Annotated in this window: 400 protein-coding genes, 3 tRNA genes and 2 pseudogenes (1 of these 405 cut by a window edge); 167 read left to right on the top strand and 238 right to left on the bottom strand. The window is 73.2% G+C overall.

All coding sequences use genetic code 11. From position 1 onward, the window contains the following. From AA0005_RS06945 to AA0005_RS06920, 6 genes are all read right to left on the bottom strand, one after another. A protein-coding gene (locus tag AA0005_RS06945) for an ABC transporter substrate-binding protein (RefSeq protein WP_413452682.1) crosses the window boundary here: on the bottom strand, positions 1–468 show its start. Its footprint begins 531 nt before the window's first position; 468 of the gene's 999 nt are visible here — the first part of the coding sequence; it begins with the start codon at positions 466–468; its stop codon lies beyond the left edge, outside the window. A 45-nt stretch (positions 469–513) separates the two neighbouring features. Further along, complete coding sequence (locus AA0005_RS06940; protein WP_413452681.1) at positions 514–1,332, bottom strand: ABC transporter ATP-binding protein; 819 nt, start codon at positions 1,330–1,332, stop codon at positions 514–516. Next, complete coding sequence (locus AA0005_RS06935; RefSeq protein ID WP_413452680.1) at positions 1,329–2,384, bottom strand: FecCD family ABC transporter permease; 1,056 nt, start codon at positions 2,382–2,384, stop codon at positions 1,329–1,331. The genes AA0005_RS06940 and AA0005_RS06935 overlap by 4 nt, the downstream gene beginning before the upstream one ends. Beyond that, a complete protein-coding gene (locus tag AA0005_RS06930; protein ID WP_413452679.1) occupies positions 2,381–3,436 on the bottom strand; it encodes a FecCD family ABC transporter permease in 1,056 nt (351 codons plus the stop codon). Before AA0005_RS06930 ends, AA0005_RS06935 begins: the two co-directional genes overlap by 4 nt. Positions 3,437–3,455: 19 nt before the next feature. Further along, positions 3,456–4,466, bottom strand: coding sequence for a siderophore-interacting protein (locus tag AA0005_RS06925; protein WP_413452678.1), 1,011 nt, complete (start codon positions 4,464–4,466; stop codon positions 3,456–3,458). A gap of 94 nt (positions 4,467–4,560) precedes the next feature. Further along, positions 4,561–5,220: a 4a-hydroxytetrahydrobiopterin dehydratase gene (locus AA0005_RS06920; RefSeq protein ID WP_413452677.1), complete on the bottom strand. Its 660-nt coding sequence runs from the start codon at positions 5,218–5,220 to the stop codon at positions 4,561–4,563. A 69-nt stretch (positions 5,221–5,289) separates the two neighbouring features. Here AA0005_RS06920 and AA0005_RS06915 point away from each other — a divergent pair, with 69 nt between their 5' ends. Next, entirely contained in the window at positions 5,290–5,745 is a 456-nt protein-coding gene (locus AA0005_RS06915; RefSeq protein ID WP_413452676.1) for a hypothetical protein, read from the top strand. A 19-nt stretch (positions 5,746–5,764) separates the two neighbouring features. On the opposite strand, the gene AA0005_RS06910 is transcribed toward AA0005_RS06915, so the two are convergent. Further along, positions 5,765–9,577, bottom strand: a complete 3,813-nt coding sequence (locus tag AA0005_RS06910; protein WP_413452675.1) for an Rne/Rng family ribonuclease — start codon at positions 9,575–9,577, stop codon at positions 5,765–5,767. A 447-nt stretch (positions 9,578–10,024) separates the two neighbouring features. Between AA0005_RS06910 and AA0005_RS06905 the strand changes: the two genes are divergently transcribed. The 5 genes from AA0005_RS06905 to AA0005_RS06885 are packed head-to-tail and all read left to right on the top strand — an operon-like array spanning position 10,025 to position 17,755. Beyond that, on the top strand, positions 10,025–11,521 hold the full coding sequence (locus AA0005_RS06905; protein WP_413452674.1) for a cytochrome ubiquinol oxidase subunit I: 1,497 nt from the start codon (positions 10,025–10,027) through the stop codon (positions 11,519–11,521). A gap of 11 nt (positions 11,522–11,532) precedes the next feature. Beyond that, positions 11,533–12,603, top strand: coding sequence for a cytochrome d ubiquinol oxidase subunit II (gene cydB / locus AA0005_RS06900; protein WP_413452673.1), 1,071 nt, complete (start codon positions 11,533–11,535; stop codon positions 12,601–12,603). Continuing rightward, complete coding sequence (gene cydD, locus AA0005_RS06895; RefSeq protein WP_413452672.1) at positions 12,604–14,292, top strand: thiol reductant ABC exporter subunit CydD; 1,689 nt, start codon at positions 12,604–12,606, stop codon at positions 14,290–14,292. Beyond that, the gene (cydC, locus tag AA0005_RS06890; RefSeq protein ID WP_413452671.1) at positions 14,289–16,049 is read left to right on the top strand and encodes a thiol reductant ABC exporter subunit CydC; all 1,761 of its coding nucleotides are present in this window, start codon (positions 14,289–14,291) and stop codon (positions 16,047–16,049) included. Before cydD ends, cydC begins: the two co-directional genes overlap by 4 nt. Further along, positions 16,046–17,755, top strand: a complete 1,710-nt coding sequence (locus tag AA0005_RS06885) for a GAF domain-containing sensor histidine kinase (RefSeq protein ID WP_413452670.1) — start codon at positions 16,046–16,048, stop codon at positions 17,753–17,755. The genes cydC and AA0005_RS06885 overlap by 4 nt, the downstream gene beginning before the upstream one ends. A gap of 112 nt (positions 17,756–17,867) precedes the next feature. Here AA0005_RS06885 and AA0005_RS06880 read toward each other — a convergent pair whose 3' ends face one another. Beyond that, positions 17,868–18,950 (bottom strand): sensor histidine kinase, encoded by a 1,083-nt coding sequence (locus AA0005_RS06880; protein WP_413452669.1) that lies wholly within the window; start codon positions 18,948–18,950, stop codon positions 17,868–17,870. Continuing rightward, positions 18,940–19,635 carry a response regulator transcription factor gene (locus AA0005_RS06875; RefSeq protein WP_413452668.1) on the bottom strand — a complete coding sequence of 232 codons (696 nt, stop codon included), beginning with the start codon at positions 19,633–19,635 and terminating at the stop codon, positions 18,940–18,942. The genes AA0005_RS06880 and AA0005_RS06875 overlap by 11 nt, the downstream gene beginning before the upstream one ends. Positions 19,636–19,722: 87 nt before the next feature. Between AA0005_RS06875 and AA0005_RS06870 the strand changes: the two genes are divergently transcribed. Further along, positions 19,723–20,322, top strand: a complete 600-nt coding sequence (locus AA0005_RS06870) for a M15 family metallopeptidase (protein ID WP_413452667.1) — start codon at positions 19,723–19,725, stop codon at positions 20,320–20,322. Positions 20,323–20,326: 4 nt separating this feature from the next. Here AA0005_RS06870 and AA0005_RS06865 read toward each other — a convergent pair whose 3' ends face one another. Further along, positions 20,327–20,941 (bottom strand): response regulator, encoded by a 615-nt coding sequence (locus AA0005_RS06865; protein WP_413453069.1) that lies wholly within the window; start codon positions 20,939–20,941, stop codon positions 20,327–20,329. A gap of 121 nt (positions 20,942–21,062) precedes the next feature. On the opposite strand from AA0005_RS06865, the gene AA0005_RS06860 reads away from it, so the two are divergent. Beyond that, positions 21,063–22,457, top strand: coding sequence for an aldehyde dehydrogenase family protein (locus tag AA0005_RS06860; RefSeq protein WP_413452666.1), 1,395 nt, complete (start codon positions 21,063–21,065; stop codon positions 22,455–22,457). Positions 22,458–22,546: 89 nt separating this feature from the next. Next, complete coding sequence (locus AA0005_RS06855) at positions 22,547–24,172, top strand: methyl-accepting chemotaxis protein (protein ID WP_413452665.1); 1,626 nt, start codon at positions 22,547–22,549, stop codon at positions 24,170–24,172. 112 nt (positions 24,173–24,284) lie between these two features. Here AA0005_RS06855 and mutM read toward each other — a convergent pair whose 3' ends face one another. The 8 genes from mutM to AA0005_RS06815 all read right to left on the bottom strand — a co-directional run bounded on the left by mutM (position 24,285) and on the right by AA0005_RS06815 (position 30,010). After that, complete coding sequence (gene mutM / locus AA0005_RS06850; protein WP_413452664.1) at positions 24,285–25,349, bottom strand: bifunctional DNA-formamidopyrimidine glycosylase/DNA-(apurinic or apyrimidinic site) lyase; 1,065 nt, start codon at positions 25,347–25,349, stop codon at positions 24,285–24,287. Between the two features lie 4 nt (positions 25,350–25,353). Next, entirely contained in the window at positions 25,354–26,076 is a 723-nt protein-coding gene (rnc, locus tag AA0005_RS06845; protein WP_413452663.1) for a ribonuclease III, read from the bottom strand. Position 26,077: 1 nt separating this feature from the next. Next, positions 26,078–26,665, bottom strand: a complete 588-nt coding sequence (locus AA0005_RS06840) for a YceD family protein (RefSeq protein ID WP_413452662.1) — start codon at positions 26,663–26,665, stop codon at positions 26,078–26,080. 97 nt (positions 26,666–26,762) lie between these two features. Further along, entirely contained in the window at positions 26,763–27,233 is a 471-nt protein-coding gene (locus AA0005_RS06835) for a hypothetical protein (RefSeq protein WP_413452661.1), read from the bottom strand. Then, positions 27,230–27,715 (bottom strand): pantetheine-phosphate adenylyltransferase, encoded by a 486-nt coding sequence (gene coaD / locus AA0005_RS06830; RefSeq protein WP_413452660.1) that lies wholly within the window; start codon positions 27,713–27,715, stop codon positions 27,230–27,232. The genes AA0005_RS06835 and coaD overlap by 4 nt, the downstream gene beginning before the upstream one ends. After that, positions 27,712–28,311 carry a 16S rRNA (guanine(966)-N(2))-methyltransferase RsmD gene (gene rsmD, locus AA0005_RS06825; protein ID WP_413452659.1) on the bottom strand — a complete coding sequence of 200 codons (600 nt, stop codon included), beginning with the start codon at positions 28,309–28,311 and terminating at the stop codon, positions 27,712–27,714. The genes coaD and rsmD overlap by 4 nt, the downstream gene beginning before the upstream one ends. Next, positions 28,308–28,442, bottom strand: coding sequence for a hypothetical protein (locus AA0005_RS06820; protein ID WP_413452658.1), 135 nt, complete (start codon positions 28,440–28,442; stop codon positions 28,308–28,310). The genes rsmD and AA0005_RS06820 overlap by 4 nt, the downstream gene beginning before the upstream one ends. 32 nt (positions 28,443–28,474) lie before the next feature. Further along, positions 28,475–30,010, bottom strand: a complete 1,536-nt coding sequence (locus AA0005_RS06815) for a DUF6297 family protein (RefSeq protein WP_413452657.1) — start codon at positions 30,008–30,010, stop codon at positions 28,475–28,477. A gap of 87 nt (positions 30,011–30,097) precedes the next feature. On the opposite strand from AA0005_RS06815, the gene AA0005_RS06810 reads away from it, so the two are divergent. Continuing rightward, entirely contained in the window at positions 30,098–32,005 is a 1,908-nt protein-coding gene (locus AA0005_RS06810; RefSeq protein WP_413452656.1) for a PQQ-binding-like beta-propeller repeat protein, read from the top strand. Between the two features lie 130 nt (positions 32,006–32,135). Continuing rightward, positions 32,136–34,028: a PQQ-binding-like beta-propeller repeat protein gene (locus AA0005_RS06805; RefSeq protein WP_413452655.1), complete on the top strand. Its 1,893-nt coding sequence runs from the start codon at positions 32,136–32,138 to the stop codon at positions 34,026–34,028. Here the strand turns inward: AA0005_RS06805 and AA0005_RS06800 are convergent. The 3 genes from AA0005_RS06800 to AA0005_RS06790 are packed head-to-tail and all read right to left on the bottom strand — an operon-like array spanning position 34,025 to position 38,451. Then, positions 34,025–34,711 carry an ATP-binding cassette domain-containing protein gene (locus AA0005_RS06800; RefSeq protein ID WP_413452654.1) on the bottom strand — a complete coding sequence of 229 codons (687 nt, stop codon included), beginning with the start codon at positions 34,709–34,711 and terminating at the stop codon, positions 34,025–34,027. The two genes, AA0005_RS06805 and AA0005_RS06800, sit on opposite strands and share 4 nt — an antisense overlap. A gap of 24 nt (positions 34,712–34,735) precedes the next feature. Continuing rightward, positions 34,736–36,955 carry an ATP-dependent DNA helicase RecG gene (locus AA0005_RS06795; RefSeq protein ID WP_413452653.1) on the bottom strand — a complete coding sequence of 740 codons (2,220 nt, stop codon included), beginning with the start codon at positions 36,953–36,955 and terminating at the stop codon, positions 34,736–34,738. Beyond that, a complete protein-coding gene (locus AA0005_RS06790) occupies positions 36,952–38,451 on the bottom strand; it encodes a DAK2 domain-containing protein (RefSeq protein ID WP_413452652.1) in 1,500 nt (499 codons plus the stop codon). Before AA0005_RS06790 ends, AA0005_RS06795 begins: the two co-directional genes overlap by 4 nt. Before the next feature lie 215 nt (positions 38,452–38,666). Here AA0005_RS06790 and rpmB point away from each other — a divergent pair, with 215 nt between their 5' ends. Both rpmB and AA0005_RS06780 read left to right on the top strand, forming a co-directional pair. Continuing rightward, the gene (gene rpmB, locus AA0005_RS06785; protein WP_413452651.1) at positions 38,667–38,864 is read left to right on the top strand and encodes a 50S ribosomal protein L28; all 198 of its coding nucleotides are present in this window, start codon (positions 38,667–38,669) and stop codon (positions 38,862–38,864) included. Between the two features lie 101 nt (positions 38,865–38,965). Next, entirely contained in the window at positions 38,966–39,493 is a 528-nt protein-coding gene (locus AA0005_RS06780) for a GNAT family N-acetyltransferase (protein WP_413452650.1), read from the top strand. Positions 39,494–39,519: 26 nt separating this feature from the next. Here the strand turns inward: AA0005_RS06780 and AA0005_RS06775 are convergent, their stop codons facing one another. Then, positions 39,520–40,977, bottom strand: a complete 1,458-nt coding sequence (locus tag AA0005_RS06775; RefSeq protein WP_413452649.1) for an NAD-dependent succinate-semialdehyde dehydrogenase — start codon at positions 40,975–40,977, stop codon at positions 39,520–39,522. 60 nt (positions 40,978–41,037) lie between these two features. Then, a complete protein-coding gene (locus AA0005_RS06770; protein WP_413452648.1) occupies positions 41,038–42,663 on the bottom strand; it encodes a thiamine pyrophosphate-binding protein in 1,626 nt (541 codons plus the stop codon). 55 nt (positions 42,664–42,718) lie between these two features. Here AA0005_RS06770 and AA0005_RS06765 point away from each other — a divergent pair, with 55 nt between their 5' ends. Then, positions 42,719–43,423 (top strand): IclR family transcriptional regulator, encoded by a 705-nt coding sequence (locus tag AA0005_RS06765; protein WP_413452647.1) that lies wholly within the window; start codon positions 42,719–42,721, stop codon positions 43,421–43,423. 80 nt (positions 43,424–43,503) lie between these two features. Here AA0005_RS06765 and AA0005_RS06760 read toward each other — a convergent pair whose 3' ends face one another. The 5 genes from AA0005_RS06760 to AA0005_RS06740 form a co-directional block, all read right to left on the bottom strand. Further along, the gene (locus AA0005_RS06760; protein WP_413452646.1) at positions 43,504–44,916 is read right to left on the bottom strand and encodes an MFS transporter; all 1,413 of its coding nucleotides are present in this window, start codon (positions 44,914–44,916) and stop codon (positions 43,504–43,506) included. A gap of 37 nt (positions 44,917–44,953) precedes the next feature. Continuing rightward, positions 44,954–46,030 carry a 3,4-dihydroxyphenylacetate 2,3-dioxygenase gene (hpaD, locus tag AA0005_RS06755; RefSeq protein ID WP_413452645.1) on the bottom strand — a complete coding sequence of 359 codons (1,077 nt, stop codon included), beginning with the start codon at positions 46,028–46,030 and terminating at the stop codon, positions 44,954–44,956. A 25-nt stretch (positions 46,031–46,055) separates the two neighbouring features. Next, positions 46,056–47,612, bottom strand: a complete 1,557-nt coding sequence (gene hpaE / locus AA0005_RS06750) for a 5-carboxymethyl-2-hydroxymuconate semialdehyde dehydrogenase (RefSeq protein WP_413452644.1) — start codon at positions 47,610–47,612, stop codon at positions 46,056–46,058. Between the two features lies 1 nt (position 47,613). After that, the gene (locus AA0005_RS06745) at positions 47,614–49,539 is read right to left on the bottom strand and encodes an FAD-binding monooxygenase (RefSeq protein ID WP_413452643.1); all 1,926 of its coding nucleotides are present in this window, start codon (positions 49,537–49,539) and stop codon (positions 47,614–47,616) included. Between the two features lie 178 nt (positions 49,540–49,717). After that, on the bottom strand, positions 49,718–50,692 hold the full coding sequence (locus AA0005_RS06740) for a thiamine-phosphate kinase (protein WP_413452642.1): 975 nt from the start codon (positions 50,690–50,692) through the stop codon (positions 49,718–49,720). A gap of 48 nt (positions 50,693–50,740) precedes the next feature. Here AA0005_RS06740 and AA0005_RS06735 point away from each other — a divergent pair, with 48 nt between their 5' ends. Beyond that, positions 50,741–51,244, top strand: a complete 504-nt coding sequence (locus tag AA0005_RS06735) for a DUF3515 family protein (protein ID WP_413452641.1) — start codon at positions 50,741–50,743, stop codon at positions 51,242–51,244. 16 nt (positions 51,245–51,260) lie between these two features. Here the strand turns inward: AA0005_RS06735 and AA0005_RS06730 are convergent, their stop codons facing one another. Continuing rightward, positions 51,261–52,427, bottom strand: a complete 1,167-nt coding sequence (locus AA0005_RS06730) for a D-alanine--D-alanine ligase family protein (RefSeq protein ID WP_413452640.1) — start codon at positions 52,425–52,427, stop codon at positions 51,261–51,263. A gap of 122 nt (positions 52,428–52,549) precedes the next feature. On the opposite strand from AA0005_RS06730, the gene AA0005_RS06725 reads away from it, so the two are divergent. Continuing rightward, the gene (locus AA0005_RS06725) at positions 52,550–53,698 is read left to right on the top strand and encodes a trans-sulfuration enzyme family protein (protein WP_413452639.1); all 1,149 of its coding nucleotides are present in this window, start codon (positions 52,550–52,552) and stop codon (positions 53,696–53,698) included. Between the two features lie 9 nt (positions 53,699–53,707). Beyond that, complete coding sequence (locus tag AA0005_RS06720) at positions 53,708–54,367, top strand: hypothetical protein (protein ID WP_413452638.1); 660 nt, start codon at positions 53,708–53,710, stop codon at positions 54,365–54,367. 3 nt (positions 54,368–54,370) lie between these two features. Here the strand turns inward: AA0005_RS06720 and AA0005_RS06715 are convergent, their stop codons facing one another. The 4 genes from AA0005_RS06715 to AA0005_RS06700 all read right to left on the bottom strand — a co-directional run bounded on the left by AA0005_RS06715 (position 54,371) and on the right by AA0005_RS06700 (position 59,145). Then, the gene (locus tag AA0005_RS06715; RefSeq protein WP_413452637.1) at positions 54,371–55,390 is read right to left on the bottom strand and encodes an NAD(P)H-dependent glycerol-3-phosphate dehydrogenase; all 1,020 of its coding nucleotides are present in this window, start codon (positions 55,388–55,390) and stop codon (positions 54,371–54,373) included. Then, positions 55,387–56,169, bottom strand: a complete 783-nt coding sequence (locus tag AA0005_RS06710) for a lysophospholipid acyltransferase family protein (RefSeq protein WP_413452636.1) — start codon at positions 56,167–56,169, stop codon at positions 55,387–55,389. Before AA0005_RS06710 ends, AA0005_RS06715 begins: the two co-directional genes overlap by 4 nt. Before the next feature lie 22 nt (positions 56,170–56,191). After that, positions 56,192–57,235 (bottom strand): WxL protein peptidoglycan domain-containing protein, encoded by a 1,044-nt coding sequence (locus AA0005_RS06705; protein WP_413452635.1) that lies wholly within the window; start codon positions 57,233–57,235, stop codon positions 56,192–56,194. 68 nt (positions 57,236–57,303) lie between these two features. Continuing rightward, on the bottom strand, positions 57,304–59,145 hold the full coding sequence (locus tag AA0005_RS06700; RefSeq protein WP_413452634.1) for a hypothetical protein: 1,842 nt from the start codon (positions 59,143–59,145) through the stop codon (positions 57,304–57,306). Between the two features lie 912 nt (positions 59,146–60,057). Between AA0005_RS06700 and AA0005_RS06695 the strand changes: the two genes are divergently transcribed. After that, on the top strand, positions 60,058–60,342 hold the full coding sequence (locus AA0005_RS06695; RefSeq protein WP_413452633.1) for a helix-turn-helix domain-containing protein: 285 nt from the start codon (positions 60,058–60,060) through the stop codon (positions 60,340–60,342). A 12-nt stretch (positions 60,343–60,354) separates the two neighbouring features. Here AA0005_RS06695 and AA0005_RS06690 read toward each other — a convergent pair whose 3' ends face one another. The 6 genes from AA0005_RS06690 to murA form a co-directional block, all read right to left on the bottom strand. After that, complete coding sequence (locus tag AA0005_RS06690; protein ID WP_413452632.1) at positions 60,355–60,960, bottom strand: response regulator transcription factor; 606 nt, start codon at positions 60,958–60,960, stop codon at positions 60,355–60,357. Continuing rightward, positions 60,957–61,514: a sensor histidine kinase gene (locus tag AA0005_RS06685; protein ID WP_413453068.1), complete on the bottom strand. Its 558-nt coding sequence runs from the start codon at positions 61,512–61,514 to the stop codon at positions 60,957–60,959. Before AA0005_RS06685 ends, AA0005_RS06690 begins: the two co-directional genes overlap by 4 nt. Next, positions 61,429–62,202, bottom strand: a complete 774-nt coding sequence (locus tag AA0005_RS06680) for a hypothetical protein (RefSeq protein WP_413453131.1) — start codon at positions 62,200–62,202, stop codon at positions 61,429–61,431. The genes AA0005_RS06685 and AA0005_RS06680 overlap by 86 nt, the downstream gene beginning before the upstream one ends. A gap of 36 nt (positions 62,203–62,238) precedes the next feature. Next, entirely contained in the window at positions 62,239–63,063 is an 825-nt protein-coding gene (locus AA0005_RS06675) for an ABC transporter permease (protein ID WP_413452631.1), read from the bottom strand. Positions 63,064–63,099: 36 nt separating this feature from the next. Beyond that, positions 63,100–64,074 carry an ABC transporter ATP-binding protein gene (locus AA0005_RS06670; RefSeq protein WP_413452630.1) on the bottom strand — a complete coding sequence of 325 codons (975 nt, stop codon included), beginning with the start codon at positions 64,072–64,074 and terminating at the stop codon, positions 63,100–63,102. A gap of 112 nt (positions 64,075–64,186) precedes the next feature. Then, positions 64,187–65,506: a UDP-N-acetylglucosamine 1-carboxyvinyltransferase gene (gene murA, locus AA0005_RS06665; protein WP_413452629.1), complete on the bottom strand. Its 1,320-nt coding sequence runs from the start codon at positions 65,504–65,506 to the stop codon at positions 64,187–64,189. 254 nt (positions 65,507–65,760) lie between these two features. Here murA and AA0005_RS06660 point away from each other — a divergent pair, with 254 nt between their 5' ends. The 6 genes from AA0005_RS06660 (at position 65,761) to AA0005_RS06635 (ending at position 72,021) form a co-directional block, all read left to right on the top strand. Continuing rightward, entirely contained in the window at positions 65,761–67,077 is a 1,317-nt protein-coding gene (locus AA0005_RS06660) for an extracellular solute-binding protein (RefSeq protein ID WP_413452628.1), read from the top strand. A gap of 60 nt (positions 67,078–67,137) precedes the next feature. Then, positions 67,138–68,067: a carbohydrate ABC transporter permease gene (locus AA0005_RS06655; RefSeq protein ID WP_413452627.1), complete on the top strand. Its 930-nt coding sequence runs from the start codon at positions 67,138–67,140 to the stop codon at positions 68,065–68,067. Next, complete coding sequence (locus AA0005_RS06650) at positions 68,064–68,909, top strand: carbohydrate ABC transporter permease (protein ID WP_413452626.1); 846 nt, start codon at positions 68,064–68,066, stop codon at positions 68,907–68,909. The genes AA0005_RS06655 and AA0005_RS06650 overlap by 4 nt, the downstream gene beginning before the upstream one ends. Before the next feature lie 40 nt (positions 68,910–68,949). Next, a complete protein-coding gene (locus tag AA0005_RS06645) occupies positions 68,950–69,909 on the top strand; it encodes a glycosyl hydrolase family 32 (RefSeq protein ID WP_413452625.1) in 960 nt (319 codons plus the stop codon). Positions 69,910–69,937: 28 nt separating this feature from the next. Beyond that, positions 69,938–70,960 (top strand): LacI family DNA-binding transcriptional regulator, encoded by a 1,023-nt coding sequence (locus AA0005_RS06640; RefSeq protein WP_413452624.1) that lies wholly within the window; start codon positions 69,938–69,940, stop codon positions 70,958–70,960. 125 nt (positions 70,961–71,085) lie between these two features. After that, positions 71,086–72,021 (top strand): hypothetical protein, encoded by a 936-nt coding sequence (locus AA0005_RS06635; RefSeq protein WP_413452623.1) that lies wholly within the window; start codon positions 71,086–71,088, stop codon positions 72,019–72,021. Positions 72,022–72,077: 56 nt separating this feature from the next. Here AA0005_RS06635 and leuD read toward each other — a convergent pair whose 3' ends face one another. Together leuD and leuC are read right to left on the bottom strand one after the other, a co-directional pair. After that, on the bottom strand, positions 72,078–72,752 hold the full coding sequence (leuD, locus tag AA0005_RS06630; protein WP_413452622.1) for a 3-isopropylmalate dehydratase small subunit: 675 nt from the start codon (positions 72,750–72,752) through the stop codon (positions 72,078–72,080). Positions 72,753–72,772: 20 nt separating this feature from the next. Beyond that, positions 72,773–74,200 (bottom strand): 3-isopropylmalate dehydratase large subunit, encoded by a 1,428-nt coding sequence (leuC, locus tag AA0005_RS06625; RefSeq protein ID WP_413452621.1) that lies wholly within the window; start codon positions 74,198–74,200, stop codon positions 72,773–72,775. 110 nt (positions 74,201–74,310) lie between these two features. On the opposite strand from leuC, the gene AA0005_RS06620 reads away from it, so the two are divergent. The 3 genes from AA0005_RS06620 (at position 74,311) to AA0005_RS06610 (ending at position 77,861) form a co-directional block, all read left to right on the top strand. Then, positions 74,311–75,042: an IclR family transcriptional regulator gene (locus AA0005_RS06620; RefSeq protein ID WP_110853829.1), complete on the top strand. Its 732-nt coding sequence runs from the start codon at positions 74,311–74,313 to the stop codon at positions 75,040–75,042. 115 nt (positions 75,043–75,157) lie between these two features. Beyond that, positions 75,158–76,087 (top strand): DMT family transporter, encoded by a 930-nt coding sequence (locus AA0005_RS06615; protein ID WP_413452620.1) that lies wholly within the window; start codon positions 75,158–75,160, stop codon positions 76,085–76,087. Positions 76,088–76,205: 118 nt separating this feature from the next. Next, positions 76,206–77,861 carry a protein kinase domain-containing protein gene (locus AA0005_RS06610; RefSeq protein ID WP_413452619.1) on the top strand — a complete coding sequence of 552 codons (1,656 nt, stop codon included), beginning with the start codon at positions 76,206–76,208 and terminating at the stop codon, positions 77,859–77,861. 6 nt (positions 77,862–77,867) lie between these two features. Here the strand turns inward: AA0005_RS06610 and AA0005_RS06605 are convergent, their stop codons facing one another. From AA0005_RS06605 to AA0005_RS06580, 6 genes are all read right to left on the bottom strand, one after another. Then, a complete protein-coding gene (locus tag AA0005_RS06605; RefSeq protein WP_413452618.1) occupies positions 77,868–80,003 on the bottom strand; it encodes a transglutaminase domain-containing protein in 2,136 nt (711 codons plus the stop codon). Then, entirely contained in the window at positions 80,000–81,172 is a 1,173-nt protein-coding gene (locus AA0005_RS06600) for a DUF58 domain-containing protein (RefSeq protein ID WP_413452617.1), read from the bottom strand. Before AA0005_RS06600 ends, AA0005_RS06605 begins: the two co-directional genes overlap by 4 nt. Beyond that, a complete protein-coding gene (locus tag AA0005_RS06595; RefSeq protein WP_413452616.1) occupies positions 81,169–82,149 on the bottom strand; it encodes an AAA family ATPase in 981 nt (326 codons plus the stop codon). The genes AA0005_RS06600 and AA0005_RS06595 overlap by 4 nt, the downstream gene beginning before the upstream one ends. Further along, the gene (locus AA0005_RS06590; protein WP_413452615.1) at positions 82,146–85,601 is read right to left on the bottom strand and encodes a fibronectin type III domain-containing protein; all 3,456 of its coding nucleotides are present in this window, start codon (positions 85,599–85,601) and stop codon (positions 82,146–82,148) included. The genes AA0005_RS06595 and AA0005_RS06590 overlap by 4 nt, the downstream gene beginning before the upstream one ends. Then, positions 85,601–89,962 (bottom strand): FtsK/SpoIIIE domain-containing protein, encoded by a 4,362-nt coding sequence (locus tag AA0005_RS06585; RefSeq protein WP_413452614.1) that lies wholly within the window; start codon positions 89,960–89,962, stop codon positions 85,601–85,603. Before AA0005_RS06585 ends, AA0005_RS06590 begins: the two co-directional genes overlap by 1 nt. 123 nt (positions 89,963–90,085) lie before the next feature. Next, complete coding sequence (locus tag AA0005_RS06580) at positions 90,086–90,445, bottom strand: DUF4180 domain-containing protein (protein ID WP_413452613.1); 360 nt, start codon at positions 90,443–90,445, stop codon at positions 90,086–90,088. Positions 90,446–90,534: 89 nt separating this feature from the next. Here AA0005_RS06580 and AA0005_RS06575 point away from each other — a divergent pair, with 89 nt between their 5' ends. After that, positions 90,535–90,927, top strand: a complete 393-nt coding sequence (locus AA0005_RS06575) for a DUF3151 domain-containing protein (protein WP_413452612.1) — start codon at positions 90,535–90,537, stop codon at positions 90,925–90,927. 65 nt (positions 90,928–90,992) lie between these two features. Here the strand turns inward: AA0005_RS06575 and AA0005_RS06570 are convergent, their stop codons facing one another. The 3 genes from AA0005_RS06570 to AA0005_RS06560 form a co-directional block, all read right to left on the bottom strand. Beyond that, positions 90,993–91,265, bottom strand: a complete 273-nt coding sequence (locus AA0005_RS06570) for a hypothetical protein (RefSeq protein ID WP_413452611.1) — start codon at positions 91,263–91,265, stop codon at positions 90,993–90,995. Between the two features lie 68 nt (positions 91,266–91,333). Next, positions 91,334–92,593 carry a hypothetical protein gene (locus tag AA0005_RS06565; protein ID WP_413452610.1) on the bottom strand — a complete coding sequence of 420 codons (1,260 nt, stop codon included), beginning with the start codon at positions 92,591–92,593 and terminating at the stop codon, positions 91,334–91,336. Between the two features lie 102 nt (positions 92,594–92,695). Then, complete coding sequence (locus tag AA0005_RS06560; RefSeq protein WP_413452609.1) at positions 92,696–92,908, bottom strand: hypothetical protein; 213 nt, start codon at positions 92,906–92,908, stop codon at positions 92,696–92,698. A gap of 226 nt (positions 92,909–93,134) precedes the next feature. Between AA0005_RS06560 and AA0005_RS06555 the strand changes: the two genes are divergently transcribed. Then, positions 93,135–93,947, top strand: coding sequence for an alpha/beta fold hydrolase (locus AA0005_RS06555; protein WP_413452608.1), 813 nt, complete (start codon positions 93,135–93,137; stop codon positions 93,945–93,947). Here the strand turns inward: AA0005_RS06555 and AA0005_RS06550 are convergent. The 6 genes from AA0005_RS06550 to AA0005_RS06525 all read right to left on the bottom strand — a co-directional run bounded on the left by AA0005_RS06550 (position 93,919) and on the right by AA0005_RS06525 (position 97,384). Further along, positions 93,919–94,770, bottom strand: a complete 852-nt coding sequence (locus AA0005_RS06550) for a hypothetical protein (RefSeq protein ID WP_413452607.1) — start codon at positions 94,768–94,770, stop codon at positions 93,919–93,921. The genes AA0005_RS06555 and AA0005_RS06550 overlap by 29 nt on opposite strands. A 41-nt stretch (positions 94,771–94,811) precedes the next feature. Next, entirely contained in the window at positions 94,812–95,657 is an 846-nt protein-coding gene (locus tag AA0005_RS06545) for a hypothetical protein (RefSeq protein ID WP_413452606.1), read from the bottom strand. A gap of 179 nt (positions 95,658–95,836) precedes the next feature. After that, positions 95,837–95,909 (bottom strand) — tRNA-Glu (locus AA0005_RS06540). A gap of 55 nt (positions 95,910–95,964) precedes the next feature. Next, positions 95,965–96,036 (bottom strand) — tRNA-Gln (locus AA0005_RS06535). A 95-nt stretch (positions 96,037–96,131) separates the two neighbouring features. Next, positions 96,132–96,551, bottom strand: a complete 420-nt coding sequence (locus tag AA0005_RS06530; RefSeq protein ID WP_413452605.1) for a VOC family protein — start codon at positions 96,549–96,551, stop codon at positions 96,132–96,134. Further along, positions 96,548–97,384: a helix-turn-helix domain-containing protein gene (locus AA0005_RS06525; RefSeq protein WP_413452604.1), complete on the bottom strand. Its 837-nt coding sequence runs from the start codon at positions 97,382–97,384 to the stop codon at positions 96,548–96,550. Before AA0005_RS06525 ends, AA0005_RS06530 begins: the two co-directional genes overlap by 4 nt. Positions 97,385–97,672: 288 nt before the next feature. Between AA0005_RS06525 and AA0005_RS06520 the strand changes: the two genes are divergently transcribed. Then, positions 97,673–97,879 carry a helix-hairpin-helix domain-containing protein gene (locus tag AA0005_RS06520; RefSeq protein ID WP_413452603.1) on the top strand — a complete coding sequence of 69 codons (207 nt, stop codon included), beginning with the start codon at positions 97,673–97,675 and terminating at the stop codon, positions 97,877–97,879. Between the two features lie 85 nt (positions 97,880–97,964). Beyond that, positions 97,965–99,455: an AAA family ATPase gene (locus AA0005_RS06515; RefSeq protein ID WP_413452602.1), complete on the top strand. Its 1,491-nt coding sequence runs from the start codon at positions 97,965–97,967 to the stop codon at positions 99,453–99,455. Between the two features lie 35 nt (positions 99,456–99,490). Here AA0005_RS06515 and AA0005_RS06510 read toward each other — a convergent pair whose 3' ends face one another. Further along, entirely contained in the window at positions 99,491–100,969 is a 1,479-nt protein-coding gene (locus tag AA0005_RS06510) for a DUF222 domain-containing protein (RefSeq protein ID WP_413452601.1), read from the bottom strand. Between the two features lie 526 nt (positions 100,970–101,495). On the opposite strand from AA0005_RS06510, the gene AA0005_RS06505 reads away from it, so the two are divergent. Further along, a complete protein-coding gene (locus AA0005_RS06505) occupies positions 101,496–102,413 on the top strand; it encodes a ribokinase (protein ID WP_413452600.1) in 918 nt (305 codons plus the stop codon). A 112-nt stretch (positions 102,414–102,525) separates the two neighbouring features. Further along, entirely contained in the window at positions 102,526–103,752 is a 1,227-nt protein-coding gene (locus AA0005_RS06500; RefSeq protein ID WP_413452599.1) for a cation:proton antiporter, read from the top strand. On the opposite strand, the gene AA0005_RS06495 is transcribed toward AA0005_RS06500, so the two are convergent. Next, entirely contained in the window at positions 103,749–104,420 is a 672-nt protein-coding gene (locus tag AA0005_RS06495) for a hypothetical protein (protein WP_413452598.1), read from the bottom strand. The genes AA0005_RS06500 and AA0005_RS06495 overlap by 4 nt on opposite strands. A 91-nt stretch (positions 104,421–104,511) precedes the next feature. Continuing rightward, complete coding sequence (locus AA0005_RS06490; RefSeq protein ID WP_413453067.1) at positions 104,512–105,957, bottom strand: MFS transporter; 1,446 nt, start codon at positions 105,955–105,957, stop codon at positions 104,512–104,514. A 176-nt stretch (positions 105,958–106,133) separates the two neighbouring features. Between AA0005_RS06490 and AA0005_RS06485 the strand changes: the two genes are divergently transcribed. Continuing rightward, positions 106,134–106,691 (top strand): TetR/AcrR family transcriptional regulator, encoded by a 558-nt coding sequence (locus AA0005_RS06485; RefSeq protein ID WP_413452597.1) that lies wholly within the window; start codon positions 106,134–106,136, stop codon positions 106,689–106,691. A gap of 50 nt (positions 106,692–106,741) precedes the next feature. On the opposite strand, the gene AA0005_RS06480 is transcribed toward AA0005_RS06485, so the two are convergent. The 5 genes from AA0005_RS06480 to AA0005_RS06460 all read right to left on the bottom strand — a co-directional run bounded on the left by AA0005_RS06480 (position 106,742) and on the right by AA0005_RS06460 (position 109,567). Next, a complete protein-coding gene (locus AA0005_RS06480; protein WP_413452596.1) occupies positions 106,742–107,401 on the bottom strand; it encodes a hypothetical protein in 660 nt (219 codons plus the stop codon). 34 nt (positions 107,402–107,435) lie between these two features. Beyond that, entirely contained in the window at positions 107,436–107,813 is a 378-nt protein-coding gene (locus AA0005_RS06475) for a nuclear transport factor 2 family protein (protein ID WP_413452595.1), read from the bottom strand. 61 nt (positions 107,814–107,874) lie between these two features. Continuing rightward, positions 107,875–108,162: a DUF4287 domain-containing protein gene (locus tag AA0005_RS06470; RefSeq protein WP_413452594.1), complete on the bottom strand. Its 288-nt coding sequence runs from the start codon at positions 108,160–108,162 to the stop codon at positions 107,875–107,877. A 20-nt stretch (positions 108,163–108,182) separates the two neighbouring features. Next, on the bottom strand, positions 108,183–108,752 hold the full coding sequence (locus AA0005_RS06465; RefSeq protein ID WP_413452593.1) for a dihydrofolate reductase family protein: 570 nt from the start codon (positions 108,750–108,752) through the stop codon (positions 108,183–108,185). After that, positions 108,749–109,567 (bottom strand): alpha/beta fold hydrolase, encoded by an 819-nt coding sequence (locus tag AA0005_RS06460; protein WP_413452592.1) that lies wholly within the window; start codon positions 109,565–109,567, stop codon positions 108,749–108,751. Before AA0005_RS06460 ends, AA0005_RS06465 begins: the two co-directional genes overlap by 4 nt. 103 nt (positions 109,568–109,670) lie before the next feature. Here AA0005_RS06460 and AA0005_RS06455 point away from each other — a divergent pair, with 103 nt between their 5' ends. Then, complete coding sequence (locus AA0005_RS06455; protein ID WP_413452591.1) at positions 109,671–110,276, top strand: TetR/AcrR family transcriptional regulator; 606 nt, start codon at positions 109,671–109,673, stop codon at positions 110,274–110,276. Positions 110,277–110,295: 19 nt separating this feature from the next. Here the strand turns inward: AA0005_RS06455 and AA0005_RS06450 are convergent, their stop codons facing one another. Continuing rightward, entirely contained in the window at positions 110,296–111,576 is a 1,281-nt protein-coding gene (locus tag AA0005_RS06450; protein WP_413452590.1) for a glutamyl-tRNA reductase, read from the bottom strand. Between the two features lie 42 nt (positions 111,577–111,618). Here AA0005_RS06450 and hemE point away from each other — a divergent pair, with 42 nt between their 5' ends. The 6 genes from hemE to hemL all read left to right on the top strand — a co-directional run bounded on the left by hemE (position 111,619) and on the right by hemL (position 118,249). After that, positions 111,619–112,680, top strand: coding sequence for a uroporphyrinogen decarboxylase (hemE, locus tag AA0005_RS06445; protein ID WP_413452589.1), 1,062 nt, complete (start codon positions 111,619–111,621; stop codon positions 112,678–112,680). Next, positions 112,677–114,026, top strand: coding sequence for a protoporphyrinogen/coproporphyrinogen oxidase (locus AA0005_RS06440; protein ID WP_413452588.1), 1,350 nt, complete (start codon positions 112,677–112,679; stop codon positions 114,024–114,026). Before hemE ends, AA0005_RS06440 begins: the two co-directional genes overlap by 4 nt. A gap of 166 nt (positions 114,027–114,192) precedes the next feature. Continuing rightward, the gene (gene hemC, locus AA0005_RS06435; protein WP_413452587.1) at positions 114,193–115,152 is read left to right on the top strand and encodes a hydroxymethylbilane synthase; all 960 of its coding nucleotides are present in this window, start codon (positions 114,193–114,195) and stop codon (positions 115,150–115,152) included. Beyond that, positions 115,149–115,910 carry a uroporphyrinogen-III synthase gene (locus tag AA0005_RS06430; RefSeq protein ID WP_413452586.1) on the top strand — a complete coding sequence of 254 codons (762 nt, stop codon included), beginning with the start codon at positions 115,149–115,151 and terminating at the stop codon, positions 115,908–115,910. The genes hemC and AA0005_RS06430 overlap by 4 nt, the downstream gene beginning before the upstream one ends. After that, positions 115,907–116,887, top strand: a complete 981-nt coding sequence (gene hemB / locus AA0005_RS06425) for a porphobilinogen synthase (protein ID WP_413452585.1) — start codon at positions 115,907–115,909, stop codon at positions 116,885–116,887. The genes AA0005_RS06430 and hemB overlap by 4 nt, the downstream gene beginning before the upstream one ends. Before the next feature lie 24 nt (positions 116,888–116,911). Beyond that, entirely contained in the window at positions 116,912–118,249 is a 1,338-nt protein-coding gene (hemL, locus tag AA0005_RS06420; RefSeq protein ID WP_413452584.1) for a glutamate-1-semialdehyde 2,1-aminomutase, read from the top strand. 124 nt (positions 118,250–118,373) lie between these two features. Here the strand turns inward: hemL and AA0005_RS06415 are convergent, their stop codons facing one another. The 7 genes from AA0005_RS06415 to AA0005_RS06385 all read right to left on the bottom strand — a co-directional run bounded on the left by AA0005_RS06415 (position 118,374) and on the right by AA0005_RS06385 (position 125,141). Then, complete coding sequence (locus AA0005_RS06415; RefSeq protein ID WP_413452583.1) at positions 118,374–118,598, bottom strand: molybdate ABC transporter substrate-binding protein; 225 nt, start codon at positions 118,596–118,598, stop codon at positions 118,374–118,376. Beyond that, on the bottom strand, positions 118,595–119,122 hold the full coding sequence (locus AA0005_RS06410; RefSeq protein ID WP_413452582.1) for a hypothetical protein: 528 nt from the start codon (positions 119,120–119,122) through the stop codon (positions 118,595–118,597). Before AA0005_RS06410 ends, AA0005_RS06415 begins: the two co-directional genes overlap by 4 nt. Before the next feature lie 149 nt (positions 119,123–119,271). After that, on the bottom strand, positions 119,272–120,186 hold the full coding sequence (locus tag AA0005_RS06405) for a carbohydrate ABC transporter permease (RefSeq protein ID WP_413452581.1): 915 nt from the start codon (positions 120,184–120,186) through the stop codon (positions 119,272–119,274). Further along, positions 120,176–121,096: a carbohydrate ABC transporter permease gene (locus AA0005_RS06400; RefSeq protein ID WP_413452580.1), complete on the bottom strand. Its 921-nt coding sequence runs from the start codon at positions 121,094–121,096 to the stop codon at positions 120,176–120,178. Before AA0005_RS06400 ends, AA0005_RS06405 begins: the two co-directional genes overlap by 11 nt. Next, positions 121,096–122,394, bottom strand: a complete 1,299-nt coding sequence (locus tag AA0005_RS06395) for an extracellular solute-binding protein (RefSeq protein ID WP_413452579.1) — start codon at positions 122,392–122,394, stop codon at positions 121,096–121,098. The genes AA0005_RS06400 and AA0005_RS06395 overlap by 1 nt, the downstream gene beginning before the upstream one ends. 61 nt (positions 122,395–122,455) lie before the next feature. Further along, the gene (locus AA0005_RS06390; protein WP_413452578.1) at positions 122,456–124,069 is read right to left on the bottom strand and encodes an FAD-dependent oxidoreductase; all 1,614 of its coding nucleotides are present in this window, start codon (positions 124,067–124,069) and stop codon (positions 122,456–122,458) included. A 34-nt stretch (positions 124,070–124,103) separates the two neighbouring features. Then, positions 124,104–125,141, bottom strand: a complete 1,038-nt coding sequence (locus AA0005_RS06385; RefSeq protein WP_413452577.1) for a LacI family DNA-binding transcriptional regulator — start codon at positions 125,139–125,141, stop codon at positions 124,104–124,106. Positions 125,142–125,349: 208 nt separating this feature from the next. Here AA0005_RS06385 and AA0005_RS06380 point away from each other — a divergent pair, with 208 nt between their 5' ends. After that, entirely contained in the window at positions 125,350–127,656 is a 2,307-nt protein-coding gene (locus tag AA0005_RS06380) for a DUF1349 domain-containing protein (protein WP_413452576.1), read from the top strand. Between the two features lie 125 nt (positions 127,657–127,781). On the opposite strand, the gene AA0005_RS06375 is transcribed toward AA0005_RS06380, so the two are convergent. Further along, entirely contained in the window at positions 127,782–129,038 is a 1,257-nt protein-coding gene (locus AA0005_RS06375) for an AGE family epimerase/isomerase (protein WP_413452575.1), read from the bottom strand. 234 nt (positions 129,039–129,272) lie between these two features. Here AA0005_RS06375 and AA0005_RS06370 point away from each other — a divergent pair, with 234 nt between their 5' ends. Genes AA0005_RS06370 through AA0005_RS06355 form a run of 4 tightly spaced genes read left to right on the top strand, consistent with a single transcriptional unit; the run spans position 129,273 to position 131,470 of the window. Next, positions 129,273–129,968, top strand: coding sequence for an Atu4866 domain-containing protein (locus AA0005_RS06370; protein WP_413452574.1), 696 nt, complete (start codon positions 129,273–129,275; stop codon positions 129,966–129,968). Continuing rightward, positions 129,965–130,804 (top strand): helix-turn-helix domain-containing protein, encoded by an 840-nt coding sequence (locus tag AA0005_RS06365; RefSeq protein WP_413452573.1) that lies wholly within the window; start codon positions 129,965–129,967, stop codon positions 130,802–130,804. The genes AA0005_RS06370 and AA0005_RS06365 overlap by 4 nt, the downstream gene beginning before the upstream one ends. 52 nt (positions 130,805–130,856) lie before the next feature. After that, complete coding sequence (locus AA0005_RS06360; protein WP_413452572.1) at positions 130,857–131,105, top strand: AbrB/MazE/SpoVT family DNA-binding domain-containing protein; 249 nt, start codon at positions 130,857–130,859, stop codon at positions 131,103–131,105. Further along, the gene (locus tag AA0005_RS06355; RefSeq protein WP_413452571.1) at positions 131,102–131,470 is read left to right on the top strand and encodes a type II toxin-antitoxin system VapC family toxin; all 369 of its coding nucleotides are present in this window, start codon (positions 131,102–131,104) and stop codon (positions 131,468–131,470) included. Before AA0005_RS06360 ends, AA0005_RS06355 begins: the two co-directional genes overlap by 4 nt. A 19-nt stretch (positions 131,471–131,489) precedes the next feature. On the opposite strand, the gene AA0005_RS06350 is transcribed toward AA0005_RS06355, so the two are convergent. Together AA0005_RS06350 and AA0005_RS06345 are read right to left on the bottom strand one after the other, a co-directional pair. Continuing rightward, positions 131,490–132,617, bottom strand: a complete 1,128-nt coding sequence (locus AA0005_RS06350; RefSeq protein ID WP_413452570.1) for a WxL protein peptidoglycan domain-containing protein — start codon at positions 132,615–132,617, stop codon at positions 131,490–131,492. A 76-nt stretch (positions 132,618–132,693) separates the two neighbouring features. Continuing rightward, positions 132,694–134,589: an alkaline phosphatase gene (locus AA0005_RS06345; RefSeq protein ID WP_413452569.1), complete on the bottom strand. Its 1,896-nt coding sequence runs from the start codon at positions 134,587–134,589 to the stop codon at positions 132,694–132,696. Between the two features lie 314 nt (positions 134,590–134,903). On the opposite strand from AA0005_RS06345, the gene AA0005_RS06340 reads away from it, so the two are divergent. Then, positions 134,904–137,003: a phosphatase PAP2 family protein gene (locus AA0005_RS06340; protein WP_413452568.1), complete on the top strand. Its 2,100-nt coding sequence runs from the start codon at positions 134,904–134,906 to the stop codon at positions 137,001–137,003. Between the two features lie 71 nt (positions 137,004–137,074). Here the strand turns inward: AA0005_RS06340 and gltX are convergent, their stop codons facing one another. From gltX to AA0005_RS06320, 4 genes are read right to left on the bottom strand one after another with little or no spacing between them, the layout of a single operon-like run. After that, a complete protein-coding gene (gene gltX / locus AA0005_RS06335) occupies positions 137,075–138,604 on the bottom strand; it encodes a glutamate--tRNA ligase (RefSeq protein ID WP_413452567.1) in 1,530 nt (509 codons plus the stop codon). 12 nt (positions 138,605–138,616) lie between these two features. Then, positions 138,617–139,600: an aldo/keto reductase gene (locus tag AA0005_RS06330; protein ID WP_413452566.1), complete on the bottom strand. Its 984-nt coding sequence runs from the start codon at positions 139,598–139,600 to the stop codon at positions 138,617–138,619. 22 nt (positions 139,601–139,622) lie between these two features. Further along, positions 139,623–140,198: a DinB family protein gene (locus AA0005_RS06325; protein WP_413452565.1), complete on the bottom strand. Its 576-nt coding sequence runs from the start codon at positions 140,196–140,198 to the stop codon at positions 139,623–139,625. Continuing rightward, the gene (locus tag AA0005_RS06320) at positions 140,195–140,569 is read right to left on the bottom strand and encodes a VOC family protein (RefSeq protein ID WP_413452564.1); all 375 of its coding nucleotides are present in this window, start codon (positions 140,567–140,569) and stop codon (positions 140,195–140,197) included. The genes AA0005_RS06325 and AA0005_RS06320 overlap by 4 nt, the downstream gene beginning before the upstream one ends. 281 nt (positions 140,570–140,850) lie before the next feature. Between AA0005_RS06320 and AA0005_RS06315 the strand changes: the two genes are divergently transcribed. After that, positions 140,851–141,651, top strand: coding sequence for a carbon-nitrogen hydrolase family protein (locus tag AA0005_RS06315; protein WP_413452563.1), 801 nt, complete (start codon positions 140,851–140,853; stop codon positions 141,649–141,651). Between the two features lie 51 nt (positions 141,652–141,702). Next, on the top strand, positions 141,703–143,049 hold the full coding sequence (locus AA0005_RS06310; RefSeq protein WP_413452562.1) for a DUF4832 domain-containing protein: 1,347 nt from the start codon (positions 141,703–141,705) through the stop codon (positions 143,047–143,049). Positions 143,050–143,119: 70 nt separating this feature from the next. Here the strand turns inward: AA0005_RS06310 and AA0005_RS06305 are convergent, their stop codons facing one another. From AA0005_RS06305 to AA0005_RS06285, 5 genes are all read right to left on the bottom strand, one after another. Further along, positions 143,120–143,929: a MetQ/NlpA family ABC transporter substrate-binding protein gene (locus AA0005_RS06305; protein ID WP_413452561.1), complete on the bottom strand. Its 810-nt coding sequence runs from the start codon at positions 143,927–143,929 to the stop codon at positions 143,120–143,122. 10 nt (positions 143,930–143,939) lie between these two features. Beyond that, positions 143,940–144,641, bottom strand: a complete 702-nt coding sequence (locus tag AA0005_RS06300; RefSeq protein ID WP_413452560.1) for a methionine ABC transporter permease — start codon at positions 144,639–144,641, stop codon at positions 143,940–143,942. Then, positions 144,638–145,624 (bottom strand): methionine ABC transporter ATP-binding protein, encoded by a 987-nt coding sequence (locus AA0005_RS06295; protein WP_413452559.1) that lies wholly within the window; start codon positions 145,622–145,624, stop codon positions 144,638–144,640. The genes AA0005_RS06300 and AA0005_RS06295 overlap by 4 nt, the downstream gene beginning before the upstream one ends. 267 nt (positions 145,625–145,891) lie before the next feature. After that, positions 145,892–147,538, bottom strand: a complete 1,647-nt coding sequence (locus tag AA0005_RS06290; RefSeq protein WP_413452558.1) for a methyl-accepting chemotaxis protein — start codon at positions 147,536–147,538, stop codon at positions 145,892–145,894. 115 nt (positions 147,539–147,653) lie between these two features. Beyond that, entirely contained in the window at positions 147,654–148,874 is a 1,221-nt protein-coding gene (locus tag AA0005_RS06285; RefSeq protein ID WP_413452557.1) for an aminotransferase class I/II-fold pyridoxal phosphate-dependent enzyme, read from the bottom strand. Positions 148,875–149,024: 150 nt separating this feature from the next. Here AA0005_RS06285 and AA0005_RS06280 point away from each other — a divergent pair, with 150 nt between their 5' ends. The 4 genes from AA0005_RS06280 to AA0005_RS06265 all read left to right on the top strand — a co-directional run bounded on the left by AA0005_RS06280 (position 149,025) and on the right by AA0005_RS06265 (position 152,475). Then, complete coding sequence (locus tag AA0005_RS06280) at positions 149,025–149,501, top strand: DUF1877 family protein (RefSeq protein WP_413452556.1); 477 nt, start codon at positions 149,025–149,027, stop codon at positions 149,499–149,501. A 45-nt stretch (positions 149,502–149,546) separates the two neighbouring features. Beyond that, on the top strand, positions 149,547–149,789 hold the full coding sequence (locus AA0005_RS06275) for a type II toxin-antitoxin system Phd/YefM family antitoxin (RefSeq protein WP_413452555.1): 243 nt from the start codon (positions 149,547–149,549) through the stop codon (positions 149,787–149,789). Beyond that, a complete protein-coding gene (locus AA0005_RS06270) occupies positions 149,786–150,160 on the top strand; it encodes a type II toxin-antitoxin system VapC family toxin (RefSeq protein ID WP_413452554.1) in 375 nt (124 codons plus the stop codon). The genes AA0005_RS06275 and AA0005_RS06270 overlap by 4 nt, the downstream gene beginning before the upstream one ends. Positions 150,161–150,285: 125 nt before the next feature. After that, positions 150,286–152,475 (top strand): hypothetical protein, encoded by a 2,190-nt coding sequence (locus AA0005_RS06265; RefSeq protein ID WP_413452553.1) that lies wholly within the window; start codon positions 150,286–150,288, stop codon positions 152,473–152,475. 16 nt (positions 152,476–152,491) lie between these two features. Here AA0005_RS06265 and AA0005_RS06260 read toward each other — a convergent pair whose 3' ends face one another. From AA0005_RS06260 to AA0005_RS06250, 3 genes are all read right to left on the bottom strand, one after another. Further along, positions 152,492–152,902 carry a hypothetical protein gene (locus AA0005_RS06260; protein ID WP_413452552.1) on the bottom strand — a complete coding sequence of 137 codons (411 nt, stop codon included), beginning with the start codon at positions 152,900–152,902 and terminating at the stop codon, positions 152,492–152,494. An 86-nt stretch (positions 152,903–152,988) separates the two neighbouring features. Continuing rightward, positions 152,989–154,005, bottom strand: a complete 1,017-nt coding sequence (locus AA0005_RS06255; RefSeq protein ID WP_413452551.1) for a zinc-dependent alcohol dehydrogenase family protein — start codon at positions 154,003–154,005, stop codon at positions 152,989–152,991. A 157-nt stretch (positions 154,006–154,162) separates the two neighbouring features. Then, positions 154,163–154,303, bottom strand: coding sequence for a hypothetical protein (locus tag AA0005_RS06250; RefSeq protein ID WP_413452550.1), 141 nt, complete (start codon positions 154,301–154,303; stop codon positions 154,163–154,165). A gap of 141 nt (positions 154,304–154,444) precedes the next feature. Here AA0005_RS06250 and AA0005_RS06245 point away from each other — a divergent pair, with 141 nt between their 5' ends. After that, positions 154,445–154,714 carry a hypothetical protein gene (locus AA0005_RS06245; protein ID WP_413452549.1) on the top strand — a complete coding sequence of 90 codons (270 nt, stop codon included), beginning with the start codon at positions 154,445–154,447 and terminating at the stop codon, positions 154,712–154,714. 11 nt (positions 154,715–154,725) lie between these two features. Here the strand turns inward: AA0005_RS06245 and AA0005_RS06240 are convergent, their stop codons facing one another. Further along, positions 154,726–155,505: a response regulator transcription factor gene (locus tag AA0005_RS06240; RefSeq protein ID WP_413452548.1), complete on the bottom strand. Its 780-nt coding sequence runs from the start codon at positions 155,503–155,505 to the stop codon at positions 154,726–154,728. Positions 155,506–155,663: 158 nt separating this feature from the next. On the opposite strand from AA0005_RS06240, the gene AA0005_RS06235 reads away from it, so the two are divergent. From AA0005_RS06235 to AA0005_RS06215, 5 genes are all read left to right on the top strand, one after another. Then, entirely contained in the window at positions 155,664–157,919 is a 2,256-nt protein-coding gene (locus AA0005_RS06235) for a hypothetical protein (protein ID WP_413452547.1), read from the top strand. A 2-nt stretch (positions 157,920–157,921) separates the two neighbouring features. Further along, entirely contained in the window at positions 157,922–158,947 is a 1,026-nt protein-coding gene (locus AA0005_RS06230; RefSeq protein WP_413452546.1) for a hypothetical protein, read from the top strand. Beyond that, positions 158,944–164,673, top strand: coding sequence for an RHS repeat-associated core domain-containing protein (locus AA0005_RS06225; protein WP_413452545.1), 5,730 nt, complete (start codon positions 158,944–158,946; stop codon positions 164,671–164,673). Before AA0005_RS06230 ends, AA0005_RS06225 begins: the two co-directional genes overlap by 4 nt. A gap of 114 nt (positions 164,674–164,787) precedes the next feature. Next, a complete protein-coding gene (locus tag AA0005_RS06220; protein ID WP_413452544.1) occupies positions 164,788–165,306 on the top strand; it encodes a hypothetical protein in 519 nt (172 codons plus the stop codon). A gap of 74 nt (positions 165,307–165,380) precedes the next feature. Continuing rightward, a complete protein-coding gene (locus tag AA0005_RS06215; protein WP_413452543.1) occupies positions 165,381–166,538 on the top strand; it encodes a MalY/PatB family protein in 1,158 nt (385 codons plus the stop codon). A 24-nt stretch (positions 166,539–166,562) separates the two neighbouring features. Here AA0005_RS06215 and AA0005_RS06210 read toward each other — a convergent pair whose 3' ends face one another. Beyond that, positions 166,563–166,991 (bottom strand): type II toxin-antitoxin system VapC family toxin, encoded by a 429-nt coding sequence (locus AA0005_RS06210; RefSeq protein WP_413452542.1) that lies wholly within the window; start codon positions 166,989–166,991, stop codon positions 166,563–166,565. Further along, positions 166,988–167,215, bottom strand: a complete 228-nt coding sequence (locus tag AA0005_RS06205; RefSeq protein WP_413452541.1) for a FitA-like ribbon-helix-helix domain-containing protein — start codon at positions 167,213–167,215, stop codon at positions 166,988–166,990. The genes AA0005_RS06210 and AA0005_RS06205 overlap by 4 nt, the downstream gene beginning before the upstream one ends. Positions 167,216–167,334: 119 nt before the next feature. Here AA0005_RS06205 and AA0005_RS06200 point away from each other — a divergent pair, with 119 nt between their 5' ends. Further along, positions 167,335–168,195, top strand: coding sequence for an HAD family hydrolase (locus AA0005_RS06200; protein WP_413452540.1), 861 nt, complete (start codon positions 167,335–167,337; stop codon positions 168,193–168,195). Between the two features lie 33 nt (positions 168,196–168,228). On the opposite strand, the gene AA0005_RS06195 is transcribed toward AA0005_RS06200, so the two are convergent. The 11 genes from AA0005_RS06195 to AA0005_RS06145 all read right to left on the bottom strand — a co-directional run bounded on the left by AA0005_RS06195 (position 168,229) and on the right by AA0005_RS06145 (position 182,215). Continuing rightward, complete coding sequence (locus AA0005_RS06195; protein ID WP_413452539.1) at positions 168,229–169,869, bottom strand: GMC family oxidoreductase; 1,641 nt, start codon at positions 169,867–169,869, stop codon at positions 168,229–168,231. Between the two features lie 7 nt (positions 169,870–169,876). Beyond that, positions 169,877–171,547, bottom strand: coding sequence for an acyl CoA:acetate/3-ketoacid CoA transferase (locus AA0005_RS06190; RefSeq protein ID WP_413452538.1), 1,671 nt, complete (start codon positions 171,545–171,547; stop codon positions 169,877–169,879). Positions 171,548–171,587: 40 nt separating this feature from the next. Next, the gene (locus tag AA0005_RS06185; protein ID WP_413452537.1) at positions 171,588–172,343 is read right to left on the bottom strand and encodes an SDR family oxidoreductase; all 756 of its coding nucleotides are present in this window, start codon (positions 172,341–172,343) and stop codon (positions 171,588–171,590) included. Continuing rightward, the gene (locus tag AA0005_RS06180; RefSeq protein ID WP_413452536.1) at positions 172,340–173,878 is read right to left on the bottom strand and encodes an aldehyde dehydrogenase family protein; all 1,539 of its coding nucleotides are present in this window, start codon (positions 173,876–173,878) and stop codon (positions 172,340–172,342) included. The genes AA0005_RS06185 and AA0005_RS06180 overlap by 4 nt, the downstream gene beginning before the upstream one ends. Beyond that, entirely contained in the window at positions 173,875–174,660 is a 786-nt protein-coding gene (locus AA0005_RS06175; protein ID WP_413452535.1) for an enoyl-CoA hydratase/isomerase family protein, read from the bottom strand. Before AA0005_RS06175 ends, AA0005_RS06180 begins: the two co-directional genes overlap by 4 nt. Positions 174,661–174,697: 37 nt before the next feature. Beyond that, positions 174,698–175,711 (bottom strand): ABC transporter permease, encoded by a 1,014-nt coding sequence (locus tag AA0005_RS06170; RefSeq protein WP_413452534.1) that lies wholly within the window; start codon positions 175,709–175,711, stop codon positions 174,698–174,700. Between the two features lie 57 nt (positions 175,712–175,768). Beyond that, complete coding sequence (locus AA0005_RS06165; RefSeq protein ID WP_413452533.1) at positions 175,769–177,256, bottom strand: sugar ABC transporter ATP-binding protein; 1,488 nt, start codon at positions 177,254–177,256, stop codon at positions 175,769–175,771. An 8-nt stretch (positions 177,257–177,264) separates the two neighbouring features. Further along, on the bottom strand, positions 177,265–178,353 hold the full coding sequence (locus tag AA0005_RS06160; protein WP_413452532.1) for a substrate-binding domain-containing protein: 1,089 nt from the start codon (positions 178,351–178,353) through the stop codon (positions 177,265–177,267). Between the two features lie 134 nt (positions 178,354–178,487). Continuing rightward, positions 178,488–179,546 carry a LacI family DNA-binding transcriptional regulator gene (locus AA0005_RS06155; RefSeq protein ID WP_413452531.1) on the bottom strand — a complete coding sequence of 353 codons (1,059 nt, stop codon included), beginning with the start codon at positions 179,544–179,546 and terminating at the stop codon, positions 178,488–178,490. 135 nt (positions 179,547–179,681) lie between these two features. Continuing rightward, on the bottom strand, positions 179,682–181,043 hold the full coding sequence (locus AA0005_RS06150; RefSeq protein ID WP_413452530.1) for a GntP family permease: 1,362 nt from the start codon (positions 181,041–181,043) through the stop codon (positions 179,682–179,684). 20 nt (positions 181,044–181,063) lie between these two features. After that, entirely contained in the window at positions 181,064–182,215 is a 1,152-nt protein-coding gene (locus AA0005_RS06145) for a glycerate kinase (RefSeq protein WP_413452529.1), read from the bottom strand. 388 nt (positions 182,216–182,603) lie between these two features. On the opposite strand from AA0005_RS06145, the gene AA0005_RS06140 reads away from it, so the two are divergent. The 11 genes and pseudogenes from AA0005_RS06140 to AA0005_RS06090 all read left to right on the top strand — a co-directional run bounded on the left by AA0005_RS06140 (position 182,604) and on the right by AA0005_RS06090 (position 196,456). Then, positions 182,604–183,998, top strand: a complete 1,395-nt coding sequence (locus AA0005_RS06140; RefSeq protein ID WP_413452528.1) for a hypothetical protein — start codon at positions 182,604–182,606, stop codon at positions 183,996–183,998. Between the two features lie 175 nt (positions 183,999–184,173). Further along, positions 184,174–185,901 (top strand): polysaccharide biosynthesis protein, encoded by a 1,728-nt coding sequence (locus tag AA0005_RS06135; RefSeq protein ID WP_413452527.1) that lies wholly within the window; start codon positions 184,174–184,176, stop codon positions 185,899–185,901. After that, positions 185,898–187,046, top strand: a complete 1,149-nt coding sequence (locus AA0005_RS06130) for a DegT/DnrJ/EryC1/StrS family aminotransferase (RefSeq protein ID WP_413452526.1) — start codon at positions 185,898–185,900, stop codon at positions 187,044–187,046. Before AA0005_RS06135 ends, AA0005_RS06130 begins: the two co-directional genes overlap by 4 nt. Then, a complete protein-coding gene (locus AA0005_RS06125; protein WP_413452525.1) occupies positions 187,043–188,080 on the top strand; it encodes an ATP-grasp domain-containing protein in 1,038 nt (345 codons plus the stop codon). Before AA0005_RS06130 ends, AA0005_RS06125 begins: the two co-directional genes overlap by 4 nt. Further along, positions 188,073–189,200, top strand: a complete 1,128-nt coding sequence (locus tag AA0005_RS06120; RefSeq protein WP_413452524.1) for a GNAT family N-acetyltransferase — start codon at positions 188,073–188,075, stop codon at positions 189,198–189,200. The genes AA0005_RS06125 and AA0005_RS06120 overlap by 8 nt, the downstream gene beginning before the upstream one ends. After that, positions 189,190–190,098, top strand: coding sequence for a 1-aminocyclopropane-1-carboxylate deaminase/D-cysteine desulfhydrase (locus tag AA0005_RS06115; protein ID WP_413452523.1), 909 nt, complete (start codon positions 189,190–189,192; stop codon positions 190,096–190,098). Before AA0005_RS06120 ends, AA0005_RS06115 begins: the two co-directional genes overlap by 11 nt. Then, positions 190,095–191,297 (top strand): glycosyltransferase family 4 protein, encoded by a 1,203-nt coding sequence (locus tag AA0005_RS06110; RefSeq protein WP_413452522.1) that lies wholly within the window; start codon positions 190,095–190,097, stop codon positions 191,295–191,297. Before AA0005_RS06115 ends, AA0005_RS06110 begins: the two co-directional genes overlap by 4 nt. 65 nt (positions 191,298–191,362) lie before the next feature. Beyond that, on the top strand, positions 191,363–192,484 hold the full coding sequence (locus AA0005_RS06105; RefSeq protein WP_413452521.1) for a glycosyltransferase: 1,122 nt from the start codon (positions 191,363–191,365) through the stop codon (positions 192,482–192,484). A gap of 5 nt (positions 192,485–192,489) precedes the next feature. After that, positions 192,490–193,770, top strand: coding sequence for a lipopolysaccharide biosynthesis protein (locus AA0005_RS06100; protein WP_413452520.1), 1,281 nt, complete (start codon positions 192,490–192,492; stop codon positions 193,768–193,770). 183 nt (positions 193,771–193,953) lie between these two features. Continuing rightward, positions 193,954–194,926, top strand: a pseudogene (locus AA0005_RS06095) (IS481 family transposase). 57 nt (positions 194,927–194,983) lie between these two features. Then, positions 194,984–196,456 carry a polysaccharide biosynthesis tyrosine autokinase gene (locus AA0005_RS06090; protein ID WP_413452519.1) on the top strand — a complete coding sequence of 491 codons (1,473 nt, stop codon included), beginning with the start codon at positions 194,984–194,986 and terminating at the stop codon, positions 196,454–196,456. A 1-nt stretch (position 196,457) separates the two neighbouring features. On the opposite strand, the gene AA0005_RS06085 is transcribed toward AA0005_RS06090, so the two are convergent. The 5 genes from AA0005_RS06085 to AA0005_RS06065 form a co-directional block, all read right to left on the bottom strand. After that, positions 196,458–197,366: a hypothetical protein gene (locus AA0005_RS06085; protein ID WP_413452518.1), complete on the bottom strand. Its 909-nt coding sequence runs from the start codon at positions 197,364–197,366 to the stop codon at positions 196,458–196,460. 58 nt (positions 197,367–197,424) lie between these two features. Then, positions 197,425–197,883: a CAP domain-containing protein gene (locus AA0005_RS06080; protein ID WP_413452517.1), complete on the bottom strand. Its 459-nt coding sequence runs from the start codon at positions 197,881–197,883 to the stop codon at positions 197,425–197,427. Positions 197,884–198,007: 124 nt separating this feature from the next. Next, the gene (locus AA0005_RS06075; protein ID WP_413452516.1) at positions 198,008–198,544 is read right to left on the bottom strand and encodes an LPXTG cell wall anchor domain-containing protein; all 537 of its coding nucleotides are present in this window, start codon (positions 198,542–198,544) and stop codon (positions 198,008–198,010) included. A gap of 61 nt (positions 198,545–198,605) precedes the next feature. Continuing rightward, positions 198,606–200,510 carry a DUF4012 domain-containing protein gene (locus AA0005_RS06070; protein WP_413452515.1) on the bottom strand — a complete coding sequence of 635 codons (1,905 nt, stop codon included), beginning with the start codon at positions 200,508–200,510 and terminating at the stop codon, positions 198,606–198,608. Positions 200,511–200,558: 48 nt separating this feature from the next. Next, on the bottom strand, positions 200,559–201,032 hold the full coding sequence (locus tag AA0005_RS06065; RefSeq protein ID WP_413452514.1) for a DUF6098 family protein: 474 nt from the start codon (positions 201,030–201,032) through the stop codon (positions 200,559–200,561). A 150-nt stretch (positions 201,033–201,182) separates the two neighbouring features. Between AA0005_RS06065 and AA0005_RS06060 the strand changes: the two genes are divergently transcribed. Together AA0005_RS06060 and AA0005_RS06055 are read left to right on the top strand one after the other, a co-directional pair. Continuing rightward, complete coding sequence (locus tag AA0005_RS06060) at positions 201,183–201,779, top strand: low molecular weight phosphatase family protein (RefSeq protein WP_413452513.1); 597 nt, start codon at positions 201,183–201,185, stop codon at positions 201,777–201,779. A gap of 81 nt (positions 201,780–201,860) precedes the next feature. Next, on the top strand, positions 201,861–203,309 hold the full coding sequence (locus tag AA0005_RS06055; RefSeq protein WP_413452512.1) for a fumarylacetoacetate hydrolase family protein: 1,449 nt from the start codon (positions 201,861–201,863) through the stop codon (positions 203,307–203,309). A 3-nt stretch (positions 203,310–203,312) separates the two neighbouring features. On the opposite strand, the gene AA0005_RS06050 is transcribed toward AA0005_RS06055, so the two are convergent. Continuing rightward, positions 203,313–203,651, bottom strand: coding sequence for a metalloregulator ArsR/SmtB family transcription factor (locus tag AA0005_RS06050; RefSeq protein WP_413452511.1), 339 nt, complete (start codon positions 203,649–203,651; stop codon positions 203,313–203,315). Positions 203,652–203,734: 83 nt separating this feature from the next. Between AA0005_RS06050 and arsM the strand changes: the two genes are divergently transcribed. After that, positions 203,735–204,508, top strand: a complete 774-nt coding sequence (gene arsM, locus AA0005_RS06045) for an arsenite methyltransferase (RefSeq protein ID WP_413452510.1) — start codon at positions 203,735–203,737, stop codon at positions 204,506–204,508. Between the two features lie 10 nt (positions 204,509–204,518). Continuing rightward, positions 204,519–204,917: an arsenate reductase ArsC gene (locus tag AA0005_RS06040; RefSeq protein ID WP_413452509.1), complete on the top strand. Its 399-nt coding sequence runs from the start codon at positions 204,519–204,521 to the stop codon at positions 204,915–204,917. Between the two features lie 18 nt (positions 204,918–204,935). On the opposite strand, the gene AA0005_RS06035 is transcribed toward AA0005_RS06040, so the two are convergent. Then, positions 204,936–205,577, bottom strand: coding sequence for a dihydrofolate reductase family protein (locus AA0005_RS06035; protein WP_413452508.1), 642 nt, complete (start codon positions 205,575–205,577; stop codon positions 204,936–204,938). 129 nt (positions 205,578–205,706) lie between these two features. Here AA0005_RS06035 and AA0005_RS06030 point away from each other — a divergent pair, with 129 nt between their 5' ends. Next, positions 205,707–206,381: a GntR family transcriptional regulator gene (locus AA0005_RS06030; RefSeq protein WP_413452507.1), complete on the top strand. Its 675-nt coding sequence runs from the start codon at positions 205,707–205,709 to the stop codon at positions 206,379–206,381. A gap of 548 nt (positions 206,382–206,929) precedes the next feature. Here the strand turns inward: AA0005_RS06030 and AA0005_RS06025 are convergent. Continuing rightward, positions 206,930–207,505: a hemerythrin domain-containing protein gene (locus tag AA0005_RS06025; protein WP_413452506.1), complete on the bottom strand. Its 576-nt coding sequence runs from the start codon at positions 207,503–207,505 to the stop codon at positions 206,930–206,932. A gap of 106 nt (positions 207,506–207,611) precedes the next feature. On the opposite strand from AA0005_RS06025, the gene AA0005_RS06020 reads away from it, so the two are divergent. After that, positions 207,612–208,631 carry an LLM class flavin-dependent oxidoreductase gene (locus AA0005_RS06020; protein ID WP_413452505.1) on the top strand — a complete coding sequence of 340 codons (1,020 nt, stop codon included), beginning with the start codon at positions 207,612–207,614 and terminating at the stop codon, positions 208,629–208,631. On the opposite strand, the gene AA0005_RS06015 is transcribed toward AA0005_RS06020, so the two are convergent. After that, complete coding sequence (locus tag AA0005_RS06015; protein WP_413452504.1) at positions 208,597–209,229, bottom strand: class I SAM-dependent methyltransferase; 633 nt, start codon at positions 209,227–209,229, stop codon at positions 208,597–208,599. The two genes, AA0005_RS06020 and AA0005_RS06015, sit on opposite strands and share 35 nt — an antisense overlap. A gap of 108 nt (positions 209,230–209,337) precedes the next feature. Between AA0005_RS06015 and AA0005_RS06010 the strand changes: the two genes are divergently transcribed. After that, positions 209,338–210,861 (top strand): DUF222 domain-containing protein, encoded by a 1,524-nt coding sequence (locus AA0005_RS06010; RefSeq protein ID WP_413452503.1) that lies wholly within the window; start codon positions 209,338–209,340, stop codon positions 210,859–210,861. An 88-nt stretch (positions 210,862–210,949) separates the two neighbouring features. Here AA0005_RS06010 and AA0005_RS06005 read toward each other — a convergent pair whose 3' ends face one another. The 4 genes from AA0005_RS06005 to AA0005_RS05990 are packed head-to-tail and all read right to left on the bottom strand — an operon-like array spanning position 210,950 to position 213,229. Beyond that, positions 210,950–211,714 (bottom strand): ABC transporter permease, encoded by a 765-nt coding sequence (locus AA0005_RS06005; RefSeq protein ID WP_413452502.1) that lies wholly within the window; start codon positions 211,712–211,714, stop codon positions 210,950–210,952. Continuing rightward, on the bottom strand, positions 211,711–212,511 hold the full coding sequence (locus tag AA0005_RS06000; RefSeq protein WP_413452501.1) for an ABC transporter ATP-binding protein: 801 nt from the start codon (positions 212,509–212,511) through the stop codon (positions 211,711–211,713). Before AA0005_RS06000 ends, AA0005_RS06005 begins: the two co-directional genes overlap by 4 nt. Next, positions 212,508–212,888: a DUF1048 domain-containing protein gene (locus tag AA0005_RS05995; protein ID WP_413453066.1), complete on the bottom strand. Its 381-nt coding sequence runs from the start codon at positions 212,886–212,888 to the stop codon at positions 212,508–212,510. Before AA0005_RS05995 ends, AA0005_RS06000 begins: the two co-directional genes overlap by 4 nt. A gap of 2 nt (positions 212,889–212,890) precedes the next feature. After that, positions 212,891–213,229 (bottom strand): PadR family transcriptional regulator, encoded by a 339-nt coding sequence (locus AA0005_RS05990; RefSeq protein WP_413452500.1) that lies wholly within the window; start codon positions 213,227–213,229, stop codon positions 212,891–212,893. A 104-nt stretch (positions 213,230–213,333) separates the two neighbouring features. Here AA0005_RS05990 and AA0005_RS05985 point away from each other — a divergent pair, with 104 nt between their 5' ends. After that, on the top strand, positions 213,334–215,130 hold the full coding sequence (locus AA0005_RS05985) for a gamma-glutamyltransferase family protein (RefSeq protein ID WP_413452499.1): 1,797 nt from the start codon (positions 213,334–213,336) through the stop codon (positions 215,128–215,130). Between the two features lie 10 nt (positions 215,131–215,140). On the opposite strand, the gene AA0005_RS05980 is transcribed toward AA0005_RS05985, so the two are convergent. The 3 genes from AA0005_RS05980 to AA0005_RS05970 all read right to left on the bottom strand — a co-directional run bounded on the left by AA0005_RS05980 (position 215,141) and on the right by AA0005_RS05970 (position 217,278). Continuing rightward, the gene (locus AA0005_RS05980; protein WP_413452498.1) at positions 215,141–215,560 is read right to left on the bottom strand and encodes a DUF4232 domain-containing protein; all 420 of its coding nucleotides are present in this window, start codon (positions 215,558–215,560) and stop codon (positions 215,141–215,143) included. A gap of 3 nt (positions 215,561–215,563) precedes the next feature. Then, the gene (locus AA0005_RS05975; RefSeq protein WP_413452497.1) at positions 215,564–216,226 is read right to left on the bottom strand and encodes a hypothetical protein; all 663 of its coding nucleotides are present in this window, start codon (positions 216,224–216,226) and stop codon (positions 215,564–215,566) included. 83 nt (positions 216,227–216,309) lie between these two features. After that, a complete protein-coding gene (locus AA0005_RS05970; protein ID WP_413452496.1) occupies positions 216,310–217,278 on the bottom strand; it encodes a hypothetical protein in 969 nt (322 codons plus the stop codon). Positions 217,279–217,813: 535 nt separating this feature from the next. On the opposite strand from AA0005_RS05970, the gene AA0005_RS05965 reads away from it, so the two are divergent. From AA0005_RS05965 to AA0005_RS05955, 3 genes are all read left to right on the top strand, one after another. Further along, positions 217,814–218,860, top strand: coding sequence for a multicopper oxidase domain-containing protein (locus AA0005_RS05965; RefSeq protein WP_413452495.1), 1,047 nt, complete (start codon positions 217,814–217,816; stop codon positions 218,858–218,860). Between the two features lie 93 nt (positions 218,861–218,953). Beyond that, entirely contained in the window at positions 218,954–222,895 is a 3,942-nt protein-coding gene (locus tag AA0005_RS05960; RefSeq protein ID WP_413452494.1) for a ThuA domain-containing protein, read from the top strand. Between the two features lie 69 nt (positions 222,896–222,964). After that, entirely contained in the window at positions 222,965–225,148 is a 2,184-nt protein-coding gene (locus AA0005_RS05955; protein ID WP_413452493.1) for an OmpL47-type beta-barrel domain-containing protein, read from the top strand. A gap of 238 nt (positions 225,149–225,386) precedes the next feature. Here AA0005_RS05955 and AA0005_RS05950 read toward each other — a convergent pair whose 3' ends face one another. From AA0005_RS05950 to AA0005_RS05930, 5 genes are all read right to left on the bottom strand, one after another. Next, entirely contained in the window at positions 225,387–226,388 is a 1,002-nt protein-coding gene (locus tag AA0005_RS05950; RefSeq protein WP_413452492.1) for a LacI family DNA-binding transcriptional regulator, read from the bottom strand. A gap of 40 nt (positions 226,389–226,428) precedes the next feature. After that, positions 226,429–227,916: an alpha-N-arabinofuranosidase gene (locus tag AA0005_RS05945; protein WP_413452491.1), complete on the bottom strand. Its 1,488-nt coding sequence runs from the start codon at positions 227,914–227,916 to the stop codon at positions 226,429–226,431. 64 nt (positions 227,917–227,980) lie between these two features. Then, positions 227,981–228,877: a carbohydrate ABC transporter permease gene (locus AA0005_RS05940; protein WP_413452490.1), complete on the bottom strand. Its 897-nt coding sequence runs from the start codon at positions 228,875–228,877 to the stop codon at positions 227,981–227,983. Beyond that, on the bottom strand, positions 228,877–229,830 hold the full coding sequence (locus AA0005_RS05935; RefSeq protein WP_413452489.1) for a carbohydrate ABC transporter permease: 954 nt from the start codon (positions 229,828–229,830) through the stop codon (positions 228,877–228,879). The genes AA0005_RS05940 and AA0005_RS05935 overlap by 1 nt, the downstream gene beginning before the upstream one ends. Before the next feature lie 31 nt (positions 229,831–229,861). Beyond that, on the bottom strand, positions 229,862–231,232 hold the full coding sequence (locus AA0005_RS05930) for an ABC transporter substrate-binding protein (RefSeq protein ID WP_413452488.1): 1,371 nt from the start codon (positions 231,230–231,232) through the stop codon (positions 229,862–229,864). A 271-nt stretch (positions 231,233–231,503) separates the two neighbouring features. On the opposite strand from AA0005_RS05930, the gene AA0005_RS05925 reads away from it, so the two are divergent. From AA0005_RS05925 to AA0005_RS05910, 4 genes are all read left to right on the top strand, one after another. Further along, positions 231,504–233,756: a hypothetical protein gene (locus AA0005_RS05925; RefSeq protein WP_413452487.1), complete on the top strand. Its 2,253-nt coding sequence runs from the start codon at positions 231,504–231,506 to the stop codon at positions 233,754–233,756. A gap of 172 nt (positions 233,757–233,928) precedes the next feature. Next, positions 233,929–235,041: a LolA family protein gene (locus tag AA0005_RS05920; RefSeq protein ID WP_413452486.1), complete on the top strand. Its 1,113-nt coding sequence runs from the start codon at positions 233,929–233,931 to the stop codon at positions 235,039–235,041. Beyond that, a complete protein-coding gene (locus AA0005_RS05915; RefSeq protein WP_413452485.1) occupies positions 235,038–236,000 on the top strand; it encodes an ABC transporter ATP-binding protein in 963 nt (320 codons plus the stop codon). Before AA0005_RS05920 ends, AA0005_RS05915 begins: the two co-directional genes overlap by 4 nt. Next, positions 235,990–236,847 (top strand): ABC transporter permease, encoded by an 858-nt coding sequence (locus AA0005_RS05910; RefSeq protein ID WP_413452484.1) that lies wholly within the window; start codon positions 235,990–235,992, stop codon positions 236,845–236,847. Before AA0005_RS05915 ends, AA0005_RS05910 begins: the two co-directional genes overlap by 11 nt. A 37-nt stretch (positions 236,848–236,884) precedes the next feature. Here the strand turns inward: AA0005_RS05910 and AA0005_RS05905 are convergent, their stop codons facing one another. The 3 genes from AA0005_RS05905 to AA0005_RS05895 all read right to left on the bottom strand — a co-directional run bounded on the left by AA0005_RS05905 (position 236,885) and on the right by AA0005_RS05895 (position 239,531). After that, the gene (locus AA0005_RS05905; protein WP_413452483.1) at positions 236,885–237,985 is read right to left on the bottom strand and encodes a sugar kinase; all 1,101 of its coding nucleotides are present in this window, start codon (positions 237,983–237,985) and stop codon (positions 236,885–236,887) included. 16 nt (positions 237,986–238,001) lie between these two features. After that, positions 238,002–238,625, bottom strand: a complete 624-nt coding sequence (eda, locus tag AA0005_RS05900; RefSeq protein ID WP_413452482.1) for a bifunctional 4-hydroxy-2-oxoglutarate aldolase/2-dehydro-3-deoxy-phosphogluconate aldolase — start codon at positions 238,623–238,625, stop codon at positions 238,002–238,004. A 120-nt stretch (positions 238,626–238,745) separates the two neighbouring features. After that, positions 238,746–239,531, bottom strand: coding sequence for an IclR family transcriptional regulator (locus AA0005_RS05895; protein ID WP_413452481.1), 786 nt, complete (start codon positions 239,529–239,531; stop codon positions 238,746–238,748). Positions 239,532–239,683: 152 nt separating this feature from the next. Between AA0005_RS05895 and AA0005_RS05890 the strand changes: the two genes are divergently transcribed. The 11 genes from AA0005_RS05890 (at position 239,684) to AA0005_RS05840 (ending at position 250,820) form a co-directional block, all read left to right on the top strand. Next, complete coding sequence (locus tag AA0005_RS05890; RefSeq protein ID WP_413452480.1) at positions 239,684–240,394, top strand: GntR family transcriptional regulator; 711 nt, start codon at positions 239,684–239,686, stop codon at positions 240,392–240,394. Positions 240,395–240,428: 34 nt separating this feature from the next. After that, a complete protein-coding gene (gene manD, locus AA0005_RS05885) occupies positions 240,429–241,637 on the top strand; it encodes a D-mannonate dehydratase ManD (RefSeq protein ID WP_413452479.1) in 1,209 nt (402 codons plus the stop codon). 171 nt (positions 241,638–241,808) lie between these two features. Continuing rightward, positions 241,809–243,182 carry a hemolysin family protein gene (locus AA0005_RS05880; protein WP_413452478.1) on the top strand — a complete coding sequence of 458 codons (1,374 nt, stop codon included), beginning with the start codon at positions 241,809–241,811 and terminating at the stop codon, positions 243,180–243,182. Next, on the top strand, positions 243,179–244,234 hold the full coding sequence (locus tag AA0005_RS05875) for a CNNM domain-containing protein (protein WP_413452477.1): 1,056 nt from the start codon (positions 243,179–243,181) through the stop codon (positions 244,232–244,234). Before AA0005_RS05880 ends, AA0005_RS05875 begins: the two co-directional genes overlap by 4 nt. A gap of 69 nt (positions 244,235–244,303) precedes the next feature. After that, positions 244,304–244,774: a GNAT family N-acetyltransferase gene (locus AA0005_RS05870; RefSeq protein ID WP_413452476.1), complete on the top strand. Its 471-nt coding sequence runs from the start codon at positions 244,304–244,306 to the stop codon at positions 244,772–244,774. Positions 244,775–244,855: 81 nt separating this feature from the next. Beyond that, positions 244,856–245,524, top strand: a complete 669-nt coding sequence (locus AA0005_RS05865) for a ThuA domain-containing protein (RefSeq protein WP_413452475.1) — start codon at positions 244,856–244,858, stop codon at positions 245,522–245,524. A gap of 140 nt (positions 245,525–245,664) precedes the next feature. Continuing rightward, on the top strand, positions 245,665–246,642 hold the full coding sequence (locus tag AA0005_RS05860; protein ID WP_413452474.1) for a LacI family DNA-binding transcriptional regulator: 978 nt from the start codon (positions 245,665–245,667) through the stop codon (positions 246,640–246,642). Between the two features lie 45 nt (positions 246,643–246,687). Further along, the gene (locus AA0005_RS05855) at positions 246,688–247,908 is read left to right on the top strand and encodes an extracellular solute-binding protein (protein WP_413452473.1); all 1,221 of its coding nucleotides are present in this window, start codon (positions 246,688–246,690) and stop codon (positions 247,906–247,908) included. 1 nt (position 247,909) lies between these two features. After that, positions 247,910–249,034, top strand: a complete 1,125-nt coding sequence (locus AA0005_RS05850) for an ABC transporter ATP-binding protein (protein WP_413452472.1) — start codon at positions 247,910–247,912, stop codon at positions 249,032–249,034. Beyond that, a complete protein-coding gene (locus AA0005_RS05845) occupies positions 249,031–249,942 on the top strand; it encodes an ABC transporter permease (RefSeq protein WP_413452471.1) in 912 nt (303 codons plus the stop codon). The genes AA0005_RS05850 and AA0005_RS05845 overlap by 4 nt, the downstream gene beginning before the upstream one ends. Next, positions 249,942–250,820 carry an ABC transporter permease gene (locus tag AA0005_RS05840; protein ID WP_413452470.1) on the top strand — a complete coding sequence of 293 codons (879 nt, stop codon included), beginning with the start codon at positions 249,942–249,944 and terminating at the stop codon, positions 250,818–250,820. The genes AA0005_RS05845 and AA0005_RS05840 overlap by 1 nt, the downstream gene beginning before the upstream one ends. A 72-nt stretch (positions 250,821–250,892) precedes the next feature. Here AA0005_RS05840 and AA0005_RS05835 read toward each other — a convergent pair whose 3' ends face one another. Next, positions 250,893–251,318, bottom strand: coding sequence for an HIT family protein (locus AA0005_RS05835; protein ID WP_413452469.1), 426 nt, complete (start codon positions 251,316–251,318; stop codon positions 250,893–250,895). Between the two features lie 48 nt (positions 251,319–251,366). On the opposite strand from AA0005_RS05835, the gene glsA reads away from it, so the two are divergent. Further along, entirely contained in the window at positions 251,367–252,413 is a 1,047-nt protein-coding gene (gene glsA / locus AA0005_RS05830; RefSeq protein WP_413452468.1) for a glutaminase A, read from the top strand. Here glsA and AA0005_RS05825 read toward each other — a convergent pair. After that, positions 252,403–253,173 carry a fumarylacetoacetate hydrolase family protein gene (locus AA0005_RS05825; RefSeq protein WP_413452467.1) on the bottom strand — a complete coding sequence of 257 codons (771 nt, stop codon included), beginning with the start codon at positions 253,171–253,173 and terminating at the stop codon, positions 252,403–252,405. The genes glsA and AA0005_RS05825 overlap by 11 nt on opposite strands. 57 nt (positions 253,174–253,230) lie before the next feature. Beyond that, the gene (locus AA0005_RS05820; protein ID WP_413452466.1) at positions 253,231–254,505 is read right to left on the bottom strand and encodes a hypothetical protein; all 1,275 of its coding nucleotides are present in this window, start codon (positions 254,503–254,505) and stop codon (positions 253,231–253,233) included. A gap of 40 nt (positions 254,506–254,545) precedes the next feature. Here AA0005_RS05820 and AA0005_RS05815 point away from each other — a divergent pair, with 40 nt between their 5' ends. Beyond that, positions 254,546–254,767, top strand: coding sequence for a hypothetical protein (locus AA0005_RS05815; RefSeq protein ID WP_413452465.1), 222 nt, complete (start codon positions 254,546–254,548; stop codon positions 254,765–254,767). Positions 254,768–254,829: 62 nt separating this feature from the next. On the opposite strand, the gene aztD is transcribed toward AA0005_RS05815, so the two are convergent. Further along, positions 254,830–256,116: a zinc metallochaperone AztD gene (gene aztD / locus AA0005_RS05810; RefSeq protein WP_413452464.1), complete on the bottom strand. Its 1,287-nt coding sequence runs from the start codon at positions 256,114–256,116 to the stop codon at positions 254,830–254,832. Positions 256,117–256,330: 214 nt separating this feature from the next. Here aztD and AA0005_RS05805 point away from each other — a divergent pair, with 214 nt between their 5' ends. Then, complete coding sequence (locus tag AA0005_RS05805; protein ID WP_413452463.1) at positions 256,331–257,410, top strand: DUF418 domain-containing protein; 1,080 nt, start codon at positions 256,331–256,333, stop codon at positions 257,408–257,410. 48 nt (positions 257,411–257,458) lie between these two features. On the opposite strand, the gene AA0005_RS05800 is transcribed toward AA0005_RS05805, so the two are convergent. The 5 genes from AA0005_RS05800 to AA0005_RS05780 form a co-directional block, all read right to left on the bottom strand. Further along, a complete protein-coding gene (locus AA0005_RS05800; RefSeq protein WP_413452462.1) occupies positions 257,459–259,411 on the bottom strand; it encodes an alpha/beta hydrolase-fold protein in 1,953 nt (650 codons plus the stop codon). Between the two features lie 131 nt (positions 259,412–259,542). Next, on the bottom strand, positions 259,543–260,868 hold the full coding sequence (locus AA0005_RS05795) for an ABC transporter substrate-binding protein (RefSeq protein ID WP_413452461.1): 1,326 nt from the start codon (positions 260,866–260,868) through the stop codon (positions 259,543–259,545). A gap of 54 nt (positions 260,869–260,922) precedes the next feature. Next, positions 260,923–261,801 carry a carbohydrate ABC transporter permease gene (locus AA0005_RS05790; RefSeq protein ID WP_413452460.1) on the bottom strand — a complete coding sequence of 293 codons (879 nt, stop codon included), beginning with the start codon at positions 261,799–261,801 and terminating at the stop codon, positions 260,923–260,925. Next, a complete protein-coding gene (locus tag AA0005_RS05785; RefSeq protein WP_413452459.1) occupies positions 261,798–262,691 on the bottom strand; it encodes a carbohydrate ABC transporter permease in 894 nt (297 codons plus the stop codon). Before AA0005_RS05785 ends, AA0005_RS05790 begins: the two co-directional genes overlap by 4 nt. After that, positions 262,688–264,673: a beta-galactosidase gene (locus AA0005_RS05780; RefSeq protein WP_413452458.1), complete on the bottom strand. Its 1,986-nt coding sequence runs from the start codon at positions 264,671–264,673 to the stop codon at positions 262,688–262,690. Before AA0005_RS05780 ends, AA0005_RS05785 begins: the two co-directional genes overlap by 4 nt. A gap of 151 nt (positions 264,674–264,824) precedes the next feature. Here AA0005_RS05780 and AA0005_RS05775 point away from each other — a divergent pair, with 151 nt between their 5' ends. The 10 genes from AA0005_RS05775 (at position 264,825) to AA0005_RS05730 (ending at position 278,887) form a co-directional block, all read left to right on the top strand. Continuing rightward, positions 264,825–265,829, top strand: coding sequence for a LacI family DNA-binding transcriptional regulator (locus AA0005_RS05775; RefSeq protein ID WP_413452457.1), 1,005 nt, complete (start codon positions 264,825–264,827; stop codon positions 265,827–265,829). Continuing rightward, entirely contained in the window at positions 265,826–267,970 is a 2,145-nt protein-coding gene (locus AA0005_RS05770) for an alpha-galactosidase (RefSeq protein ID WP_413452456.1), read from the top strand. The genes AA0005_RS05775 and AA0005_RS05770 overlap by 4 nt, the downstream gene beginning before the upstream one ends. Positions 267,971–268,120: 150 nt before the next feature. Beyond that, complete coding sequence (locus AA0005_RS05765) at positions 268,121–269,800, top strand: FAD-dependent oxidoreductase (RefSeq protein ID WP_413452455.1); 1,680 nt, start codon at positions 268,121–268,123, stop codon at positions 269,798–269,800. Positions 269,801–269,862: 62 nt separating this feature from the next. Continuing rightward, positions 269,863–270,612 carry an MIP/aquaporin family protein gene (locus AA0005_RS05760; RefSeq protein WP_413452454.1) on the top strand — a complete coding sequence of 250 codons (750 nt, stop codon included), beginning with the start codon at positions 269,863–269,865 and terminating at the stop codon, positions 270,610–270,612. A gap of 27 nt (positions 270,613–270,639) precedes the next feature. Continuing rightward, positions 270,640–272,154, top strand: coding sequence for a glycerol kinase GlpK (gene glpK / locus AA0005_RS05755; protein ID WP_413452453.1), 1,515 nt, complete (start codon positions 270,640–270,642; stop codon positions 272,152–272,154). Between the two features lie 500 nt (positions 272,155–272,654). After that, a complete protein-coding gene (locus AA0005_RS05750) occupies positions 272,655–273,827 on the top strand; it encodes a peroxidase-related enzyme (protein ID WP_413452452.1) in 1,173 nt (390 codons plus the stop codon). Further along, a complete protein-coding gene (locus AA0005_RS05745) occupies positions 273,824–274,909 on the top strand; it encodes an ABC transporter substrate-binding protein (protein ID WP_413452451.1) in 1,086 nt (361 codons plus the stop codon). The genes AA0005_RS05750 and AA0005_RS05745 overlap by 4 nt, the downstream gene beginning before the upstream one ends. After that, positions 274,906–276,027 carry a FecCD family ABC transporter permease gene (locus tag AA0005_RS05740; protein WP_413452450.1) on the top strand — a complete coding sequence of 374 codons (1,122 nt, stop codon included), beginning with the start codon at positions 274,906–274,908 and terminating at the stop codon, positions 276,025–276,027. The genes AA0005_RS05745 and AA0005_RS05740 overlap by 4 nt, the downstream gene beginning before the upstream one ends. Next, positions 276,024–276,866, top strand: coding sequence for an ABC transporter ATP-binding protein (locus AA0005_RS05735; protein WP_413452449.1), 843 nt, complete (start codon positions 276,024–276,026; stop codon positions 276,864–276,866). Before AA0005_RS05740 ends, AA0005_RS05735 begins: the two co-directional genes overlap by 4 nt. Continuing rightward, on the top strand, positions 276,863–278,887 hold the full coding sequence (locus AA0005_RS05730; RefSeq protein WP_413452448.1) for an FAD/NAD(P)-binding protein: 2,025 nt from the start codon (positions 276,863–276,865) through the stop codon (positions 278,885–278,887). The genes AA0005_RS05735 and AA0005_RS05730 overlap by 4 nt, the downstream gene beginning before the upstream one ends. Positions 278,888–279,060: 173 nt before the next feature. Here AA0005_RS05730 and AA0005_RS05725 read toward each other — a convergent pair whose 3' ends face one another. Both AA0005_RS05725 and AA0005_RS05720 read right to left on the bottom strand, forming a co-directional pair. After that, complete coding sequence (locus AA0005_RS05725; RefSeq protein ID WP_413452447.1) at positions 279,061–280,599, bottom strand: PH domain-containing protein; 1,539 nt, start codon at positions 280,597–280,599, stop codon at positions 279,061–279,063. Further along, entirely contained in the window at positions 280,596–281,111 is a 516-nt protein-coding gene (locus tag AA0005_RS05720; protein ID WP_413452446.1) for a PH domain-containing protein, read from the bottom strand. The genes AA0005_RS05725 and AA0005_RS05720 overlap by 4 nt, the downstream gene beginning before the upstream one ends. A 142-nt stretch (positions 281,112–281,253) precedes the next feature. Between AA0005_RS05720 and AA0005_RS05715 the strand changes: the two genes are divergently transcribed. Then, on the top strand, positions 281,254–282,021 hold the full coding sequence (locus AA0005_RS05715) for a histidine phosphatase family protein (protein WP_413452445.1): 768 nt from the start codon (positions 281,254–281,256) through the stop codon (positions 282,019–282,021). Further along, positions 282,018–282,896, top strand: a complete 879-nt coding sequence (locus tag AA0005_RS05710; RefSeq protein WP_413452444.1) for an NAD(P)H-hydrate dehydratase — start codon at positions 282,018–282,020, stop codon at positions 282,894–282,896. Before AA0005_RS05715 ends, AA0005_RS05710 begins: the two co-directional genes overlap by 4 nt. 27 nt (positions 282,897–282,923) lie before the next feature. Here the strand turns inward: AA0005_RS05710 and AA0005_RS05705 are convergent, their stop codons facing one another. The 14 genes from AA0005_RS05705 to AA0005_RS05640 all read right to left on the bottom strand — a co-directional run bounded on the left by AA0005_RS05705 (position 282,924) and on the right by AA0005_RS05640 (position 302,740). Further along, on the bottom strand, positions 282,924–283,379 hold the full coding sequence (locus tag AA0005_RS05705; RefSeq protein WP_413452443.1) for a ribose-5-phosphate isomerase: 456 nt from the start codon (positions 283,377–283,379) through the stop codon (positions 282,924–282,926). A gap of 2 nt (positions 283,380–283,381) precedes the next feature. Continuing rightward, a complete protein-coding gene (locus AA0005_RS05700; protein ID WP_413452442.1) occupies positions 283,382–285,190 on the bottom strand; it encodes a dihydroxyacetone kinase family protein in 1,809 nt (602 codons plus the stop codon). Next, positions 285,187–286,083 carry an NAD(P)-dependent oxidoreductase gene (locus AA0005_RS05695; RefSeq protein ID WP_413452441.1) on the bottom strand — a complete coding sequence of 299 codons (897 nt, stop codon included), beginning with the start codon at positions 286,081–286,083 and terminating at the stop codon, positions 285,187–285,189. Before AA0005_RS05695 ends, AA0005_RS05700 begins: the two co-directional genes overlap by 4 nt. After that, positions 286,080–287,027, bottom strand: a complete 948-nt coding sequence (locus AA0005_RS05690; protein ID WP_413452440.1) for a sugar phosphate isomerase/epimerase family protein — start codon at positions 287,025–287,027, stop codon at positions 286,080–286,082. The genes AA0005_RS05695 and AA0005_RS05690 overlap by 4 nt, the downstream gene beginning before the upstream one ends. Further along, a complete protein-coding gene (locus AA0005_RS05685; protein WP_413452439.1) occupies positions 287,024–289,312 on the bottom strand; it encodes a glycoside hydrolase family 3 N-terminal domain-containing protein in 2,289 nt (762 codons plus the stop codon). Before AA0005_RS05685 ends, AA0005_RS05690 begins: the two co-directional genes overlap by 4 nt. Beyond that, entirely contained in the window at positions 289,309–290,817 is a 1,509-nt protein-coding gene (locus tag AA0005_RS05680; RefSeq protein ID WP_413452438.1) for an alpha-N-arabinofuranosidase, read from the bottom strand. Before AA0005_RS05680 ends, AA0005_RS05685 begins: the two co-directional genes overlap by 4 nt. 100 nt (positions 290,818–290,917) lie before the next feature. Next, entirely contained in the window at positions 290,918–292,258 is a 1,341-nt protein-coding gene (locus tag AA0005_RS05675; protein WP_413452437.1) for an ABC transporter substrate-binding protein, read from the bottom strand. Positions 292,259–292,283: 25 nt separating this feature from the next. Then, a complete protein-coding gene (locus AA0005_RS05670) occupies positions 292,284–293,204 on the bottom strand; it encodes a carbohydrate ABC transporter permease (protein ID WP_413452436.1) in 921 nt (306 codons plus the stop codon). Further along, positions 293,201–294,178, bottom strand: a complete 978-nt coding sequence (locus tag AA0005_RS05665; protein ID WP_413452435.1) for a carbohydrate ABC transporter permease — start codon at positions 294,176–294,178, stop codon at positions 293,201–293,203. Before AA0005_RS05665 ends, AA0005_RS05670 begins: the two co-directional genes overlap by 4 nt. Then, the gene (locus AA0005_RS05660; RefSeq protein WP_413452434.1) at positions 294,175–295,269 is read right to left on the bottom strand and encodes a hypothetical protein; all 1,095 of its coding nucleotides are present in this window, start codon (positions 295,267–295,269) and stop codon (positions 294,175–294,177) included. Before AA0005_RS05660 ends, AA0005_RS05665 begins: the two co-directional genes overlap by 4 nt. A 78-nt stretch (positions 295,270–295,347) precedes the next feature. Then, complete coding sequence (locus AA0005_RS05655; protein WP_413452433.1) at positions 295,348–298,002, bottom strand: alpha/beta hydrolase-fold protein; 2,655 nt, start codon at positions 298,000–298,002, stop codon at positions 295,348–295,350. A 301-nt stretch (positions 298,003–298,303) separates the two neighbouring features. Next, positions 298,304–299,329, bottom strand: a complete 1,026-nt coding sequence (locus tag AA0005_RS05650) for a LacI family DNA-binding transcriptional regulator (protein WP_413452432.1) — start codon at positions 299,327–299,329, stop codon at positions 298,304–298,306. Between the two features lie 184 nt (positions 299,330–299,513). After that, positions 299,514–302,084, bottom strand: a complete 2,571-nt coding sequence (locus AA0005_RS05645; protein WP_413452431.1) for an MMPL family transporter — start codon at positions 302,082–302,084, stop codon at positions 299,514–299,516. Between the two features lie 44 nt (positions 302,085–302,128). Next, on the bottom strand, positions 302,129–302,740 hold the full coding sequence (locus AA0005_RS05640) for a TetR/AcrR family transcriptional regulator (protein ID WP_413452430.1): 612 nt from the start codon (positions 302,738–302,740) through the stop codon (positions 302,129–302,131). A 144-nt stretch (positions 302,741–302,884) separates the two neighbouring features. Here AA0005_RS05640 and AA0005_RS05635 point away from each other — a divergent pair, with 144 nt between their 5' ends. Then, positions 302,885–305,554, top strand: a complete 2,670-nt coding sequence (locus AA0005_RS05635; RefSeq protein WP_413452429.1) for an HAD-IC family P-type ATPase — start codon at positions 302,885–302,887, stop codon at positions 305,552–305,554. Between the two features lie 2 nt (positions 305,555–305,556). On the opposite strand, the gene AA0005_RS05630 is transcribed toward AA0005_RS05635, so the two are convergent. From AA0005_RS05630 to cmtR, 4 genes are read right to left on the bottom strand one after another with little or no spacing between them, the layout of a single operon-like run. Then, entirely contained in the window at positions 305,557–305,793 is a 237-nt protein-coding gene (locus AA0005_RS05630) for a hypothetical protein (RefSeq protein WP_413452428.1), read from the bottom strand. A 15-nt stretch (positions 305,794–305,808) separates the two neighbouring features. Beyond that, positions 305,809–306,636 carry a PhzF family phenazine biosynthesis protein gene (locus AA0005_RS05625; RefSeq protein WP_413452427.1) on the bottom strand — a complete coding sequence of 276 codons (828 nt, stop codon included), beginning with the start codon at positions 306,634–306,636 and terminating at the stop codon, positions 305,809–305,811. A 10-nt stretch (positions 306,637–306,646) separates the two neighbouring features. Beyond that, positions 306,647–308,563, bottom strand: a complete 1,917-nt coding sequence (locus AA0005_RS05620) for a heavy metal translocating P-type ATPase (protein WP_413452426.1) — start codon at positions 308,561–308,563, stop codon at positions 306,647–306,649. After that, on the bottom strand, positions 308,560–308,919 hold the full coding sequence (cmtR, locus tag AA0005_RS05615) for a Cd(II)/Pb(II)-sensing metalloregulatory transcriptional regulator CmtR (protein ID WP_413452425.1): 360 nt from the start codon (positions 308,917–308,919) through the stop codon (positions 308,560–308,562). The genes AA0005_RS05620 and cmtR overlap by 4 nt, the downstream gene beginning before the upstream one ends. A 77-nt stretch (positions 308,920–308,996) precedes the next feature. On the opposite strand from cmtR, the gene AA0005_RS05610 reads away from it, so the two are divergent. Both AA0005_RS05610 and AA0005_RS05605 read left to right on the top strand, forming a co-directional pair. Further along, entirely contained in the window at positions 308,997–310,661 is a 1,665-nt protein-coding gene (locus AA0005_RS05610) for a bifunctional 3'-5' exonuclease/DNA polymerase (protein WP_413452424.1), read from the top strand. A gap of 197 nt (positions 310,662–310,858) precedes the next feature. Beyond that, positions 310,859–312,382 carry an ATP-dependent DNA ligase gene (locus AA0005_RS05605; protein WP_413452423.1) on the top strand — a complete coding sequence of 508 codons (1,524 nt, stop codon included), beginning with the start codon at positions 310,859–310,861 and terminating at the stop codon, positions 312,380–312,382. Here AA0005_RS05605 and AA0005_RS05600 read toward each other — a convergent pair whose 3' ends face one another. Continuing rightward, a complete protein-coding gene (locus AA0005_RS05600; RefSeq protein ID WP_413452422.1) occupies positions 312,383–312,514 on the bottom strand; it encodes a hypothetical protein in 132 nt (43 codons plus the stop codon). A gap of 29 nt (positions 312,515–312,543) precedes the next feature. Between AA0005_RS05600 and AA0005_RS05595 the strand changes: the two genes are divergently transcribed. From AA0005_RS05595 to AA0005_RS05585, 3 genes are read left to right on the top strand one after another with little or no spacing between them, the layout of a single operon-like run. Continuing rightward, positions 312,544–312,918 (top strand): hypothetical protein, encoded by a 375-nt coding sequence (locus AA0005_RS05595; RefSeq protein WP_413452421.1) that lies wholly within the window; start codon positions 312,544–312,546, stop codon positions 312,916–312,918. 33 nt (positions 312,919–312,951) lie between these two features. After that, entirely contained in the window at positions 312,952–313,245 is a 294-nt protein-coding gene (locus AA0005_RS05590) for an ArsR/SmtB family transcription factor (RefSeq protein ID WP_413452420.1), read from the top strand. Then, a complete protein-coding gene (locus tag AA0005_RS05585) occupies positions 313,242–313,637 on the top strand; it encodes a VOC family protein (RefSeq protein WP_413452419.1) in 396 nt (131 codons plus the stop codon). The genes AA0005_RS05590 and AA0005_RS05585 overlap by 4 nt, the downstream gene beginning before the upstream one ends. On the opposite strand, the gene AA0005_RS05580 is transcribed toward AA0005_RS05585, so the two are convergent. The 3 genes from AA0005_RS05580 to AA0005_RS05570 all read right to left on the bottom strand — a co-directional run bounded on the left by AA0005_RS05580 (position 313,634) and on the right by AA0005_RS05570 (position 318,326). Further along, positions 313,634–315,091: an alanine/glycine:cation symporter family protein gene (locus AA0005_RS05580; RefSeq protein ID WP_413452418.1), complete on the bottom strand. Its 1,458-nt coding sequence runs from the start codon at positions 315,089–315,091 to the stop codon at positions 313,634–313,636. The genes AA0005_RS05585 and AA0005_RS05580 overlap by 4 nt on opposite strands. Positions 315,092–315,186: 95 nt before the next feature. After that, positions 315,187–317,004: a S8 family serine peptidase gene (locus tag AA0005_RS05575; RefSeq protein WP_413452417.1), complete on the bottom strand. Its 1,818-nt coding sequence runs from the start codon at positions 317,002–317,004 to the stop codon at positions 315,187–315,189. Between the two features lie 68 nt (positions 317,005–317,072). Next, complete coding sequence (locus AA0005_RS05570) at positions 317,073–318,326, bottom strand: MFS transporter (RefSeq protein ID WP_413452416.1); 1,254 nt, start codon at positions 318,324–318,326, stop codon at positions 317,073–317,075. A gap of 115 nt (positions 318,327–318,441) precedes the next feature. On the opposite strand from AA0005_RS05570, the gene AA0005_RS05565 reads away from it, so the two are divergent. Genes AA0005_RS05565 through AA0005_RS05555 form a run of 3 tightly spaced genes read left to right on the top strand, consistent with a single transcriptional unit; the run spans position 318,442 to position 322,222 of the window. Further along, positions 318,442–321,090 carry a DEAD/DEAH box helicase gene (locus AA0005_RS05565; protein WP_413452415.1) on the top strand — a complete coding sequence of 883 codons (2,649 nt, stop codon included), beginning with the start codon at positions 318,442–318,444 and terminating at the stop codon, positions 321,088–321,090. Further along, positions 321,087–321,581: a Cys-tRNA(Pro) deacylase gene (ybaK, locus tag AA0005_RS05560; protein ID WP_413452414.1), complete on the top strand. Its 495-nt coding sequence runs from the start codon at positions 321,087–321,089 to the stop codon at positions 321,579–321,581. The genes AA0005_RS05565 and ybaK overlap by 4 nt, the downstream gene beginning before the upstream one ends. Next, on the top strand, positions 321,578–322,222 hold the full coding sequence (locus AA0005_RS05555; RefSeq protein WP_413452413.1) for a pentapeptide repeat-containing protein: 645 nt from the start codon (positions 321,578–321,580) through the stop codon (positions 322,220–322,222). The genes ybaK and AA0005_RS05555 overlap by 4 nt, the downstream gene beginning before the upstream one ends. A gap of 3 nt (positions 322,223–322,225) precedes the next feature. Here AA0005_RS05555 and AA0005_RS05550 read toward each other — a convergent pair whose 3' ends face one another. Both AA0005_RS05550 and AA0005_RS05545 read right to left on the bottom strand, forming a co-directional pair. After that, positions 322,226–323,506, bottom strand: coding sequence for a glycosyltransferase (locus AA0005_RS05550; RefSeq protein ID WP_413452412.1), 1,281 nt, complete (start codon positions 323,504–323,506; stop codon positions 322,226–322,228). Positions 323,507–323,539: 33 nt separating this feature from the next. Next, positions 323,540–324,199 (bottom strand): SRPBCC family protein, encoded by a 660-nt coding sequence (locus AA0005_RS05545; RefSeq protein ID WP_413452411.1) that lies wholly within the window; start codon positions 324,197–324,199, stop codon positions 323,540–323,542. 67 nt (positions 324,200–324,266) lie between these two features. Between AA0005_RS05545 and AA0005_RS05540 the strand changes: the two genes are divergently transcribed. Then, positions 324,267–324,557: a PLD nuclease N-terminal domain-containing protein gene (locus tag AA0005_RS05540; RefSeq protein ID WP_413452410.1), complete on the top strand. Its 291-nt coding sequence runs from the start codon at positions 324,267–324,269 to the stop codon at positions 324,555–324,557. A gap of 108 nt (positions 324,558–324,665) precedes the next feature. On the opposite strand, the gene AA0005_RS05535 is transcribed toward AA0005_RS05540, so the two are convergent. After that, positions 324,666–328,415: a glycoside hydrolase family 97 catalytic domain-containing protein gene (locus tag AA0005_RS05535; protein ID WP_413452409.1), complete on the bottom strand. Its 3,750-nt coding sequence runs from the start codon at positions 328,413–328,415 to the stop codon at positions 324,666–324,668. Positions 328,416–329,002: 587 nt separating this feature from the next. On the opposite strand from AA0005_RS05535, the gene chvE reads away from it, so the two are divergent. From chvE to AA0005_RS05515, 4 genes are all read left to right on the top strand, one after another. Further along, positions 329,003–330,124 carry a multiple monosaccharide ABC transporter substrate-binding protein gene (gene chvE, locus AA0005_RS05530; RefSeq protein ID WP_413453065.1) on the top strand — a complete coding sequence of 374 codons (1,122 nt, stop codon included), beginning with the start codon at positions 329,003–329,005 and terminating at the stop codon, positions 330,122–330,124. 76 nt (positions 330,125–330,200) lie between these two features. Next, complete coding sequence (gene mmsA / locus AA0005_RS05525; protein WP_413452408.1) at positions 330,201–331,742, top strand: multiple monosaccharide ABC transporter ATP-binding protein; 1,542 nt, start codon at positions 330,201–330,203, stop codon at positions 331,740–331,742. Further along, a complete protein-coding gene (gene mmsB, locus AA0005_RS05520; RefSeq protein ID WP_413452407.1) occupies positions 331,739–332,914 on the top strand; it encodes a multiple monosaccharide ABC transporter permease in 1,176 nt (391 codons plus the stop codon). Before mmsA ends, mmsB begins: the two co-directional genes overlap by 4 nt. 84 nt (positions 332,915–332,998) lie before the next feature. After that, the gene (locus AA0005_RS05515) at positions 332,999–334,597 is read left to right on the top strand and encodes a xylulokinase (protein ID WP_413452406.1); all 1,599 of its coding nucleotides are present in this window, start codon (positions 332,999–333,001) and stop codon (positions 334,595–334,597) included. A 60-nt stretch (positions 334,598–334,657) separates the two neighbouring features. Here the strand turns inward: AA0005_RS05515 and AA0005_RS05510 are convergent, their stop codons facing one another. The 4 genes from AA0005_RS05510 to AA0005_RS05495 form a co-directional block, all read right to left on the bottom strand. Next, a complete protein-coding gene (locus AA0005_RS05510; protein ID WP_413452405.1) occupies positions 334,658–335,692 on the bottom strand; it encodes an ABC transporter permease subunit in 1,035 nt (344 codons plus the stop codon). Between the two features lie 41 nt (positions 335,693–335,733). Next, complete coding sequence (locus tag AA0005_RS05505) at positions 335,734–336,795, bottom strand: ABC transporter permease (protein WP_413452404.1); 1,062 nt, start codon at positions 336,793–336,795, stop codon at positions 335,734–335,736. Next, a complete protein-coding gene (locus AA0005_RS05500) occupies positions 336,792–338,330 on the bottom strand; it encodes a sugar ABC transporter ATP-binding protein (RefSeq protein WP_413452403.1) in 1,539 nt (512 codons plus the stop codon). The genes AA0005_RS05505 and AA0005_RS05500 overlap by 4 nt, the downstream gene beginning before the upstream one ends. A gap of 85 nt (positions 338,331–338,415) precedes the next feature. Further along, on the bottom strand, positions 338,416–339,393 hold the full coding sequence (locus AA0005_RS05495; RefSeq protein ID WP_413452402.1) for an ABC transporter substrate-binding protein: 978 nt from the start codon (positions 339,391–339,393) through the stop codon (positions 338,416–338,418). 190 nt (positions 339,394–339,583) lie between these two features. On the opposite strand from AA0005_RS05495, the gene AA0005_RS05490 reads away from it, so the two are divergent. Next, the gene (locus AA0005_RS05490) at positions 339,584–340,609 is read left to right on the top strand and encodes a LacI family DNA-binding transcriptional regulator (RefSeq protein WP_413452401.1); all 1,026 of its coding nucleotides are present in this window, start codon (positions 339,584–339,586) and stop codon (positions 340,607–340,609) included. Between the two features lie 50 nt (positions 340,610–340,659). On the opposite strand, the gene araA is transcribed toward AA0005_RS05490, so the two are convergent. The 6 genes from araA to AA0005_RS05460 all read right to left on the bottom strand — a co-directional run bounded on the left by araA (position 340,660) and on the right by AA0005_RS05460 (position 348,032). Further along, positions 340,660–342,168, bottom strand: coding sequence for an L-arabinose isomerase (gene araA / locus AA0005_RS05485; protein ID WP_413452400.1), 1,509 nt, complete (start codon positions 342,166–342,168; stop codon positions 340,660–340,662). A gap of 2 nt (positions 342,169–342,170) precedes the next feature. Next, positions 342,171–342,896 (bottom strand): L-ribulose-5-phosphate 4-epimerase, encoded by a 726-nt coding sequence (locus AA0005_RS05480; RefSeq protein ID WP_413452399.1) that lies wholly within the window; start codon positions 342,894–342,896, stop codon positions 342,171–342,173. Between the two features lie 142 nt (positions 342,897–343,038). Next, positions 343,039–344,937: a glycoside hydrolase family 127 protein gene (locus AA0005_RS05475; RefSeq protein WP_413452398.1), complete on the bottom strand. Its 1,899-nt coding sequence runs from the start codon at positions 344,935–344,937 to the stop codon at positions 343,039–343,041. Positions 344,938–344,970: 33 nt separating this feature from the next. After that, complete coding sequence (locus AA0005_RS05470; RefSeq protein ID WP_413452397.1) at positions 344,971–345,786, bottom strand: carbohydrate ABC transporter permease; 816 nt, start codon at positions 345,784–345,786, stop codon at positions 344,971–344,973. Then, the gene (locus tag AA0005_RS05465) at positions 345,786–346,718 is read right to left on the bottom strand and encodes a carbohydrate ABC transporter permease (protein ID WP_413452396.1); all 933 of its coding nucleotides are present in this window, start codon (positions 346,716–346,718) and stop codon (positions 345,786–345,788) included. The genes AA0005_RS05470 and AA0005_RS05465 overlap by 1 nt, the downstream gene beginning before the upstream one ends. A gap of 51 nt (positions 346,719–346,769) precedes the next feature. Further along, positions 346,770–348,032, bottom strand: a complete 1,263-nt coding sequence (locus AA0005_RS05460) for an extracellular solute-binding protein (protein ID WP_413452395.1) — start codon at positions 348,030–348,032, stop codon at positions 346,770–346,772. 152 nt (positions 348,033–348,184) lie between these two features. Here AA0005_RS05460 and AA0005_RS05455 point away from each other — a divergent pair, with 152 nt between their 5' ends. The 4 genes from AA0005_RS05455 (at position 348,185) to AA0005_RS05440 (ending at position 351,277) form a co-directional block, all read left to right on the top strand. Next, positions 348,185–349,207, top strand: a complete 1,023-nt coding sequence (locus tag AA0005_RS05455) for a LacI family DNA-binding transcriptional regulator (protein ID WP_413452394.1) — start codon at positions 348,185–348,187, stop codon at positions 349,205–349,207. Positions 349,208–349,272: 65 nt separating this feature from the next. After that, a complete protein-coding gene (locus tag AA0005_RS05450) occupies positions 349,273–350,310 on the top strand; it encodes a LacI family DNA-binding transcriptional regulator (protein WP_413452393.1) in 1,038 nt (345 codons plus the stop codon). A 56-nt stretch (positions 350,311–350,366) separates the two neighbouring features. Then, entirely contained in the window at positions 350,367–350,942 is a 576-nt protein-coding gene (locus tag AA0005_RS05445) for a hypothetical protein (protein WP_413452392.1), read from the top strand. A 41-nt stretch (positions 350,943–350,983) separates the two neighbouring features. Then, positions 350,984–351,277: an antibiotic biosynthesis monooxygenase family protein gene (locus AA0005_RS05440; protein ID WP_413452391.1), complete on the top strand. Its 294-nt coding sequence runs from the start codon at positions 350,984–350,986 to the stop codon at positions 351,275–351,277. Positions 351,278–351,307: 30 nt separating this feature from the next. Here the strand turns inward: AA0005_RS05440 and AA0005_RS05435 are convergent, their stop codons facing one another. Next, on the bottom strand, positions 351,308–353,287 hold the full coding sequence (locus AA0005_RS05435) for an amino acid transporter (protein ID WP_413452390.1): 1,980 nt from the start codon (positions 353,285–353,287) through the stop codon (positions 351,308–351,310). A 181-nt stretch (positions 353,288–353,468) separates the two neighbouring features. Between AA0005_RS05435 and AA0005_RS05430 the strand changes: the two genes are divergently transcribed. The 4 genes from AA0005_RS05430 (at position 353,469) to AA0005_RS05415 (ending at position 355,944) form a co-directional block, all read left to right on the top strand. Next, positions 353,469–354,143, top strand: a complete 675-nt coding sequence (locus tag AA0005_RS05430; protein ID WP_413452389.1) for a hypothetical protein — start codon at positions 353,469–353,471, stop codon at positions 354,141–354,143. Continuing rightward, on the top strand, positions 354,143–354,382 hold the full coding sequence (locus tag AA0005_RS05425; protein WP_413452388.1) for a helix-turn-helix domain-containing protein: 240 nt from the start codon (positions 354,143–354,145) through the stop codon (positions 354,380–354,382). Before AA0005_RS05430 ends, AA0005_RS05425 begins: the two co-directional genes overlap by 1 nt. Before the next feature lie 262 nt (positions 354,383–354,644). Further along, the gene (locus tag AA0005_RS05420; protein ID WP_413452387.1) at positions 354,645–355,373 is read left to right on the top strand and encodes a LysR substrate-binding domain-containing protein; all 729 of its coding nucleotides are present in this window, start codon (positions 354,645–354,647) and stop codon (positions 355,371–355,373) included. Positions 355,374–355,377: 4 nt separating this feature from the next. Then, positions 355,378–355,944 (top strand): dihydrofolate reductase family protein, encoded by a 567-nt coding sequence (locus tag AA0005_RS05415; protein ID WP_413452386.1) that lies wholly within the window; start codon positions 355,378–355,380, stop codon positions 355,942–355,944. 6 nt (positions 355,945–355,950) lie between these two features. On the opposite strand, the gene AA0005_RS05410 is transcribed toward AA0005_RS05415, so the two are convergent. Both AA0005_RS05410 and AA0005_RS05405 read right to left on the bottom strand, forming a co-directional pair. Further along, positions 355,951–356,745 (bottom strand): sulfite exporter TauE/SafE family protein, encoded by a 795-nt coding sequence (locus tag AA0005_RS05410; RefSeq protein WP_413452385.1) that lies wholly within the window; start codon positions 356,743–356,745, stop codon positions 355,951–355,953. Positions 356,746–356,782: 37 nt separating this feature from the next. Beyond that, positions 356,783–357,361 carry an HhH-GPD-type base excision DNA repair protein gene (locus AA0005_RS05405; RefSeq protein ID WP_413452384.1) on the bottom strand — a complete coding sequence of 193 codons (579 nt, stop codon included), beginning with the start codon at positions 357,359–357,361 and terminating at the stop codon, positions 356,783–356,785. Between the two features lie 109 nt (positions 357,362–357,470). On the opposite strand from AA0005_RS05405, the pseudogene AA0005_RS05400 reads away from it, so the two are divergent. Then, a pseudogene (locus tag AA0005_RS05400) lies at positions 357,471–358,460 on the top strand (DUF222 domain-containing protein); the annotation flags it as partial. Positions 358,461–359,058: 598 nt separating this feature from the next. Further along, entirely contained in the window at positions 359,059–359,790 is a 732-nt protein-coding gene (locus AA0005_RS05395; protein WP_413452383.1) for an HNH endonuclease signature motif containing protein, read from the top strand. A 69-nt stretch (positions 359,791–359,859) separates the two neighbouring features. Here AA0005_RS05395 and AA0005_RS05390 read toward each other — a convergent pair whose 3' ends face one another. From AA0005_RS05390 to AA0005_RS05340, 11 genes are all read right to left on the bottom strand, one after another. Beyond that, positions 359,860–361,506 carry a methyl-accepting chemotaxis protein gene (locus AA0005_RS05390; RefSeq protein WP_413452382.1) on the bottom strand — a complete coding sequence of 549 codons (1,647 nt, stop codon included), beginning with the start codon at positions 361,504–361,506 and terminating at the stop codon, positions 359,860–359,862. Next, positions 361,503–362,627, bottom strand: a complete 1,125-nt coding sequence (locus AA0005_RS05385; protein ID WP_413452381.1) for a substrate-binding domain-containing protein — start codon at positions 362,625–362,627, stop codon at positions 361,503–361,505. The genes AA0005_RS05390 and AA0005_RS05385 overlap by 4 nt, the downstream gene beginning before the upstream one ends. 233 nt (positions 362,628–362,860) lie before the next feature. Further along, on the bottom strand, positions 362,861–363,433 hold the full coding sequence (locus AA0005_RS05380) for a hypothetical protein (protein ID WP_413452380.1): 573 nt from the start codon (positions 363,431–363,433) through the stop codon (positions 362,861–362,863). A gap of 206 nt (positions 363,434–363,639) precedes the next feature. Continuing rightward, positions 363,640–364,239: a DUF6318 family protein gene (locus tag AA0005_RS05375; protein WP_413452379.1), complete on the bottom strand. Its 600-nt coding sequence runs from the start codon at positions 364,237–364,239 to the stop codon at positions 363,640–363,642. A gap of 12 nt (positions 364,240–364,251) precedes the next feature. Continuing rightward, positions 364,252–364,701 (bottom strand): pilus assembly protein TadG-related protein, encoded by a 450-nt coding sequence (locus tag AA0005_RS05370; RefSeq protein ID WP_413452378.1) that lies wholly within the window; start codon positions 364,699–364,701, stop codon positions 364,252–364,254. Then, positions 364,698–365,162 (bottom strand): pilus assembly protein, encoded by a 465-nt coding sequence (locus tag AA0005_RS05365; RefSeq protein ID WP_413452377.1) that lies wholly within the window; start codon positions 365,160–365,162, stop codon positions 364,698–364,700. Before AA0005_RS05365 ends, AA0005_RS05370 begins: the two co-directional genes overlap by 4 nt. Then, positions 365,159–365,500, bottom strand: a complete 342-nt coding sequence (locus AA0005_RS05360; protein WP_413452376.1) for a TadE/TadG family type IV pilus assembly protein — start codon at positions 365,498–365,500, stop codon at positions 365,159–365,161. The genes AA0005_RS05365 and AA0005_RS05360 overlap by 4 nt, the downstream gene beginning before the upstream one ends. A 32-nt stretch (positions 365,501–365,532) precedes the next feature. Then, the gene (locus tag AA0005_RS05355; RefSeq protein WP_110851693.1) at positions 365,533–365,724 is read right to left on the bottom strand and encodes a hypothetical protein; all 192 of its coding nucleotides are present in this window, start codon (positions 365,722–365,724) and stop codon (positions 365,533–365,535) included. 54 nt (positions 365,725–365,778) lie between these two features. Continuing rightward, complete coding sequence (locus AA0005_RS05350; RefSeq protein WP_413452375.1) at positions 365,779–366,711, bottom strand: type II secretion system F family protein; 933 nt, start codon at positions 366,709–366,711, stop codon at positions 365,779–365,781. After that, positions 366,708–367,565: a type II secretion system F family protein gene (locus AA0005_RS05345; RefSeq protein ID WP_413452374.1), complete on the bottom strand. Its 858-nt coding sequence runs from the start codon at positions 367,563–367,565 to the stop codon at positions 366,708–366,710. The genes AA0005_RS05350 and AA0005_RS05345 overlap by 4 nt, the downstream gene beginning before the upstream one ends. 2 nt (positions 367,566–367,567) lie before the next feature. Then, a complete protein-coding gene (locus AA0005_RS05340) occupies positions 367,568–368,803 on the bottom strand; it encodes a CpaF family protein (RefSeq protein WP_413452373.1) in 1,236 nt (411 codons plus the stop codon). A 144-nt stretch (positions 368,804–368,947) separates the two neighbouring features. Here AA0005_RS05340 and AA0005_RS05335 point away from each other — a divergent pair, with 144 nt between their 5' ends. Beyond that, entirely contained in the window at positions 368,948–369,169 is a 222-nt protein-coding gene (locus AA0005_RS05335; protein ID WP_413452372.1) for a hypothetical protein, read from the top strand. A 499-nt stretch (positions 369,170–369,668) separates the two neighbouring features. Here AA0005_RS05335 and recQ read toward each other — a convergent pair whose 3' ends face one another. The 4 genes from recQ to AA0005_RS05315 form a co-directional block, all read right to left on the bottom strand. Further along, on the bottom strand, positions 369,669–371,648 hold the full coding sequence (recQ, locus tag AA0005_RS05330) for a DNA helicase RecQ (protein ID WP_413452371.1): 1,980 nt from the start codon (positions 371,646–371,648) through the stop codon (positions 369,669–369,671). 44 nt (positions 371,649–371,692) lie between these two features. Beyond that, a complete protein-coding gene (locus AA0005_RS05325) occupies positions 371,693–372,886 on the bottom strand; it encodes a TIGR04053 family radical SAM/SPASM domain-containing protein (RefSeq protein WP_413452370.1) in 1,194 nt (397 codons plus the stop codon). Between the two features lie 55 nt (positions 372,887–372,941). Beyond that, complete coding sequence (locus AA0005_RS05320) at positions 372,942–373,334, bottom strand: hypothetical protein (RefSeq protein WP_413452369.1); 393 nt, start codon at positions 373,332–373,334, stop codon at positions 372,942–372,944. Between the two features lie 229 nt (positions 373,335–373,563). Next, positions 373,564–375,627: a PTS mannitol transporter subunit IICBA gene (locus AA0005_RS05315; protein ID WP_413452368.1), complete on the bottom strand. Its 2,064-nt coding sequence runs from the start codon at positions 375,625–375,627 to the stop codon at positions 373,564–373,566. A gap of 164 nt (positions 375,628–375,791) precedes the next feature. On the opposite strand from AA0005_RS05315, the gene AA0005_RS05310 reads away from it, so the two are divergent. From AA0005_RS05310 to AA0005_RS05300, 3 genes are read left to right on the top strand one after another with little or no spacing between them, the layout of a single operon-like run. Further along, positions 375,792–376,850, top strand: a complete 1,059-nt coding sequence (locus AA0005_RS05310) for a zinc-dependent dehydrogenase (RefSeq protein ID WP_413452367.1) — start codon at positions 375,792–375,794, stop codon at positions 376,848–376,850. A gap of 44 nt (positions 376,851–376,894) precedes the next feature. Then, positions 376,895–377,662 carry a DeoR/GlpR family DNA-binding transcription regulator gene (locus AA0005_RS05305; protein WP_413452366.1) on the top strand — a complete coding sequence of 256 codons (768 nt, stop codon included), beginning with the start codon at positions 376,895–376,897 and terminating at the stop codon, positions 377,660–377,662. Next, positions 377,659–378,627: a 1-phosphofructokinase family hexose kinase gene (locus AA0005_RS05300; RefSeq protein WP_413452365.1), complete on the top strand. Its 969-nt coding sequence runs from the start codon at positions 377,659–377,661 to the stop codon at positions 378,625–378,627. The genes AA0005_RS05305 and AA0005_RS05300 overlap by 4 nt, the downstream gene beginning before the upstream one ends. A gap of 107 nt (positions 378,628–378,734) precedes the next feature. Here the strand turns inward: AA0005_RS05300 and AA0005_RS05295 are convergent, their stop codons facing one another. Continuing rightward, a complete protein-coding gene (locus AA0005_RS05295; RefSeq protein ID WP_413452364.1) occupies positions 378,735–379,430 on the bottom strand; it encodes a TetR family transcriptional regulator in 696 nt (231 codons plus the stop codon). A gap of 94 nt (positions 379,431–379,524) precedes the next feature. Between AA0005_RS05295 and AA0005_RS05290 the strand changes: the two genes are divergently transcribed. Together AA0005_RS05290 and AA0005_RS05285 are read left to right on the top strand one after the other, a co-directional pair. Beyond that, complete coding sequence (locus AA0005_RS05290) at positions 379,525–380,487, top strand: ABC transporter ATP-binding protein (protein ID WP_413452363.1); 963 nt, start codon at positions 379,525–379,527, stop codon at positions 380,485–380,487. After that, positions 380,480–381,259, top strand: coding sequence for an ABC transporter permease (locus AA0005_RS05285; RefSeq protein WP_413452362.1), 780 nt, complete (start codon positions 380,480–380,482; stop codon positions 381,257–381,259). Before AA0005_RS05290 ends, AA0005_RS05285 begins: the two co-directional genes overlap by 8 nt. A 2-nt stretch (positions 381,260–381,261) precedes the next feature. Here AA0005_RS05285 and AA0005_RS05280 read toward each other — a convergent pair whose 3' ends face one another. Continuing rightward, positions 381,262–382,152 carry a TIGR01777 family oxidoreductase gene (locus tag AA0005_RS05280; RefSeq protein ID WP_413452361.1) on the bottom strand — a complete coding sequence of 297 codons (891 nt, stop codon included), beginning with the start codon at positions 382,150–382,152 and terminating at the stop codon, positions 381,262–381,264. Between the two features lie 210 nt (positions 382,153–382,362). Continuing rightward, on the bottom strand, positions 382,363–383,463 hold the full coding sequence (gene mnmA / locus AA0005_RS05275; RefSeq protein WP_413452360.1) for a tRNA 2-thiouridine(34) synthase MnmA: 1,101 nt from the start codon (positions 383,461–383,463) through the stop codon (positions 382,363–382,365). A 102-nt stretch (positions 383,464–383,565) separates the two neighbouring features. Between mnmA and AA0005_RS05270 the strand changes: the two genes are divergently transcribed. From AA0005_RS05270 to AA0005_RS05240, 7 genes are all read left to right on the top strand, one after another. Further along, positions 383,566–384,216: a hypothetical protein gene (locus AA0005_RS05270; protein ID WP_413452359.1), complete on the top strand. Its 651-nt coding sequence runs from the start codon at positions 383,566–383,568 to the stop codon at positions 384,214–384,216. A gap of 126 nt (positions 384,217–384,342) precedes the next feature. Beyond that, positions 384,343–385,545 (top strand): glycosyltransferase family protein, encoded by a 1,203-nt coding sequence (locus AA0005_RS05265; RefSeq protein ID WP_413452358.1) that lies wholly within the window; start codon positions 384,343–384,345, stop codon positions 385,543–385,545. After that, positions 385,535–386,860, top strand: a complete 1,326-nt coding sequence (locus AA0005_RS05260; protein ID WP_413452357.1) for a glycosyltransferase family 4 protein — start codon at positions 385,535–385,537, stop codon at positions 386,858–386,860. The genes AA0005_RS05265 and AA0005_RS05260 overlap by 11 nt, the downstream gene beginning before the upstream one ends. Continuing rightward, a complete protein-coding gene (locus tag AA0005_RS05255) occupies positions 386,860–388,041 on the top strand; it encodes a glycosyltransferase family 4 protein (RefSeq protein WP_413452356.1) in 1,182 nt (393 codons plus the stop codon). The genes AA0005_RS05260 and AA0005_RS05255 overlap by 1 nt, the downstream gene beginning before the upstream one ends. Then, entirely contained in the window at positions 388,041–389,879 is a 1,839-nt protein-coding gene (locus tag AA0005_RS05250) for an ABC transporter ATP-binding protein (RefSeq protein WP_413452355.1), read from the top strand. Before AA0005_RS05255 ends, AA0005_RS05250 begins: the two co-directional genes overlap by 1 nt. Beyond that, positions 389,863–391,056, top strand: a complete 1,194-nt coding sequence (locus tag AA0005_RS05245) for a hypothetical protein (protein ID WP_413452354.1) — start codon at positions 389,863–389,865, stop codon at positions 391,054–391,056. The genes AA0005_RS05250 and AA0005_RS05245 overlap by 17 nt, the downstream gene beginning before the upstream one ends. Beyond that, the gene (locus AA0005_RS05240; protein ID WP_413452353.1) at positions 391,053–392,162 is read left to right on the top strand and encodes a hypothetical protein; all 1,110 of its coding nucleotides are present in this window, start codon (positions 391,053–391,055) and stop codon (positions 392,160–392,162) included. The genes AA0005_RS05245 and AA0005_RS05240 overlap by 4 nt, the downstream gene beginning before the upstream one ends. Positions 392,163–392,198: 36 nt before the next feature. Here the strand turns inward: AA0005_RS05240 and AA0005_RS05235 are convergent, their stop codons facing one another. Then, entirely contained in the window at positions 392,199–393,008 is an 810-nt protein-coding gene (locus AA0005_RS05235) for an SDR family NAD(P)-dependent oxidoreductase (RefSeq protein WP_413452352.1), read from the bottom strand. 73 nt (positions 393,009–393,081) lie between these two features. Between AA0005_RS05235 and AA0005_RS05230 the strand changes: the two genes are divergently transcribed. Then, complete coding sequence (locus tag AA0005_RS05230; RefSeq protein WP_413452351.1) at positions 393,082–393,669, top strand: TetR/AcrR family transcriptional regulator; 588 nt, start codon at positions 393,082–393,084, stop codon at positions 393,667–393,669. A gap of 3 nt (positions 393,670–393,672) precedes the next feature. On the opposite strand, the gene AA0005_RS05225 is transcribed toward AA0005_RS05230, so the two are convergent. Next, on the bottom strand, positions 393,673–394,812 hold the full coding sequence (locus AA0005_RS05225) for a cysteine desulfurase family protein (RefSeq protein ID WP_413452350.1): 1,140 nt from the start codon (positions 394,810–394,812) through the stop codon (positions 393,673–393,675). Positions 394,813–394,915: 103 nt separating this feature from the next. Between AA0005_RS05225 and AA0005_RS05220 the strand changes: the two genes are divergently transcribed. Further along, the gene (locus AA0005_RS05220) at positions 394,916–395,848 is read left to right on the top strand and encodes an FKBP-type peptidyl-prolyl cis-trans isomerase (RefSeq protein WP_413452349.1); all 933 of its coding nucleotides are present in this window, start codon (positions 394,916–394,918) and stop codon (positions 395,846–395,848) included. Positions 395,849–395,897: 49 nt separating this feature from the next. Here AA0005_RS05220 and AA0005_RS05215 read toward each other — a convergent pair whose 3' ends face one another. Together AA0005_RS05215 and AA0005_RS05210 are read right to left on the bottom strand one after the other, a co-directional pair. Beyond that, positions 395,898–396,887, bottom strand: a complete 990-nt coding sequence (locus AA0005_RS05215; RefSeq protein ID WP_413452348.1) for an electron transfer flavoprotein subunit alpha/FixB family protein — start codon at positions 396,885–396,887, stop codon at positions 395,898–395,900. Between the two features lie 26 nt (positions 396,888–396,913). Next, a complete protein-coding gene (locus AA0005_RS05210) occupies positions 396,914–397,684 on the bottom strand; it encodes an electron transfer flavoprotein subunit beta/FixA family protein (protein ID WP_413452347.1) in 771 nt (256 codons plus the stop codon). A gap of 167 nt (positions 397,685–397,851) precedes the next feature. Here AA0005_RS05210 and glgX point away from each other — a divergent pair, with 167 nt between their 5' ends. Then, entirely contained in the window at positions 397,852–400,143 is a 2,292-nt protein-coding gene (gene glgX, locus AA0005_RS05205) for a glycogen debranching protein GlgX (protein WP_413452346.1), read from the top strand. Between the two features lie 63 nt (positions 400,144–400,206). After that, entirely contained in the window at positions 400,207–400,572 is a 366-nt protein-coding gene (locus AA0005_RS05200; RefSeq protein ID WP_413452345.1) for a hypothetical protein, read from the top strand. Between the two features lie 58 nt (positions 400,573–400,630). Here AA0005_RS05200 and glgP read toward each other — a convergent pair whose 3' ends face one another. After that, entirely contained in the window at positions 400,631–403,219 is a 2,589-nt protein-coding gene (gene glgP, locus AA0005_RS05195) for an alpha-glucan family phosphorylase (protein ID WP_413452344.1), read from the bottom strand. A 166-nt stretch (positions 403,220–403,385) separates the two neighbouring features. Between glgP and AA0005_RS05190 the strand changes: the two genes are divergently transcribed. Genes AA0005_RS05190 through glgB form a run of 4 tightly spaced genes read left to right on the top strand, consistent with a single transcriptional unit; the run spans position 403,386 to position 410,939 of the window. Next, positions 403,386–405,473, top strand: coding sequence for an alpha-1,4-glucan--maltose-1-phosphate maltosyltransferase (locus tag AA0005_RS05190; protein ID WP_413452343.1), 2,088 nt, complete (start codon positions 403,386–403,388; stop codon positions 405,471–405,473). Positions 405,474–405,496: 23 nt separating this feature from the next. After that, positions 405,497–407,290, top strand: coding sequence for a maltose alpha-D-glucosyltransferase (gene treS / locus AA0005_RS05185; RefSeq protein WP_413453064.1), 1,794 nt, complete (start codon positions 405,497–405,499; stop codon positions 407,288–407,290). Continuing rightward, positions 407,290–408,687 (top strand): maltokinase N-terminal cap-like domain-containing protein, encoded by a 1,398-nt coding sequence (locus tag AA0005_RS05180; protein ID WP_413452342.1) that lies wholly within the window; start codon positions 407,290–407,292, stop codon positions 408,685–408,687. The genes treS and AA0005_RS05180 overlap by 1 nt, the downstream gene beginning before the upstream one ends. Positions 408,688–408,731: 44 nt before the next feature. Next, positions 408,732–410,939 (top strand): 1,4-alpha-glucan branching protein GlgB, encoded by a 2,208-nt coding sequence (gene glgB, locus AA0005_RS05175; protein ID WP_413452341.1) that lies wholly within the window; start codon positions 408,732–408,734, stop codon positions 410,937–410,939. A gap of 80 nt (positions 410,940–411,019) precedes the next feature. On the opposite strand, the gene AA0005_RS05170 is transcribed toward glgB, so the two are convergent. Genes AA0005_RS05170 through AA0005_RS05160 form a run of 3 tightly spaced genes read right to left on the bottom strand, consistent with a single transcriptional unit; the run spans position 411,020 to position 414,264 of the window. Next, positions 411,020–411,937, bottom strand: a complete 918-nt coding sequence (locus AA0005_RS05170; protein WP_413452340.1) for a tetratricopeptide repeat protein — start codon at positions 411,935–411,937, stop codon at positions 411,020–411,022. 39 nt (positions 411,938–411,976) lie between these two features. Then, positions 411,977–413,029 (bottom strand): hypothetical protein, encoded by a 1,053-nt coding sequence (locus tag AA0005_RS05165; RefSeq protein ID WP_413452339.1) that lies wholly within the window; start codon positions 413,027–413,029, stop codon positions 411,977–411,979. Next, positions 413,026–414,264 carry a hypothetical protein gene (locus AA0005_RS05160; protein ID WP_413452338.1) on the bottom strand — a complete coding sequence of 413 codons (1,239 nt, stop codon included), beginning with the start codon at positions 414,262–414,264 and terminating at the stop codon, positions 413,026–413,028. Before AA0005_RS05160 ends, AA0005_RS05165 begins: the two co-directional genes overlap by 4 nt. 200 nt (positions 414,265–414,464) lie before the next feature. Between AA0005_RS05160 and AA0005_RS05155 the strand changes: the two genes are divergently transcribed. After that, positions 414,465–415,916 carry a hypothetical protein gene (locus AA0005_RS05155; protein WP_413452337.1) on the top strand — a complete coding sequence of 484 codons (1,452 nt, stop codon included), beginning with the start codon at positions 414,465–414,467 and terminating at the stop codon, positions 415,914–415,916. A gap of 293 nt (positions 415,917–416,209) precedes the next feature. Next, on the top strand, positions 416,210–417,334 hold the full coding sequence (locus AA0005_RS05150; protein WP_413452336.1) for a calcium:proton antiporter: 1,125 nt from the start codon (positions 416,210–416,212) through the stop codon (positions 417,332–417,334). Positions 417,335–417,341: 7 nt separating this feature from the next. Here the strand turns inward: AA0005_RS05150 and AA0005_RS05145 are convergent, their stop codons facing one another. Continuing rightward, a complete protein-coding gene (locus AA0005_RS05145) occupies positions 417,342–417,830 on the bottom strand; it encodes an N-acetyltransferase family protein (protein WP_413452335.1) in 489 nt (162 codons plus the stop codon). 86 nt (positions 417,831–417,916) lie between these two features. On the opposite strand from AA0005_RS05145, the gene AA0005_RS05140 reads away from it, so the two are divergent. Both AA0005_RS05140 and AA0005_RS05135 read left to right on the top strand, forming a co-directional pair. Next, on the top strand, positions 417,917–419,023 hold the full coding sequence (locus AA0005_RS05140) for a YihY/virulence factor BrkB family protein (RefSeq protein ID WP_413452334.1): 1,107 nt from the start codon (positions 417,917–417,919) through the stop codon (positions 419,021–419,023). 121 nt (positions 419,024–419,144) lie between these two features. Next, complete coding sequence (locus tag AA0005_RS05135) at positions 419,145–419,570, top strand: hypothetical protein (protein ID WP_413452333.1); 426 nt, start codon at positions 419,145–419,147, stop codon at positions 419,568–419,570. 1 nt (position 419,571) lies between these two features. On the opposite strand, the gene AA0005_RS05130 is transcribed toward AA0005_RS05135, so the two are convergent. From AA0005_RS05130 to AA0005_RS05115, 4 genes are read right to left on the bottom strand one after another with little or no spacing between them, the layout of a single operon-like run. Next, a complete protein-coding gene (locus AA0005_RS05130) occupies positions 419,572–420,381 on the bottom strand; it encodes an alpha/beta fold hydrolase (RefSeq protein WP_413452332.1) in 810 nt (269 codons plus the stop codon). A 58-nt stretch (positions 420,382–420,439) separates the two neighbouring features. Then, positions 420,440–421,825 carry an ABC transporter substrate-binding protein gene (locus AA0005_RS05125; protein ID WP_413452331.1) on the bottom strand — a complete coding sequence of 462 codons (1,386 nt, stop codon included), beginning with the start codon at positions 421,823–421,825 and terminating at the stop codon, positions 420,440–420,442. 40 nt (positions 421,826–421,865) lie between these two features. Beyond that, positions 421,866–422,813, bottom strand: a complete 948-nt coding sequence (locus AA0005_RS05120; protein WP_413452330.1) for a carbohydrate ABC transporter permease — start codon at positions 422,811–422,813, stop codon at positions 421,866–421,868. Then, positions 422,813–423,760 carry a carbohydrate ABC transporter permease gene (locus tag AA0005_RS05115; RefSeq protein WP_413452329.1) on the bottom strand — a complete coding sequence of 316 codons (948 nt, stop codon included), beginning with the start codon at positions 423,758–423,760 and terminating at the stop codon, positions 422,813–422,815. Before AA0005_RS05115 ends, AA0005_RS05120 begins: the two co-directional genes overlap by 1 nt. Before the next feature lie 259 nt (positions 423,761–424,019). On the opposite strand from AA0005_RS05115, the gene AA0005_RS05110 reads away from it, so the two are divergent. After that, complete coding sequence (locus tag AA0005_RS05110) at positions 424,020–425,276, top strand: exonuclease domain-containing protein (protein ID WP_413452328.1); 1,257 nt, start codon at positions 424,020–424,022, stop codon at positions 425,274–425,276. A 15-nt stretch (positions 425,277–425,291) separates the two neighbouring features. On the opposite strand, the gene AA0005_RS05105 is transcribed toward AA0005_RS05110, so the two are convergent. The 17 genes from AA0005_RS05105 to AA0005_RS05025 all read right to left on the bottom strand — a co-directional run bounded on the left by AA0005_RS05105 (position 425,292) and on the right by AA0005_RS05025 (position 440,206). Continuing rightward, positions 425,292–425,576 (bottom strand): hypothetical protein, encoded by a 285-nt coding sequence (locus AA0005_RS05105; protein ID WP_413452327.1) that lies wholly within the window; start codon positions 425,574–425,576, stop codon positions 425,292–425,294. Continuing rightward, positions 425,576–427,003 (bottom strand): GH1 family beta-glucosidase, encoded by a 1,428-nt coding sequence (locus AA0005_RS05100; protein ID WP_413452326.1) that lies wholly within the window; start codon positions 427,001–427,003, stop codon positions 425,576–425,578. Before AA0005_RS05100 ends, AA0005_RS05105 begins: the two co-directional genes overlap by 1 nt. After that, a complete protein-coding gene (locus AA0005_RS05095; RefSeq protein ID WP_413452325.1) occupies positions 427,003–428,214 on the bottom strand; it encodes an N-acetylglucosamine-6-phosphate deacetylase in 1,212 nt (403 codons plus the stop codon). Before AA0005_RS05095 ends, AA0005_RS05100 begins: the two co-directional genes overlap by 1 nt. Before the next feature lie 143 nt (positions 428,215–428,357). Continuing rightward, positions 428,358–429,290, bottom strand: a complete 933-nt coding sequence (locus AA0005_RS05090; RefSeq protein ID WP_413452324.1) for a type IV toxin-antitoxin system AbiEi family antitoxin domain-containing protein — start codon at positions 429,288–429,290, stop codon at positions 428,358–428,360. Positions 429,291–429,471: 181 nt separating this feature from the next. Further along, on the bottom strand, positions 429,472–430,167 hold the full coding sequence (gene nucS, locus AA0005_RS05085) for an endonuclease NucS (RefSeq protein WP_413452323.1): 696 nt from the start codon (positions 430,165–430,167) through the stop codon (positions 429,472–429,474). 135 nt (positions 430,168–430,302) lie between these two features. After that, on the bottom strand, positions 430,303–430,719 hold the full coding sequence (locus tag AA0005_RS05080) for a DUF2550 family protein (protein ID WP_413452322.1): 417 nt from the start codon (positions 430,717–430,719) through the stop codon (positions 430,303–430,305). A gap of 11 nt (positions 430,720–430,730) precedes the next feature. Further along, positions 430,731–431,018, bottom strand: coding sequence for a F0F1 ATP synthase subunit epsilon (locus AA0005_RS05075; protein WP_413452321.1), 288 nt, complete (start codon positions 431,016–431,018; stop codon positions 430,731–430,733). 3 nt (positions 431,019–431,021) lie between these two features. After that, positions 431,022–432,494 (bottom strand): F0F1 ATP synthase subunit beta, encoded by a 1,473-nt coding sequence (gene atpD, locus AA0005_RS05070; protein ID WP_413452320.1) that lies wholly within the window; start codon positions 432,492–432,494, stop codon positions 431,022–431,024. 44 nt (positions 432,495–432,538) lie between these two features. Beyond that, positions 432,539–433,432 carry a F0F1 ATP synthase subunit gamma gene (locus tag AA0005_RS05065; RefSeq protein WP_413452319.1) on the bottom strand — a complete coding sequence of 298 codons (894 nt, stop codon included), beginning with the start codon at positions 433,430–433,432 and terminating at the stop codon, positions 432,539–432,541. A gap of 2 nt (positions 433,433–433,434) precedes the next feature. Next, positions 433,435–435,069: a F0F1 ATP synthase subunit alpha gene (gene atpA, locus AA0005_RS05060; protein WP_413452318.1), complete on the bottom strand. Its 1,635-nt coding sequence runs from the start codon at positions 435,067–435,069 to the stop codon at positions 433,435–433,437. Positions 435,070–435,127: 58 nt separating this feature from the next. Continuing rightward, a complete protein-coding gene (locus AA0005_RS05055) occupies positions 435,128–435,943 on the bottom strand; it encodes a F0F1 ATP synthase subunit delta (protein WP_413452317.1) in 816 nt (271 codons plus the stop codon). Then, the gene (locus AA0005_RS05050) at positions 435,943–436,527 is read right to left on the bottom strand and encodes a F0F1 ATP synthase subunit B (protein ID WP_413452316.1); all 585 of its coding nucleotides are present in this window, start codon (positions 436,525–436,527) and stop codon (positions 435,943–435,945) included. The genes AA0005_RS05055 and AA0005_RS05050 overlap by 1 nt, the downstream gene beginning before the upstream one ends. Further along, on the bottom strand, positions 436,527–436,736 hold the full coding sequence (atpE, locus tag AA0005_RS05045) for an ATP synthase F0 subunit C (protein WP_413452315.1): 210 nt from the start codon (positions 436,734–436,736) through the stop codon (positions 436,527–436,529). Before atpE ends, AA0005_RS05050 begins: the two co-directional genes overlap by 1 nt. Before the next feature lie 86 nt (positions 436,737–436,822). Next, positions 436,823–437,620 (bottom strand): F0F1 ATP synthase subunit A, encoded by a 798-nt coding sequence (gene atpB / locus AA0005_RS05040; protein ID WP_413452314.1) that lies wholly within the window; start codon positions 437,618–437,620, stop codon positions 436,823–436,825. A 356-nt stretch (positions 437,621–437,976) separates the two neighbouring features. Further along, the gene (locus tag AA0005_RS05035; protein WP_413452313.1) at positions 437,977–438,414 is read right to left on the bottom strand and encodes a hypothetical protein; all 438 of its coding nucleotides are present in this window, start codon (positions 438,412–438,414) and stop codon (positions 437,977–437,979) included. After that, a complete protein-coding gene (locus tag AA0005_RS05030) occupies positions 438,411–439,523 on the bottom strand; it encodes an MraY family glycosyltransferase (RefSeq protein WP_413452312.1) in 1,113 nt (370 codons plus the stop codon). The genes AA0005_RS05035 and AA0005_RS05030 overlap by 4 nt, the downstream gene beginning before the upstream one ends. Next, entirely contained in the window at positions 439,520–440,206 is a 687-nt protein-coding gene (locus AA0005_RS05025; RefSeq protein ID WP_413452311.1) for an L-threonylcarbamoyladenylate synthase, read from the bottom strand. The genes AA0005_RS05030 and AA0005_RS05025 overlap by 4 nt, the downstream gene beginning before the upstream one ends. A gap of 51 nt (positions 440,207–440,257) precedes the next feature. On the opposite strand from AA0005_RS05025, the gene AA0005_RS05020 reads away from it, so the two are divergent. Next, positions 440,258–440,620 carry a VanZ family protein gene (locus tag AA0005_RS05020; protein WP_413452310.1) on the top strand — a complete coding sequence of 121 codons (363 nt, stop codon included), beginning with the start codon at positions 440,258–440,260 and terminating at the stop codon, positions 440,618–440,620. Here AA0005_RS05020 and prmC read toward each other — a convergent pair. The 10 genes from prmC to AA0005_RS04970 form a co-directional block, all read right to left on the bottom strand. Next, the gene (gene prmC / locus AA0005_RS05015) at positions 440,574–441,440 is read right to left on the bottom strand and encodes a peptide chain release factor N(5)-glutamine methyltransferase (RefSeq protein ID WP_413452309.1); all 867 of its coding nucleotides are present in this window, start codon (positions 441,438–441,440) and stop codon (positions 440,574–440,576) included. The two genes, AA0005_RS05020 and prmC, sit on opposite strands and share 47 nt — an antisense overlap. Beyond that, the gene (gene prfA, locus AA0005_RS05010; RefSeq protein ID WP_413452308.1) at positions 441,433–442,524 is read right to left on the bottom strand and encodes a peptide chain release factor 1; all 1,092 of its coding nucleotides are present in this window, start codon (positions 442,522–442,524) and stop codon (positions 441,433–441,435) included. Before prfA ends, prmC begins: the two co-directional genes overlap by 8 nt. Before the next feature lie 94 nt (positions 442,525–442,618). Then, positions 442,619–442,828 (bottom strand): 50S ribosomal protein L31, encoded by a 210-nt coding sequence (rpmE, locus tag AA0005_RS05005; RefSeq protein WP_110851764.1) that lies wholly within the window; start codon positions 442,826–442,828, stop codon positions 442,619–442,621. Between the two features lie 132 nt (positions 442,829–442,960). Then, on the bottom strand, positions 442,961–444,832 hold the full coding sequence (rho, locus tag AA0005_RS05000) for a transcription termination factor Rho (RefSeq protein ID WP_413453063.1): 1,872 nt from the start codon (positions 444,830–444,832) through the stop codon (positions 442,961–442,963). A 291-nt stretch (positions 444,833–445,123) separates the two neighbouring features. Beyond that, the gene (gene thrB, locus AA0005_RS04995) at positions 445,124–446,020 is read right to left on the bottom strand and encodes a homoserine kinase (RefSeq protein ID WP_413452307.1); all 897 of its coding nucleotides are present in this window, start codon (positions 446,018–446,020) and stop codon (positions 445,124–445,126) included. Between the two features lie 2 nt (positions 446,021–446,022). Beyond that, complete coding sequence (thrC, locus tag AA0005_RS04990; RefSeq protein WP_413452306.1) at positions 446,023–447,099, bottom strand: threonine synthase; 1,077 nt, start codon at positions 447,097–447,099, stop codon at positions 446,023–446,025. Continuing rightward, positions 447,099–448,400 carry a homoserine dehydrogenase gene (locus tag AA0005_RS04985; RefSeq protein ID WP_413452305.1) on the bottom strand — a complete coding sequence of 434 codons (1,302 nt, stop codon included), beginning with the start codon at positions 448,398–448,400 and terminating at the stop codon, positions 447,099–447,101. Before AA0005_RS04985 ends, thrC begins: the two co-directional genes overlap by 1 nt. 74 nt (positions 448,401–448,474) lie before the next feature. After that, positions 448,475–449,845 (bottom strand): diaminopimelate decarboxylase, encoded by a 1,371-nt coding sequence (gene lysA / locus AA0005_RS04980; protein ID WP_413452304.1) that lies wholly within the window; start codon positions 449,843–449,845, stop codon positions 448,475–448,477. Further along, on the bottom strand, positions 449,842–451,491 hold the full coding sequence (gene argS, locus AA0005_RS04975) for an arginine--tRNA ligase (RefSeq protein ID WP_413452303.1): 1,650 nt from the start codon (positions 451,489–451,491) through the stop codon (positions 449,842–449,844). The genes lysA and argS overlap by 4 nt, the downstream gene beginning before the upstream one ends. Positions 451,492–451,532: 41 nt before the next feature. Beyond that, positions 451,533–452,378, bottom strand: coding sequence for a hypothetical protein (locus tag AA0005_RS04970; RefSeq protein ID WP_413452302.1), 846 nt, complete (start codon positions 452,376–452,378; stop codon positions 451,533–451,535). 166 nt (positions 452,379–452,544) lie between these two features. On the opposite strand from AA0005_RS04970, the gene AA0005_RS04965 reads away from it, so the two are divergent. Continuing rightward, positions 452,545–452,617, top strand: a tRNA-Arg gene (locus tag AA0005_RS04965). A 24-nt stretch (positions 452,618–452,641) separates the two neighbouring features. Here AA0005_RS04965 and AA0005_RS04960 read toward each other — a convergent pair. The 6 genes from AA0005_RS04960 to AA0005_RS04935 all read right to left on the bottom strand — a co-directional run bounded on the left by AA0005_RS04960 (position 452,642) and on the right by AA0005_RS04935 (position 459,146). Next, a complete protein-coding gene (locus AA0005_RS04960; protein ID WP_413452301.1) occupies positions 452,642–453,232 on the bottom strand; it encodes a TetR/AcrR family transcriptional regulator in 591 nt (196 codons plus the stop codon). 67 nt (positions 453,233–453,299) lie between these two features. Then, positions 453,300–454,124 carry a glycerophosphodiester phosphodiesterase gene (locus AA0005_RS04955; protein WP_413452300.1) on the bottom strand — a complete coding sequence of 275 codons (825 nt, stop codon included), beginning with the start codon at positions 454,122–454,124 and terminating at the stop codon, positions 453,300–453,302. Then, positions 454,109–455,425 carry a peptidoglycan DD-metalloendopeptidase family protein gene (locus AA0005_RS04950; RefSeq protein ID WP_413452299.1) on the bottom strand — a complete coding sequence of 439 codons (1,317 nt, stop codon included), beginning with the start codon at positions 455,423–455,425 and terminating at the stop codon, positions 454,109–454,111. The genes AA0005_RS04955 and AA0005_RS04950 overlap by 16 nt, the downstream gene beginning before the upstream one ends. 103 nt (positions 455,426–455,528) lie before the next feature. Continuing rightward, positions 455,529–456,677 (bottom strand): M23 family metallopeptidase, encoded by a 1,149-nt coding sequence (locus AA0005_RS04945; RefSeq protein ID WP_413452298.1) that lies wholly within the window; start codon positions 456,675–456,677, stop codon positions 455,529–455,531. Between the two features lie 115 nt (positions 456,678–456,792). Further along, positions 456,793–457,839: a hemolysin family protein gene (locus tag AA0005_RS04940; RefSeq protein ID WP_413452297.1), complete on the bottom strand. Its 1,047-nt coding sequence runs from the start codon at positions 457,837–457,839 to the stop codon at positions 456,793–456,795. Next, positions 457,836–459,146 carry a hemolysin family protein gene (locus tag AA0005_RS04935; RefSeq protein ID WP_413452296.1) on the bottom strand — a complete coding sequence of 437 codons (1,311 nt, stop codon included), beginning with the start codon at positions 459,144–459,146 and terminating at the stop codon, positions 457,836–457,838. The genes AA0005_RS04940 and AA0005_RS04935 overlap by 4 nt, the downstream gene beginning before the upstream one ends. A gap of 216 nt (positions 459,147–459,362) precedes the next feature. Here AA0005_RS04935 and AA0005_RS04930 point away from each other — a divergent pair, with 216 nt between their 5' ends. Both AA0005_RS04930 and AA0005_RS04925 read left to right on the top strand, forming a co-directional pair. Next, positions 459,363–460,106, top strand: a complete 744-nt coding sequence (locus tag AA0005_RS04930) for a response regulator transcription factor (protein ID WP_413452295.1) — start codon at positions 459,363–459,365, stop codon at positions 460,104–460,106. A gap of 41 nt (positions 460,107–460,147) precedes the next feature. Then, positions 460,148–461,221 carry an ATP-binding protein gene (locus AA0005_RS04925; protein ID WP_413452294.1) on the top strand — a complete coding sequence of 358 codons (1,074 nt, stop codon included), beginning with the start codon at positions 460,148–460,150 and terminating at the stop codon, positions 461,219–461,221. Positions 461,222–461,373: the final 152 nt, after the last annotated feature.

The raw sequence follows: 461,373 nt of genomic DNA, 5'->3' as shown, positions 1-461,373 counted from the left end.
CGTCCACGGCTCCTCGGGGTAGACGACGGTCGGGGCGATCTCCCCGAGGATCTCGTACTGCTCCTCGGTGATCCCGGAGTAGGGGGCGAGGATGACGTCGGGGTCGAGCGCGTCGATGTCCTCGTACGCCGGCTCCTCGACGGTGGCCGGGAGGATCGTCGGCTCGGCGTCGACCTCGACCAGGGCCTCGTTGACCCAGGGCAGCAGCCCGTTCTCGTCGACGGCGTAGGTCTGGGCCTCGATCCCGACGGGGACGACCCCGAGGGCGAGGGCGGCCTCCGTGGAGCCCCAGCCGAGGGTGACGACGTCCGTCGCGTCGGCCGGGACCTCCGTGGTGCCGAAGGCGTGCTCGATCGTGACGGCCTGCTCGTCGGTGGCGTCGTCGGCGGGCTCCTCCGAGCTACCGCACGCGGACAGGGCGAGGGCCACGGCGGCGGTGAGCGCCACCGGGATGGAACGTCGGGACACTGAGGTCTCCTTGTCGGGGGGTGTGGGCAGGGGTGGGGTGGGTCGTCAGGGCAGACCGGCGGCCGGCCGTCTGACCGACCGGCTGATGGGCACGACCATCGGCGAGCCGGTCACGGGGTCGGGGACGACGCGTGCCCGGAGGGCGAAGGCGTCGGCGACGAGCTCGGCGGTGAGGACCTCGTCCGGCCGTCCGAGGGCGGTGATCTCGCCGTCGCGCATGACGACGAGGTGGTCGGCGTACCGCGCCGCGAGGTTGAGGTCGTGCAGGACCATCACCACGGTCGTGCCGCGCCGGTGGTTGAGGTCGACGAGCAGGTCGAGGACCTCGAGCTGGTGGGTGACGTCGAGGAAGGTCGTGGGCTCGTCGAGCAGGAGGATGTCGGGGTCCTGGGCCAGCACCATGGCGATCCACACGCGCTGGCGCTGCCCGCCGGACAGCTCGTCGACCCGTCGGGAGGCGAGCTCGAGCGTTCCCGTGGCCTCGAGCGCCGCGGCGACCACGCCGTCGTCGGCCGCGTCCCACTGACGGAACCAGCCCTGGTGGGGGTGGCGACCGCGGCCGACGAGGTCGGCGACGGTGATGCCCTCGGGTGCGCTGGGACTCTGCGGCAGGATCCCGACCGTGCGCGCCACCTCCCGGGAGGGCAGCGCGTGGAGGGGGCGGCCGTCGAGGAGGACGCTGCCGCCGACCGGCCGCAGCAGCCGTGCCAGGCCCCGCAGGAGGGTCGACTTCCCGCAGCCGTTGGGGCCGACGACGGCGGTGACGGCGCCGGGCGGCAGCGCGAGATCGAGCCCGGTGACGACCTCGCGCCCGTCGTAGGCGAGAGACAGACCGACGGCGCGCAGCTCGTGCGCGGTGGTCACGGGGTCACCGCCCGGCGGTCGGAGGTGGCGAGCAGCCACAGCAGGTACGCGGCCCCGACGGCGCCGGTGACGATTCCCACGGGGACCTCCAGGGAGGGGATGAGGTGCTGGGCGACGAGCTCGGCGGCGAGGACGACGACGGCGCCGACCAGGGCGGCCGGGCCGAGCGCCGTCCCGCCGTCGGGCAGCAGCCGCCGCGCGATCGGCGCGGAGACGAAGGCGACGAAGGCGACCGGGCCGGCGAAGGCGGTCGCCGAGGCGGTGAGGGCGACGGCGAGACCCAGGGCGAGCAGGCGGGTGCGCTCGACGCGCACGCCCAGGCCGGCGGCCGCCTCGTCGCCGAGCCCCAGGACTCGCAGCTGGCGGGCGACGCCGACGACGAGCGGGAGGAGGAGGACGAGGGCGACGGCGAGGACCGCGACGTCCGCCCACGGCGGTGTCCCGAGGCTGCCCACCAGCCACACGAGCGTCGTGCGGACGTCGTTGACCTCGCTCCGGGTGAGGAGGTAGTTGATCGCGCCGGTGACGAGGAAGGCGAACGCGACGCCGATGAGGACGAAGCGGAAGCCGGTGACGCCGTCACGCCACGCGAGCAGGTAGATCGCCGCGGCGACGGCGGTGGCCCCGAGGAAGGCGGCGAGGCCGACGGCGGCACCGGTGAGCCCGAGGGCGAGGATCGCGAAGGCGGCGGCGAAGCTGGCGCCGCCGCTGACGCCGAGGATGTCGGGGCTGGCCAGCGGGTTGCCGAGCACCGACTGGAAGATCGCGCCGGCGATGCCGAAGGCCGCCCCGACGAGCATCGCGAGCACAGTCCGCGGCAGCCGCAGGCGTCCGATGGTGAACTCCCCGCCCCCCTCACCCAGACCGAGCAGGCCGCCGAAGTAGTCGACGGTGTCCGCCGTGTGCCCGTCCCACACGAGGCTGAGCCAGGCCAGCGCGAGCACCGCGGCGGCGAGGAGGGCACAGACGACGACGGTGCGGCGCCGCCGGGTCCGCCGGACCGCGTGGAGGACGTCGCGGGCGGGCGCGACGGGCGGCGACGTCGTCGTCATAGTCCGGCCAACCGGCCGCGGCGGACGATGGCGATCATGACGGGCGCGCCGACGAGGGCGACGACGAGCCCGACCTCGAGCTCGCCCGGCCGGGCGACGAGTCGGCCGAGGACGTCGGCGGCGAGCAGGACGACGGGCCCGACGAGGGCGGCGAAGGCGAGCACCCAGCGGTAGTCGGGGCCGGTGAGCGGACGGACGATGTGCGGGATGACGAGCCCGACGAAGACGACCGGGCCGGCGAGCGCCGTCGCGGCGCCGGCGAGGAGCACGGCGGCGAGGATCGCGAGCAGCCGCGCGCGGCGGATGTTGAGCCCCAGCCCGCGGGCGAGATCCTCCCCCATCGACAGGAGGTTCAGCGCCCGGCCGGAGAGGAGGGCGAGCACGGCGCCCGCCGCGAGGAAGGGGAGGAGGGCGAGCACGACGTCGGCGCCGGTGCCGCTCCCCCGCCCGGCGAGCGAGCCGACGGCCCAGAAGCGGTAGGTGTTCGTCGCCGGCGTACTACCGAGGAGCAGCAGCGTGAGGACGGAGGTGATGCCGGCGGTGAGGGCGGTGCCGACGAGGGCGAGCTTGACCGGCGTGGCACCGGCGCGCCCCATCGAGCCGATCCCGTAGACCACGACCATCGCGGCCGCCGCCCCGGCGAAGGCGAACCACACGTAGCCCGCGGGGCTCGTGACACCGAGGACGGTGATGGACAGGACGACGGCGAGGGAGGCGCCCGCGTTGATGCCGAGCAGGCCCGGGTCGGCGAGCGGGTTGCGTGTGACGCCCTGCATGAGGGTCCCCGCCAGGCCGAGGGCGGCGCCGACGAGAAGCCCGACGACGGTCCGCGGCAGGCGCTGGTCGAGGACGACGTTGTGGTCGTTGTCGCCCGGCACCCGGTCGGTCAGCGCGTCGAGGACGGTCCCGAGGGGGACGTCGCGGGCCCCGAGGGCGAGGCTGGCCGCGAGGACGACGAGGAGGAGGAGCGTCGCGGCGGTGAGCGCGAGCAGCCGACGCCGGGCGAGCTCCGGGCGTCGCCCGGCCGGCCTCACGGTGAGGGTCTGGGTCATCGACGGGTGGTGCGGCCGGTCACTGCGCCTCGGCGCGACCCTGGCGCCAGTAGCCCATGAAGGCGACACGGCGCCGGCAGACCCCCGCCTCGCTCACCAGGAGGCGGCGCAGCGTGCGGATGACGGCGGCCTCGCCGGCGAACCAGGCGTAGAAGTCCGAGCCGCAGCGCTCGCCGCGGCCGCAGCTGTCGATCGGCTGGACCTGGAGCACCGGGGAGTCCCACAGCAGCTGCGTGTCGACGTCGACGTCCTCCAGTGCCTGGCGGACGACGGCGCGGGCGTCGTCGACGACCGCGGCGTGGGCAGCGACCCAGGTGCGGACCGCGGGGACGAGCTCCTCCCCGTGGGCGCGGCCGTCACGGACGAGCCAGGTGAGCTCGACACCGGGCGGCAGGTCGACGTCGAGGACGTCCCCGTGCTCCGGGACCTCGACGAAGGCCGTGGCGCGCCGACCGGGCGGCAGGCTCTCGAGGATCGAGCAGATCGCGGGCGCGGCGGTCTCGTCACCGGCGAGCAGGAGCTCGGTGGCCGTCCCGGGCGCCCAGTCGGCGCCGATCGCGTGGTCGCGGGAACGGGCGTCGGGACCGACGAGGACGAGACGGTCCCCGACGCGGGCCCGGGTGAGCCAGCGGGAGGCCGGACCGGCGTCCCCGTGGACGACCATGTCGATGTCGACCTCGCGGCGGAGGGGCCGCACCCCACGCACCGTGTAGGTGCGGAACGGGCTGCGCCGGTCCTCGGGCGTCTGGCGCCAGCGCTCGTACCAGGTGCCGGCGAGGATCGTCTCCTCGTCCTCCTGGCCGACGTCGGTGAGGTGGCCGTCCTCGAGCGGGAGCAGGAGCTTGACCCGCTGGTCGTGGCCGTGGGTCCCGAACCAGCGCAGGTCCGGGCCGGTGAGGGTGACGCGGCGGAAGCTCGGGCCCAGGACCCGGACCCCGGCGACCTCGACGGCGAAGGGACGGTACGCGGGGCGTCCGTCCTGCGGGACGTCGTGCGCGACGGCCGTGCTGCCCTGAGGTGAGGTAAGCATTACCTAAGTAGACCACCTCACACCCGGTCGACGCCAGGACCGAGGTCCCGAAGTCCGCGGAGCGGGACGGGCCGCTGTCGTCCAGCGGCCCGGGTCAGTGCCTCTCGAGCCAGGTGCACACGCGGACCTCGGCCCCCTCGGGGTCCGCGAGCACCCACCGGCTGGGCGCCTGCGCGTCGGACACGAGTCGCCCGCCGGCCGCGACGGCGGCGCGGACCCGCGCCTCGGCGACGTCGTGCGGGACGTGCACCTCGAGGTCGACGACACCCTGCGGCGGACGCTCCGCGACGCGACGGAACCACACGTGCGGGAGCCGTCCGGACGGGTCGGACAGCTCGCCGTCGTCGTCCTCGTACCCGAGCACGGCCTCCCAGAAGGCGCGGACCTCCTCGGGTCTGACGACGGCGATCCCGATCTCGAGGTCGTTGCTGCGCGTCGGGTCGAGCGGCACCCCGAGCTCGTCGGCGATCGCGGTGATGCGCTCGGCGAGCACCACGTCGGCCTCGGTGAGCGTGCCCATCGAGTGCGTCGTCACCGAGACCTCGACCGTTGCGTACCTCAGGTCGAGGTCGGGATGGTGGTCCAGCTCCTCGGCGGCGGCGACGATGCGGCTGACGACCCGCGCACCGACAGGCATGGCCCCGGTCCGCAGCGTCGTGCGCAGGTGGTGCCTCACCACCCGCCACCCCGTGAGTGTGCTCCGCGCGGAAGCGTCCTCCGCGCTGACAGGCCGTTCTCCAAGCGCGCTCCCCATCTGCGTACCTTCGCACCGGCGGCGCGATGCGACAACCGGAGTGTCAGTGCTCGCTGGAACACTGCGCCCATGGTCGATGAGGTGTCTGTGCCACGGTCGGGAGCGCGGGTCCTCGAGTCCTTCTTCGCGTCCGCGCCCCTGACCACCCACCCCGCGGTGCGAGCGCGGCTGCCGCGGGTGCGGTCCCACCTGCTCACCTACCTCGACACGGAGGGCGAGGTCTGGTTGACACCGGACGAGCTCGTCCTCGTCTGCGCCGAGCGCGAGATCGAGCCGCAGGACGCCGTCGTGCGGGTGACCGGACCGGAGGTCCTCGTCGCCGCGCTGCCGGGCTTCTGCCACCCGGCGTGGCTGCTGCCGGACCACGGGGACGCCCGCGCACAGGTGCGCGTGGTCGCAGGGCTGCGGGCCTGGCTCGCCGAGCACGGTGGTCTCTCGCGGCAGGCCTCGCTGCACCTGCTTCCCAGGGTGGACGAGGCCGTGCGCCGCGCGCACACCGCCCTCGACGGCTCACCCGCCCCGTGACGGGGCGGGTGAGCAGGCGTCAGGCGGTGACGGGGCCGCCGGAGGTCACCCTGCGGGGGCGGCGCTTGCGAGTGCCGGACTGCTCCGCCGTGGCGGAGGTGGTGTCCTGGCCGGCCTCCGTGGTGGGAGCGGCGTCCTTAGCGGGCGCGGCCTCCGCGACGGGAGCAGCGTCCTTCGCGGGCGCGGCCTCCGCGACGGGAGCAGCGTCCTTCGCGGGCGCGGCCTCCGCGACGGGAGCAGCGTCCTTCGCGGGCGCGGCCTCCGCGACGGGAGCAGCGTCCTTCGCGGGCGCGGCCTCCGCGACGGGAGCAGCGTCCTTCGCGGGCGCGGCCTCCGCGACGGGAGCAGCGTCCTTCGCGGGCGCGGCCTCCGCGACGGGAGCGGTCCGGCGCCGTCCACCCCGGGCGCGCGGAGCCTTGACCGCCGACTCATCGGCGGGCGCTGCGGGCTCCGACGCCGCGGCGCCGTCCTCCTCGGCCGGGGTGTCGTGGCCGGCGGGCAGCGCGGCGGCGAGCGCCTCGAGCGAGGCGCGCACCTCCTCGGTGGACCGGGGCGCCTCGGGCTCGGCGGAGCGCGCCGTGGGCAGCACGAGCGAGGCCTCGGCGTCCTGGTCACTGCGCTGCTTCGGCTCCGCAGCCGGGGGCGCAGCCGGAGCGGCCTCCTCGTGCCCGGGCTCGTCCTCGGAGTGCGCCTGGGCGGCAGCGGCCGCGATCGTCGCGAGCGTGGCCTTGACGGCCTCCCGGGCGGCGACGGCCTGCGGGTCCTCGGCCACGGGGGCCGGGGCCGGGGCCGGGGCCGCCTCGGCGGGGCGGGCCCCGCCGTTGGCACCGCCGCGCTGCTTGCGCCGGCGGCTGCCGTTCTCCCCGTTGCCGGAGGAGCTCTTCTCCACCGGGTGGTCGTGGACGATGAACCCGCGACCGCCGCAGTGCTCGCAGGGCTCACTGAAGGCCTCGACGAGCCCCTGCCCCACGCGCTTGCGGGTCATCTGGACGAGCCCGAGCGACGTCACCTCCGCCACCTGGTGGCGGGTGCGGTCGCGGCCCAGGCACTCGACGAGCCGGCGCAGGACGAGGTCCCGGTTCGACTCGAGCACCATGTCGATGAAGTCGATAACGATGATGCCGCCGATGTCACGCAGCCGGAGCTGGCGGACGATCTCCTCGGCGGCCTCGAGGTTGTTCTTCGTCACCGTCTCCTCGAGCGTGCCGCCCGAGCCGGTGAACTTGCCGGTGTTGACGTCGACGACCGTCATCGCCTCGGTGCGGTCGATGACGAGCGAGCCGCCCGAGGGGAGGTAGACCTTGCGGTCCATGCCCTTGGCGAGCTGCTCGTCGATGCGGTGCTCGGCGAAGACGTCGCGGGAGTCGGTCCAGTGGTGCATGCGGTCGGCGAGGTCCGGGGAGAGCTCGCGCACGTAGCTCGAGATGGTCTCCCAGGCGCCGTCACCGGAGACGGTGAGCGAGCGGAAGTCCTCGTTGAAGACGTCGCGGACCACGCGCACGGCCAGCTCCGGCTCCCCCTTGAGGAGCACCGGCGCGGACTTCGTCGACGCCGCCGCGGCCTGGATCTCGTCCCACTTCGCGGTGAGGCGCTCGACGTCGGCGCGCAGCTGCTCCTCGCTGGCCCCCTCGGCGGCGGTGCGCACGATGACGCCCGAGCCCTCGGGGACGACCTGCTTGAGGATCTTCTTGAGGCGGGCGCGCTCGTTCTCCGGGAGCTTGCGGGAGATGCCCGTCATCGCGCCGGAGGGCACGAGCACGAGGTAGCGGCCGGCCAGGGTGATCTGCGAGGTGAGGCGCGCACCCTTGTGCCCGATCGGGTCCTTGGTCACCTGGACGAGCACGGTGTCACCGGAGGACAGCGCCTGCTCGATGCGGCGGGGCTGACCCTCCCTGCCCACGGCGTCCCAGTTGACCTCACCGGCGTAGAGGACGGCGTTGCGCCCCTTGCCGAGGTCGACGAAGGCGGCCTCCATGCTCGGCAGGACGTTCTGTACCCGGCCGAGGTAGACGTTGCCCACCATCGAGGTCTGCTGCTGCTGGGCGACGTAGTGCTCGACGAGCACGCCGTCCTCGAGCACGGCGATCTGGGTGCGGCCGTCACGCTCGCGCACGACCATGTCGCGGTCGACCGCCTCGCGGCGGGCGAGGAACTCGGCCTCGGTGATCGTCGTGCGGCGGCGGCCGGCGTCGCGGCCGTCCCGGCGGCGCTGGCGCTTGGCCTCCAGTCGGGTGGAGCCCTTGAGCGCGGTGATCTCGTCACGGGCGGCACGCCCCTCGCGGGAGGTGGCCGAGCCGTCGTCACCGCGGCTGCGGCGACGGCGACGGCGACGACGGCTGGCGCCCTCGGTGTCGTCCTCGGAGTCCGCGTCCGAGTCGTCAGCGTCGTCGTCCTGCGAGTCGTCGGTGTCCGGGACCTCGGCCGCCGCGGGCGCCTCGCCCTCGGTGTCCTCGGTGCTCTCGGAGTCCTCCGCGTCCTCGGTGGACTCCTCGCGGCCGTTGCCACGGTTGCGCCGGCCGCGGCCACCGCGGCGACGACGACGGCGCGTGCCGCCGCCCTCGGTGCCCTCACCGGTCGACTCGGTCGACTCGGTCGCCCCGGTCGACTCCGCCGTCTCGGCGGTCTCGTCCTCGACGGCCGGCTCGGCCTGCTTGGCGGCAGCCGGTTCCGCGGTCTCCGCCGGCTCGCCCTGGTCGGCGGTGCGGCGGCGCGGGGTGCCACCCTCGGAGCGCGCGCGGCGCCGGGCCCGGCTCGGGTCCGGGGCCTGGAAGAGCAGCGCGGTCGCGGGCAGGCGGACGTCCTCCGCCTCCTCCTCGTCGGCCTCGTCCTCGTCGGCGTCCGGCTCGGCGGCGCTGAAGGAGGCGAGGACGTCGAGCTTCTGCTCGGGGCTGCGGGCCGGACGGCGGGAGCGCGAGCGCGGCTCCTCGTCGGCGGCGGCCTGCTCGGCCGCCTCGTCGGTCCGCTCGGCCGCTGCCGGGCGGGACGCACCACGCGAGCCACGGGACGTCGCCGGGGCCGCCTCGGCCTCAGGAGCGTCGGTGGCTGCCGGCTCCTCGGGCGTCTCGACGGTGCCGGAGGTCGCACGGCGGTTACGGCTCTTCGCGGGCTTCTGCGGGGCGGCCTCGTCGGCGGCGGGCTCGCCGACCGGTGCGGCGTCAGTGGTGTCCTTGGCGGCGGTGTCCTTGGCGGCAGCGGCCTTGGAGCTGCGGGGCTTGCGCGCGGCCTTGGCCGGCGCCGCGGTGGACTCCTCGCTCGCCGGGGCGTCCTCGCTCGCCGGGGCCGCGGGCTCGGCGGTCTTGGCCGTCTTGCGGCGCGGGGCCCGCTTGGCGGGGGCGGCCGGGGCGTCGGCGGTGGTCGCCTCGGCGGGTGCCTCGGTGGTGTCGGCAGTGGCCTCGGTCGTGTCGGCAGCGGCGGCGGCCTTCTTGGGGGCGGCCGTCTTGCGGGTACGGGGGGCGCGCTTGACGGGCTCGGCGGCGGTCTCGCCCGCGGCGGTGGCGGCCGCGTCGGGGGCGGCGGTCGTCTCGGCCGTCTCGGCGGCGGGGGCCTTCCGGGCGCGGGGGGCGCGCTTGCGGGGGGCGGCGGCCTCGGACGAGGCGGGCTCGGCGGTGGTCTCGGCCGCGTCCGTACCGGCGGCCTCCATGGTCTTCGCGGCGGTCTTGCGGGGGGCGCGCTTGCGCGGCGCGGGGGCGGCCGGCGTCTCGGCGGGTGTTTGCTCCGCGGGCTGCTGCTCGGCGGAGGCCTGCTCGGCGGGGGCCGGGGCGGTCGTCGCCCGGGTCGCCCGACGGCGCTTGGGCTGCTCGGCGGGCTGTGCCGACTCTGGTGTCGTCGTCATGGAACTGTTCCCTCGCCGCGCTCGCCGTCCACACCACCAGCGTCGCGGCCTATTCGTCGTCGTCGGCGGGAGCCGGCGACGGAAGTCATCTGTTCACGTCCTCCCTCCGCCGGGTGGCGCAGCTCGGACGGCGACGGCGTCGCAGGCGCCGCTCGTCCGTCCCGGAGGACGTCCGGCGAGGCCTCCCGCCGCTTCAGCAAGCAGCGCACTCACCCGGGTGGTGAGGCGGCGCGAAGTCGAGGCGAGTACCTACGTCGTCGTCGGGCCGCTGAACGGGGTGTGGACCTGTCCCTCGACCACGAGAAGTATCGCACAGCACCCCCGGCCCAGCGCGGAGGACACCCGCGAGGCGCCGCGGGACCTTGGTCCCACGCCGTAATTCTCCGGATTCCTACGGTTGGGGCAGTGCCCGGCTCCCGGGCGTCCTGACCACCGAGGAGACCCGCAGTGGAAGCGCTGGACCTGGCCCGCTGGCAGTTCGGAATCACCACCGTCTACCACTTCGTGCTCGTGCCGCTGACGATCGGGCTCTCCCCGCTCGTCGCGATCATGCACACCGCGTGGGTGCGCACCGGCAAGGCCCACTGGCACCGGCTGACGAAGTTCTTCGGCAAGGTCCTGCTCATCAACTTCGCCCTCGGCGTCGCCACCGGCATCGTCCAGGAGTTCCAGTTCGGGATGAACTGGTCGGAGTACTCCCGCTTCGTCGGGGACATCTTCGGCGCACCGCTCGCCATCGAGGCGCTGGCCGCCTTCTTCCTCGAGTCGACCTTCCTCGGCCTGTGGATCTTCGGCGAGGGCAAGCTCCCCAAGTGGCTGCACAACGCGTGCATCTGGGCCGTCGCCGTCGGCACCTCCCTGTCGGCGTACTGGATCCTCGCGGCCAACTCGTGGATGCAGCACCCCGTCGGCGCGGTGTACAACCCCGAGACGGGCCGCGCCGAGCTCGACGGCGTCGGCGGCTTCCTCGAGGTGATGACCAACAACACCCTCATCGCCGCCTACGCCCACACGATCACCGCCTCCTTCCTCGTCGCCGGCACCTTCGTCGCCGGGATCTGCGGCTGGTGGATGGTGCGCGCCGCCCGCCGCGGCGACACCGAGCAGGCCCGCCAGGTGTGGCGCCCCGGCGCCTACGTCGGCCTCGTCGCCACGCTCGTCGCCGGGCTCGGCGTCATCGCCAGCGGCGACCTCCAGGGCAAGCTCATGTACGAGCAGCAGCCGGGGAAGATGGCCGCCGCCGAGGGCGTCTGCTACGGCGACGAGGGCGTGGGCTTCTCCCTCCTGTCGATCGGCATCCCGGGCAGCAACGACTGCGAGGACGTCGACCACGTCCTCGAGATCCCCTTCCTCACCTCCTTCCTCGGCACCGGCTCCTTCACCGGCCCGGACAGCTACCTGCCCGGCGTCGCCGACGTCCAGGCCCAGCAGATGGAGCTCTACGGGCACCTCGAGGGGGTCGACGAGGACACCGAGTTCTACCCCAACCTCTTCATCTCCTTCTGGAGCTTCCGGCTCATGATCGGCCTGGCAGCGGGCTCCGCGGCCCTCGCCGTGGCGGGTTTCTGGCTGCTGCGCAAGGGCCGGATCACCGACTCGGTGTGGTTCTCGCGCCTGTGCCTCGTCGCCCTGCCCATGCCCTTCCTCGCCTCGAGCTTCGGGTGGATCTTCACCGAGATGGGCCGCCAGCCCTGGGTGGTCCACCCCAACCCGGCCAACCCGGTGGACCAGGTCATGCTCCTCACCACCGACGGCGTCTCCACCGTCGTCTCCCCCGGCACCGTCCTCACCTCGCTCGTCGTGTTCACGCTGCTCTACGCGGCCCTCGGCGTCGTGTGGTTCCGGCTCATCCGGCGCTACGTCCGCGAGGGCGTCGACCCGGTCGAGCCGCCGTCGCCCGACGGGGACGAGCAGCCCGCGCCCACCCTGTCCTTCGCGTACTGAGGAGCTAGCCCGTGGACCTGCCCCTGCTGTGGTTCGTGCTCATCGCCGTCCTGTGGACGGGTTACCTCGCCCTCGAGGGCTTCGACTTCGGCGTCGGGATGCTCCTGCGCACCTTCGCCCGTGACGAGAAGGAGCGCCGCGTCCTGCTGCGCACCATCGGTCCGGTGTGGGACGGCAACGAGGTGTGGCTGCTCACCGCGGGCGGCGCGACCTTCGCCGCCTTCCCCGAGTGGTACGCGACGATGTTCTCGGGCTTCTACCTGCCGCTGCTCCTCATCCTCGTCGCGCTCATCGTCCGGGTCTGCGCCCTGGAGTGGCGCGCGAAGATCAACGACCCGGTGTGGCGCGACCGCTGGGACCGGGCGCTGACCTTCGGCTCGTGGCTGCCGTCGATCCTGTGGGGCGTGGCCTTCGCCAACCTCGTCCAGGGCATGGAGATCGAGCTCGTCGGCGGCACCCACCAGCTCACCGGCGGCTTCCTCTCCCTCATCACGCCGTTCACACTCCTCGGCGGGCTCGTCACCCTGGGTCTGTTCCTCACCCACGGGACGATCTTCGTCGCGCTCAAGACCGCCGGCCCCATCCACGTCCGGGCGGCCCGCCTGGCCCACCGCCTGTCGATCGGCTCGGGCGTCGTCGCGCTCGTGTGGGTGCTGTGGGCCCAGGCGCTCCACTCGACGACCGTCCTCACGCTCGTCCCGGCCGCCGTCGCCGGTGCCAGCCTCGTCGGCGTCATCGTCGCCACCCGCCGGGGCCGCGAGGGCTGGGCCTTCGCCCTCCACACCCTCGGCATCGTCGGTGCGGTCGCCTTCATCTTCACGACGATGTTCCCCGACGTCATGCCCTCCTCGATCGACCCGGCCTTCTCGCTCACCATCGCGCAGGCCGCGGCCACCGAGTCGACGCTCACCGTCATGAGCATCGTCGCGCTCGTCTTCGTGCCGGTCGTCCTGGGCTACCAGGGCTGGACGTACTGGGTCTTCCGCAAGCGGGTGTGGGTGAGCGACATCGTCGGTGACGAGGGCCTGTCCCCCGCCGAGGGGCCCGGGCTCGAGCCGGCCGCCGGCGCAGGTCGCGGCTAGGTGAAGCCCCTCGACCCCCGGCTGCTGCGCCACGCGCGGGCGGCGCGGCGGTACATCGCGCTCACCACGGTCCTCGGGCTCGCCTCGGCCGGGCTCGTCGTCGCGCAGGCGCTGCTCGTCGCCGGCGCCGTCGCGCCGGTTGTCGACGGCGAGGCGGGCTGGGCGGACGTCGCCCCGCTCGTCGGGTGGTTCGCCGCCGTCGCCCTCGCGCGCGTGCTCGTCACCGTGGTCCAGGAGTCGCTCGCGCACCGCGCGGCCACCGACGTCGTCGCCGAGCTGCGCGCGGGGGTGCTCGCCCACGCCGTCGCGCTCGGCCCGCGGGGGCTGCGCGAGCCGAGCGAGGTCGTCACGCTCGTCACCCGCGGCCTGGACGACCTCGAGCCCTACTTCGTGCGCTACCTGCCCCAGCTGCTCCTCGCCGCGACGCTCACCCCGGCGACCCTCGCCGTCGTCGCGGGCCTCGACCTCGGGTCGGCGGCCATCGTCGCCGGCACGATCCCGCTCATCCCGGTGTTCATGTGGCTCATCGGTGTCCTCACCCAGCGCTTCGCGGCCGACAAGCTCGTGGCGATGCAGCGCCTGGGCGCCCAGCTGCTCGACCTCCTCGCCGGTCTCAGCACCCTCAAGGCGCTGGGCCGCGAGCACGGGCCGGGCGCCCGCGTCCGGGCGCTGGGCCGGGCCTACACGCGCACGACGATGAGCACGCTCAAGGTCGCCTTCCTCTCCGGCGCGGTCCTCGAGTTCCTCGCCTCGATCGCCGTCGCGCTCGTCGCCGTCACGGTCGGGATGCGGCTCGTCTACGGCGACCTCGACCTCGTCACCGGCCTCGCCGTCCTCATGCTCGCCCCCGAGGCCTACCGCCCGATCCGTGAGGTCGGCGCCCAGTTCCACGCCTCCGCGGACGGCCTCGCCGCCGCCGAGCAGGCCTTCGCCGTCCTCGAGCGCCCCCTCCCGCCGGCCGGCACCGCCCCCGCCCCCGCCTTCGGCGGGCTCGTGCTCGACGGCGTGGGCGTGCTCGCCCCCGGACGCGACGTCGTCGCCCCTGCGGGTCTGTCCGCGCAGGTGCTGCCGGGGCGGGTCACCGCACTCGTCGGCCCGTCGGGCGGCGGGAAAACGACGACGGCGATGCTCGCCCTGGGCCTGCTCCGTCCCGACGCCGGGCGCGTCCTCGTCGTCCCCGCCGACGGCGGGGAGCCCGCCGACCTCGACGGGCTCGACCCGGCGTCCTGGCACGCGCAGGTCACCTGGGTGCCCCAGCGGCCGGTGCTCGTGCCGGGGACCGTGGCGGACGCCGTCGTCGGCGCGGGCGGCACCGTCGACGACCGCGCGCTCGACGCGGCGAGGGCGAGCGGCCTCGACGAGGTCCTCGCCACCCTCCCCGACGGCTGGGACACCCCGGTCGGGCAGGGCGGCACCGGCCTGTCCCTGGGCCAGCGGCAGCGCGTGGCCCTCACGCGCGCACTCCTCGACCCGGCACCGCTCGTCGTCCTCGACGAGCCCTCCGCCCACCTCGACGCCGCCGCCGAGCAGCGCGTCCTCGACGTCGTCACCGCGCTGCGGGAGCAGGGCCGCGCCGTCCTCGTCATCGCCCACCGGCCGCGGCTCGTCGCGCTCGCCGACGACGTCGTCGAGGTGCGCAGCGCGCCGCGGGACGCGGTGCCGGCCGCGGCCGCCGGGGGTGCGGCATGAGCCTGCTGCCTCTCTCCCCCGCCGAGCGCCGCGCGCTGCGCCGCGCCGTCGACCTCCTCGACCTCGATCGGTGGCGCTTCGTCCTCGCCGTGCTCGCCGGCACGGCCGGTCTGGGCAGTGCCGTCGGGCTCTCGGCGACCGCCGCCTGGCTCATCGCGCGCGCCTCGCAGATGCCGCCGGTCCTCGAGCTCGGCGTCGCCTCGGTGGCCGTGCGGACCTTCGGCATCGCCCGCGGGGTCATGCGCTACGTCGAGCGGCTCGTGTCCCACGAGGTCGCGCTGCGCGGCATGGCCACGCTCCGCGAGCGGGTCTACACGACGCTGGCCGACGCCCCCACCGACGTCGTCTCCGGCCTGCGCCGCGGTGACGTGCTCGCCCGCACGGGCGCCGACGTCGACGCCGTCGGGGACGTCGTCGTGCGCTCCCTGCTGCCCGCCGCCGTGGCCGCCGTCGTCGGCGTCGGGACCGTCACGCTCGTCGCGTGGCTGCACGCCGGCATCGGCGCCGTCCTCGCCGCGTGCCTCCTCCTCGCGGGCGTCGCCGGGCCGCTGCTCACCGTGCGTGCCGCGCGGCTCGACGAGCTCGCCCAGGCGCGGGAGCGCAGCGAGCTCACCGCCGGGGCGATGGCCATGGTCGAGGGCGCGGCCGAGCTCACCGTCTCCGGTGGCCTGCCCCGCGCCCGCACCGCGCTCGCCGGCACCGAGCGGCGCCTGGCCCGGGCGAAGGACGCCGCCGCCCGCCCCGCCGCGCTGGCCGCCGGGACCGACCACCTCGCCATGGGCGTCGCGGTCCTCGCCGCCCTCGTCCTCGGCGTCCACGCGACGGTCGCCGGGACGATGGAGGCCGTGGAGCTGGCGGTCGTCGTGCTGACACCGCTCGCCGCCTTCGAGGGCACCGCCCTCCTCGGGCCGGCCGCCGTCCAGCTCGTCCGCTCCGCCGAGGCTGCCGTGCGGGTCACCGAGCTGCTCGACGGCGCGAGCGCCCCCGCCCCGCGCCCGCGGACGGCCACCGTGACCGAGCCCGTCCTGCGGGCCCGGGGCCTGGCGGTCGGCTGGCCCCGGACGGGGACGGTGGCGAGCGGGCTGGACCTCGAGCTGCGGCCGGGACGCAGCGTCGCCGTCGTCGGGCCCAGCGGGATCGGCAAGACCACCCTCCTGCTCACCCTCGCGGGCCTGCTCCCGCCCCGGGACGGCGAGGTCCTCCTCGGCGCCACCCCGGCCGGTGAGCTGGACCGGCGCGCCGTGAGCGACGCCGTCGTCCTCACGGCCGAGGACGCGCACGTCTTCGGGACCACGGTGCTGGAGAACCTGCGGGTCGCGCGCGGGGACGTGAGCGCGGCGGAGGCGGTCGAGCTCCTCGGTCGCGCGGGCCTGGGCGAGTGGCTCGCCGCCCTGCCCGACGGCGTCGACACCCTCCTCGACAGCGACGCGACGTCCGTGTCCGGCGGCGAGCGCCGCCGGCTCCTCCTCGCCCGGGCGCTGGCCAGCCGGGCGCCCCTGCTCCTGCTCGACGAGCCCGGCGAGCACCTCGACCCCGCCACTGCGGACCGACTCGTCGGGGACCTGCTCGCCGCCCGGGACTCGGGCCGAGGCGTCCTCCTCGTCACCCACCGCCTGGCGCCGCTGGCGGCCGCTGACGAGGTCGTCGTGCTCGGCGCGTCACAGGGACCGGCTACCGTGCTCGCGAGAGGAACTCACGAGCACCTCCTCCACACGCTGCCCAGCTACCGGTGGGCCGTGGAGCAGGAGCTGCGGTGAGCACGGACACGCAGGGAGCGAGGATCGTCATGCCGGACCGGGAGGCACGTGCCAGGCTGCTGGGCGCCGCCATCGGGCTCACCTCGAGCCTCGACCTCGACACCGTCCTCAAGGGCTTCGTCGACGGCGCCAGCTCCCTGACCGGCGCGCGCTACGCGGCCCTCGCGGTCCTCGACAACCGCGGCGACACCGCCACCTTCGTCCAGCACGGCGTCGACGAGGAGACCGAGCGCCGCCTCGGCCACGCCCCCCACGGCCACGGGATCTTCGCCGAGATCCCCACCCACGGCCACCTCCTGCTCGAGTCGATCACCGACCACCCCGCCTTCGGTGGCTGGCCGTCCGCCCACCCGCGCATGGAGGGCTTCCTCGGCGTGCCGGTGCGCATCCGCGAGCAGGTCTTCGGGCGGCTCTACCTCGCCGACAAGCCCGGCGGCTTCACCGAGGACGACGCCCGCGCGATGGAGCAGCTGGCCTCCGCGGCCGCCGTCGCCGTCGTCAACGCCCAGCGCTACGCCGAGTCCCGCGACCGCGAGCGGTGGGTGGCGGTGAGCCAGGAGATCACCACCCAGCTCCTGTCGGGCACCGAGGAGGAGGAGGCGCTCGAGCTCATCGCCGCCAAGGTGCGCGAGGTCGCCCGCGCCGACGCCGCGCTCATCGTCCTGCCCTCGGTCGGGGACACGTGGATGTGCGAGATCGCCGACGGCGAGGGCGCCCAGGACGTCATCGGCGCCGTCTTCCCGCCCGGGGGGCGCGCGCGCACGGTGCTCGCCAACGGCGTCGGGATGATCGTCGACTCGATGTCCCGCGCCCGCGCGCTGCGCGTCCCCCAGCTGGGGCGCTACGGCCCGGCGCTGTACGCCCCGATGATGTCCCAGGGCGTGGGCCGCGGCGTCCTCATCCTCCTGCGCCTCCAGGGCGGGGCGGAGTTCACCAGCTCGGAGCTCGAGGTCGCCGAGGTCGTCGCCGCGCAGGCCGCGGTGGCTCTCGAGCTGGCGGCCGCCCGGCACGCCGAGGACGTCTCCTCCCTCTTCGAGGAGCGCCAGCGCATCTCCCGCGACCTCCACGACCTCGCCGTCCAGCAGCTCTTCGCCACCGGCATGCAGCTCGAGACGGTGCGGGTCGCCGTCGCGGCGGACCCCGCCACCGCGTGGGTCGCCGAGCACCTGGAGAAGGCGCTGACGAGCGTGGACGACAGCGTGCGCCAGATCCGCTCCATCGTCCACTCCCTGCGGGAGCCGGACGAGGCGGTCGGGCTGGTTGAGCGGCTGCGCCGGGAGACCTCCCTCGCCCGCACCGGGCTCGGCTTCGCGCCCTCCCTCCTCATCGCCGTCGACGGCCGGCTCGTGCGCGACGACGAGGAGCTCGACCTCGCCGCCTCCCCCGCCGAGCTGCTCGACGCCCGCGTGGACGACGACATCGCCGACGACGTCGTCGCCGTCGTGCGCGAGGGGCTGGCCAACGCCGCCCGCCACGCGCGCGGCTCCTCGGTCCAGGTGCGGGTCACCGTCCGCGGGGTTGGCGTCCACGGGCGGGTGTCGGTCGAGGTCGAGGACGACGGCGTGGGCGTGGACCGCTCCTCGACGCGCCGGTCCGGGCTCGACAACCTCGCCGTGCGCGCCCGCCGGCACGGCGGCACCTTCTCCCTGGCCCGCACCGAGTCCGGCGAGGGCACCCTCCTGTCCTGGCAGGTCCCCCTGACCTGAGCGGGCGGCGCCCCCACCCACCATCCCCGCGAGTACGCACAAACGGTCGCCCCGAGCGCCTCGTGGGCGCCCGCCGGTGACCGCAGGTGCGTACTCGGCGATGAAGGGTGGGTCATGCCGTCGGGAGGCGGACCTCCACGCGTAGGCCGCCGGCCTCCCGGGCGGTCAGCTCCACCGTGCCGCCGTGGGCGCGGGCGACGGCCGCGACGATGGCGAGCCCGAGTCCGACACCGGCGTGGTCGCCGTCCCGTGTGCGCTCCGTGCCGCGCTGGAAGGGCTCGGTGAGCGTGGCGACGACCTCCGGCGCGAGCCGCTCCCCCGTGCTCTCGACCGTGAGGACCGCGGCGTCCCCCTCCGTCGTCGCGGCGACCCGCACGCGCCCGTGCTCGGGGAGGTTGTGGACGATCGCGTTGTGGACGAGGTTCGTCGTGAGCTGGAGGAGGAGCACGGGCGAGCCATTCGCGATCGCGGGTTCGCCGGACGTCTGGAGGCTCACCCCGCGGCGCTCGGCGAGCGGGAGAAGCGTCTCGGTGGCCTCCTCGGCGAGGAGCGAGAGGTCGACGGGCTCACGGGCGAAGGACTGCTCCTCCGCGCGGCTGAGCACGAGCAGGGCCTCGGTCATCGCGATCGCCCGCGAGTTGACCGCACGCAGCCGCTCGACGAGCGCGGCGCCGTCGTAGTCCGGGTCCGTGCGGGCGACGTCGAGGAGTGCCTGGGAGGTCGCGAGCGGGGTGCGCAGCTCGTGGGAGGCGTTGGCGGCGAAGCGCCGCTGCGCGGCGACGTGGGCCTCGAGCCGGGCGAGCATCGCGTCGAAGGCGTCGGCGAGCTCGCGGAACTCGTCCTGCCGGCCCTCGAGGTGGACGCGCGGCGAGAGGTCGCCCGTGGCGGCCACCCGGGTCACCTCGGTGATGCGCCCGAGCGGGGCGAGCACCCGCCCGGCGACCCACCAGCCACCGGCGACGCCGAGGACGAGGAGGAGCAGCCAGGCCAGCGCGGCCCGGGGCAGGAAGGCCGCGAGGAGGTCGGAGCGGCTGGGGACGAACCCGCCTCCGGCGTCGATGGTGCCGTCGGGGACGTAGCGCAGGAGGAAGACCCACACGACGGCGAGCAGCAGCGTGCCCGCGAGGACGACGAGTCCCGCGTAGCTCAGGGCGAGACGTAGCCGCACGCTCGGCCCGGGCGGTCTAGCCGTCACCCGCGCCGCTCTCCTGCCCGGCGGTGCCCGTGTCGATCCGGTACCCGACGCCGGGGACCGTCGCGATGACCCACGGCTCGCGCAGCCGCTTGCGCAGCGCGGACACGGTGATCCGCACGGCGTTGGTGAAGGGGTCGGCGTTCTCGTCCCACGCACGCTCGAGCAGCTCCTCGCTGCTGACGACGCCGCCCTCGGCCGCGACGAGCACCTCGAGCACCGCGAACTGCTTGCGCGTGAGCGGGACGTAGCGGCCGTCGCGGTAGACCTCGCGGCGGAAGGGGTCCACCCGCAGCCCGGCGATCTCCCGCACCGGGGGCCGGCTGTGGGCACGGCGGCGCGCGAGCGCGCGCAGCCGGAGGACGAGCTCGCGCATCTCGAAGGGCTTGGTGAGGTAGTCGTCGGCGCCGAGCTCGAAGCCGGAGGCCTTGTCGTCGAGCCGGTCGGCGGCCGTGAGCATGAGAATGGGCGTGCCGCTGCCGGAGGCGACGACGTGCCGCGCGACGTCGTCGCCGGACGGGCCCGGGATGTCTCGGTCGAGGACGACGGCGTCGTAGGAGGTGACGGCGAGCAGCTCCAGGGCGGTGTCACCGTCGCCCGCGAGGTCGGCGGCGATCGCCTCCAGGCGCAGGCCGTCACGGACGGCCTCCGCGAGGTAGGGCTCGTCCTCGACGATCAGCACGCGCACGCTGCCGATGCTACGAGGCGGGACGTATCGCGGGTGTATCGGGCGCCGCATACGCCCCTGCAACACGCGGCCGCGTTGGCTGGGAGCATGAGCGACACCGCGCCCCGCCTCCTGGCCGCACGACGGCTCCTCACCGTCCTCGCCCTGCTCGCGGGCCTCGCGCCCGGCCTCCTCGGGTGCGGGGCCGAGGCGCCCACGGAGCAGCCGGCCGAGCCGTCCCCGCCGACCCGGACCGAGGAGCCCGACGGCCGCCTCCCCCACGGCGCGACGGTCCGCGACGAGGATCTCGCGGGCATCGCCCGGCTCGACCCGGAGCTGGCGGCCGCGCTGCGCCGGGCCACGACCGACGCCGCGGCGGACGGCATCGGGATCCAGGTCAGCAGCGGGTGGCGCTCCGCCGCCTACCAGGAGGACCTCCTCGACGACGCCGTCTCCCGGTACGGGTCACGGGAGGAGGCGGCGCGCTGGGTCGCGACGCCGGAGACCTCGCCGCACGTGAGCGGCGAGGCGGTCGACGTCGCGCCCTACGACGCCATCGACTGGCTCGCCCGCCACGGCGACCGCTACGGGCTGTGCCAGATCTACGGCAACGAGTCGTGGCACTACGAGCACCGGCCGGACGCCGTGGACGGCGGCTGCCCGCCGATGTACGAGGACCCGACCCAGGACCCGCGGATGCAGCGGTGACCGCTCAGGCGCGCCAGCCCTTGGCGCGCTGGCCGGCGACCCAGGCGGCGACCTGGGTGCGGCGCTGCAGGCCCATCTTCGCCAGCAGGGCGGTGATGTGGTTCTTGACCGTCTTCTCCGCGACGCCGAGCTTCTCGCCGATCTCGCGGTTGGACAGGCCGTCGCCGATGAGGTCGAGGACGCGGCGCTCGGAGGGGGTGAGGTCCGCCGTCGGGTCGTCGTGGTCGGCCCGGCGGCGGGTGACGGTGCGCTCGTCCAGGAGCGTGCGGCCGGCGGCCACCGCCTTGATGACGTCGGCGATCTCCGCGCCGCGCACGGTCTTGAGGAGGTAGGCGCGGGCGCCCGCCTCGAGGGCCTCGGCGAGCGCGTCGTCGTCGTCGAAGGAGGTGAGGACGACGGCGCGGGCCTCGGGGACCGTCTCGCGCAGGTTGCGGATGATGTCGATGCCGGTGCCGTCGGGCAGCTGGAGGTCGACGAGGAGGATCTCGGGGCGCACGAGCGGCGCGCGGCGCAGGGTCTCGGCGACCGAGCCGCCCTCGGCGACGACCGTGAGGCCCTCGGAGCGGTCGACGATCTCGGCGATGCCGCGTCGCACCACCTCGTGGTCGTCGATGATCATCACGCGGATGTCGCGCTGTCCGGAGGTGGTCTGCTCGGTCGTCACACTCCGACCCTAGCGTCCCCGCGCGGCCGGGCCGGACAGCCCACCGGCGGTGTCGCGCCCGCGTACCCTCGGGCAGGTGACCAGCTCCCCCGAGACCGCCGCCGTCGTCGTCCAGCGGGTGCGTGAGCGCTTCGACACGGGCGTCACCCGCCCGCTGTCGTGGCGGCTGGCGCAGCTCGACCGGCTCGCCACGCTGCTCACCGAGCACGCGCGCGAGATCGAGGCAGCGCTCCACGCCGACCTGCGCAAGTCCCCCACCGAGGCGCACCTCACGGAGATCGGGCTGCTGCTCGGGGAGATCCGCCACACCCGCAAGCACCTGCGCTCGTGGCTCGCGCCGCAGCGGGTGAGCGTGCCCTGGCAGTACCAGCCGGCGCGCGCCTCCCTCGTCCTCGAGCCGCTCGGGGTCGTCACCGTCATCGCCCCGTGGAACTACCCCGTCTCCCTGCTCCTCGGACCGCTCATCGGCGCGCTCGCCGCCGGCAACACGGCCGTCCTCAAGCCCTCGGAGCTGGCGCCGCGCACCGCCGAGACGCTCGAGCGGCTCGTGCCCGAGTACCTCGACGGGGTCGCGGTCGTCACCGGCGGCGCGGAGCGGACCACCGAGCTGCTGCGCGAGCGGGTCGACCACATCGTCTACACCGGTGGTGAGCGGGTCGCGCGGATCGTCATGACGGCCGCAGCGCAGCACCTCACGCCCGTCACGCTCGAGCTCGGTGGGAAGTCCCCCGCCTGGGTCGACTCGACCACCGACCTGCCGGCCGCGGCCCGGCGCATCGCGTGGGGCAAGCTCGTCAACGCGGGCCAGACCTGCGTCGCGCCCGACTACCTCCTCGCGCCGCCCGACGTCGCCCGCGCCCTCGAGCCGCTGCTCGTCCGGGAGATCCGGGCGATGTACGGCGCCGACCCGGCGGCCAGCCCGGACTTCGGGCGCATCGTCACCACCGAGCACGCCGCCCGGCTCGAGCGGGTGGTCACCGAGTCGGTGGCGGCCGGGGCGCGCGTCGTCGTCGGCGGCGAGACGGACGTCGCCGCGCGCTACGTGCCGCCCACCGTCCTCGCCGACGTCGCTCCCGACTCCCCCGCCATGGCCGAGGAGCTCTTCGGGCCCGTGCTGCCGATCGTCCCCGTCCCCGACCTCGACGCCGCCATCGCGCACGTGCGCCGCGGGGAGAAGCCGCTCGCGCTGTACGCCTTCACCACCGACCCGCAGGTGCGCACCCGGCTGCTGCGCGAGACGTCCTCGGGGGCCGTCGGCTTCGACGTGCCGCTGCTCCAGGCCTCGATGCCCTCGCTGCCCTTCGGCGGCGTCGGTGCCTCCGGGATGGGCGCCTACCACGGCGAGGCCTCGGTCAAGGCCTTCAGCCACGCCAAGCCGGTCGTCCGCAAGCCGCTGCTGCCCGACACGCTCGCCGTGGTCCGCCCGCCCTTCACCGCCCTGCGGCGCGCGGTGGCGCGGCGGATTCTCTGACGCCTCAACCACTCACAACCGCTCCGGCGCTGCCGATCTCTGGTCGGCAAGGGGGGATCCCTCTGCGCATCTCACCAACGGAGCAGCTGATGAACCGCAGCACCCTCACGGTCGGCCGCCGCCTGGCGCTCGGCTTCCTCCTCGTCATCCTCACCACGGTCGCCGTCGCCGGCGTCGGGGTGAGCCGGGTGCACCAGATCGAGGAGCACCTGACGACCGTCAACGACGTCAACGGCGTCAAGCAGCGGTACGCGATCAACTTCCGCGGCAGCGTCCACGACCGCGCGATCGCGCTGCGCGACGTCGTCCTGGCCCGTGACGCCGGCGAGGTCGCCGCCGAGGTCGCGCTCATCGACTCCCTCGCGGCCGACTACGCCGAGTCCGCCGGGCCGATGGCCCAGCTCTTCGCCGACCCCTCGCTCGTCAGCGACGAGGAGGTCGCCGCCATGGCGGAGATCGAGCGCATCGAGGCGGAGACGATGCCCGTCGTCGACGAGGTCGTCGCGCTCAAGAACGCCGGGGACGAGGCCGCCGCGCTCGCGCTCCTCACCGACCGCGCCAAGCCGCTGTTCGTCTCCTGGCTCGACGCCATCAACGTCCTCATCGACCTCGAGGAGGAGATGAACGCCGTCGAGACGGCGGAGGCGCGCGGCATCGCCGGCGGCTTCCTCCCCATGATGATCGGCCTGGTCCTCGTCGCCGGTGCCCTCGCCACCGCCGTCGCGTGGTGGATCGTCCGCAGCATCACCCGCCCGCTCGGGCACGCCGTCGACGTCCTCGCCGCCGTCGCCGACGGCGACCTCACCGCCCGGATGGACGTGCGCTCGGACGACGAGGTGGGCCGCATGGGCCGCTCCCTCAACACCGCCCTCGGCTCGATCGGCGAGGCGATGGCCGCCGTCGCCGCCCGCACCGACGGCCTGACGGCGATGAGCGGGCGCATCGGGCGCCTGTCCGACGACATCGCCGCGGGTGCGCAGAGCTCGGCCACCCAGGCCGGCGTCGTCGCCTCGACCGCCGCGGAGGTCTCCCGCAACGTCCGGACCGTCGCGTCCGGCGCCGAGCAGATGGGTGCCTCGATCAGCGAGATCGCGCACAACGCCGGGGAGTCGGCGACGGTTGCCCAGCAGGCGGTCGCCGCCGTCGGGACGACGACGGCGACGATGAGCCGCCTGGGCGAGTCCAGCCGGGCGATCAGCGAGGTCGTCGGGGTCATCACCTCGATCGCCGAGCAGACCAACCTCCTCGCGCTCAACGCGACGATCGAGGCCGCCCGGGCCGGTGCCGCGGGCAAGGGCTTCTCCGTCGTCGCCGGCGAGGTCAAGGAGCTCGCGCAGGAGACCGCCAAGGCCACCGAGGACATCACCCGCAAGGTCGAGGCCATCCTCACCGACACGCGCGAGGCGGTGAGCGGGATCTCCGAGGTCGAGGGCGTCATGCGCCAGCTGCACGAGTACCAGATGTCGATCGCCGCGGCGGTCGAGGAGCAGACGCTGACGACGGAGGAGATGAACCGCGGGCTCGGTGAGTCCGCCGCGGGCTCGGGCCAGATCGCCGAGAGCATCGTCGACGTCGCCCGCGTGGCCGAGACGACGACCGGCTCGGTCGCGGAGTCCCAGCGCGCCGCCGAGGAGCTGTCGGAGTTCGCCGACGAGCTCCAGCGGCTCATGGAGCGCTTCCGCTTCACGGCCGAGCGCGAGACGGCCGGGGTGTAGCGACCGGACGCCCGCTTCGGTCGCGCCCGGACACCGCTTCGGTCGCCCATTCCCACCATCGGTCGCACTTTCGCGCGGTGCCGGATGAGCGGAAGGTGCGACCGAAGCGGCGTCAGCCGCGTGAGGGCCGCTGGCAGCGGGGGCAGAAGGTCGAGGACCGGCCCATGAAGGACTCGCGGCGCATGGGCGTCCCGCAGCGCCGGCACGGCTGCCCGGCGCGGCCGTAGGCGTCCAGCGAGCGGGCGAAGTACCCGCTGGCGCCCTCGACATCGACGTAGAGCGCGTCGAAGGACGTGCCGCCCGCCGCCAGCGCCTCGCGCATGACGGCCTCGGACGCGTCGAGGAGCTCGAGGACGGCGCGCTGGGTGAGGCGGTCGGTGGCGCGGCGCGGGTGGAGGCGGGCGCGCCACAGCGCCTCGTCGGCGTAGATGTTGCCGATGCCCGAGACGAGGGACTGGTCGAGCAGCGCGCGCTTGACCTCGGTGCGCCGCTGCCGCAGGCGCCGGGCGAGGGCGGCGCGGTCCAGGTGCGGGTCGAGCGGGTCACGGGCGATGTGGGCGGCCGGCTCGGGCAGCGCGGGCAGCGGTGAGCCGAAGCCGCCCGGGTGGCCGTCCGCCGTCGGGACGAGCTCGGCGACGAGCAGGTGCCCGAAGGTGCGCTGGTCGACGAACCAGAGCCGGGCGCCGTCGTCGAGCTCGAGGGACACGCGCAGGTGGCGCGTCGGGTCGGGCGGGACGCCGGGGGCCGCGGTCGGTGCGCGGTCGGCCGGAGGAATCCGGCTGTCGGCGCTAAGTGCGCTGTCGGCGGTAAGTGTGCTGTCGGCGGTAAGTGTGCTGTCGGCGGGGAGGGGGCTCGGGGCGGGCGCGGGCGGGTGGACGAGGCGCTCGGGGGCCGGCAGCGTGAGCGCGGCGTCGTCGCGGCGGACGAGGAGCTGGCCGCTCATGCCGAGGTGGACGAGCAGCGCGGCGTCGTCGTCGAGCACGAGCCACAGGTACTTGCCGCGCCGCGCCGCGGCGGTGAGGGTGCGCCCGGTCAGCCGGCCGGGCAGGTCGGGCGCGCCTCCCGGGTGGCGGCGCACCGCGCGGGGGTGGTGGACGACGGCGCCCGTGACGCGCCGGCCCAGCACGTGCCGGGCCAGGCCGTCGCGGACGGTCTCGACCTCGGGCAGCTCGGGCATCGGCTCAGGTGCCGGGCTGCTCGGCGAGGAGGCGGGTGTAGGCGTCCTCGGCGGCCTGCTGCTCGGCGATCTTCTTCGCCGAGCCGCTGCCGGTGCCGTAGTCCTGCCCGGCGACGAGGACGGTCGCGGTGAAGCTGCGCGCGTGGTCGGGACCGGTGCCGACGACCTGGTAGGTGGGGGCGGGCAGTCCGCGGGAGGCGACGAGCTCCTGCAGGCTCGTCTTCCAGTCCAGGCCGGCGCCGAGGGTGGCCGCCTGGGCGAGGAGGTCGGCGACGAGCCGCTCGATCATCGCCCGGGTGGGCTCGAGGCCGTTGCACAGGTAGGCCGCTCCGATGAGCGCCTCGACGGTGTCGGAGAGGATCGAGTCCTTCTCCCGCCCGCCGGTGACGAGCTCACCGCGCCCGAGGAGGATGAAGTCGCCCAGCCCGAGCGCGCGGGCCACCCCGGCCAGCGCGCGCTGGCTCACCGTCGCGGCACGCATGCGCGCGAGGTCGCCCTCGGCGGTCCCGGCGTTCTCCCGGTAGAGCCGCTCGGTGACGACGAGCCCGAGCACCGTGTCCCCGAGGAACTCCAGCCGCTCGTTCGTCGGGATGCCGCCGGCCTCGTGGGCGAAGGAGCGGTGCGTGAGGGCGAGCACGAGGAGCTCGGGGTCGATGTGGATGCCGAGGCGCTCGAGGAGGACGTCGACGTCGTCGCGGGCCGGCCCCGCGGCCACCTTGCGTGCCACCTCAGCGAGCCTCGCCGTCGGTCCCGTCCGTGGCGTCGTCGCCCTCGTCGCCCGCGAGCCCGGCGAGCGCCGCCCAGCGCGGGTCGATGTCGACGTGCTCGTGGTCGGCGGGCAGGTCGTCGAGGCGCTCCCCGCAGCCCGCGCACAGGCCGCGGCAATTCTCGTCGCAGACCGGGTGGAAGGGCATGGCGGTGACGACGGCGTCGCGCAGGACGGGCTCGAGGTCGAGCATCTCGCCCTCGATCTCGTGCATGTCCTCCGCCTCCTCGTCGCCGTCGTCGAGGGCGGCCTGGCGGCCCCCGGGGTAGAGGAAGAGCTCGCTGAGCGGGACGGTGCGGGACTCGGTGATCTCGCGCAGGCAGCGCACGCACTCCCCGGCGAGCTCGACGCGGGTGTCGCCGGAGACGAGGACGCCCTCCATGACGGCCTCGAGGCGCAGGTCCAGCGCGATGTCCGAGCCGGCCACGACGCCCATGACGGCGGTGCCGAAGTCGTCCGGCGCGCTCACCGTGCGCTCGACCGTGCGCATCGCCCCGGGCTGACGCGCGAGCTCGTGCGTGCTGATGACGAAGGGCGATCGAGAGTCCATGGTCACTCCTGGTCGGACGGGAGGTCGGCGGGCACCCCGCAGCCGCTCCACGCTACCCCACGGCCTGTGCGCCCACGTGGTGAGGTGGGCGACACCGTCAGTCCTGGCGGGTGGCGAGCCGGTCGCGGCCGGCGCGGACCTGCTTGGCGATGGCGCCGAGGTCGATCTCGAACTGCGCGAGCTGGCGGTCGCAGTAGTCGTCGGCGTCCCGGGCGAGCTGCGCGGCCCGCTCCTCCGCCTCGGCGATGATCTGCTCGCTGCGCTCGCGCGCCAGCTCGACGACGCTCTCCCGGCCGACGAGGCGCTCGGCCTGCTCCTCGGCCTCCTGGAGGATGCGGGCGGCCCGCTCACGGGCGTCGGCGAGGACGTCCTCCGCGCCGGTGAGGACGTCGTCGGCGGCCTGGATCTCCCCGGGGACGACGGCCTTGGCGGCGGCGATGAGGTCGAGCGCCTCGGCACGGTTGACGAGCACAGAGGCCGACATCGGCATCTGCCGGGCCTCGGTGACGAGCGAGGCGAGCTCGTCGAGGATGGCGAGGAGCGAGGCGCCGTCGTGGTCGGCGGTCATCGGGGCTCTCCAGGGGCGAAGGCCGCGCGCAGGGCGCGGGCGACGGCGGGCGGGACGAGGTCGGAGACGTCGCCGCCGTGGCGGGCGACGTCCTTGACGAGGGAGGAGGCGACGTGGGCGAGGGCGCCGTCACCGACGACGAAGACCGTCTCGACGCCGGACAGGTGCCGGTTCATCAGCGCCATCGGCTGCTCGGCGTCGAAGTCGGCGCCGCCCCGCAGGCCCTTGACGACGGCGCTCGCGCCCTCGCGGCGGAGGTAGTCGGCGAGGAGCCCGTCGACGACGTCGACCCGCACGTCCATGCCCTCGGTGGCCTCCCGGGCGAGCGCGACGCGCTGCTCGAGGGGGAAGAGGTAGCTCTTGCGCGAGTTGTGGGCGACGGCGAGGACGACCTCGTCGAACATGCTGCGCGCGCGGCGCACGACGTCGAGGTGCCCGAGGGTGACGGGGTCGAAGGAGCCGGGGCAGACGGCGAGGGTCATCGCTGCTCCTCCGTCGCGCCCATGCCGGCCACGGTAGTCGGCCCGGCGACGGCGGCGGCGAACCACAGGGTCGTGTCGCCGTAGCGGCGCTCGTCGGTGCGCTCGAGGGCCGCCGGCCACACCGGCTCGGGGCTGCGGCGGGAGCGCTCGACGACGACGACGGCGTCCTCGGCCAGCCACGCGGCGAGGGCGGCGAGGACGTCCCCGAGCTCGGTCTCGGTGACGTCGTAGGGCGGGTCGACGAGGACGAGGTCGTAGGCGGTGCTCGGCGCGCCCATGAGGTAGCCGCGGGCGGTGGCGCCGACGACGACGGCGGTCTCCCGCAGCCCGAGGGCGGCGACGTTGCTCCGGCAGGCGGCGACGGCCGGCTTGGCGGAGTCGACGAGCGTGACGCTCACGGCCCCGCGGCTCGCGGCCTCCAGGCCGAGCGCGCCGGAGCCGGCGTACAGGTCGAGGACGCGGGCGCCGTCGACGACGCCCTCGTGCTCCAGCCGCGAGAACAGCGCCTCGCGCACCCGCTCGCTCGTCGGGCGCGTGGGGCCCTTGGGGACGGTGAGGGTGCGGCCGCCCGCCGTCCCGGACACGATCCTCGTCACGGTCCCGACCCTACGCCCGCGAGCGCCGTCGCCGCGCCGTCGCCCAGGAGGCCGGAGGGGACGGAGAGCGTGACGACGGCGATGACGAGCAGCACCGCGACCGCGACCATGAGGACGACGACGACGGCCACCGCCCACGCCACCCAGCGCGGCGGGCGGCCCCTCACCGGTGCTCCCGGCGGCGCGCCGGGCGCACCGCGAGGACGACCGCGAGCGCGGTGAGCGCGACCTGGAGGACGAGGAGCACCGGCGTCACTGCGCCGACGAGGACGGCGACGAGCAGCGGGACCGCGCCGAGCAGGACGACGTCGGGGCCGGTGTTGGCGATCGTCGCCATGCCCGGCGGGTAGGCACCCATCGGCGTGACGATGAGCGGGCCGGAGAAGTCCGCCTCCGGGCGGTAGGCCGAGCGCACCGCTCCCCCGGCCCACACCGGCGCGGCGAGCAGGCCGAGCGCGAGCCAGCCGGTGAGGTCCGCGTAGGCGTGGCCGAGCACCGCGAAGACGGGGACGGTCCACACGAGCATGGCGAGCACCGGGACGGCCAGGCGCCACAGCCGCACCGTGCGCTGGGAGACGGGCAGGAGGGCGTCGACGGCGGGCACCGCGTGCGCGTCGCGGGCGCCCTGGGCGGTGGTGAGGGCACCGAGCCAGGCGCCGGCGACGACGAGGAGGGCGGTGACGAGGGCGGGCAGGGACGGGACGAAGGGCGCGAGGAGGGCGAGCGCGGCGCCGCAGCCGAGCTGGACGACCCGGCGCGGTGAGCGCAGAAGCAGACGGGCGTCCGCGACGGCGACGACGACGCCCGGCCCCAGGAGCCGCACGAGCCGGGGCACGCCGCGCAGCCGGGCGGAGCGGCGCCGTCCCCGCGTGGGCTCGGTGTCCAGGGCCCGGCCGAGCGCACGGGTGTCCATGGTCAGCGAGGCACCCTGGAGCTCGACGGTCGCGGCACCCCGCTCGCGCAGCTCGGTGTCGTGGACGCGCGGCAGGGCGCGCAGGGCGGCGAGGGCTGCGAGCGCCGCCAGTCCGAGGGCCGCGCCCACCGGCCACCACGCGCCGCTGACGGCGATGGGCCCGGGCGGGGCGAGCGCGAGGACGAGCGCCGCGACGGGGACGAGCGCGAGGAGGAGGTCGCCGCCGAGGCTCGCCGCCCGCCGTCGTCCGCCCGCCTCGAGGGGGACGAGCGCGAGCGCGACGGCGGCGCCGAGCCCGAGCCCGGCGAGCGCGGCGGCGACGGCGTGGGCCAGGGTGAGCGCGGGGTCCAGGGCGAGGGCGAGGAGAAGCCCGCTGACGGCGCCGACGCCGCCGGAGACGCCGGTGGGCACGAGCAGGGAGGGGCGCAGGAGGGAGCCGCGCTCCCCCGGCAGCGGCAGCCACCACGCCGCCCGCGCCGCGCCGAGGGAGACCGGGCCGGTGCGGGCGAGGATCCCGGTCCCGGCGCCGAGGACGGCGACCGCGAGGAGCACGCTGATCCAGCCGGTGTCGAGACCGGCCGACGGCGGGGCCGCGGCGCGGAGCAGGCCCTGGCTGCGGGCGAGCGCGCCGACCATCGCGACGGCCACGGCGAGGGTGAGGAGGACCGTGTAGGCGTCGGAGAGCAGCTCTCCGACGCTCGTGCTGCGGCGCGACCCGTGCACCAGGCGGGTCCAGCGGCGCATGGCGCCGCCGCTGGGGTAGCCGTCCGCGCCTGAGGCGTTCACACACGTCCCTTCCGGTCTCCGGGCGTCGGACCTGCAGCGGTCGCGACAGTCCCTATGATCACGCCACCGGGTGAGGGAGGGGCGCAGGTGGACAACAGTGTCGTCGGACGTCGGAGCCTGTGGGGGCTGGTCGTCGCCATCGTCGTCGTGCTCGTCGCGGGCGCGGTGCTGCCGCTGGAACCCGGGGAACCGGTAACCGCGCGCTTCATCCGCGTGTACTCGGCTGTCGCGGTGGCCCTCGGCGTCCCGCTCGCCGGTGATGCCAGGACGCAGGCCTTCGAGCTGGGGCTTTCCCGCCCGCGGCCGATCCGGGTGGTGGTCACGACCCTCCTCGTCCTCGTGCCTCTCCTCGGCAACGGCTACCTCGTCCTCGCCCAGCTGCGCGTCGGCATCGTGCCGGTCGCGGGGCTCCTCACGACCGTCGCCGCTGCCGTCGGCCTCGGCACGGTCCTCACCCTCTCGCTGCGTCCCGTGCCCACCGGGGACGCGGCCAGGGAGTCCGCCAGGCCCGGCTGGCGCGCGGCGGTCCCGGCGGGCGTGGCGGCGGGCGCCCTCGCGCTCGGCGTGTCCGCGGTGCCGCTCGCTGCAGAGGCGGTGCTCGTCGACGGGACGACGGTGCAGCCGTCCGTCGGTGAGCTGGACCTGCCCGAGTCGCTGGGCCGGGCGGCGTGGACACGGGAGCTCGCCTGGGACGTGTCGGCCCGTGACGCCGCGCCCGTCGCCGGCGGCCTCGCGCTCGAGACCGACGACTCCACCGGCGTCGTCATGCTCGACGGCGCCACGGGCGAGGAGCGGTGGTCCTTCCACCGCTCGGGGACCGTCGTCGACGAGCTCGTCCCCGCCGACGCCGGCCGGCTGCTCGTCGTCGTCCACCACCACCCGCCGGCCGGGCCCTGGAACCCCGCACGGACCTGGTCCGTGCTCGACGCGACCACCGGTGAGCTGCTCACGGGCCCGAGCGACGCCCCGCCCTTCGCGGGGTCACCCGGGTACCGCTCCGCCACGAGGGAGGCGCCCTCGGACGCGCCCGTCGCGGGCGACGTCGCCCTCGGGGGGACGGACGCGCCCGACAGCGAGCCGCGCGTCGCGTACTCGCTGCGGACCGGCGCCGAGCTGTGGCGCTGCGAGCCGGCGGACTGCGCCGGCGTCGTCGCGGCCGAGGACGCCTTCGTCGTCACGGACGGCCGCCGGCTACGGGCACTGGACCCGCGCAGCGGGGAGGAGCTGTGGGCGACGGACGACGGCGGCTGCGGCCTCGACGTCCTCGGCGTGGACGAGGGTGTCGTCGTCACGCGGTGCGGCTCCTCGGGGGACGTCGTCGCGACCGACGTGGCCACCGGTGAGGAGCGCTGGGCGACAGCCCTGCCCGACAGCGGCAGCTACAACCGTCCCGTCGGCGTCTCGCACGGCGCGGTCAACGTCCGCACGACGCAGGCCCTGCCGGACGTCCCCCGGCTCCCCGCGTCCGTGACCGCTTTCGACAGGGTGTCCGAGGACCGCCTCACGGTCGTCCTCGACGTCCGCAGCGGCGAGCCGCGCATCCAGCTGCCGGCCGGCGGCTACGCCTCGGCGCTGGTCGACGACGTCGTCGTCGTCGCCGACACCGAGCTCCACAGCGCGGCGGTGACCTACGACCTGGACACCGGGGAGAGCACCCTGGTCCACCACCTCGGCGCGAGTGACGAGCCGGAAGCCCTCGACCCGGCGGACGGCCTGCTCAAGCTCATCTCCCCCTCCTGCGCCGACCTCGCCGACGGCGTCCACTGCCCGGTCCTCTACGACCCGTTCCACGTCGCGACACTGGGACCGGACGGCGGCGTGAGCGTCCGGCGGTGGTCGGACCTCGCGGTGCCGGACGGCCTCGTGGCCGGCCCGGGACTGTGGGCCGGGGACTGGGACCGGCAGGGGCTGCTCCCCGTCCCGGGAGGCACCGTGCTCTCCGCCGCCGTCGGCTCCGGCTCTGGGCAGCAGGTCATCGTGGGGCTCGTGCCCTAGAGCGCCGCGATGGCCGCGGCGGCGGGGTCGAGGACCGTGGGAGGCGATACGTGGCCGGTCTCCGGGCGTCGGACCTGCCGCGGTCGCGACAGTCCCTATGATCACGCCACCGGGTGAGGGAGGGGCGCAGGTGGACAACAGTGTCGTCGGACGTCGGAGCCTGTGGGGGCTGGTCGTCGCCATCGTCGTCGTGCTCGTCGCAGGCACGGTGCTGCCGCTGACACCCGGGGAATCGGTCGACGCGCGGGTCATCCGCGTCTTCTCGGCCGTCTCGGTGGCCATCGCGCTGCTCGTCGCGGTCCGCGCCAGGACGCACGCACTCGACTGGGAGCTGCCCCGGCCACGGCTCGGCCGCACGGTCGTCGCGGCGGTCCTCGCACTGGTGCCTGCACTCGGCAACGGCTACCTCACCCTCGCCCAGCTCCGCAGCGGGCTCACCCCGGCCGCCGGCCTCGTGACGACGCTCGGCGCCGCTGCCGGCCTCGGCACGGTGCTCGTCCTCGGGCTGCGCCGGACAGAGGACGATGACGAGCCGGCCGCCGGGCCTGCGGACGCTCCGTCGAGCGCGACCTGGCGGACCGCACTGCCCGCGGGAGCCGTCGCCGTCGCCCTCGCGCTCGCCGCCTCTGCCGCCCCCTTCGCCGCCGAGGCGGCCCTCGTCGACGGGACACCGGCCGATGCACCCGTCGTGGAGGCGACCCCACCGGCGGCCCTCGGCCGCGCCACGTGGACCTACGAGGTCGGTGGCCGCGTCGACGCAGCGCCCGTCGCGGGCGGGCTGGCCCTCGCGACGGACGACTCCGGCGTCGTCATGCTCGACGGCGTCACGGGTGAGGAGCGGTGGAGCTACCAGCGTTCCGGCTCGTCCGTCGCCAGCCTCGTGCCCGCCGACGGCGGGCGGCTGCTCGTCGTCGTTCACGACCACCCCTCCGCGGGCCCGTGGGAGCCCGCGTGGACGTGGACGGTCCTCGACGCGGCCACCGGGCAGGTCGTGACCGGACCGCACGACCAGAGCCTCTGGTGGCCGAAGAGCGTTCCGGGGCGGGTGGGCGACCGGGCTGCCGTCGTCGGTGACGTCGCACTGGTCGCGGGCCACGCCGACAGGACTGCCGTCCGTACCGCGTACTCGCTGCGCGACGGCGCGCAGCTGTGGAGCTGCCCGGTCGCAGACTGCAACAACGTCGTCATCACCGAGGACGCCGTCGTCGTGACCGCCGGGAACCGGCTGCGCTCGCTCGATCCGCGCACCGGCGAGGAGCGGTGGGTCGTCGAGCGACCCGGCCGGTGCGAGCTGCGGGAGCCCGCGCTGGACTCCGGCGTCCTCGTCGCCTGGTGCGACGGCGCCTCGGAGGTCGTCGGGCTCGACAGCGTGGACGGTGCCGAGCTCTGGACGCTCGAGATCCGGCCGGGCGACTTCGCCTACCTCTTCACCTCCCGCGGCGTCGTCAACATCCACGACGTGCAACCGCGGCCTGAGGTGCCCGAGCTGCTGGACCACCGCAGTGGTGAGCGGCTGGACGGCGGCGTGGTCCTCGCCGTCGACGTCCGCACCGGCGAGCCGCTCGTCCAGGTGCAGCAGACCGAGTACGTGAGCACCCGCGCCGGGGACACGCTCATCGTCACAAACGACAACGACGAGTACGCGCTGGCGGCCTACGACCTGGCCAGTGGCGAGAGCACGTCGCTCACCGCCCCCTGGAGCGCGGAGGGTCCCCACCCCCTCGCACCCGCCGACGGCAACCTGGAGGTGTGGGACGAGCTCTGCGTCGACCTCGCCGACGGCACCCACTGCGCGGTGGCGTTCGACTCGCTGCACGTCGCGTCCCTCAGCGTGGACGGGGACCTGCACGTCCAGCGCTGGTCCGACCTCGGCGTTCCCGACGGCCTGCGGGCCGGTCCGGGGCTCCGCGCTCCCACGAACGACCACGCGCACCTGCTCACCGTGCCGGGTGCCACGGTCCTGGCGGCCTCCGTCCGCGGCACGGACGGCGAGCGACAGGTGCTCGTCGGGCTCGCACCCTAGAGCGCCGCGATCGCGGCGGCGCCGGCGGCGGGGTCGAGGACCGTGACGCCGTCGTCGTGGAGAAGGACGACGCTGGTGGCGGCGCGCTCGACGAGCACGGGGTCGTGGGAGGCGACGAGGACTGCCCCGCCGTCCTCGCGCTCCTCGACGAGCATGTCCGCGAGGCGGTTGCGCATGCCGGCGTCCAGGCGCTGCTCGGGCTCGTCGAGGACGAGCAGGGAGCGCGGGCGGGCGAAGGCCGCGGCGAGCAGCACCCGGCGGCGCTGGCCGGAGGACAGGGCGGTGGGCAGCGCGTCGGCGCGCCCGGCGAGGCCGAAGTCCTCGACGAGGTCGGCGACGACCTCCCGGGCCTCGGGCACGCGGTGGCCGAGCGCGGTGAGCATGAGGTGCTCGGTGACGGTGAGCGCGGGGAAGAAGGCGTCGTCGCCGAGCACGCTGGCGACGGCGGCGCGCACCTCCCCCGTGCGCGGGTCGGGCGGGGCGCCGAGCAGGCTGACGCTGCCGCCCAGGGGCTCCTGCAGGCCGAGGACGGTCCGCAGGAAGGTCGACTTGCCGGTGCCGTTGGCGCCGATGACGGCGACGGCCTCCCCGGGCCGGACCGCGAGGTCGACGGGTGCGCAGACCGGCTCCTCGCCGTAGCCGACGCTCAGGGACCGGGCGAGGAGGAGCGGCTCGTCGGGCATGGGAGGGAGGGTACTGGCCGCGTGTCAGGCCCGGTCGAGGAACTGGGCGCGCTCGGGGTCGAGCTGCTCGGTGATCGCCTGGAGCAGGGCCGGGTGGTCCATGAGGAGGCGGTCCTGGTCGACGAGCCGGCGCGCGTCCCAGCGGGCCTTCTCGATGACGTCCGTGTCGGTGAGGACGCGCAGCAGCCGCAGCGAGCTGCCGCGGCCCGACTGGGCGGCGCCGAGGATGTCGCCCTCGCGGCGCTGCTCGAGGTCCACCTGGGCGAGCTCGAAGCCGTCGGTGGTGGCCTCGAAGGCCCGCAGGCGGGTCATCGCCGGGGTGCCCTCGGCGGCGGTGGTCCACGCGATGCACGTGCCGGGGCGGGCGCCGCGGCCGATGCGCCCGCGCAGCTGGTGGAGCTGGGAGATGCCGAAGCGGTCGGCGTCCATGATGACCATGACCGAGGCCTCGGGGACGTCGACGCCGACTTCGACGACCGTCGTCGTCACGAGGACGGGCACCTGCCCGGAGGCGAAGGCGGCCATGGTGGCCTCCTTGTCCTCCGGGGACATCCGGCCGTGCAGCTCGCCGATCGCCACGCCCTCGAGGGCGGGGTGCTCGCGGAGGATGGCGGCGACCTCGTCGACGGCGGCGAGCGGCCGGGCGGGCGCGGGGCGCGCGCCGGTGTCCTCGGCGGGCGGCTCGTCGCTCTCGGTGAGGAGGTCGGCCTCGACGTCGTCGTCCTGGGAGGTGATCCGGGGGCACACGACGTAGACGCGGCCGCCGTCGTCGATCTCCTCGCGGGCCAGCTGCCACGTGCGCTCGGTCCACCGCGCGTTCGTCGCCGGGGCGAGGAAGGTGCGGATCGGCGAGCGCCCGGCGGGGATCTCCCGCAGCGTGGAGGTCTCGAGGTCCCCGAAGACGGTCATCGCGACCGTGCGCGGGATGGGGGTGGCCGTCATGACGAGCAGGTGGGGGGCGGTGGCGGCCTTGGCGCGCAGGGCGTCGCGCTGCTCGACGCCGAAGCGGTGCTGCTCGTCGACGACGACGAGCCCGAGCTCGGCGAACTGGACGTCCTCCGAGAGCAGGGCGTGCGTGCCGATGACGATGCCGGCCTCCCCCGAGGCGGCGGCGAGGAGGGCCGCCTTGCGGGCGGCGGCGGGCATGGAGCCGGTGAGGAGGGTGACGCGGGTGGCATTCTCGGCGCCGCCGAGCATCCCGGCCTCCGCGAGCGGCCCGAGCATCGCGCTGATGGAGCGGGCGTGCTGGGCGGCGAGCACCTCGGTGGGGGCGAGCAGCGCCGCCTGTCCCCCGGCGTCGACGACCTGGAGCATGGCCAGCAGCGCGACGACGGTCTTGCCCGAGCCCACCTCGCCCTGGAGGAGCCGCTGCATCGGCCAGGGCCGCTCGAGCTCGGCGGACAGCTCGGCGACGACCTCCTGCTGGCCGTGGGTGAGGGTGAAGGGCAGCCGCGCCTCGAAGGCCTCGCGGATGCCGCCGGCGCGGGCGGGGCGCGCGGTGGCGGCGGTGGCCTCGGCCTCCGCGCGCCGCACCGCGAGCGCCGTCTGGAGGACGAAGGCCTCCTCGTAGCGCAGCCGCTCCTGCCCGCGACGCCAGTCCTCCTCCGAGGTGGGCGCGTGGACCAGCCGCAGCGCCTCGAGGAGCGTGGGCATCTTCTCGCGCTGGAGGACGCGGAAGGGGACGGGGTCGGGGACGTCGGCCTCGTGGAGCGGCTCGAGCACGGTCTGGACCGCCCCGCGGATGCGCCACGTTGGCAGCGCGGCGCTGGCCGGGTAGAAGGGCATGGGGCGCTGCTGCTCCTCCACGGCGGCGACGGTGTCGTCCTCCTCCTCGACGACGCGGAAGTCGGGGTTCTTGAGCATCCGCTTGCCGCCGAACTGCTCGACGGTGCCGGTGAACAGGCCCACGCGGCCGCCGTGGAGCTGGCGCTCGCGGCTGGCGAGCAGCCCGCGGCCCCCGAAGAAGCGCAGGAGGAGCTCGCGGTGCCCGTCGCTCACGGTGACGTCGAGCATCGCGGTGCGCGGGTTGCGGGTGGAGCGCAGCGAGGTGCGCACGACCATCGCGTTGACGGTGACGTGGTCCCCCACCGGCAGGTCGGTGAAGTCGGTGAGCCGGCCCGGCTCCCCGTACCGGCGCGGGTAGTGCCGCAGCAGGTCCCAGGCCGTCTCGATGCCGAGCTTGGCCAAGGCCTTGGCGGTGCGCTCCCCGACGAGCCGGGGCAGCGGGGTGCTCAGGACCGTCACTGGACCCCCAGGAGCAGCTCGGGACCGGGGACGCCGGCGTCGAGGACGACGACCTCCGCCTCCGCGGCCACGGCGCCGACGGCGGAGCGCAACCGGTCCGCGACCGCGCCGGCGCCGCTGCCGACGACGGCGGTGACGAACTCGTCGGCGGGGCGCACGAGCCGGTCGACGGCGTCCTCGAGCCCGGCGGCGGTGGAGCGTGCGGTGCGGACCCGCCCGGCGACGTCGGCGGCGGCGGCGAGGCGCGCGGCGGCCGGCACGCCCGGCTGCTGCTCGGCGGCGACGGCGAGGACGGCGGGCTCGGAGCGGGTGGCGGCCACCCCGACGCGCTGCGCGCCGGGGAGCAGCGCACCCTCGGCGAGGACCCGCCCGGCCAGGGCGGCGGACTCCTCGTCGCAGGGCAGGAGGAGGACCTCGCGGGCGGCGGCGTCGACGACGGCGCGCTCGATCCCGGCGGGGTCGGGGTGGACGGCGACGACGGCGCCGGTGGCGGCGAGCGGGGCGGCGAGCCCGGGCAGGCGGGTGCAGGCGACGACGCCCGAGGCCGGGGCGGTGAGCGAGCGGACGCACACCTGCTCGGCGCCCGCAGCCAGGACGGCCGCGGGGTCGGTGGTGTGGACGTGGACCTGCCACAGCGCGCGCTCCCCCGCGCTGCCGCCGACGACGGCGACGGACTCCCCCGCGGCGTCCAGCCGCTCGCGCAGCGCGGCCGCCTCCGCCGCCGTGGCGTGCAGGACGTACATGACCTCCAGGCCGTCACCGGCGCCCTCGCCGATGACGCCGGTGCCGAGCGCGCACGCCGGCCCGTCGGCCGCGGGGCGGGGCGCGGACCACAGGCTCGCGAGGGCCTCCCGGGCGCGGGCGGTGGCGGGGGCGGCGCCATCGACCACCGCGGCGAGCGCCTCGAGGAGGATGGTGTACCCGGCCGCACCGGCGTCGACGACCTCCCGCTCGGCGAGGACCGCGAGCTGGCTGCGGGTGTCGGCGAGGGCGCGCGCGGCGCCCTGCGCGGCGGCGCTGACGACGCCCGCGAGGCTCTGGTCGGGTGCCTCGCGTGCGGCGCGGGCGGCCGCGGCGGCGACGGTGAGGACCGTGCCCTCGACCGGCCGGGCGACGGCCAGCCGCGCGTCCTCGGCGGCGGTGGTGAGCGCGGCGGCGGTGGCCGGGCCGTCGAGCGACTCGCGCCCCGCGACGGAGCGGGCCAGGCCGCGCATCGCCTGGCTGAGGATGACGCCGGAGTTGCCGCGCGCCCCGACGAGCGCCCCGCGGGCGGCGGCCGCGGTGAGCGCGGTGAGGTCCGCCTCCGGGCCGAGCCGCCCGGCCGCGCGCGCCGCCCCCGCGAGGGTGAGGACGAGGTTGGTGCCGGTGTCCCCGTCCGGCACGGGAAAGACGTTGAGGACGTCGACCTGCCGGCGGACGGCGAGGAGGGAGCGCAGCCCCTGCTCGAACCAGCGGCGCACGGCCGCGGGACCGAGCACGGTGAGCGTGTCCGCCACGTCCGTCCTCCCGGGTATCGTCGATCGCGTCCAGGTTAGTGCCCGCCTCCGACACCGTGACGCACCTCGCCCGGTGCCGTTTGGGCCCGCCCGGCGCCGTCGGGTATCCTGCTCAGGTTGCCCTTCGGGGCGGTTGGCTGGCTCGCGCCGTCGACCATCATGACCCTCACGCGATCAGCAGATCGTGTTGCCAGCAAGAGATTCAGGAGAAGACCGTGGCTGCCACCTGCGACGTCTGCGGCAAGCACCCCAGCTTCGGCAAGAGCGTCTCGCACTCGCACGTGCGGACGAGCCGTCGGTGGAACCCGAACATCCAGCGCGTGCGCACCGTGCAGAACGGCACCCCCAAGCGCATGAACGTGTGCACCTCGTGCCTCAAGGCCGGCAAGGTCCAGCGCGCCACCAGCGCCTGACCGCTCCTGCCCGGCCCGCCGGGTGAGCTGATGCGTTGCCGAAGGGCCGCCCGAGTCTCGGGCGGCCCTTCGGTGTGCCCGGGGACCGCTACCGTGGTCCGGTGCAGCTGACGACCGACCGCCTGCTCCTGCGCCCGTGGACCGCCGACGACGTCGACTTCGCTTTCGACCTCTACTCCCGCTGGGAGGTCCAGCGCTTCATCGGCACCGCGCCGCGGGTCATGGCCGACCGCGCCGAGGCGGTCGAGCGCGTCGCGCGCTACCGGCTGCTGGACGAGCACCCCGTCCACGGCGTGTGGCTCGTCGCCGACCGTGACGGCCGGCGGCGGCACGGCGCCGTGCTCCTCAAGGACATCCCCGCCTCGGGGCCGGAGCTGCCGCTCCAGCCCTCCGGCGAGACGGAGATCGGCTGGCACCTCCACCCGGACTCCTGGGGCCAGGGCTACGCGAGCGAGGCCGCCGCGCGGGTGCTGGCCCACGCCGTCGCCGGCGGGCTCACGCGGGTGGTCGCGGTGACCAACCCGGCCAACCACGCCTCCCGGCGGGTGGCGCTGCGCATCGGCATGGAGCACCGCGGCACGACGACGCGCTTCTACAACACCACCTGCGAGCTCTTCGTCGCGGAGTAGGGAGCCTGGCGCCGGCCCGGTTCCGGCTACGTGGGGATGCCGACGTAGACCGTCTCGAGGAACTCCTCGATGCCCTCGACGCCACCCTCCCGGCCCATGCCGGAGTGCTTGACGCCGCCGAAGGGCGCGGCCGCGTTCGAGATGAGCCCGGTGTTGACGCCGATCATGCCGACCTGCAGGCGCTCGGCCAGGCGCAGCACCCGCGACATGTCCGGGGTGAAGACGTAGCCGGCCAGCCCGACCTCGCTCGCGTTGGCCACGGCGAGGGCCTCCTCCTCGGTGGAGAAGCTCGCGACCGGCGCGACGGGCCCGAAGATCTCGTTGGTCATCACCGGGGAGTCGGTCGCGACGCCGCCGAGCACCGTGGGGGCGTAGAAGTAGCCCGGCCCCTCGGCGGGCCCACCGCCGGTGAGGACCGTGGCGCCGCGCTCCCGGGCGGCGGTGACGAGCTCGTGGACGCTGTCGCGCTGCTGGGCCGAGACGAGCGGCCCGATCTCGGTGCCGTCCTCCAGGCCGTGGCCCACGGTGAGGCCGGCGAAGTCCTCGGCCAGGCGGCGGGTGAACTCCTCGGCCAGCGACTCGTGGACGAGGAAGCTGTTGGCGGCCGTGCAGGCCTCCCCCATGTTCCGCAGCTTGGCCTGCCGGGCACCGAGGAGCGCGGCGTCGAGGTCGGCGTCCTCGAAGACGATGAAGGGCGCCCGGCCCCCGAGCTCCATCGACGTGCGCAGCACGTTGTCGGCGGCCTCCTTGAGGAGCGCCTGGCCCACCTCGGTGGAGCCGGTGAACGAGAGCTTGCGCAGGCGCCGGTCCTGGATGAGCGGGCCGGTGACCGGCCGCGCCCTGGACGTCGGGACGATGTTGACCACGCCCGCCGGCACGCCGGCCTCGAGGAGGATCTGCCCGAAGGCCAGGGCGGTGAGCGGGGTCAGCGCGGCCGGCTTGAGGATGACCGTGCAGCCGGCGGCGAGCGCCGGGGCGATCTTGCGGGTCGCCATCGCGAGGGGGAAGTTCCACGGCGTGATGAACAGGCAGGGCCCCACGGGCCGCTTCGCCGCGAGGATGCGGAGGTTGCCCTCCGGGGACGTCTGGTAGCGGCCGTTGACGTGGGCGGCCTCCTCGGAGAACCAGCGGAGGAACTCCGCACCGTAGGTGACCTCGCCGCGCGCGTCCGCCAGCGGCTTGCCCATCTCGAGGGTCATCAGGGCGGCGAGCTCCTCGGCCCGGTCGACGGTGAGCTCGAAGGCGCGGCGCAGGATCTCCGCGCGCTCGCGCGCCGGGGTGGCGGCCCACGCGTCCTGCGCGCCGGCCGCGGCGTCCATGGCCGCGGCGCCGTCGGCCTCGGTCCCGTCCGCGACCCGCGCGATGACCTCGCCAGTGGCCGGGTCCTGGACCTCGAAGCTCGCGCCGCCGGACGCGTCGCGCCACTGCCCGTCGATGAGCAGCTGGGTGGGCGTGGCCCGGAGCAGGGACTGGGGATCCGTCATGGTGCACCTCGTCGTCGGGATGTGGCTCGACACAACCGTATACGATTCCGTCCGCCCGCGTCAGTGGCGGGCGATGAAGTCCGCGACGACGGCGCGGGAGACGGCGACGTCGAGCACGAGTACCCCGCTCGCCCCCGCCCCCACCCAGTCGGCAAGCACCTCGAGGTCGGCCAGCCGCGTCACCCGGTTCCCCTGGGCGCCCAGCGCCTGCCCGAGGGCGGCGAAGTCGACCTCCTCGAGGAGCATCCCGGTGCGGTCCACACCCTTCACCCCGTACTGGTGCAGCTCGGCCCCGTAGGCCGCGTCGTTGAAGACGACGACGACGCCCGAGCGCGCCTCGGCCACGAAGGTGACGAGGTCGGCCAGGGCCATCTGCCCTCCGCCGTCGCCGGTGACGAGCACGGTCGTGCGGTCCGGCAGCGCCCGGGCCGCGCCGACGGCGGCCGCGGACCCGAGCCCGATGGCCTGGAAGGCCGTGCCGACGAGGAGGAGGCCGGTGGGGTCGGCGATGCGCGCGTGCTGCGGCATCCAGCCGATGAACTGGCCCCCGTCCGGCACGAGCGTCCGCTCGGGCGGGAGGAGCTCGTCGAGGCGGCGAGCGACGTGGCGGGGGTCGAGTCTGCCGTCCTCGGCCAGCTCGGGCAGCGCCGTGAGGTCCGCGCGCAGGTCGCCGGCCGCGTGCGGAGCGCGCTCCCGCCAGCTGCCGGCGGGGGCGCCGTCTTCGAGCACGTCGAGGAGCGCCGTGGCGAGGGCGGCGGCGTCGGCCCGGACGTAGCGCGTGACGGCGGCGTGCGTGGCGACCGGTCCGAGGTCGACCTGGACCACCTCCTGGGCGCCGGCGAGGAGCCGCCCGCCCTGGTCCTGGAAGCTGTTCAGACTGATCCCGACGGCGAGCACGACGTCGGCCGCCGTGATGAGCTCCCAGCCGGCCGGGGTGCTGAACCCGCCGGCGATGCCGAGGTCCCACGGGGAGCCGGGCAGCCCGACGGCCGTGGCGGAGGTGGCGAAGAGCGCGCCGACCCGGTCCCCGACCTCGCGCAGCAGCTCGCCGGCCCCGGCCAGGTGCGCGCCACGGCCCAGGAGGAGCAGGGGTCGCTGCGCCCCGCGCAGCGCCGCGGCGACGGCGGCGACCTGCTCGTCCGTCGGGGCGGGCGGCGTCGCGGTCGGACGGGCGGCGGGCGGGGTGCCGGCCTCGGCGGGCGCCGTCGCGAGGTCGTAGGGGATGGAGAGGACCACCGGCGTGCGGTCCCACTCGGCGAGGTCGTAGGCCTCGTGCACGGACGCGGCGACGGCGCCGGGCCGCACCCGCACGACGGCGACGTCCAGCCCGGCCGCCAGCGTCTCCTGGTCCACGTCCCACCACCGCAGGCCGGTGCTCGGCCCCTCCCCCGCGACGAGGACGAGCGGCACCCGCGCCAGGCGCGCCTCGGCGAGGGCGGTGAGGGCGTTGGTGAAGCCGGCACCGTAGGTGGTCGTCGCCGTCGCCGTCCGCCCGCTGGCCAGGTGGTAGGCGTGGGCGGCGGCGACCGTGCCGGCCTCGTGCCGCATGCGGGTGTAGGGGACGCCGGCCGCGGTGAGGTGGCCGACGACGTAGGCGTTGCCGTTGCCCATGAGGCCGAAGACGGCGCCGCTGCGCGCCGCGACCACCTCGGCGACGACGGTGGAGAGGGAGGACGTCAGTGTCATGGGCTCAGGATGCCGGGTGCCGGTCGCCGGGCAAAGCGCGCCATACGATGCGGGGGTGAGCGCCCCCGGCACGGCCCAGACCCTCTCCCGGGGTCTGCGCGCCCTGGAGGTGCTGTGCGCCGTCGGGGAGCCGATGCGTGTCAACGAGGTCGCCGAGGAGCTCGGCGTGCACCGCTCGGTGGCCTACCGGCTGCTGCGCACGCTCGAGGAGCACGCCCTGGCCACCCGCAGCGAGCACGGCTACCTGCCCGGGCCGGCGCTGCGCACCCTGCTCGAGCAGGCCGAGGCGCCGCAGCAGCGCAAGGCCACCCCGATCCTCCAGGGCGTGGTGGACGACCTCGGGGTCACCGCGTTCCTCGCCGTGGCCGAGCACGGGCTGTGCGTGACCCGTGCGTCGGTGGAGCCGCGCGGCGACGGCGTGCGCCTCGTCCAGCGGCCGGGCACCGCCCACCCGCTCCCCCTGGGCGCTCCCGGCCTCGCGGTGCTCGTCTCGCTCAGCGACACGGTGAGCGAGGCGGAGCTGGCAGTGCTGGCCGGTGGGCGCACCGCCGAGGTCCGTGCCGCCCGGGCCCGCGGCTGGGCGGTCTCCCACGACGAGGTCATCCCCGGGGTGCGCTCGGTGGCCGTCCCGGTCCGCGGGGCGGTGGGCTGGCCAGCGGCCCTCGCGGTCGTCTACGGCGGCGAGCCCTTCAGCGACGAGGCCGTCGCCCGGCGCCTGCAGCAGGCCGCCCGCGACTTCGCGCTCGCCGTCCACCGCTAGCCCCCACGTCCCCCACCGAGAGCCGGATCTCGCCTGGCAGGATCCGGCTCTCGGCGACAAGACGGAGGGGAAGGCGGCCGTCAGTAGCCGGCGCCGTGGTCGAAGCTGGCGGCGGTGGCCTTCGTCCTGTCCCGCTGGATGGCGGCCTCGAGCTTGGCGGCGCCGGGGATGTCCAGCGCGTCCTTGCCGAGCGACTTGCCCGTGCGGTCCTTGATCGTCGAGACCGCGACGAGCGCGACGACGGCGACGACGCCGAGGTAGACCGCCACGGCCGAGGTCGTCCCGAAGGTGCCCTCGAGCCAGGTCGCGATCGTCGGGGCGAAGGCCCCGCCGAGGATGGCGCCGAAGGCGTAGGCCATGCCGGCGCCGGAGTAGCGCACGTGGGCGGGGAACATCTCGGCGAACATCGCCGCCTGCGGGCCGTAGGTGAGCCCGAGGCCGATGGTGAAGACGATCATGCCCAGGCCGATGAGGAAGACGTCGGCGGTGTCGACGAGCAGGAAGAGCGGGTACACCCACAGCAGCAGCGCGGCGAAGCCGATCTGGTAGACCCGCACCCGGCCGATGCGGTCCGAGAGCCACGCGGCGAAGAGCGTCGTGACGATCCAGGACGCCGAGGCGAGCAGGACGAGGTTGAGGATCGTCGTGCGGTCCATGCCGAGCTGGTTGGTCGTGTAGGCGAGGATGAAGCCACCGGTGATCATGTAGCCCGCGGCGTTGTTGCCCGCGAAGGTCAGCGCACCCTTGACGAGGGCCGGGCCGTTGTACTTGAACATGTCGACGAGCGGCAGGCGCACCTGCTCCTCGCCCTTCGTCACCTCGGCGAACACGGGAGACTCCGCGACACCGAGACGGATGACCATGCCGACGACGATGAGGAGGATCGACAGGAGGAAGGGCACCCGCCAGCCCCACGAGAGGAACTGCTCCTCCGTCGTCGTCGACGTCACCGCGGCGAGCACGCCGGAGGCGAGGAGCATGCCGAGCGGTACCCCGATCTGCGGGAACCCGCCGAACAGGCCGCGCTTCTTGGCCGGGGCGTGCTCCACGGCCATGAGTGCGGCACCACCCCACTCACCACCGGCGGAGAAGCCCTGGAGGATCCGCAGGAGGACGAGGAGGACCGGCGCCCACACCCCGATGCTGTCGTAGGTGGGCAGCAGGCCGATGAGCGCAGTGGCCCCACCCATGAGGACGAGGGTGAGGACGAGCATGAGCTTGCGGCCCAGCTTGTCGCCGTAGTGCCCGGCGACCATCGCCCCGAGGGGGCGGAAGAAGAAGCTGACGCCCACCGTGGCGAAGGCGATGAGCTGGCCGGCGAAGTCGCTGGACTCCGCGAAGGGCTCGAAGAACAGCGGCGCGAGGACGAGCGCGGCCGCGTTGGCGTAGATGAAGAAGTCGTACCACTCGATGGTGGTGCCGGCGAGGGTCGCGACGGCGACCCGCCGGTCCTCGCGTCGCTTGGGGTTGAGCACCCGTGGCTCTGCTGACATGAACAGCTCCGATGCTGTGTCGTAGGGGGTGGTGGGGTCAGACCTGGTTGCCGAGCTTGAAGCCGCGGTCGGTGTCGCCCTTGCGGGTGTAGGAGAAACCGTCCGCGCCGATGGTCACGTCCATCTCCTTCGGCTGCTCGCGCGCGATGAGCGGCACGGGGTTGCCGTCGAGGTCGAGCACGGTCGAGGCCTCGGTGTACCAGCTCGGGACGACGGGGTTGCCCCACCAGTCGCGACGCTGGTTGTCGTGGACGTCCCAGGTGACGACCGGGTTGTCCGGGTCACCGGTGTAGTAGTCCTGGGTGTAGATCTCCACACGGTGCCCGTCGGGGTCGCGCAGGTAGAGGTAGAAGGCGTTGGACACCCCGTGGCGGCCGGGGCCGCGCTCGATGGAGTCCGAGCGGCGCAGCGCGCCGAGCTTGTCGCAGATGTAGAGGATGTTGTGCTTCTCGTGGGTGGAGAAGGCGACGTGGTGCATCCGCGGCCCGTCCCCGCCGGTGAGGGCGGTGTCGTGGACGGTGTGCTTGCGGGCGAACCAGCCGGCGTAGACGACGCCGTTCTCGTCCTGGATGTCCTCGGTGCGCTTGAAGCCGAGGTTCTCCAGGTACTCCGCGCCGGTGACGACGTCGGGGTAGACCTGGTTGAAGTGGTCCAGCCGCACGAGGGCACCGGGCCCGTAGAGCTCGTAGTTCCAGGCGAGGCGCTGGACGTGCTCGACCTCGTAGAAGAACTCGTAGGGGAAGCCGAGGGGGTCCTGGACGCGCACGGCGTTGCGGATGCCGCGGACGAAGCCCTCCTCCGAGCGGCGCACCTCGCAGCCCAGGGCCCGGTAGTAGGCCTCGGCGCGGTCGACGTCCTCGGGGCTGCGGACGCGGAAGCCGAAGGCGGCGACGGCGGCCTGCGGGCCCTTGCGCAGCACGAGGTTGTGGTGGATGAACTCCTCGAAGGAGCGCAGGTAGATCGCGTCGTCGTCCTCGTGGGTGACGACGAGGCCGAGGATGTCGACGTAGAACTCGCGCGAGGCGGCGAGGTCGGTGACGACGAGCTCCATGTAGGCGCAGCGCAGGATGTCCGGCGCGGGCAGGTCGGTGGCGATGGCGGGGATGTCGGTCATGGCTGTCTTCCTTGTCAGCGGGCGGTCAGGCCTGGAGGTTCTTCGCGGCGAAGAAGGGGTCGTCGTCGTTGTAGCCGGAGGCTCCGAAGCGGGCGGTGTGGACGTCGCCGAGGGTGATGTGGACGGCCTTCTGCTCGGTGTAGAAGCCCAGCGAGCGGTAGCCGCCCTCGTTGCCCAGGCCCGAGGCCTTGACGCCGCCGAAGGGCGAGCGCAGGTCGCGGACGTTGTGGGAGTTGATCCACACCATCCCGGCCTCGACGCGGTCGGCGAGGGTGTGCGCCCGGCGCAGGTCGGTGGTCCAGATGTAGGCGGCCAGCCCGTACTTGACGTCGTTGGCCAGCGCGACGGCGTGCTCCTCGTCGTCGAAGGGGGTGATGGCGACGACGGGCCCGAAGATCTCCTCCTGGAAGATCCGGGCGGTGGGCGGCACGTCGACGAAGACGGTGGGGCTGAGGTAGTTGCCCTCGGGCAGGTGCTCGGGCCGCTCGCCGCCGGCCAGCAGCCGGGCCTCGCCCTTGCCGATCTCGACGTAGCCCATGACCCGCTCGTAGTGCTCGGGGTGGACCAGGGCGCCGACCTCGGTGCTCGGGTCGGACGGCGGGCCGACCTTGATGTTCTTCGCCCGCTCGACGTAGGCGGCGACGAAGTCGTCGTAGACCGAGCGCTCGACGAGGATCCGGGAGGAGGCGGTGCAGCGCTCCCCGTTGAGGGAGAAGACGCCGAAGAGCGTGGAGTCGAGCGCGGCCTCGAGGTCCGCGTCGGCGAAGACGATCGCCGGGGACTTGCCGCCCAGCTCCATCGACAGGCCCTTGAGCGTGGGGGCTGCGTTGGCGAAGATCAGCTGGCCGGTGGTCGTCTCCCCGGTGAAGGAGATGAGGTCGACGCCGGTGTGCTTGACCAGCGCGTCGCCGGCCTCCTCGCCGATGCCGTTGACCATGTTGAAGACGCCGGCCGGCAGGCCCGCCTCCTCGAAGATCGTCGCCCACAGGGACGCGGACAGCGGGGTGAACTCTGCGGGCTTGAGCACGACGGTGCAGCCGGAGGCCAGCGCCGGGGCCAGCTTCCACGACTCGAGCATGAACGGGGTGTTCCACGGGGTGATGAGCCCCGCGACGCCCACCGGGGAGGCGCTGACGTAGTTCATCTGCATGCCCGGCACCTTGTAGGCGTCCTCGGAGCCGGCGACGATGAGGTCGGCGAAGAAGCGGAAGTTCTCCGCCGCCCGCCGCGCCTGGCCCTGGGCCTGGGTGATCGGCAGGCCGGTGTCGAAGGACTCGAGCTCGGCGAGCGCGCGGTCCTGCGCCTCGACGGCGTCGGCGATCCGGTTGAGCACGCGGGCGCGCTCGCGGTTCTTCATCCGCGGCCACGGGCCGTTGTCGAAGGCCTCCCGGGCCGCGGCCACGGCGGCGTCGATGTCGGCCTGCTGGCCCGCCGCCGCGTGGACGTAGACGGTGTTGGTCGTCGGCTCGAGGACCTCGAAGGTCTCCCCGCCGACCGAGTCGACGAAGGACCCGTCGATGTAGTGGCGGATGCGGTCCGGGACGCCCTCGGGCACCTGGAGCTGGGTCTGGGTCTGGGTCACGTCAGACTCCTTCCTTGACGGGGACGGCACGCTCCGCCGTCGTCGGCTCGAGCATGAAGGCGGCGAAGAAGTCCGCCAGGGCGGCGGTGTCCTCGAGCGGAAGCACCTGGGCCACGTAGTGGTCGGGACGGACGACGACGACGGCGCCGCCGCGGTCGATCTCGCGCAGCTCGAAGATGTCGTTCCCCTCGAGCGTGCCGAAGACCTTGTTGTAGTCGGTGAGCCCGAAGGGGCCCACGGTGGGCTTGAAGACGGCGGGCACCCGGTTGATGTCGATCTTCTGGTGACCCTGCTGGTAGACGACCTTGACGTCGAAGCGGGAGTCGCCGTCGTCGCCCTCGGGCGTGTACCGGACCACCGGGGACTCGGGGGCGGTGGCCAGCCACTGCGCCCACTGGGCCAGGGCCGAGTCCTCCCCCGCGTTCGGGCGGTCGGCGAAGGCGTAGATGCGCCAGCGGCCGTCGGCGGCGTGCAGGTGCCCGAGGTGGACGGGGTTGGTGTCGCACACGCGCGCGACCATCGCGGACTTGAAGCGCTTGCCGACGGGGAAGCCGGCGGCGCGGGCCTGGTGGGCGTCGTCGCCGGTGATGAGCGAGCGGGCGTACTGGGTCATGAAGCCGGCGGGGAACTCGAAGGTCTTGACGTAGAAGTCCTCGAGCTCGGCGGGGTTCTCGAACTCCTCGGCGGGCTTGGCCATGAGGGTGGACCACTCGCGGTCGAAGTCGATGAGGTTCTGCGCGACGACCTGCCGCTCGGCGGAGTACGTCTCGAGCAGGCTCTCGGGGCTGCGGCCGGAGACGACGTGGCCGAGCTTCCAGCCGATGTTCCAGCCGTCCTGGAAGGAGACGTTCATGCCCTGCCCGGCCTTGGCGCTGTGGGTGTGGCAGGCGTCGCCGGCGATGAAGACGCGCGGCATCCGCTGGCCCTCGAGCTCGGCGGGGACGTCGTCGAACTTGTCGGTGACACGGTGGCCGACCTCGTAGACGCTCCACCACGCGACGTGCTTGACCTCGAGGGTGTAGGGGCTGAGGATCGCGTTCGCCTTGGCGACGATCTCCTCGAGCGGGGTCTGGCGGACGGTGGCCGCGCGCTCCGCGGTGACCTCGCCGAGGTCGACGTACATCCGGAACAGGTGCCCGCCCTCGCGGGGGATGTGGAGGATGCTCCCGGCCTTGGACTGGATCGCGCACTTGAGGCGGATGTCGGGGAAGTCGGTCGTGGCGAGGACGTCCATGACGCCCCAGGCGTGGTTGGCCTGCGCGCCCAGGTGCTGGCGGCCGATGGCCTTGCGCACGACGCTGTGGGCGCCGTCGCCGCCGACGACGTACCTGACCCGGACCGTGCGCTCCTCCCCCTCCCGCGGGCCGGCGGTGTAGCGCAGGCGCACGTGGACCGGGTACTCGCCCTCGCCGGTGTTCTCCAGGCCGAGGACCTCGATGCCGTAGTCCGGGGTCATCCGGGTGGGCGAGTTCGCCATGAACTCGTTGAAGTAGTCGATGATCCGCGACTGGTTGACGATGAGGTGCGGGAACTCGCTGATCCCGTGCGGGTCGTCCTGCGGGCGGGCGGTGCGCACGATGTGCTGCGGGTCCGCCGGGTCCGGCTTCCAGAAGGCCATCTCGGTGATGCGGTAGGCCTCCTCGATGAGCCGATTGGCGAAGCCGAAGGCCTGGAAGGTCTCGACGCTGCGGGCCTGGATGCCGTCGGCGTGGCCGATCGGGAGGCGGTGCGGGCGGCGGTCGATGATCCGCGTGTGGATCTCGGGGAACTGGGACAGCTGGGCGGCGGTGATCGTCCCGGCCGGGCCGGTGCCGGCGACGAGGACGTCGAACTCGTCCGGCAGGTCGGCGGGGCGGTCGAGGCCCACGCCGGCGGCCGGCTGGATCCGCGGATCCGTCGACACGTAGCCGTGGTGGTGGAACTGCATCGGGTACTCCTCCGGGCGTCAGCGGCAGCGGTGAGCGTGAGGCGGTGGGGTGTGACCCCCGTCGCAACGAGCGTAGGAGGACTGTATACGATTTCGGAAGAGGGGTTCGATATCCGTTCACGCCGCGTCCGGGCAGGGGTGAGCGCGGCCGGGTCCTCCGGCCGTGGCGGGGCGCGGCTCAGCGGCGGAAGTGGTCCCAGCCGGCGCCAGCGGCGTGCGGGTCGTCCTGCGGCGCGGTGCGCACGCCCGGCTCCCCGGCCCCCTGGTGGACCGTGCCGATGCGGCGGAAGCCGGCGGGCAGCGCGGCGCCGGCGGGGAAGGCGGCGAGCAGCCCGTGGTCCTCTCCTCCGGTGAGCACCCACGCCTCGGGGGCACGGCCCAGGCGGTGGGCGACGGGGGCGAGGGCGGCGAGGGCGTCCGGGACCGAGTCGGCGAGCGGGTCGAGGACGATGTCGACGCCCGAGGCCCGGGCCATCCGCTCCGCGTCCCGCAGCAGGCCGTCGCTCACGTCCATCATCGCGCTCGCCCCCGCGTCGGCGGCGGCCGGTCCGGCGGCGTAGGGCGGCCGGGGCCGCAGGAAGGCGCCGACGACGGCGTCCTCCTCCCCCGCCTCGAGGCAGGCGAGCCCGGCGGCCGCCCGGCCCAGCGCGCCGGCGTGGGCGAGGACGTGCCCCGGGCGGGCACCGGAGCGCAGCACGGGCGCGCGCCCCTCGAGGTCGCCGTGGACGGTGACGGCGACGACGAGCTGCTCCCCCGCGCTGAGGTCGCCGCCGTCGACGCCCACGCCGAGCGGCGCGCACACGTCGGCAAGCCCGCGGGCCAGGTCCTCGACCCAGGCGACGGGGGTGGTGGGCGGCAGGACGAGGCCGACGACGGCGCTCGTCGGGGCGGCGCCCATGGCCGCGACGTCGGCGAGGTTCTGCGCGGCGGCCCGGGCCCCGACGTCGCGCGCGGTGCCCCACCCGCGGCGGAAGTGGTGGTTCTCGACGAGGACGTCGGTCGAGACGACGAAGCGGCCGTCCGGAGCGGCGACGACGGCGGCGTCGTCACCCGTGGGGACGAGGGTGGCCCGCCCGCGCGGCAGGAGCGGGGTGAAGCGCCCGATGAGCTCGCCCTCGCTCAGCCGGGCGACGAGGAGGGGGTCGGAGGTCACCGGGCCACGCTACCGGGGCACCTGCGCCGCCGGGTTACCGTGAGGGACGTGAGACGACGGCGGATGGTTGCGGTGGCGGCGCTCGTGGCGGCGGTGGGGGCGTGCGCCTCCCCGGTGTCGGTGCCCGCCGGTCCGCACGCCGCCGACCCGGCGTGCGGGGAGGTGCTCCAGGCGCTGCCCGGTGAGCTCGCCGGCGGCGAGGAGCGCTCGATCGCCAGCCAGTCCATCGCGGGCTGGGGCGAGCCGGCCATCACGCTGCGCTGCGGGGTCGAGCCGCCCGGGCCGAGCACGGAGCGGTGCATCACCGTCGAGTCCGGCGAGAGCTCGGTCGACTGGCTCGCCCTCGAGCCCGACGACGAGATGGTGCCCGAGCACGCCCAGCGCGAGAACGGCTCGTGGACGTTCGTCACCTACGGGCGGGTGCCGGCCGTGGAGGTCGTCGTCCCGACGGAGCGCGGCGGGGACCAGCCCACCTCGGTGCTCGTCGACCTCGCCCCCGCCGTCGAGCGCACGAGCGCCGAGCGGCACTGCGTGGGGATCGACGACCTCTAGGCCAGGTGCGTTCCCGTCAGCGCAGGCCGACGGGGCGCTCGAGGGCGAGCTGGACGAGCTCGTCGATGAGCTCGGGGTAGGACAGGCCGCTGCGCTCCCACATGAGCGGGTACATGGAGTACGGCGTGAAGCCGGGCATCGTGTTGACCTCGTTGATGGTCACCCGGCCGGAGCCGGTGACGAAGAAGTCGACCCGGGCCAGGCCCTCGCAGCCCAGGGCGTCGAAGGCGCGCGCCGCGAGCGAGCGGACCTCGTCGCTCACCCGCTCGGGCAGCTCGGCCGGGCAGCTGAGCTGGACGTGGGCGGCGTCGAGGTACTTGGCCTCGAAGTCGTAGAAGGCGTGCCCGTCGACGACGATCTCGCCCGGCAGCGCGGTGCGCGGGGCGTCGTCGCCGCGTCCCTCGAGGACGGCGCACTCGATCTCGCGTCCCTCGAGGGCCGCCTCGACGACGACCTTGGGGTCGTGGCGCTGGGCCTCGGCGACGGCGTCGGCGAGGTCGCGGCGGTGCTCGACCTTCGTGATGCCGAGGGAGGAGCCGGCCCGCGCGGGCTTGACGAAGACCGGGTAGCCGAGGGAGTCGACGGCGTCCATCGCGGCGTCGGCGTCGGTGCGCCACTGGCGCGGGGTGATGACGGTGTAGGGCCCCACGGGCAGGCCGTGCCCGGCGAGGACGACCTTCATGTAGTGCTTGTCCATCCCGGCCGCGGAGGCGAGGACGCCGGAGCCGACGTAGGGCAGCTGGGCCATCTCGAGCAGGCCCTGGAGCGTGCCGTCCTCGCCGAAGGGGCCGTGGAGGAGAGGGAAGACGACATCGACCTCGCCGAGGCTGCGCGGCAGCGCGCCCGGCTCGGTGACGGTGAGCTCGCGGCCGGCGTCGGCCATCGGCAGGACGACGTCGCCCGCGGCCGCGGCGACCTGCGGCAGCCGGCCGCCCTGGATGGAGAGGGCGTCGGGGTCGTCGGGGGCGAGGACCCACTGCCCGTCCGGCGTGATGCCGATGGGCAGCACCTCGTAGCGCTCGCGGTCCAGGGCGCGCAGCACCCCCGCGGCGGTGGCGCAGCTGATGGCGTGCTCCCCGCTGCGCCCGCCGAAGACGAGGGCCACCCGGGTGCGACGCGGCGCCCCGGTGGTGCTGGCGGGGTCGGCGGCGGGCCGGGGCGCGGGCTGGGTCGTGTCGCTCATCGCCTGTGAGACTACCGGCGGGCACCGACGTCGCCCCCGCAACCCGCCGCCCCGACCTCTCGCGTGCGCCGCGACGTGGGACGGGTCACGGAGCACCGGCCACCGCGCCGTACCCTGGCGCCGTGAACGACCGAGACCTCAGCCCCGCCACCTACGCCGTCGTCGCCGGGCGCCCCAAGCGCACCGAGGGGGCACCGGTCAACCCGCCGGTAGTCCTCTCCTCCACGTACATCGGTCGCGGCGCGGCCGAGCCGGGTGTCCCGGTCTACACGCGGCTGGGCACCGAGACCTGGGAGCCGCTGGAGGAGGCGCTGGCCGGCCTCGAGCGCGCGTCCCAGCCTGGGCTCGTCTTCGGCTCGGGCATGGCCGCGGTGAGCGCGGCCCTCGACCTCACCCGCCCCGGCAGCCGGCTCGTCGTGCCGCGCCACGCGTACCACGCCTCCCTGGTGGCGGCCCGCCACCTCGTCGAGCGCAGCGGGGTGGAGCTCGTCGAGGTCGACATCGCCGACACCGACGCCGTCCTCACCGCCATCGCCGGCGGCGACACCTCCCTCGTGTGGGTCGAGACGCCGACGAACCCGATGCTCGAGATCGCCGACATCGCCGCGATCAGCGCCGCCACCCACGCGGCCGGGGCGCTCGTCGTCGTCGACAACACCTTCGCCACCCCGCTGGCGCAGCGGCCGCTCGAGCTGGGTGCCGACGTCGTCGTCCACTCGGTGAGCAAGTACCTGGCCGGCCACTCCGACCTCATCCTCGGCGCCGTCATCACGAGCTCGCGCGAGCTCTACGACGCCGTGCGCGCCCGCCGCGACATCGGCGGCGGCATCGCCGGCCCGTGGGAGACCTGGCTCGCGCTGCGCGGGCTGCGGACCCTGGCGCTGCGCGTCGAGCGCTCGCAGGCCACCGCCTCCCAGCTGGCGCGCCGCCTCGAGGGGCACGAGCACGTCGTCGCCGTCTCCCACCCCTCGCTGGCGAGCCACCCGCAGCACGAGCGCGCCACCGCGCAGATGGACGGCTTCGGCTCGATCCTCACGCTGCGTCCGGCCGGCGGGCAGGCAGGTGCCGACGCGCTCACCGCCGCGGTGCGCCTGTGGGTGCCGGCGACGAGCCTGGGCGGGGTCGAGTCGAGCCTGGAGCGACGCCGGCGCTTCGCCTCCGAGGCGCCCACCGTCCCCGCCGACCTGCTGCGCCTGTCGGTCGGCATCGAGGACGTCGAGGACCTGTGGGCCGACCTCGCGGCGGGCCTGGCCGCCGCCGCGGCGGTCTAGCATCGGGGCATGACCGTCTCGCACGCGCCCCGGCTCCTCGCCGCCGCCACCCTCACTGCCCTCACCCTCGGCCTCGCCGCCTGCGGGACGGAGGACGCGTCCTCACCCGCGACGACCTCGAGCAGCCCGGCTCCCACCGAGTCGACCGAGCCCACCCCCACGACCGAGCCGACGACGGAGGAGCCGACCACCGACGCCCCCACCGGGGCCGAGCCCGAGCCCTCGGACCTGCCGCCCTTCGGCGCGGCCGGCACCCCGCAGAGCGCGGAGCCGAGCGGTGACCTCCTGCTCCCCGTGGGCCTGCGCGTCGGTGGGCACGAGGGCTACGACCGCGTCGTCGTCGAGCTCGACGGCACCGGGACGCCCGGCTGGCAGGTCGAGTACGTCGAGGAGGCGATCGAGGACGGCCGCGGCGAGGTCATCGACGTCGCGGGTGACGCCATCCTGTCCGTCTACGTCTCCGGCACCCGCTACCCCGACGAGGGCGAGGAGCACTACGTCCCCGGCGAGCCGCTCGCCGGTGCCGGCGTTATCGAGGAGGTCCACTACGTGGGCACCTTCGAGGGCCTGACCCAGCTCTTCGTCGGCGTGGACGGCGGGCCGGCCGACTACCGCGTCCTCACGCTCTCCGACCCCGCGCGCCTCGTCATCGACGTCGCCGCGGGCTGAGGCTCAGGCCGTCTCGGCCTTGCGGGGCCGGGACAGCAGCGCCTCGGTCATCGCCTGCACCGGCAGGCCCTCGTGGAGGACCGCGGCGACGGCCTGGCTGATCGGCAGGTCGACGTCGTGGGCGGCGGCGAGCTCGAGGACGGCGCGGCAGGACTTGACGCCCTCGGCCGTCCCGCCGGTCGCGGCGACGGACTGCTCCAGCGTCATCCCCTCCCCCACGTGCCGGCCCAGGGTGTTGTTGCGGGACAGGCGTGAGGCGCAGGTCGCGACGAGGTCGCCCATCCCGGCGAGCCCGGCGAAGGTCTCGGCCTGCGCGCCGAGTGCCAGGCCCAGCCGGGTGGTCTCCGCGAGCCCGCGGGTGATGATCGTCGCGGTCGTGTTGTCGCCGAAGCCGGCCCCCTGGGCCATGCCGACGGCGAGGGCGATGACGTTCTTCACCGCCCCGCCCAGCTCGACGCCGACGACGTCGGTGTTCGTGTAGGGGCGGAAGTACGGGGTCGCGCAGGCGTGCGCGACCCGCGCGGCGGTGTCCGCGTCGGTCGCGGCGACGACGGTCGCCGTGGGCTGGTGGGTGGCGATCTCGCGGGCGAGGTTGGGCCCGGAGACGACGGCGACGCGCCGCTCGTCCAGGCCGAGCGCCTCGCGCAGCACCTCGCTCATCCGCTCGTGGGTGCCCAGCTCGACGCCTTTCATGAGCGAGACGACGACGGCGTCCGGCTCGAGCGCGTCGGCTGCCCCCGCGAGGACCGAGCGGACCGCCTGGGAGGGGATCGCGACCGCGACGATGTCCGCGCCGGCGAGCGCGGCGCGCAGGTCGGTGGTGGCGCGCACCGCCGTCGGGAGGGCGACCCCGGGCAGGTAGCGCTCGTTGCGGTGCTCCTCGGAGATCTCGCGGCAGGTGTCGGGCGAGCGGCCCCACATGGTGACCTCGTTGCCCGCGTCGGCGAGGACGGCGGCGAAGGTCGTGCCCCAGCTGCCGGTGCCGAGGACGGCGGCGCGGGGTGCGGTGGTCGTGCCGGTCATGCGTCCCTCTCGGTGGGGGTGGTCGGGCGGCCGCGGCGGGCGCGCTTGCGGGCGGCGAGCTCGGCGGCGCGGGGGTCGCCGTCGCGGCGGGTGTCGTACGGGCGGGCGGGGGGCTCCTCGCCGCGCAGGCCGGCGAGGATCTCGGTGATCGCGGCCATGACCCGCTCGGTGGCCTCGCGCAGCGCCTCGGGTTCCTCCTCGCGGCCGTAGAGGTCCTCGAGCCGCACAGGCGGGCCGGCCTCGACGCGCACGGTGCGGCGCGGGACGAGGTGGGGCACCTTCCCGTAGCGGGCGAGGACGTCCTGCGGGCCCCACTGGGCGACCGGGACGACGGGCACGCGCGCCGAGAGTGCGAGGCGGGCCACGCCGAGCCGCGCCGTCATCGGCCACAGGTCGGGGTCGCGGGTGAAGGTGCCCTCGGGGAAGATCCCGACGCACAGCCCCTCCGCGAGCGCCTGCCGCGCGGGCTCGAGCGCGCTGATCGCCGAGGCACTGTCGCGCCGCACGGGGATCTGCCCGGCCTTGCGGAGCACCCAGCCGACGACGGGCACGGCGAAGAGCGTGTGCTTGGCGAGGAAGCGCGGCGCGGCGCCGTGGTTGTAGAGGTAGTGGGCGAAGACGAGCGGGTCGACGTTCGTCAGGTGGTTCCCCGCGGCGATGAAGCCGCCCTCGGCGGGCAGGTGCTCGGCGCCGCGCCAGTCGCGGCGCATGGTCACCCTCAGCAGTGGCCGGATGAGCCCGGCCACGGCGCGGTACATCGGGGGGACGGGTCTGGTCACCCCGGGATCGTATCGCCGGGTGTCACGGGCTCCCGACGGCCACCTCCCCCACCGGGGCCGGCACCGTCGTCGGCGCGGGGCGGCGGGCCGCACGCCGACGGCGCACGAGCCGGGCGACGCCGAGCGCGACCCGGGCGAGGACGAGGACGACGACGGCGGCCGGCACCCATGGCACCGCGAGCACCGTCGCGGTCGCCGACTCCCGGACGGCGTCCGGGCCGGTGCTCAGCCGCGCGAGGACGGAGACCTCGGCGTCGAGCACGCCCCACGCGGGGACACCGGTGAGCCGGAGCGACTCCGCGACGCCGGGCGCGGTGAGCGCCGAGGCGCGCAGCCGGTCGCCCGGCATGAGCTCGGGCAGTGGGACGGTCGCGGGGTCCTCGGCGAGCGGGCCGAAGGGGCTGCTGAGGGTGACCACGGACTGGGGCACGAGCCGGGCGTTGCCCTCGTTCGCCACGGTGAAGTCGACGCTGGTGTCCCCGGACCAGAAGTTCCACCACGGGGCGTCGCGGACGAGGGTGACGTCGGAGACCGCGAGCGCGGGTGCGAGCTCGCCGGGGACGCGGAGGTGGACGCGGCTCGCGACCCGGGCCTCGACGAGCACCCGCTCGCCCTCGTCCGTCGTCTCCTCGCGGGGCATGGACACGACGACGCCGGCGACGTAGTCCCCCGGCTGCTCGTTGCCGGGCACGGTGACGGTGAAAGGGACGGCGGCCTCCTCCCCCGGCTCGAGGGTGAGCCGCTCGAGGGTGGGCGTGATCCACGCGCCGGCGAAACGCGGGGTGTCCTCGGCGAGGAGCAGGCCCAGGTCGCCGGAGGGCGTGGTGACGGCGTCGGTCGCCCACACGTCCACGGTGATCTCCTCCACGCCCCGGTTGCGGACGAGGACGGTGTCCTCGTGGCTCTGCCCGGGGTCGAGGGTGAGGTCGAAGGCCTGCCGGGGGCCGTCGTCGGTCGGGGCGGGCAGCACCTCCCAGGCGGCGGGCGGCGGGGCGTCCTCCGCGGCGGCAGGGGCGGCGAGCAGGGCGGCGGCGAGGACCGCTGCCGCGGTGGCGAGACGTCTCATGGTGTCCTCCTTCGGACGGTCGGGGCGCCGGTGCGGGAGGGGCGTGCCCTCCCGCACCGGCGGACCTGCTAGAAGACGGTCACGGTCACCCGGGCGACGTAGTCGCCGGGCACCGTCGAGGTGGGCGCGTGCAGGAGCAGCTCCCCGCCGACTGTCGTCGTGCCGCGGCCGCCGCCGGGGGCGGCCGCCGCGAGGGTCGTGCCCTCGGTGAAGCCCTCGCCGGGGGCGACGGGCTCACCGGCGGTGACCTCCTGGGTGGGGGCGGCGGACAGGACGCGGGGAGTCACCCCGAGGTACCGGCCCTCGAGCACCGCGGCTCCGGCGCGGAAGTCGCTCACCTCGGCGGTGAGCGACCAGCCCGGGTCGGTCGGGCGGGTGTCGGCCACCGTGATGGTCGGCAGGTCGCCCGACGCGGCGAGGTGGTTCAGCCCCGCCTCGAGCCCGGCGGTCCCCAGGCTCACCCGCTCCTCGCCGACGGCGACGGCGAGGCCGCCGGTGTCGGCGATCGAGACCTCGACGTCGAAGCCGTCCGTCGTCTGCCCCGTCTCCGGCTGGGTGGCGCCGCGGACCTGGGACATGAGCCAGTCGTGGGTGACCGGGTTGTTGTAGGCGGGCACCCACGAGAAGTGGCCGCTGAGCGGGATGCTCGGGCCGTCGGCGTCCGGCGGCGTGCCGGTCGTGCCCTCCTCGAAGATCGTCACGAGGTGGTGGGCGCCGATGTCCTGCGCGGCCCGGCGCTGCTCGGTCTGGAGCGCGACGGCCTCGGCGAGCGGGAGGTTGCCCTGCCACCGCCGCTGGACGACGTCGACGCCGAGTTCCTCCAGGGCGGCGACGCTGTCGTAGACGCCCTGGACCGGCACGGTGCCGTCGTCCTCGGAGTGGAACTGCCAGACCGGGAAGTCGACGAGCTCCTCCAGGCCGGGGTTCGCGCCCGGACCGTAGGCGACGGTGACGGCACCGGCGAAGACGTCGGAGTCCTCGAACAGGAGGTTCCACGTGCCGATCGAGCCCAGCGAGAGGCCCGTGATGTAGACCCGGTCGGGGTCGACCGGGAGCGTCTCCTTGGCGTGCTCGACCATGGCGAGCAGGCCCGCCTGCCCCTCCTCGTCCTGCCACGACAGGTCGGGGTGACGCTGCGGGGCCATGACGAAGGCGGGATGCTCGGCCTGCGCCCCGGGCTCGGCCCACGAGGTGACGAGGCGGTTGGCGAGGAGCTGGGCGGCGTTGTCGGTGCCCGACTCCCCCGCCCCGTGGAGCGCGAGGACGAGCGGGTAGAGCCGTCCCTCGTCCTCCCCGTCGTGCACGGCCTCCGGCTCGAAGAACCGGTAGGCGAAGTCCGAGCCCTCCCCCGTCCACTGCTCGACGGAGAACTCGTCCACGATGCCGCGGTCGACGGCGGTGTTGACGACCGTCGTCGACCGGGCCGGGACGGTCTCGTCGTCACCGACGAGGTCCGCGGTCTGCTGCACCGTGTAGGCGCCGTCGAGCGGGTACTGGTTGTTGATGCCCGTGTAGAACAGCACGCCGGCGTTGGCGTCGTAGCGGGACAGCTCGAGGATCACCCACTCACCGCTTGTGCCGGCCCGGTCCGGTGACCGTTCGGGCACGTCGCTGAGGTAGGCGTGGGTGACGGTCCGCTCACCGGTGCTCGTGCCGCCGGGGCCGGCGAGCCGGGCGGTGACGGTGAACGCCTCGGGATCGAGGGACACGTCGCCGAAGTCGAGCGCCTCCGAGTACTGGACCGCGAGCGCCGTCACCTTGGCGCCCTCGTCGAGGGTCTCGACGAGGACGACGGCGTCGGTGATCTGCGCGTCCTCCGGCGCGGCGAGCGCCGGGGCGGCACCCAGGGCGCCGAGCCCGAGGGCCGCGAGGGCGGTGATCCCGACCGCCCGTCTGATGGGAATTGCCATGACTGCACATCCTCACTTCATCGTGGTGATGACGTCCCGCGACTGGATGCGGCCTTTTCACGCGCACACAGGACGCGATCACATCCGGATTTCTCGAATGCCGGTGGACGACACCGTCCAGCACGATTCACCCCCCGACGCGCAGGACGTTAGCGCTTCGGACGGGGCATGACAACGCCTGTCCGTGCGGTGCAGCAACTTCTGCCGCGCTCGGTGAAATACATTGATGAAAGGCCGGGCACTTCTGCCCCTAGACGGCCCTCGAAAAGCGGTCGCTAACGCATGCGACACCTTTTTGTCATCCAGCGTCCGACCGATTTACGACGTCATCGGGAGGATTTGTCTCACGCGGAAATGACGCCGCCCAGGAGAGGATGCGCTGCGAGCTCCTGTCGGCCCAGCGGGAGCGACGCCGCGCTGTGCGAACGTCGTTCCCGCTCTGCGGGATCCGGTTCGCTCAGCGAGAGCCGCGACCGGTGAGCGGTACCCGTGCTCGCCTCGCCACCGCTGCTCCCGTTCTTCGCCACCACGGTCGGCTGAGCCACCGCGGATCCCGCCAGGCCGGCACCGTTCCTGGCGTCCTTGCACGTTCCTGCCGGGCGGGCGGTGTGTCGCGGTCAGCCGTCACTACTCCTGCCCAGCCGACGGGACGCCGCGCAGCACTTCTCCTCGGATGCGGCGAGCCACTCGAGGCACCGGCGCCCGTCGGCGGTCGCGCGGGGCGGTGCGCGGGCGCGCGGGTGCGGGCGCGGGGAGCGGGCGCGCGGGGCGCGCGTGGGCGCGGGTGCGTCGGGAGTGCTCCACCGGTCACCTCCGCGGGCAGCTCGTCCCCGGCAGCCTCGGGCCGAGCAGCAGGCTGTTGCCCCGGACGAGCAGGCTGAGAGCGCACACCCCGACGGGAGGAGCACCCACATGACCACCTCCAAACCGGCGCCGCTGTGGCAGCTCAGCGGCTCCGGCTACGGCGAGCCGCTCAGCGCGCTCGTCGCGGCGACGATCCGGTGGGAGGCCTCCCGCTACGAGCTCACCCAACAGGACCTCGCCGCCTACCTGCACCGCTCCCGCTCGGCGGTGTCCCAGCGCTTCACCGGCCGGGTGCCGTGGTCGCTGGACGACCTCGGGCGCATCGCCGAGGCCATGGGGGTCAAGCCCGGCTACCTGCTCGAGGAGCCGCCGGCGGCGGCGTGGCGCGCGTGACCGGGGACGGGCTCAGATCCACCCGTGGCGGCGGGCCACCTGGACGGCCTCGTGGCGGTTGGCGGCGCCGAGCTTCATCGCGGCCGCCGAGAGGTAGTTGCGCACCGTCCCCGGGCTCAGGTGGGCACGCTGGGCGATCTCCTCCACCGGCGTGCCGTCGGCGGCGAGCTCGAGGACGTCGGCCTCGCGCGGGGTGAGCGGGGAGTCGCCCGCACTGATCGCCTCTGCGGCCAGCTCGGGGTCGACGTAGCGTCCGCCGTCACGGACCTGGCGCACAACATCTGCGAGCACCCGTCCGGAGACCGTCTTGGGCAGGAAGGCCGAGACCCCGGCCTCCAGCGCGCGCTTGAGGTAGCCGGGCCGGCCGTGGCTGGTGACGATGACCGAGCGGCAGCCGGGCACCTCGGCGGCGAGCTGCTGGGCCACGGCGATCCCGTCAAGGCCGGGCATCTGGAGGTCGAGGACCGCGACGTCGGGGCGGTGGTGGCGTCCCGCGGCCACGGCCTCGGGCCCGGACGCCGCCTGGGCGACGACCTCGATGTCCTCCTCCAGGCCGAGCAGCCCGGCGAGGGCGTCGCGGATGAGGTTCTCGTCGTCGGCCAGCAGGATGCGGATCATGGTGCCTCCATCGTGCCACCGGGCAGGGCCGCGGCGGCGCCGGCGAGCGGGACCCGTGCGCGCAGGGTGAAGGTGGCGCCGGACGCCTCGGTCGTCACGGTGCCGCCGAGGTCGGCGAGACGCTCGGAGAGGCCGACGAGACCCGAGCCGGTGGACGGTGGCCCGCTCACGCCGTCGTTGACGATGGTCAGCTGCGCGAGCCGCTCACCGTCCTCCTCGACGACGGCGACGTCAATGGTGCACGTGTCGGCCGAGGAGTGGCGCACGACGTTCGTCGCACCCTCGCGGACCACCCAGGCGAGCGCCGACTGGACCTGCGGCGGCAGCGTCGTGTCCTCGCCGATGACCCGGGTGCGGACGCCGGCCGAGCGCAGCACCGAGCGGGCGCCGGCGACCTCCGTGGCGAGGTCGGCCTGCCGGTAGCCGGCGACGACGGCGCGCACCTCGCGCAGCGAGTCGTTCGCCAGCTCACGGACCTCGAGCATCTGCTCGGCGGCCCGCTCCCCCTGGCCGCGGCGGCTCAGCTCGGCGCCGAGCTCGCTCTTGAGCGCGATGGCCGACAGCGCCCGGCCGAGGACGTCGTGCAGGTCGCGGGAGAAGCGCAGCCGCTCCTCGGCGACGGCGAGGCGCGCGTGCAGCTGACGGGGTGCGCTCCTGCTCCCACACGACCCCGAGCATCCACACCGAGATCCGGAAGCTGGGCGTGATCGCGACCATGACGATCGCGAAGACGAGGCTGGTCCCGACGACACTGCCCCAGTCGAGGGTGGGCCGGTTCGCGAGCGCCGAGCCGACGCTGACGGCGAGCGCCAGCGGCAGCAGCACCGGGGAGGTGAGCACCGGGGTCAGCGCGAACAGGCACCCGGCCAGCGCGACGAGCGCCGCGGCCCCCCGCCCGCTCCAGGCCGTGCCCTCGGCGGGCGGCAGCCCGAGCACGGCGGCCACGACGGCCGCCGCCGTGACGACGACCAGGACGGCCACCGGCCCCCGGCGCACCGGCGTGCTGTCGCGGAAGGCGGTGACGCCCTGGCTGATGACGAAGATCGCCACGCCGGCCTCGAGGACGACGAGGCCGGCGTAGGCGGTGAAGGCGGCGACCCGCTCCTCCGTGAGCTCCGACGCCCCGACGACCGAGACGGCGAGGAGCGGGAGGAAGGCGAGGAGGAGGTAGAGCGTCCAGCGGGTGTAGGTCTCGAAGCGCTCCGGGCCGGTGCGCCGGCGCCACGAGTCGACTAGTCGCATGGACGCCATCCTCTCAGCAGCCACCGGAGCGGGCGCTCAGCGGCGCGGCTCCCAGCGCATCCAGCGCCGGGCGGCCAGGGCACCGAGGACGATCCACAGCGCGAGCGCAGCGATCGGCTGGGCGACGTCGGCGAGCGCCCCGGAGGGCACCGTGCCGTCCAGCATCGCCGCGCCGAGCCCGTGCTGCATGAGCGCGACGACCGGGTACATCGGGGTCCACTGCGCGACCTGCTCCACGGCCCCGGGCAGCAGGTGGAGCGGGACGGTGAGCCCGGACAGCGCGGTGGCGACCATGAGGACCGGCAGCGTGGTGAGCTGGGCGGTCTCGACGGTGCGGGTGAGGCCCGCGGACGCCGCGGCGAGGAGGACGAAGACGACGACGCCGCCGGCGAGGGCGAGCAGCACCCACGCGAGGTTCTGCAGCGGCGGCAGCTCGAACCAGATGCCGGTCGCGACGATCCCGAGGGCGACCTGGGCGAGGAGGACAACGACGGCGGGCGTCGCGCAGGCGACGACGATCTCGGTCCGCGACACATCGCCGGTGAGCAGCCGCTTGAGGACGAGCTCCTCGCGGCGGGCCACGAGCGTCGTCGTGAGGTTGTAGTAGACGACGATGACGAGCGCCAGGGCGACGAGCGCGGTGACGAGCATGCCGGCGACGGCGCCACCGGCGGCGTCCGGGACCATCCCGAGCGAGGCGAGGAAGAAGACCGTCAGCGGCGCGAGGGCGACGGCGTTGAAGAGCGTCGTGCGGTTCCGGACGAGGAGGAGGAGCTCGGCTCGCACGAGCGAGGCGACGCGGGGGACGCGGCCGGCGCGGGGGGCGGAGGCGGTGGCGGGTGACAGGACGGTGGTGGTCATCGTGGTTCCTTCGGGACGGGGCTGACGGGGAGCAGCTCAGGCGGTGGCGGGCTCGGGGACCGAGAGTGCCGCGGCGTCGTCGTCCTCCCCGGCGACGGCGAGGAAGGCGCGCTCGAGGGAGGCGTGGCTGGCCTCGAGGTTGGTCAGGACCTCGCCGGCGGCGTTGGCGCGCTCGAGGAGCGCGGAGAGCGTGACCTGGAGGTCGCGCGACTCGATCTCGACGAGCCCGGTGCGGGTGCGGCCGGCGGTGAGGAGCGCCGGCAGGGCGTGCAGGGCACGCGGGTCAGCGAGGTCGCCCGCCGTCGTGCGGTAGCGGATCCGGGCCGGCTCCCCGGCGACGATCTCGGCGACCGTGCCCTCGCGGACCACCCGGCCGGCGTGCATGATCGCGAGCCGGTCGGCGAGCTCCTCGGCCTCCTCGAGGTAGTGGGTGGTGAGGACGACGGTCGTGCCCGCCTCGAGCAGCCGGCGCACGAGCTCCCACGCGTCGCGGCGCGACTGCGGGTCCAGGCCGGTTGTCGGCTCGTCGAGGAAGAGGACCTCGGGGCGGCCCATGATCGCCAGGGCGAGGTCGAGACGGCGGCGCTCGCCCCCGGAGAGCGACTTCACCTGGACCGAGGCGCGGTGCCGCAGGCCGACGAGCTCGAGCGCCTGCGCGACGGGCATCGGCGCGCCGAGGGTGCCGTGCCACATGCGGGCGGTCTCGGCGGTGGTGAGGTCGGCGGGGAAGCCGGCCTCCTGCAGCATGATCCCGGTGCGGGGGCGCACGAGGTGGCGCTCCCGGTAGGGGTCGCGGCCCAGGACGCGGACGGTGCCGGCGCTCGCGGGCGCGATGCCCTCGACGACCTCGAGGAGCGAGGTCTTGCCCGCGCCGTTGGTGCCGAGGAGCGCGAAGAGCTCCCCGCGCCGGACGCTGAGGTCGACGCCGCGGACGGCGGTGAACGTGGTCTTCCCGGAGCCGTAGCGCCGCTGGACGCCGGTGACGGTGATGACGGAGTCGGTGGTGGTCATGTCTCCACCCTCCACCCGCTTCCGCCCGGGCAGCAGTGCACGGCATCACGGGCTCGGGTGGAACGCACACGGCCGGCCCATGACACGTGTCATGGGCCGGCCGTGGACCTGCTCAGTCGAGCTGCTGGACGTCCGCCCCGAGCGCGCGGAGCTTGCCCATGAAGTCCTCGTAGCCGCGGTAGATGATGTCGATCCCGCTGACCCGCGAGGTGCCCTCGGCGGCGAGCGCCGCGATGAGGTGGGAGAAGCCGCCACGGAGGTCGGGGACCTCGATGTCGGCGGCCTGCAGCGGCGTCGGCCCGGAGACGACGGCGGAGTGGTAGAAGTTCCGGTGCCCGAAGCGGCACGGGGAGCCGCCGAGGCACTCGCGGTAGACCTGGATCTGGGCGCCCATGCCGCGCAGCGCGTCGGTGAAGCCGAAGCGGTTCTCGTAGACCGTCTCGTGGACGATCGACAGGCCCTTGGCCTGGGTGAGCGCGACGACGAGCGGCTGCTGCCAGTCGGTCATGAAGCCCGGGTGGACGTCGGTCTCGAGGACGATCGACTTGAGGTCCCCGCCCGGGTGCCAGAAGCGGATGCCGTCGTCGGTGACCTCGAAGTCACCGCCGACCTTCCGGAAGGTGTTGAGGAAGGCCATCATCCCGTGCTGGTCCGCGCCGCGGACCATGATGTCGCCGCCGGTGGCCAGCGCCGCGCAGGCCCACGAGCCGGCCTCGATGCGGTCGGTGAGCGCGGTGTAGGTCGCGCCGCCCAGACGCTCGACGCCCTCGATGCGGATGACGCGGTCGGTGTCGACCGAGATGATCGCGCCCATGCGCTGGAGGAAGGCGATGAGCGCCATGATCTCCGGCTCGGTGGCGGCGTTGCTCAGCTCGGTCTTGCCCTTGGCACGCACGGCGGTGAGCAGGAGCTGCTCGGTGGCGCCGACGCTCGGGTAGGGCAGGGCGATCTTCGCGCCGGTCAGGCCGCGGGGGGCGGTGATGTGGATGCCCTGGGGGCGCTTGTCCACGACCGCGCCGAACTCGCGCAGGATGCTCAGGTGGAAGTCGATGGGGCGGTCGCCGATGCGGCAGCCGCCGAGGTCGGGGATGAAGGCCTCCCCGAGGCGGTGGAGCAGCGGGCCGCAGAAGAGGATCGGGATGCGGCTGGAGCCGGCGTGGGCGTCGATGTCCGCGACGTGCGCGGTCTCGACGTCGCTGGAGTCGAGGCGGATGACGCCGGCCTCGACGTCGTAGTCCACCGTGACCCCGTGCAGGCGCAGCAGGCCGGAGACGACCTCGACGTCCTTGATCTGCGGGACGTTGCGCAGCTCGGAGGGGTCCTCCCCCAGCAGCGCGGCGACCATGGCTTTGGAGACGAAGTTCTTCGCACCGCGGACGCTGATCTCGCCCTTCAGCGGGGTCCCGCCGTTCACCTGCAGTACTGCGCTCATACACACCTCTTTGCCGACGTCGGACCCGCGCGGCCCGGACAGTTCAGCATAAGCCGCTGATGTGAGGGAGAGATGTGAGCGGGTGAAGGGTCCGTGAAGGTGCCCAACGTCACTCTCGGCGGGGCCCCGTCCGCCGCCCGCGACCCCGTCGCCTTGACAGCCCCAGTGACCGGTGCCACGATCGTGCCGAATCGATTCGGCACCATCGCGGGCCGGGTCGAGACCCCCATCGGACACAGGCGTCGGGAGCGCAGATGAACACTCGGACACGGATCGGGATCGCCCTGGCGGCGGCCCTGACACTGACGGCATGCGGCGGCAACGACGACGGCGCGTCGGGCGGCGACGGCGAGGGCGGCGGTGAGATCACCGTCTGGGCCCACCAGGGCCAGGAGTCGGAGGTCACCGCCCTCCAGTCCGCCGTCGACGGCTTCAACTCCTCCCAGGAGGACTACACCGCCACCCTCCAGCTCGTCCCCGAGGCCGACTACACGAGCACGGTGACGACGACCTCCCCCGGGGACCTGCCCGACGTCCTCGAGTACGACGGGCCGATGATGGCCTCGCTCGTCTACGCCGGGAAGCTCGCGCCCATCGGCGACCTCGTCGCGGCGGAGACGCTGGAGAACCAGACCGACTCGGCTCTCGCGCAGAACACCTACCCGGGCGACGGCGAGGTCTACGGCGTCTCCCAGTTCGACGCCTCGCTCGGCATCTACGCCAGCGCCTCGATGCTCGAGGCCGCGGGTGTCGAGTACCCCCAGGGCCTGGAGGACGCCTGGACGGTCGAGGAGTTCGAGGCCGCCCTCGAGGCGCTCGCCGCGCTGGACGAGGACGGGCAGGTCCTCGACATCAAGGAGAACTACGGCGCCGAGTGGCCGACGTACGGCTTCCTGCCGGTCGCCTGGTCCACCGGCGAGAACATCATCGTGGACAACACCGCCGACGGGCACCTCAACAGCCCCGAGGTCGTCGCCGCCGTCGAGCGCTTCGCCGGCTGGCGCGAGTTCATCGACCCGAACACCGACGACGCCGCCTTCGTCGACGGCCGCGTCGCGATGAGCTGGGTGGGCCACTGGATGTACAACCCCTACGCCGAGGCGCTCGGCGAGGACCTCGTCGTCCTCCCGCTGCCCGACTTCGGCGCCGGCCCCAAGAGCGGCCAGGGCTCCTGGGCCTGGGGCGTCAACCCGGAGAGTGACAACGCCGAGGGCGCCGCGGCCTTCCTCGACTTCCTCACGACCGACGAGCAGGTGACGGCGATGACCGAGGCCAACGCCGCTCCCCCGGCCACGACGACGGTGCTGGAGGCCAGCGAGCTCTACGGCGCCGACGGCCCGCTCGCGATCTTCGCCGAGTCCCTCCAGGCCACCTGCGGTGACGCCGCCCCGAGCGCCGACTGCGTCGCGGTGCCCCGCCCGATCACCCCGGCCTACCCGGTCATCAGCCAGCAGTTCTCCGAGGCCTTCTTCGGCGCCTACGAGGGCGGCGACGCCCAGGAGCTGCTCGACTCCGCGGCCCGCACCATCGACCTGGACTTCCAGGACAACGACGGCTACGGCCTGAGCTGACCACCTGCCGGGGGCGGGCCGCGCGAGCGCCCGCCCCCGGCGCCCTCGTGAGGAGCAACGATGACCACTGCGGTGACACGCCGGGCCCGCGCCCGGCGTCCGGAGACCCTGGCGGGCTGGGCGATGATCGCGCCCGCCGCGATCGGGCTCCTCCTGTTCGTCCTGCTGCCCTTCCTCCTGGCCGGCTGGCTGTCGACGCAGAACGTGCGCCTGGACACCCCGCAGCCGCCGTCGTGGTTCGGCCTCGAGCACTACCGGCGGATCCTCCTCGACCCGGACTTCCGCGGGGAGTTCTGGACGGGACTTCGTAACAACCTCATCTTCGCGGCCGTCGTCGTGCCGGTGCAGACCTCCCTCGCGCTGGCACTCGCCGTCCTGCTCAACCGCCCGCTGCGCGGCATGCCGGTGTTCCGCACCTTCTTCTTCATGCCGGTCGTCTTCCCCATGGCGCTGGTCGCCGTCGTGTGGAAGGTCATCTACACCCGCGGGGAGCTGGGCCTGCTCAACTCGGTCCTCGAGACCGTCTCCTTCGGGCTCATCGACCCGCAGGACTGGCTCGGCAACCCGAGCACCGCGCTCGCCGCGATCATCGTCATGTCCATCTGGCAGGGCGCCGGGCTGCAGATGGTCATCCTCCTCGCCGGCCTCCAGGGCATCCCGGGCGAGCTCTACGAGGCGGCGTCCCTCGACAAGGCCGGCCCGTGGCAGCGCTTCCGGCACGTCACCCTGCCGGGCCTGCGCAACACGCTGATCTTCGTCGCGATGGTGACGACGATCCTGTCCTTCCGCGTCTTCGACCAGGTCTACATCATGACCGGCGGCGGACCGCAGGACGCGACGACGACGGTCATGTTCCAGGCCGTGACGACCGCCTTCACCGCGAACAACGTCGGGCGGGCCTCGGCCATCACCGTCCTGTTCTTCCTCATCGTCCTGACCATCACCCTGATCCAGCGGCGCGTGCTGCGCGAGGAGCGTGAGATCGCATGACCACCACCCGCTCCCGTCCCGTGCGCACCGCGGGCAGCTACCTCCTCCTCACGGTCCTCGCGCTCGTCTTCGTCGCGCCGATCGCCTACCTCGTCATCGGCAGCTTCAAGCCGTCCTCGGAGGTCATCGACGGCGTCGGCGGCTTCGTCCCGCGCGACCTGTCCCTGGACAACTACACCGGGATGCTGGACCGCTTCTCCAGCCCGGCCACGGGGTACTTCTCCGACTTCTTCCTCACGTCGCTGCTCGTCACCGTCGGCGTCGTCGTCCTCGGCCTGCTCGTCAACTCGATGGCGGCCTACTCCCTGGCCCGGCTGCGCTGGGGCGGGCGTGACGCCGTCATGCTCGGCGTCGTCGCGCTGACGATCCTGCCCTTCGAGGCGATCGCGGTGCCGCTCTTCTACGCGCTCAACGACCACCGCAACACGTACTACATCCAGATCCTGCCGTTCGTCGCGAGCGCCTTCTCGATCTACCTCTTCTACTCCTTCTTCATCGGCCTGCCGAAGGAGATCGAGGAGGCCGCGCGGCTCGACGGCGCCGGCGTGTGGCGGACCTACCTGCGGATCGTCGTGCCGATGTCCAAGCCGGTCTTCGCGACCGTCGCGATCCTGTCCTTCCTCACGACCTGGGGCTCCTTCCTGTGGCCGGTCATGATGATCGACCAGCCGCAGAAGCGGCCGCTCCCGCTCGCGATCGCCGTCTTCCAGGGCCAGCCGCCCTACGACTGGGGGCAGATCTTCGCCTTCGGCGTCCTCATGGTGCTGCCCGTCCTCGTCGTCTTCCTCCTCTTCCAGCGCTGGTTCGTCCAGAGCCTGGCCTCCTCGGGCCTCAAGGGCTGACGCCCGCCCGACCGCTCCACCACCGAGAGAAAGCAGCCGCATGCCGCTCGCCCTGCCCGACCGCTGGGTCTGGGACTTCTGGTTCGCCCACGACGGGGACGACGTCCACGTCTTCTACCTCCAGGCCCCCAAGGCGCTCGGCGACCCCGACCTGCGCCACCACAGCGCGACAGTCGGGCACGCCGTGAGCCGCGACCTGCGCAGCTGGGAGGTGCTCCCCGACGCGCTCGGCCCCGGGGAGGGCGAGGACTTCGACTCGCTGGCCACGTGGACGGGCAGCGTCATGCGCCACGACGGCGTGTGGCACATGTTCTACACGGGCGTCTCGACGGCGGAGGGCGGGGCGGTCCAGCGTGTCGGCCTGGCCACCTCCCCCGACCTCCTCACCTGGACCAAGCAGGGCATGGTCCTCGAGGCCGACCCGCGCTGGTACGAGCGCCTGCACGACGGCGTGCGCGAGGAGGCGTGGCGCGACCCGTGGGTCTGGCACGAGCCGACGACGGGCCGTTTCCACATGTACCTCACCGCTCGCGCCGACCACGGGCCGCTCGACGGGCGCGGCGTCGTCGGGCACGCCGTCTCCCACGACCTGCGCACCTGGGAGGCGCTGCCGCCGGTCTCCGAGCCCGGCGACTTCTACCACCTCGAGGTCCCCCAGCTCCTCCACCTCGGCGGTGCCTGGCGCGTGGCCTTCTGTCTCACCGCCGGCGAGCACAGCGCGGTCCGCCGCGCCCGCGCGGGCTTCGTCGCCGAGGGCGGCACGCACGTCCTCACCGGTGACGGGCCGCTCGGCCCCTTCCGGCTGGAGACGGAGCGCTTCCTCCTCGGGGACGCGACCGCCAGCCTCTACGCGGGCCGCTTCGTCGAGCACCGCGGCAGCTGGTACCTCCTCGCGTGGGAGCACGTGGACGACGACGGCGACTTCGGCGGGCGCATCAGCGACCCGATGCCCGTGTCCGTGGACGAGGACGGCACCATCCGGGTGACGCGACCGTCCTAGAGTGTGCGCGAGGCAAGGAGGTCGGTCAGTGACGAGAAGGCCACGCATCCGCGACGTCGCCGAGCTCGCCGGGGTGGCGCCGTCGACGGTCTCCGTCGTCCTCAACGACACGGCCGGCGCCCGGGTGGCGGGCAGCACCCGCGACCGGGTGCGGGCCGCGGCCGCCGAACTGGGCTACGCGCCCAACTCTCTCGCCCGCGGCCTGCGCACGCAGCGCTCGGGCACGCTCGCCTTCATCAGCGACGTCATCGCGACGACACCGTACGCAGGCCAGCTCATCCAGGGCGCGCAGGACGCGGCCTGGGAGGCGGGCTACCTCCTCATGCTCGTCAACACCGGCGGTGACGCGGCGCTGGAGGAGCACGCGGTGCGGGCGCTGCGCCAGCAGCAGGTCGACGGCGCGCTCTACGCGACGATGTACCACCGCTCGGTCACCCTCCCCCCGGTGCTCGACGGGCTGCCCACGGTGCTGCTCGACTCGCGGCCGGCCGACGGGCCGACGACCTTCGTCGTGCCCGACGAGCAGCAGGGCGCGGAGTCCGCCGTCGAGGAGCTCGTCGCGCAGGGGCACCGGCGGATCGGCTTCGTCCGCGACCGCAACGACGGTCCCGCCGTCGACCGCCGCTTGCGCGGGTACCAGGAGCGGCTGGCCGCGCACGGGCTGGAGGTCGATCCCGGCCTGGTGGTGCGGGAGCGCTCGGACTCGGCCGGCGGGGACCGGGCGGCGGGCGTGCTGCTGGACTCCGAGCGGCCGCCGTCGGCGATCTTCGCCTTCAACGACCAGATGGCGATCGGCGTCTACCGGGCCGCCGCGGCGCGCGGGGTGCGCATCCCGCAGGACCTGTCGGTCATCGGCTTCGACGACCTCTACGTCGTCTCCAGCGAGCTCACCCCCGGCCTGACGACCATGGCGCTGCCGCACCGGGAGATGGGCCGCCTCGCCGCGCAGGCGCTCATCGCCGAGCTCGACGGCGCCGCACCCGCCGGGGAGCTGCTCGTCCCCTGCCCGGTCGTCCGCCGCGGCTCCGTCGGTCCCGCCGCGCAGCGCTGACCGGTCCTCGGCGAGGCCGGGCAGAGCGAGGGCACCCCGAGCCACCGGCGCCCCTGGCGCTGACGCGCGGAAGCACCGCGTGAAAGAGCTCTGGCAGCGTGCCGGGCTTGGGTAGGGTCGCCGCGATGATCGACAACGAGGTCCAGCCGCCCGCCGACTCCCCCGTCCCCCGCTCGCGCCGCGACCGCCCACCCGTCGCAGCCGTGTGGCGCTACGCGGCCGGTGTCGGCGCCGCCGTCATCGGGCTGCTGCCGTGGCTGGTGACGGGCATGCGGCTGCCGGTGCAGAACCTCTGGGCGCTACCCACGCCCCCGGAGGACATGCCGCTGGCCCTGCTGCCGTTCAGCCAGTACGCCGTGCTCGAGATCGCCGCGCTCCTCGTCGTGGGCGGCGCGCTGGCCGGCGCCCTGGCGAGGTGGCGGCTGCCCTCGGGGCTGGGCGGCGTGGCGGTGGGGCTCCTCGCGGTCCAGGTGCTCGCCGTCGTGCAGACGGCGGTGACGGTCCACGGCGGCCTGGAGACGCGCACCGAGTCCGCGGTGTACCTCGGCGGGCTCCTCGCCCTGTCGGCGCTCGCGCTGGCAGTCAGCGCAGGGACCATGGTGCTGATCGCGCGCGCACCGCGCGCCGGCGTGCTCGTCGGCGTCGCCGTCGTCGCCCTGCTCCTGGGGCCCTGGCTGGACGCCTTCCTCACGAGCACCGCCGGCCGGCCGCCGCGGTGGGCGTTGCGCGTGTCGGCAGAGTCCCGATTCGTGGTGGCGCCCGTCCTCGTCGGAGCCGCGATCGCATGGACCGGGCTGCGCACCGTGGGACGCGCAGTCGCAGCACTCGGGGTGCTGCTCGCCCTGTGGCTGGTCCCGGCGCTGTTCATCGGGGTGACCAGCGCGGTGGGCACCCGCATCCTCGCGCGGGACCCGGCAGGGATGCTGGAGTACGGCCTCGGGGTGTTCCGGATGGCCGCGACGTCACCAGACCTCGTCGTGCAGCCGCTCCTCGTCGCCGTCGCCGTGGCCGCGGCCGGTTTCCTGGTCGGCGTCCTGCGTCGCCGCACCGGCTCCACGTAGAGGCCGAGAGCCGGATCTCGCCTGGCGAGATCCGGCTCTCGCGAGAGGGGGTCCGGTCAGCGGAGGGGGGCCTGCTCGTGGGCGGGGACGCCGTCGTCGACGGGGCGGGCGGCCTCGATCTCCACCGGCGGCAGGTGCTTGGCCGGCAGGGTCTTGGGCCGCCACGCGGCGCGGGACTGCTCGTAGGCGGTGATGTCCTCCTCGTGCTGGAGGGTGAGGCCGATGTCGTCCAGGCCCTCCATGAGGCGCCAGCGGGTGTAGTCGTCGATCTCGAACTGCGCGACGACGGAGCCGCAGCTGACGGTCCGCGAGACGAGGTCGACGGTCACCTCCGTGCCGGGCTCGGTCTCGAGGATCTTCCAGATCTGCTCGATGTCCTCCTGGGCGAGGATGCCGGCAACGAGGCCCTGCTTGCCGGAGTTGCCGCGGAAGATGTCGGCGAAGCGCGAGGCGAGGACGGCCTTGAAGCCGTAGTCCTTGAGCGCCCACACGGCGTGCTCGCGGGAGGAGCCGGTACCGAAGTCGGGGCCGGCGACGAGCACCGAGCCGCTTCGGTAGGCGTCCTGGTTGAGGACGAAGTCCGGGTCACCGCGCCAGGCGGCGAACAGGGCGTCCTCGAAGCCGGTGCGGGTCACGCGCTTGAGGTAGACCGCCGGGATGATCTGGTCGGTGTCGACGTTGCTGCGGCGCAGCGGGACGCCGACGCCGGTGTGCTGGGTGAACTTCTCCATGGTGACTTCTCCGGCGTTTCTCAGGCGTTGACGAGCTCGCGGGCGGGCTCGAGGTCGGCGGGCGAGGACAGGGTCCCCCGGACGGCGGTCGCGGCGGCGACGAGCGGGGACACGAGGTGCGTGCGCCCGCCCTTGCCCTGGCGGCCCTCGAAGTTGCGGTTCGAGGTGGACGCGGCGCGCTCCCCCGGCTTGAGCTGGTCGGGGTTCATGCCCAGGCACATCGAGCAGCCGGCGTTGCGCCACTCGGCACCGAAGTCGAGGAAGACCTGGTCCAGACCCTCGGCCTCCGCCTGGAGGCGGACGCGGGCCGAGCCGGGGACGACGAGGACGCGGACGTCGTCGTGCTTGCGGCGGCCCTTGATGACGTCGACGACGGCGCGCAGGTCCTCGATCCGCCCGTTCGTGCACGAGCCGATGAAGACGGTGTCGACCGGGATCTCGCGCAGCGGGGTGCCGGGCTCCAGGCCCATGTACTCCAGGGCGCGCTCGGCGGCGACGCGCTCGGACTCGTCGGCGATCTCGGCCGGGTTGGGCACGGTCGCGGACAGCGGCAGGCCCTGGCCGGGGTTGGTGCCCCAGGTGACGAAGGGCTCGAGATCGGAGGCGTCGAGGTGGACCTCGGCGTCGAAGACGGCGTCGTCGTCGCTGCGCAGGGTCTTCCAGTACTCGACGGCGGCGTCCCAGTCGGCGCCCTCGGGGGCGTGCGGGCGGCCCTTGAGGTACTCGAAGGTCGTCTCGTCCGGCGCGATCATGCCGGCGCGGGCGCCGGCCTCGATCGACATGTTGCAGATGGTCATCCGCGCCTCCATCGACAGGGAGCGGATGGCCTCGCCGCGGTACTCCAGGACGTAGCCCTGGCCGCCGCCGGTGCCGATCTTGGCGATGATCGCGAGGATGATGTCCTTGGCCGTGCTGCCCTCGGGCAGCTGGCCGTCGACGTTGATCGCCATGGTCTTGAAGGGCTGGAGGGGCAGGGTCTGGGTGGCGAGCACGTGCTCGACCTCGCTCGTGCCGATGCCGAAGGCGAGGGCCCCGAAAGCGCCGTGGGTGCTCGTGTGTGAGTCACCGCACACGACGGTGAGCCCCGGCATGGTGAGGCCCAGCTGGGGGCCGACGACGTGGACGATGCCCTGGTCCGCGTCCCCCAGGGAGTGGATGCGCACGCCGAACTCCTCGGCGTTGCGGCGCAGCGTCTCGATCTGCGTGCGGCTCGTCCTGTCCGCGATCGGCAGGTCGATGTTGAGCGTGGGGGTGTTGTGGTCCTCGGTGGCGATCGTGAGGTCCGGGCGGCGCACCTGGCGTCCCGCGAGCCGCAGCCCCTCGAAGGCCTGCGGGCTCGTCACCTCGTGCACGAGGTGCAGGTCGATGTAGAGAAGGTCGGGCGCACCGTCGCTCCCCTCGCGCACGATGTGCGCGTTCCAGACCTTCTCCGCCAGGGTGCCGCTCATGTTCTCCACCTCTCGGGCCCGGCGGTAGCCGCTGCCCTTCTTCGTCCGTTCCCGGACCCTGTTCGGCCCGGGGGCTTGCATCTCAGCCAGTGAGATGCCAATATCGCCACATGGACAACTCTAGCGGAGTCGGCGTCCTTGACAAGGCCGCCACGGTTCTCGGTGCCCTCGAGGCAGGGCCCGCGACCCTCGCGCAGCTCGTCGCTGCGACCCACCTCGCCCGCCCCACCGCCCACCGCCTCGCGGTGGCGCTCGAGCACCACCGCTTCGTCGCGCGCGACATGCAGGGCCGGTTCATCCTCGGCCCGCGGCTGAGCGAGCTGGCCTCCGCCGCCGGTGAGGACCGCCTCCTGGCCGCGGCCGGACCGGTGCTCACCGCCGTGCGCGACCACACCGGGGAGTCGGTGCAGCTCTACCGCCGCCAGGGCGACCAGCGCATCTGCGTGGCCGCCGCCGAGCGGCAGATGGGCCTGCGCGACTCGATCCCGGTCGGCGCCACGCTGACCATGTCCGCGGGTTCCGCCGCCCAGATCCTCCTCGCCTGGGAGGAGCCGGACCGCCTCCACCGCGGCCTGCAGGGCGCGACCTTCACCGCGACGATCCTGTCCGGTGTGCGCCGCCGCGGGTGGGCGCAGTCGGTCGGGGAGCGCGAGCCGGGCGTCGCGTCGGTCTCCGCGCCCGTGCGCGGGCCGTCCGGTCGCGTGCTCGCCGCCGTCTCGGTCTCCGGGCCGATGGAGCGCATGGGCCGCCAGCCGGGCCGCCTCCACGCCGGCGCCGTCGTCTCCGCGGCCAACCGCCTCACCGAGGTGCTGCGCCGCACCGAGGACACCCAGGAGGGCTGAGGCGGCCGCCGGCGGCGGACTGCGCCGCCGGCCGGCCCCGGCGGGAAACAGCGCGACACCCAGCGGTCGATGTCCGAAGAATGGGGAACGTGCTTCGACCAGGGAGACCGACCGCATGACCGTCAACGCTCCCGCGTCACCGGTCCGCACGGGCTCACGGCTGGCCATCGCTGCTGCCGCTGTCACCGTGCTCATGTGGGGCTCGTCCTTCGTCGTCATCAGGGCGGCAGGCCCCGAGCTCGCACCGGGCCCGATGGCGCTGCTGCGGATGGCCGTGGCCACCGCCGTGCTCACTCCCGTCGCCCTGCGCGCCGGCGTGCTGCGCAGCGTGCCCCGCGGGCGCCTGCTCGTCCTCGTGCTCGTCTACGGCGTCCTGTGGTTCGCCGGCTACCAGCTCGCGCTCAACGCCGCCGAGCAGCACATCGACGCCGGGACCGCCGCCCTGTTCGTCAACGTCGCCCCGCTGCTCATCGCCGTCGGAGCGGGGACCCTGCTGGGCGAGGGCCTGCCTCGCCGCCTGCTCGTCAGCACGGCCGTCGGCCTGGTCGGCGTGACGATCATGTCCCTCGGGGTCTCCGGCGGTGGCCTCACCGGCGCCGGCACGGCACGCGGCGTCGTCCTCGCGCTGCTCGCGGCCGTCCTCTACGCGGCCTCGGTGCTCCTCCAGAAGGTCATCCTGCGCCGGCTGGACGGCGTGGCCGCGACCTGGCTCGGCTTCGTCGTCGGGACCGTCGTCCTCCTCCCCTTCGCCCCCACACTCGCCGGCCAGCTGCGGACGGCCTCGACCGAGGCGGTCCTCGGAGTGGTCTACCTGGGCGTGTTCTCCACCGCGCTGGCCTTCTCGACGTGGGCGTACGCGCTGGCCCGCATCCCGGCGGGACGGCTCGGATCGGTGTCCTACCTGGTCACCGTCGTGTCGGTGGCGCTGTCGTGGGTGCTGCTCGGCGAGGTGCCGACCGTGGTGACGCTCGTCGGCGGTGCCATTGCCGTCGCCGGGGTCGCCCTGGGGCGCAGGAGCGCGAGGCCGCGACCGGCCCAGGCGTGACGGCAGGACGGGACACCGACGAGGCGCGGCGTGCGCCCTGGCTATCCTCCTCAGCAGGTACTGGCAGCGACGACGGGGCGGGCAGCGCGTGGCGACACACGACGAGTGGGCACCTGAGGTGCCCACGGCAGGGGGCGCCGTCGTCGTCCGCGGGTACTCGGGCCTGACGGAGGTGGCGCGCGGCGGCGACAGCGTCGTCTACCGCGCCCGCCAGGACAGCCTGGGCCGGGACGTCGCGGTCAAGGTCGTCGACGTCACCGAGCCGACGGCGCAGGCGCGGTTCGCGCGCGAGCTCGCCATCACCGTGCGGCTCGGGCGCCAGCACCCGCACATCGTCACCGTCATCGACACGACGACGACGGCGGACGGGCGCCCCTGCCTCGTCATGGAGTTCCACGACCTCGGCTCCCTGCACGACCGGCTGCGCGAGCACGGGCCGCTGCCGGTGTCCGAGGTGGTCGCCGCGGGGACGGCGGTGGCCGATGCGCTGGCCTTCGCGCACGCGCACGGGGTGCTGCACCGGGACGTCAAGCCACAGAACGTCCTGCTGCTGCCGACGTCCTACGTGCTCAGCGACTTCGGGATCGCGCGGATGGCCGACGCCGGGCACACCGCCTCCCTCGAGCGCTTCAGCTACCGCCACGCCTCCCCGCAGGTGCTCGACGGCGCCGAGCCGACCGCCGCCGACGACGTGTGGTCCCTCGGCTCGACGCTCGTCACCCTGCTCACCGGCCGCGCCCCCTTCGCCAGCGACGACCCCGACGACGACTCCGCCCTCGCCTACCTGCGCCGCGTGCGCACCGGCCAGCGCCGGCCGCTGCCCGAGGACGTGCCGGCCGAGCTGCGCGCCGTGCTCGAGGCCTGCCTCACGCCCGACCGGGAGGCGCGGACGTGGAGCGCCGCCGACGTCCTCGCGGCGCTGCGGCGGGTGCCGACCGAGGAGCGCTCGTGGGCGCCGGGGACCGCCGCCGTCGAGCCGCCGGCGGCGACCGGACGTCCCCCGGCCGCGGGTTCCGACGCGGCGCGGGTGGCGCCGACGGACCCGGCGCCGGCGGACAGCGCCCTCGCGCCGGCCGCACCCGCGCCCGCGCCCGCGCCCGCGGCAGCTGACCAGGACGCACCCGAGCCCGGCCCGGCCCCCGCCGAGATCCAGGTTCCGGCGCTGCCCTCCGCGGTGGCGCCGTCGGCCCTGGCCGAGATCGCCGCCCAGGCGCCGCCGGACGACGAGCACACCTCGGCTCGTCCGGCCCCCGAGCCGAAGCCCGCGCAGCCGACCGCTCCTCCGCGTGGCAACCCCTGGACGCGGATCGCGGCCTTCATCGGCGGTGCGCTCGTCGTCGGCACCGGTGCGGGCGTGCTGTCCGCGCTGCTCGGTGACGACGAGGAGCCCGCCGCCGCGCCCAGCCCCACCAGCGCCGTCGAGGTCCCCACGCTCGACAAGCCGCTCCCGCCCGCGACCGGCCCGATTCAGGCGAGCACCGGCGACCCCGCCCTCGCACCACGCAACCCGGCGATCCTCGACAACGGCACTTCCGTGCTCCTCACCTGGGCCGAGCCGGAGCAGGAGGTCGACTACCTCCTCGTCCTCGACCCCGGCACCGGTGACGGGCCCGCGCGCGTGGTCCACCAGCTCACCGGCGACGCCCAGGAGCACACGGTCGAGGGCATCGACCCGGACGCCGGGGAGGTCTGCTTCGTCGTCGCCGGCTACGTCGTCGAGGACGGCGCGCCGGTGGCGGGAGCCAGCCCCGCGGCCTGCGCCACCCGCGGCTGAGCCGGGTCAGCGGCGCCACACGCGCGGGGTGAACCACCACCACAGGCGGCTGGGCCGGTGCTGGGTGCGGCGCAGGGAGCGCTCGACGGCGCGGGCGGTGCGCCAGTCCTCCGCGGACGTCCCGCGACCGGCCGGCCCGTCCGCCACAGGCGCGAAAGCGGCGGCCTCGGCGCGGGCGGCGAGGAGGAGAGCCTCCTCCCGGACGGACGGGTCCAGGGTGGCGACGACGTCGGGCGCTGTGTCCCCCGGGCCGGCCGGGCGGCCGGCGAGGGTGAGCGCGTCGAGCACCTGCGCCCACGCGCCGGGCGCGCCGGCCCGCTGCCAGCGCCGCCTCCGCACGAGCCGCAGGCCGAGGAGGGCGAGCAGCACCAGCAGGACCGCTCCCCCGGCCACGCCGGTGACGACGAGTGCGACCGGCGCCCCCGTGCTCGCCGCGCTCTCCTCGGACCCCGGCGCCGCGGTGCGCTGCTCCGGCGGGCTCGAGGCCGCGCCGGTCGGCTCCTCGGCCCCCGCCTCCTCCGGCTCCTCCTCGACGGCCTGCGGCGGGGTCGTCGTCGACTCGTCCGGGGTGGGGGCGAAGGGCACCCACCCGGCACCGGCGAAGTACACCTCCGCCCAGATGGTCGCGTGCCGGCCGCGGACGGTCACCCCGCCGTCGGCCGTGCCGTCCTCCGCGGCGCGGGCGAGGTCGAGGCCGACGACCAGCCGCGTGGGCAGCCCGACGCTGCGGGCGAGGACGGCGAAGGCGCCGGAGAACTGCTCGGCGGTCCCCACCTGACCCGCCTCCTCGGGCGGCAGGAAGAGGAACTCCATGAGCCGCCCGTAGGAGGAGCCGGACTGCGCGGCGAGGTCGTGGGTGCGCCCGGCGCGTACCGCCGCCTCGATCGCCAGCGCCTGCTCCAGGCGGCTGCCGGCGCCAGCGGTGATGGCCGCGGCCTCGGCGCGCAGCTCCTCGGGCAGCCGCGGCAGCTCGAGGTAGCGGCCCGCCTCGGCGGCCGGGGGCACGCCGGCCCGGGCGACCTCCTCCTCGGTTGGCGCGTCCCGCTCACCGGTGAGGTGGATGGTGAGGCCGGGCGCCGCGCCGCCGGGGAGGACGAGGGAGCCGGTGTCCACGTCCATGAGCACCTCGGCGCCGTCGACGGCCGTCGTGGTCCCGGCGGACGGCAGCCACACCCCGTGGAGCTGCTCGAGGACCACGGTGAGGTCGCTGCCGGCGCGGCGTGCGCCGTCGGCCAGGAGCGGGGTGTCGACGACCCCGACGGCGCGCAGGCGGGCGTCGAGGGTCCAGGCGGCGCCGTCGAAGTCCGCGAGGGTGGCGAGGGCGAGCCGCTCGGGCAGCGGCTGCGCGCCGGGGTGCACGGCAAGGAGAGCGCGGTCCGGGTCGAGGTTCCACGCGGCGACCTCAGGCACCGGGTTGCTCGCGTCGGCGGGCAGCTGCGGCGGTGGCACGTGGGCGCGCGGCTCGAAGGGCTCGGTCGCGGGCAGCGCGCCGGCGACGAGCGCGAAGGCGGCGGCGACGGTGGTCGCGGCGAGCGGGAGGGCGACCGAGCGGCCCTGCCCGTGCGCGGGCGCGTCACGCCCCGGCAGCAGCGTCCACCCGGCGGCGACGACGAGCACGAGGACGACGGCGAGCACCCCGTGACGGTCGGCCCGCCCCGCGCTGAGGAGCGCCCCGGCGGCGTAGAGCACCGCGGCGCCCACGAGCGGGGCGGCCCGCGCGGCACGGGAGGGCACGACGACGAGCGCGACGACGAGCGCGACGAGCCACACGAGCAGGAGCGCGGGCGCGAGGAGGTCGGGGGTGGTCGGGGCCGGGCGGGGCGCGGTGAGCAGCCGCGGGACGGCGTCGAGCAGCGGCCCGAGCGCCTCGAGCGCGGGGCTGGTGCGCCACGAGGGCACCGGGCCGACCGCGGAGTCGAGGACGACCATCGCGCCCGCGCCGCCGAGGGCGACCCCCGCCACGGCCACGGCCCAGCGCCGCACGCCCAGCGCCAGCCCGAGCGCGACGAGGCCGAAGGGCACGAGCGCCGCGAGCGCGAGCAGGGCCACCGTCCACGGCGAGCGGTAGGAGTCGGCGACCGGGACGGCGGCGAGCGCGAGGACGAGCGCGCTCCACGCGACGAGCGCGACGCGCTGCCTCACCGCGCCACCGCCGTCCGCCAGCCGTGGACGAGGTCCTCGGCACTGGGCCCCCGGAGCACGGTGACCCCCTCGCGGGCGGTGACGAGCGCCGTCGGGGCGTCGTCGACGACGAGGACCACGCCGGCCGGTGCGGCGGCGGCGTCGAGGAGGAGGTCGGCGAGGTCCGCGCCGGCGCCGGTGACGATGGCGAGCACGTCGGGGGCGCCGACGAGCGCACGGTGCGCGGCCGGCACGGGGCCGGTGACGGCGCGGACCTCGGCGAGCAGGCCGAGGACCGCGGGGTCCAGGCCGGCCCCGACGGGGCTCACCGGGCTCTCGGCGTCGACGCTGCCGGAGAGCGTGCGCACACGTCCGGGGCTCTCGGCGAGGGCCGCGGTGGCGAGCAGGGAGGCGGCGACGTCGACGGCCTCCTCGAAGCCGTCATCGGTGTAGCCGGCGGCGCGGTCGTCGAGGAGGACGGTGAGGTGCGGGGCGGAGGGGTCGGCGTCCTGGCGGACCATGAGTGTGCCGCGGCGGGCGCTGGTGCTCCAGTGGACGCGGCGCAGGTCGTCCCCGGGGGTGTACTCGCGCATGCCGACGAGGTCGGTGCCGCCGTGCTCGATGCGCTCGTCCGCACCGACGTGGCCGCGGCGGGCGCCCGGCGGCAGGCCGACGGCGTCCAGGACACGCGGCTCGACGACGACGGAGGTGTAGGTGCCGTGGCTGCGCCGGCTGCGCAGCAGCTCGGCGAGGGAGGAGCGGTGGAGGACGAGCGGCCCGAACTCCACGGTGCCGCGGCGGCGGGTGGGGATGGGGACCTCGGCCCGGACGCGCTGGCCCGGGGCCAGGCGGGGCAGCGGGAACTCGGTGGGCTCGCCGTCGACGAGGTCGACCCCGCGCGCGCTCACCGGGAGCCAGCGGGAGTCGTTGACGACCTCGACGCTCGCCGTGCACTCGTCCAGGCGCGCCACCCGCGGCGGGCGGGCGGTGCGGCGCACGCTCACCGGGGCGGGCAGGAGGAGGCCGACGACGGCGCAGGCCAGCAGGGCGGTCAGCCCCAGCCCCAGCCCGGTCACGCCCGGGTAGTCCGCCCACCAGCCGAGCGCGAGGAGGGCCGCGGCGGTGGCACCGGTGGCCCAGCCGCGCGACGTCGGCCGCAGCCGGCTCGGGGCGGCACCCGGCCCGCTCATGCCGGGACGGGGCGGGGCGCCTCCACCCGGTCGACGAGCTCGGTGACGACCTGCGCCGTCGTCGTCCCGGCGAGGACGGCGTCGCGGGTGAGGACGACGCGGTGCGCGAGCACCGGCACGGCGAGCCGCTGGACGTCGCTGGGCACGACGAAGTGGCGGCCCTGCGAGGCCGCGAAGACCTGCGCGCACGCGACCATGCCGCGCAGGGCGCGGGTGGAGGCGCCGAGGCGGAGTCGGTCGTCGTCGCGGGTGGCGGCGCCGAGGTCGCGCACGTAGCGCAGGATCGGCTCGGCGACGTGGACGCCGCGGAGCATGCGGCTCGCGGCGGCGACCTCGTCCGGGGTGGTCACCTCCCGGACCTCCTCGACGGCGCCCGCTCCCCCGCCGGGGCGCAGGACGTCGAGCTCGTGCTCGGCGTCGGGGTAGCCGAGGGTGATGCGGACGAGGAAGCGGTCGAGCTGCGCCTCGGGCAGGCGGTAGGTGCCGTCGAGGTCGATGGGGTTCTGGGTGGCGATGACGACGAAGGGGTCGGGGACGCGGTGCCCCACGCCGTCGACCGTCACCGTGTGCTCGGCCATGACCTCGAGCAGCGCGGACTGGGTCTTGGCGGCGGCGCGGTTGATCTCGTCGGCGAGCAGGACGTTGGAGAAGACCGGCCCGGGCCGGAACCGGATCTCGCCGCTGCCGGGCTCGAGGACCGAGGTGCCGGTGACGTCCGCCGGCAGCAGGTCCGGGGTGAACTGGATGCGCCGGGAGCTGCCGCCCACCGCGGCCGCGACCGCGCGGGCGAGGGTCGTCTTGCCGGTGCCCGGGACATCCTCGAGCAGCACGTGGCCGCCGGCGAAGAGCGAGACGAGCACGAGCTCGATCGCCGGGCGCTTGCCGCGCAGGGCACCGGCGACGGCGTCGACGGTGGACTCGTGCAGGACGCGGAACCGGGCGATGTCGTCCTCGGTCACGGCGGGGGCGGCACTCATGGGGTGGTCTCGTTCCTGTTCTCGGGGGCGGTGGGTGAGCTCTGGGCGACAAGTGAGCTGTCGGCGAAGGTGGGGGTGGTGAGGGCGCGGCGGAGGCTGCGCAGCGTGCCGGCGGCACCGACGAGGAGCAGCCCGGCGACGAGCACCGGCGGGTTCGGGACCTGCGGGGGCACCCACGGCGCCGGCACGATCTCGACGGGCGGGTCGCCGGGGACGGAGACGGGGTCGGTGCAGATCCCGGTCGTGAGGTCGCACTGCGCCCACTGGTTGCGCGGCGGCGCCTCGCCGCTGACCGCGGCCGAGCTGACGCCGGCCTCGACCGCCGTCATCCGCACCGTGATGCTCTGGAACTGCTCGAGGGCGCCCACGTACACCTGCCCGGCCCTGCAGGGGACGGTCCACGAGCCGTTCTGTGCACCGGAGACGTCGATCCTGCAGGTGCCGGTGTAGCCCGTCCAGCTCGGGTGGGCGAGGACGTCGACGTACATTGGGATCGCCGAGTCGTGGAGTCCCGGGGTGCCGCTGTAGACCCCGCTCAGCACCGCGTCCCCGTTGGCTGGGGGCGGCGGCGGGGGTGCGGGCACGCTCACCGTGGTGCTCACGGCGGCGCCGTTGCCCACCTGGCTCGTGGCCTGCACGCTCACGGTGAGCTGGCCGCCGGTCGTGCACAGGGCCTGACCGCTGCAGGCGACGGTGAGCGTCGTCGACGTCCCGCCGGTCGTCGTCGAGCCGGACGTGCCCCCACCGGAGTGCTCGACCCGGTACCCGGTCACGGGAGAGCCGTTCGCCGGGGCGCCGGAGAAGCTCACGGCCACGCGCACCTGTGAGCCCGTCCGGTCGACCACCGAGGCGCTGAGCCCGCTGACGGTCCCCGGCACGTTCGCCACGGTGACCTCGTTCGAGGCGGCGGAGACCGCCGTCGTCGACCCGAGCTGCGTCTCGACCTCGAAGCGGTAGGGCGCGCCCGGGGTGAGACCGGTGAGGACGACGTCGCGGGCGGAGCCGTCCGCCGTCGTCCCACCGCCGCCGAGTGGCCGCACGACGTAGCGGTCGGCGCCCGAGCTCGCACCGGTCCAGGTGACGCGCACCGAGCCGTCCGGCTGCGCGGAGGCGCTGACCCCACCGGCCGGCGTGGCCGGGTCCGGTCCCGCCGGGCAGTCCGCCGTCGTCACCTGGGCGGAGGCGGCGCCGTCGGTGCCACCCGCGTGGTGCGCGGTGACCGTGACGGTGAGCGTGCGTCCGCAGGTGAGGTCGGCGAGGACGGCGGAGCTCGCGCCGCCGCCGGCGGTGACGGCGGTGCCGTCCGAGGCGGCGACGGTGTAGCTCGCGGGCGCGTCCCGGGGTGGGGTCCACGAGACGCGGACGTCCTCGCCCTGCAGCTGGGCCGTGACGTCCGACGGCGCCGGGTTGCGCGGGCAGTCGGCGGTGCGGACGGTGTCGCTCGCCGCCCCCTCGGTGCCGTCGGCGTGGAGGGCGGTGACGGTGACGGTGAGCGTCCGCTCGCAGGCCAGGCCGGTGAGAGTCGCGGAGGTCTCGCCGCCGCGAGCACTCACGCGGGAGCCGTCGGACGCGGCGACCGTGTAGCTCGCCGGTCGCTGCTCGGGCGCGGTCCACGTCACCGAGACGCTGCCGTCGCCCTCCAGCCGGGCCGAGACGCCCGCCGGTGCGGGGTCGGGCGGGGTGGGCTGCGCGCAGTCCGCCGTCGTCACGGCGGCGGTGCCCACGCCGGGCTCACCGCTCGCGTACTGCGCCTCGACGCGCACGGTGAGGTCGCGCCCGCAGGTGAGTCCGGTGAGCGTGGCCGAGGCCTCGGTGCCGGGGACGGTGACGGCGCTGCCCTCGGAGGTGGCGACGACGAAGGCCTCGGGCTGCTCGACCGGCTGCGCCCACGTGACGAGCACGCTGGTGTCAGCCTGGAGCTGGGCGCGCACCTGGCCTGGCACACGGTCGGAGGGGTCGCCCGGGCCGTCGGTCGGCGGACCGTCGGGGTCGCCGGTGCCGTCCGGGTCGCCGGGGTCGCCCGGGTCGCCGGGGCCGGCCGGGTCTCCCGGGTCCGCCGGGTCGGTCTGGGGGTCGCTCGGGTCGTTGCCCGGACCGGGCGGCGCTCCCGGGTCGCTCGGCCTCGCGCCCGGGGGCCGAGGGTCGTCGTCGCGCGGGGCCGTGCCCTCGGTGGGCTCCCGGGAGGGGCGGCCGTCCGGCCCGCTCGTCTCCTCCCGCGACTCGCTGCTGCCGGGAGGTGCCGCGGGCGACCCCGGGCCGGCGGGCGAGGGCGAGAAGCCACCACCCGCACCCGGCCGTACCGGCGCCGGGCGGGTGGCGTCCTGGACGGGCACGTCGGCCGCGGAGATGTCGACGGTCGACGTCGTCCCGTCGGCCTGGACGATGACGATCCGACCGTCGGTGGGCGTGCGGACGATGAGGCGCCCGTCGTCGACGACGAGCTCGGGGTCCCCGCCGCCGGGGACGATGATGTCCTCCGCGGCGCGCGCGCCGGTACGGTCGAGGACGACGACGCGCCCGTCGCCCGGGCAGGGCACGTAGACGAGGTCGTTGAACACCTGCGGCGCCCCGGGCCGGCGGCACCCGATCTCGGAGACGGCGACGGTCAGCGCCTCCCGGTCGGCAAGCATGACGACGAGCCCGGCCTCGGGCACCGACGCGGGGGCGAGGTCGGCGGGCGAGGTCGGCGCCGGCAGCACGCTGCCCTCGAGGGCGGCGACGCTCACCGCGGTGTCGGCGCCGTTGCCCACCTGGACCACGACCCCGCCGTCGGGGGCGAAGACGGTCGCTCCGGCGTCGTGCGGGAGCAGGCGGGTCTGCTGGCCGGCGCCGGTGACGGGGCGGTCGGTGCCCACGCCCCACGTGCCGCCGCGCGCGTCGAAGGTGACCGAGCGCAGCTGGCCCTCGGTGGTGACGAGCCAGACCTCACCGGTGTCGTCGATGACGGCGTCGGCGAGGTCGTCGGTGCGGTAGGGGCGGCCGAGGTCGGCGAGCGTGAGCGGGTCGACGGCGCGCACGGTGCCCGGGGAGAGGTCGACGACGACGACCATCCCCCCGCCGAGCAGCACCTTCGTGTCCTCCCCGTCCAGGCCGCGCGAGCCCGAGGCGATGAGGGAGGCGAGGTCGATGGACGTGACGGTGCCGGTGGCGAGGTCGGTGACGACGAGGTGCCCGTCGCGCTGCGCGACGTCGAGCTCGCTGCCCGGCCCGCCGACGACGAGGCGCCGCTCGGGCTGCCCGGTCGCGGGGTTGATCTGGACGATGCGGCCGTCCTCGTCGGGCAGCCAGGTCTGGCCGTCGGACATGTCGATGACGGTGCTCGCGACCCCGTTGCCGACGAGCGCGCCCACGACGAGGACCGCACCGGCCGCCGCGACGCCGGCCTCGACGACGCCACGCTCTCCGCGCGCCCCGCGCGTCAGGCGGGCCCACGCGTCGGCGATCCTCCCCATCACGAAACTCCCTCGGCACCGCTGGCGGACAGCACGTGGACGACGTGGCTGGTCCCACCGCTGACGAGCAGCCCGCGTCCCGGCCCCGTGAGGGCCTCATGGCTGTTCATCGGGACCTGTGCGGAGATGAGAGTACCGTCACCCATCTCCGGGCCGAGGAGGATCCCACGCCGCGACCTGCGCACCGTCGCGACCAGGCCGAGGATGTGCTGGCGGGAGCGCGCCTCGTCCGGGTCGGCGACGACGACGACGGCGGTGCGCGGGGCCCGGAGGGTCACCTCGGCGAGGGCCTCGACGGCGGCGCGCTCGGCGCCGTTCGCCTCCCAGGCCCGCTCCCACTCGTGGACGTCGTCGACGAGGAGCAGCCGCCATCCGCCGTCGCCTCCCGTGTCGCCGACAGTCGAGTTCTGCGCCCACTCGACCACCGCCTCCGGGCTGTCGAGGACGACGTCGGCCACCTCGCCCGGGCGCAGCGGCTCCCCCGCCGTCGTGACCGGCTGGGTCGCCCGCGGCCCGACGAGGACGACCTCCGCCGGCGGCTGCTGGGAGCGGCGCACGAGCTGGGCGAGACCGGCGAGGAAGCCGGTGCGCCCCGAGCGGGACCGGCCTGTGACGAGCAGCGGACCGCCCAGCAGCGGCAGGCTCACCCCGGAGACGAGGTTCTCCTCCACCCCGACGACGACGTCGTCGCTCGTGGGCGCCGGCAGCAGGTGCTGCGGCAGGAGGGTGGGCATGACGGGCACGGGCACGCGCGGCGCCTCGGCGTAGCGGTCGGCGACGACGGCGGCGAGCGCGTCGAGGCGCGCGGCCTGCTCCGGGGTGCCGGGGGCGCCGACCGTGGCGACCTGGACCTCGTCCTTGCCGGCGAGACCTCGGCCGGGGGCGGAGTCCGCGTCGAGGACGTCGCCGGGGACTCCGAGCATGGGGTAGTCGTCCGCGACGGTCATCCGCAGGACGAGCCGCTGGCCGAAGGCGGCCTGCAGCTGGCTGGGCAGCCCGGTGCGCTGGGGCGCGGTCGCGGTGACGTGGACGCCGCAGCGGCGCCCCTCCTGGAGGATCGTCACGAGCTGCTCGCCGTGCTGGCGGCGCAGCGCGCCCCCGCCCTCGAGCGCCTCCATGACGGCCGGCAGGTTGTCGACGAGCAGGTGGATGCGCCGCATCGGCTCACCGACCGTGGCGAGCGCGTCGACGTCGGCCACGCCGTGCGCGGCGAGGACGGACCCGCGGTGCTCGACGCTCTGGTGCAGCATCCGCACCAGGCGCAGCATCCGCTCGAGCTGCTGGACGGTGACGACCGAGCCGACCGAGGGCAGCCGCTCGAGGGAGGCCAGTCCCCCTCCCCCGGCGTCGATCGCGTAGACGCAGGGCGGGGCGGGCTCGTCGGCGCCGGTGACGGTGGCCGCGAGGGTGCGCAGCAGCTCGGTCTTGCCGGAGCCCGAGGCCCCGAAGACCAGGAGGTGGCCGGCGCGGGCGAAGTCGACGACCCACGGCACCTGCTCCTGCTCGGTCGGCCTGTCGACCATCCCGAGCAGCGCCTGGCCGGGGCCGACCGTGGCGCGCGTGCCGCTCTCCTCGCCGAGGAGGAAGACGCCCGGCGCGGCGCAGGCGAGCTCGACGACGGGCGGCATCGCCGGCACCCACGGCCGCTTCGGGGCGGGGCGGCCGGAGCGGCGGAAGGCCGCCGTCGTCGTCTCGACGATGCGCTCGAGGTCGGTGAGCTCGTGGACCGTGCCGGCCTGCGCCGTCGTCGTCTGCTCGAGCCCGCGCGCGGTGAAGGGGGCGACGACGACCCGCTCGCGCTGCTCGGCGGCCTCCTCGCGCGCGCCCACCCAGGCGACCTGGACGAGCTCGCGGGTGCCGTGGCCGGTGCGGCGCAGCCAGGCACGGCCGGGGTTGCGGCGCGAGATGTGGGCGGCGTCGGGGGCGTCGATGACGTCGACGGAGTCGTCCGGGGAGGCGACGCGCAGGGCGATGCGCAGGTCGGTGTTCGCCTTGATCTGCGGGGTGACGACGCCGGCGGGGCGCTGGGTGGCGAGCAGCATGTGCATGCCGAGGGAGCGGCCGCGCTGGGCGATGGAGACCATGCCGTCGACGAACTCGGGGACCTCGGCGAGCAGTGCGGCGAACTCGTCGACGCAGATGAGCATCGACGGCGGCGCGACCCCCGGGTGGCTCGCCTCGAGCGCGACGAGGTCCTTGGCGCCGTACTCGTTGAGCAGCCGCTCGCGGGCGCTGAGCTCGGCGTGCATGGACACGAGCGCGCGCTGGACGAGCGCCGGGGTGAGGTCGGTGATGTAGCCCACCGTGTGGGGCAGCTCGGCGCACTCGCGGAAGGCGGCGCCGCCCTTGTAGTCGACGAGGAGGAAGTTGATCCGCGAGGGCGGGTTGTTGAGCGCGAGGGAGCTGATGAGGGACTGGAGCAGCTCGCTCTTGCCCGCGCCGGTGGTGCCGGCGACGAGCCCGTGCGGGCCGTCCTCGCGCAGGTCGATGGTGACGACGCCGTCCGCCCCGGCACCGAGCTGGGCACGCAGGCCGCGGCCGGCGGACCAGCGGGCGAGGACGGCGTCGACATCGTCGAGGGAGGCAAGGTCAGCGGCGAGCTCGGGCAGGCGCACCTGCTGCGGGACGAGCGCCTCGGCCGCGACCGTCGCGGCCTCGTCCTGGTAGCCGGACAGGGCCCGGGCGGTGCGCCAGGCGCCGGTGAGGTCGAGCTGGTCGATCGCGGTGAGGGGCGCGACGCCGCCGCGGTCGCGGACCTTGACGGCGGAGTCGTCGAGGTCGACGACGAGACCGGTCGCGGCGGGCACCTCCTCGATGCGCTCGCCCAGCCACAGGACGCGCAGCCGGCGGTCGGGGTCCGCGGCGACGGCGGCGAGCCGCTCGACGGCACGGCGCGGGAGGCCCGCGTGCTCGTCGACGACGACGAGCGTGTGGCTCGCGGCGGCGTCGACGGTGAGGAGGTCCTCGAGGAGCACCTGTCCCTCCCCCGGGCCGACGGCGACGCACGGGCCGCCGCCGCTGCGGCGGGCCGCGTGGGGCAGCCAGCGCAGCCACGACTCCATCCCCGCCCGGCCGCTGCCGAGGGCGGCGGCGACGGTGAGGTCGGTCGGCGAGTGGGTGACGCCGAGCCGCACGAGCACGGCGCGGGCCCAGGCGTCGGTGCGCTCGGTGGGGCCGGTGACGGCGACGAGCGGGTGGTCGGCGAAGCGCACCGGCACGGGCATGTCCTGCAAGGTGGAGCGCGCGGCGACAGCGGCGGCGAGCTCGGCACGCAGGGCGCGGTCACCGCTCGTCACCGCCTTGGCCTGGACGAGCGCGGGGCGGGGGCCGCGGCCGGCGCGGACCTGGAGGAAGTCGGCGTCCTCCGCCTGGCGCACCCACACGCGGTGGTGGCGGGAGGTGGCGCGGTCGCGGACGACGTCGAGGTCCGGGTCGTCGTCCTCGGCGTGCTCGCGCTGGGCGGCTGCGGCCGTGTCCAGCGCGGCGAGGACGTCCTTGACGTCCTGGCGCCACAGCCGCGCCTCGGCGGCGTGCTCCTGGCGTGCCTGCCGCTTCTGGACGACGTGGTTGGCGACCATCATGAGCGGGAAGCCGACCATGAAGACGAGGGAGATCGCGCTGCGGGTGGTGGCGAACATCGCCCCGCCCATGAGCGCGGGCATGAGCATCATCGGCCACGGGAAGGGGATGTGGCGGGGGGAGGCCGGCGGGCTGGGCACGTCGAGCTCGGCGGGCACGACCTCCTCCCCGAAGCGCGGCGGGCGCAGCACGCCACGCTCGCGCCCGGCCACGGCGCCCTCGCGCAGGGTGAAGACGGTGCCACCGACCTCGATGTGCTCGCCCCACTCCACGGGCGTGGGCGCGGTGACCGGCCGCCCCGCGACGCGGGTGCCGTGGGCCGAGCCGGCGTCGTGCACGAGCGGGGTGCCGGAGAGCATGACGCGGGCGTGGGTGCGGCTGACGAGCGGGTCGTTGAGCCGGATGCCGGCGTCGGCACCGCGGCCGACCGTGACGACGTCGCCCGTCACCGGCACCTGCAGCCCGGCGTCCGGTCCCGTGAGGACGTGGACGACGGCGCGCGGCCGGGTGCTCGTCGCGGGGCGGGTGAGCCAGTCCTCGGTGACCGAGGAGACGGTGAGGACGTCGCCGTCGCGCAGGCCGGCGTCGGCGAGGCGGCGGGAGGCGGGCCACGGGCGGCCGTCGGTCGTCGGGGCGAGGAGGAGGCGGGAGTGGTCACCGCCGAGGTGCGCGCCCAGGCGAGCGGCGAGGTCGGCGACCGAGCCGTCCGGCTCGGCCTCGACGACGACGTCGACCGGGGAGAGCCGGCTCTCCTTGCTCGGCAGCACGCTCAGTCGCCACATCGCGGGGCTCCTCCTCGGGTCCGGTGCCGCCCGAGTGGGGCACTGGGTCCGACGGTAGGGAGGGCCCGGGAGGGGGTCCAGGGCTCGCGGGGTGGAAGGTTCCGCCTCATGGGCGGCCGACTGTCATGCGCTGAGCCGGGTGGCGAGCTCCGCGGCGTCGACGAGGAACCACACGTGGTGGCCGCGGTTGGACTCGCGGACGAAGTCGCGCAGCGCGCCGCTCGCCTCGAGGTGGGCGCTGATGTCCCCGAGGACGACGAGGCGCAGGTGGTAGTTGACCAGCTTCTGGGTGACCGCGCCGGCCAGGCCGGTGCGCAGGTCGAAGAAGGCCGGCGCCAGGCGCTCGGCGGGCACCGCGACGACCTCCGCGCCCGTCCCCCACGTGTCCCCGACGAGGTCGAGGGCGTCCTGCTCGGAGGCGATGGCCCGCCCCTCGGGCGGCAGGTGGAGGACGACGGTGCTCCCGACGGTCTGGACGCTCATGAGTGCACGCTAGGACCGACGACGACGGCGGCGCGAGGCTTTTCGCGCTCGCCCGCCCGGGCACCTGGTCACCTGCGACACTGGGCCGCATGCAGAAGAACCTCCTGGGACCGGACCCCACGTACCTGCCCGACGACCACCCCGACATGGCCGCCCGCGTCGCCGTCGAGCGGGGCGACGACCCCCGGGACGTCGCCGCCCGGCTGCCCGCGTCGAGCTTTGCCTGGGCGGTGCTCGCGCGTGACGCGATGAGCGAGGAGGACCCGGTGGCCGCGTACGCCTACGCGCGCACCGGCTACCACCGCGGCCTGGACGCGCTGCGTCGCGCGGGCTGGCGCGGGCAGGGGCCGATCCCCGCCGACCACGTCCCCAACCAGGGCTTCCTCGCGGCGCTCGAGTCCCTCGCCGACGCCGCCGCCGCGATCGGGGAGGACGACGAGGCCGAGCGCTGCCGGACCTTCCTCAGGGACGCTACGGCCTGAGTCCTCACGCACGACGCAGCAGGGTCCGGCTCGTGGGAGCCGGACCCTGCTGCGTCTGGGGCGGGTCAGCTGGAGGCACGCTCCTGGTCGTCGGCCTGCTGGGAGAGGATCTGCGCGTTCTCCTGGAGGGCGCGGACGACGTTCTGGAGGGCGGGGACGTACTGGCCGGTCCAGTCGCCGCGGAAGCGCTGGGCGTCCGGGCCGTACCAGGGGGTGGCCTCGAGGTGCTGGGTCAGCCGCGCGGTCAGCTGGTTGATGGTGTCCGCGTCGCCGTTCATCACGCGGACGAGGTCGCGTGCGGCGTTGATGTCCATCCCGTACAGGGTTCCGGTGCTCATCTGAGTAGTCCTTTCGTGGGGTGCTGCTGTGGTGGGTTGTCAGGTGGTGCTGGTGGTGCGTCGTGCTGTCAGTCGAGGAGCTCCTCTCCCCCGTCGGTGTCCCCGGTCCGGGCGCGCAGGGCGCCGAGGCCCGCGGCACCGAGGCCGGCGAGCCCGAGCGGCGCGGCCAGCGCTGCAGGGTTGAAGGACGAGCCCGCGGTGAGGGTGCCCGGGGCACCGAGTGCGGCGAGGCCTGCGCCAGCTGCGTCCGCCGTGGCGGCCGGGGTGGCGCGGACCGTGGGGTCGCCGGGAGTCGTGGTCGCGCGGCTGGTGGAGCCGAGGAGGCCGGAGCTCGCGTCCGAGTCGGCCGCACCGCTGCCGGTGCCCGAGCCGAGGCCGGCGCCTGAGCCGCCACCGGAGCCGGAGCCGGAACCGGAGCCGCCGATGAGGCCGCCGCCCGTGCCAGCCGGTGCAGAGCCACCGGTACCGGAGCTGCCCGACGAGCCGCCCAAGGAGCCTCCCGTGCCCAGGCTGCCGATCGAGCCGCCCGAACCGGACCCGCCGATGAGGCCACCTGGACCGAGTCCGCCGGTCGTGCCGCCGGTGCCTGTCGCCGCGCCAAGGCCAAGGCCGCTGCCGACCTGTCCGCCACCGCCGCTCGAGCCGCCCCCGAGTGCAGCGCCACCCGGTGGAACGGTGCCTGGGGCCAGCGCGGGCACGGGCGCCCCGCTCACCGGTGAGGTGCTCACGGGCCCGAAGGACGACGTCGTCCTCGTCTCCGGCGCGGTGCCGCCTGCGGAGGTCCCGGACGAGCCGGTCCCGCCGCCCCAGCTCACGGTCACGCCCGAGGGCGTGGTGACCTGGCCACCGGCACCCGTGGCGGCGGTCTGGCCCAGCGAGCTCGTGGTCCCGCCGATGCTGATCGGGATGACGACGACGGCGCCGTCCCCGACCGAGACCGTGGGCATGTCCGCGTTGGCCACGGCGGTGTCGGGCCGGCTGAGCGAGGGTGCGTTGACCGCCGAGCTCGTGGGCAGCTGCGGCGGGACGTAGGCCGAGGCCGGGATCGCCACCCGCGGCGAGTCCTCGCTCACGGCCTTCTGCAGCGCCGAGGCCATGCGGAGCACCTTGGCGAAGTTCTCCAGCGCCTCGCCGGTGGCCTCGACCCACGGGATGACCGTGGCCTCGAGGTAGGCGGCGTAGCCGGCCGCCCAGCCCGTCCACGACATCGCCTTGAGGGCCCGGACCAGGATCTTGAGCGCCATCGCGACCTTCTTGGCGTAGTCGGCGCCGTCCTGGGCTTTCTGGGCCATCGCGTCGAGACCGCTGACATCTGCTCCCTGGAACATTTCTCTGACCTCCTTCCCTGAATTTTCGTGGTGTTTCCGATGACGTTACCGACGGCTTTTCAGCCCGACGCCAGTGCCGCGGGGGTGGAATGTTCCGCTCAATCAGCGGCTGACCTGGTCCTGCATCTCGGCGCGGCGGTGGAGCTCACGGGCGTTCTCGCTCAGCGACTGCGTCGCCGCCTCGAGCTCCGGCCGCAGGGCGCCGTCCCAGTCCTGCTTGAACCGCTTGGCGGCGGGGCCGACCCAGGTGACGGAGTTGAGCATCGCGGAGACGTTGCCGACCATCGCGCCGAGGTCCTGAGCGTTCGCGTCCATCTGTCGCGAGCTCTCGCGCGCATAGGTGGTGTCAATTCCGGAAAAGCGAGAGGCGTCGTGGCCCATGACATTCTCCTCGTGGTCTTGGGTCGGTATTTCCCGACACCCGGAACCCTAGGAGCAGTGCGTCGCACAATTCCATCCCCGGCGGGGTGGAAACTTCCGCCACGATGAGTTCCGCCGTCGGGGCCGGTCGGTCACGAGGACTGCCGAACAAGGAGGAAGCATGAGCGAGCTCGTCACCGCCCGCGGCGACCGTGTCGTCTACGACAGGCACGGCACCGGCCCAGGGCTGGTCTTCGTCGCCGGGGCCGGCCCCCACCGAGCCACGGACCCCGTCACCACCGCGACCGCCCGGGCGATGCCGGGAGTCACCACCGTCGTCTACGACCGGCTCGGTCGCGGGGAGAGCACCGCGGACGGTGCCGTCGGGCTCGACCGTGAGCTCGCGGCCCTGGCGGCCCTCATCGACGAGGTGGGCGGCAGTGCGGTCCTGTGCGGCCACTCCTCGGGGTGCTCGATCGCCCTGCACGCAACGGTCGCGGGGCTCCCGGTCACCGGCCTGGCACTGTGGGAGGCGCCGATCGCAGGTGACCCGGCGCAGATCCTCGCCTGGACCGACGAGTTCCTGCGCCTGCTCGACGCCGGTGAGCTCGAGCGGGCGCGAGTGCACTACATGAGGGACATGCCGGTGGAGTGGCTGGAGGCGGCGCGGAGCTCTCCGGACTGGCCGGAGGTCGTCGCTCAGACCGGCAGCCTGCGTGCCGACGCAGAGTCGATCGCCTGGGCGGTGTCGGCCCCGGCCCGCGACCTCCTCGGGGGCATCGACGTCCCGGTGCTCGCGATGGCGGGGACGGAGACCTTCGAGGAGATGGTCGATTCCTCGGCGCTGCTGGCCGACGCGATCCCCGGGGCGCGGGAGGTCCGCGTCCCTGGCGCCTTCCACACCTGGGAGCCGGAGGCGATGGCACGCACGCTGAGCGCGCTCGTCGCCGCGGCGGCGGGGATCGCTATGCCTGGAGCAGACGGGCGGGGTTGAGGCCGTCGCCGCTGGCCTGGGCGGCCAGGACGAGGTCGAGGTCCTCGGTCGTGACGAGGCGAACCTCGGCGGCCCGCCGCCCGACGGCGAAGCGCACGTTCTGCACGCGGCCGGCGGTCGCGGTGAAGGGGTCGTCCGCGGGGCCGAAGGCGAGGCGGGCGACGGCGCGGATCGCGTCGTCCACCCGCTGGGGGCGCTCGAGGTTCCACGCATGGCCCCGCAGGGCGAGGACGCGCTCGTAGATCTCCCGGTTCGAGGCCGGGCGCGGGTAGTCGTCCGCGCCGGTGAGCCACGGCTCGGCGAGCGCGAGCGCGACGTACCACTCGCGGGAGAAGCGCTCGAGCTGCGGGGCCTTCGTGGTCGCGTCCCCGTCGGCGTCCACGGCCGGTGACGCGCTCTCCGGCGGCGCCGCGGCGCGAACCTCCTCGACGTCGAGCACGATGACGAGGTCGGTGAAACCGCCGCCGTCGACCTCGCGCCCGCGCAGGAGCAGGATCTGGTTCTCGCCCTCGTCGAGGAGCGCGCCCATGCCGTGCGACAGGGCCACCCGGCGCGCACCGCCGGGGGCGTCGAAGAGGCTCGACAGCTGCGCCGTCGTCGAGCCGTGCCAGCGCAGGCGCACGACCTCGTCGCCCACCGTCACCTCCCCGACGACGCGGGAGACGTGCGCGGCGACACGCGGCAGGGTGAGCGTCGTGGTCCGCAGCTGGCCCTCGGCGTCGTCGGTGAGGGCGGCGTCGGGGGCACGGCCCACGAGCAGCCGGTCCCCGCTCCCCAGCACGACGGGCGGCACACCGGCGCCCCTGATCCGCACGCGCAGCATCCTTGCGTCCTCCTCGGTCGGTCGCCCCCAGGGTAGGGGGCTCACGGGATCGGCGGGGCGCCGTCGTCGTCGACGAGCATGTCCAGGCCGCCCTTGAGGAGGACGAGCGGGGTGAGCACCGTCCCGACGACGGGCCCGGCCGCGCCGGTGGCACGGAAGACGGCGTCGAAGTTCTCCTGCACCCGCTCGCCGTAGGTCGTGCCCTCCATGGCCTCGTTGACGCCGGTGCCGATGAGAGTGCCGACCCCGAAGGGGACGGTGATCGCCGCCGCGGTGCCACCGCCGATGAAGCCGGCCGCGCCGAGCCCGGCGACACCGAGCGGGACGCCGCTCTGGAAGACCTTGGCGTGGTCACCGTCCTGGACGCCCTCGTACAGGTCGGCGGCGCTGAGTGCGACGCCGAGACCACCGAGCAGCCTGCCGGCCCCCTGGGCGAAGGTCGTGCGACCGAGCTCCTGCAGCTCCCACACCTCGTCGAGCCGGGCGAGGCTGGCGGCCGCCTCCCGACTCACGCGCAGCACCTCGCCGAGCTTGGCGGCGTCCGGCAGGAGGCCGAGGACGTCGCTCTGGAACCGCAGCCGCGCGCGCAGGTCGTCGGTGGCCGACGACATCGCCCCGCTCGCGCTGCTCGCCCGCTCCTGGTCGGCGGCCTGCTCGAGGACGTCCGCGGCCGCCCGGTTCAGCGCCGCGCTGACCTCGCTCAGCCGCGGGGAGTACTCGGACTCCCAGGCAGAGCGGAAGCGGGCGGCGTCGGGCCCGTTCCACTCGACGTTGTAGATGAGTCCGGTGACGCGGACGTTGGTGACGAGCAGCGCCTGGGCGGTGTCGGCCAGCTCTCGCGAGCTGGCGCGCAGCGCCTCGACGTCCGCGCCGTGTGTGACGGACATGACACCTCCTGAAGGTAGGTGCCCATCGTGGGACGACCCGCTTCCCCGCGACCAGCGCCTCGAGGGTGGAAGGTTCCGCTAAATGCGCCCGTGGTGTCTCTCGCCACACTTTGCGGAGATGTGACTGCCGCAGACATGCGAAAGGCCCCCATCCACTCGGGATGGGGGCCTCTCACCTGTAGCCCCGACCGGATTCGAACCGGCGCCGCCGCCTTGAGAGGGCGGTGTCCTAGGCCGCTAGACGACGGGGCCTCTAGCATTTTCAACCTGGTCGAGTTTAGCGGATCTCGCCGCCTCACTCAAACCGCTGGGGTACCAGGACTCGAACCTAGACTAACTGAACCAGAATCAGTCGTGCTGCCAATTACACCATACCCCATGGGGGTATAACGTCCGCTGCTGCGAACGTCGTACCGGGGGTAGACACTACCCTGCCGCACGCGCCGGGTTCAAAGCCGGGGGCGGTGGGGGTGGTCACACCCCGCGGTAGGTCCCGACGGTCCAGAGGTTCCCGTCCCGGTCCCGCACGCCGAAGGTGTGGGAGCCGTAGTCGGTGTCGTGGAGGGCCTCGGTCACCTCGAGGTCCACGTCGCTCTCCGCGCGGGCCCAGACGGCGTCGACGGTCTCGGCCTCGGCGGCGACGACGTACACGCCCGTCGGTCCGAGGGTTCCCCAGTCCCCCGCCTTGCCCCGGCTCCCGAACATGACGCCACCACCGTCGGGCCAGCGTGCCTCGGCGTGAGCCACGGTGCCGTCGTCGTCGCGGTAGAGGGCGGTGACGACGAAGCCGAGGACCTCGGTGAGGATGCGGACCCCGGCGTCGACGTCGGTGAAGCCGACGCTCGGCCACACGGTGGGGACGGGGGCGGTCAGGGTGTTCTCGTCGGTGCTCATGACATCGATCGTGCGCCCGGGGACCGGGCCGCGTCTTGGACGAATGGGAGCTCCTCGCGCAGCCATGTCGTCATGCTCGCTCCCGTGAGGGCGCGCCACTCGCGGGCCAGGTGCGCCTGGTCCGCGTAGCCGGTCTCCGCGGCGACGTCCGCCAGCGGCCGGCAGGCCCGGAGCAGCCGCTGGGCGTGCTCGAAGCGGGCCACCCGAGCGGCCTCCTTCGGGGTAAGCCCCGTCGCGCGGCGGAACTGCTCTCCGAGGTGGCGGCGGCCCCAGCCGACCGCGGCGGCGACGTCGACGACGGGCAGGCGGCCCTCACTCGCGAGGATGAGCCGCCACGCCTCGCCGACCTCGGCCGGTACCGCCCACCCCGCGGCCCGCGGGGAGCCGGCCAGCCGGTGGAGCAGGGCCTCGTCGAGGAGGCGGAAGCGGGCGGGCCAGGACGGCGTGGCGGCCATCCGCTCGACGAGCCGCGCGGCGTCGGGTCCGAGGATCCCCTCCAGGCCGACGGCGCGGTCCCGCAGCTCCCCCGCTGGGATCCCGAGGAGCACGCGGGCGCCGAGCGGACTCAGCGCGTACTGCACGCCCTCCTGAGGCCGGCTCGCATCGATGAGGGCTGGAGCCGTGTGGAGCCCACCGACCACGCCGTGGGCACGGACCGTCTCCGCCAGGCCCCGGACGGTGAGCGGGCCGAGGAGCTCGACGACGAGCGTGAGGTGCCGCGAGGGCAGCCCGCGGTGGACCCCCGCCGGGTAGGCCGGGGCCCGGTAGCCCACCGACGCGGCGACCAGGGGCCGCAGCGGTGCGGGGACGGTGTGCGGCACGAGCGCGGACACGCCCCCATCGTCCTCCCCCACGGGTGCCCGGGCCAAGCGCTCACGCCGCGACCAGGCGCAGGACGTCGATACCGTACGCGCCTGGGCAGCCGCAGGTCGGCGGCCTCGTCGAGGGGCGGACGGGCGAGATCCGCACGGTCCGCGACCGATGCGGTGAGGACACGCCTCCTGGTGGCGTGGTTGTGGAGGACCGTGAAGTCATGGTCGGCGACGCTAGGGCCTCACGTCGCGGCCGGGTCAGCGCTTTTCACCGCTCTTCCGCCGCCGCCCGACGGGGACCATGGGGTGATGAGCAGCGACGATGCCCCCGGCCCGGACCTGCCTCGGATCGGCCGGCCGGCCACCAATGCCCTGCTCGAGCGGGGCGTGACCTCGCTCGAGCAGGTGGCGGCGATGTCCGAGCGCGAGTTGCTCGCGCTCCACGGGGTCGGGCCGCGGGCGGTGCGGCTGCTGCGCGAGGCGCTGGCCGCGCGGGGCCGCGACCTCGCCCCGTGAGGACGCCCCGTCCGCGCCGGGTGCCCGAACCGGGTACAGGAGTGCCGTTCGCGCGCGACGATGGCCGCTGACCCCGAGGAGCAGGATGCGCAGCGCGAGTTTCGGATGGACGGCCCACGGCACACCGGTGCACGACGGAGGCCCGCAGGACACGGAGCGGGACGGGCGACTCGAGCTCGCCGACGTCGGCAGACTCGCGCGGCGCGCGGCCCGCGGGCTGGTCGGGGTCGCGCGCGCGGAGGAGCGCGAGACGCTCTCGAGCCTGCTGCACGAGCACCTCGCCGCCCCAGTCGACGAGCTCGACGTCGTCGGGGAGAGCCGGCCCGGCTACGAGCACGTCAACGTGCAGGCCGGCTTGGACGCATGGCTGGCGGCGGACCACCGCAGCCACCGGCTCGTCGGCGTCGTCGGGCACCAGCACCAGCAGTTCGGCCTCGCCGAGCTGCTCGAGGGCGGCCGGCGCGATCCCTTCGGCCCGCGACCGGGGAACGTGTCGCGGGCGAATCTGCCGAGCGGCCCCGGCGGGCAGGTCGCTCCCTGTGTGCGCTGCGGCCTGTACCTCGTCGAGGACCACGGCCGCCCGCTCGCCGTGCTCCTCCGCGGGGCGGAGCCGGAGTCGGGCCGCACCACGGTGACGGTCGAGCTCACCGGGCCCGACGCCGCGGCCGTCGCCGCAGCGGCACGGGAGATCCAGGACCTCACGACGACGCACAACGTCTTCCGCGGCCAGGTGCTCTCCTTCGAGCACGAGGTCTTCGGGTACGGAGGGACGCTGCTGCACTTCCACGAGCGGCCCACGGTCGGCCCGGAGGAGCTCATCCTCCCGACGGCGGCGGCCGAGGCGATCCACAGGCAGGTCGTCGAGGTGGCCCGGCACAAGGACCGGCTGCTGTCCGCCGGCCAGCACCTCAAGCGCGGGCTGCTCCTGTACGGCCCGCCGGGAGTGGGCAAGACGCACACGGTGCGCCACCTCGTCAGCAGCCTCACCGACACGACCGTCATCCAGCTGACCGGTGGCGCCCTGGAGCTCATCAGCGAGGCGTGCTCGGTGGCGCGTGCACTGCAGCCGGCGATGGTCGTCGTCGAGGACGTCGACCTCATCGCCGAGGACCGCGAGCTCCACTCCGGGGCCCATCCGCTGCTCTTCCAGCTCCTCGGTGAGATGGACGGCCTCGCCGAGGACGCCGACGTCGTCTTCGTCCTCACGACGAACCGGGCCGACCTGCTCGAGCCGGCCCTGGCCGCCCGCCCGGGGCGTGTGGACCAGGCGGTCGAGCTGCCCCTCCCCGACGCCGACGCCCGCCGCCGGCTGTTCGACCTCTACGCCGGTACGCTTGCCGTCGACCGCTCGCGGCTCGACGCGGTGGTCGAGCGCACGGAGGGGGTCACGGCGTCGTTCATCAAGGAGCTGCTGCGGCGCGCTGCGCTCGTCGCGGCGGAGCGCGACTCGGGCGGGGAGCCGCTCGCCGTGTCGGCGGACGACCTCGACGCCGCCCTGTCCGAGCTGCTCGACACCCGCAACGCGATGACGCGGGTGGTGCTGGGCGCCGCCGGGCACGCGGGACCTGCGGAGTGACCGGCCACGGGCAGACCTCTCCCCTCCGCCTCCGGTTACGGGTCGGCGGTGATGAGCCAGCCGTGCCGGTCGCGGAACCACCACTGCCCCTCGGCCCGGGTGATGGTGATCTGCTGGGCGTGCACCCAGTCGTGGTGGTGCCAGCACAGGAGGATGCCGTGCTCGACGTCGGTGCCGCCGAGGTGCTGGGCCCACCACAGCGAGTGGTGGATTTCCCCGAAGCCAGGCGGCTCGTCGCAGCCGGGGTACTGGCAGTGCTTGTCTCTCGCGATGACGGCCCTGACCTGGTTGGCGGGAAAGATCCGCTTGTCCCGGCCGGCGTCGAGGATGGTGGAGACGGCCCCGAAGATCACGCGGGACAGCTGTGACTCGCAGGCGAGCCGGGCGAGCACGGCGGGCGGGATCGGGGTGCCGTCCTCGAGCGTGGGCGGCTCGAGGCCGACGACCTGCTCGTAGTCGATGGCCGTGGAGATGACGTGCTCGTCCCCCGACTCCCACTGCTCGAGCCAGCGGCGCGTCTCCTCCGAGGCGGTGAACAGCGCGACCTCCCCCGCGGCCTCCGGCGCCTCGGGGTCGCGGGGGCCACCGGTGGCCGTGAGCGCGGCCTTGCTCGAGGGGCCGAAGGCGGCACCCGGGGCGTAGGGCCGGCCGTCGGGGCCGAGGGGCGGGATGGCCGAGCCCATGGCCTCGGCCAGCGCGCGCAGCGTCTCGAGCGACGTGGTGACGGTGAGGTGGGGCCGGATCCGAGCGGCGGCGCCCTGGATGCCGGCGTCCAGCGACTGGCTGGCGAGGGAGACGAGGGCCGCGGCGCGGCGCTGCGCCGGGGTGCGCTCGTCCTTGGCACCCTTGCGGCCCGCGTGCGCCTGCAATGCGGTGCCGACGATCTGGCCGGACACCTCGTCGAGCCAGCCGCGGAGGTGGAAACCGTCGGTGGTGCGCGAGAGCGTCAGCTCCTCCTTGCTGTCCGCCTCGCGCCAGGCGCGGTCCGCCCCCTCAGGGTCCGCCGCGACGGTCCAGGCCCGCACCAGCTGGGTGAAGGTGCCGGCGTCCATCGCCTCGGCCTGCGCGACGAGGAAGCCCTCCCCCAGGTCCTCGTCCGTGAGCTGGGTACGCAGCTCCTGCGTGCGGGTGGTCTCACGGACCAGCACCGCGACGTGCTCGGGGCTGATGCGCCCCACGGACAGCGCCTCGCGGGTGAGCGGGAGGTGGTCGCGCAACGCCCGCGCCTCCCGCACCTGCCGGGACGCGGATCCCGCGGTGGAGCCCGTCCGCTGCCGCAGCCACGCGGCGTAGGTGCGCGTGCCCTGGAGCGCCCACAGCCCGTTGGCCTCGACGACGGGCAGCACCTGGGCGCGCAGCGCCGCGAGGTGGCGCTCGGCCCGCTCGAGCTCGTCGAGCGCGTCGTGCGCGGCCTGGCCGGGCAGCTCGTGCCACGGGGTGGTGGTGAGGGCCGAGAGGGTGTCGGCAGCGCCCGTGATGGCGGCGACCGGGTCGGGGAACGCGGTGGCGGACATCGCCCCAGCGGTGGCGGGCGGCGTACCAGCAGTGGCGGGCGCCGCACCGGCGGGCGCGGGCGGCGCACCAGCGGGCGCGGGCCGCGCACCAGCGGGCGCGGGCCGCGCACCAGCGGGCGTGGGCGGCGCACCCACGGAGGCCGCGCGGCCGGCGTCGGCACGCTCGCCCGGAGCACCCTGAGACCGGCGTCGCGCCGGCCTGGTGCGGTGCTGCGGCAGCGACTGACGCAAGCGGCTGCGCCGCTGCGCCTCGCCAGCACTGCGCCTCACCGCTCGCCCGCGACCCTCGTCCGGCTCTCCCCGTGGCGGCGCCTCAGGCGGCGTCCCTGCGGCCATCGCGCTCACCTCCCCAGTGAGAACCTCGTCTGACTGCCACGCTACAAGCGACCACTGACATCGCCCCGAGGCCCGGAACCGCGCGGCTCACGCCGCCGAACACTCGAGCCATCGATGCCACCTCCAGCGGTGTCGTCCCGGTACCTGACACGCTAGGACCCACCACTGACATCGACGAAGGAGAGCCACCGTGACCTCAGGCAGCGCCGGCCGGGTGGTCGTCGTCGGCTCGGCCAACGTCGACCTCGTCGTCCCTGTCCCGCGGCACCCCGCCGGCGGGGAGACGGTCCTCGGCGGCGCGCTCGAGCGACACCCCGGAGGCAAGGGCGCCAACCAGGCCGTCGCCGCCGCACGCGCGGGCGGCGCGGACACGACCTTCGTCGGCGCCCTCGGGCAGGACGACTCCGGGAAGCTGCTCCACAGCTCGCTCGCGGCAGCGGGCGTGCACACCGACCTCGTCGCCCGGGTCACCGAGCCCACCGGCACCGCCCTCATCTCCGTCACCCCCGACGGCGAGAACACGATCATCGTCGCGCCCGGTGCCAACTCCGCCGTGACCGTCGGGCCCGAGCAGGCGGCGCGCGTGGCGGAGGCGGACGTCGTCCTCGCCCAGCTCGAGATCCCCCTCGAGGCGATCCTCGCCGCCGCTGCCGCTCGCCGCACCGGCGCGCTGCTCGTCCTCAACGCCGCCCCCTCCCGTGAGCTGCCGGAGGAGCTGTGGAACGCCGTCGACGTTCTCGTCGTCAACGAGCACGAGGCGGCGGACCTCGCCGGCGCCGATGACGGCACCGAGCCGGCCGAGCTGGCGAGCGCGCTGCTCGCCCGGGTGCCCGCCGTCGTCGTCACCCTCGGCGGGGAGGGGTGCCTCGTCGCCGAGCGCGACGACGAGACGCACCACGTCCCCGCGTTCCCTGCCGAGCCCGTCGACACGACCGGCGCCGGGGACACCTTCTGCGGCGTCCTCGCCGCCGCCCTCGCCGGCGGCGCGGCACTCGCCGACGCGGCGCGGCTCGCGGGGGCGGCCGGCGCCCTCGCCACCACCGCTCCCGGCGCGCAGGAGGCGGTCCCGACCGCCTCCGCCGTCGCGGAGCTCGTACGGGACGCCTGACGCCCGCACCTCAGCCGGTTGCGCCCCGCCACGGTCGTGGTCACGGTGAGGAGAGCGGTTGGGCTCCGAGGAGCCCGCCGCCCCGTCTCGCCCTCGCACGTCCGGAGGACCCGTGGAGTCACTGCACCTCGCCTACGCCCTGGTCGGCTCGCTCGCCGTCGTGCTCGCCCTGGCGAGCCGCAAGATGCGCGACCTGCCGGTGAGCGAGCCCCTGCTCGCCCTCGTCGTCGGCGCGGCGCTCGGACCCTTCGCGCTGGGACTGATCTCGGTACCGCACGACGTGCGCGACCTCGCCCTGCTCGAGGGCAGCCGGCTGGTCGTGGCACTGTCGGTCATGGAGGCCGCGCTGCGCTTCCCTACCTCCCGGCTGCCAAAGGTGGCCCGCGCCGTCGCCCTGCTCATCCTCGTCGTCATGCCCGTGAGCGTCGCCGTGTCCGGCGCGGCGGCCCTGTTCCTCGGCTTCCCGCTGGCGCTGGCCGTGCTCGTCGGGGCCTGCCTGGCACCCACCGACCCGGTGCTCGCCGGGTCCGTCGTCTCCGGCGAGCCGGCGGAGAAGACGCTGCCCGGGCGCCTGCGCCACATGCTCAGCGTCGAGAGCGGCCTCAACGACGGCCTGGCCCTGCCCTTCGTGGCGCTGACGATCGCCGTCGTCGTTCCCGGTGGGACGCTCGGGGAGCACGTCGGCCGGGTCACCTACGAGGTGGTCGTCGCCATCGTCATCGGAGGTGTCCTGGGGGCGCTCGGTGGGTGGGGGACGCGGTTCGCGACGCGTCACAAGGACCTCGAGCCCGCGCCCGACCTCGTGCTCACCATGCTGCTCGCCGTGGCGACCCTCGGGATCGCGCGGACCGCCCAGACCGACGGCATCCTCGCCGTGTTCATCGCCGGGACGGTCTACAACCTCCTCGTCACCGGCGAGGAGCGTGAGCCGCAGGAGGACACCGACGAGGCGGTCAACCGCTACCTCTCGCTGCCGATCTTCTTCCTCCTCGGCCTGGTGCTGCCCTGGGAGGAGTGGGGCCGCCTCGGACCGGCGGCGATCCTCTTCGTCCTCACCGTCCTCCTGCTGCGGCGCCTGCCCGCCGTCGTCGCGCTCGCCCGGCCGCTGGGGCTGGACGTCCGGCAGGCGACGTTCCTCGGCTGGTTCGGCCCGATGGGGGCGAGCTCGATCTTCTACGTCGCGCACAGCGTCGACAAGGGCGTGACGGACCCGCGCTTCTTCGCCGCGGCGACGCTGATGATCGCGGCGAGCGTCGTCGCCTTCGGGGTGACGTCCTCCCCCGGGCGCAAGCTCTACGGCCGGAGCAGGGCGCCCGAGCCGGCGCAGGAGTCGGGCTAGGTCTGGGCGCGCCGCTCCGCCCGGTCCTGGAACGCCACGGTCGCGAGGACCGAGGTCAGCAGGACGACCTCGAAGAGGTTCGTCACCGCGCCGCTGTCCACGGGGACCGGGACCGCGCTGCCGACCGTCATGACCGCTGTCCCGACGAGCAGCCACGGCCAGCCCTGCCGCCGCCACACGAGGACGCCGGCGACGAGCAGCGCGAGGCTGACGACGAGCACCATGACCGGCGGCCCGCCCGCCTCCTCGACGGGCGCGTAGCTCAGCACCCCGTACTCCCGCCGCGCCTCGAAGTCGAGCCCGACGACGTGCGTCAGCTCCAGCACCACCAGACCTGCCGTCACTGCACCGGCGACGACGGCGGCCGCCCGGGTCCGCGCCCACCCCACGCCGGCGCGCACGAGGGCGTGCCACGCGAAGACCACGAGCAGCGGCGTCACCAGGGCGTGGGTCCAGTACCGCGGCAGGTTGAGCGCCTCGAGGAGCGCGCCCTCGCCGATGAAGCGGCCCGTGCCGAGCACCGCGTTGTCGTAGACGAGCCCGACGACGACGAGCAGGGGTACGTTCGCGGGTGTCCACCAGCGCCGTCGTCGTGCGGCAAGGGTCAGCCCCCAGGCGAGCAGGACGAGGTAGATCCCGGTGTAGGCGAGGAACAGCACCGTGTCCATGCCCCCACCATGACGCTCAGGGCGACCGACCGCACCAGCACCGCCCCTCCTGAGAGGAGCAGGGTGCGCAGGGCGAACAGGCCGCGGGACGCTACTCCGCGCTGCGCAGTGCCCGCAGCGCGATGACCGCCGCCACGACCATGAGGACGACGCCGATCGAGGAGGTGATGACCACCCCGGAGTCGAAGGCGTGCCGCGCCGACTCGAGGAGCGACGCCGCCACCGAGTCCGGCAGCCCGCTCGCCACCTCCGTCGCGCCGCCGAGGGTCTCCCCCGCCGCGCGCGCGTCGTCGCCCGTCACGGCGTCGGGGACGACGACGTTCGTGCGGTAGACCGCGGTGAGGATGCTGCCGAGTACCGCGGTGCCGAGGACCGAGCCGAGCTCGTAGGCGGTCTCGGAGACGGCGGACGCCGCCCCCGCCTTGGCCGCCGGGACGCTGGAGAGGATGAGGTCGTTGGAGATCGTCTCCGCCGCCCCCACACCCGCGCCGAGCACCATGAAGGCGACGAGCAGCCCGACGTCGGAGCCCGTCGACCCGCTCGCGAGGATGAGCCCGTACCCGACGGCGTTGAGCAGCAGCCCGCCCGCGACGACGTACGAGGGGCGCACGTGCCGCACGACGCGCACGACGGCGAGACCCGCCACGACCGTGACGACCAGCCCCGGCACGAGGACGAGCCCCGCCTCCATCGGGGTGCGCCCGCTGACGAGCTGGAGGTGCTGGGAGACGAAGAAGAGGAAGCCGACCATGGAGAAGACGCTGAGCAGGTTCGCGGCCACCGAGCCGCTGAACACCGGGTTCGCGAAGAGGCGGACGTCGAGCAGCGGGACCGGCCGGCGCAGCTGGCGGCGGACGAAGGCGTAGCCCAGGGCGAGGGCGAGGACGACGGCGAGCACCGCCGTCGTCGTCGGTCCTGCCTCTGCCATCCGCTTGATGCCGTAGACGAGCGGGACCATGGCGCCGAGCGAGAGCGCGATGCTCACCGGGTCCACCGGTCCGGGCTCGGGGTCGCGGGACTCGGGCACGAGCACCGGCCCGAGGACGAGCAGCGGGACGAGGACCGGCACGGCGAGGAGGAAGACCGAACCCCACCAGTAGTGCTCGAGCAGGAAGCCACCGACGATCGGGCCGAGCGCCGCGCCACCGGAGAAGCCTGCGGCCCAGATCGCGATCGCCGTCCGGCGCTGGACGGGGTCGGTGAAGATGTTGCGGATGAGCGAGAGCGTCGCGGGCATGAGCATGGCGCCGAAGAAGCCGAGGGCGGCACGCGCGGCGACGAGGAGCGGGGCGGTGGGCGCGAAGGCGGCGACGGCGGAGACGACGGCGAAACCCGTCGCGCCGATGAGCAGGAGCCGGCGGCGGCCCACCCGGTCCCCGAGGCTGCCCATCGGCACGAGCAGGCCGGCGAGGACCAGCGGGTAGGCGTCGACGATCCACAGCAGCTCGGTCCCGCCGGGGCGCAGCGACTCGGAGATCGACGGCACGGCGAAGCTGAGCACGGTGTTGTCCACCGCGATGAGCAGCACCGGCAGCATGAGGACGACCAGCGCCGCCCACGGACGGGCGGCGGGCGAGCTCGGGATGACGGGGCGCGAGGAGGTGGTCGAGGCCAAGGTGGTGCTCCGGGAGGACGGCGGGACGGGCGCGTGCTGCGCCGTCGAGAACTGTACCGTCTGGACGGTTGGGAGTCGATGTGGGTAGCGTCTCTCCCATGTCGGCACGAGACAAGGTCCTGGACGCCTTCGAGGAGGTCCTCATCGGCGAGGGCGCCCGGGCGGCCACGCTGGACGCCGTCGCCGCACGGGCGGAGGTGTCCAAGGGCGGCCTGCTCTACCACTTCAGGAGCAAGGACGCGCTCGTCGAGGGCCTCCTCGAGCGCCTCGCCGCACTCGCCACGGCCGACACCGAGAAGATGGCCGCCGACCCGCGCGGCCCGTCCGCGTACTACGTCGACACCTCCGTGGCCGACGGCTCCCCGCTCGACCGCACGCTGGTCGCCGCTGCGGGCCTCGCCCAGGAGGCCCTCCCCCGGGCGCGCGAGGCCCTGCACGCCGTCCACCGCGCGTGGTTCGAGCTCATCCTCGAGGAGGTCGGGGACCGTGCGATCGCCCGGGCGATCGTCCTGCTCGGTGACGGGCTGTACTACAACGCCGTCCTCGCCGGTGCGATCGCCTCGGACGAGGTCGCCGGCCGGGAGCCGCAGGACCGCGCCGACCTCCTCGAGGTCGTCGCCCTCCTCAAGCAGCAGGCGGCCGCGAAGACCGTGTGACTTTCGCGTTCCCGGAGAAGCCGAAAGCCACACGGTGCAGGAGCCACCACTCAGCGCGGGTGAAGCACCTCGACCTCGCCGGTCACCGGGTCGGTGAGCGTCACGCGTGCGTCGCCGCCGAGGTCGATGGCCACCGGCTCGCCCCACACCCGGACATGCACCGTCGCACTGGGCGCGGCCTCCGCGATGCGGCGGCGGAGCAGCGCGACGTCGAGATCGGTGCCCTCCTCCACCTCCCACGAGTGCGAGCCGACGGCGAGGACCCAGCGTCGCGCCGTCGTCGTCTCCCGCAGCGTGGTGGCGGGAAGGGAGATGCCGAAGATAGTCGCGGGCGGCGGCGTGAGCTCATCGGCGGGAGGCTCGCCGACCGGCGTCCCCTCCCCGAGCCAGATCCGCCACTGCCCGTCGGCCCGGACGACCGAGCCCGCGGCCACCAGGGTGGCTCTGCCGGCCGCCTCGAGCTGACGGCGCAGCGGGGCGGCGTGGTCGGGCGGCACGAAGCCGACGATGACGTTGCGCCACACGACGACGACGCGCCCCTCGGCCCCCGCGGAGAGCTCGAGGCGGGCGCGGACCTCGGGCCGGCCCCGCGCGTCGGCGCCGAGGGCGGTGACGATCGCGCGCTGCAGCGCGCCGGCCTCGGCCACCCAAAAGCCGGGGCCGACGTCGGCGGGGACCTCGGTGGAGCGCCAGCGGTCGAAGAGTCTCACGGGGCCATCATTCCCGACGCGGACGCCGGTCCCTTCACTCCACCCGCGGGCTCAGCGCCGTCACGACGCACCGCCACCCGCCGTCGGCCTCGCGGACGAAGACCTCGGTCGTGTACTCGTCCTCGTGGAAGGGTCGGCCCTCCCAGTGCCCGGAGTTGGTCCCGTGCGCGATGGCGACGACGACGTCGCCCCGGTCGCGTACGTCGAGGACCTCGAGGCGCATCTCCTCGTGCGTCAGTCGGCCCGAACGCACGAGGTAGAGGAAGCGCTCGCGCGAGATGGTGCCGCCCGCGCCGACGAGCACCCAGTCCGCCGTCGCGAAGGAGCCGATCCGGTCGGCGTCGTTGGCGACGATCGCCTCCGCCCAGGCGTCGAGGAACTCACTCACGCGACGGCGCAGCGTCTCGTCCATCCTCCGATGGTCCTCCGCAGGCCGCCCGGTGTCACCGGCTACGTCCGAGCTGGCCTCGCAGTCAGGACGGGCGGGAGTCGATGCCGTCGAGCCAGAGCCGGCCGATCGACCCGGGTGCGGGGCCGGACGGTGTGGGGTTCGCGAGGTCCACGGTGTCGAGGTTGCGGATGACCTGGGCGAGGGCCATCGCGTGGCCGTGGCCGAGGTCGTGCTCGGTCTTGAAGAAGGTGACGATCTCGCCGGCCTTCGAGTCGGCGGTGAGTCCTGCGTCGGCGGCGATCGCGATGAGCTCGCGCGGGGTCCTGCCGGTCTTCTGCTCGATGGTGGTGAGGTAGGCCTGTCCGGACATGGTGGTGCCTCTCTGTGCCGCTACGCGGCGATCGTGATGGGTTGGTAGACGTCGAGCCGGGCGCCTCGGCCCAGCGGGGTACTCCCGGCGAGGGTGAGCTCCACGCCGCCGGCGGCCCAGCCGTCGAAGAGCCGGCGGCCGGTGCCGAGCACGAGCGGGTGCACGACGAGGCGCAGCTCGGTGAGCAGGCCGAGGGCGAGCAGCTGCTCGACGAGACTGACGCTGCCCGCGACGGTGACGCGGTCGTCCCCGAGCTCGTCGAGACTCGCGACGGCGGCCGTGAGGTCCCCGCCTGGGCGCAGCACGGTCGTCGGAGCCCACGAGGCCTCGGCATCGGTGATGCGGTCGGAGACGACGACCTTGGTCATCGCGTTGAGCTGTGCCGCGAGGGGGACGTCGTCGCCGCGCCCGGGCCACGACGACGCGAACACGTCGTAGGTCCTCCGGCCGAGCAGCACGGTGGACGTGTCCTGCTCCCGGGCGACCTCGGACAGCATGGCCTCGTCCACCCACGGGAGGTGCCAGGTCTGCGGCTCGGCGACGACGAGGTCGAGGCTCACGAACAGCTCGGCCGTGATCGGCCGCCTCATCGTGGCGTTCCCCGGACGAACGCGGCGAACGTCGGGCCGACGAGACCCGGGTCGGTCTCGTGTGTCCCGCCGGGGAAGATCTCGAGGCGGGCGTCGGGCAGCACGGCCGCGGCGGTCTCGCCGCCCGCCCTGAGGAAGGGCCACGTGTCGCCGCCGATGCCGATGAGCACCGGCACGCGCACGTCGCGGTAGCGGTCCAGCGCGGTGGCGTCGCCGCGCATCAGCTCCTCCATGAACCGGCCGTCGTACCGGATCGTGTGGGCCACCGAGGCGAGCTGGTCCCAGTTCGGCGCGAAGGTGATGCCCCGCGCCATCTCGTCCGGCAGCCCGACGGCGTCGGTGAGGAAGATGCGGAAGGCCTCGGCCGGGTCGTCGGCCGCGGCGGCGGCGTCGAGCCGGGCGACGTAGTCCGCCGAGAGCGGCGGGCGGCTGTCGTCGACGACGAGCGGTGGCTCGTAGGCCACGACGCGGTCGGCGGCGACGCCGGCACGCGCCGCCTCCAGCGCGAGCACGGCGCCGGAGGACTCTCCGACGAGTGCCGCGACGCGACCGCCGAGCGCACCGATGATCGCGGCGATGTCCTCGATCTCGCGCTGGACCTCGTAGGGGGCCGTGTCGGCGCTCTCGCCCCGGCCGCGGCGGTCGTAGTCGACGATGCGCAGACCGGTGAGCTCGGCGACCCGTGCAGGGACGTCGTGGACGGCGCGGAACGCGGTCGCGCCGTGCACCCACACGACGGTCGGCGCGTCGGCGGGGCCGTGGGTCTCGTAGGCGATGCGGGTGCCGTCGGCGGATGTGGTGAAGCTCGTGGACATGGGGGCTCGATTCTCGTCGGTGGCGCCTCTGTGACGACACGCTCCGTAGCGTGTTGCCGGAAAGGTAGCGGACGCCGGCCGACGACGCAACACGCTACGTGTCGTGTACTCTGACGACGTGGCCAAGGCACCGGATCCCGCGAAGCGGAGCGAGGACGCACGTCAGGCAGTCCTCGCGGCCGCGCTCGAGCTCTGCGAGGAGATCGGGTACCCGCGGCTCACCATCGAGGGGATCGCGGCACGGTCCGGGGTGAGCAAGAAGACGATCTACAGGTGGTGGCCCTCCAAGGGGGCCGTGCTCCTCGAGGCGGTCGTCGAGAAGGCCGAGAGCACGGCGAACCACCCCGACACGGGACACTTCGTCGACGACGTGCTCACGCAGCTCAAGGCCGTGATCGAGCTGCTCACGCCTCACCGGACCTCGGCAGTCACCGGCCTCATCGCCGAGGCGCTGCGCGACGACGACCTCGCCGGCGATCTCCGCGAGCAGGTGATCGTCCCCAACATCGGGCTCTTCGACAAGCGGATGCGCTCAGCGATCAGTCGCGGTGAGCTCCCCGAAGGTGCCGACCTCAAGCTGCTCAACGACCTCCTCCACGGCACCCTCTACCACCGCCTCGTCTTCCACCTGGGCATGCCGAGCGACGAGGAGCTGCGCGAGCGCATCAAGGTCGTGCTCGCCGGGATCAACGCGCGAGCCCAGCGGTAGGCCACGCCGGGCGGGCGGCTCAGTTGAGGGACCCGGCCGGGACCGTGACGCCGAGGACCTGCTTGAGCGCCTCGACGTGCTCCTCGGCGCGTCCGTCCCGGGCGGCGGTCCGGGCGTGGACAGTCGGGGTGTGGAGTAACCGGGCCGCGAGGCGGCGCAGCGCGCGGGCGGCCTCCTCTGAGGAGACCTGCCCCTCCGCCGGCAGCCGGGTGAGCTCCTCGGCGACCGCGTCCTCCACGCGCCGCCGCAGCGCGACGACGGCGTCGTCGACGACCCTGCTGGCAAGGTCGGCGCCGAGCCGCTCCAGGCCCCGGCTGACGAGCTCGCGCGCGTGCTCCACCTCCGCCGCCGCGGTGGGCGGCAGCTGGCTGCGCACGGTCTCCAGGTCGATGAGCCGCACACCGGGCAGCTCCCGCACCGCGGGGTCGACGTCGTGGTTGAGGGCGAGGTCGACGACGACGAGCTCCTCGTCACCCGTCCGCACCGCGAGCGCCGCCACCACGGAGGTCGTGTCCAGCACGACCGTGCCGGTCCCCCGGCAGGTGACGACGATGTCGGCCCGGGCCAGGGCGGCACCGAGGTCGTCGACGGCGACGGCGTCGTGGCTCTCGGCGAAGGCCGCGGCGCGTCCGGAGGCCGACCACACCTCGACGTCGTGCACGCCCCGCGCGCGCAGCGCCGCGAGCGCCACCCCCGCGTAGGCGCCCGTCCCGACGAGCAGCGCGCGCTCCCCCGCCAGGCGGCGGCCGGCGAGGTCGAGCGCGACGGAGGCGACGGACGCGCCCGCCCGGGCGAGGTCGGTGGCCACGGCGACCTCGCGCGAGGTTCGGGAGGCGTGCTGGAAGGTCCGCTCGAGCAGCGGCGTCGTGAGCCCGGCCTGGCGGGCCGCGTCCAGCGAGCGGCGGACCTGGCCGACGATCTCCCGCTCCCCGACCACCATGGAGTCCAGACCGCTGGCGACCTCGAAGAGGTGGCGCGTGGCGCCGTCGCCCTCGAGGACGACGGTGCTGTCGGCGACCTCGCCGGTGCCGAGCCCGCTCGCCCGGGCGAGAGCGTGACGGACGTGGTCGGCCGCCGTCGCCGGGTACTCGGCGTCGAGATAGATCTCGAGGCGGTTGCAGGTCGCCAGGACCACCGCGCCGCCGATCCCGCAGTCCGCGTCGGGGTCGAGCGAGCCCGCGCCGTCGCCTGCGTGGTCGGCGAGGACGGCGCGCAGCCGGTCGGCGCCGACGGCGCTGAGCCGGTCGACGACCGCCAGCCCCGCGTGGCGGTGGTTGGCTGAGACGACTGCAAGGGCCACGAGGATCCCCCAAAGGAACGGCCGGTGGTGGGTGCAGGCACAATGGCTGGCGTGACTACTTTCGGCGGCAACGGTAATACATCTGACGAAGTGCGTGCGCCTCTCCTGGCGGCGTACTCCGGCGAGCGTCCCGAGCGCCTGCCGGTGTGGTTCATGCGGCAGGCTGGGCGTTCCCTGCCCGAGTACCACGAGGTGCGCCGCGGGACGGGGATGCTCGAGGCCTGCCTCAAGCCCGAGCTCGCGACGGAGATCACCCTCCAGCCGGTGCGCCGGCACGGGGTGGACGCGGCGATCTTCTTCTCCGACATCGTCGTGCCGCTGCGCCTGGCCGGCGTGGACGTGGAGATCGTCTCCGGGGTGGGCCCGGTCATCGCCGACCCCGTCCGCTCCCTCGCCGACGCCGACCGCCTCGTCTCCCACGCCCCCGGTGATCACGCCGCGATCCAGGAGGCCGTGCGCCTCACCGTCGCCGAGCTCGGCGAGGTCCCGCTCATCGGCTTCGGCGGCGCGCCCTTCACCCTCGCCGCCTACCTCGTCGAGGGCCGCCCCTCGCGCGACCACCTCGCCGCCCGCGGGCTCATGCACTCCGACCCGGCCACCTGGGACCGGGTGATGACCTGGGCCGCGGACCTCACCGGCGCGTTCCTGCGCACGCAGGTCGAGGCCGGCGCCCGCGCCGTCCAGCTCTTCGACTCGTGGGCCGGCGGCCTGTCCCTCGCCGACTACACCGCCCACGCCGCGCCCTACAGCGCCCGCGCGCTCTCCCACGTCAAGGACCTCGGCGTGCCGATCGTCCACTTCGGCACCGGGACGAGCGAGCTGCTTGGCGCGATGCGGGACGCCGGCGCGGACGTCGTCGGCGTCGACTACCGCCTGCCGCTCGACGAGGCCAGCCGTCGCCTGGGCGGCACCACCCCGCTCCAGGGCAACATCGACCCGGCCCTCCTCACCGCCCCGTGGGAGGTGCTCGAGGCGCACGTGCGCGACGTCGTCGAGCGCGGCCGCCAGGCCCCCGGCCACGTCCTCAACCTCGGCCACGGCGTCCCGCCGACCACCGACCCCGGCGTGCTCACCCGGATCGTCGAGCTCGCCCACACCCTGTGACCCGCGACGCCGTCGTCGTCGGCGCGGGGATGGGCGGCCTCACCGCCGCCCACGCCCTCGCCGCGGCGGGACTGCGCACCCTCGTCCTCGAGGCGGGCGACCGGGTGGGCGGGCTGGTCCAGCACGCGCGGGTCGGCGGCATCGACGTCGACGCGGGGGCGGAGTCCTTCGCGCTGCGCCGCCCCGAGGTGGCAGACCTCGTCACGCGGCTGGGGCTGGAGTACACGACCCCGGCGACGGCGTCGACCATCTGGCTCCCTGACGACGGCGGGCGGGCGCTCACCTCCCCCACCCGCGCGCTCCTCGGCATCCCCGCCGACCCGCTCGCCGACGACGTCGTCGCGATCGTCGGTCCCGGCGCCGCCGCCCGCGCCGCCGCCGACCGGGAGCTGGGTCCGTCTGCGGGTGCCGATGCCACGACGCTCGCCGAGCTCGTCACCGTGCGCATGGGCGCCGACCTCCTCGAGCGGCTCGTGCGCCCGGTCGCGCGCGGCATCCACGGCACGGACCCGGAGAACCTCGCCGTCGACGCCGTCGCGCCCGGACTGCGGGCGGCGCTCGTCTCCCACGGCTCCCTCGCGGCGGCCGTGGCCGCGACCGTGCCGGACGGGCCGGCGGTGGGCTGCGTCGTCGGCGGCATGTGGCGGCTGCCGGCCGCCCTCGCCGCGAGCGCCGAGGTCCGCACCGCCACGCGCGTGACCTCGGTGGCCCGGGAGGCGGACGGCACCTGGCTGGTCCACGTCGACGACGGCGCCGCCCCCGTCCGCACGCGCCGCCTCGTTCTCGCGGTGCCGGGTCCCGAGACGGTCGCGCTGCTGGCCGACGTGCTCCCGGGCGAGGTGCCCGAGCCGCGGGCGGGGAACCCGATCGCCCAGGTCACGCTCGTCGTGGACGCGCCGGAGCTCGATGCGGCGCCGCTCGGCTCGGGGGTGCTCGTCGGCCCGGACGCCGGGGTGCGGACCAAGGCGCTCACCCACGCGACGGCGAAGTGGGCGTGGCTGCGAGACGCGACCCCGACCGGCGTCCACGTGCTGCGCCTGTCCTACGGCCGCGCCGGGGACGACCCTGCGGCCCTCGACACCGTCGACGCCGCCGTGGCCCTGGCGGACGCCTCGACACTCCTCGGCCTCCCCCTCTCTCGGGCCCAGGTGCGCGACAGCCTCCGTGTCCACCGCCCGCTCGGCCTGCCGCCGTCGGCCGCCGCCGACCCGGCCCTGCGCCCGCTGCTCGAGCGCGTGCGGGCGGCCGACGGCCTCGGCGTGTGCGGCGCGTGGGTCGCCGGCACCGGGGTCGCCGCCGTGGTGGCCCAGGCCCAGCAGGAGGCCGCCCGCCTGCTGGCCACCTGAGCCGCCCGGAGAATCCGGCTCTCGGCGACGAGGGAGGTCGCCCTCCCCGTCCTCGCCGACAGCGGAGTTGTTACTCCCCCTCCGGGAACAAGTCTGCTGTCGGCGCGGGAGGGAGGGGACGGACGTCACCTCGACTTCGGTTTCTCCGGGTGTGCACACTGGGGAGGTGACCCCTCCCCCGCTCCGGCTCGGCACCCGCGCCTCCACGCTGGCGCTCACGCAGTCCACCACCGTGGCGAAGGCCTTAGAAGCCGTGACCGGGCGGGAGGTCGAGCTCGTCCGCATCCGCACCGAGGGCGACCGCAACCGCGCCTCCCTCGCCACCCTCGGCGGCACCGGCGTGTTCGCCGCCGCGCTGCGCGAGGCGCTGCTCGCCGGCGAGTGCGACCTTGCCGTCCACTCGCTCAAGGACCTCCCCACCGCCCCGACGCCCGGCCTGTCGATCGGCGCGCTCCCCGAACGCGTCGACTCCCGCGACGTCCTGTGCGCTCGCGAGGGCTGGAGCCTCCAGACCCTGCCGGAAGGCGCCCGCGTCGGCACCGGCTCGCCGCGCCGCGCCGCCCAGCTCCTCGCCGCCCGCCCGGACCTCGTCATCGTCGACATCCGCGGCAACGTCGAGACCCGCCTCGGCCGCGTGCAGGCCGGCGACCTCGACGCCGTCGTCCTCGCCCGCGCCGGCCTCGCCCGGGTCGACCGCCTCGAGGCCGTCACCGACACGCTCGACCCGCAGGTCGTCGTCCCTGCCCCCGGCCAGGGCGCCCTCGCCGTCGAGTGCCGCACCGAGGACCTCACCAACCCCGACCACCCCCTCGCCATCGGCCTACGCGCCCTCGACGACCACGCCACCCGCCTCGCCGTCACCGCCGAGCGCGTCGTCCTGCGCGTCCTCGAGGCCGGCTGCGCCGCCCCGCTCGGCGCCCTCGCCCACCTCGACGGCCAGACGCTCCACCTCCACGCGACCGTCGTCGAGCACGACGGCAGCCGCCGCCTCGAGCACCGCGCCAGCACCACCCTCCCGAGCGACGACGACGCCGCCTCGCTCGCCGCCGCCGAGGCGCTCGGCACCGAGGTCGCCCAGGCGTTGCTCGAGGCGGGTGCCGCGACCATCACCGGGCGGCCCGCGTGAGCCTGGCCGGCCGCACCCTGCTCCTGCCCAACACCGACGCCGCGGACCGCCTCGCCCGCGCCGCCGCGGACCAGGGCGCCCGCACCGTCACCGCGGACCTCATCCGCCACGCGACCGTCGCCCCCACCGACGAGCTCGACGCCGCCCTCCGCGCCGCCGGCACCGCGGACTGGGTCGCCCTGACGAGCGCAACGGCCGTCGCCGTCGTCGCCGAGCGGGCCGCCGCCCTCGGGACGACGACGGCGCAGCTCCTGTCCGGCCCGCGCGTCGCCGCCGTCGGCCAGGCCACGGCCGCCGCCCTCGCCGCCCACGGCGTCGAGGCGGACCTCGTCCCGCCCGGCCGCTCGAGCGCCGTCGACCTCCTCGCCGTCTGGCCCGAGGGCAGCGGCACCGTCCTCGTGCCGCGCTCGGAGATCGCTGCCCCCACCCTCGTCGCGGGCCTGCGCGAGCGCGGCTGGGACGTGCGCGACGTCGTCGCCTACCGGACCCTGCCGGTGACGGCACCCGACCCCGCGGTCGCCGCGATGCTCGACGGCGGAGGGGTCGACGTCGTCGTCCTCACCTCGGGCAGCACGGCGAGCGCCTTCGCCGCCCTCTACGGCACGGCCGCCCCCGTGCGCGTGTGCGCGATCGGCACGAGCACCGCCGACGCCGCGCGAGCCGCGGGGCTGCCGGTCCACGCCGTCGCCGACCACCAGACCACCGCCGGCCTCCTCACCGCCGCCGCGCACGCCCTCACCACCGGAGCCCGCCCATGACCGCCCAGTTCCCCGCCGCCCGCCCGCGCCGGCTGCGCCGCAGCCCCGCGATGCGCCGGCTCGTCGCCGAGACCCGCCTGCACCCCGCGGACCTCGTCCTGCCGATGTTCGTCAAGGAGGGCCTCACCGAGCCGGCGCCCATCGGGTCGATGCCGGGCGTCGCCCAGCACTCGATGGACTCCCTGCGCCGCGCGGCCGTCGAGGCCGCCGAGGCGGGGGTCGGCGGCGTCATGCTCTTCGGCGTCCCGGCCGTGCGCGACGCCGTCGGCTCCTGCGCGACCGACCCCGACGGGATCCTCAACGCCGGCCTGCGCGCGCTCGTCGAGGAGGTGGGCGACGCCGTCGTCGTCATGTCCGACCTGTGCCTGGACGAGTTCACCGACCACGGCCACTGCGGCGTCCTCACCGCCGACGGCACTGTCGACAACGACGCGACCCTCACCCGCTACGAGGAGATGGCGCTCGCGCAGGCGGAGACCGGTGCGCACGTGCTCGGCCTGTCCGGGATGATGGACGGCCAGACGGCGGCCGTGCGCGCCGCGCTCGACGGCGCCGGGCACGGCGACGTCGCCGTGCTCGCCTACTCGGCCAAGTACGCCTCGGCGTTCTACGGGCCCTTCCGCGAGGCCGTCGACTCCGCCCTCCAGGGCGACCGCCGCACCTACCAGATGGACGCCGGCAACCGCCGCGAGGGGCTGCGCGAGGCGACGCTCGACCTCGCCGAGGGCGCCGACGTCGTCATGGTCAAGCCCGCGATGAGCTACCTCGACGTGCTGTCCGACGTCGCCGCCCACTCCCCCGTGCCCGTCGCCGCCTACCAGGTGTCCGGGGAGTACGCGATGATCGAGGCCGCGGCGGCGCAGGGCTGGATCGACCGGCGCCGCGCGATCGAGGAGTCCCTGCTCGGCATCCGGCGCGCCGGTGCGGACATGACCCTCACGTACTGGGCGACCGAGGTCGCCGGCTGGCTGCGCTGACCACCCCACTCGCAAAGGAACCCGATGACCGACCCGATGGACGACATCTTCAGCTCCGCCCGCGCCGTCATCCCCGGCGGGGTGAGCTCGCCGGTGCGTGCCTACGGCTCGGTGGGCGGGGTGCCGCGCTTCGTCGCGTCCGCGCGGGGGCCGCACATCACCGACGTCGCGGGGCGGGAGTACGTCGACCTCGTCATGTCGTGGGGGCCGGGGCTGCTCGGCCACGCGCACCCCGAGGTCGTGGGCGCCGTGCAGGAGGCGGCGGAGCGCGGGCTCTCGTTCGGGGCGCCGACGGTGGCCGAGGTGGAGCTGGCCGAGGCGATCCGGTCGCGCGTTGCGCCCGCCCAGCGGGTCCGCCTCGTCTCGACCGGCACCGAGGCGACGATGACGGCGATCCGCCTCGCCCGCGGCGCAACCGGCCGCGACCTCATCGTGAAGTTCGCCGGGCACTACCACGGGCACGTCGACGCGCTCCTCGCGGAGGCCGGCTCCGGGGTGGCGACCTTCGGCATGCCGGGATCCGCCGGCGTCACGGCGGCGACGACGGCGCAGACCATCGTGCTGCCCTACAACGACGCCGTCGCCCTCACCGAGGTCTTCGCCGCGCGCGGCCACGAGATCGCCGCGGTCATCACCGAGGCGGCGCCGGCGAACATGGGCGTCGTCCCGCCCGACACCGGCTTCAACGGGCTGCTCCGCCAGATGACCGAGGCCCACGGGGCGCTGCTCATCCTCGACGAGGTGCTCACCGGCTTCCGCGTCCACCGCTCCGGCTGGTGGGGGCTCGAGCAGGCGGGCGCCGGCGACGGCGGGACGCGCGCCTGGGAGCCCGACCTCGTCACCTTCGGCAAGGTCGTCGGCGGCGGGATGCCGCTCGCCGCCGTCGGCGGGCGCGCCGAACTCATGGATCTCCTCAGCCCGCTCGGCCCGGTCTACCAGGCCGGGACGCTCTCGGGGAACCCGCTGGCGACGGCGGCCGGCCTGGCGACCCTGCGGCTCGCCGACGACGCGGTCTACTCGCGGGTCGACGAGGCGGCGGGCGTGGTCGCCGACGCCGTGGGCGCCGCGCTGACCGCCGAGGGGGTGCCCCACCGGGTGCAGCGCGCCGGGAGCCTGTTCTCGGTGTTCTTCGGCGAGGCGGCGGCCGCCGCGCCGGTGCGGAACTACGCGCAGGTCCAGGCGCAGGACGCCTTCCGCTTCCCGCCCTTCTTCCACGCGATGCTCGAGGCGGGCGTGGCGCTGCCGCCGTCGGTCTTCGAGGCGTGGTTCCTCTCCGCCGCGCACGACGACGCCGCCGTCAGCCGCGTCCTCGACGCCCTCCCGGCAGCCGCCAAGGCCGCTGCCGCCGCCCAGCCCGGCTGACCGGCAGCCCGGCCCACCCCACCCGCCCCCCTGAGGCCGACAGCCGGATTCTCCGCGGAGAGTCCAGGGCTCGGCGTAGCAGGCGGGACAGGCGTCGGGGGCGGGCGGGAGGGACAGAGACGGCTCAGGGTGCGGTGAAGCCGTGCTCCCGGAGGATCTCCCGGCCGGCACCGCTCTGGAGGAACTCGACGAACGCCGTCGCCTCCTCGGTGTCGCGGCCCTCGGACACGAGCGCCGTGAGGCCGACGGCGGGCGCGTCGGGCAGCGCGACGATGGTGACGCCGTCGCCCGCGACGTCCGCGAGGTAGGTGAGGGCGAGCTCCGCCTCCCCGTCGACGACGGCGCTCACGCCAACTGGCCCGACCACGCCGGCAGCTCGGAGTAGTCCTCCGCGACGACCTGCCCGCGCCCGTCGGCGGCCTCCTCCGGCAGCGGGAGCAGCGTCGCGTCCGTGTCGCCGCCCACCGTCTGCAGCCAGTCCTGCGCGAGCTCCCCGCAGTAGTCGCCGCACGCCGCGACGCGCGCACCGGCGAGCACCTCCGCGCCCTCCCGTCCGTCGCCCTCGGCAGCGGCGGCGGGCAGGACCGCACGCAGCTCCGTCGTCGCGACCAGGCCGGCGTCCGTCCACAGCGACGCGTCGGCGGACTCGACCGTGCGCGGGTTGTCGGTGAGGACGACGTCGGAGGCCACCTGCCGTGGCGCGGCGGCACCAAGGGCAGCGGTGAGGTTGTTGGCCCGGTTGAGGTCGGCCGGGCCGAGGTCGACGCGCAGCGGGTCGTTGCCCTCCGCCGTCCACGCGGCGTCGAGGTCCGCGATCGCGTCGCGCACGACCGGCGGCGCGATGACGGTGAGCAGGCCCTCCGGGTCGTCCACGGTGACGGGCGGCTCCTACTCCTGCCCCCAGACCACCAATCCGCGACCGCAGGCGAAAGTGACGACCGCGGGTGTCGTTCCGCCCGCGGTCGTCACTTTCGCCTGCGCTCGGCCTGGCGCTCGTCGGGCCCCTCGCCGAGGCTGGGGCGTCAGCCCTTGAGACCCGTCTGGGCCAGGCCCTGGATGAACTGGCGCTGGGCGAAGATGAACACGACGAGCACCGGCACCACCGTAAGCGTGGTCGCCGCGAGCTGGACGTTCCAGATCGGCCCGCCGTAGGCGTCGACGTACTGGGTCAGCGCCTGCGGCAGCGTGAAGTTCTCTCGGCTGGAGAGGAAGACGATCGGCTCGAGGTACATGTTCCAGGACTTGAGGAACATGAAGATCGCGACGGCGGCCACGGCCGGCCGCGCGAGCGGGAAGGCGATGCGCCAGAAGATCCCGAAGCGGCTCAGCCCGTCCATGCGGCCGGCCTCCTCCAGCTCGCCCGGCAGCGCGAGGAAGAACTGCCGCATGATGAAGGTCGCGAGCACGCTCGGCGCCCCGAAGATCGGGATGAGGATGAGCGGCCAGTGCGTGTCGATGAGCCCGGCGGAGTTGACCATCCGGAACAGCGGCACGATCGTCACCTCGATCGGCACGAGCAGGCCGATGAGCACGAGGACGAACAGCAGGTTCGCCCCGGGGAAGCGCACCCGGGCGAAGGCGTAGCCGGCCATCGAGGAGAACAGGATCGTCCCCACGGTGACGAGCAGCGCGATGTACAGGCTGTTCCAGTACTGCTGCGCGAAGGGCTGCAGCTCGAAGACCTGCCGGTAGGGCTCGAGCGAGGGGCTCGTGGGCCACAGCGTCGGCGGCACGCGCAGGATCTCGCTCGTCGTCTTCATGGACGACGTCGCCATCCACCACGTCGGGAAGAGGAAGGGGACGCACGCGATCGCCATGACGACGACGAGCACGCCGCGCCACGGACGGCGCCGCACCCGCCGGGGCTGCGCCGTCGTGTCGGGCGGCGGAGCGAAGGTCGTCTCGCCCACGGCCCGGTCGACCAGGTCAGACTTCATGGAACACCCACCGCTTTCTCGTCTGCCACTGCACGAGCGTGAGGGCGAGGACGATGACGAAGAGCAGGACGGCGACGGCGCTCGCGTAGCCGAACTGGTTGAACTCGAAGGCCTGGCGGTACAGGTAGTAGACGAGCACCGTCGTCGTGCTCCCCGGGCCGCCCTGGGTGAGGACGTCGATGAGCGCGAAGGTCTCCAGCGAGCCGACGATCGTGAGGATCGAGACGAGCAGCACCGTCGGGGAGATCATCGGCAGGACGATCGAGCGGAAGCGCCGCCACGGGCCTGCGCCGTCGAGCGTCGCGGCCTCCTGGATCTCCTCGGGCACCCCCTGGAGGGCGGAGAGGAACAGGATCATGTTGAGGCCGACGTTCTTGAAGACCTGGACGACGACGACGGCGACCATCGCGGTGACGTTGCCTCGGAGCCAGTTCGGCCCGTCCACCCCGAAGACCTCGAGCAGGGAGTTGATCCCGCCGTCGGCCTGGAGGAGGAAGCCCCACACGATCGTCCACGCCACGAGGGAGACGACGACCGGGGAGAAGAACGCGACCCGGAAGAAGGTCGTGCCCGGCAGCTTCTGGTTGAGCAGCACCGCGAGGAACAGCGCGAGGCTGATGTTGAGGACGACCACGCCCAGGGAGAACCACAGGCTCGCGACGAGCGAGTCGTGCAGGGCGGTGTCCTCGAGCATCCGCTCGTAGTTGGCGGCGCCGGCGAAGGTGAAGGTGTTCGCCAGGACGTTCCACTCGTGCAGCGAGTACCAGATCACCGCGAACAGCGGCCCGACGACGAACAGCAGGCTGCCGGCGATGACGGGTGCGGTGAAGGCGTAGCCCCAGGCGGCGTCGCGCCGCCGCCAGGCGGACCGGCGCTGCCGGCCCGCCTGGCTGCTGGTGATCGCGGCCATCAGCTCTCGAGGAGCGGTTCGACGGCGGAGCACACGTTGGCGAGCACCGTCTCGACGTCGGCGGCCGGGTCCCACAGCTCGTCGAGGGCGCCGCGGACGGCGGTGTCGAGCTGGGCGAAGTTCCGGTGGGCCGGCTTCACCTGCGCGTCGACGATGCTGCTGACGACGGCGGTCTCCAGCTGCTCCGGGGACAGGAGCGGGTTCGCGTCGCCGAGGACCTCGGTGGTGAGGAGGGACTCGCGCGGCGGCGGGAAGTAGGCGGCGAGCTTCTCGGCGCTCTCCGGGCTGGTGAAGTAGGCGAGGAAGTCCGCGGCGATCTCGGGGTTCTCGGCGTTGGCGAGGACGCCGATGCCGGCCTGGCCGATGACGTTCTGCTGACCGGCGGGACCGGCGGGCAGCGGGAGGACGTCCCACTCGAAGGAGCCGTCGAGGGAGGAGGCGCGCGAGATCTGGGTGATCGTCATCGTCACGTCACCGGCGAAGAAGTCGCTGCTCGTCCCGGGGCCGGGCATGGCGCCCTGCTCGAAGGCGGCGTCGTGGAACCACTCCATGACCTCGACCATCTCCGGCTCGGTGAAGGTGCACTGGCTGCCGTCCTCGGACCACGGCGCGGCGTCCCAGCCGCCCCAGATGGTGGCGAGGTTGCCCCAGCCGGCGTAGTCGAAGTCGCGGACGACGAGCCCGGCGCCGCCGAGCGCCTCGGCGCTGGCCGCGGAGATGTCACGGGCGGCGTCGAAGGTCCACTCCCCCGCCGCGTGGAGCTCGGCCGGGTTCGGCTGGCCGGACTCGGCGATGCGGTCGGTGTTGACGAAGGTGACGAACGGGGAGTTGGAGAAGGGGTAGGCGTACAGGCCGTCGTCGGTGGACCACAGCTCGAGGGCGGAGTCGAGGAGGTCGTCGTACTCGTAGCCCTCCGCGCCCTCGAGCGTGGGCCGGATGTCGGCGAGCGCGCCGCTCTCGACGAACTCGGGCGCCGAGCTCTCGAAGATCCACGCGAGGTCGGGGGCGTTGCCGCCGGCCAGCTGGGTGGTGAGGGTCGTCGTGTAGTCCTCGAAGGGCAGCGGCTCGAAGGTCACGCTGTTGACCGTGTCGGGGTTGGCCTCGATGTACTCGGCCGCGATCTCGTCGAAGAGCGCGAGCTGGCTCTCGTCGGCGGTCCAGACGGTCATGCGCAGGTCGACGGGCGAGTCGGGGGTGGCGGCCTCGCCGTCGCCGTCGCCGGCGCCGCAGGCAGCGAGGGAGCCAACGCCGAGAGTGAGGACGGCGAGAGCGGGGACCAGAGTTCGACGGTGAACCATCATCTCTCCTTTATCTGAGGGGGTGCCGAGCGCCGGGCGGCGTCGGTGGAGGTGGGCCGGGTCAGTAGCCGTAGACGCCGTCCGGCCAGTGGAGCTCGACGCCGTCGGCGAGGAGCCGCGAGCGCAGCTGGTCCACGAGGGCGGGGTCGCCGTGGACCTGGTGCGGGGTGGTGCGGTCGGTGATCGACGTGGCGGCGAGCACGCCCGCGACCTCGCCGATGTTCCACTCCACCGGGTGCAGGCGGTAGCAGCCGTTGGTGATGTGGGTGGTGCCGATGTTCTTCGCCGCCGCGAGCAGGTTGGTGACCCGCTGCGGGACGAGGGCGCCGAGGGGGATCTCGAAGGGCGCGGAGCCGACGTCGATGTAGTTGTCGCCGCCGGTGGAGGGGTGCAGGTCGATGCGGTACATGCCCACGCCGACGCTGTCGGGGTAGCGGCGCGAGCCGGCGTCACCCCGCACGGCGAGGGAGACGTCCTGCTCGCGGATCGTCTCGAGCGCGCGGATGCGGCGGCCCTCGCGGTGGTAGGGCGCCATCGCGAGGCCGTCCTCGGTGCCCATGACGTCGGGGCGCAGGCGCAGGCCGGGCCAGCCGGTGCCGCCGTCGGGGCGCGGGGCCTCGGTCTGCATCCAGTAGACCATCGACAGGCTCAGCTGCCGGGCGTCCTCGAGGCGGGCGGCGGCGACGTCCTCGGGGACGTCGATGACCGGGGCCTCGAAGTAGTCGATGCTCGGCCAGTTCACGAGCGTGATGTCGCTGTCGTAGGTGCCGGGCTCGAAGAGGTCCTTGGCCGCGATGCGGCGGAAGGTCCACAGGTTCCCGTCGCCGGGGTTGAGGCTCTGGTCGGCGAAGACGGACAGCGGCTCGTCGCCCGGGTTGGGCTCGAAGTGCCGCTCGGTGATCTCCAGCGTGCGCGGGTGCGGGGCGGTCCAGCTGAGGAGGTTGCCGCCCCAGAAGTCGGGGCGGACCGAGCGCCAGTGGTCGTACTGGGCTGGGCGCTCGATCGTGTGGTCCTCCCCCGCGACGTGGTCGACGGCGAAGCAGACCGACACGGCCTGGATGTTCTCCGGCTGCGCCTCGGCGGGGGCGCTGGGCTCCCCGGTCTCGGCGGAGGACTCGAAGCCGGTGACGTACTCGGTGCCGGACAGCGGCAGCAGCTCGCCGGTCTCGGTCGCGTCGAGGACGTAGTCCGCGCCGATCGTCGTGCGCTCCCCGGTGCGCAGGTCCTCGACGGTGACCGAGCGGACCGCGTCGCCGTCCACCTCGCAGGCGACGGGACGGCGGTGCATGAGCACCCGCAGGCGGCCGCCGGAGATGTAGGGGGCGAGCATCTCGTCGATGACGGCGACGGCGACGCGCGGCTCGTGGCACAGCTTGCTCACCCAGCCGGCCCCCGGGTTGAGGTCGCTCTTGCGGCGGGCGGCCTCCTTGAGCGGGTAGCTGCGGCGGTAGTAGTCACGGATGCCGTCGCGGAAGCGGCGGTAGGACGCGGTGCAGCCGAAGTCCTCGATCCACGGGTGCTCGTCCGGCGGGACGGCCTGGGACGTCGACTGGCCGCCGAGCCAGGCGAACTCCTCGGTGAGGACGACGGTCGCGCCGTGGCGCAGCGCGCCGAGCGCGCCCGCCACCCCGCCGAGTCCTCCGCCGACGACGAGGACCTGGGTGCGTAGTTCCACCAGTGTGTGCCTTTCTTCCGGCCGGGGTGCCCGGCTACTGACGCGGGGCGACGGTCGCCCCGGGGACGAGGGTGCAGGGGATGCTGACCTGGAGGTCGCTCGCGTCGACCGGGTCGGGTGCGAGCTGACGCAGGACGAAGCGCAGGGCGTGGGCGCCCATCTCCCAGCGCGGGATGAGGAAGCCGCTCCAGTCGACGTCCTCGCCGTTGGGCCGCTCCGGGTCACCGAGGCGGGCGATGGACAGGTCGCGGGGGACGTCGAGGCCGCGGGCGAGCGCGGCGCGGCGCAGCGGGGCCGCGAGGTCGGAGGTGACGAGCGCGGCCGTGACGCCGGCGGCGAGGAGGGTGTCGAGGAGGGCGCCGGACCCGAGGTCGGGGGCGTCGTAGGTGACGGGCTGCAGGCCGGCGGCCGTCATCGCCTCGCGGTAGCCGCGGGAGCGGTCCTCGATGGACTCGTGGCCGGTGAACTCGTTGATGAGCACGATGCGCTCGTGACCGAGGGCGACGAGGTTGTCGACGACGGCGCGGGTGGCCTCCCCGTAGGCGGCGGCCGCGTAGGGCACCTGCGCGTCCGGCGCCTCGCGGCGCCCGACGAAGGCGAAGGGGAAGTCCTGGCGCAGCAGCTCGGCGAGGTCCTCGGGGTAGCTGCGGCGGCCCAGGAGGACGCAGCCGTCGGCCACCCGCAGCCGCGTGACGCGGCCGGTGGACACGAGGCTCTTGCCGGAGCGGCCGGACATCGAGGTGAACATGAGGAGGTCGACGCCGGAGCGCTCGGCCTCGTCCTCGATGCCCTCGAGGAAGGGGTAGTAGAAGTTCGCGCCGGAGTGCGGGAAGACCGGCTCGTAGGTGTAGACGCCGATGATCGAGCTGCGGCCGCCGGCGAGCAGCTGGGCGCTGGGGTTGGCCGCGTAGCCGGTGACGGCGATGGCCTCGAGGACCCGCTCGCGCACCTCGGCGCTGACCCGCCGCTGGGCGACACCGGTGCCGTTGAGCACCATCGACACGGTCGTCTGGCTGACGCCCGCGAGGCGTGCGACATCCGCCTGCGTCGCGCGCCGCCCCTTGACCACCATTGCCGTCTCCTTCGACCGAGTGGGCCCTAGAGAATCGGGTTTTGCGTAAAACTACAAGGACGCGCCGACGGTGAGGTCATCGCGACAACGTTTTCTGTCGAGCCGGACGCCCCCGGCGGGCCGGACGGAACCCTTGTCGTTTTGCGTATGACGCTGTTCGATGCCGACCACGGTCCGCGACGGCGCGGACCGGGAAGGAGGAGAACCGATGAGAGCACGAGCATCACGGCTCGCCACGGCCGCCGCCCTGGCCCTCGCCGTGCTGGCGGGGGCAGTCGCCCCCGCGACGGCGGGACCACGGGAGGACGCCGCCGAGGCGAGTACCGCCGTCGTCCCGAGCCAGGAGAACCTGCCGGTCTTCGAGTACCAGGGCGTCATCACCGACAAGGAGACGATGTCCTACAACCCGACCAACGAGTACATCTTCCCCGCGGTGTTCCACGCGGGTGAGCACCTCGAGGACCCGCTCGCCGAGTGGTACCTCTACCTCGGCCCGCACGACGCGCCCGGCGGCATCGTCCTCATGTACTCCGACTCCCTCGCGGGGCCGTGGACGGAGTACGAGGGCAGCCCGGTCATCGCCAACCAGTGGGGCGACTACTACGACGTCACCCACGTGGCGACGCCCGAGCCGTTCTGGCACCCCGTGGAGGACGAGCTCTACCTGTACTTCCACGGCGAGAACACGACGACGCGGTACGCGACGTCGTCGGACGGGATCCACTTCGAGTACGGCGGCGAGGCGGTGACTACGGCGCAGGGCGGGCCGGGGATCACCGAGACGTCCTACGCACGCGTCTTCGAGCACCCGGACGCCGACTCCCCCTACGCCTACGCGATGTTCTACATGGACAACACCCCGGAGAACATCCGCCGCATCCGCGTCGCCGAGTCCTACGACGGGCGTGAGTGGGACGTGCGCCCCGAGCCGCTCGTCGTGCCCGGCGCCGCCGAGGGGCAGAACGTCTCGAGCGCCAACCTGTGGGAGTGGGAGGGGCAGCTCTACGTCATCTACCACGCGTCGTCGGGCAAGATCCACGCGCGCACGGTGAACGACGCCCTCACCGAGACCGGCCCGACGTGGGTGCTGCACGAGGCGAGCGGCGTGGGTGAGGACACCGGGCGCGTCGCCGCGCCGGACATCGTCACCGACGAGACCGGCACGTACCTCTTCTACGAGTCCGGGGACCGCCTCGGTGCGACGATCAAGTACGCCAAGCTCAACCCCGACGCCGTGCGGCCGCCGGCCCCCGGCGCCGACCCGGATCCCCTGCGCCAGCAGTGCAGCGGCGCGGCCAGCGACGAGTTCGACGGCACCGCGCTCGACGCCGGCCTCTGGTCCGCGAGCGTGCGCACCGATGCGAGCGCGCACGAGCTGCGCGACGGCTCGCTCGTCCTGCCCACCTACCGCGCGGGCGTGAACGGCGCGCCGCTGCTCCTCCAGGACCTGCCCGCGGGCGACTGGGAGGTGACGACCGAGCTGACCTTCCGCCCGGACCAGCGCTTCCAGCAGGCGGGGCTGCTGCTCTACGCGGACGACGCGAACTACGCCAAGCTCGACCTCGTCCACGGCTCCCAGGGCCTGCGCCTGGAGTACATCCTCCGGACGAACGGCAGCGACCGGAACACCGGCTTCGACTCGGTGGTGCCGGACGCCGGGCTGGGCGAGACCTTCTGGCTGCGGCTGACGGGCGACGGCGACACCGCGGTGGCGTCGGTGTCCTTCGACGGCGCGACCTTCGAGCCGTGGGGCCGGCCCGTGGACCTCGGGGCGCTGTCCCCCACCGCCGTCGGGCCCTTCGCGATGCGCGGTGCGACGGACGCGCCCGAGATCGAGGCGAGCTTCGCCTGGCTGCGGTGGACGCCGACGGCGGCCGAGCAGGAGGCCTGCGAGGGCGGTCTCGCCATCCCGGAGATCCCTGAGGACGACGAGACCTCCGCGCCGGGCAGGGCCTCGCTCCGCACGACGAGCGGCTGGGCCACCGGCCTCCACGACGGCAGCTTCGAGGTCCTCGTCGACCTGTGGTGGGGCACGAACGGCAGCGTCCTCGCGCTGTACGAGAACGGTGAGCTCATCGCCGTCGAGGACCTCGAGCTCGCCACCCCGCGGGCACAGTCGGTGCGCATCCCGGTGAGCGGCCGGCCGAACGGGACGTACACGTACACCGCCATGCTCATCAACTCCCGGGGCGCGACGGAGACGGCGCCGGTGACCGTCGTCGTCGACGACGCCGAGCCCGGGCGGGCGCAGCTGAGCCACGACAACTGGGACGGCGACGGCGGCTTCACGGTGACCGCGAACCTGTGGTGGGGGACGAACGCGACGTCCTACCGGATCCTCGAGGACGGCGTCGTCATCGCCGAGGGCTCGCTGGAGGCGGCGACGCCCCGGGCGCAGCGGGCGACGGCCACGGTGAGCGGCCGGGCGCCGGGGACCTACACCTACGTCGCCGAGCTCACCAACCCCGCCGGCACGACGGCGAGCGCTCCCCTGACGGTCACCGTCCGGAGGTAGCGGCAGCGCCTCCCGGCCTCCCCCGGCGCGACCTTGCGGCAGCAAGGTGCGGCCGGGCAGGCCCCTCAGCCGCCGACAGCCGGATCCTCCTCGGAGAATCCGGCTGTCGGCGCGTCGGGATGAGCTCAGACGGTGCGGAGGGCGCCGGCGCGGAGGGCGGCGGCGAAGGACGGGGCGAGCGGGACGTCGGCGATGAGGGCGGCCTGGTAGGCGTGGTAGACGTCGGGCTTGCCCTCCCAGGTCCCGGACGCCGGACGGTTGTGAGGATCGAGCTCGTGGCGCCACGAGCCGGCCCCGTGGTCGACGAGGTAGGTGTCCGCGTAGGCCCACCAGCGGTCGACGTCGGCGGCGTGGGCGTCGTCGGCGGTGACCCGGTGGAGCACGGTCGAGGTGGCGATCGCCTCGGTGACGACCCAGTGCATCCGCGCCCGCACGACGGGCTGCCCGGACCAGTCGGTCGTGTAGACGAAGCCCTCCGCGCCGTCGGCGTCCCAGCCGTCCGCGACGGCGCGGGCGGCGAGCGCCGCGGCTGCCTCGTCCAGCCCCGCGGGTCCTGCGGTGCCGAGCGTCGCCTCGACGGCGAGGAGGAGGCGGGCCCACTCCAGGCCGTGGCCCACGGTGGCGCCGTAGGGCTTGAAGGGGTCGGCCGGGCGGTCGCGGTTGTGCTCGAGCAGCGGCACCCAGTCGGAGGTGAAGTGCTCGGGGATGCGCCAGTCGTTCTCCCGCGCCCAGGCGGCGACCCGGGCGGAGATGCGGCCGGCGCGGCGGTGCCACAGGGCCTCGCCGGTGACGTCACCGGCGGCGAGGTAGGCCTCGACGGTGTGCATGTTGGCGTTGATGCCGCGGTAGGGGTCCAGCGTGGTCCACGCACGGTCCCACTCGTCGACGACGAGCCCGGCCTCCTCGTCCCAGAAGTGCTCCTCCTGGGCGGCCAGGGCGAGGTCCAGGAGCTCGCGCGCCCCCTCGACGCCCGCGGCGAGCGCCGAGCTGGCAGCGAGTACGACGAAGGCGTGGCCGTAGGCCTGCTTCGTCGCGTTCGAGGGCCCCTCGGCGGTGACGGCGGCGAACCAGCCGCCGTGCTCGTCGTCGCGCAGCGGGCCGAGCAGCGAGCGGACGCCGTGGGCCGCGAGCGCCGTCAGCTCCTCGCGGTCCGGGCCACCGGGGGCCGGCTCCTCACCGGCGAGGACGCCGAGGCTGAAGATGTGCGTCATGCGGCAGGTGATCCACAGCTCGACGGTCGTCGGGTCCACCTGGCCCGTCTCGTCGAGGTAGCCGAAGCCGTGCTCGCAGCGGGCGCCCGCGCCGAAGCGCAGGAGCTCGGCGCGCTGGGCGCGGCGGTAGTCGTCGCTGCCGGGGCGGGCGGTGGGGCTGGGGTGCGTCATCTCGGTTCCTTCCGAATCGCGGCCGTCCATACCGTAGTGGGCGGAGCCACGGTGCCCGCACACCCGTCCAACCGCACCGGAGTATCCAGCTCTCGGCGCAGGAGGGAGGGCGCGGGGCGGGGAGGTCGGGATCGGGCCGGCCGGCGCTGGCTAGCCGGGATCGGGCCAGGGTGTGCCACTCCCTGGGTGTGGCCCGGCCTTCTCCGCGCGCTCCCGCGGCGCCAGGCTGAGGACATGACCACTCCCCCACCCGCCGTCGTCGTCACCGGCGCCCGCGTCATGCACCCGTCCGGCGTCGTGGCCGAGGACCTCCACGTCGTCGGGGACCGCCTCGTCGCGGCTCCCGGTGGACGGGACGCGCACGTCGTCGACGCCGAGGGCGCATCCGTCGTCCCGCTGCTCTTCGAGAGCGCCATCGCGCAGCTGCCTCCAGGCGAGCGGGACCGCTTCGACCTCGTCCCGGGAAACCCGGCCACCTTCGCCGTCGTCCGCCGCAGGGTCACCGAGTCGCAGGTGCACCGCATGCTCGTCGTCGACCCCGGCGACCTGCTCGCCGTCTACGTCGCCGGTCACCTCGAGGCCCACGACGGCGAGCCGACCCGGCCCGCGGGCGAGGACCTCACCGACCCCGCCGTCCGGGCCACCTGGGCCGGGACCTGGCACGACAGCGGTCGCGCCCTCCAGCAGCACCTGCGGCCCGACGGCCGCTACTCCGAGACCCGCGGCGGCCGCGCCGACGCGTACACCGGCCGCTACTGGGTCCGCGAGGACCGCATCACCTACCTCGACGACTCCGGCTTCTGGGCCTTCGGCCAGCTCGTCGGCGACGTCCTCCACCACGCGGGCTTCGTCATGAGCCGACGGCGGAGCCTGCCAGGGAGCACCAGGTCCTGGTTGGGCGGGGCCGCGACCCGTACCGTCGAGCCGTGACCACCTCCGAGCTCGGCTCCTTCCTCAAGGCCCGGCGCGGCCACGTCCGGCCCGCGGACGTCGGCCTCACCGCGCACACCCCGCGCCGGGTGCCGGGGCTGCGCCGCGAGGAGGTCGCGATGCTCGCGGGCGTGAGCGTGGACTACTACGCGCGCCTGGAGCAGGGTCGCGAGCGCAACCCCTCGCCGTCGGTGCTCAACGCGATCGCGAGCGCCCTGTGCCTCGACCTCGACCAGCGCGAGCACCTCTTCCGCCTGGCGGACCTCGCGCCCACGGCGCTGGCGCCCGCCACCGACCCGCCTCCTCAGGCGCTGCGGGAGCTGCTCGAGGCGTGGCCGCACACGCCCGCCGTCGTCATCGACCGGCGGCTCGACGTCCTGGCGCACAACGCCCTCGCGGCCGCCCTGTACGCGGACTTCGCCCGCGTCGACAACGTCGCGCGCATGGTCTTCCTCGACCCGGTGGGCGCGCGGTTCTACGCGCACTGGGACCGGGCGGCCGAGTCCTGCGTCGCGAACCTGCGCCTGGCCCTGGGGCACGTGGACGCGGCCGACGGCGTGCGCGCGCTCGTCGCCGAGCTGTCGCAGGCCAGTGCCGCCTTCCGGCAGCTGTGGGCGCGCCACGACGTGCGCGGCAAGACCCATGAGTCCAAGGAGTTCCGCCACGGCGAGGTCGGCGACCTCTCCCTCGACTACCACGCCTTCGACGTCAGGGGTCTGCCCGGCCGCCAGCTCGTCGTCTACCGGGCCGCGCCCGGCTCCCCGAGCGCTGAGAAGCTCCAGCTGCTCGCCTCCCTCCACGCGGCACCCGCGGCCGCTGCCCCGCCCGACGCGTAACCCCCGGTTCACGCTCGGCCCACCAGTCGATACGCAGTGGTACGTTCTTGCTATGAGTGGGACATACAGCGTGACGATGGGTGATCGCGGGCGGCTCGTCGTCCCGGCCGAGCTCCGGGATCGCGCCGGCCTCACCGCCGGTACCCCGCTGATCCTCGTCGAGAGCGAGGCCGGGGTCATCGTCATGACGCGTGCGCAGGCCCGGCAGCACCTGCGCAGCCAGCTCGCCGACGGTGATCTCGTGGGCGACCTCCTCGCCGAGCGCCGGCGTGCGGCCACGGCGGAGGACGACGCCGCGTGACATCGGTCCTCGACGCCTCCGCCCTGCTCGCGTACCTCAGCGGCGAGGACGGGGCTGACCGGGTCGAGTCGTTGCTCGTCGCGGGCGCGCAGTGCTCGAGCGTCAACTGGTCGGAGGTCGCGCAGAAGGTGCGTGCCGCGGGCGGCGACTGGCCGGTCGCCTCTGCCCTCCTGCAGAGCTACGGACTGCGCGTCGAGCCGGCGACGGCGGACGACGCCGAGCGCGCCGCCTCGCTCTGGCGGCGCGGTTCCGGGCTCTCACTTGCCGACCGGTTCTGCCTCGCCCTCGGTGAGCGCGCCGGTGCGCCGGTCTGGACGGCGGACACCGCCTGGGGCGAGTCGGACGCCGTCCACCAGATCCGCTGAGCCCGGGAGCGCGGAAGCGTCAGTGCGCGGCGGCGAGCTCGCGGGCGGCGTCCGCCCGGGCGGCGGCGATGGCCGCCTCCAGCCGTGCCCGCGCACGACGGCGGCGCACCACCACCAGCACTACCAGACCGGCCACGAGGACGAGCGCCGCGAGCTGGGCCCACGGCACCGCCCACAACGCCACCGACCCGGCCGCCGCGCTGAGCAGCTCGTCGGGCACCTCGTCGCTGCCGACGACCACCGGGCTCACGCTCACCTGCCCGCCCACCCGGAAGGTCGGCCACGCCTCGACCGACACCGTCTGGGTCGCGGACTGTCCCGGCAGCACCTCGCGCGGCCCGTCGACGACCGCCTCGCCACCACCGAGCCCGAGCAGCCCCGTGACGCCGGCCGTCTGGGCTGCGCCGAGCCGTACGTTGCCCTCGTTCGCCACGGTCCACGTGAGGTCGACCGTCCCGGGCGCGAAGGGGTTCCACGAGGGCCGGTACTCCGCGCGCAGGTCCTCCACCGCGAGCGCCGGTGCGAGGTCGCCCGCCACCCGCAGGTGCACGCGGGCGCCGGCGCGCGAGTCGAGCGACACCGCCGTGCCCTGCTCGTCGGTGCCCACGGTGCGCAGCGACGCGACGATCCCGGCGGGCTGGTCCCCGGGAAGCGCGTCCTCGGGCACCGTGATCGTGAAGGGCAGCACCGCGCTGCCCATGGGCTCGAGCTCGACGCTCTCGGCGATCTCGATCCACGAGCCCGCCGCCTCGGGCGCGACGTCGCTGGGCAGGACGTCGAAGGTCCCGCCGTCCGTGACCGTGCCGTCGGAGGCGAGCAGCGCGAGGGTGATCGCCTCCTCGGAGTAGTTCGTCACCTCGACGTGGTCGGTGTGGCGGGCCCCCGGCTCGAGCTCGAGGCGGAAGGAGACCCTCCCGTCGGCCCCGTCCGGCCCGGACGGCGCGATCCCGAAGGTCACCTGGTCGGCGGTCCCCCTCACCGCGCCGCCGGTCGCGTCCTCCGGCGGGGGCGCGGGGACGGAGGTTCCGCCGTCGGGAACGGACTCCTCCGTGAGGTGCGGGTCGGCGACGTCGGCCGCCGCGGGGACGACGACGGCGAGAGGCAGGGCGAGCAGCAGGCTCGCCACCGTGGTGCGCAGGTGGGACATGGCTTTTCCTTCGGCAACGGGCGGCGCCGTGCCCACCGGTGGGTCCCACCGGCGGGCACGGCTGTGGGAGAGGTCGTCAGTCGACCGGGAAGAGGGTCACGGTCAGCGACCCGGAGTAGGCGCCGTCGGCGGTGTCGACGGGCACCTCGAGCTCGAGGTCGGCGTCGAGCACCGCGGTGCCGACGCGGCCGGAGGAGTCGGCGGAGGCGAGGGTGGCGGCGGTGGCCAGGCCCTCCCCACCGGACATGACGGTGCGCACGCGCTCACCGGGGACCACGCCCTCCTGCGCCTCGACGAGGCCCGGCGTCCAGCCGAGGTGGCCGGCGCGGATGACGCGCTCGTCGGCGGAGGTGAGCGCCGAGGCCTGGCCGGAGACGGCCCAGCCGGCGGCCTCGCCGCGCGAGTCGGTCACCGACACGGTGGGCAGCTCGCCGCCCAGGCGCAGGCGGTCGCCGGCGTGCCGGAGGTCGCCGAGCTCGACGGCGCCGTCGGCGACGCTGAGCACGAGCGCACCGGGCAGCTGCTCGTCGTCCTCACCGAGCTCCGGGATGACGGCCTCGACCTCGATGCCGCCCTCGGAGGGCTGGGTCGCCCAGAGGTCGTCGAGGAGGACGTTGGCGAGGTCGGTGTTGTCGAGGTACGCGCCGCGGACCGGGTCGGTGCCGGTGGCGCGGGCGTAGAGGGTCTCGACGCCGACGCCCTTGGCGAAGACGGGCACGAGCTGGTTGGTGTGGTTGCCGGAGTACCAGTCGAGCTCGGGGACCTGGTCGGCGTCGCCGTGCATGGGCGTCCAGCCCGGGTCGGAGCCGGCGCCGGCGAGGTAGCCGGTCTCGTGGTCGGCCGTGACGATGATGAGGGTGTTGTCCCAGGTGGCGTCGGTGTCCTCGGACTCGACCCACTCGACGGCGGCCTCGACGGAGGCGTTGAAGTCCTGGGTCTCCTCGATGTTGCGGACCTCGTCGTTGGCGTGGCCGGTCCAGTCGATCGCACCGCCCTCGACCATGAGGAAGAGGCCGTCCTCGTCCTGCTCGAGGACGTTGAGCGCGCCGGCGGTCATCGTCTCGAGCGTGGGGACGTTGTCGTTGAGCGGCGTGTCGTACGGCGCGGTCTCCTCGCCGTCGGCCGCGCGCCCCTGCTGGAGGGTGGAGGCGACCTGCGCGAGGCCGAAGACCCGCTCGGGCACGCCGTCGCCGGCGGCGAGCGCCTCGAAGTCGGCCTTCTCCTCGAGGTAGGAGAAGCCGGCCTGGCCGTCCTGGAGGCGGGCGAAGTCTCCCTCGCTGATGTAGTCGTACGACGGCGTCTCGCGCGGCTCGCCCGAGTCGGTGAAGCCGGGGTGGCCGGCGCCCATGACGACGTCGAGGTCGCTGTCGAGCATCTCGGTGGCGATGCCCTGGTAGTCGTTGCGGTCGGCGTTGTGCGCGACGTAGGAGGCCGGGGTGGCGTGGCTGAACGGCACCGAGGAGACGACACCGGCGGCGCGCCCGGTGGCGATCGCCCGCTCGGTGAGGTTCTCCACCCGGTTGCCCTCGTGGTCCAGGCCGGTGGCGCCGTTCGTGGTCTTGACGCCGGTGGCCATCGCGGTGCCGGCGGCGGCGGAGTCGGTGACGTTGCCGTTGATGTACTGGAAGTCCGTCCAGGCCTTCTCGGCGTCGTAGGAGTTGCCGTGCTGGAAGGTCGTCATGTTGGTCAGCGCCCAGTCCTCGTAGACCTGGACGGCGTTGCCCGGCAGGGTCCTCACGCGGCCCTCGGCGTCGGAGAGGACCTGGTAGCGGCTCTGGCCGGTCTCGTAGAGGTTGGTGCTGGCGATGTGGTTGTAGCCCATGCCGTCACCGATGAAGACGATGACGTTCTCGGGGATGGCAGGGTTGTCCTCCGGCGCGGCGCTCGCAGTGGCGGCCGTGCCGACGAGGGCGGCGACGATCCCGGTGGCGATCAGACCGCGGCGGGTCCAGCCGCAAGGTCGGTGATCCATTGGTGGTGCTCACTCTCGACTCGGGTCATGCCCGCGGTGTGCGGGCGACTCGGACGCTAGGAAGCGGTGGTGAACTGCCGCCCGGGGATGAGGAAACGCTCGGTGAACAGTGGGCGGCCGGCAGTCGAGACGATGCGGGCTCTCATCCCGACGGCCGACGACGTCGGAACCTTCGTCGGACCCGTCGCTCCCGGCGCTCGCTCCGCTCCCGACGGCGTGCGGTCACCGTCCGGACACCTGCCGGCCACGCGGCCCTGCTTCCCTTCGCGCGGCGGCCGGACCGCGCCGCCGTCGTTCGACCAAGGAGCTCAGCCATGCCACCGACCGTCCCCCGCCCCCGACGCACCCGCGCAGGTACCGCCGTCGCTGGAGCCGTCCTCACCTCGGCCGTGCTGCTGGGACCCGCTGCCGCGCAGAGCGTGCCGGAGCAGGTGACCTCCGCGGGCGCCGGTGACGCGAGCACCTTCGCGCCAGCCGATGCCATCGCCCCGTCCCCCGGCCCCTACGGAACGTTCGTTGACTCCTACCTCCGCAACACCCCGGAGCACATGACGCCCTCGACCAACCCCGCGATCGGCGTCCTGGAGCGGATGCTGGACCACTGGACACCGGGTGCGTCGTGGGACGACGGCACGGTCCTCGACACGGACCTCCACGAGGAGAACATCGAGAGGGTCGTCGAGATCACCACCGCTCGCACTCCGGCCGAGGCCGAGCGTGCCTGGGTCGTCGACCGACGCCACCAGAGCTACTCGATGATGGAGGGGCTGGGAGCGGACGGGCCTGCCTTCGCCCGGCTGACCAACGCGGGCACGACCATCGCCGAGGTCCCGGCCGACGCCGTCGACACCTCCTACAGCGACGGCGGCAACAGCAACGGCCGCTGGGCGGACCAGGACTCACCGCTGGGCTCGGTCGTGCGGCTCGTCGACACGGTGCGCGGTCCGCACGCCACGTCGAACCGGGCGAAGGAGTACTACCAGTACATGCGCCCGTTCCGCTGGAGCGAGGACGTGCAGGTGGTGCCCGAGCTCGTCGTCCAGATCAAGCCGGAGGACGAGGCCGTCAACGACGGCGGCTTCCCCAGCGGGCACACGAACGCCGCCTTCCTCGCCGGGCTGGGCCTCGCCACGGCAGTGCCCGAGCACTACGGCGACATCATGCTCACCGCCGCCGAGCTCGGCTACAACCGCGTGGTCGCCGGGATGCACTCCCCGCTCGATGTCATCGGCGGACGCGTTCTGGCGACCGGGATCGCCGGGGCGACACTCGCGGACCCGGCCAACGCGGAGCTCATCGCCGCCGCCCGAGCGGACACCGAGCGCCTGCTCGAGCCGGTTGCCGAGCTCGACACCGATCGGGCCGCCTACCGCGCCGACCTCGCGCACTACCGTGCGCTGACCACCTTCGGGCTCACCCCCGTCTCGGAGCCGGGCAACGAGCCGCGCGTGCCCGAGGGCGCCGAGGCGCTGCTCCGCTCGCGCTTCCCGTACCTCGACGACGAGCAGCTGCGCTGGGTCCTCCACTCCACCGCGCTCGAGTCCGGCCTACCGATCGTGGACGACGCCGAGGGGTGGGGGCGCACCAACCTCTTCGCCGCCGCGCACGGCTACGGCGCCTTCGACCGCGACGTCTCCGTCGACATGGACGCCGACGACGGTGGTGCCGCGGCCGCCGACGTGTGGATCAACGACATCACGGGTCCCGGCGGGCTGAGCAAGTCGGGCACGGGCTCACTCGTCCTCGCGGGCCAGAACACCTTCGCCGGCGGTGTGCTCGTGACCGAGGGCGAGGTCGTCGCGACCCAGCCGGCCGCCCTGGGGAGCGGGGACGTCGAGCTCACCGGAGGCCGGCTCGTCGACGAGGCCGCGGAGCCGCTGCGTGTCGACGGGGACTTCGCCCAGTCCGACACCGCCTCGCTGCAGCTGACCGCGGACGGCGCGTCCGAGCCGGCACTCGCCGTCAGCGGCGACGTCACGCTCGGCGGCACCCTCGACCTCGACCTCAGTCGGCTCGCCGAGCTGCCTGAGGAGCTGCCCGTCGTCGCGCACGACGGCGTCGCCACCGGCACCTTCGACGACCTCGTAATCACCGGCGCACCGACGGACTCGGACCTGGGACTGCGCTACGACGAGGCCGGCGTCTTCCTGGTCGTCACGCAGGACACGGCCGAGCCGGCCCCGTCACCGAGCTCGCCGGCCGCGCCAGACGCGCCGGCCGACCCCGCGACGCCCACGTCGCCAGCTGCCCCGGGAACTGAGCACCCCGACGCAGGCGGTGCACAGGGGAACCAGAGGGGCGCACTGGCGACGACCGGTGCGGACGGTGTGCGCACCCTCCTCCTGGCGGCCGGCCTCGTCGGCGCAGCCGGTGGGCTGCTGCTTGTCGCACGCCACCGCCGGACCGTGCCCTGACCTGAGCCATGAACCGCCGAGAGCCGAGTTGTTCCCAGGAACAACTCGGCTCTCGGCGGTCAGTAGGCCCGCTACAGGCTGGCGCGGAGGGTGCGAAGGCGGGTGAGGCTCGCGTCCTTGCCGAGGATCTCCATCGACTCGAACAGCGGCGGGGACACCCGCCGGCCGGTGATGGCCACACGCAGCGGCGCGTAGGCGAAGCGCGGCTTGATGCCCATCTCCTCGACGAGCACCGCCTTGAGCGCCTCCTGCTGCGCCTCCGGGGAGAAGTCGTCCAGGCCCTCGAGGACGGCGATCGAGCGGTCGAGCACGTCGGCGGCCTCGGGGCGCAGCGCCCCGCGCGCGTCCTCCTCGACCACGACGGCGTCGTCGGCCACGAAGAGGAAGCCGAGCATGCCCGGCGCCTCGCCGAGCAGCGTCATGCGCTCCTGGACCAGCGGCGCGGCGGCGGTGAGCAGCGCCTGGTGCGCGGCCGGCAGCGCGTCGTAGGACCCGGCCGTCACCACACCGGCGTCGCGCAGGTAGGGCACGAGCCGGGCGCGGAAGTCCTCCGGCGCCAGCAGGCGCAGGTGGGTGGCGTTGATGGCCTCGGCCTTCTTGAGGTCGAAGCGTGCCGGGTTGGGGTTGACGTCGGCGACGTCGAAGGCCGCGACCATCTCCTCGCGGGTGAAGATGTCGTTGTCCGGGGAGATCGCCCAGCCGAGCAGCGCGAGGTAGTTGAGCAGCCCCTCGGGGGTGAAGCCCCTCTCGCGGTGCAGGAAGAGGTTGGACTCCGGGTCGCGCTTGGACAGCTTCTTGTTGCCCTCGCCCATGACGTAGGGCAGGTGCCCGAACTTCGGCATGACCGAGGCGACGCCGATGTCGAGCAGCGCGCGGTAGAGCACGACCTGGCGCGGGGTGGAGGACAGCAGGTCCTCTCCGCGCAGCACGTGGGTGATGTTCATGAGCGCGTCGTCGACCGGGTTGACGAGCGTGTACAGGGGCTGGCCGTTGGCGCGGACGATGACGAAGTCCGGCACCGAGCCGGCCTTGAAGCTGATCTCGCCGCGGACGAGGTCGGTGAAGGACACGTCCTCGTCGGGCATCCGGATGCGCAGCACCGGCTCGCGGCCCTCGGCGCGGAAGGCAGCCTTCTGCTCCTCGGTGAGGTCGCGGTCGTAGCCGTCGTAGCCGAGCTTGGGGTCGCGCCCGGCCGCACGGTGGCGGGCCTCGATCTCCTCGGGGGTGGAGAAGGACTCGTAGGCGTGCCCGGCCTCGAGCAGCCGCGCTGCAATGTCCGAGTACAGGTCCATGCGCTGGGACTGGCGGTAGGGCTCGTGCGGCCCGCCGACCTCGACGCCCTCGTCCCAGTCGAGCCCGAGCCAGCGCATCGCGTCGAGGAGCTGCTGGTAGCTCTCCTCGGAGTCGCGGGCGGCGTCGGTGTCCTCGATGCGGAACACGAAGGTGCCGCCCACGTGGCGCGCGTAGGCCCAGTTGAACAGCGCCGTGCGGATGAGCCCGACGTGCGGGGTCCCCGTCGGCGAGGGGCAGAAGCGGACGCGGACGGCGCCGGAGCGGGCGCCGTCGTCGGCAGGGGCGGGGGCGGCAGAGGTCTCGGTCATGGTGCCCCCAGCCTATCGACCCGCGGCGACGAGTCCCTGCCCGCTCAGGTCCTCCCACAGCGCGTCCGGGACGTCGGCGACGGCGTGGGCGACGGCGGCGGCGACCTCGTCCGGGTGGCGCGCACCGACGAGGACGGTGGTGACCGCCGGGTGCCGCGCGGCGAAGCGGATCGCGGCGGCGGGCACGGCGACCCCGTGGGTCCCGCAGACCTCGTGGAGGCGCCGCAGCCGTGCCACGGCCGACTCGTCGGCCGGCGCGTAGTTGTACATCACCGTCTCCGGCACGCTCCTCGTGGCGAGCGCGCCGGAGCTGTAGACCCCGGCGGCGACGACGTCCACGCCGCGCTCGAGGCACAGCGGGAGGAAGGCCTCGGCGGCCGGCTGCTCGAGCAGCGTGTAGCGCCCGGCGCAGATGACCTCGTCGAGCTCGCCCTCGGTGACGCAGCGGGTGAGGGCGGCGAGGTCCCCCGAGCCCACGCCCACCCGTCGCACCAGGCCCTCCTCCCGCAGCCGCACGAGGGCGGGCAGGGCGCGGACGACGGCGTCGTCGACGTCGTAGGCCTCGGGGTCGTGGAGGTAGAGGGTGTCGACGTGGTCCAGGCCGAGGCGCTCGAGGGAGTCCTCGAGGCTACGGCGGATACCGGCCTCGCTCGGGTCCCAGCGCCGGCGCAGCGTCGCCGGGACCGCGAACCCGCCGTCGTCGAGCTGCCCGGGCCGGTAGTCAGGGTTGGGCTCCAGGAGCCGGCCGACCTTCGTCGAGACGGTGTACTCCTCGCGCGCGACGCCCAGCTCGGCCAGGGCGCGCCCGAGCCGCTTTTCGGCCAGGCCGAGCCCGTAGTGCGGCGCCGTGTCGAAGGTGCGCACGCCCAGCTCCCAGGCGGCGCGGACGGTCGCGAGCGCCTGCTCCTCCGGGACCTCGGTGTAGAGGTTGCCGAGCGGCCCGGTTCCCAGGCCCAGGTACGGGACGCGGGTCGCGCCGTCGTCGTCGGTAGTCACGGGGGACAAGCCTAGGGACGCCTCAGCCGCCCGCCTCCTCCGCCACCCGCTGGAGCCTGGCGACGTACTCCTCCCACCACGTTTCTCCCTTGCCCGGGATGTTCGTCGCGCCCGCGCGCAGCCCGGCGGCGCCGTCGATCTGCTCGCGGATGATGTCGGCGTGGCCAGCGTGCCGGGCGGTCTCGGCGATGACGTGGACGAGGATGTGGTGGAGGGTGACGTCCCCGCCGCGCCACCACGGCACGCGGCCGGGCGAGTCGAGGTCGAGCTCGGCGATGGTCGCGTCGGCGTGTGCCCAGGCCTGCCGGTACATGCCGACGACGTCCTCGACCGACTCCTCCGCCGTCGCCCACATGTCGGCGTTCTCCTCGGCGTCCTCACTCATCCACGGCAGCGCGAGCGGCCCGGGCCGACCGAAGGTGTCACCGAAGTAGCCGAGCTCGACACCGGCGAGGTGCTTGACCAGGCCGAGGAGGTTGGTGCCGGTGGGCGTGTGCGGCCAGCGCACGTCGCGCTCCGGGAGGCCCTCGAGCTTCCACAGCATCGCGTCGCGGGAGCGCTGCAGGTACTCGTGGAGCGTGTCCTTGGGGTCCCTCACGACGCCGCCCGGGGGAAGCACAGGCAGAAGGGGTGGCCGGCGGGGTCGGCGTAGACCTGGAAGTCGTCGCTCTCGTCGGGGTGCTGCGCCTCCTGGAGCAGCCGCGCCCCGACGGACATGACGTGCTCGTGGGCCTCGGCGATGTCCTCCACCCACAGGTCGAGGTGGACCTGCTGCGGGTTGCCGTCGGGCCACTGCGGCGGGACGTGGTCGGGGGCGAGCTGGACGGCGATGCGCGCCTGCCCGTCGACCTTGACGGTGTGCCAGTCGTCCTCGGCGTCCACGGTGCCCCCGAGGACGCCGGCCCAGAAGCTGCTCTCGGACTCCAGGTCGGCGGCGTCGAAGACGACGAGCTGGTTGGTGATCTTCACGGGTGTCTCCTCGCTCGGGTGGTGGCCCACGCTAGCGAGGTCACCGCCCCACCGGGAAGCACATTGCCGTCGTCACGAGACGACAAACGCGCCCTCGCGAGGGCCGTCGCCCGCTACTCTTCACCTGCAGACCTGAGCCGGCCACACGGTCGGCAGCGGGCGACGACGGCGCTACGTCCCGGGCGGGGCGTGGCGCCGTCGTCGTACCCGCGGACGACGGCGGGGCGAGCGTGCGAGGAGCGGTACTGTCGCGTGGAGGGCGAGGTCGGAGGGAGAGCAGCATGTCGCTGACGGTGGCGGTCGCGCAGCACGGGCCGGGAACGGACAAGGCGGCGAACCTGCGCGCCATCGAGGCGCACCTGCGCACGGCCGCTGGGCGTGGCGCCCGGCTCGCCGTGCTGCCGGAGTTCTCCATCTACACGGCACCGGCGATGGACGAGCGCTTCGTCGCGAGCGCCGAGCCGCTGGACGGCCCGAGCGTCGGACGGCTGCGCGAGCTGTCCAAGGAGCTCGGCCTCACCGTGGTGGTCGGGACCAACGAGGAGGTGGACGGCTACCGGATCCGCAACGCGCTCGTCGGCATCCAGGACGGTGAGGTGCGGGCCGTCTACCGCAAGGTCCACCTCTACGACGCCTTCGGCTACCGGGAGTCCGACCGCGTGCTGGCCGCGGACCCGCAGGAGCCGGCACTGCTCGAGGTCGAGGGCTTCACCGTGGGCCTGCAGACCTGCTACGACCTGCGCTTCCCCGAGGCGTCCCGCACCCTCGTCGACGCCGGCGCGGACGTCCTGGCCATCCCCGCCGCCTGGGCGCCGGGGCCGCTCAAGGAGTACCACTGGGGCACGCTGCTGCGGGCGCGGGCGATCGAGAACACCGTCTACGTGCTCGGCGCGGACCAGACCGGCCCCACGAGCATCGGCAACAGCGCCGTCCTCGACCCCATGGGCGTCTCGCTCGCCGCGGCCGGGGAGGTGCCCGGCGTCGCCGTGGCGGAGCTGGACCGCGAGCGCCTCGAGCACGTGCGTCGGGTCAACCCGGCGCTGCGCCTGCGCCGCTACCGCGTGGTCCCGCGCGAGCGGTAGACCGTGCTCCCGGCCGGCCCGCCGCCGCGCGCCTCCCGTACGCTCCTCGCCGTGACGGCCCTGCTCGTGACGACGGCGTGCGCGGCGGACGACAGCTGGACCGCGCTCGCCCCGGCCCCGCCGGTGGTGGGCAACCCGCTCTCGGGCTGGGTGCCCTTCGCGCCCGAGCCCGGCGACCCGTGGGAGCCGGCGGACCCGGAGTTCCCGGCGACGATGGAGTGGTTCTACCTGCCCGTCGCGGCCGTCGTCACCGGCGAGGGCGAGTACGACTGGACCGCTCTCGAGGCCCGGCTGGAGGACGTCGCCTCCCGCGGCCGCCAGTCGGTCCTGCGCCTCTACCTCGACTACCCCGGCCTGCCCACCGGCGTCCCGGACCACCTCCTCGGCGAGGGCGGCATCGACCAGTCCCGCCGCTACACCCAGCACGGGAACGACGGCATCAGCTTCTCCCCCGACTACGACGACCCGCGCGTCGTCGCCCTCCTCACCGACCTCGTCACCGCCCTCGGCGCCGAGTACGACGGCGACGCGCGCCTCGGCTTCGTCACGAGCGGCCTCGTCGGCTTCTGGGGCGAGCAGCACACGTGGCCGCTGGACGGGGAGGCCGGCACGGAGGACTGGATGCCGAGCGAGGCGACCGAGGAGGAGCTGTTCGCCGCCTGGGACGCTGCCTTCGACACGACGCCCGTGCTCGCCCGCTACCCGTCGGCGACGACCGCGCCCTACGCCGTCGGCTTCCACGACGACTCCTTCGCCTACGAGACCCTGCCCACCGAGCCGTGGCACTTCGTCTCGCTGCTCGAGGAGACCGGCCTGACCGACCGGTGGCTCACCCAGCCGATCGGCGGAGAGCTCTACCCGGCACTGCAGACCTGCGCCTTCTCCTCCCCGCTCGACTGCCCGGACATGGCGGGTGAGCCTGTCGAGGACGTCGCGGCGGCGATCGAGGCCACGCACGTGTCCTGGCTCGTCAACGACCGCGCCTACACCGAGGGCTACACCGGCGCGGACCGCGAGCGTGCCCTCGCCGCCGGCGCCGCCATGGGCGAGGACCTCACTGCCGTCGCCGTCCGCTTCGTGGCGCACGACGACGGCGTCGACGTCACCGTGCGGCTCACCAACCGCGGGGTCGCGCCCTTCTCCGCGGACTGGGCGGGTGAGCTGGCGCTCCTCGACGACGACGGCGACGTCCTCGCCTCGGTCCCCGCCGAGGGGCTGGACCTGCGTGGCCTGGCGCCCGGGGAGGAGCAGGAGGTCCGCGGGACGCTGCCGCTCCCGGGCGACGGCGAGCACCTCGCCCTCCACGTCCCCAACCCCATGCCGGGCGGCGCCCCGCTGCGCCTGGCCAACGCCGGCCAGGACGCCCACGCCTTCGGCTACCTCACCCTCGAGCCGTAGCCCAGGAACAACTCTGCTCTCGCCGCGGAGGGGGTGTCCCCCTTCGCGCCGAGAGCAGAGTTGTTACGCGTCACTCCACGGGGATGATGACGCCCTGGTACTCCTCCTCGATGAACTGGTCCATCTCGTCGGAGGTGAGCAGCTCGTAGAGGGTCTCGATGCGCGGGTCGTCGGCCAGCTCGGGGGTCGTGGACAGCACGTTGTAGTACTCGCTGTCGCTCTCCTCGGCGAGGATCATCTTGTCCTCACCCAGGCCGGCGGGCAGCGCGAAGGCGGCGGTGACGATCGCGGCGTCCTGGTCCTCCACGGCCTGCGGGAGGGTGGCGTTCTCGATCTCGACGAACTCGATGTTCCGCGGGTTGTCGGTGATGTCGGCGATCGTGATGGGCTCCTCGGTGACCTCGATGAGGCCGTGCTCGGCGAGGAGCTTGAGGGCGCGGCCCTCGTTGGTCGGGTCGTTGGGGATGGCGACCGTCGCGCCGTCGGGCAAGTCCTCGAGCGAGGTGTAGTCGTTGGAGTACAGGCCCATGCGCGGCAGGTAGACCTCGCCGACGGAGACGAGCTCCTCGCCGGCGGCCTCGTTGAAGGTCTCCATGAACGTCGTGTTCTGGAAGAGGTTGGCGTCCGCGTCGCCGTCGACGACGGCCGGGTTCGGGGTGTTGTAGTCGCTGAACTCGACGAACTCCACGGTCAGGCCCTCGGCCGGGGCAAGCTCCTCGGCGACGAAGCGCAGCATGTCGCCGGCGGGGACGGCGAGGGCGGCCACGCGGATGGTGTCGGACCCGGCGTCGGAGGATGCGCCGTCGTCGTCCCCGCCACCGCAGGCGGTGAGGGCGAGGGCGGCGACGACGGCGACGGGCAGGGTGCGGGTGAGGCGCATGTTCTTCTTCCTAGCGGTGGGAGGCACGTCGAGCGACGTAGTTGCCGGCGGACTGGAGGATCTGGACGAGGACGACGAGGAGCACGACGACGACGAGCATGTACTCGAGGCTGTAGCGCTGGTAGCCGTAGCGGAAGGCGACGTCCCCGAGGCCGCCGCCCCCGACGGCACCGACCATCGCGGAGTAGCCGATGAGGCCGACGACGGTCGTCGACAGTCCCAGGGTGAGGGCGGGGACGGCCTCGGCGAGGAGGACCTTGAAGAGGATCGTCCGCTTCGTGGCACCGAGGGAGACGGCGGCGTCGATGACCCCGCGCGGCACCTCACGCACCGCGATCTCCACGAGCCGGGCGAAGAAGGGGATGCCGGCGATGGTGAGCGGGACGATCGAGGCGGTCGGGCCGATGAAGGTGCCGACGACGAACCGCGTGAAGGGGATGAGCAGGAACATGAGGATGATGAACGGGATCGAGCGGCCGATGTTGACGACGACGTCGAGCACCCGGTTCACCACCTTCCCCAGGGCGCGGGAGCCGAAGGGCTTGGCGTAGAGGCCACCGTCCTCGGTGGTGACGAGGAGGACGCCGATCGCGACGCCGACGACGACGGTGAAGAGGAGCGCGACGAAGACCATGTAGAGGGTCTCCCAGGTCGCGCCGGTGACGACCTCGACGAGGTCGGACCAGAAGTCCGGGTCGTTGCGGTCGATCATCGGACCACCTCCACGAAGAGTCCCTGCGAGCGCAGGTAGGTCAGGGCGGTCTCGACCTGCTCGCCGGTGCCCGGGATCTCCAGGCGGGTGCGGCCGGTCTGGGTGCCGCCGTGGATCGTCTCGATCGCGGCGCCGAGGATGGCGACGTCCAGGCCCTGCTCGCGGGCGAGGCGCGCGATGACCGGCTCGGAGGACGTCTGCTTGGTGAAGGTGATGTCGACGATGCGGGTGCCGCGCTCGGGCGGCAGCTCGCCGAGCTCGAAGAGCGCCGAGGCCAGGCGCGAGCCCGGGGTGGTGATGAGCTGCTCCATCGCGCCGGACTCGATGATGCGGCCGTTCTCCATGAGGGCGGCGGAGTCGCAGATGCGCTTGATGACGTCCATCTCGTGGGTGATGAGGAGGACGGTGAGGCCGAGCTCGCGGGACAGGCGGCGGATGAGGTCGAGGACCGAGCGGGTGGTCTCCGGGTCGAGGGCGGAGGTGGCCTCGTCGGAGAGCAGGACGCGCGGGTTGTCGGCCAGGGCGCGGGCGATGCCGACGCGCTGCTTCTGGCCGCCCGAGAGCTGGGCCGGGTAGGCGCCGGCGCGGTCGGACAGGCCGACGAGCTCGAGGATCTCCTGCGCGCGCAGGCGGCGGTCGGCGCGGGAGGTGCCGGCGATCTCGAGGGCGAGCTCGACGTTGGCCTGCGCGGTGCGGGAGGACAGCAGGTTGAAGTGCTGGAAGATCATCCCCGCGCGGCGGCGGGCCTCGCGCAGCTCCTTGCCCTTGAGATCGGAGATGACGGCGCCGTCGACGGTGACCGTCCCGGAGTCCGGCTTCTCCAGGGCGTTGACCGTGCGGATGAGCGTGGACTTGCCCGCGCCGGACTGCCCGACGATCCCGAAGACCTCCCCCGGCTCGACGTGCAGGTTCACGTGGTCGAGCGCGTGGACCTCGCCGCCGGGTGTGCGGAAGGTCTTGGACACGTCCACTAGGTCGATCAACCGGGGCCTCCTCCAGGGCACGAGGCGCGCGGGAGTGCGGCGCGTCGTGGCAGGTCCAGGGTCCGCCGCGGGGCCTCCCGATGTCCAACGGGAGAGACGCCCGTCTCAGCATCCGGCCATGTGATCTGCGCCGCACCGCCGCCAACCCCCTTGGCGCTTGCGTCGTGCATTCCGATCTTGCGTCGCCCTTCAGCACGGTAACCCGTGTGCGGATCGTGCGGCCCATCCGACAGGCGCCGGGCGGGACGACCGCCCGGCGCCCCAGCGTCAGTAGACGAACTGTGCGGCCTGCCGGCGCAGGTCGGCGGCCGTCCGGGCCAGCTCGTCCACCGCACCGCCGGTCTGGAGCACGACGTGCGAGGTCGTCTGGGCGGCGGTGGCCACTCCGGTGATGTTCGTGGCGATCTCGCCCGAGCCGGCCGCGGCCTCCGCGACGCTCCGGGCGATCTCGGCCGTCGTGCTCGTCTGCTCCTCCACGGCCGAGGCGATCGTCGTCTGGTAGTCGTTGATCGCCGTGATGATCGAGGCGATCTCACCGATCGCACCGACGGCCCCCGTTGCGTCGCCCTGGATCGCCTGGATGCGCCCGGCGATGTCCTCCGCCGCCTTGGCGGACTCCTGCGCGAGGTCCTTGACCTCGGAGGCGACGACGGCGAAGCCCTTGCCGGCCTCGCCGGCACGCGCGGCCTCGATGGTGGCGTTGAGGGCGAGGAGGTTGGTCTGCTCGGCGATCGAGGTGATGACCTTGATGACGTTGCCGATCTCCTGCGAGCTGGTGCCGAGCTTGGCCACCGTGTCGTTCGTCGCGGAGGCGACGTGTGTGGCCTGGTCGGTCACCTTGGCCACCTCGGTGACGTTGTGCGCGATCTCCCGGATCGACGCACCCATCTGGTCGGTCCCGGCGGCCACGGTCTGGACGTTCTGCGACACCTGCTCAGCCGCTGCGGCGACGACACCGGCCTGCGCCGACGTCTCCTCCGTCGTCGCCGAGATCTGCGAGGACGACGCCGAGAGCTCCTCCGCGGACCCGGCGACCGCCTCGGAGGTGCTGACCACGCTCGCGATCATCTCGCGGAGCGCCGCCTGGGCGCGGGCCAGCGCCGCGGCCATCCGCCCGACCTCGTCCGCCGAGACCACGTCGGCGCCGACGGTGAGGTCGCCCTCCGCCATGGCCTCCAGGGAGCGCTGCACCTGCACGATGGGACGGCGCACGAGCCCGGCGATGACGAGCCCCAGGGCGATGGCCAGCAGCGTGCCGATGACGGCCACCACCCCGATCGCCACCATGCCGCTCCGCGCGGCATCGTCCGACTCCTCGGCGAGCTGGCGCAGGAAGGCCCCGGTCTCGTCGTTGACGGCGGTGAGGTTCTCCACCATCGACCCACCGATGGGGGTCACCTCCTCGTCCGCGACGAGGTAGCCGGCCAGATCACCGGCCTCGGCGGCGGGGACCATCCCCGAGTTGAAGATGCCCCGGTAGGCGTCCAGCGCCGCGGTGAACTCGGCGAAGTTGGCGGGCTCGCGTCCCGCGGCGGCGGTGAAGGTCTCCCCGAAGTCGGCGATGGCGACGTCCAGCTGCGTATTCGCCTCGTGCACCGCCTCGACGGCTCCGGACGGGTCGCCCGTGACGTAGCTGCCGAGCATGGAGACCCTGTTGCGCATGTTCCACACACCGTCCTTGAGGGTGGCGAGGGAGGTGTTGAGCTGCGTCTGCGTCTCCACCATCTGACTCATGGTCGCGCGCAGGTCACCCAGCGACTTCAGCGCGGTGCCACCGAGGACGACAGCGGTGAGGGTCGCGACGGCCACCAGCGCGAGCAGCTTGGTACGGATCGAACGGTCGGCGAACAGGCCCACAAGACCACGCCGCCGGGCGGCGGGGTGCGGGTGGACGGCAGCAGCAACGCTGGTCATGGTGATCTTCCTGGTGGAGTGTCAGGTGACGAGCCCCCGGCCAGCACCATCGGCGACCAGTCCGACAAATCGCGCGATCACGCCGACGAGTGATGCACATCACAGATCCAGGTCACTACTCCCGCAGGCCGGCCAGCCCCGCGGCCGCCCGCTCGAGCACGCTCTCATGCTTGACGTAGGTGAACCGCACCCACGAGCCGAGCGCCTCCGCCGTCGGCGATCCCGCTGCGCAGAACGCGGAGACAGGGATCCCGACGACGCCCGCCAGCTCCGGCAGCCGGCGGCACAGGTCGCCGGCGTCGGTGAAGCCGATCGGGGCGGCGTCGGCGACGACGAAGTAGGTACCGGCCGCGCGCACGGTCGCGAAGCCGGCGGCGTCGAGCGCGTCGGTGAGCAGGTCGCGCCGCGACTGCAAGGAGGACCGGAGCGCCGCAACGTACTCCCCCGTCCGCCCGTCCTCGTCCGCCAGCCCGACGGCGACGGCGTGCTGGAACGGCCCGGAGGCGACGTAGGTGAGGAACTGCTTGACGGTGCGCACGGCCGTGACGAGCTCCGCCGGGCCGTGGACCCACCCGACCTTCCACCCCGTGAAGGACAGCGACTTCCCCGAGGAGGAGATCGTCAGGGTGCGTCCCGCCGCGGCGGGCAGGGTGGCCAGTGGGACGTGGCGGACGCCGTCGTAGGTGAGGTGCTCGTAGACCTCGTCGGTGACGACGACGGCGTCACGCGCCGCCGCCTGGTCGGCCAGCAGCGTGAGCTCCTCGGTGGTGAGGACGGTGCCGGTGGGGTTGTGCGGGGTGTTGACGAGGACGATGCGGGTGCGGTCGGTGAAGGCGGCGCGCACGTCGTCGGGGTCGAGGTGGAAGCCGTCGGGGCCGGGGCGCAGCGGGATGGCGCGGTGGGTGGCGCCGGCCATGGCGATGGAGGCGGCGTAGGAGTCGTAGTACGGCTCGAGGGTGAGGACCTCGTCGCCGGGGCCCGCGAGGGCGAGGATCGTCGCGGCGATGGCCTCGGTGGCGCCGGCGGTGACGAGCACCTCGGTGTCCGGGTCGACGCTCAGCCCGTAGAGGCGCGCCTGGTGCGCGGCCACCGCCTCGCGCAGCTGCGGGATGCCGGGACCGGGCGGGTACTGGTTGTGGCCGTCGCGGATGGCGGCGATGGCGACATCCTTGAGGTGCTCGGGCCCGTCGACGTCCGGGAAGCCCTGGCCGAGGTTGACGGCACCGGTGCGGGCGGCGAGCTCGGACATCTCGGCGAAGATCGTCGGCGCGACAGCGCCCGACGGCGAGAGCAGGCCGGCCCCTCGGGCCACGTCGATCCAGCGGTCACTACGCATGCGGCGATCCTCGCACCTCGGCTGCGGGCATGACGCGCAGGTCCAGAGCTGTGAACCCTGACTACCGCACAGCGCCGCCGCCGTGACGTGGTCTCCACAGATCGACGACGACGCACCGCTCCCGCTGCCCGACGCGATGGACCCTGAGCCATGGGAATCCGCTACTACGCCTACCCGCTCGCCCCGGAGTTCGTCGAGAGGGCGATGGACGATCCGCGCCCGTTCCTGTCCGACGACCCCCTCGCCGACGCCTGGGGCCTCGGCCGGCCGCAACGAGCGGACATGCTCTACCTCGACAAGTGCTGGAGCCTGCTGCAGCGGCTCACGCACCCTCCCGGCGGTCGTCCGCGTCCCGCCCACGCGCTCGTCGCGGGCCAGGTCACGCACGTGGGCGGAGGCTGGATCCCGTGGATCGACGTCCTTACTCCTCCCGACGTCGACGACGTCGCCCGTGACCTCGCGCTGCTCGACCGGAGCCATGTCGAGGCCCGTTTCGCCCCGGTGGGTGGCGGATTCGACGAGGGCCGTGACGAGCGGGAGTACGTCGCCCAGTACCTCGGCAAGGCGCAGGAGTTCAGCGCCCAGATGCAGCGCCGCGGGTGGGGCCTCGTCTACCTCATCGGCTGAACCAGCCCTTCCTTTGGCCAAGCTTGGCCAGGTAACCTCGGAGGCATGCGCGTGGTCAACGTCGGCGAGGCGAAGAGCCAGCTGTCGAAGCTGCTCGCCCTGGCTGAGGCAGGGGAGGACGTCGAGATTGCGAGGGACGGCGTCCCTGTCGTGCGACTGGTGCCTGTGCGCCAGGAACGCCCGGGAGCCCGGTTTCTCGCGGGTGCGGGGTCACTCGCCGGCCGGCTCCGGATCAGCACCGACGCCGAGCTCACCGACGCCGAGATCGACGAGATGCTCGAGTCGTGAGGCTCCTCGTCGACACCCATGTCGTGCTCTGGCAGCTGACGGGTGAACGAGAGGTGTCGCCCGAGGCACGGGAGGCACTCCTCTCGGCGCGGGACCTCCTCATCAGTGCCGTCTCCTTCGCAGAGATCGGCATCAAGGTCTCACTCAAGAAGCTCGAGGTGCCACAAGGGCTGGAAGGGGCGGTGCAGGCGCTCGGCCTTAGGGTGCTAGGCCTATCGCCCGCACACGGCCTCGCCGTGGGCGATCTCCCGCTCCACCACCGCGACCCCTTCGACCGCCTGATCATCGCCCAGGCGGTGTGCGAGGACCTGCCTGTCCTGACTGCGGACTCCCGGTTCGCCGACTACCCCATCACGGTCGTCCCCGCCTGACCTACCTCTTCCCCGCTCGCCGCGCCGGGAGGATGATCCTGTCAGCCGATGCTCGGGCGCTGCCGACGGCAGGCACCGGCGCGGACCGCCGCGACCAGCGCGGCGGCGCGAGCGAAGGCAGCGTCATGGCACTCGAACTCCATCTCCGGGACGGCGCACTGGGCCAGGCCCTCACCGCGCACGTCCAGCACCAGCTCTTCACGATGTGCGGGCCTGCAGTGATGTCCGAGCTCTTCGTCGACCACGTCGACACCGTCCCGGGCTCCGTCACCGTCGCCGAGCTCTCCCCCGCGCGGCTCGAGGTCCGCCTGTCGCTGACGATCCACACGGTCACCCGCGCCCAGGTCCTGGCCAGCCCCGGAGGGGTGCCGGCGATGAACGCGCCCGTTCCCGCCGTCGTCGTCGTGTGGCTCGGGATACAGGGACGGGCGCTCGTCATCGAGCAGGCCGACAGCGACCTCAGCACGAGCCAGCTGCCGTCCCTCGTCCGCGCCGCAGCGGAGTCGGCGATCGACGCGCTGCTGGCACCGCTCGAGGGCACCGTCCTCGTCGACCTCCAGCCGGTGGTGCAGGCACTGGGGAGTCAGGTCCCGGCGGAGCCGAGCCTCGGCCACGCCGGCGGTGTCATGGGCCTGCGGCTGGGCGGCTCGGGCCCCTTCGTCCCGCACCTGGCCGCGCACCAGGCCTGGGGCGTCTTCCTCGACGCGCAGGAGGCCATCGCCCTGCTCACCCGCCAGCAACCGGCCGGCCTGCCGACGCAGATCCGCTGGCTCCCGAACGGCGCCACGCCCGCGATGGACGGCTCGCTCACCGTCAGCGGCCCCTTCTACGGCGCCGCGGTCCACGTCACCGCCCGCCCGACCCTCGTGCCGCCGTCGACCTTGCGCCTGTCGATCTCGTGGGGCGTCAACCTCACCGGCGTCGCCTCGGTCCTCGAGGCGCTGGCCCGCAAGCTCATCCGCGAGTGGGTGCGTCGTCGCTTCGCCGACGCCACGCACGACGGTGCACAGAGCTTCCACTACGACCTCACCCTGCCGCCCGTCCCCGCCCTGCTCGGCGCCGAGCCGGAGTGGCAGAGCATCGACTCCTCGCCCGCCGGCATGACCATCGGCGGCCCCGTCCGCCCCGCGCCGGAGGGCGAGCGCGGGCTGCTGGTCACGAGCGTCACCGGCTTCGGCAAGCCCGTGTGGTGGGGCAACTGCCGCCGCAACGGGGAGCCGCCGCGGACCTTCGAGCGTGACGCCCCGCGCCTGCGCGTGCAGGCCGGCGTCGGCTTCTCCGACGCCGGGCGCCTGTGCGACGCGCAGATCCTCTCCCCCAACGAGTGGCTCACCCCGCACCTCAGTGCCGGGGCGGACGGCCTGGGCTTCGACCTCTCCGTCGGCACCGCCGCGCTCATCGCTGACGACGTCACGATCCTCGTGCGCACCGCCCGCGGCACCCGCTTCTTCAACCTCGGCCGGCCGGTCATCCGGGGCGGCCCGGAGGGCGGGATCGACGTGCAGCGCAACTGGTTCGACAACTGCCCCAAGCTCTCCGGGGCCTGGCTCAAGCTCGCGATCGGCGAGGCGCTCACCGTCGAGGACTTCCGCCCCGTCCCGCTCGAGGACCCGAACTGGATCGCCCTCCTCGGCGCCCGGCAGGGACTGGTGAGCCACGTCGTCCAGCTGGGCCGCCTCGAGCCGGGTGAGCTCGTCACCGTGCGCGGGCACCGTCTCGCCGTCGAGGTCCGTGCCGACGACGCAGGAGAGCTGACGGCACCGGCTCTCGTCGCGCTGTCGGGCCGGATGCGCGAGGTCGTCCTCGAGCGCAGCGCAGGAGACCTCGTCGAGGGCACCGTGCGCGTCCACAGCACCCACCTCACCTGGCTGGCGAACCTCGGCCCGGCGCAGGCGGCAGCGGTGGTCGACGTCGGGCACGGCGCCCGGGTGGTGCGCGAGACCGACGGCGCCGTCCACGCCGTCGAGTACCGGCCGGCGGAGGGACTGGTCGAGGTGGGTGACGAGGTCCAGCTCAACCCGCGACCCCTGCCCCCGGAGCCCCCGGACGCGCTGCGCCTGGCGGCGGCCGCCGGCCTGGACGACGTCCGCACCGCGCAGGCCCTGCCCGGCATGGACGCGACTCATCTGGCGGTGGCGCAGCTCGGCGACGGCGAGCAGGTGGTCGTCACCGTCGACGGCGGAACACCGCACGTCGCCGGCAGCTACCGCGGGCCGGTGGTCGGCATGCAGGTGGACGGCCGCTACGCCGTCGCCCGCAGCGGCGGGAGCCTCCACCTCTTCGCCGTCACGCCACTGCAGGAGATGGCGCTGTAGGACGGCCACCTTCCCATCACTGGCGAGGCGAGGCCTGGCGAGGCGAGGCCGCCTCCCGCCGGAGCGCGCTGTACGTGGTGTAGACCCCGGCCGCGGCGGCGAGCGCCATGGGCCCGACCCACACGACCAGGGTCCGTCCAGCGCCGTCGTCCCTACCGGTCACCGCGGGCGTGGCTCCGGTTGTGATCGCCAGGACTGCAACCACCGACAGGGCGTGTCCCAACCGGAGCACCCGCGAGAGGCCGCGCTGCCCATTCGTCCGGTCACGCGAGTGACGTCCGGCGACCACCATCGCGGCGACCAGGAGCGCGCCGACGACGCCCACCCCGGTCGCGACGCCGTACCTCGCGTCCATCGCCAGGACAATGGCGGCACCCACGGTTGTCACAGCGACCAGCACCTGCAGCGCACGGGTCAGTCCGTCCACGAGTCCTCACGCCTCCCCCGTCGGTGAACTCTCGCTCTCCGACCATATCGAGGCCGTCCCCGTAGGCGCCCGCGAGCGCAGCGGGCTCACATCGTCAGCAGCGCCTTGATGGCCCGCCGCTCGTCCATCGCCCGGTACGCCTCGGCGGCGTCCTCGAGCGGCACCTCGAGGTCGAAGACGCGGCCCGGGTCGATGCGCCGGTTCCAGATGAGGTCGATGAGCTCGGGCAGGTACTGGCGCACGGGCGCCGGCCCGCCGTGCAGGTGCACGTGCGACCCGAAGAGCAGCTTTCCGGGGATCTCGACGCCGTGGGAGACGCCCACGAAGCCGACGTGCCCGCCGGCGCGCGTCGCCTTGATCGCCTGGAGCATCGCTTCCTGCGTGCCGACGGCCTCGATGACCGAGTGCGCGCCCAGCCCGTCGGTCATCTCCTTGACGGCGGCCGCGCCCTCGTCGCCGCGCACGGTGACGATGTCGGTCGCCCCGAACTCGCGGGCCAGCGCCTGGCGGTCGGCGTGCCGGCTGAAGACGATGATCCGCTCGGCGCCCATCTCCCGGGCGGCCAGCACCCCGAGCAACCCGACCGCGCCGTCGCCCACCACGGCCACCGTCTTGCCCGGCCCCACCTGCGCGGCGGCGGCGGCGAACCAGCCGGTGCCGAGGACGTCGGAGGCGGCGAGCAGGCTCGGCACGAGGTCCGGTGCGGGCTCGCCGGGCGTGGCGACGAGCGTGCCGTCGGCGAGCGGGACACGCAGGTACTCGGCCTGGGACCCGGTCATGCCCACGCGGTTCACGCACGAGGTCTGGTAGCCGGCCCGGCAGATTTCGCAGGTGTTGTCCGAGGCGACGAAGGAGCCGACGACGAAGTCGCCCACCTTCACCGTGCTCACCGCGGAGCCGACCTCCTCGACCACCCCGATGTACTCGTGCCCCATGGGCCGCGGCCGCCGCAGCTCGTCCTCACCGCGGTAGGGCCACAGGTCCGAGCCGCACACGCAGGCCGCCGTGAGCCGGATGACGGCGTCGGTCGGCTCCTCGATCGTGGGCATCGGCAGGTCCTCGACGCGGACGTCGCGGGCCCCGTGCATGACAGCTGCGCGCATGAAGGTGCTCCTTCTCGCCTGCACCGCCGAGCGGCGCCGGCGGGTGTGTCGGCCTGGCATGCCAGGTTCACCGACGCGGCGGCGACGCACAACCGGGGACGACGACGGCGCCTCCCCCTCGCGCCCTCACGTCACCTCCCGGCCGGGCTACGGCGCGTCAGAGGTGCTCGCCGCCGTCCCGGTCCGCGCCGATGATCTCGCGCAGGCGGGCCTGCAGCGCGGCCTGCTGGGCCATCACGCCCACCTGCCACCGTGGAGCCGCGGTGTTGGCAGGCAGCTCGTTGACCTGGTCTGGCATGGCCGTTCCTCTTCCCCGTGTCTCGACAGCCCCTGTCCGACAGTCGTCGACTAGGCGCACGACAGTAGTCGATTAGTTCGCACCGCGCACACGACCTTGGTCCCACTCGCCCGCGTCAGACCTCGGCGAGACGATGCCCCCATGACCCAGGAGCTGCTCGCGTGGGACGCCCACGCCGCGACGTGGCAGCTGGTGCTCAACGAGCAGCCCATCCCCTACCGCCGCGCGCAGGTCAGCTGCGACCTCCCGGTCCCGGTGACGGCACGCGTCGTGTGGGAGCGCGACGGCGTGGAGGAGGTCGACACCGTCGTCTGGGCGTGGACCAGGCGCTCCGTCCTCGTGGAGATGCACGACGACCGCCGTCAGGTCATCGGCGTCTGGCTCCCAGCGCGCGACGTGCGCCGGCGGTAGACGCGGGGGGCTCAGTAGCGCACCTCGTCGGCCGGGGCCAGCAGCCCTGCCTGCTGTGCCCGCCGGACGGCGGAGAGCCTGTCGTGCTCACCGAGCTTGGCGTAGATGTGCGCCAGGTGGCAGTGCACGGTGCGGACCGACACCCGCAGCCGACGCGCGATGGACGCGGCCAGAAGACCGTCGGCGAGCAGCTCGAGGACCTGGAGCTCACGGGTCGTCAGGCCCTGCTCCGGCAGTGCAGGCGCAACCACCGCCCAGTCGCGGGCCGAGCGCCTCGCCCGCAACCACTCGGCGTGCAGGACCAGCGCGACCATCGCCGGCCGCAGCACCGCCAGCCGGCCGACGTCCTGCGGCGTCAGGTCGCTCTCCCGCGCGACTCCGATGACGTGGAGCGAGCCCGTACCGCTGTCCAGCCGCACGCCGCCGGTCTCCGTCAGCCCGAACCCGCGTCGCAGCAGGGAGTAGCCCTCACTGCCACGCCAGGCGCGAGCGTCGTCGACCAGGGTGGACACCATGACCGTGTCGGTGTGTCCGTCGAGCCAGTGGTTGAGGACGGGGTGGCTGCGCGGCCGGGCCACCGCGGCCCACCGCATGAGCTCCTCGTCCGGCGGATCCGGCCACACCTCCAGGGTGGCGCGACCACGCCCGGGCTCGGCCCACCCCCACATCCAGTAGTCGGCCCGCAGGGCACCGCCCACATGGCGTGCGAGCACCGGCTCCGGACGACGGCCGGCGGTGAGCTCGCTCGTCGCCTCGGCGAGACAGTCCGCCACCACGCGGTCCCACTGCACCCGGCTCCCCATGGCGCCCCCCACCAACGCCTCGTGCCCACGCTCCCCTTGGCCGCAATCGTAGGACCGCATCGGTACTTCTACCGATGGTTCGCGCCTCCGTCCAGCCCTAGTCTCGCGGTCATCAGCCGCGTTCGTTCCCGGAAGGGGCCAGTGCCATGACAACGGCGTTCAAGCTCGGGCTCCCGATCGACATCCCGTGGTCGCGGGTCTGCGTGACGGAGGACATGGTCGACCGGGCGGTGTGCGACCGCTCCCTGCCCCCGAAGTGGCACAGCAGCATCGCGGTCTTCAAGTTCCGGCCCGAGGACGAGTACCAGCTCTACCCGGACTACGACATCACCTACCTCAAGGTCAGCTGCACGATCACCGGCTACCAGCCTCTCGAGGACGAGATCCAGGGCAGCATCGACTGGGACGGTCTGGACGTCACCACCCTCGAGGGCGTCACCGAGCTGCTCAGCAGCTACTTCCCCTGCACCGGTGCCATCCTCCAGGTCGCCGTCGGCCCGAGCAGCGAGCGCAACGCGCCACCGTTGGACCAGTACCCCTTCTTCATGGACTTCGAGCCGAAGAAGCGCGAGCTCTACGAGATGGCCACGGACACCAAGGAGAAGCAGTCGCGCTCCATCGAGTCGGTGACCGTCGGCAAGTCGGCCGGCTCGACGAGCTCGGTCGAGGTCCTCGACGTCGACATGGGCGGCTCCACGAGCGTCGGCGCCGAGGGCTCCTACGCCGGCACCGGCGGCGGCTTCACCTACTCGAGCTCCAACCAGGGCCAGTGGGGGACGAAGGCCCTGAACTCCGACACCTCACAGACGACGCGCAGCACCGAGATGGGCACCGAGCGCCGCGAGACGCAGGCCTTCACCACCCAGCTCTCGCAGATGTACCACCTGCTCGACAGCTACCACGCGGGCACCAACCGGGCCGTGTTCTTCGTCCAGCCACGGCCCCACGTGCTGGAGGAGCCGACCGGGTTCGTCCGCGGCCCGCGCAAGATCGAGGGCATCCAGGAGTTCTTCCTCGTCGTCGCGGCTCCGAAGGACAGCCCGGACTACTGCGTCTCGGCACGGCTCGACACGGCCCACCTCGCCGAGACCGACGTCCTCGACTACGAGACCCGCACCGACATCTCCGATCTCGCCTCCGCGGCCGCCCGGATCCCCACGAAGAACGACACCCCGGCGGGCACCACGACCCGCGAGGCGTGCTTCTTCACCTGCTGGGACGTCACCTACCTCTGCTACCGCACCAACGACGTCGACGACGTCGTCTACCAGGCACCCGCGGGCTTCGAGATCACCGGATGGACGGACCTGGTCAACCAGTCCGACGGGCACGGCAGCTCCTCGGTCTCCCTCTCCTCCGACCGGCGCGTCCTCACCGTCCACGCCGAGGCGGACGGGCACATCTGCTTCGAGGACAGCGGGGTCTGCGTCGACTGCCCTGACGAGGTGGACAAGTGGACCGGCTCCGCCCGGAGGCAGGTGCAGGTCCAGCTCCGCTCCCTGGAGCCCACGCGAGTCGTGGGTACCCGGACTTCGCTGCTCCTCACCACGCGCGGGCTGTGCTGCTGCGGCGACGCCGCGGTACGCCCCCTGGACTGGGGCGTCTACATCGCCGACCTGCCTCGCCACCTGTCCGTCCTCCCTCTCGACTCCGCGATCACCTCCTTCGCGGTGGGCCGGCAGGTCGCCCGCCAGACGGCCGCCACCGCCGTCGTCGCCGGCGCACCGGGCATGGTCACGGCTCCGGCGACGACGGCGGGACACACCGCCGCGGCACCGATGACCGCGGCACGGGCGATGACGACGGCGTACGGACTCGCCGAGCGCGACTGCGGCTGCGGGCCGCGAGCCGCAGGCGCGAGCGCGCCGGCGGTCCCCCCACCCGCCGCGAGCGCCACCGCGGCGATGCTCACCCCCGCCGTCTCGGTGCGCCGGGCGAACGCCATCGCCGACGCCGCCCGCGCGGAGCTCACCAAGCGGCTGACCACCGCTTCGCTTCGCCCGTGGAGCGCGTCCTTCGTCGAGACCGACCTCTTCGCCAAGCAGCTCGAGGGTGTGGTCGGCCGCACCCGCCTGGGCCGCGAGCAGCTCGGTGCGCGGGCGGAGCTGCCGGACGCGCTCGCCAAGGTGCTCGCGACGCGGCTCAACCGCCCGCCCGAGGAGCTCACCCGGCGCGACCTCCTACGCTTCCGGGCCGAGGAGCTCGCGCAGGAGACCGGGATCGAGGTGGCCGACCTGCGCAGGGCGCGCCTGGCAGCCCTCGGCGCCACCGTGCGCCGCAAGCGCAGCGCCCCGCCGCAGCCCCGCGGCCCGCAGCCCGCCCCCCGTGCCGCCACCGAGACGCGGGACGAGAGCCCCGCTTCCGAGGACGAGCAGGGGGACGGGCCGGCGACGGCGGAGTAGCCGTGTCCGGGCACCACGGGCCACTCCTGCTCTACGGCCCGGACCGACTGCCGATGCACCCCAGCACGGACGCCACCGAGCAGCGGTGGGGCTACCGGCCCTTCCACGGCATAGTCAGCTCCGCGCTGCGGGACCACCCCGGGTGCACGCCGGCGCGGTGGCTGGCGGGCGCCGCCACCCTCGACGCCCCGCACCCGCACGACCCGGAGCTCGCCGCGGCGGCCGGCGAGTGCGGCGTGCTCACCTTCGACGAGAGCCTCGCTGCGGCCCGCGAGGCCGCCGCGCGGTACGCCCGCCCGGGCGGCGCGGTACTGACCGAGCTCTGGCACGTCAAGGAGGGGCACACCTCGAGCGTCTGGCAGGCGACGCTCGATGACGACGGCGCCACTGACCGGGTGGCCGTCAACGTGCCTCGCGACGCGGTCGCAGACTGTGCCCTCACCCGCACGGCAACCGTGTACACGCGGCTGAGCGCCGCGCTGCCCGCCGTCGCGCCCGCGACGGTGCTGTCCACCGTGCCGCTCGGCCCACCGCTGACCGCAGAGGCGCCGGGAACGGCGGGTCCCCGAGGCCGGGCCCGCGGGACGGTGAGGGCGGTGGTCCAGCGCTGGCTCGACGGCGCGCGGGAGCTCAATGCGCTGCCCACCGCCGGCGGCACCCGGCTCGTCGCCGTCGACCGCTTCCTGCCTGACGACGCCGACCCGGCACGCATCGGTGCCGTCCGAGGACGGTCGCTCACTGTGGCCGAGCACGAGGCGGTCGGCCACGCCGTCGGTAACCTGCTGCGGACCACCGCCCTGCGGAGCGAGGAGTCGTGGCTGCTCCCCGGCTTCGACATCCACCACGGTGACTGGGTGTGGTGGCGCGGCCGAGCCGCCGTCGTCGCCTGCAGGCCGGAGCGGACGCGTCTCCGGGGCGAGCTCGAGGCCGCCGTCCGCCACGGTGTCCAAGCCCTGTGCGCACGTCTCGACGGCCCGTTCCTCGACGCCGTCCTCCGCGGCGCCGCGGGAGGTGGCTCAGCACGATGAGTGAGACCTGGACCGCGGTCGCGCAGGGCAGCGAGCCGATCGACGTGACGCTGGCCGACGGCCAGGTCGTCACGCTGCAGCCCGGGCAGACGTACGAGACGACCTCAGCCTGCGAGATGCTCGACTTCCTCCAGCGGCGAGACCCGGACGTCCCGCTCACCGAGCTCAACGACGGCGCCCTCGACGCCCTGCTCGCCGCGGGGCGCCAGGAGGGCTGCGTCGGTGCGGACGGCACAGTGGCGACCAGCGGAGCACCGGGGACGTCCAGCGTCCCGCCGCCGGCGCCGCCGCCGGCCGACGGCGACTCCGCGCAGGCGCAGGGCGCTCCGCAGGTGCCGCCTGGCGTGCGGGTGGACGGCGGTACCGGTGCCCCGGACGCCACCACGCCACCCGCCCAGCAGCCGCCGGTCCCTCCCGAGGAGGAGCCCCGCGACCACCCACCGGACGAGCCCGACCCGCACCACGGCGGTGCGGCGCCCGCCCAGCGCACGCTCGGCGGGGACCCCGTCGACCTGTTCACCGGCGCCTTCACCATCGAGGAGACGGACCTCGCGGTCGACACGGCCGCCCTGCCGCTCGAGATGACCCGCGTGTACCGCAGCGGCCGCGCCTACTACGGCCCCTTCGGGTGGGGCTGGGACCATACCCACAACCACTACCTCCGAGAGCTCGCGGACGGCTCCGTGGCCCGCTGGACGGGGCGGCTGCACGAGGAGCGCTTCATCCCGGACGGGCCCGCGTTCCGTCCCCCCGCCGGGGTCTTCGCCGTCCTCGAACGGCTGCCCGGACCGGCCACCGCCTACCGCCTCACCGGCACCGGAGGGGAGCACCGTGACTACGCCCGGCCGTCCGGCTGGCCGGTGGCCGACCGGATCCCACTGGTGGCGCACCGGGACCGGCACGGCAACGAGAACACCTACACCTACGACGGCGCCGGCAGGCTGGCGGAGGTCCGCGACCAGGACGACCGCTACCTGCGCTTCCACTACGGCGAGTGCGGCCTGCTCGAGCGGGTGGAGGACCACGCCGCGCGCGCCGTCGTCTACGAGCACGACCCCGACGTCGAGCAGCTCGTGTCGGTCCGCGACGGCGATCTCGCGGTGCGCCGCGCCTACCGCCACGCGGACCCGTGGGAGCCCGTGCCGCTGCGCCACAACATCGTCGAGGTGCTCGACGGCGCCGGCGCCGTCCTCGTGACCAACAAGTACGAGAAGGACCCGGCATCGTGGTCATGGGGCCGGGTCGCCGCGCAGCGCTACGGGGACTACCTCTTCCAGCTCCGCTACACCCAGCTGCAGTACACGCCGGCGCGCGAGGAGTTCGTCGACGTGCCCTCCGTCCAGGTCGAGGTGATGGACCCCGAGTACTCGGTCTCGACCTCCACCTTCAACAGCCGGGGAGACCTCCTCGACCACCGCTTCCGGCTCGTGCGCGACCGGTCCTTCCGAGTGGTCGTCCACCAGTTCGGGTACGACGCGCAGGGCAACCGCACCCTCGTGCGGCTGCCGGACGGCCAGGAGGAGCACCGCACCTACCTCCACGACGACGCCGACCCCCGCGCGCGCGGGCTCCTCGTGCGCCGCGAGGTCCGCGCCCGCCCTGGCTTCCCGGCGCCCAGCCGCGTCATGTGGCGCGGCACCTACGAGCCGGTGTTCCAGCTGCCCCGGACCGTCACCGACGAGGGCGGGCACACGACGACCTACCGCTACGACCTCGACGGCGCCGACCCGGCCGCGTCCGGCCGGCTCACCCGCATCGAGCTGCCCGACGCGACCCTGCCGGACGGCAGCACGCAGACCAGCGCCCTCCGGCTCGAGTGGGACGCCCGCGGACGTCTCGTCGCCCTGGTGACCGCGGAGGGCATGCGCACAGAGCTCGGCTACGCGGCAACGGGTGACGGGCGCGGGCTGCTCAGCGAGGTGCGCCACGACGCCGCGGGCCTGGACCTCGTCGAGCGCCTCACCCGTGACGCCGTGGGCGACGTCGTCGCGCTGGAGGACCCGACCGGTGCGGTCCGCGAGCTCGGCTACGACGAGCGCCGCCGGCTCGTGCGGGCGGTGACGGCACCGCTCGGCGGCCAGGCCGCCGTCGTCGAGCTCGTCCGGGACGGCGAGGGGAACGTCACCGAGCTACGACGCCCCCGCGGCGACTACGACGACCCGGCGCTGTCCGGCACGCCGGTCCGCGACGTCGCCGCCTACGACGTCCTCGGACGGCTCGTCTCCACCACGCTGGCCGCCAACACCGTGGCACCGCGCCACGCGCAGCTGTGCCTCGACCACCGCGGCCAGGCCGTCGCCGCCACGGACGCCGGCGGGAACCGCGTGGTCCAGGTGTTCGACGAGCGCGGCATGCTCCTCTCCCGCGAGGCGCAGGGCGCGGACGGCACGCGCCTGCGGGAGACCTCCGTCTACGACGTCGCCGGCCGCCGCACCCACCACCGCACGGGCCCTCTCGCCGACCTCCTCGGGCGCTATGAGTACGACGGCTTCGGCCGGGTGCGCCACGTCACCTCCGCCAACGGCAGCGTGCTCACCTACACGTGGGGCAGCGACGACCTGCTCACCGAGGAGAGCGTCGAGGGCGACCCGGGCGACGGCGTCCCGCGGCTGCTGCGGCGGACCCGGTACGAGTACGACGAGCGGGGGCGCGTCCTGCGCGAGACGCGGTCCTCGTTCCGCGACGACCCGGCCACCGCCGTCGACGTCACCGCCACCTACGCCCACGACGGCGACAACAATCGGGTGGCGGTCACCGACCCGCGGGGGCTGAGCACCGGCTACGTCCACGACGCGCTGGGCCGCCTGGTCGAGGTCGTCGACCCGGCCGGCAACCGCGTGGTCCACGAGTACGAGGGCCTGGACCGGGTGGTGCGCACCGAGCGCCACGACGTGACGCCCGGCGGCACGGTCGTGGGCGCGTGGGCGCACCGCTACGACGTCCGGGGGCGGCGGGTGGAGGACACCGACCCCCTCGGCCAGGTGACGACCCTCGAGTACGACGACCGTGACGTCGTCGTGGCTGTCACGGCACCCGGTGGTGTCGTCGAGCGGCGGCGCACCGGCCCGTGCGGGGAGCTGCTCGAGGTGCTCCGCGACGCCGGCGGCATCGACGTCCGCCACACCTGGCAGTACGACGAGCTCGGCCGGATGACCGCCTACGTCGACCCGACCGGGCAGGCCACCACCATCGGCTACGACGGGGTCGGTCGACGGGTGTCGGTGAGCCGCCCCGGCTTCACCAGCACCCGCACCGTCGGCGCGGACGGTCGGGTCTCGGTCGAGCAGCTCCTCAGCGGTGCCAGCGTCCGCACGGGCTACGACGCCGCCGGACGGCTGCACACGGTGGAGGGCGTGCCGGTCGCGGGGATGGCCCCCGTCGACACCGCGGAGCTCCGCTACGACGGCCTCGACCGGCTCGTCTCGGCGTCCGCCGGCGGGTCCGTCACGGCGCGGGAGTTCGACAGCCTGGGCCGGCTGGTCGGCGAGACACGGGACGGGGTACGGCTCCAGGCGGAGTACGACGACCTCACCGGTGCCGTGGTCCGCAGGTGGCCCGACGGCCGGGAGGAGCGGCTCACCACCGGTCCGGGCGGCTTCCCGCTCCAGGTGGAGCGCACCGCCGCAGGCACGCTCGGGGACGACGGCGCCGACGTCGCCACCGTGCTCGGCTGGGGCCCGGCACGGGCCGCCGAGCGGACCCTGGCGGGCACACTGACGGCGACCACCGACCACGACGACGGCGGCCGTCCCACGCGCCTGGACTACCGCACGGCGGACGGGCAGGTCGAGGTCTTCGACTACCGCTTCGATCAGCGCGGCCGGCGCCGCTACGAGCAGACCCGGGTGCGTCCGTCCGCCCGGCTGTGGGAGTCCGACGACGTCGACAGGGTCACGCGGGCGGCCGACGGGTTCGCTCCGCCGCTGACCGGCGCCCCGCCCGCCACGCAGGCCGACCACGACAGCGACATCGGTACCGCAACGGGCGCGGCAGCAGGCGCCGCGGACGTCCACGGGTTCTCGTGGTCGGTGGGCGACGACCGGCTGGAGCACACCCGCAGCGGCGCGCCGCCGGTCGGCTACACCCACCAGCCCGGCCACCGGGTGGCGACGGCCGGTGGGGAGACGATCACCCACCACCCCGACGGGGCGCGCGCGAGCGACGCCGCCCACGGGTACACGGTGGACGTGTTCGGACGGGTCACCGAGGTGACGGCCGGCGGCGCGGCCGTGGTGACCTTCACCTACGACGCCCTCGGCCGCCCCGCGGGCATGACGGCGGGCGGCACGACCACGCTGTTCCACTACTTCGGGGAGGAGCTGCTCCTCGAGACCCGCGGCGGGTCCGCCAGCCGCCAGTACTCCACCGACCCCCGCGGGGGTGCGCCCCTGGCGGTGCACCTGCCGGGGCGCACCCTCCTGCCGGTGTCCGACCTCTCCGCGAGCTGCCGGGCTTACTGCGACGTCGCGGGCGAGGTGCTGGAGGCGTACACCTACGAGCCCTTCGGCGCCCCGGCCACATTCGCGCCGGACGGGACGCCACGAGCCAGCTCTGCGATAGGGCTCGAGCCCGTGTTCGCGGGGCTGCGCTGGGTCTCTGAGGCGGGGCTCTACCTGTCGCGGGCACGGCTCTACGACCCGCGCCACGGGCTCTTCCTCTCCCCGGACCCGCTGGGACAGGCCGACAGCCCCAACCCCTACGCCTACGCCCGGCAGGACCCGGCCGACTACGTGGACCCGGAGGGGCGCCTGGCCTTCCTCGCGGTCCTCGGCATCGTCGCCGTCGGCGCGCTTGTGGGCGGTGGTCTCAACGCGACCCGGCAGGCGATCGCGATCAGCGAGGGCGCGCAGGAGTCATTCAGCTGGAGCGAGCTCGGACTCAACACCCTGCTGGGTGGCGTGCTCGCCCCCGTCGCGGTCTTCGCCCCCGAGATCGCGATCCCGCTGGCCGCCATGGGGGTGGCGAGCGGCGCGGACGAGATCAGCCGCGGCAACTACGCCACGGGCATCTTCGACATCGGCACCTCGGCGCTGGGGGTCTTCGGCGCTGTCCGCTCCCCCAGCTTCGGGGCGCCGGCCTCGGTGCGGGTGACGAACGCCAAGGTGGTCATTGCCCGCACCGACCTCAACCAGACCGAGCTCGGCCTGCAGATCCAGCGCCTGGTGACCCGGAACCCGGACACGCGGGCCGGGCTCCAGCGGCAGATCGGCGACGTCCGGCTCGCCCGCAGCATCCTCGACGACCCCTCCATCGCGGTACGCACCTACGACCCGCGCACGCGCAGCGTGACCGAGCGTCCGCTCGGCTTCGACCCGAGCGAGCTCGGGTGGGACGGGGTCCGGCGCGACGTCAACTTCTACCGGCCCGACGGCTCCCGCGCCGGTGACATCGACCTCGGCTTCCCGCGCTTCGACATCGAGATCAAGCTCGGTGAGCGCGCCTCCGACACGACCGGGAAGGTCGCTGCCCGTGACACCTTCCTGCCCGGCCACCAGGGACGCCCGTACTACCTGGCGAGCGAGATACCGGCGGACGTCATGGCCCGCTGGCAGCAGTACCCCCGCGCCGTGCCGATCGACCTCCGGACGGCGGCGACCCAGTCCTTCGACGGCCACATCCAGGTGACACCGGCGATGCGCGGGGGGCTGCCGTACTTCTTCCGCGACGTCCTCGCTCCCGACCGGGTCCCGTACTTCTTCCCCTCCGTGGGTGCCGGACGCAAGTGACGCCGCCGCACTCCCGCGTCCGTCACGTCGACACGCGTCGCCGCTGGATCCTGTGCGCACTACGCTGCGACGGGCCTGACCAGGCCGTATCCATCGACGAAAGTAGAAGAGTACGTGTTCACCAAGACCATCCGGGCAGGGGCCACGTCCCTGACCGCGCTCGCGCTCGCCCTCTCCCTCGCCGCGTGCAGCTCGGAGGAGTCGGAGCCCGAGACCACCTCGGAGCCGGCCACCCAGGAGGCCATCGCCGAGGAGACCACGCCGGCCGCCGAGGAGACCGCCCCGGCGCAGAGCAAGGCCGCGGACCAGGAGGCGGCGCTCGACGAGTACATCGCCCTCGAGCAGGCGCAGCTCGACGCCGCGGGCGACTCCTTCGCCGAGATCTACTCCGAGATCACGGTCACCCCGCAGTACCCGGACACGGTCGTCTTCTCCTACACCTACGCCCAGCAGGTGGACGCCGCCCTGGCCTCTGAGGAGCTCGCCGCTCAGGCCAAGGACCTCCAGGAGCTGTGCGAGACGGCGGTCTTCCCGGCCATGGAGGCCACCGGCGTCGGGCCGACCCAGCAGGTCACCTACATCTACACGAACGCGGACGGCTCCGAGATCTGGTCCCAGACCTACTCCTCCTGAGTGCCGGGCGGTGACGTCCACGGGATAGCGTCGTGGGCGTCACCGCCGCGCAGGGCGGCGGAAGAGGAGGACCAGTGCACCGCTTCGACGAGATCACCGTCGACCAGCTCCGCGCCGCGGGCAGCACCAAGTGGACGACGTTCCCGGACGCGATCGGCGCCTTCGTCGCCGAGATGGACTTCGGCGTCCCGCCCGCGGTGGCCGACGTCGTCCGCCACGCCGCGGACTCCCAGGCCATGGGCTACCTCCCCCTCGCCGACCGCACCGCCGCCCGCCGCGCCACCTCCGCGTGGCTGGCCCGCAGCTTCGACTGGCAGGTCCCCGAGGACCGGGTCCACCTCCTGCCCGACGTCCTGTCGGTCATGCGCGTCACCGTCCAGCGCTTCACCCCGCCCGGCTCGCCGGTCATAGTGCCGACGCCGGCCTACATGCCCTTCCTCACCGTCGTCCCCGCCCTGGACCGTGAGGTCATCGAGGTCCCCTCCCTCCTCGACGACGACGGCCGCTACCACCTCGACCTCGAGGGCATCGACGCCGCCTTCGCCGCCGGCGCCGGCCTGCTGGTCCTGTGCAACCCGTGGAACCCCGTCGGTCGGGTCCTCACCCGCGAGGAGCTCACCGCCGTCGCCGACGTCGTCGACCGTCACGGTGGCCGCGTCTTCTCCGACGAGATCCACGCCCCGCTCGTCCTCGACGGCCGCCCCCACCTTCCCTACGCCGCCCTCGACGCGCGCACCGCCGGCCACACGATCACCGCCATCGCCGCCTCCAAGGGCTGGAACATCCCCGGGCTCAAGTGCGGTCAGATGATTCTCTCCAACGACGACGACGCCGCCACCTTCGCGCCGTACGCCACCGACGCCGGTGACACGGTCGGCCTCCTGGGCGGTCGCGCCGTCGTCGCCGCCTACGAGGAGAGCCAAGACTGGCTCGACGACGTCGTCACCTACCTGCGCGGCAACCGCGACCTCGTCGTCGAGATGGCAGGCTCGATCCCCGGCCTACGGGTCAGCCCGGTCGAGGGCACCTACATCGCCTGGCTCGACTGCCGCGAGCTCGACCTGCCCGGCGGCCCGGCCCAGTACTTCCGGCGCGAGGCCGGCGTCGCGCTCACCGACGGCGGGATGTGTGGCACGGCGGGTGAGGGCTTCGCCCGGCTCATCTTCGCCATGCCCCGCCCCATCCTGCAGCAGGCCCTGGAGCGGATGCGCGACGCCGTCGCCCGCCGCTGAGCCGGCGAGCACCGCCGGTGCACCTCACCCGGGCCAGGTGCTCCTGTCCCACGGGTTGAGGCACCGGACGCCGAGCGGCTCGAAGTGCTTGACGTTCCGGGTCACGACGGTCATGTCGGTTGCCTGCGCAACAGCGGCGACCAGGGCGTCGTCGAGCGGCGCGTGCTCGGGGACCCGGTAGGTCGCGAGAACCCGCGCGGCCGCGAGGTCGAAGGGCAGGACGCGGTCCGCGAACGCGGGCAGGACACGCTGCTCGAACCAGCGGCGCAGCACGCGCCCCTGATCCGGGTCGGACCGCTCCTTGGACGCCACCCCGCGCTCGATCTCGGCGATGATCGTCGCGGTCACGTACTGGTCCCTGACGGGGACCGGTGCGACCCACTCCTCGACCTGCGGGCTGCGGCCTCGCACGCGCAGGGCGGACACGACGTTCGTGTCCAGCACGTACCTCACAGCTCAGGGGTCCGAGCGCGGAGGCCGAGCCGCTCGGGCTCGAAGTCAATGTCGGCTCCCTCGTCGCTGCTCAGCAGGTCGACCATCGTCACGTGCCCGCGGTCAACGGCCTCGGCGATGATCGCGCGGACCTCTGCCTCCACCGACCGGGCGTGACGCGAGGCCCGCGCCCTGAGCGCCGCCTTCGTGCCCTCGGGAAGGTTCCGGATGAGGATCTGCTCCATACCCCGACCTCCGATATCCTTTCGTAGATATCACCGAGGTTACCCGACGCCGAGCCCTTCGGTCCCGCCCCTGCCACGTAGCGTGGACAGGGCACCGCCTCGTCGAGCTGAGGAGTTTTGTGAAGCCCTGGCCTGAGTTCGTCCCCCGCCTGGTCGCCACCGACATCGACGGCACGATCCTGCCGCACGGTGGAACCGTCAGCGCCCGCACCCGCGCCGCACTGCAGCAGTACGTCGACCGCGGGATCGAGGTCGTGCTCGTGACGGGGCGGCCGCCGCGGTGGCTGCCTCCGGTGGTCGAGGCCACCGGGCTCGCCGGGCCGGTCATCGCCGCCAACGGTGCCATCGTCGTGGAGGCGCAGACCCTGGAGCCGATCGGGCTGCGCGCGATCCCGCTCGAGCACCTCACCGAGGCCGTCGAGCGCTTCACCGCCGCCTTCCCGGACGCCGTCTTCGCCGTGGAGACGCCAGGCGAGCTGCGGCTCGGCCCCGGGTTCGCAGAGGCGCGCACGAGCGCCCCGCGCGAGGGCCTCACCCCCGCCGGGCCGCCGATCACCGAGGCGTCCTCCATGGGTGAGCTCCTCGCCGTCGAGGACGTCATCAAGATCATGGTGCGCAGCCCCGCGTCCGACCCGGACCGGATGCTCGAGATCGGGCGCGCCGAGGCCGCGCACGTCGTGAGCGTGACACGCTCGAGCATCGCCCAGCCGCTCCTGGAGCTCGGCCCGCAGGGCGTCACCAAGGCCTCGACGCTCGCCGAGCACGCCCGCGCCCGGGGCGTCGAGCAAGCCGACGTCGTTGCCTTCGGGGACATGCCCAACGACGTCGAGATGCTGCGCTGGGCCGGCCACGGCTTCGCCATGCACAACGGTCACGACGAGGCCCGGGCCGCCGCCGCCTACGTCGCCCCTCCGGTCGAGGAGGACGGCGTCGCCCAGGTGCTCGAGAGCTTCCTGGCGCGGCGCCCCACCCTCAGATAGCGGCGAGTCCGGGCAGGGACGTCGTGGCCAGGCTCAGCGGCCACGGCTCGCCGTCACGACCTCCTGCGAGCGCGATCGGTCGCTCCCGAGAACCAGTGCGGCGCCCTTCTCCCCGATCATCATCGCCGGAGCCTGGGTGTTGCCGCTGATGATCGTCGGCATGATGGACGAGTCGATCACCCGCAGTCCCTCAAGACCCCGGACCCTCAGCTCCGGGTCGACGACAGCGAGGTCGTCGACACCCATCTTGCAGCTACCCACCGGGTGGTAGTCGGTCTTGCCCCACTTCTTGATGAAGGACCGGATCTCCTCGTCGGTCTGGACCGACTTCCCGGGAAGCTTCTCCTCCTTGAGCAGACCCCTGAATGCCGGGGCGTCGAACACCCGGCGCATGGCCTTGAACCCCTCGACGGCCACCTCCATGTCCTCCGGCGTGGCGAGGTAGTTCGGGTCCACGACGGGCGGCGCGGACGGGTCGGGTGACGTGATGGTCACCGACCCACTCGACGTCGGACGGACGTTGCAGGCGAGCAGCGTGACTCCGTGGCCGGGGATCTTCTCCGCCGAGCGTGCGCCGTCCTTCCACACGACGTACGCGGGCAGGAAGTGCAGCTGGATGTCGGGCGACCGCACCTTGTCGCTGCTGTTGATGAACGCCCCCGCCTCCGTGATCGTCGCGGTGGCCGGCCCCGTGCGGTAGAGCCCGTACTCGATCGCGTGCAGCGCCGCGCGGTGCCACCGGTTCTCGCCGCTGTATGTCACCGGGTGGGCGGCCTCCCGGGTGATGTAGACCTCGAGCTGGTCGCGCAGGTTCTTCCCGACGCCGGGCAGGTCGTGGACGACGTCCACGCCGGCCGCCTTCAGCTCGTCGGCCGGCCCGATGCCGGAGAGCAGCAGCAGCTTCGGCGAGTTGATCGCCCCCGCACTGACAATGACCTCGCTGGTCGCGTGGGCCACCGTCTCTACGCCCTTGCGGGTGTAGCGCACTCCCGTCGCGCGGCCGTCCTCGATGAGGATCTTGGAGACCTGCGCCCCGGTGACGACGGTGAGGTTGGGCCGCTTGAGCACCGGACGGAGGAATGCCGTCGAGGCACTCTCCCGGCGCGCGTTGCGCTGCGTGACCTGATGGAAGAACACCCCCTCCTGGGAGGCCCCGTTGGGATCGTCGGTCCGTCGGATGCCCACCTCCTGCGCCGCCCGGACGAAGGCCTTGGACATGGGGTTGGTCTGCACCTGGTCGGCGACATTGAGCTCGCCGTCGATGCCGTGGTACTCGTCGGCCAGGCGCTCGTTGCGCTCGTGCACCGTGAAGTAGGGCAGGACGTCCTCGTACGACCAGCCGTCGCAGCCGAGCTCGGCCCACTCGTCGTAGTCGAGCCGGTTCCCGCGGATGTAGAGCATCGCGTTCACCGACGTGCTGCCGCCCAGCCCCTTGCCCTGCGGAAGGAACATCGAGCGGTTCTCCAGGTGCTGCTGCGGGGCGGTGTCGAAGATCCAGTTCGCCGACCCGCCCATGAGCATCGAGAACGCGGCGGGGATCTTGACCAGCGGGTGCCAATCGGTCGCCCCCGCCTCGAGGAGCAGGACGCGGTTGCTCGTGTCGGCACTGAGCCGGTTGGCGAGGACGCACCCGGCGGCGCCGGCGCCGACGATGACGTACGTGTAGCGGTTCATGGACGACCTACTTTCGTGCGGAGGGGGCGAGGAGGGGCAGACGTTGCCCGACGGAGGGGCGGGACTCGACACGGGCTCTGAAGTCCTCGCGCCAGGCGGGTCCGAGCGGGAGGTCACGGAAGATCGCGGGCTCGACCTCGACCAGGTCGGCGGAGACCTCGACGTGGCCGGGCAGCTGGTCCAGCACCTGGGTCTGGACATCGATGCCGGGGGCAACCTCCGTGAGGACGAGCCCGTTCTCACCGAGGGTGAAGACAGCACGCTCGGTGACGTAGAGGATGCGCTGGCCGCGCAGCCGGGCCTGCTCCGCCGAGAACGTCACCTGCTCGACGTTCTCGACGAATTTCGTGTGCCGCCCCTCGGCGTCCAGGTGCAGACGCCCGTCCACCGGGAGCGCGCGCAGCCCCCCGGCGCTGAACGTCCCGCAGAACACCACCGTGGCCGCGTTCTGGGAGATGTTGACGAACCCACCGGTGCCAACGACGCGGCTGCCGAACTTCGAGACGTTGACGTTGCCCGCGAGGTCGACCTGCGCGAATCCAAGGAAGGCGATGTCCAGCCCACCGCCGTCGTAGAAGTCGAACTGGTAGGGCTGGTCCAGGATGGCGACGGGGTTGGTGGCGACGCCGAAGATCACCCCGCGCGCCGGCACCCCGCCCACGAGCCCCTGCTCGATCGTCAGGGTGAAGCGGTCCGACCAACCTTCCTCCGCCGCGACGGAGGCGACGCCGTCGGCGATACCGACCCCGAGGTTGACGACGTCGCCGTCGTGGATCTCCGAGACGGCGCGTCGCGCGACGACCTTGCGCTGGTCGAGCGGGAACTTCTCAAGGCGGCTGAGCGACTGGCGCAGCTGTCCGGAGAATGCCGGGTTGTAGTCATGGGTGACCAGCTGCCGCTGTTCGGGGTTGACGACGACGACGTCGACGCAGATCCCGGGGACGACGACCGAGCGCGGGTCGAGTGACCCGGCCTGGGCCACCTGCTTGACCTGCGCAATGACCAGGCCGCCGCTGTTGCGCGTCGCCTGGGCCACCGACAGAGTCTCGAGGTTGGCACCTTCCTCCTCAAGCGAGATGTTGCCGTCCTCGTCGACGGTCGTGCCTCGGATGAAGCAGACGTCGAGGTTGATCGAGGGGTAGAACAGCCACTCGCGGCCGTTGAGCTCGATGACCTGGACGAGGTCCTCGGTCGTCACCGCATTCAGCCGGCCGCCCTCCTTCCGCGGGTCGCAGAAGGTCCCGAGGCCCACGTGGGTGACGAGCCCGGGCCGGCCGCCGGCGATCTCCCGGAGCAGCTGGCTCATGACGCCCTGCGGGAAGTTGTAGGCCTCGAACTCGTTGTCGAGGACCATCTGGCTCATCCGCGGGGCCATGCCCCAGTTCCCGGCGATGATCCGGCGCGCGAGTCCGCGCTGGGCCAGATGGTCCATGCCGCCGCCCTCACGGTCGCCGATACCTGTGGTGTGGACGAGCGTGAGGCCTCCAGGCCCGTTGCCCTCGCGGTACACCTCGCCGAGGGTGCGGAGCAGCAGGTCGGGTTCGAGCAGGCCACCGCCGGAGCCCCCGATCGCGAGGGTGTCGCCGGGCCGGACCATCGCAACCGCCTCACGTGCGGACGCGAACCGGGGGCCGCCCCGCACCCGACGGCGGGCACGAGCGGTCGTGGACTTGGTCATGCTATCTCCTTTGAGCAGACGGACGGTCGACGGAGGCGCCTCACGCCATCACTCCGCCGCCGTTGAGGTGGATGGTCTGACCGTGCATGAAGGAGGCCGCGTCGCTGGCCAGGTAGACGACGGCCGGTGCGATCTCGTGTGCCAGGCCCATCCGTCCGGCCACGAGGCCTGCGGTGCGGGCGGCGGTGAGCTCCTCGTCGAAGGCCGCGTCGGTCATGGGCGTGGTGATCGGTCCGGGCGCGACGGCGTTGACGCGCACGACCGGCCCGACCTCGCGGGCCAAGGCGCGGGTGAGGCCGATGACGCCGGCCTTGGCCGCGGAGTAGCTGACGAACTCCTCGGCGCCCTTGAACGCCAGCTGCGAGGAGAGGTTGACGATCGTTCCCCCGCCGCGCTCGAGCATGCCAAGCAGGACGTGCCGGGAGGTGATGAAGACGCCGTCGAGGTCGACGCTCATCGTGCGCCGCCAGTCCTCGAGCGTCATGTCGACAACGCGAGCGGCGGACATAATCCCGGCGTTGTTGACGAGGACGTCGAGTGGCCCGAGAGCGGCTTCGGCTGCCGCGACGAACGACGCGGCCTCGTCCCAGTCCGACACGTCGCCCTCGACGGCGACGGCCTCGCCTCCGCCGTCGACGAGCTCGGCGACGAGCGCCGCTGCGGCATCCGGCTCCCCGAGGTGGTGCACGGCGACCCGGGCCCCTGCGCGGGAGAGGGCACGGACCATCTCGCGGCCCAGCCCGCCCAGGGCCCCGGTGACGAGCGCCGTGCGCCCCGTGAGATCGAAGGAGCTCATCGGCCGTACCAGGCCTCACGCACGCCCCTGCGGATCTGAACGGTCTTGAGGTCGGTGAAGAACTCCATTCCCTCACGGCCGAACTCGGCTCCGTGGCCGCTGTCGCGCCGCCCGCCCAGTGGCATCTCGGGGAAGGAGTCGGTCGAGCCGTTCACCCAGACGGTGCCCGCGTCGAGCCCGAGAGTGAGCTCGACGGCCTCCTCGACGTCACGCGTCCACACCGACGCGGCTAGGCCGTACTGCTGGTCGTTGGCCCGCTCCGCGGCCTCGGCGAGGTCGCGGTAGGGCTGCACCGTGGTGACCGGGCCGAAGAACTCCTCGCGCACCGCGTGGTTGGCGTCGGAGTCGGTGAAGAGCACGGTCGGCGCCAGGTAGGGCGAGGCGGTGGTCCCGTCGACGGTAGCCACGCCTCCCCCACTGACCACTTCGGCGCCCTCGGCGGACGCTCGCTCCACACTGGCCAGGACGGCGTCGAAGTGCTGCTGAGAGATGAGCGGGCCCATCTCGGTCGCCTCGTTGTGGGGGTCACCGAGGTGGATCTCGGCGGCACGGCTGGCGATGCGCTCGGTGAGCTCCTCGGCAATGGCGGCGTCGGCGAGGATCCGCGAGCCCGCGACGCACACCTGTCCCTGATTGAAGAAGGAGGAGAAGAGCAGCCCGTCGACCGTGGTGTCGAGGTCGGCGTGGCGCGTGACGATGACCGGCGTCTTGCCGCCCGCCTCCAGCGCGACCCGCTTGAGGCGGTTCGTCCCAGCGCTCGCCGCAATGCGCCGGGCGGTGGCGGTCGAGCCGGTGAAGCTGATGACGTCGGTGTGCGGGTGGGTGACGAGAGCGGCGCCCGTAGGGCCCTCGGCGACGAGCACGGACAGGGCGCCTGGCTCGAGGCCTGCCTCGTACATCAGTTGCGCGACGGCGAGGGAGCTCAGGGGCGTGAGCGGGCTCGGCTTCATGACGACGGTGCACCCGGCGGCGAGCGCCGGCGGCAGCTTCTGCCCGAGGATGCCGAGTGGGAAGTTGAAGGGCACGATCAGCCCCGCGACACCGGCCGGCTCGCGCAACGTGAAGGCGAACACGTCGCTGCTGACGTCGCGCAGCGTGCGCCCGTTGATGTCGCGGGCCAGCCCGGCGAAGTACTCGAAGGCATTGACGGCCGAGGCCACCTCGCCTCGCGCCTCGCGGATGGGCTTGCCGGTCTCGAGGAGCAGCAGCTCGGCCAGCTCCTCTGATCGCTCCTCGATGAGCTGCGCGGTCCTGGTCAGCACCCGAGCCCGGTCGCGGCCGGAGCTGCGACCCCACGCTCCGTGGTGGAAACTCTCGCGTGCTGCGGCGACCGCTGCGTCCACCGGCGCCTCCGGCGCGAACCCGCCGTGGAACAGCGGTGCGCCCAGCGCGGGGCTGATGCGGACAGCGTCGTCCTCGTCCGAGCCCACGCCCTTGCCCGCGACGAGCGAGCCGATGACGGGGACGCCGTCACGGTGTCCGAGGAGGGAGTCGCCCAGGATGGCGGTGTCGTAGGTCAGGGCTTGCGTGGTCATGAGCTGACTCCTGTCATGCGAGTGGCCTGGGCCGCCTTGGCGGCTGCCCTTTGATCGAGGAACGCCTGCTTGCGCTGGCGGGAGGTGTCGAGGCAGGCGGTGTAGCCGGCCAGGGCCGCCTCCACGCCCAGCACGCTGGTGAGCTCGTCCAGCACCTGCTTGGCCAGCGACGTTGCGTAGGGCTCGCTGCTGCGCAGCCGATCGATGCAGGCCGCGACGGCCTCGGGCAGGGTCTCGGAGGGATGCGCGGAGGTGACGACGTGCAGCTCGGCGGCTCGCTCGCCGGAGATGAGCTCGCCGGTGAGCAGGAGCTGTCGGGTGACGCCGAGGCCGGCGACGTCGGCGAGCCGGGCGGTGCCGCCCCAGGCCGGCAAGTTGCCCAGCGCGAGCTCGGGCAGTCCCAGCCGTGCGTCGCAGGCCGCGATCCGCAAGTCACAGGCGAGCGCGAGCTCCAGGCCGCCTCCCACGGCGACGCCCTCGATGACGGCGACGCTCACCACAGGGAGGGCCGCGAGCGCGGAGAAGGCGTCCTGGCCGAGGCGGGACAGCTCGGCCGCCGCGTCGTGGGTGGGTGCGACCCAGTCGCCGATGTCGGCGCCGGCGCAGAACACCCCTCCCTCGCCGCGGACGACCAGCGCGATGACGTCGTCGCGCTCCGCGATCGACGCGACGCACCGCCGGAGGTCCTCGAGCATGGCGCGGTCAAGGGCGTTGCGCTTCTCTGACCTCGCCAGGGTGAGGTGGGCGACGCCGTCGTGGTCGACGGACAGGTGGACTGGCATGAGTAGGTCTTCCTTCGAGTGTGCGGAGCTGGTGAGGTCAGGCCCTGCGCCTCTTAGCCAGCTGGTCGACGAGAAGGGCGAGGATGATGGCCGCGCCCACGGCGACCTGCTGGTAGAAGGCCTGGACGTTGAGCGAGGTGAGCCCGGCGGTCAGCGTGGCGATGATGATCGCGCCGAAGGCGGCGCCGGCCATGCTGCCCTCGCCTCCGGCGAGCTTCGTGCCACCCATGACGGTGGCCGCGATGGCGGTGAGGAGGAGGTCGGCCCCGAGCGTGGGGTCCGCGGCTCCGAGGCGCGCCGTGAGGATGCACCCCGCCAGACCGGCTGCGGCACCGGCCGCGACGTAGGCGAAAGCCGTGTGCTTGCCCACCTTGATGCCGGCGAGCCGAGCCACCTCCGAGTTCCCGCCGATCGCGACGAGGTACTCACCGAACAGGGTGTAGCGCAGGACGAGGATCGAGGTGACGGTGAGGACGACGAGCAGGACAACGGGAATCGGGATGCCTGCGACGCCTCCGGCCAGCGCGTTCTCGAACGCGACCGGGATGCCGTACACGGCCTGACCGCCGGAGATGATGAGGGCGAGGCCGCCGTAGATGCTCATCGTGCCGAGAGTGATGATGAACGGGGTGATCTTCGTGACGGTGATGAGCAGGCCGTTGACCAGCCCGCACCCCGCGCCGACGAGCAGCGCACAGAGGATGGCCAGGGGCACAGGCATCTGCTGGGCGAAGAGGCCGCTGCAGACGGCGCTCACCGCCACGATCGACCCGATGGAAAGGTCGATGCCGCCCGTGAGCAGGACGTAGGTCTGCCCGAGGGCGAGGATCCCCACGACGGCCGCCTGGAGGAGGACGTTCATCAGGTTGCCGGTCTCGAGGAAGAACGGCCGGGCGATGCCGAAGGCCACCACGAGCGCGATGATGACGGCGATGAGGCCGCCCTGGCGGGCCGCCTTGCCGGCCAGCGATCGGGCGCTGAACGAGGCCGCTGGAGCGTCGTGAGCCGCCGGCGGGGCGGATTGCGGGTCGAGCGTTGCGGTGTGGGACATGGTCATTCTCCTGCGTGGGTTGTGCGACGGGCGAGTGGTCGGGGGCGAGGACGGGGGTCAGTCGCCGGCGGCATGTCGCACCACCGCCTCCTCCGTCGCGGTGTCGCGGTCCATTTCGGCAACCACCCGACCGCGCCTCATCACGACGACGCGGTCGCTCATCGCCAGCACCTCCAGGAGGTCGGAGGAGATCATGAGGACCGCCTTCCCGGCGTCGGCGAGCGCCCGCATGATGCCGTGGATCTCGCCCTTGGCACCGACGTCGATCCCGCGCGTGGGCTCGTCGAAGATGAAGATGTCCGCGTCGGACCGAAGCCAACGGGCGAGCACGACCTTCTGCTGGTTGCCGCCCGAGAGCGTGCGCACCGGCTTGTCGACCTGCATCTTCGTGTTGAGCGGGAGGAGCGCCTCGGACGCCACCTCGCGCTGCCTGCTGCGGTTGATCACGCCGGCGCGGCCGGGAGGGTCCATGAGGGTGACGTTGGACGCCGTCGTCATGTCCAGCGCGAGCCCGTGGTGCTTGCGGTCCTCAGTGAGCAGGGCGATGCCGGCACGGATGCCGTCGCTGGGCCGCCGGATGCGGGTGCGCTTGCCGTGCACGTAGATGGTGCCCGCGCTTCGCTGGTCGGCGCCGACGACAGCGCGAGCCAGCTCGGTCCGGCCGGCGCCGACCATCCCGGCGAGGCCAACGACCTCACCGCGACGCACGGTGAGTGAGACGTCGTCGACCACCCCGGGGACGGTGAGGTTCTCCACCCGGAGCAGCTCCTCGCCAGGCTCGGTCCCGGTCGAGGGCACGCCCAGGGCGCTGAGGTCGCGGCCTACCATCATCTGGACGAGGTCGTCCTCGGAGGTGATCTCCGACCGCACCTTGGTGCCGACGAGCCTGCCGTCCCGGAGTGCGGTGACTCGGTCGGAGAGGGCCAGCACCTCCCTGAGGCGGTGGGAGACGTAGATGATCGCCTTGCCCGCGGCCCGCAGGTTCTCGATGACGGCGAACAGGCGGGCGCTCTCTGCGGTGGTCAGCGACGCCGTCGGCTCGTCGAGGATGATGGTTCGAGCATCGGTGCTGAGTGCACGCGCGAGCTCGACCAGCTGTTGCTGGGCGACGCTGAGCCGCGAGACCGGGACTTCCGCCGGGGCGTCGAAGTGGAGCTGGGCGAGGGCGGCACGGGCCTCGCGTCGTGCTGCGCGCCAGTCGATGACTCCCGCCCGGGTCCTCTCCCGCCCGAGGACGAGGTTCTGGACAGCGGTCAGCTGCGGCACCAGGCTCAGCTCCTGGTGCACCATCGCGATGCCCGCTCGCATGGCGTCCGCGGGCCGAGCGAAGGACACGGCGGCGCCATCGACCCGGATCTCCCCGGAGTCTGGCCGCTGGATGCCGAAGACCGTCTTGAGCAGCGTGGACTTTCCGGCGCCGTTCTCCCCCAGGAGCGTGTGGACCTCACCGGGGTAGGCCTCGAAGCTGACGTCCTCCAGCGCCTTGACGCCCGGGAAGCTCTTCGTCAGGCCACGCACCTGGAGCGCCGCGACGTGGTCACTCATGGCTTTTCCTAACGCTCGAAGATGTCGGTGAGCACCAGGCCGTCGGTGTCGTAGAACTCGTCGACGTTGTCGGCGCGGACGAGCTGGGCCGGCGCAACGACCCAGGGCGCCACCTCCTGGCCCTCCAGCAGCCGGATGGCGGACTCGACGGCCCAGTAGCCCTCCCAGTACGGAAGGGGACTGACGGTGGCTGTCATCGAGCCGTCCCGGACGCCGGCGATGGCCTCGGGCACGCCGTCGGTGCCGATCACCGCGATGTCCTTCCCTGCGGCCTTGACCGCCTGGGCGACGCCGACGGCCATCGTGTCGTTGTTCGCGTAGATGCCCTTGAGATCGGGGTGCTGGCGGATGATCTGCTGAGCGGCGGCGAACGCCTTGTCTGCGTCCCAGTCGCCGGGGACACTCGCGACGAGATCCAGGTTGCCTGCCTCGTCGACGCCCCGTTCGAAGCCGGCGATCCGCAGGATCGCGGCGCTGGAGCCGGCCTGGCCCTCGATCTGCGCGACCTTGCCGCCCTCGGGGAACTGCCGGGCGAACTCCTCGGCAGCCTGGATGCCGTTGCTCTCGTGGTCGGGGCCGACGTAGGTGGTGGCGGCGACGCGAGCGTCGTCGACGTTGACGATGGGCGCCCCCTGGGCCTCCATCGCGCGCAGCGCCGGGGTGAGGTTGGACGTGCTCTCGGGGGCGACGACATAGGCGTCGAAGTTCTGTCCGGTGAGGGTCTGGGCGATCGTCAGCTGCTCGGTCTGTGCCGTCTCGCTGCTTGCCGCCTGTACGGTGACGTCGACCCCGTAGTGCTCGCCAGCCGCCTCCGCGCCCAGGGCGATGCCCTGCCAGTACTGGTTCGTCAGCGCCTTGAGGATCACCGCGACCCGGTACTCCTCGCTGGCCTCGACCTCTCCCAGAGACTCGGCCAGCTCCTCGCCGGGGAGCTCGGCGATACCGTCCTGGTCACTCGTGTAGGTGAAGCTGGTCTGCTCTCCGCTGCCATCCGCTCCGCTGGCGCCAGTCACCTCGGCGGCGCTGCTACATGCAGCGAGCGCGAAGAGCAGTGGGACTGTGGCCGCGACAGACAGGCCGCGCTTGGTACGCATCATGGTGGTCCTCCTTTGGATGAAGACGTCCTCTGTGACGTCTGTAGAGCTGAGCTGGTGCTGTTGAAAAACCGTTTTCCTACTACTCCTGCTTCAGGAACGCTCGAGCGACACGAGATGCTCGGGGTTCCGGCCGGTCAGCCGGGGACGCAACCACACGTACGCCGGACGACGAGATCGGTCGGTAGCGTCAGCGTCGCAGCAGGGGGCACATCGTCGCCGCGCCACCGCGCCTCGATCCGGGCGACCAGGCGCTTGGCGGCCAGCCTGCCGATCTCTCTCGATCTGGAGTCGACGGACGTCAGCTGGACGCCCGGCATGCGACCTACCCAGACATTGTCGAAGCTCACGACGGCGAGATCCCTGGGGACGGACACGCGCCGTCGGTCGCACGCCTCCAGGACTCCCATCGCCATAGTGTCACTGCCGACGAAGACGGCGGTCGGCGGGGACGGCAGGTCGAGAAGTGCATTGACTGCCTCGGCGCCTGCCTCATGGCTGCTCTGCCGAGCCACGATGAGGAGAGACGGATCGACGTCGACTCCCGCGTCGAGGCACTCGCGCTGGTACGCCTCTCGACGGTCAGCAAAGGGGACGACGTCCTGTGGGCCGGCGATGTGAGCGATCCTCGCGTGGCCGTGCTCGACCAGGTGCCGCACGGCCCTACCTGCCCCGCCCTGGTTGTCGACGATAACGCTGCTGACCAGCCCCTCTTCCCGCAGATTCCTGCTGACCAGAACGACATCGACGTCGGCTCCCACCAGCCTCGCGACCTCCGTGGAATCCATGCGCACCGAGGCGATGATGATGCCGTCGACCTGCCGCTGACGCATCGACCGGACCAGGTCCGCCTCCTTGGCCGCACTTCCGTCGCTGCTCCCGAAGAGAACGGTGAAATCACTGGCGTCGAGCTCCTCGCTGACAGCGGCGATAATCTCGGGATACAGCGGGTTGGCGATGTTGGCGACGATGACGCCGACGGTGTTGGTCCGCCGACGCACCAGGTCGCGCGCGATCGCGTTCGGTTGGAACTCGAGCTCGGCCACCGCGGCAGCGATGCGCGCCTGAGTCTCCTTGGCGACGTAGTAGTCACCTCCGTTGATGAACTTCGAGACGGTTCCCTTCGAGACTCCAGCGAGCCGCGCCACATCCTCGATCGTGGGCCGCCTCGTCTCCGAGGGAAACCGGTTTCGCATGGGTTGAACGTAATGTGACCTCGCACACCTGTCAAGCATGTCTTTGCACGGGCGCCCCCAGCAGGCGGCTTCATCGCCGCAGTACCTCCCTCTTGGCCGTAGTGGGGGGTGGAGAAGCCCGGTCGGCTCCTCCGGCTACAGGACGATGAGGCTCAGGACCCAGGTGGCCGCGATCGCGGCGACACCCTCGACCGCCGTCGCGGGCGTGAGGGTGCGGTAGGCGGTGGCGACCGGGATGCGGCTCAGCTGGGAGACGACCCAGAAGTAGGAGTCGTTGGCGTGGGACACCACCATGGCGCCGGCACCGATGGCGAACACCGTCAGCACCCCGCCCATCGTCCCGTCCAGACCGAGGCTCTCGAGCATCGGGGCGACGAGCGCTGCCGTCGTGATGATCGCGACCGTCGAGGAGCCCTGCGCCGTCTTGAGCGCCGCGGCGATGATGAAGGGCACGAAGATGCCCAGGCCCAGGGTGCTGAGGTTGTCGGCGATGAAGTCGGTGAGCTCGCCCGCCCCGAGCACCCCGCCGAAGGCCGCGCCGGCCGCGGTGATGAGGAGGATCGGGGCGGCCACGCCGATCGAGCCGGTGACGATCTCGTTGAACTGCTCGAGCTTCCCGTGCCCCTTGAGGAGCAGGACGCCGAGGGCGAAGCCGATGATGAGCGCGACCGAGGGGTTGCCCAGGAACTGCAGCGCGGTGAGGAGGGTGCCCTCCCCGAAGGGTGCACTGGGCAGGTTCCCGAAGGACGCGAGGCAGATGAGGACGATCGGGACGAGGATCGGCAGGAAGGCGAGCGACGCCGGCGGCAGGGTGCCGTAGCTGGCGCGCAGCTCCTCGTAGGACTGGTCGAGCTCAGGCTCCTCCGCGCTCTTCGGCAGCAGCTCGAAGGTCCTCTTCCGCAGCCGGCTCGCATAGAGGAGGGCCGCACCAGCGGCTACCGCCGCGACGGGCAGGCCGAGCCCGATGACGAGCCCGAGGTCCTCGATGACCCCCAGCTCCCCGGCCGCCGCGAGCGGGCCGGGGGTCGGCGGCACCATCGTGTGGGTCGCGTACAGACCGGTCATGAGCGCCACCGCCATGCCCACCGGGGACACCTTGGCGCGCACCGCGATCGCCTTGCGCAGCGAGTTGAGGATGATGTACCCGGAGTCGCAGAACACCGGGATCGCGACGATGTAGCCGATGACGCTCATCGTGAGGTTCGGGAAGCGGGTCCCGAGCACCTTGATGAGCGCGTCCGCCATCGAGATCGCTCCCCCGGACCGCTCGAGCACCAGCCCGATCATCGTCCCGAAGAGGATGACGAGCCCGATGGTCCCCATCGTGTTGCCGAAGCTCTCGAGGATCGTCGGCACGATGTCCGCGGTGGGCAGCCGGAAGGCGAAGCCGCCGATGATCGCCGCCCCGATGAGGGCGAGGAACGGGGAGATCTTGAGCTTCGCCGTCGTGTAGACGATGGCCGCGACGAGGACGACGAGGACGAGGACGTCGATCATGTGGTGCTCCTTTGCACGCGTCAGTGGTGGGCGAGGAGGCGGCAGACGGTCTCCGCCGCCTCCGCGACGAGCTCGGCGGCGTTGTGCCGCAGCTGCCGCGCGGCGGACGGCCCGCGGGCGATGGACACGGCCGCGGTGAGTCCCGCCTCGGCCACCTCCGTGGCCGTGAGGTCGACCCGCCCGGCGATGACGACGACGGCGGCCCCCTCGCGCGCACAGGCGCGCACGCCGTCGACGACCTTGCCGTGCAGCGACTGCGCGTCGAGGCTGCCCTCGCCGGTGAGGACGACGTCCGCGTCGGCGAGGAGGGCGGGCAGGCCGACGGCATCGGCCACGAGCCGAGAGCCGGGGACGGTCTGCGCTCCCAGCACGGCGGTGAGGGCGGCGGGGATCCCGCCGGCGGCACCCATCCCAGGCGCGCGGAGGAGGGTGTCCTCGTCCGTGCCCGTCTCGTCCGCGAGCGCCGCGGCGAGGTGGGCGAGGCCGGCGTCGAGGACGGCGACGTCGGACGGCGTCGCCCCCTTCTGCGGGCCGAAGACGGCGGCCGCCCCGCGAGCGCCGACGAGCGGGTTGTCGACGTCGACGGCGATGCGCCAGCTGGCCTGGCGGGCCAGCGGGTGCAGGTCGTCGAGCTCGATGTGGTCGATGGCCGCGAGTGACCCTCCACCGGGCCGGGTCGGGTTGCCGTCCCGGTCGAGGAAGCGCGCGCCGAGCGCGCGGAGGATGCCGGTGCCGCCGTCGGTCGTGGCAGAGCCGCCGATGCACAGGAGGATCTCCCGCGCGCCGGCCTCGAGGGCGGCGCGGGCGAGCTCGCCGACGCCGGCGGAGTCGGCGAGGAGCGGGCGCAGGGTGGCGTCACGCACGTGCGGGAGGCCGTTCGCCTCGGCCGCCTCGATGACCGCCGTCGTGCCGTCGGCCGAGAGGCCGTACCGGGCGATGCGGGGGCGGCCGATCGCGTCGGTGACCTCGTGGAGCTGCTCGCGGCCCTCCCAGGCGTCGAGCAGCGCGTCGAGGGTGCCCTCGCCGCCGTCGGCCATCGGCACCGGGGTGATCGTCGCCCCCGGCCCGAGGGCGCGGCGGGCGCCGGCGGCCATCGCCTGCGCAGCCTGCAGGGCGCTGAGGCTCCCCTTGAAGGAGTCCGGAGCGGCGACGACGGTGATGCCCCTGTGCATGGAGGGCAGGCTATGGCTCGATGCCCCACCCGGCACGGGCACACGCGGATGACCTGTTCCCACCTACGCCGCCCGGCCAAGATGTCGGCGCGCACCGCGATGAAGTGCCGACAGGTATCGCGCGCTGAGGGCCCAACTGGGGATGAGGAACCGGTCCAGCCGCCCGCGCTCCAGCGCAGCGCAGCCAAGACTCCGTCACACGTGGTGTGAGGGAATGCGTCCCTTCGCAGGCGCCACCACTGGGACCGGTGCAGATGGCCGGTCGGCGGGGCCCGGCGGCTTCCGCCGTTGGCCCAGTCCTGGTGCGCGGCCGCATCAACCAGCCTGGCGCGCCCCGGCGCGAAGCAGCCCATCGGCCGGTAGAGGTTGCGCAGGTAGCATCGTGCCGATGACCACAGCGCCGCCCGAACTCGACGAGCAGCAGGCCCTCGGCCGGTCGCTGGTCGGCGGCTCTGTGGTCGTTATGGGCGCCGTGGCCTACGCCCTCACTGTCCACTGGGCGTACCGGGAGATGATCGCCCCGACCTTCGGATACCGCGGCTCCACATACCGCACACCGGCGACTGACCTGTACTTCTACGCCATTGCTATCGCAGCGGTTATGGCGCTCTGCCTTCCACGCAAGGTCGAGCGCCCGTCCTCGTTCGTGCTGTGGGTCCTGTACATCGTTGCGGGAGCGCCCTCAGTGCTCCTCGGCCACTACGCGGGCAATCTGACACCTGCGTTGGCCATGGAGACCTCGATCGGTGTCGGCGGTGCATTCGTCCTGACGATAGCGCTCACCCGCTTCTTCCGGATCCGGCGCGTCCCGCGGTGGCGTCCTTCGTCCACAACCTTCTGGCTGCTCATTGGTGGCTTCTCGGTAGCCGTGTATGCCTACCTTGCCTCAACCATCGGACTGCAGTTCCAGATCGTCAGCTTGTTCGACGTCTACGACGTCCGCGACGACTACCGAGAGGGTCTCGCCGCGGCCGGTGGCGTCGGCGGCTACCTCATCTCGTGGCAGGCCAACGTCCTCAATCCAGTGATCATCGCCCGCGGCGCCCTGCAACGGCGTCTCCTCCCGATCCTGGCGGGCGCGTTCGGACAGCTTCTCCTGTTCTCGGCTTCCGGATACAAGACGATGGTGATGTCACTACCTGCGCTTCTCATCGCCGCATGGATCTTCAACCGCAATCCCACTCCTCGCGCGAGGGTCTTCCTGTGGGGCGCCGCTGCTCTTCCTCTTTTCACCATGGCCGTCGACCACCTGTCGAACTCGATCACATGGACCTCGCTCCTGGTGCGCCGGTTCCTCGTCACCCCGGGGCGCATCACCGCCGAGTACGTCGACTTCTTCGACCAACACCCGAAAGTTCACCTCAGCAACTCCATCCTCTCCCCATTCATCGAGTACCCCTACCAGCGTGGCTACTTTCGAATCATCGGTGAGCACGTCACCGGCGCGACCAACGTGTCGATGAACGGCAACGTCTTCGCGCACGGGTACGCCAACGCCGGCTGGATCGGTGCCTTCATAGCCGCCGTGCTCCTTGCCGTGGTCCTCGCCGCAGCTGACTACGCCGCGCAAGGCCTTCCGGCGGCAGTACCTGCTCTTGTGCTCCTCATGCCGGCCATCACTCTGAGCAACTCCGGGCTCAACACCTCACTGTCTTCGCACGGAGTTGCGCTCGCCGTCGTGGTACTGGCTCTGCTACCCCGCGATGGCTGGACACCCAGGCCCCGAACCTTGCTTCTCCGGCGCGAACCCCGCCCCCTGCCCCACTCGACCGCCAGCAACTGAGGTGGCCGGTGAACGGCGCCTATCACGTATGCTGCTCGAGGAGCGTGGCCGCGGCCTCCTGCCGCGTGATGCTTTATCGGCGCATACCGCCACGAGGAGGAACCAATTGTCCGGGGGGACGCTCGCGCGACGGAGTCTGATCGGGCTGTGGGACTGCGCTGCGTGGTGCGTCGCCGTGGCGGTCATCGTCGGGACGCGCTACGAGTTCTACCTCAACGAGGCGCAGTGGAGCACCGTCTTCCTCTACGCGGGGCTCGCATGCGTCACGCAGCTCGTCGTCGGAGCGCTGCTCAAGCTCTACCGCGGCAAGTACCGGGTGGGAAGCTACGAGGAGAGTCTCGGCCTCCTGCTGTCGATGGTGGTCGTCGCCCTCACCCTCATCGTCGCGTTCGCCTTCATCCGGGACCTCGAAGAGTTCCCACGCGGCATCGCGTTCCTCGCCCCGCCGTTCGCCCTCATCTTCATGGCCGCCGGACGCTGGGCATACCGCGCATGGAGGACGCCCAAGCGGTCGGCGAGCGAGGCCACCGAGAACGTCCTCATCTACGGCGCGGGCGACGCCGGCTACCAGCTCCTCCGACTCATCGAGATGGACTCGAGCTCCCCCTACCGGGTGGTCGGGTTCATCGATGACGATCCGGCTAAGCGTCATCTCAACCTGTTCAACGTGCCGGTCCTCGGTGGCCGCGACGCCCTCGTGCGGCATGCTCGTGAGCGGGACGCCACGACCGTCATTCTGGCGATCTCGGCGGCCGGCAAGGCGATGATCGGCGAGGTCGCCGACATCGTCGAAGGCGCCGGGATGAAGTTCCTCCTCCTGCCGCCTCTCAGCCAGATCCTCGGCGGACGAGTCCGTCTGAGCGACGTCAAGGAGGTCGACATCGCCGACATCCTCGGGCGGCGGCAGGTCACCACCGACATCGGCAGCATCGCGGACTACCTCACCGACAAGCGCGTCCTCGTCACGGGGGCAGGCGGGTCGATCGGCTCGGAGCTCGCGCGCCAGGTCCACAAGTTCGGACCGGCTGAGCTCATCCTCCTCGACCGGGACGAGTCGGCTCTCCACGGTGTCCAGCTCTCGATCTACGGCAAGGCGCTCCTCGACACGCCGGACATGGCCCTGGCGAGCATCCGCGACAAGGACGCCCTCCGGGAGATCTTCGCGGCACACCGCCCCGAGGTCGTGTTCCACGCCGCCGCCCTCAAGCACCTGCCCATGCTCGAGCAGTACCCGGACGAGGCCTGGAAGACGAACGTCGTCGGGACGCAGAACCTGCTCGAGCTGTCCGCCGAGTTCGGTGTCGAGAAGTTCGTCAACATCTCCACCGACAAGGCGGCGAACCCCACCAGCGTGCTGGGCAAGACGAAGCGCCTCGCCGAGCAGCTCACGGCCTGGTACGGCCAGCACGCCAGCGGCACGTACCTCTCGGTGCGCTTCGGCAACGTCCTGGGTTCGCGTGGGTCGATGCTCCACACCTTCCGCCAGCAGATCGAGCGAGGCGGCCCCATCACCGTGACCCACCCCGACGTCACCCGCTACTTCATGACGATCCCGGAGGCCAGCGAGCTCGTCATCCAGGCCGGCGCGATCGGGAGCGACGGTGAGGTGCTCGTCCTCGACATGGGCGAGCCGGTGAGGATCCTCGACGTCGCACGACGGCTCGTCACCCACTCGGGTGAGGACATCGACATCGTCTTCACGGGCCTGCGCCCGAACGAGAAGCTCCACGAGGATCTGTTCAGCGAGAACGAGACCGGCGTGCGCCCGAACCACCCGCTCGTCTCGCACGTGTCCGTGCCGCCGGTCGATCCCTCGAAGCTCGATCGACTCGCTCGCGACGCCGACTGGCACACCCCAGCAGAACCGCAGCACCCGGCTGACGAGAAGGAGCACACCCGGTGACCGACCGAATCCTGCTGTCGCCGCCCGACACGGGACCCGCCGAGGAGGAGGCCGTCGTACGCGCCCTCCGTGGCGGGTGGGTCGCGCCGCTCGGCCCCGAGGTGGATGCCTTCGAGCAGGAGATCGCCTCCTACACGGGCAGGCAGCACGCGGTCGCCCTGTCCTCAGGGACCGCTGCCCTGCACCTGGGCCTGCTGAACCTGGGGGTCGGCCCCGGCGACGTCGTCGTCACCGCGACGATGACCTTCGCCGCCACTGCCAACGCCATCGTCTACACGGGCGCCGAGCCCGTCTTCGTCGACTGTGACAGCACGGGCAACCTCGACGTCGAGCTCCTCGAGCACGCACTCGCTGACCTCGCTGACCGGGGCAGACGGGTGGCGGCGATCGTCCCGGTCGACCTGCTGGGGAAGATCGCGGACTACGAGCGCATCATCGAGATCGCTGAGCGCGCAGGAGTTCCGGTCCTGTCCGACGCCGCAGAGTCCCTCGGCGCACGACGGAACGGCAGCCCCGCGGGAAGCTTCGGAACCGCAGCGGTCCTGTCGTTCAACGGCAACAAGGTCATGACGACGTCCGGCGGCGGCATGCTCCTCACCGACGACGCCGAGACGGCCGCGAGGACGCGGTACCTCGCCACCCAGGCCCGCCAGCCGGTCGTCCACTACGAGCACACCGACGTCGGGTACAACTACCGCCTCTCGAACATCCTCGCTGCCATCGGACGCGCTCAGCTCGGTCGCCTGGACGACATGATCGAGACTCGCCGCGCCAACCGGTTGAGGTACCGCGAGCTCGTGGCGGATCTCGGGGGCGTGACGCTCTTCGGCGTGCCCGACGGCTCCGGGGGAGGACCGACCCGCGACAACTTCTGGCTCACCTCGGTGCTTGTCGAACCGGAGGGCGGCGCGCAGGCCGAGCTGATCAAGCACTTCACCGACCGCCAGATCGAGGCACGGCCGCTCTGGAAGCCGATGCACCTCCAGCCGGTGTTCGCCGGGAGCACCTCCTACGTCACCGGCACGTCCGAGCGACTCTTCCGATCAGGTGTCTCGCTGCCCAGCGGCACAACTCTCAGGGACGAGGACTGGGAGAGGATCTCCGGGGCGCTGCGCGCATTCGCGAACGGCGACAGGGCGTCATGACGGAACGAGCAGTCACCGTTCTCATCACCTCCGCAGGTCGCCGCAACTACCTCGTTCGCTGGTTCCGCGAAGCGCTCGAGTCCGTGTCCCCCCGTTCGCGCGTCGTCGTCGCTGACGCCAGCCCCGATGCCCCCGCACGCGCAGAAGCGTCCGCCTTCGAGCGTCTTCCCTCCATCCGGGACGAGGCGTACCTTCCCACCCTGCTGCAAATCTGCGACAGGTACGAGGTCGACGTCGCGCTCAGTCTCAACGACTACGAGCTGTCCCACTGGGCGCGTACGGAGATGCTTGCGACGCCCTCGACGCAGTTCCTCCGGCTGTCGGAACGCACGCAGGCAATCGTCGAGGACAAGTTCGAGCTCGCGTCGCACTTGGACGCTCACGGGCTCCGCTACCCGCCGACCGTCACCGCCGCCTCATACCTGTCGGGACGAGACACTCTGCCTGGCGCGTCGCGGCTCGTCATCAAGGCCCGTTACGGCAGCGGGTCCTCGGGCTTGGTGATCACCGACGCCGACCGTGCCGAGCAGGCGATCTCAGGCGCGCTCCCGCACGCGCACGACCGCACAGGTTCGCCTCTCGGCTCACCCGCCGTTGCGGCGGAGGCATTGGTCGTGCAGCCCTTCATCGCGGGCCAGGAGCACGGCCTCGACGTGGTGAACGACCTCGGCGCTAGGTACCAGGCGGTTCTGGCGCGCACGAAGCTCGCGATGCGCGGTGGTGAGACCGACCGGGCCGAGACAACGGACGCCTCGCCGTTCCGCGAGACCGGCGCACGTCTCTCCCGCGCCCTCGGACATCGGGGCCTGGTCGACACCGACGTCATCGTGGACGGAGGCGATCAGCCCTGGGTCATCGACGTCAACCCGAGATTCGGTGGCGGATACCCGTTCAGCCACGTCGCGGGCGCGAACGTCCCGCTCGCCATGGTCCGATGGCTCACCGGGCGTCACCATGAAGACGCCCTCGAGTATCGGTCCGGCTGCCGCGGAGCCAAGTACATCGAGGTGGCGGGGATCCCCAGCGATGAGTGACACCGTCGTCCGGCGAGCTCGCCGGACCAAGCGCATCTTCGACTCCCTTGCCGTTCTCGCGAGCTCCCCGGTCTGGGCGCCGGTCACGGCGGCCACCTACCTTGCCGTTCGGATGAGGGACGGGAGCCCCGCGATCTTCCGGCAGACGAGGACCGGGCTCAACGGTCGTCCGTTCGAGATCCTCAAGTTCCGGACGATGGCCGCCACGACAGGTCCCGTGCAGAACACCGCCGTCTCGGACGCGGATCGGCTCACGCCCCTCGGTCGGTTCCTGCGGCGCACGAGCCTGGACGAGCTCCCTCAGCTGATCAACGTCCTCCGCGGCGACATGTCCCTCGTGGGACCCCGCCCGCTGTACCCGCACTACATGCCCCACTACACGGGCCGGGAGCATCGCCGGCACGCGATGCGGCCGGGCATCACCGGTCTGGCTCAGACCAGCGGCCGGAACAACGTGGGTTGGGAGGAACGCCTGGAGACCGACGTCCGCTACGTCGAGAACTGGTCGTTCCGCGGCGATCTCGCGATCCTCCTCGCCACCGTCATGGGAGCGGTGCGGTCGAGCGACGTGTCGGTCGTGGCCGGTGAGACCGGCGAACCGCTCCACATTCACAGGTCGTACCCGACATCGGACACTCTCGGCCTTCGCCGGTTCTCCGTCGGCGACATCCCCGCACGCGTCGCGTGGATGAGCGACCCAGAGGTGCGGCGGCACATGCGGCTCCCCGCCAACCCGTCTGTCGACGAGACCACTGCGTGGTTTCGCAGAGTTCTCCGGGACCCGACACGGGTCGACCTCGTCGTCTACCAGCGGTCCGACGGTTCTCCCGTCGCGATGCTCGGCGCCCGGATGACGCCGGCACACACACTGCCTGAGCTCTACCTCTTCGTGGCGCCCGGACGCCACGGAACTGGGGTCGGCACCCAGTCCATGTCGCTGTTCTACCGTTGGCTCGACACGACGGGACGGTTTCCCGGCACCTCCCTCAGCGTCGCCAAGGACAATCACGCGGCCGTCCGCCTCTACGAGCGTTTCGGCTACACGACGGACGACGCCGACGACGACCGGCTGCGCATGTCACTGTCCGTCGAGGACTGGAGGTCGCACCATGTTCGGTGAGAGCCCTGTCGAACGGTTCGACCGTCTTGGCGAGGCGCTCGAGGTCGAGCTCCTCGCCAAGCGCGACGACCTCCTGCCGTTCCCGCTCGCAGGCAACAAGTTCCGGAAGCTCTCGGCCGAGCTCGCACAGGCCGAGACCGACGGTGCGGTCTGGATCTCCAACGGAGGCGTCTCGTCCAACCACTGCCGGACACTGGCACTGATGGCTGCGCAGAGGGGCGTCGGCACGCACCTCGTCCTGCATGGGCAGCCGTCGGCCGACGACCCCTCGCTGGCGATGTACGCGCGTCTCGGAGCGTCGTACGACGTCGTTCCGCCCTCCGACATCGCCTCCACCATCGAGGCGCGCGCATCGCAGTACGCGGCGGCCGGCCTGCGGCCGGAGGTCATCCCAGGTGGGTGCCACACCCGGCTGGGCGCGATCAGCTACCGGGACGCGACACGTTCCGTCATCGCCTCGGTCCGGCCCGACGTCATCGTCGTCGCGTCCGGGACGGGGGCGACGCAGGGCGGAATCATCGCCGGTGCGGAGACCACGGCGGTGTCCACCCGCGTCATCGGTGTCTCAGTGGCCCGTTCCCGCGCTCGCGGCGAAGGCGCAGTGGCCGAGGCGGCAGTCTGGGCCGGTTCGGAGCGGCCACGGGTCGAGTTCACGGACGAGTACGTCGACGGCGGGTACGGTGTGGCGTCGTCGAGGACCCACGCTGCTGTGCGCCTGGGCTGGCAGCACGGCCTCCCCCTGGATCCGACGTACACGGGCAAGGCCTTCGCCGGACTTCTCGGTCTGGTTGCCGACGGCACCGTCGCTCGCGGCTCGCGCGTGCTCTTCTGGCACACAGGTGGGCTCTGGAACGCCCTCCTCGCGACCCACCCTTCCCCGGAGGCAGGAACGTCATGACACGCCGGCCGGAGCGCCCCCTTCGCATCACCTACATCCACCAGCACTTCCATCTGCCGTCCGAAGCGGGCGGGTCACGCCCCTGGGAGTTCGCGCGACGACTCGCCGCACGCGGGCACACTGTCACGATCATCGCCGGGGGCAACGTCTCGTCGGACTCCACTCACGAGGGCGTCCGCGTCCTGCGCGCGAGGTCCCGATTCTCCACGGAGATGACACGGCGCCGCAGGCTGGCGGCCTTCGTGCTGTTCATGCTGAAGAGCTCCGTAACAGCCTCCCGACTACGTGCCGACGTCGTCCTCGCCAGTAGCACGCCCCTCACCACCGCTGTCCCCGGCATCATCGCGGCGTGGGCACGGCGCTGCGCCTTCGTCTTCGAGGTGCGGGACCTGTGGCCCGAGGCGCCCATTGCTCTCGGCGAGCTGCGGAGCCGCCCGATGATCTGGCTGGCGCGCACCCTCGAACGACTCGCCTACAAGCGGGCGGGACACGTCATCGCCCTGTCTCCCGGGATGGCGGAAGGGGTCCATGACGTCGCGCCCTCAGCCCCCGTCACAGTCGTCCCTAACGCGAGCGACATCGCACTGTTCACGATGGACGAGCAGAGACGTCAGTCCGTGCGCGCGGAGAACGGCTGGGCAGGCAAGACCGTCATCCTCTACGCAGGAAGCATGGGGCGTACCTACGACCTGCCGTGGATCGTCGACGTCGCGGCGCACCTGCCGGCCGGTCATACGCAGTTCGTCGTCTGTGGGGCGGGCGCCCAGCTCGACCGCCTCCGCGAGCAGGCGACGAGTGCCGGTCTGGACGCAGACAGCCTCCTCGTCGGAGCGAAGGCGAAGAGCGAGATCGCCGACCTGCTGCCTGCCGCTGACTTCGCCGTCTCGACGTTGCTGGACAACGACGTGCTCCACGTGAACTCGCTCAACAAGGTGTTCGACGCCCTCGCTGCAGGTCGCCCGGTGCTCTTCAACCACGGCGGCTGGCTCAGTGACCTTGTGTGCGAGGCAGGTGCGGGGTGGCGGCTCAGCCGCGATCCCCGCGCGGCGGCCGATCAGCTCGTCGAGCTGCTCTCCCGAGATCCTGACGTCGTCGTGCGGGCGTCGGCGGCCAGCCGAGGGCTCGCCGCGAGCATGTTCAGCCGGGACGACCTGTTCGAGCGCTTCGAGGCTGTCCTGCTCTCGGCTGCACGACGGTAGCTCGTGGACCGCACGTCGCCGGTCGCCGCCTAGCGTCCATCCACCGCCTCAGAAGGGAACGTCCCGTGACTCACGCCAGCACCCGTCCTGACGTCGTCCACGTCAGCTCGGTGCACTCCTGGTCCGACAACCGTGTCCACTACCGCGAGTGCGTCACCCTTGCGGATGCCGGTTACCGGGTCTCTCTGGTGGCCGTCCGGAGCACCACGGACGCGCCGCGCACCGCAGTCGAGCTCATCGAGCTCGACCGCATGCCGCGAGCACTGCGCGTCGTTCTCGGGTCGGCACGGGCCATCGCTGCCGGGGTGCGCACGAAGGCCCCGATCGTCCACCTTCACGATCCCGAGCTCGTCTGGGCGATCCCACTGCTGCGAGCGATGGGGAGGAAGGTCGTGTACGACGCCCACGAGGACCTCCCCCACCAGGTAGCCGGCAAGGCATACATCCCCCGCCCGCTTCGCCCCGTCGCTGTCGCGGCAGCACACCTCGCTGTGCGTGTCGCGGCACTGAGCAACCGGGTCGTGGCTGCGACACCGACCATCGCTGCCCACTTCCCCAAGAAGGACGTCACCGTCGTCCGCAACTACCCGGTGCTGCGCAGCGAGGAGGCGGCGGCGCGCCCGTCACACCAGCGGAGCAAGAAGGCCGCGTACGTCGGTCTCATCGCCCCGACGCGCGGTGCCCGCGTCATGGTGGACGCAGCGGTGCACGAGGCCTTCCCGGAAGACTGGCGCCTGACGTTGGCGGGGCCGATGTCATCGGAGCTCCGGAAGGAGCTCGAGGGCATGTCGGGCTGGGGCGCGACTGACTACAAGGGCCAGGTGCCGCCCGATGTTGCGCGCGACCTGCTCCTCGATGCTGCCGTCGGATTCGTCCTGCTCGAGGACAAGCCCGCCCATCGCGACGCACTCCCGACCAAGATGTTCGAGTACCTCGCCGCCGGCCTACCAGTCATCGCGTCCGACTTTCCCCTGTGGCGCGAGATCGTCCTCGACGGCGACTGTGGCCTGGTCGTTGATCCCGCCTCGCCCAGCGAGGTAGCTGAAGCGGTCAGCCGCTACGCGAACGACCCTGACCTGGTGGCGCGGCACTCCGCGAATGGGCGACGTCTTGCAGTGGAGGAGCTGAACTGGCAGCGCGAAGGGGAGACGCTCGTAGGCCTTTACCGCGAGCTCGCAGCGAGGTGAGACGAGTGCTCGGGCGCTTTCGCTCGCTTTCCCGTGCACCCGTTGCCAAGATCCTGTTCGGCAGTGTCCTCGGGCAGGGGGCCGTGCTTGCTGCCTCGCCGGTTCTCACGCGGCTGTACTCACCCGACCACTTCTCAGCTTTCGCGTCGCTCACGGCTATCGCAGCCATCCTGGGCGGCCTGGCAACGCTGAGCTGGGAGCGTGCGACGGTCGTCCCCCGGCAGGAGGAGACTGCCCGCACACTGCTCACCCTCGGGCTCTTGTCGGCTCTCGTGGTGTCGTCCATCCTCGCGCTCATCTCGTTCGCTGCCCGCGACTGGCTGGCCGACGTGACCGGCGTGCCGCTCTTCGCCGTCTACTGGTGGCTGGTCCCTGTCACCGTCTGCTTCATCGCCGTCTTCGGGATCATGTCGTCCTGGCTGGTCCGGGGCCAGGACTACACGGGCCTGGCTGTGAGGAACGGCGTGCAGGGCATCTCCCAGGCGCTCTCGGGCGTCATCCTCGGTGTGGTGGGCGTCGTCCCCCTGGGGCTCCTCCTGAGCACCGCGGTGGGACGTGCCGCGGCGCTTCTCGGTGTCTCCCGCCGTCTGAGGCGCGACGGCGGCGAGCGGGTCACGCTCCGACAGATCGGCTCCACGGCCGCCACCTACAGGCGCTTCCCTCTGGTGAACACCTGGTCGCGGCTCGCGAACGCTCTCGGCGTGCACTTGCCGATCGTGCTGATCGTGAGCTTCTACGGGAGCATCGAAGTGGGCCTCTTCGCGCTCACGGTCCGCGTCCTCGCCGCCCCCGTGGGCATGATCATCGACGCGACCGCGCAGTGGTTCGAGGGCGCCTTCGCCATGCAGTTCCGCGAGGGCAGCGGCAAGCTGCGCCCGTTCATCACGAAGTCGGCCTGGCGGCTCCTGGCGGTCGGTCTCGGGCCCTCCCTCCTCCTCGCGGTCACGGGGCCGGCAGTCTTCGACCTCGTGTTCGGGTCGACCTGGCGGGAAGCCGGTGTCTTCGCGCAGATTGTCGTCGCCTCCTACCTGGCGCAGTTCTGCGTGGCCCCCGTGTCCCGAGCCCTGGTGATCCTTGGTTGGCAGGTGACCCAGCTCGTGTGGGATGTGACTCGCGCTCTCGCCACGCTGGGCACGATCGTGGCGGCCGCCACACTCGAGCTTTCCCTCACGGGCTGCCTCGTCGCATTGACGTGTGCGCAGGTGGCCTCGTACCTCGTCCTTTTCCTCCTGTGCGTGAACGCGGCCGGGCGAGCAGACCAGCCATCTCAGGTCGTGTCCTCCTGACCCCTCATGCGGCGAAGGGGCTGACCACCGTAGGAGCTGCCACTGACACGTACCTGGGCGGGGCCTAGGTGTACTGACCACGGAGGTTGGGCACGCGGTCGGGGTGTCGATGTGACATGAGGAAGACCTCCGAGTGAGGTGTGGAGCTGTCTAGGAAGCACGCCGAACCACTCGGAGGTCTTCATGTCCCACGCTAACGCCCCGCTGACCCCGGCCGGTCGTCTGCGTCTGGCCAGGTGCGTCGTAGATAAGGGCTGGCCCCTGCGGCGGGCCGCGGAGCGGTTCGGGGTGTCGGTGACGACTGCGCCCCGCTGGTCTGATCGCTACCGCGCCCAGGGGAAGGCGGGGATGGTCGACCGCTCCAGCCGGCCCACCACTGCCCTGCCGCACCCCGCAGCGCACCGAGCGACGGGTCGTGGGACTGCGGGTGTCACGACGCTGGGGCCCAGCCCGCATCGCCTACCACCTGGGCATGCACCCCTCCACGGTGCACAAGATCCTCACCCGCTACCGGTGCCTGCGCCTGTCGTTCACTGACCCAGCCACCGGGGCGCCGGTGCGCGCCGCGCGGCGGCGGGTGCGCCGTTACGAGCACGCGGCGCCCGGTCACCTGGTCCACGTGGACATCAAGAAGCTGGGCCGCATCCCCGACGGAGGGGGCCACAAGGTCCTGGGCCGAGCAGCCGGCAAGCGCGACCGCCGCCGCGGGATGGGCTACTGGTACATCCAACACGCCGTCGATGACCACTCCCGCCTGACCTACAGCGAGCTGCTACCCGATGAGCGCAAGGAGACCGCCGCAGCGTTCTGGAAGCGCGCGAGTGCGTTCTTCGCCGCCGCCGGGATCACCGTGCGCCGGGTGCTGACCGATAACGGCGCCTGCTACGGCTCCCGGGCCTTTGCCGCCGCCCTGGGCGAGACGATTACCCACAAGCGCACCCGGCCCTACCGGCCTCAGACCAACGGCAAGGTCGAGTGCTTCAACCGCACCATGCTCGAGGAATGGGCCTATGCCCGGCCCTACTCATCAGAGGCCGAGCGCACCGCTGCCTTCCCCGGCTTCCTCCATCACTACAATCACCACCGCGGCCACACCGCTCTCAAGGGCGCCTCACCCGCCAGCCGCGTACCCAACCTCTGCGGACAGCACACCTAGCGCACAGGTGTGGGAGGATGCTGCGGCACCGCAAGACTCGGCGTTCGGGGGTATCGAATGGAACTGGGCGACTACCTGCGCACCCTGCGGACTCGCTGGCTCACAGTGGTCGCCGTCACACTCGTCACCTTGGCCGCGACAGCGGCAGCAACGTTGCTGATGACCCCTCAGTACACCTCCTCGACCCGAATGTTCTTCGCTGTTCAGGGTGGGGAGTCGGTCTCCGACCTCGCGCAGGGCTCGACCTTCACAGAGAAGCAGATGGCCTCCTACGCCGAGGTCGCGAAGTCACCGATCGTGCTCGACCCGGTGGCGGACAGCTTCGGGCTCGACCGCGACGCCAGCACGCTCGCGCGCGCGCTGAGCGTCACGGTGGCTGCGGACACGACCATCCTTGTCATCTCCGCCACCGATGAGGACCCCGTGCTCGCTAGGGACCTGGCCAACGCTGTGGCGGACCATCTGTCGGCAACCGTCGGCGGCCTCTCGCCGGAGCGTCCGGACGGCACGGAGACTGTGCGTGCGACGATGCTGAGCGAGGCCGAGGTTGCCGAGTCGCCCTCCTCGCCGAACACCACGCGAAACCTCGCGCTCGGTCTGGTGCTTGGCTTGCTCCTTGGGGTCGGCGTCGCCCTACTCCGCCAGGTGCTCGACACCAAGGTCCGGGACGAGAGCGACATCTCGGCAGTGACCGAGGCGACGCCACTGGCGACCGTGCCCGTCGACCCAGCGGCCACCGACCACCCCGTCTTCATGCACGACGACTCCATGGGGGCGCGTGCCGAGGCCATCCGGCGCCTGCGCACCAACCTGCAGTTCGTCGACTTCGGGGACCGTCCCAGCTCGATTGTCGTGACGTCGTCCGTGCCGGGCGAGGGCAAGACGACGACGGCCATCAACCTCGCGGCCTCGCTCGCCGACGCTGGCGCGCGCGTCATCCTCGTCGACGCGGACCTCCGCCGTCCCTCGGTCGCGAAGTACATGGGCTTCGAGGGGCGCGTCGGTCTGACAACCGTCCTCATCGGTCGCGCGAACGTCGAGGACGTCGTCCAGCCGTGGCAGGGCACCTCCCTCGACATCCTGCCCTCGGGGCAGATCCCGCCGAACCCCAGCGAGCTCCTCGGCTCCCGGGCGATGACCAGGCTTCTCGGCGACCTCGCCGGAACCTACGACGTGGTCATCATCGACAGCCCGCCCCTCCTGCCGGTGACCGACGCAGCGATCCTCAGCAAGCTTGTCGGTGGCACGCTCGTCGTGGCTGGCGCGGACCGCCTGCACAAGCCGCAGCTGCGCACCTCCCTGGAGGCGCTCGCCAAGGTCGACGCGCACGTTCTCGGCATCGTCCTCAACAAGGCACAGCGCAAGGAGCGCGACCGCTACGCGTACGAGTACTACTCGAGCGACGACCCGGCACTGACGGGCACCCGTTCTGCCGCGAACAGCCGGTCGAACCGGCCCACGGCACCCCCGCCCGCCCACGCGAAGCGTTCCACCTGGCCGGGAGAGAAGCTCTCCGCCTCGCGGCGCTGAGCTACCAGCTCTGCCCGCCGTCGGTGGACACCTGGACCTCGTCCCCGGCCCACAGCCACAGCGAAGCCCCGACGCCGGCAACCGCCAGCGGGCCGGGGGCTGCGGTGACGCATGACGGCTGCGCGGGCACCGCTCCGTCGGTACCCGCCAGGCCGACGGCGACGGCGTCGCCGCACGCGTCGTGGGCGCCCGCCAGCACGTAGCCGGCGTCGGCCACACCGATCGCCGTGGCGTCGACGGCGGGCGCGACCTCGCTCCACGACGCGCCGCCGTCCGCGGTGAGGGCGAGGCGGCCGTCGGAGCAGAGCACGGCGGCGTCGGAGACGTCGAGGGCGGCGAGGTCGACGGCCTCGCACGGCACGGAGGTCTGGCCGGACGGCGTCGCCATGGTCGTCGGGTCGGACGGGGTCAGGTACCAGGACCCGTCGAGGAACTGGTCGTTCGTCGACCAGCCCGAACCGCCGTCGGAGGACGAGACGTAGGTCGGCACACAGTCCTCCCCTCCGCCGATCGCGAACAGGCTCTGCGGGCCGAGCACACGGACGCGGCTCACCGGCCCCAGCGGGGACGGGACCTGCTCCCACGTCTGGCCCCCGTCCACGGTCCGCTCCAACGTCCCGGGTGTCCCGCACTCGCCCACGGTCGCCCGCCACGCCGTCGTCCCGTCCGCGTTGACGATGCGTCGTTCTGTCGGCGCGGCAGAGACCGCCGTGCCGGGCGCCAGGGGCGGGGGCTCCTCCTTGGCAGGCGACACGCCGTCCGCCGTCGCCACCGGTGATGGCCGGGCTGACTGCTCGTCGTCCACGGCCGGTGCCGGCCGCAGCACCAGCAGCGCAATGAGAACGACGTTGAGGACGACCAGCGCACCCAGGCCGGCGATGGACCAGGAGCGGGGCGAGCGGGAGGACACGGTGGGCACCTCGGGGGAAGGGGAAGACGGAGCGGGTGGGGTCTGTCGGGACGGCAGGTCAGGGGCCGAGGAATACTTGGGAGCAGAGGAACTTCTCGCCGTCGGGCACACAACCGACACCGACCTCGGTGAGGTCGGGATCGACGATGTTGGCACGGTGCCCGGGAGACCCGAGCCACGCGTCGACCACATCGATCGGCACCGCGGTGCTGTTCACGAGGTTTTCCGCCGCCGTCGTCAGCGGCGCGCAGGCCTCGATCACCGGCCCGAGCGGCGCATGAACCAGTTCGTCCTCGCCGACGAGGGCCGTCGCGCGCTCGAGCGCGGCCTCACGCGCGCAGTCAGAGCCCACGAGCGGTGCCAGCCCCTCGTCCTCGCGGGTCTCGTTCGTCAGCTGGACGAGCTCACCGGCGTAGCGCTCGACATCTGTGTCGGCGGCAGCCCGGGAGGGCTCGGCGGAGGACTCAGGAGACGGTTCAGCGCCTCCGCACGCCCCGAGCAGCGCCGCGAGCAGCACTGGTCCCGCGACCGCCCTGCCGATCGGTCTCCCGGCCCTGTGCGGCACCGCTACCTCCGTAAAGAACCCGGAAGGGCCCCCGCGAGTCGCGGGGGCCCTTCGAGGACGGTCGTGACGTGGGGTGTCAGGCAGAGACCTTGCCGCGGCGGGCGAGGAACAGAGCCGCGCCACCGACCAGCAGCAGCACGACGCCGCCGATGATGAGCGGGGTGGCGGTTGCACCGGTCTCGGGCAGCGACGGGCCGGCAGCGCCACCGCCGGCACCCGGGGCGGGCACCGGGGTCGCGGCGGTCCCGCCGTCGCCGACGACGACCTGGAAGCTCTCGATGACGTTCCCGTCAGCGTCGGTGGCGACGATCTGGAAGACCGCCTCCTGGGAGAGCGTGACACTGAAGACGGCCTGACCGTCGACAGCGGTCTTGGTCAGGGACTTGGCGCCAGCGATCTGGATGTCGTCGTCGGACACGGCGTCCGAGGACACCGTCAGGGTGACGTCGGTACCCGTCGGCGCGACGACGGTCACGGCGAAGGGCTCACCGGGAGCCGGGTTGGTCGTGGAGATGGTGGCGTCGAAGTCGTCCTCGGCGTAGCCGAACGCCGCGGTCGGCGCGAAGACAAGCAGCGCGGCCGCGAGGAGGCCAGCAAATGCGCGTCGGATCATGGTCTTCCCCCATAGGGTCGTCAGGACCGTGTCGGTCGATCGGTCTGGTACAGATTATCGGCTACTGTCGACATGTCAACGTGGCCGAGACGAATCTCTCACTTCCCGGCCCCGGTGTCATCCGGAGAAGCGTCTCCAGCCCATATCCCGGACCGCTCGTGATGTCGAACTCGGTCGTCACGGACTGCCCCGGGCTGAGGTGCACCCGTCGTGCTACGACCACCTGGTCGTCGTGGACCTGCGGGAACGCCTCGACCGCCCCGTCCGGGTCACGCACGTCGGTGATACGTCCGCCCGTCGGCGCGTAGACGAGGACGTTGGAGCGCATCTCGCCCTTCGGTACCACCCGACCGGAGCCGACCAGCGTCTCGGGCAGGGCCTCGGCATCCGCGGGCACCTCGGAGCTGAGCGTGACGGTGACGGTGAGGTCCTGGTTGCCGTCCGGGTAGCACTGGCGCGCCTCCACCTGCACGTCCATGCGCTGGTAATAGCCCACCTTCGCCGCGCTGAGGTCGTTGACGTAGACGCCGATAACGGGCCTGCCGTGCCCGTCGTCGCCCCGCAGCTCTCCGCTGAGCACGGTGCCCGAGAGGAGTGCCTGCTCGTTCTCACGGGCGGACCACGCGTACAGCCGGCCCTCGTCCGCCGCGTCCGCGAGCGCGGAGACCGTGGCGCCCGGGTCGGCCTGCCCGTTCATCACCGCACCGAAGACCGCGGCGGCGGCGACCTCGAAGAAGGCGTCCTGGGCCGCAGTGTCCGCGATGGAGCGGTACACGCCGTTGAGCATGAGCTCGGCGGCGTTCTCCGCGGTGAGCTGGCCACCGCCGAGGGCCGCGGCGAAGGGCCCCGCCTGGGCGAGGAGCTCCTCCGGGATACCGACCGGCCCGGTCGCCTCGAGGAGCGAGCCGAGGACGACGGGGTCCACGGAGAAGACGCCGTCGACCTCGCCGCCCACGCGCTGGTCCCACATCTCGCGGATGAGCTGTGCGCTGCGGGGGAAGTCGGGGGTGGCGGTGACGTTGCCTGGATAGCGGCCCAGCTGCGTGCCGAACAGGGAGACCTCGGTGTCGCTGAGCTCGACGGCGGGCTCGGGGAAGCTGCCGATGTCGACAGCTGAGCGCTGCTCGACCAGCTCGACCGCTCCGCCCTCCGCGCGCAGCAGGATGAAGGCGCCGGTCAGCCCGCCCGTGGAACGCGGCTCTGCGTTGTTCTGCACCATTAGGAGGTACTCGCGCGGCTCGTCGGCGCCGAACATCGGCGGGATGAGCTGGACGGCGCGGGAGGCGGTGGCGGTGAGGCTCGCGACGTCGTCGACCTGCGCCCCGAGGCGGTCGAGCTGTTCGACGACGAGGTCGGCGACGCCCACGGTGTCGATGCCGCGCAGCCGCTCCCGGGCGTCCTGGACCACGCCGTCGGCGGCGACCACCCGCGGCGCCACCTCCGCGAAGGGCGCGAGGTCGATCCGGCCGTCCTGCGGGGCGAGGCGTGCGGGGTTGACGACGTCCGTGGCGGCGACGAGCTCGGACAGGGCGCCGGCGGCGAGGTCGTCGACGACCTCGGTCGTGGTGCGCACCGCGGTGATGTTCGGTCCCACCCAGGGCAGCTTCGCGGCGAGGGACCAGTGCGGGCCGGAGACGGCGTCCCGGGCGGCGCCGGTGTGCTCCTGGAGCTCGGCGGTCGACGCCGCGGCGGCGTCCACCTGCCCGCTCAGCGCCTCCTCGCGCAGCTCGCTGACGATCGGCATGGCCGCGCGCAGCTCGCTGTACGCGGCGCGGGCCTGCAGCGCGAAGACCACCCCGAGCGCGAGGATGGCGAGCAGGACGGCGAGGATGACGAGCGTGAGGACGGTGCGGCCGCGACGGCTCCGGCGGCGCCGACGACGGCGCGAGCGGCCGCCGTCGTCGTCCGACGTGGTGGTGGCGGATCCGCCGTCGTCCTCGAGCCAGCTGGGGAAGTTGTCCGTCACGGGTCCATCACACCACGCAGCCCGCGGCCGCGGCCTCCTCCTCCAGTGCTATCCGGTGAGCGAGCGGAAGGCGCGTGTCTGCCAGGCGGCGTAGGACTCGTCGGCCTCGGCGAGGACCTTGTGGCTGACGAGTGCGAGCGGGGTGAGGCCGGCGATGAGCGGCTCGCAGTCCGGTCCGCGGCCGCGCACCTCCCCGGTGACCAGCCACGGCTCGACGCCACCGTGGACGAGGTGCGCGCGGCGGGTGAGCTGGCGGGCGACCCACGTGCGTGAGCCCGCACCCCACCACGCCTCGGGGCACAGCGGCCACGCGGGGACGCCGGGAAGGAGGTAGCCGCTCTCGCGCTCGCGGCGGCCGGTGTCGTCCCGGTCGTCCGGCGCGTAGCTGAAGCGCAGGTAGACGTCGTCGTGGCTGCTGCACAGCTCGACTACGGCGCTGAGGGTCTCGAGGACCGGCAGCTCGTGGCCACCACGCAGCGGGTGGTAGGTCCCTGCGTTGCCGTGCGGGTCGATCAAGGTCATGACTACCCCCAAGCACCGTCGCTCCGGCCCGCAAGGGTGAGCGAGCCGCTTGGGAGAAATTCTGCTCCTGTCGACGTGCCGGCGCCATCGGTGCGGGCCGGTCCGACGGCGGTATGGTCGGGGCAGCTGACCACGGGGGAAGGGCGAGTCATGGCGTACCGATCGGGCGAGGACTTCACGCTCCTCATCGTCTGCACCGGCAACATCTGCCGCTCCCCCGCGATCGAGCGGCTCTTCCGCTCCGCCTTCACCGCCGGCAGCGGGATCTCCGTGCACAGCGGCGGCACCGGTGCGCTCGTCGGCGAGCCGATCCAGCCGCCGATGGCCGCGCTGCTCGAGCGGGCGGGCGTCTCCTCCGCGGACTTCGCCGCGCGGCGGGTGACCGAGCCGATGATCGTCGGCGCCGACCTCGTGCTCACCGCCACCCGGCAGCACCGCGCCGACGTCGTCGAGCACGTGCCGGCCGCGGTGCGGCGGTCCTTCACCGTGCGAGAGTTCGCGCGGCTGGCGACGGCGGTCGACCCGGGCGCTCTCGAGGAGGCCGCCGGGCCGGGTGCGCGACCGGCGGAGCGGCTGGCGGCGCTCGTACCGCTCGCCGCGCGCGAGCGCACGCGGGTGCCGGCCGAGCTGGACGACATCGTCGACCCCTACCGGCAGTCGGACGAGGTGTACCAGCAGTCCTTCGACCAGCTGATCGACGCGGTGCGCGGCATCGCGCGGGTGGTGCTGGGGGTCCGGCCGGCGTAACCGGCCTTGACATCGCGCGGCGGCGCGCGGAGACTCCGGATCGTATACGACTTCGCCCGCGATGCTGAGGAGCGCTGCCGCATGACCACCGACCCGATCTCCGCTGAGCTGGGCCACCGGCCGGGCAAGGTCATCGCCGTCCACCTGAGCTACCGCTCGCGCGCGGAGCAGCGCGGCCGCGTGCCGAAGCACCCGTCCTACTTCCTCAAGACGTCCTCCTCCCTCACCGGCTCGGGCGACGTCGCCCGGCCCGCCGGGACCGAGCTGCTGGGCTTCGAGGGCGAGATCGCCGTCGTCATCGGCACACCGGCGCGCAACGTCTCCCCCGAGGCGGCGTGGGCGCACGTCGGCTGGGTCACCGCCGCCAACGACCTCGGCCTGCACGACCTGCGCTACGCGGACAAGGGCTCCAACGTCCGCTCCAAGGGCGGGGACGGCTTCACGCCCGTCGGCCCGCGGCTGATCCCGGCCACCGAGGTGGACCCGGCCCGTCTCGGCGTGCGCACCTGGCTGGACGACGAGCTCGTCCAGGACGACTCCACCGAGGGCCTCCTCTTCCCCTTCGCGCTCATGATCGCCGACCTCTCCCGCGTCATGACCCTCGAGCGCGGGGACGTCATCCTCACCGGCACCCCGGCCGGCGCGTCGGTCGCGCAGCCCGGCCAGCGCGTCGCCGTCGAGGTCTTCTCCCTCGACAACCCTGCCGTGACGAGCGGACGCCTCGAGACCGCCGTCGTCGACGCCCCCGCGCTCGCCGAGTGGGGCAACCCGCCCAAGGTCGACGACGCGCAGCGCGCCGACGCGTGGGGCCAGGAGCCCGAGCCCGCCTTCACACTCACCCCGGAGCTGCGCCGGCGCCTGGCCGCGGTCGCCGTCGCCACCCTGTCGGTCCAGCTGCGCAAGCGCGGCTACGACACCGTCTCGATGGACGGCGTGCGCCCGCTCGTGCCCGGCCGCGGCCTGGTCGGCACGGCGCGCACGCTGCGCTACGTGCCCTACCGCAAGGACCTCTTCGCCTCCCACGGCGGCGGCTTCAACGCCCAGAAGCAGGCTGTCGACTCCGTCAACGAGGGTGAGGTCGTCGTCATGGAGGCCCGCGGCGACTCCTCCGCCGGCACCCTCGGCGACATCCTCGCCATGCGCGCCAAGGTGCGCGGCGCGGCCGGCATCATCACCGACGGCGCCGTCCGCGACGCCGTCCCCGTCGCCTCGATCGGCCTCCCGGTCTACTCCTCCGGCAAGCACCCCGCCGTCCTCGGCCGCCGCCACGTGCCGTGGGAGATCGACGTGACCATCTCCTGCGGCGGCGCCACCGTCCAGCCCGGTGACGTCATCGTCGCCGACGACGACGGCGCGATCGTCATCCCGCCGGCTCTCGTCCTCGAGGTGCTCGAGGCCGCCGAGGCGCACGAGGAGGAGGACGCCTTCGTCCTCGAGATGGTCCAGCGCGGCGAGGCCGTCGACGGGCTGTTCCCGATGAACGCGGAGTGGCGCGCGCGGTACGAGGAGTGGAAGGCCGCCCGCGACTGAGCCCTACGGGGCCGGCGTGATGGCGCGGGCCAGGCCCTGCAGGGCGTCCGGGAGCACGCGGTAGTACGCCCACTTCCCGCGCTGCTCCCGCTCGACGAGCCCGGCCTCGGTCAGCCGCCGCATGTGGTGGGAGACCGTCGGCTGGCTCAGCCCGACCGGTTCGGTGAGGTCGCAGATGCAGGCCTCCCCCTCCGGGGCGGCGGCGATGAGCGAGAGCAGCCGGACGCGCGTGGGGTCCGCGAGCGCCTTGAACGCGACGGCGAGGTCCTGCGCGCCCCGCTCGTCCAGGGCGGAGCTCAGCACCGGGGTGCAGCACGCGGCGGGCGTGGACTGGGTGGGCATGGGGCAATGCTGCCACACGTATTGACAGTCGTCGATGCGTGCGCCACGCTCCTCGCATTGATTCCTGTCGATGGGAGAGACTGATGGCCGAGAACGAGCTTCGTGAGCAGGTGCGGCGGCGCTACGCCGAGGCGGCGACGCGGGTGCGCGGCGGCGCGGGGAACGAGGAGGTGCTCGGCGGGACCGCGAGCGCCGGCTGCTGCGGGCCGACGAGCACACAGGTCACCTTCGGCGCGGGCCTGTACGACGCGCGCGACGCCGTCTCCCTTCCCGGGGACGCGGTGGCCGCGAGCCTCGGCTGCGGCAACCCGACCGCCGTCGCCGCGCTCCGGCCCGGCGAGCGGGTGCTTGACCTGGGCTCGGGCGGCGGGATCGACGTCCTGCTCTCCGCGCGGCGCGTGGGCCCCACGGGCTTCGCCTACGGCGTCGACATGACGCAGGAGATGCTCGAGCTCGCCCGCGCGAACGCCGCCGAGGCCGGCGTCGAGAACGTCGAGTTCCTCCACGGCACGATCGAGGCGGTTCCCCTGCCCGACGCCGCCGTCGACGTCGTCATCTCCAACTGCGTCATCAACCTGTCCACCGACAAGACGGCGGTGCTCGCGGAGATGTTCCGCGTCCTCGCGCCCGGGGGTCGGGTGGGCGTCTCCGACGTCGTCGCCGAGGACCACCTCACGCCGGAGGAGCGCGCCGAGCGCGGGTCGCACGCCGGCTGCATCGCCGGCGCGCTCAGCCGCGCGGAGTACCTCGAGGGGATGGCGGCGGCCGGGTTCACCGACGTCGTCGTCGAGTACACCCACGAGGTGGTGCCGCAGATGCACGGCGCCATCATCCGCGCGACCAAGCCCCGTGCCTGAGACTGGGACCATGACCGCGCCCACCGTGCTGTTCGTCTGCGTCCACAACGCCGGCCGCTCCCAGATGGCAGCCGGCTACCTCACCGCGCTCGCCGGCGACCGGGTCGTCGTCACCTCGGCCGGGTCGATGCCCGCGGAGGAGATCAACCCGGTCGCCGTCGCGGCCATGGCGGAGGAGGGCATCGACATCACCGCCAACCGACCCGCGCTCCTGCGCGACGAGGCGGTGCGCGAGGCCGACGTCGTCATCACGATGGGCTGCGGCGACGCCTGCCCGTACTACCCGGGCAAGCGCTACGAGGACTGGGTCCTGGCCGACCCGGCCGGTCAGGACCTCACGGCCGTGCGTCCCATCCGCGACGAGATCCGTCGCCGGGTCGAGGCGCTGCTCGCCGAGCTGCTGCCGTGAGGGTCGGGACGCGCGACGCTACGTGAGCGTCGTCTTCTCACTCCCCTCCTCGACCTCGTAGACGCCGCTGCGGAAGGGCACGGGGGTGAGCACACGGTAGACGGCCCCGTCGTCGAGCACCTCGGTCTCGACGACGTCGAAGCCGGTCGGCGCCGCACCCTCGTGGAAGAGCCGCTTGCCCGTGCCGACGATGACGGGGAACTCGATGATGCGGAACTCGTCGACGAGACCCTCGTTGTGGAGGGTCTGGATCAGCTGCCAGGACCCGTGGACCTGCAGCTCCTCCCCCGCCCGCTCCTTGAGCGCACGGACCGAGGCGGCGACGTCGTCGGCGATGAAGCTGGCGGTGTTGTCCCACGCGGGCTCGGTGAGGGTGGTGGAGACGACGTGCTTCGGGCAGCCGTTGAGCCTGGTCGCGACGCCGTCGGCCGGGTCGGTCACCTGCGGCCAGTAGCCGGCCATGATCTCGTAGGTGCGCCGGCCGAAGAGGAGCTCGCTGGTCCGCGAGAACCAGCCGTCGACGACGCGGCCGAAGCCCTCGCCGGCCAGCGGGACGACCCAGCCGCCGCGGTCGAAGCCGCCGCTGGTGTCCTCCTCCGGGCTGCCGGGGCCCTGCATGACGCCGTCGAGGGAGACGAAGGTGTGAACGGTGAGCCTCATGCCTGGGGTCCTTCCCGGTGCCGGTGTGCTGTCACCGGTTCGGACCCCCGGAGCGGCGCTAACTCATCGGCGACGCATCGTATATGTTGCTGGTGCGGCGAGGTACGGCCGCGGAGACGAAGGGACGCCATGACCGAGACAGGCACGATCTCCAAGTCGGAGATGGTCTACCGGCGCCTGCGCGAGCGGATCCTGTCCGGTGAGTACGGCGCCGGGTACCGGCTCGTGCTCGACAAGATTGCCCGCGAGGCCGAGGTCAGCCCGGTGCCCGTGCGCGAGGCGGTGCGCCGCCTCGAGGCCGAGGGGCTGGTGACATTCACCCGCAACGTCGGCGCGGAGGTGGCCGGCGTCAACGCCCGCGACTACACCAACGCGATGCAGACCCTCGCCTACCTCGAGGGTGCCGCGACCTCGCTGGCGGCGCCGCACCTGTCCGAGGAGGACCTCGACGAGGCCACCGGTGTCAACGACGAGATGCGCGCCCTGCACGAGGGCGAGTTCGACCCGGTGCGCTTCACCGAGCTCAACGAGCGCTTCCACCGGGTGCTGTGCGGGCCCTGCCCCAATGACCACCTGCTCGACCTCGTCCACCGCGAGTGGCAGCGCATGGCGATGATCCGGCGCACGAGCTTCAGCCGCCTGCCCTCCCGCCCCGCCACCTCGATCGCCGAGCACGACGCGCTGCTCGGGCTCATGCGCAACGGCGGCTCGCTCGACGAGATCGAGCGGGCGGCCCGGGCGCACAAGCTGCGGACGATGACGGAGTTCCTCAGCCAGGAGGCGGCCGCCGCGCCGGCGCGGTGAGGTGGACTGCGCCGTCGTCGACGGCGTAGGCGACCCGCGGCCACGCGAGCCGCTGGGTGATGTCTGCCCCTGCGGGCTCAGGGCCCGGGGGAGGAAGAGGTGCTTGTCGGAGCCCTGTCGGCTCGGCGGGAGCAGCGGTAGAAGATCGCGACACGGCGTCGGCTGGGCGGGAACCGTCTCCCCCACCGAAATCAACGACGGCGGAACGAGAGCCACGACCGCCGGGCGGGAGCGAGGGCGGTGGGTCGGGAGCGGAGGTAGCCGGCCGGGACTGGCGGTGACCGGAAGCGCACGGCTCCCGGTGGGCGAACGTGATTGCGTCGGGCGGGATCCGCGCTCGCTCCACGCGACATGGTTCCCGATCGGCTGACAGGCGCTCGCAGGGCACCTTCTCCCCCCGAGCCAGGTGACGCGCCCGGACCGTCGCAGGCGCCGTCGTCGGCGCGTCGTTGCGGTGGCCCGACACGGGCGGGTGGCGGCGCGGCACCGTCCCCGGGCCGCGAGCGAGCGCCCTGCGCGGTCCGCCGGGCGCTCGGGCGGGGCCCCGATCAGGCGTCGGTGTTGCGGCCGGTGAGCTTGTCGCGGAGGCGGTCGATGAACCCGACGCCCGGGCCGAGCGTCTTGTGGAACAGCTCGGAGTGCGGGGCGCTGGGGTGCGGACGGGTGGGCGCGGCCTTCATCGCCGCCTCGACCTTCTCGCGCAGCTCGACGAGCTCCTCCCGGGGGATGTGCTGACGCAGCTTGGGGAACTGGTCGGTCTCCTCGTCGTTGGCGTGGTGGCTGAGGAGCGCGTGCATCTCGCGGACCTCCTGCAGGAACCGCGGGTCCTCGGAGTCGAGGTCCTCGATGCGCTTCATGACGTCGACGAGCTCGTCGTGCTCCTTCTTGTCGTGCTCGACCTCCTCCTTCCCGTTGGGCACGTGCTTCTCCACCGCCGGGTAGACGTGCATCTCCTCGGCGACGGCGTGGCGCATGACCTCCGCGATGAGCGTGTCGGCGAGGTCGCGGCGCTCCTTCGGGTCGGCGGTCTCCTGGATCGTCTCGAGCAGCGCGATCATCAGCGCGTGGTCGTTGGTGAGGAAGTCGACGACGTCCTGCTCGGCGGTACCCGGCATCTGGCTCATGGATGTGCCCTCCTGTGTGTGCGTCCTTGCCTTGGCAGGGTAGGTCGGGGGCGTGCGGCGGGCATGTCGGGCGGAATACCGGCCCGCTCGGCGCGTTGTCCCGGCCATGAAGAACATCGGCTTCCTCTCCTTCGGCCACTGGACGCCCTCGCCGCAGTCGATGGTGCGCTCGGCGTCCGACGCACTGCTCCAGTCGATCGACCTCGCGGTCGCCGCCGAGGAGCTCGGGGCCGACGGCGCGTACTTCCGCGTCCACCACTTCGCCCGCCAGCTGGCCTCGCCGTTCCCGCTCCTCGCCGCCGTCGGCGCTCGCACGAGCCGTATCGAGATCGGCACCGGCGTCATCGACATGCGCTACGAGAACCCGCTCTACATGGCCGAGGACGCCGGCGCGGCCGACCTCATCTCCGGTGGGCGTCTGCAGCTCGGCATCAGCCGCGGCTCACCCGAGCAGGTGATCCGCGGGTACGAGTACTTCGGTCACGTGCCCGACGTCGGCACCTCCGACGCCGACATGGCCCGTTCCCACACGCTCCGCTTCCTCGAGGTGCTCGACGGCGAGGGCTTCGCCGAGCCCAACCCGCGGCCGATGTTCCCCAACCCGCCCGGGCTGCTGCGCATCGAGCCGCACTCCCCCGGTCTGCGCCGGCGGATCTGGTGGGGTGCCGGCTCGCGCGCCACGGCCGAGTGGACCGCCCAGCACGGGATGAACCTCATGAGCTCCACCCTGCTCACCGAGGACACCGGCGTGCCCTTCCACCAGCTCCAGGCCGAGCAGATCCAGCGCTACCGCGACGCGTGGGCGGCCGCCGGGCACGACTGGACGCCGCGGGTGTCGGTGAGCCGCTCGATCTTCCCGCTCGTCAGCGACCTCGACCGCCATCTCTTCTGGCGCGACACCCACTCCACCGACCAGGTCGGGCGCCTGGAGGGCGGGCTCGCGCGCTTCGGGAAGTCCTACGCGGGCGAGCCGGACAAGCTCGTCGAGGAGCTCGCCGAGGACGAGGCCGTCGCCGCCGCGGACACGCTGCTGCTCACGGTGCCGAACCAGCTGGGCGTGGAGTACAACGCCCACGTCATCGAGAGCGTGCTCACGCACCTCGCGCCGGCGCTGGGGTGGCGGTAGGTCGCCGCTCGGCGACGATCAGGCCCTGGGTCCGGGTGCCCGGGTCCGTCCGTACCTGCACGTCCACGACCGTGAAACCCGCCCGGTCGAGGCGGTTGGTGAGTCCCTCCACGGACCAGAAGTACGCCGTCGTGATCGCGTGGTCGAAGGGCTCGCCGTCGGCGCCGACGAAGAAGCCGGCGGCGAGGCTCCCGCCCGGGCGGAGGCAGCGGGCAAGCTCAGCGAGGGGCCCGTGGATGTGACGCGGGTCGGTGTGGATGAGCGAAAACCAGGCGAGGACCCCGCCGAGGCTGCCGTCCGGGAGGCCGAGGCCCTCGGCCCGCCCGGTCCGGTAGCGCGCCTCGGGGTAGCGGGCGCGGGCGGCGGTGATGAACGTGTCGACCGGGTCGACACCCTCGATGTCGATGCCCTGGTCGTGGAGGAAGCTCGTCCACTGGCCGGGGCCGCAGCCGACGTCGAGGACGGGGCCCTCGATCCCGCGCGCCCAGGCGAGGAGGGCGTCCCTGTCCGCCTGAGCCGCGTGCTCGATCAGGCCGACGGCGTTCGTGTAGTCCTCGGCGCGGGCGGAGTAGGCCTGGCGGACCTCGGCGATGGGCACGGCCCGACCCTACGCAGGCCGTCTGTCCACCGGGCGAGCTCGAATGTCAGACCCCCCTGCGACGATGTGACCAGCAGCACATCGAGAGGTGCGAAGGAGGTGGGAACCGTGACCGAGGAGATCACCGGCGGCGCGGGTTCCACCCCTGGCCGTGGCTCGGGCACCGGGGTGGTGGCCGATGCGATGGGTGAGCTGGACACGATCCTGGAGCGCCTGTCCCGGTTGGAGGCGATGGACTGGCACGAGCTGGACGGGCACCTCCTGCACGAGGTCTTCGACCGGACCGAGCTCGTCGAGCGGCGCGTAGCGGCAATGCGGTCGGCGCAACTGGCCACGATCGAGGCGAACGGGCTGTGGGCGCTGGAGGGTCAGCGGACCTTTGCCGCGTGGCTGCGCACCCGCACGGATGCGACGGCGCAGGGGGCGGCGCGGCAGGTGCGTCAGGCGCGGGCGCTGCGCGACCTGCTGCCCCGGGCGCGGGCGGCGCTGGCGCAGGGGCGGATCAGTGAGGAGCACGTCAGTGTGCTCGTGCGCGGGGCGATCACCACCACCCGCCAGCGGATGCAGCTGACCGACGAGGAGCTCGGTGAGGGCTTCCTGGTGGAGCAGGCCGAGCAGATGGACGCCACGTCCTTCGCCAAGCTCGTCGCCACCTGGGCCATCGCCGCCGACCCCGAGGCCGCCGACCGCGCCTGGCGGGAGGACGGCGCCAAGGAGCAGCTCACGTTGTCGCGCACGATGGACGGCTACCACCTCAACGGGTGGCTCGATGAGCTCTCCGGTCAGACCGTCGACACCGCACTGCGCGCCCACATGGGCCGCAAGGCCAAGGGCGATGAGCGCACCCCGGCCCAACGGAGGGCGGCGGCACTGACGTCGCTGGCCCGCCAGTCGCTGGATGCCGGGGAGCAGGGCAAGGGTGCCCGCATCCGCCCCCACGTCACCGTCACCACCGACCTGGACACCCTGCGGGCACTGGCCGCGGCCACCGGGTCGCCCCAGCCGCCGGTCACCACGAGTGGGCGGGAGCACGAGCCGGGCGCCGAGCTCGGCTTCTGGGAAGAGGCCACCCTCACCGCCCCCGGTGGACCGCGCGACCCGAATCGGCCCGCCGGTGACCCGTTCCAGCTGTCCCCGGAGGCCAAGGAGTGGATGGACGCGTGGCAGCCGGGTGACACCCACGTCATCTCCACCGCCATCGACCCCCGAGCGTTGACCGGCATCACCCCCGCCACCCTGGAGGACGGCACCCCAGTCCCGCCGGCCATGCTGCTCCGCCTCGTGTGCGAGTCGAGCCTCTCCCGGGTGGTCTTCGGACCCGAGTCCACAGTGCTGGACGTGGGCAGGGAGCAGCGGATCTTCCCCGCCCACATGGTGCGGGCCATCATCGCCCGCGACAAGAAGTGCCAGTACCCCGACTGCGACCAACCACCCGGCGTCGGGGAGATCCACCACTCCCTGCAGTGGTACCGCGACGGCGGCAACACGTGTGTGGAGCACGGGATCCTGCTGTGCTGGCACCACCACGACTGGGTCCACGCCTACGGCATCACCATCGCCCGCGCAGCAGGCCGCTGGTACTTCTACACCCGCCACGGCCAGCTCATCACCGCCCAGCACGAACAGACCTAGAAACCCCAGGGGACAGGTCTGCCCACCACCCGGCACGGGGCGGTGGGAGGACCCGAGACCGGCGCGCGTGAGCCGGCCTTGGCGCGTGTCAGCCGGTCTTGCGGCGGTACATCGCGGCGGCACCGGCGTAGGCGGCGACGAGGATCCCGAGGAGCCAGGCCAGCGCCACCCAGATGTCCGAGCCCACCGGATCCCCGGCGAAGAGCGAACGGACCGTGTCGACGATCGCTGTCACCGGCTGGTTCTCGGCGAACCACGCGACCGGGCCGGGCATCGTGTCCGTCGGGACGAAGGCCGAGCTGATGAACGGCAGGAAGATGAGCGGGTAGCTGAAGGCGCTGGCGCCGTCGACCGTCCGCGCGGCCAGTCCGGCGATCACCGCGACCCAGGTGAGGGCCAGGGTGAAGAGGGCGAGGATCCCGACGACGGCGAGCCACTCGCCCACCGACGCCCCCGTCCGGAAGCCCATGAGCAGCGCGACGCCGATGACGATCGCCACCGAGGCCAGGTTCGCGACCACCGAGGTGAGCACGTGCGCCCACAGCACGCTCGAGCGGGCGATCGGCATGGTCCGGAAGCGCTCGACGATGCCGCCCTGCATGTCGAGGAACAGCCGGTAGGACGTGTAGGCGATGCCCGACGCGATCGTGATGAGCAGGATGCCCGGGAGCAGGTAGTCGACGTACGAGCCGCCGCCGCCCGTGTCGATCGCCCCGCCCAGCACGTAGACGAACAGGAGCATGAGCGCGATCGGGGTGACCGCCGTCGTGATGATCGTGTCGGGACTGCGGAGGATGTGACGCAGCGACCGCCCGGTGAGGACGCCGGTGTCGCCGAGGACGTGCGTGGTCATGACAGCTCCCTTCCTGCGGGCGCGGAACCGCCGGTTCCCCCGACGAGGGCGAGGAAGACCTCCTCGAGGGTGGGCTGCTTCTCGACGTACTCGACGGTCGCCGAGGGCAGCAGCCGCTTGAGCTCGGCGAGGGTGCCGTCCTGGATGATCGTGCCCTCGTGGAGGATCGCGATCCGGTCGGCGAGCTGCTCGGCCTCGTCGAGGTACTGGGTGGTGAGGAGCACCGTGGTCCCGCCGTCGGCGAGCTGCTTGACGGTCCGCCACACCTCGACGCGCGCCTGCGGGTCCAGCCCGGTGGTCGGCTCGTCGAGGAAGATGACGGGCGGGTCTCCGACGAGGCTCATCGCGATGTCGAGCCGGCGCCGCATGCCGCCGGAGTAGTCCCCCGCCCGGCGCCCGCCCGCCTCCGTGAGGGAGAAGCGGGCGAGCATGTCGTCGGCGACGGCGTCCGGGTCCGGCAGGTGGCGTAGCCGCGCGACGAGCACGAGGTTCTCGCGGCCGGTGAGCACCTCGTCGACGGCGGCGAACTGGCCGGTGAGGCTGATCGACTCCCGCACGCGGCCGGGAGCGTCGGCGACGTCGTGGCCGTGGACGCTCGCCGTGCCGGCGTCGGCCCGGAGCAGCGTCGAGAGGATCCGCACGAGCGTCGTCTTGCCGGCGCCGTTCGAGCCGAGGAGCGCGTGGATGGTGCCCGGCGCGACCTCGAGGTCCACGCCGCGGAGCACCTCCAGCTCACCGAAGGACTTCCGCACACCCCGCACCCGGACGGCCGGCGTGCGGGTGGCCGTCGCGCTCACTCGTCCCTCACCGCCCCACCGTCACCCGCAGCAGCGTCGATCGCCGTCGTGAGACGCTCGCGCTCCTTGGCCTGCCACTCCTTGCCGCCGTAGGCCCGCGCGAAGGACTCGGCGAAGTCCACCGGGTCCTCCCCGACGATGGCCCGCACCGGGGTGCCGTCCACCGCCGCCCGCTCCCACAGGTCGGCGAGGTCGGTGACCATCGTGATGAGGACGTCACCGTCGGTCACCCCGCCGGTCTGCAGGACGTACCGGTGCATGGCCCGGGCTGCTGCCCGGTAGGGCTCGGGGAGCCCGTCGATGCGCGCCATGTCCGCGCGGTACTGCTTCTTCTGCTCGAGCGATCCGGTGATCGCCTCGATCCACTTTCCCACCATCGTCATGCCCTTTCGTCGTCGTTGTCGTCAAGCTGGTCGATGCGCTCGGCGAGGAACCTCCACGTCCGCCAGAACTCGGCGAGCCGCTCCTCCCCCTGCGCGTTGAGCGTGTACACCTTGCGCGGCGGGCCCTTCTCGGACGGGACCTTCTCCACGTCCACGAGCCCGCGCTGCTCGATGCGGACGAGCAGGGCGTAGACCGTGCCCTCCGCGATGTCCGCGAAGCCCCGGTCCCGCAGGCTCGCGGTGATCTCGTACCCGTACGCCGCCCGCTCGCCGAGGATCGCGAGGACGATCCCCTCGAGAGTCCCCTTGAGCATCTCCGTCATCTGACTCGCCACGGGGCACCGCCTCTACTTAGTGACATCAGGTACCGGTACAAAGTAGCGCTAGGTACCGGTACTTGGCAACACTGAATACCGAGGACTTTTCGTACCCTGTGTCGATGCCAGCCGCGTTCACCCCGCCGCCCGCCTTCACCACCCGCCCCACGCTCCGGGGAACCTTCGGGATGACGGCGACGACGCACTGGATCGCGACGGCGACCGCCCAGTCCGTCCTCGAGCGCGGCGGCAACGCCTTCGACGCCGCGGCGGCCGCGGGCTTCGTCCTCCATGTCGTCGAGCCGCACCTCAACGGCCCGGGCGGCGACATGCCGGCCATCTTCGTCACCGCCGACGCCCCCGGGGACCCGGTCGTCCTCATGGGCCAGGGCCCTGCGCCGGCCGGCGCCACTCGCGAGCACTTCCGCGGGCTCGGGCTCGAGCTCGTCCCCGGGGCGGGCGCGCTCGCCGCGGCGGTGCCCGGCGCCGTCGACGCCTGGCTCGTCCTCCTGCGCGACCACGGCACCTGGGAGCTCGCCGACGTCCTCGCCCCCGCCATCGGCTACGCCCGCGACGGCCACCCGGTCCTGCCCGCCGTGTGCCGCACGATCGCCCAGGTGCGCGACCTCTTCACCGAGCACTGGACAACCTCGGCGGACCAGTGGCTGCCGGACGGGCGCGTGCCGGAGCCGGGTGAGCTCGTCCGCAACGAGGCCTACGCGCGCACCCTCGAGCGGCTCGCCGCCGCCGGGTCCGGGGACCGCGTGGCCCGCATCGAGGCGGCCCGGACCGCCTGGCGCGAGGGCTTCGTCGCCGAGGCGGCCGCCGCCTTCGCCACGGTCCCGCACCGCCACTCCGGCGGCGGGACCTACCCGGGCGTCATCACGGTCGAGGACTTCGCCTCCTTCTCCGCCGGCTACGAACCGGCGACGACGGCGCAGTTTCGCGGCCACACGGTCGCCAAGACCGGCGCCTGGGGCCAGGGCCCGGCACTCCTCCAGATGCTCACCCTCCTCGACGGCCTGGACGACGAGCGGCTCGACCCGTCCACCGCCGTCGGCGCCCACACCGTCCTCGAGGTCCTCAAGCTCGCCCTCGCCGACCGGGACGCCTACTACGGCGACGATGACGCGGCCGCCGCCGCGCTGGAGCACCTCCTCTCCGCGGACTACGCGGCCGAAAGACGGGCCCTCGTCGGTGAGACCGCGAGCGCCGAGATCCGCCCCGGCCGCGTGGCCGGCAGGGAGCCCTTCGCCGTGCCGCTGCGCGAGTCCTACACCCCGGCCCCGCCGGGGACCGGTGAGCCCACGGTCTCGCGGGCCGGCGTCGTGCGCGGGGACACCTGCCACATCGACGTCGTCGACCGCTGGGGCAACATAATCTCCGCGACGCCGTCGGGCGGCTGGCTGCAGTCCTCCCCGACGATCCCGGAGCTCGGCTTCTGCCTGGGCACGCGGCTGCAGATGATGTGGCTGGAGGAGGGAGCGGCGTCGTCCCTCGAGCCGGGTCGGCGGCCGCGGACGACGCTCAGCCCCACGCTCGTGCTGCGCGACGGGCAGGCGGTGGCGGCGCTCGGCTCACCGGGCGGCGACCAGCAGGACCAGTGGCAGCTGCTCTACCTGCTGCGCACGATCGTCGGCGGCTGGGACCCGCAGCAGGCGATCGACGCGCCGATGCTCCATACGCGGTCGATGCCCGACTCCTTCTGGCCGCGCACCTGGGCGCCGGGCAGCGCCGTCGTCGAGGACCGGCTGGGCGAGGACGTCATCGCCGAGCTCGAGCGGCGCGGCCACCGCGTGACGCGCGCCGGGGACTGGGCGCTCGGGCGGATCTCGGTGGTGACCTGCGACCCCGCCACGGGTGTGCTCGGGGCGGCGGCGAACCCGCGCGGCATGCAGGGCTACGCGGCCGGCCGCTAGGAGCCGCGGCTCAGTCGGTCTCCAGCGCCCAGGCCGTCACGGACACCGTGCCACCGGTGATGTCGGTGTCCGCCTCGACGACCTGCCGCCGGGCACCGTGGTGGCCCGCGACGTGCAGCTGGTCGGCCGGCTCCACCGCCGACGCCGCCGGGGTGCGCCAGCCCAGGACGGTCACCGCCCGCTCGCCGGGCCGCAGCTCGACGCGGTGCGCGCCCGGGTCCTCGACCACCGTGTGCCCGCCGTGGTCGACCTCCACGTCCAGTGCTCCGGTGAGGCTGTGGCCGAAGGCGACGTCGGGGTAGCCCTCGAGCACACAGGGAGCGTCGGCCACGTTCGTCACGCGGACGGGCAGCGCCCGCACCCCGAGCGCGGCCTCCACCTCACCGGCGGTGACCTCGAGCTGGCCGCTCGTGCACCACAGCGGGTCCACCTGTCACTCCCCCGGCGCCACCTCGGGCACGGGCGTGCCGGTGGCCTCGGGCTCCGGCTCGGGCTCGGTCGCAGCCGCCGCCGCCCGGGCCGCGTCGGCGGCCGGCACGGCCACCACGGCGCCCACCGCGGCGGCGAGGAGGACGAGCGCACCGGCGCCCGCGAGGCCGGCCCGCGAGCGCGGCGCGCCGTCGTCGGTGTCGAGGGCGCGGGCGAGCAGCGCGGGCAGCCAGCCCCAGACCATGCCCCAGTGCGCCGCCGTGAGGAGGTAGGTGCCCGCGAGCGAGGACGGTCGTTGACCCGCGGCGAGCGCGTCGACCACCGTCGCGACGAAGGGCACCGCCGAGGTCACCCCGGCGGCGAGGACGGCGCACATCCAGTAGGCGGCGAGCGTCGTGAGGGCGGGTGCCTCCCGCCGTCGGACCCGGACGAGGGCGAGCCCGGCGCTGTAGCCGCCCACGAGGGTGAGGGCGGAGAGGACCGCGAGGACCAGCGGCCAGGGCGCGGGCGCCGTGAGCTGGGTGATCGGGACGGTCTCGGGCGCGAGGAGGTCGAGGACCTCGAGAAGGAGCCCGGACCGGCTGCGGCTCAGCCACTCGATCCAGGCGCTGGCCAGCCAGAGGCCGGCCGCGAGGAGGGCGGGGAGACCGGCCCGGAGAAGTCGCACGGCAGGAGGCTAGTGCCTGCCGGACACCTCCCGGGCCGGTCTGGGTGCCGGGAGCCGACCCGCGACTCCCGGCACCGAGCCGGTCAGAGCTTGGCGGGACCGGCGGCCAGGGCGTCGGCCTCGGCCTGGGCGTGACGCTCGGAGCGCAGCTGCTCGAGCACCTGACGCTCGGGCGCCTCGGCGGCCGGCGCCTCGAGCTGCATCTGCATGCGCATCTGCGCCTGCTCGGCGAACTGGCCCTGGAGCTCGCCGCGGATGCGGTTGTCGCTCTGGGCGACCGAGCCGTTGCCGGTGCCGGAGAGGTTGCCGCGGATGATGTTGTCCGAGACCTGGACGTGGCCGGCGGTGCCGGCGATCGTCACGTTGCCACCCCACACGCTCGTGCCGAGGTCGCACTCGCCGAGGGCGCCACCGGCGCCCAGCTGCACACCCTCGCCGTTGCTGGCGAAGGTCGCGTGGCCGTCCACCTCGCTGCCGCAGACGAGGGCACCGAAGTCAGCACCCGTGACGGTGAGCGCACCGCCGACGACGGTGTCGAGGATGTCGGTGTACTGGGTGTCGCTCGACTCGACCGCCCGGTTGACGACCGTGCTCTCCAGCAGCACGGAGCCGCCGGTGGCCAGGACCCGGCCGGAGAAGTCGGACTCGAAGGTCCAGAGGAAGCCCTCGGGGTTGACGTTGGCGTTGGCCGTGTAGGCGTTCGCGTTCGTGTAGTCGAGGTAGACGCCGAAGGCGCCGCGGTTGACGACGTTGCCCGTGACGGTGGACTCGGCGAGGTCGAGGTAGCCCTCGTCCTGGACGGTGACGTTGCCGTTGACCGTGAGGCCGGTCGCGACGAGATCGGCACCGGCGGCAACCCGCACGTTGCCGTTGATGACCGTGTCCTCGAGCGAGCAGGCGTCGCCCGCGCCGACGACGAGGTCACCGGGAACGGTGACCCCACCGGCGTGGCCGTCGCAGAAGGTGGTCAGGGCCGCCTGGGCGGGGCCGACCGCGCCGAAGCCGGCGAGCGCCAGTCCCCCGATGAGGACCGTGGTCATTCTCTTACGCATGGTTTCTCCTTGTGCGGTGACATGTCCCCGGCACAGCGACGACGGCGTCGGCGGCCTGCGCGCGAGGCGGTGGATGGCGAGGGCAGCACCGGCTCAGGGCTGTGCGAGGCGGGACGCCGGTGCCTGCGCGCTGCCCGGCACCGGGCACGGCGCGGCCGGTGCGCGCACCGGTCTGCGCCACGAGCACGCCTGTCGTGACCCCATCTGTCACTCCTGCCCTCTGGACGACATCACTGTCGGGGCAACCCCCAGGAGGGAGTCAATCGCCTCCGGCGCGAACTGGCAAGCCCCTTCGGAAGATTCATGTGCAGAAGTTGGCGCACACATTGCCCGACAGCGACCAGTTCGTAATTGACGTTTCATCTTTTGCTTGACGCGCGCCAGAAGTGCGCTCTACTGTCAGGGCGTTTGGTGATATGCCTCACGCCTCGGTAGTCGCAACGACGCGCGGAAGGAACCGCGCGTCGTCGTCGGGGGGTCCTGCCGGCGAGGTGCGCACGACCGAGGTGTCTGTCGAGACGACGGGAGCCTCCACATGACAGACACGTCCGTACCGCGCGCCGACGCCGGTCTCTCACGCCGCAGCGTCCTCGCCGGTGCCGCCGCCGCGATGTTCGTCCCGGCCACGGTGGCCGCGCTCGGGTCGACGGCGGCCGCCGCGCCACCGGCCGCCGCGCCACCGGCCGGCGCGGCCACCCGCGCGGCAGCTGCGGCCACCGCGGCCGGCACCGTCCACAGGGTGACGATGTACGTCGAGGACCTCGGCGGCGGGCAGACCGGCTACGGCCTGGAGCCCGGCAAGGCGACGATCCCCGGGCCGGTCCTCGAGATGTACGAGGGCGACACGATGGAGATCACCCTGGTCAACACGACCGACCGGGACGTGTCCATCCACCCCCACGGGGTGCTCTACGACGTCAACTCCGACGGCTCGCCCTTCAACAACTCCTACAACCGCCCCGGCGAGACGCGCACCTACGTCTGGCGCACCACCGGGGAGCGGGCGATGGGCCGCTGGACCCGTCCCGGCACCGCCGGCTACTGGCACTACCACGACCACGCCATGGGCACGCCGCACGGCACCGCGGGAGTCGCCGCGGGGCTCTACGGGGCGCTGATCGTCCGCCGCCGGGGCGACATCCTGCCCGACCGCCAGTTCACGGTGGTCTTCAACGGGATGCTCGTCAACAACAAGATCGCCCCGCACACGCCGATGTTCGAGGCGAACCACGGCGAGACCGTCGAGTTCATCTGCATCGGCCACGGCGACATGTTCCACACCTTCCACCTGCACGCCCACCGCTGGGCCAACAACCGCACCGGCTACCTCGAGGGGCCCCGCGACCCCAGCCAGATCATCGACAACCGCGACCTCAACGGCGGCGACTCCTTCGGCTTCCAGGTGGTCGCCGGGGAGGACGTCGGCCCCGGAGCGTGGATGTACCACTGCCACGTCCAGTTCCACTCCGACGCCGGAATGTCCGGCATCTTCCTCGTCCGCAACGCGGACGGGAGCATGCCGCCCGGCGCCCAGGAGTCCATCGACTGGTTCCACAACCACGAAGGAGGCGGCCACCACTAGCAGCACGCGGCCCGGCACTGCCGCCGGGCCGTCCTCGTCCGTCACACAGGGGGAGAATTGACCATCACACAGCCAGGCCCGTCCAGAGGACGGGTGCAGCGACTCCGGAAGGCCGGGGTCCTCAGCGCGAGCACGGCGCTCATGCTCACGATGTCCGCCGGCCCCGCGCTCGCCGCGGGCAGCGGGAGCGCGCCGTCCGCCGTCGCCACGAACCGCGCCGCCGAGGCGGCCGGGGACGTCGACGTCCTCGTCTTCCACGGGGACCCCCAGGCCCAGGAGGACCCGGTCCGCGAGGCCGCCGCCGCGATCGAGGAGCTCGGCGCCGAGAACGGCTTCGGGGTCACCGTCACGAGCGACCCCGCCACCTTCACCGAGGAGACCCTCGACGCCTACCGCGGCGTCGTCTTCCTCTCCGCGGAGGGCACCGAGCTCGACGCCGCCCAGGAGAGCGCCCTGCAGGACTTCGTCGGCGACGGCGGAGGCTTCCTCGGCGTGCGGGACGCCGTCACCGCCCAGCCCGAGTCCCAGTGGTTCACCGGGCTCCTCGGCGCCCGGGAGGCGGGCGCCCGCCCCACCCCGGAGGAGGTTGCCACCATCTCGGCGACCGGGGACCAGCCGAACAACGAGCGCGCCATCAACCTCATCGACGACGACTCCGCCACCAAGTGGCTCTCCTTCGCGCGCACCGCGACCATCACCCTCGAGCTCGTCGAGCCCGCCGTCGTGACGAACTACGTCATGACCTCGGCCAACGACTTCGCCGGCCGCGACCCGGCCACGTGGACGCTGCGCGGCTCCACCGACGGCGAGACGTGGGTGGACCTCGACACCCGCAGCGACGACTTCCCCCAGCGCTTCCAGCGCAAGACGTACACGATCGACAACGACGTCGCCTACCAGCACTTCCAGCTGGACATCACGGCCAACAAGGGCGAGTCCGCGACCCAGCTCGCGGACTTCCTGCTGTTCACCGACGAGTCGATCGACCCGCCCGAGGTCGAGATCCCGGTGAACGAGGCGACCGTCAACGTCGTCGACCGTCAGCACCCGGCCAACGAGGGCCTGCCGCTCAACTGGACCCGCTCGGACAAGTGGCTCAACTGGGACACCAACCCGATCGGCGAGGTCCACACCGTGGCCCAGGTCCAGGAGTGGGACTACGACGCCGGCGACACCGCCAACGGCCCGTTCCACCCGATCTCCTGGTGCCGCGACTACGACGGCGGCCGCTCCTTCTACGCCGGCATGGGCGGCACCGCCGAGAGCTGGGCCGAGGACGAGTTCCGCAGCCACGTGCTCGGCGCGATCCAGTGGTCCGCCGGCCTCGTGCGCGGCGACTGCCAGGCCACGATCGGCGACAACTACGAGATCGAGCGCCTGACGACGACGAACACGCCCGGCACCCTCGACCAGATCGGCGAGCCGCACGGCCTGACGATCACCGACGACGGCACCGTCTTCTACGTCGGCCGCGGCGCCTGCCCGACCGGCCCGATCCCCTCGTGGGACCAGGAGAACGTGGGCCTGGGCTGCGGCAGCATCCACCAGTACGACCCCGAGACCGGCGAGGTCACCCTCCTCACCGTGCTCGACGTCTTCGGCAACCGCGGTGGCGGCGGCGAGCTGGTGAAGTCCGAGGAGGGCCTGTTCGGCATCGAGCCGGACCCGAACTTCGCGGAGAACAACTGGCTCTACGTCTACTGGATGCCCTACGAGTCCATCGACACCGAGGACCGCATCGGCATGCGCACCGTCTCGCGCTTCACCTACGACCCCGAGGGCCCGAGCATCGACCTCGACTCGCGGGTGGACCTGCTCGAGTGGGAGACGCAGATCCACAGCTGCTGCCACGCGGGTGGTGGCCTGGCCTTCGACGACGCGGGGAACCTGTACATCTCGACCGGTGACTCGAACTCCTCGCAGGGCTCGGACGGCTACTCCGGGAACAACTGGACCCAGGACTACAAGGGCGTCTCGTTCCAGGACGCCCGCCGCACGTCGGGCAACACCAACGACCTCAACGGCAAGATCCTGCGGATCCACCCCGAGGACGACGGCACGTACACGATCCCCGAGGGCAACCTCTTCACCGGGGACGAGGGCAACGGGGACCAGGCACGCCCGGAGATCTACGTCATGGGCGTGCGCAACCCCTCGCGCATCCAGATCGACGCGGACACCGACTGGCTGACCGCCGCGTGGGTGGGCCCGGACGCCTTCTCGCCCAGCCCCGAGCTCGGCCCGGCCAAGTACGAGCACGCCACGATCATCACCTCGGCGGGCAACCAGGGCTGGCCCTACTGCATGGGTGACCGCCAGCCGTACCGCGACCGGAGCAACGAGGACGCCAGCGTCCTCACCGACTGGTACGACTGCGACAACCTGCAGAACACCTCGCCGCGCAACACCGGCCTGGTGGACATCCCCGACGCCCGGGACAACATGATCTGGTACTCCCCCGGCGGCGGTGGCCCGGTCTTCCCGCGCGACGAGAACGGCATCCCCAGCTACGAGGAGGACGAGGTCACCTACACCCAGCCCTACCTGCGCGGTGGCGGCCAGGCCGTCATGTCCGGCCCGACCTACCGCCTGTCCCAGGTGGACGAGGGCAGCGACATCGCCTGGCCGGAGTACTGGGAGGGCAAGTGGCTCATCGGTGACCAGTCCAACTCCAACAACCGGGTGGCCATCACGGCCGACCCGGAGGGCGTGGACGAGGCGGCGCCCCCGGCCTTCGCCGAGGACCTGCGCCACATCATCCGCGCGGGCGGCGGCGGTGACCAGCTGCAGAGCTGGATGGACGCCGAGTTCGGCCCCGACGGTGCGCTCTACCTCCTGGACTACGGCAGCGGCTTCTTCACGCTGCACGAGAACCAGAAGCTCATCCGCATCGCCTACACCGGTGGCCCGGCGACCCCGGCGCCCACCGCGACCGCGGCGAGCGTCCAGAGCGACCCACTGACCGTCCAGTTCACCGGCTCGCGCTCCGGCGGCGTGTCGTGGCACTGGGACTTCGGGGACGGCACGACGTCCACCGAGGCCGACCCGCGGCACACTTACGACCGGATCGACGACTACACCGCCACCCTCACCGTCACCTACGCGGACGGCACGACGGAGACGGTGGAGACCGCCGTCGTCATCGAGTGCGCCGTCCCGGACGCGCGGGAGACGGTGTGGATCGGTGACGTCGACACGGGCGTCGCGAACGACGACCTCGGGGGCTGCACCATCGCCGACCTCATCAACGACGAGGGCGAGTGGGAGACCCACGGCGCGTTCATCCGCCACGTCAACGAGCTGGTCCGCCAGCTCAAGAACGACGGCGTCATCACCGGCCGCGAGGGCGCCCAGCTGAGCAGCGGGGCCACCCGCTCCGAGGTCGGGCGTCCGGGGCACACCGGGTACCGCTGGCTCTTCGACGGGACGTCCGCGTCCCTCGAGGACTGGCGCCAGGCACCCGGCGGGAGCTTCGAGCTGCTGCCGGGCGGGTCGATCCTGTCCCGCGGCGGCCTGGGGATGCTGTGGTACGAGGCCGAGGAGTTCTCCGACTTCTCCCTCAAGCTGCAGTTCCGCGACGTGTCCCAGGGCGACGCCTACGCCAACAGCGGCGTGTTCGTCCGCTTCCCCGACCCGACGGCTGCCGAGCAGCCCGAGTGCGGGGAGGGCCAGTCCGAGGCCTGGGTCGCGATCTCCTGCGGCCACGAGATCCAGCTCTACGACGGTCCCTCCGGTGAGCCCCAGAAGACGGGGTCGGTGTACAACTTCGCGCCGAACACCCTCGAGGAGGCCGGCGTGACCGAGAAGGGCGTGTGGAACGACTACGAGATCCGCGTGGTCGGCCAGCAGTACACGATCCTGCGCAACGGCGAGGTCATCAACGAGTGGGAGAACACGCCGGGGCAGGAGTCCTCGCGCGCGGGCGACCCGCCCACCGACCTGCGCCAGTTCGCCAGCGGCTTCATCGGCCTGCAGAACCACGGCAACAACGACCTCATGGAGTTCCGCAACGTGCGTGTGCGGGACCTGTCCTAGGTCGTCCCGGCCGGTGCGGCGGGCACGTCCCGCCGCACCGGCCACCCCCAGCAACCAGAAGGTGCACCCATGTCCCAGCTCGCCTCCCCGCCCCGTCCCCGGACGCAGCGCCGCCCGGGGGTCCTGCGCCGCGTCGTCGTCGCGCTCCTCGCGGCGCTGACCGGCCTCACCCTCGTCCCCTCCGCCGCCGGCGCCGCCGACCAGACGCTCACCTGGACCGCCGGCAACAGCGTCACCGAGTACCTCACCTTCCCCGAGACCGCCGTCGCCGGGACGGCGACGATCATCTTCGAGAACAGCCGGGCCACCGGGAACACGACCGGTATGCCCCACACCCTGACCTTCGACACCTCGACCCCGGGCTACAACCACGACGTCGACCTCAACATCGTCGCCAACCCCTTCGACGCGAACGGCGGCTACTACGAGGCCGAGGTGACGCTCACGCCCGGCACCTACCGCTACTTCTGCGCCATCCCGGGCCACGGCCCGATGTGGGGCGAGCTCGTCGTCACCGGCGACGGCGGTGAGCCGGACCCCGACACCACCGCACCCACCGTCTCCGCCGAGGTGAGCGGTGAGCAGGACGACGACGGCGCGTACGTCGGGTCCGCGACCGTCACCGTCACCGCCACCGACGAGGACGGCGGCTCCGGCGTCGACACCGTCGAGTACTCCCTCGACGGGGGCGAGTTCGCCGCGTACACCGAGCCGCTCGCCGTCGCCGAACCCGGTGAGCACACCGTGCACGTGCGGGCCACCGACGTCGCCGGCAACACCGGCGAGGGCAGCGTGTCCTTCACCGTGGTCGAGCCCGACGTCGAGCCCGAGCCCGACACCACCGCACCCACCGTCACCGCCGAGGTGAGCGGTGAGCAGGACGACGACGGCGCGTACGTCGGGTCCGCGACCGTCACCGTCACCGCCACCGACGAGGACGGCGGCTCCGGCGTCGACACCGTCGAGTACTCCCTCGACGGGGGCGAGTTCGCCGCGTACACCGAGCCGCTCGTCGTCTCCGAGCCCGGTGAGCACACGGTCGACGTGCGGGCCACCGACGTCGCCGGCAACACCGGCGAGGGCAGCGTCAGCTTCACCGTCGCGGAGGAGGTCGTCGAGCCCGAGCCCGACACCACTGCACCCGAGGTCGCGGCCGGGGTCAGCGGTGAGCAGGACGAGGACGGCGCCTACGTCGGCTCTGCCACCGTGACGATCAACGCCTCCGACGAGGAGGGCGGCTCCGGCCTCGGTATGGTCGAGTACTCCCTCGACGGCGCGGCGTTCACGCACTACCACGAGCCGTTCACGGTCTCCGAGCCCGGCGAGCACACGGTCGACTACCGGGCGAGCGACGTCGCCGGGAACGTCGGCGAGGGCTCGGTGACCTTCACGGTCGTCGAGGCGGACGTCGAGCCCGAGCCGGACACCACCGCCCCGGAGCTGACCGTCGAGGTCACCGGTCAGCAGGACGAGGACGGCGCCTACGTCGGCTCCGCGACCGTGCTGATCACCGCCACCGACGAGGAGGGCGGCTCCGGCGTCGCGAGCGTCGAGTACTCCCTCGACGGGGCCGAGTTCACCTCCTACGCCGAGCCGGTCGTCGTCAGCGAGCCGGGGGCGCACACGGTCGACTACCGGGCCACCGACGTCGCCGGCAACACCGCCGAGGGCTCGGTGAGCTTCACCGTGGCCGAGGAGGTCGTCGAGCCCGAGCCGGACGTGACGGCCCCCGAGGTCTCCGCCACGGTCGTCGGCGAGCAGGACGGGGACGGCGCCTACGTCGGCTCCGCCGCCGTCAGCATCACCGCGACCGACGAGGAAGGCGGCTCCGGCGTCGACATCGTCGAGTACTCCCTCGACGGTGGTGACTTCCTGGCCTACACCGAGCCGGTCGTCGTGACCGAGCCGGGGGCGCACACGGTCGACTACCGGGCCACCGACGTCGCCGGCAACACCGCCGAGGGCTCGGTGACCTTCACCGTCGTCGAGGCCGACGAGCCGGAGCCGGGCGAGTGCACCGACACCCGCGAGACCGTCGTCATCGACGGGCTCGACACCGGCGTCGCTAACGCCAACGCCGAGGGCGGCTGCCTCAACGACCTGATCGACGAGGAAGGCGAGTACGCCACGCACGGCGAGTTCGTCCGCCACGTCGGGGACGTCCTGCGCCCGCTCGCCGCGGACGGCGTGCTGACGGTCCGGGAGGTCGGCGCGATCCTCCGCGCCGCCGCCACCTCGACCATCGGCCGCTAGCCAGGAACGCCCAAGAACGCCGAGAGCCGGATTCTCCACGGAGAGTCCGGCTCTCGGCGTCGGGAGGGTGCTGTCCAGGCACGCGCTCCCCCACCCCCTTGCGCCGACAGCTGGATGATCCGGGCGGAATCCGGCTCTCGGCGTCGGGAGGGTGCTGTCCAGGCACGCGCTCCCCCACCCCCTTGCGCCGACAGCTGGATTCTCCGGGCGGAATCCAGCTCTCGGCGTCGGGAGGGGGTCAGCTCCCGGTGGAGCCGCGCTCGATGATGCGGTAGGGCATCTCGAGGAGCTCCGTCGGGCGCTCGGGGTCGGCGATCCGCGCGACGAGGCGCGCGACGGCCGCCTCCGCGATCGAGCGCCGTCCGGCGTCGACGGTCGTGAGCGACGGCGTCGCGTACCGGGCCTCGTCGATGTCGTCCCAGCCGATGACGGCGACGTCGCCGGGCACGTCGATCCCCCGCGTCTTGAGCTCGTGGAGCGCACCCAGGGCGAGCGCGTCGTTGAGCGCGAGGACGGCGTCGGGCCGGGCGCCGGCGTCGAGCACCTGCGCCATCGCCCGCGCACCGGTGTCCCGGTGCCAGAAGGTCGCCTCGCCCTGGAGGCGCGGGTCCGGCTCGAGCCCCGCCTCCTCGAGCGCGGCGAGGTAGCCCTGGAGCCGCAGCGCCGCCGAGCCGACGACCTCCCCGGGGTGGACGCCGAGCACCGCGACCCGCCGCCGCCCCCGCTCGAGGAGGAAGGCGGTGGCGGCGCGCGCGGCGGCGACGTTCTGCATCGTCACGTGGTCGAAGCGCGGGGAGAAGATCCGCTCACCGAGGAGGACGAGCGGGAGGTCGTCGGGCAGCTCCGGCTCGTGCTCCTGCGTCAGCCCGAGCGGGCTGAAGAGGAGCCCGTCGCCCATCCGGAAGCTGTCGCGCAGCACCTCGCGCTCGCGCTCGACGTCCGCGCCGGTGCGCTCGATGAGCACCCGCAGCCCGCGGTCCTCCGCGGCGTCGATGATCTCGTCGGCCAGCTCGGCGAAGTACGGCAGGGCGAGCTCGGGCACCGCCAGGCTGATGAGGCCCGTGCGGCCGCGGCGCAGGTTGCGCGCGGACGTGTTGAGGCGGTACCCGAGCCGGTCGACGGCCTCCAGCACCCGGTCCCGCGTCGCCGGGCGGATGTAGGGGTAGTCGTTGAGGACGTTGGAGACGGTCTTGACCGACACCCCGGCGAGGTCGGCGACGTCGCGCATCGTGACCGCCATGCGCCTCCCCGAGTGCCTCTGCCCACGGTGATCCACGCGATCACACGTCAACGAGGAACATACTCCAGGAGGCCGGGGCCAGCTGGGAGACCAGGACCCCGTCCTCCACGCTCGCCGCCTGCGGGCGCAGGGTCACGCGCTCCGGGTCCTCCTGGGTGTTGGCCGCGGTGGGGTCGGGGTCGTGCAGCGTGCCGGCCTCGACCGTCCCCGCCTCGCCGAAGGAGCCGAGCGGGACCCGCAGCTCCATCGGCTCCTCGTGGTTGCGGTTGACGACGAAGACGGCGAGCCGGCCGCCGTCGGCGTCGTAGGTGGCGACGGCGTCGAGGGTCGGGACCTCCCCGTGCTGCGCCGTCGTCATCGTCGGGGAGGTGACGTGCGGACGCAGCACCTGGCCGCGGGCGTGCCGCGCCATCTGCGCGAAGGGGTGGAAGATCGACTGCCTCCACGCGGGCCCGCCCGGCTCGGAACGGATCGGCGCGATCGTGTTGACGAGCTGCGCCTGGCACGCGGAGGTCACGCGGTCGCTGTGCCGCAGCAGCGTGATGAGCAGCGAGCCGACGACGACGGCGTCGGTCACCGTGTAGGCCTCCTCGCTCAGGCGGGGTGCCTGGGTCCACTCCGCCGGGACGGCGAGCTCCTGCTGGTACCAGACGTTCCACTCGTCGAAGGAGATGTTGATCCGCTTGCTCGAGCTCCGCTTGGCGCCGACGTGGTCGGCGGTGGCGACGACGTCGGTGATGAACCTGTCCATGTTGGCGGCGGAGGCGAGGAAGCTCGCGTAGTCGTCCCCGCGCAGCTGGTAGTAGGCGTGCGCGGAGATGTAGTCGACGACGTCGTAGGAGTGCTCGAGGACGGTCGCCTCCCAGGCACCGAAGGTCGGCATGTCGCGCGAGGAGCTGCCGCAGGCGACGAGCTCGAGGTTCGGGTCGAACTGCCGCATCGCGCGGGCGGTCTCGGCGGCCAGGCGGCCGTACTCCTCCGCCGTCTTGTGGCCGAGCTGCCAGGGGCCGTCCATCTCGTTGCCCAGGCACCACATGCGCACGTCGTGCGGCTGCTCGGCCCCGTGCGAGATCCGCAGGTCCGACAGCTGCGTGCCCGAGGGGTGGTTGGCGTACTCGAGCAGCTCGATGGCCTCCGCGATCCCGCGGGTGCCGAGGTTGACGGCCATCATCGGCTCGACGCCCGCCGCCTTCGCCCAGGCCATGAACTCGTTGAGACCGAACTCGTTGGTCTCCACCGAGCGCCAGGCGTAGTCCAGGCGGGTCGGGCGCTCCGGGCCCACGCCGTCCTCCCAGCGGTAGCCGGAGACGAAGTTGCCGCCCGGGTAGCGCACCGTCGTCACGCCCATCTCGCGCACGAGCTCGAGGACGTCCTGCCGGAATCCCTGGGCGTCGGCCCGCGGGTGGCCCGGCTCGTAGATGCCGGTGTAGACGCAGCGGCCCATGTGCTCGACGAAGGAGCCGAAGGTCCGGGGGCTGACGGGGGCGACGTGGACCTCGGGGTTGAGCACGACGGATGACTGGAGCATGGGTGTCCTCTCGGAGGGGTGACGGTGGTGCGGTGGTGCGGAGCGGGGGTGGGGGTGCGGCGGTCTACTTCACGCTCCCCAGGGACAGGCCACCCTGCCAGTACCGCTGCAGGGTGAGGAAGGACAGCACGAGCGGGATGACCGAGACGAAGGCACCGGTGACGATGAGGTTCCACACCTGCTCCCCGCCGGCACCGGCGTTGGACAGCGCCTGCCAGCGGTTGAGGCCCACGGTCACCGGCAGCAGGTTCGGGTCCTGGAGCATCGCGAGCGGGAGGAAGAAGTTGTTCCACGTCGCGACGATGCACAGGAGCAGCACGGTGATGACGGCCGGGCGCAGCAGCGGCAGGACGACCTGGAAGAAGACCCGCAGCTCCCCCGCGCCGTCGACGCGGGCGGCGTCGATCGTCTCGTCCGGGACGGCGTCCTGCGTGTAGACCCGGATGAGGTAGACCCCGATGGGGCTGAGCAGCGAGGGCAGGATGACGGCCCAGCGCGTGTTGACGATCCCGATCTCGGTGAAGAGCACGAAGGTCGGGATGACGAGGGCGGTGAGCGGCACCATGACCGAGCCGAGCACCATGGCGAAGAACAGGCCGCGGCCGCGGAAGCGGTACTTGGCCAGGCCGTAGCCGGCGAGCGTCGCGAGGACGGTGGCGCCGATGCCGCCGGTGAGGGCGTAGAGGAAGGAGTTGCCGAACCAGCGCCAGTAGATGCCGCCGTTGTGGGTGCCGAGGTCGGTGAGGTTCTGGACCAGGCTCATGTCCTCGCCGAACCACAGCGGCGAGCCGCTGAAGAGCCCGGCGTTGCTCTTCGTGCTGCCGGCGACGAGCCACCACAGCGGCAGTACGAAGTAGCAGGCGAGGACGAGGAGCAGCACGTGGGAGCCGATGTGGCGCTGACGCGGGCCGCGCGGGCCCTGGCGGGACCCTGCCCGCTGTTCCTGCAGCTGGATGGTCATCACTTCAGTCCGCTCTGCCGACGGGTGAGGAACATGAACGCGTAGGAACCGACGAACACGACGGCGCCGAGGGCGAAGGAGATCGTCGACGCGTAGTTGAACTGGTTGAAGGAGAAGGCGAGCGAGAAGGCGTACATGTTCGGCGTGTACGACGACGGGATCGCCCCCTGGGCGGCCGAGCGCAGGATGTGCGGCTCGGTGAAGAACTGCAGGGTCCCGATGAGGGAGAACACGACGACGAGCACGAGCGTCGCCGACACCATGGGCACCTTGATCCGCAGCGCCGTCTGGAACCCGCTGGCGCCGTCGATCCGGGCCGCCTCGTGGATCGAGGGGTCGATGCCCCGCAGCGCCGCGAAGATGATGATCATGTAGTAGCCGGTCCACTGCCAGGTCACGATGTTGACGAGGCTGGCGAAGATCATGTTGCTCGCCAGGAAGTCCGGCGCCGTCGCCCCGAAGAGCGAGAACAGGTCCTGCGCCGGCCCGAAGCGCGGGCTGTAGAGGAAGCTCCACATGAGCGCCCCGATCATCCCCGGGATCGCGTAGGGCACGAAGATGAGCAGCCGGCTGAGCTTCGCCAGCCGCGTCGCCAGGACGTCGAGCAGCAGGGCCGCGACGAGCGCGAGACCGATCTGGATCGGCACCATGACGACGACGAAGGCCAGCACCCGGACGACGCCCTCGAGGAAGATCGGGTCGGTGAAGGCCGTGACGTAGTTCGCCAGGCCGGTGAAGGACTCCCCGCCGGCGAGCGTCGAGGAGTGCAGGCTCATCCAGAACGCGTAGGCGAGCGGGATGACCATGAACCCGAGGAACACGAGCGCGAAGGGGGCGATGTAGAGCCACCCCCACCGCTGGCGCTTGCGCTCCACCGTGCTTCCCGTGGCCGCGCCCCCGCGTCTGTCGCGTGCGGGCGCGGCCACGGGACGTGCTGACGTCTCCGTGCTCATCGCAGCCTCTCCCTGCTGTCCGGCACTCGGCTCACTGGACCTCGAAGGCCTGGCTCGTCGCGTATCCGGTGATCGACTCGTGGAAGGCCCGGAGCGTCGAGGCGGGGTCGCTCTCGCCCTGGACCATCGCGAAGACGTGCTGGGTCTGCTGGTCGTAGACGTAGGGCTGGAAGGGCGCGAAGGTGAAGCCCGTGTAGTCGGCGGCAGCGGGGAGGAAGACCTCCCGGTTGATCTGCTGGCCGTCGAAGAAGGGGTACTCGAGGTCGACGAAGTAGTCCGACTCGAGGATGGGGCGCCACAGCGGGAAGAGCGCGGCCTCCTCGATGCCGATCTCCCAGGCCTCCTCGGTGCCGAAGATCCCCATGGCGACCTCGGCAGCGAGCTCGGGGTTGGCGGCCTGTGAGGTCACCGCGAAGGTCGAGCCGCCCCAGTTGACCTGCACCGGGTTGGCCGGGTCCCACTGCGGCATGGGCGCGGCGCGCCACACGGCGTCCTCGTCCGCGTCGGACAGGCCGCCGAGGTAGCCCGGGCCCCAGGCGGCGGCGAGGTAGGTGGCGTAGCTGCCGTCGACGAGCTTGGTGTTGTAGTCGGTGGTGAAGGCGTCGTCGGTCGCGACGAGGCCCTCCTGGACCAGCCCGTTCCAGTACTCGAGGACCTCCAGCGCCTCCGGGGTGTCGATGTCGATGCCGATCTCGGTGGGCGCGGCGGAGTCGTAGGTGAAGGGCTGCCAGCCGTTCTGCGCGAACAGGGCGTGGAGCAGCGCGCCGCCGTTGGGCGGGAAGTCGGCGATGACACCGTCGAAGCCGCCCTCCTGGAGAGCGCGGGCGGCGGCCTCGAACTCCTCCCACGTCGTCGGGACCGGGATGCCGTACTCGTCGAAGATGTCCTGCCGGTAGAGCATGCCCATGGGGCCGCCGTCGACGGGGATGGCGTAGATCGCGTCGCCGCTCTTGACGTCGGACCACGCGCCCTCGGTGTACTCCTCCTCGAGCTCGGCGGCGCCGTACTCGGCGAGGTCGACGAGCCCGTCGCGGATGGTGAAGCTGGACAGCACCTCGGCCTCGAGCATGATGACGTCCGGCGCGCCGCTGCCCGCCTCGATGGCCTGGGAGAACTTCGTGTACTCGTCGGCGCCCTGGCCGGCGTTGGTCCAGCAGATCTGGACGTCGTCGTGCGTTTCGTTGAACAGGTCGACGACCTGCTCGAAGGCCGGGTACCAGGCCCAGACGGTGACCTGCTCGACGTCGGTCTTCGGGATCTCGTTGGAGCAGGTGGCCTCGCCGGCGCTGTCGCTGCCGCCCTCGCCGCCACCTCCGCAGGCGGCGAGCAGCATCGCCGTCGCGGTCAGTCCGGCGGCCGCGGCCACCCCACGCCGCGCGGTGCGCGGTCCTCGAGCTGACATGGAAATCCTCCTTGATTCCGAGTTCTACATCGTTGCCTACATCGATGTAGAAAGCAGTTCTACCGGTGCCCGAGACCCCCGTCAACCCCCTCCCCGGCACCTCCCGGTCGCCGACAGCACAGTTACCGCCGACAGCTCACTTACCGCCGACAGCACAGTTACCGCCGACAGCTCACTTACCGCCGACAGCCGAGTTGTCCACAGGCGGCCTCCCCTGCGCCGCACGAGAAACCCGTCGGTGGGACGCTTCGCGGGAGTGATTGGGGGGCTCATGACAAAGACGACCCACCGCCGGGCCGGCCTGCTGCTCGCCGTCGTCGTGCTTCTCAGCGGCTGTGACGGCGCCCCTGAGGAGCGCCCGCCCACCCTCGAGGAGCGTGTCTCCTTCGAGGAGGTGGCAATGCCGGAGGCCCTGGTCAGCAGCTCGCGCCGAGTGAGCCAGTGGTCGGTCGTCCCGCAGTCCGGCGACCTCCCGCGGCTCGCAGTCACGACGGTCGCCCACGGCCAGGCCGCCGAGGCGGACGTCGGCGTCTGGCAGGCCACCGGCGTCACGCCTCTCTCGGAGCAGAGCGAGGTCGCGGTCCAGGGCGACGTCGCCTCGGCGCAGGTCGCCACGGACGGCACGCTCACCGCGATCGCCGGCAGCACCGCCGTCGACGGCGTGCCGCGCACCTATCTCCTCACCTCCTCCGACCGCACCACATGGCAAGCGGTCGAGCTCGGCGAGGAGGCAGCCGCCATCGCCGCCTCGCACGTCGCGGTGAGCGACGGCCGCGTCTATCTCCTCGGCGCCGGCGCGACGGCGCGCGTGCCGCGCGTGGCCGTGCTCGACACCAGCACCGGGGACACCACCGTCACCGCTCTGCCCGCCCCCGCGGAGGGTGAGACGCTCGCCGTCTCCGGGCTCGCCGCCGTCGAGGACCGGGTCCTCGCGGTCACGGCTGTCGGGCCGAGTGGCAACTTCACCGCACCGCGCGCGCACGTGTCGGAGGACGGGTCCTTCGAGACCGTCGAGATGGGCCCGGACACCTTCGCGATCAACGGCGTCGTCGCGGCGGGCGACACCTTCGTCGCCACCGGCTCGGTGCGGACTGCCGGGTACACGAAGCCTGCGTCCTGGTCGTCGGCGGACGGGCGCGCGTGGTCCGTCGACGACATCGTCTCCCTGTGGGAGTGGGACCCCGACGGGTGGGCCAACGAGCGCGCGGACGTGTGGTTCACCGCGCCCACCTACGACCCGGGGAGCAACACCGTCGCCGCCGCCATGCGCAACGCTGCCTCGCTCAGGGGCGCGGTGGCGCTGCGCGACCCGGACGGCACCTGGGACGGCGTCATGTACTCCACGTCCCGCGGTTTCAGCCCGAACCTCAAGGCCATGCAGCTCGGGGACCACACCGCACTGCTCACCACCTTCAACGGCGGATCGGCCGAGGAGATTGTCGCGAATCTCGAGGAGGTCACGTCCCGGACCGAGCTCGTCTCCTACGCGACCGAGCCCGACGGCTTCGTCGTCGCGAACCTCGCCGACGGGCTCGGGCTCATGGCCACCACCACCGTCCACGTCGACGGGCCGGAGTGGTGGCGGATCACGACGACGAGCGCCCCCTACACCTACTCGGACGCCGACGGCCTCGTCGCGTCCGCGTGGGGCCCCGACGGGCTGCCCGAGGAGTCCGACCCGATCGTCGCCACGGATCCTCACTCCGGGCGCACCGTGCTCGTCACCGACCACTGGTCCGATGACCAGTTCGGCACCGCGACCTGGAGCCGGGACGACGCCGGCACCTGGGCGCAGGGGCAGACGATCAGCGCAGACTCGGGGAAGCTGCCCACCGCGCTGGCCGCCACGGAGGACGGCTGGCTCCTCGCCCTCGAGACCGAACATGCACCCTCCGGCGCCCTCACCCGGCGGGCGGAGATCTGGGCGTCGCCCGACGGCGCCGAGTGGACGAGGCAGGAGGGCGAGCTGACTCCTCCCGAGGGGCGGGGCTCGGTGGTCCACGGCATCTGTGACTCGGCACTCGGCCCGGTCGCGGTCGGGTCCGTGGACGACGCGGAGGGCCGCTCCCGCGCCACCGCCTGGCGGGAGGTCGACGGCGCGTGGGCGCCGTCCTCGCTGCCGGACACGACCGGGTCCTGGTTCGGGGACTGCGTCGGCCAGGACGGCGCCGTCACGATCTTCGGCGGCGACGGCGTGGTCTCCCGCTCGTGGAGGTCGACGGACCTGACCACGTTCGAGGACCTCGACGCGCTCGACGAGGGGCTGCACCGGTCGGCGGTGGTGGCGGTGACCGGCGGGTGGGCCGCGGGCGGGACGGCACGGACCGAGACGTACGTCGGGCCGGTGCTGTGGCTGTCGGCGGACGCGCGCGACTGGTCATGGGTGCCGCTTCCGGTCTCGACGTCGAGCGGCGCCGCTCCCGTCGTCGCCCAGTCCGGCGACGACCTGCTCGTGCTGCACCCGGGACTGCTCCGCGCGTGGCGGGTGCCGGACGTCGCCGGCCTCCTCGCGCCGCCGGGGTGAGCGGGCGCTCAGTCCCGGAGATGTTCTCTCGACGCTAAGTGCGCTGTCGGCGACACGTGCGCTGTCGGCGGGAGGGGCGGGGGTTTCTCCGCGAGACCTTCACGTGCAGGCCTGGCCGCTGTCGGTGGGCGGGCGTACCGTCGAGGGAGGTACAGCACCGGAGGAGATCCCCATGGCCCGCAGCACCTGGAAACGCTGGCTCCCGGCCGGCGCCGCCGTCGCGCTCGTCGCCGGCACGGTGACGATCACCTCGCAGGCGGGCGCGGTCGACCTGCCGGACAAGTCTCCGCAGGACGTCCTCACCCTGCTCCTCGAGCAGGACGTCGCGGCCTACTCCGGCACCTTCGAGACGAGCGCCGATCTCGGCCTGCCGGTCCCCTCGGACATCGACCTCGGCCCCGGTGGCCCCGAGCTCGACGACCCCGAGCTCGCCGGCCCGGGCGCCGCAGGCACCGCCGAGGCCCAGGAGGCCCTGGCCGCCCTCGAGCTGCTCACCGGTGACAACACCGGCCGTGTCTTCGTCGGCGAGCAGGGGGCCCGCTTCCAGCACATCGACGGGCTGGACGAGCGCAACGTCGTCCTCACCGAGGACGACGTGTGGTTCTACGACTCCGCGACGAACGAGGCCACCCACCTCCTCCTGCCGGACGTCCCCGCCGAGCACAAGGCTGCGCACCGGCCCAGCGGCCCGCTGCCCACCCCGGAGGAGCTCGCCGCGGCAGCCGTCGAGGCGCTCGAGCCGAGCACCGAGCTCAGCGTCGGGCAGGACGAGAGCGTCGCGGGCCGCGACGCCTACACCCTCACCCTCACGCCCCGCGCGGAGGAGACCCTCGTCGCGGGCGTCACCATCGCCGTCGACGGCGAGACGGGCTTCCCGCTCGGCGTCACCGTCACTGCCCGGGACCAGGCCGAGCCGGCCCTCCGGGCGCAGTACACCGAGATCGACTTCGCCGCCCCGGACCCCGGGCTCTTCGACTTCTCCGCGCCCGCCGGCGCGAGCGTCGAGGAGGAGACCCTCGAGCTCCCCGAGCACGGCGCGGCACCCGACCACGCGGCCGTGCCCACCGCTCCGGCCGGTGACGTGCTCGGCGAGGGCTGGGCCACGGTCGTCGTCGTCCCGGGTGTCGCGCTGCCGGACGACGCGCTGCTCGACCAGCTCACCGAGCCCGTCGACGGCGGCCGGCTGCTGTCCACCGCGCTCATCGCCGTCCTCCTCACCGACGACGGCCGGGTCCTCGCGGGTGCGGTCGACCCCGGCCACCTGCAGGACCTCGCGGGCCGGTGACCGAGCTCGCCGTCGAGACCCACGGCCTGACGAAGCGTTTCGGGCGCCAGCTCGCCGTCGACGACCTCGACCTCGCGGTGCCCCGCGGCAGCGTCTTCGGCTTCCTCGGCCCCAACGGGTCAGGCAAGACGACGACCATCCGCATCGTCCTCGGCCTGGCGGCCGCGAGCGCCGGGAGCGTCCGGGTCCTCGGCGAGGACATGCCGGGGGACCTGGGCAGCGTGCTGCCGCGGGTCGGGGCGCTGGTCGAGGGCCCGGCCGCCTACCCCTTCCTCTCCGGCGAGGCGAACCTGCGCCGCCTCGACGCCGCCGACCGCCACGCCTCCCCCGCCACCCGCTCCCGCCGCGTGGCCGAGGCGCTCGAGCGCGTGGGCCTGAGCCACGCCGGCCGCAAGCGGGTGCGCGCGTACTCCCTCGGCATGAAGCAGCGCCTGGGGATCGCCGCCGCACTCCTGCGCCCGCGCGAGCTCCTCGTCCTCGACGAGCCGACCAACGGCCTGGACCCGCAGGGCACCCGCGAGGTGCGCAACCTCGTGCGCTCCCTCGCCGACGGCGGCGCCACCGTCGTCGTCTCCAGCCACCTCCTCGCCGAGATCGAGCAGATCTGCACCCACGCCGCCGTCATGCGCACCGGCCGCCTCGTCGCGCAGGGCAGCCTCGCCGAGCTGCGCGGCCTCGGCCGCAGCCGCCTGCGCGTCCTCACCCCCGACCCCGGCCCGGCACGTGCCGAGCTCGCCCGGCTCGGTCTCGCCGTCGCGGACGACGACGCCGTCACTCGCGAGGACCGTGCCGCCGCCGTCGTCGCCACGCTTCCCGACGACGGCGCACCGCTGCCCGAGACCGTCGCCGCCGCGCTCGTCGCGGCGGGAGTGCGGCTGCGCGGCTTCGGCGTCGAGCAGGACACCCTCGAGGACCGCTTCGTCGCGCTGACCGGGGAGGGTTTCGACGTTGCCCAGTGACGCCCCGCCCACCGAGCCGCCGGCCGCCGGCAGCGGCCGCTCGCTGCTCGCCTCCGAGCTGCGCCTCGTCCTGGGCCGGCGCCGCACGTGGGCGATGCTCATCGCGCTGGCCGCGATCCCGGTGCTCATCGCCGTCGTCGTCCGGATCGCCTCCGACCCGCCCGCGCCGGGCGAGGGTCCGCCCTTCCTCGACCGCGTCACGCAGAACGGGCTGTTCGTCTCGATCACCGGGCTCGTCGTGACGATCCCGCTGTTCCTGCCGCTGACCGTGGGGGTCGTCGCCGGGGACACGGTCGCGGGCGAGGCGAACCTCGGGACGCTGCGCTACCTCCTGCTCACGCCGGTGCGGCGCGGGCGGCTGCTCCTCGTGAAGCTCGCAGGGGCGGCGGCCTTCTGCCTGGCGGCGACGCTGAGCATCGTCGTCGCGGGCTCCGTCGTCGGCGCCCTGCTCTTCCCGGTGGGGCCGGTGACGCTCCTGTCCGGGGACACGGTCGGCGCCTGGGAGGCGCTGGGCCGCGCGCTGCTCGTCGCCCTCTATGTCACGGTCTCGCTGCTCGGGCTGACCGCCGTCGGGCTCTTCATCTCCACGCTCACCGTCGTGCCGGTGGGGGCGATGGCCGCGACCGCCGTCCTCGCCGTCGTCGTCCAGGTCCTCGGCTCACTCGACCAGCTGGCCTGGCTGCACCCGTGGCTGCTGAGCGAGCACTGGCTCGGCTTCGCCGACCTGCTCCGCCAGCCGGTGCGGTGGGACTCTTTCGTCGACAACGCGCTGCTCCAGGCGGCCTACGTCGCCGTCTTCGGCGCGCTCGCCTACGGGCGCTTCACCACGAAGGACGTGCTGTCCTGAGCCGGGTGCGCACCCACGACGCACCCGGCCCGGACTGCTAGCGGTCGACGCGCGCGCTGCCGCCGCCGGCCAGCTTGAGGACCTCCTCCTTGGTCACCATCGAGGTGTCGCCCGGGGTGGTCATCGCCAGGGCGCCGTGCGCGGCGCCGTACTCGACGGCGGTCTGCAGGTCCACGCCCTCGAGCAGCCCGTAGACCAGCCCGGAGGCGAAGGAGTCGCCGCCGCCGACGCGGTCGAGGATCTCGACGCCCGTGCGGTGCGTCGCCTGCACGACGCCGGTCTCCCGCGACCAGGCGAGCGCGCCCCAGTCGTTGTCGGAGGCGCTGTGGACGGTGCGCATCGTGTTGCCGATGACCTGGAAGTTCGGGTACGCCTCGGCGGCGCGCTCGATCATCGCGGCGAAGCTGTCGACCTCGAGGGCGGCGAGGTTCTCGTCGACCCCCTCGACCTCGAAGCCGAGGGAGGCGGTGAAGTCCTCCTCGTTGCCGATCATCACGTCGATGTACTTGGCGATCTCCTTGTTGACCTCCTGCGCCTTGGCCTGCCCGCCGATGTCCTTCCACAGGCTGGGGCGGTAGTTGAGGTCGTAGGAGACGACAGTGCCGTGCTTCTTGGCGGCGGTGACCGCCTCGATGACGACCTCGGCGGTCGTCTCGCTGAGCGCGGCGAAGATGCCGCCGGTGTGCAGCCAGCGGGCACCGAGCGAGCCGAAGAGGTGGTCCCAGTCGATGTCGCCCGGACGCAGCTGGGAGGCGGCGGTGTGCCCGCGGTCGGAGACGCCGACCGCGCCGCGCACGCCGTAGCCGCGCTCGGTGAAGTTCAGCCCGTTGCGTGCCGCGCGGCCGAGGCCGTCGAAGGGCACCCACCGGATGTGGGAGACGTCGACGCCGCCCTGGAGGATGAAGTCCTCGACGAGGCGGCCGACGTGGTTGTCGACGAGCGAGGTGACGACGGCGGTGCGCAGCCCGAAGGCGCGGCGCAGGCCGCGGGCGACGTTGTACTCCCCGCCGCCCTCCCAGACGCGGAACTCCCGCGTCGTGCGGATGCGCCCCTCACCGGGGTCGAGGCGGAGCATGACCTCCCCCAGGGAGACGGCGTCGTAGCGGCACTCGTTGGCAGGTCGGATGGTCAGAGCCATGGTGTCCTCCGGTCGGTCAGCGGCGGGCGAGGGCGACGGCCTCGGCCGTCAGCGTGGTGATCTGGTCGAACTGGCCGGCGGCGACGAGGTCGCGCGGCGCCATCCACGAGCCGCCGACGGCGACGACGGCGTCGATGTCGAGGTACTCGTGGAGGTTCTTGGCGCCCACTCCCCCGGTGGGCACGAAGCGCACGCCGCCGAAGGGCGCGCTCAGCGCCTTGATCGCCGCGGCGCCGCCCGAGGTGCCGGCCGGGAAGAACTTCACGGTGTCCAGCCCCAGCTCGAGGGCGGCCTGGACCTCGGTGGCGGTGACGGCGCCGGGCAGCGGGAGCACCCCGTGCTCCCGGCAGCGCTCGACGACGGCGCGGCTCAGGCCCGGGGAGACGACGTAGCGGGCGCCAGCCTCGACCGCCTGGTCGACCTGCTGCGGGGTGAGCACCGTGCCGGCCCCGACGAGGATGTCGCCGCGGTCGGCCATCGCGCGGATGGCGTCGGGGGCGGCGGCCGTCCGGAAGGTCACCTCCGCGACGGGCAGCCCTCCCTCGACGAGGGCGGCGGCGAGGGCGTCGGCGTGGGCGGCGTCGTCGAGGACGACGACGGGCACGAGACGGGCCGCGGTGAGTTCGGAGAACACGTCCATGGGTCAACCGTTCTGCTAGGTGAAACGCACGTACTGCGTGCTGAAACGATGGTGCCATGCGCGGGGACGCCGATCAAGCGTTCCCGCGACTTCCGGACCGACGGCCGGCGCAGACGGCGCTCAGGCGCGAGGAGGCAGCGAGGTCCCGGCGGGCAGGAGGGGCGGCAGCACCCGGTAGATGCGGTCCTGGAGCCAGCCCATGCGCTCGTCGGTCATCCGCTCCGCCGGCGCGGTGACGCTGAGGGCGGCGACCGGGACCTGGCCGCTGAGCAGCGGGACGGCGACGCAGCTGATGCCCGCCTCGTTCTCCTCGCGCTCGACGGCGTAGCCGCGCTCCCGCGCGGACTCCAGGGCCTGCCACAGGCGCTCGGCCGTGACGGGCGAGGGCACGCCGTCGACCGCCTGCGCGGCCTGGACGTACCCGTCGAGCACCTCCCGGCGGGTCCCCCGCGAGGCGAGGAGCGCGCGGCCCAGGGCCGTGGTCGCCGCGGGCCGGCGGTGCCCGACGGCGGACCACACCCGCACCGAGCGCTGCGGCTCGACCTTGTCGAGGTAGAGCACGTGGGCGCCGTTGAGCACCCCGAGGTGGACGAGCTCGTCGACCTCCACGGAGAGAGCGACCAGGGCGGGGTGGAGGAGCAGGGGCAGCTGCTCGTCGTCGAAGTAGCGCTCGTGCAGGCCGATCGCGGCCGGGCCGAGGAGGTAGCCGCCCGTGGCCTGGTCCTGGGTGACGAAGTCGCGGAAGCGCAGCGCCGCGAGCGCGCGGTGGACGGTCGACTTGTTGAGCCCCAGCTCGGCGGCGAGCTCGGCGAGGCTCGCGCCGCGGGCGCCCGCCCGCGCGAGCGCGTCGAGGACGAGCAGCGCGCGGTCGACCGCCTCGACCGGTGATCCGCCCGTCGTCGCCATGCACCCTCCTCGATCTGCCGCCACCACCGTAGCGGCGCTCGCCTCCTGCACGGGCACAGCGCGACCGCCCAGCTACCATGCCAGGCTTGTATACAAGTCGTCCGAGCTCGGGTAGCGTCCCGCCCACGCGACGACGCGAGGAAGGACCACCGATGCCGGCACAGCGCACGAGAGTGAGCCGCCGTGAGGCGTACGGGTACCTGCGCGAGCGCATCGTGCGCCTGGACCTGCCGCCCGGCTCGGCGATCTCCGAGAACGAGGCGGGCGCGGCGCTCGGGGTGTCCCGCACCCCGGTGCGCGAGGCGATGATGCTCCTCGCCGAGGAGGGGCTCCTCGAGGTCGTCCCCCAGGTGGGCACCTTCGTCTCCCGCGTCGACCACCGGCGCGTGCGGGAGGCGCAGTTCCTGCGCGAGGCGGTGGAGCTCGCCTCGCTGCGCTCCATCGAGGGCCCGCTCGACGAGGAGGTCGTCGCCGGCCTGCGGGCCAACCTCGAGCAGCAGGCCGCCGTGGCCGACGACCTCGAGGCCTTCTTCGAGCTCGACGAGGCCTTCCACCGGGGCCTCATGGCCCTCGCCGGCCACGAGAGCTCGTGGGCAACGGTCGCCGCCGCCAAGACCCATCTCGACCGCGCCCGTCGCCTGGGCATCAAGCAGCAGGACTCCTCCGAGCGCTTCGTCGAGGAGCACCGCGCGATCTTCGCGGCCCTCACCGCCCCCGACCTGGCCGCCGCGGAGGATCTCCTGCGCGCCCACGTCCGCGTGATCTTCGAGGACATCGAAGCGGTGCACGCGGAGCACCCCGAGCTGTTCGTCGGCAACCCCGACGCCCGCCCCGTTCGTCGTTCGGTCATCGTCTGGGAATGAGCCCAGGCGCCGGCCCCCACCCGTGAAAGGCACCATGAGCACCATCGAGAAGGTCGACGTCCTCGTCGCCGCCCCCGGGCGCAACTTCGTCACCCTGCGCATCACCACCTCCGACGGCGTGACCGGGCTGGGAGACGCCACCCTCAACGGCCGCGAGCTCGCCGTCGCCGCCTACCTGCGCGACCACGTCGCTCCCCTGCTCGTCGGCCGCGACCCGGCGCGCATCGAGGACACCTGGCAGTACCTCTACAGGGGCGCGTACTGGCGCCGCGGCCCGGTGACGATGACGGCAATCGCCGCCGTCGACGTCGCCCTGTGGGACATCAAGGGCAAGGTCGCCGGGCTGCCCGTGTACCAGCTGCTCGGCGGCCGCTCGCGCGACGCCGTCATGGTCTACGGCCACGCGAGCGGCGCGGACGTCCCCGAGCTCATGGACGACGTCGCCCGCTTCCAGGAGGCCGGGTACCAGGCCATCCGCGCGCAGACCGGGGTGCCGGGCCTGGCGGGGAGCTACGGGGTGCGCAAGGGCGCGATCTACGAGCCGGCGAGCACGGCGCTGCCCGAGGAGCAGCCGTGGTCCACCGAGCAGTACCTCGCCTTCGCGCCGCGCTACCTGCGGGAGGTCCGCGAGCGCTTCGGCTTCGACTTCCACCTCCTCCACGACGTCCACCACCGCCTCACCCCGATCGAGGCGGCCCGCTTCGGCAAGGAGGTCGAGGAGCTGCGCCTGTTCTGGATGGAGGACCCCACCCCGGCGGAGAACCAGAAGAGCTTCCGGCTCATCCGCCAGCACACGACGACCCCGATCGCCGTCGGCGAGGTCCTCACGAGCATCTGGGACGTCCAGCAGCTCATCACCGAGCAGCTCATCGACTACGTGCGCACCTCGGTGTCCCACGCCGGCGGCATCACCCACCTGCGCCGCATCTTCGACCTCGCGGCGCTCTACCAGGTGCGCAGCGGCTCCCACGGGCCCACCGACCTGTCGCCCGTGTCGCTCGCCGCGGCGGTCTCCGTCGACGTCGCGATCCCGAACTTCGGCATCCAGGAGTACATGGCCTTCGCGCCCGACACCCTCGAGGTCTTCCAGGGCGGGGCACGCTTCGAACGCGGCATGCTCTACGTCTCGGAGGAGCCCGGGCTCGGTATCACCTACGACGAGAAGCTCGCCGCGCGCTTCCCCTACGACCCGAAGTACCTGCCGGTCGCCCGGCGCCTGGACGGGTCGGTCCACGACTGGTGACGCGGACCTCCTGAGCGCCCGGGAACTTCGGGAGGCCCGCGCGCGTTGAGCCTCCCGTGGCGCCCTGCCCTAGCATGGCGCCTACCCTGCCCCCGGCCCTCGAAGGACCATGGACGAACCCTGTAGTCCCAGCACCCAGACCATCCGCACCGCCGCCAGGGGGTGCATCAGATGATCTGGGTGCTCTCCCTCCTGCTGGGGATCCTGGTCATCCTCGCCATCACCGCGGTGACCGGCTACTTCGTGGCCCAGGAGTTCGCCTACATGGCGGTCGACCGGTCCCGGCTCGCCGCCCGCGCCGAGTCCGGTGACGACGGCGCCCAGCGCGCCCTCAAGGTCACCCGCCGCACCTCCTTCATGCTCTCGGGCGCCCAGCTCGGCATCACGGTGACGGGGCTGCTCGTCGGCTACGTCGCCGAGCCCCTCGTCGGCCAGGCGCTGGGCGACGCGCTCGGCGGTGTTGGCGTCCCCACGGGCGTGGGCATCGCCGTCGGCACCGTCCTCGCCCTCGTCCTGTCGACGCTCGTCCAGATGCTCTTCGGCGAGCTCTTCCCCAAGAACCTCGCCATCGCCAAGCCGGAGCCGGTCGCGCTGTGGCTGGCCCGCTCGACGAACATCTACCTCGCCGCCTTCGGCTGGCTCATCAAGGTCTTCGACGCCGCCTCCAACGCGCTGCTGCGTGTCCTGCGGATCGAGCCCGTCCACGACGTCGAGCACTCCGCCACGGCCCGCGACCTCGAGCACATCGTCGCCGACTCCCGCGCCAGCGGTGACCTCCCGGCCGACCTGTCGGTGCTCCTCGACCGCATCCTCGACTTCCCCCGCCAGGACGTCGAGCACGCGATGATCCCCCGCGCCCGCGTCGGTGCCGTCCGCGCCGACCAGACCGTCGGGGAGATCCGGGCGCTCATGGCGACCGGCCACTCCCGCTACCCGGTGCTGGACGAGGAGGACGACGTCGTCGGCGTGGTCCACCTCGTCGACCTGCTCACCGGCACCGTTCCCGACGACGCGACGGCCGCCGAGCTGCAGCGTCCCGCCCTCGTCCTGCCCACGGCGATGGCCCTGCCCGACGCGCTGCGCGAGCTGTCGGCCAGCCGCAACGAGATGGCGTGCGTCGTCGACGAGTACGGCAGCTTCACCGGCGTCCTCACCCTCGAGGACCTGGCCGAGGAGGTCGTCGGGGAGATCACCGACGAGCACGACGAGCCCGAGCGGCCCGCGCTCGCCCCGCACGACGACGGCAGCTGGACCATGGCCGGGGACGTCCACATCGACGAGGTCGAGCGGGCGATCGAGCACGACCTGCCCCGCGGGGACTACGAGACCGTCGCGGGCCTCGTCATCGAGGTCCACGGCTCGCTGCCCGAGGTGGGCCAGACCGTGACCGTCGACCTGCCGCCCGACCCGGCGTACCTCGCGCTGCCCGAGCCACCGCCCGACAAGCAGCTGCACGTCGAGGTCCTCGACGTCGAGCGGCACGTGCCCGCGCTCGTGCGCGTCACGCTCGCCGACCAGCCCGAGGACGAGGAGACCGACCGATGAGCAACCCCTGGGTGGTCGCCGTCGCGACCGTCGCCATCATCGCGCTCAGCGCCTTCTTCGTCGCCGTCGAGTTCGCGCTCCTCGCCGCCAAGCGCCACCGCCTCGAGGACGCCGCGGCGACCAGCCGCGCCGCCCGCGCGGCCCTGCGCAGCTCCACCGAGCTCACCGTCCTGCTCGCCGGCTCCCAGCTCGGCATCACCGTGTGCACGCTGGCCCTCGGCGCCATCACCAAGCCCGCCGTCCACCACTGGATCACCCCGGTGGTCAGCGACCTCGGGGCGCCGTACTGGGTGGCCGACGTCGTCGGCTTCGTCCTCGCGCTCGTCGTCGTCACCTTCCTCCACCTCGTCGTGGGGGAGATGGCGCCGAAGTCCTGGGCGATCGCCCACCCGGAGAAGTCGGCGACCCTGCTCGCGCTGCCGATGCGGGCCTTCATGGTCCCCACCCGCCCGATCCTCATCGCCCTCAACAGCGCCGCGAACTGGTGCCTGCGCAAGGTCGGGGTCGAGCCGGTGGACCAGGTGGGCAACGGGCAGAACCCGGACGACCTGCGCCACCTCGTCGAGCACTCGGCGAGCGTCGGGGCGCTCGAGGTGGCCTACTCCGCCCAGCTCTCCGGCGCCCTCGACCTGCGCCGCCTCACGGTCGCTGACCTCGTTGCGGACAGCTCCGCGCCGGTGATGGTCCCGGAGACGGCGACGGCGGGTGACGTGCGCCGGGTGGCCCATGAGACCGGGCACCTGCGCATCCTCGTGCGCCCGCGCGGCTCGGTGGCACCCACCGGCGTGCTCCACGTGCGCGACACGCTCCTGCTCGACGACGACGCGCCAGTGGCCGAGCTCGTCAAGCCGGTCTTCACGCTCGAGGCGAGCCTGCCGCTGCACACCGCGCTCACCCGGATGCGGGAGACGTCCAACCACCTCGCGGTCGTCCAGACCGCCGAGCGCGGGACCGCGGTGGCGACGCTCGCCGACGTCCTCGCGCACCTCTTCCCGCGCACCACCGCCGCGGGCCAGGGCGGCACCGCCCGCCCCGTCCCCGGCGGCCGGTAAGAACCCCGCTCTCGGCGAAGGGCGCGCAACACCCTTCGCCGAGAGCTGGATCCTCCGTAGCCTGGGGCCATGAACGTCCGCTGGGCCGACGTCTCCGAGGCGCCCGTCGTCGCGCGCCTGCTGCACGACTTCAACACCGAGTACGACACCCCCTCCCCCGGCGTCGCGGTCCTCACCGCCCGCCTGGAGGAGCTGCTCCCGGCCGGCCGGACGACGGCGCTGCTCGCCGGTGACCCTGCGGCGGCCGTCGCGCTCCTCACCTCCCGGCCGAACGTCTGGTACGACGGCCCGGTCCTGCTGCTCGACGAGCTCTACGTCGTGCCCGAGCTGCGCGGCCGCGGGATCGGCACGGCGGTCATGGAGCGGCTCCTCACCGACGCCGCCGCGCAGGGCGTGTCGCTCGTCGAGATCAACGTCGACGAGGGCGACGTCGACGCCCAGCGCTTCTACGAGCGCCACGGCTTCGCCAGCGGCGACGTCCGCCCCGAGGAGCGCGCCTTCTACTACTCCCGCGAGCTGCGCTCCCCGATCGCGTCCTGACCGCCGCGCGTCGCGGCGCCACCGCCCAGCCACCGTGCCAACCTGGTCGCGTCCCCGTCCCGACCACCGAGGAGATGGCACGTGCCCCTCCCCCGCGCGCTCGTCCTCGCCGGCCACGGCCGCTATGCCGACCACTGGCACGACCACGCCGCCACGTCCCACGTCCTCGCCGGGATCCTGGGGGCGGCGGGCCTGGCCGTGACCGTCCGCGGCACCTTCCGCCAGGCTTTCCGCGACCTGCGGAGCTTCGACCTCGTCGTCGTCAACGCCGGCCGCGGGCGCCCCGACCCGGACTTCGACGGCGACGACGCCTCCTGGGCCGGCGCCCACGACGCGGTCCGCGACTACGTGAGCGGGGGCGGCGCCCTCCTCGGGGTGCACCAGGCCGCCAACACCTTCGGGGACAGCCCGCACTGGGCCGGCCTGCTCGGCGGGCGGTGGGTCGACGGTCACTCGATGCACCCGCCGCAGGACCTCGCGCGCTTCACCCCGGTCGGCGACCACCCCATCGCCACAGGGCTGGGCACCGTCGTGGCCGACGACGAGCAGTACTGCGAGCTCGTCGTCGAGCCGGACTCGCGGCCCTTCCTCGTCACGGAGCACGAGGGTCGCGAGCACCCGGTCGCCTGGGTGTCCGCGGCGGGACGCGTCGTGTACGACGCCCTCGGGCACGACGTCGGCTCCTACGCCTCACCGTCCCGGGTGGAGCTGCTGCGCCGCGAGATCGGCTGGCTGCTCGAGCCTCGATGACGTGAACGCTGCAAGGGCTTGCACCGCTCGTTATCGCCCGCAGGGCGCGGGATGCACGCGGCGGTATGTCACGTTTCGGACACGTCCTTGACCTGACGCTGCGAGCGCCTGCACACTCCTCGCACACACAGGGAGGTGTGATGCGAGCCACTGCACACGACGTCGGCCGGCTGGCCGGCGTGTCCGTCTCGACGGTCTCGCGTGCGCTCACTGCGCCGGACAAGGTCTCCCCCGACACCCGCCGACGGGTCCTCGAGTCCGCCGAGCAGCTCGGCTACCGGCCCAGCCGCGCCGCCCGGGACCTCGCCACCGGCCGCACGGAGAACATCGGCCTGGTCATCCCGGACCTCGAGAACCCCTACTTCTCCTCGATCACCAAGGCCGTCCACGCCCGCGCCCACGCGCTGGGCTTCCACCTCTTCGTCACCGACACCGACGAGGACCCGCGCCAGGAGCCGGACGTCATCCGCCGGCTCGCCCGGGACGTCGACGGCATCATCCTGTGCTCCCCGCGCACCGACACCGACCAGCTCCTCGCCCACGCCCGCGAGACCCGCATCGTCCTCGTCAACCGGGAGACCGAGGGGCTGGACACCGTCGTCCCCGACAACGCCGACGGCGTGCGCCAGGCCCTGCGCCACCTCGCCGCCCTGGGGCACCGGGAGGTCGCCTACGCCGGTGGGCCGGGGCGCTCGTGGGCCGACGCCCAGCGGCGCGTCGCCGTCGCCACCGTCGGCGCGGAGCTGGGACTGAGCACCCACGACCTCGGCACCTTCATGCCCTACTTCTCCGGCGGGGTCGCGGCCGCCGACCTGCTGCTCGCCAGCCCGGCCACCGCCGTCGTCGTCTTCAACGACCTCATGGCCCTCGGCCTGCTCGACCGCGTCAAGGGACGCGGGGTCGAGGTCCCCCGCGACCTGTCGATCGTGTCCTTCGACGACATCATGTTCGCCTCCGCGGTGACTCCCCACCTCAGCTCGGTGGCCTTCCCCAACCGGCTCATGGCCCGCCAGGCCATCGAGCTCCTCCTCGCCGACGACGGGTCGGCACCCGCACGTCACCTGCTCCCCATGGAGCTCAAGGTCCGGGCCAGCAGCGGCCCGGCCCCCACCCAGTGACCCCCGCCCGGTGACGACGCCGGGCACCGACGAAAGGCAAGTGCCATGCGCAGGACCCGCCCTCTGCAGCTCGCCGCGATCGCCGCCACCGCCGGCCTCGTGCTCGCCGCGTGCTCCCCGCCCGACACCGGCAGCGACGACGACGGCGCCGCGCCCGCCGCCACCGGCGAGGTGCCCGAGACGCCCTCGGAGCCCGTCACCCTCAACATCCTCGACGTCGCGGGCAACATCAAGCTGACCGAGGGGATGATCGACCAGTTCGTCGAGGAGCACCCCGACGTCGTCTCCGCGGTCACCTGGGAGTCCGGCGGCGCGCCGGACCTCGTCGGCGCCGTCAAGCCGCAGGTCGACTCCGGCAACCTGTCCATCGACCTCGTCCTCACCGGCAACGACGGCCTGTCCGCCGGCATCGACCAGGACCTGTGGATCCCCGTCGTCGACGAGTACGGCGACCGCCTGGGCAACCAGGAGAACTACCTCGAGCCCGCGGCCGCGATGCAGGAGCTGGCGGACGGCTACGGCGTCGTCGTCACCTACTACCCCTCCGGGCCGCTGCTCCAGTACAACCCCGAGGTCGTCACCGACGTGCCCTCCACCCCCGAGGAGCTCCTCGCGTGGGCCGAGGCCAACCCCGGGCAGTTCGGCTACGCCCGCCCGGCCAACTCCGGCCCCGGCCGCACCTTCCTCATGGGCCTGCCCTACCTCCTCGGCGACGAGGACCCGAGCGACCCGGAGAACGGGTGGGACAAGACGTGGGACTACCTGCGCGAGCTCAACCAGTACGTCGACAACTACCCCACGGGCACCGGCCAGGTCATCACGAACATGGCCGACGGCACGTGGAGCCTCATCCCGACGACCACCGGCTGGGACATCGAGCCCCGCGCCGACGGGCGTGAGCCGGCCGAGATCGAGGCCGCGGCCTTCGACGACTTCACCTGGGTGACCGACGCGCACTACGCCGTCATCCCGCAGGGCCAGAGCGCGGACAAGATCTCCGCGATCCTCCAGCTCCTCGAGTACATGCTCACCCCCGAGGTCAACGCCATCGCCTACGACACCGGCTACTTCTACCCCGGCCCGGCCGTCGAGGGCGCCACCCTCGACCTCGCGCCGGAGGAGAGCCAGCAGGTCATCGCCGAGTTCGGTCGCGACTGGTACGACGAGCTCATCGAGACCATGCCGACGACGACGCCGCTGCCGCCCGAGCAGATGGTCACCGCCTTCGACATCTGGGACCGCGAGATCGGTGCGGGGAAGTACTGACATGGCCATCCACGCCGGTGCCTTCGACACCCTCCAGCTCTCCGGCGTCGGCCGCAGCTTCGGCGGCCACGACGCGCTGCGGGACCTCGACCTCACCATCCGCTCCGGGGAGTTCATCGCCCTGCTCGGCCCCTCGGGCTGCGGGAAGTCCACGGCCCTCAACTGCCTCGCCGGGCTGCTGCCGCTCACCCACGGCACGATCACGATCGACGGCGAGCGCATCGACACCCTCCCGGCCGAGCAGCGCGGCTTCGGGATGGTCTTCCAGAACTACGCCCTCTTCCCCCACCTGAGCGTGGAGAAGAACGTCGCCTTCGGCCTGCAGATGCGCGACGTGCCCAAGGCGGAGATCAAGCGGCGCGTCGCCGAGGCGATCGCGCTCGTCAAGCTCGAGGCGCACGCCCGCAAGCTGCCCGGCCAGCTCTCGGGCGGCCAGCAGCAGCGGGTGGCGATCGCGCGCGCCGTCGTCCTCGAGCCGCGGCTGGTCCTCATGGACGAACCGCTGTCCAACCTCGACGCCAAGCTCCGCCTCGACATGCGCACCGAGATCCGGCGGCTGCACCAGAGCCTGGGCCTCACCACCGTCTACGTCACCCACGACCAGGAGGAGGCGCTGTCCATGGCCGACCGCCTCGTCGTGCTGCGCGAGGGACGGGTGCAGCAGGTCGGCACGCCCGAGGAGGTCCACACCCACCCCGTCAACTGGCACGTCGCCGACTTCATGGGCTACCGCAACATGGTCGACGTCACGGTGGCACAGACGGGCGCGGGGGCGTCCGTCGTCGTCGAGAACGCCGACTTCCGGCTCCCGGCGACGGCGGTGGACGCCGTCGCCGCCGGGGACCGGGTGCGCCTGGCGATGCGTCCGGAGGACATGCGCGTGTCGACCGGCGACGACGGGATCCCGGCCCAGGTGGCCGTCGTCGAGTACCACGGGCGGGAGTTCGCCGTCGGGGCGACGACGGAGTCCGGGACCACCGTCCACGTGCGCAGCGAGCACGCGCCCCGGCCCGGGGACCGGGTACGGCTGAGCATCGACCCGACCCGGGCGCTCGTGTTCCGTACCGCGCTCGACGGCGAGCGGCTCACCGACGTGGAGCGCGACCTGGAGGAGGTGCGGACGTGAGCGGCACCCGGAGCACCGCGAGCCTCCAGCACCGGCTGGCGGAGCGCGGCATCGACCGCTCCCTCCTCCTCGTCGTGCCGGCGGTCCTCTTCACCCTCGCGCTGTTCGTCTACCCCTTCGCCTACGGGCTGGGGCTGACGATCCAGCCGAGCGCGGCGATCCGGGAGCAGTGGGGCGGCGGGATCCTGGCGAACTACGTCGCCTTCTTCTCCGACCCCTTCTTCCGCGACTCGATCTGGATCACCATGCGGCTGGCGCTGCCGGCGGCGCTGTTCAACGTGCTCGCCGCCGTGCCCGTGGCCTTCAAGCTGCGGCGCAAGTTCCGCGGCAAGCGGGCGCTCACCACGCTGCTCGTCCTGCCGATCGCGCTGGGGACCGTGCTCACCGCGCAGGGGCTGCTCATCTTCGCCGGGCGTCAGGGGTGGCTCAACCGCCTCCTCATGGACATCGGGCTCATCGACCAGCCGCTCACCCTGGTGATGAACTACACCGGCGTCTTCCTGTCCCTGGTGATCTCCGGCTTCCCCTTCGCCTTCCTTCTCATCTCCTCCTACCTCTCGGGCATCGACCCGTCCCTCGAGGCGGCGGCGACGACGCTCGGCGCGGGGTGGTGGCAGCGCTTCCGGCGCATCATCATGCCGCTGCTCGCCCCGGGCCTGGCGACGACTTTCGTCCTCACCTTCGTCCTCGCCTTCTCCGTCTTCCCCTCGGCGCGCCTGGTCGGTGATGCCACCGGGGAGACACGGGTCATGGCCCTCATGGCCTACCGGGCCTTCGGCGAGCAGATCGACTACCCGATGGCCTCGACCGTGGCCATCCTCATGGGCGTCGTCGAGCTCATCGTCATCGCCCTCGTCCTGCTGTGGCGCTCCACCCTGTACAAGGGCTCGACCGGAGGGAAGGGCTGATGGCCGCCATCGAGAGGGTCGGCACGCCGACCGGGACCAGACGGCGGATCGTCGCCACCCCCACGACCTGGGTGGTGTGGTTCCTCGCCGCGCTGTTCTTCGTCTTCCTCATCGGGATCCTCGTCTCGGTGCTCGTCGACTCCTTCGCCGGGCAGTGGTTCAGCACCTGGCTGCCGGTGGAGTGGACCACCGAGTGGTACGCGGCGGCCTGGGACCGCTTCGACCTCGCCCACGTCCTGGCGGTGACGCTGGGGGTGGCGGTCGCCGTCGTCGTCCTGTCCACGCTCATCGGGGTGCCGGCCGCCTACCTGCTGGCGCGGCGCAGCTTCCCGGGGAAGCGGCTGCTCACGCTGCTCTTCCTGCTGCCGATCATCATCCCGCCGATCACCTACGGCATCCCGCTGGCCACCGTCATGTACAACGCCGGGCTGGGGCGCACGGTCGTGGCCGTCGTCCTCGTCAACCTCGTGCCGTCGGTGCCCTTCGTCATCATGACGATGACGCCGTTCATCGAGCAGATCAACCCGGCGATCGAGAACGCCGCGCGGATGTGCGGCGCGACGATGAAGGACGTCTTCGTCCGGATCCTCGCCCCGCTCCTCATCCCGGGGATCCTCGCCGCCTCGATCCTCGTCCTCGTGCGGACGGTGGGGATGTTCGAGCTGACGTTCCTCGTCTCGGGGCCCCGCTCGGACACGCTCGTCGTGGCGATCTACCGGGCGATGACCTCCGCCGGCGGCGCCGAGGCCCGCCAGCTCGTCTCGTCGATGGCGGTGCTCTACACGGGCACGATGCTCGCGATCCTCATCGTCGCGCTGCGCTTCATCAACCCCACCCAGCTGGTGGCGCGCGTGCAGGACGCCAAGGACGCCGACTGACGGCGGCTTTCCGCCTCCCCCGCAACGTGAGGGGTTCGGGTCTCGTGGAGATCCGAACCCTTCACGTTGTTCCTACGCGCTCGCGAGCGCCACCCGCAGCCGCGCGGCGTACTCCTCCGGCTCGCCCGCGGCGTAGCGGGCGCGCGGCCAGAAGAAGCCGCGCAGCCCGTCCCCCTTCGTGCGGGGCACGACGTGCGCGTGCAGGTGCGCGACGCTCTGGCTGACGACGTTGTTCATCGCGACGAAGGTGCCCTGCGCGCCGAGCGCCTCCGGCACCACGGCCGCCACCCGCCGCACCTGGGCGAAGAAGGGACCGACGAGCGCGTCGGGCAGCTCGGGCAGGGTGACGACGTGCTCACGCGGCACGACGAGCGTGTGCCCCTTGAACACGGGCCTTACGTCGAGGAAGGCGACGACGTCGTCGGTCTCGAGCACGACCTGCCCCGCCTCCGTCCCCGCGACGATCCGGCAGAACACACACCCCTGGTCCGCGGCCATCCCCCGATGATGGCACCGCTCGCCCCCGGAGTCTGGTATCTGTCGACGATGAGCGCACACCGCATGCCCGCGACCGGCGAGCCCGTGGAGACCGACGTCGCCGGCGTCGCCCAGGAGGTCTCGACCGGCTCGCTGCCCGAGCAGTCACGCATCGCCTCGCTCGTGCGCGACGTCCACGAGCGGTACCGCACCCGCGACGACGGCGTCGTCGCCGACTACGTCCCCGTTCTCGCGCAGGCCGACCCCGCCCACTTCGGCGTGTGCGTCGCCGTCACCGACGGCACGCTGCACGCCGCGGGGGACGCCGACGTCGAGTTCACCATGCAGTCGATCTCCAAGGCCTTCGTCTACGCCCTCGTCAGCGAGGCCTACGGGCACGAGATCGTCCGCGAGCGCGTCGGGGTCAACAACACCGGCCTGTCCTTCAACTCGGTCATGGCGCTGGAGCTCAACGGCGGCCACCCGATGAACCCCATGGTCAACGCCGGCGCCCTCGCGACGACCGCGCTGCTCCCCGGCGGCCCCCCCGAGGAGAAGTGGCAGCTCCTGCACGCGGGCCTGTCCCGCTTCGCGGGCCGTCCGCTCGAGCTCGACGACGTCGTCTACCGCTCCGAGGCGGCGAGCAACCACCGCAACCGGGGCATCGCCCAGCTGCTCGAGGGCTACGGCCGCATCGAGGGCGACTCCCTCGCCGTCCTCGACGTCTACACGCGCCAGTGCTCCCTGCGGGTCACCGCCCGCGACCTCGCCGTCATGGGTGCCACCCTCGCCGACGGCGGGGTCAACCCGCTGACCCGCGAGCGGGTCGTCTCGGCCGAGGTCTGCCGCGACACCCTCGCGGTGCTCGCGGCGACCGGCATGTACGAGCGCTCGTGCGAGTGGCTTTTCGAGATCGGCATCCCCGCGAAGTCCGGGATCGGCGGCGGGATCGTCGCCGTCGCCCCCGGCAAAGGGGCGCTCGGCACCTACTCGCCGCGGCTGGACCGGGCGGGCGCCAGCGTCCGCGGGCAGCTCGCCGCGGCGCACCTGTCCCGGACCCTGGGCCTCAACCTCTTCGCCTCCGGGGTCCACCCGGAGGGCGGTCCTAGCGCTTGACGACGTTGTTGCCGAAGCGGCCGATGCCCTCGACCTCGACCTCGACGCGCTGGCCCGGGCGCACCGGCCCGACGCCGGCGGGCGTGCCGGTGAGGATGATGTCGCCAGGGAGCAGGGTGAAGATCGTCGAGACGTAGGCGATGAGCTCGGGCACGCCGCGCACCATCTGGGAGGTGCGCCCGTCCTGCCGCAGCTCCCCGTCCACCCACGCGCGCACGGCGACGTCGGAGACGTCGAGGTCCATCGCGAGGAAGGGGCCCGTGGGGCAGGAGGTGTCGAAGGCCTTGCCGCGCGTCCACGTCGTGTCCGCGCGCTGGGCGGCGCGGGCCGTGACGTCGTTGGCCACCGTGTAGCCGAACACGTGGTCCAGCGCCTGCTCGGCGCTCACGTTCTTCGTCATGCGGGAGACGACGACGGCGAGCTCGGCCTCGTGGTCCACCTCCTCCGCGTAGCCGGGGACGACGATCGGGTCGTCCGGGCCGGTGACGGAGGTGTTGGGCTTGAGGAAGAGGATCGGCTCCTCGGGGACCTCGTTGCCCATCTCGGCCGCGTGCTCGGCGTAGTTGCGGCCCACGCCCACGACCTTGGAGCGCGGGATGACGGGCGAGAGGAGGCGGACGTCGTCGAGCGAGACGCGCTCACCGGTCGTGGCGACCGGCATGAACAGCGGGTCCCCCTTGAGCACCACCAGGTCGGTGGAGCCGTCCTCGAGGATGCCGTAGCGGGGGCTGTCCCCCGTGGTGAACCGTGCGATGCGCATGGGGGCAACGGTACCCGGGCGCACGGGCCCGTCCGGGCGGGTCGCACCTTCCGCACCTCAGCGGGTGCCGGGAGTGGCGACGGGTGACCGAGACGTACGACCCGAGCGCTCGGGGGTGCGACGCACGAGCCTCCCGGCCGCCGCGGTTGCGAGGGCGGCGCAGGCCGCCGCGACCGCCAGGCGCAGGCCGGTGGGCCACAGCCCGCGCGTCACGACGTCGGTGTCGCGGACCTGCGCCTCGGGGAGCAGACCGGTGGCCAGCTGGAAGCCGGCGACCCCGTAGTTCCCGCCTCCCGGGACGGCGCTCAGCCGCTGCGGCTCGCCGCCGTCCAGCGGGACCGCCGTGAGCCAGTAGAGGTCGGTGGCGGCGGGATCGTCGGGGGTGTCGAGGAAGAGGGCCTCGCCCGCCCTCGTCCACCCGAGCAGGCCGTCCCAGCCGATCGCCGTACCCGGGACCCGCGCGGGGACCGGCGCGCCCGTGCCTGCGGCGTCGACGAAGGCGGTGCCCCGACCCTGGCCGCCCTGGGCCGTCACCGCGAGGAGTCGTCCGTCCGGGGACCAGGGCCCGTCGAGGACGTGGTGGTCGGGGAAGGGCAGCGTCCGGAGCACGGCGCCGTCGCGGTCGAGGACCTCGAGGACACCGCTCCGGTCCGCGTCCCGCGCGGCCCGGTGCACCGCCAGCTCCGTGCCGTCCGGGGAGAAGGCCGCCGCCATGACGTCGGGGTGGTCCGGCAGGGTCCGGGCCTCCCCGGTGGTGAGGTCGAGCAGGCCGAGCTCGCCGGAGCCGGCACCCCAGGGATCGGCCGCCTCCTCGGTCCTGGCGTAGGCGAGCAGCGTGGAGTCGGGCGACCAGGCGAGCGGGAAGTCACTGCCCGCCCCGGGCACGACGTGCCGCGTGCTCCTTCCGGTGGCGAGGTCGACCACGACGACGTCCGGCCAGGCCGTCTGCCACCGGCCGACGGCCACCCGGGTGCCGTCCGGGGACAGGAGCATGGGGCCGGCGTCCCCCACCGCCCCGCGACCCTCGGCGGCGTCGAGGCGGCGGTACCCCTCGCCGTCGGCCCCCGCGACGACCGCCTGCGGGAAGTCCAGGAGCTCGACCCCGAAGCCGTGCTGGTAGACGGCCACGGCCCGCCCCGGCGGTGACGCGGAGACGCTGCCGGTGAGGTAGGAGTAGTCGGCGAAGCGCGCGGGGATGACGGCCGGGCCGGCGGTGGCGTCCGGCCCGAACCACCGCCCGGGCAGCAGCCAGCCCGGGAGCAGTGCGAGGACGACGCCCATCACGAGCACGGTGAGGCCGATCGTCCCCGGCGACGGCGCCGGTGACCTCATGGCCGGACGGTAGCAGCGCGCCCGCCCGCGTGGTGAGGGTTTGCGAGGCTGCCCGCTTCGCGATGGGTCGCACCTTCTGTTCCTCGCTGGGTGCAGGGACGGGCGACCGCTGATCGAGACGTACGACCGAAGCGCTCCCGGCGTCGCCTTCGTCGACGGCGTCGCGGACGAGCGGTACAACCTCGAGGTGCTCTTCGGGAACCTCTCGCCGCAGGAGGCCGCGGAGCAGCTGACCGCCGACGTCGAGGACATGCTCGAGTAGCCGGACGGGCGCCCGGGACCGAGGAACCGCCGGGCGCCCTTGCCCGGCGGTGGCGGCGCGGGTCAGTCGTGCGCGTGCCCGTCCTCGCCGTCGTGCTCGTCCGACGCCGGCGGGAAGCCGGTCGCGACGGCCAGCTCGTTGGGCACGTGCGGGAGCTCGTAAGTGCGCACGACCACCCCCGTGGCGAGGTCGACGGCGTGGAGCTCGCGCGCCGCGGGCTCGGTGACGTAGGCGACGCCGTCGGCGGCCTGGAGCGCCGGCCGCGGCTCCTGCCAGGCCAGCGGCTCCTCCCACGGCCCGACGACGTCGACCCGGCGGAGCTCCTCACCGGTCTCGTCGTCGATGACGCGCAGGCTCCCGTCGGTCGTCAGCACGAGCGCCTGACCGTCCAGGCCGCGGCCGAGCGAGCGGAAGGTGTAGCTCGCCCCGAGGTCGACGAGCCGCAGGCTGTCGGTGCGCGTGTCGATGAGCGCGACCCTCTCGGGCCGCTCGAGCTCGGCCTCCGGGTCGACCTTGTAGTCGCCGAGGACGACGGCGGACTCGCTGGAGCCGGCCAGGTTCCCTGACCTGGCGTACTCGTCCTCGACCGTCACCTTGTGGAACGCCCCGTCGCGCAGGACGAGCGGGCCGTCCTCGCAGCCGACGACGACGGCCTCCCCCGCCGCCACCGCCTCACCGTGCAGGCCCGGGCAGCTCCCCGCGGCCAGCTCCTCACCGTCGGGGCCGACGAGGGCGGCACCGGTCCGCCCGTCCTCGGTGCCCACGCTGACGAGCATCGTGTCGTCGGACAGCGTGACGGCCACGCCGTGGTGGGGGTCGGGGGCGGTCCACGTCTCGCCCTGCGGCGTCCCGTCGGCGAGCTCGGCCGGGTCGATGACCTGCACCTCCCCGGTGCCGTCGGCGAAGAGGGCCGTGCGCCCGGCGTGGGTGACGACGTGGCCGGGGACGTCGGCCGCCAGGACGGTGTCCGTGAGAGCGGGAGCCGAGGCGTAGTAGTGGTGGTGGTCGCCGTGGCCCTCGACCAGCAGGCCGGTGTCGTAGGCCTGGAAGCCCTCCGCGGTGGAGACGAGGACGTGCCTGCCGTCCCCCGCGGGGTTGACGCGGAGGAACCCGCTCAGCGGCACGTCGTCGAGCACCTCACCGGTGCCGGTGTCGACGGTCATGACGCCACCGTCGTAGGTGAGGACGACGCGGGGGTCGAGCGTGGCGACCTCGACCGGCTCGTTGGCCGGCGTCTCGGCCGCGGGTGAGGGATGGGCGTCGTCGGCGCCGCCGGGCGCGCACGCCGCCAGGGCGAGGGTCGCGAGCAGGCCGAGCGCGGGAAGCGCGCGGCGAGAGGTGATGGGCACGGGCAGGTCTCCTTCGTCGTGTGGCGCGCCGGAAGAGGCGCGCGCCACACGTTAGAGAATGAGAATCGTTCTCGTCAAGGCGCTGGGCGCGTCGGAGGATGCCGCTTCCGTCGCACCTTCTGCTCGCGAGAGAGCGCGCAGGAGGGCGACCCGAGACCGAGAAGGGCGACGGAAGCGCGAGGGGTGCGGGCGGACGGGCGCCTACGCTGGGCGCGTGAACCAACGGATCGTCGGGGTCGACATCGCCCGGGGGCTGGCGGTCCTCGGGATGTTCGTCGCCCACCTCGGTGACGCCGGTCCCGGCGGCGTGCACTCACCGGCGTGGTTCGTCGTCGCGGACGGACGACCCTCGGCGATGTTCGCGATCCTCGCGGGCCTGTCGATCGCCCTGTTCACCGGCGGCCGCACCGTCCCGCAGGGGCCGGCCCTCACCCACGGCTGGCTGCGGGTGGCCACGCGTGCCGGCGTCGTCCTGGTCATCGGCCTGCTGCTCACCGCGCTCGGGACACCGGTGGCCGTCATCCTCCCGTCCTACGCGGTGACCTTCCTGCTCGTCGCCCCGTTCATCGCGCTGCGCCCGGTGGTCGTGGGGCTCCTCGCCGTCGTGGCGGCGGTCGTCGGTCCCACGCTCCTGGCGGTGCTCCTCCGCCCCGGCACCCGCGGGACTGCGCCGGTCCAGGTGGAGCGGGGCGACAACCTGCTCCTCGACCTCGTCCTCACCGGCTACTACCCGGCGCTCGTGTGGATCGCGTACATGCTCCTCGGCCTGTGCGTGGGCCGGCTGGACCTGCGCTCCCCCACCGTCCAGGCCCTCCTCGGCCTCACCGGGCTGGGTCTGCTGCTCGTCGGCTACGGCGGCGGGGACTACCTGCGCGGCGTGGTGCAGCCGGCCACCCCGCTCGCCGAGCAGCTGCTGCGCACCGACCCGCACGCCGACGCCACCTTCGAGGTGGTGGGCAACTCGGGCGTCGCCCTGCTCGTGCTCGCCGTCGTCCTCGCGCTCACGACGCTGCCCGCCACCGCCCGCGTGAGCCGCACGGTGCTGTACCCGGTGGCGGCCACCGGGGCGATGGCGCTGACCGCGTACTCGGCGCACATCGTCGCCATCGCCGTCCTCGGCAGCGCCGTCGTCTGGTACCCCGAGTCCAACGCCGTCCTGCTGTGGTTCGTCCTCGTCACCCTCGCGGTGTGCACGCTGTGGACCCGCTTCGTCGGCCGCGGCCCGCTCGAGTGGCTCATGCGCCTGGTGACCGTCGGGAGCTACCGGCCGCCCGTGGCCCCCAGCCGGGTCTGAACCGCCCGCCCGCGGTGCCACCGGCGGACCGGCGACCCCGCGGGGTCCTCACCCGCAGGCGGCTGGCGCGTACGCGGCGACCTCGCGGACGGCGGCGCCGTCGGCTGACCGGGCGGTGACGACGACCCGACCGGTCAGCTGTCCGTCGGTGGGCCCGCTGAACGCCGCGGTGAACGAGCGCCGCGGCGAGTAGGCGGGGAACTCCCGCGTGCCGTGCTCCGAGCTCATCGTGACGGCGACCGGCACACCCGCGGGGTTCTGGGCGTTGACGAGGACGTGCACCCGGTCCGTCCCCAGGCACCGCGCCCGCACCGTGACCTCGAGGTCGAGGGCCTCGTCCCCGAGCCCCGCGTCGCGGAAGTGCTGGGAGTGGGTCGCGAAGGAGTCGGCAAGCCGCGGCATCCAGCACGCGTCGTTGTGGCGGCCCTCGGGGTACACCGCCGCGGTGTGCGGCACGCCCCGGGCGCTGAGGTCCGCCGACATCGTGCGCACGGCGTTGTCGAAGCGGTACTCGTCAGCCTCGCAGGCGTCGAGGAAGAGGTCGTAGTGCCCCAGCTCGTCCTCCGTCATCCCGGCAACCTGCGCCACCGGCGTGGGCTTGCCGCCCTGCGCGAAGGACAGCGCCCCCATGTGCGAGGCGAGGCTTGAGAACGTCCCGGGGTTCTCCAGCCCGATCGAGTAGGCGCCGAAGCCACCCATGGAGATGCCCGTCAGCGCCCGGTAGTCGGCCGAGTCCAGCGTGCGGTACTCGGCGTCGACCATCGGGACGAGCTCGGTGAGGAACATCGAGCGCCACGGGACGGCCGGGGAGTCGACGTACCAGAGCGACTCGCCGTCGGGCATGACGACGATCGACTCCGCCAGGCCCTGCTCCCACAGGCCGTCGAGCACCTCGTCGATGTTGCGCGGCTCCCACTCGCGGGCGCCGCCGTTGATGCCGTGCAGCAGGTAGACGACGGGGAACTCACGCTCAGGGTCCTCCAGGTACGACGGCGGCAGGTAGGTGACGAGCTCACGCGGCTTCCCCTCGAGCTCTGAGTCCACGCTCTCGCGGAAGAAGCGCGAGTGGTTGCCCTCCTCCCGCAGGGTCGCCCGGTCGATCGCGAGGAACTCCTGGGTGGTCTCCTGGAACTGCCTCGTCTCGCCGGCGACGGTGCCGACGATCGAGCGGTTGGTGTCGACGAGCAGGCGTCCGTCCTCGGACGCAACCACCTCGACCTCCCGGTCCACGAGCTCGAGGGTGCCGGCCTCGTCCAGCCAGGCGGCCAGCTCCCGGGCACGTCGGTCCTTGTCTCGGCCGTCGTGGAAGTAGTCCTCGGCGACGGTGTCGAGATAGGCCTCGAGGTCGCCGGCGGCGAGCGCCGCACGCTGCGTGTCGAGCAGGGCCCGGACCTCCCGGGCGAGGGACTCCTCCGCGGGCACCCCGCGGATCCCGTGGACGTTCTCCCGGATCTTGTCCTTGGAGAACAGGCCGATCGGCCCCTGGTACCAGCCGCCACCGCCGTTCATGTCGTACATGCGGACAGCGAGCGTGTTGGTCCCCCCGAAGACGGGGGCGTCGGCGGGCACCGGGTACAGCCGGCGCTCGAACCAGGCGGAGCGGGCGTCGGGCGGGAACTGCCCGGAGCCGCCGATCCGCACACCGTTGAGGAAGGCCTCGTCGACGTCGTCGAGGTAGCCCAGGGAGGCGACGAGGTTGGTCCCCTCGGCGTCGGCGGGCAGCTCGAAGTCGACGCGGTACCAGCCGTAGCCGTCCTCGTCGGCCCACTCGGCGCCATCCTCGGGGACGGTGAGCTCCTGCCAGGCGGAGTCGTCGAGGTCCGGGTCGCTGTACCGGGCGTCGTCGCCCTTGGTGAACCTCCACGTGCCGCTGAGGTCGATCTCCACTCCTGCCGGCTCGTCGGCGTCGGCCGGCAGGGCCACGCCGAGGGAGACGGTGGCGACTGCTGCGGCAGCCAGGGCGGCCAGGCCGCGGGTGCGTGCCGGTCGGGTCGTGCTCATGAGAAAACCCCCTTGTTCTCGTCGGTGCGCCGCCAGGCGCGTGCCTCGCGGCGGCCCTGCACTGTGGGGCGCGTGCTCGCCCGCCCGTGGGTGCCGGCCGAGGGCCGGCACCCACGGGCGTCCGGGTGGGGTCAGTCGGCCACCGGGATGGCCTGCGCCTCGAGCGCGTCGACGGTCGCGGACTCACCGTCGGCGAGCGCCTCCTGCAGGGTGCCCTGCCCGTCGGCCGCGCGGCGGAAGCCGTCGGAGACCGCGGTGTAGGTCTCGGTCATGAGCGGGCCCCACACGAAGTCGGGGTCGACCGTCTGGGCGGCCTCGGCGAAGACGTCGTAGATCGGCTGCCCGCCGAAGAACTCCACGCCCTCCCCGAGGATCGGCAGCTCCAGCCCCGCCGTCGTCGCGGGGTAGATGTTCGCCGACTCGTTGAGCAGCGTGAGCGCCTCCTCGGAGGTGTTGAGCCACAGGATGAACTGGGTGGCCTCGTAGAGGTGCTCGGTGCCCTCGAAGACGGCGATCGAGGAGCCACCCCAGTTACCGGAGGCGGTGTCCCCCTCGCTCCACTGCGGGGCCGGCGCCACCGCCCACTTCCCGGCGGTGTCGGGGGCACCGCTGGCGATGGTGTTCGCACCCCACACGGCCGAGGGCCAGGACCACACCTCGCTGCGGTTGAAGGCCTCGTCCCACTCCGGCGTCCACGCGGGGTAGGTCGCCACGAGGTCGCGCTCGAGCAGGTCCTGCCAGTACGCGGCGACCTGCTCCGACTCGTCACCGGTGAGGTGCACCGACCAGCCCTCCTCGGAGTTGCTGAACCAGTCACCCCCGGCCTGCCACACGAGTCCCGCGAACTGGTTGATGTCCACCTGCGAGAAGTTCGTGATGTAGCCGCCGGCCGCCCGGACCTCCTCGGCAGCCTGCGCGTACTCCTCCCACGTCGTCGGGACCTCGATCCCGTGCTCCTCGAAGAGGTCGGCGCGGTAGAACAGGGCCATCGGCCCGGAGTCCTGCGGGATTCCGAAGACGGCGTCCTCGTCACCGAGGGTGACCTGGCCCCAGGTCCAGTCGATGAACTCGGACTCGGCGGCGACGACGTCCTCGCAGGCCGCGAGGTTCTCCAGGCCGCCCTGCGCGACGAAGTTCGGCAGCGCGTCGTACTCGATCTGGCCGATGTCCGGCGCGTTGCCGGCCTCGAGCTGGTTGAAGAAGTTCTGGTAGGTGCCCGAGTTGCCGTTGGGGCCGGTCTGGACGCGGACCTGGATGTCCGGGTTCTCCGCGTTCCACAGCTCCGCCGCCTCCTCGATCCCGGGGATCCAGGAGGTGAAGTCGAGCTCGACCGCGCCCTCGCTCGGCTCGCACGCGGCCGCGTCGGGCGCGCCCTCGTCCTCGGCGCCGCCACCGCACGCCGTGAGCGTGAGCGCGAGCGCCGCTCCCCCGGCGACCAACGTCATTGTCTTTCGCATGACTGCATTCCAATCTCTGGTGCGCTGCCCAGCAGCGGGGTCACTGCTGGGGTCTTACTTCAAGGAGCCGGCGGCCAGGCCCGAACGCCAGTACCGCTGGAGCAGGAGGAAGGAGATGATGAGCGGGATGATCGAGAGCATCGCGCCGACCAGGACGTAGCCCCGGAACTCGGGGATCTGGTTGATCTGGGTGTTCCAGGAGTAGAGGCCGAGGGTCACCGGGAAGAGCGACTCGCTGCGCAGCATGATGAGCGGCAGGAAGAAGTTGTTCCAGATGCCGACGAACTGGAAGAGGAAGATCGTCACGAGCGAGGGGAACATCAGCCGCACGGACATCCCGAAGAAGGTCCGCAGCTCCCCCGCGCCGTCGAGCCGCGAGGCCTCGAGGAGCTCGTCCGGGACGGCCGCGCTCGCGAAGACGCGGGTGAGGTAGACGCCGAAGGGGCTGACGATGCTCGGGAGGAGCACGGCCCACATCGTGTTCGTGAGGTTGACCTGGCTGAAGATCAGGAACAACGGCAGCGCCAGGGCGGTGGCCGGCACGAGCACGCCGCCGAGGACGACGTTGAACAGCAGCTCGCGCCCGCGGAAATGGTACTTGGCCAGCGCGTACCCGCACATCGAGGCGAGCAGGGTGGCGACGAGCGCGCCACCGCCGGCGTAGACGACGCTGTTGAGCATCCAGCGGAGGTAGACGCCGCCGTTGTGGTCGAGCAGCGCGGAGATGTTCTCCCCGAGGTTGATGTCGGCGAACCACAGGCCGTTCGTCGTCGTCAGCTGCTCGCGGCTCTTCGTCGAGGCGACGAGGAGCCACCACACCGGCACGAGGAAGTACAGGGTGAACACGCCCATGACGAGCATGGCACCGGTGCGCGAGAGCAGGCTCTCGCGGGCGCCGCGACGGGGCGTGTCGGTCCGGGTCAGGATGCTCATCGGTCACCTCGTTGGGTCAGCTTGAGGAAGCCGAACGACAGGATGAAGGTGCCCAGCGCGAGGATCACCGACATGGCGGCGGCGAGGTTCGTGTTGGGGACCGAGGCCGTGGTGTAGATGGCCAGGTTCGGCGTGTAGGTGCTGTTGACGGCCGCGCTGAAGGTGCGGAACACCTGCGGCTCGGCGAGCAGCTGCAGGGTGCCGATGATCGAGAAGACGGCGGTGAGGATGATCGCGGGCCGCACGAGCGGCACCTTGATCGCCCACGCGATGCGCACCTGACCGGCGCCGTCGAGCTTGGCGGCCTCGTGCAGCTCCCCCGGCACCGCGAGCAGCGCGGAGTAGATGATGAGCATGTTGTAGCCGACGAACACCCAGGTGACGACGTTCGCGATGGATGCGAGGACCAGCTCCCCGGACAGGAAGGGGATCGTCTGGGTCACCGAGGTGAATGGGGAGAGGTTCGGGGAGTAGAGGAAGCCCCACATGATGGCCGCGATGACGCCCGGCACCGCGTACGGCACGAAGTAGGCCAGGCGGAAGAAGCGCTTGCCCCGGACGAGCGGGGAGTCGAGGAGGAGCGCGAAGACCAGCGCGAGCCCCAGCATGACCGGCACCTGGACGATGCCGAAGGCGAGCATGCGGACGACGGACTCCCAGAACGGGGCGTTCTCGAAGACCGCCGCGTACTGGGCCAGCCCGCCGAACACCTCGGTGGGCGGCCCGAAGGTCCCCTCGCGCTCGATGACGAGGGTCGACTTGTAGATCGCGTACCCGATGGGCAGCAGGTAGAAGAGGCTGAAGAACAGCCCGAACGGGGTGATGAGGGCGAGGACCGCTCCTCGGTGCCGGTTCGCGGTGGCCGGTGGGCCGGTTCGCGCACGTCTCACGACTCGTGCTCCTTCACGACTCGGACGCCACCTGCGGGGACCTCGAGCAGGTGGTCGATGGTGGCGCCGGTGAGGAGCTCGGTCCCGGACACCGGGACCTGCCGCTCCGCACCGCCGTGGTTGACGGCGAAGAGGAAGGACCCGGAGGGCCCGGTCCTCCGGATGAGCTCCAGCTCGTCGTCGCCGGCCGACGCGGCGAGGCCCGCGTCGGCGACAGCCGCGCCCAGCTGCTCGCGCAGCGCGGCCGGCTCGAGGTGGGTGCTGCAGTACCAGGCCACCCCGCTGCCGCGGGCGTGGCGGGTGACGGCTGCGTGACCGGCCGCGGGGCCGTCGGTGTAGCTGAGCACGGTCTGCGCGGCGACCGGCTCGAGCCGCTCGGTCCACAGGCTCGCGGTGCTCCCGTCGCTCAGCCGCACCGTCTGGGACGGCGCGAGCGGGAGGAACTCGTCGGAGCGGGCGGAGACGGTCTCCCGGAAGGCCCCGGGGTACCCGCCCAGCCGGACGGCGTCCCGCTCGTCGACGATGCCGCTGTTGAAGCCGATCCACGCGTGCCCGCCGGCCTGGACCCACTCATCGACGACACGTGCGTCGGCGTCGCGGACGAGGTGGAGGCTGGGGACAAGGAGGAAGCGGTAGCCCTCGAGCGACTGCCCCGGGGCGACGACGTCAACGGTGAGGCCGAGAGCGCGCGCCGCGCCGTACAGGTGGTGGACCTGCTGGAGGTAGTCGACCTCCTGCGTGGGCCGGGCCTCCCCCTCGGCGGCCCACCAGGACTCCCAGCTGAAGACGAGGGCCGCCTGGGCCTGCACGCGCGTGCCCCGGACCTCCGCCAGCGCCCGGACGGCGCGCGACACGTCGAGCGTGGTGCGCCACGTCGTACTGTCGGTGCCGGCGTGCGGCAGGAGGGCGGAGTGGTACTTCTCCGCGCCCTGGCGCGAGGCCCGCCACTGGAAGTAGCAGATCCCGTCGGCGCCGCGGGCGATCTGGGTGACGGCGTTGCGGACCGCCTCGCCCGGGCCCTTGGCCAGGTTGTGCGGCTGCCAGTTCACCGCCCCGACGCTCGACTCCATGAGGAGCCACGGGCGCCCCTGGGCCAGGCCGCGGGTGAGGTCGGCGGCGAAGGCGAGCTCGGCGGTCGGTGCCGCGAGGCGGTGGTCGAGGTAGTGGTCATTGGCCACGAGGTCCATCTCCGGCGCCCACGTCCAGTAGTCCATGTTGCGGATGTGGGCGGTGACCATGAAGTTCGTCGTCACCGGCGCGCTGCTGTGCCGGCGGATGACCTCCGCCTCGGCGCGGTAGTGGTCGAGCAGCTGGTCGGAGCTGAAGCGGTGGAAGTCGAGGACGTGCGCGGGGTTGCGGATGGACAGCGTCGCCCGGGGCGGCAGGATCTCCGACCACTCCCCGTAGCGCTGGCTCCAGAACGCCGTGCCCCACGCGGCGTTGAGCGCCTCCACCGTCCCGTACCTGCGCTCCAGCCACCGCCGGAACGCGGCCGCGCACGAGTCGTCGTAGCACAGCGCGTTGTGGCAGCCGAGCTCGTTGGACACGTGCCAGACGGCGAGGGCCGGGTGGTCGCCGTACCGGCGGGCGACCTCCTCGACCAGGCGCAGCGCGTAGCGCCGGAAGGTCGGGGAGCTCGGGCAGAACGCCTGGCGCCCGCCGGGGTACCGGCGGGTGCCGTCCTCCACCATCGGCAGCACCTCGGGGTACCGGGCCGTCAGCCACGGCGGCGGGGAGGCGGTGGCCGTCCCGAGGTTCACCCGGATGCCGTTCTCGTGGAGGAGGGCGACGACCTCGTCGAGGTCGGAGAAGTCGAACTCGCCCTCGCGCGGCTCGACGTGCGACCAGCCGAAGATGTTGACCGCGACGAGGTTGACCCCGGCCTCGCGCATGAGGGCGACGTCCTCACGCCACGTGGCGGGGTCCCACTGCTCGGGGTTGTAGTCGCACCCGAAAACGAGTCCATCGGTCAACGAGGACACGTCGACATTCTGATACACCGGGAAATCGCTCCAATTCTGTGCACGTGCACAGATGTGGCCGCGCAGAAACTCCGCGCTGAGTCTGTGAACGTGCCCAGAGTAGGACCGGCGTCTCTGGCCTGTCAACACACCGGCGTGGCATAGTGCAGAGGTGTCCACCCCCCGAAGGCGCGTCACCGTCCACGACGTGGCGCGCGAGGCCCGCGTCTCCCGCGGCACCGTCAGCCGCGTCGTCAACGGCGAGCGCTACGTGTCCACCGAGGCCCGAAAGGCCGTCGAAGCCGCGATTCTGCGCACCGGGTACGTCCCGAGCCGGGCGGCCCGGACCCTCGTCCGGCAGCGGGCGCAGGCGGTGGGTTTCGTCGTCCACGAGCCGCACGCGATGTTCGTCGACGACCCCAACATCGGCCGGCTCCTCCTCGGCGCGAACCGGGCCCTGTCCGCCGCCGACCACCAGATGCCGACCCTCATCTTCGATTCCGACGAGGATTCACAAAGAATCGTCCGCTATCTCGGCGGAGGAGTCGTCGACGGCGTCATTCTCGTCTCCGCCAGGGAGCACGACCCGATCACCGATGCCGTACGTAATCTCGGCCTCGCCACCGCATTCATCGGAAATCCCCGGAACGAGATGCCGTGGGTCGGTATCGACAACGAGGACGCCGCGCACTCCATCACCAGCCGCCTGCTCGAGACGGGTCGGCGGAAGGTCGGGATGATCGCGGCGGGCATGGACCGCGACTCCGGCAGCGACCGGTACGCCGGGTTCCGCCGGGCGCTCGGTGACCGCTTCGACGAGGGGCTCGTCGTCCGGGTCGACCACTACTCCTTCGCCGACGGCGTCACCGGCATGCGGGAGCTCCTCGCCCGCTGCCCGGACGTCGACGGCGTCTTCGCCGCGTCCGACGCGCTTGCCGCAGGCGCGATCGACACCCTCAACGAGGCCGGGCGCCGCGTCCCGCAGGACGTCGGCATCGTCGGCTTCGACGACAGCGGCTGGGCCCAGCGCTGCCGGCCCCAGCTGTCGACCGTGCGCCAGCCCGCGGAGGCCCTCGGGGCAGCCGCCGCCGCACTCGTCCTCGCCCAGCTCGAGGGCCGCCCGGTCGTCTCCGGCAGCCTCCTCGAGACTCCCGTCGTCTGGAGGGACTCCGCGTGACCGCCCCTGCTGCTCCCCGCCCCGTCCACCTCCGCCGCGGCGGGACGAGCGTGCTCCTCGACGCGGCCGGGGACGTCCCGTCGATCGTCCACTGGGGGCGTGACCTCGGCGAGCTGGACCACGCCGCGCTCGCCGCGCTGTGCGGCGTGGCCGTGCGCGGGGTGGCCCACAGCTCCCCCGACGTCCCGCGCGCGCTCACCGTGCTCCCCTCCGAGCGGGACGCCTGGGCCGGTCACCCGGCCGTCGCCGGCCACACCGAGGGGCGCGGGCAGTTCCCGCGCTACGTCGTGGAGCACGCGGCGACGACGGCGGAGGTCACCTTCACGGCGCAGGACCCGCGGGCCGGCCTGCGCGTGGTGCGCCGCCTCTCCCTGTGCGAGGCCGGGCTGCTCCACGTCGACACGACCGTCGAGAACCGGTCCGCGCTCCCCTACGACCTCTCCGCGGTCACCGCCGTCATGCCCGTGCCGGGCCGCGCGACCGAGCACCTCGACTTCTCGGGCCTGTGGGTCGCCGAGCGGCAGCCCCACCGCAGCACCCTGCGCCCCGGCTCCCACTCACGCGAGGGGCGCCGCGGCCGCCCTGGTCACGACAGCCCCTTCCTCGGCGTGCTCGGCACCCCCGGCTTCGGCTTCCGGCGCGGTGAGGTGTGGGCCGTGCACCTCGCGTGGAGCGGCAACCAGCGCTACGTCCTCGACGCCCTGCCCGAGGGAGCCGGCGCCGCCGCCACCGCGCTCGGCGCGGGCGAGCTGCTCGCCCCCGGCGAGGTCCGCCTCGCCCCGGGCCAGGTCCACGAGGCACCCACCGTGGTCTTCGCGTGGTCCGACGCCGGCCTCGACGGGCTCGCGGCACGTTTCCACTCCTTCCAGCGTGCTCGCGCGCGCCAGCCGCAGACCCCCGCCCCGCTGCTCGTCAACACCTGGGAGGCGGTGTACTTCGACCACAGCCACGCCGCCCTGCGCCCGCTCGTCGAGGCGGCGGCGAGCGTGGGTGCCGAGCGCTTCGTCCTCGACGACGGCTGGTTCACCGGCCGCACCGACGACACGCGCGCCCTCGGCGACTGGGTCGTCGACCCGGAGCGCTGGCCCGAGGGCCTCCACCCGCTCGTCCGCGACGTCCGCGCCCGCGGCATGCAGTTCGGCCTGTGGGTCGAGCCGGAGATGGTGAGCGCACACTCCGCCGTCGCCGAGGCGCACCCCGAGTGGCTGCTCGTGCCGCCGGACGACCCCGGCCCGACGGCGCGCCACCAGTACCCGCTCGACCTCACCCACCCGGACGCCTACCGCCACCTCGCCACGGCGCTCGACGCGCTCGTCGAGGAGTACGGCGTCGACTACCTCAAGTGGGACCACAACCGCGACCTGCTCCAGGCGCAGGACGCGGCGGGCTCCCCCGCCGTCCGCGCCCAGACCAGCGCGGTCTACCGCCTCATGGCCGAGCTCCGGGAGCGTCACCCGACGCTCGAGATCGAGTCCTGCGCGAGCGGCGGCGGCCGGGTCGACCTCGGCATCGCGCGCCACGTCGACCGGTTCTGGGCCTCGGACTGCAACGACCCCGTCGAGCGGCTCGAGCTCGAGCGGTGGACCACGCTGCTCGTCCCGCCGGAGATGGTCGGCACCCACCTCGGCGCGCCGCGGGCGCACACCACGGGCCGGGTCACCGACCTCTCCTTCCGGCTCACCGCCGCCCTCCTCGGCCACTCGGGCATCGAGTTCGACCTCACCACCGCCAGCGCGGACGAGCTCGCCACCATCACCCGCTGGACCGGCTACTACCGGTCGCTGCGTCCCCTCCTGCGCACGGGGACGGTGGTCAACGCCGACGACGTCGACGACGGCGCGGTCCTGCGCGGCGTCGTCGCGCCCGACGGCGGCCGCGCGACCTACGTGTGGGCACGCACCGCCGTCGCCCGCCCGCCCCGGCCGGGACTCACTCCCCTGCCCGGGCTCGACGACGGCGCGACGTACCGCGTCGTCGTCCGCGAGCCCTTCGGACCCGCTCGCCGCGCCGAGCGCACCGACCCGCCCTGGGTGCGCGACGGCGTCGTCCTCGGCGGCGACGTGCTCTCCGGCGTCGGGGTGCTGCTCCCGGTTCTCGCGCCGCAGAGCGCCGTCCTCGTCGAGGCGGAGCGGGTCGGGTGAGCACCGGCCAAGCGACCGAAGTCTCGCGCCGAATCGCTTGCGCGCCCAACCGCGGAGCGACAGCATGAACGAACGACGCACCACCCGAAGGGACCCCCTGTGACATCGAGCACGCTGACCGCGGACACACGGCACGCCGCACTGGCCGAGATGAGCGACTCCGACGGGCTGGACGTGCTCGTCATCGGCGGTGGTGTCACCGGCGCGGGCATCGCCCTGGACGCCGCCACGCGCGGTCTGCGCACCGGCATCGTCGAGGCGCAGGACTGGTCCTCGGGCACCTCGAGCTGGTCGAGCAAGCTCGTCCACGGCGGGCTGCGCTACCTCCAGATGCTCGACTTCAGCCTCGTCCACGAGGCGCTCACCGAGCGTGACCTCCTCATCAAGCACCTCGCGCCGCACCTGGTCAAGCGGGTGCCCTTCCTCTACCCGCTCGAGCACCGAGTGTGGGAGCGGGCCTACGTCGGCGCCGGCATCGCGCTCTACGACACGCTCGCCGGCATCGCCCCCGGCAAGCGCGCCATGCCGCTGCACCGCCACCGCAGCCGCTCGCGCATGGAGCAGCTCTTCCCCGACCTGCGCCACGACGCCGCGGTCGGCGCCGTCCAGTACTGGGACGCGAGCGTCGACGACTCCCGCCTCGTCACCACCCTGGTCCGCACGGCCGCCGCCTACGGTGCGCTGGCCGCCAACCGCACGCAGGTCGTCGGGCTGTCCAAGGACGCCTCCGGCCGCGTCGACGGCGCGCAGGTCAAGGACCTCGAGACCGGTGAGGTCCTCGACGTCAAGGCTCGCCACGTCATCAACGCCACCGGCGTGTGGACCGAGGAGACCGAGTCGCTCTCCGGGTCGGACGGCGGCCTGCGGGTCCTCGCGTCCAAGGGCATCCACATCGTCGTGCCGCGCGAGCGGATCCGCGGCGACGTCGGCCTGATCCTCCAGACCGAGAAGAGCGTCCTGTTCATCATCCCGTGGTCGCGCTACTGGATCATCGGGACGACCGACACCCCCTACGAGCACGACCTGCGCCACCCCGTGGCCACCAAGGCGGACATCGACTACGTCATCGAGCACGCCAACGCCGTCCTCAAGACCCCGCTCACCCGCGACGACGTCATCGGCACCTACGCCGGCCTGCGTCCGCTGCTGCAGCCGGGGACCAAGGAGGGCACGTCGTCGGCGAAGGTGTCGCGCGAGCACACGGTCGCCTCCCCCACCCCGGGCCTCACCGTCATCGCCGGCGGCAAGCTCACCACCTACCGGGTCATGGCCAAGGACGCCGTCGACTTCGCCCTCGGGGACGAGGCCAAGCGCCTGCCCTCGATCACCGAGCGCATCCCGCTGCTCGGTGCGGTCGGGCTCCAGGCGGTGCGCCGCCGCGCCCAGCGCCACGCCTCGCGCTTCGGCTGGTCCAGCGCCATGGTCGACCACCTCCTCCACCGCTACGGCTCGATGCTCGAGGAGCTCGTCACGATGGTCGAGGAGCAGCCGGACCTCGGCCGGCCCCTCGAGCACGCCCCCGCCTACCTGCGCGTCGAGGTCGCCTACGCGGCCCGGCGCGAGGCGGTCCTCCACCTCGAGGACGTCATGGTGCGCCGCACCCGGCTCGTCTACGAGGTCAGCGACAGCGGCCTGGCGGCCGTGCCGGAGATCGTCGACGTCATCGCCCCGATCCTCGGGTGGGACGAGGAGCGCCGGCAGGCGGAGATCGACGCGTACACGGCACGCTGCGAGGCCGAGCGTGCCGCCGCCGAGGCACCGGACGACGAGGCCGGTGAGCGGGCCCGCCAGCAGGCACCGGACATCGTGCCGATGACCCCGCTGGCCTAGCCTCCACGACACCCCGACGGCGCAAGGCCGCGCCGTCGGGTCCAACAGAAAGAGAGGACAACGTGGACTTCTCCCTGATCTTCCTGCCCGAGGTGCTGGGCACGGCGACGCTCATCCTCCTGGGATGCGGCGTCGTCGCCAACCACCTCCTGCCCGACTCGAAGGGACAGGGCGGCGGCTGGCTGCTCATCAACTTCGGCTGGGGCCTGGCGGTCTTCGCCGGCGTGTTCGTCGCCTACTCCACGGGTGCGCACATCAACCCGGCCGTCACCGTCGGCCTGTGGGCCGCCGACAAGCCGTTCTTCCCCGGCAACGAGGACCTCGACCTGCCGGTCATCGAGGCGACGGCGGGCAACGCGCTCGTCTACTTCGCCGCCCAGATTCTCGGTGCCTTCATCGGCGCCGTCCTCGCCTGGCTCGCGTACAAGAAGCACTTCGACCGGGAGGCGCCGGCGCCCATCAAGCTCGCCGTCTTCTCCACCGGGCCGGAGATCCGCAGCTACGGCTGGAACGTCGTCACCGAGGTCATCGCGACCTTCGTCCTCGTCTTCGTCATCGTCGCCTTCGGCTTCACCCCCTCCGGGCTCGGCCCCCTCGCCGTCGCCCTCCTCGTCGTCGGTATCGGTGCCAGCCTCGGTGGCCCCACCGGCTACGCCATCAACCCCGCACGTGACCTCGGTCCCCGCATCGCGCACGCGGTGCTGCCCATCCGGGGCAAGGGCTCCAGCGACTGGGGCTACTCGTGGGTGCCGATCGTCGGCCCGCTCGTCGGTGGCGCCCTCGGTGGCCTCGCCGCCGCCAACCTCCTGTGACCCTCCCCGGCAACCGAAAGGACCGACATGGCTGACTACGTCCTCGCCATCGACCAAGGCACCACCAGCTCCCGCGCAATCGTCTTCGACCACGCGGGCACCATCCACTCCACCGGGCAGATGGAGCACGAGCAGATCTTCCCGCGCGCCGGCTGGGTCGAGCACGATCCCGTCGAGATCTGGCGCAACGTCCGCGAGGTCGTGAGCATCGCCCTGTCGCGTGGCGACCTCACCCACCGCGACATCGCCGCCGTCGGCATCACCAACCAGCGCGAGACCACCGTCGTGTGGGAGAAGAGCACGGGCAAGCCCGTCTACAACGCGATCGTCTGGCAGGACACCCGCACCCAGAAGATCGTCGACGAGCTCGCCGGGGACGAGGGCCCGGAGAAGTACAAGAAGACCGTGGGCCTGCCCCTCGCGACGTACTTCGCCGGGCCGAAGGTCAAGTGGATCCTCGACAACGTCGACGGCGCCCGGGAGAAGGCGGAGGCCGGCGAGCTGCTCTTCGGCACCACCGACACGTGGGTGCTGTGGAACATGACCGGTGGCCCCAACGGCGGCGTCCACGTCACCGACGTCACCAACGCCTCGCGCACGATGCTCATGAACATCGACTCGCTCACGTGGAACGAGGACATCGCCCGCGACATGGGCATCCCGATGTCGATGCTCCCCGAGATCCGCTCCTCCTCCGAGGTGTACGGCAAGGGCCGCGAGGGCGGCTTCGTGCCCGGTGTGCCGATCTCCGGCATCCTCGGTGACCAGCAGGCGGCGACCTTCGGGCAGGCGGCCTTCGAGGTCGGCAGCGCGAAGAACACCTACGGCACCGGCAACTTCCTCCTCCTCAACACCGGCACCGAGCTCGTCCACAGCGAGAACGGCCTGCTCACCACGGTGGGCTACAAGATCGGTGACCAGCCGCAGGTCTACTGCCTCGAGGGCTCCATCGCCGTCACCGGTTCCCTCGTCCAGTGGCTGCGTGACAACCTCGGGATCATCAAGGACGCCCCGGAGATCGAGAAGCTCGCCGCGACGGTCGAGGACAACGGAGGGGCCTACTTCGTCCCGGCGTTCTCCGGGCTCTTCGCCCCGTACTGGCGCTCGGACGCGCGCGGCGCGCTCGTCGGGCTCACCCGGTACGTCAACAAGGGCCACATCGCGCGGGCCGTGCTCGAGGCCACCGCCTACCAGTCCCGCGAGGTCGTCGACGCGATGAACGCCGACTCCGGCGTCGACCTCAAGGAGCTCAAGGTCGACGGCGGCATGGTCGCCAACGAGGAGCTCATGCAGTTCCAGGCCGACATCCTCGGCGTCGACGTCGTGCGTCCCAAGGTGACCGAGACGACGGCGCTCGGCGCCGCCTACGCGGCCGGTATCGCCGTCGGCTTCTGGAACGGTGAGCAGGACGTCGTCGACAACTGGGGCGAGGACAAGCGCTGGACCCCGTCGATGGACGAGGCCGAGCGCGAGCGCCTCTACCGCAACTGGAAGAAGGCCGTGACGAAGACCTTCGACTGGGTCGACGAGGACGTGGACTGACCCCACACTCCCCCGCCCCACCGCGCCCAGAGCCGGACTCCTCCACCGAGGAGTCCGGCTCTCGGCGTTCGTGCGGGGGTGTGTCCCACCAGGTGATACCCGGCCGGCACAGTGGTTGGACATTCAAGCGTCGTGACGTAGCGTCGTCGGCGTCGAGGGCACACGCCGTGCCCGAACGATCGCGGCGCCCGCCGCGAGCTGGGGAAGGACCACCATGACCGTGCACACGAGTGTCAGGCCGCCTCTCGCGCCGAGCACCGCCGTGTCCATGTGTCTGCGCGCCGTGGCGTGCATGTGTTGTTGTCCCGCCTGAGGCGCTGACCCCACGGGCCGCTGAGCCCGCCCCCGCCTCCCCGTGCCCGCCGCGAACGTCCCCGGCGCAGGCGTCGCACCTTGCCTCCTGAGGTCGCACTTTCGCGCACCTCCGGACGAGCAGACGGTGCGACCTCACGCACGCCACCCGCTGCTGCGGCACTGCCGCGCACCCACCTGGAGCACTCGTGACCACCACCCACCTGCCCACCGCCGACCTCGTCGGCGCCCTCGCCGAGCTCGACCCCGCCACGGCCGCCGCGCGCCTGGCCAAGCCCGAGGTCGTCCGCCACACCCAGGCCGCCCACGACCACCTCTTCACCGACCCGGGGCGCCTGTCCCCCGCCCTGCGCCGGGCGCTGGCCGCGCGCGTGGCCGAGCAGCACGGCGCCCCGCGGCTGGCCGAGGAGCACCGCCGCCACGACCCCGTCGACCTCACGGCCGCCACCGCCGACGAGTCCGTCGCCGCCCTCGTGCGCCACGCCGACCTGCTGTCCCTCGCGCCCGCGCTCGTCACCCCGGCCGACGTCGCCGCGCTCGGTGCCGTGGGCCTCGACGCCGACGGCATCGTCCTCCTCTCCCAGGTCGTCGCCGTCACCGCCTACGAGGCGCGCCTGGTCACCGGCCTGCGCCTCCTCGCCGGCCACGACGACGCCGCCCCTGCGGCACCGGCGCCCGAGCTGCCCTCGCGCGCCAAGTACGCGCCCGACGTCGCCCCCAACGGCCTGCCCGTGCCGCGCGAGTACACCCGCGAGCTGCTCGGCTGGCTGCCCTGGGTGGACCCGATCCCGGCGGAGGAGCTGACCGAGGAGCACCGCGCGGCCTTCGCCGGCAAGAGCGACGGCGCCTACTTCCGCCTGCTGGCGCGGCAGACCGGCGTGCTCGCCGCCCGCACCCAGATCGACCACGCCGTCTTCCTCACCCGGGTCGGCCTGCCGCGGGCCGAGCGCGAGCTCGCCGCCGCAGTGACGAGCAAGGTCAACGACTGCATCTTCTGCGCCTCGGTCCACGCCCGGAAGGCCGCGCAGCTGAGCAGGCGCCCCGACGACGTCGACCGCCTCCTCGCCGCCGACGTCCCGCGCGGCCCCGGCTGGGCGCCGACCGACCTGTCCGCGCTGAGCGCCGGGCAGGACGAGCGCTGGGCGGCGGTCGTCGACCTCGCCGCCGCGCTGGCCGCCTCGCCCTCCCGCGCCACCGCCGCGCACGTGGCCCGGCTGCGGGGGCTCGGGCTGGAGTCGCTCGAGCTCGTCGACCTCGTCGCCTCGGTCGCCTTCTTCTCCTGGGCCAACCGCCTCATGCTCACCCTCGGCGAGCCCCACCTCCCTGCCGACACCCCCACCACCACCGGAGAGACCCGATGACCCGCACCACCCGTACCGCCGCCGTCCTCGCCGCCTCGGCCCTCACGCTCGCGGCCTGCGGCCAGGTCGAGGTCGCCGAGACCGAGGCCGGCGACGCCGCCACGGACGCCACGGCCGGCGAGATCACCGTCGTCGACGACCAGGACCGCGAGGTGACGATCGAGGGCCCCGTCGAGCGCGCCGTCGTCGCCCTGTCGTACAACAACGAGTTCGTCGAGGCGATCGGCGCGGGCGACCGCGTCGTCGGCGTCGACCGCGGCACCGTCCAGCGCGCGCCCTACCTCGGGCTCACCGAGGACGACATCGTCGGCGAGAGCATCGGCGAGCTCAACTACGAGGCGATCGTCGCGCTCGACCCCGACGTCGCGATCATCCCCCGCAACGGCGCCTGGCAGGAGGCCTCCGAGCGGCTCGCGGAGTTCGACATCCCGGTCGTCGTCGTCACCTCGTGGGACGTCGACGTCTTCGACGAGACGATCGACATCCTCGGTGAGGTCTTCGCCGAGCCCGAGGGCGCCCAGGCGGTCAAGGACTTCCACGAGGAGATCGTCACCGCCGTCGACGACGCCGTCGCGGGCCTCGAGCCGGTCCCGGTCTACTGGGAGACCGACCAGCCCTACATCACCGCGCTGCCCGGCTCCGGCTTCGACCAGGTCATCACCGGCGCCGGCGGCACGAACGTCTTCGGCGACATCACCGGCGGCGACGCCCAGCACGAGATCACCGTGGACCCGGCCGCCGTCGTCGAGCGCGACCCGGCCGTCATCGTCCACGAGCAGCCGCCCTCGGCCGAGCCCTACACGGCCGACGAGGTCGGCGAGATCGTCGCGGGGATCCCCGCGCGGCCGGGCTGGTCCGGGATCAGCGCCGTCGAGAACGGTGAGGTCTACGTCGCCAACGGGTGGGCGACGTCGGGACTCGCCAAGGCGATCGCCACCGCCTACCTCGCCACCTGGCTGCACCCCGAGGCGACGGCCGACCTCGACCCGGCCGGCTACCTCGAGCGCTGGGCCACCGAGTTCCAGGGCGTGACCGACTTCGCGGGCGAGGACGCCTACGTCACCGTCGGGGTCGCGCAGTGACCGCACCGACGACCACCCGCCCGGCCGCCGGCAGCACCCCTCCCGCCGAGAACGCGGCTGCCGACGGCGGTCGCCCCGGCCTGCGGCGGGCGCTGGGCAACCACCGGCTGCTCGTGCTCGTCGCGTCGGCGGTGCTCACCGTCGTCGTCGTCGCGGGCTCGACGGCGGTGGGCACCTCCGGGGTCACCTTCGCCGACGCCATGCGCATCCTCTGGCTGCGGGTCGCGGGTGGGACGATCGAGCCCGAGTTCGCCTCGGCCTACGGGATCGTCGCCGACCTGCGCCTGCCGCGCGCGCTTCTCGCGCTCGCCGCGGGTGCGGCGCTGTCGGTGGCCGGCGCCGTCATGCAGGGGCTGCTGCGCAACCCGCTCGTCAGCCCCTTCACCCTCGGTGTCTCCCCGGCGGCGGCCTTCGGCGCGTCGCTGGCGATCCTCCTGGGCGGCGGTGGGGTCGCCTCGTCCAACCCGCTCGTCATCCTCGCCGCGCTCGCCTGCGCGGGCGTCGTGACGATGCTCGTCCTGGGCCTCGCCTCGGCGCGCAAGATGGCGGTGGCGACCCTGCTGCTCCTCGGCATCGCCGTCACCCAGCTCTTCGAGGCGCTGACCGCGGGCCTGCAGTACCTCGCCAACGAGAACACCCTCCAGGCGATCGTGCGCTGGACCCTCGGCTCGGTCAACGACGCCTCGTGGACCGAGGTGCGGGTCATGGGCGCCGTCGTCGTCGTGCTCCTGCCGCTGCTCCTGTGGTTCGCCAAGGACATGAACGCGATCGCCTTCGCCGGCGACGACGCCGCCCGCTCCCTCGGCGTCAACGTCACCGTCGTGCGGGTGGGGCTCATCCTCGTGTCCGTGCTGCTCGCCTCGGTCGCGGTCTCGCTGTGCGGGGTCATCGGCTTCGTCGGGCTCGTCGGGCCGCACATCGCGCGGCTCATCATCGGCGCCAACCACCAGTACCTGCTGCCGATGTCGGCGCTGTCCGGCGGCGTGCTCCTCGTCGCGGCGGACACGATCGGGCGGACCGTGGTGGCGCCGTCGGTCGTGCCCGTGGGGATCGTCGTCGCGATGCTCGGCGCGCCCGTCTTCATCTACCTCATCATGACGCGGAGGGCCTCGAAGTGACTGCAGTCCAGGACAGGACGACGACGGCGCGCGCGACGTCGCCGGCAGGTGCACCGCCCGCGGGGCTGAGCATCCGCGACGTCGAGTTCGCCTACGGCAAGCACCGGGTGCTGCGCGGGATCGACCTCGACGTCGCGGCCGGCACCGTGTGCGCGCTGCTCGGGCCCAACGGGTCGGGCAAGTCGACGCTGACGAAGATCCTTGCCGGCGTGCTGCGCACGAGGCAGGGATCGGTGCGGCTCGGCGAGCGCGACCTGCTGTCGATGAAGCCGCGCGAGCGGGCCAAGGTCGTCGCGTACGTGCCGCAGTCGAGCGAGGTGCCCTTCGAGCTCACCGTCCGCGAGGCCGTGACGCTGGGGCGCACGCCGCACATGGGGATGCGGCCCTCGGCCGAGGACCTCGCGGTGGTCGAGGACGCGATCGCGCGACTCGGGCTGGCCGAGCTCGCCGAACGGCGGCTCTCGGACATGTCCGGCGGGCAGGCCCAGCGCGTGCTCATCGCCCGGGCCCTGGCCCAGCGGCCGCGGGTGCTGCTCCTCGACGAGCCGACCTCCGCCCTCGACCTGCGCTACCAGGTCGAGACGCTGCAGATCGTGCGGCAGGTGGCGCGGGAGGAGGGGGTCGCGGCGCTCATCGCGATCCACGACCTCAACCACGCGGCGACCTTCTGCCAGCAGGTCGTGCTGCTCAGCGGCGGGCGGCTCGTGGCCGACGGTCCGGCCGCCGAGGCCTACGACGCCGCGCTCCTCGGCGAGGTCTACGGCCTGCCCGTCGAGGTCCTCCACGACGACGGCCAGACCCAGGTCCGCCCCGTCCTCGCGAAGGACTCCCTCTCATGACCCCGCCCCTCCCCAACCCGACCCCCCTCCCCGCCGACAGCACAGTTACCGCCGACAGCACAGTTATCGCCGACAGCACAGTTATCGCCGAGAGTGCAGTTGTCGACCTCGTCATCGTCGGCGGCGGCCCGCGTGCCGTGTCCGTCATCGAGCGGCTCACCGCCCGCGGCACGCCGGAGCGGCCGCTGCGCGTCGTCGTCGTCGACCGCTTCGAGGTCGGCGCCGGTGCCACCTGGCGCACCGACCAGAGCCCCCAGCTCCTCAACAACACCTACAGCGCCCACACGACGATCTACCCCGACGACTCCACCCCGATGGACGGGCCGGTGACGCCCGGGCCGGACCTCGTCGTGTGGGCCCGCGACGTGGTCGCGGGCACTCCGCGCACGACGGCGCCGTCGTCAGCCGGCTGGAGCGCCGGCCCTCGGCCGGACTGGGTCGCCGACGAGGCCGAGCTGGTCCAGCCGTGGTCCTACCCGACCAGGCGCCTGCAGGGCGTCTACTTCCGCGAGCAGCTCGAGGCGGTCCTCGCCCGCGGCGGCGTGGAGCTGACAGCGGTCGTGGGCACCGTCGTCGACATCGAGCCGGCGGACGGTGCGAAGTCGGCCCGGGTGGTGCGGCTGGCGGACGGGCGCGCCTACACCGCGCCCGCCGTCGTGCTCGCACAGGGGATGGTCCAGGCCCAGCGCTCGCGGGAGACGGCGGAGCGCGTCGCCGCCGCGGAGGACCACGGGCTCGTCTACGTCGAGCCGGGGATGCCGGCCGAGCGGGACTGGGACGTCGTGCCGGCGGGCGAGGACGTCGTCGTCGCGGGGCTGGGCGCGAACTTCTTCGACGTCGTCGCCCTCCTCACCGCCGGACGCGGCGGGCGCTTCGTCGCCGGCGACTCGCCCTTCGACCTCACCTACCTACCCTCGGGCCGCGAGCCGCGGCTGCTCGTCGGCTCGCGCCGCGGCCTGCCCTACCGCTCGAAGTCCTGGTACGGCGGCCTGCCGCCGCGCTACACCCCGCGCCTGGCCACCCGCGAGTGGTTCGCCGCCGCGGCGGCCGTGCCGGACCAGGACTTCACCCGCGACGTCTGGCCGCAGCTCGCGCGGGAGCTCGTCGTCGCCCATCTCGGCGTCCTGGCCCGGCACCACCCCGCCACCATCCCGACCGCCGAGGACGGCGAGCTCCCCGCCGCCCTGCTCGCCCGGGTCGCGGCCGCGGACGTCACCGAGCTCGCCGGCATCGTCCGCGACGTCGTCGTCGACCCCACCCGCCACCTGGACGTCACCCGCCTCGACCGGCCCGACGTCCGCCTGCCCTCACCCGAGCAGTGGCGGGCGTGGACCGAGCGCTGGCTCGCCGCGGAGCACGAGTCGATCACCCGGCCGCTGGCCAGCCCGCGCGCCGAGGTCAACCGCGCGATGGCGGTGCTGCGGGGGCAGGTCGCCGGGCTCGTGCGGGCGGGGGCGATCCACCCGGCATCGGGGGTGCGCGACGTCAACGGCTGGTTCGGCACGCTCGGGCTCGCGCTCGCCTCCGGCCCACCGCCGAAGCGCACGGCGCAGCTGCTCGCCCTTGTGCGGGCCGGGGTGGTCGAGCTGCTCGGCGAGGGGCTCGCGGTCACCGTGGAGCGGGGCCGCTTCGTCGCCCGCTCCCAGGTGATCGGCCGCGAGCACCGGACGCGCGCCTTCGTCGAGACCCGCATGTCCAAGGGGCACGTGGACGTCACCGACGACCCCCTGCTCCGCTCGCTGCTCGACTCGGGCCGCGCCCGCCTCCACGCACGCAGCGGCCCCGACGGCTCCGTGGCGGCGGCCCGGACCATCGACGTCACACCGGAGGACTTCCACCTCCTCGACGCCGCCGGCCGGCCGGACCCGCGCGTGGTCGTCATCGGTATCCCGGCCGGTGACGTCCAGCCGGGCTCGGCGATCGGCGCGACGCCGGGCGTCCCGTCCCCGCTCATCGCCGGCGCCGACCGGGCGGCCGCGCAGGTGCTCGCCCTCACCCGCGAGGCGCTGCCCGTGGCCTGACCGTCAGGATCCCGCCACAAAGGGCGCCGACACGCCGAGCGGGCCGCGCCCGAGCGCGGCGTGTCGCGGCCTCCCGGTCGCGGTTGTGGCGGGATCCCGCGTCACAGGTCCCGCGGGCTGAGCACGCAGAACTCATTGCGCTCGGGATCCGCCGAGCACGCCGGGAAGGGCCCTCAGACCGCCACGCGCTCCTCGGTCACCGTGTCCGCGAGCGCCGTCGCGTCCCTCAGCGCCATGTCCACCCCGTAGTAGGCCTGCTCCCCCGCGGCGGTCGTCACCGTGAGGGTCGCCAGCCCGAGCAGCCGCTGGACCGGCGACTGCCCGACCTGCGCACCGTTGATCCCGCGCACCTGGACGACGTCGGTGCGGCGGCTGAAGAAGCCGCGCTGCAGGTAGAGGTACTCCCCGTCGAGGCGGTGCCCCAGCGCCGCGTAGTACCCGCGGCCGCCGACCACCGCGATCGGCACGAGCGCCGCCGGCACGAGGAGCAGCCACGCGCTCCACCCGGCCCACCACACCCCGGCACCGAGCACCACCGCCACCGCCGCCGTCGCGAGCAGGTAGCGCACGACCGCCCGACGGCGGGCCACCGGCGGGTGGGCGCGCAGCGTCCCGCTCGCCGGGCTGACGTCGTCGGTCAGCACCGTGCTGCCGAGCAGGACGTTGGCAACCCGGACGGCGACCTCGCGCGTGGTGGTGGGCAGCAGGGTGGAGCTCTCGGTCATCATCTGGGCGAGGCTCACGCCGGTCATCACCGGCGACAGCCGCGCCCCGCCGAGCAGCCGCGTCACGAGCCCGCGGCCGACCGTGACGCCGCGCATGCGGTCCTGGTCGGCGGTGAAGGAGCGCGTGGTGAGCAGCCCCCGGGTGGCGAGGAAGCGCCCGCCGGGCTCGCGCACGAGCCGGTAGCCCCACCAGGCCTCGGCGAAGGCGACGGCCCCCGCGCCGACCCCGAGCAGGACGAGGAGGACGAGCGTGATCGCGGCCCACGCGCCCCAGGGCACGCGGTCGACGACGCCCATCACCTGCTCCCCGACCCACTCCTCGCGGCCGAGCAGCGAGACGAAGCCGTAGATCGTGCCGATGACGGACAGCGGCCCGGCGAACAGCCAGGTCCCGAACATCTGGTAGACCACCCAGCGCCAGCGCAGGGTCTGGACCTCCTCGCCACCGGCGTCGGCTAGCCGCGGGTCCGCGGTCGAGGCGACGTCCTGCTCGCTGCGCCGCAGCAGCTCGGCGCGCAGGGCCAGGGCCGAGGCGCGGGGCAGCCCGTCGAGCGCGACCGTGCCCTCGCCCAGCATGGCGTTGCCGCCCGTGCCCACCCGCAGCACCGCGAGGCCGAAGAGGCGGTTGCTCAGCGGCGCGGTGATGTCGACGGTGCGGATGCGGTGCAGCGCGATGCGGTTGCTGCGCCGCACGAGCAGCCCGGTCGTGTGCTGGAGCTCCTCGCCGGTGAGCCGGTAGCGCACCTTGAGGTAGTTGAGCGCCTGGTTCAGCGGGTTGAGCACCGCGAGGGCGGCGAGCGCGCCGACGGTGAACCGCGCGACGTCGTTGTCGGTGTTGAAGAACCACCAGCCCACGGCGGCCGGGACGAGTCGCACGAGCATGCGCAGCAGCGCCGCCGGCACGATGCGCAGGCTGAGCCGCTGCCACGGGACGTCGGGGGCGTCGTCGTCGCCCGCGACGTCCTCGTCGGTGACCTCGCTGGTCATGTGGCGTCCCCCTGGGTGCGGGCGACGGCGTCGGTCAGCTGGGTGACGAGCTCCTCGGCCACGTCGGCCGCGAGCCCCTGGATCTCGACGGCGCCCTGCGCGGAGCCGGTCGTCACCGAGACGGCGGCGAGCCCGAGGGCCCGGTGGAGGAGGTTGCGCTTGGCCTCGACGGTCTGCACGCGGGACAGCGGCGCGATCCGCCACTCCCGTCCCAGCCAGCCGGTGCGCGAGTAGACGGCGGTGCCGGTCGCCTCCCACCGGTGGGTGCGGTAGCGCAGCCACGGCGCGAGGAGGAGGCCGGGCAGGAGCAGCACGGTGAGTACGCCGGCCGCGACGAGCAGCCAGGTCCGCCCGCCCTCCCACAGGACCGCCGGGACCCCGGCGACCACCCAGAGGACCACCAGCGACGTCGCCCGCGAGAGCAGCCAGTACACGCGCGCCCGGGGCGCGACGCGGTGGCGGGGTGGGCGGGGTGCGCCGTCGTCGGTCGCGGCAGGGTCGGGCTCGGGCACAGGTGCTCCTTCGTGCGGGGGTGTCCACCAGGCTAGAGAGGTACCAGGGCCGCGCCATCAACCTCAAGGCCATTCCGGGTCCGACTCCAGGCTCGACCAGCCCGGCGCGCGGGCGCCGCGCGCCGCGGTTACGGTGCCGCCCATGGGTGCTACCGAGCTGATACTCGTCCGCCACGGGGAGAGCCTGGGGAACGTCGCCGCCGCGCAGGCCCGCCAGGCCGGGGCCGAGGTCATCGACGTCCCGGCCCGGGACGCCGACGTCGAGCTCTCCGACACCGGCGTGGAGCAGGCCCGCGCGCTGGGCCGCTGGCTGGCCGCGCTCCCGGAGGCGGACAGGCCCGACGCCGTGTGGTCCTCCCCCTTCCGCCGCGCCCACGACACCGCCCTCACCGCCCTCGAGGTCGCCGGCCTCGACCTGCCCGTCCGCCTCGACGAGCGGCTGCGCGACCGGGACCTCGGGATCACCGACACCCTCACCGACGCCGGGATCCGCAAGCGCTACCCGGAGGAGGCCGAGCGCCGCGAGTGGCACGGGAAGTTCTACTACCGCCCCTCGGGCGGGGAGTCGTGGGCCGACATCGCGCTGCGCGTGCGCTCGGTCCTCGCCGACCTCGAGCGCCAGCGCCGCCACCGCCGGGTCCTCATCACCTGCCACGACGCCGTGCTCCTCGTCTTCCGCTACGTGTGCGAGGAGCTGGACGAGGCGAGCGTCCTCGACATCAGCCGCAACCAGACGGTGCGCAACGCCGCCGTCACCCGCCTCGTGCGCGAGGAGGACGACGACGGGTGGACCCTCGCCGAGTTCAACTCCGCCGAGCACCTGCGCGAGCGCGGCGTGCCGGTGACCGCGCAGTCCTCACCGTCGGACGAGCAGGTGCCCTCCGAGCACGGGGCGGGAGAGGTCCGGTGACCGCGGAGCAGGGTCTGCCGTCACTCACCCCCGCCGTCCTGCGCGACTGGACCCTGCCCGAACCGGGCGAGGGCAAGTACGCGCGGGGCGCCGTCGTCGTCGTCGGCGGGGCGTCCGGCTCCCCCGGCGCCGTGATCCTGTCCGGGCTCGCGGCTCTGCGCGTGGGCGCGGGGAAGCTCTCGGTCGCCGTCGCCGCCTCCGTGGCCACGCCGCTCGCCGTCGCCGTCCCCGAGGCGGGGGTGACCCCGCTCGAGGAGGACGACGGCGGAACGCTCACCGGCGGCGGGCTCGCCCCGCTCGAGCGCAAGCTCGTCCGCGCGTCCGCCGTCCTCGTCGGCCCGGGCCTGGACGACCCCGACGCCACCCTCGCCCTCCTCACCGGGGTGCTCGAGCGCGTGGACGACGACGTCCCTCTCGTCCTCGACGCCTTCGCCGTCGGCGTCCTGCCGCGATTCCCGGACGCAGCCGCCCTGCGCGGGCGGCTCGTCCTCACGCCGAACGCCGACGAGATCGCCCACCTCCTCGAGGTCGACGACGTCGCCGACGACGACCTGCCCGATGCCGCCCGCACCGTCGCCGAGCACTACGGCGCCGCCGTCACCTGCGAGGACGTCGTCGCTGCGGACGGGCGGCTGTGGCACAAGGTCGCCGGCAACCGCGGCCTGGGCACCTCGGGCAGCGGTGACGTCCTCGCGGGCGCTGTCGCGGGGGTGCTCGCCCGCGGCGCCGGGCCGGGGCAGGCCGCCGCGTGGGGCACCCACCTCCACTCCGCCGCCGGCGACCGGCTCGCCGGCACCGTCGGGCACGTCGGATTCCTCGCCCGCGAGCTCCTCGACGTCCTGCCCACCGTCCTCGACGAGCTCGGCGGGTCCTAGAGACGCCCCACCGCTCCCGCGGGACGCTCAGCTCTCGTAGTGGTCGATCCGGGCGACCTTCGCCGCGGACGGCGACGCCGGGTCGAAGTGGTGACCGAGCCACTCCCGGACGAGCTTGCGGGCGAGCTCGAGGCCCACGACCCGCTGGCCGAGGCACAGCACCTGCGCGTTGTTGGACAGCACCGCCCGCTCCACGGAGTAGCTGTCGTGAGCCGTCACCGCCCGGACGCCGGGGACCTTGTTCGCCGCGATGGCGACGCCCAGCCCGGTGCCGCACACGAGCAGCGCGCGGTCGACCTCGCCGGAGGCCACCTTGCGCGCGGCGACGACCGCGACGTCCGGGTAGGCCGTGTGCTCGCCGGCGGCCACCCCGACGTCCACGACCGCCGCGACCCGCTCGTCGGACTCGAGGTCCGCGAGCAGCGCGTCCTTGTACTCGATCCCGGCGTCGTCGCTGCCGACGGCGATCCGCAGTCCGGCCATGGTCACTCCTCCCGTCCACGCCCGTCGGCGTGCGCGTCGACGACGGCGGCGAGCACGAGGGCGAGAGACGTGGCACCCGGGTCCGGGTGCCCCACGCTGCGCTCGGCGAGCGGCCGTGCCCGGCCCACACGGGGGCGCAGCTCGGCGGTCCCCCGGGCGGCGTCGCGGGCGGCGCTTGCCGCCCGGGACCACGCCGCCGGCAGGTCGCGCGCCGGGTCCGCGAGCAGCGCCGTGTGGAAGGGCACGAGGGCGTCGAGCATGGTCTTGTCCCCGAGCTCGGCGCGGCCGACCCGGCGCAGCGCGTCGGCCGCCGCCGCGACCACCGCGGCGGCTGCGCGCACAGGATCGTCGTCCCACGCCGCCCACCCGGCGTCGTCGGCCGGCAGCGCCCGCCCCGCCGCCTCGAGCATGGCGCCCCACAGGATCCCCGAGGTTCCTCCCGCCCGGCCGGACCACGCGGCGCCGGACCGCACGAGGAGGTCGCCGGTGCGCGCCGTCCCGGCCGCGGCGTCGCACGCGGCCGTGAGCCCGCGGACCATGCCGCGGCCGTGGTCACCGTCCCCGGCGACGGCGTCGAGCCGCCCGAGCTCGTCCTCGGCCTGCTCGACCGCGCGCGCCGCCGCCTCGAGGGCGGCGCGCACCCCGGCGACCCGCCGTCGCTCCTCGAGTCCCGCGTCCGCGGCAGACTCCGGTTCCCCCGGGCTACCCGCACTCCGCTGCTCCACCCCGGCCGGACCCGCGGCGGCCGGAGCCGGAGCGGCGCGGTCCTGGGCGTCCCGGGACAGCGCACCGGTCCCGGCGCCCGTGCGCGCCTGCAGCGTGCCCCTGCGGAAGGCGGGGGCGGCTGCCGATGCGCACCACAGCGTCTCCAGCTCGTCGTCCAGCCACATGAGGGTGAGCGAGCAGCCCGCCATGTCGAGGCTGGTGACCAGCTCCCCGACCTCCGGCTCCACCACCGCCAGGCCGCGTTCCCGCAGCTGCTGGGCCACGGTCGCCCACACGACGAAGAGCTCCTCGTACTTCGTCCGCCCCAGCCCGTTGAGCACGGCGGCGACCCGCCCGTCGGCGCCCGGTGGCGCCTCGGCGAGGACCCGGTCGACGAGGAGCCGGGCGAGTCCGCGCGCGCTGGGCAGCACGTCCTCACCGATCCCCGGCTCCCCGTGGATGCCCACGCCGATTCCCATCCGTCCCTCCGGGACGGTGAAGAGCGGGGACGTGCTGCCGGGGAGCGTGCACCCGTCGAAGGCGACCCCGAGCGTGCGCGTGCGGTCGTTCGCGTGCCGCGCGACCCGGACCACCTCGGCGAGGTCGTCGCCCTGCTCGGCGGCGGCCGCGGCCGCCTTGAAGACCGTGAGGTCACCCGCGATCCCCCGCCGCTCGTCCTCCCGCCCGACGGGGGCGCTGGCGATGTCGTCGGTGACGACGACGTACCGGGCGTCGATGCCCTCCTCCACCAGCCGCTCGCAGGCAGCGGTGAAGTTCATGACGTCACCCGCGTAGTTGCCGGTGAGCAGCAGCACACCGCCACCGGCGTCCACCTGTCGCGCCACCTCCGCGGCGTCCGCGGCGGACGGTGAGGTGAAGACGTTGCCGACGACGGCGCCGTCGGCCATGCCCGGGCCCACGAGCCCGCAGAAGGCGGGGTAGTGCCCTGAGCCGCCGCCGACGACGATGGCGACCTTCCCGGGCCGGGTGGGCGGGCGCCGCACCACGCCTCCGGGGACGCGGCGCACGTCCTCGCCGTAGGCGTCGACGAAGCCGGCGAGGGCGTCCTCGGCGAAGTCCGCGGGGTCGTCGTGGAGCATGGTCATCGGTCCTCCTCGGCACGGTGGAGCAGGGTCGTCGTCACGGAGTCGTCGGCGGGGCCCAGGCCGCGCGCCAGGCCGAGGCGGTAGAGCTGCTCGGCGGCCGCCGCCACGGGTGTGGCGACCTGCTCGGCGTGGGCCAGGCGCGCGACGATCCCCATGTCCTTGGCGATGACGTCGAGGCGGGAGCGCAGGTCCGGCTCCTGCCCACGCAGCCGGGCGGCCATCCGCGGCCCGCGGTCGGCCAGCATGAAGGATGCCGCGGCGCCGCGGCCGAGGACGTCGATCGTCCGGTCCAGGTCCAGGCCGAGCGCGTGGGCGAGGGCGAGCGCCTCCGCGGCCGCGGCGGTGTGGATGCCGCAGAGCAGCTGGTTGACGGTCTTGAGCCGCTGCCCGTCCCCCGCCCGGGGCCCGACGACGACGAGCGAGGAGGCCAGTGCGTCGAGCACCGGCCGGGACCGCTCGAGCGCGTCCTGCACCGCGCCGACGACGACGAGCAGGTCACCCTCCCCGGCCCGGACCGGGCCTCCGCTCACGGGGGCGTCGACGAGCGAGACACCGTGCGGGGCGAGCCGGTCGGCGGCCGTCTCCGCGACGTCGGCGCCCACCGTCGACGTCAGCACGACGACAGCACCGCGTCGCAGGTCCTGGCCCACGCCGTCCGGCCCGAACAGGGCCTGCTCGAGGTGACCCGCGTGCCGCACGCTGATGACGACGGCGTCCGCGGCGGCGCAGCTCTCGACCGCCGTGTCGGCGGTGGTGATGCCGGCGTCCGCGGCGGCCCGCCGCCGGTCGGGGCTCACGTCGAAGCCGGTGACCCGGTGGGAGCGGGCGAGCCGCTGCGCCATGGGCAGACCCATCGCACCCAGGCCGAGCACGGCTACCCGCTGCGCGGTCATGGCCGCCGCCCGCCGGTCGTGAGCTCGCCGGTGGCGGCGGCGAGCAGGCGGCGCAGGTAGCGGTGGTTCTCCGCCATGACCGCCAGCCCGTCCCCGCCGTAGTGCTCGACGCAGATGGGGCCGGTGAAGCCGGCGGCGACGGCCGTGCGGACCGCGGCGCGGTAGTTCATCGACCCGGCGTACATCGGCGCCGGCACGGTGTGGACCGACCCGGTCGCCGGGTCGACGCTGCGGTAGTAGCTCTTGACGTGCCAGTAGTTCGCCACCGGCAGGCACCGCTCGACCGCCTCGAGGAAGGGTTCGACGTCCTGGTGGAGCCGGAAGAGGTTGCCCAGGTCCGGGTTGAGCCCCACCGCCGGGTGATCGATGTCCTCCAGCAGCCGGAGCGCGGACGAGGTGGTGCCGAGCAGCGTGTCCTCGTACATCTCGAGGGACAGCACCAGGCCCACCTGCCGGGCGTGCTCGCCCAGCTCCCGCAGGCGGTCGACCGCGAGCGCCCACGTGGCCGCCGAGTCGTCGTCCCGCGGGCCGTCGACGGTCCAGAACCACAGCGCCGCCCGCTGGGCGGGGGTGAGGGGGCGGTGCAGCCCGACGCTGACGACGGAGCACCCCAGCTCGGCGGCGGCGTCGATGGTCCGGTGGGAGTAGGCGAGGTTCTCCGCCCCGGCCGCCGGGTCGATGACGCTGCGCCGGATCGCGGAGACCGCCTCGGACCGGAGCCCGGCGTCCTCGACCGCCGCGGCCAGCTCGCCGAGCCGGTTCCCGTCGAGGTCGCCCACGCGGAGCCAGGAGTCGGTAAGGTCGACCGCGATGAAGCCCTCGGCGGCCACCTCGGCGAGGTCGGCCCGCCACCGGCTCGCCGGGGCGTCGTGGGCGGGCGGGAAGGGCAGCATGGCGGCGGTGATCGGCCACGTGGCAGCCGTGTGCGGCGCGGTCGTGGTCATGGCCGGGCCTCCCGCTCCACCGTGACGGACATGAGCCGCGGGTCCTCGGCGCCCACGTGGTGGGTCCCGCCGGTGAGGGTGAGCGTGCAGCTCTCGACGAGTTCGGCGCAGGACCGGCCCAGCGAGACGGTCACCTCACCCGGGTGGACGGCGCGGCGCAGGTCGGTCCCGGCACGCGCCAGCCGGCCGGTGGGGACCCGCAGCTCGACGTCCGCGGCCTCCCCTGCGGCGAGCTCGACGCGGGCGAACCCGAGGAGCTGCACGGTGGGGCGCGTGACCCCGCGGACGGGGGCGTGCGCGTACACCTGGAGGACCTCGGCGCCCGCCCTGTGCCCGGTGTTGCGCACCCGGACCCTGGTCGTCACGGTGCCCGCCGTGGGGACCTGCGCGTCGACGAGGTGGAAGCCGGTGTGCTCGAAGGTCGTGTAGGACAGGCCGTGCCCGAAGGCTGCCGTCGGCCGGGTGTCGAGGTTGCTCACCGCGCTGGCCCCGCCGAGCGGCGGGTGCAGGTAGCTGTAGGGCTGCCCGCCGGGTGAGCGCGGCAGCGTGAGCGGCAGCCGGCCGGACGGGTTCACCCGGCCGGTGAGGACCCCGGCGAGGGCGCGGGCGCCCTCCTGGCCCGGGAAGAAGGACTGGACCACGGCGGCGCAGCGCTCGGTGGCCCACCCGACGGCGTAGGGGCGGCCGGTGACGAGCACGAGCACGACCGGTCGGCCGAGGTCGAGCAACTGCTCGACGAGCCGGCGCTGGACACCGGGGAGCTCGAGGGAATCCGTGTCGCAGCCCTCCCCCGACGTGCCGCGCCCGAACATCCCGGCGAGGTCCCCCATGACCGCGACGACGACGTCGGCCTGCTCGGCGACGGCGAGCGCCTCGGCGAACCCGCTCGTGTCCTCCTCCCGTACGTCGCACCCCCGGGCGTAGCGCACCCGGGCCTCCCCGAGCTCCTCGATGAGCGCCTCCCGGAGGGTGGGGACGTCGAGCTGGATGCCGCTGTCGGGGTGACGGGCGAGCACGTGGTTGGCGAAGCTGTAGCAGCCGAAGAGCGCGTGCCTCGAGTCGGCGTTGGGCCCGACGAGGGCCACGGTCCCCGCCTCCAGGGGCAGCGCGCCGTCGTTCGTCACGAGCACCACCGACTCCTCGGCGAGCCGCCCGGCGACGGCCCGGTTGCGGGGCGGGTCCAGGTCGATCTCGCCGGTGACGCGCGGGTCGTAGTCCGGGTCGAGGAGCCCGAGCTCGCGCTTCTGCCGCAGGACCCGGCGGACCGCACGGTCGACGTGAGCCTCGTCGACGACGCCGGCCCGGACCAGCGCCGCCAGCGGCTCGAGGTACCCGACGCCGGTGGGCAGCTCGACGTCGACGCCGGCGACGAGCGCCTGCGCCGCGGCGTCCCCGAGGTCGGTCGCCGACCCGTGCAGGGTATGGAGGAAGGCCACCCCGAAGTAGTCCGCCACCACCGTGCCCTCGAAGCCCCACCTGTCGCGGAGCAGCTGGGTGAGCAGCGCGGCGTCGCCCGCGACCGGCACACCGTCGATCTCCGTGTACGCGCTCATCACCGACCCCGCCCCGCCGTCGCGCACGGCCATCTCGAACGGCGGCAGCAGGACGTCGGCCACCTCCCGCGGCCCGGCGTGCACGGGCGCCAGGTTTCGCCCCGCCCGGGAGGCGGAGTAGCCGACGAAGTGCTTGAGGGTGGCGACCACCCCCGCCTCCTGCATCCCGCGGACGTAGGCCGTCCCCACCTCCCCCACGAGGTACGGGTCCTCGGAGATGCACTCCTCCACCCGCCCCCAGCGGGCGTCACGCACGACGTCGAGCACCGGCGCGAGGCCCTGGTGAACTCCCAGCGACCGCATCGAGTCGCCGATCGCCCGGCCCATCTCCGCGACGAGCGCCGGGTCGAAGGTGGCGCCCCAGGCCGGCGGAGAGGGGAACATGGTGGCCTGCCACGTCGCCAGGCCGGTGAGGCACTCCTCGTGGACGATCGCGGGAATGCCGAGGCGGGTGCTGGACCGCAGCCACGCCTGCTTCTCGGCCAGCGCCCGCACCTGCTCGCGAGGGTCGACCGGGCGGGTGCCGAAGACCCGGGTGAGATGGCCGAGCCCGTGGACGGCGTAGTCCTCCAGACGGTCGACCTCGGACTGCATGGCGTGCTGCATGGGGGCGACGTCCTCGCCGCCGTCGCCGCCGCGGCCCTCCCACAGGCCCACCAGCTGCGCCAGCTTCTCCTCGAGGGTCATCTCCTCCAGCAGCTCGTCGTCGCTGCGGCGCTGCGGTGTCGTCATGACCGGACCGCCCCCACGTCGAGCACGAAGCGGCTCCAGGAGGCCGGTGGCAGCTCCGCGACGAGCGCACCGCCGTCGAGCGTGGCGTCCTGTGCCCGCAGCTGGACACGGTCCGGGTGCTCACGCGTGTTGGCCGCGGTGAAGTCCGCGTCGTGCAGGACGACGGCCTCGACCGCCCGCGCGTCCGCGAACTCGCCGAGGTCCACCCGAAGCCTGGTCGGCTCCGCGGGGCTGCGGTTGACGGCGAAGACGACCAGCGTGCCCGAGTCGGCGTCGTGGGTGGCCACGCAGTCGAGCGTGCTGACCTCGCCGTACTTCTCGGTGGTCATCGTCGGGGCGGTGACCCGCGGGCGCAGCACCTGCCCGCGGGCGTGCCTGGCGGTCTCGGCGAACGGGTGGAAGATCGACTGGCGCCAGGTCGGTCCGCCGGGCTCTGCCCGGATCGGGGCGATGGTGTTGACGAGCTGGGCCTGGCAGGCGGCGGTCACCCGGTCGCTGTGGCGCAGCAGGGTGATGAGCAGCGACCCGACGACCACGGCGTCCACGACGGTGTAGTCGTCCTCACTGAGACGCGGCGCCACGGGCCAGTCCTCGGGGACGTCGAGCTCGCGCTGGTACCAGACGTTCCACTCGTCGAAGGAGATATTGACCTTCTTGTCGGAGTTGAGGCGGGCGGCGACGTGGTCCGCGGTGGCGGTCACGTCGGAGATGAAGGCAGCCATGTCGACCGACGAGGCGAGGAAGCTCGCGTCGTCGTCCCCCAACTTCTGGTAGTAGGCGTGGGCGGAGATGAAGTCGACGAGCTCGAGGGTGTGCTCGAGGACGGTCGCCTCCCAGGCGCCGAAGGTCGGCATCGCCCGGCCCGAGCTCCCGCAGGCGACGAGCTCCAGCGCCGGGTCGAACTGGCGCATGGCACGCGCGGTCTCGGCGGCCAGGCGCCCGTACTCCTCGGCGGTCTTGTGGCCCAGCTGCCAGGGCCCGTCCATCTCGTTGCCCAGGCACCACAGCCGGACGCCGTGCGGATCGGCGACGCCGTGGCCGGCCCGCTGGTCCGACAGCGCCGTCCCGCCGGGGTGGTTGGCGTACTCGAGCAGGTCCAGGGCCGCCTCGATCCCGCGGGTGCCGAGGTTGATCGCCATCATCGGCTCGACCCCGGCCTGCCTCGTCCAGGCCATGAACTCGTTGAGCCCGAAGGCGTTCGTCTCGGTCGAGCGCCACGCGAGGTCCAGGCGCGTGGGCCGCTCCTCCACGGGGCCGACGCCGTCCTCCCAGCGGTACCCCGAGACGAAGTTGCCGCCGGGGTAGCGCACCATCGTCACCCCCAGCTCCCGCACGAGGGCCAGGACGTCCTGGCGGAAACCGTGCTCGTCGGCCTGCGGGTGCCCCGGCTCGAAGATGCCGGTGTAGACGCACCGCCCCATGTGCTCCACGAAGGAGCCGAAGATCCGTCGGTCGACGGGGGCGACGACGTCGTCGGCGTGCAGGTTGATGAAGGAGTCGAGCATGTACAGACCTTTCCGAGGATGCGCCTGCAGGCGCGGATGACCGTTGTCCGGGGCGAGCGGCGGTGCGGGGGCGCCCCTGCTGAGGCGCCCCCGCGGGGTGTCAGCCGATCTGGTTCTCCAGGTCGCTCTGCGCCTGGGCGAGCGCGTCCTCGACCGGTGTGCCGCTGTCGAAGATCTGGGGCAGGACGGAGGTGGTGAACATGCTGTCGACCGTCGGGAAGTCGGGGTGCGTGAAGGCCTCGAAGTGGCCGATGCCGTCACGGACCTCATTGAGCACGTCGAACAGGTTCGTCGTGAAGTACTGGTTGAACTTGTTGTCCTCGGCGTGGGTGACCTCCTCGTCGTCCCACACGGCCATGCTTACCGGGTCGAAGCCGAGGACCTCCCAGACGGCGACGTTGGCCTCCGGCGACAGCTTGGTGAAGGCGAGCCACTCGGCGGCGAGCTCGGCGTTCGGCGAGTCGGCGAGCACGGAGGTCCCGGTGCCACCGCCACCGATCGTCAGCACCTCGCCACCCTCGACGACGGGGGCGGGCGCGATCGCGATCTTGCCGTCGAGGTCAGGCATGTAGTCGACGAAGCGGGAGGTGTACCAGCCGGGGTAGACGATCGCCGCGAAGTCACCGCTGTTGATCGCGCCGAAGGCCTCCTCGGTGTCCGGGCTGCCACCGGGGATGGTCGACAGGGCACCGGACTCCTGCATGCCGGCGAGCAGCTCGAGGGCCTCGACGACCTCGGGGCTGTCGACGGCGACGTCACCGTCCTCGTCGAACAGGTTGCCGCCGAGCTGGGACAGGATGAGCGACTGGACGAAGGTGACCTCGGTGGGAGCCGGGCCGAAGGCCTTGCCGGTGGCCTCGTTGTACGCGACGCCGGCCTCCTCGAAGTCCTCCCACGTCTCGATCGTCGTGTAGTCGATCCCGGCCCCCTCGAGCAGCTCGGTGTTGTAGAAGGCGACCATCCCCCCGACGTGCGTCGGGTAGCCGTAGATGTTGCCGTCGCGGCTGTAGAGGTCGAGCCGCGCCTGGACGATGTCCTCGACGTACGGCTCGGCCGCGTCGTTGAGCGGCAGCAGGGGCGGGTTCGACCCCCGGACGAAGTTGCCGAACTTGCTCACCTCGATGTCGGCGACGTCGGGCAGCCCGGAGCCTGCGTTGACGGCCAGCTGGAGGTTGTTGTGCATGTCCTGGTAGGGGTAGACGGTGATCTGCAGGTCGATCTGCCGGTCGGGGTTCTCCTCGTTCCAGCGGTCGGCCATCTCCTCGTAGAGCTCACCGTGCAGCTCGGCGAAGACCCACATCTCGAGCGTGGTCCCCCCGCCCGTGCCGGTCGAACCGTCCGAGGGGGCGCCGTCGTCGTCGGCGCTGCCGCCGCACGCTGCCAGCGCGAGGCCGACCATGGAGGCGGCGGCCACCATCCTCATTCGTGATGCTCTGGTCATTGTCTTGTCTCCATCCATTGTGAGGTCACCCCTTGAGGGCGCCGGCGGTCATTCCGGCGATGAAGAATCGCTGGAACAGTACGAAGAGCACGAGAATCGGGAGGACCGACACAAATGCTCCGATGATCAGCAGGTCGTAGTTGTTCCCGTGGGGCGTGAGCAGCGTGTTGAGACCGATCGGGAGAAGGAACTTCTCCGGGGACCGCAGCACGAGCAGCGGCCACAGGAAGTTGTTCCAGATGATCATTCCGTTGAGGATCGCCATGGCCGCCATGGCGGGTTTGGAAATGGGCAGCACGAGGCGGAAGAAGATGCCAAACTCCGTGACGCCGTCGACCCTCCCGGCCTCCAGCAGCTCGTACGGAATTCCCATGAAGTACTGGCGGAAGAAGAAGATCGTCACCGAGGCCGCGAGAAAGGGCACGACGATGACGGCGTAGTTGTCGGCCAGACCGAGGTCGTTCACCATGACGTACAGCGGCAGCATCATGATCTCGAACGGCACCGTCATGAGGAGCAGGACGGCGATGAAGCCGACGTTCTTGCCCCGGAAGTTGTACATCGCGAACCCGTAGGCGACGAACGAGCTGACGAGCAGCGTGCCGGCCACCTGGACGACGGTGAGAACGAGGCTGTTGAAGAACCACCGGAAGTACAGCCCGGAGTCGGTCAGCAGCATGACGTAGTTGTCGAACGACAACGAGCCCCAGTCGATGTCGAGCGTGATCCCCTGGCGGATGACGTCGTTGCCGTTCTGGAAGGTGCCGACGAAGATCGCGACCAGCGGCACGAGGACGACCACCGTCAGCGTGACGAGGAACAGCGCCTGGATCGTGCGGAACAGGCCACGGGGCAGCGGCCACTTCTCCCGGCCACCGCTCCGCCTCTCCCGGCGGCCACCTTTCGCCGCCGTCAGGATGGGCAGCTTCTCGTTCGTGGTGCTCATCGTCCCTCCTCCTTCCGGAAGACCCCGGAGAGCGTGAGGTTGGTGAGGTTGATCGCCATGATGACGACGAGCAGCACGACACCGACCGCCGAGGCGAGGCCGATGTTGTTCTCCTCGATCCCGCGCCGGTAGAGGTAGCCGACGACGGTCAGCCCCTGGTTGTTCGGCGAGCCGTTCCCGGCGTAGAGCATGTAGCTCTCGAGGAACATGGCCAGGCCGCCGTAGATGCTGATCGTCATGACGTACACGAAGGTCGGCCGAAGGTTGGGGATCGTGATCCAGACGAACTGCTTGACCTTGCCGGCGCCGTCGATCGAGGCGGCCTCGTAGTACTCGTTCGGGATCGACTGCATCCCGGCGAGGAAATACATCATGTTGACGCCGGTGTAGCGCCACATCGCCAGTGCCAGCAGGGCGACGAGCCCGGGGATGTCCTCCCGCAGCCACCGGATCGGCTCGATCCCGAAGACCCCGACGACCTGGTTCATCAGGCCGGTTCCCGTCTCGGCGAACATCAGCCGGAAGACGATGCCGGCGACCACCACGGACGTGAGGGCGGGGACGAACATCGAGGACTTGAAGACGGCCTTGACGCGCTCGCTGCCGAGCTTGGCGTTGACGACGGCGGCGAGCACCATCGGGATCGGGATGAGCAGCACGAGGGTGAGCACCATGTAGCGCAGGCTGTTGGACATCGCCTGCCAGAAGACCCGGTCACCCATGACCCTGCGGTAGTTGTCCAGCCCGACGAAGGTGGCGTCCCCGTACAGCACTTCCTGACCGCTGATGATGAACGCCCGGACGAGGGGGACCGTCCAGAACGCCAGGACGGTGATGACGAAGGGCGCGATGAAGAAGTACGGGGCGGCCTTCTTGGAGTAGAGCAGTCGGCGTAGTCTGCCCTGCCTGGGCCTCGGCTCCGGCCCGCCGGCCGCCACGTCTGGCGTGGGGCCGGCGCTGGTGGTGGCGCTCATACGGTGCTCACTGCTCCTCTGTCCTCGTGCGTGTCTGCCCGGGCGGCCGCCACGGCCTCGTCGATCTGGTGCTGGATCCGCCGTGCCCGTGCCAGGCGGTAGCGCCGCCAGCCGGGCGCCGCGAGGAGCAGCAGGAGCAGGAGCACCAGCTGCGTCCACGGGAGCGTCCAGGCGGCGAGGTCGGTACGGCTCTGCTCGAGCTCGGCCTCGACCTGGTCCTCCCCCACCGGGGCGACGTCGACGCGCACCTCACCGGTGGAGCGGACCAGCCCCCAGTGACGGACCTCGGTCCGCACCGACAGGCGCTGGCCCGGCAGGATCTCCCGCCGCGTGTCCGTCACCGTCGTGGGGAGGAGGCCGAACGGCCCGGACAGGTCGATGGTCGAGGTCGCCCCCAGCCGCACGTTGCCGGTGTTGTGCAGGTCGTACTCGATGCGGAGCGTGCCGGGTGCGGCGGGGTTCCAGCCGGACACCCACTGCGTACGCACGTCCTCGGCGACGACCCGAGCCGTGATGTCGCCCGGGACCCGGAGGTGCGCCCGCACGCCGACCCGTGACCTCAGCTGCACGTCGCTGCCGGCGTCCGGAAGGAGCTCGGCGACCACACCGACCGGGTGGTCGCCCGGGAGGACGTCGTCCGGGGCGGCGATCGTCAGTGGCAGCGTCGCGGACTGCGCGGCACCAAGACGTAGGGTCAGCGACCCGTCGTCGGCCTGCTCGCTGCCCTCGACGGGCGCGAGGGTGACGGCAAGGGCCGGCTCGACGTCCGGCCGGATGTCGAAGGCCCCGGTCTCCCCGATGGTGCCCGCGCCGGCGTAGACCCGGAAGTTTGCGGCACCGGGGCCGAAGTTCGTCACGGTGACCCAGTCGGAGACCGAGCCGCCCGGCTCGACGCTGTGGCGCATCGACAGGCGACCGTCAGGGCCGTCCGCCCCGGCCGGCTGGATGGTCCACGTCGTCGTGCTCTCCTCCGCCGCCGGGCTCGCCTGGGCGGCGGAGCCGGTGGCCGAGACCACCACCAGCGCCACCGCGGCGAGCACCGTGGCCAGCGCCGCCGCCACCGGGCGAAGCGCGGGTGCCAGCGCTCTCATGGTTCCTCCTCGGGCATGTCGGTGTGGAGGACCCGTGGTGCGGCCGGGTTCCCCGGCCGCACCACGGGTCGTCGCGGATCAGTCCACCGGGAACAGCGACACGGTCACCGTGCCGTCGTAGGTTCCCGCCGCGGTGTCGACCGGCACCTCGAGGCGCAGGTCGGCGGTGACGCGGGTCGAGCCGAACCGCCCCTCCGCCGACGCCTCGGCGAGGCGCTGCGGTGCGGCCAGGCCGGCGCCGCCGCTGAGCAGCGGGGCCACCGGTGCACCGGCCGTGACGCCCTCCCGGGGCTCCAGGAGCTCCGGGGTCCAGCCCAGGTTCCCGGCCTCGATCCGCTGCCGGGCGTCGGTCAGCGCCGACGCCTCACCGGACAGTGCCCAGCCGGTACCGCCGGCCTGCGTGTCGTTGCGGGAATCGGTGACCGTGATGGCGGGCAGCTCACCCGTGAGCAGCAGCCGGTCGCCCGCGTTGACCGGCTCGCTGAGCACGACCGGGGTGCCGTCGCCCGCCACGGTGAGCGCCAGGTGGCCGTCGGCCTCCTCGGGGATCGTGGCCTCGACCGGGATCCCCTCCTCGTCCACTGCCGTGGCCTCGCTGAACAGCCGGGGGGCGAAGTCGCTGAGCGCGTGCTGCCACGTGTCCCAGCCGTGCGGCCCCTCGAACCAGCCGTCGAACTCGTAGTCGATCCCGAGCTCGTCGAAGCGGGCGAGCATGGTGCGGAAGGAGTCGTAGGTGAAGTCGGACCTGTTGCCGTGGTAGAGCCGCAGCAGCGTGGTCCCCTCGTTGATCGCCTCGGGGTCCAGGCCCGCGGGCGTCCCGCGGAAGCCCGCGGAGAAGGCCCCGATGTACGCGAACTCCCCGGGCCGGGCCGCCAGCACACCGAGCGTGTGGCCGCCACCCATCGACAGACCGGCCAGGGCACGCTGCCGCGGGTCGGAGGAGACGTGGAACGCGTCCTCCGTGGCCGGGACGATGTGCTCCATCAGCTCGGTGGTGAAGTCGGGAACGTTCCCGTTCCCCATGACGACGACCATCGGCTCGAGGTTCCCGTCACGCAGGTGGTTGTCGAGGATGTTCTTCGCCTGCCCCATCTCGAGCCAGTCCGTGTAGCTCTGCCCGCTCCCGTGCTGGAGGAAGAAGACCGGGTAGGGCTCCGCGCGCTCGGGGTCGTAGCCGGGCGGGGTCCAGACCAGCGCGGTCCGGGACGCGCCCGCGACGTCGCTCCAGTACGTCAGCTCCTGGACCTCGCCGCCCTCACCCTCGGGCACCGGGGTGACCAGCCGGGCGCTCTCGCCGGGCACGAAGAACTGGCTCCACGTGGGCTCGCTCGTCACGCTCGTCGGGTTGTTCGTGTCCTTCGTGGCCTCCATGTCCACGATGAGCCGGTAGTGGTACCACCCGGGCTCGAGCGTCCCCACCGTCCCGCGCCACCGGTCGCCGGCCTTGGAGAGCTCCACCCGGGTCCACAGGTGACTGGCGCCCCAGTTCGCCCAGACGGTCACGTGCTCGGCGTCGGCGAACTCCGTCGAGGTCTCGAAGGTGACGAAGCCGTCCTCGCTGACCCACGGGGTGGGTGTGGTACCCGAGGGCGGGGTCTGGAACGGCTCGTCGATGGCGGTGTGCCCGGGACTCATCCCCGGCGGCGGACCGTCCTGGAAGAGTCGCTGGGCGAAGTCCACGAGGTTGTCCTGCCACGCGTCCCAGTTGTGGCCGTGGTCCGGGTTCGCGCCGTCGAACTGGTAGTCCACGCCGGCCGCGTCGAACTTCGCGAGCGCGTCGTGGACGTGGTTGTAGGCGGCGTCCGTCGGGTTGCCGACGTACAGCCGGAAGACCTCGGTCCCGGCGTTGATCTCCTCGGCCGGGAGGTCGTCGAGCCCGTTGAAGAGCCCGGCGCCGAAGGTCCCGACGTAGGCGAAGGCCCCGGGCTCGGAGGTGAGGACGTCGAAGGTCTGCCCGCCGCCCATCGACAGGCCCGCCAGTGCGCGCTGGGCCGGGTCGTCGGTCACGTTGAGGTACCGCTCCGCCGTCGGCACGATGTGCCGGAGGAGCTCCTCGGTGAAGTCGGGGACGTTGCCGTTGCCCATGACGGCTACGAAGGGCTGGGTCCTTCCCTCCGCGTAGAGGTTGTCGAGGATCTGGGCCGCTCGCCCGACCTCGGTCCAGTCGCGGTAGCTCTGGCCGCCGCCGTGCTGGAGGTACAGGACGGGGTAGGGCTCGGCCCGGTCGGGGTCGTAGTCCGGTGGCGTCCAGGCGAGCAGCGTGCGCTGCTCGCGGGCGACGGTGCTGCGGTAGCTGAGCTCGCGGAGCTCTCCCCGGGCCTCGGCGGCTGCGTCGGCGAGCAGCTCAGCGCCCTCGCCGGGGACGAAGAAGGTGCTCCACTCCGGTTCGGAGGCCACGCTCGTGGGATTGGTGGGGTCCTTGACCGTGAGGTGGTCGTCCGCCGTGATCTGGTAGTAGTACAGGCCGGGCTCGAGCGGTCCGAGGACGCCGGTGGCGACGTCTCCGGAGATCGACAGCCCGAACTCCGCCCAGTTGGCGGACGGTCCGAAGTTGCCCTCGGCTACTACCTGTCGCACGTCCTGTCCGACGGTCTCCTCGACCTCGTCGACGGGGACCCGGAAGGTGACGAAGCCGTCGTCGTCGACGTCGGCCCATGGTTCGTCGGCCTGCGCGGCCGAGGACAGGGCGACGACGCCGGTCAGCGCCATCGCCGCGCTTGCTGTGACAGCCACCAGTCGCCGACCTCCCGGTCTGCGGCGGTGCCCTTGAGCTGAGACATTCACTGCGTGCTCCTCCTGTTGAGGTGACCGCATGACGCGCTCCTGTGCGCGACAGTCAGACGCATCCTTGACGCCCGACCAGCGGCATCCCCCGATGCCGACGTTGTAACCCTTCTGCCAGCGCTTTTACAACGTGGTAATCGGGTTGCTCAGCAATGGTGCCGCCCCCGGCCGATACCTGTCAAGGGTCTTTCGGGAGATGACAGGCGGGCGCGACCGCGCCCGCGCCCCCGGCGCGTCTGTGCCCGCGAGCTCAGCGCTCGGTGCGGACCGTCGACTCCCGCTGGACGACGGCGAAGTCGGGCTTGACCATCCGGGGTGGGCGCACGCCACCCTTCGCCGCGATCCGCTCCACCAGCAGGTCGACCGCGACCGAGGCGATCTCGTCCCGGCCCGTGTCGACGCTGGAGAGCGACGGGACAGCGAAGCGCGCCTCCTCGATGTTGTCGAACCCGATGACGGCGACGTCCTCGGGCACCCGGAGCCTCTCCTCCCCCAGCGCCCGCAGCACGCCGAGACCGAGTGTGTCGTTGAGCGCGAAGATCGCGTCGAAGGGAGTGCCGTCGGCCACCAGCGCGCGCGTGGCGGCCGCGCCCGCCTCGCGGCTCCAGGAGCGACTCGTCCGGACCAGGTCGGGGTCGAACGCCACCCCGGCCGCCTCGAGCGCCCGGCGGTAGCCGCGGACGCGCAGGCTCGCCGAGCTCGTGTCCTCCGGGTCGGCGTCACTCGCGCCGATGACCGCGATCCTGCGCCGGCCGATCTCCAGCAGGTGCGCAACAGCGGCCTCCGCCGCCGAGGTGTTGTGCATCGTCACGTGGTCGGTCGGCCCGCCGAAGATCCGCTCACCCAGCAGGACCAGGGGGAAGGAGACGTGGAGCAGGTGCGCGTCGCGCTGACCGAGGCCCACCGGGCTGAGCAGGAGCCCGTCGGTGAGCCGGCGCCGACCTCCGGAGACGGCGACGAGCTCGGTCTCGCGATCCCCGTTGGTCTGCTCGACCAGCACGCCGAGGCCGTGCCGCTCCGCCGCACGGATCACCGAGTCGGCCAGCTCGGCGAAGTAGTTCTCCCGCAGCGCGGGGATCGCCAGCCCGATGACTCCCGTGCGGCCCGAGCGCAGGCCCTGGGCCGAGACGTTCGGCCGGTAGCCGAGGGCGTCGATGGCGGACTGCACGCGGGCGCGGGTACTCGGACGGACGTGCGGGTGGTCGTTGACGACGTTCGACACCGTCTTGGGCGAGACGCCGGCGAGCCTGGCGACGTCTCGCACCGTCGCTCCCATGGTTCTCCTGCCCGCCGAAGGGTCTGGAGCAGCACCGTCGCCCGCCCAGCTATGTCGACCGGACAGGTGCCGCACCGCCGCACGTCCGAGGTTGCAGGATATCGGAGGGGAGGACCAGTCGGCCGCAGGCTCCCCGCGGATGGCGCGGCCGGCGCCCCGGGTGAGGGAGCGCCGGCCGCTGGCCTCAGGCGTCCGCGGGCTCGCGGGCCACCTGACGCTCGAGCTTGGCGCCCTCGACGTCGACGTTCGGCAGGACCTTGTCCATCCAGCGCGGCAGCCACCACGCCTTCTCCCCGAGCAGGCTGAGCACCGCCGGGGTCAGGGTCATCCGGACGAGGAAGGCGTCGATGAGCACGCCGAAGGCGAGGCCGAAGCCGATCGGCCGGATCATCGCCAGGTGGGCGAAGATGAAGCCGCCGAAGACGGAGATCATGATGATCGCCGCGGCCGTCACCACGCGTGCGCTCTGGTTGAAGCCGCGCACGACCGACACCCGCGCGTCGGCGCCGTGGACGTGCGCCTCCCGCATGCCGGATACGAGGAAGACCTGGTAGTCCATCGCCAGCCCGAAGAGCACCCCGATGAGGAGGACCGGCAGGAAGCTGAGGATCGGGCCCGGCTCGTTGACTCCGAAGATCCCCGCGAGGTGGCCCAGCTGGTACACCGCGGTGACGGCACCGAAGGAGGCGACCACCGTGAGGAGGAAGCCCGCCGAGGCGAGCAGCGGCACCCAGATCGAGCGGAACACGAGGAGCAGGAGGACGAGCGAGAGCCCGACGACGACGACGAGGTAGATCGGCAGCGCGTCGGCCAGCTGGTCGGAGATGTCGATGTTCGCGACCGTCTGCCCGGTGTAGCCCATCGTGACGCCGTGCGCGTCGCCGAGCGCGGCCTCGCCGTCCAGGAGCGTGTTGACCAGCGCGACCGTCGACTCCTCGGAGGGGCCGTCGGCGGGCATGACCTGGAAGGCGAGGGTGTCGCCGTCCTCGCTCATCCCGAAGGGCACGACGTACTGGACGCCGTCGACGGCGAGGAGGTCCTCGGCGATGTCGAGCTGGACCTCGGTGAGGGCCGCCTCGTCCGTCATCGGCTCGTCGAGCGTGGCGACGCCGATGATGGGGCCGTTGGCGCCCGCGCCGAAGTTGTCGCGGATGAGGTCGTAGGTCCGGTAGGCGGTCGAGTCGGCCGCTTCCTGGCTGCCGTCGGGCAGGCCCAGGCGCAGCTGCGTCGCGGGGATCGCGAGCAGGCCGGTGATGGCGACGACGCCGAGGATCGCCAGCCACGGGTGCTGCTGCACCTTGTAGGCCCAGCCGCGGGAGTCGGCCTCGTTCTTGCGCTCGAGGCGCTTGCGCTGCTTGGCGGGCAGCACCCGCTCCCCGAGGAAGGACAGCAGCGCCGGGGTGAGCGTGACCGCCGCGAGCACGGCGACGACGACGGTGCCCGCCGCGACGTAGCCCATGACGGCGAGGAAGGGGATGCCGGTGAGGCCGAGTGCCGCGAGGGCGATGACGACGGTCGCGCCGGCGAAAGTCACCGCGTTGCCTGCGGTGCCGGTGGCGAGGGCGATGGACTCGCGCACGCCCATGCCCTCGGCCAGCTGCATGCGGTGGCGGTTGAGGATGAACAGGGAGTAGTCGATGCCGACCGCCATGCCGAGCATGAGTGCCAGGGCGGGGGTCACGCTCGTCATGTCGACGACGCCGCTGAGCGCGAGGGAGGCGCCGACGCCGACGCCCACGCCGACGAGGGCGGTGAGCAGCGGCAGGCCGGCGGCGAGGAGAGAGCCGAGCAGGACGAGGAGGACGACGACGGCGACGACGACACCCACGACCTCGGCCGGGCCGAGGATGGAGGAGATGTCCGAGACGATCTCGGCGCTGTAGTTCACCTCGATGTCCTCGTCGGTGAGCGTGTTGCCGATCTCCTGGACCTCGGCGGTGACGTCGGGGTCGAGCTGGCCGCCGGAGGACTCGAACTGCACCTGCGTCATGGCGACGGTGCCGTCCTCGGAGACCTGGCGCAGCCCCTCGGTGAGCTGGGCGAGGCGCTCGCCCTGGTCGAGCTGGGTCTCCCCCGCTGTGAGCTCCGCCTCGGCGGCAGCGAGCTCCTCCTCACCGGCCTCGAGCTCGGCGCGGCTGGCGGCCAGCTGCTCCTCGCCTGCGGTGAGCTCGGCCTCGGCGGCGGCGAGCTGCTGCTCGGCCGCGGCGGCCATGGCCGGGGGCATCATGCCCGCGGAGGCCGCGAGCTCGGCGCGTTGGGCCTCGAGTTGCTCGCGGCCCGCGGCGAGCTCCGCCTCGCCGGCCTCGAGCTGCGCGCGACCGGCCTCCAGCTCGGCGCGTCCCGCCTCGAGCTGCTCACGGCCCGCCTCGAGCTCGGCGCGGCCGGCCTCGATCTCGTCGAGGCCGCCCTCGAGCTGCTCCTGGGTGGCAAAGGGGTCCATCGAGCCGACGACGCCCTCGAGCTCGCTCCACTGCTCGGTGACGTCGGCGACGGCTGCGCGCTGCTCGTCGGTGAAGCCGTCCTCGGTGGAGAAGGTCACGGTGCCGATGCCCGCGGCAGCCTCGGGGATCTCCTCCTGGAGGTCGTCGAGCACCTCCTGGAACCGGCTGCCGGGGATGGTGAACTCGTCGCTCAGCGGCTCGCTGAGCGTCGCCGCGCCGGTGGCGGCGAGCGCGATGACGACGAGCCACGTGATGACGGTGGCCCAGCGACGCTGGGCGCTCCATCGTCCGAGGCGGTGCAGGAGTGAGGCCACAGGGGTTCCTTCCGGGGTGTGGTGGTGCTGGGAGAAAGGGGACGTCAGGAAGCGGGCCGGCGCCAGCCGGAGTCCGCGTGGGCGAGGACCCGCAGGAGCGTGTCGTTGAAGGCGGCGACGGCGTCGTCCGGGTCGCGGCCGACGGCGGTCGGCAGCCAGGTCCGTTGCACCGTCTCGAACAGGGCCATGACGGCCGTCGCGAGGGAGTGGACGCGCAGGTCGTCGCCCTCCCCCATGCGGTCACGAAGGACGTCGACGAGCCAGTCCTCGTGGTGCTGCCACACGCGCAGCTGGAGCTCGCGGCCGCGCAGCGAGCTGCCCGGCGTCGTGGGAAGCCAGCCGAGGAGGATCTCCGCCCCGAGCGGCTCCTCGCGCAGCGCCGCGGCGATGGCGACGAGCGGCTCCTCCTCCGCAGGGCGGCGGCGCAGCGCGTCGGCCATCCGCTCGAGCGGCTCGGCCAGCCCCGCCGCGACCACCGCCTCGAGGCCCGAGAAGTAGTTGAAGAAGGTGCGCCGGGAGACACCGGCCCGGTCGGCGATGTCCTCGGCCGTCACGTCGTCGAGCCCGCGTTCACGGGCCAGCTCGCGAGCGGCGTCGACGAGGGCCAGGCGTGTACGCGCCTTGTTGACCTCGCGCCGGCCGGTCGATTCGGACATACGGTCGAGTCTCAGTTGTCGATGCACGCCGTGCAAGTTTGCCCGCTGTGCAGTCGCGCACACCGATGAGCGACACAGGGCCCAGGCGGAGACCAGGAGCGGGGTCGAGAATGGCCGTACCGCCTCGCCGATGCGACAGGGACCATGACGCCACCCACCGAAGCCGCTCCCGCCCACGCCCGCGCCGTCGTCGACGTCCTCGCCGAGCTCGGCACCGGGGACCAGGGACTGAGCCGCGAGGAGGCCGCCGCCCGTCTCGAGCGGCACGGCGCCAACCGCCTGCCCGAGCCGGAGCGTGAGTCCGCGCTGCGGCGGCTGCTGCGCCAGTTCCGCGACCCGATGATCTACGTGCTCATCGCCGCCGCTGTGCTCACCGCGCTGCTCGGCGAGTGGGTCGACACGATCGTCATCGCCGCCGTCGTCCTCGTCAACGCTGTCATCGGCTACGTCCAGGAGGGCCGGGCGGAGGACGCCCTCGAGGGCATCCGTCAGATGCTCTCGCTGGACGCGCAGGTGCGGCGCGACGCCGCGTGGCAGACCGTCCCCGCCGAGGACCTCGTCCCCGGCGACCTCGTGCGCCTGTCCTCGGGGGACCGAGTGCCCGCCGACGTCCGGCTCACCCGCGCGAGCACGCTGCGCATCGAGGAGTCGGCGCTCACCGGTGAGTCGGTTCCGGTGGACAAGGACACCGACCCTGTCGCCCCGGACGCGGGCATCGGGGACCGCACCTCGATGGCCTTCTCGGGCACCGTCGTCGCCGCGGGCTCGGGCGCCGGGGTCGTCACGGCCACGGGGCAGGACACGGAGATCGGGCACATCACGACGCTGCTCGAGGAGGTCGAGTCCCTCGAGACGCCGCTGATCCGGCAGATGAACGCCTTCGGGCGGGCGCTCTCGCTCGTCGTCGTCGTGCTCGCCGTGGTGATGTTCGGGCTGGGCGCGCTGCTGTACGACTACACGCTCGGCGAGCTCACCCTCGCGGCGATCGGCTTCGCGGTCGCCGCGATCCCCGAGGGCCTGCCCGCCGTCCTCACCATCACCCTCGCCCTGGGCGTGCAGACGATGGCACGGCGCAACGCGATCACCCGGCGGATGGGCTCGGTGGAGACCCTCGGCTCGGTCACCGTCATCTGCAGCGACAAGACCGGCACGCTCACCCGCAACGAGATGACAGTCCGCACGGTCGTCACGCCCGCCGGCAGCTTCGACGTCACGGGCACCGGGTACGCGCCCGAGGGCGAGATCCTCCCGGCCGGCGAGCCGCCGACGACGGCGCAGCACCCGGGCGTCCTCGCCCTCGCCGAGGTGGCGGCCCGAGCCAACGACTCGACCGTCTCCCGGCGCGGTCAGGAGTGGGTGCTGTCCGGTGAGCCGACCGACGGCGGGCTGCGCACCTTCGCGCTCAAGGCCGGCGTGGACGGCGACGACGACGCGCGGCTGGACGCCGTCCCCTTCGACTCCGCCTACAAGTACATGGCCACCCTGGACCGCACCGCGCACGGCACGGTCATCCACCTCAAGGGCGCGCCGGACCGGCTGCTGGACCGCTGCGACTCCCAGGGCACCGGGCCGGAGGACACCGCACCGCTGGACCGGGCGTTCTGGGAGGCTCAGATCGACGAGCTCGGCGCCCGCGGGCTGCGGGTGCTGGCCGCCGCCGCCCGCCGCGCCGACGACGGCGCCACCTCGGTGAGCACCGAGGACGTCGACGCCGGCGGCTTCGTCCTCCTCGGTCTCTACGGCATCATCGACCCGCCGCGCGAGGAGGCCGTCGCCGCGATCCGCGCCTGCCGGCGGGCCGGCATCCGCGTCAAGATGATCACCGGCGACCACGCCGGCACCGCCACCGCCATCGCGCGGGAGATGGGGATCGGGGACTCGACCGTCACCGGCGCCGAGCTCGAGACAGCCACCGACAAGGAGCTGCGCACCCTCGCCACCGAGCACGACGTCTTCGCCCGCACGAGCCCCGAGCACAAGCTCCGTCTCGTCCAGGCGCTGCAGGCGAACGGGGAGGTCGTGTCGATGACCGGCGACGGCGTCAACGACGCGCCGTCGCTCAAGCGGGCCGACGTCGGGGTCGCCATGGGGATCAAGGGGACGGAGGCGACGAAGGAGGCGGCCGACATCGTCCTCGCCGACGACAACTTCGCCTCGATCGAGTCGGCCGTCGAGATGGGCCGCACGATCTACGACAACCTCCGCAAGGCGATCGTCTTCATCCTGCCGACGAACGGCGCGCAGGGGCTGGTCATCCTCGTCGCCGTCGTCCTCGGGCTCACGCTGCCGCTCACGCCGGTCCAGGTGCTGTGGGTCAACACGATCACCGCGGTCACCCTCGCGCTCGCGCTGGCCTTCGAGCCCTCGGAGCCGGACATCATGAGCCGGCCGCCGCGCACGCCGGGTGGCTCGATCCTGCCGCGTTCGGGACTGCTGCGGATCGGTTACGTCTCGGTGCTCATCGGCGGCGCGACGATCGCGGTCTTCCTCCTCGGCCAGGAGGCCGGGCGCGGCGTGGCGGAGTCGCGGACGGTCGCCGTCAACACGCTCGTCGTCGCGCAGATCTGCTACCTCTTCGCCAGCCGCTTCAGCCGCACCACGAGCCTGCGCCGCGAGCTCCTCACGACCAACCCGGTGTCATGGGTGTGCGTGGCCGTCATGCTCGCGCTGCAGCTGCTCTTCGTCTATGCGCCCTTCATGCACACGGCCTTCGGCTCCACCGCGGTGGGGCTCACCGACTGGCTGGTGCCGCTGGGCGTCGGGGTGGTGGTGTTCGCCGTCGTCGAGGTGGACAAGGCGCTGCGGCGGCGCTGAGTTCAGAGCGCGACGGTCCGGACCACGAGCGGGACGAGGAACACGACGAGGAGGACGAGCACCGCCCAGTCGGCCAGGCGCAGCGCCCCGACGAGCGTCCGGGTCCTCTCACCCCACGTCGCGGGCTCGACGCCGGCGGCTCGGGCTCGGGCGAGCGCCAGCCACCAGGAGCTGGCGAGGAAGGTCCCCCCGACGACGAGCAGCACCACCCACTGCACCCACAGCGGCCAGGAGTCCACGGTCTACCCCCTACCTCAGAGCGCGACGGTGCCGGCGATCGCCGTCGTCGTCCGTCCGCCCACCCACAGTGCGCCGTCGGGGGCGGTGACGTGGACCCGGCCGGCGCGGCCGAGCGCGGTGCCCTGCGCGGCGACGTACGGGGCGCTGACCACGCCGGTGTCGGTGAGCCACTGCGCGAGGCCGGCGTTGAGGCTCCCGGTGACCGGGTCCTCGGTGAAGTCGGCGCCGAAGGCGCGGACCTCGACGGTGGTCCCGTCGCTGCCGGGTGCCGCGACGACGCCGAGGTGGAGGTCGCCGAAGCGGTCGTAGCGGGGCGCGACGGCGAGGACGGCCTCCCGCGAGCGCAGCCGCAGCGCCAGCCAGGGCGGGCCGTTGTCGAGCCAGGACGCGTCGACGACGTCACCCGGGTCCACACCGAGTGCGGCGGTGGCGCGGGTGAGGGTCTCGTCGTCGGGCGCCTCGTAGCGGCGCAGCGCGGGCGCGGCGAAGGACCAGCGGCCGCCCGACTCGCGCAGCTCGACGAGCCCGACGCCGCACTCCTGGACCAGGCGGCCGGCCGCCGTCGGCGTCCCACCGGAGGCGAGCCACGCGTGGGCGGAGCCGAGGGTCGGGTGGCCCGCGAAGGGCAGCTCGGTGCCGGGGGTGAAGATCCGCACCCGGTAGTCCGCCGCGGGGTCGGTGGGCGGGAGGAGGAAGGTGGTCTCGGACAGGTTCGTCCATGCCGCGAAACGCTGCATCTGCGCGGTGGACAGGCCCTCCCCGTCGACGACGACGGCGACCGGGTTGCCCTCGTAGGGCTCGGCCCCGAACACGTCCACCTGGAGGAAGCGCCGCTGCAGCATGCGGCACACCCTAGTCGCGCGGATGTCCTGGCGTGCTGGCGTGGCGGGTCCGTGCCGCGCGCAGACCGTTGAGGATGACCAGGACCTCCGCGACCTCGTGGACGAGCACGACGGCGGCGAGGCCGAGGACCCCGGTGATCGCCAGCGGTGGGAGAACGGCGATGATGACCAGCGACAGGGCGATGTTCTGGTTGACGATGCGCCGGCCGCGCCGGGCGTGGGCGACGGCCTGGGGCAGGAGGCGCAGGTCCTGGCCGGTGAAGGCGATGTCGGCGGACTCGATGGCGGCGTCGGAGCCGGTCGTTCCCATGGCGATCCCGACGTCGGCCGCGGCCAGCGCGGGGGCGTCGTTGATGCCGTCGCCGATCATCGCGGTGGGCCGGTGGGCGCTGAGCTGGCGCACGGCGGCCGACTTGTCCTCGGGGCGCAGCTCCGCGCGCACGTCGTCGATGCCGGCCTGCGCGGCGAGGGCACGCGCGGTGCGCTCGTTGTCCCCGGTGAGCATCGTGACGCCGATGCCGCGGCCGGCCAGAGTCTCGACGACCTGGGGAACCTCGGGGCGCAGCTCGTCACGCACGCCGACCACCCCGGCGACCGTGCCGTCACGGTGGACGACGACGACGGTCATGCCCTGGGCCTCGAGGTCACGGACGCGCTCCGTGAGGGCGCCGGGCTCGACCCAGCGGGGGCTGCCGACCTGCACGAGTGCGCCGTCGACGGCGCCACGGATGCCGTGACCGGCTTCCTCGGTGATGCCCTCGCCGGCGGGGGTTGCGGGCGCGGCCTGGGTGATCGCGGCGGCGACCGGGTGGGTGCTGTGCTGCTCGAGGGCGGCGGCCCAGGCCAGGACCTGCTCCTCGGTGACGTCGGCGGCGGGGACGACGGCGGTGACGGTGGGCCGGTTCCTCGTGAGGGTCCCGGTCTTGTCGAGGGCGACGTGCCGGATGTCCCCGAACCTCTCGAAGACGGCCCCGCTCTTGATGATGACGCCGAACCTGCTGGCCGAGCCGACCGCGGAGACCACGGTGATGGGCACCGCGATCGCCAGCGCGCACGGCGAGGCAGCAACGAGGACCACCAGGGCACGGGTGATCCAGGTCTGCGGGTCACCGGCCAGGGAGCCGATGACGGCGACGAGCACGGCCAGGACCAGGACGCCGGGTACCAGCGGCCGGGCGATGCGGTCGGCCAGCCTGGCTCGGTGCCCCTTCTCGGCCTGGGCCCGCTCGACCAGACCAACGATCGTGGTGAGGGAGTTGTCGGTGCCGGCCGCGGTGGCCTCCACCTGCAGAACCCCCGTGGTGTTGATCGCCCCGGCGGACACCGCCTCGCCCGGCCCGACCTCGACGGGAATGGACTCACCGGTGATCGCCGAGGTGTCCAGGCTGCTGTGCCCGGTGCGCACGATGCCGTCGGTGGCGATGCGCTCCCCGGGCCTGATGACCATGACCTGCCCGGGGGCGAGGTCGCGTGCCGGGACGGTGAGGGACTCGCCGTCGTCGAGGACGGTGGCGGTCTCGGGCACGAGCCTGAGCAGCGCACGCAGGCCGGCGCGTGCGCGGTCCATCGCCCTGTCCTCCAGCGCCTCGGCGATGGAGTAGAGGAAGGCCAGGGCTGCGGCCTCCCCCACATGGCCGAGGATGACGGCGCCGGTGGCGCTCATCGTCATGAGCAGGGCGACCCCGAGCCTGCCCGCGGCGAGCTTGCGCAGCGCGCCGGGGACGAACGTGGAGGCACCGAGCAGCAGGCCGACCCAGAACAGCACCAGCGCCGCCGTCGGGGCGCCGGACCACTCGGCGGCCACCCCGGCGACGAAGGCGACGCCCGAGGCGACGGGGACCATGACGGCACGGTCACGCCACCAGGGAGCGTCGTGCTCGTCCTCGGTCTCGTGCTGCTCGACGGGGGCCTGGGTGGTGGCGCTCATGCCACGGTCGCGTTCGAGCAGCAGCCGGGCACTGTGCACGTGGCATCGACGCAGGGGGCGTCCTCGTCGACGGCCAGCGTCACCTCGACCAGCGCGGTCATCGCCGCCGCGAGGTGAGGGTCGGCGATCTCGTAGCGCGTCTGGCGGCCCTCCGGCTCGGCGACGACGATGCCGCAGTCCCGCAGGCAGGTGAGGTGGTTCGACACGTTCGACCGGGTCAGGCCCAGGTCCCGGGCGAGGACCGCCGGGTAGCTCGGGCCCTCGAGGAGGGTCATGAGAATCCGTGAGCGGGTCGAGTCGGCCATGGCGCGGCCCAGCCGGTTCATCACGTCCAGCCGCGAGGCAATGGTCAGCACACGCTGACCATACAGCAGCGACTGACGTGTGCGTCACGCGGCGTCGAGCGTCGGCAGGCCACCGTAGGCTCGGGTGCGTGGAGATCGTCGTGGCCGAGGAGGCGGACGGGGTCCGGCTCACCGTCCTCGACGACGGCGCCGCCCCGGCCTCGTCCGTCGTGCCCGCCGACGGGCTGGCCGCCCGGGTGGCCGAGCTCGAGGCCGCCTCGCGCCCACGCTGGGTGTGGGCCGACACCGCAACCACCTACGCCCGGCTGCTGCGCGCCGGCGTGCGGGTGGAGCGCTGCTTCGACCTGCGCCTGTGCCGCACGATCCTGCGCCGTGCGGTCGATGCACCGCCGCCGTCGGACCTGTGGGACGACGTCGAGGAGCCGGAGGACCGGCCCGACGCCCCACCCACTCTCTTCGAGTCCCTCACCCTGCCCGCCGAGGAGGTGCTCGCCGAGCGGCTGCGCCAGCGGGAGGCCGTCTCGGCGAGCACGGAGCCCGGCCGGCTCGCCACGCTGCTCGCCGCCGAGTCCGCCGGGGCACTGGTGGCGGCCGAGATGCGCCACGACGGCCTGCCCTGGGACCGCGCCGCCCACGACCAGCTGCTCACCGAGGTCCTCGGCCCGCGCCCGCCGCTCGGCGCGCGGCCGCCGGTGCTCGAGGCGCTCGCCGAGGACGTCCGCCGCGCGCTCGACGCACCGAAGCTCAACCCGGACTCGGGGCAGGCGCTGCTGCGCGCGCTCCACAGCGCGGGGATCTCCGTGCAGACCACCCGCAAGTGGGAGTTCGAGCAGGTCGACCACCCCGTCGTCCCGCCGCTGCTCGAGTACAAGAAGCTGTCGCGGCTGCACAGCGCCAACGGCTGGGTCTGGGCCGACGAGTGGGTGCGTCCCGGTCCCCCGGGCGCGGGGCGCGAGCGCTTCCACCCGGACTACGTGCCGGGCGGCGTCGTCACCGGCCGCTGGGCCACCCGCGGCGGCGGGGCGCTGCAGCTGCCCAAGCAGGTGCGCGGGGCCGTCGTCGCGGACCCGGGCTGGACGCTCGTCGTCGCCGACGTCGCCCAGCTCGAGCCGCGCGTCCTCGCCGCGATGGCCCGCGACGAGGCGATGGCGCGGGCCGCACGCGGTGGCGACCTCTACCAGGGGCTCGTCGACCAGGGCGTCATCGACACCCGCGCCCACGCGAAGGTCGCGATGCTCGGCGCACTGTACGGCGCGACCACCGGGGCCGCGGGCGACCTCGCGCCGCGACTGCTGCGTGCCTTCCCACGGGCCACCGCCGTCGTCGAGGGCGCCGCGATGCGCGGGGAGGTGGGCGGCACCGTCCGCACCTGGCTGGGCCGCACCTCTCCCACTCCCCCACCGGCCTGGAAGGCGGTGCAGGACCGGCAGCACGAGGGCGAGGCGACCGACGACGACCGCCGGCGCGCCCGCCGCCTGGCCCGCGACTGGGGCCGCTTCACCCGCAACTTCGTCGTCCAGGGCACCGCCGCGGAGTGGGCGCTGTGCTGGCTCGCCGACCTGCGCGCCCGCCTACGGGTGATCGGCGGCGCCGGCGGTGCAGGCCACAGCCCGCACCTCGTCTTCTTCCTCCACGACGAGGTCATCGTCCACACACCCGCGGCGATGGCCGACGACGTCGCCGCCGCAGTCCGCGAGTCCGCCGCCGGCGCCGGCCGCCTCCTCTTCGGCGACTTCCCCATCGACTTCCCCCTCGACGTCTCCGTCGTGAAGTCCTACGCAGACGCCGAGTAACAACTCCACTCTCGCGACAGGAGAGCTATTGCCGACAGCCGAGTTACCGGCGACAGCCGAGTTACCGCCCACAGCCGAGTTACCGCCCACAGCCGAGTTACCGCCGACAGCCGAGTTATCGCCGACAGCGCACTGACGACGTCGCGCTTCAACCGACACCGCGCGCCCCCACCGCACCGCGCTGCCACACTCGGCGCATGCTCTTCGCGCGCCTCGCCGGGACCTCCACGGCCCTCGCCGCCACGCGCTCCCGGCTGGAGAAGCGCGCCCTGCTCGCGGCCACGCTGCGGGAGGCCGAGCAGGACGAGATCGACGTCGTCGCCACCTACCTCTCCGGCCGCGTGCGCCAGCGCCGCACCGGTGTCGGCTGGCGCAGCCTCGCCCAGCTCCCAGACCCCGCACCGGCTCCCGCCCTCACGCCCACCGACGTCGACGCGCAGCTCGAGGCGGTCTCCGCCCTCGCCGGTACCGGGTCCCAGGCCGGCCGCGCCACCGCCGTCGCGGACCTCTTCGGCGCCCTCACCGAGCCCGAGCAGCTCTTCCTGCGCGCCCTCATCCTCGGCGAGGTGCGCCAGGGCGCGCTCGACTCCCTCCTCATCGAGGCGATCGCCGACGCCACCGCCGTGCCGGTCGCCGCCGTCCGCCGCGCCGCGATGTTCAGCGCGTTCACCGGACCGGTCGCCCGCGCTGCCCTCACCGGCGGCGTCGACGCGCTCGAGGACTTCCGCCCCGCGGTGCTCCAGCCCGTCCGCCCCATGCTCGCCTCCGCCGCCCCCGACCTCGCCGCCGCGCTCGCCAAGCTCCGCGACGACGACGGCGACACCCCCGTCGCCGCCGACGGCAAGATCGACGGGATCCGGGTCCAGGTCCACAAGTCCGGCGACGAGGTCGCCGTCTTCACCCGCTCGCTGGACGACATCACCGAGCGAGTCCCGGAGATCGTCGACGTCGTGCGCGCCCTGCCGGCCGAGGAGCTCATCCTCGACGGCGAGGCGATCGCCCTCGGCCCGTCTGGCCGCCCGCGCCCCTTCCAGGAGACGGCCTCACGCACCGGGAGTCACGACGGTGCCGCCGGCACCACCCCGCTCACGGTCTTCTTCTTCGACCTCCTCCACCGCGACGGGACGACGCTCGTCACTGCGCCCGCCCGCGAGCGCCTCGCCGCGCTGGAGGAGGTCGTCCCCGCCTCCGCGCTCGTCCCCCGCCGGGTCACCGCGGACCAGGCCGAGCTAGACGCCTTCTTCCGCGAGATCCTCGAGCTCGGTCACGAGGGCCTCGTCCTCAAGGACCTCACGGCGCCCTACGACGCCGGGCGCCGCGGCGCCGCGTGGGTCAAGGTCAAGCCGCGCCACACCCTCGACCTCGTCGTCCTCGCCGTCGAGTGGGGCAGCGGCCGGCGCCAGGGCAAGCTGTCCAACATCCACCTCGGCGCCCGCGACGGCGAGGGCTTCGTCATGCTCGGCAAGACCTTCAAGGGCATGACCGACGAGATGCTCGAGTGGCAGACCGAGCGCTTCCTCGAGCTCGAGACGCACCGCGAGGGCCACGTCGTCCACGTCCGGCCCGAGCAGGTCGTCGAGATCGCCATCGACGGCGTGCAACGCTCCCCCCGCTACCCGGGCGGCGTCGCGCTGCGCTTCGCGCGCGTCCTGCGCTACCGCGACGACAAGACTCCCGCCGAGGCCGACACCCTCGACGCGGTGCGCACCCTGGGCCCCTGATCAGCTCACCGTCGCTGCCGTGCGTCGCTCCCGCTGCATGACGACGACGAGGGTCGCGACCACGCCGACCGCACCGGCGACCGGGAAGGCGAGAACCGCAGACGTCGCACCGAGGAGTACGCCGACGAGCACCGACCCGCCGCCTCACCGACTGGCAGCGGGTGTGGGACGCGCACGTCCTCGCGGCGAGCGACGACGAGTCGCGCCTCCTCGCCCTCTTCGACGCCCTCGCGGCCTACCGCGAGGACCGCACGACCCGCTGGTGCGGCTTCCTCGCCACCGCCGCAGAGCACACCGCGACAGAGGGCGAGATCGCCGACGCCGTGGCGGCCAACACTGCCATGCTCGCCGAGCGGCTCCTCCACCTCGCCCACCCGCTCGCCGGCACGAAGGCGCAGGAGCTGGCCGACGAGGTCCTCCTCGTCTACAACGGGACGCTCGCCAGCTTCCTGCGCGGCGCCCCGGACGACGCCGTCGCCGTCGGCCGCCGCCTGGCCGAGGCAGCAGCGCACGCCCACCTCGCCCAGAGGTCTTGACAGGCAAGTAACCACTTGCCTATAAAGGTCGACATGGACGACGACGCCGTCCTGTTCAGGGCGATCAGTGACGCCACCCGGCGCACGATCCTCGACGAGCTGACCGAGCATGACGGGCAGACCCTCTTCGAGATCTGCGGCCGGTTGGCCATGAAGCACGGCTCGACCTCCTCGCGGCAGGCCATCTCCCAGCACCTCGCGGTGCTGGAGGACGCGGGTCTGCTCCGCACCCGGCGGGAGGGCCGCTACAAGTTCCACCACATCGACACCCGGCCGCTGCGCTCGATCGCCGAGCGCTGGCCCACCCGAGAGGAACCGGCCCCATGATCCGCGTGACAGTGACCAGCGTGCTGGTCGACGACCAGGCCAAGGCCCTGGAGTTCTACACCGAGAAGCTCGGCTTCATGAAGAAGACTGACGTCCCCGCGGGCGAGGCCCGCTGGCTCACCGTCGTCTCCCCCGCCGACCCCGACGGCGTCGAGGTGCTCCTCGAGCCGGACGGCCACCCGGCGGCGAGGACCTTCAAGGAGGCGCTCGTCGCCGACGGGATCCCGTGGACACAGTTCACCGTCGACGACGTCCACGCCGAGGTCGAGCGGCTCAAGGCCCTGGGCGTGCAGTTCACCCAGGAGGCGACGGACTTCGGGCCCGTCGTCGTCGCCGTCCTCGACGACACGTGCGGCAACCTCATCCAGCTCGCGACGATGAAGCCGGCCTAGCCGACCCGGTCCGCCGTCGGCGTCTCCTCCCGCGAGACCCATACGTCGCCGGGCAGGTCCCCGGGGAGCAGCGGGTTGCCCCGCCCGAGGAAGACTCGCGTCTTGCCCTTGCGTAACTGCTCGAAGTCGCGCAGCGCGCCCAGCGCCCACTTCCCGAGGAGCAGGATCGCGACGAGGTTGACGATCGCCATGAGCCCCATGGCGATGTCCGCCACCGTCCACACGAGGGAGAGCTCGGCGAGCGCGCCGACGAGGACAGCGAGGGTGACGAGCGTGCGCAGCGCGAGCGGCGCCCAGCGGCGGCGGGTGAGGAAGTCGACGTTGACCTCGGCGTAGGAGAAGTTGCCGAGGATCGAGGAGAACGCGAAGACGAAGATGAGGATCGTCATCGGCAGCGTCACCCAGTCCCCGAGCGACGCGGCCGCGGCCGTCTGCGTGAGGGCGGCACCCTGCTCCTCGGTGGTCTCCCCCGGCGTGTAGATGGTGGGCCCGGCGAGCAGGACGATGAGGGCCGTCGCCGAGCAGACGACGATCGTGTCGACGAAGACGCCGAGGGACTGGATGAGCCCCTGCTGCGCCGGGTGGCGCACGGTGGCGGTGGCGGCGGCGTTGGGCGCCGAGCCCATGCCGGCCTCGTTGGAGAACAGGCCGCGACGGGCGCCGTTGAGGACGGCGGCGAGCAGGCCGCCGCCGGTGCCGGCGAGCGCCTCGTCCAGCCCGAAGGCGCCCCGGATGATCATGCCGAACGCCTCCGGCAGCGCCCCGAGGTTGAGGACGATGACCGCGAGCGCGATGAGGACGTAGACGACGGCCATGAGCGGCGCCATCAGCTCGGCGACCCGCGCGACCGCCCGGATGCCGCCGAAGACGACGGGCGCGGTGAGCAGGACGAGCAGGACGGCGGAGACCCACGCCGGGACCCCGTGGCCGGAGTCGAGGGTCGCGGCGATCGTGTTCGCCTGCACCATCTCGAACGCGAAGCCGAAGACGAAGATGAGCAGGACGGCGAAGACCGCGCCCCAGGCGCGGGAGCCCAGGCCCCGCTGGATGTAGAAGGCCGGCCCGCCGCGGAAGGTGCCGTCGCGCCAGCGCACCTTGTACATCTGGGCGAGGGTCGCCTCGATGAAGGCGGTGGCCATGCCGACGAGCGCGACCATCCACATCCAGAAGATCGCGCCAGGGCCGCCGAGGGCCAGCGCGATCGCCACACCGGCGATGTTGCCGGTGCCCACGCGCGAGCTGAGCCCGATCGCGAAGGCCTGGAAGGAGCTGATGCCGCCGTGGCTCTCGCCGCGCGACCGGGCGATGACCCCGATCATCCGCGGGAAGAGCCGCGCCTGGACCGCCCGTGTGCGGATGGTGAAGTACAGACCCGCCCCGACGAGCAGCGCGACGAGCACGTAGGTGTACAGGCCGTTGCTGATGTCCCCCAGGACGCTGTTGAGCGAGTCCACGTTCTACTCCAGGAGTGCGGTGGCCACCCGGGCGGGCGACGCGACCCGGGCACGGTACTCCCCGCAGCGCACGACGGCGCGCGGGACCACGCCGTTCACGGGCCGGTGTGGAGCTCGCTCGGCCGCTCGAGGACGACGGCGCGCACCACCTCCCTCAGCTGCTCGGGCAGCCGGTCGAGGGGCAGCGAGTCACCCCGCTCGCTCGTCCACCCGCCGTCCTCCGCGCGCACCGGCTGGGCGGCGAAGACCCGCGCGAACACGGCCGGTGGCGCGGCGATCGAGAGGGTCGGGCCGGCCGCCGGCCCCACCGCGAAGCCGGCCCGCGCGAGCGCCGCGGACACCTCCCGCACCGTCCCGGTGGCGGGCGCCCACTCGCTGCTCGTGGCCGCGGTGAAGGCGGCCGGCTCCTCCCCCGCCGCCGAGCGCAGCATGACGAGCGCCACAGCGGACTCCGCCCCGGAGCCGCCTCCAGCGCCCACCCCGGCGACGGCCGCGGCCGCGTCCACGAGCCCCGGCCCGGTGGCGAGGTCCGGCCCCGGCCCGGCCGGCTCGCCGAACTCGGGATGGTTGGTGCCGACGGTGACGTCCCGGGCGGTGGCGGCGAGCACCTCCCGCACCCGCTCGGGCGGGGTGCCGGGCGCCGCCTGCGCGAGCAGGGCGCACACGCCGGCCACCTGGGGAGCGGCGGCGGAGGTGCCGCTGAAGGCGGCCCACCCGTCGTCGGGCGTGGTCTCGTCACCCTCGGGATGGGCGCCGCCGGCGTTGCCGCGGTCGATGGCGCTGCCGGGCGGCACGGGGAGCATGAGGTACATCGCCGCGGGCAGCAGGCCGACGAGCCCGCTGACGTCCGGCACCCGCCGGCCGGGGTAGACCCGCGAGACGAAGCCGCTGGAGTAGTCCGAGGCGCGCAGGCCGCCGTCGCGCCCCTGGTAGACCCCGCCGGCGGAGATGACGTCGGGGTGCTGCCCCGGGAAGCCCCAGGAGCCGTTGCCCGCGGAGAAGACGACGACGACGCCGTCGGCCACCGCCGCCGCGACCGCCGCCGCGAGCGCCTGGTTCGCCGCGCTGAGCGGCGGCTCCGGCTGGTTCGACCCCCAGCTGTTGGTGACGACCTGCGGGCCGAGCGCCACGGCCGCGGTGAAGGCGGCGGTGACGTTGACGAGCGCGCCGGAGGCGGTGGCGGCCTTGACCGGCAGCAGCGTGGCCGCGGGTGCGGCGGCGAAGACGTTGGCCGCCTCCCCGGTGCCGTGGCCGTTCTCGTCCACCTCGGGGTCGGCGGTGCCGGGTCCCAGGACGGTGGGCTCCACCCGGTAGCCGCGGGAGGTGAAGAAGGGGTGGGCCTGGAAGCCGGTGTCCACCATCGCCACCCGCACGCCCTCGCCGGCCAGGCCCTCCGCGTGCGGGGCGTCGGCACGCAACGCGGTGGCGAGCTGCTCGGGCAGCGTGAGGTGCCAGTAGTCGGCCGCCGGCGGGTCGGCCGCCGGCACGGACGCCGGGTAGTACGGCTCCTCGATCGCCACCCCGGCGACGACGCCCGCGAGCGCCGAGCCCGCGGTCTCCACCAGCCCGGGCAGCCGGCTGCCCTCGCAGTCGATGAAGGTGCCGGTGTCCCGCACGGACCCCGGCTTGACCACCTCCCGCTCCTGCGTGACCAGCCGCCGCCCGAACACCCCCTCGAAGAGCTCCGGCGGCCCGGCGACGTTGACGAGCAGCCGGGAGCTGTGGAGCACCTCGAAACCGGCATCGGTCAGCGCCGCGACGGTGCGCGCGACGTCCTCCTCGGTGGCGTAGAAGCGCTTCACCGTCGCGGCCGTCACCACCTGCCCCGGCTCGAAGAGCGAGGCCGCGGCCCCGCCCGGCTGGCAGAGCGCGAAGATGCGCTCCGGGAAGTCGCGACCGGTCGTCGTCGCCATGGCTGCCCCCTCAGGTCAGTGGCCTCGCTCCCGAGCCTAGGAGTGACCACCGACACGCGCCGCCGGGCTCAGCCCGCCACGGCCTCCCGCTCCGGGCGGAAGCGCAGGACGGTGAAGGAGAAGACGAGCGGCACGACCGCGGCGAGGAGGAGCGCGGTCCGCAGACCCGACCCGCCGTCGTCGGGGAGCAGGCCGGCGAGCCAGCCCAGGCTCCCGCCCGCGGACTCGGCGAGCCCACCGACGGCGGCCGGCCCGGCGGTGCCGCCGGCGTCCCCCGCGAGGGCGAGGACGGCGAACATCGCCGCGCCGCCGTAGGGGAAGCGGGCGGAGGTGAGCGAGAAGGTGCCCGGCCACAGGAGGCTGATCATGAACCCGCAGAGCGCGCAGGCGAGGAGGCTGACGACGGCGACGCTGCTCGTGGCCGCGACGACGTAGCAGACCCCCGCCCCCAGGCTCATGACCGCCAGGGTGCGGCGCAGGTCCAGCCGCTGGCCCCACATGCCGTAGGAGAAGCGGCCGATCCCCATGAGGAGCGCGAACAGGCCCGGGCCGAGGAGGTCACCGAGCTCCTTACTCACCCCGAGGCTGTGCTCGGCGAAGAAGGAGGACCACTGGACCATCGTCAGCTCGGCCGCGCCGCCGGTCATCATGAGGACGAGCGCCGCGAGGAACAGCGGCGTGCCGAGCAGCCCGCGCACCGAGGTGCGGTGCTCCTCGGGAACCGTCTCCGGCAGCGGCACCCGCGCGAAGACGACCGTGTTGACGAGCGGCACCACCGCCCACACGAGCGGCAGCACCGCCCAGCTCTCGGTGCCCACCGCGCCGATGACCACGGTGCTGACGACGACCGTCGCGAGCTGGCCCCAGCAGTAGAAGGAGTGGAGGAAGGCCATGCCCGCCGCCTTCTCCTCCGCGGCGGTCGGCAGGTGCTCGATGATCGGGCTGACGAGCACCTCGAGCAGGCCGCCACCCACCGCGTAGACGGCGACGGCGATGCACAGGCCCAGGAACGGGTCACCGAGCGCTCCGGGCAGGACCGCCAGGAGCACGAGCCCGACGGCGGCCAGCACGTGCGCGGCGACGATCGGGCGGCGGTAGCCGACCCGGTCGACGAAGAACATCGCCACGAGGTCGGTGAGCAGCTGGACCCCGAAGTTGAGCGCGGCGAGCAGGCCGAGCTGGGCGACGGGGACGTCGAGCTGGGTGTGGAAGGTGACGAAGAGCAGCGGCGCGAGGTTGTTGATGATCGCCTGGACGACGAAGCCGGTGTACCCGGCCCGTCGCGTGCCGGCGTAGGCGCGCAGCGCCGTGTCCTGGGTCATGCGGTCCGTCCTCGAGGGGTGTCAGGGGCGAGCACACGCTACGGGCACCGCGCGGCCGCGAGGCCGGCCGTCCGCGCCGCGAGCCGTGTCGGCCCTCTCTGCGAGACTGGCGGGCGTGACCACCCACGAGCTCAACGCCCTGCTGGACCGCCTCGAGGACGAGGCGGCCCCGGGCGCCGACCTGGATCCCGACGCCCTCTACGAGGGCTTCACCACCTGGGCCGAGGGCACCGGTCGCGCGCTCTACCCCCACCAGGAGGAGGCGCTGCTCGAGCTCACCACCGGCTCCCACGTCATCGTCTCCACCCCCACCGGCTCGGGGAAGACGATGATCGCGCTCGCGGCGCACACCGTCGCCCTCGCCCGCGGGGAGCGCACCTACTACACGGCCCCGCTCAAGGCCCTGGTGAGCGAGAAGTTCTTCGACCTCGTCGACCTCTTCGGCTCGCACAACGTCGGCATGGTCACCGGCGACTCCGCGATCAACCCGGACGCGCCGATCATTTGCTGCACCGCGGAGATCCTCGCCAACCAGGCGCTGCGCGAGGGCGCGGCGATGGACGTGGGCGTCGTCGTCATGGACGAGTTCCACTTCTACGCCGACCCGCAGCGCGGCTGGGCCTGGCAGGTGCCCCTCCTCGAGCTGACGGGCACCCAGTTCGTCCTCATGTCCGGCACGCTCGGGGATGTCAGCTTCTTCGAGCGGGACCTGCGCGAGCGCACGGGCCGGGAGGTCGCCGTCGTCGCCGGCGCCGAGCGCCCCGTCCCGCTGACCTTCGACTACTCCCTCGAGCCGATCCAGGACCTCCTCCAGCGGCTCGTCGAGCAGGGCCGCTCCCCCGTCTACGTCGTCCACTTCGCGCAGAAGGACGCCGTCGAGCGCGCGCAGTCCCTCACCTCCGTGAACATCGCCTCCCGCGAGCGCCGCGCCGAGATCGCGACGGCGATCGGCGACTTCCGCTTCGCCAAGGGCTTCGGCCAGACCCTGTCCCGTCTGCTGCGCCTGGGGATCGGCGTCCACCACGCCGGCATGCTCCCGCGCTACCGGCGGCTGGTCGAGCGCCTCACCCAGGCCGGGCTGCTCGCCGTCGTCTGCGGCACCGACACCCTCGGGGTCGGGATCAACGTGCCGATCCGCACCGTCGTCCTCACCTCGCTGACGAAGTTCGACGGCGAGCGCTCCCGCCACCTCACGGCGCGGGAGTTCCACCAGATCGCCGGGCGCGCGGGCCGGGCGGGGTACGACACCACCGGTGAGGTCGTCGTCCAGGCGCCCGAGCACGTCATCGAGAATGCCAAGGCCCTGGCCAAGGCGGGCGACGACGAGAAGAAGCGCCGCAAGATCGTCCGGAAGAAGGCGCCGGTCGGCGTCGTCAACTGGACCGACAAGACCTTCGAGCGCCTGCGCGACGCCGAGCCCGAGCCGCTGACCAGCCAGTTCGCGGTCACGCACACGATGGTCCTGTCGGTCCTCGCCCGCCCGGGGGACCCGGTCCGGGCGATGTACCGGCTGCTCACCGAGAACCACGAGCCGCCCACGCCGTGGAACCCGCACCTGCGCCGGGCCGCGGAGATCTACCGCTCCCTGCGCACGGCAGGGGTGCTCGAGCACCGGGACGCCGCCTGGCGCCGCGCCCACCCGGGCGAGCCCTACGTCCACCTCACCGTCGACCTGCCGCGCGAGTTCGCGCTCAACGCGCCGCTGTCCCCCTTCGCGCTCGCGGCGATCGACCTCCTGGACGAGGAGTCCCCCGACTTCGCCCTCGACGTCGTCTCCGTCATCGAGGCCACCCTCGAGGACCCCCGCCCGCTCCTGTACGGGCAGCAGCGCCACGCGCGCGGCGAGGCGATCGGCGCGATGAAGGCCGAGGGCATGGAGTACGAGGAGCGCATGGAGGCGCTGGAGGAGATCACCTGGCCGCGCCCGCTCGCCGAGGTGCTGGAGCCGGCCCTGGCCACCTACCGGCAGACCAACCCGTGGGTCGCGGACTACGAGCTCAAGCCCAAGTCCGTGGTGCGCGAGATGGTCGAGAACGCGATGACCTTCTCCGAGCTCGTCTCCCGCTACGACCTCGGGCGCAGCGAGGGCGTGGTCCTGCGCTACCTCACCGACGCCTACCGGGCGCTGCGCCAGGTGGTGCCCGAGCGCGCCCGCACCGAGGAGGTCGAGGAGATCATCGGCTGGCTCGGCGAGCACATCCGCTCGATCGACTCCAGCCTCCTCGACGAGTGGGAGTCGCTCTCCGGAGCCGCCGAGCCGGCCCCGGACACCGCCGACGCCGCCGAGCGCCGCTTCGGCGAGGACGACGACGGCGAGCTCGCCTTCACCCGCAACCGCCACGCCTTCCGGGTGGCGGTCCGCAAGGCCCTGTTCAACCGGGTCGAGCTGCTGGCGCGCGAGCACTACGAGCCGCTCGGCGCCATGCACGCCGCCGACGGCTGGGACGCCGAGCGCTGGGCGCAGGCGATGGACCCGTACTGGCAGGACTACGACTGGCTCGGCACCGACGTCGCCGCCCGCGCCGCCTCGCTCGTCACCGTCGAGGAGCGGCCCTCGCGCGAGGACCTCCTCCGCGCCGGCCTGCCCGAGGACGACGACGCCGCCCTCGCCCTGGCTGGCGACGGCCGCCTGTGGCTCGTGCGCCAGACCCTCGACGACCCCGAGGGCGAGCACGACTGGGGCGTGTGGGCCACGGTCGACCTCGACGCGAGCGACGCCGCGCAGGGCGCCGTCGTCCGGGTGCTCGACGTGGGGCCGCGGTGAGCCGCCGCGCGACGCCGGCCGGCACGCCCGCGCTGCGGGTCCTGCAGGACGCCGGGGTGGCCCACACGGTGCGCGAGTACGTCCACGACCCCCGCAGCGAGCTCTCCTTCGGGATGGAGGCCGCCCAGGCCCTGGGCGTCGACCCGGCCCGCGTGCTCAAGACCCTGCTCGCCGAGGTCGACGGGAGTCTCGTCGTCGCCGTCGTGCCCGTGACCGGCGAGCTCGACCTCAAGGCGCTCGCGGCCGCCGTCGGCGGCAAGCGCGCCGTCATGGCCGAGCCCGCCGCGGCGGAGCGGGCCACGGGCTACGTCGTCGGCGGCATCTCCCCGCTCGGGCAGCGCCGCCGGCTCCCCACCGTCCTCGACGACTCCGCCCTCGCGCACCCGACCGTGCTGGTGAGCGCCGGCCGCCGCGGGGCCGACGTCGAGCTCGCCCCGGCGGACCTCGTCGCCCTCACCGGCGCCCGCACCGCCCGGATCGGGCGGCCGTGAGGCGGCGGGGCCGGGCCGTCCCCGAGCCGGACGTGCCCCCGCACCTCGAGCCGGGCGACCTCACCGCGCTCAACGCCGCGACCACGGCGGGCGTCGACCTCACCGGCGCCGTCGTGCCCGAGCTGTGGGAGGCCCAGGTCGAGGGCAGCGACCTGTCCCGCGTGCGCGCGGGTGGCGGGCAGTGGGAGCGGGTGACGCTCGCCGACTGCCGCCTCGACGGCGCGGACCTCGCCAACCTCGTGTGGCGCGGCGGCTCCCTGCTGCGCTGCTCGCTGCGCGAGGGGCGGATGACCGGGGCCATGCTCACCCGGGTGCGGCTGGGCGCTGTCCTCCTCGAGGGTGTCCAGGCCCGGCTGACCACGTGGCACGGCGTCCAGCTGCGCGGGGTCGTCCTGCGAGGCTGCGACCTGTCCGAGGCCACCTTCACCGACACCGTCATGGACGGGGTGCTCCTCGAGGACTGCGTGCTCAGCGGTGCCCAGCTGGCCGGCCTGCGCTGCAGCGACGTCCAGCTGCGCGGTTGCCGCCTCGACGGCGTCGGCGGCGCCGGCGGGCTGCGCGGCGCGCGGGTCGCCGAGGAGGACGCCATGGCCCTGCTGCCGGCGCTGGCCCGCGAGCTCGGTATCGCTCTCGGCAGCTGAGCGTCACACCCGCAGGTGGGCCTCGAGGAGGTCCGCCGCGGCCCGGGTGCCGCCGAGCGCGCGCAGCTCGGCACCGAGCCGGGCCGCCGTCGCGCGGTAGCGCGGCTCGGTGGACACGGCGTCGACGGCGCGGGCGATCGCGGCCGGCCGGGGCCGCCCTGTCCGGAGGTTGACGCCGGCGCCGTGCCAGCCGATGCGGGCGGCGATCTCCGGCTTGTCGAGGTCCCCGCCGGCGACGACGAGCGGGACGCCGTGCCGCAGCGCCTGCAGCACCCCGCCGTAGCCGCCGTTCGTCACCATGACGGAGGTGAGGGGCAGCAGCCGGGGGTAGGGCACCATCGCGGCCACCCGCACGTTGGCCGGCAGCGGCCCGGGCAGCGGGTCCGTGCGGTGCCCGAGGCCGACGACGACGAGCACGTCGCGGTCCGCGAGCGCCTCGACGGTCGGCAGGACGAGGTCGCGCGGGTCGACGTTCGCCGTCCCCTGGGTCACGTGGACGACCGGGACCGTCGCGCGCTCGACGTCGTCCCACCACTCGGGGACCGGTCCGCCGCCCGGGTGCGGGACGCCGTCGTCGGTGAGGTCGCCGACGAAGCGGATGTGGGCGGGCAGGTCCGAGCGCGGGTAGTCGAGCCCTGGCGAGCCGGCCCCGACGACGACCTGCGGGGAGTACCACATGGTCGCGAAGGTCTCCGCGTCCGGCGCGAGGCCGACCTCCTGCCGGGTGCGCTGGTAGCGCCGCGTGAGCACGCGTGTGCCGGCGCCGGCCACAGCCCCGAGCAGCGTGTCCCGGACCCGGCCGGGGAGCCCGGCCGCCGGGGTGAGGCCGAGTCCGGTCGGCGGGATGCCCTCCCCCGGTAGCCAGACGGCGATCGGTGAGACGGTCGCCCAGCGCGATCCCAGGTGCTCCGCGGCGAAGCGGGTGCCGAGTGCCATCGGGTCCCCGGCGAGGAGATCCCACGGCTCCTGCGCGTGGGCGGCCACGAGGTCGGCGAGCTGCGCGGGCGCGGTGCCGAGGAAGAGGTCCTCGAGGTTGACGAGCACCTGGCGGAAGCCCTTGCGCTCCCGCATGCGGGGGAAGGTGGCCGCGTAGTTACGCTCGTCGAAGTCCGGCGCGGCCTGCCACGGCACCACGCGCGCCCCCACCTCGGTGAACAGTTCGGCGTACGACCGGCCGGTGTACACCCGCACGTCGTGCCCGCGGCGGACGAGCTCCGCGGCCACCGCCCGGATCGGGCGCGCGTGACCGGCGAAGGGCATCGCCGTGAGCATGATCGCGGCCATCCCCCGATTGTCCTCGGCAGGGGCGCTCGGGCGCTACGGCACCGGCACCGCCGCCGGCCGGTCCTCGGCGCGTTCCCTGATGCCCCGGAGCATGCGCCTGGTCATGACGAAGCTCGCGACCTGCACGGCCTCGACCAACGCGCCGACCCACGGCTCGAGGTAGCCGTACCGTTCCCGGACGACGAGCCGGGTCGAGCCCCGCGGGCCCGGCCGCAGCACGAACGCCCAGGTGAAGGCGAAGGGCATCGGCAGGCCCCGGGCGCTCGGCACCTCCGGGGAACCGTGGAGGACGAGGGCACGGCCGGGGTCGACGACTGCAGCGACGAGCGGGGCCTCCGGCGCGAGGCGGACCTCGTCGCCCGGGGCGAGGTCCTGCCACTCGGGCACGACCTCCTCGGCGTTGACGATGCGCAGGCCGACGAGGGACTGGAGGCGATCGTAGCTGTAGAACCCGCCGCGCCCCTGCCCGAGCTGGACGAGCCACGGCCACACGTCCTCGGGCGGCGCCTGGACACTCACCGCGCGGGTGGCGACGAGGTCGGCACACCCGAGGATCTCGTCCCCGGGCAAGCGGGCCGCGACCTCCTCCGGCGTCGCTCCCCACACCTGCTGCCACCGGCGCGCCGCGAGCAGGCCGCCGATCAGCCCGCCGGTGAGCACCCAGGGGGCGATGCGCGTCGCGGTGGCCCTCATCGTCATCACCTCCCCTCCAGGATCCTGCGCCGGTGCCGGCCGGCTCGAGGGGCCAAGGTCCCGGACCTTGGGCCCTCGCCCCACCCCCGCCGTCGAGGGACGCTGGACACCCGACGACGGCGAGGAGGCCACGGTGACGAAGCAGAAGACGCAGTGGAAGGACCTGAGCGGAGCGCAGCGCGCCGCGCTCATCGGGCTCGGCTCGGTCCAGCTCGCGCTGGCCGTGGCCGCGTGGACAGACCTCGCCACGCGCCCGGCAGAACGGGTCAACGGGAGGAAGGGCGTGTGGGCGATGGTCATCGCGGTCAACTGGGTCGGTCCCCTGACCTACTTCGCCAAGGGCCGCCGAGCCGGCTGAGCGCGCGAGACCTGAGCACCTGAGAGTGCGCCCCTCCAGCGCACCGCGCTCCCGGACGGGCCGGGGGCACGGGACACCGGAGGGGCGCACCTCCTCAGGGCTGGGCGGTCACGGCAGGCGCCGCAGGCCGAGGGTGTCGGTGCCGTTGCCGTCCCAGTCACCGGTGAAGACCTCGTCACCGGCCCGGCCGTAGGCCACCACCCGGTCCGCCTGGCCACCGGTCAGGGAGTTCTTGGCGTAGTAGACGTTGCCGCGGCGCACCGCGAACGTGTCGCGCCCGTCCCCGTCCCAGTCACCGGCCAGGGTGATGTCACCGGCTCGCCCGTAGGCCACCACCCGGTCCGCCGCCCCGCCGGTCATCGAGTTCTTCACGTGGTAGACCGCCCCGCGGCGCACCGTCAGGGTGTCGCGGCCGTCCCCGTCCCAGTCCCCCACGAGCACCGCGTCCGCGGGCCGCCCGTAGCCGACCACCGCGTCCGCAGGCCCACCGGCCAGGGAGTTCTTCACGTGGTAGACGCTGCCGCGGCGCACCGCGAAGGTGTCCTGCCCGTCGCCGTCCCAGTCACCGACCAGGACGGTGTCCCCGGGACGCCCGTAGGCGAAGACCCGGTCCGCCTTGCCACCGCGCGGGGCGTTGGACACGTGGAACTCACTGCCGCGGCGCACCGCGATGGAGTCGGTCCCGTCCCCGTCCCAGTCACCGACGAACACCTCGTCGGTCGACCGCCCGTACTGGAAGGCGTGCGCCGTGCGCCCCTGCCAGTCGTTCGACAGGAAGAACCCGTGCTCCAGGCTCGGCGGGGTGGGCGGTGCCGGCTGGCCACCGGTCGTGGTGAAGGTGAAGGACCACTCCGCGACCGCATCCTCGGCGAGGACGAAGCCCTCGGCGGCCCGCGCCCGCAGGTTCACCGTCCCGACGCCGGGGTAGGTCCCGGCGCCCACGACCGCACCGCCGAGGACGTACTCCACGCCCTCGACCTCGGGCACCGTGTAGCTGTCCTGCGCCGTGCCCGGCCCGTCCGTGAAGGTCACCGGAGCAGGGGTGACCTCGGTGAGCTCGGGGCACTGCGCGGCGAGCTCGAAGCTCTCGAAGACCGCCTCGGTCGTGTGCGTCGCGTTGCCGCCGCTCACGGCGATGAGGCCGAGCCCGGCGTCCTCGAGGTAGGTGAGGTCCGCCGGCCGGCCGAAGGGCCGGAAGGTCTCGCCGTCCGCCGAGTACGAGGCCGTCACGGTCTCGCCGTCGCTCGTCAGCCGCACCGAGTAGGTGTCGGGGAAGTCGGAGGGCACGGTGAACCAGTCGTCGTTGGTGTAGCGCGGGGAGCCGTTGTCCTCGCGGACGAACTGGAAGCGCCGCTCGCTGCCGCTGCGGGCGTTGAGGTTGACCGAGATGTAGTTGCCCCGGTCCTCGTAGATGACCAGACCGGCCTGCTGGTAGCCGGCGTTGAGGTCCGCCGTGATGCGCGCGGTCGCCTGCCAGCCGCCCTCGGGCAGGTCCTGCAGGACGATGTTCTTCGCCTCTCCCCCGGCGTAGAGGTCACCGGACCGGGTGTCGATGCGCAGGGCGCCGTCCTCGACGCGCAGGTCCTCCGGCACCTCGTTGACGACGCGCCAGCGGTCGCGGTCGAGGGTGTCACCGGTGAAGTCGTCGGACGCCTCCTCCACGGGGCACAGCACGGCGCTGCCCGGCTCGACCCAGAAGGACACCGGGCCGGAGTACCCGACGTCGTCCGCGTCGTCGGTCGCCACGGCGACCACCGAGTGCAGCCCCACGCCCGGGTCGGTCCAGGTGGCCGTGAAGGGCGCCGTGTCCACGGAGGCGACCGTCTCGCCGTCGACGACGAAGTCGACACGGGCCACCTCGCCGTCCACGTCCTCGGCCTCCGCTGTCAGCGTGACGTCCGACCCAGCCGTGACGACGGCGTCCGCCGCCGGGGCGGTGACGACAACCTGCGGCGGCAGGGCGAGGGCCGGCAGCTCGGCCGACTCCTCGGCCGTGGCGGGCCGCAGGCGGGCGGCCAGGCCGCCGTTCTCGCCCAGGCCGAGGGGCAGGACGGTCCCGGCGTCGACGAGACCGGACGTGGCGGTGATGGTGGGCGCGCCGTCGTCGTCCAGGCCGTCGCGGTAGACGTCCGCGACGTAGTCCCCCTCCCCGAGCATGTCGAGGGTGACCTGCCCCCGCATGGCGTCGGTGCCGCTGATGACGCCGAGGTACCACTCCTCACCGGAGCGGCGGGCGACGACGGCGTGCTCGCCGGGACGGCCCTGGACGAGCTCGGTCTGGTCCCAGGTCGTCGGGAGCGCGGCGAGCAGCGGGAGCGCCGCGGCGTTCTCGCGGTAGCTCTCGGGCGAGTCGGCCAGGTGCTGCAGGGCGGACTCGAAGACGATGCCCGTGGCGAGCTCGTGCGCGAGCGTCGTCTGCCGGTTGCCGGTGGAGAATACGACGGGCGTGTAGTCCATCGAGCCGGTGACGTTGCGGGTGAAGACGAGGTCGACGTTGTGGCTGGCGCGCCAGGAGCCCCAGTACTGCTCGGCGCCCCACACGCCCTCCATCGTCATGAGGTGGGGCCACGTGCGCGCCCAGCCCTGCTGCGAGGTGGAGCCGTGGTAGTTGAGGAGGAGCTGGTGCTCCGCGGTCGCCTCGAGGACGGTCTGGTAGAAGCCCATCCGCTCCTGGGTGTCGGAGTCCATGAAGTCGACCTTGATGCCGGCGACGCCCCAGCTCTTCCACAGCGGCAGCTTCTCCGTGCGCTCGGCCTCCGTGTCGAGGCCGGTCCAGTGGCTCCACAGGAGGATCTCGACATCGCGCTCGGCGGCGTACTCGACGAGGCGCGGCACCCACTCGGCGCTCCAGCCCTCGTCGACGAGGACGTACTCCCAGTCCATCTCGGAGGCGAAGTCGACGAACTCGCGCTGGCGGGCCTCGTCACGCGGGCTGCCGGCGTTGGACCACCACGACCACGCGACGCGGCCGGGCTCGATCCAGCTCGTGTCCTCGATCCGCGAGGGCGGGTTGAGGTCGAAGATGCGCGTCGACTCGACGACCTCGGCGGCGTCGTCGCCGAACATCGCCAGCCGCCACGGCGTCTGCCACGGCAAGGTCGAGGAGACCGAGTCCTCGGGCAGCGTGAGGGCGAAGCGCCCGTCGCCCCCGGAGGTGAGCCTGCTGACGGCGAAGGTCTCGTCGACGGCGGCCTCCGAGAGGAGCATCCAGCTGCCCGAGGCCTGCTCGACCGTCATCGGCAGACCGAGCTCGCGGCCGGCGGGCACGTCGGAGACGGCGAGCTCGTCGTAGAAGCCCTCGTAGTTGTTGCGGTACGGCTGCAGCCAGCCGGTGGCACCGTCGGGCACCCGGAACTCGGTGAGCTCGTCGGTGATCTCACCCTGCCCCTCCCCGGGCAGGACGTAGCGGAAGGCGGCGGCGTCGTCGTAGGCCCGCACGACGAGCTCGAGCGTGTCCCCGCCCTCGCCCTCGAAGCTGAAGGTCGACTCGGTCGCGTGGTCCCGCGAGGAGGAGGCCTTGCCGGTGAGCAGCTCGTAGGTCTCGTCGACCACCCGGTCCGCCCGGCCGACAAGCTCCAGGCCGCTCGTGAGGTCCGCGTCGGTGAGCGTGAGGCCGAGCGGTGCGGGTGCCAGCACCTCCTCCCCGTGGCGCTCGGTGCTGTAGCTCAGCGCCCCGGCGTCGTCCAGGTCCAGGGTGACCGTCACGTCGCCACCCGGCGAGACCACGGTCCACTCCTCCGCAGCGGCGCTCGGCCCGTCCGGGTCAGCCGCTGCGGGGACCGCGGCCCCCACGACGGCCGCTGCGGCGATCACGGCGGTCGCGGCTCTGCGCCGCTGCCGTGCTCTTGTCTCGATCATCGTCGATCTCCGTTCAAGAGAGTGTTGCTCGCGGCGCGCCCTCCGATGGACGACGCCGTCCGTGACGCAACCTACTCACACCGGTCCGATCTTGGCTAGGTGTGATCGACCCTGCGCGAATCGGCCGCATCGTGCGGAAGGCTTTCCGCGTCATGACCGCCCAGGCACAGGGACGACGGCCGCGAGGGCCGTGCGAGTGTGGGGGCTTGTGATCGAGTGCGCGTGCCCGCTACGGTGGCGCGACTACGAGAGCACCGCCGGCCGGAGGCCGCCCGGTCGCCCTCGCAGGCCCGGGCGGGCGCACCACCGGCCGGCCGGGCAGCAGTGTCTCCGTCAGCCGCCGGTGTTACCGAATCGCAACCCGGCATAGGACCAAGGATGTGACATCCAGCGCTTCCTCGGGTCAGAATGTTAGCGTGAACATTCGCCGCTCCAACGGCACCTGAGGGCGCAGCGGCCTCACCGCTCGACTACGCGGTCGAGCACAGTCAGGGCCCGCCGCCGGCGGGTCAGAAACAACACCTCCACTCTCGAAGGAGAGAACATTGCGCACACGGAAGTTCGCAGCAGTCGCGGCCGGGCTCACCATGACCTTCGCCCTCGCCGCCTGCGGCGGTGGCGGAGCGGGCAGCAGCGACGACAGCACCGAGGGCTCGGGCGGGGACGCCGGCGCCTCCGGCGACCAGACCATCGGCGTCGCCATGCCCACGCAGACCTCCGAGCGCTGGATCGCCGACGGTGACGCCGTCAAGAGCCAGCTCGAGGAGGCCGGCTACACGGTCGACCTGCAGTTCGCCAACGACGACATCCCCACGCAGACGCAGCAGATCGACCAGATGATCCTGCAGGAGGTCGACCTCCTCATCATCGCCTCGATCGACGGCACCGCGCTGACCAGCCAGCTCGACGCCGCCGGCGCCGCGGGCATCCCGGTCATCGCCTACGACCGCCTCATCAACGGCAGCGAGAACGTCGACTTCTACGTCACCTTCGACAACTACAACGTCGGTGTCCAGCAGGCCACCTCGCTGCTCGTGGGCCTGGGCCTCCTCAACGAGGACGGCTCGGAGAACCCCGACGCCCCCGCCGGCCCGTTCAACATCGAGGTCTTCGCCGGCTCGCCGGACGACAACAACGCCGGGTTCTTCTTCGACGGCGCGATGGACACCCTCAAGCCCTTCCTCGACGACGGCACGCTCGTCGTCCCCTCGGGCCAGACGGACTTCGACACCGTCGCCACGCTGCGCTGGAGCCAGGAGGCCGCCCAGCGCCGCATGGAGGACCTCCTCACCTCCACCTACAGCGGTGGCGAGGAGCTCCACGGTGTCCTGTCGCCCTTCGACGGCATCTCCCGCGGCATCATCACCGCGCTCCAGGGCGCGGGCTTCGGCCAGACCATCGCGGACGGCCTGCCGGTCGTCTCCGGCCAGGACGCCGAGATTGCCTCGGTCGCGCTGATCGACCAGGGCGTCCAGTTCGCCACCATCTTCAAGGACACCCGGAAGCTCGCCACCGAGTCGGTGCGCGCCGCTGAGGCCTTCCTGGAGGGCGAGGAGCCCGAGGCCAACGACACCGAGACGTACGACAACGGCGTCAAGGTGGTCCCGTCCTACCTCCTCGAGTCGGACATCGTCTACGCGAGCAACATCCAGGAGCTCCTCGTGGACTCCGGCTACTACACCGCCGAGCAGGTCGAGCAGGGTTCCTGACCTGACAGTGCGGGGCCGGGCCACGCGCCCGGCCCCGCACCCCTCCACCCTCCACAACCTCGAGAAGTGAGGCGGAATGACCGACAACATCTTGGAGATGCGCTCCATCACCAAGACGTTCCCCGGCGTCAAGGCGCTGCAGGACGTGACGCTGGAGGTGCGCCGTGGTGAGATCCACGCGATCTGCGGCGAGAACGGCGCCGGCAAGTCGACGCTGATGAAGGTCCTCTCGGGTGTCTACCCCCACGGCACCTACGAGGGCGAGATCTACTTCGACGGCAAGGAGGTGCAGTTCGGGTCCATCAACGACTCGGAGGCGCACGGCGTCGTCATCATCCACCAGGAACTGGCCCTCGTCCCGCACCTGTCCGTCGCGGAGAACATCTTCCTCGGCAACGAGGAGCGCGGTAAGGCGGGGCTGATCAACTGGCACGAGACCAACTCCCGCGCCGCGGAGCTCCTCGACCGGGTCGGCCTCACCGAGAACCCCACGACGCCGGTCGGCCAGCTGGGCGTCGGCAAGCAGCAGCTCATCGAGATCGCCAAGGCGCTGTCCAAGGACGTGCGCCTGCTCATCCTCGACGAGCCGACGGCGGCGCTCAACGACACCGACTCCGAGCACCTGCTCGGGCTGCTGCGCCAGCTCAACGCGCAGGGCATCACCTGCATCATGATCTCCCACAAGCTCAACGAGATCGCCGACATCGCCGCCCGCACCACCGTCATCCGTGACGGCCGGACGATCGAGACCCTCGACATGGCCTCCCCGGAGTCCACGCAGGACCGGATCATCCGCAGCATGGTGGGCCGCGACCTCGAGCACCGCTACCCCGAGCGCACCCCGCAGATCGGCGAGGAGGTGCTCCGGGTCGAGGACTGGACCGTCTACCACCCCACCCAGGCGGGGCGCGTCGTCGTCGACAACGCGAGCTTCGACGTCCGGGCCGGTGAGGTCGTCGGCATCGCCGGCCTCATGGGCGCGGGACGCACCGAGCTGGCGATGAGCCTGTTCGGCCGCAGCTACGGACGCGACATCTCCGGCCGGGTCTTCCTCCACGGCAAGGAGGTCAAGGTCCGTTCCGTCAGCGAGGCCATCGACAACGGCATCGCCTACGTGAGCGAGGACCGCAAGCGCTTCGGGCTCAACCTCATCGAGAACATCCGCCGCAACATCTCTGCCGCCGGCCTCCACCGGCTGGCCCCCCGCGGCTGGGTGGACGCGAACGAGGAGCTCAAGGTCGCTGAGGAGTACCGCAGCAACCTCAACATCAAGACGCCGTCCGTGCTGGCCACCGTGGGCAACCTCTCCGGTGGCAACCAGCAGAAGGTCGCGCTGTCGAAGTGGCTCTACACCGAGCCGGAGGTCCTCATCCTCGACGAGCCGACCCGAGGCATCGACGTCGGCGCCAAGTACGAGATCTACACCATCATCAACCGCATGGTCGCGGCCGGGAAGGCGGTCGTCGTCATCTCCTCCGAGCTGCCCGAGCTGCTCGGCATCTGCGACCGCATCTACACCCTGGCGTTCGGCCGGATCACCGGCCAGCTGCCGGTCGAGAAGGCCACTCAGGAAGAGCTCATGGCTCTCATGACCATGGAGAAGGAAAGCGTGAAATGACCGGCATCGCGAACATCCGGGAGCTTGCGTCCCGGAACCTCCGACAGAGCGGCATCCTCATCGCCCTGGTGGCGCTCGTGGCGCTGTTCACGTTCCTCAACCCGAGCTTCCTCAGCCCGGGCAACCTGACGAACATCGTCCTGCAGTACTCCTACATCCTCATCCTCGCCATCGGCATGGTCATCGTCATCATCGGTGGCCACATCGACCTCTCGGTCGGCTCGGTCGTCGCCCTCGCGGGCGCCGTCGCCGCCGTGCTCGTCGTCAAGGGCGGGCAGCCGTGGTGGGTCGGCGTGCTCGCGGCCGTCGGCGTCGGCCTCGCGGTCGGCGTGTGGCAGGGCTTCTGGGTCGCCTTCATCGGGATCCCCGCGTTCATCGTCACCCTGGCCGGCATGCTGCTCTTCCGCGGCATGACCTACCAGGTGCTCGACAACGTCTCCCTCTCCCCCTTCGGCGGGACGTACTACGAGATCGCCAACGGCTTCCAGAACGGGCTGCTCGGCGGCTACGGCTACGACGCGCTCACGCTCATCGTCTTCGGCCTGGCCGTGGCGGGCTACGCCTTCACCCAGGTCCGGGCCCGCCAGGGAGCGCTGCGCTACAAGCAGACCGTCGAGGCCTTCCCGCTGTTCATCCTCAAGATCGTCGTCGTCGGCGCGGTCGTCATGTGGTTCGGCTACCAGCTGGCCGTCAACCGCGGTCTGCCCAACGTCCTCGTCATCCTGGCGATCCTCATCATCGTCTACACGGTGATCACGCAGCGCTCGGTCTTCGGCCGCCACGTCTACGCGATCGGCGGCAACCTGCCGGCCGCGCAGCTGTCCGGCGTCAAGGTCAAGAAGGTCAACTTCATGATCTTCGTCAACATGGGTCTGCTCTCCGGCATCGCCGGCGTCGTCTACTCCTCGCGCATGAACAGCGCGCAGCCGGCGGCGGGCAACATGTTCGAGCTCGACGCGATCGCCGCCTGCTTCATCGGTGGCGCCGCCGTCACCGGTGGTGTCGGTCGCGTGACCGGCGCCATGGTGGGCGCGCTCATCATGGCGGTCATGACCAACGGCATGCAGCTCATGGGCGTGCCGACCTCCACCCAGCAGATCGTCAAGGGTCTCGTGCTGCTCCTCGCCGTGGCCTTCGACGTCTACAACAAGCGCCGCGCCGGGGCTCGCTGAGCCACGTCGCACACGAGGGGCCGTCCACCGGGCGGCCCCTCGTCGCAGTTTCCCGCCCCGTACGTACCCGTGGAAGGACCACAGATGGACCACTCTCACGACCTGGCCGACGCGATCCGCGAGGGCCGCACCTCCCTCGGCATCGAGCTCGGCTCGACCCGGATCAAGGCCTGCCTCGTGGGCCCCGACCCGACGCAGGTCCTGGCCGTGGGCTCCCACGAGTGGGAGAACGAGTTCGCCGGCCGCATGTGGACCTACTCCCTCGAGTCGGTCTGGGCGGGCCTCCAGGGTGCCTACGCCGAGCTGGCCGCCGACGTCGAGCGCCGCTACGGCGTGCGGCTCGAGACCGTCGGCGCGATGGGCGTCTCGGCGATGATGCACGGCTACCTCGCCTTCGGCGCCGACGACGAGCTCCTCGTCCCCTTCCGCACGTGGCGCAACACGACCACCGGCCCGGCGGCCGCGGAGCTCTCCGAGCTGCTCGGCGTCAACATCCCGCTGCGCTGGTCCGTCGCGCACCTCCACCAGGCCGTGCTCGACGGCGAGGAGCACGTCCCGCAGATCCGCTTCCTCACGACCCTCGCCGGGTACGTCCACTGGCGCCTGACCGGCCGCCGGGTGCTCGGCGTCGGGGACGCCTCGGGCATGTTCCCGATCGACCCGGCGACCGGTAGCTACGACGCCCGCATGCTCGAGCAGCTCGACACGCTCCTCGCCGGGCGCCTGCCCGTCGCGCACGCCGTGGACCTGTTCCCCGAGGTGCTCAGCGCCGGCGAGCCGGCGGGTGAGCTCACTGCCGAGGGCGCCGCGCTCCTCGACCCCTCCGGTGCCCTACGCCCGGGCGTGCCGCTGTGCCCGCCCGAGGGTGACGCCGGCACCGGGATGGTCGCGACGAACGCCGTCGCCCCCCGCACCGGCAACGTGAGCGCGGGCACGAGCATCTTCGCCATGGTCGTCCTCGAGCGGCCGCTCGAGGGGATGCACCACGAGATCGACCTCGTCACGACGCCCTCCGGGGACCCGGTCGCGATGGTCCACTGCAACAACGGCGCGAGCGAGCTCGGCGCGTGGGCGAGCCTCTTCGGCCGCTTCGCCGAGGCCGCGGGCACGCCGCTGAGCACCGACGCCGTCTTCGCCACCCTCTTCGGCGAGGCGCTCGACGGCGAGGCGGACGCCGGCGGCCTGCTCGCCTACAACTACCTCGCCGGGGAGCCGGTCACCGGCCTCACCGAGGGCCGCCCGCTCGTCCTGCGCACGCCCGACAGCCGCCTCACCCTGGCCAACTTCGTCCGCGCCCAGGTCTACGGCGTCTTCGGCACGCTGAGCATCGGGATGCAGGTCCTCGCCGCGCAGGGCGTGGCAATCGACCGGATGCTCGCCCACGGCGGCATGTTCCGCACCGCGGGCGTCGCCCAGCGCTTCCTCGCGGGTGCCCTCGACGCGCCCGTGGCCGTCGGGGAGACGGCCTCGGAGGGTGGGGCCTGGGGCATCGCGGTGCTCGCCTCCTACCTCGCCGCGGCGGGCGAGCGGGACCTCGCGAGCTACCTCGACGAGCAGGTCTTCGCCGGTGCCTCCTTCGACACCGCGCAGCCCGACCCGCAGGACGTCGCCGGCTACGCGGCTTTCCTCGAGCGCTACCGGGCGGGCCTCGCGGCGGTGGGGGCCGCCGTCGAGGCGCTCTGACCCGAGCACGCGAGAAGGGGCCGGCCCAGGTGGGCCGGCCCCTTCTGCGTACCGGGTGGCTCAGCTCCTGCGCCGCACGGAGATCGCGCGCTGCAGGATGACGAAGCCGAGAAGGACGATCCCGATGAACACCCGGGTCCACCATGAGTCGAGCCCCTCACGGGCGATGAGCACCTGGATGAGCCCGTAGACGAGCACGCCCACCCCGGTGCCGAGGACGAAGCCCACCCCGCCGGACAGCAGCGTGCCGCCGATGACGACGGCCGCGATCGCGTCGAGCTCCATCCCGATGCCGGTGAGGTTGAAGCCCGAGCGGGTGTAGAAGGCGAAGAGGATGCCCGCGATGCCGGCGCACGTGCCGCTGATGACGTACACGAGGATGCGCGTGCGCTCCCCGCGCAGCCCCATGAGCCGCACCGCCGAGCCGTCGTCCCCGCTGCCCAACCCGTAGACCGTGCGCCCGAAACGCGTGTAGTGGAGCAGGTAGAAGGCCAGGAGCAGGACGACGACGGCGACGACCATGCTCGAGTTGACCCGCCAGAGGCCGCTGCCCTCCCCGAACTGCAGGCTCCACGACGCCAGGGCCGCGAAGCCGGGGTCGTCGATGGCGAGCGACTCGACACTCACGACGTTGGCCAGCCCGCGCGCGAGGAACATGACGGCGAGAGAGGCTATGAACGGTTGGATGTCGAAGACCTGGACCATGACGCCGATGAGCAGGCCGCACAGGGTGCCGATGAGGACCCCGACGACGAGCACGACGGGCAGCGGCACCCCGGCGATGAGCAGCTGCGCCACCGTGAGCCCGACGAGGGCGACGACGGCACCCACCGAGAGGTCGATCCCGCCGGTGAGGATGACGAAGGTCATCCCGACGGCGAGGACCAGCAGGTAGGAGTTGTCCACCAGGAGGTTGGAGAAGAGCCGCATGCTGACGAAGCTCGCGGCGTCGGTGCTGTAGCGGGCCTGGCCCACCCCCAGCATGACGACGAGGGTGGCGACCGTGCCCACGACGGGCAGGAAGCGCCGGTCCACCCGGCCGAGCCGGTCACGCAGACGACCTGCGGTGCCGTCGGGGCGGGGCTGAGGAGCCACGGGCCCTTCCCTCGTGCCCGTTGCGGTCTGCGTCTGCTGTCTCACGCTGCCACCTCCGTGTGGACGTCTGCCCGTGCCCGCCGCAGCTGCACGCGTTCGCGCAGGATGGGCGAGGCCGCCACGGTGACGGCGATGAGGACGAGCGCCTTGAACAGCGGGGTCGTCTCGGAGGGCAGCTGGAAGATGATGACGGCACGCTCGATGGTGCTGAGGATGAGCGCGCCCACGACGACGCCGCCGAGGTAGAACCGGCCGCCGGAGAGCTTGGTGCCGCCGAGGACGACGACCATGATCGCGTCGAGCTCGCGCATGAGGCCGATGTTGTTGGCGTCGGCCGCCATCGTCGGTGCCCCGTAGACGATGCCGGCGAGCGCCGCGAGGAGCCCGGCGATGACGTAGACGATCCACGTCGTGCTCCGCGCCTTGACCCCGGAGAGCCGCGAGGCCTCGCCGTTGATGCCGATCGACTCGAGGAACATCCCCAGCGCGGTCCGCCGGACCATGAGGCTGAGGAGCACGAACACCGCCAGCGCGATGACCACCGGGGTGGGGATCCCGAGCACGAAGCCCGAGCCGATCGACTTGAACGGCGGGCTGGTCACCGTGGTGATCTGCCCCTGCGTGATGAGCATGGCGATACCGCGCCCGGCCACCATGAGGATGAGCGTCGCGATGAAGGGCTGGATGCCGAGCACCGTGACGAGGAAGCCGTTGAAGACACCGACGAGCATGCCGACGAACAGTCCCAGTCCCACGGCGGTGAGCGCGGTGGCTGCGCCGGGGTCCGCGGCTCCGTCGATGTACTCCAGGGACACGGCCAGCGAGATCGCCATGACCGCACCGACGGAGAGGTCGATCCCTCCGGTGGCGATGACGAGGCACATGCCCAGGGCGAGCAGGAGCGGCGTCGCACTGTTGCGGGCGATGTCGACGAGCTGGCCGAACAGGTGCCCGTCACGCAGGGCGATGTCGAGGAACCCGGAGCTGCGCAGCCCGCAGGCGAGGACGAGGAGGACGAGGGCCACGACGGGCCAGAACATGCCGTGGCTGGAGACGTCGCGGAGCAGGTTGCGCCCCGCGCGTCGGTCGGTGGACGCGGTCATGACTCCTGCGCTCCGCTCGTGGCGATGGTCTCGAGGATGGACCCGGGGGTGACGTCGTCGTCGTTGACCACCTCGGCGATGACGCGGCGGTCGCGGAGCACGAGGATCCGCTCGCTGAGCCGCACGACCTCCTCGAGCTCGGAGGAGATGAACACGACGGACATGCCGTCCCGGGAGAGGTCGGCGACGAGCTTCTGGATCTCGGCCTTGGCACCGATGTCGATGCCGCGCGTGGGCTCGTCGAGCACGAGGAGCCGTGGCTTCGTCGCGAGCCAGCGGGCGAGCAGCACCTTCTGCTGGTTGCCGCCGGAGAGGTTCTTGATGAGGGCGTTCGGGTTGGGCGGGTTGATGTCGAGCGCCGCTATGTACTTCGCGACGATCGCGTCGAGCTCCTTGCGCGGGATGGGGCGCCACGTCCCCCGTCCCGCCTGGATCGCCAGGGCGATGTTCTCCCGGACCGTGAGGTCACCGACGATGCCCTCCTTCTTCCGGTCCTCGGTGGAGAAGGCGATGTCGTGGCTCAGTGCCACCCGCGGGGAGCTGAGCCGCACGGGTGTGCCGTCGATCTCGACCGTGCCGTGGTCGGCGCGGTCGACGCCGGCGAGCAGCCGGCCCGCCTCGGTCCGCCCCGAGCCCAGCAGGCCCGCCATGCCGACGATCTCCCCGGCGTTGAGCTCGAGGTCGAAGGGCTCGATCGAGCCGTCCTTGCCGAGACCGACGGCGCGGAGCAGGGGCGTGTCCCCGCTGACGTCGCGCGCGGCGACCTCCCGGGCCTCCTGCTCGATGTCCTCGAAGGCGTCGCTCGCTCGGCCGATCATCTTGGAGATGAGGTCGAGGCGCGGGAGCTCGGCGGTGCGGTGCTCCCCGACGAGCCGGCCGTTGCGCAGCACCGTCATCCGGTCGGAGATCTCGTACACCTGCTCGAGGAAGTGCGAGACGAACAGGATCGCGACCCCCCGGTCACGCAGCTGGCGGATCACCCGGAAGAGCTCGGCGACCTCGGCCTTGTCGAGGCTGGAGGTCGGCTCGTCGAGGATGAGCACCTTGGCGTCGACGACGATCGCGCGGGCGATCGCGCACAGCTGCTGGACGGCGATGGTGTGCGAGGCGAGCGGCGAGCGGGGGTCGATGTCGAGGTTGAGCTGCCCGAGGTGGCGGGCCGCCTCGCGGTGCGTGGCGCGCCAGTTGATGAAGGGCCCGGTGCGCACCTCGTGCCCGAGCATGACGTTCTCACCGACGGTGAGGTTCGAGCAGAGGTTGACCTCCTGGTACACGGTGCTGATGCCGGCCGCCTTCGCGGCGCCCGGGTCGCCGAAGCGCTGCTCCTGGCCGGCGACGACGACGCGTCCCGCGTCGGTGCCGTAGACGCCGGTGAGCGCCTTGATGAGGGTGGACTTCCCGGCGCCGTTCTCGCCCATGAGGGCGTGGACCTCGCCGGGGAACAGCCGGAAGTCGACGGCGTCAAGGGCCTTGACGCCGGGGAACGTGATCGTGATCCCGGTCATCTCGACGACCGAGGCCGGTGCAGCGGACATCGCCGACCTTCCCTGTAGGTGGTGACTGGCTCCCGCCGGGGCGGGCCGACGGCCGGCGCCGGGCTGTCCCGGCGCCGGCCCCGGGTCAGTACGGACGCTCGTCCACGAACTCCTGGGTGATCGTCTGGTCGAAGGCGCTCTCCTCGACGAAGGTCTGCTCGGGGACCTCCTCGCCGGCGTGCACCTGGGTGATGAGCTCGGCGAGCTGGTCACCGAAGACCGGGTTGCACTCGACGACGAAGTTGAACTTTCCGTCGACGAGGGCCTGCAGCCCGTCCTTGACGGCGTCGACGGTGACGATGGTGATGTCCTCACCGGGGACCATCCCGGCCGCCTCGATGGCCTCGATCGCGCCGAGCCCCATGTCGTCGTTGTGGGCGAAGATGAGGTCCATGTCGGGGTAGGCCTGGAGCGCCGCCTCCACGGCCGTGCGGCCCTCGGCGCGGGTGAAGTTGCCGCTGGCCTCGCCGATGACCTGGTCACCGACGATCTCGCGGAAACCCTCTTGACGGTCGACCTGCGCGCCGGAGCCCATCGTGCCCTGGAGCTCGAAGATCTGGGCGTCGGGGTGGTTCTCGGCCACCCACTCCCCCGCTGTCACGCCCTCCGCGCGGAAGTCCGAGCCGATCCACGTGACGAAGGGGTCCTCGACGGTGGTCTCGACGGTGCGGTCAACGAGGACGACGGGGATCCCGGCGTCCTTGATCTCCTGGAGCACCTGGTCCCAGCCCGTCTCGATGACCGGCGAGAACGCGATGACATCCATCCCCTGCGAGACGAAGTCACGCAGGGCCCGGATCTGGTTCTCCTGCTTCTGCTGGGCGTCGACGAAGGTGAGGTCGATCCCGTTCTCCTCACTCAGGCTGGCCTGGACCGACTCCGTGTTGGCCGTGCGCCACCCGCTCTCGGCGCCGAGCTGGGAGAAGCCGACCCGGACGAGGCCGTCCCCGCCTCCCTCGGCGCTCTCGTCACCGCCCCCTCCGCCACAGCCGGCCAGGGCCAGCATCGCGGCTGCCGCCACAGCCACGGTCGCCCGCAGGCGTGCGCCTCTGCTACTGAACATGTCTCCTCCTCGAGATGCATCTACGGCGATGCCTGCCGCACTCAGCGTGCGTGTCAGTGTGTTAGCGCTCTCATTGTGGGCGCTAACATTTCACCGGTCAAGAGGTTTCGCGGAGCTTGTGGTCGACGTCGACCGGTCTCCGGGAGGCCCTTCTGGTCAGTCGACGCCGACACCGCCCACAGGGGGAACCATGGACCCGACGCCACGCCGCCCGCCCGTCATGGCCGACGTCGCCGCGCGGGCCGGGGTGTCGCACCAGACCGTCTCCCGGGTGCTCAACTCCCCCGGGCTGGTGCGCCCGGAGACGCGGGACCGGGTGCTCCGCTCGATCGCCGAGCTGGGCTACCGGCGCAACCTGTCGGCGCGGGCGCTGGTGACGAACCGGAGCCAGCTCATCGGCGTCGTCACACCGGGCGTGACCCTCTTCGGCCCGAGCAGCGCGACGACGTCCATCCAGCGCGCCGCCCGCGCGGCCGGGTACGCCAGCGTCAGCGCGGCCATCGAGGACACGACGACGAACCCCCGCGAGGTCCTCGAGTTCTTCCTCGACCTCCGGGTCGACGGGATCGTCGTCGTCGCGCCGACCGTCCGGACCGCCGAGGCGGCGCGCGGGCTCGCGGCCTCCCTGCCCGTCGTCGTCATCTCGGCGGACCGGTCCACCGACGGGCCGCTGCACTTGGTGAGCATCGACCACCACCGCGGGGCGCAGGACGCCACCGCGCACCTCGTCGGCCTCGGGCACCGGCACATCGCGCACGTCGCGGGGCCGGCCGACTGGTTCGACGCGCACGCCCGCGTCGAGGGCTGGCGCGCGCAGCTCCTCACGGCCGGGCTCCCGGTCCCCAAGGTGCTCCCGGGAGGCTGGGACGCGAGCGACGGCTACGCCGCGGGGCGGCGGCTCCTGGCGCAGCGGCAGGTCCCGACGGCGGTCTTCGCCGCCAACGACCACCTCGCCCTCGGCCTGCTGCGCGCCTTCGCCGACGCCGGCCTGCGGGTGCCCGAGGACGTCGCCGTGGTGGGCTACGACGACGTCCCGGGCTCAGCCTTCTACGGTCCGCCCCTCACGACGGTGCGCCAGCCCTTCGACGAGGTGGGCGTCCAGGCCATCGAGACGCTGCTGGCCGTCCTCGAGGGCGCCACTCCGGCTCCGGTGTCGAGCAGACCCCAGCTCGTGGTCCGCGCCTCCTCGGGGCCGCACGCGCCGCGCCAAGGGTGAGCACGCGAAAGGGGCCGGCCCACTCGGGCCGGCCCCTTCTGCGTGCGTGCCTACAGGCCCTGGGCCAGGCGGTAGTAGGCGAGGTTGAGGCGCAGCTCGTCGCGGAAGGCCCGAGCCGAGGTGTTCTCGTCGATGATCGCCAGCTCGATGCCCGCGATCGTGGCGAGGTCCTCGAAGGCCTCGATACCCAGCGCCGTCGACATGACGGTGTGGTGCGCTCCCCCGGCGGTCAGCCAGCACTCCGCGGACGTCGCGAAGTCCGGGCGCGGCTCCCACACGGCGCAGGCCACGGGCAGGTTCGGCAGCGCCTCGTCCGGCTCGACGACGTCGACGACGTTCGCGGTGAGCCGGAAGCGCTCGCGCAGGTCGGCGAGGGAGACGACGACGGCGGTGCCCGGGTCGGCCGTGAACTTGAGGCGGACGGGGTCCTCGCGGTCGCCGATGCCCAGCGGGTGGATCTCCAGCGAGGGCTTGGTCTCCGTGAGGCTGGGGCACACCTCGAGCATGTGCGCGCCGAGGATCTTCTCCCGGCCCGGGGTCATCTCGTAGGTGTAGTCCTCCATGAGCGAGGCTCCGCCGGGCAGGCCGTAGCCCATGACCTTGGCCGCGCGCACGAGGATCGCGGTCTTCCAGTCGCCCTCGGCACCGAAGCCGTAGCCGTCGGCCATGAGCCGCTGGACGGCCAGGCCGGGCAGCTGGCGCAGCCCGCCGAGGTCCTGGAAGTTCGTCGTGAAGGCGGTGAAGCCGCCCTCCTCGAGGAAGGCGCGCAGCGCGAGCTCCTGGCGGGCGCCGTAGCGCAGCGACTCGCGACGGTCACCGTCGGGGCCGAGCTCGGGGACGACGTCGTACAGCTCGTCGTACTCGGCGACGAGCGCGTCGATCGCGGACTCCTCGACGGCCTCGACCTTCTCGACGAGGTCGTTGACGCCCCACGTGTTGATCGAGACGCCCAGGGCGATCTCGGCCTCGGTCTTGTCACCCTCGGTGACGGCGACGTCGCGCATGTTGTCGCCGAAGCGGGCCACGCGCATGTGCTGCAGCGCGTCCCAGCCGGCGGCGGCGCGGGTCCAGGTGGCGATCTGGTCGCGCACCGGCTCGTGGCTGGCGTGCCCGACGACGGTCTTGCGCGCCACGCCCATCCGGGTGGCGAGGTAGGCGAACTCCCGGTCGCCATGCGCCGCCTGGTTGAGGTTCATGAAGTCCATGTCGATCGTGGACCACGGCAGCGCGAGGTTGGCCTGGGTGTGGAGGTGGAGCAGCGGCTTGGTCAGCGCGTCGAGCCCGAGGATCCACATCTTCGCCGGGGAGAAGGTGTGCATCCACACGATGACGCCGAGGCAGCTCGGGTCGGCGTTGGCGGCCTGGGCGGTGTCGCGGATCGCGTCGCGGTCCTTCATCGTGCCCTTGAGCACGATCCGCACCGGGATCTGCGCGGCCTCGTTGAGGGTCGTGACGATCTGCGCCGACTGCTCGGCGACCTGGGCGAGGGTGTCCTCGCCGTAGAGGTCCTGGCTCCCGGTGAGGAACCAGATCTCCTTGCCCTCGAAGGGGTTGTCCATGTTCAGCTCTCCTGCTCGTCGTCGTCGGCGGGCTGGCCGTAGACGTTCTGGTAGCGGTCGTACAGGCGGTCGATGTCGGCCTGGTCCATCGGGATCGGGGTGCCGAGCTGGCGGGCGAGGAAGGTCGTCCGTGCGACCTCCTCGACCATGACGGCGGCCTTGACGGCGGCGCGGGCGTCCTTGCCGATCGTGAAGGGCCCGTGGTTCTGCATGAGCACCGCCGGGGAGCGCGAGTCGCGCAGCGTCTCGACGATGCCGCGGCCGATGGAGTCGTCGCCGATGAGGGCGAAGGGGCCGATGGGGACGGGCCCGCCGAACTCGTCGGCCATCATCGTCAGCGTGCACGGCACCGGCTCGCCGACGGCGGCCCAGGCGGTCGCGTAGGGCGAGTGGGTGTGGACGACGCCGCCCACCTCCGGCATGTGCCGGTAGACGTAGGCGTGCGCGGCGGTGTCGGACGAGGGCTGCAGGTGGGCCGCGGTGCCGTCGTCGATCTTCGTGCCGTCGAGCTCGCACACGACCATGACGTCGGGGGCCAGCTCGTCGTAGGAGACGCCCGAGGGCTTGATGACGAACAGGTCCGTGCCGGGCACCCGCTGGGAGACGTTCCCGGCCGTCCACACGACGAGCCCGTTGCGCGGGAGCTCGGCGTGCAGCGCGGCGACGACGCCGCGCGTGTTGGCCACCGCCTCCTGCTGCTCGGCGGTGAGATCTCGCAGCGCCCTCATCGCGCCACCTCCGTGTCGGTCCGTGCAGTCACTGGTGTCCTCCCAAAGCGTCGTCGTCGACCGTTCGGCTCCGATGTTACCGCTCACATCGCCGGAAACCGAGCAGGACGGCGGGACCGTCTCGTCCCGCCGTCCGCGCGGCTCAGGCCTGCGGGATCCACACCCGCATGGTCGAGGGACCGCGGTTGCCCCAGCGGTGGTAGGGCACGAGCGGCACGAGGCCCGCGTCCTCGACCGCCTCCGGGTGCGGCGGCTCGGCCGCGAAGGGCCAGCTCCGCTCGTCGGGCGCCGCGGTGCGGACCCGCACGAGCACCTGCCCGTCCCGCTCGACCGGAGCGGCCCCGACCTCGACGGCGGCGAGGTTGACGTCCTCCCCGAGGTCCGTGGACTCCAGCGCCATGACGAGCGGGCCGCGCTCGACGGCCACCTGCCCGCGCACGGCGTCCACGCGCGGGTCGGCCCAGGTCCAGCGGGCGCGCACCGGCAGGTCGAGCTCGACGACGTCGCCCGCGCGGAAGGCGCGGCGCACCTCGGCGTAGCCGGGCATGACGGTCGTCTCCTGCCCGTCCACGCGCAGGACCGCACCGACGGTCGCCCAGCCCGGCACGCGCACCCGCAGCGTCCAGGGCCGGGTGGCGTCCTCGCGGACGACGACGCGCAGCCGCCCGTCGTGCGGGTAGTCGGTCTCGACGTCCAGGGCCACGGGGCAGCCGTCGGGCAGCGTCGTGCGCACCTCGCAGGCGGCCAGCTGCTGGAGCTGGACGCCGTTGTCGTCGGCCGTCGCGACGTAGGTGCCGAAGGAGGCGACGGTGCGCGCCACGTTCGTGGGGCAGCAGGAGACGGCGAACCACGGGGCGCGCAGGCTCGACGCCGCACGCGGGGCCACCTCGTCGGTGGCGGCCGTCGTGCCCGGCTCCCGCTGGTGGAGGGTGTTGGTGTAGAAGAAGCCGCGCCCGTCCTCGGAGGGGGACGTGGCGACGACGTTGAGCAGCACCCGCTCGACGAGGTCGGCGTGGACGGGGTCGCCGGTGGCGAGGAGCAGCCGCTCCCCCACCATGGCGGCACCGACGCCGGCGCAGGTCTCGGAGTAGGCGCGGTCGGAGGGCAGCTCGAAGTCGTCACCGAAGGCCTCGCCCTCGTGGTGGGCGCCCATGCCGCCGGTGAGGTAGGTCCGGCGGGCGACCGTGCGGCTCACCTGCCGGGCCACCGCCCCGAGGAGCTCGTCGTCGCCGGTCTCGACGGCGACGTCGATCGCGCCGGCCGCGAGGTAGAGGGCCCGCACGGCGTGGCCGCGCAGCACCTCCGCGTCGCGCACCGGGACGTCCTCCTGGAAGTACTCCGGGCCGAACCAGATCTCGCCGAGCCGGCCGTGGCCGCGGCGCTCGACGAAGAGCCGTGCCTGGTCGAGGTACTTGCGCTCCCCCGTGTAACGAGCGAGCTCGGCGAGCGCCGGCTCGATCTCCGGGTGCCCGCAGATCGTGTCGAGACCGTCGGGGCCGAAGGTCTCGCACACGTGGTCGGCGGCCCGGATGGCGATGTCGACGAAGCGGTCGCGCCCGTGGGTGCGGCCGCGGGCGACGCCTGCCTGGATGAGGTGGCCGAAGCAGTAGAGCTCGTGGCCCCACTCCATGTCGCTGTAGCGCGGCTGCTGGCCGGGGCGCCCGAAGTGGGTGTTGAGGTAGCCGTCCTCCTCCTGAACCGGCTCGATGCGGTCGACGAGCGCCTGGAAGCGGGCCTCCAGCTCGGGGTCACCGGTGCGCCCGATCTCCCAGGCCATCGCCTCCATGAGCTTGTAGACGTCGGAGTCGGCGAACTCCCGGCCCTGCCGGTCGGCGGGCAGCCGGCCCTCGACGGCCGCGTCGAAGTTGCCGATCCAGCCGACCCGCTCCATCCAGTCCTCGGCGTGACGGATCATCACCGTGGCGTTGAGCTGCTGGAAGTCCTTCCAGAACCCTCCGGTGACGCGGACCTCGTGGAGGTCGAGCGGCCGCAGGACGCCCGTCGAGGGCGAGACGGGCAGCGCAGGTGTGCCTGTGGGCATGACGGTTTCCAACTCCTTGAAGGCGTGGCGGGACTACTTGACGGCGCCGACGGTGAGGCCGTCGCGGAGCAGCCGGTAGCTGAGCGCGTAGACGATGAGGATCGGGAGGGACGTGAGGACGGCCAGCACCATGAGGCCGGGCCAGTCGATGCCGAAGGCGCCGACCTGCTGCGCGACGAGCGCGCTCAGCGGGTAGGTCCCCGGCGAGAGGAAGAGGTTGACCGCGTAGAGGAACTCGCCCCACGCGAGCATGAAGACGAGCGTCCCGGTCGTCGCGACACCGTTGCGCGCCACGGGCAGGACGATCCGCCCGAAGGTGCGCAGCAGGTTCGCGCCGTCGAGCGAGGCGGCCTCCTCGAGCGAGACGGGCACGGCCCGGAAGAAGGGGCGCATGAGCATGACAGCGAAGGGCGTGAGCAGCGCCGTGTCGGCGATGATGACGCCGAGCGTGCTGTCGAGCAGCCCCCACTGGCTGAAGACCTGGAACAGCGGGATGACGTTGGCCGTCTGCGGCAGCATCTGCAGGACGATGAGCAGCGCCAGCCCCACCGAGGTGAGCAGGCCGCTCGTGCGCGCCAGGGCGTAGGCGGCGGGGATCCCGATGAGCAGGACGAGCGCCGTCGTCCCGACCGCGATGACGACCGACTGCCGCAACGCGACGAACAGGTCCGGCCCGAGGACGTTGACGTAGGCCTCCGTCACGGGGCGGAACACGAGGGCGGCGTCACTGTTGAAGACGTCCCCGCTGGACTTGAAGGACGTGAGGACGATCCACAGCAACGGGACGCCGTACAGCAGCGCGAGGATGATCTTGATGCCGGTGGTGACCGGCCCGGCCTTGGTGCGCACTACTCGCTCTCCTCCCTGCGGATGCTGCGGACGTAGACGAGGGCCAGGACGACGACGAGGAGCACGGTGATGACCGACGTCGCCGATCCCAGGCCGAAGTCGTAGCGCCCGAAGGCCTGGAGGTACCCGAGGAAGGGCAGGGTCGTCGTCGCGGAGCCCGGCCCGCCGTAGGTCATGACGTAGATGTAGTCGAAGCTGCGGAAGCCGAAGACGATCGTGAGGACGAGCAGGACCATCGCCGTCGGGCGGGCGGCGGGGATCATGATGTGGCGGATCTCCTGCCACTTGTTCGCGCCGTCGAGCGCGGCGGCCTCGAAGACCTCCGGGGAGATGTTGAGCAGCGCCGCGCGGAAGACGAGGGCGTTGAAGGGGATGACCGCCCACGAGTTGACGAAGGCGACCGCCCACAGCGCCCACTGCGGGTCGTAGAGGAAGGGCAGTGCCGTGTCGGTCAGCCCCAGCCAGCGGGCGAGCATGTTGAGCAGCCCGGCGTCGGCGAGGAGGAACTTCCACACGCTGCCGTTGACCACCGGCGGCAGCGCCCAGACGAAGACCATGACCGCGAGGACCGCCGCGGACCACCAGCCGGTGGTCCGCAGCGCGATCGCGGCGGCCAGGCCGCCGACCATGCCGACGACCGTGACGAACAGGACGAAGACGAGGGTGCGCAGCAGCGCGCCGGTCGTCTCGCCGGACTCGAAGCCGGCGCGGAAGTTGTCCAGGCCGCTGAAGACCCAGTCGGTGTTGAGCGTCGCCGAGGTGACGTCGCTCAGGCTCATCGACACGAGCGTGTACAGCGGGTAGATCGAGAACAGGGCGAAGAAGATCGCCGCGGGGACGAGGAAGACGTACCGCGTGTTCCTCGTCCGCGCCGGTCGCGGGGACGTGCGCCCGCGACGGCGGGGAGGCGCCGGTACCGGGGTGATCGTCATGTCAGCCATGCCTCTCACGAGTAGTTGTCGACATCAGCGCCTCCCCCTCCGTCAGCCGATGAGGCCCTGGAGCTGCCCGATGACCTGGGCGGCGGCGTCCTCGGGGGTGCTCTGCCCGGCGAGCGCGGCGCTCCACGCCTGGCCCACCGCGGTCTGGACGTCGGCGACGACCTCCGGCGGGATGACCGAGGCCGGGTAGTTGGTGCCGCGCTCGTTGAGCGTCTCGGCGAAGGGCTGGAGCAGCTCGTCGCTCGTCACGCTCTCCTCGGCGGAGGCGTCGGCGCGGGACGGGATCGACCCGACGTTCTGCTGGGCGATGAGCTGGCCGTCGTAGTCGAGGTAGGTCGACTGCAGGTACTCCCAGGCGAGGTCGGGGTTGTCGGAGTTGGCGCCGATGGCCTGGCCCTCACCACCGAGGTAGACCTGGCCGCTGTCGCCGAGCGGGAGCGGGACGACGCCGTACTCGAAGTCGGCGTCCGCCTCGGCGGCGCCCATCTGCCAGTTGCCGTTCTCGGCGAAGGCGACGCCACCGGCGGTGAACTGCTGGAAGGGCACGGTCTGGTCCCAGGTGACGGCCTCCTGCGAGAGGTAGCCCTCCTCGATCCAGCCGCGGACCCGGCCCAGCCCCTCGGCGAGGGCGGCCTCGTCGAGGTTCTCGTAGTCGAAGCCCGCGTCGCTGAGCCACGGGTAGGCCTGCCACTCGCCCTGCGACTGCGGCAGCGCGGAGAGCGTGATGCCGCGGTAGCCGGCGTCGACGGCGGCGGCCATGGCGGACTCGAGCTCCTCCATGGTCGTGGGCGGCTCGACGCCGATCTCCGCGAGGATGTCGGCGTTGTACCAGAGGCCGAGGAGGTTGACGTAGCCCTGGACGGCGTAGGTGGACCCGTCCATGCCGTGGATGACGGCGTCGGGGAGCTGGTCGGCGTCCTCGAAGTCCGCCAGGTAGTCGTCGAGCGGGGCGAGCGCACCGGCCATCGCCAGCGTGCTCCACTCGGCGCCGTTGAAGACGATGACGTCGGGGCCCTCGCCCGCTCCGGCGGCCGAGACGACCTTGGAGTTCATCTGGTCGTAGGGCTGGAACACGTTGTTGACGGTGACGCCCTCGTGCTCCTCCTCGAACTTCTCCGCGTAGGCGTCCATCAGCGCGACCTGGTTGTCCTCGCTGAAGTAGTGCCACACGGTGAGCTCGTTCGAGCCGCCACCGCTCGCGCCGTCGTCGGCTGCGTCGTCACTGCCACCGCCGCACGCGGCCAGGGTCAGTGCCAGGACTGCGGTGGCCCCCACCATCGCGCGCCTCGTCAACTGGGTCGTCATTGCACCCTCTCCTCCTCCGGGCTGTGCCCGGATCCCATGTGGGGTCGGTACGGAAACGTACCGAAATGGTTTTCGGGAGCACCGTAGCACGAGTCGCGGGCCACAAAACAACGCTACGATGACCGTCGTTTCATCCCACGTGAGGAGCCGCCGTGAACGACGACGTACTTCCCCGCGGCCGCAAGGTGACCCTCCGGGACGTCGCCCAGCTCGCGGGGGTCTCGGTCGCGACCGCGTCCAAGGCACTGAACGGACGCGCGAACGTCCACCCCGAGACCCGACGGCGGGTGGTCGAGACGGCCGAGCGCCTCGCCTTCACGCCCAACGCGCTGGCGCAGAACCTGCTCAGCGGGCACAGCGGCACGGTCGGGCTGCTGACCAACGACCTCGAGGGCCGCTTCTCCATCCCCATCCTCATGGGGGCCGAGGACGCCTTCGGCGCGGGGAAGACCTCGATCTTCCTCTGCGACGCGCGCGAGGACCCGATCCGCGAGTCCTACCACCTCCAGGCGCTGCTCGGGCGCCGGGTCGACGGGCTCATCGTCGTCGGCAGCCGCACCGACCCGCGCCCGCCGCTGCCGGACCTCCCGGTGCCCGTCGTCTACGTCTACGCCCCCTCCGAGGACCCGGCGGACCTGTCCCTCGTCCCGGACAACGTCGGCGCCGGGCGCCAGGCCGCCGAGCACCTGCTCGGCCTGGGGCGCACCCGCATCGCCCACATCGCCGGTGACCCGGCCTACGCGGCGGCCCGCGACCGCGTCCAGGGCGTCGACGAGGCCATGGCGGCCGCCGGCCTCGCGCTCGTCGACGGCCGCGCCGTCCACGGCACCTGGTCCGAGTCCTGGGGCAGGGCGGCGGCCCGCACGGTCCTCGAGCGCTCGGAGGTCGACGCGATCATCTGCGGCAGCGACCAGATCGCGCGCGGGGTCCTCGACACGCTGCGCGACCTCGGCCGCGAGGTGCCCCGCGACGTCGCCGTCGTCAGCTTCGACAACTGGGAGATCCTCGCGACGGGGGCCCGGCCGCAGCTGACGAGCGTCGACATGTGCTTCGAGGAGCTCGGGCGCCGCGCCGCGCAGGCGATCTTCGACGCGATCGACGGCAAGCGGGAGTCGGGCGTACACACCCAGCCGTGCCGGCTCGTCGTGCGCGGCTCCTCCCTCGAAGGAGCCTGAGACCGCTCACATGCACGGGCCCGGAGGCGGCACAATGTGCCCCGACGAGCCGATTGGAGAACCCAGTGGACAACGAGGTGCCGAAGGCCCGGCGTTCGCCGGTGATGGCGGACGTCGCCGCGCACGCCGGCGTCTCCCACCAGACGGTCTCGCGGGTGCTCAACTCCCCCGACCTGGTGCGGCCCGCCACCCGGGAGCGGGTGGAGCGGGCGATCGAGGCCCTGGGCTACCGCCGCAACATGTCCGCGCGCGCGCTGGCCACCCGCCGCTCCCACCTCATCGGGGTCGTCACGCCCGCGGTCACGCTCTTCGGGCCCAGCCACATGACGCTGGCGATCCAGGAGGCGGCCCTCACCTACGGCTACGCGACGATCAGCGCCGCGACCGAGACGGCCCGCACCAGCCCCACCGAGGTCCTCGACTTCTTCCTCACCCTCGGCGTGGACGGCGTCATCGTCGTCGCCCCCACGACGCAGACGGCGGTGGAGGCGCAGCGGCTGGCGGGGACGCTGCCCGTCGTCGCCATCGCCACCGACCTGGCCGACCCGGGACCGCTGCACGTCGTCGCCATCGACAACGAGCAGGGCGCGCGGGACGCGACGGCGCACCTCGTCTCCCTGGGCCACGAGCGCATCGCCCACCTCGCCGGGCCCGCGGACTGGTTTGACGCGCGCGCCCGGGTCGTCGGCTGGCGGGCGGCGCTCGAGGAGGCGGGGCTGCCCGTGCCCGAGCCGGTGAGCGGCGGCTGGGAGGGCACCGACGGCTACGCCGGTGCGCACCGCCTGCTCGCCCAGCGGGAGCTGCCCACCGCCGTCTTCGCGGCGAACGACTACATGGCGCTCGGCGCGATGCGCGCCTTCCACCGGGCGGGGCTGCGGATCCCGGATGACATCGCCGTCGTCGGCTACGACGACGTCGCGGGCTGTGAGTTCTACGAGCCGCCGCTGACGACGGTGCGCCAGCCCTTCGAGGCGCTCGGCCGGCACGCCATCGACACGCTCTTCGCCGCCCTCGACGGGCGCGAGGGGGACCCGGTGCCGAACCGGCCCCGGCTCATCGTCCGCGAGTCCTCGGGCGCCGTCGCCCAGGAGCCCGCCGGCTGACCCAGGTCGGCCGAAAGGCTGACGCCGTGCCGCGGGCCGCGCGGGACCGTGGTGCCGTGGCTAGGGAGAGGGCAGGGGACGGCAGCGCGCTGCGGCCGGTGCGCGGGCTGCAGTGGCTGTGGCGCGGCGTGCTCGGCACCGAGCACGCCGGTGCGCGGTGGGACGTCGAGGTCGACTTCCTCGACTGGGACGAGAAGGTCCACCTCTACCGCGACGGCGTGCAGGAGCGGGTGCAGCGCGGCACCTCCGCCTTCGTGCTGGACGACGGCGCCCGCATCGAGGTGCGGTGGAGCACCTACGGCCTGCGCCGCGCGCACCTCGTGCACGTCGACGGCACCGAGGTGCCGCTCGTGCCGGCGCCCGGTACGGCCGAGCGGTGGCGGGCGGACCTGGACCACGAGCGCCCCGGGCTCAGCCGCCGCCTGGCCCTGGCCTCTTGGACGGTGCTCGTCCTGGCGCTGCTCCTCCAGGTCCCGCAGCTCCTCGAGCTCGGTGCCGGCGTCACCGGGTGGTACGCCTTCACCTCCCCCGTCGAGCTGCCGGCCTGGCTCAACACGCCGCTGTCCGTGGCGGCCGTCCTCGCCGGGCTCGAGCGCGCCCTGCGCCTGCGCCACCACTGGCTGCTCGACTGACGTGCCTACGATCGGGGTACGAACGACCCGAGGGAGACCGCATGTCCGTCGTCAAGATCAACGCCATCTCCGTGCCCGAGGGCGCCGGCGCCGAGCTCGAGGCGCGTTTCGCCGCGCGCAAGCACGCCGTCGACTCCGCCCCCGGCTTCGAGGGCTTCCAGCTGCTGCGCCCGGTGGCCGGCGAGGACCGCTACTTCGTCGTGACGACGTGGGCGAGCCAGGCCGACTTCGAGGCGTGGCGCGACTCCCGGGAGTTCTCCCACGGCCACGGTGGCGGGCGCCCCGTGGCCAGCGGCGCCGACCTCCTGGAGTTCGAGGTCGTCGAGCTCTCCTGACGACGACGGCGGCGCCTTCCCTCCGCCGGCTCACCCGCCCACGTGGATGGTGGGCCGCCGCTCCGGGTCGGGCTCGGCGCGCCGGATGATCTCCCGGACGAGCACCGGGGTGTCCCCCTGCCCGAGGAACAGGTAGCGCAGGAGGTGGTGCACCGGGGAGCCCTCCGACCACGCGAAGTAGCAGTGCGGGCGCACCCCGGTGGCCGCCGCGAGCGCGAGCAGGATGCCGGCGATGGCGTTGGGGGCGGCCGGGCTGTGGACGCGCAGCACCCGGTAGCCGGCCACCTGGACCCCGTGGACGTGGAGGTCCTCGGAGAAGCGGGAGGGGTCGTCGACGACGACCTCGAGGAAGAGCTCGTGGGCGCGGGTGGGCAGTCTGTTGAGGCCGTGCTGCTCGCTCTCCTTGTGCTCGTACTGCTGCGGCCCGCCGCGCTCGGGCTTCTTCGCCACGACGTTGAGCGTGCCGTCGTGACGGAGCGCATCGGCCAGGTAGCGGCGGGCGGCGTCGTCGAAGGTGATGCTCCCGACGCGCAGCTCGATCGTCCTCGCCGCTCGCGACAGGAGTGAGGTGAGCACGATGCCGAGGACGAAGACGGCGGCGATCGCGATGCCGTCGGGGTGGGTGACGACGTTGTCGACGAGCGCGTAGCCCAGGAGCGCGGTGAGCACGCCGAAGCCGGTGGCCGCGCGCCGTCGTCGCCCTCGGGCCATGGAGATGGTGACCGCGACGGCGGCCGAGATCATCATCGCGAGGATGCCGGTGGCGTAGGCCCCCGCCTGCGCATCGACGTCGGCGTCGAAGACGACGGTGAGCGCGATCGCGAGCGTCCCGTAGACGAGGACGACAGGCCGCACGGCGCGCCCCCACTCCGGCGCCATCCCGTAGGCCGGGAGGTAGCGCGGGACGATGTTGACGAGGCCCGCCATGGCGGAGGCGCCCGCGAACCAGAGGATGAGCACGGTGCTGACGTCGTAGACCGTGCCGAAGGCCTCCCCCAGCAGCCCGTGGGCGAGGTAGGCGAGCGCGCGCCCGTTGGCGGCGCCGCCCGGCTCGAGCTCGGCGGGCGGGACGAGAAGGGTCGTGACGGCGCTCGTGGCCAGGAGGTAGCCGGACATGACGAGCGCCGCCGTCGTCAGCAGGGCGTGGGTGTTGCGGATCCGGGTCTGCCGGCTGGGCCGTTCACCGGCGGAGACGAGCGGCATCATGCTCACGCCCGTCTCGAAGCCGGACAGGCCGAGGATGAGCAGCGGGAAGGCGAGGACGACGTGGGTCAGCCCGCTCGCCGGCGGCGTGGCGAGCAGCCCCTGCCACCAGTCGTGGAGCGGGTCGGGCCGGGCGAGGAGCTCGGTCGCACCGGCGGCGACGACGGCGGCGTTGAGCACGAGGAAGAGCCCGACGACGGGGATGGCCACGGTGATCGCCTCGGTGAAGCCGAGGAGGAAGACGCCGGTGAGGACGAGCAGGAGCGCGATGGTCACCCCGACGGCGTGGTCGGACAGCGCCTCGGGGACGAGCGGGCTCTCGACGAGGTGGACCGTCGCGTCGGAGGCGGAGAGCGTCATCGTGACGATCCACGACGTGACGACGAAGCCGAGGAGCGCGAGGACGAAGACCTTGCCGCGCCAGAAGGGCAGCAGGTGCTCGAGCATGGCGATCGAGCCCTGCCCGTGCGGGCTCTCCTTCGCGACCTGCCGGTACATCGGCAGCACCCCGAAGAGGGTGAGCGCGACGATGACGAGCGTGGCGAGCGGGGACAGCGCGCCCGCGGCGAGCGCCGCGATCCCGGGCAGGTAGGCGAGGGTGGAGAAGTAGTCCAGGCCGGTGAGGCACATGACCTTCCACCACGCGTGGGTGCGCGCGGCCGGGTGCGTGGTCTGCGGGCCAGCGGGGGACACCTCGTGGCGCAGCAGCCACCGCACGACGGCGTGGCGCGGCTCGGGGCGGCGGACCGGGCTGGGCACCCGGGCGGGCACGCGCAGGTTCGTCCGCGCGCTGAGTCTCGACGTCATTCCTGAGCTCCGAGGTCGACTCGTCGCAGATGAGGCGCTGCGCCGTCGGGCCCCAGAGGCAGGAGCTCGGGCGAGAGCGTACGCCTGCCGCGGGGCGTGCGCTACACCGTTGACAGGGGTGCCCTCGGAGCCTAGGTTTAGCGACATTCGTTATTAACGACTATCGCTAAGGAGTGCCACCATGGACGCTGCGACACCTCAGGTGGACGAGCGGCCCACCATGTCCCGCGGGGACCGCTTCGCCCTCGGAGCGACGGCGGCACTGGCCGGGCTGGTGGCCCTGGGCGCGGCGGCCGGCGGCGTACTGTCCGTCGTCAACGCGCTGCGCGACGACCCGCTGACCATCTCCGGCTTCGCGCTCGCCAACGCCCGCACGCCGGAGTTCACCGCGCCCTTCGCGCAGGTGACCGACGCCCGGTACGAGAGCGTGACCCTCACACTCACCGAGCTGCCGGACGCCGCGCGGTGGCTCCTCGCCGGGCAGGCGGCGGTGGTCGCACTGGCCGTCACGGGCGTGAGCCTGACCCTGCTGTGGCTCGCGCTGCGGGTGCTCCGCACCCGCCCCTTCGGGCGGTCGATGACGGCCGCGCTCGTCGCCAGCGCCGCCCTCATCGCCGTCGGCGGCACGGTGAGCCAGGTCCTCGACGCCGCCGGGAAGGCGGCGGTCGTCGACCACCTCGGTCCGGACGTCACCGCCGGCGCGGACACCGCCCGCCCCGAGGGCTACGAGGGCCTCATGGCCTTCGCGCTCGACCTCGACCTCGCGCCGCTGGGCGTGGCCCTGGCGCTCGGCGTCGTCGCCCTCGCCTTCCAGGTCGGGGCGCGCCTGCAGCGGGACACCGAGGGCCTGGTCTGATGGCGCGCGCCACGGCCGAGGACGACTCCCCCACCGGCGTCCACTGCCGGCTCGACGAGCTCCTCGCCGAGCGCGGTATGACGCTGACCCGGCTGAGCGAGCTCGTGGGGATGAGCATCGTCAACCTCTCGGTGCTGAAGAACGACCGCGCCCGCGCCATCCGCTTCTCCACCCTCACCGCGATCTGCCACGCCCTCGACTGCGAGATCGGCGACCTCCTCGTCCGCAGCGACCGCTGAGCCGCCGCCCCAGGCAGGGGCGCTTGCACCCGAGCGTCCCGCTGGTTGCATGCCACAACAAACCGACACGGGGTCGGCGCGGGCGCACAGGCGGCTCATCCGAGTTCGGCAAACTCCCGGGCCGGCAGCACGGGCCCGGTTGACGACGGCGTGCCGACGACGCACGCGCACAGGAGGACTCACATGTCATGCGCACCCCGGAAGGTCATGGCGATCCTGCCCGGGCTGGACCCCGGTGATGCGGCCGGCCCTCATGATGTAGGTGCGATCGCAGCGCCTGCTCGATGCCCAACGCGAGGGAGTCGTCGCCCTCGACATCCCCGCCCTGCTCCAGCGCTTCCGGGAGCCGCACGGTGCCGTGCGGGTGAGCCTGCACGTGCGGTCGAGCGACACGATGGCGGCGCAGGTGGCGGCGGGTGAGCTCGACGTCGCGGTGCTCGGGCTGCGGGAGGGCGTGCACCCGCGCGGGGTCGAGGCACGCGAGCTGGCCCGGGAGCGGCTAATCGACGTCCTCCCGCCGCCCCGTCCCCTCGCCGAGCGCGGGACGGTGTCGCTGCGCGACCTGGCCGACGAGACCTTCGCGGACTTCCCACGGACCTCACCGGGGCGGGCGCAGAGCGACCACGCCTTCGCCGCCGCCGGGCTGGAGCGCGAGGTCGCCTACGAGGTGACGTCCGCCGAGCTCATGCTCAGCCTCGTCGCGCAGGGGCTGGCGGTCACGCTGCTCGCCGAGGAGATCGCGGTGCGCCACCCTGGCGTCCGGACGGTCCCGGTGAACGACGGCCCGGTCCGCGTGGAGTACCTCGCGTGGAGCGCCTTAAACCCTCCCCCGCGACGCGTGCCCTCCTGGCCATGCTCGAGCTGCCGGCCGGGTAAAACACTTGAACGCACACCCTCGCTGGTGGTACATCGGCGGCACAGTGTCGGCCCGGCCGGCCACCGGTGCCTCGGCGCGGCTCGACACAGCAGTCACAGTCGAGGAGGGGGATGAGCCCATGCGCACGCTGATCGTCACCGCGTTCGTGTCCGTCGACGGCGTCATGGAGGCCCCGGGCGGCGGCCCGGGGTACCGCAACGCCGGATGGACGTTCAAGGAGGTGGAGTTCGACGAGGCCGCCTACGAGATCAAGGGTCGCGAGCAGGAGGAGGCCGGCGCCCTGCTGCTCGGCCGCCGCAGCTACGAGGAGTTCGCGCCGGTCTGGCCGACGATGGAGGAGTTCGCCCGGTACAACACGCTGCCCCGCTACGTCGTGTCGACCACCCTCGAGCGGGACGACCCCCGGTGGCCGGCGACCATCCTGCGCTCGCTCGACGACGTCGCCGAGCTCAAGGAGCAGTCCGACGGCGGCCCGATCCTCGTCCACGGCAGCGCCCAGCTCGGGGCCGCGCTGGCGGACGCCGGACTCGTCGACCGCTACTACCTGCTCGTCTACCCGCTGCTGCTCGGGGCGGGCAAGCGCCTCTTCAGCACGGCGGACAAGGACGCGACCCGGCTGCGGCTCGTCGAGCACGAGGCGTACTCCAACGGCATCCAGAAGCAGGTCTACGACGTCGTCCGGTGAGACGGCTCAGGACCCGAGGAGCCCGGGCACCGCCTGTACCCCGGTGACGACGGCGACGGTGAGCAGCAGCAGCGCGAAGAGCAGGCTGAGCGTGCGCTGCTTCGCGCGCGCGGAGAAGCGCCCGGCCAGGAGCCCACCGGCCATCGACGTCACCGCGAAGGCAGCGACCACCGGCCAGTCGACGGCGAGGTCCTGCCCGACCCGGCCGACCAGCCCGAGCACGGCGTTGACGACGATGACGAGCAGCGAGGTCCCCACCGCCAGGCGCATGTCCACCCGCATGACGAGGAGCAGCGCCGGGACGACGATGAACCCGCCGCCGACGCCGAAGAAACCGGTGAGCAGGCCGACGAGCGAGGCGACGACGACGGTGAGCACCACCTGCGCGACCTGGCCCTTGGATGCCGGCTCGCTCACGCCGTCGTCGTTTCGGCGCCTGTCCGTCAGCGAGCGGCGCAGCATGACGAGGGAGACGACGAGGAGCAGGGCGGCGAGCAGCGTCATGAGGAGGTCGGCGTCCACGAGCGCCGCGAGGCGCGCGCCGCCGAGGGCACCGACAACCCCGAGCAGCCCGAAGACCAGTCCGCGCCGCCACTGGACGTTCCCGCGCCGGGCGTGCGGGACGAGGGAGACGAGCGAGGTCGCCCCGACGATGACGAGCGACGCCGTCGCCGCCGCGTGCGGGTCCTGGCCGAGGACGTAGACGAGGATCGGCAGGCTGAGGATGCCGCCGCCCGCGCCCAGGGTGCCGACGACGACGCCGACGAGCACCCCGACCGCGGCGGCGATCGCGGCGCTCATCGCCGCTCGCTGGGGTCGGCGGCCGCGGCGCGCACGCTCAGTCCTTCTTCTTGGCCGCCGCCTTCATCGCCCGCTTGGTCTCGCGGACCTGCAGCAGCGTGTCCTCGTCGACGACGTCCGCGATGGACCGACGCGCGCCCTCCTCGCCGTAGTCCCCCGCCGCCTCGCGCCAGCCCGGGGCCTGCAGCCCGCACTGCTTGCCGAGGAGGGCGAGGAAGATCCTCGCCTTCTGCTCGCCGTAGCCGGGCAGCTTCTTGAGGCGGCGCAGGATCTCGGCGCCGTCGGGATCGCCGTCGGTCCACAGGCGAGAGACGTCGCCGTCGTAGTCCTCGACGACGGCGGCGCACAGGGCGACGATCCGCTTGGCCATCGAGCCGGGGTAGCGGTGGACGGCGGGGGTCTGGCGCATGACCTCGGTGAGCTCGTCCGGGTCCATGGCCGCGAGGCGTGCGGCATCGAAGCCGCCAAGGCGCTCGTGCAGCTTGTGCGGGCCGGCGAAGGCGGTCTCCATCGGGACCTGCTGGTCCAGCAGCATGCCGATGAGCAGGGCCAGCGGGTCGGTGGACAGCAGCTGGTCCGCGGCGGCGTCACCGGTGAAGTGGAGGTCGTGGTCCATGGTCCGATCCTCTCACCGGGACCACGAAGGCGAGCAAGAAATCCTCCTCCACACCCCTTGCTGTTCGAACGTGTGTTCTATATCATAGTGGCAATGAGGAGGTGACAGGATGGCCGACGAGGAGACCGGGCAGGGCGGCGCAGCGCAACAGCGCCCCGGGTGGCGGATCCGCTCGTTCCGCTGGTCCGATTTCCTGTCTTCTAACTCGTCGAGCGTTGAACCCGAGCCGGCGCGTGAGCGTGTCGACCGCCCCTTCTCACCTGAGGTGGCGCCGGCTGCCGGCCCCTCCGTTGCCGAGCGGGTACAGATCACAGTCCCGATGGGTGAGGTTCTCCAGCCGCCGGCCTGGGCGCGGGCGGTGCTGGCCGAGCTGCTTCCCGAGCCCGGCGCGCTGGGTGACTTCCTCGCACCGCTGGAGCCGAGTGAGCGGCTGTCCACGCTGCTGCGGGCCATCGACCCCACCGAGGTCGACGACTTCTCCCTCGTCGAGGTCATCGCCGCCCACAAGCGCATGGAGGCCTGGTCCGCCGCCCAGGCCGCCCGCGCCGCCGCGGTCCTCGCCGAACGCGACTCCCTCAACCCCACCTGGCCGAGTGACACCCCCGGCCACACCCGCGGTGAGTCGGTCGTGGGCCAGGAGCTGTCCATGCGGCTCCGAATCACCAAACAGGCCGCCACCAAGATGGCCGCCTGCGGACGCGCCTTCGACGGGATGTTCGAGCCCACCGGTGAGCTCCTCGAGCGCGGCCTCATCGACTGGCCCCGCGCCCAGGCCATCATCACCACCCTGACCAAGCTGCCCGCCGAGGTCGCCCTCGCCGCCCAGTGGGACGTCCTGCCCAAAGCACCCGGCCGCACCCTGCGCCAGGTCCAGCAGGACCTGGAAAAGGCCGTCATCGCCGTGGACCCCGACTCCGCCGACCAGCGCCACATCGCCGCCCGCCAGCAACGCTGCGTCTACCGCCCCCGCCCCCTGCCCGACGGCATGGCCCTGCTCTCCGCCCGGCTCCCCGCCGCCGACGCCATCGCCATGGACCTCGCCCTGGACGCCTCCGCCCGCGCAGCCAAACACAACGGCGACGCCCGCACCCTGGACCAGCTGCGCGCCGACAGCCTCGCCCTCATGGCCCACACCGCCCTGACCCTGGGCTACATCGGACCCAACGCCAACCACCACTGCCCCTGCGGCTGCCAGCAGGCCGAGCAGACCGGCGAAGGGACACCGCCGTCCCCCGCCACCCCGGCCTCACCTGCCGACGAGGAGCGACCCCCGCACCGCGACGGGTCAGCACCCGAAGCGCTACCCGAGGTCGGCGCACCCGCTCCCGGCACGGCGGATCCATCACCTCCCGAGGCCGAGCAGCCGAGCACCGCGGACGCGCCCCCGCCGGATCCCGCCCCACTGCCGCCCGCGGACGCGCCCCCGTCGGATCCCGCCGCACTGCCGCCCGCGGACGCACCGCCGCCGGACAGTTCGGACACAACGCCTCCGGATGCAGAGCCGCGAAGCGCCGCCGACGCATCTCCACCGGATCAAGCGCCACCGTCTGGCCTGGCAGTACCACCCGTGAACCCGCCACCGCCTGCCGGGGATCCGGCTCCACTCACTGCATCTGCTCCGCTACGCGTCGCTGACAGCCCACCCCTGCCCGGTCACCGGCTACCTGGGGGGAGGTCTGCCCACGGTCAGGGTCGGGATGATCGGTGGCGGACGCGCCGACATCGGCGTCCTGATCCCCCTCAACGTCCTGCAGCCCCAGCCCCGCGACCCCGGCCTCACCGCCCTGGACCGCGACCCCGAACCCGTCGCCGAGCTCGACGGCTACGGACCCATCCCACCCATCATCGCCCGCACCCTCGCCACCGGAGGCACCTGGCGCCGCCTGCTCACCGACCCCGCCACCGGCCAGGTCCTGGACGTCGGACGCACCCGCTACCAACCACCCGCCGCGATCGCCGACCACGTCCGCCACCGCGACCGCACCTGCATCGTCCCCGGCTGCACCCACCCCGCCCGCACCGCCGACCTCGACCACATCCACGAATGGCACCACGGCGGAGCCACCTCCGCCGACAACCTCGGCCCCCAGTGCACCACCGACCACCGCGCCAAAACCATCGGCGCCCTCACCGTCGCCTACGCCACCGACCGCACCTACGCCTGGACCACCCCCACCGGCCACGGCTACCTCCGCCGCCCCGACGGCACCACCATCACCCTCCCCCGCCACACCGCACACAAACTCCGCACCCTCGTCAAGGACTCCGAACGCCACCACCGCCCCGTCGACCCCGCCACCGTCGACAAGATCCTCGCGGCCATCTCCATCGGCACCGACCCCCTCGCCCACTGGGCCGAGGACACCGCACCGACGGAGCAGGCACCGGAGCCAGAGGTCGCCTGGGCCACGGCCGCCCCACCCTTCTAGAACGAGTCCGGCGCCCGACAAGGTGTCGAGCGCCGGGCTACGTGGCGGGAGCGGGCAGGGCTCCCACGATCAGACGACGAAGGCGGCAACCCTCCCGCGCAGGTCGTCGGCCATACGGGCCAGCTCGTCGGTGGCGCTCTGCATCTGCGCCAGCACGCTGGTCGAGGTGGCGGTCACGGTCGCGACGCCGGAGATGTTAGAGGCGATCTCGCCCGAGCCGGCAGCGGCCTCGTTCACGCCGCGGGACATCTCCTGCGTCGTCGCCGTCTGCTGCTCCACGGCCGAGGCGATGGTGAGCTGGAAGTCGTTGATCGAGCGCACCGTCTTGGCGATCTCCTCGATCGCGGACACCGCGGCCACCGTCTGCGCCTGGTTGGCGCCGATGCGGGTGGTGATGTCCTCCGCCGCCCGCGCGGACTCCTGCGCCAGCTCCTTGACCTCACCGGCGACGACAGCGAAGCCCTTGCCGGCCTCACCCGCGCGCGCGGCCTCGATGGTCGCGTTGAGGGCGAGGAGGTTGGTCTGCTCGGCGATCGAGGTGATGACCTTGACGACCTCAGTGATCTCACGCGAGCTCTCGCCGAGGTCGCCGACGGTGGCCGCGGTGGCGTCCGCCGTCGTCACGGCGCGGGCGGCCACGCGAGCCGCCTCCTCCGCGTTCTTGGCGATCTCCTGGATGGACGCGCTCATCTCCTCGGCGCCGGAGGCGACCGCCTGGACGCTGTGGGAGACCTGCTGCGCGGCCTCGGACACGGCGCTGGCCTGGGTGGAGGCCTCCTCGGAGCCGGCCGCGACCTCGGTGTTGGAGGCAGAGAGCTCCTCGGCCGCGGCGGCCACGGTCTGGGCGGACTCGACCACGCGGGTGAGGGTCTCGCGCAGGGCGTTGCGGGCGAGGGAGGAGGAGTGGGCCATCTGGCCGAGCTCGTCCCGGTCCTCGACGTGCGCGTCCACGGTCATGTCGCCACGCGCCATCGCCTCGAGCGAGTTGCGCACGGAGTGCAGGCCGCGGCGGATGCGGCGGGTGACGGCGACGGCGACGGTCACCGCGATGACCGCGGCGACGATGAAGCCGACGAGGAGGACGACGACGGCCTGGCGGATCTCGCTGCTCGCAGCAGCGGAGATGGCGTCGACGCGGTTCTGGATCTGGCCGTCGGCGAGGACGAGCGCACGTCCGGCGTTGTCCGGGTCACCGGCCGGCGAGGCGTTGAGGGCGCTCTCCAGTCCGACGACGTCGCCCGCCTCGATCAGCGGCATGAGGGTGGTGTCGCGGTAGGTGAGCCAGCCCTCCCAGCGGGTGGTGAAGTCGGCCCACTGCTGGGTCTCGGACTCCGGGTACTGGGAGACGGCGGCGATGAGTTCACCGACCGTGCGGTCGTTCCACGCCTGGGAGGTGAGGAGCTGCTCGCGGCGCGAGTCGTCGGTGGCGGCGGCCGCGCGGCGCACGAGCAGGTGACTCTGGGACTGGGCGGCGCGCAGCTCGGCCATCGAACCCTGGAGGTCCTCGGTGAGGAGGCGGACCTCGGAGAGGTGGTCACCGGCGCGCACGAGCGCGAGGGCACCCGCCCCGCCGACGACGCCGAACAGGCCGCCGAGGATGACGAGCGCGGTGGCGATCTTGAAGCCGACCGGGCGGTCCCAGAACCACGCGTTGCGGCGGCGCTTGGGTGCCTCGGGGGCAGCGGTCGGGTCAGTCGTGTCGGTGATCGTGCTCATGCCAGGTCTCCGGCCTCGTAGTAGCCACTCTCGATGAGGAGGTGCTCGTAGTTGTCCTGCGTGACCAGCTGGGGGGTCAGCAGGTAAGACGGCACGGTGATCCGCCCGTTCTCGTAGGTGGTGACGTCGTTGGTCTCGGGCTCCTCGCCGGTGAGCATCTTGTGCACCGCGGAGACGGCGACCTCAGCCAGCTGGCGGGTGTCCTTGAAGATGGTCGTGTACTGCTCGCCGGCGGCGACTGACTGCGCGGAGGCGAGGTCGGCGTCCTGGCCGGTGACGACCGGCAGGTCACGGCCTCCGGCGTCGATGCCCGCGCTGGCGAAGACACCGAGCACGGCCTGGGCGATGCCGTCGTTCGGGGAGAGCACGCCGTGGAGCTGCTGGTCCGGGCCGTAGCCCTGGGCGAGGGTGCTCATGCGCGCGGCGGCGGTCTCACCGTCCCACGCGGGGGTCGCGACGGCGTCGAAGTCGGTCTCGCCGGAGACGACCTTGAGGACGCCGGAGTCGAGGTAGGGCTGCAGGACGCTCATGGCGCCGGCGAAGAAGACGTGGGCGTTGTTGTCGTCCGGGGAGCCGGCGAAGAGCTCGATGAAGAAGGGGCCCTTGGCGCGCGTGTCGCGGCCGGCCTCGTCGAGGACGCCGAGCCCCTGGAGCAGCGAGGTGGCCTGCTGGATACCGACACGCTCGTTGTCGAAGGTCGCGTAGTAGTCGATGTCCGGGGTGTCGAGGATGAGCCGGTCATAGGCGATGACGGGGATCTCGGCCGCACCAGCCTCGGCGAGGACGGAGCTCAGCGCCGAGGCGTCGACCGCTCCGACGATGAGGGCGTCGACACCCTCCTCGACCATCTGCCCGATCTGCTCGACCTGAAGCTGCGGGTCGTCGTCCGCATACTCAACGAGGACGTCGTGACCGAGCCCCTCGAGCTGTGCGGTGACGTTCGCGGCGTCCTTGGCCCAGCGCTCGAGCTGCTGCGTGGGCATGGCGACGCCCACGCGGGCGACCTCGGATTCGTCGTCGTCGGCGGACGTGGCGTCGGCACCGGCGCAGCCGGCGAGGCCGACTGTCAGAACCAGGGCACCGAGCAGCACCGGGCGTGCTGTCCGTCGTTGAAGTCTCATGCGGGCGCACCATCCATGGCTGGTCCGACCGGTGCTTTCCATGCACCGGGCCCCTGGCAAGGGGCGTCACCCTGGGGGATCGGTACACGCGGGGCGAACATGACCCGTCGTGAATGTGCTCCGCGTCACATTTGGTGAGTTCTTCCTTGTTATCTCACGGCTTCACGTCCGTTAGGACCGCTGTGCGAGCTCTTGCCGCAAGGAGACGTGCCTCCGGGTGAGCGCAAGCGGGTTCAGCCGGTTGTCAGCCGAGGCCGCGCCGTCACCACCTCGATCGGCCCTGTCGTCGTCTCCGTCACCGCGCGCCCTGCAACGGGCAGCCACGTCGAGGTCCCCTCGACCCGGAAGGCCGCGTCCCACTCCGTGCGCAGCGAGAGCGTCACGACCCTGGGCTCGGTGTAGACGTGAGAGATCGTGTGGTTGGGCCACGGCGCCCCTGGATCAGCCCCGCTCAACGGCGCCGACCCATCACCGAAGTCCCACGTGAACAGCGCCGGCGTCACCCGAACGTCGATCCCCAGGTCAAGCACCTCGGTCTCGAGGACATGCTCGGCCGCATCCGTCATCACGATCGTCTCGGTGCCCACCAGCACCCACGACTGATCCGGCTGAATCACCAAGTTGCCCGAGTTCACCAGCAGCGACTCGACGTCCTCCCGCGTGAACACAAGCAGCTCACCGGGCGCGTCCTCCGCACTCGGAGCGTCCCCGTCATCAGACTGCGGAAGCCAAGGCGCCCACTCACCAACCGGCACCGGATCACAAGCCGTCAGCCGGGTCGAGTACTTCCCCAACACATACGTCACCGGCGGACAGTAAGGACCAGCCAACACGGGCAGCCTTCCATCTGACGTCCCGTCAGAGGATGCAGGAAGTGCCCATAGATGCGTTGAGGAGCCGGAAGCGTCGAGAGTGTCATCACGACCATCACTGACCCGCACGTCAGGAGTTCGATCCTCCGCGGAGTTTTGAATCCCCACAAGCATGAGGGCGAGAATCAGGACGCTCCGCATCATGGCTCCTCTAGGGCTATCGCTCGAATGATCCAGTCCTCTTCGCGCATAACAGCAACCGTGTACAGGACCTCACCGCCGTCCGTACTGTCCAGCAGCTCACCGGAGGACGAGTAGCTCCACGACGGCGCCTCTATCGCTTTCACGCCCACCCGGAAGTGCGCAAACTCCTCGTCGGGTGGCGCTGCACGTACATCTGAGATCTGCACTTCTCCCCCAAGCCCATACCCGTCCTGAGCCGCCAACGCCGTGACGTCCTCGACGACACTTGCGCAAAATCGACAGTCAGGGCCGGACATCGACTCCCAGTCCGAAAGGTCGCCCGTCGCATAGACGTACGGAAACAACTCCAGGAAGTACTGCGCCGCTGCCTTTGCGCCCTCGATGTCATCGCGATCCATCTCCGCCGGCCGTGTGGGCTCAGGCCAGGGGGTGGGGCCCGGTGCGGGCGTCGTCGGTTCAGCCGTCGTCGGCGTGTCCTCCGGAGACGGCGACGTCGTGGGGGCGGCGTCGCCGTCCGCATCGCTGCACCCGACGAGGACGAATCCGAGCGTCACCAGCGCCGCACCGACGCGCCTTCCTCGAGTCGACCTGGTCATCAGTCCTCCCGTTCAGTCGGCCCGTGCCGACGACGTCACTGTGATGGCGAACCCGTCGGACCACGGCACGAGAGCCCAGGGCACGACGACGGGTCGTGCGACCGCGGTGAGCGTCACGTGCGCGGTCCGTCCGTCGTTCGTCCCGGTCCCGGCCGCGACACGAAGGCCGCGGAACGTGCTCGCCGCGGCCGAGCTCTCAAGGTGCTCGCCCACCGCCTCCTGGACGGAAGCGTCCGAGAGCGGCAGGCCCTCCCGCTCCCCCGCGTAGTACAGCCCGTAGTCGATGGCGTCAGCGGCGTCGGCCGCAGCGCCGTCCGCGAGCGCCAGCAGCTGCTTGCGCTCGAGGTAGATCGACGACGCCGCGGCGACGACGAGCACGAGCGCGAGGGCAAGCACCCCGAAGCCCAGGGACAGCAGCATGATCTGCCCCCTCTCGCCGTCGTCGTCCTTGCGAAACCTCATGGCAGGCCACCGAACTCCGGCACGGCGGCCAGGTGCGTCGCACGCACCGGCACCTCGAGCGGGAAGGCGCCGGCGAGGAAGTCCGGGACCAGAGGAAGCTGGACGGAGGTGGCGACCTCGACGTGGATCTGCGCGCCCGCGCTGAGGCACGGGTCGTCGCTGCAGGTGAAGTCCAGTGCAGCGACGGGATCGATGTCGATCCCGTGGTCCTCGAAGGCGAGCGCGACCGAGGTCTGCGCCTGACCGACCGCTGTCTCGAGGTCCTCCGCCCTGCTCAGCGCGCGCCCGGACTCCCGTGCCGCGGCCTCCGCCGCGAAGACGGCGGCCTGGATCTGGCCCAGCGTCAGGACGAGGTAGACGAGCGGGACGAGCAGCACGAGCGTGACACCGATGAACTCGACGACGGCGTTGCCGCCCTCGTCGTCACGCAGGCGCCGCAGGACCCGCTGAACACCCGTCATTCCTGCACCGCCCTGCCCGTCGCGGTCATCGTGCCAGCCGGCCCGAGCAGCCCGAGCACCGGCACCGGCGCACGGACGGTGACTTCCACGAGCGCCATCCCGCCCCGCTCCACCACCTGCGCGCTGACGTCCTCGCCATAGCGCGGGTGCAGTGCCGACCCGATGAGCTCCCTGGTCCGCTGCGCCCCCTCCGCGGGTGAGCTGCCCTCCAGGGCGCCGTACCGCGCACCCTCGCCCGCGGCGTCGACCACCGTGTTGCGCACGTGCAGCGCGAGGGTGAGCTGGAGGACCCCGAGCAGCACCATGACGACGAGGACGGAGACGAGCACGAACTCCACGACGGCGGACCCGCGCTCGGGCGCCCGGAGCCCTAGATGTTCATCACCCGACTGATCGCCGCCTCGAAGACGCTGGTGAGCGCGGGCCCGGCGATGAGCCAGATGGCGAACACGAGGCCCGCCGTCATCAGGGTGACCATCACCCACCCCGGGACGTCGCCTCGTTCCTCGGCGACGAAGCGCCGTCGTAATGCTGCCAGGTAGGTGCTCAGGTACAGCCGCATGTCGGTCTCCTTCGTGGTGGGTGCGGGTCGGGACGGTCGGCGCAGGGGGCGTGTTCACAGGCCCACCTGCAGAAGCATCAGCCCCGGGAAGAGGGCGAAGAGCACGGTCACGGGGAGCACAAGGAAGACGACGGGCATCATCATCGCGATCTCCTTCTTGCCGCCGGTCTCCATGAGCTCGCGGCGGGCCGCCTCGCGTGCGTCCTGGGCCTGGGCACGCAGGACCTCCGCCAGCGGGGTGCCACGGTCGACGGCGACGGCGATGCCCTCGGCGAAGCGGGCGACGGCAGGTTGCGAGGTGCGAGCCGCGAGCCGTTCCAGCGCCAGGGCGAGCGGCGCCCCCGCCCGCGCCTCCCCGAGGGTGACCTCCAGCTGCGTCGTCAGCGCCCCGCGGGTGGTGCGGGTGACGCGTTCGAGGGCCGCCATCGGCCCCTCACCCGCGCTCACGGCAAGTGCCAACAGCTCCGCGACGGCGGGGAGCTCCTCGAGCATCGCCTCCTGGTTGCGGGTGGCCGCCCGCGTGAGCCAGCGGTCCCGCGCCACCGCGCCGAGCACCGCGGCGATGACGACGACCCCGGTCCCGGCCAGCACGTTGAGCCCCCGCGCGACGCCCGCGAGCATGACGAGCAGCAGACCTCCGGTGAGCCCGAGGATCGCCCACATCATCTGCTCGAGGCGGAACTGCTCGACGCTCAGCGGCGCCCCGGACAGCGCGATGCGGCGGCGCACGTTCTGCGTCGTGCTGCCCAGCCGCTCGAGCACGCGGCCGGCGTCGGACATGACCGGCGCGAGGAGACTCTCGAGCGTGGGGAACGGGGTGTGCGTGCGCGGCTCGGCGAGCAGACCGGAGGTCGCGGGTCGTTCGCGCAGGTACGGGGCGATGCGGTCGGGCAGCCACGGGCGCATGGCGCGCACGCGCCATACGACGAGGACCATCCCCAGGCCTCCGAGGAGACCCGCGAAGGCGCCCCACGCCGTCGGGCTCATCGCAGCACTCGCGCTTCCTCGGGGAGCCGGCCGAGCCGCACCATGAGCCAGTACGCCACCCCGGAGACCGCGGCGCCGGTCGCCAGCACGAGCACGCCGGCCGCCGAGTTGAAGGCCGCCGCGGTCTCCGGCCTGCCGCTGAGGAGCAGCAGCACCGCCCACGGTGCGGCGGTCGCGAGGCGGGCGCCGTTGACGGTCCAGCTCTGCCGGGCCTCGAGCTCGCCGCGCGTGCGCAGGTCCTCCCGGAGCAGCTGCGCCAGCGTGCGCAGCAGCCGGACGAGGTCCGAGCCGCCCACCTCCCGGGTGATGCGCAGCGCCTCGATAATCCGGTCGGCCACCGGGTCCGCCAGCCGCGCCTTGAGCCGGTCCAGCGACTCGGTGAACCTCCCGGTCACCCGGTAGTCCTCCCCGAAGGCCCGGAACTGGGGCCGGACCTCCTCCGGGCCGCGCTCCCCCAGGCCGTTGAGCGCCTCGGGCAGGGACAGGCTCGCGCGGATCGCGGAGATGAGGTCGTCGACGACCTCCGGCCACACCGCACGCAGCTCGACCTGGCGCCGCCTGGCGCGGCCGCGGACGAGGAGGCTCGGCACGGCCGCCGCCATCGCGCCGAAGCACACCGCGATGGGCGGGGAGGCGGTGAAGCCGTAGGCGAGGAGCAGCACGACGACGGCGAGCACCACCGACGCCGTCGCCAGCCTCCCGGGCGTCACGGCCGGAGCGCCCGCCCGGACGAGCAGGTCCTGCGTACGCTCGGCCCACCGCGAGGGGCGGCGCACCCGCACCGGCCGCGGCGAGCAGGAGAGCCAGACCAGCAGCAGGCCCGCACCGAGGAGCAGACCCGCCACCGTGCCCACGTCTACCGCCCGGAGTCCTGGGCGAGCAGCTCCGCGAGGTCGTAACCGGCTCTCTCGAACCGCTCAGCGTCCGGAGGGAAGCCCCCCGCCCGGCGCAGGGCGTCGCCTCGCATCGTGAAGATCTCGGCCGTCTCGACGACACCCTCCTCGGACCGACCGGTGACGGCGACGATCTCGCGCACCCGCCGTCGTCCGTGCCGGTCCAGCTCGAGGTGGACGACGAGGTCGACGGCGGAGGCGACCGTGGGCACGACGAAGGTGCTCGACACGTTCTCACCGGCCAGGAGCGGCAGGGTGCACATCTTCGTCACGGCCTCGCGGGCGGAGTTGGCGTGCACGGTGCACATTCCGGGGATGCCGGCGTTGAGGGCGATGAGCATGTCGAAGCTCTCCGCCTCGCGGACCTCGCCGATGATGATGCGGTCCGGGCGCATCCGCAGCGCCTCCTTGACCAGGCGGCGCAGCTGCACCTCGCCCGTCCCCTCGAGGTTGGGCTGGCGGCACTGCATGGCGACAACGTCACGGTTGGCCAGCCGCAGCTCGAAGACCTCCTCGCACGTGATGATGCGCTCGTGCGACGGGATCCCACCGCACAGCGCGTTGACCATGGTCGTCTTGCCGGCCTGCGTCGCCCCGCTCACGAGGATGTTGAAACCGGCGACCACGGCGGCGTCGAGGAAGGCGGCGGCCTGGGTGGTGAGGGAGCCGAGCGCGACGAGGTCGCTGACGCGGGTGGCGCGGGCGATGTACTTGCGGATGTTGACCGCCCACGACTGGCGGGTGATGTCGGGGATGACGACGTGCACGCGCTCCCCCGTCGCGAGGGACGCGTCGACGAACGGGGAGGACAGGTCCAGGCGGCGGCCCGAGATACGGAGCATGCGCTCGACCAGCTCGTGGACCTGGGCCTCGGTGAGGATCGTCGTCGTCAGCTCCGCACGGCCCGCACGCGCCACGAACACCTTGCCGGGTTCGTTGATCCACACCTCCTCGATCGTCGGGTCGTCGAGGAAGCGCTGGAGCGGGCCGAGACCGGCGACGGCGTCGAGGACGTCCTTGGCCGTCTGCTCCGGGTCGACGACGGGCGGCACCAGCCCGGCGACCGAGCGGCTGTCGTAGTCGGCGATCGCGTCGGCCACGAGCGCGCGCACCCCGGCCGTGTCGCGGGCAGGGTCGAGGCCACGGCGGCGGACGAGCTCACGCACCTCGTCCTCGAGCAGCACCGTTGCCTGGTTCACGTCACGCACCCCCCGGAGCGGATGATGGACGCCAACCTAGGGGCAATTGCGCGCGGTGTCAGCCCCTTGAGGTGAATCTGTGGACAGCGCTCCGGAGGCCATCGGTCCCTGGTCGGCCCGCGCGAGCGGCAGTAGCGTCGACGTGTGGGTCCCTCGCCGCAGGGCACGAGCGCTCGCCCCCACCCTCGCGCCGAGCTGTGGTGGCTGCCCGTGGGTGCGGGCGGGCACGTCGTCGTCCACACGAGCAGGTGGTGGGAGCGCCTCCAGGCACGTCGAGAGCACCGGGCGCCGGAGCCTCTCCTCCACGCCGCTCTCGAGGTCTACACGGACACCAGCCGCTACGTCGTCGAGATGACGCCGGCGTGAGGGCAGCCAGCGGAGGCACGCGGCGTCGTCGCGAGCGGGCCGGTGGGGCTGCGTGCGCTCGGCCGCCTCCGTGCCTTCCGCTACGAGGTACGGGCGTGGCCGGACGGTGAGTTGTCCGACCGCACCTATGCCTTTGGTGTGCCCGTCGTCATCCCGCTCACCGCGGAACGGACGGACACGCTCCTCGGCCGGCTCACCCACGTCCCGCCGCTCACGTGGGGCCGAGCCGTCCGGCCGCCAGGGGACATGTGGAACAGCAACTCGCTGGTCTCGTGGCTGCTCACGGCATCCGGTGTGGACGCCACGCGACTCAGGCCAAGATCCGGCCGGGCTCCGGGGTGGGATGCCGGGATCGCGGTCGCTGCTCGGGCGGGCACGACCAGGGGCTTCGCCCCGGACCGTCAGACTGAGTCACCAGATGGATCAATCTGACGCCTCCGCACCACAACGACCGGCACCCGGGGCTGACGAGAGGTGCCGTGTGCAGCGGCGTCCCACGTCAGCTTCCGGCCAGCACCTCGAGCACGGCCTCCCCGTACCGCTCGAGCTTGGCCGCGCCGACCCCGGAGATTCCGCTGAGCTCGGAGCGGTTCTCCGGACGCGACTGCGCGATCGCGGCGAGCGTCGCGTCGGGGAAGACGACGTAGGCCGGCACCCCCTGCTCCTTGGCCACCGACGCGCGCCACGCCCGCAGCTGCTGGAACAGCGCCTGCTGCGGCTCGTCCAGGTCGAGCGGCGCCTTGCCGCCGCCGGACCGGGACTTCCGCGCGGTCCGCACCCGCTCCGGCTCGCGGCGCAGGCGCACCTCGCGCTCCCCGCGCAGCACCTCCCCCGCCGCCTCGGTCAGGGCCAGCACCCCGTACTCCCCCTGCACCTGGAGCAGCCCCTGGGCCAGCAGCTGGCGGACCACCCCGCGCCACTCGGCGTCGCTCAGCTCGGTGCCGATGCCGAACGTCGACAGCTCGGTGTGGCGCATCTTCACCACCCGCTCGTTCTCCCGCCCCAGCAGGATGTCGATGAGGTGCCCGGCGCCGAACTGCTGCCCACGCTCGCGCTGCAGCCGCACGATCGTCGACATGAGCTTCTGCGCCGGCACCGTGCCGTCGAAGGCCTCCGGCGGGTTGAGGCAGGTGTCGCAGTTCCCGCACGGCTCACTGTCCTGCCCGAAGTACCGCAGCAGCTGCTGGCGCCGGCACTGCACCGTCTCGCACAGCGCCAGCATCGCGTCCAGGTGCAGGGTCTGCGCCCGCTTGCGCTGCGCGTCCCCCTCCCCGTCGGCGATCATCCGCCGCTGCTGCACCACGTCCTGCAGCCCGTAGGCGAGCCACGCCGTCGACGGCAGCCCGTCGCGCCCCGCACGCCCCGTCTCCTGGTAGTACCCCTCGATGCTCTTGGGCAGGTCGAGGTGCGCGACGAAACGCACGTCCGGCTTGTCGATCCCCATCCCGAAGGCGATCGTCGCGACCATGACGACGCCGTCCTCCCGCAGGAACCGCGCCTGGTTGCGCGCTCGCAGCTCCGCCGGCAGGCCCGCGTGGTACGGCAGCGCCGTCACGCCCTGCCCGCTCAGCCACTCCGCCGTCTTCTCCACCGACGCCCGCGAGAGGCAGTAGACGATGCCCGCGTCGCCGTCGTGCTCCTCCTTGACCAGCCGCAGCAGCTGCTTGCGCGCCTCCTGCTTGGGCGCGATCCGGTACTGGATGTTGGGCCGGTCGAAGCTCGAGACGAAGACGCGGGCGCCGTCGAGCCGGAGGTTGCGCACGATCTCCTCGCGCGTCTCCGCCGTCGCCGTCGCCGTGAGCGCGATCCGCGGCACGTCGGGCCAGCGCTCGTGGAGGATCGTCAGGCCGAGGTAGTCGGGGCGAAAGTCGTGGCCCCACTGCGCCACGCAGTGCGCCTCATCGATCGCGAAGAGCGCGATCCGCGCCCGGTCGAGCAGGTCGGTGGCCACCGGCAGCCGCTCGGGGGCCAGGTAGAGGAGGTCGAGCTCCCCGCCGAGCAGCCGTCGCTCGACGTCGCGGCGCTCGTCCGGCGTCTGCGTCGAGTTGAGGAACGCGGCGCGCACCCCGAGCTGCTCGAGCGCGTCGACCTGGTCGTGCATGAGCGCGATGAGCGGGCTGATGACCACGCCCGTCCCCTCCCGCACGAGCGCGGGGATCTGGTAGCACAGGCTCTTTCCGCCGCCGGTGGGCATGAGGACGAGCGCGTCGTCCCCGCGCGTCACCGTCTCGATGATCTCGGCCTGCTCACCGCGGAAGGCGTCGTAGCCCCAGACCTTGGTCAGTGCCTCCAGCGGCGTGGACGACGACGCCGCAGCGGCCCGCGCCGTCGTCAGCGGTTCCGCGGTGGCCGAGTCCGTCGCGAAGGCGGCAGCCGTCGCCCACTCCGGCGGCGGCTCGTGGTCGTCCGGCGGCGGCTCGTCCCAGTCCGGCGGCCACTCGTCCCACGCGGGCTCCGGCCCGGTCCACGTCTCACCCACCCCGCCAGCCTATGCGGGGCCGCGCGGCCGCGAGGGCGGCGTCCTCAGGAGACGAGCAGCGCGGCCAGCTCCCGCGGGTAGGGGAAGGAGCCCGGCTCGTAGGCGCACAGCGGGTCCTCGGCGTAGGGGTCCCCGCTCGTGGCGAAGGCGCGCGAGCGGGAGCCCCCGCAGACCCCGGAGAACTCGCAGGCCCCGCACCGGCCGTTCAGCCGCGAGCCGTCGCGCAGCCCGGTGAACAGCTCCGAGCTGCGGTAGATCTCCGGCAGCGGCTGCTGGCGGACGTTGCCGGCCACTACGGGCAGGAAGCCCGAGGGGTGCACGGTCCCCACGTGGGACACGAAGACGAAGCCGGAGGCCGCGTTGACGTTGATCGGCGGGCGGCGGCGCCGCTCTTCCTCGCCCCAGCCCAGCGCGCGGGTGCGCTCGGTGAGCTCGGCGTACAGCTCCCCCAGCCCCAGCGCCGCCACGTGGTCCACGCCCTGCTCCCCGAGAACGGCGCGCTGCAGCGCCACCCGGCGGAAGTGGTGCCCCTCGGTCGTCTTCACCGGCACGTACCGGCCGATGTCGTACAGGTAGTTGAGGACGTCCTCGGCCTCGCGGGCGGTGAGGCGACCGAGGTCCACCCCGCGGCCCATCGGCACGAGCATGAAGGCGCTCCACGTCATGGCCCCGTGCGTGCGCACGAGGTCGGCCAGCTGCGGCAGCTCGTGCACGGTGCGGCTGGAGACCGTGGAGTTCACCTGCACCTTCATGCCCAGCTCCCGGGCCGTGCGCCACGCCTCCACCGTGCGCTCGAAGGTGCCCGGCACCCGGCGGAAGCCGTCGTGCACCTGCGCCGAGGCGCCGTCCAGGGACAGCGACAGGGCCGTCGCCCCGGCGTCCTGCAGGCCGCGCAGCGCGTCCCGGTCCAGCTTCTCCGTCCCCGACGGCGAGACAGCCACCGCCAGCCCGAGCTCGCGCCCGCGGCGTACCAGCTCGAAGAGGTCGGGCCGCTCGAAGCAGTCGCCCCCGGTGATGACGAAGATCGGGCTCGGGCGGCCGAAGGAGGCCACCTGCCGCATGAGCTCGGTCGCCTCCTCGGTGTCCAGCTCGAGCGGGTGGCGGGCCGGCCGGGCCTCGGCCCGGCAGTGCACGCAGGCCAGCGCGCAGGCCTGGGTCGCCTCCCAGATCACCAGCAGCGGGCGGTCGGCCGGGTCGTGGCGCACCGAGCGGACGGCGGGCAGGGGTCTGCGCTCCATGGCCTGATCCCACCGCGCGGGCGGCGCGGTTCCCGGGACCATCGTCCCTGGCGGCTCAGCGGCTGTTGACGGGCGTGCGCGTCGAGCGGTGCTCCACGACCGCGCCGGTGAGCAGGGCGATCGCCCCGAAGCCGGACCAGTACGCGAACCGGGCCGCTGTGTCGGCCGAGGAGGTGCCCATCACGAGCGCGGCCACGGCGAGCACGGGCACGGCGGCGGCCCACACCCGGTAGAAGACGCCGGTGAACCGGGGGTAGCCGTAGCTCTGCGGGCTGACGACCGCGTGCACGGACACCCCGCCGAGCACGGCGATGACGAGGATGGTGCCGACCGTGAAGGACCCCTCACCGTAGGAGGCGACCGCACCGACGACGCCCATGCCGGTGGCGAGCGCGGTGGAGACACCGAGCGCGAAGCGCGCCATCCGCCCGTCCCCCTCTTCATCCATGGCCCTTGCCAGCACAGCCGACCGCACCGAGCACCCCCCGCGCAAGCCTTTGAGCAGAAACCGGTCCCCGGGCGGAGACGCCTCTCCGTCGTCCGTCGTCCACGGGGTGGGCGCGGCTCCGACTTCCGGATGGTTGCGTTCACAAACACTCACAAAAGCGTCGCCCCCGCCGACCACCGGGGCCCCGCGAGGGCGGGGCGACCGGTGAGCGGGAGGGGCGACGCGAGTCTCAGGCGGGCACGGCCTCCCCGAGGACGGCCTGCACCTCCTGCGGGCTGCTCGCCTCGCGCAGGCGGGCCACCTGGGACTCGTCGAGGAAGACCTCGGCCACCCGCGAGAGCACCTGGAGGTGGTCGTCGCCCGCCCCGGCGATGCCGATGACGAACTCCGTCTGCTGACCGTCCCAGTCGAGCCCCTGCGGGTAGCGGACGAAGGAGATCGCCGTGCGGCTGATGAGGCTCTTCGCCTCGTTCGTACCGTGCGGGATCGCCAGGCCGTTGCCCATGTGGGTGGAGACCGACTCCTCCCGCTCGTGCATGGACTCGACGTAGGCCGCCGGCACCGCGCCGCTGGCCACGAGCAGGCCGCCGGCCTCGGAGATCGCCTCCGCCTTCGTCGTGGCGCGGCCCGCGAGCACGATCGACTCCGCCGCCAGCAGGCTCCCCGCGGACGCCTCGCCCGGGGCGGGCTGCTCCGTCGCGGGGACCGACGTGCTCGGCGCGGGCTCGGTCGGGGCGCCGGCGGAGCGGCTCTCCCCCACGAGCGCGACGACCTCGTCGTAGCGCGGGCTGGCCATGAAGTCGTCGACCGACACGTGCACCGCCGACTGCGTGCGCTCCTCCGCACGGGCGGCCAGGTCGCGGTGGGTGACGACGACGTCGGCGTCGTCGCGCAGGGTGGAGATCGCCTTGTTGACCACGGTGACGTCGGAGAAGCCGGCGTCGCGGATCTTGCGGCGCAGCACCGAGGCACCCATCGCGGAGGAGCCCATGCCGGCGTCGCAGGCGAAGACGATGGTGCTGATCGGGCGGGTCACCGTCGCGACGCCGCCGCCGCCGCCGGTGAGCGTGCTCGCCACACTCGAGCGCTTGCCCTTCATCTCCTCCATGCGGCCCGTGGCGCCGGCGAGGTCGCCGTCGTCGTCGTTCTTGCCCGCCCGCAGGAGCACCACCGCGATGAGGAAGCTGACGAGCGCGGACAGGACGACGGAGAGGACGACCCCGAGCAGGCTGCCCACCGGGGACTGGATGAGCACGGCGATGATCGAGCCCGGCGCCGCGGGGGCCCGCAGGCCGGAGTCGAAGACGAGGTTGGTCGCCACACCGGTCATGCCGCCGGCGATGACCGCGAGGATGAGGCGGGGCTTCATGAGCACGTAGGGGAAGTAGATCTCGTGGATGCCGCCGACGAAGTGGATGAGCGCGGCGCCCGGCGCGGAGGCCTTGGCCAGGCCGGTGCCGGCGACCATGAAGGCGAGCAGCAGGCCCAGGCCCGGGCCGGGGTTGGCCTCGATGAGGAAGAGGATCGACTGGCCCTCGGCGTCCGCCTGCGTGGTGCCCAGCGGCGTGAAGATGCCGTGGTTGATCGCGTTGTTGAGGAAGAGGATCTTCGCGGGCTCGACGAGGATCGAGGTGAGCGGCAGCAGGCTGTTGTCGACGAGGAAGCGCACGACGTTGCCCGCCGCCTCCGAGAAGGCCTCGACGAGGGGACCGGCGGCGACGAAGCCGAGGATCGCCAGGATCATGCCCCAGATGCCGGCCGAGAAGTTGTTGACGAGCATCTCGAAGCCGGGGCGGATCCGGTCCGCCCACAGCGCGTCGAGCTTCTTCATCGACCAGCCGCCCAGCGGGCCCATGATCATGGCGCCGAGGAACATCGGCACGCCCGCGCCGACGATCGCGCCCATGGTGGCGATGGCGCCGACGACGCCGCCGCGCAGGTTGTCGTCGTAGAGCATCCGGCCGCCGGTGTAGCCGATGAGCAGCGGCAGCAGGTACTTGATCATCGGGTCGACGAGCCCGCCGTTGCCGCCCTCCTCCACCGAGCCGGCGCCCCAGCCGCCGAGGTGCTCGACCAGGCCGTAGCCGCCGGTGTAGCCGAAGAGGTTCTCACCGACGAGGACGATCCACCCGACCTGGATGAACAGCGCGGTGATGAGGCCCCAGGCGATGAAGGCGGCGATGTTCGGCAGCACCATGTTGGACAGGGCGGTGCCGAGCTTCTGGACGGCGACCCGCAGGCCGCCACGCTCCCGTCCCGCACTGACGCGGTCGGGTCCAGTGGGTGCGGACATTGTGCTCCTCCTCGAGAACGGTGATGCACCTCACGCATCGAGGACCAGTAAACACCCACTCGGGCCAAAAGCCAAGCACTTCCACCTGTTTCCACATCCGAGTGTGTGGCTATGATGGCGGCAGGCGTCACAGCCCGGCGCCACCCGACTGTTTGGGAGGACCGATGAAGGCCCTGCGCTTCTACGCCCCCGAGGACGTGCGCCTCGAGGACCAGCCCGAGCCGAGCTGCGGCCCGGACGAGGTGAAGATCCGCGTGCGCAACTGCTCCACCTGCGGCACCGACGTCAAGATCTTCCACAACGGCCACCAGAACCTCAGCCCGCCGCGGACCATCGGCCACGAGATCGCCGGTGAGGTCGTCGAGGTGGGCGCCGACGTCGCGAGCCTCTACGGCACCGACTGGCAGATCGGGGACCGCGTCCAGGTCATCGCCGCCGTGCCCTGCGGGGAGTGCCACGAGTGCCGCAAGGACTGGATGGCCGTGTGCCAGAACCAGACCTCGATGGGCTACCAGTACGAGGGCGGCTTCGCCGAGTACATGGTCGTGCCCAGCCAGGTCCTCAAGGTCGACGGCCTCAACCGCGTCCCCGACAACGTGGGCTTCGCCGAGGCCTCCGCCGCCGAGCCGCTCGCCTGCGCGATCAACGCCCAGGAGCTGCTCGGGATCGAGGAGGGCGACGTCGTCGTCGTCTTCGGTGCCGGCCCGATCGGCTGCATGCACATCCGGGTCGCCCGCGGCGTCCACGGCGCCGGCAAGGTCTTCCTCGTCGACGTCAACGCCGAGCGCCTCGCCATGTCCGCCGAGGTCGCCCAGCCGGACGAGACGATCGACGGCTCCCAGGTCGACGTCGTCGAGCGCGTCATGGAGCTGACCGGCGGCCGCGGTGCGGACGTCGTCATCACGGCGACGGCGGCGAAGGTCGCCCAGGAGCAGGCCGTGGCGATGGCCGCCCGCAACGGGCGCATCTCCTTCTTCGGCGGTCTGCCGAAGAACGACCCGGTCATCGCGCTGGACTCCAACGTCGTCCACTACCGCCAGCTGCACATCCACGGCGCCAACGGCTCGGCCCCCGAGCACAACCGCCGCGCGCTGGAGTACATCTCCACCGGGCAGGTGCCGGTCAAGGACCTCATCACCCACCGCATCCCGCTCGAGGACGTCATGTCGGCCTTCGACCTCGTCCGCAGCGGCACGGCGATCAAGGTGACCGTCGAGCCCTGACGGCCCGTAGCATCGAGCCGCCCACCCCCACAGCGAGGAGCAGCGTGTACGCGGAGGAGCGCCAGCAGGCCATCGCCCAGCTCGTCGTCGAGCGCGGGCGGGTGTCGGTCACCGAGCTGGCCGAGGAGTTCGCGGTGACCACCGAGACGGTGCGCCGCGACCTCAGCGCGCTCGAGCGGCTGCGGGTGCTGCGCCGCGTCCACGGCGGGGCCGTCCCGGCGGCCTCGCTCTCGGCGATGGAGAGCCGGCTCGACGAGCGCGACGTCACCCAGGCGCGGGAGAAGGAGCGCATCGCCGCCGCGGCGGCGCGCTTCCTCCCCGACGACGGCGGCACCGTCGCGATCGACGCGGGCAGCACCACCGCCCGGCTGGCCGGCTTCCTCCCGCCCGAGCGGCGGCTCACCGCCTTCACCCACGGCGTGCCGATCGCCGCGAAGCTCGCTCCGCTGCCCGGCGTCGACCTCCACCTGCTGCCCGGCCGCGTGCGCCCGACGACGCAGGCGGCGGTCGGCTCGCTCACCATCCAGGTGCTGCAGCGGCTGCGCGTCGACGTCGCCTTCCTCGGGACGAACGGCGTCACCGAGCAGCACGGGATGTCGACGCCGGACGCGGAGGAGGCGGCGGTCAAGCGGGCGCTCGTGCGAGCCGCGCGCCGCGTCGTCGTCCTCGCCGACTCCACGAAGCTGGGCCTGGAGGCGACGGTGAGCTTCGCCGGGCTCGACGACGTCGACGTCCTCGTCACCGACGCCCCGCCCACGGCCGTGCCCGCGCGGGCCTTCGCCGCGCGCGGGGTGGAGGTGGTCGTCGCATGATCCTCACGCTCACCGCCAACCCGAGCGTCGACCGCACGGTCACCCTCGCCGGGCCGCTGCAGCGCGGCGCCGTGCTGCGCGCCGCGTCGATGACCTCCCAGGCCGGGGGCAAGGGCGTCAACATCTCCCGCGCCGCGGTCGCCGCCGGCATCTCGACCGTCGCGGTGCTCCCCGCCGACGACGCGGACCCCTTCGTCGCCGAGCTGCGGGCCGCCGGGATCGAGTGCCGCCCCCTGCCGCCCGCCGGCGACGTGCGCGTCAACCTCACCCTCACCGAGCCCGACGGGACGACGACGAAGGTCAACAGCCCCGGCGCCGCCGTCGACCGCGTGCACCTCGAGCGGCTCGCGGACGCCGTCGTCGGGCTTGCGGCCGAGGCGACGTGGGTGGTGCTCGCGGGATCGCTCCCGCCGGGTGCCCCGGCCGAGTGGTACGCCGAGCTCGTCGTGCGGCTGCGCGGGACGGCGGCCCGGGTGGCCGTCGACACGAGCGAGGCGCCCCTCGCGGCGCTCGCCGCCGCCCTGCCGGGCGCCGCGCCGGACCTCATGAAGCCGAACGGGGAGGAGCTCGCGACGATCGTCGGGGCCGACCCTGTGGCACTCGAGGGCGACCCGGCGGCCGCCGCCCGGGCCGCGGGCGTGCTCGTCGGCCGCGGCGTGGGCGCCGTGCTCGTCACCCTGGGTGCCGCCGGTGGCGTCCTCGTCACCGCCGACGGCGCCTGGCACGCGCCCGCCCCGCCCACGACGGTCCTCAGCACCGTGGGCGCCGGGGACTCCAGCCTCTTCGGCTACCTCCTGGCCAGCGAGCGGCGCCTGCCGCCTGCGGACGCTCTGGCGCTCGCCGTCGCCTACGGCAGCGCGGCCGCCGGCCTGCCGGGCACGGGCATCCCCCGGCCGGGAGACGTCGACGCCGCCGCGGTCAGTGCGACCGATTTGTCTCCCGAGGCGCCCGCTCCCACCACCTGAGCCGGCCGGCCGACCAGTCACGAGATCGTGTGGCTTTCGCGCTTCCAGGGAAGCCGGATGCCACACGATGAGGGACGGGGCCGGCAGGGCCGGCCCGAGGCGCCCGCTCAGTGCTGCTCGCGCAGCTCCTCGGCGATGCGTGCCCGGACCTCCGGGTCGTGCATGCCCGGGCCCACCTCGGCGTCCTCGCTGCCCGGCTCGGCCGCACGTGCCGGGTCGATGAGCCGGCGCACGCCCGCGCGCAGGAGCCGCCCGTCCACCGCCCCGGTGCCGCTGAGCAGGAGCAGTCCCGCGCCCTGGTCCAGCGCGGCGCTCAGTGCCCCGAGCTCCTCCACGGACATCGGGTCCCCCTCGACGCGCTGCTGGCGGACCACCTCGGTGTAGGCGTCGAGCAGCCGCTGCATCCGGGTGGCCATCTCGGCGCGGAGCGCCTCGTCGCGGGCGGCGACGGCGATGAACTCGAGGGTGGCGAGCGCGAAACCGGTCATCGCGGCGGTGAGGTCCTCCTCGCTCACCCCGTCGGGCGCCGCCTGCGCGACGTCCTCGACCCGCTCGAAGGGGTCCCACGCCTCGGCGAGCGCCGCCTCCATGTTGGCGTCCTGCACGGCGAGGAAGAGTGCGGCCTTGTTCGCGAAGTTCGAGTACACCGCGCCCTTGGAGAAGCCGGCCTCCCGCGCGATGACCTCGAGGTTCGCACGGTGGTACCCGTCGCGGGAGAAGACCGCGCGCGCCGCGAAGATCAGCGCCTCCCGGGTCTGGCGCTGCCTGTCGCGGCGCGAGAGCGGGTCGGGCAGCTGGGACATGCCTGCGATCCTACGTCGCCACGGCCATTGACGTACCGCCGGTATCCGAATACCGTCAGTATTCCCATACCGTCAGTATCCGGAAGGCTCCACCATGAGCGAGGGCGTGCTCCACGTCGCGGGACTCACCCGGCGCTTCGGCACCGTCGTGGCCAACGACGACATCTCCCTGCGCGTGCGGCCCGGCGAGGTCGTCGGGCTGCTCGGCCACAACGGGGCGGGCAAGACGACGCTCGTCTCCCAGGTCGTCGGCCTGCTGCGGCCCGACGCCGGGCGCATCACCGTCGGCGGCGTCGACGCCGTCGCCGACCCGGCCGCCGCGCGCCGCCACGCCGCCCTGCAGCCCCAGGCGCAGGCACCCATCGACGGCCTCACCCCACGGACCGCGATCGAGATCGCCGGACGCATCCGCGGCCTGTCGACCCGCCGGGCACGCGCCGCCGCCGAGGACCTGGCCGAGGAGCTCGACATCGGCCCGTGGCTGGACCGCCGCGCCCTGCCCGACGGTCGCGGCCTGTCCGGCGGCATCCGGCGGCTCACCGCCTTCGCGATGACCGTCGTCGCCCCCACTCCCCTGCTGGTCCTCGACGAGCCGACCAACGACATCGACGCCGCCCGCCGCCGTCTCCTGTGGGAGGCGGTCCGCCGCCGCGGTGACGCGGGCTCCGGCGTCCTGCTCGTCACCCACAACGTCACCGAGGCCGAGCGGATCGTCGACGACCTCGTCGTCCTCCACCGCGGACGCGTCGTCGCCGCCGGCTCCCCCGGCCGGCTGCGCGGCACGCAGGACACCGATCTGCGCCTCGAGCTGCTCCTCCCGCCCGACGGCGCCGAGCCGGACCTCACCGACGCTCCCGTAACCGTGCACCGGGCGGTGCGCGTGGGCCGCCGCTCCCTGCTGACCGTCCCCGCCGTCCAGGCCGCGACCGCCGTCGCCTGGGCCACCGGCCTGCGCGAGGCCGGCTCGGTCGAGGGCTACGCCCTCGCCCCCGCCACCCTCGAGGACGCCTACCTCGCCCTCACCGCCGACGACACCCGGGAGCCCGCCCATGCCTGAGACCCGCCTCGCCACGCCGCCCGCGCCCGTGCAGGTGAGCCTGTGGACGACCTACACGACCCTGCTTCGCTGGCAGGTCGCGCAGATCGGGCCGCTCCTGCCGCTCGTCGTCGTCATCCAGGCGCTGCTCGCCGCCGGCATCATCATCGGCTTCGGTTTCCTCATCCCCGACATCGACCCGGCGACGGCGCTGTTCCTGTCCACGGGGGCGCCGACCGTGCTGCTCCTGACGATCGGCTTCGTCATCGTGCCGCAGGGGGTGGCCCGCGCCCGCACCGACGGCACCTTCGCCTACATGCGCTCGCTGCCGCTGGCCCGGCCGCTGCTCCTCGCCGCCGACCTCACCGTGTGGCTGCTCATCGCGCTGCCGAGCGTCGCCGTCGGGGTGGTCGTGGCCAGGCTGCGCTACGACCTCGACCTCTCCTTCGACTGGCCCGTGCTCGTCGCCGCCGCACTGCTCGTCACGCTCATGGCGACGGCGGTCGGCTACGCGATCGCCGTCAGCCTCCAGCCGATGCTCGCCCAGCTCGTCACCCAGGTGCTCGTCTTCTTCGTGCTCCTCTTCTCTCCCATCACCTTCCCGGCGAGCCAGCTGCCCGGGTGGTTCCAGACGGTGCACGACGTGCTGCCCGCGCGGCCGGGCGCGGACCTGCTGCGCGCGGGGCTGGCCTCGGACGTCTTCGACGCGAGCGGGCGGGACCTGCTCGTGCTCCTGGCGTGGTGCGTGCTCGGCGTCGCGGTGACGCTGCGGGCGCTGGTGCGCCGGGAGTAGGGCTAGCCGCGGACGGCTGCCGCGACCGCCTGCTCGGCGGTGGCGTGGCGGAAGGTGAAGCCGTCGGCCTGGAGGCGGACCGGGAGGATGCGCTGGTCGGGCAGCAGCATCTCCTCGGCCGGCTCGCCGAGGACGAGGCGCAGCAGCCAGGCGGGCAGCCGGACGAGGTGGGGGCGGTGCATCTCGCGGGCCAGCGCCCGGGTGATGTCCGCGGACCTCGCGGCCTGCGGCCCGGTGAGGTTGACCGGGCCGGAGAGCTCGGAGCGGGTGAGGAGGTGGACGATGGCCCGCGCCTCGTCGGCGAGGGAGATCCAGGGCCACTGCTGCTCGCCGGTGCCGATCGTCGCGCCCGCACCGAGGCGGGTGGCGAGCTGGAGCGGGGCGAGCGCTCCGCCGTCGGCCATGACGAGTCCGGTACGGATGTGCACGACGCGCGTGACGTCGTCGGCGGGGGCGGTGGCGGCCTCCCAGCGGAGGACGACACCGGCGAGGAAGCCGTCCCCCGGGCCGGAGTCCTCGGTGAGGACGGTGCCGGGGCGGTCGCCGTAGTAGCCGGTGGCCGAGCCGCTCACCCACACGCGCGGCGGCTCGGGCGCGGCGGCGATCGCCCGCGCCAGGGCGCGGGTGGCGTCCACGCGGCTGCGGTAGATCTCGCGGCGGTAGGCGCGGGTCCACGGGAGGCGGCCGAGGGGTGCGCCGGAGAGGCTGACGAGGCCGTCGGCCCAGGCGATCGCCTCGCTCGGGACACGGCCCTCCGCGGGCTGCCACTCGTACTCGGTGACGTCACGCGGCTCGCGGCGCACGAGGGCGCGCACCTCGTGGCCGCCCGCGCGCAGCTCCTCCCGCAGGGCCGAGCCGATGAGACCGGACGCGCCGGAGACGAGGATCCGCATGCCGCCGACGCTACCGGCGGGCGCGGCGGCAGGCGACGGGAGCGGGCGCGGGGGCCACGGCGCGGCCGGTGCCCGCAGCGGACAGCCCCCGTGCGCCGACCGCACGCGAAAGTGACGAACGCGGGCGTGATGCCACCCGCGCTCGGCCGTTTCACCTGCGCTCGCCGGCGAGAGGGAGCTCGCCGGCGGGCGGGCGCGCAGCCGGTCCTGCTACGGGACGAGGGCCCCGCGGCCGGCCCTGGTGAGGGTCGCCTGGCCGAGCACGCGACTCCCGGCGTAGACCACCACCGACTGCCCCGGCGCCATGCCGCGCAGCGGGGTGTCGAGGCGGACGTGGAGCTCCTCGCCCTCGCGGCGGACCTGCGCGGGAGTCGGGGTGCCGTGGGCACGGACCTGGACCTGCGCCGTCGTCCACTCCCCGGCGGGGACGTCGCCCGCGAGCCAGACGGTCTGGTCGGCGGCGAGCTCGGTGACCGACAGCAGCTCGCCCGGGCCGACCACCACCGTGTTCGCGGCCGGGTCGGTCCGCAGCACGTACCGCGGGCGCCCGTCGGCGGCGGGCCGGCCCAGGGCCAGGCCCTTGCGCTGGCCGACGGTGTAGGCGTAGGCGCCGTCGTGGCGGCCGACCTCGTTGCCCTCGTGGTCGAGGACGGGGCCCGGCTGCGCACCGAGGCGGTCGCGGAGGAAGCCCTGGGTGTCGCCGTCGGCGACGAAGCAGATGTCGTAGGAGTCCGGCTTGGCCGAGACGGACAGGCCGCGGGCGGCGGCCTCGGCGCGCACCTCGTCCTTGGAGGCGACGTCACCGAGCGGGAAGAGCGAGCGGGCGAGGCACTCGGGGCCCATGACGGCGAGGACGTAGGACTGGTCCTTGGCGATGTCCTCGGCCCGGTGCAGCTCGCGAGCGCCGCCGGGGCCCTCGACGATCCGCGCGTAGTGGCCGGTGGCGACGGCGTCGAAGCCGAGCGCGAGGCCGCGGTCGAGGAGGGCGGAGAACTTGATGTGCTCGTTGCAGCGCACGCAGGGGTTGGGCGTGCGGCCGGCGGCGTACTCGGAGAGAAAGTCGGCGACGACCGTCTCCTCGAACTCCTCCGACAGGTCCCACACGTAGTACGGGATGCCGAGGACGTCGGCGGCCCGGCGCGCGTCGCTCGCGTCCTCGATCGAGCAGCAGCCGCGCGAGCCGGTGCGGTGCTGGGCCCGCGAGCGCGACAGGGCCATGTGGACGCCGACGACGTCGTGCCCCGCCTCGACGGCACGCGCGGCGGCGACGGCGGAGTCGACCCCGCCGGACAGTGCTGCGAGCACGCGCATGCGCTCTCCCTCCTCGTGCCTCCGACGAGGGTAGGCGCTGCGACCGCCGGCCGTCGAAGCCTGCCGGGGTGCGCCTGCGCACACACCGGCGGAGCATGAGGCATGGGCACCCATCCCACCCGCGCGTGGCGCTTCACCGGCCGGATCGCCGGCTGGGGCACCGCGAGCGGCTGGCGCTTCGTCCTCGGCTGGTGGCGCCAGTCCCCACTGGGCACCTTCGCCGACGTCATGGTCGAGCGGCCCGACGGCCAGCGCCTGCTCCTGGCCCCGACGGCGGAGGTCGCCGAGTTCGTCGGCGCGACCTACCACTTCGACGACGTCGTCATCGTCCCCGTGACCGTGGACCGGGACGGCCGGCCGGCGCCGGCACCGACGACGGCGGGCGAGACCTGGCAGGTCGCGGCCGGGCCGCTCGTGGCCCGGCTGCAGCTCGGCGGCCGGCCGGCCCTGGGACTCGCGCTACGGGCAGTGCCCGGCCCGCTCGCCGGGGCGCCGGCCTTCGCCCGGGTGACCGATCCGGTGGCCCGGGTGGTGCTGCGCGGCGTGCGCACCCGCGGCACCGCGGGCGGCGGGCGCACCGAGACCTACGGCGCCCGGGACCTGCACCGGCTCGCCGCCGCCACGAGCAGCTGGGACGGGCAGGACCTGGGCCCGCTGCGCGACCTCGACCCGCCGGTGCGCTTCGGCTTCGGCTCCGCCCCGCGCCGTCCCAGCGTCACCGACCTCGTCACGACGGTGCGCATCCCGCGGTAGCCCGAGGCGTCCCGCGGGTTGATGAGAGCTGTCTCATCCGCCCGTCACGATCGCCTCACCTTCGCGCGATGGACTCCCTGGCATGCCGCGGACCAGGTCCCGGCGCCACGCAGAAGGGGGACCCGCATGACGACGACCACCACCGGGCCCGCGCACCCGGCCACCGGCCCGCGCGGACGGCGGCTGCGGGTCGCGCTCTACTCGCACGACGCCCTCGGCCTGGGCCACGTGCGCCGCAACCTCGCCATCGCCCACGCGCTGGCCGCGGTCGAGCCGGCACCGGACGTCCTCCTCCTCACCGGCGCGCCGGAGGCGGTGACCGCCCACCGCCCGGCGCACTGCGACCTCGTCTCCCTGCCTGCCCTCGCCAAGGACGCGAGCGGCACCTACTCCGCGCGCCACCTCTCGGTGGACGAGGCGCACATCCGGCACATGCGCCGCGCCGTCCTCACCGCGGCGCTGTCCTCCTTCCGCCCCGACGTCCTCGTCGTCGACAAGCACCCGCGCGGCTTCCTCGGCGAGCTCGAGCCGGCCCTCGACCTCCTGCGGGCGGCCGGCACGCGCATCGTCCTGGGCCTGCGTGACGTCCTCGACGACGCCGTCACCTCCCGCCGCGAGTGGGACGCCGACCGCGGGGCGCAGGCGCTGCACCGCTGGTACGACCAGGTGTGGGTCTACGGGGACGCCGCCGTCCACGACCTCACCGCCGAGCTCGGCCTGCCCGCCGCGCGCACGGTCCACACCGGCTACCTCGCCGCCGGCCGCCGGCCCGTCCCGCTCGTCACCGAGGTCGACCACCCCTTCGTCCTCGCCATGGTCGGCGGCGGCTCCGACGGCGCCCACCTCGCCGAGACCTTCGCCCGCACCACCCTGCCGGCCGGCCACCACGGCGTCCTCGTCACCGGCCCGCAGATGCCCGCCGAGGACGTCCGCCGGGTCGCCGAGCTCGCCGCGCAGCGCAGCGACCTCACCGTGCGCACCTACGTCGAGGACGCCGAGGCGCTCATCGCCGGGGCCGCGGCCGTCGTGTCGATGGGCGGGTACAACACGGTGTGCGAGGCGCTCGCCATCGGCGCCCGGCTGCTCGTCGTCCCCCGGGTGCGCCCCCGCCAGGAGCAGCTCGTGCGCGCCCGCCTGCTCACCGCCGTCGGCGTCCTCGACCACCTGCACCCCGAGCAGCTCGCGCCCGCCGCCCTCGAGGGGTGGCTCGCCCGCGCCGTCGCCGCCCCGCCCGGCGGCACGACTGACGCCGTCGACCTCGACGGGCTCGCCCGCCTCCCCCACTTGCTCGCCGCGCTCGCCACGAAGGAGGAGACCGATGTCGCCTGAGCGGATCGGCTACGTGCTCAAGATGTACCCGAGGTTCTCCGAGACCTTCATCGTCTCCGAGCTGCTCGGCCGCGAGGCGCGCGGCGCGGACATCGAGGTGTTCTCCCTGCGCCCGCCGGTGGACCCGCGCTTCCACAGCGCCCTCGCCGAGGTCCGCGCGCCCGTCACCTACGTCCCCCGCGCCCGCAAGGCCGAGGAGCTGTGGGCTGCGGTCCGGGCCGCCGCGCCGGAGCTGCCGCTGCTCCACCGCGCCCTTCCCGAGCTGCTGGCCGCCGAGGCCTCGGACGCCGGGCAGGCCCTCGAGCTCGCGGTCATGGTCGTGCGGCGCGGGATCACCCACCTGCACGCGCACTTCGCCTCGCTCGCGACGACGGTCGCGCGGCTCGCCTCGCTCCTCACCGGCGTCCCGTACTCCTTCACCGCGCACGCCAAGGACATCTTCCACGCCTCGGTGGACCCGGCCGACCTCGCGCGGAAGATCGCCGGCGCGCACCACGTCGTGACGATCAGCGACTTCAACGAGCGCCACCTGCGCGCCACCTACCCGGAGGCCGTCGCGTCCACCCACCTGCACCGGATCTACAACGGGCTCAACCTCGCCGACTTCCCCTTCGGGGCGGCGGACGACGACGGCGGCACGGACGTCGTCGCCGTCGGTCGCCTCGTGGAGAAGAAGGGCTTCGACGTCCTCGTCGACGCGATCGCCCACCTGCGCGACCGGGGCCGGCCGCTGCGCTGCCGGATCGTCGGCGGCGGGGAGAAGGAGACCGAGCTGCGCGCGCAGGTCGCCGCGCTCGGGCTGGAGGGGCTGGTCGAGCTGACCGGACCGCTGCCGCAGCACCAGGTGCGGGAGCAGGTCGCGGCGGCGGGGCTCTTCGCCGCGCCGTGCGTCGTCGGCTCCGACGGCAACGCCGACGGCCTGCCCACCGTGCTGCTCGAGGCGATGGCCCTGGGCACGCCGTGCGTGTCCACCGACGTCACCGGCATCACCGAGGCCGTCCGGCACGAAGAGACGGGCCTGGAGGTGGCGCAGCGCGACGCGATCGGCCTCGCCGAGGCGATCGTCCGGCTGCTCGACGACCGGGTGCTGAGCGAGCGCCTCACCCGCGCCGCCCGCGCGCTCGTCGAGCGCCAGTTCGACACGGCCCGCCAGGTCGAGCTCCTCGACGCCGCCGTCCGCGCGAGCAACAACTCCGCGCGCGGCGACAGGGACGTCCCCTCCCCCGCCGAGAGCACACTTACCGCCGACAGCACACTTACCGCCGACAGCACATTTACCGCCGAGAGCCGGATTCTCCGCGCGGAGGTGCGCTGATGCGGGTCGCCTACGTCTGCGCCGACCCCGGCATCCCGGTCTTCGGGACCAAGGGGGCCTCGGTCCACGTCCAGGAGGTCGTGCGGGTCCTGCTCGAGGCCGGCCACACCGTCGACCTCTTCTGCCGCCGCACCGGCGGGGAGCCGTGGCCCACCGCCGCGGCCGCCCGCGCCGCGGGCCGGCTCACCGTCCACGAGCTCGGCCGCGTCGACGGCACCGACCTCGCCGACCGCGAGCGCCGCGCCATGGCCGCCGACCGGAGGCTGCTCCACGCACTCACCGCCGCCGGCCCCTTCGACGCCGTCTACGAGCGCTACTCCCTGTGGAGCACCGCCGGCACCAGCTACGCCCGCGAGCACGGCGTGCCCGCCGTCCTCGAGGTCAACGCACCCCTGCCCACCGAGCAGGCCCGCCACCGCGGCCTCGTCCACGCCGCCGAGGCGCACGCCGTCGTCCGGCGGGCCGCCGCGGACGCGAGTGCCGTCGTGTGCGTCTCGGAGCCCGTCGCCGCCTGGGTGCGGGAGGTGGCCCCCGGTGCCGCCGTCGTCGTCGAGCCGAACGGCGTCGACGTCGACCGCATCGTCCCTGCCCCGACGCGTCCCGAGCGGCCGTTCACGGTCGGCTTCGTCGGCACGCTCAAGCCGTGGCACGGGACCGAGACGCTGCTCGAGGCCCACGCGCTGCTGCGGCGCTCGGTGCCGGACGCGCGGCTGCTCCTCGTCGGTGACGGCCCGCAGGCCCAGGCGCTGCGAGAGCAGGCCCGCGCGCTCGGGACCGCGGCGGCAGTCGAGACGACCGGCGCCGTCGCCCCCGTCGACGTGCCCGCGCTGCTGCACCGGATGGACGTCGCCACCGCCCCCTACCCGGCGGCGGGCGAGGGGTACTTCTCCCCGCTCAAGGTCTACGAGTACATGGCGGCGGGGCTGCCCGTGGTCGCGTCCGCCGTGGGGCAGCTGCCGGATGCCCTCGAGCACACGCGTACCGGTTTTCTCGTCCCCGGCTCGGACCCGGCGGCGCTGGCCGCGACGCTTCACGAGCTCGCCACCGACCGTGGGCTGCGGGAGCGGGTCGGGCGGGCGGCGCGGGAGCACGTGACGTCCGGGCACGCGTGGACCCATGTCGTCGAGCGCTCGCTCGCCGCCGCTGGTATCGAGCTCAGCCGCGCGGGGGTGGGGGTCTGATGGCGTCGCGCACCCCCACCGCCGAGCTGCGCTCGATCGCGCTCTCGCTGCGGCGGATCTGGTCCTTCCTGCGGCCCCACCTGCGGCCGCACCGGACGATCGTCGCCGGCGGCTTCGTCGCGCTCTTCGCCGAGGTCGTCTTCCGGCTGCTCGAGCCGTGGCCGCTGAAGTTCGTCATCGACGCCGTCATCGCGCCCGGTGCCGCGCAGGACCCGGGCCTGGTCACGCTCCTCATCTGGGCGGCGCTCGCCGTCGTCGCCGTCGCCGGGCTGCGGGCGCTGTCCGCGTATCTCATGACGGTCCTCTTCGCGCTCGCCGGCACGCGCGCGATGACCTCGGTGCGCGCGCAGGTCTACGCCCACGTGCTGCGACTGTCCCTGCGCTTCCACAGCTCCGCGCGCGGCGGCGACCTCATCACCCGGCTCATCACCGACGTCGGCCGGCTGCGCGACGTCGCCGTCACCGCCGCGATGCCGCTCATCGGCAACGTCGTCACGCTCCTCGCGATGGTGACGGTCATGGTCGTCCTCGACTGGCGGCTCGCGCTCGTCGTCCTGGCCGCCTTCCCGGTGTTCGCGCTGTCCTCCTCCCGCTCCACCCGCCGGATCACCTCCGCCTCGCGCCGGCAGCGGCGCCGCGAGGGCGACCTCGCCGGCGCCGCCGGGGAGTCCCTCGGGGCGATCAAGGTCGTCCAGGCCTACTCCCTCGCCGAGCGGCTCGAGGGCACCTTCGCGGCCTCGAACGCCAAGGAGCTCACGGAGGGGGTCCGGGCGACCCGCCTCTCGGCGGGACTCGAGCGCAAGACGGACCTCCTCGTCGGGGTGGCCACCGGCGTCGTCCTCCTCGTCGGCGGCTGGTCGGTGGTGCAGGGACGGCTCACGCCCGGTGAGCTCGTCGTCTTCGTCCAGTACCTCAAGAGCGCCTTCAAGCCGATGCGCGACCTGGCGAAGTACACCGGGCGCATCGCCAAGGCCGCCGCCTCCGGCGAGCGGATCCTCGACATCATGCGCACCGAGCGGGACGTCACCGACTCCCCCGGCGCCTACACGATCAAGCGGCTCGCCGGGGAGATCCGCCTCGAGCACGTCACCGCCTCCTACACCGGCAGCGACAGGGCCCTGGACGACGTGTCCCTGCGGATCCTGCCCGGCACGAAGGTCGCCGTCGTCGGGCACTCCGGCTCGGGCAAGTCCACCCTCGCCGGCCTGCTCCTGCGGCTGCAGGACCCGGTCCGCGGCGCGGTCCGGCTCGACGGGCACGACCTGCGCGACGTCACCCTCGACTCGCTGCGCGCGCACGTGGCGGTCGTGCTCCAGGAGTCGGTCCTCTTCCACGGCACGATCGCGGAGAACATCGAGATGGGCCGGCCCGGCGCCACCCCGGAGGAGGTGGAGGCCGCCGCCCGCGCCGCCAACGCCCACGAGTTCATCACCCGCCTCCCCGACGGGTACGAGACGGTGGTCGGCGAGCGCGGCGACACCCTCTCCGGCGGGCAGCGCCAGCGCGTGGCCATCGCCCGGGCCATGCTGCGCGACGCACCCGTCATCATCCTCGACGAGGCCACGACCGGCCTGGACCCGAGGAACTCCGCCGAGGTCTTCCAGGCCGTCGACCGCCTCGCCGCGGGCCGCACGACCGTCGTCATCACCCACACCCTGGCCGACGCGCTGGCCTGCGACGAGGTCGTCGTCCTCGAGCACGGCCGGGTGGTCGAGCACGGCCGGCCCGCCGACCTCATGGCCACCCCCGGCTCCCGCCTCGCCCTGCTCGACCCGCAGCACGACCGGCGGCTCGTCGCCGTCCCGGCCCGGGAGGAGCCCGATGCTCACGCCGGCTGACGCCCGCCTCGCCGCCGCCGACCCCGCCGTCCCCGGCCTGCGGGAGGTCCTCGCGCCGCTCGGCCTGGTCCACAGCCTCGGCTGGGACGCGCGCGCGGCCCGCGTCGAGTACCTGCGCTACAAGCCGGGCACCTCGCTCCTCGCCGGGCTCATCCTCACCGACGACGACGGCGCCACCTCCTTCGCCCAGGCCCTCGCCCTGCGGCCCGGCTCCGCCAAGCTCGCCAAGGTGCGGCGCGCGGGAGAGGCCGACGACGTCGGCCGCGGTGCGGTCGTCGACGGGCGGCTCGGGGTGGCGCTCACCGACGTCACGGCCGACCGCCGGCTGCCCGGCGTCCGCCGCGTGCTCCGGGACGCCGACGGCGTGACGCCGCTGGTCTACCGGCCCGCCCGCCGCTGGGTCGCCCGGGTCGGGGACGACGCGCTGGTACGCGTGTACCACCCCCGAGCGCTCCCGGGCGTGCTCGCCGGCCACCGCGCCCTGGCCGCCCTGCCGGTGGCACCCGTGACTGCCGTCCGTCGCCACCGCGGGACCCTCACCACCGCCTGGGTGCCGGGCACGTCCCTCGACCGGCTCACCGGGGCGAGGGAGCTGTGGGCGCGGGCCGGGGCGCTAGCCGCGGCGGTGCACCGCCGGCCCCCTGCCGCCGGGCTCCGGCGGGTCGACCGCGACGCGCAGCTGGCGGCGGCCGTGGCGGCGGTCCGCGCCGTGTCACCGGAGTCGGTCGCCTCGGCCGCGGGCACGGCCGAGCGGGTGCGCGCCGGCCTGGCCGGCCGGGACGTGACGTCCGTGGTCCACGGGGACCTCTCGGCGGACCAGGTCGTCGTGCGGCCGGACCTCGCCGGGGCGTCCGCGCCGGCCACGGACCCGGACCAGCCCGAGATTAGCCTCATCGACCTCGACCGGGTCGCGGTCGACGACCCCCTCGCCGACCTCGCCTCCTGGTACGGCGCGCTCGTCGCGGCCGGGGCGGAGGCCGCGGACCCCGAGGAGCTGCTCGGCCCGCTGCTGGCCGGCTACACCGCCGCGGGCGGCACGGTGGACCGCCGGGCACTGCGCCTCCACAGCGCCACGGCGGTGCTCCAGCGCGCCACCGCCCCCTTCCGACGCCACGAGCCCGACTGGCCGGCCGCCGTCGCCCGGCTCGTGTCCGTCGCCGCGGGGCTGAGCTCGTGAGCGCCCGGCGGATCCCCGGGCTCGTCCGCGTCGGCGCCCGGTGCTACCGGCTCGTGCGGGCGTGGCCGCGCGGGACCGAGCACGCCCTCGTCGAGCTCGCCGACGACGACGGCGCGACCGTCCCCGCCCAGTGGTTCGCCGACCCCGAGGAGCTCCGGGTCGCTGCCGCGACGAGCCCGGGCAGCGTCCTCGGTGACCTCCTGCTCCAGCCCGCCGGCTCCGACCCCCGCCTGCGCGCCCTGCCGGACGTGCTGGCCGCCGACGGCGCCCGGCTCCTCGCCCACCGGCCCGGCCGCCGCGCGGTCGTGCGCGTCGACGACGCCACCGGACGGGCGCGCGAGTTCGTCAAGGTGGTCCGGCCGGGCAGGGCCGCCGACTTCGCTCGCCGCGGACAGGCCGTGGCCGCGCTCGTCGGGGACACGGTCCGCGTGCCGCGGCTGCTCGAGGCCTCGGACCCGGAGCGCGGGGTGCTGCGCTGGAGCGTCGTGCCCGGCCGCACGCTGCACGACCTCGGCGCGGACGGCGCGTGGGACGTCACCGCGGCCCGGTCGGCGTGGGAGGCGGCCGGCCGGGCCGTGGCACGGCTCCACGCCGCCGACCCGGTGGCCGTCGCCGCGCGGCACGGCACCGCCGAGGAGCTCGGTGCGATCTCCGACTGGGTGCGCCCCGCCGTCGCGCACGGTCTGCTCGACGCCGACCTCGCCGCCCGCGCGGGCGACCGGGTGGCGGCGGCGCTCGAGGCCGGCGCGGCCGAGCCGGTCCTCGGCGTGCTCCACCGCGACCTCCACGACAAGCAGCTGCTGCTCGACGACGACGGGACCGTCGGGATGATCGACGTCGACACCCTCGCCGTCGGCGAGCGGGCGCTGGACGTCGCGAACCTCCTCGTCCACCTCGAGCTGCGAGAGGCGCAGGGCCTGCTGACACCGCCTGTCGCCGCGGCGGCCCGGGCCGGCTTCCTCGCGGGCGTCGGGGACCTGCCGGGTGACCGGGTCGCCGCCTACGCCCGGGCCACCCGGCTGCGGCTGGCCGGGGTCTACGCCTTCCGCCCCCGCTGGCGGCGGGTCGCGGCGGCGCTGCTGCGCGGGGCGGCCGGCGTCGCGTGAGCGGGCCGCGACGTGCGGGACGCGCACGCCGGGCGGTCACCCCTCCCGCGCGCTGCGGGACATCATCCGGCCGACGAGCTCGGCGGACCGGCGCCGTCCCAGCACCCGCACCCCTGCCGCGGACAGCCTGTTACCGCGACCCACGACGACGCTGGCCGGTGGCCTCCGACGCTCCAGCGTCCGCAGGACGGTGGTGGCCACCTCTCCGGGCGGCATCCGCCGCGAGCCTCCGCCTGCCCCCTCACCCGCGACGTCGAAGAACTCCGTCTGCGTGGCTCCCGGGGAGACCGCGAGGACTCGCAGGCCCGTGCCCCGGGCCTCGAACCACAGCGCCTCGGTGAGGCTGAGCACGAAGGCCTTCGACGCGCCGTAGACCGCCATGGTCGGGCTCGCCTGGTAGGCGGCCATGCTCGCGATGTTGACGAGGAACCCGTCGCCGCGCTCGCGGAGGGCGGGCAGGAAGGCGTGGCAGATCTCGACGACGGCGGAGACGTCGAGCGCGACCTCCGCCATGAGGTCGTCCAGGGGCGCGCGGTGGAACGGGCCGAGGTTGGCGAAGCCCGCGTTGTTCACCACGCTGGTCACCTCCACGCCCGCGAGGTCCCGCACCAGCGCCTGGCCCACACCGGGTCGGGCCAGGTCCCTGACGAGCGTCGTCACGGCGACTCCGTGCGTCTGCCGCAGCTCCGCCGCCAGCTCCTCCAGGCGCTCCCGGCGGCGGGCCACGAGGACCAGGCCGCTGCCCCGGGCAGCGAGCCGGCGGGCAAGCTCCCGCCCGATCCCCGCACTGGCACCGGTGACCAGGACGGTCTGCCTGCCGTAGTCGATCGCCTCGCTCCGTGTCATGACTGCACCCTACGCCAAGGTGGCACCAAGTGCCAGCCCGGTACCTGGTGCCGAGTCGGCTAGGCTGGGCCGCATGTCGGACGAGGAGTCGCCCACGCTGTGGCAGCGGGCTCGCCGGCGCGCCCACGAGGAGATCGCCGCGGTGGCGATGACCCTCTTCCTCGAGAACGGCTTCGCGGAGACGACGGTCGACCAGATCGCCGCCGCCGCCGGCATCGGGCGCCGGTCCTTCTTCCGCTACTTCGGTTCCAAGGAGGACGTCGTCATCGGGGTGCTCGTCGCCGACGCCGCCCTGTTGCGCACCGAACTCGAGAGGCAGCCCGAGGACCGGGACGCGTGGGCAGCCCTCACCGGGGCGGTCCTCGCCCTCGACGACGGTGCCGCCGAGCGTGAGCGGGCCCTGGCAGTCGCCCGCATGGTCTACGACACCCCGTCCCTCCGGGCGCGCAGCATCGAGAAACACCTGCGCTGGTACGACGAGCTGGCCCCCGAGGTGGAGCGCCGCCTCGGCGGCCGCACCGACGCCACGCTGCGGGCCCGGGCGATCGTGGCGACCTTCGCCACCTGCCTCGACATCGCCGGCGAGGCATGGGTCCGGGACGGCGGCACGGGCACGCTGCGGACGTACCTGGACGCCGCACTCTCCGCGGTCCGCACCTGAGGCTCAGCGGCGGTTGGCGGCCCTCGCGCGGGCGACGACGTCGGGCAGCGCCGCGAGCACCGCGTCCACGTCGGCCTCGGCGCTCGTGCGGCCGAGGGAGAAGCGCAGCGCCGAGCGGGCGAGCTCGGGCGGGTATCCCATCGCGACGAGCACGAAGGAGGCCTCCTGCACCCCCGCGGAGCAGGCCGAGCCCGCCGAGGCACTGACCCCCGCCATGTCGAGCCCGAAGAGCAGGGAGTCGGCGTCGGCGCCCTCGACGGTGAGGTGGGCGACGTGCGGCAGGCGCGGGGCGCCGGCCCCGGTGAGCCGCAGCCCGTCCACGGCCGCGAGCGCCCCGGCGACGAGCCGGTCCCGGAGCGCGGACAGCCGGGCGCTCTCCGCCTCCCGGTCGGCCACCGCCAGGCTCACGGCGCGAGCCAGCGCGCGGGCGCCGGCCACGTCGAGCGTCCCCGAGCGCACCCCGCGCTCCTGCCCGCCGCCGTGGTGCACCGGCGCCAGCGCCAGCTCCCGGCGGGCCAGCAGCGCGCCGGTCCCCACCGGGCCGCCGAGCTTGTGCCCGGTCACCGACATCGCGGCCAGCCCCTCGAAGCTCACCGGAAGGTGCGCCACGGCCTGGACGGCGTCGGAGTGGACCGGCACGTCGCCCGCGAGCGCGACGAGCTCCGCGACGGGCTGGACGACGCCCGTCTCGTTGTTCGCCCACATGACCGACACGAGCGCCGGCGGCTCGCCGTCCGCGAGGGCCGCGCGGGCGGCGTCGAGGTCGAGGGCGCCGTCGCCGGTGACGGGCAGCAGCGTGACATCGGCGAGGCCGCGCTCGCCCAGCCAGCCCGCGGCGTCGAGCACGGCGTGGTGCTCGACCGCACTGACGAGCAGCCGCGGCCGAGCGGACGGGTGGGCGTAGACCGCGCCCTTGACGGCGAGGTTGTCCGCCTCGGTGCCGCCCGAGGTGAACAGGACCTCCGCGGGCTCGGCGCCGAGCGCGGCGGCGAGCTCCTCGCGTGCCTCCTCGAGGCGGCGGCGCGCGTCGCGCCCGACGGCGTGGAGCGAGGACGGATTGCCGCCCCGCGTCAGCTCCTCGGCGTAGACCGCCGCGACCTCGGGCCGGACGGGAGTGGTGGCCGCGTGGTCGAGGTAGGGCATGGGGGAAGTCTACGAACCGCACCCCGGACGTTCCCAGGAACTGCGCCTAGGCTGTGCCGGGTGCCGCTGCAGCGGCACGCGTAGACCACACGAAGGACTCCCTGTGCGACGATCCGCCATCACCGCCGCGGCCCTGGCCGCGGCCCTCGTCCTCGCCGGCTGCTCCAGCGACGACGGCGACGCCGAGCCCACCGCGACCGAGACCGAGACCGGCACCCAGGCGCCCGACGCCGGCAACGCCCCCGAGGACGTCGCCGCGCTCGAGGGCATCACGGTCGAGGGCGAGGCCGGCGCCGCGCCGACCCTCGGCTTCGAACAGCCGCTCAGCGTCACCGGGCCGGCCGCCGTCCTCTCCTCCGCCGGTGACGGGGAGGAGATCGTCGAGGGCCAACTGCTCCTCGTCCACGTCACCCAGGTCAACGGCGAGAACGGCGAGGAGCTCAGCTCGACCTACGAGGACGCGCCGCAGCCGCTCGTCGTCAGCGATGAGGTGACTGTCCCGGCCGTCGTCGACGTCCTCGTCGGGCAGCAGGTCGGGGCGCGCGTCCTCTTCGCCACCCCCGCCCAGGAGGCCGCCGCGATCTCGGTCCTCGAGGTCGTCGACGCCCGCGTCCGCGCCGAGGGCGCCGCCGTCGAGCTGCCCGCGGGCGTCCCGGCCGTGACCCTCGCGGACAGCGGCGAGCCGAGCATCGAGCCGGTCGACGGCGAGGCCCCCACCGAGCTCGTCGTCGCCCCCACCATCCAGGGCGAGGGCGACCCGGTCGAGGAGGGCGACTACGTCCACGTCCAGTACAGCGGCTGGCTGTGGGACGGCACGCCCTTCGACTCCTCGTGGTCCCGCGGCGCCCCCTTCGCGCTCCAGGCCGGCGCCGGCCAGGTCATCGAGGGCTGGGACACCGGCCTGCTCGGCCAGAACGTCGGCAGCCAGGTCGTCATGGTCATCCCGCCGGAGCTCGGCTACGGCGACCAGGACAACGGCACGATCCCGCCGGGCTCGACGCTCGTCTTCGTCGTCGACATCCTCGACGCGTACTGACAGGGGACGAGAGCGGCCCGGACACCCGTCCGGGCCGCTCTCGTGCCTCTCAGGCGCCGCGGTGGGCGCGCAGCGCCTCGATCGCCTGGGGCAGGACGTCCTCCGCCGCCCCGACGACGCCGAAGTCGGCCAGCTCGAAGATCGGGGCCTCGGGGTCGGTGTTGACCGCGACGACGGTCTGAGCGGCCTGCATCCCCACGGTGTGGTGGACGGCGCCGGACACGCCGACCCCGATGTAGAGGCGCGGGGCTACGGTGACGCCGGTCTGCCCGATCTGCGCGGAGTGCTCGCGCCAGCCCTCGTCGGTGACGTCGCGGGTGGCCCCGACGGCGCCGCCGAGCAGCTCGGCCAGCTCCTCCACCGCAGTGAAGTCGCCGTCCGTGCCGCGCCCGCCGACGACGACGGTCTGCGCCTCCGTCAGCGGCACCTGGCCCGTCGCGGGGTACTCGGTGCGCTCGACGACGGTGACGGCGCGGGCCCGGTCGGTGAAGGCGACCGGCACGGTGAAGACCTGCGGCTCGGCGGCGGCGGGCGCGGGCTGCGCCTCGACGGCGGCCGGGCGCAGGGCGACGACGGGCAGGGGCCCGGTCACCGCGCACACCGTGTCCCAGGAGGCGCCGAAGACGGTCTTGCTCGCCGCCACCGTGCCGTCCGGGCGGCGCTCGACGCCGGTCGCGTCGACGACCGCGCCGGTCCCCAGCGCCACGGCCAGGCCGGCGGCCAGCTCCTTGCCGGCGTAGCTCGACACGAGCAGCACGGCCTGCGGGGCGGTCGCGGCGACCACCGCGGCGACGGCCTCGGCCGCCACGGCCGAGAGCTGGGGCGCGAGCCCGCCGAGCTCGGGCACATGGACGGCGGCGACGCCGAAACGTCCGAGCTCCGCCAGCGCCGCCTCCCCCGGACCCTGCGCACCGAGCCACACCGCGGCGACGGGCGCACCGGCCGCGAGGGTGCGGGCGGCGGTGAGCACCTCGGTCGTGGGCTGCGTGAGCGCGCCCTCGTGGTGGTCGACGACGACGAGCACAGGTGCCTGGGTCATGGTGCCTTCCTGGTTGGCGGGGTCGGTCAGACGAGCTTGGCGCCGATGAGGAACTCGGCCAGCTGCCGGCCGCCGTCGCCGGAGTCGGTGACGATGCGGCCCTGCTCCCGGGCGGGGCGCTGCTCGGCGGAGAGCACCGCCGTCGCCGACGCGGGGGCGGGCAGGCCGAGCTCGGCGAGCGACCACGTGTCGACCGGCTTCTTGCGGGCGGCCTTGATCGCCCGGAAGGCGGGGTAGCGGGGCTCGTTGGCCTGGTCGGTGACCGAGACGAGCGCGGGCAGCGGGGCCTCGAGGACCTCGGCTGCCTCGCCGATCTCCCGGCGCACGCGCACCCGGCCGCCGGTGACGCTCAGCTCGGTGGCGAGGGTGAGCGGGGGCAGGCCGAGCGCGGCGGCGAGCGCCGCGGGCAGCATCGAGGTGAGGCCGTCGAGGGAGGCCATTGCGGTGACGACGAGGTCGACCGGCGCCTCGGCCTGCAGGGCGCGGATGGCCGCGGCGAGCACGTGGGCGGTGGCGACGGCGTCGGAGCCGGCGAGCGACTCGTCGCTCACGTGGACCCCGCGGTCGGCGCCCATCTGCAGGGCGCGGCGCACGGCGTCCTCGGCGTCGTCGGGGCCCATGGTGAGGGCGACGACCTCACCGCCGTGCTCCTCGACGAGGCTGACCGCCGCCTCGACGGCGTTCTCGTCGAGCTCGTTGAGCACGTCGTCCAGGCCGCGCACGGTGTGGCCGTCGTCGTCCAGCGCACGCTCGGACTGGACATCGGGGACATGCTTGACGCACACGACGATCCTCATGGCCCAAGCCTGCCACTTCCGGCGGGCGGATGCCGACACGCGCCGCGCCACCTCACAACGATCGGTCGGTGCTCCACGATCATGAGGAGGGACCGACGCGGCACATCTCACCGGCCAAGCCCCTCCCCAGGAGAGAGACGCGGTGCGAGGATGACTCCACCATGAGTATGACCGCTTCATCCGTTCGCACGAGCCCCGCGCAGGGCGTCGCCCAGCGCGTGACCGGCCGTGCCCCCGCTCTGGGCGCCCACCTCTGGGGCGACGGCATCGACGTCGCCGTCTTCGCCTCCCACGCCACCGCCGTCGACCTGTGCCTCCTCGACGAGGACCACACCGGCGTCCGCGAGCGCCGCTTCGCCCTGCACCGCGCCCAGCACGGGGTGTGGCAGGGCCACGTCCCGGGCGTCACCGCTGGCCAGCGCTACGGCTTCCGCGTCCACGGGCGCTGGGACCCGGCCGCCGGGCTGCGGCACAACCCCGCCAAGCTGCTCCTCGACCCCTACGCCCGCGGCGTCGTCGGCGAGGTCGCCCACGGCCCGGAGGTCTACGGCCACGCCGTCGACGAGCACCTCGCCCCGGTACGCGACTGGGCCCCCAGCGAGCTCGACTCCGCCGCCCACGTGCGCCACGGCGTCGTCCTGCCCGAGCCGCCCGTCGTCCCCGCCGACTCCCGCCCGCACGTCCCGTGGGACCGCACCGTCGTCTACGAGGCCCACGTGCGCGGCCTCACCCAGCGCCTGCCCGGCGTGCCCGAGCACCTGCGCGGCACCTACGCCGGCCTCGCCCACCCCGTGACGATCGCGCACCTGCGCGAGCTCGGGGTCACCGCCGTCGAGCTCCTGCCCATCCACGCCGCCGGCGACGAGCCCTTCCTCACCGAGAAGGGCCTGACGAACTACTGGGGCTACAACACCCTCGGCTTCTTCGCGCCCGAGCCGCGCTACGCCACCGAGGCCGCGCAGGCCCAGGGCCCCGGCGCCGTCCTCGAGGAGGTCCGTGGCATGGTCCACCTCCTCCACGAGGCGGGCCTCGAGGTCATCCTCGACGTCGTCTACAACCACACCGCCGAGGGCGGCGACGGCGGGCCGGCCCTCTCGTGGCGCGGCCTGGACAACACCGAGTACTACATGCACGACGGCGTCCGTCCGGCGCACCTGGTCGACGTCACCGGCACGGGCAACTCGCTCGACTTCCGCCGCGTGCGCGTCGTGCAGATGGCGCTCGACTCGCTGCGCTACTGGGTCGAGCGGATCGGCGTCGACGGCTTCCGCTTCGACCTCGCCACGACGCTGGGCCGCCACGGCGCGGAGTTCACCCCCCACCACCCCTTCTTCGTCGCGCTCGCCACCGACCCCGTGCTCTCCCAGGCCAAGCTCATCGCCGAGCCGTGGGACGTGGGACCGGGCGGCTGGCGCACCGGGCAGTTCCCCGCCCCGATGGCGGACTGGAACGACCGCTTCCGCGACGCCGTCCGCACCTTCTGGCTCAGCGACCCCGCCACCGGCGTGGCCGGCGGCACCGGCGGGGACCTGCGCGACCTCGCCACGCGCCTGGCCGGCTCCGCCGACCTCTTCGCCCACGGCGCGGTCCCCGGGGGCCGCGGCCCGCTCGCGAGCATCAACTACGTGACGGCGCACGACGGCTTCACCCTCGCCGACCTCCTCACCTACAGCCGCAAGCACAACGAGGCCAACGGCGAGGACAACCGCGACGGCACCGACAACAACCGCTCGTGGAACGTCGAGGTCGAGGGCCCGGTCACCACCGATGCGCTCACCCCCTTCCACGAGCGCGGCGGCCCCGGCGACGCCGCCGTCCGCGCCGGGCGCACCCCCACCGTCCACGAGCGCGCGGAGGACATCCTCCTCGGGCGCCGGCGCGGGGTCCGCAACCTCCTGGGCACCCTGCTGCTGTCCGCGGGCACGCCGATGCTCACCGCGGGCGACGAGCTCGGCCGCAGCCAGCTGGGCAACAACAACGCCTACTGCCAGGACAACGAGATCTCCTGGGTCGACTGGGAGCTGCGGCCCTGGCAGGGCGAGCTGCTCGCCACCTCCCGCCACCTCCTGCGGCTGCGCCGCGAGCACCCGGTGCTGCGGCCCACGCACTTCGCCACCGGTGAGACCGCCGAGGGCGACCGGATCCCCGACCTCGCCTGGTACCGCGGCGACGCCGAGGAGATGGACGCCGCCGACTGGCACGACGCCCGGATCCGGGTGCTGCAGATGCTGCGCTCGGGCTACGCCGTCGGGGACGGGGACCTGCTCCTCGTGCTCAACGGCTCCCTCGACCCGCAGCAGGTGACCCTGCCCCAGGGCGCCGGCGCCGACTACGAGCTGGTCTGGGACTCGGTGTGGGAGTGCCCGCCGCCGGAGGACGCCGAGCCCGAGGTGACCCCGCCCGGCGCGACGACGACCATGGAGCCCCTCACCATGCGCGCCTACCTCTCCCGCCGCTGACCCGAGCGCCCGCCCGGCCCACTCGCGCTACCCCGGCAGCACGCCGCTGGGCACAATGGCAGCGTGGCGGAGCGGCTCACCGGTGAGGCCCGGGACCGGGTGCGGGCAAGTGCGCTGACGTTCGTCGGCGGGATGACGATCCTCCTCGTCGCCGTCGCCCTCTACGCCACCCTGGTCGAGGGGACGTCGGTCGTGCCGAGCAGCGTCGTCGCCGTGTCCGACGACGGTCGGCGCGTCACCGTGGAGCTCGAGCACACCACGTGCGAGGAGCCGGCAGAGGTCACCGTCGACGAGCGCACGGACGAGGTCGTCCTGACTGCCCGCGTCACGACGGCGGAGGACGACGGCTGTCGTCCCGTCACCAGCCGGGAGAGCGTCACGCTCGCCGAGCCGCTGGGGACCCGCGAGCTGCGCACCACCCGGCCCTGAACCCGGACGGCGAGAGCCGGACTCCTCGGTGGAGGAGTCCGGCTCTCGGCGGAGGGGGTTAGGCCTGAGCGGCGGCCACGAGCGCGAGCTCGGCGGTACCGGCGACGAGCTCGTGCGTGGGCACGATCCGCACCGAGTAGCCGAAGGAGCCCGAGAACTCGAGCTCGACCTCACCGTGGTAGCCGTAGCGGCCACCCTCGTAGGTCTCGCGCAGCTCGAGCGGGCGGGTGGCGACGTCGACGAGCGTGTCGTCCTCCCCAACCCGGCCGGTGACGAGCTGGACCTCGACGTCCTCCGGACGCAGGCCGCCGAGCGTGACGTAGGCGCTGACGCCGACGACGTCACCGACCTTGACGACGTCGGCCACCCCGGTGGACTCGACGTGGTCGACCCGCACCCCGTGCCAGGCCTCGCGCACGCGGCCCTTCCACTCGGCGAGCGCCGTCGCCCCGGCGAAGCCCTCGCCGTTGAGCGTGCGGTAGGAGCCGGCGACCGGCGTGTAGAGCCGCTCGACGTACTCGCGCACCATGCGGGTGGCCTGGACCTTCGGGCCCAGGGTGGCCAGCGTGTGGCGGACCATCTCGAGCCAGTGCTGCGGGATGCCGTTCTCGTCACGCTCGTAGAAGCGCGGCACGACGGTGTCCTCGAGCAGCTCGTAGAGCGCGGCGGCCTCGAGGGCGTCGCGGCGCTCGGGGTCCTCGACGCCGTCGGCGGTGGGGATCGCCCAGCCGTTCTGGCCGTCGTACCACTCGTCCCACCAGCCGTCGAGGATCGAGAGGTTGAGGGCGCCGTTGAGCGCGCACTTCATCCCGGAGGTGCCGGAGGCCTCGAGCGGGCGCAGCGGGTTGTTGAGCCACACGTCGCAGCCCGGCATGAGGGTCTGGGCCATCTCGATGTCGTAGTTCGGCAGGAAGACGATGCGCTCGCGCACCCCGACCTCGTCCGCGAAGCTCACGAGCTTCTGGATGAGGCCGATGCCCTGCTCGTCGGCGGGGTGGGACTTGCCGGCGACGACGATCTGGATCGGGCGCTCGGGGTCGGTGAGCAGCTTCCGCAGGCGCTCGGGGTCCGAGAGCATGAGGGTGAGCCGCTTGTAGGTGGGCACGCGGCGGGCGAAGCCGATGGTGAGGACGTCGGGGTCGAGGACGTCGTCGACCCAACCGAGCTCGGCCGGGGAGGCGCCGCGGTCCATCCACGACTTCCGCACGCGGCGGCGCGCGGACTTCACCAGCTCGGTGCGCAGCGTGCGGCGCATGGCCCACAGCTCGGCGTCCGGGACGCCGCCCTGCTCGGCGGGCAGCAGCCAGCCGTCGCCGCTGGCGACCTGCTCGGGGCTCAGGTGCGCCTCGGCCATCTTCACGAAGGCGGGGTCGGTCCACGTCGGGCCGTGCACGCCGTTGGTGATCGAGGTGATCGGCACCTCGGTGACGTCGAAGCCGGGCCACAGCTGGTGGAACATCCCGCGCGAGACCTTGCCGTGGAGCTGGGCGACGCCGTTGGCCAGGCGCGCGGTGCGCAGCCCCATGACGGCCATGTTGTAGACGGAGCGGTCCCCGCCCTCGAAGTCCTCGGTCCCCAGCGCGAGGATCTTCTCGACCGGCACACCGGGCAGCTCGGCCGAGCCGCTGAAGTGCTCGCGCACAAGCTCGCGCGAGAAGCGGTCGATGCCCGCGGGCACGGGGGTGTGGGTGGTGAAGACGGTGCCGCCGCGGACGGCCTCGAGGGCCGCCTCGAAGCTCAGGCCCTCGGCCTCGACGAGCTCGCGGACGCGCTCGATGGCGAGGAACCCGGCGTGGCCCTCGTTGGCGTGGTAGACCTGCGGCGCCGGGCCGCCGGTGAGGCGCGCGTGCAGGCGCAGCGCCTTGACCCCGCCCATGCCGAGGAGGAGCTCCTGCTTGAGCCGGTGCTCGGGCGAGCCGCCGTACAGGCGGTCGGTGACCTTGCGGGTCGCGTCGTCGTTCTCGGTGATGTTGGAGTCGAGGAGGAGCAGCGGCACGCGGCCGACGTCGGCGCGCCAGACCTGCGCGTGGAGCTGCTGGCCACCGGGCAGCGGCAGGCTCACGCGCGCGGGTGTGCCGTCCGCCTCGCGCAGCAGCGTGAGGGGCAGGTTGTCGGGGTCGAGCAGCGGGTAGGTCTCGTGCTGCCAGCCCTCACGGGTGAGCGACTGCTTGAAGTAGCCGGCACCGTAGAGCAGGCCGACGCCGATGATTGGCACCCCGAGGTCCGAGGCGGACTTGAGGTGGTCACCGGCGAGGATGCCCAGGCCGCCGGAGTACTGCGGCAGCACCGCGGTGATGCCGAACTCGGCGGAGAAGTAGGCGATGGCCTCGGGCTTGTCCGGCGCGTGGAAGGACTCCTGGTACCAGCGCGGCTCCTCGAGGTAGGCCCGGAGGTCGGCGTCGAGCTCGTGGACGCGCGCGACGAGCGCCTCGTCGCGGGCCAGCTCCTCCAGGCGGGCCTTGCCCAGCTCGCCGAGGAGCTCGATGGGGTCGCCGTGGAGGGCCTGCCAGCGCTCGGGCTCCAGCGACTCGAACAGGGCCCGGGTGGGCTCGTGCCACGAGAACCGCAGGTTCTGGGCGAGGGTGTCCAGCGGAGCGAGGGGCTCGGGCAGGACCGTGCGGACGGTGAATCGACGGATGGCTCTCACCCGGTCGAGTGTAGCCACGTTCCCGCAACTTTTTCAGGGGCTTACGGCCCGTTTCACCAGCCTCGGCGCCGGTGTCCAACGGCCCAGTCTGGACCAGCCCGTCGCGCCTCGCAGCCCGGGCCGTCTGCGGTCGACCGCAGCCCGCCACGTCGATAGGTTCGTGACCGTGAGTCACGCACAGCGCACCTCCCAGCCCCCGGCCGCGTCCACGCCACCGCCCACCGCCCCGCGTCCGGCGTCTGCGACCCCGATCGGCCGCATCCCGGTCATCGAGGTCTCCCCCGTCGTCGAGGGCGGCCGCTGGCCCGCCAAGGCCGTCACCGCGGAGGCCTTCCGCGTGCGGGCGACCGTCTTCCGCGAGGGGCACGACGCCGTCGCCGCCACCGCCGTCCTCACCGGGCCCGACGGCGTGGAGCACAGCCGCGTGACGATGGACCCGGTGGACCCGGGCCTGGACCACATGGAGGCCTGGCTCGTCCCCGACCGGGAGGGCGAGTGGACCTTCCGCGTCGAGGGCTGGTCCGACCCCTACGGGACGTGGCTGCACGACGCGCCGCTCAAGGTCAACGCGGGCGTCGACGTCGAGCTCATGCTCACCGAGGGCGCGCTGCTCCTCGAGGCCGCCGCCGCCCGCCCCGAGCTGCCCGCCGCGGCCCGCGCCGTCCTCACCGACGCCGTCACGGCCCTGCGGGACGCGGAGCGTCCCCCGGCCGCGCGGCTGGCCGCCGGCACGGCCGAGGAGGTCCGCGAGGCGCTCGCCGCCCACCCGGTGCGCGAGCACGTCACCCCGAGCGCGGAGTACCCGCTGCGGGTGGACCGCCCGCTCGCGCTCGTCGGCTCCTGGTACGAGTTCTTCCCCCGCTCCGAGGGTGCCCGTTTCGACCCCGAGCAGGGCCGCTGGGTGTCCGGGACGCTGCGCACCGCCGCCGAGCGGCTGCCCGCGATCGCCCACATGGGCTTCGACGTCGTCTACCTCACCCCGATCCACCCGATCGGGACGACGAACCGCAAGGGCCGCAACAACACGCTGACCGCCCAGCCGGGCGACCCGGGCTCCCCCTACGGCATCGGCTCCCCCGACGGCGGGCACGACGCCATCCATCCCGAGCTCGGCACCTTCGCGGACTTCGACGCCTTCGTCGCCCGCGCCCGCGAGCTGGGCATGGAGGTGGCCCTCGACATCGCACTGCAGGCCTCCCCCGACCACCCGTGGGTCACCGAGCACCCCGAGTGGTTCACCCGCCGCGCCGACGGCTCGATCGCCTACGCGGAGAACCCGCCGAAGAAGTACCAGGACATCTACCCCCTGAACTTCGACAACGACCCCGAGGGCATCTACCACGCGGTCCGCGACATGCTCCAGGTGTGGATCGACCACGGTGTCACCGCCTTCCGCGTCGACAACCCGCACACCAAGCCCCTCGACTTCTGGGAGCGCATCCTCACCGACGTGCGCGAGTCCCACCCCGAGGTCGTCTTCCTCTCCGAGGCCTTCACCCGCCCGGCGATGATGCGCACCCTCGCCGCCGTCGGCTTCCACCAGTCCTACACGTACTTCACCTGGCGGACGACGAAGGAGGAGGTCGCCGAGTACCTCGAGGAGGTGTCGAACGAGACCTCCCACGTCATGCGGCCGAGCTTCTGGCCCACGACCCACGACATCCTCACCCCCTACATGCAGACCGGCGGGGTGGCCGCCTTCGCGATCCGCGCGGTGCTCGCCGCGACCGGCTCGCCCACGTGGGGCATCTACTCCGGCTACGAGCTCGTCGAGAACGTCGCCCGGCCCGGCGCCGAGGAGCAGATCGACAACGAGAAGTACGAGTTCAAGGCCCGCGACTGGGGCCGGGCGGAGCACATCGGGATCTCCCGGCTCCTCACCGAGCTCAACCGCATCCGCCGCGCGCACCCGGCCCTCCAGCGGCTGCGCGGGCTCACCGTCCACCCGACGACGGACGACGCGACCGTGTGCTTCTCGCGCCACGTGCCCGCGCACCTGTCGCCGACGGGCCAGGCCGACACCGTCGTCGTCGTCCTCACCCTCGACCCCTTCACCACCCGGGAGGGCACCATCGACCTCGACCTGTCCGCGCTCGGGCTGCCCGAGCCGGCTCCCGGCACGGACCCGGGCACCCCGCTCCTCGAGGCCACGGACGAGCTGTCCGGCGAGACCTACTACTGGGGCCGGACTCCCTACGTCCGCCTCGACCCGCACCAGCGCTGCGCCCACGTCCTGTCGGTGAGGTCCCTGTGAGCCCCAACAACCCCGTCCGCGCCCTGACCGCCCGCACCGACCCGATCCCGCGGCTCGGCCACGGCGAGCGCCCCGGTCTCACGCAGGACCCCGAGTGGTACCGCACCGCGGTGTTCTACGAGGTGCTGCTGCGCGCCTTCGGCGACTCCGACGGCTCGGGCACCGGTGACCTGCGCGGCCTCATCGACCGCCTCGACTACCTCCAGTGGCTGGGCGTCGACTGCCTGTGGATCCCGCCGTTCTACCCCTCGCCGCTGCGCGACGGCGGCTACGACGTCTCGGACTACACCGCCGTCGCGCCGGAGTACGGGTCCATCGAGGACTTCCAGGAGCTCCTCGAGGCCGCCCACGAGCGGGGCCTGCGGATCATCATCGACCTCGTCATGAACCACACGAGCGACCAGCACCCGTGGTTCCAGGCCTCCCGGGCGATGCCCGACGGCCCCTACGGGGACTTCTACGTGTGGAGCGACGACAACACGAAGTACGGCGACGCCCGCATCATCTTCGTCGACACCGAGACCTCGAACTGGTCCTTCGACCCGGTGCGCCGCCAGTACTACTGGCACCGGTTCTTCTCCCACCAGCCGGACCTCAACTTCGAGAACCCCAAGGTCATCGAGGCGATGCACGACGTCGTCCGGTTCTGGTGCCGCCTGGGCGTGGACGGCTTCCGCCTCGACGCCGTGCCGTACCTCTTCGAGGAGGAGGGCACCAACTGCGAGAACCTGCCGCGCACCCACGAGTTCATCCGGGACCTGCGCGCCATGGTGGACCGCGAGTTCCCCGGCACGCTCATCCTCGCCGAGGCGAACCAGTGGCCCGAGGACGTCGTCGAGTACTACGGCACCGAGACGGACCCCGAGTGCCACATGTGCTTCCACTTCCCGGTCATGCCGCGCATCTTCTACGCGCTGCGCGAGCAGCGGGCGCACGCGATCCGCGACATCCTCGCCGACACCCCGCCGATCCCCCGCGGCGCGCAGTGGGCCACCTTCCTGCGCAACCACGACGAGCTCACCCTCGAGATGGTCTCCACCGAGGAGCGCGCGGCGATGTACGGCTGGTACGCCGAGGACCCGCGCATGCGCGCGAACGTCGGTATCCGCCGTCGCCTGTCCCCGCTGCTGGGCAACTCCCGGGCGGAGATCGAGCTGGCGCACGCGCTGCTGCTGTCCCTACCGGGCAGCCCGTACCTCTACTACGGGGACGAGATCGGCATGGGCGACAACATCTGGCTGCCCGACCGGGACGCCGTGCGCACCCCGATGCAGTGGTCCCCGGACCGCAACGCCGGCTTCTCCACCGCCGACCCGGGCAAGCTCTACCTGCCGCTCGTGCAGTCCCTGGTCAACCACTACCAGGCGGTCAACGTCGAGGCGCAGTACGCGACGCCCACCTCCCTGCTCCACTGGGTGCGCGGCATCCTCGAGGTGCGCCGGGCCCACCCGGTCTTCGGCACGGGCAGCTTCGAGGTCCTCGAGGTGGACAACGACGCCGTCCTCGCCTTCGTGCGCGAGAACGACGACGAGGCGATCCTCTGCGTCATGAACCTCGCCAACACCCCGCGGGCGGCGCACGTCCAGGTCCCCCGGTACGCCGGGCGCCAGCTGACCGACATCTTCGGCGGGGCGGTCTTCCCGTCGGTCGACGCCTCCGGGAAGGTGACCGTCACCCTGGGCTCGCGCGACTTCTTCTGGCTGCAGGTCGAGCCGGCGGCGTCGCCCGCCGTCCCGGCCGCGGTGCCCGCCGCGAGCGCGCCCTCCGCCGGGACGCCGCTCGAGCCGCTGCCCACCACGGACCACCGGGAGCCGTGATGCCCACGCTCACCCCGTCCTTCCCCGAGTTCCTGCCCGAGTGGGTGGCCCGGCAGCGCTGGTACACCGCCAAGGGCCGCACGCCGCAGCTGCGGCGCGTCGGCGGCCTGCGCTACCAGGACCCGGACGGCGAGGTGGGCGTGGAGACGTGGATCGTCCAGGACGACGGCGGACCGGCCCCCGTCGTCTACCAGATCCCGCTCAGCTACCGCGGCGCCCCGGTGCCCGAGCTCGAGCACGCGCTCGTCGCGCAGGCCGAGCACTCCGAGCTGGGCCCGCGGTGGATCTACGACGGCTGCCACGACCCCGTCGCCGCGCGGCTCATCCTCACGACGATCCTCGGCGGTGGGTCGGTCGAGTCCGACGGCGGGGACCAGTACGGGCGTGCCACCGGGCACCGCGCGGGCGGCGCCGGGGCGATGGGCTCCCACACCGCCGGCGAGCGGGTGCGGGTGCTGCGCGGGGAGCAGTCCAACACCTCGATCATCTTCGAGGGCGAGGACGGTCCGCCGGTCATCTGCAAGGTCTTCCGGGTGCTCGGCGACGGCCGCAACCCCGACGTCGTCGTCCAGGAGGCCCTGGCCGCCGCGGGCAGCACGCGGGTGCCGGCCCCGCTGGGCGACCTCTACGGCGAGTGGCCCGGGACCGGCGACCAGCGCCGCCACGGCCACCTCGCCTACGCCCAGGAGTTCCTGCCCGGCGTCGAGGACGCGTGGCGGGTGGCCGTACGCGCCGCCGTCGACGGCGCTGACCTCGCCGAGCGGGCGGCCGACCTGGGCGCCGCCGTCGCCTCCGTCCACCGCGACCTCGCGGCCGCCTTCCCCACCCACGAGGCGACCGCGCCGGTGCGCTCCCAGCTGCGCGCCACGTGGCGCCACCGTGCTACCGCCGCGCTCCTCGAGGTGCCCGAGCTCGAGGAGCACCGCGAGACGATCGCCGCCGTCTTCGCCCGCACCGAGAACGTGGCCTGGCCCGGGCTCCAGCGCATCCACGGCGACCTCCACCTCGGGCAGGTCATCGAGGCGCCCGGCCGCGGCTGGCTGCTCCTCGACTTCGAGGGCGAGCCGCTGCGCCCGCTCGCCGAGCGCACCGCCCCGGACCTCGCGCTGCGGGACGTCGCCGGCATGCTGCGCTCCCTCGACTACGCGGCCGGTGCGGCGCAGCGCGAGCACGGCGCCACCGTCGGGGAGGACTGGGCCGCGCAGGCCCGCACCGCCTTCCTCGACGGGTACGCCCGCGAGGCGGGGCACGACCCCCGCGAGGACGCCGAGCTGCTCGCCGCCCTCGAGCTCGACAAGGCGCTCTACGAGGCGGTCTACGAGGCGCGCAACCGCCCGGACTGGCTGACCATCCCCGTGTCCGGGGTCCGGCGCCTGCTCGGGCTCGGCACCCAGTGACGTTTCTCGCGCGACACCCCGGACGTGATGGAAGAGTGGACGACATGACCAACGACGAGCGCCTGGCCCCCGGCACCTCCGCCCCGGCCCCTGTCGACGGTGGCGTGCTGCACGCCGTCGCCGCCGGCCTGCACCACCAGCCCCACGACGTCCTGGGCCCGCACGTCGGTGAGGACGCCGTCACGATCCGCACGCTGCGGCCGCTGGCCGACGCCGTCGTCCTCGTCACCGCCACGGGCCGCCAGCCCCTCGAGCACGAGGCGGAGGGCGTGTGGGTGACCACCCTGCCCGGCACCCAGGTGCCCGACTACCGCCTCGAGGTCACCTACGGCAGCGACACCCACACCGTCGACGACCCCTACCGCTTCCTGCCGACGCTCGGCGAGCTCGACCTCCACCTCGTCGGCGAGGGCCGCCACGAGCAGCTGTGGACGGTTCTCGGCGCCCACGTGCGCCGCTACCCCTCCGAGCTCGGCGAGGTCACCGGCACCTCCTTCGCGGTGTGGGCGCCCAACGCGCGCGCCGTCCGCGTCAAGGGCGACTTCAACTCCTGGGACGGGCGCAGCACCGCGATGCGCTCCCTCGGCTCCACCGGCGTGTGGGAGATCTTCGTGCCCGGCGTGGGCGACGGCGCCCGCTACAAGTTCGAGATCCAGTACCGCGACGGCACCTGGCACGACAAGGCCGACCCGATGGCCCGCGCCGCCGAGCACCCGCCGGCCACCGCCTCCGTCGTCACCGAGTCCCGCTACGAGTGGCAGGACGAGGAGTGGATCGCCCGCCGCGCCGCGACCGACCCGCACTCCGGGCCGATGAGCGTCTACGAGGTCCACCTCGCCTCCTGGCGGCCCGGGCTGAGCTACCGGGACCTCGCCGTCGACCTCGTCGACTACGTCGCCGGCCTCGGGTTCACGCACGTGGAGTTCATGCCCGTGGCCGAGCACCCCTTCGGTGGCTCGTGGGGCTACCAGGTGACCTCCTACTACGCCCCGACGGCGCGGATGGGCGGGCCCGACGACTTCCGCCACCTCGTCGACGCCTTCCACCAGGCCGGCATCGGCGTCATCATGGACTGGGTCCCGGCCCACTTCCCCAAGGACAGCTGGGCGCTGGCCCGCTTCGACGGGACGCCGCTGTACGAGGACCCCGACCCGCTGCGCGGCGAGCAGCCCGACTGGGGCACCCTCGTGTTCAACTTCGGACGCCGCGAGGTGCGCAACTTCCTCGTCGCCAACGCGCTGTACTGGCTCGAGGAGTTCCACATCGACGGCCTGCGCGTGGACGCCGTCGCCTCGATGCTCTACCTCGACTACTCCCGCCAGCCGGGGCAGTGGCGGCCCAACGAGCACGGTGGCCGGGAGAACCTCGAGGCGATCAGCTTCCTCCAGGAGACCAACGCGACCGCCTACCGCCGGGTCCCGGGGACGGTGATGATCGCCGAGGAGTCCACCGCGTGGCCGGGCGTCAGCGCCCCCACCGACCAGGGCGGCCTGGGCTTCGGGCTCAAGTGGAACATGGGGTGGATGAACGACACCCTGCGCTACCTGGCGGAGGAGCCGATCAACCGGCGCTACCACCACGGGGAGCTCACCTTCTCCCTCGTCTACGCCTTCTCCGAGCAGTTCGTCCTGCCGCTGAGCCACGACGAGGTCGTCCACGGCAAGGGCTCGCTCGTGCGCAAGATGCCGGGCGACCGCTGGCAGCAGCTCGCCGGGGTGCGCGCCCTGCTCGCCTACCAGTGGTCCCACCCCGGCAAGCAGCTGCTCTTCATGGGCGGGGAGTTCGGCCAGGAGGAGGAGTGGTCCGAGGCCCGCGGCCTGGACTGGCACCTGCTCGACAACCCGGCCCACGCCGGGCTCGCCGACCTCGTCCGCCGGCTCAACGACGTCTACCGCGCCCACCCGGCGCTGTTCGCCGACGACTTCTCCCCCGGCGGCTTCCAGTGGATCGAGGCGGGCGACGGCGACCACAACGTCATCAGCTTCCTGCGCCGCGACCCCTCGGGGCAGGGGCGTGACGTCGCCTGCATCGTCAACTTCGCCGGCACGCCGCACGAGGGCTACCGGGTGGGCCTGCCCCACGCCGGCACCTGGCGCGAGATCCTCAACACCGACGCCGAGGAGTACGGCGGCTCCGGCGTGGGGAACCTCGGCCGGGTGACGGCGGAGGAGCTGCCGTGGAACGGGCGGCCCGCCTCCGTGCGGCTGCGCGTGCCCCCGCTCGGCGCCCTCTGGCTCACGCCGGAGGACTGACCCGACAACGCCCCCTCCGACGCCGAGAGCAGAGTTGTTCCGCGGAACAACTCTGCTCTCGGCGTGAGGGGTGAGGCGCGCTAGTAGAGGGCGCTCGCCAGGTTGCGGCGCGCCTCGGCGACAGCCGGGTCGGCGTTGCCGACGATCTCGAAGTACTCGACGATGCGCTTGCGCGCCTGCTCCCGGTCCTCCCCCGCCGTCGCCCGCACCACGGCGAGCAGCCGGTCGAAGGCGGCCTGCGGCTGCCCGGCCGCGACCTCCGCGTCGGCGGCGGCCAGGTGCACGGCCACCTCGGTGAAGGGCTGGCCCTCGGCGGCGACGACCGCCTGCAGGCCACCGGCACTGGCGGTGCGGATGATGAGCTCGACCTGCGCGAGCGCCGCCGTGGCCTCGTGGTCGGCCGGGTTCTCCTTGAGCGCCCGCCGGTAGGCGTCGGCCGCGGCGGCGTAGTCCTCGCGCTCGATGGCCTCGAGCGCCTCCGCGTGCAGCGGCGGCAGCGGCGGCTCCTCCGGCTCCAGGGCGTCCTCCTCGGGCGCCGCGCCGCTCACCGTGCCGGTGACGCCCGCCTGGGCGGCCACGCGCAGCAGCTCCTCGAGCACGGCGCGCAGCTGCTCCTCGGGGTAGTCGCCCTGGTACAGCGGGACCGGCTGGCCGCGGACGATCGCGACGACGGTGGGCACCGCCTGCACCTGGAAGGCCTGGGCGATCTGCGGGCTCGTCTCGACGTCCACGCGCGCGAGCTGGAAGCGCCCGCCGAAGTCGGCCGCCACCTTGGCGAGCACGGCCGAGGGACCACCGGCGTAGGACGCCGACACCTCGACGACGACCGGCACCCGCAGCGAGAGCTCGACCGTCTGCTGGAAGCTCGCCTCGGTGACGTCGACGACGAGAGGTGCGTCGGCCGCGTCACCGCCGGCAGCGCCTGCGGCCGGCTGGGGCGGACGGGCGAGGGCGGAGAGGTCCACGGCGCCGTGCAGGTTGATGGAGGGCTGACTCATCGGTGTCCTTCTGTGTGCGGTGAGGTCCTGACGACGACGTTACCCCTCGCCGTCGTCGCCGCCCCCATCCTCGGGAGCCGGCTCGCTCGCCGTGACGTTCGCCAGCACCTGCGTGGCGCCGAGCACGGAGATCTTCTCGTCGGTGCCCGCGGGCGGCACCGCGAAGGCGACCGGGATGAGGTAGTGCGCCTGCGCGGCGCCGGTGATCCGGGAGTTCTCGCCGAGGAGCAGGCCGATGTCGCCGCCCGCCTCGAGCGTGGCGCCCTCGACGGTGCGGCTGAGGTTGAGGCGGCCGTCGATGACGCCGACGACGAGCGCACCGCCCTCTGCCGTCTCCATCGCCGAGACCGTGCCCTCGCGCACGGCGTAGGACTCCGAGACCTCACCGGCCACCTCGACGGTCGCCCGCAGCGCGGAGATCATCTCGGCGTAGCCGCTGCGGAAGGGGTCCTCCGCGAAGAGGTTGGGGTTCCCGCCGCCGGACAGCAGCGCGGCGTACTCCTCCACGGTCTGCTGCGGGGTGGCGGCCAGCCCGGGCGCGTCGACCGGGAGCTGGGGGCTGCCGGCGTCGGGGCGCGCGGTGCTCGGGGTCTGCGCACCAGGCAGCAGCGAGGTCCAGAACGACAGCTTGTACTGGCTGCGGGCGTCCTCCTGGGTGAGGACGAGCAGCAGCGGCAGGTTCGCGTCCTCGGGGACGTGGGAGACGACGTACAGCGAGCGCGGCCACTCGTCGGTGGCGGCGACGACCTCGACCTGGCTGTTCGTCGTCAGCGGGGTGGGCGTGCGCTCGCCGTCGGAGGCGGCGCTGAGCCGGTACTCGGCCTCGCGCATCGCCAGGGCGGGCCCGGCGAGCCGGTCAGCGAGGAGCTCGGCGTCCAGCGCGGCGTCCGCCTCGTCGACGGTCTCCTCGACGTCGGCGAGGATCCGCTCGATGCGGTCCTCGTCGAGCACGGGCTGGGGTGCGGTCGCGGCGGGCTCGGGGGCGGGCTGCGGGACCTCGCCACCGCAGCCGGCGAGGAGCAGCGCGGTGACGGCTGCGCCGGCAGCGAGCCGGGCGCCGCGGTGCCTGGGGTGGTGGGTGGCGCCGGTCATCGTCGCTCCTCTCCGTCGTCGTCCGTGGGTGGGGTGGTGGTGGCAGGTCCGGAGCCGAAGCCCCAGACCGAGCGCCACGACGGCGGGGCGGGGGCGAAGCCCTCCGGCTCGTCGGTGGGCTCTGGCTCGTCGGTGGGCTCGGGCTCGTCCGTGGGCTCTGGCTCGACGGCGTCCTCGGGCTCGTCCACGGGCTCCGGCTCGTCGGCGGGCTGGGCCTCGTCGGTGGCCTCGGGCTCGTCCGCCGCCTCGGGCGGCACGGCAGGCTCGGCCTCGACCGTCGGCTCCGGCTCGTCCGCGGGCTCCGGCTCGTTCTGCTGGAGCCACGCCGGCAGGGCCGGCTCCTCGCCCTCCGGCTGCTCCTGCGGCTCGGCCGGCTCGTCCTCGGGGAGCGCGGCAGCGGCCGCGAGCGGCACGGGCGGGACGGTCTCGTCCGCCGGCCGGTTCCGCTCGGCGCGGGCCATGGCCTGCTCCATCTCGCGGATCTGGCGGCGGGTGAGGCGCTCACCGGTGCCCGGGTCGGTGTCGGTGATGCTGCGCGGCGGCTCGTCGCCACCGCGCGCACGGGCCTCGTCGCGCCGGCGGCGCTCGCGCTCGGCGAGGACGTCGAGCACGATCATCGTCACGCCGGCCACGAGCAGCAGGACGCCGACGACGATCCCCGGCACGAGCCACGGGGTGCTGACCTCCCGGCCCCACTCGAGCTCGACCTCCGGCGCCGGGCCGGTGCCGTCGGTGGCGGCCACGAGGCTCCAGCGGCCCGGGCTGTCGGACCAGCTGAGCTCGGCCGAGCCGGTGGACACGGTCTCGACGACCCACAGGTCGGAGCCGGCCGGGTTCGGCAGCCCCGCGGGCTCCTCCTCGCCCTCCGGCGCGGTGGGCTCCTCGGCCGGGTCCGTGGGCTCGGCGGTGACGATCTCGACGGTCAGCTCCTCCCAGGAGGACAGTCCCGTCACCCGCATGTGGTCGGCGCCGGCGAGCCAGGCCTCGACCTCGGCGGTGCGGCCGATGGCGAGGACGACCTGCTCGTCGTCGCCGGCCGTCGCGCGCACCGTGACCTCGGGGTCGACGGCGTCGAGCACGCCGGGCTGCGTCACGACGACGGGGACGTCGGGACGCTCACCGAGCGCGAGCGTCGCGGTGTCGGAGGAACGGACGACGGCGGCCGCGACGACGGAGGCCAGGAGGACGAGCACGCCGGCGAGGGCGAGCATCAGGGGCAGTCTGCGTCGGGTCACGGGGTGAGGCTTCCTCCCAGGCGGGGCGCGGGTGCGACACCACAGGATACGCCGCACCCTGCGTGCAGCGCGTTATCGGTTTGTGACCAAATTGCGACGATCACGCGGGGGCACCGTATCGGCCGGAGCGTCCCGTCCGGTCCCCCGGTTACGCTGACGTCGGCCCGCAGCAGCGTGCCGACCCCTGAGCAGGAGGACAGATGAGCGAGGACCAGTCCGTGTTTCCCGTGGTCATGCGCGGCTACGACCGCGCGCAGGTGGACCAGCGGATGCACGCCCTGGAGACCGCACTCGCCGGCGCCCGGCAGCAGGTGGCGGCGCTCGACGAGCGCACCATGCGACTGTCCGGGGAGCTGTCCCAGGCCCAGCGCGAGCTGCGGGAGCGCGCTCAGCCGACCTACGCGGGCCTCGGCTCGCGCATCGAGCACCTCCTGCGCTCCGCGGAGGAGCAGTCCGCCGGGGTCGTGGAGCGCGCTCGCGAGCAGGCCGCCCAGGCCGTGGCCGAGGCGGAGCAGCGAGCCGCCGAGCTGACCGAGCGGGCCGAGACCGAGGCCGCCTCGCGGCTGGCCGCCGCCCGCCGTCAGGTGGAGGAGACGCTGGAGGACGCGCAGCGTCAGGCCGAGTCGGCGCTCGAGGTCGCCCAGCGCTCGGCCGAGGAGGTCGTCGCCTCCGCCGAGCGTGAGGCCGCCCGCGTCAAGGAGTCCGTCCGGGACGAGGAGCAGCACCGCCGCGCCGACCTCGACCGCGAGCTCGCCCTCACCCGCGCCACCGCCGAGCGGGAGGTGCTTGAGCTGCGCACGGCCGCCGAGCAGGAGGCCACCCAGCTGCACGCCGAGGCCACCCGCGCGCAGCAGGAGGCCCAGAACACCCTCGACCAGGCCAAGGCCGAGGCCGAGCAGCTGCGCCACCGCGCCCAGCTCGAGGCGGCGACCCTCCGGGAGGAGACCGAGCGCGCCGCCGCCGAGGCCCAGGCGCAGGCACGGGCCGCCACCACCGCACTGGCCGAGGAGACCGAGCGTCGCGCCGCCGACGCCGAGGCGCGCCTGGCCGAGTCGCTCGCCCGCACCGAGTCGGTCATCGCCGACGCCGACGCCGCCGCGGCCCGCCGTGTCGCGCAGGCCCGGGAGGAGGCCGAGCAGGTCCTCGCCGACGCCCGCGCCGAGGCCGAGCGCCTGCTGCGCGAGACCGCCGAGGCCGCCCAGGCCGAGCGGGACGCCCTCGCCGCCGAGATCAGCGACCTCGCCCGCCAGCGCGAGGACATCAGCACCTACCTCAACGAGCTCCGCGGGGTTCTCGCCACCCGCACGCCGAGCGCCGTCGCCGGGCCGGTCGTCACCGCCGCCGCGGAGGAGCCCGCTCCCCTGCCCACCGCGGACGCCGCCGAGGAGGCCGAGCCCGAGCCGGCTGAGCCCGAGCAGGAGCCGGCGGCTGTCGAGCCGGAGCACGAGCCGGCGGCTGCCGAGACGGAGCCGGCCGCGGCCGACGCCGTCGCCGAGGAGACCGACGACGCCGAGCTCGACGAGTCCGACGCCGCCGACGCGGACGCCGACGCCGACGCGGAGCCTGTCGCCGACGAGCCGCGCACCGAGGTCATGGACGCGGTCTCGGGCGAGACCGCGGTGATGCCGGCCGTCAAGGACGAGCGCCGCTGACACCGGGCACCCGGCCGGCACGTCGCCGGGTGCCCGCCGTCGTCGTCTCCCTGTCGCTGATCCGCGCACGGGTCCGCGACACGCGCGCAACGCGCCGGGACAGGTGACGATCAGCGGCCCATCCGGGGACTCGTGCGCAGATCAGTGACACCTGCGGGGGTGGATCCGGTCACCAGCGCGGCACCGGCGCACCGGCCTCGCTACCCTGGAGGCGGCGCGCACGCAGGCGCCCCGAGCCGGGGACGGCCCCGCTCGGCAGCCCGGCTCGGGGACGGCCCCGTGGAGACTCCACCGTGCGTTCCGTCCTCACCCCCGCCGCCGTCCTGCGCCTCCTGCTCGGCTGGGGCGCCGTCCTCGGCCTCTCGCTGACCGGCACGCTGCTCGAGCCGCCCGTCCCGGCGCCGCTGCTCGTCGCGGCCTTGGCGGTCATCGTCGGCGTGGTCCTCGTGTGCGCCTTCGGCGTCGTCCACGAGGCCGAGCACCTGGCCCGCCGCCTCGGCGACCCCTACGGCTCCCTCGTCCTCACGCTCTCGATCGTCGTCATCGAGGTCGTCCTCATCTCCGCGGTCATGCTCGGCCCCGGTGAGCACGCGACGATCGCGCGCGACTCGGTCATGGCGGTCGCGATGATCATCCTGTGCGCCGTCGTCGGCCTCGCGCTGCTCGTCGGCGGCAGGCGGCACGGCGGCCTTGCGCCGAACCGGGCCGGGACCTCGCAGTACCTCGCGATGCTCGTCGTCCTCCTCGCCCTCGCCTTCGGGCTCCCCACCGCCCTCGGCGACGAGGGGTCCTACACGACGGCGCAGGCCGTGCCCGTCGTCCTCGTCACCGTGGTGCTCTACACCTTCTTCCTCGCCCGGCAGACCGGGGCGCAGGCCGGGGACTTCCGCGAGACCACGCTGCCGTCCGAGGGACGCGGGACGACGACGGCGCGGGCCGGGCTGCGCGACGTCGTCGCCGTGCACCGCACCGAGCTCCTGCTGCGGGCGGGGCTGCTCGTCGCCACGGTGCTGCCGATCGTCCTGCTCTCGCACGACATGGCCGCGCTCCTCGACGACGGGCTCGGCAGACTCGGCGCCCCCACCGCCCTGGCCGGGATCCTCATCGCGATGATCGTCTTCCTCCCGGAGTCGATCACCGCGGTGCGGGCCGCGCTCGCCGGTGAGGTCCAGCGGGTGGTCAACCTGTGCCACGGGGCGCTCGTGTCCACGGTCGGGCTGACGATCCCCGCCGTCCTCGTCATCGGCATGCTCACCGGCCAGCCGGTCGTGCTCGCGGAGTCACCGGTCAACCTCCTGCTGCTCGGCGTCGCGCTGCTGCTGTCGGTGACGACCTTCTCCGCCCCGCGGGTCACCGCCACCCACGGCGCCACGCACCTGGCGGTCTTCGCCGTCTACGCGGTCGCCGTCCTGTCCTGAGGCCGGGTCAGCGCACCATGCGGAGGTCGGCGATGCCGCCGAAGCGCTCCTCGACGCGGCGCTCGCCGGTGAGGACGAAGCCGTTGCGCCCGTAGAAGCGCTGGGCCCGCTCGTTGCCCTCGGCCACCCACAGGTAGGCGGGCGCGTCCCCGACGGCGTGCTCGAGCAGCGCCCGTCCCAGCCCCTGCCCGTGCCAGCCGGCGAGGACGTAGAGGCCCGCCAGGAGCAGCGGGCGTACGTCACCCGGACCGGTGGCCATGGCCCGGGAGAAGCCCGCGAGCTCACCGGTGTCCCGCACGGTGCCCACCCAGGTGACGCCGGCGTCCGGGTCCTCCAGGCGGCGCGCCCAGCGGGCCGGGCCCTCCTCCTCCATGCGCGCGTAGACGTGCTCGGGCACGTCCTGGGCGTAGGTCTCCCGCCAGCTGCGGAGGTGGAGGTCGGCGAGGGCGGCGGCGTCCTCGGGGCGCGCCGCACGGATGTGGAGGGGGCCTGCCATGACCCACACGGTAAGCCACCGGCCACCGGTTGCGGAGCGTCGGTGCCCGGCCCACGCTGACCTCTACCGCGACGACAGGAGTGACGATGAGCGCCGACCGCCACGAGTCCGACCGCCACGAGCCCGACCACCCCGGCAAGCCCGACTCCCCCACGGACATCCGCAAGCCGTCGTGGACCTACGTGCTGCGCAAGACGATCCGGGAGTTCAGCCGCGACGAGTGCACCGTCCTCGCCGCGGCCCTCACCTACTACGCGGTGCTGTCCCTCTTCCCGGGACTCATCGCGCTCGCCTCGATCCTCTCCCTCGTGGGACAGGGCGGTGAGGGCACGAACCAGATCACCACCGTCCTCGAGGACACCCTCCCGGCCGAGACCGCTAAGCAGCTCGAGCCGATCGTCGAGAACATCACCAACGTCGGGGCGCCCGGCATCGGCCTCGTCATCGGTCTGCTCGTCGCGCTGTGGACCGCCTCGAACTACGTCACCGGCTTCGCCAAGGCGATGAACCGGATCTACGAGGTCCCCGAGGGCCGCCCGGTGTGGAAGCTGCGTCCCTGGACCTACCTCCTCACCCTCGTCCTGCTGCTGCTCGTGGCGCTCGCGATCGTCATCCTCGTCGTCAGCGGGCCGGTCGCGCAGACCGTCGGTGACCTCATCGGCCTGGGCTCCACCGCCGTCACGGTGTGGAACATCGCCAAGTGGCCGGTGCTGCTCGTCATCGTCATCGTCATCATCGCGCTGCTGTACTACGGCTCGCCCAACGTCAAGCAGCCCAAGCTCAAGTGGATCAGCGTCGGCGCCGTCATCGCGATCGTCGTCGCGGCCCTCGCGACGGTCGGCTTCGGCTTCTACGTCGCCAACTTCAGCAGCTACAACGAGACCTACGGGGCGCTGGCCGGCGTCATCATCTTCCTCCTGTGGCTGTACATCATGAACCTCGCCCTTCTCTTCGGGGCCGAGTTCGACGCCGAGCTCGAGCGCGGCCGCCAGCTCCAGGCCGGCATCGAGGCCGAGGAGCACATCAAGCTCCCCGCCCGTGACACCAAGGCGTCGGACAAGAAGGCCGAGCAGCACCGCGAGGACGTCGAGCGCGGTCGTGCCCTGCGCCGCTCGCACGGCCGCACCGAGGACGAGGACGCCGCACCGGCGAGCCGCCGCTCCCGCAGGGACACCGCCCGCAGCGACGACTGACCCCCTCACGCCGACAGCCGGATTTCGCCAGGCGGAATCCGGCTGTCGGCGAGGGAGGGGCCGGGCTCCGGCTGTCGTCGTGTCGGAGGGGTACCGGTGGGGGCCGGTCTACGCTGGGTGGGTGAGCGAGGAGCGCGACTGGGCGGAGCAACGACGCGAGGCCGCGGCGGTCCACGCGGACATGCTCGCGCAGCGTCAGTGCGCCGAGCACGAGCGCGCCTCCCGGCTGCTGCGGGAGTTCGCGGACGTCGCCCGCGACCGCCTCGCGCCCGAGCCGCTGCGGGTGCGCGGCTACGGCGGGCGCGGCGAGGCGCGCAGCGACGTCACCGGCTGGTACCTGCGCACCGACCGCAGCGCGGGTGTGAGCACCGCGGGCGACTTCTACCTCCTCACCGCCCCGCTCGGCCTGCGTGACCGGCTGCGCGGGGTGGCCCTGGAGCCGAGTCCGCCGCCGATGGTCCTCGGCGCCGGCGGCCGGGACGGGGAGTCGATCGACCTGCCCGACGCGCTCGAGCGGCTGCTGCCCGGCTGGCGCACGCTCGGCTGAGTCAGGCGACGGCGGCGTGCAGCCGCCGCAGCGCCTGCGCCACCGCGTCCGGGTCCTCCATCGCGCTCATGTGCCCGGCCCGCGGCACGACGACGAGCTCGGCCGCCCCGCCGAGCGCCCGGGCCATCTCTTCGGCGGCGTCCTGGGGGCTCGTGATGTCCTCGGCACCACGGAGCACGAGCCCGGGCACCTCGAGGTCCTCGAGCGCCGTGAGCCGGGCGGGCCGCGCGGCCATCGCCCGCTGCCCCCACGCGATCGACTCTCCCGGCGCCTGCGCCAGCCACTCGCGCAGCCGCGCGACGACCTCGGGCCGCTCGGCCCGGGTCGTCTCCCCGAGCACGACGTCGACCATCCCGGCCACCGCGTCCGCCCCGCTGCGACCGGCCTCCTCCGCCGTGCGCAGCCGCTTGTCGCGCGCCTCCGCGGAGTCGGCATCGGCACGCGTGTCGAGGAGCCCGACGGCGGCGAGCAGCCCGCGGTGCCGCTCGGCGAGCGCGAGGGTGACGTACCCGCCCATGGACAGCCCGGCGACGACGGCACGCTCGACGCCCTCCCAGCGGAGGGTCGCCGCGATGGCGTCTGCGTAGGTCTCCAGGGACGGGCCGGGCTCACGGGACACGGCCGCGGCGACGTCGTCGGGAGCCGGGGACGCCCCGAATCCGGGGGCGTCGAGGGTGAGGACGGGAACGTCGTCGAGACGGGCGACGACGTCGTCCCACATCCGCGAGTCGAGGGGGAAGCCGTGGAGCAGGACGAGGGGCAGGCCGCTCGCCGGCCCGTGGCGGTGCAGGGCAAGAGGTCCGGTGCTCATCCTCCGAGGATGGCACGCCCGGGCCGGGCGCACGCGGCGTCCGGCCCGGGCGGGACAGTCAGTCGAGGGCGAGGTTGTCGTAGGCGCGCATGACCGTCTCCTGCGCGTCCGACAGCGCCTCCTCGGCCGTCTTGTCCTCGAGCAGCGCCGCCGTCATCGCGTTGGTCAGCTCGTTGGTGATCTCCTGGCCCACCGGCGAGGCACCGAAGGACTGCCCGTACTCGACGACCTCGTAGTAGGTCTCGATGACCTGGTCGAAGGCCGCGTTGCCGGAGGGCTGGACGTGCGCCTCGCGGATCGCCTGGTCGGCCTCGGGCGAGCCGGTGAACAGGCCGGTGTTGACGCCACCCTCCGCCTCGATCGTCGCGGCACGGGCCTCGCCGGCCGCGTCCCACGCGTCGAGGGAGGTCACCTCGACCATCCACGCGCACGCGCCGTCGGGGTTCGCCGCACCGACGGGGACGACGAAGGCCGTGCCGCCGGACACGGAGAAGTTCTCCCCGTTCGCGTCGCGGAAGGGCACCGCGCCGAGCTCGACCTCGTCGATGTACGGGGACAGCACGTTGGGGTACCACTGGGCGTTGATCTGCGCACCCACCTGGTCGGCGACGAACTGGTTCTGCTCGCCGAAGAAGTCGAAGGAGTCGGCGAAGCTCTTGTAGCGCGCGTAGCCACCCTGAGCATCGACGATCTCCTTGACGTGCTCGATCGCGGCGACGTTGGCGGGGTCGTCGAGGGTCGGGGCGCCGTCCTCGTCGGTGAGGGAGCCGCCCATGCCCAGCACCCACAGCGGGGCCTGGCCGGTGGGCTGGGGGTCGAAGCCGAGAGTCGTCGGGTTGCCGCCGCTCTCGGCGTACATCGCCTCGACCGCGGGCAGCAGGACGTCGAGGTTCGAGGTGTCGATGGCGTCGTCGGCGACGCCCGCAGCGTTCATGACGTCCCGGTTCAGCAGGACGGCGGGCGGCTGGTAGAACTGCGGCGTCGCCCAGACCTGGTCCTGCCACCGGACGTCGTCGACGACGAAGGGGTACCAGTGCTCGTCGGGCACGACGTCGTGGGCCTCGAAGCACTGGTCGAGGGGCTGAATGAGTCCCTGGGCGGCGTAGGTACCGACGTAGCGGCGGTCCATCTGGACGACGTCGGGCACGTCACCGCTGGCGATGCGGGTGGTGAACTTCTGGGCGTCGAAGCCCGTGGGGTCGAGCTGGATCTCGAGGTCGGTGAGGGTCTCCTCGGCGTGGTCGAGGCGGGCCTGTCCGACGTCGTCGGCGTTGTCGAAGGCCCACGCGTCGATCGCGCCGGTCGCCTCGGCGGAGAAGGAGCCGCCCTCGCCGTCGCCCGACCCGTTCGAGCCGCCGTCGTCGTCGGAGCCGCCGCACGCCGCGAGCAGCAGGAGGGCCGGGACCACCCCCGTCGCGACGAGTGTGGAGTGACGCTTGTTCATGTCGTTCCCTTTCTCACGGTGGGGTGGGCGGCACGCCGCCTCACCCCTTGCGGCCGGTGGTCGCGATGCCCTCGATGAAGTACCGCTGCCCGAAGGCGAACAGCACGAGCATCGGGAGGGTGACGAGCAGCGAGGCGACCATGACGTACTGGTAGTCGCCCTGGCCGCCCGCCGTCGGGCTGTAGCGGGTCATCGCGTACGCGATACCCAGCGGGGCGGTGAAGTCCTCGATGTCGCCGGCGTTGAGATAGATGAGCGCCGCCTGGAGGTTGTTCCAGCTCGCCTGGAACTCGAAGAGGAAGACGATGATGAAGGACGGGATCGACAGCGGCATGACGATCCGCCAGAAGATCCGCCAGTAGCTCGCCCCGTCCATCCGCGCCGCCTCGAAGAGCTCACGGGGCAGGCCGAGGAGGAACTGGCGCTGGAGGAAGATGTAGAACGCAGAGCCGAAGAGGTTGAAGGCCCACAGCGGCGCCCACGTGCCGAGGAGCCCGATCTCCTTCCAGATGAGGTAGGTCGGCACCATCGTCACCGCACCGGGCAGCATCATCGTGCCGAGCACGAGCCCGAAGAGGGCGCCTCGGCCCGGGAAGCGGAAGTGCGCGAAGCCGAAGGCGACCATCGTGCTCGAGACCGCGACCGTCGTCGCCGCCAGCAGGGCGATCGCCACGCTGTTGAACAGCCAGCTCGTCAGCGGTAGCTGGTCCCACACCTCGCTGTAGTTCGACCACACGAAGGTCTCGGGGATGAGCCTGTTGTCGAAGACCTGCCCGCGCGGCTTGAGGCTGGCGGCCAGCAACCACGCGAAGGGGTACATGAAGACGATCGCGAAGAGGATGACGAGCACCCACAGGACGACCTTGCCGGGCGAGAGGCGGAACGGGGGCTTGCGCCGTCGTCGGGAGCCGTAACGCTCGGTACCGGCCGCCTCGTCGGCGGCCCGGTCGGTGGTGACGATCGCCTCGGGCGAGTTGAGGGCGGACATCAGCGGCTCCCTTCGTAGAAGACGAGCCGGTTGCCCACGCGCACCTGGATGACCGTGACGATCATGATGATGACGAACATGAGCCAGGCCATCGCCGAGGCGAAGCCGAAGTTGAACTGCCGGAAGGCCTGCTGGAAGAGGTAGACGGCGTAGAAGAGCGAGGCCTCCGGGGAGGGGTTGTTCTGGTCGCGCCAGAACAGCAGGTAGGCCTGGTCGAAGGTCTGGAACGCGGCGATGCTCAGCACGATGACGTTGAAGAAGAGCGCCGGGGAGATCATCGGCAGGGTGATCCAGAAGAACTGGCGCAACGGCCCGGCGCCGTCGATCGCCGAGACCTCGTACAGCTCCTGCGGCACGTTCTTGAGGGCCGCGAGGAAGATGACCATCGTGCCGCTCACCGCCCACAGCGACATGAGGACGATCGAGGGCTTGACCCAGTCGGGGTCGACGAGCCACTGCGGGCCGTCGATGCCGAGGAGCGCCAGGCCCTGGTTGATGGCGCCGGTGTTCCCGTTGAGGAGGAGGAAGAAGACGGCGGCGGTCGCGACGGCGGGCGTCATCTTCGGCAGGTAGTAGATCGTGCGGAAGACGCCGCTGCCCCGGCCGAGCCTCGACAGCAGGAGGGCGAGGGTGAGTGCGAAGACGATCTCCAGCGGGACGAGCATGACGGCGTAGAAGAGCGTGTTGGCCAGCGACGTTGCCACCCGCGGGTCCTCGATGAGGTTCTCGAAGTTCCGGGTGCCGACGGGGCGCATCTCGCCGGTGGCGAGGTTGTAGTCGCTGAAGGCGATGAACAGGCTCCACACCATGGCGCCGGCCGTGAAGATGAGGAAGCCGACGATCCACGGGGAGATGAAGAGGAGGCCGGTGAGCGCCTCGCGGCGGTTGTAGCGGACGTTGCGCCGCGGCCGGGAAGCCCGGCGCGCGCCCACCCGGGTCTCAGTCACCGGAGGTCCAGCGGACACACCTGCGCTCGTCCGACGTCATCGTCACCCCTTCCCCGGCGTCTGGCCCCTGTGCCAGGTTCGGACACTATAAGCCGCGTCACACACCGGCAAGGCGACGACGACGGCGGCGGTTCGCGAGCGCCGTCGGCTCGCGGCTCTCCGGCCATGGGCGCGCACCGCCTCTCGTCCGTACGTGCCACCGACGCGACAGCTGTCCGCCATGATGGGCCTTGCCCCCTTCCCCTGCCGGAGCGAGTCAATGCCTGGTTACGCCGTCGTCGACCTCGAGACCACCGGCCTCAATCCCGCACGCCACCACCGCATCGTCGAGATCGGGATCGTGCAGGTCTCACCCGAGGGCGAGGTCGAGGACTCGTGGTGCACCCTCGTCAACCCGGAGCGTGACCTCGGGCCACAGCACATCCACGGCATCACAGCCGCTGACGTGCTGAGTGCGCCGACGTTCGCGGACATCGCGGGCGACGTGGCTGCTCGGCTACGCGGACGGGCCTTCGTCGCCCACAACGCGTCCTTCGACGCGCGTTTCCTCTCGGCGGCGTACCAGGGCCTCGGCTACGACGTTCCCATCGGTCCGGAGACGACCGTGTGCACGATGCGCTGGAGCGGCCACCTCCTCCCCCATCTCCCCAGAACCCTTGCCGGGTGCTGCTCACACCTCGGCCTGCCACTGGAGCAGCACCACTCCGCCCTCTCTGACGCGACTGCCGCCGCCGCGCTGCTGGCTCACCTCCTGATGCTCAGCCCCCCGCCGGCAGCCACGCCCTGGCAGGACGTCGTCGACCGCGCGACTGGGGCGTCGTGGCCGGCACTTCCCGCGCACGCACTCCCGCCAGTCGCCCGTGGCAGCGCCTTCTCTCGCCAGGTGCCATTCCTGTCCCGCCTCGTCGACTCGCTGCCGGCCGCCCCGCACCGCGACAACGAGAGGGAGTACCTCGCGCTGCTGGACCGCGCGCTCCTCGACAGGTTCCTGTCCGTCAGGGAGCAGGAAGCACTCGTCGTCGCCGCCCGGGACTTCGGGATCGACCAGCCCACGGCGGTCGACCTGCACCGCGAGTACCTGCTCGCTCTGGCCCGGTCCGCCTGGCGCGACAGCGTCGTCACGGAGGAGGAGATGGACGAGCTCCACGAGGTCGCCGCGCTCCTCGGTCTCGACCCCTCCGAGGTCGACGTCGCCCTCGCAGACGGACGTGAGTCGGCTGCGGAGGTCAGCGTGCCGCAGGCCGGCGAGAGCCGGCCGTCACGCTTCGAGCTCTACCCGGGCGACCTCGTCGTCTTCACCGGCCAGATGCACGAGCCACGAGAGATCTGGGAGGAGCGGGCGCGCGCGGCGGGCCTCGTGCCCCACGGTGCTGTGACGAAGAAGGTCGCGCTCGTCGTGGCGGCCGATCCCGACTCGCTGTCGGGCAAGGCGAGGAAGGCAGCGGGGTACGGCATCCCCATCGTCACCGAGGCAGCCTTCAGCGACCTGCTCCTCGACGTGACCGCGCCTGCCTGACGTCGTCGTCGCGGCTCAGCCGCGACGCCAGCACGCCGTGTGCCAGTGGCGGCGCTCGTCCAGGCCCGCACCGAGGAGCGACTCGGTGGGCCAGGCGACGACGTGCCCCGTGCCGGGCGTGATGAGCTGGTTGCAGCCGGGGCAGCGGTAGGACTTCTCGCTGCCCCGCACGGTGCGCACCGTGTAGGTCTCCCCGCCGGGACCGGTCTCGCTGCGGACGACGCCGCCGAGACGGTCCGGGTCGAGGGGGACGTGGGCGTCCCCGTAGGGTCGCTTGCGTCCTCGGCGCGCGCGGGCCATCAGCGCTCCAGCGGCGGGAGCGACGCGGCCTCCTCCACGCCGGGCAGGCGCCCGGTGCGGATGACCTCACGGAACCACAGGGCGGAGTCCTTGGGGGTGCGCTGCTGGGTCTCGAGGTCGACGTGGACGATCCCGAAGCGCTTGGCGTACCCGAAGGCCCACTCGAAGTTGTCGACGAAGGACCACGCGAGGTAGCCGCGGACGTCGACGCCGGCCTCCCGGGCCCGCAGCACCGCGGCGATGTGGTCGTGGAGGTAGGCCACCCGGGCGGTGTCGTGGACCCGGCCGTCCACGGGGACGTCGCCGTCGAAGGCGGCGCCGTTCTCGGTGACCATGAGCGGCTGGTCGGGGTAGGCGTTGTCGAGGGCGAGGAGGAGCTCCTCGAGCGCCTCGGGCCGGATGTTCCAGCCCATCGCCGTGTGCGGCGGGTCGACGGGAAGGAACTCGACGTCGTCCAGCCCCACCCAGGGCGAGGCCGCCGCGGCCCCGTGCCCGTCGGCCCGCGGGGCGGGGCCCGCGCCCCGGTGCCGGCGGACCAGCTGGGTGGAGTAGTAGTTGAGGCCGAGGACGTCGATGCGCTGGCGGGTGACGGTGAGGTCACCGGGCCGGACGAAGGACCAGTCGGTGAGGTGGGCGGTGTCCCGCAGCAGCTGGGTGGGGTAGCTGCCGTCCATGAGCGGCCCGAGGAACACGTGGTTGCCGACGGCGTCGACCTGCGCGACCGCCGCGAGGTCCGCGCCCGACTCGGGGTCCGCAGGGTGGGTGACGTGGAGGTTGAGGGAGATCGAGACCGGGGTGTCCTCCCCCAGCTCCTCGCGGATCGCCACGGTGGCCAGGCCGTGGGCGAGGTTGAGGTGGTGGGCGGCGGCGAGTGCCGCTCCCGGCTCGGTGCGCCCGGGCGCGTGCACGCCGGAGGCGTAGCCGAGGAAGGCGGTGCACCACGGCTCGTTGAGCGTGGTCCACAGCGCGACCCGGTCCCCCAGCTCGCGAGCCATGAGCCGGGCGTACTCGGCGAAGGCGTGCGCGGTGTCCCGCTCGGGCCAGCCACCGGCGTCCTCGAGCTCCTGGGGCAGGTCCCAGTGGTAGAGCGTGACGACCGGGGCGATGCCCCGGGCGCGCAGCTCGTCGAGGAGCTCGCGGTAGAAGGCCACGCCCTCCGGGTTGAGCGGTCCCCGGCCGCCGGGCTGGACCCGCGGCCAGGAGATCGACAGGCGGTAGGCCTGGACGCCGAGCGCCGACATGAGCGCGACGTCCTCGCGCCACCGGTGGTAGTGGTCGACGGCGACGTCCCCCGTGTCCCCGTTCAGCACCTTCCCGGGGGTGTGGGAGAAGGTGTCCCAGATCGACGGGCCGCGCCCACCCTCGTTGGCGGCGCCCTCGACCTGGTACGCGGCGGTGGCCACGCCCCAGCGGAAGTCCTGCCACATCACAGCTCCACCCCTCCCTTGAGGACCTGCACCGGGCGCAGGTCGGCGTCGGTGACGAGGACATCGGCCCGCCGTCCCCCCTCGAGTGCGCCCACGCCGTCGTCCCCGAGGACGGTGGCCGGCGTGGTCGCGGCGGCGTAGACGGCGTCGACCAGGTCGACGCCGCCGGCGACGGTCGTGCGGACGACGTCGACGAGGTGCGCGGTGCCACCGGCGATGGAGGTTCCGCCGGTGAGGCGGGCGACGCCGTCGGCGACGGTGACGGCGAGCGAGCCGAGCTGATAGTCGCCGTCGGGCATGCCCGCCGCGGCCATCGCGTCGGTGACGAGGGCGACGTTCTCCCGGCCTGCGATCTCCATGAAGCTGCGCACGAGGTGCGGGTCGAGGTGCGTGCCGTCGGCGATGAGCTCGATGACGAGGCGCCCGTCCGCCGCGGCGGCGAGGAACTCGGGGATGGGGCCGGGGTCGCGGTGGTGCATCGGGTTCATGCCGTTGCACAGGTGCGTGACGGTGGGGCGCGCGGACCGGGCGGCGGGCTCCTCGGCGAGCATCCGGCCGGCCTCGAGGACGGCGGCGCGCGCCTGCGGGGCGCTGGTCACGGTGTGCCCGAAGGAGGGCAGCGCGCCCCCGGCGGCGAGTGCCCGGGTGACGCCCTGGTCCCCCGTGACACCGGGCGCCTCGGGGGCGAGCGTCATGGTCGCGACGTAGCCCTCGCCGAGCTCGAGGAGCTCTCGGGTGAGCGCGGCGTCCGGCTCCTGGATGGCGGCGGGGTTCTGCGCCCCGCAGCGGTCCGCGGAGATGAAGGGCCCCTCGTAGTGGATCCCGGCGATCTCCCCGGCCCGGGCGAGCTCGACGAGCACGCCGGTGCGCTGGCGCAGCACCTCGGGCGGGGCGGTGACGAGGGAGGCGACGAGCGAGGTCGTCCCGTGGCGCAGGTGCTCGGCGACGGCGACGCGCGCGGTTGCGGCGTCCTCGGCGTCCGGGAAGCTCGCTCCCCCGCCGCCGTGGCAGTGGAGGTCGACGAGCCCGGGCAGGACGTAGCCGTAGACCGGCGTCGCGGCGCCGACGGCGTCCCGCAGCTCCGCGGGCGCCTCGCCGGCGTCCCCTACCCAGGTGAGCCGCTCCCCCTCCCAGGCGACGACGCCGTCGTCGAGGACGGCGGAGGGCGTGACGACACGTCCGCGCAGCACGCGCGGGGAGGCTGTGCTCATCCCCCCATCATGCCAACCTGGAGCCAGGACCTCCCTCCCCCACCCGCCGACAGTACAGATACCGCCCACAGCACAGTTACCGCCGACAGCACAGTTACCGCCGACAGTGCAGTTACCGCCGACAGCACAGTTACCGCCGGGGCTCAGGCCCACACGCGGCGGCGGACCTCGAAGGACAGGCCGAGCATCTCCATCAGCGTTCCTTCGAGGATCGGACGCCTCCCGAAGATGTCACCCTTCGTCGCCGCCACCACGAGCCAGCCGAACCGTTCGCGGATCTCTGCTCGACGCGCGTCGTCGTGCGCGCGTTGTTCGGGGGTCTTGAGGTGGTGCTCCACGCCGTCGTACTCGAGGCCCACCTGCTCCTCGACGAAGCCCATGTCGATGCGGAAGATCTCGCGGCCCGTCTCGTCGCACAGGCTGATCTGGACCTGCGGCCGCGGGAAACCTGCCTCGACCACCCGCAGGCGGCTCCAGGACTCCCCCATCGACTCCGTCCTCGGCTCGCACAGGTCGATGACCTCGCGAGCACGCCGGATGAACCGGTGTCCACGGAGCGGAAGCGCCGCCTCCTCCAGCTCGGCGACAGTCACGAACCCCGCGTGTGCCATGGCATCGACGGCTCCGAGACCGAGATAGCGGGGACGGTAGCGAGCGAGGTCCAGAGCGGTGCGGACAGCTGATGTGCAGGCGACACCAGCCACTTCCACGACCCCGTCGTCGGGAAGGTCACTGATGTACGCGTTGAGGTCGGGCCGCCGTGGACGGCTGGCACCCAACGGGACCAGGCACTCGAGCAGCGGCGGGGCCTCCCAGCGACTCGGCGGCCTCACATCGACTCCCATGAGCCAGGCCGCCGACTCGCGGGCCAGCGCGGCACCCTTCGGAAGAACCAGCGCGATCGCTGCCGCCCGCACCGCGGGATCGTCGGCCAGTCGCGCGGGAAGGTAGAGACCGCGGCTGGGCCGCACGAGCTCACCCGCCTCGCAGGCCGCGCGCAGCGCCTTGTCGGGGATACCGAGGGCGGAGGCCGTGACGGAGGTGAAGGGCGTGTCGAGCGGTATCGAGGAGGCCATGACTCACCGTGGCCTCCCTGGCGTCGAGAGGTGACCGCAGCGGCGCGATCTGTGGAGCTCGCCGGAGTGGCGATCACCTGTGGAGCACCCGTACCGCGGAGCCGGCAGGCCGCGGGGACGTGACGGCGACATGTGCACTGCCGACGGCAACTGTGCTGTCGGCGGTCCTTTTAGGGGTGGGTCAGAAGAGGCGGGTGTCGGGGTCGTCGAGGCCGCGCATGGCGTTGTAGTCGAGGACGAGGCAGCGGATGCCGCGGTCCTCGGCCAGCACCCGGGCCTGCGGCTTGATCTCCTGAGCAGCGAAGACGCCCTGCACCGGGGTGAGGTGCGGGTCGCGGTTGAGGAGCTCGAGGTAGCGGGTCAGCTGCTCGACGCCGTCGATGTCGCCACGCCGCTTGATCTCGACCGCCACCGCCCGCTCCTGCGGGTCGCGGGCGAGGATGTCGACCGGGCCGATCGCCGTCGGGAACTCGCGGCGGACGAGACGGTGCCCCGGGCCGAGCAGCTCGATCTGCTGGGCGAGGAGCTGTTGGAGGTGCGCCTCCACGCCGTCCTTCACCAGGCCGGGATCCACGCCCAGGTCGTAGGACCCGTCGTGGACGACCTCGTGGATCTTGACGACGAGCCGGTCGTCGCTCTTGGTGTTCTGCACCGTCCAGACCTCCTGGACGCCCAGGGCGGCGTCCTCGGCGTCCGGCTCCCCGACCACGAGACGGCACGGCGGGCTCATCCAGTTGAGCGGCTTGTACGAGCCGCCGTCCGAGTGGACGAGCACGGACCCGTCGGCCTTGACCATGAGGAGGCGCGTGGCCAGGGCGAGGTGCGCGTCGAGCCGCCCGGTGTAGTCCACGGAGCAGCGGGCGATGACGGTGCGCACGGGATTGACCTCCGGTGGGGACGGCGGTGCGGGCGGTAACTGTGCTGTCGGCGGTAAGTGCACTCTCGGCGACAAGTGCACTCTCGGCGGTAACTGTGCTGTCGGCGGTAAGTGTGCTGTCGGCGCTGGGGCGGGTCAGGCGGCGCCGCGGTCGACGGGCGGGCTCGACTCGAGCCAGCTCGTCAGACCCGCCAGGGCGTCGCTCCCCAGGGCGAGGTAGAAGGCGTCGCTGCCGACGCGGCACTCCACCTCCACCGCACCCCAGGCGCTGCCGGGCAGCACCCGGCGGCCGGGTTCGACGACCAGCTCGCTGCGGCGCCAGCGCGCGGCCGGGCCGGGCCGCAGCGAGACGATCCGGTACCAGTCGAGGCGCTCGACCCCGTACACGGCCACCCCGTTGGACCAGTCCTGCGCGTCGGCCGCACGCCAGGCGCACGAGAAGGACCCGACGACCCTCCCCAGCGCCCGCACGCGCACGAGCAGCCACAGCCCGACCAGCAGCGCGAGCACGGCGAGCAGGACGAGCAGCCACAGCAGCCACGCCCAGCCCACAGCGGCTGCTCCTAGCGCTCGACGGCGGCTTCGGCGTGGTCCGCGCGCCGCTCGTCGTGCTCGTCGACGACGATCATGACGTCGTCGTCGTCGAACGACACGAAGCCGCCCTCGATGTCGACCGACTCCGTGCCACCCGACCGGGTGATGGTGACCTTGCCGGGCCGGAGCACGGCGAGGACCGGCTGGCGGCCGGGCAGGATGCCCAGCACGCCCTCCGAGGCGGGGACGCTGACAGCGTCGGCGTCCCCGCTCCACAGGGTCCGGTCAGGACCGACGATCTGCACCGTGAGAGCCACGGGTCAGGACTCCTTCTGGATCTTCGACCAGTTGCGCTCGAGGTCCTCGATGCCACCGATGTTGAAGAAGGCCTGCTCGGGGACCTGGTCGTACTCGCCGTCGGCGATGCGACGGAAGGCCTCGACGGTCTCGGCGACCGGCACGGTCGAGCCCTCGACACCGGTGAACTTCACCGCGGTGTAGGTGTTCTGCGAGAGGAACTGCTCGATGCGGCGGGCACGCGCGACGGTGACCTTGTCCTCCTCGGAGAGCTCGTCGACACCGAGGATCGCGATGATGTCCTGGAGCTCCTTGTTCTTCTGGAGGATGGACTTCACGCGGGTGGCGACCTCGTAGTGCTCACGGCCCACGAACTGCGGGTCGAGGATGCGGGAGGTCGAGGTCAGCGGGTCCACGGCCGGGTAGAGACCACGCGAGGCGATGTCACGCGAGAGCTCGGTCGTGGCGTCCAGGTGGGCGAAGGTCGTCGCCGGGGCCGGGTCGGTGTAGTCGTCCGCGGGCACGTAGATCGCCTGCAGCGAGGTGATCGAGTGGCCACGCGTCGAGGTGATGCGCTCCTGGAGGATGCCCATCTCGTCGGCGAGGTTCGGCTGGTAGCCCACCGCGGAAGGCATGCGGCCCAGCAGCGTGGAGACCTCGGAACCGGCCTGCGTGAAGCGGAAGATGTTGTCGATGAAGAGCAGCACCTCCTGCTGCTGGACGTCGCGGAAGTACTCCGCCATCGTCAGCGCCGAGAGGGCCACGCGCAGACGCGTGCCCGGCGGCTCGTCCATCTGGCCGAAGACCAGCGCGGTCTTGTCGAAGACGCCGGCCTCCTCCATCTCCATGATGAGGTCGTTGCCCTCACGCGTGCGCTCACCGACACCGGCGAACACGGAGACACCACCGTGGTCCTGGGCCACGCGCTGGATCATCTCCTGGATGAGGACGGTCTTGCCGACGCCCGCACCACCGAAGAGACCGATCTTGCCACCCTGGACGTACGGGGTGAGGAGGTCGATGACCTTGATGCCCGTCTCGAACATCTGGGTCTTCGACTCGAGCTGGTCGAAGCTCGGGGGCTTGCGGTGGATGGGCCACCGCTCGGTGACCTCGAGCGTCTCGCCCTCCTTGAGGTTGAGCGCCTCACCGGTCACGGAGAAGACGTGGCCCTTGGTGATGTCACCGACGGGCACGGTGATCGGGCTGCCGGTGTCGCGCACCTCCATGCCACGGACCAGACCGTCGGTCGGCTTGAGGGCGACCGCACGGATGAGGTTGTCACCGAGGTGCTGGTTGACCTCGAAGGTCATCTCCAGCGTGCCCTCGCCCTGGCCGATGGTGGACTTGTCCACCGTCGCGACGAGCGCGTTGTAGATCGCGGGGATCTCGTCGGGGGCGAACTCGACGTCGATCGTCGGTCCGGTCACCCGGGCGATCCGGCCGACACCGGGCGTGGCCTGCTCCGTGCTGGAGTCGGTCGTCGTGGCAGTCATGTCAGTTTCCTTCGATGCGGGCGGCAGTGGACTGGGTACGCACGTCAGCTCGCTGCCAGTGCGTCGGCTCCCGAGACGATCTCGGTGAGCTCCTGAGTGATCTCGGCCTGTCGAGCGGAGTTCGCCAGTCGCGTGTAGGTCGCGATGAGGTCCTCGGCGTTCTCGACGGCGGTGTGCATCGCCCGCTGCCGGCTGGCCAGCTCGGAGGCGGCCGCCTGCAGGAGGGCGTTGTAGATGCGGCTGCGCACGTACAGCGGCAGCAGCTGGTCGAGGACAGCGTCGGCGGACGGCTCGAACTCGTACAGCGGCAGCGGCTTCGCGCCGGGCTCGGACACGCCCTCGACGATCTCCAGCGGCAGCATCCGCCGCACGAAGGGCTCCTGGCTGACCATGGAGACGAACTTCGTGAAGACGATGTGCAGCTCCCCCACGCCGCCGGCGTCCGCCGGCGCGAGGAAGGCCTCGAGGAGGGTGGTGGAGATGTCCCGGGCGAGCTCGGCGTCGGGCTTGTCCGACTGGCCCTCCCAGCTCTTGACGATCCGCTGGCCACGGAAGGTGAAGTAGCCGATCCCACGTCGTCCGACGACGTAGAGGTCGATCTCCTTGCCCTCCTCCTGGAGCCGCTCGGTCAGCTGCTCCGCGGCGCGCAGCACGCTGGCCGTGTAGGAGCCGGCCATGCCGCGGTCCGCGGCGAGGACGAGCACCGCGACCCGGTTGGTGTCGCCTCGCTCACGCAGGATCGGGTGACCGACGTGCGCGTGCGAGGCGACGGCGGAGGTCGCGCGGGTGAGCGCGATCGCGTAGGGGCTGGCCTTGGTGGCCTGGTCCCGGGCGCGCCCGATCCGCGAGGCGGCGATGAGCTCCATCGCGCGGAACATCTTCTTCAGCGTCTGCGTGGAGCGGATCCGCTGCTTGTAGACGCGCTGCTGGGCCCCCACGCTCAGCCCCGCTTCTCGGCGACGATCTGCTCCTGCTCGCTCTCGACCTCGGCCTCCGCCTCCGGGGCGGCGGGCTCGGAGGCGAGGGTGGCGTCGCCGGCGCGGAAGCCCTTGCGGAACTCCTCGACGCTCGAGCGCAGCGTCTCCTCGGTCTCCTTCTCGAGCTTGCCGGTCGTGGCGAGCGTGTGGAGCACGTCCGTGTTGCGACGCAGGTGGTCGAGCATCTCGGACTCGAAGCGGCGGACCTGGCTGGTCTCGACGTCGTCGAGGTAGCCGTTGGTGCCGGCCCAGATCGAGGCGATCTGGTCCTCGACCGGGTAGGGCGAGTACTGGGGCTGCTTGAGCAGCTCCATGAGCTTCTCACCGCGGGTGAGCTGCTGACGCGTGGTCGGGTCGAGGTCCGAGGCGAACATCGCGAAGGCAGCCATCGAGCGGTACTGCGCGAGGGTGATCTTCAGCGTGCCGGAGACCTTCTTCATCGCCTTGACCTGGGCGTCACCACCGACGCGGGACACCGAGATGCCGACGTCGACGGCGGGGCGCTGGTCGGAGTTGAAGAGGTCCGACTGGAGGAAGATCTGGCCGTCGGTGATCGAGATGACGTTGGTCGGGATGTAGGCCGACACGTCGTTGGCCTTCGTCTCGATGATCGGCAGACCGGTCATCGAGCCCGCGCCCAGCTCGTCGCTGAGCTTGGCGCAGCGCTCGAGCAGCCGGGAGTGCAGGTAGAAGACGTCACCGGGGTAGGCCTCGCGGCCCGGCGGGCGGCGCAGGAGGAGGGACACGGCGCGGTAGGCCTCGGCCTGCTTGGACAGGTCGTCGAAGACGATGAGGACGTGCTTGCCCTGGTACATCCAGTGCTGGCCGATGGCCGAGCCGGTGTAGGGGGCGATGTACTTGAAGCCGGCCGGGTCGGAGGCGGGAGCGGCGACGATCGTCGTGTACTCCAGGGCGCCGGCGGCCTCGAGGCGACCGCGCACGGAGGCGATGGTCGAGCCCTTCTGGCCGATCGCGACGTAGATGCAGCGGACCTGCTTGTCCGGGTCGCCGCTGTCCCAGTTCGCCTTCTGGTTGAGGATCGTGTCGACGGCGATGGCGGTCTTGCCGGTGCCGCGGTCACCGATGATGAGCTGGCGCTGGCCGCGACCGATCGGGATCATCGAGTCGATGGCCTTCATGCCGGTCTGGAGCGGCTCGTGGACGCTCTTGCGGTGCATGACGCCGGGGGCCTGGAGCTCCAGGGCGCGCGTGGCCTCCGCCTCGATCGGGCCGAGCCCGTCGATCGGCTTGCCCGTCGGGTCGACGACGCGTCCGAGGAAGTTGTCTCCCACGGGGGTGGAGAGCACCTCGCCCGTGCGGTGCACGGCCTGGCCCTCCTCGATCCCGGTGAACTCACCCAGGACGATGACGCCGATCTCCCGCACGTCGAGGTTGAGGGCGAGGCCCAGGGTGCCGTCCTCGAAGCGCAGCAGCTCGTTGGCCATCGTGCCGGGCAGACCCTCGACACGCGCGATGCCGTCACCGGCGACGGTGACGCGACCGACCTCTTCCCCCACCGCCTCGGTCGGCTGGTAGGAGTCGACGAAGCTGTCCAGCGCCGCCCTGATCTCCTCGGGCTTGATCGTCAGCTCGGCCATTGCAGTTCCTTCTCCTTGGCGACCGTGGTCGCGGTTCGTCAGTGGTGCGGGGTCTGGGTCAGCCGGCGAACCGGCGTCGGGCGTCCTGGAGGCGGGTGAGCATGGTGCCGTCGATGACCTCGGCGCCCACCTGGATGCGCATCCCGCCCAGGACCTGCGGGTCGATGCCCACGTTGACCTGGACGGCGTGCCCGTAGGCACGCTGCAGGATGTCGGCCAGGCGAGCCTCCTGCGCCTGGGTCAGCGGTCCGGCGGCCGTCACGTTGGCGACGAGCCGGTCCCGCCGGGCGGCGGCGAGCTCACCCACGCGCCGCAGCGCGCTGCTGAGCGACCCGGCCCGGGGCGCGGTGACGAGTCGCCGCACGATGAGGCGGGTCTCGGCGCTGGCGCGCTCCCCGATGAGGGAGTCGAGCAGTCCGGCCCGGCGCTCGGGGGCGATCTCCCGGTTGGCCAGCGCGGTGCGCAGCTCCCGGTCGGAGGCGAGCAGCCGCTCGGTGCGGAAGAGCTCCTCCTCCACCTCGAGCAGGACACCGCGCGACTGCGCGGCGGCCAGCACGGAGGCGGTGGCGAGCTCCTCGACGGCGTCCCCGAGGTCCTCGTCGGCGGACCAGCGGGAGCGGACCATGCCGGCGAGCAGGTCGACCACCTCGGCGGCGACCTTCCCGTCGAACAGGGACCCCACGAGGCGGGCCTTGGCGTCGCCGGACCGTGCCGGGTCCGTCAGTGCCCGCCGCAGCGAGCCCGAGGACGCGAGGGCGTCGGCCACCTCGAAGAGCTGGGAGCCGAGCTCGCGCCCGCGCTCCCCTGCCGCGCGGAGGGCGACCTCCCACCGCTCGCTGGCCGCGCTGAGTGCGGCCTGGCTGCTCGCTCGCATCACGCCTCCGTCGTTCCTCCGACCCTCTCCCCACCGGGGACCAGGTCGGTCTGGGCGTCGAGCTCGTCGAGGAAGCGGTCGATGACACGCTGACGACGCTGCTCGTCGGCCAGGGACTCCCCGACGATGCGCTCGGCGAGGGTCGTGGCCAGCGCACCGATGTCGGTGCGCAGGGACGCGGCGGCCTGCTGACGCTCCGCCTCGATCTGACGGTGGGCGCTCTCGACGATCCGCTCGGCGTCGGCCTGGGCCTTGGCCCGCACGTCCGCCGCGATCACCTTCGCGTCCTCCTGCGCCTGCTCGCGGACCCGGGCCGCCTCGACCCGCGCCTCGGTGAGCTCACGCTCGATCTCCGAGCGCAGCTCCTCGGCCTCGGCCCGTGCGTTCTCGCCGGCCTTGAGGCCACCTTCGATCTTCTCGGTCCGCTCGTCGAGGATCCGGGTGAAGACCGGCAGGATCTTCCAGACGAAGGCAGCGGCGATGATCGCGATGCAGACGAGCGACCAGATGATGTCGTAGTCCGCCGGCAGCACGGGGTTCTGTCCCCCCTCTTCCGCCGCCCGGACCAGGGCCGTTGCGAGCATCAGAACACGAAGCCCGCGGCGAAGCCGATCAGACCGAGCGCCTCGACGAGGGCGGCACCGATGAACATGTTGATGCGGAGGGGACCGGCAACCTCGGGCTGGCGGGCCGTGGCCTCCTGGGTCTTGGCGACGAGAAGTCCCAGACCGATACCGGGGCCGATGGTCGCAAGGCCGTAACCGATGGTGGCGATGTCACCAGTGATTTCCACGGGGTGTTCCTTCCGTTGATGTCCCAGGCCCATGCCCGGCACGTGGGGGTGATGACCCGGTCCTCATGGCCGGGTCGTCGGTCAGGTCAGTGCGCTTCCTCGGAGAGCTGGATGTACACAGCCGTGAGGAGCGTGAAGATGAAGGCCTGGAGCGCCGCGATGAAGATCTCGAAGATGGTGAACGCGAAGCCGGCCGCGAGCGTGACCGAGCCGAGGACCTTGAGCGCGCCCGCCGCCTCGAAGAAGAGGAAGTGGGTCGCCCCGAAGCACAGCACGAGCAGCAGGTGGCCGACGAGCATGTTCGCGAGGAGACGGATCGTCAGCGTGATCGGCCGCAGGATGAAGGTCGAGAGGAACTCGATCGGCGTGAGGATGACGTAGAGCACCTTCGGCACGCCGGGCGGGAAGAGCGAGGACTTGAGGAAGCCGCCCGCACCCTGGGAGCGCACGCCCGCGACGATGAAGCCGATGTAGGCGATGACCGCGAAGACGAGCGGCACGCCGATCACCGAGGAGCCCGCGATGTTGAGGAACGGGATGACGCCGGTGATGTTCATGGCGAAGACGCCGAAGAAGATCACGGTGAGCAGCGCCGTGGCGCGCCGTCCGCTCTCCTTGCCGAGAACCTCCTCGGCGATGTTCACCCGGACGAAGTCGAGGGCCATCTCGATCGCGCCCTGGAAGCGGCCCGGGACGAGCCGGGCGCGGCGGGCGGCGAGCCAGAACACCGTGACGATCAGCAGCGTGGCGACGACGCGCACGAGCATGATCCGGTTGAACTCGAAGGGGGTGCCCTCGAAGAGGAAGGCGCCGGGGAAGAACTCGCCCTGCATCGTCGGGGCGTGGAAGCCCTCGCCCTCACCTGCGGCGCTCGTGACGCCCACGGCCAGGGGGAGGAGAGTCGCGGCGGCAGACAGGGCGGACCCCCAAGAGTTGGTCGGGATGTGCGGTGACGGACCGCGTTGTCGGGAACGGGGTCCAGCCTAACGTATGGACGGGAGCGTCCAGGACCCCGCACGGCCCGCTATGACGGCGGAAGAACCTTCGTCCCCGGCCCCGGCGACGCCGTCACGCGCGCACCGCCGGCGCGTGCGCCGGGTCACCGTGCAGGTCACGCGGGGTGTCGCCCGCCACGGCCGCACTTTCCGCGGCTTCCGGCCCCCGACAGCGACGGCGTACCGCGGCTGCCGGCACAGGCGCTCGGCGGCGCCGGAGTGAGCAAGCCCACAGCAGGAAACGCTCAGGCGGGGTCGCTCTCCTCGCGGGCGGAGGGGTCGACGTTGGGCACGCGAGCCTTGAGGGCAGCGGACATCTCGATCGCCATGGACCCGAGGATCGCGAGCACGAGGGTGGCGAAGAAGACGACCGGGTCGTAGAAGTCGCGGTCGCGCACGATGAGCAGCACGACGAAGACGACGACGACCTTGGCCAGCCAGCCGCCCACGAGGGCGGCGCTGGCCACGTACAGGGGCCGGTCCGCCGTCGCCACCATGACGACCGCCGTCGTCAGCGTGAAGAAGGCGACGAGCGCGGTGCCCAGCACCCCGCCCCAGAGGCCCGGCATGCCCTCCACGAGGTAGCCGATGACGCAGCTGCCCACGCCGAGGACCGCCAGGAGGATGGCCATCTGGCGCAGCACCGTGCGGAACATGGCGCGCAGGGGGGACGGGGAGGTCATGCGGACTCCTTGGCGTGGGTGGAACGGCGCAGCCCGGGAAGCTTGCCGATGGTGACGAGCAGGGCGACGACGACGGCGACGCCGGCGCCGACGAACACCGTGCTGCCGTCGAGGACGACGAGGGCCGCGGCGCTGAACGAGAAGACCGCGGTCCACAGGTAGAGGACGAGGACGGCGCGGCGATGGCTGTGGCCCCACGAGAGGAGGCGGTGGTGCAGGTGCATGCGGTCGGCCTTGAAGGGCGACTCCCCCGCCCGCACCCGCCGCAGGACGGCGAGCGTCATGTCGAGCAGCGGCAGCAGGAGCACCGCGACCGGCAGGAGGATCGGGACGAAGGCGGGCAGCACCTGGCCGGCCGTGGAGGTGGCGGGGTCGATCTGACCGGTCACGGTGATGGCGGCCGCCGCGACGGTGATGCCGAGGAACATCGAGCCGGAGTCGCCCATGAAGATCCGGGCGGGGTGGAAGTTGTGCGGCAGGAAGCCCAGGCACGTGCCGACGACGGCGGCGATCACCACCGTGGCGAGGTTGGAGTAGTCCCCGGGCGTCTCGGTGCGGGTGAGGAGGTAGCTGTAGCCGAAGAACGCCAGTCCCCCGATGCCGATCATCCCGGCGGCCAGCCCGTCGAGACCGTCGACGAAGTTCACGGCGTTGATGGCGACGACGACGACGAGCACGGTCGCCACGAGGGACAGGCGCGCCGAGCCGATCGTCAGCCCGGCGACGGGGAAGGTGATGAGCTGGACGCCCTGCCAGGCGATGAGGCCGGCGGCGAGGACCTGGCCGACGAGCTTGGTCATCCAGTCGAGGTCCCACATGTCGTCGGCCACGCCGAGCAGGCACACGAGGGTGGCGCCACCGAGGATCGCCCACGGCTGCGCCGTCGCGAAGACCCCCTCGAGGAAGGGGACACGGGACGCGAGGAGCAGCGCGACGGCGAACCCGGCGAGCATGGCCACGCCGCCCAGCCGCGGGGTGGGGGTCGTGTGGACGTCGCGCGCGCGGACCGGCGTCAGCGCGTTCGTCACGCGGGCCAGCCGCAGCGCTACCGGGGTGGCGATGAAGGTGACGACCGCCGCGACGAGCATGACGAGCAGGTAGACCCTCACGGCCCGACGGCACCGTCCTTCGGCCCGTCGTCGGCGGGGCGCTCGACGTCGGCGGTCTCGGGGACGACGGCGGTGAGCTCGTCCAGGCTCAGCGCCCCGGCGCGCACGATGCGCAGCGTGGGGCCCGTCGCGTCGACGATGGTCGAGGCCACTCCCCCGCGGGACGGTCCGCCGTCGAGGTACACCGCCACCCGGTCACCGAGGGCGGTGGCCGCCTCGAGCACCGTCGTGGCCGCGGGGCGGCCGTGACGGTTGGCGCTGGAGACGGCGAGCGGCCCGGTGCGGGTGAGGAGGGCCAGGGCGATCTCGTCGTCGGGCATGCGCAGCGCGACGGTGCCGCCGGTGTCCCCGAGGTCCCACGCGAGGGTCGGCTGGGCGCGGCAGATGACGGTGAGTGGACCGGGCCAGAAGGTCTCGAGGAGCGTGTGGACGGTGTCCGGCACGTCGGTGGCCAGCCCGGCGACCGTCGCGGCCGCGGGGACGAGGACCGGCGGCGGGCTCTGGCGGCCGCGGCCCTTGGCGGCGAGCAGGTCGGCGACCGCGCCCGGGTCGAAGGCCGCGGCGCCGATGCCGTACACCGTGTCCGTCGGCAGGACCACGAGCTGCCCCGCGGACAGGGCGCTGGCCGCGGCGGTGATGCCCTCGTCGCGGGTCTCGGGCTGGGTGCAGTCGTACACGCTCACGTACCGGATCCTCCCACGGGGACCTGGGAGCGGATGACATCCTGGCCGGCGATGACCCGTCGCGTCCTGCTCGCCATCGCCCTCGTCCTCCACCTCGCAGTGCTCTACGCCCCGCGCGTGCCGGGTCCCGGCACCGGCCTGTTCCCCGGTGCTGACAAGGTCGCCCACCTGGGCGTCTTCGCGCTGCTCGTCCTCGCCGCGCTGTGGGCGGGGCTGCCGGCGCGGTGGGTGGTGCCGCTCGCCCTAGCCCACGCCGTCCTCAGCGAGGTGGTCCAGCACGTGCTGCTGCCGGGGCGTTCGGGCGACCCGTGGGACACCCTCGCCGACGTCGTCGGGGTGGGGCTGGGCTGGGGCGCCGCCGCCCTGCTCAGCCGTCGGAGCGCCGCGCGAGGACCATCCGGTCCCGACCGGTGAGGTCGGCGACCGTCCGGACCGCGGTGAACGCACCGGTCTCCTCGCACGCGGCGCGGACCGCCGCGGCCTGCACCTCGGCGTGCTCCATGACGAGCGTCCCGCCGGGGCGCAGCAGGCGCGCGGCCGTGCGCAGGACGGCGCGCGGCACGTCGAGGCCGTCGGCGCCGCCGCCGTAGAGGGCGAGGTCAGGGTCGTGCTCGCGAACCTCGGGGTCCTGCGGGACGGCGTCCGCGGGCACGTAGGGCGGGTTGGAGACGACGACGTCGACGGTGCCGTCGAGCTCGGGCAGCGCCGTCGCAGCGTCGCCGGCGACGAGCGTGACCTGCGGGGCGAGCTCGGCGACGTTCCGGGCGGCGACGGCGAGGGCCGCGGGGCTCAGCTCGACGGCCCACACGGCCGCCGAGGTCACCTCGGTGGCGACGGCGAGCGCGATCGCCCCCGAGCCGGTGCACAGGTCGACCACCCGGGGGGACGGCACCTGCCGGGCGGCGCGGATCGCCTCCTCGGCGACGACCTCCGTCTCGGGCCGCACGACGAAGGCGCCCGGCTCGCTCACCAGGCGCAGGTAGCGGAAGAACATCTCCCCGGTGAGGTGCTGGAGCGGCTCGCGCCGCCGTCGGCGGTCGACGAGGGCGGCGAAGCGGGCCAGCTGCTCGGGGTCGGGACGGCCGGCCGTGACGAGCGGGCCCGCGAGCACGTGCTCGGCGAGCAGGCGAGCGTCGACGTCGGGCGATGGCACGCCCGCCTCGGCGAGCAGCACCCCGGCGCCGCGGACAGCCTCGCGCCAGGTGACGGCGCCGTCGTCGGCGGGGTCAGGCATGGGCGGCGGCGGCGAGCCGCTCGGCGGCGTCCATCTCGACGGCGGAGGCGATGACGGCGGCGAGGTCGCCGTCGAGCACGTGGTCGAGGTTGTAGGCCTTGAAGCCGGTGCGGTGGTCGGCGATCCGGTTCTCGGGGAAGTTGTAGGTGCGGATGCGCTCGGAGCGGTCCACGGTGCGCACCTGGGAGCGGCGGGTCGCGGACGCAGCGGCGTCGGCCTCCTGCTGGCGGGCGGCCAGGATCCGGGCACGCAGCACGCGCATCGCCTGCTCACGGTTCTGCAGCTGGGACTTCTCGTTCTGCATCGACACGACGATGCCGGTGGGCACGTGGGTGATGCGGACGGCGGAGTCGGTCGTGTTGACGCTCTGCCCGCCGGGGCCGGAGGAGCGGTAGACGTCGATGCGCAGGTCGTTCTGGTCGATCTCGACCTCGCCCGGGTCGTCCGCCTCGGGCAGGACGAGGACGCCGGCCGCGGAGGTGTGGATGCGGCCCTGGGACTCGGTGACGGGCACGCGCTGAACCCGGTGGACACCGCCCTCGTACTTGAGGCTGGCCCACACGCCGTCGGCGGGGTCCTCGAGGGTGCCGCGCGACTTCACGGCGACGGCGACGTCCTTGTAGCCGCCGAGGTCGGACTCGGTGGCGCTGATGAGCTGGGTGCTCCAGCCGCGGCGCTCGGCGTAGCGCAGGTACATGCGCAGGAGGTCGCCGGCGAAGAGCGCGGACTCCTCCCCGCCCTCCCCCGCCTTGATCTCGAGGATGACGTCGCGGCCGTCGTCGGGGTCCTGGGGGACGAGGACGGTGCGCAGGTGCTCGGCGGCCGCGTCGGCGGCGGCCTGCAGGGCCGGCAGCTCCGCGGCGAAGGACTCGTCGACCTCCGCGAGCTCGGCCGCGGCCTCGGCGTCGTCGGTGGCGCGCCGCCAGGCCGTGTAGGCGGAGACGACGCGGGTGAGCTCGGCGTAGCGCCGGCCCAGCCGCTTGGCCTTGCCGGCGTCGGCGTGGACGCCCGGGTCGGCCAGGGCTCGCTCGATCTCGGCGTGCTCGGCCAGCATCGGCTCGACGGCCGCGAAGTCCGCGCTCACGCTCGCTCTCCTTCCGTGTACGGCACCCGGCGCGCTCCCGCGCCCGGGCAGACGACAGCGCCGGTGGGATGGTCCCACCGGCGCTGGACGCGTGCTACTTGCGCTTGCCGTACCGCTGCTCGAAGCGGGCGACTCGACCACCGGTGTCGAGGATCTTCTGCTTGCCCGTGTAGAACGGGTGGCAGGCGCTGCAGACGTCGGCGTGGATCTCACCGCTCGTGGCGGTGGAACGGGTCTCGAAGGTGTTCCCGCAGGTGCACGTCACGGTGGTGGTGACGTACTCGGGGTGAATGCCCTGCTTCATCAGTGTCTCCTTGGTGTGCTTCGCTCCCGGGTCGGCCCGCGCGGTACGTGCCGTGAACCGGAAGTCGACGTTCCATCGTGCCAGAACGCCGCGGCGTGCGGAAATCTTCCCACGGCCGGGTGGCCGGTGGGGTCAGTCGTTGCCCATTCCGGGTGTGGTCTTCTGCACGGTGAGCAGGAACTCGGCGTTCGAGCGCGTCTCGCGCATCTTGCCGAGGAGCAGCTCCACGGCCTGCTGCTGGTCCAGGCCGCTCATGACCCGGCGCAGCTTCCACACGATCTTCAGCTCCTCGGGCGACAGGAGCAGCTCCTCGCGGCGCGTGCCGGAGGCGTTGACGTCCACCGCCGGGAAGACCCGCTTGTCGGCCAGGGAGCGCGACAGGCGCAGCTCCATGTTCCCGGTGCCCTTGAACTCCTCGAAGATGACCTCGTCCATCTTCGAGCCGGTCTCCACGAGCGCGGAGGCGACGATGGTGAGCGAGCCGCCGTTCTCGATGTTCCGGGCCGCGCCGAAGAAGCGCTTGGGCGGGTAGAGCGCCGAGGCGTCCACACCACCGGACAGGATCCGCCCCGAGGCAGGGGCGGCGAGGTTGTAGGCGCGCGAGAGCCGGGTGATCGAGTCGAGGAGCACGACGACGTCCTGCCCCAGCTCGACGAGGCGCTTGGCACGCTCGATAGCGAGCTCGGCGACGATCGTGTGGTCCGTGGCGGGGCGGTCGAAGGTCGAGGCGATGACCTCGCCCTTGACCGTCCGCTGCATGTCGGTGACCTCTTCGGGCCGCTCGTCGACGAGCACCACCATGAGGTGGACCTCGGGGTTGTTCGTCGTGATCGCGTTGGCCATCTGCTGCATGACGATCGTCTTGCCGGCCTTGGGCGGGGCGACGATGAGGCCGCGCTGACCCTTGCCGATCGGGGCGACGAGGTCGATGATCCGGCCGGTCATCGAGCTCGCGGCCGTCTCCAGACGCAGGTGCTCCTGCGGGTAGAGCGGCGTGAGCTTGGCGAACTCCGGACGCTGGCGGACCCGCTCGAGCGGCGTGCCGTTGATCGAGTCGAGGCGCACGAGAGCGTTGAACTTCTGACGCTGCTGCTCGTCCTGCGGCTGGCGGACGGCACCGGTGACGGCGTCGCCGCGGCGCAGGCCGTACTTCTTCACCTGGTTGAGCGAGACGTAGACGTCGTTGGGCCCGGGCAGGTAGCCGCTCGTGCGGACGAAGGCGTAGTTCTCGAGGATGTCGAGGATGCCCGCGACGGGCAGGAGGATGTCGTCCTCGGTGACCTCGAGCTCGTCGAGGCCGGGGAGGTCGCTCCCGCCGGGCCGGCGCTTGCGGTTGCGGTCGCGGTTGCGGCGGCGGTTGCGGCCGGTGCGGTCGCCCTCCGGCTCGACGCGCCGCTGTTCGCCGCGGCGGGCGTCCTCGCGGCGGTCCTCCGCCTCGTCGCGCGGTGCGGGCAGCTCGATCGCCTCGAGGGCCTTGACAGCACGCTCGCGGTCGACCGGCTCGCGCTGCTGGCGCTGCTCGGCCTGCTGGCGCGGCTCGGGCTGCTGGTCGGCGCGCTCGCGCCGCTCCGCCTGCTGGTCGGCACGCTCACGCCGCTCGGCCTGCGCGCGCTCGCGGCGCTCGATGCGCTCCGCGCGGTCGCGGCGGGGAGCGCGCTCGGCGTCGTCCGCGACGGGCTCGGCCACCGGGAGGGTGGGCTGCTCGGGCCGGCTCTCGGCGGCGGCGGGCGCGCCGGCCTCGGCGGAGGCGCGGCGGCTGCGTCCGCGCCGCGGCGCCGCGGCGTCGGTGTCGGCCGGGGCCTCGGCCGCGGGGGCCTTGGCGGGCGCCTCGGCAGGAGCCTTGGCGGGGGCCTCGGCTGCGGGCGTCTCGGTGGAGGACGAGGAGCTGCGGGAGCCGGAGGTGCGGGCGTCGCGGATGGCGGCGACGAGGTCGCTCTTGCGCATCCGGGTGGTGCCCTTGAGCCCCATGCCGGCGGCGAGCGTCTGCAGCTCCGCCAGCTTCATGGTGCTCAGCGAGCCACCGCGGGCGGCGGTGGCGTCAAGCTGTTCAGTCACGAGGTTCCTTCCCTCGGAATTGGCCCCATGACCTGAGGCCGGGCGAGCCCGGACGACGTCCGGGGTGATGACTCCGCACGACCGCAGGCCGCAGACAGCGGCGGAAGATCGGGGGGAGGTGTCCCGGGCCTGTGCTGGACACCCGCGTGGGATCACAGCTCGACGGCGCCGAGGCGCGTCCAGTGTAGCAGCCGGGGCCAAAGCGCCACGGGCGTTCCCCGCGTAGCGGCGCGGCCGCCGTCAGTCGGTGACGAGCCGCGCGCCGCGGGTGACGGCGGGCGTGAGGACCTGCCACCCGTGCCGGGTGAAGGCCGCGACGTGGGCGTCGTCGGCGCGGGTGAGGGTGAGGACGCTGGGGCCCGCGCCGGAGACGACCGCGGGCAGCCCGAGCTCGCGCAGCGTGTCGATGACGCGCAGCGACTCCTCCATGACCACCGCCCGCTGGCGCTGGTGGAGGCGGTCCTCGGTGGCGGGGAGCAGGAGGTCGGGGCGCGCGTCGAGCGCGAGGACGAGCAGCGCGGCCCGCCCGGCGTTGAAGGCGCCGTCCTCGTGGGGCACCTGCCGCGGGAGCACGGAGCGGGCGGTGCCGGTGAGCAGCTCACCGGGCGGGACGAGGACGGTGGGGCGCACGTGCTCCCCCACCCGCAGGCGCGCCGCGCGCGGCCGCCCGTCCTCGGACCACGCGACCGTGGCGCCGCCGAGGATGGCCGGCGCCGCGTTGTCGGGGTGGCCCTCGAACTCGGTGGCCAGCGCGAGGACCGTGTCGTCGTCGAGCGCCTCCGGGTCCGCGACGAGACCGCGGGCCGCGACGAGCCCGCCGACGACGGCGGCGGCCGAGGAGCCCAGCCCGCGCCCGTGCGGGATGCGGTTGTGGCAGTGCAGCTCGAGACCGGCCTGCGGTGCACCCGCGTGGTCGAGGGCGGCGCGGATCGCGCGGACGACGAGGTGGTTCTCGCCCTCCGGCAGCGCCCCCTCCCCGCTGCCCGTGACGGTGACGTGGGTGAGCCCGGTGGTGGCGCGGACGGCGATGTCGTCGACGACGTCGATCGCCAGGCCCAGGGCGTCGAAGCCCGGTCCGAGGTTGGCGCTCGTGGCGGGGACCTGCACCCGCACCGAGTCGCGCGCGAGCCGCCCCATCGTCACGCGAGCCCGAGCGCGGCCGCCGTTGCCGCGGCCTGCGGGGCGACGACCTCGGGGTCGACGTCCGCGCTGCCGAGGGCGGTGGCGGTGTCCTTGAGGCCGTTGCCGGTCACGGTGCACACGATGGTCGCCCCGGCCGGGACGAGGCCCCGCTCGGCGGCCTGGAGCAGCCCGGCGACGCTGGCCGCGGACGCAGGCTCGACGAAGACGCCGACCTCGCGGGCGAGCAGCGCCTGCGCGTCGAGGATCTGCGCGTCGCTCACGGCGTCGATCCAGCCGCCGGACTCGTCGCGGGCGGCCTCGGCCAGCGTCCACGAGGCCGGGTTGCCGATGCGGATCGCCGTCGCCACCGTCTCGGGGTGCTCGACGGGCGCGCCCTTGACGAAGGGTGCGGCGCCCTCGGCCTGCACGCCCCACATCTGCGGGACTCGGGTGGCGCGCGCGGGCAGCCCGGGGGCGTCGGTGGCGTACTCGCGGTAGCCCATCCAGTAGGCGGAGATGTTCCCGGCGTTGCCGACCGGGAGCACGTGGATGTCCGGGGCGTCCCCGAGGGCGTCGACGACCTCGAAGGCCGCCGTCTTCTGCCCCTGGAGGCGGAAGGGGTTGACCGAGTTGACGAGCGCGACCGGGTAGTCCTCGGCGAGCGTGCGGACGATGCGCAGGCAGTCGTCGAAGTTGCCGTCGACGGCGACGAGCTCGGCGCCGTGGACGATCGCCTGGGCGAGCTTGCCTGCGGCGATCTTCCCGGCGGGCAGGACGACGGCGCAGCGCAGCCCGGCGCGCACGGCGTACGCGGCGGCGGAGGCGGAGGTGTTGCCCGTGGAGGCGCACACGACCATCTCGGTGTCCGTCGCGGCGACCTTCGACATCGCCATCGTCATGCCGCGGTCCTTGAAGGAGCCGGTGGGGTTGGCCCCCTCGACCTTGACGTGGACCTGCGCGCCGACGCGCTCGCTGAGCACGGGTGCCGCGACGAGCGGCGTCCCACCCTCACCGAGGGTGACGACGGGGTCCCCCGGCTCGATCGGCAGCCGGTCGGCGTACTCGGTGATCACGCCTCGCCACTGGTGCGCCATCAGACGTCCTCCACCCTGGTCACGGCCAGCACGCGCTTGACCGACGGAATACGGGCGACGGCGTCCGCCGTCGCTGCCAGCGCGGCCTCGCTGGCGCGGTGCGTGACGACGACGAGCTCGGCGGCGCCGTCGGCACCCGGTGCCTGCTCCTGCGTCACGGTCTGGATCGACAGGCCCTTCTCGCCGAAGGTGCCGGCGATCTCGGCGAGGACGCCGGGCACGTCGGCGACCTCGAGGCGCAGCTGGAACTGCGTCGTCACCTCGTCGCCGCCGAGCAGCGGGAGGTCGGCGTAGCGGGACTCGGCCGGGCCACGGCCGCCGGAGACCCGGTTGCGCGCGGCCGCGACGACGTCGCCGAGCACGGCGGACGCCGTCGGCGCGCCGCCGGCGCCCTGCCCGTAGAACATGAGCCGGCCGGCCGCCTCGGTGTCGACGACGACGGCGTTGTAGGCGCCGTGCACCGCGGCCAGCGGGTGCTCGAGGGGCAGCAGCGCGGGGTGGACCCGCACGGAGATGCCGTCCCCGGCCGCGGTCGTGCGGCGCTCGGCGACGGCGAGCAGCTTGATGACGTGGTTCCCGCGGGTGGCGGCCTCGACGTCGGCGGCGGTGACGTAGCGGATCCCCTCGACGGGGACGTCGTCGATGCTCACCCGGGTGTGGAAGGCGAGGGAGGCGAGGATGGCGATCTTCGCGGCGGCGTCGTGGCCGTCGATGTCCGCCGTCGGGTCGGCCTCCGCGTAGCCCAGCGCCTGCGCGTCGGCGAGCGCCTCGCCGAAGCCGACGCCGCGGGAGGTCATCTCGTCGAGGATGAAGTTCGTCGTGCCGTTGACGATGCCGACGACGCGCCACACGTGGTCCCCGGCGAAGGACTCGCGCACCCCGCGCACGACGGGGACCGCGCCGGCGACGGCGGCCTCGAAGTAGAGGTCGACGCCGCGCTCCTCGGCGGCCTCGTAGAGCTCGGGGCCGTGGGCGGCGAGCAGCGCCTTGTTCGCGGTGACGACGCCCGCGCCGGCCGCGATCGCCTCGAGCACGAGAGTGCGGGCGGGCTCGATCCCTCCCATGAGCTCGACGACGAGGTCGGCGTCGCGGACGAGGCCGGAGGCGTCGGTGGTGAGCAGCCCGGTGTCGACGACGTCGGCCCTCGGCGCGGTCGTGTCCCGCACCGCGATGCCCACGACCTCGAGCCGGGCACCGGTCCGCGCGGTGAGGTCCTCGGCCTGCTCGGTGAGCAGCCGCACCACCTCGGTCCCGACGGTCCCGCACCCGAGCACGGCGACGCGCAGCGCCCGCTCTCTCATCGACAACTCCAATCCTTGTGCAGCCGCCAGGATAGAGGCGCCGCCGAGCGCGCTCGTCACGCGTCCACGTGCTGTCAACCGAGGTCGAGGGCGAGGAGGTCGTCCTCGGTCTCGGGCCGCACGATGTAGCGCGCCTGCCCGTCGCGCACCGCGAGCACGCCGGGGCGCGGCAGGAGGTTGTAGTTCGAGGCCATCGACCGCCCGTAGGCACCCGTGGCCGGCACGGCGAGCAGGTCGCCGGACGCGACGTCATCGGGCAGGAGCACGTCGCGCACGACGATGTCACCGCTCTCGCAGTGCTTCCCGACGACCCGGGAGGCGACGGCGGGGGCCTCGCTGCGACGGCTCGCGACGGCCGCGGTGTAGGCGGCGTCGTAGAGGGCGGTGCGGATGTTGTCGCTCATCCCGCCGTCGACGGAGACGTAGCGGCGCTCGGTGCCCTCCTCCGTCGTCACCGGCTTGACCGTGCCGACCCGGTACAGGGTGAGCCCGGCCGGGCCGACGACGGCGCGGCCCGGCTCGACCGACACGCGCGGCGGCGGGGTGCCGAGCTCGGCGCACAGGCGGCGCACGACGTCGGCGAGCGCGGGGGCGATCTGGGCGGGCGTGGGCGGGAGGTCGGCGCCGGTGTAGGAGATGCCGTAGCCGCCGCCGAGGTCGAGCTCGGGCATGAGCGTGCCGGTCTCGGCGGCGACCTCCGCGCGCAGGCGCAGGAGGGCGCCGGCGGCGACCTCGAAGCCGGACAGGTCGAGGATCTGGGAGCCGATGTGGGAGTGCAGGCCGAGCAGCGTGAGCTCGGGGCGCGCGAGGACGGCGTCGACGGCGGCACGGGCCGCGCCGCTCGTGAGGGACAGGCCGAACTTCTGGTCCTCGTGGGCGGTGGCGATGAAGTCGTGGCCGCCGGCGTGGACGCCCGTCGTCACCCGGACCATGACGGGTGCGGGCAGGTCGAGGCGCCCGGCGAGGTCGGCGAGGTGCTCGACCTCCCCGAGGGAGTCGACGACGATGCGCCCGACGCCGGCGCGCAGCGCCCACTCGAGCTCGGCGTCGGACTTGTTGTTGCCGTGGAGCGCGATCTTGTCGCCCGGCACGCCGGCGCGCAGCGCGACGGCGAGCTCCCCTCCGGTCGAGACGTCGACGTGCATGCCCTCCTCGGACACCCAGCGGTCCACGGCCACGGAGGCGAAGGCCTTGCTCGCGTAGTAGACGTCCGCCCCGGCGAGGTCGGCGAAGGCCTCGGTGAAGGCGGTGACGAACGCGCGGGCGCGGGCCCGCAGGTCCGCCTCGTCGAGGACGTAGACGGGGGTGCGGTGCTCGGAAGCGATGTCACGCACGTCCAGGCCGCCCACCTCGAGGCTGCCGTCGGCGGTGCGGCGGACCGAACCGGACCACGGGGTGCGGGGGTCGGTGGCGGACGGCTCGGGCGCCGTCGTCGGGCCGCTCACATCCGCTCCGGGGCGGAGACGCCGAGGAGGTGGAGCCCGTTGGCGATGACCTGGCCGGTGGCGTCGTTGAGCCACAGGCGGGTGCGGTGGACGTCCTCGACCGGGTCGTCACCGCGCGGGGAGACGCGGCTCTGGTCGTACCACTTGTGGTAGGCCGCGGCGAGGTCCTCGAGGTAGCGGGCCACGCGGTGCGGCTCGCGCAGGCGGGCGGCGCGGGCGACCGTCTCGGGGAAGCCGGCGAGGTGGCCGAGGAGGACGCTGTCCGCCTCGGTGCCGATGAGCGTGGGGTCGAAGGCGTCCTCGCGGCGCACGCCGTGCTGCTCGGCGTTGCGGCTGACGTTGCGGATGCGGGCGTGCGCGTACTGGACGTAGTAGACGGGGTTGTCCATGTTCTTCTCGCGCAGCTTCTCCCCGTCGAGGCTGAGCGGGGAGTCCGCGGGGAAGCGGGCGAGGGTGTAGCGGACCGGGTCGGTGCCGATCCACTCGATGAGGTCGCTCAGCTCGATGATGTTGCCGGCCCGCTTGCTCAGCCGGGCCCCGGCGACGGAGACGAGCTGGCCGATGAGGATCTCGATGTTCGTCTCGGGGTCGTCGCCCGCGCAGGCGGCGATGGCCTTGAGCCGGTTGACGTAGCCGTGGTGGTCGGCGCCGAGGAGGTAGATCTTCTCGGGGAACCCGCGGTCCTTCTTCGACAGGTAGTAGGCGGCGTCCGCGGCGAAGTACGTCGGGGTGCCGTCGGCGCGGATGAGGACGCGGTCCTTGTCGTCGCCGAAGTCGGTGGTGCGCAGCCACACGGCGCCGTCGGCGTCGAAGACGTGGCCCTGCTCGCGCAGGCGGGCGACGGCGGCCTCGACGGCGCCGCTGCCGTGGAGCTCCCGCTCGGAGAAGTAGACGTCGAAGTGGACCTCGAACTCGGCGAGGACCTGCTGGATCTCGGCGAGCTGCAGCCGGTAGCCGGTCTCCCGGGCCACGGCCAGCGCCTCGTCGGCGGGCAGGTCGGTGAGGTCGGGGCGCTCTGCGAGGACCTTCTCGGCGAGCTGGGTGACGTACTCGCCGCGGTAGCCGTCCTCCGGCACCTCCCCGCCGGTGGCCCGGGCGAGGACGGAGGCGCCGAACTTGTCCATCTGGGCACCGGCGTCGTTGATGTAGTACTCGGGGGTCACGTCCGCGCCGGCGGCCCGCAGGAGCCGCACGAGGGCGTCACCGAGCGCCGCCCACCGGGTGTGGCCGATGTGGAGCGGGCCGGTGGGGTTGGCCGAGACGAACTCGAGGTTGACCGCGTGGCCGGCCAGGGCGTCGTTGCGCCCGTAGGACTCCCCCGCCTCGACGATCGAGCGGGCCAGCTCGCCCGCGGCGCCCGCCTCGAGGCGGATGTTGAGGAAGCCGGGGCCGGCGACCGAGGCCTCGGCGATCCCCGCGGCGCCGCCCAGCCGCCCGGCGAGCGTCTCGGCGAAGGCCCGCGGGTTGGTGCCGGCCTTCTTGGCCAGCTGCATGGCGACGTTGGTCGCCCAGTCACCGTGCTCGCGCTGGCGCGGACGCTCGACCTTCACCTCGCCGATGTCCTCGGCGGACAGGGACAGCGTGCCGTCCGCGACGGCGTCGAGGAGGCAGGAGCGGATGAGCGCGGCGAGTTCGGTCGGAGTCACCGAACCAGGGTACTAGCGCCGCGATCGCTCCCCGGCGCGGGCTACAGCGGCAGGCTGGAGTAGAACTGGCTGACGTAGTCGGCGCTGCCGGTGATCTCCAGGACGTGGCCCCGGTCGGTGGTCCAGATGTACCGGCCGCGCTCGTCCGAGAGCAGGAAGGCCCAGAAGGTCCCGGTCCCGTTGGTGTAGGTGTCGCCCGTGTCGACGAGCTCACCGTCGGCGCCCTCGGTGAGCCGGGTGGCGAAGGCGTCGGCGGCGGCGTTGTCCGGCCACAGGGTCGCGAGCATCCCGATGCGCTCCTCGCCGCCGATGTAGGTGCCGCGGTAGGCCTCGACGGCGCCCTCGATGCCCTCGTCGGGGACGAAGCCCTCCTCGGACAGCTCGAAGGTGAGGTCACCGACGGACACGGTCTCGTCCAGGTCGCCGAGCAGCTCCGAGCTCGGCTCCTCCGTCGGCTCCGCGGTGGTGGGCTCCTCCGTCGGCTCCGGGGCGGCCGTCGTCGCCGGGTCGGTCGGCCCGGTGGTGGGTGCGTCGGTCTGCTCCGCCGTCGGGGTGGCGGGGGCGACCGGGTCCTCGTCGTCGCCGCCGAGGAGGAGGGCCGCGGCGATGCCGCCGGCGACCAGGACGACGACGGCGGCGATGACGGCCGGCAGCACCCAGCGGGGCCGCCCACTCGTGGGCTCCTCCGGCTCAGGCTCTGTGCTGCTCGGGTCGGAGTAGATGGTGCGGGCCGGGTCGGGCGCCTGGCCGTAGCTCGCGGTGGGCTCGCCGGCCTGCGACTCGGGCAGGTCGTAGGGCGAGCGCGCGAAGCCCTCCCCCTCGTCGGGGGTGCGTGGCGCGTCGTCGTCGGACGGTCCGGGCGTGGGGCCCGTCGGTGGCTGGCTCATGTCGTCTCCTCCTCGTCCGGCGCGCGAGAGAACGCCTGGCACTGCGGCGTCCACCCTAGGCCGTCGCGGCGGGCCTGTCGCTCCACGGGCGGGTGGACGTGGCGGGCGCCACGTCCACCCGATGTCTTGATCACCCCGCGGGGCTGATAGCATCGCCGGGCGTCGTGCCCCTGTAGCTCAGTGGATAGAGCGTCTGCCTCCGGAGCAGAAGGTCGCTGGTTCGAGTCCAGTCGGGGGCACTCATGCTGCCCGGGAACGGGCGGTCAGGCCGTGGTCCACCACGCGGGCAGCCCGGCCATGATCTCGTGCGCGCGTCGCGCGGAGTCGGTGGTGTCCTGCGCCGCCCACACGCCGACCGCGGCCGCACAGGCCGCCCCGACCATCTGGGCCGCGGTCGCGTCGTCGATGTCGATGGTGCGCCCCCGGTCGGCCAGCCGGCGGTGGGCCTCGGCGGCGCGCTGCGCCATCGCGTCGGCGACGATCCGCTGGAACTGGTGGTCGCCGTCGCTGGCGAAGAGCCGGCGGTAGGCAGGCCGGTTGCGGGCGACGTGGTCGAGCATCCCCTCGAGCGCCGCCCGGTAGGTCTCCGTCACCTCGTCCATGTCCTCCGGCAGGGCGGCCGGGTCGACCGTCGAGAGGTCCTCGATGAGCGCCGAGAACATGTAGGCCGCGAACTCCGCGACCGAGGAGAAGTGCTTGTAGAAGGTCGTCCGGTGGATCCCGGCGACGCGGCACAGCTCGGAGACGTTGATCTCGCTGATCGACTGCGTCTCGAGCAGGCTCGTCATCGCACGTTCCAGGAGCGCCAGCGTGCGCCGCGTGCGCGGGTCGGTGTGCGACTCGTGGAGGGTCATCGCCACATTGTGCACCACCCCGCCGACCGGCAGGAGCGTGTTCACACCCGGTCTGCCACGGGGAAAATCAGTCGCTCGCCGTCCACTCCCCCCGCGTGTGAAGCACCTGGCGCAGCACCGTGGGACGGTCGGTGACCAGGCCGTCGACACCGAGGTCGAGCAGCCGGTGCATGGTCGGGGCGTCGTCGATGGTCCACACGTGGACCTCCAGGCCGAGGCGGTGGGCGAGCCGGACGAAGGCCGGCGTGACGACCGGGACGCCGCGGTGCCGGACGGGCACCTGGACGCACACGGCGCGGTCGGTCGTCGTCCCCGACGGCGTGGGGACGCCCCGCACCGGGGCGCCGAGCGTCGCCGCGGCGACGAGCCGGGCGATCTCCTGGCGCCCCAGGCTCGTGGCGACCCGCCCCTGGGTGGCGCGGCGCGCGATCCGCAGCCGCCGGTCGGAGAAGGACGCGAGGCACACGCGGTCGCCGGCGCCCGCGTCGGCGATGGTGCGCAGTGCCGGGCCGACGACGGCGTCCTCCTTGAGGTCGATGTTGAGGCGCAGCCCGGGGAAGTCCGCGAGCGCCTCGTCCAGCCGCACGAGGCGGCCCCCGGAGCGGTCGCGCAGTCGCGCCGCCTGCTCCCAGGTGAGCGCCGAGAGGGGGCCGTGACCGTCGGTCGTCCGGTCCACGGTGGGGTCGTGGAGGAGGACGACGACGCCGTCGGCGGTGCGGTGGACGTCGGTCTCGACGTACCGGTACCCGAGGGCCGCGGCGTGCTCCAGGGCGGCGCGCGAGTTCTCGGCCACCTCCGCCCCTCCTCCGCGGTGCGCGAGCGCGGCCGGGCCCCGGCGGTCGAGGTAGGGGGCACCTCCGGCGGCCGCGCCGCCGGTCAGGGTGCCGTGCACTGGTTCGGGGCGACGAGGGTGAGGCCGAGCGAGGCGAGGAAGGCGACCGGGTCGACCGTCGTGCCGTAGGCGCGGGTGGGGAAGGGGTTGCGGGGCCGCTCGGTCGGCTGCTCCGTCGGTTCCTCGGTGATCGGGTCCTCCGTGGGCTGGGGGGTGGGCGTCTCGCTGGGCTCGGGGCTGGGCTCGGGACTCGGCTCGGGGCTGGGCTCGGGACTCGGCTCAGGGCTCGGAGCCGGGACCGGCGTCTCGCTCGGCTCGGGGCTCGGCTCCTCCTCACCGGGTTCGCCCGGCTCGGGAGTCTCGTCCTCGCCCGGCTCGGGGGTCTCGTCCTCCCCCGGCTCGCCTGGCTCGGGAGTCTCGTCCTCGCCCGGCTCGGGGGTCTCGTCCTCACCCGGGTCACCCGGCTCGGGGGTCTCGTCCTCCCCCGGGTCGCCCGGCTTCGGGGTCTCGTCCTCGCCGGGCTCCTTCGGCCCGGGACTCTCGTCGTCCCCCGGCCCGTCCGCAGGGTCACCGGGCTCGTCGGTCGCCTCCGCCACGGAGCTGAGCACGAAGGATGCGGGGGTGCGCCGCACCGGCGTCTTCGTCAGGCCGAGGCCGGCGTCGGAGGTGTGGATCTCGAAGTGCAGGTGCGGGCCGGTGGAGTTGCCGTTGTTCCCCACCTCGGCGATGACCTCGCCGGCGCGCACGTGCTGGCCCACCTCGACGAAGATGCCGTCGGGGTACATGTGGACGTACCAGCTGTAGAAGGTCGTGCCCGCGACGGTGTGCTCGATGATGACGAGCTCGCTGGAGCGTCCCAGCCGCCCGGCGCCGGTGTAGACGACCGTGCCGTCGGTGACGGCGTGGATGGGCGTGCCGAGCGGGGCGGCGTAGTCCACGCCCATGTGCATGGTGTAGGTGCCGAAGATCGGGTGGACGCGGTACCCGTAGGGCGAGCTCACGCGGTAGCTGCCGGGCGCGACCGGGTAGCTCGCGCAGAGCGGGGACTCGCTGAAGGGGTCGCTGCCCGCCTTGGTGACGACGGCGTTGCTCACGAGCGTCACACCGCTGCCCAGGCGGAAGGACTCGCCGGCCTTGACGGGTTCCGCCTCGAGGGTGAGCCCCATCTCGACGAAGGCTCCGCCGGCCGTCTTCGTGGGACTCGGCGCCGCGGGGCTGACGGCCAGGGCCGTCGCCGCGGCGAGGAGTGCGGCGCAGCCGAGCGCACCGGCCCTGCGCAGCCGCCTCAGCCCGGCGGGAAGGGGCTCGACGGCAGGGACGTCGGCCGCACGGGCCGACGACTCCTCTGCGGTCGGTGACATCCGGGTCCCCCTGGGCTCACAGCCGCGCGGCACGCGGCTGGCCCAGAGTAACGGAGGTCACTCGACGTGGTCCATCCCCAGCGGCGGGAGGACCAGGGCACTCTCAGCAGTCGGCCGACAGCATGACGGCGTCGTGGTCGGCGAGGAAGGCGCCGGGGTCCGTCGTCGTCCCCGCCTCGTCGAGGTGGATCTCGAGGTGGAGGTGGGGGCCGGTGGAGTTCCCGTTGTTCCCCACCTCGCCGATGACCTCGCCGCCGCGGACCTGCTGGCCCTCGGAGACGAAGACACCGTCCTCGTACATGTGGACGTACCAGCTGTAGAACGTCTCGCCGTCGACCTCGTGCTCGATGATGACGAGCATGCTCGAGCGGCCGTCGAGGCCCTCGCCGGCGTGGACGACGGTGCCGTCGGCCACCGAGTGGATCGGGGTGCCGAGCGGTGCGGCGAAGTCGAGGCCCTCGTGCTTGGACCACGTGCCGTTGATCGGGTGGACGCGGTTGCCGTAGAGCGAGCTCTGCGAGTAGGTGCCGACGGCGAGGGGCATGGCCATCCGCTCGGCGCCGAGGGCCGCGCCGGCGCCGTTGGCGCCGCTGCCGGTCAGCGAGCTGCACACCGCGGCGTCCCGGTCGACGCTCCGCGAGCTCTGGACGAGCGCACGGGCGGAGGCGCTGGAGTCGGCGAGGAGCGCGGCGGTGCTGCCGGCGGACTCGGCGTCCAGCTGGGTGGCGGCGGAGTCGAGGGCGTCGAGGAGGGTGTCCCCGGCCGGGACGGTGGCCACGGCGGGCGCCTCCTCGGCCGCGCCCTGGCCGGCGCCGACGAAGCCGGCGAGCGGGGCGACGATCGTCGCGGCGCCGAGCGCCCCGAGGACGGCGGCGCGCGGCATCCAGCGCGGCGTCTGGACGCGGAGGGTGCGCTGCGGGGCGGGACGCTGCGCGGCGCGGAGCTCGGCGCGGCTGCGGTACTGCGGACGGACGGGGGCGACCGTGCCGTCGAGCGGCACCGTGGCGACGTGCTCGGTCTCCTGCGCGGGGGCGGCGGCCTGCTGCGCGGTGGCCGCCGTGGCCTGCTGCGCCTGTCCGACCAGGCCGAGGCCGCCGGCCAGCGGGACGGTGGCGAGGAGGGGGCCGGGGAGCTGCGCTGCGGCGCGCGCGGCAGTCTCACGGAGTGCGAGCAGCTCGGCGCGGCGCTCCGCCTCCCGTAGCTGCCGTCGCGTCACCGGTGCCGTGGAGGGCATCGAGGCGCGCGCGGGCATAGGGAACCTTTCGGGTGGAGATGGAGGGCACGCCGGCGGACCGGCGTATCACGAAACAGTAACGACACCGGCGGCGCGGAGTCCACAATCGCGTCGCACCCTGTGCAGGAGTGGTTCAGGAGCCGGCGCTGTGGCGCTGCATCGAGTCAGAGACCTCTCCGACGAGCTCCTCGAGAATGTCCTCGAGGAAGACGACGCCGACGGTCGGGCCGCCCGCGCCCCCCACCCCGGCGAGGTGCGTCCCGGTCCGCTGCATGACGGCCAGGACGTCCTCGATCTCGTCCGATGGCGCCACTCTGGGCAGTGCGCGCACCCGCCAGTGGGGCACCGGCTGGCTCCGTAGCGCGCCGTCGGCGTAGAGCACGTCCTTGATGTGGAGGTAGCCGTGCACCTCCCCCGCGAGGTTGCGCACCGGGAAGCGGGAGAAACCGGTGCGCGCGACCGCCGTCTCGAAGGTCTCGGGGGTCGTCCCGTCCTCCAGGGTGACGAGGTTCTCATCGGCGACCATGACCTCGGCGGCGTTCTTCTCCGAGAACTCCAGCGCCCCGGACAGCAGTCCCAGCTCGTCCTCGAGCACCCCCTCGCGCTGGGAGCGCTCGATGATCGCGGCGACCTCCTCCGCGGTGAAGGCCGAGGCGACCTCGTCCTTGGGCTCGACGCCCACGAGGCGCAGCACGAGGTTGGCCAGCGCGTTGAGCGCCCGGATGAGCGGCGACAGCACGCGGGAGATGAGGACGAGCGGCGGGCCGAACCACATCGCCGCCTTCTCCGGGCTGGTGACCGCGAGGTTCTTGGGCACCATCTCGCCGACGACGACGTGCAGGTAGATGACGAGCGCGAGCGCGACGGCGAAGCCGACGACGTGCGCGGACGCCGCCGGCAGCCCGAGGTCCATGAGCGGGGCCTCGACGAGCCGCGCGATCGCCGGCTCGGCCACCGCACCGATCCCCGTGGAGCACACGGTGATGCCGAGCTGGGCGCAGGCCATCATGAGCGTCGCGTGCTCCATGGCCCACAGCACGGTGCGAGCCCGGCGAGAGGTCTCGGCGAGTGGCTCCACCCGGCTGCGGCGGGCGGACATGATCGCGAACTCGGCGCCCACGAAGAAGGCATTGGCCACGAGCAGGACGAGGCCGAGGAGGAGCGCGGTTCCCGAGCTCATGCGTCGACCCTCCCCCGCACGCGCAGGCGCTCGATGCGCCGCCCGTCCATGAGCTCGACCCGCAGGAGCACCCCGGGCAGCTCGACCTCGTCGCCGACCTCGGCGATCCGGCCGAGCCGGGCCATGACGAGGCCGCCGAGGGTCTCGTAGGGGCCGTCGTCGGGCACGACGAGCTGGGCGAGGTGGGCGAGCTCGTCGGGACGCATGACGCCGGGCACCACCCAGCTGCCGTCGGAGGTCTCGTGGGCGCCGGTGCGGCGGCGGTCGTGCTCGTCGGAGACCTCGCCGACGATCTCCTCGACGACGTCCTCGAGCGTGACGATGCCCGACGTGCCGCCGTACTCGTCGACGACGACGGCCATCTGCATGCCGTCGTCGCGCAGGGAGACGAGCAGGGCCGCCAGCTCGAGCGTCTCGGGGACCCGGGGCGCCGGGATCATGAGGGAGCCGGCCGTCACCGGGACCTCCGCGCGACGCTCGTGGGGGACGGCGATGGCGCGGCGCAGGTTGACCAGACCGACGACGTCGTCGTCGTCGTCACCGAGGACGGGGAAACGGGAGTGGCCGGTGCGGCGGGCGGCGGCGACGACGTCGGCAGCCGTGGCGGTGCGCGGCAGCGCCGTCATCCGCACCCGGTCGGTCATGACGTCGACGGCGGTGAGCGCGCCGATCCCGATGGAGCGGGTGAGCAGGGTCGCGGTGCCGATGTCGAGGGTGCCCTGCTCCGCGGAGCGGCGGACGAGCGCGGCGAGCTCGCTGGCCGAGCGCCCGCCGGCGAGCTCCTCGACCGGCTCCACCCCGAAGCGGCGCAGGATCGCGTTGGCGTTGCCGTTGAGGAGGGAGATGACCGGCCGCAGCAGCCGGGTGAAGGCGCGCTGAAGGGGCGCCACGACCCCCGCCGTCGCGAAGGGGTCGGCGAGCGCGAGGTTCTTGGGGACGAGCTCGCCGAAGAGCATGGAGAAGGCGTTGACGAGCACGAGGGAGACGACGACGGCGGTCGCGCCGGCGGCGGCCGTGGCCAGCCCGGTGGAGCCGAGCGGTCCGGTGAGGAGGGTGACGAGCGCCGACTGGGCCGTGTAGCCGAGCAGGACGGTGGTGAGCGTGATGCCCACCTGGGCACCGGAGAGCTCGGTCGACAGGTGGCGCAGGGCCCGCTGCACGCCGACGGCGCGCCTGTCACCGGCGGCGACGCGCCGGTCGACGGTGGCCGGGTCCATCGCCACGAGGGAGAACTCCGCCGCGACGAAGACGGCGGTGCCGGCGGTGAGGACCACGCCGAGCAGGACGAGGAGCCACTCGGTCAGCACCGGCGCGCTCCCGGCCGGGAGGGGGCGGCGAGGACGCCGCTGGGACTCGGGGGCTCGGCGTCCGCTTCCTCGGACGCCCCGGGACTCGCGGGTTCCGCGTCGGGCTGCGCGGGAGCCTCCTGCGGGCTGGTCTGCTGCTGCGCCATAGTGCGGACACGATACCGGGAGCGGGCGTGCGGCGGGTATGCCCGGGCACCGGTGTGCCAGAGTGCACCCATGGCCCCCACCGGTCCCCCCACCACCGACGCCACCCGGGTGCTCGTCGTCGAGGACGAGCCGGACATCGCCGCGCAGATCGCCCACCGCCTCTCCGCCGAGGGCTGGCGGGTCGAGATCGCCGGCGACGGTCCCGGCGGGGTGGCGGCCGCCCGCACCTTCCTGCCCGACGTCGTCGTGCTCGACGTCATGCTGCCCGGGCTCGACGGCCTCGAGGTGTGCCGCCGGATCCAGGCCGAGCGGGAGGTGCCCGTCCTCATGCTCACCGCGCGCGACGACGAGACCGACATCCTCGTCGGCCTCGGCGTGGGCGCCGACGACTACATGACCAAGCCCTTCTCCATGCGCGAGCTCCTCGCCCGCCTCAAGGCGCTGCTGCGGCGCGCCGAGCGGGCCCGGCGCACCGCGGTCGAGCAGACCGGGGAGCCGGCCGAGGCGCCGCTGCTCCTCGGGGACCTCGAGATCGACCGCAGCCAGCGCCGGGTGCGCCGGCGCGGTGACGAGGCCCATCTCACCCCCACCGAGTTCGACCTCCTCGTGTGCCTGGCCTCCAGCCCGCGCACCGTCTTCTCGCGCGAGAAGCTCCTCGCGGAGGTGTGGGACTGGGCCGACGCGTCCGGGACCCGCACCGTCGACTCCCACGTCAAGGCGCTGCGCCGCAAGCTCGGCGCCGACCTCGTGCGCACCGTCCACGGCGTCGGCTACGCGCTCGAACCGACCGAGGACGCGCCGGGGGCACCGTGAGCGGGCCGGCCGGCGCGCGGCACGCCCGCGGGGGGCTGCGGATGTCCCGCCCGCTCGACCGCTTCCGCTCCCTCAAGATCAAGCTCGGCGTGCTCGTCGCCGTCACCGTGACGGCCGCGGCCTTCATCACGTGGCTGGGGCTGCGCTACGAGCTCGGGCCCACCCGGACCTTCCCGCTCGCGATCGTCTCGGCGCTCGTCGTCACCCAGGTCCTCGCGCACGGCATGACGTCCCCGCTGCGGGAGATGACCGCGGCGGCCCGCGCGATGGCCCGCGGGGACTACTCGCGGCGGGTCACCGCCTCGAGCAGCGACGAGGTCGGCGAGCTGGCGCGGGCCTTCAACCAGATGGCCGAGGACCTCGCCTCGGTGGACACCGCCCACCGCGAGATCGTCGCGAACGTCTCCCACGAGCTGCGCACACCCGTCGCCGCGCTGCAGGCCCAGCTGGAGAACCTCGCCGACGGCGTCGTGCCGGCCACGCCCGAGGCTCTCGAGGGGGCGTTGCGCCAGACCCAGCGGCTGGGGCGGCTCGTCGGCTACCTCCTCGACCTCTCCCGGGTCGAGGCGGGCGTCGTCGGGCTCGAGCTCGAGGACGTCGCCGTGCGCACCCTCGTCGACGACGCCGTCGCGGAGGCGGCGGCGGCCGCGAGCGCCGCGGGCCGGGACGTGCGCTGGGAGGTCAGGGTGGACCCGCCCGAGCTGCGGCTGCGCGTCGACCCCGTCCGCATCTCCCAGGTCCTGGCCAACCTGCTCGACAACGCGGTGCGGCACACGCCGCCCGGCACGCTCGTCTCGGTCCGCGCCTCCGCCGCCGCCCTGCGCGGGGAGGTCGTCATCGACGTCGTCGACTCCGGCGCCGGCATCCCGCCCGCCGACCGGGAGCGGGTCTTCGAGCGCTTCCAGCGGGGGAACAGCCCGTCGCTCACCGGCCGGGCGAGCACGGGCGGCACCGGTCTCGGCCTGGCGATCTCCCGCTGGGCCGTGGCGATCCACGGGGGCACGATCGAGGTCGCCGACTCCCAGGCCGGGGAGGGAGCGACGGTCCGACTGCGTCTTCCGGTGCGCGGACCCCGGCTCCCACGGTCCGCGGGGACGATGCAGGGCCCCGCCTGACACTGCCTTGACCGCCGGTTGGGACTGAGGTCCGAGGCGCGCTCGCAGGGCACCTGATATGGCCGGAACCCGGCTCCCGGCTCCGTCCGGATGGGATCGATCACCTACGCTGGAAGGGCACTTTCTCCTCCATCCACACACGTCTCGGAAGA

This window comes from Georgenia phoenicis, assembly GCF_047302425.1.
GTDB lineage: Bacteria > Actinomycetota > Actinomycetes > Actinomycetales > Actinomycetaceae > Oceanitalea.
The sequence above is the reverse complement of the archived record's forward strand: the minus strand, read 5'-3'. Positions and strand labels throughout refer to the sequence as shown.

Coding starts and splice junctions, on each gene's coding strand:
- AA0005_RS05130 (WP_413452332.1), bottom strand. CDS start 420,381: ATGAGCACCGGACCTCTTGCCCTGCACCGCCACGGGCCGGCGAGCGGC.
- atpD (WP_413452320.1), bottom strand. CDS start 432,494: ATGACTGCCACGACGACCGACTCCAGCACGGAGCAGGCCACGCCCGGT.
- AA0005_RS05475 (WP_413452398.1), bottom strand. CDS start 344,937: ATGCCCACAGGCACACCTGCGCTGCCCGTCTCGCCCTCGACGGGCGTC.
- AA0005_RS05125 (WP_413452331.1), bottom strand. CDS start 421,825: ATGAACAAGCGTCACTCCACACTCGTCGCGACGGGGGTGGTCCCGGCC.
- AA0005_RS06930 (WP_413452679.1), bottom strand. CDS start 3,436: ATGACCCAGACCCTCACCGTGAGGCCGGCCGGGCGACGCCCGGAGCTC.
- AA0005_RS05215 (WP_413452348.1), bottom strand. CDS start 396,887: ATGACCCAGGCACCTGTGCTCGTCGTCGTCGACCACCACGAGGGCGCG.
- AA0005_RS05940 (WP_413452490.1), bottom strand. CDS start 228,877: ATGACCATCCAGCTGCAGGAACAGCGGGCAGGGTCCCGCCAGGGCCCG.
- AA0005_RS06565 (WP_413452610.1), bottom strand. CDS start 92,593: ATGTTCCAGGGAGCAGATGTCAGCGGTCTCGACGCGATGGCCCAGAAA.
- AA0005_RS05995 (WP_413453066.1), bottom strand. CDS start 212,888: ATGGTGGGAAAGTGGATCGAGGCGATCACCGGATCGCTCGAGCAGAAG.
- AA0005_RS06935 (WP_413452680.1), bottom strand. CDS start 2,384: ATGACGACGACGTCGCCGCCCGTCGCGCCCGCCCGCGACGTCCTCCAC.
- AA0005_RS05690 (WP_413452440.1), bottom strand. CDS start 287,027: ATGACCACGACCGCGCCGCACACGGCTGCCACGTGGCCGATCACCGCC.
- AA0005_RS05545 (WP_413452411.1), bottom strand. CDS start 324,199: ATGAGGGCCACCGCGACGCGCATCGCCCCCTGGGTGCTCACCGGCGGG.
- AA0005_RS06840 (WP_413452662.1), bottom strand. CDS start 26,665: ATGGACTCTCGATCGCCCTTCGTCATCAGCACGCACGAGCTCGCGCGT.
- AA0005_RS06190 (WP_413452538.1), bottom strand. CDS start 171,547: ATGACCAAGTCCACGACCGCTCGTGCCCGCCGTCGGGTGCGGGGCGGC.
- AA0005_RS06555 (WP_413452608.1), top strand. CDS start 93,135: ATGAGCGAGCTCGTCACCGCCCGCGGCGACCGTGTCGTCTACGACAGG.
- hemB (WP_413452585.1), top strand. CDS start 115,907: ATGACCGCCCAGTTCCCCGCCGCCCGCCCGCGCCGGCTGCGCCGCAGC.
- hpaD (WP_413452645.1), bottom strand. CDS start 46,030: ATGACCGACATCCCCGCCATCGCCACCGACCTGCCCGCGCCGGACATC.
- AA0005_RS04925 (WP_413452294.1), top strand. CDS start 460,148: ATGTCCCGCCCGCTCGACCGCTTCCGCTCCCTCAAGATCAAGCTCGGC.
- AA0005_RS05650 (WP_413452432.1), bottom strand. CDS start 299,329: ATGGGAGCGACGGTGCGAGACGTCGCCAGGCTCGCCGGCGTCTCGCCC.
- AA0005_RS05570 (WP_413452416.1), bottom strand. CDS start 318,326: ATGACCCAGGACACGGCGCTGCGCGCCTACGCCGGCACGCGACGGGCC.
- AA0005_RS06250 (WP_413452550.1), bottom strand. CDS start 154,303: ATGCCAGACCAGGTCAACGAGCTGCCTGCCAACACCGCGGCTCCACGG.
- AA0005_RS05640 (WP_413452430.1), bottom strand. CDS start 302,740: ATGTCCGAATCGACCGGCCGGCGCGAGGTCAACAAGGCGCGTACACGC.
- AA0005_RS06475 (WP_413452595.1), bottom strand. CDS start 107,813: ATGGACGAGACGCTGCGCCGTCGCGTGAGTGAGTTCCTCGACGCCTGG.
- AA0005_RS06675 (WP_413452631.1), bottom strand. CDS start 63,063: ATGACCACCACCGTCCTGTCACCCGCCACCGCCTCCGCCCCCCGCGCC.
- gltX (WP_413452567.1), bottom strand. CDS start 138,604: ATGACCGAGACCTCTGCCGCCCCCGCCCCTGCCGACGACGGCGCCCGC.
- AA0005_RS06340 (WP_413452568.1), top strand. CDS start 134,904: ATGCCACCGACCGTCCCCCGCCCCCGACGCACCCGCGCAGGTACCGCC.
- AA0005_RS06700 (WP_413452634.1), bottom strand. CDS start 59,145: ATGGCAATTCCCATCAGACGGGCGGTCGGGATCACCGCCCTCGCGGCC.
- AA0005_RS06235 (WP_413452547.1), top strand. CDS start 155,664: ATGACAACGGCGTTCAAGCTCGGGCTCCCGATCGACATCCCGTGGTCG.
- prmC (WP_413452309.1), bottom strand. CDS start 441,440: ATGCCTGACCCCGCCGACGACGGCGCCGTCACCTGGCGCGAGGCTGTC.
- AA0005_RS06660 (WP_413452628.1), top strand. CDS start 65,761: ATGAACACTCGGACACGGATCGGGATCGCCCTGGCGGCGGCCCTGACA.
- AA0005_RS05825 (WP_413452467.1), bottom strand. CDS start 253,173: ATGCGCATCGCACGGTTCACCACGGGGGACAGCCCCCGCTACGGCATC.
- AA0005_RS05300 (WP_413452365.1), top strand. CDS start 377,659: ATGATCCTCACGCTCACCGCCAACCCGAGCGTCGACCGCACGGTCACC.
- AA0005_RS06040 (WP_413452509.1), top strand. CDS start 204,519: ATGACCGCGCCCACCGTGCTGTTCGTCTGCGTCCACAACGCCGGCCGC.
- AA0005_RS06405 (WP_413452581.1), bottom strand. CDS start 120,186: ATGAAGTCTGACCTGGTCGACCGGGCCGTGGGCGAGACGACCTTCGCT.
- AA0005_RS06575 (WP_413452612.1), top strand. CDS start 90,535: ATGCAGAAGAACCTCCTGGGACCGGACCCCACGTACCTGCCCGACGAC.
- AA0005_RS06715 (WP_413452637.1), bottom strand. CDS start 55,390: ATGACCGGCACGACCACCGCACCCCGCGCCGCCGTCCTCGGCACCGGC.
- AA0005_RS05895 (WP_413452481.1), bottom strand. CDS start 239,531: ATGGCGACGACGGGCGGATCACCGGTCGAGGCGGTCGACCGCGCGCTG.
- AA0005_RS06075 (WP_413452516.1), bottom strand. CDS start 198,544: ATGATCCGACGCGCATTTGCTGGCCTCCTCGCGGCCGCGCTGCTTGTC.
- AA0005_RS06545 (WP_413452606.1), bottom strand. CDS start 95,657: ATGTCCGTCACACACGGCGCGGACGTCGAGGCGCTGCGCGCCAGCTCG.
- AA0005_RS06925 (WP_413452678.1), bottom strand. CDS start 4,466: ATGCTTACCTCACCTCAGGGCAGCACGGCCGTCGCGCACGACGTCCCG.
- AA0005_RS04945 (WP_413452298.1), bottom strand. CDS start 456,677: ATGCCCGCGCGCGCCTCGATGCCCTCCACGGCACCGGTGACGCGACGG.
- AA0005_RS06775 (WP_413452649.1), bottom strand. CDS start 40,977: ATGACGGATCCCCAGTCCCTGCTCCGGGCCACGCCCACCCAGCTGCTC.
- chvE (WP_413453065.1), top strand. CDS start 329,003: ATGACCTTCGCCCTCGCCGCCTGCGGCGGTGGCGGAGCGGGCAGCAGC.
- AA0005_RS05670 (WP_413452436.1), bottom strand. CDS start 293,204: ATGAGCACCACGAACGAGAAGCTGCCCATCCTGACGGCGGCGAAAGGT.
- AA0005_RS06065 (WP_413452514.1), bottom strand. CDS start 201,032: ATGACCTTGATCGACCCGCACGGCAACGCAGGGACCTACCACCCGCTG.
- AA0005_RS06150 (WP_413452530.1), bottom strand. CDS start 181,043: ATGATCGACGTCCTCGTCCTCGTCGTCCTCGTCGCGGCCATCGTCTAC.
- AA0005_RS05440 (WP_413452391.1), top strand. CDS start 350,984: ATGTCCGTCGTCAAGATCAACGCCATCTCCGTGCCCGAGGGCGCCGGC.
- AA0005_RS05105 (WP_413452327.1), bottom strand. CDS start 425,576: ATGGCCCGCGCGCGCCGAGGACGCAAGCGACCCTACGGGGACGCCCAC.
- AA0005_RS05310 (WP_413452367.1), top strand. CDS start 375,792: ATGAAGGCCCTGCGCTTCTACGCCCCCGAGGACGTGCGCCTCGAGGAC.
- AA0005_RS05250 (WP_413452355.1), top strand. CDS start 388,041: ATGGCGTCGCGCACCCCCACCGCCGAGCTGCGCTCGATCGCGCTCTCG.
- AA0005_RS05955 (WP_413452493.1), top strand. CDS start 222,965: ATGTCCCAGCTCGCCTCCCCGCCCCGTCCCCGGACGCAGCGCCGCCCG.
- AA0005_RS05905 (WP_413452483.1), bottom strand. CDS start 237,985: ATGGCTCTGACCATCCGACCTGCCAACGAGTGCCGCTACGACGCCGTC.
- AA0005_RS06155 (WP_413452531.1), bottom strand. CDS start 179,546: ATGCGAAACCGGTTTCCCTCGGAGACGAGGCGGCCCACGATCGAGGAT.
- AA0005_RS05875 (WP_413452477.1), top strand. CDS start 243,179: ATGAGCAACCCCTGGGTGGTCGCCGTCGCGACCGTCGCCATCATCGCG.
- AA0005_RS06025 (WP_413452506.1), bottom strand. CDS start 207,505: ATGAGCCAGATGCCGGGTACCGCCGAGCAGGACGTCGTCGACTTCCTC.
- AA0005_RS05180 (WP_413452342.1), top strand. CDS start 407,290: ATGCCCACGCTCACCCCGTCCTTCCCCGAGTTCCTGCCCGAGTGGGTG.
- AA0005_RS06170 (WP_413452534.1), bottom strand. CDS start 175,711: ATGTCCCACACCGCAACGCTCGACCCGCAATCCGCCCCGCCGGCGGCT.
- AA0005_RS05925 (WP_413452487.1), top strand. CDS start 231,504: ATGACAAAGACGACCCACCGCCGGGCCGGCCTGCTGCTCGCCGTCGTC.
- AA0005_RS06600 (WP_413452617.1), bottom strand. CDS start 81,172: ATGAGCGGGCCGGGTGCCGCCCCGAGCCGGCTGCGGCCGACGTCGCGC.
- AA0005_RS06090 (WP_413452519.1), top strand. CDS start 194,984: ATGGAACTGGGCGACTACCTGCGCACCCTGCGGACTCGCTGGCTCACA.
- AA0005_RS06530 (WP_413452605.1), bottom strand. CDS start 96,551: ATGAGCACCGACGAGAACACCCTGACCGCCCCCGTCCCCACCGTGTGG.
- AA0005_RS06670 (WP_413452630.1), bottom strand. CDS start 64,074: ATGACCACCACCGACTCCGTCATCACCGTCACCGGCGTCCAGCGGCGC.
- AA0005_RS05430 (WP_413452389.1), top strand. CDS start 353,469: ATGGACGCTGCGACACCTCAGGTGGACGAGCGGCCCACCATGTCCCGC.
- AA0005_RS05230 (WP_413452351.1), top strand. CDS start 393,082: ATGTCGGACGAGGAGTCGCCCACGCTGTGGCAGCGGGCTCGCCGGCGC.
- AA0005_RS04930 (WP_413452295.1), top strand. CDS start 459,363: ATGGCCCCCACCGGTCCCCCCACCACCGACGCCACCCGGGTGCTCGTC.
- AA0005_RS06175 (WP_413452535.1), bottom strand. CDS start 174,660: ATGCCAGTCCACCTGTCCGTCGACCACGACGGCGTCGCCCACCTCACC.
- AA0005_RS05370 (WP_413452378.1), bottom strand. CDS start 364,701: ATGAGGTTTCGCAAGGACGACGACGGCGAGAGGGGGCAGATCATGCTG.
- AA0005_RS06470 (WP_413452594.1), bottom strand. CDS start 108,162: ATGTCCGGACAGGCCTACCTCACCACCATCGAGCAGAAGACCGGCAGG.
- AA0005_RS05945 (WP_413452491.1), bottom strand. CDS start 227,916: ATGCTCCAGTCATCCGTCGTGCTCAACCCCGAGGTCCACGTCGCCCCC.
- hemL (WP_413452584.1), top strand. CDS start 116,912: ATGACCGACCCGATGGACGACATCTTCAGCTCCGCCCGCGCCGTCATC.
- AA0005_RS05930 (WP_413452488.1), bottom strand. CDS start 231,232: ATGTCAGCTCGAGGACCGCGCACCGCGCGGCGTGGGGTGGCCGCGGCC.
- AA0005_RS05270 (WP_413452359.1), top strand. CDS start 383,566: ATGGGCACCCATCCCACCCGCGCGTGGCGCTTCACCGGCCGGATCGCC.
- mnmA (WP_413452360.1), bottom strand. CDS start 383,463: ATGCGCGTGCTCGCAGCACTGTCCGGCGGGGTCGACTCCGCCGTCGCC.
- AA0005_RS06205 (WP_413452541.1), bottom strand. CDS start 167,215: ATGGAGCAGATCCTCATCCGGAACCTTCCCGAGGGCACGAAGGCGGCG.
- AA0005_RS05395 (WP_413452383.1), top strand. CDS start 359,059: ATGATCGGTGGCGGACGCGCCGACATCGGCGTCCTGATCCCCCTCAAC.
- AA0005_RS06160 (WP_413452532.1), bottom strand. CDS start 178,353: ATGATGCGTACCAAGCGCGGCCTGTCTGTCGCGGCCACAGTCCCACTG.
- AA0005_RS05575 (WP_413452417.1), bottom strand. CDS start 317,004: ATGGCGACGACGACCGGTCGCGACTTCCCGGAGCGCATCTTCGCGCTC.
- AA0005_RS06650 (WP_413452626.1), top strand. CDS start 68,064: ATGACCACCACCCGCTCCCGTCCCGTGCGCACCGCGGGCAGCTACCTC.
- AA0005_RS05795 (WP_413452461.1), bottom strand. CDS start 260,868: ATGCGAAAGACAATGACGTTGGTCGCCGGGGGAGCGGCGCTCGCGCTC.
- AA0005_RS05020 (WP_413452310.1), top strand. CDS start 440,258: ATGACCCGTCGCGTCCTGCTCGCCATCGCCCTCGTCCTCCACCTCGCA.
- AA0005_RS06035 (WP_413452508.1), bottom strand. CDS start 205,577: ATGAGGCTCACCGTTCACACCTTCGTCTCCCTCGACGGCGTCATGCAG.
- AA0005_RS05620 (WP_413452426.1), bottom strand. CDS start 308,563: ATGAGCGCCACCACCCAGGCCCCCGTCGAGCAGCACGAGACCGAGGAC.
- AA0005_RS05460 (WP_413452395.1), bottom strand. CDS start 348,032: ATGACGACCCAGTTGACGAGGCGCGCGATGGTGGGGGCCACCGCAGTC.
- glsA (WP_413452468.1), top strand. CDS start 251,367: ATGAGCGCACACCGCATGCCCGCGACCGGCGAGCCCGTGGAGACCGAC.
- AA0005_RS06050 (WP_413452511.1), bottom strand. CDS start 203,651: ATGCCCACCCAGTCCACGCCCGCCGCGTGCTGCACCCCGGTGCTGAGC.
- AA0005_RS05890 (WP_413452480.1), top strand. CDS start 239,684: ATGCCGGCACAGCGCACGAGAGTGAGCCGCCGTGAGGCGTACGGGTAC.
- AA0005_RS06395 (WP_413452579.1), bottom strand. CDS start 122,394: ATGGTTCACCGTCGAACTCTGGTCCCCGCTCTCGCCGTCCTCACTCTC.
- AA0005_RS05550 (WP_413452412.1), bottom strand. CDS start 323,506: ATGGCCGCGATCATGCTCACGGCGATGCCCTTCGCCGGTCACGCGCGC.
- AA0005_RS06520 (WP_413452603.1), top strand. CDS start 97,673: ATGAGCAGCGACGATGCCCCCGGCCCGGACCTGCCTCGGATCGGCCGG.
- AA0005_RS05405 (WP_413452384.1), bottom strand. CDS start 357,361: ATGGACCACGACCTCCACTTCACCGGTGACGCCGCCGCGGACCAGCTG.
- AA0005_RS05840 (WP_413452470.1), top strand. CDS start 249,942: ATGGCCGCCATCGAGAGGGTCGGCACGCCGACCGGGACCAGACGGCGG.
- AA0005_RS05920 (WP_413452486.1), top strand. CDS start 233,929: ATGGCCCGCAGCACCTGGAAACGCTGGCTCCCGGCCGGCGCCGCCGTC.
- AA0005_RS05375 (WP_413452379.1), bottom strand. CDS start 364,239: ATGACCAGGTCGACTCGAGGAAGGCGCGTCGGTGCGGCGCTGGTGACG.
- AA0005_RS05285 (WP_413452362.1), top strand. CDS start 380,480: ATGCCTGAGACCCGCCTCGCCACGCCGCCCGCGCCCGTGCAGGTGAGC.
- AA0005_RS05685 (WP_413452439.1), bottom strand. CDS start 289,312: ATGACGACACCGCAGCGCCGCAGCGACGACGAGCTGCTGGAGGAGATG.
- AA0005_RS05320 (WP_413452369.1), bottom strand. CDS start 373,334: ATGGATGAAGAGGGGGACGGGCGGATGGCGCGCTTCGCGCTCGGTGTC.
- AA0005_RS05855 (WP_413452473.1), top strand. CDS start 246,688: ATGCGCAGGACCCGCCCTCTGCAGCTCGCCGCGATCGCCGCCACCGCC.
- AA0005_RS05465 (WP_413452396.1), bottom strand. CDS start 346,718: ATGACGATCACCCCGGTACCGGCGCCTCCCCGCCGTCGCGGGCGCACG.
- AA0005_RS05385 (WP_413452381.1), bottom strand. CDS start 362,627: ATGAGACTTCAACGACGGACAGCACGCCCGGTGCTGCTCGGTGCCCTG.
- AA0005_RS05265 (WP_413452358.1), top strand. CDS start 384,343: ATGACGACGACCACCACCGGGCCCGCGCACCCGGCCACCGGCCCGCGC.
- AA0005_RS06400 (WP_413452580.1), bottom strand. CDS start 121,096: ATGGCCGCGATCACCAGCAGCCAGGCGGGCCGGCAGCGCCGGTCCGCC.
- AA0005_RS05705 (WP_413452443.1), bottom strand. CDS start 283,379: ATGGCCGGACTGCGGATCGCCGTCGGCAGCGACGACGCCGGGATCGAG.
- cydC (WP_413452671.1), top strand. CDS start 14,289: ATGAGCCTGCTGCCTCTCTCCCCCGCCGAGCGCCGCGCGCTGCGCCGC.
- AA0005_RS06760 (WP_413452646.1), bottom strand. CDS start 44,916: ATGTCAGCAGAGCCACGGGTGCTCAACCCCAAGCGACGCGAGGACCGG.
- AA0005_RS06855 (WP_413452665.1), top strand. CDS start 22,547: ATGAACCGCAGCACCCTCACGGTCGGCCGCCGCCTGGCGCTCGGCTTC.
- AA0005_RS06120 (WP_413452524.1), top strand. CDS start 188,073: ATGAGTGACACCGTCGTCCGGCGAGCTCGCCGGACCAAGCGCATCTTC.
- AA0005_RS05255 (WP_413452356.1), top strand. CDS start 386,860: ATGCGGGTCGCCTACGTCTGCGCCGACCCCGGCATCCCGGTCTTCGGG.
- AA0005_RS06615 (WP_413452620.1), top strand. CDS start 75,158: ATGACCGTCAACGCTCCCGCGTCACCGGTCCGCACGGGCTCACGGCTG.
- manD (WP_413452479.1), top strand. CDS start 240,429: ATGAGCACCATCGAGAAGGTCGACGTCCTCGTCGCCGCCCCCGGGCGC.
- AA0005_RS06510 (WP_413452601.1), bottom strand. CDS start 100,969: ATGTCCGCCACCGCGTTCCCCGACCCGGTCGCCGCCATCACGGGCGCT.
- AA0005_RS06595 (WP_413452616.1), bottom strand. CDS start 82,149: ATGAGTGCCGCCCCCGCCGTGACCGAGGACGACATCGCCCGGTTCCGC.
- AA0005_RS05505 (WP_413452404.1), bottom strand. CDS start 336,795: ATGACCGCGTCCACCGACCGACGCGCGGGGCGCAACCTGCTCCGCGAC.
- AA0005_RS06225 (WP_413452545.1), top strand. CDS start 158,944: ATGAGTGAGACCTGGACCGCGGTCGCGCAGGGCAGCGAGCCGATCGAC.
- AA0005_RS06835 (WP_413452661.1), bottom strand. CDS start 27,233: ATGACCGCCGACCACGACGGCGCCTCGCTCCTCGCCATCCTCGACGAG.
- AA0005_RS06345 (WP_413452569.1), bottom strand. CDS start 134,589: ATGGATCACCGACCTTGCGGCTGGACCCGCCGCGGTCTGATCGCCACC.
- AA0005_RS06800 (WP_413452654.1), bottom strand. CDS start 34,711: ATGCCCGACGAGCCGCTCCTCCTCGCCCGGTCCCTGAGCGTCGGCTAC.
- AA0005_RS05055 (WP_413452317.1), bottom strand. CDS start 435,943: ATGCGAGCGAGCAGCCAGGCCGCACTCAGCGCGGCCAGCGAGCGGTGG.
- AA0005_RS06265 (WP_413452553.1), top strand. CDS start 150,286: ATGGCACTCGAACTCCATCTCCGGGACGGCGCACTGGGCCAGGCCCTC.
- AA0005_RS06465 (WP_413452593.1), bottom strand. CDS start 108,752: ATGAGGCGGCCGATCACGGCCGAGCTGTTCGTGAGCCTCGACCTCGTC.
- atpA (WP_413452318.1), bottom strand. CDS start 435,069: ATGGCCGAGCTGACGATCAAGCCCGAGGAGATCAGGGCGGCGCTGGAC.
- AA0005_RS05730 (WP_413452448.1), top strand. CDS start 276,863: ATGACCCCGCCCCTCCCCAACCCGACCCCCCTCCCCGCCGACAGCACA.
- mmsB (WP_413452407.1), top strand. CDS start 331,739: ATGACCGGCATCGCGAACATCCGGGAGCTTGCGTCCCGGAACCTCCGA.
- AA0005_RS06720 (WP_413452638.1), top strand. CDS start 53,708: ATGACCGTCTCGCACGCGCCCCGGCTCCTCGCCGCCGCCACCCTCACT.
- AA0005_RS06515 (WP_413452602.1), top strand. CDS start 97,965: ATGCGCAGCGCGAGTTTCGGATGGACGGCCCACGGCACACCGGTGCAC.
- AA0005_RS06375 (WP_413452575.1), bottom strand. CDS start 129,038: ATGACGCACCCCAGCCCCACCGCCCGCCCCGGCAGCGACGACTACCGC.
- hemE (WP_413452589.1), top strand. CDS start 111,619: ATGGCTGGCGTGACTACTTTCGGCGGCAACGGTAATACATCTGACGAA.
- AA0005_RS06060 (WP_413452513.1), top strand. CDS start 201,183: ATGGCGTACCGATCGGGCGAGGACTTCACGCTCCTCATCGTCTGCACC.
- AA0005_RS06645 (WP_413452625.1), top strand. CDS start 68,950: ATGCCGCTCGCCCTGCCCGACCGCTGGGTCTGGGACTTCTGGTTCGCC.
- AA0005_RS04940 (WP_413452297.1), bottom strand. CDS start 457,839: ATGAGCTCGGGAACCGCGCTCCTCCTCGGCCTCGTCCTGCTCGTGGCC.
- AA0005_RS06695 (WP_413452633.1), top strand. CDS start 60,058: ATGACCACCTCCAAACCGGCGCCGCTGTGGCAGCTCAGCGGCTCCGGC.
- AA0005_RS06620 (WP_110853829.1), top strand. CDS start 74,311: ATGGACAACTCTAGCGGAGTCGGCGTCCTTGACAAGGCCGCCACGGTT.
- AA0005_RS06125 (WP_413452525.1), top strand. CDS start 187,043: ATGACGGAACGAGCAGTCACCGTTCTCATCACCTCCGCAGGTCGCCGC.
- AA0005_RS05225 (WP_413452350.1), bottom strand. CDS start 394,812: ATGCCCTACCTCGACCACGCGGCCACCACTCCCGTCCGGCCCGAGGTC.
- glpK (WP_413452453.1), top strand. CDS start 270,640: ATGGCTGACTACGTCCTCGCCATCGACCAAGGCACCACCAGCTCCCGC.
- AA0005_RS05425 (WP_413452388.1), top strand. CDS start 354,143: ATGGCGCGCGCCACGGCCGAGGACGACTCCCCCACCGGCGTCCACTGC.
- AA0005_RS05950 (WP_413452492.1), bottom strand. CDS start 226,388: ATGGCGGTCACGATGCGCGACGTCGCCGACCTCGCCGGGGTGTCGGTC.
- AA0005_RS05295 (WP_413452364.1), bottom strand. CDS start 379,430: ATGTCCCAGCTGCCCGACCCGCTCTCGCGCCGCGACAGGCAGCGCCAG.
- AA0005_RS05535 (WP_413452409.1), bottom strand. CDS start 328,415: ATGATCGAGACAAGAGCACGGCAGCGGCGCAGAGCCGCGACCGCCGTG.
- AA0005_RS05050 (WP_413452316.1), bottom strand. CDS start 436,527: ATGCTCGCAACGGCCCTGGTCCGGGCGGCGGAAGAGGGGGGACAGAAC.
- AA0005_RS05245 (WP_413452354.1), top strand. CDS start 389,863: ATGCTCACGCCGGCTGACGCCCGCCTCGCCGCCGCCGACCCCGCCGTC.
- AA0005_RS05435 (WP_413452390.1), bottom strand. CDS start 353,287: ATGACGTCGAGACTCAGCGCGCGGACGAACCTGCGCGTGCCCGCCCGG.
- rho (WP_413453063.1), bottom strand. CDS start 444,832: ATGAAGCTGGCGGAGCTGCAGACGCTCGCCGCCGGCATGGGGCTCAAG.
- AA0005_RS06005 (WP_413452502.1), bottom strand. CDS start 211,714: ATGACCACGCACGTCCTCGGCGACACCGGCGTCCTCACCGGGCGGTCG.
- AA0005_RS05970 (WP_413452496.1), bottom strand. CDS start 217,278: ATGCGTAAGAGAATGACCACGGTCCTCATCGGGGGACTGGCGCTCGCC.
- AA0005_RS06910 (WP_413452675.1), bottom strand. CDS start 9,577: ATGACGACGACACCAGAGTCGGCACAGCCCGCCGAGCAGCCCAAGCGC.
- AA0005_RS04970 (WP_413452302.1), bottom strand. CDS start 452,378: ATGAGCCAGCCACCGACGGGCCCCACGCCCGGACCGTCCGACGACGAC.
- AA0005_RS05870 (WP_413452476.1), top strand. CDS start 244,304: ATGAACGTCCGCTGGGCCGACGTCTCCGAGGCGCCCGTCGTCGCGCGC.
- AA0005_RS05390 (WP_413452382.1), bottom strand. CDS start 361,506: ATGAGCACGATCACCGACACGACTGACCCGACCGCTGCCCCCGAGGCA.
- arsM (WP_413452510.1), top strand. CDS start 203,735: ATGGCCGAGAACGAGCTTCGTGAGCAGGTGCGGCGGCGCTACGCCGAG.
- AA0005_RS06550 (WP_413452607.1), bottom strand. CDS start 94,770: ATGCTGCGCGTGCGGATCAGGGGCGCCGGTGTGCCGCCCGTCGTGCTG.
- AA0005_RS06635 (WP_413452623.1), top strand. CDS start 71,086: ATGATCGACAACGAGGTCCAGCCGCCCGCCGACTCCCCCGTCCCCCGC.
- AA0005_RS05325 (WP_413452370.1), bottom strand. CDS start 372,886: ATGGAGCGCAGACCCCTGCCCGCCGTCCGCTCGGTGCGCCACGACCCG.
- AA0005_RS05880 (WP_413452478.1), top strand. CDS start 241,809: ATGATCTGGGTGCTCTCCCTCCTGCTGGGGATCCTGGTCATCCTCGCC.
- coaD (WP_413452660.1), bottom strand. CDS start 27,715: ATGACCCTCGCCGTCTGCCCCGGCTCCTTCGACCCCGTCACCCTCGGG.
- AA0005_RS05590 (WP_413452420.1), top strand. CDS start 312,952: ATGGACGACGACGCCGTCCTGTTCAGGGCGATCAGTGACGCCACCCGG.
- AA0005_RS06370 (WP_413452574.1), top strand. CDS start 129,273: ATGACCACTCCCCCACCCGCCGTCGTCGTCACCGGCGCCCGCGTCATG.
- AA0005_RS05480 (WP_413452399.1), bottom strand. CDS start 342,896: ATGAGGGCGCTGCGAGATCTCACCGCCGAGCAGCAGGAGGCGGTGGCC.
- AA0005_RS06055 (WP_413452512.1), top strand. CDS start 201,861: ATGACCACCGACCCGATCTCCGCTGAGCTGGGCCACCGGCCGGGCAAG.
- AA0005_RS05625 (WP_413452427.1), bottom strand. CDS start 306,636: ATGCTGCAGCGGCGCTTCCTCCAGGTGGACGTGTTCGGGGCCGAGCCC.
- AA0005_RS04960 (WP_413452301.1), bottom strand. CDS start 453,232: ATGACCCTCCACGAGTCGCACACCGACCCGCGCACGCGGCGCACGCTG.
- glgB (WP_413452341.1), top strand. CDS start 408,732: ATGACCAACGACGAGCGCCTGGCCCCCGGCACCTCCGCCCCGGCCCCT.
- AA0005_RS05515 (WP_413452406.1), top strand. CDS start 332,999: ATGGACCACTCTCACGACCTGGCCGACGCGATCCGCGAGGGCCGCACC.
- AA0005_RS05170 (WP_413452340.1), bottom strand. CDS start 411,937: ATGAGTCAGCCCTCCATCAACCTGCACGGCGCCGTGGACCTCTCCGCC.
- AA0005_RS06380 (WP_413452576.1), top strand. CDS start 125,350: ATGAGAGCACGAGCATCACGGCTCGCCACGGCCGCCGCCCTGGCCCTC.
- AA0005_RS06590 (WP_413452615.1), bottom strand. CDS start 85,601: ATGGGGAGGATCGCCGACGCGTGGGCCCGCCTGACGCGCGGGGCGCGC.
- eda (WP_413452482.1), bottom strand. CDS start 238,625: ATGGACGTGTTCTCCGAACTCACCGCGGCCCGTCTCGTGCCCGTCGTC.
- AA0005_RS05350 (WP_413452375.1), bottom strand. CDS start 366,711: ATGAGCCCGACGGCGTGGGGCGCCTTCGCGGGTCTCCTCGGAGGCCTG.
- AA0005_RS06315 (WP_413452563.1), top strand. CDS start 140,851: ATGTCGCTGACGGTGGCGGTCGCGCAGCACGGGCCGGGAACGGACAAG.
- AA0005_RS06115 (WP_413452523.1), top strand. CDS start 189,190: ATGTTCGGTGAGAGCCCTGTCGAACGGTTCGACCGTCTTGGCGAGGCG.
- AA0005_RS05235 (WP_413452352.1), bottom strand. CDS start 393,008: ATGACACGGAGCGAGGCGATCGACTACGGCAGGCAGACCGTCCTGGTC.
- AA0005_RS05820 (WP_413452466.1), bottom strand. CDS start 254,505: ATGAGGTCACCGGCGCCGTCGCCGGGGACGATCGGCCTCACCGTGCTC.
- AA0005_RS05155 (WP_413452337.1), top strand. CDS start 414,465: ATGAGCGAGGACCAGTCCGTGTTTCCCGTGGTCATGCGCGGCTACGAC.
- AA0005_RS06300 (WP_413452560.1), bottom strand. CDS start 144,641: ATGATCGACCGCAACGACCCGGACTTCTGGTCCGACCTCGTCGAGGTC.
- AA0005_RS05365 (WP_413452377.1), bottom strand. CDS start 365,162: ATGACGGGTGTTCAGCGGGTCCTGCGGCGCCTGCGTGACGACGAGGGC.
- AA0005_RS06285 (WP_413452557.1), bottom strand. CDS start 148,874: ATGCGTAGTGACCGCTGGATCGACGTGGCCCGAGGGGCCGGCCTGCTC.
- AA0005_RS05585 (WP_413452419.1), top strand. CDS start 313,242: ATGATCCGCGTGACAGTGACCAGCGTGCTGGTCGACGACCAGGCCAAG.
- AA0005_RS05095 (WP_413452325.1), bottom strand. CDS start 428,214: ATGAGCACAGCCTCCCCGCGCGTGCTGCGCGGACGTGTCGTCACGCCC.
- AA0005_RS06680 (WP_413453131.1), bottom strand. CDS start 62,202: ATGCGACTAGTCGACTCGTGGCGCCGGCGCACCGGCCCGGAGCGCTTC.
- mmsA (WP_413452408.1), top strand. CDS start 330,201: ATGACCGACAACATCTTGGAGATGCGCTCCATCACCAAGACGTTCCCC.
- AA0005_RS05985 (WP_413452499.1), top strand. CDS start 213,334: ATGCCAGCCGCGTTCACCCCGCCGCCCGCCTTCACCACCCGCCCCACG.
- AA0005_RS05680 (WP_413452438.1), bottom strand. CDS start 290,817: ATGCTCGACTCCTTCATCAACCTGCACGCCGACGACGTCGTCGCCCCC.
- AA0005_RS05765 (WP_413452455.1), top strand. CDS start 268,121: ATGAGCGACTCCGACGGGCTGGACGTGCTCGTCATCGGCGGTGGTGTC.
- AA0005_RS05120 (WP_413452330.1), bottom strand. CDS start 422,813: ATGTCCGCCCTCAACTCGCCCGAGGCGATCGTCACCACCGACCGGGCC.
- AA0005_RS06865 (WP_413453069.1), bottom strand. CDS start 20,941: ATGATCATCGACGACCACGAGGTGGTGCGACGCGGCATCGCCGAGATC.
- AA0005_RS06690 (WP_413452632.1), bottom strand. CDS start 60,960: ATGATCCGCATCCTGCTGGCCGACGACGAGAACCTCATCCGCGACGCC.
- AA0005_RS05660 (WP_413452434.1), bottom strand. CDS start 295,269: ATGAGAGCGCTGGCACCCGCGCTTCGCCCGGTGGCGGCGGCGCTGGCC.
- AA0005_RS05790 (WP_413452460.1), bottom strand. CDS start 261,801: ATGAGCATCCTGACCCGGACCGACACGCCCCGTCGCGGCGCCCGCGAG.
- AA0005_RS06020 (WP_413452505.1), top strand. CDS start 207,612: ATGAAGAACATCGGCTTCCTCTCCTTCGGCCACTGGACGCCCTCGCCG.
- AA0005_RS06870 (WP_413452667.1), top strand. CDS start 19,723: ATGAGCGACACCGCGCCCCGCCTCCTGGCCGCACGACGGCTCCTCACC.
- AA0005_RS05695 (WP_413452441.1), bottom strand. CDS start 286,083: ATGACCGCGCAGCGGGTAGCCGTGCTCGGCCTGGGTGCGATGGGTCTG.
- AA0005_RS05675 (WP_413452437.1), bottom strand. CDS start 292,258: ATGACCAGAGCATCACGAATGAGGATGGTGGCCGCCGCCTCCATGGTC.
- AA0005_RS06770 (WP_413452648.1), bottom strand. CDS start 42,663: ATGACACTGACGTCCTCCCTCTCCACCGTCGTCGCCGAGGTGGTCGCG.
- AA0005_RS06165 (WP_413452533.1), bottom strand. CDS start 177,256: ATGAGTGACCACGTCGCGGCGCTCCAGGTGCGTGGCCTGACGAAGAGC.
- AA0005_RS05500 (WP_413452403.1), bottom strand. CDS start 338,330: ATGTCCGCTGCACCGGCCTCGGTCGTCGAGATGACCGGGATCACGATC.
- AA0005_RS05665 (WP_413452435.1), bottom strand. CDS start 294,178: ATGAGCGCCACCACCAGCGCCGGCCCCACGCCAGACGTGGCGGCCGGC.
- AA0005_RS06730 (WP_413452640.1), bottom strand. CDS start 52,427: ATGAGCGACACGACCCAGCCCGCGCCCCGGCCCGCCGCCGACCCCGCC.
- AA0005_RS05210 (WP_413452347.1), bottom strand. CDS start 397,684: ATGAGGATCGTCGTGTGCGTCAAGCATGTCCCCGATGTCCAGTCCGAG.
- AA0005_RS05745 (WP_413452451.1), top strand. CDS start 273,824: ATGACCCGCACCACCCGTACCGCCGCCGTCCTCGCCGCCTCGGCCCTC.
- AA0005_RS05935 (WP_413452489.1), bottom strand. CDS start 229,830: ATGAGCACGGAGACGTCAGCACGTCCCGTGGCCGCGCCCGCACGCGAC.
- AA0005_RS05835 (WP_413452469.1), bottom strand. CDS start 251,318: ATGGCCGCGGACCAGGGGTGTGTGTTCTGCCGGATCGTCGCGGGGACG.
- AA0005_RS05090 (WP_413452324.1), bottom strand. CDS start 429,290: ATGGCCTCCTCGATACCGCTCGACACGCCCTTCACCTCCGTCACGGCC.
- AA0005_RS06570 (WP_413452611.1), bottom strand. CDS start 91,265: ATGAGCACCGGAACCCTGTACGGGATGGACATCAACGCCGCACGCGAC.
- AA0005_RS05280 (WP_413452361.1), bottom strand. CDS start 382,152: ATGCGGATCCTCGTCTCCGGCGCGTCCGGTCTCATCGGCTCGGCCCTG.
- AA0005_RS06275 (WP_413452555.1), top strand. CDS start 149,547: ATGCGCGTGGTCAACGTCGGCGAGGCGAAGAGCCAGCTGTCGAAGCTG.
- AA0005_RS05860 (WP_413452474.1), top strand. CDS start 245,665: ATGCGAGCCACTGCACACGACGTCGGCCGGCTGGCCGGCGTGTCCGTC.
- AA0005_RS06305 (WP_413452561.1), bottom strand. CDS start 143,929: ATGCGCCTCACCCGCACCCTGCCCGTCGCCGTCGTCGCCGCCCTCGCC.
- AA0005_RS06180 (WP_413452536.1), bottom strand. CDS start 173,878: ATGACCACGCAAGCCCTGACCTACGACACCGCCATCCTGGGCGACTCC.
- AA0005_RS06385 (WP_413452577.1), bottom strand. CDS start 125,141: ATGGTGGTCAAGGGGCGGCGCGCGACGCAGGCGGATGTCGCACGCCTC.
- AA0005_RS04950 (WP_413452299.1), bottom strand. CDS start 455,425: ATGTCACCGACCGCAGAGGAGTCGTCGGCCCGTGCGGCCGACGTCCCT.
- rpmE (WP_110851764.1), bottom strand. CDS start 442,828: ATGAAGCAGGGCATTCACCCCGAGTACGTCACCACCACCGTGACGTGC.
- AA0005_RS05715 (WP_413452445.1), top strand. CDS start 281,254: ATGGGTGCTACCGAGCTGATACTCGTCCGCCACGGGGAGAGCCTGGGG.
- araA (WP_413452400.1), bottom strand. CDS start 342,168: ATGGACAACCCCTTCGAGGGCAAGGAGATCTGGTTCCTCACCGGGAGC.
- AA0005_RS06110 (WP_413452522.1), top strand. CDS start 190,095: ATGACACGCCGGCCGGAGCGCCCCCTTCGCATCACCTACATCCACCAG.
- AA0005_RS06185 (WP_413452537.1), bottom strand. CDS start 172,343: ATGAGCTCCTTCGATCTCACGGGGCGCACGGCGCTCGTCACCGGGGCC.
- glgX (WP_413452346.1), top strand. CDS start 397,852: ATGACCGCTTCATCCGTTCGCACGAGCCCCGCGCAGGGCGTCGCCCAG.
- AA0005_RS05165 (WP_413452339.1), bottom strand. CDS start 413,029: ATGACCGGCGCCACCCACCACCCCAGGCACCGCGGCGCCCGGCTCGCT.
- AA0005_RS06460 (WP_413452592.1), bottom strand. CDS start 109,567: ATGTCCACGAGCTTCACCACATCCGCCGACGGCACCCGCATCGCCTAC.
- AA0005_RS05410 (WP_413452385.1), bottom strand. CDS start 356,745: ATGAGCGCCGCGATCGCCGCCGCGGTCGGGGTGCTCGTCGGCGTCGTC.
- AA0005_RS06245 (WP_413452549.1), top strand. CDS start 154,445: ATGACCCAGGAGCTGCTCGCGTGGGACGCCCACGCCGCGACGTGGCAG.
- AA0005_RS06255 (WP_413452551.1), bottom strand. CDS start 154,005: ATGCGCGCAGCTGTCATGCACGGGGCCCGCGACGTCCGCGTCGAGGAC.
- AA0005_RS05415 (WP_413452386.1), top strand. CDS start 355,378: ATGCGCACGCTGATCGTCACCGCGTTCGTGTCCGTCGACGGCGTCATG.
- AA0005_RS06560 (WP_413452609.1), bottom strand. CDS start 92,908: ATGGACGCGAACGCTCAGGACCTCGGCGCGATGGTCGGCAACGTCTCC.
- AA0005_RS06030 (WP_413452507.1), top strand. CDS start 205,707: ATGACCGAGACAGGCACGATCTCCAAGTCGGAGATGGTCTACCGGCGC.
- AA0005_RS05495 (WP_413452402.1), bottom strand. CDS start 339,393: ATGTTCAGTAGCAGAGGCGCACGCCTGCGGGCGACCGTGGCTGTGGCG.
- AA0005_RS06655 (WP_413452627.1), top strand. CDS start 67,138: ATGACCACTGCGGTGACACGCCGGGCCCGCGCCCGGCGTCCGGAGACC.
- AA0005_RS06360 (WP_413452572.1), top strand. CDS start 130,857: ATGAGTGGGACATACAGCGTGACGATGGGTGATCGCGGGCGGCTCGTC.
- AA0005_RS05290 (WP_413452363.1), top strand. CDS start 379,525: ATGAGCGAGGGCGTGCTCCACGTCGCGGGACTCACCCGGCGCTTCGGC.
- AA0005_RS05800 (WP_413452462.1), bottom strand. CDS start 259,411: ATGAGCACGACCCGACCGGCACGCACCCGCGGCCTGGCCGCCCTGGCT.
- AA0005_RS05035 (WP_413452313.1), bottom strand. CDS start 438,414: ATGACCTCCCCGTCCCCCCTGCGCGCCATGTTCCGCACGGTGCTGCGC.
- AA0005_RS06490 (WP_413453067.1), bottom strand. CDS start 105,957: ATGCTGCCGGTGCTGCTCATCGCGGTGGACAACACCGTGCTCAGCTTC.
- AA0005_RS05725 (WP_413452447.1), bottom strand. CDS start 280,599: ATGACCAGCGAGGTCACCGACGAGGACGTCGCGGGCGACGACGACGCC.
- murA (WP_413452629.1), bottom strand. CDS start 65,506: ATGAGCGCAGTACTGCAGGTGAACGGCGGGACCCCGCTGAAGGGCGAG.
- thrB (WP_413452307.1), bottom strand. CDS start 446,020: ATGGGGCGGCTCGCGCGCGACTCGGTGCGGGTGCAGGTCCCCGCCACG.
- AA0005_RS05145 (WP_413452335.1), bottom strand. CDS start 417,830: ATGGCAGGCCCCCTCCACATCCGTGCGGCGCGCCCCGAGGACGCCGCC.
- leuD (WP_413452622.1), bottom strand. CDS start 72,752: ATGGAGAAGTTCACCCAGCACACCGGCGTCGGCGTCCCGCTGCGCCGC.
- AA0005_RS06145 (WP_413452529.1), bottom strand. CDS start 182,215: ATGCACAGGGGCATCACCGTCGTCGCCGCTCCGGACTCCTTCAAGGGG.
- AA0005_RS05100 (WP_413452326.1), bottom strand. CDS start 427,003: ATGTGGCAGGACTTCCGCTGGGGCGTGGCCACCGCCGCGTACCAGGTC.
- AA0005_RS06140 (WP_413452528.1), top strand. CDS start 182,604: ATGACCACAGCGCCGCCCGAACTCGACGAGCAGCAGGCCCTCGGCCGG.
- AA0005_RS06280 (WP_413452556.1), top strand. CDS start 149,025: ATGGGAATCCGCTACTACGCCTACCCGCTCGCCCCGGAGTTCGTCGAG.
- AA0005_RS04985 (WP_413452305.1), bottom strand. CDS start 448,400: ATGAGAGAGCGGGCGCTGCGCGTCGCCGTGCTCGGGTGCGGGACCGTC.
- AA0005_RS05140 (WP_413452334.1), top strand. CDS start 417,917: ATGAGCGCCGACCGCCACGAGTCCGACCGCCACGAGCCCGACCACCCC.
- AA0005_RS06485 (WP_413452597.1), top strand. CDS start 106,134: ATGTCGGCACGAGACAAGGTCCTGGACGCCTTCGAGGAGGTCCTCATC.
- AA0005_RS06495 (WP_413452598.1), bottom strand. CDS start 104,420: ATGGACACGGTGCTGTTCCTCGCCTACACCGGGATCTACCTCGTCCTG.
- AA0005_RS06585 (WP_413452614.1), bottom strand. CDS start 89,962: ATGTGGCGACTGAGCGTGCTGCCGAGCAAGGAGAGCCGGCTCTCCCCG.
- AA0005_RS05635 (WP_413452429.1), top strand. CDS start 302,885: ATGACGCCACCCACCGAAGCCGCTCCCGCCCACGCCCGCGCCGTCGTC.
- AA0005_RS06350 (WP_413452570.1), bottom strand. CDS start 132,617: ATGTCCCACCTGCGCACCACGGTGGCGAGCCTGCTGCTCGCCCTGCCT.
- thrC (WP_413452306.1), bottom strand. CDS start 447,099: ATGGCGCACCAGTGGCGAGGCGTGATCACCGAGTACGCCGACCGGCTG.
- AA0005_RS05490 (WP_413452401.1), top strand. CDS start 339,584: ATGGACCCGACGCCACGCCGCCCGCCCGTCATGGCCGACGTCGCCGCG.
- AA0005_RS06580 (WP_413452613.1), bottom strand. CDS start 90,445: ATGAGCGTCCAGACCGTCGGGAGCACCGTCGTCCTCCACCTGCCGCCC.
- AA0005_RS06195 (WP_413452539.1), bottom strand. CDS start 169,869: ATGAACCGCTACACGTACGTCATCGTCGGCGCCGGCGCCGCCGGGTGC.
- AA0005_RS06745 (WP_413452643.1), bottom strand. CDS start 49,539: ATGCAGTTCCACCACCACGGCTACGTGTCGACGGATCCGCGGATCCAG.
- AA0005_RS05850 (WP_413452472.1), top strand. CDS start 247,910: ATGGCCATCCACGCCGGTGCCTTCGACACCCTCCAGCTCTCCGGCGTC.
- AA0005_RS05700 (WP_413452442.1), bottom strand. CDS start 285,190: ATGACCATGCTCCACGACGACCCCGCGGACTTCGCCGAGGACGCCCTC.
- AA0005_RS05315 (WP_413452368.1), bottom strand. CDS start 375,627: ATGTCCGCACCCACTGGACCCGACCGCGTCAGTGCGGGACGGGAGCGT.
- AA0005_RS05355 (WP_110851693.1), bottom strand. CDS start 365,724: ATGCGGCTGTACCTGAGCACCTACCTGGCAGCATTACGACGGCGCTTC.
- AA0005_RS05260 (WP_413452357.1), top strand. CDS start 385,535: ATGTCGCCTGAGCGGATCGGCTACGTGCTCAAGATGTACCCGAGGTTC.
- AA0005_RS05605 (WP_413452423.1), top strand. CDS start 310,859: ATGCTCTTCGCGCGCCTCGCCGGGACCTCCACGGCCCTCGCCGCCACG.
- AA0005_RS05110 (WP_413452328.1), top strand. CDS start 424,020: ATGCCTGGTTACGCCGTCGTCGACCTCGAGACCACCGGCCTCAATCCC.
- AA0005_RS06705 (WP_413452635.1), bottom strand. CDS start 57,235: ATGAGACGTCTCGCCACCGCGGCAGCGGTCCTCGCCGCCGCCCTGCTC.
- mutM (WP_413452664.1), bottom strand. CDS start 25,349: ATGCCCGAGCTGCCCGAGGTCGAGACCGTCCGCGACGGCCTGGCCCGG.
- leuC (WP_413452621.1), bottom strand. CDS start 74,200: ATGAGCGGCACCCTGGCGGAGAAGGTCTGGAACGCGCACATCGTGCGC.
- AA0005_RS06920 (WP_413452677.1), bottom strand. CDS start 5,220: ATGGGGAGCGCGCTTGGAGAACGGCCTGTCAGCGCGGAGGACGCTTCC.
- AA0005_RS06290 (WP_413452558.1), bottom strand. CDS start 147,538: ATGACCAGCGTTGCTGCTGCCGTCCACCCGCACCCCGCCGCCCGGCGG.
- AA0005_RS06915 (WP_413452676.1), top strand. CDS start 5,290: ATGGTCGATGAGGTGTCTGTGCCACGGTCGGGAGCGCGGGTCCTCGAG.
- AA0005_RS05965 (WP_413452495.1), top strand. CDS start 217,814: ATGACAGACACGTCCGTACCGCGCGCCGACGCCGGTCTCTCACGCCGC.